Annotated in this window: 416 protein-coding genes, 2 tRNA genes, 1 other RNA gene, 6 pseudogenes and 1 riboswitch; of the genes and pseudogenes, 230 read left to right on the forward strand and 195 right to left on the reverse strand. The window is 46.0% G+C overall.

Annotated features, from left to right (window positions below; all coding sequences use genetic code 11):
• The first annotated feature begins 248 nt into the window (after positions 1 to 248).
• From ACOGW3_RS00005 to ACOGW3_RS00030, 6 genes and pseudogenes are all read left to right on the forward strand, one after another.
• The gene (locus ACOGW3_RS00005) at positions 249 to 824 is read left to right on the forward strand and encodes a recombinase family protein (protein WP_419901072.1); all 576 of its coding nucleotides are present in this window, start codon (positions 249 to 251) and stop codon (positions 822 to 824) included.
• 75 nt (positions 825 to 899) lie between these two features.
• Entirely contained in the window at positions 900 to 2,306 is a 1,407-nt protein-coding gene (locus tag ACOGW3_RS00010; protein ID WP_419901073.1) for an ISKra4 family transposase, read from the forward strand.
• A gap of 70 nt (positions 2,307 to 2,376) precedes the next feature.
• Positions 2,377 to 2,685, forward strand: coding sequence for a double-stranded RNA binding motif domain-containing protein (locus ACOGW3_RS00015; RefSeq protein ID WP_419901074.1), 309 nt, complete (start codon positions 2,377 to 2,379; stop codon positions 2,683 to 2,685).
• 117 nt (positions 2,686 to 2,802) lie between these two features.
• Positions 2,803 to 3,237 (forward strand): IS200/IS605 family transposase, encoded by a 435-nt coding sequence (gene tnpA / locus ACOGW3_RS00020; protein ID WP_419901075.1) that lies wholly within the window; start codon positions 2,803 to 2,805, stop codon positions 3,235 to 3,237.
• An 81-nt stretch (positions 3,238 to 3,318) separates the two neighbouring features.
• On the forward strand, positions 3,319 to 3,603 hold the full coding sequence (locus ACOGW3_RS00025) for a DUF4406 domain-containing protein (RefSeq protein WP_419901076.1): 285 nt from the start codon (positions 3,319 to 3,321) through the stop codon (positions 3,601 to 3,603).
• 41 nt (positions 3,604 to 3,644) lie between these two features.
• Positions 3,645 to 5,164 (forward strand): annotated as a pseudogene (locus tag ACOGW3_RS00030) (Tn3 family transposase); the annotation flags it as partial.
• A gap of 105 nt (positions 5,165 to 5,269) precedes the next feature.
• On the opposite strand, the gene ACOGW3_RS00035 reads toward ACOGW3_RS00030, so the two are convergent.
• Entirely contained in the window at positions 5,270 to 6,502 is a 1,233-nt protein-coding gene (locus ACOGW3_RS00035; protein ID WP_419901077.1) for an ISL3 family transposase, read from the reverse strand.
• Here ACOGW3_RS00035 and ACOGW3_RS00040 point away from each other — a divergent pair.
• Entirely contained in the window at positions 6,489 to 6,656 is a 168-nt protein-coding gene (locus ACOGW3_RS00040) for a hypothetical protein (protein WP_419901078.1), read from the forward strand. The two genes, ACOGW3_RS00035 and ACOGW3_RS00040, sit on opposite strands and share 14 nt — an antisense overlap.
• Here ACOGW3_RS00040 and ACOGW3_RS00045 read toward each other — a convergent pair.
• A complete protein-coding gene (locus ACOGW3_RS00045) occupies positions 6,604 to 6,975 on the reverse strand; it encodes a hypothetical protein (protein WP_419901079.1) in 372 nt (123 codons plus the stop codon). The two genes, ACOGW3_RS00040 and ACOGW3_RS00045, sit on opposite strands and share 53 nt — an antisense overlap.
• A 10-nt stretch (positions 6,976 to 6,985) precedes the next feature.
• A complete protein-coding gene (locus ACOGW3_RS00050) occupies positions 6,986 to 7,648 on the reverse strand; it encodes an AAA family ATPase (protein WP_419901080.1) in 663 nt (220 codons plus the stop codon).
• A gap of 233 nt (positions 7,649 to 7,881) precedes the next feature.
• Between ACOGW3_RS00050 and ACOGW3_RS00055 the strand changes: the two genes are divergently transcribed.
• The 10 genes and pseudogenes from ACOGW3_RS00055 to ACOGW3_RS00100 all read left to right on the forward strand — a co-directional run bounded on the left by ACOGW3_RS00055 (position 7,882) and on the right by ACOGW3_RS00100 (position 14,937).
• Complete coding sequence (locus tag ACOGW3_RS00055; protein ID WP_419901081.1) at positions 7,882 to 8,121, forward strand: type II toxin-antitoxin system prevent-host-death family antitoxin; 240 nt, start codon at positions 7,882 to 7,884, stop codon at positions 8,119 to 8,121.
• Positions 8,111 to 8,530 carry a hypothetical protein gene (locus tag ACOGW3_RS00060; RefSeq protein WP_419901082.1) on the forward strand — a complete coding sequence of 140 codons (420 nt, stop codon included), beginning with the start codon at positions 8,111 to 8,113 and terminating at the stop codon, positions 8,528 to 8,530. Before ACOGW3_RS00055 ends, ACOGW3_RS00060 begins: the two co-directional genes overlap by 11 nt.
• A 171-nt stretch (positions 8,531 to 8,701) precedes the next feature.
• Positions 8,702 to 9,286: a recombinase family protein gene (locus ACOGW3_RS00065; RefSeq protein WP_419901083.1), complete on the forward strand. Its 585-nt coding sequence runs from the start codon at positions 8,702 to 8,704 to the stop codon at positions 9,284 to 9,286.
• 48 nt (positions 9,287 to 9,334) lie between these two features.
• On the forward strand, positions 9,335 to 9,604 hold the full coding sequence (locus tag ACOGW3_RS00070) for a hypothetical protein (protein ID WP_419901084.1): 270 nt from the start codon (positions 9,335 to 9,337) through the stop codon (positions 9,602 to 9,604).
• A 99-nt stretch (positions 9,605 to 9,703) separates the two neighbouring features.
• Complete coding sequence (locus ACOGW3_RS00075) at positions 9,704 to 10,354, forward strand: hypothetical protein (RefSeq protein ID WP_419901085.1); 651 nt, start codon at positions 9,704 to 9,706, stop codon at positions 10,352 to 10,354.
• 84 nt (positions 10,355 to 10,438) lie between these two features.
• On the forward strand, positions 10,439 to 10,867 hold the full coding sequence (locus ACOGW3_RS00080) for an ArdC-like ssDNA-binding domain-containing protein (RefSeq protein WP_419901086.1): 429 nt from the start codon (positions 10,439 to 10,441) through the stop codon (positions 10,865 to 10,867).
• A 164-nt stretch (positions 10,868 to 11,031) separates the two neighbouring features.
• Positions 11,032 to 12,540, forward strand: a complete 1,509-nt coding sequence (istA, locus tag ACOGW3_RS00085; protein ID WP_419901087.1) for an IS21 family transposase — start codon at positions 11,032 to 11,034, stop codon at positions 12,538 to 12,540.
• The gene (gene istB, locus ACOGW3_RS00090; RefSeq protein ID WP_419901088.1) at positions 12,537 to 13,349 is read left to right on the forward strand and encodes an IS21-like element helper ATPase IstB; all 813 of its coding nucleotides are present in this window, start codon (positions 12,537 to 12,539) and stop codon (positions 13,347 to 13,349) included. Before istA (ACOGW3_RS00085) ends, istB (ACOGW3_RS00090) begins: the two co-directional genes overlap by 4 nt.
• Positions 13,350 to 13,409: 60 nt before the next feature.
• Positions 13,410 to 13,769, forward strand: coding sequence for a zincin-like metallopeptidase domain-containing protein (locus tag ACOGW3_RS00095; protein ID WP_419901089.1), 360 nt, complete (start codon positions 13,410 to 13,412; stop codon positions 13,767 to 13,769).
• A 141-nt stretch (positions 13,770 to 13,910) separates the two neighbouring features.
• Positions 13,911 to 14,937, forward strand: a pseudogene (locus ACOGW3_RS00100) (transposase).
• A gap of 23 nt (positions 14,938 to 14,960) precedes the next feature.
• On the opposite strand, the gene istB (ACOGW3_RS00105) reads toward ACOGW3_RS00100, so the two are convergent.
• Together istB (ACOGW3_RS00105) and istA (ACOGW3_RS00110) are read right to left on the reverse strand one after the other, a co-directional pair.
• Positions 14,961 to 15,773, reverse strand: coding sequence for an IS21-like element helper ATPase IstB (istB, locus tag ACOGW3_RS00105; protein ID WP_419901088.1), 813 nt, complete (start codon positions 15,771 to 15,773; stop codon positions 14,961 to 14,963).
• A complete protein-coding gene (gene istA, locus ACOGW3_RS00110) occupies positions 15,770 to 17,278 on the reverse strand; it encodes an IS21 family transposase (protein ID WP_419901087.1) in 1,509 nt (502 codons plus the stop codon). The genes istB (ACOGW3_RS00105) and istA (ACOGW3_RS00110) overlap by 4 nt, the downstream gene beginning before the upstream one ends.
• A gap of 370 nt (positions 17,279 to 17,648) precedes the next feature.
• Here istA (ACOGW3_RS00110) and ACOGW3_RS00115 point away from each other — a divergent pair, with 370 nt between their 5' ends.
• From ACOGW3_RS00115 to ACOGW3_RS00185, 15 genes are all read left to right on the forward strand, one after another.
• Complete coding sequence (locus ACOGW3_RS00115; RefSeq protein WP_419901090.1) at positions 17,649 to 18,071, forward strand: antirestriction protein; 423 nt, start codon at positions 17,649 to 17,651, stop codon at positions 18,069 to 18,071.
• 176 nt (positions 18,072 to 18,247) lie between these two features.
• Positions 18,248 to 20,236: a ParB/RepB/Spo0J family partition protein gene (locus ACOGW3_RS00120; RefSeq protein ID WP_419901091.1), complete on the forward strand. Its 1,989-nt coding sequence runs from the start codon at positions 18,248 to 18,250 to the stop codon at positions 20,234 to 20,236.
• A 118-nt stretch (positions 20,237 to 20,354) separates the two neighbouring features.
• Positions 20,355 to 20,699, forward strand: a complete 345-nt coding sequence (locus ACOGW3_RS00125; RefSeq protein WP_419901092.1) for a hypothetical protein — start codon at positions 20,355 to 20,357, stop codon at positions 20,697 to 20,699.
• 61 nt (positions 20,700 to 20,760) lie between these two features.
• Positions 20,761 to 21,528, forward strand: a complete 768-nt coding sequence (locus tag ACOGW3_RS00130; RefSeq protein ID WP_419901093.1) for a phosphoadenosine phosphosulfate reductase family protein — start codon at positions 20,761 to 20,763, stop codon at positions 21,526 to 21,528.
• A 268-nt stretch (positions 21,529 to 21,796) separates the two neighbouring features.
• On the forward strand, positions 21,797 to 26,155 hold the full coding sequence (locus tag ACOGW3_RS00135) for a strawberry notch-like NTP hydrolase domain-containing protein (RefSeq protein WP_419901094.1): 4,359 nt from the start codon (positions 21,797 to 21,799) through the stop codon (positions 26,153 to 26,155).
• A gap of 695 nt (positions 26,156 to 26,850) precedes the next feature.
• Positions 26,851 to 27,267 carry an IS200/IS605 family transposase gene (tnpA, locus tag ACOGW3_RS00140; protein ID WP_419901095.1) on the forward strand — a complete coding sequence of 139 codons (417 nt, stop codon included), beginning with the start codon at positions 26,851 to 26,853 and terminating at the stop codon, positions 27,265 to 27,267.
• A gap of 204 nt (positions 27,268 to 27,471) precedes the next feature.
• Entirely contained in the window at positions 27,472 to 28,410 is a 939-nt protein-coding gene (locus ACOGW3_RS00145) for a DUF2493 domain-containing protein (RefSeq protein WP_419901096.1), read from the forward strand.
• 69 nt (positions 28,411 to 28,479) lie between these two features.
• Complete coding sequence (ssb, locus tag ACOGW3_RS00150; RefSeq protein WP_419901097.1) at positions 28,480 to 28,896, forward strand: single-stranded DNA-binding protein; 417 nt, start codon at positions 28,480 to 28,482, stop codon at positions 28,894 to 28,896.
• 96 nt (positions 28,897 to 28,992) lie between these two features.
• On the forward strand, positions 28,993 to 29,280 hold the full coding sequence (locus ACOGW3_RS00155; RefSeq protein ID WP_419901098.1) for a hypothetical protein: 288 nt from the start codon (positions 28,993 to 28,995) through the stop codon (positions 29,278 to 29,280).
• Between the two features lie 1,078 nt (positions 29,281 to 30,358).
• Positions 30,359 to 30,754, forward strand: coding sequence for a hypothetical protein (locus ACOGW3_RS00160; protein ID WP_419901099.1), 396 nt, complete (start codon positions 30,359 to 30,361; stop codon positions 30,752 to 30,754).
• Between the two features lie 167 nt (positions 30,755 to 30,921).
• On the forward strand, positions 30,922 to 31,263 hold the full coding sequence (locus ACOGW3_RS00165; RefSeq protein ID WP_419901100.1) for a hypothetical protein: 342 nt from the start codon (positions 30,922 to 30,924) through the stop codon (positions 31,261 to 31,263).
• Between the two features lie 1,036 nt (positions 31,264 to 32,299).
• Positions 32,300 to 32,665, forward strand: coding sequence for a hypothetical protein (locus tag ACOGW3_RS00170; RefSeq protein ID WP_419901101.1), 366 nt, complete (start codon positions 32,300 to 32,302; stop codon positions 32,663 to 32,665).
• A gap of 135 nt (positions 32,666 to 32,800) precedes the next feature.
• A complete protein-coding gene (locus tag ACOGW3_RS00175; RefSeq protein ID WP_419901102.1) occupies positions 32,801 to 33,250 on the forward strand; it encodes a hypothetical protein in 450 nt (149 codons plus the stop codon).
• Positions 33,250 to 33,435 carry a hypothetical protein gene (locus ACOGW3_RS00180; RefSeq protein WP_419901103.1) on the forward strand — a complete coding sequence of 62 codons (186 nt, stop codon included), beginning with the start codon at positions 33,250 to 33,252 and terminating at the stop codon, positions 33,433 to 33,435. The genes ACOGW3_RS00175 and ACOGW3_RS00180 overlap by 1 nt, the downstream gene beginning before the upstream one ends.
• Positions 33,435 to 34,454, forward strand: a complete 1,020-nt coding sequence (locus ACOGW3_RS00185) for a DUF7146 domain-containing protein (protein WP_419901104.1) — start codon at positions 33,435 to 33,437, stop codon at positions 34,452 to 34,454. The genes ACOGW3_RS00180 and ACOGW3_RS00185 overlap by 1 nt, the downstream gene beginning before the upstream one ends.
• Positions 34,455 to 35,147: 693 nt before the next feature.
• Here the strand turns inward: ACOGW3_RS00185 and ACOGW3_RS00190 are convergent.
• Positions 35,148 to 36,251, reverse strand: a complete 1,104-nt coding sequence (locus tag ACOGW3_RS00190) for a hypothetical protein (RefSeq protein ID WP_419901105.1) — start codon at positions 36,249 to 36,251, stop codon at positions 35,148 to 35,150.
• A gap of 117 nt (positions 36,252 to 36,368) precedes the next feature.
• Here ACOGW3_RS00190 and tnpA (ACOGW3_RS00195) point away from each other — a divergent pair, with 117 nt between their 5' ends.
• Positions 36,369 to 36,785 carry an IS200/IS605 family transposase gene (tnpA, locus tag ACOGW3_RS00195; RefSeq protein ID WP_419901106.1) on the forward strand — a complete coding sequence of 139 codons (417 nt, stop codon included), beginning with the start codon at positions 36,369 to 36,371 and terminating at the stop codon, positions 36,783 to 36,785.
• 190 nt (positions 36,786 to 36,975) lie between these two features.
• Here the strand turns inward: tnpA (ACOGW3_RS00195) and ACOGW3_RS00200 are convergent, their stop codons facing one another.
• Positions 36,976 to 37,275 (reverse strand): hypothetical protein, encoded by a 300-nt coding sequence (locus ACOGW3_RS00200; RefSeq protein ID WP_419901107.1) that lies wholly within the window; start codon positions 37,273 to 37,275, stop codon positions 36,976 to 36,978.
• Between the two features lie 257 nt (positions 37,276 to 37,532).
• Between ACOGW3_RS00200 and ACOGW3_RS00205 the strand changes: the two genes are divergently transcribed.
• Together ACOGW3_RS00205 and mobF are read left to right on the forward strand one after the other, a co-directional pair.
• Positions 37,533 to 37,844, forward strand: a complete 312-nt coding sequence (locus ACOGW3_RS00205) for a hypothetical protein (protein WP_419901108.1) — start codon at positions 37,533 to 37,535, stop codon at positions 37,842 to 37,844.
• Positions 37,844 to 41,632 (forward strand): MobF family relaxase, encoded by a 3,789-nt coding sequence (gene mobF / locus ACOGW3_RS00210; RefSeq protein WP_419901109.1) that lies wholly within the window; start codon positions 37,844 to 37,846, stop codon positions 41,630 to 41,632. Before ACOGW3_RS00205 ends, mobF begins: the two co-directional genes overlap by 1 nt.
• Here mobF and tnpC (ACOGW3_RS00215) read toward each other — a convergent pair.
• From tnpC (ACOGW3_RS00215) to ACOGW3_RS00225, 3 genes are read right to left on the reverse strand one after another with little or no spacing between them, the layout of a single operon-like run.
• A complete protein-coding gene (gene tnpC, locus ACOGW3_RS00215) occupies positions 41,614 to 43,161 on the reverse strand; it encodes an IS66 family transposase (protein WP_419901110.1) in 1,548 nt (515 codons plus the stop codon). The two genes, mobF and tnpC (ACOGW3_RS00215), sit on opposite strands and share 19 nt — an antisense overlap.
• 55 nt (positions 43,162 to 43,216) lie before the next feature.
• Complete coding sequence (gene tnpB, locus ACOGW3_RS00220; protein ID WP_419901111.1) at positions 43,217 to 43,579, reverse strand: IS66 family insertion sequence element accessory protein TnpB; 363 nt, start codon at positions 43,577 to 43,579, stop codon at positions 43,217 to 43,219.
• Positions 43,579 to 43,917 (reverse strand): hypothetical protein, encoded by a 339-nt coding sequence (locus tag ACOGW3_RS00225; protein ID WP_419901112.1) that lies wholly within the window; start codon positions 43,915 to 43,917, stop codon positions 43,579 to 43,581. The genes tnpB (ACOGW3_RS00220) and ACOGW3_RS00225 overlap by 1 nt, the downstream gene beginning before the upstream one ends.
• Before the next feature lie 23 nt (positions 43,918 to 43,940).
• On the opposite strand from ACOGW3_RS00225, the gene ACOGW3_RS00230 reads away from it, so the two are divergent.
• Positions 43,941 to 45,050, forward strand: a complete 1,110-nt coding sequence (locus ACOGW3_RS00230) for a hypothetical protein (protein ID WP_419901113.1) — start codon at positions 43,941 to 43,943, stop codon at positions 45,048 to 45,050.
• Here the strand turns inward: ACOGW3_RS00230 and ACOGW3_RS00235 are convergent.
• Positions 45,047 to 47,374 carry a type IV secretory system conjugative DNA transfer family protein gene (locus ACOGW3_RS00235; RefSeq protein ID WP_419901114.1) on the reverse strand — a complete coding sequence of 776 codons (2,328 nt, stop codon included), beginning with the start codon at positions 47,372 to 47,374 and terminating at the stop codon, positions 45,047 to 45,049. The two genes, ACOGW3_RS00230 and ACOGW3_RS00235, sit on opposite strands and share 4 nt — an antisense overlap.
• Before the next feature lie 119 nt (positions 47,375 to 47,493).
• Between ACOGW3_RS00235 and istA (ACOGW3_RS00240) the strand changes: the two genes are divergently transcribed.
• The gene (gene istA / locus ACOGW3_RS00240; protein ID WP_419901087.1) at positions 47,494 to 49,002 is read left to right on the forward strand and encodes an IS21 family transposase; all 1,509 of its coding nucleotides are present in this window, start codon (positions 47,494 to 47,496) and stop codon (positions 49,000 to 49,002) included.
• Entirely contained in the window at positions 48,999 to 49,811 is an 813-nt protein-coding gene (gene istB, locus ACOGW3_RS00245; protein WP_419901115.1) for an IS21-like element helper ATPase IstB, read from the forward strand. Before istA (ACOGW3_RS00240) ends, istB (ACOGW3_RS00245) begins: the two co-directional genes overlap by 4 nt.
• A 381-nt stretch (positions 49,812 to 50,192) precedes the next feature.
• Here the strand turns inward: istB (ACOGW3_RS00245) and ACOGW3_RS00250 are convergent, their stop codons facing one another.
• The 10 genes from ACOGW3_RS00250 to ACOGW3_RS00295 all read right to left on the reverse strand — a co-directional run bounded on the left by ACOGW3_RS00250 (position 50,193) and on the right by ACOGW3_RS00295 (position 62,588).
• Entirely contained in the window at positions 50,193 to 51,581 is a 1,389-nt protein-coding gene (locus tag ACOGW3_RS00250; protein ID WP_419901116.1) for an antitoxin MazE-like protein, read from the reverse strand.
• Positions 51,582 to 51,806: 225 nt separating this feature from the next.
• Positions 51,807 to 53,402: a hypothetical protein gene (locus ACOGW3_RS00255; RefSeq protein WP_419901117.1), complete on the reverse strand. Its 1,596-nt coding sequence runs from the start codon at positions 53,400 to 53,402 to the stop codon at positions 51,807 to 51,809.
• Positions 53,403 to 53,748: 346 nt separating this feature from the next.
• Complete coding sequence (locus tag ACOGW3_RS00260; RefSeq protein ID WP_419901118.1) at positions 53,749 to 54,117, reverse strand: hypothetical protein; 369 nt, start codon at positions 54,115 to 54,117, stop codon at positions 53,749 to 53,751.
• A 226-nt stretch (positions 54,118 to 54,343) separates the two neighbouring features.
• Complete coding sequence (locus ACOGW3_RS00265) at positions 54,344 to 56,707, reverse strand: DotA/TraY family protein (protein ID WP_419901119.1); 2,364 nt, start codon at positions 56,705 to 56,707, stop codon at positions 54,344 to 54,346.
• Positions 56,708 to 56,718: 11 nt separating this feature from the next.
• The gene (locus ACOGW3_RS00270; RefSeq protein ID WP_419901120.1) at positions 56,719 to 57,984 is read right to left on the reverse strand and encodes a hypothetical protein; all 1,266 of its coding nucleotides are present in this window, start codon (positions 57,982 to 57,984) and stop codon (positions 56,719 to 56,721) included.
• A gap of 188 nt (positions 57,985 to 58,172) precedes the next feature.
• On the reverse strand, positions 58,173 to 58,697 hold the full coding sequence (locus ACOGW3_RS00275) for a hypothetical protein (RefSeq protein WP_419901121.1): 525 nt from the start codon (positions 58,695 to 58,697) through the stop codon (positions 58,173 to 58,175).
• 111 nt (positions 58,698 to 58,808) lie between these two features.
• Positions 58,809 to 59,075, reverse strand: a complete 267-nt coding sequence (locus tag ACOGW3_RS00280; protein ID WP_419901122.1) for a hypothetical protein — start codon at positions 59,073 to 59,075, stop codon at positions 58,809 to 58,811.
• Complete coding sequence (locus ACOGW3_RS00285; protein WP_419901123.1) at positions 59,072 to 59,467, reverse strand: hypothetical protein; 396 nt, start codon at positions 59,465 to 59,467, stop codon at positions 59,072 to 59,074. Before ACOGW3_RS00285 ends, ACOGW3_RS00280 begins: the two co-directional genes overlap by 4 nt.
• A gap of 47 nt (positions 59,468 to 59,514) precedes the next feature.
• Positions 59,515 to 60,048 carry a hypothetical protein gene (locus ACOGW3_RS00290; protein ID WP_419901124.1) on the reverse strand — a complete coding sequence of 178 codons (534 nt, stop codon included), beginning with the start codon at positions 60,046 to 60,048 and terminating at the stop codon, positions 59,515 to 59,517.
• Entirely contained in the window at positions 60,048 to 62,588 is a 2,541-nt protein-coding gene (locus tag ACOGW3_RS00295; RefSeq protein WP_419901125.1) for a hypothetical protein, read from the reverse strand. The genes ACOGW3_RS00290 and ACOGW3_RS00295 overlap by 1 nt, the downstream gene beginning before the upstream one ends.
• Positions 62,589 to 62,735: 147 nt before the next feature.
• On the opposite strand from ACOGW3_RS00295, the gene ACOGW3_RS00300 reads away from it, so the two are divergent.
• Genes ACOGW3_RS00300 through tnpC (ACOGW3_RS00310) form a run of 3 tightly spaced genes read left to right on the forward strand, consistent with a single transcriptional unit; the run spans position 62,736 to position 65,039 of the window.
• Positions 62,736 to 63,074, forward strand: a complete 339-nt coding sequence (locus tag ACOGW3_RS00300; protein ID WP_419901112.1) for a hypothetical protein — start codon at positions 62,736 to 62,738, stop codon at positions 63,072 to 63,074.
• Positions 63,074 to 63,436 (forward strand): IS66 family insertion sequence element accessory protein TnpB, encoded by a 363-nt coding sequence (gene tnpB / locus ACOGW3_RS00305; RefSeq protein ID WP_419901111.1) that lies wholly within the window; start codon positions 63,074 to 63,076, stop codon positions 63,434 to 63,436. The genes ACOGW3_RS00300 and tnpB (ACOGW3_RS00305) overlap by 1 nt, the downstream gene beginning before the upstream one ends.
• A gap of 55 nt (positions 63,437 to 63,491) precedes the next feature.
• The gene (gene tnpC, locus ACOGW3_RS00310) at positions 63,492 to 65,039 is read left to right on the forward strand and encodes an IS66 family transposase (protein WP_419901110.1); all 1,548 of its coding nucleotides are present in this window, start codon (positions 63,492 to 63,494) and stop codon (positions 65,037 to 65,039) included.
• Here the strand turns inward: tnpC (ACOGW3_RS00310) and ACOGW3_RS00315 are convergent.
• The 14 genes from ACOGW3_RS00315 to ACOGW3_RS00380 form a co-directional block, all read right to left on the reverse strand.
• Positions 65,026 to 65,439, reverse strand: a complete 414-nt coding sequence (locus ACOGW3_RS00315; RefSeq protein WP_419901126.1) for a hypothetical protein — start codon at positions 65,437 to 65,439, stop codon at positions 65,026 to 65,028. The genes tnpC (ACOGW3_RS00310) and ACOGW3_RS00315 overlap by 14 nt on opposite strands.
• A gap of 38 nt (positions 65,440 to 65,477) precedes the next feature.
• Entirely contained in the window at positions 65,478 to 65,837 is a 360-nt protein-coding gene (locus tag ACOGW3_RS00320) for a DUF6750 family protein (RefSeq protein WP_419901127.1), read from the reverse strand.
• A 13-nt stretch (positions 65,838 to 65,850) separates the two neighbouring features.
• Positions 65,851 to 66,507, reverse strand: a complete 657-nt coding sequence (locus tag ACOGW3_RS00325; protein ID WP_419901128.1) for a hypothetical protein — start codon at positions 66,505 to 66,507, stop codon at positions 65,851 to 65,853.
• The gene (locus tag ACOGW3_RS00330) at positions 66,504 to 67,721 is read right to left on the reverse strand and encodes a DotG/IcmE/VirB10 family protein (protein WP_419901129.1); all 1,218 of its coding nucleotides are present in this window, start codon (positions 67,719 to 67,721) and stop codon (positions 66,504 to 66,506) included. Before ACOGW3_RS00330 ends, ACOGW3_RS00325 begins: the two co-directional genes overlap by 4 nt.
• Entirely contained in the window at positions 67,718 to 69,136 is a 1,419-nt protein-coding gene (locus ACOGW3_RS00335; RefSeq protein ID WP_419901130.1) for a DotH/IcmK family type IV secretion protein, read from the reverse strand. Before ACOGW3_RS00335 ends, ACOGW3_RS00330 begins: the two co-directional genes overlap by 4 nt.
• Positions 69,129 to 69,770, reverse strand: coding sequence for a DotI/IcmL family type IV secretion protein (locus ACOGW3_RS00340; protein ID WP_419901131.1), 642 nt, complete (start codon positions 69,768 to 69,770; stop codon positions 69,129 to 69,131). Before ACOGW3_RS00340 ends, ACOGW3_RS00335 begins: the two co-directional genes overlap by 8 nt.
• The gene (locus ACOGW3_RS00345; RefSeq protein ID WP_419901132.1) at positions 69,767 to 70,639 is read right to left on the reverse strand and encodes a hypothetical protein; all 873 of its coding nucleotides are present in this window, start codon (positions 70,637 to 70,639) and stop codon (positions 69,767 to 69,769) included. The genes ACOGW3_RS00340 and ACOGW3_RS00345 overlap by 4 nt, the downstream gene beginning before the upstream one ends.
• Positions 70,636 to 71,484, reverse strand: coding sequence for a phage Gp37/Gp68 family protein (locus ACOGW3_RS00350; protein WP_419901133.1), 849 nt, complete (start codon positions 71,482 to 71,484; stop codon positions 70,636 to 70,638). The genes ACOGW3_RS00345 and ACOGW3_RS00350 overlap by 4 nt, the downstream gene beginning before the upstream one ends.
• Positions 71,485 to 71,508: 24 nt before the next feature.
• Positions 71,509 to 72,378 carry a TcpQ domain-containing protein gene (locus ACOGW3_RS00355; protein ID WP_419901134.1) on the reverse strand — a complete coding sequence of 290 codons (870 nt, stop codon included), beginning with the start codon at positions 72,376 to 72,378 and terminating at the stop codon, positions 71,509 to 71,511.
• Positions 72,375 to 72,980 (reverse strand): TcpQ domain-containing protein, encoded by a 606-nt coding sequence (locus tag ACOGW3_RS00360; protein WP_419901135.1) that lies wholly within the window; start codon positions 72,978 to 72,980, stop codon positions 72,375 to 72,377. Before ACOGW3_RS00360 ends, ACOGW3_RS00355 begins: the two co-directional genes overlap by 4 nt.
• Complete coding sequence (locus ACOGW3_RS00365; protein WP_419901136.1) at positions 72,977 to 73,312, reverse strand: hypothetical protein; 336 nt, start codon at positions 73,310 to 73,312, stop codon at positions 72,977 to 72,979. Before ACOGW3_RS00365 ends, ACOGW3_RS00360 begins: the two co-directional genes overlap by 4 nt.
• A gap of 159 nt (positions 73,313 to 73,471) precedes the next feature.
• A complete protein-coding gene (locus ACOGW3_RS00370) occupies positions 73,472 to 74,662 on the reverse strand; it encodes a type IV pilus twitching motility protein PilT (RefSeq protein ID WP_419901137.1) in 1,191 nt (396 codons plus the stop codon).
• Positions 74,659 to 75,609, reverse strand: coding sequence for a type IV secretory system conjugative DNA transfer family protein (locus tag ACOGW3_RS00375; protein ID WP_419901138.1), 951 nt, complete (start codon positions 75,607 to 75,609; stop codon positions 74,659 to 74,661). Before ACOGW3_RS00375 ends, ACOGW3_RS00370 begins: the two co-directional genes overlap by 4 nt.
• A complete protein-coding gene (locus tag ACOGW3_RS00380) occupies positions 75,599 to 76,156 on the reverse strand; it encodes a DotD/TraH family lipoprotein (RefSeq protein ID WP_419901139.1) in 558 nt (185 codons plus the stop codon). Before ACOGW3_RS00380 ends, ACOGW3_RS00375 begins: the two co-directional genes overlap by 11 nt.
• Before the next feature lie 39 nt (positions 76,157 to 76,195).
• Here ACOGW3_RS00380 and ACOGW3_RS00385 point away from each other — a divergent pair, with 39 nt between their 5' ends.
• Positions 76,196 to 76,717, forward strand: coding sequence for a coiled-coil domain-containing protein (locus tag ACOGW3_RS00385; protein WP_419901140.1), 522 nt, complete (start codon positions 76,196 to 76,198; stop codon positions 76,715 to 76,717).
• 11 nt (positions 76,718 to 76,728) lie between these two features.
• Here the strand turns inward: ACOGW3_RS00385 and ACOGW3_RS00390 are convergent, their stop codons facing one another.
• The 6 genes from ACOGW3_RS00390 to ACOGW3_RS00415 form a co-directional block, all read right to left on the reverse strand.
• Entirely contained in the window at positions 76,729 to 77,253 is a 525-nt protein-coding gene (locus ACOGW3_RS00390) for a hypothetical protein (RefSeq protein ID WP_419901141.1), read from the reverse strand.
• Positions 77,254 to 77,356: 103 nt separating this feature from the next.
• Complete coding sequence (gene tnpC, locus ACOGW3_RS00395; protein ID WP_419901110.1) at positions 77,357 to 78,904, reverse strand: IS66 family transposase; 1,548 nt, start codon at positions 78,902 to 78,904, stop codon at positions 77,357 to 77,359.
• A gap of 55 nt (positions 78,905 to 78,959) precedes the next feature.
• Positions 78,960 to 79,322, reverse strand: a complete 363-nt coding sequence (gene tnpB / locus ACOGW3_RS00400; protein WP_419901111.1) for an IS66 family insertion sequence element accessory protein TnpB — start codon at positions 79,320 to 79,322, stop codon at positions 78,960 to 78,962.
• Positions 79,322 to 79,660 carry a hypothetical protein gene (locus ACOGW3_RS00405; protein ID WP_419901112.1) on the reverse strand — a complete coding sequence of 113 codons (339 nt, stop codon included), beginning with the start codon at positions 79,658 to 79,660 and terminating at the stop codon, positions 79,322 to 79,324. The genes tnpB (ACOGW3_RS00400) and ACOGW3_RS00405 overlap by 1 nt, the downstream gene beginning before the upstream one ends.
• 212 nt (positions 79,661 to 79,872) lie before the next feature.
• Positions 79,873 to 80,205, reverse strand: a complete 333-nt coding sequence (locus ACOGW3_RS00410; protein ID WP_419901142.1) for a hypothetical protein — start codon at positions 80,203 to 80,205, stop codon at positions 79,873 to 79,875.
• Complete coding sequence (locus ACOGW3_RS00415; RefSeq protein WP_419901143.1) at positions 80,187 to 80,324, reverse strand: hypothetical protein; 138 nt, start codon at positions 80,322 to 80,324, stop codon at positions 80,187 to 80,189. Before ACOGW3_RS00415 ends, ACOGW3_RS00410 begins: the two co-directional genes overlap by 19 nt.
• Here ACOGW3_RS00415 and ACOGW3_RS00420 point away from each other — a divergent pair.
• The gene (locus ACOGW3_RS00420) at positions 80,311 to 81,543 is read left to right on the forward strand and encodes an ISL3 family transposase (protein ID WP_419901077.1); all 1,233 of its coding nucleotides are present in this window, start codon (positions 80,311 to 80,313) and stop codon (positions 81,541 to 81,543) included. The genes ACOGW3_RS00415 and ACOGW3_RS00420 overlap by 14 nt on opposite strands.
• 2 nt (positions 81,544 to 81,545) lie before the next feature.
• Here the strand turns inward: ACOGW3_RS00420 and ACOGW3_RS00425 are convergent, their stop codons facing one another.
• The 3 genes from ACOGW3_RS00425 to ACOGW3_RS00435 form a co-directional block, all read right to left on the reverse strand.
• Positions 81,546 to 82,658: an ISKra4 family transposase gene (locus tag ACOGW3_RS00425; protein ID WP_419901144.1), complete on the reverse strand. Its 1,113-nt coding sequence runs from the start codon at positions 82,656 to 82,658 to the stop codon at positions 81,546 to 81,548.
• A 75-nt stretch (positions 82,659 to 82,733) separates the two neighbouring features.
• A complete protein-coding gene (locus ACOGW3_RS00430; protein WP_419901072.1) occupies positions 82,734 to 83,309 on the reverse strand; it encodes a recombinase family protein in 576 nt (191 codons plus the stop codon).
• 153 nt (positions 83,310 to 83,462) lie between these two features.
• The gene (locus ACOGW3_RS00435) at positions 83,463 to 84,044 is read right to left on the reverse strand and encodes a plasmid pRiA4b ORF-3 family protein (RefSeq protein ID WP_419901145.1); all 582 of its coding nucleotides are present in this window, start codon (positions 84,042 to 84,044) and stop codon (positions 83,463 to 83,465) included.
• 48 nt (positions 84,045 to 84,092) lie between these two features.
• Here ACOGW3_RS00435 and ACOGW3_RS00440 point away from each other — a divergent pair, with 48 nt between their 5' ends.
• Positions 84,093 to 84,389 carry an endonuclease gene (locus ACOGW3_RS00440; RefSeq protein WP_419901146.1) on the forward strand — a complete coding sequence of 99 codons (297 nt, stop codon included), beginning with the start codon at positions 84,093 to 84,095 and terminating at the stop codon, positions 84,387 to 84,389.
• Positions 84,390 to 84,394: 5 nt separating this feature from the next.
• Positions 84,395 to 84,583, forward strand: a complete 189-nt coding sequence (locus ACOGW3_RS00445; RefSeq protein WP_419901147.1) for a hypothetical protein — start codon at positions 84,395 to 84,397, stop codon at positions 84,581 to 84,583.
• Positions 84,584 to 84,991: 408 nt separating this feature from the next.
• On the opposite strand, the gene ACOGW3_RS00450 is transcribed toward ACOGW3_RS00445, so the two are convergent.
• Genes ACOGW3_RS00450 through ACOGW3_RS00460 form a run of 3 tightly spaced genes read right to left on the reverse strand, consistent with a single transcriptional unit; the run spans position 84,992 to position 85,847 of the window.
• Entirely contained in the window at positions 84,992 to 85,171 is a 180-nt protein-coding gene (locus ACOGW3_RS00450; RefSeq protein WP_419901148.1) for a recombinase family protein, read from the reverse strand.
• Between the two features lie 20 nt (positions 85,172 to 85,191).
• On the reverse strand, positions 85,192 to 85,596 hold the full coding sequence (locus tag ACOGW3_RS00455; RefSeq protein ID WP_419901149.1) for a type II toxin-antitoxin system VapC family toxin: 405 nt from the start codon (positions 85,594 to 85,596) through the stop codon (positions 85,192 to 85,194).
• Complete coding sequence (locus ACOGW3_RS00460; RefSeq protein WP_419901150.1) at positions 85,593 to 85,847, reverse strand: type II toxin-antitoxin system VapB family antitoxin; 255 nt, start codon at positions 85,845 to 85,847, stop codon at positions 85,593 to 85,595. Before ACOGW3_RS00460 ends, ACOGW3_RS00455 begins: the two co-directional genes overlap by 4 nt.
• A gap of 144 nt (positions 85,848 to 85,991) precedes the next feature.
• Here ACOGW3_RS00460 and ACOGW3_RS00465 point away from each other — a divergent pair, with 144 nt between their 5' ends.
• Complete coding sequence (locus ACOGW3_RS00465; protein WP_419901151.1) at positions 85,992 to 86,360, forward strand: hypothetical protein; 369 nt, start codon at positions 85,992 to 85,994, stop codon at positions 86,358 to 86,360.
• A 41-nt stretch (positions 86,361 to 86,401) separates the two neighbouring features.
• Here the strand turns inward: ACOGW3_RS00465 and ACOGW3_RS00470 are convergent, their stop codons facing one another.
• Positions 86,402 to 86,665: a ribbon-helix-helix domain-containing protein gene (locus ACOGW3_RS00470; RefSeq protein WP_419901152.1), complete on the reverse strand. Its 264-nt coding sequence runs from the start codon at positions 86,663 to 86,665 to the stop codon at positions 86,402 to 86,404.
• A 69-nt stretch (positions 86,666 to 86,734) separates the two neighbouring features.
• Entirely contained in the window at positions 86,735 to 87,457 is a 723-nt protein-coding gene (locus ACOGW3_RS00475; protein WP_419901153.1) for a hypothetical protein, read from the reverse strand.
• A 394-nt stretch (positions 87,458 to 87,851) separates the two neighbouring features.
• Here ACOGW3_RS00475 and tnpA (ACOGW3_RS00480) point away from each other — a divergent pair, with 394 nt between their 5' ends.
• The 8 genes and pseudogenes from tnpA (ACOGW3_RS00480) (at position 87,852) to ACOGW3_RS00515 (ending at position 97,584) form a co-directional block, all read left to right on the forward strand.
• Positions 87,852 to 88,286, forward strand: coding sequence for an IS200/IS605 family transposase (tnpA, locus tag ACOGW3_RS00480; RefSeq protein WP_419901154.1), 435 nt, complete (start codon positions 87,852 to 87,854; stop codon positions 88,284 to 88,286).
• Positions 88,287 to 88,406: 120 nt separating this feature from the next.
• Positions 88,407 to 88,976, forward strand: coding sequence for a recombinase family protein (locus tag ACOGW3_RS00485; RefSeq protein WP_419901155.1), 570 nt, complete (start codon positions 88,407 to 88,409; stop codon positions 88,974 to 88,976).
• A gap of 88 nt (positions 88,977 to 89,064) precedes the next feature.
• On the forward strand, positions 89,065 to 89,484 hold the full coding sequence (locus ACOGW3_RS00490; RefSeq protein WP_419901156.1) for an antirestriction protein: 420 nt from the start codon (positions 89,065 to 89,067) through the stop codon (positions 89,482 to 89,484).
• Positions 89,485 to 89,495: 11 nt separating this feature from the next.
• Complete coding sequence (locus ACOGW3_RS00495; RefSeq protein ID WP_419901157.1) at positions 89,496 to 90,224, forward strand: DUF2786 domain-containing protein; 729 nt, start codon at positions 89,496 to 89,498, stop codon at positions 90,222 to 90,224.
• Positions 90,225 to 90,323: 99 nt separating this feature from the next.
• Positions 90,324 to 90,614: pseudogene (locus tag ACOGW3_RS00500) on the forward strand (ParB/Srx family N-terminal domain-containing protein); the annotation flags it as partial.
• Positions 90,615 to 90,730: 116 nt separating this feature from the next.
• On the forward strand, positions 90,731 to 92,389 hold the full coding sequence (locus tag ACOGW3_RS00505; RefSeq protein WP_419901451.1) for a hypothetical protein: 1,659 nt from the start codon (positions 90,731 to 90,733) through the stop codon (positions 92,387 to 92,389).
• A 165-nt stretch (positions 92,390 to 92,554) separates the two neighbouring features.
• Positions 92,555 to 96,835 (forward strand): strawberry notch-like NTP hydrolase domain-containing protein, encoded by a 4,281-nt coding sequence (locus tag ACOGW3_RS00510; protein ID WP_419901158.1) that lies wholly within the window; start codon positions 92,555 to 92,557, stop codon positions 96,833 to 96,835.
• Positions 96,836 to 97,335: 500 nt separating this feature from the next.
• On the forward strand, positions 97,336 to 97,584 hold the full coding sequence (locus ACOGW3_RS00515) for a hypothetical protein (RefSeq protein WP_419901159.1): 249 nt from the start codon (positions 97,336 to 97,338) through the stop codon (positions 97,582 to 97,584).
• On the opposite strand, the gene ACOGW3_RS00520 is transcribed toward ACOGW3_RS00515, so the two are convergent.
• Positions 97,537 to 97,668 (reverse strand): hypothetical protein, encoded by a 132-nt coding sequence (locus ACOGW3_RS00520; RefSeq protein WP_419901160.1) that lies wholly within the window; start codon positions 97,666 to 97,668, stop codon positions 97,537 to 97,539. The genes ACOGW3_RS00515 and ACOGW3_RS00520 overlap by 48 nt on opposite strands.
• Between ACOGW3_RS00520 and ACOGW3_RS00525 the strand changes: the two genes are divergently transcribed.
• The 6 genes from ACOGW3_RS00525 to ACOGW3_RS00550 all read left to right on the forward strand — a co-directional run bounded on the left by ACOGW3_RS00525 (position 97,655) and on the right by ACOGW3_RS00550 (position 102,631).
• On the forward strand, positions 97,655 to 98,887 hold the full coding sequence (locus ACOGW3_RS00525) for an ISL3 family transposase (protein WP_419901077.1): 1,233 nt from the start codon (positions 97,655 to 97,657) through the stop codon (positions 98,885 to 98,887). The genes ACOGW3_RS00520 and ACOGW3_RS00525 overlap by 14 nt on opposite strands.
• Positions 98,888 to 98,983: 96 nt before the next feature.
• The gene (locus tag ACOGW3_RS00530; protein WP_419901161.1) at positions 98,984 to 99,604 is read left to right on the forward strand and encodes a DUF2493 domain-containing protein; all 621 of its coding nucleotides are present in this window, start codon (positions 98,984 to 98,986) and stop codon (positions 99,602 to 99,604) included.
• Positions 99,605 to 99,701: 97 nt separating this feature from the next.
• The gene (locus ACOGW3_RS00535; RefSeq protein ID WP_419901162.1) at positions 99,702 to 100,295 is read left to right on the forward strand and encodes a coiled-coil domain-containing protein; all 594 of its coding nucleotides are present in this window, start codon (positions 99,702 to 99,704) and stop codon (positions 100,293 to 100,295) included.
• Between the two features lie 1,058 nt (positions 100,296 to 101,353).
• Complete coding sequence (locus ACOGW3_RS00540) at positions 101,354 to 101,920, forward strand: hypothetical protein (RefSeq protein WP_419901163.1); 567 nt, start codon at positions 101,354 to 101,356, stop codon at positions 101,918 to 101,920.
• 70 nt (positions 101,921 to 101,990) lie between these two features.
• On the forward strand, positions 101,991 to 102,128 hold the full coding sequence (locus ACOGW3_RS00545; protein WP_419901164.1) for a hypothetical protein: 138 nt from the start codon (positions 101,991 to 101,993) through the stop codon (positions 102,126 to 102,128).
• An 80-nt stretch (positions 102,129 to 102,208) separates the two neighbouring features.
• The gene (locus ACOGW3_RS00550; RefSeq protein WP_419901165.1) at positions 102,209 to 102,631 is read left to right on the forward strand and encodes a hypothetical protein; all 423 of its coding nucleotides are present in this window, start codon (positions 102,209 to 102,211) and stop codon (positions 102,629 to 102,631) included.
• Between the two features lie 276 nt (positions 102,632 to 102,907).
• On the opposite strand, the gene ACOGW3_RS00555 is transcribed toward ACOGW3_RS00550, so the two are convergent.
• The 6 genes from ACOGW3_RS00555 to ACOGW3_RS00580 all read right to left on the reverse strand — a co-directional run bounded on the left by ACOGW3_RS00555 (position 102,908) and on the right by ACOGW3_RS00580 (position 107,606).
• Positions 102,908 to 103,327, reverse strand: coding sequence for a GFA family protein (locus tag ACOGW3_RS00555; protein ID WP_419901166.1), 420 nt, complete (start codon positions 103,325 to 103,327; stop codon positions 102,908 to 102,910).
• Positions 103,328 to 104,121: 794 nt separating this feature from the next.
• Positions 104,122 to 104,355: a hypothetical protein gene (locus ACOGW3_RS00560; RefSeq protein WP_419901167.1), complete on the reverse strand. Its 234-nt coding sequence runs from the start codon at positions 104,353 to 104,355 to the stop codon at positions 104,122 to 104,124.
• 71 nt (positions 104,356 to 104,426) lie between these two features.
• Positions 104,427 to 104,702 (reverse strand): type II toxin-antitoxin system YafQ family toxin, encoded by a 276-nt coding sequence (locus ACOGW3_RS00565; RefSeq protein WP_419901168.1) that lies wholly within the window; start codon positions 104,700 to 104,702, stop codon positions 104,427 to 104,429.
• Positions 104,699 to 104,977 carry a type II toxin-antitoxin system RelB/DinJ family antitoxin gene (locus ACOGW3_RS00570; protein WP_419901169.1) on the reverse strand — a complete coding sequence of 93 codons (279 nt, stop codon included), beginning with the start codon at positions 104,975 to 104,977 and terminating at the stop codon, positions 104,699 to 104,701. The genes ACOGW3_RS00565 and ACOGW3_RS00570 overlap by 4 nt, the downstream gene beginning before the upstream one ends.
• 650 nt (positions 104,978 to 105,627) lie before the next feature.
• A complete protein-coding gene (locus ACOGW3_RS00575; protein ID WP_419901170.1) occupies positions 105,628 to 106,533 on the reverse strand; it encodes a replication initiation protein in 906 nt (301 codons plus the stop codon).
• A gap of 488 nt (positions 106,534 to 107,021) precedes the next feature.
• A complete protein-coding gene (locus ACOGW3_RS00580; protein WP_419901171.1) occupies positions 107,022 to 107,606 on the reverse strand; it encodes a recombinase family protein in 585 nt (194 codons plus the stop codon).
• Positions 107,607 to 107,773: 167 nt separating this feature from the next.
• Here ACOGW3_RS00580 and ACOGW3_RS00585 point away from each other — a divergent pair, with 167 nt between their 5' ends.
• A complete protein-coding gene (locus ACOGW3_RS00585; protein WP_419901172.1) occupies positions 107,774 to 108,067 on the forward strand; it encodes a DUF4158 domain-containing protein in 294 nt (97 codons plus the stop codon).
• On the opposite strand, the gene ACOGW3_RS00590 is transcribed toward ACOGW3_RS00585, so the two are convergent.
• From ACOGW3_RS00590 to ACOGW3_RS00600, 3 genes are all read right to left on the reverse strand, one after another.
• Positions 108,008 to 108,178, reverse strand: a complete 171-nt coding sequence (locus tag ACOGW3_RS00590) for a hypothetical protein (protein WP_419901441.1) — start codon at positions 108,176 to 108,178, stop codon at positions 108,008 to 108,010. The two genes, ACOGW3_RS00585 and ACOGW3_RS00590, sit on opposite strands and share 60 nt — an antisense overlap.
• Before the next feature lie 154 nt (positions 108,179 to 108,332).
• Positions 108,333 to 108,656 (reverse strand): hypothetical protein, encoded by a 324-nt coding sequence (locus ACOGW3_RS00595; protein WP_419901173.1) that lies wholly within the window; start codon positions 108,654 to 108,656, stop codon positions 108,333 to 108,335.
• Between the two features lie 4 nt (positions 108,657 to 108,660).
• Positions 108,661 to 109,392, reverse strand: a complete 732-nt coding sequence (locus ACOGW3_RS00600) for an AAA family ATPase (RefSeq protein WP_419901174.1) — start codon at positions 109,390 to 109,392, stop codon at positions 108,661 to 108,663.
• A gap of 158 nt (positions 109,393 to 109,550) precedes the next feature.
• On the opposite strand from ACOGW3_RS00600, the gene ACOGW3_RS00605 reads away from it, so the two are divergent.
• The 7 genes from ACOGW3_RS00605 (at position 109,551) to ACOGW3_RS00635 (ending at position 116,154) form a co-directional block, all read left to right on the forward strand.
• Positions 109,551 to 110,135, forward strand: a complete 585-nt coding sequence (locus ACOGW3_RS00605; RefSeq protein ID WP_419901175.1) for a recombinase family protein — start codon at positions 109,551 to 109,553, stop codon at positions 110,133 to 110,135.
• A 63-nt stretch (positions 110,136 to 110,198) separates the two neighbouring features.
• Positions 110,199 to 111,167 carry an ArdC family protein gene (locus tag ACOGW3_RS00610; protein WP_419901176.1) on the forward strand — a complete coding sequence of 323 codons (969 nt, stop codon included), beginning with the start codon at positions 110,199 to 110,201 and terminating at the stop codon, positions 111,165 to 111,167.
• 406 nt (positions 111,168 to 111,573) lie between these two features.
• Positions 111,574 to 113,559: a ParB/RepB/Spo0J family partition protein gene (locus tag ACOGW3_RS00615; protein ID WP_419901177.1), complete on the forward strand. Its 1,986-nt coding sequence runs from the start codon at positions 111,574 to 111,576 to the stop codon at positions 113,557 to 113,559.
• 121 nt (positions 113,560 to 113,680) lie between these two features.
• Positions 113,681 to 113,965: a hypothetical protein gene (locus tag ACOGW3_RS00620; protein WP_419901178.1), complete on the forward strand. Its 285-nt coding sequence runs from the start codon at positions 113,681 to 113,683 to the stop codon at positions 113,963 to 113,965.
• Between the two features lie 268 nt (positions 113,966 to 114,233).
• Positions 114,234 to 114,419 (forward strand): hypothetical protein, encoded by a 186-nt coding sequence (locus ACOGW3_RS00625; protein WP_419901179.1) that lies wholly within the window; start codon positions 114,234 to 114,236, stop codon positions 114,417 to 114,419.
• 371 nt (positions 114,420 to 114,790) lie between these two features.
• Complete coding sequence (locus ACOGW3_RS00630; RefSeq protein WP_419901180.1) at positions 114,791 to 115,753, forward strand: DUF2493 domain-containing protein; 963 nt, start codon at positions 114,791 to 114,793, stop codon at positions 115,751 to 115,753.
• A gap of 95 nt (positions 115,754 to 115,848) precedes the next feature.
• Positions 115,849 to 116,154 carry a hypothetical protein gene (locus ACOGW3_RS00635; RefSeq protein ID WP_419901181.1) on the forward strand — a complete coding sequence of 102 codons (306 nt, stop codon included), beginning with the start codon at positions 115,849 to 115,851 and terminating at the stop codon, positions 116,152 to 116,154.
• Between the two features lie 624 nt (positions 116,155 to 116,778).
• On the opposite strand, the gene ACOGW3_RS00640 is transcribed toward ACOGW3_RS00635, so the two are convergent.
• On the reverse strand, positions 116,779 to 118,011 hold the full coding sequence (locus ACOGW3_RS00640) for an ISL3 family transposase (RefSeq protein ID WP_419901077.1): 1,233 nt from the start codon (positions 118,009 to 118,011) through the stop codon (positions 116,779 to 116,781).
• On the opposite strand from ACOGW3_RS00640, the gene ACOGW3_RS00645 reads away from it, so the two are divergent.
• Positions 117,998 to 118,129 carry a hypothetical protein gene (locus ACOGW3_RS00645; protein WP_419901182.1) on the forward strand — a complete coding sequence of 44 codons (132 nt, stop codon included), beginning with the start codon at positions 117,998 to 118,000 and terminating at the stop codon, positions 118,127 to 118,129. The two genes, ACOGW3_RS00640 and ACOGW3_RS00645, sit on opposite strands and share 14 nt — an antisense overlap.
• 254 nt (positions 118,130 to 118,383) lie before the next feature.
• The gene (locus tag ACOGW3_RS00650; protein WP_419901183.1) at positions 118,384 to 118,560 is read left to right on the forward strand and encodes a hypothetical protein; all 177 of its coding nucleotides are present in this window, start codon (positions 118,384 to 118,386) and stop codon (positions 118,558 to 118,560) included.
• Here the strand turns inward: ACOGW3_RS00650 and tnpC (ACOGW3_RS00655) are convergent.
• Genes tnpC (ACOGW3_RS00655) through ACOGW3_RS00670 form a run of 4 tightly spaced genes read right to left on the reverse strand, consistent with a single transcriptional unit; the run spans position 118,542 to position 121,222 of the window.
• On the reverse strand, positions 118,542 to 120,089 hold the full coding sequence (tnpC, locus tag ACOGW3_RS00655) for an IS66 family transposase (protein ID WP_419901110.1): 1,548 nt from the start codon (positions 120,087 to 120,089) through the stop codon (positions 118,542 to 118,544). The genes ACOGW3_RS00650 and tnpC (ACOGW3_RS00655) overlap by 19 nt on opposite strands.
• 55 nt (positions 120,090 to 120,144) lie before the next feature.
• Positions 120,145 to 120,507 carry an IS66 family insertion sequence element accessory protein TnpB gene (tnpB, locus tag ACOGW3_RS00660; protein ID WP_419901111.1) on the reverse strand — a complete coding sequence of 121 codons (363 nt, stop codon included), beginning with the start codon at positions 120,505 to 120,507 and terminating at the stop codon, positions 120,145 to 120,147.
• On the reverse strand, positions 120,507 to 120,845 hold the full coding sequence (locus ACOGW3_RS00665) for a hypothetical protein (RefSeq protein WP_419901112.1): 339 nt from the start codon (positions 120,843 to 120,845) through the stop codon (positions 120,507 to 120,509). Before ACOGW3_RS00665 ends, tnpB (ACOGW3_RS00660) begins: the two co-directional genes overlap by 1 nt.
• Before the next feature lie 44 nt (positions 120,846 to 120,889).
• Positions 120,890 to 121,222 carry a prepilin peptidase gene (locus ACOGW3_RS00670; RefSeq protein WP_419901184.1) on the reverse strand — a complete coding sequence of 111 codons (333 nt, stop codon included), beginning with the start codon at positions 121,220 to 121,222 and terminating at the stop codon, positions 120,890 to 120,892.
• Between the two features lie 123 nt (positions 121,223 to 121,345).
• On the opposite strand from ACOGW3_RS00670, the gene ACOGW3_RS00675 reads away from it, so the two are divergent.
• The 3 genes from ACOGW3_RS00675 to tnpC (ACOGW3_RS00685) are packed head-to-tail and all read left to right on the forward strand — an operon-like array spanning position 121,346 to position 123,655.
• Entirely contained in the window at positions 121,346 to 121,684 is a 339-nt protein-coding gene (locus ACOGW3_RS00675) for a hypothetical protein (protein ID WP_419901185.1), read from the forward strand.
• A complete protein-coding gene (tnpB, locus tag ACOGW3_RS00680) occupies positions 121,684 to 122,046 on the forward strand; it encodes an IS66 family insertion sequence element accessory protein TnpB (protein ID WP_419901186.1) in 363 nt (120 codons plus the stop codon). The genes ACOGW3_RS00675 and tnpB (ACOGW3_RS00680) overlap by 1 nt, the downstream gene beginning before the upstream one ends.
• A 55-nt stretch (positions 122,047 to 122,101) precedes the next feature.
• A complete protein-coding gene (gene tnpC / locus ACOGW3_RS00685) occupies positions 122,102 to 123,655 on the forward strand; it encodes an IS66 family transposase (protein ID WP_419901187.1) in 1,554 nt (517 codons plus the stop codon).
• 12 nt (positions 123,656 to 123,667) lie between these two features.
• Here tnpC (ACOGW3_RS00685) and ACOGW3_RS00690 read toward each other — a convergent pair whose 3' ends face one another.
• The 9 genes from ACOGW3_RS00690 to ACOGW3_RS00730 all read right to left on the reverse strand — a co-directional run bounded on the left by ACOGW3_RS00690 (position 123,668) and on the right by ACOGW3_RS00730 (position 130,786).
• Entirely contained in the window at positions 123,668 to 124,354 is a 687-nt protein-coding gene (locus ACOGW3_RS00690) for a hypothetical protein (RefSeq protein WP_419901188.1), read from the reverse strand.
• A gap of 9 nt (positions 124,355 to 124,363) precedes the next feature.
• Positions 124,364 to 124,780, reverse strand: coding sequence for a hypothetical protein (locus ACOGW3_RS00695; RefSeq protein ID WP_419901189.1), 417 nt, complete (start codon positions 124,778 to 124,780; stop codon positions 124,364 to 124,366).
• 39 nt (positions 124,781 to 124,819) lie between these two features.
• Complete coding sequence (locus ACOGW3_RS00700; protein WP_419901190.1) at positions 124,820 to 125,140, reverse strand: HigA family addiction module antitoxin; 321 nt, start codon at positions 125,138 to 125,140, stop codon at positions 124,820 to 124,822.
• A gap of 32 nt (positions 125,141 to 125,172) precedes the next feature.
• Entirely contained in the window at positions 125,173 to 125,457 is a 285-nt protein-coding gene (locus ACOGW3_RS00705) for a type II toxin-antitoxin system RelE/ParE family toxin (RefSeq protein ID WP_419901191.1), read from the reverse strand.
• A 132-nt stretch (positions 125,458 to 125,589) separates the two neighbouring features.
• On the reverse strand, positions 125,590 to 126,072 hold the full coding sequence (locus ACOGW3_RS00710) for a hypothetical protein (protein WP_419901192.1): 483 nt from the start codon (positions 126,070 to 126,072) through the stop codon (positions 125,590 to 125,592).
• 212 nt (positions 126,073 to 126,284) lie between these two features.
• Entirely contained in the window at positions 126,285 to 127,256 is a 972-nt protein-coding gene (locus ACOGW3_RS00715; protein WP_419901193.1) for an AAA family ATPase, read from the reverse strand.
• 2 nt (positions 127,257 to 127,258) lie between these two features.
• Positions 127,259 to 128,878, reverse strand: a complete 1,620-nt coding sequence (locus ACOGW3_RS00720; RefSeq protein WP_419901442.1) for an IS481 family transposase — start codon at positions 128,876 to 128,878, stop codon at positions 127,259 to 127,261.
• 10 nt (positions 128,879 to 128,888) lie between these two features.
• The gene (locus ACOGW3_RS00725) at positions 128,889 to 129,452 is read right to left on the reverse strand and encodes a recombinase family protein (RefSeq protein ID WP_419901194.1); all 564 of its coding nucleotides are present in this window, start codon (positions 129,450 to 129,452) and stop codon (positions 128,889 to 128,891) included.
• A 101-nt stretch (positions 129,453 to 129,553) separates the two neighbouring features.
• Positions 129,554 to 130,786, reverse strand: a complete 1,233-nt coding sequence (locus ACOGW3_RS00730; protein WP_419901195.1) for an ISL3 family transposase — start codon at positions 130,784 to 130,786, stop codon at positions 129,554 to 129,556.
• On the opposite strand from ACOGW3_RS00730, the gene ACOGW3_RS00735 reads away from it, so the two are divergent.
• On the forward strand, positions 130,773 to 130,955 hold the full coding sequence (locus ACOGW3_RS00735) for a hypothetical protein (RefSeq protein WP_419901196.1): 183 nt from the start codon (positions 130,773 to 130,775) through the stop codon (positions 130,953 to 130,955). The genes ACOGW3_RS00730 and ACOGW3_RS00735 overlap by 14 nt on opposite strands.
• A 257-nt stretch (positions 130,956 to 131,212) precedes the next feature.
• Positions 131,213 to 132,397: an AsmA-like C-terminal region-containing protein gene (locus tag ACOGW3_RS00740; protein ID WP_419901197.1), complete on the forward strand. Its 1,185-nt coding sequence runs from the start codon at positions 131,213 to 131,215 to the stop codon at positions 132,395 to 132,397.
• 24 nt (positions 132,398 to 132,421) lie between these two features.
• Here ACOGW3_RS00740 and ACOGW3_RS00745 read toward each other — a convergent pair whose 3' ends face one another.
• The 4 genes from ACOGW3_RS00745 to ACOGW3_RS00760 all read right to left on the reverse strand — a co-directional run bounded on the left by ACOGW3_RS00745 (position 132,422) and on the right by ACOGW3_RS00760 (position 135,290).
• Positions 132,422 to 132,682: a ribbon-helix-helix domain-containing protein gene (locus ACOGW3_RS00745; RefSeq protein WP_419901198.1), complete on the reverse strand. Its 261-nt coding sequence runs from the start codon at positions 132,680 to 132,682 to the stop codon at positions 132,422 to 132,424.
• 81 nt (positions 132,683 to 132,763) lie between these two features.
• Positions 132,764 to 134,170 carry a class II fumarate hydratase gene (fumC, locus tag ACOGW3_RS00750; RefSeq protein ID WP_419901199.1) on the reverse strand — a complete coding sequence of 469 codons (1,407 nt, stop codon included), beginning with the start codon at positions 134,168 to 134,170 and terminating at the stop codon, positions 132,764 to 132,766.
• Between the two features lie 143 nt (positions 134,171 to 134,313).
• On the reverse strand, positions 134,314 to 134,667 hold the full coding sequence (locus tag ACOGW3_RS00755) for a TfoX/Sxy family protein (protein ID WP_419901200.1): 354 nt from the start codon (positions 134,665 to 134,667) through the stop codon (positions 134,314 to 134,316).
• Positions 134,664 to 135,290, reverse strand: coding sequence for an alpha/beta family hydrolase (locus ACOGW3_RS00760; RefSeq protein ID WP_419901201.1), 627 nt, complete (start codon positions 135,288 to 135,290; stop codon positions 134,664 to 134,666). The genes ACOGW3_RS00755 and ACOGW3_RS00760 overlap by 4 nt, the downstream gene beginning before the upstream one ends.
• 64 nt (positions 135,291 to 135,354) lie before the next feature.
• Between ACOGW3_RS00760 and ACOGW3_RS00765 the strand changes: the two genes are divergently transcribed.
• Positions 135,355 to 135,564 carry a hypothetical protein gene (locus ACOGW3_RS00765; RefSeq protein ID WP_419901202.1) on the forward strand — a complete coding sequence of 70 codons (210 nt, stop codon included), beginning with the start codon at positions 135,355 to 135,357 and terminating at the stop codon, positions 135,562 to 135,564.
• A gap of 124 nt (positions 135,565 to 135,688) precedes the next feature.
• On the opposite strand, the gene ACOGW3_RS00770 is transcribed toward ACOGW3_RS00765, so the two are convergent.
• The 3 genes from ACOGW3_RS00770 to ACOGW3_RS00780 all read right to left on the reverse strand — a co-directional run bounded on the left by ACOGW3_RS00770 (position 135,689) and on the right by ACOGW3_RS00780 (position 137,526).
• The gene (locus ACOGW3_RS00770) at positions 135,689 to 136,255 is read right to left on the reverse strand and encodes an SspB family protein (protein ID WP_419901203.1); all 567 of its coding nucleotides are present in this window, start codon (positions 136,253 to 136,255) and stop codon (positions 135,689 to 135,691) included.
• 89 nt (positions 136,256 to 136,344) lie between these two features.
• Positions 136,345 to 136,712, reverse strand: a transfer-messenger RNA (tmRNA) gene (ssrA, locus tag ACOGW3_RS00775).
• A 91-nt stretch (positions 136,713 to 136,803) separates the two neighbouring features.
• On the reverse strand, positions 136,804 to 137,526 hold the full coding sequence (locus ACOGW3_RS00780; protein WP_419901204.1) for a DUF3592 domain-containing protein: 723 nt from the start codon (positions 137,524 to 137,526) through the stop codon (positions 136,804 to 136,806).
• Positions 137,527 to 137,737: 211 nt separating this feature from the next.
• On the opposite strand from ACOGW3_RS00780, the gene ACOGW3_RS00785 reads away from it, so the two are divergent.
• From ACOGW3_RS00785 to ACOGW3_RS00795, 3 genes are read left to right on the forward strand one after another with little or no spacing between them, the layout of a single operon-like run.
• Positions 137,738 to 138,532, forward strand: coding sequence for a thymidylate synthase (locus ACOGW3_RS00785; protein WP_419901205.1), 795 nt, complete (start codon positions 137,738 to 137,740; stop codon positions 138,530 to 138,532).
• Positions 138,533 to 138,578: 46 nt separating this feature from the next.
• Positions 138,579 to 139,709, forward strand: a complete 1,131-nt coding sequence (locus ACOGW3_RS00790) for an alanine racemase (protein ID WP_419901206.1) — start codon at positions 138,579 to 138,581, stop codon at positions 139,707 to 139,709.
• 25 nt (positions 139,710 to 139,734) lie between these two features.
• Positions 139,735 to 140,295: a rhomboid family intramembrane serine protease gene (locus ACOGW3_RS00795; protein ID WP_419901207.1), complete on the forward strand. Its 561-nt coding sequence runs from the start codon at positions 139,735 to 139,737 to the stop codon at positions 140,293 to 140,295.
• Between the two features lie 38 nt (positions 140,296 to 140,333).
• On the opposite strand, the gene ACOGW3_RS00800 is transcribed toward ACOGW3_RS00795, so the two are convergent.
• The 6 genes from ACOGW3_RS00800 to ACOGW3_RS00825 all read right to left on the reverse strand — a co-directional run bounded on the left by ACOGW3_RS00800 (position 140,334) and on the right by ACOGW3_RS00825 (position 147,123).
• A complete protein-coding gene (locus tag ACOGW3_RS00800) occupies positions 140,334 to 141,335 on the reverse strand; it encodes a 4-hydroxyproline epimerase (protein ID WP_419901208.1) in 1,002 nt (333 codons plus the stop codon).
• A 29-nt stretch (positions 141,336 to 141,364) separates the two neighbouring features.
• Entirely contained in the window at positions 141,365 to 142,618 is a 1,254-nt protein-coding gene (locus ACOGW3_RS00805) for an NAD(P)/FAD-dependent oxidoreductase (protein ID WP_419901209.1), read from the reverse strand.
• Between the two features lie 61 nt (positions 142,619 to 142,679).
• Positions 142,680 to 144,110, reverse strand: a complete 1,431-nt coding sequence (locus ACOGW3_RS00810) for an aldehyde dehydrogenase family protein (protein WP_419901210.1) — start codon at positions 144,108 to 144,110, stop codon at positions 142,680 to 142,682.
• Between the two features lie 170 nt (positions 144,111 to 144,280).
• Positions 144,281 to 145,177, reverse strand: coding sequence for a dihydrodipicolinate synthase family protein (locus ACOGW3_RS00815; RefSeq protein WP_419901211.1), 897 nt, complete (start codon positions 145,175 to 145,177; stop codon positions 144,281 to 144,283).
• A gap of 148 nt (positions 145,178 to 145,325) precedes the next feature.
• Complete coding sequence (locus tag ACOGW3_RS00820) at positions 145,326 to 146,336, reverse strand: proline racemase family protein (RefSeq protein ID WP_419901212.1); 1,011 nt, start codon at positions 146,334 to 146,336, stop codon at positions 145,326 to 145,328.
• 103 nt (positions 146,337 to 146,439) lie between these two features.
• A complete protein-coding gene (locus ACOGW3_RS00825) occupies positions 146,440 to 147,123 on the reverse strand; it encodes a GntR family transcriptional regulator (protein ID WP_419901213.1) in 684 nt (227 codons plus the stop codon).
• Between the two features lie 209 nt (positions 147,124 to 147,332).
• On the opposite strand from ACOGW3_RS00825, the gene ACOGW3_RS00830 reads away from it, so the two are divergent.
• On the forward strand, positions 147,333 to 147,839 hold the full coding sequence (locus ACOGW3_RS00830) for a dihydrofolate reductase (protein ID WP_419901214.1): 507 nt from the start codon (positions 147,333 to 147,335) through the stop codon (positions 147,837 to 147,839).
• 34 nt (positions 147,840 to 147,873) lie between these two features.
• Here the strand turns inward: ACOGW3_RS00830 and ACOGW3_RS00835 are convergent, their stop codons facing one another.
• Both ACOGW3_RS00835 and apbC read right to left on the reverse strand, forming a co-directional pair.
• Positions 147,874 to 148,668 carry a DUF1194 domain-containing protein gene (locus ACOGW3_RS00835; protein WP_419901215.1) on the reverse strand — a complete coding sequence of 265 codons (795 nt, stop codon included), beginning with the start codon at positions 148,666 to 148,668 and terminating at the stop codon, positions 147,874 to 147,876.
• A 165-nt stretch (positions 148,669 to 148,833) separates the two neighbouring features.
• Positions 148,834 to 149,952, reverse strand: a complete 1,119-nt coding sequence (apbC, locus tag ACOGW3_RS00840; RefSeq protein WP_419901216.1) for an iron-sulfur cluster carrier protein ApbC — start codon at positions 149,950 to 149,952, stop codon at positions 148,834 to 148,836.
• A 241-nt stretch (positions 149,953 to 150,193) separates the two neighbouring features.
• Between apbC and hflK the strand changes: the two genes are divergently transcribed.
• The 4 genes from hflK (at position 150,194) to ACOGW3_RS00860 (ending at position 154,139) form a co-directional block, all read left to right on the forward strand.
• Positions 150,194 to 151,267 carry an FtsH protease activity modulator HflK gene (gene hflK, locus ACOGW3_RS00845; protein ID WP_419901217.1) on the forward strand — a complete coding sequence of 358 codons (1,074 nt, stop codon included), beginning with the start codon at positions 150,194 to 150,196 and terminating at the stop codon, positions 151,265 to 151,267.
• Positions 151,268 to 151,284: 17 nt separating this feature from the next.
• On the forward strand, positions 151,285 to 152,169 hold the full coding sequence (gene hflC, locus ACOGW3_RS00850) for a protease modulator HflC (protein ID WP_419901218.1): 885 nt from the start codon (positions 151,285 to 151,287) through the stop codon (positions 152,167 to 152,169).
• Positions 152,170 to 152,268: 99 nt separating this feature from the next.
• A complete protein-coding gene (locus tag ACOGW3_RS00855) occupies positions 152,269 to 152,457 on the forward strand; it encodes a DUF2065 domain-containing protein (RefSeq protein ID WP_419901219.1) in 189 nt (62 codons plus the stop codon).
• Between the two features lie 161 nt (positions 152,458 to 152,618).
• On the forward strand, positions 152,619 to 154,139 hold the full coding sequence (locus ACOGW3_RS00860; RefSeq protein WP_419901220.1) for a Do family serine endopeptidase: 1,521 nt from the start codon (positions 152,619 to 152,621) through the stop codon (positions 154,137 to 154,139).
• A 71-nt stretch (positions 154,140 to 154,210) separates the two neighbouring features.
• Here ACOGW3_RS00860 and serB read toward each other — a convergent pair whose 3' ends face one another.
• Positions 154,211 to 155,104, reverse strand: a complete 894-nt coding sequence (gene serB / locus ACOGW3_RS00865) for a phosphoserine phosphatase SerB (RefSeq protein WP_419901221.1) — start codon at positions 155,102 to 155,104, stop codon at positions 154,211 to 154,213.
• Positions 155,105 to 155,202: 98 nt separating this feature from the next.
• On the opposite strand from serB, the gene miaA reads away from it, so the two are divergent.
• From miaA to rodA, 9 genes are all read left to right on the forward strand, one after another.
• Entirely contained in the window at positions 155,203 to 156,153 is a 951-nt protein-coding gene (gene miaA / locus ACOGW3_RS00870) for a tRNA (adenosine(37)-N6)-dimethylallyltransferase MiaA (RefSeq protein ID WP_419901222.1), read from the forward strand.
• A gap of 134 nt (positions 156,154 to 156,287) precedes the next feature.
• On the forward strand, positions 156,288 to 158,051 hold the full coding sequence (locus ACOGW3_RS00875) for an acetolactate synthase 3 large subunit (RefSeq protein ID WP_419901223.1): 1,764 nt from the start codon (positions 156,288 to 156,290) through the stop codon (positions 158,049 to 158,051).
• A 96-nt stretch (positions 158,052 to 158,147) separates the two neighbouring features.
• Positions 158,148 to 158,654: an acetolactate synthase small subunit gene (gene ilvN / locus ACOGW3_RS00880; protein ID WP_419901443.1), complete on the forward strand. Its 507-nt coding sequence runs from the start codon at positions 158,148 to 158,150 to the stop codon at positions 158,652 to 158,654.
• A gap of 68 nt (positions 158,655 to 158,722) precedes the next feature.
• Complete coding sequence (gene ilvC / locus ACOGW3_RS00885) at positions 158,723 to 159,742, forward strand: ketol-acid reductoisomerase (RefSeq protein WP_419901224.1); 1,020 nt, start codon at positions 158,723 to 158,725, stop codon at positions 159,740 to 159,742.
• 461 nt (positions 159,743 to 160,203) lie between these two features.
• A complete protein-coding gene (locus ACOGW3_RS00890; protein ID WP_419901225.1) occupies positions 160,204 to 161,241 on the forward strand; it encodes a rod shape-determining protein in 1,038 nt (345 codons plus the stop codon).
• Positions 161,242 to 161,378: 137 nt separating this feature from the next.
• Positions 161,379 to 162,260, forward strand: coding sequence for a rod shape-determining protein MreC (gene mreC / locus ACOGW3_RS00895; RefSeq protein WP_419901226.1), 882 nt, complete (start codon positions 161,379 to 161,381; stop codon positions 162,258 to 162,260).
• Positions 162,257 to 162,769, forward strand: a complete 513-nt coding sequence (gene mreD / locus ACOGW3_RS00900) for a rod shape-determining protein MreD (RefSeq protein ID WP_419901227.1) — start codon at positions 162,257 to 162,259, stop codon at positions 162,767 to 162,769. The genes mreC and mreD overlap by 4 nt, the downstream gene beginning before the upstream one ends.
• A gap of 12 nt (positions 162,770 to 162,781) precedes the next feature.
• Positions 162,782 to 164,680, forward strand: coding sequence for a penicillin-binding protein 2 (gene mrdA, locus ACOGW3_RS00905; protein WP_419901228.1), 1,899 nt, complete (start codon positions 162,782 to 162,784; stop codon positions 164,678 to 164,680).
• Positions 164,681 to 165,838 (forward strand): rod shape-determining protein RodA, encoded by a 1,158-nt coding sequence (gene rodA / locus ACOGW3_RS00910; RefSeq protein ID WP_419901229.1) that lies wholly within the window; start codon positions 164,681 to 164,683, stop codon positions 165,836 to 165,838.
• 34 nt (positions 165,839 to 165,872) lie between these two features.
• Here rodA and ACOGW3_RS00915 read toward each other — a convergent pair whose 3' ends face one another.
• Entirely contained in the window at positions 165,873 to 167,159 is a 1,287-nt protein-coding gene (locus ACOGW3_RS00915) for a nucleotide sugar dehydrogenase (protein WP_419901230.1), read from the reverse strand.
• 201 nt (positions 167,160 to 167,360) lie between these two features.
• On the opposite strand from ACOGW3_RS00915, the gene ACOGW3_RS00920 reads away from it, so the two are divergent.
• The gene (locus ACOGW3_RS00920; protein ID WP_419901231.1) at positions 167,361 to 167,810 is read left to right on the forward strand and encodes a hypothetical protein; all 450 of its coding nucleotides are present in this window, start codon (positions 167,361 to 167,363) and stop codon (positions 167,808 to 167,810) included.
• Positions 167,811 to 167,833: 23 nt separating this feature from the next.
• Positions 167,834 to 168,247: a hypothetical protein gene (locus ACOGW3_RS00925; protein ID WP_419901232.1), complete on the forward strand. Its 414-nt coding sequence runs from the start codon at positions 167,834 to 167,836 to the stop codon at positions 168,245 to 168,247.
• A gap of 131 nt (positions 168,248 to 168,378) precedes the next feature.
• On the opposite strand, the gene ACOGW3_RS00930 is transcribed toward ACOGW3_RS00925, so the two are convergent.
• Positions 168,379 to 168,936, reverse strand: coding sequence for a nitroreductase family protein (locus ACOGW3_RS00930; protein ID WP_419901233.1), 558 nt, complete (start codon positions 168,934 to 168,936; stop codon positions 168,379 to 168,381).
• A 149-nt stretch (positions 168,937 to 169,085) separates the two neighbouring features.
• On the opposite strand from ACOGW3_RS00930, the gene ACOGW3_RS00935 reads away from it, so the two are divergent.
• Together ACOGW3_RS00935 and pepN are read left to right on the forward strand one after the other, a co-directional pair.
• Positions 169,086 to 169,322: a (2Fe-2S)-binding protein gene (locus ACOGW3_RS00935; RefSeq protein WP_419901234.1), complete on the forward strand. Its 237-nt coding sequence runs from the start codon at positions 169,086 to 169,088 to the stop codon at positions 169,320 to 169,322.
• A 323-nt stretch (positions 169,323 to 169,645) separates the two neighbouring features.
• Positions 169,646 to 172,291: an aminopeptidase N gene (gene pepN / locus ACOGW3_RS00940; protein ID WP_419901235.1), complete on the forward strand. Its 2,646-nt coding sequence runs from the start codon at positions 169,646 to 169,648 to the stop codon at positions 172,289 to 172,291.
• A 69-nt stretch (positions 172,292 to 172,360) separates the two neighbouring features.
• Here the strand turns inward: pepN and bluB are convergent, their stop codons facing one another.
• Positions 172,361 to 173,008 carry a 5,6-dimethylbenzimidazole synthase gene (gene bluB, locus ACOGW3_RS00945; protein ID WP_419901236.1) on the reverse strand — a complete coding sequence of 216 codons (648 nt, stop codon included), beginning with the start codon at positions 173,006 to 173,008 and terminating at the stop codon, positions 172,361 to 172,363.
• A 141-nt stretch (positions 173,009 to 173,149) separates the two neighbouring features.
• Here bluB and cobU point away from each other — a divergent pair, with 141 nt between their 5' ends.
• The 4 genes from cobU to cobO all read left to right on the forward strand — a co-directional run bounded on the left by cobU (position 173,150) and on the right by cobO (position 179,287).
• The gene (cobU, locus tag ACOGW3_RS00950; RefSeq protein ID WP_419901237.1) at positions 173,150 to 173,713 is read left to right on the forward strand and encodes a bifunctional adenosylcobinamide kinase/adenosylcobinamide-phosphate guanylyltransferase; all 564 of its coding nucleotides are present in this window, start codon (positions 173,150 to 173,152) and stop codon (positions 173,711 to 173,713) included.
• A gap of 27 nt (positions 173,714 to 173,740) precedes the next feature.
• Positions 173,741 to 174,775, forward strand: coding sequence for a cobalamin biosynthesis protein CobW (gene cobW / locus ACOGW3_RS00955; RefSeq protein WP_419901238.1), 1,035 nt, complete (start codon positions 173,741 to 173,743; stop codon positions 174,773 to 174,775).
• 81 nt (positions 174,776 to 174,856) lie between these two features.
• Complete coding sequence (gene cobN, locus ACOGW3_RS00960) at positions 174,857 to 178,594, forward strand: cobaltochelatase subunit CobN (RefSeq protein ID WP_419901239.1); 3,738 nt, start codon at positions 174,857 to 174,859, stop codon at positions 178,592 to 178,594.
• 48 nt (positions 178,595 to 178,642) lie between these two features.
• On the forward strand, positions 178,643 to 179,287 hold the full coding sequence (cobO, locus tag ACOGW3_RS00965) for a cob(I)yrinic acid a,c-diamide adenosyltransferase (protein WP_419901240.1): 645 nt from the start codon (positions 178,643 to 178,645) through the stop codon (positions 179,285 to 179,287).
• A gap of 75 nt (positions 179,288 to 179,362) precedes the next feature.
• Here cobO and ACOGW3_RS00970 read toward each other — a convergent pair whose 3' ends face one another.
• Positions 179,363 to 180,259, reverse strand: coding sequence for a decaprenyl-phosphate phosphoribosyltransferase (locus ACOGW3_RS00970; protein WP_419901241.1), 897 nt, complete (start codon positions 180,257 to 180,259; stop codon positions 179,363 to 179,365).
• Between the two features lie 30 nt (positions 180,260 to 180,289).
• On the opposite strand from ACOGW3_RS00970, the gene ACOGW3_RS00975 reads away from it, so the two are divergent.
• From ACOGW3_RS00975 to ACOGW3_RS00995, 5 genes are all read left to right on the forward strand, one after another.
• The gene (locus ACOGW3_RS00975) at positions 180,290 to 180,697 is read left to right on the forward strand and encodes a GtrA family protein (RefSeq protein WP_419901242.1); all 408 of its coding nucleotides are present in this window, start codon (positions 180,290 to 180,292) and stop codon (positions 180,695 to 180,697) included.
• Positions 180,691 to 181,998, forward strand: a complete 1,308-nt coding sequence (locus ACOGW3_RS00980; protein WP_419901243.1) for an FAD-binding protein — start codon at positions 180,691 to 180,693, stop codon at positions 181,996 to 181,998. Before ACOGW3_RS00975 ends, ACOGW3_RS00980 begins: the two co-directional genes overlap by 7 nt.
• Positions 181,999 to 182,736 carry an SDR family oxidoreductase gene (locus ACOGW3_RS00985; protein ID WP_419901244.1) on the forward strand — a complete coding sequence of 246 codons (738 nt, stop codon included), beginning with the start codon at positions 181,999 to 182,001 and terminating at the stop codon, positions 182,734 to 182,736.
• A gap of 81 nt (positions 182,737 to 182,817) precedes the next feature.
• Positions 182,818 to 183,438, forward strand: a complete 621-nt coding sequence (locus ACOGW3_RS00990; protein WP_419901245.1) for a flavin reductase family protein — start codon at positions 182,818 to 182,820, stop codon at positions 183,436 to 183,438.
• A 47-nt stretch (positions 183,439 to 183,485) separates the two neighbouring features.
• A complete protein-coding gene (locus ACOGW3_RS00995; RefSeq protein WP_419901246.1) occupies positions 183,486 to 184,244 on the forward strand; it encodes a sulfite exporter TauE/SafE family protein in 759 nt (252 codons plus the stop codon).
• A gap of 3 nt (positions 184,245 to 184,247) precedes the next feature.
• Here the strand turns inward: ACOGW3_RS00995 and cbiB are convergent, their stop codons facing one another.
• Positions 184,248 to 185,255: an adenosylcobinamide-phosphate synthase CbiB gene (gene cbiB / locus ACOGW3_RS01000; RefSeq protein WP_419901247.1), complete on the reverse strand. Its 1,008-nt coding sequence runs from the start codon at positions 185,253 to 185,255 to the stop codon at positions 184,248 to 184,250.
• A gap of 123 nt (positions 185,256 to 185,378) precedes the next feature.
• Between cbiB and ACOGW3_RS01005 the strand changes: the two genes are divergently transcribed.
• The 6 genes from ACOGW3_RS01005 to cobM are packed head-to-tail and all read left to right on the forward strand — an operon-like array spanning position 185,379 to position 191,696.
• The gene (locus ACOGW3_RS01005; protein WP_419901248.1) at positions 185,379 to 186,404 is read left to right on the forward strand and encodes a sirohydrochlorin chelatase; all 1,026 of its coding nucleotides are present in this window, start codon (positions 185,379 to 185,381) and stop codon (positions 186,402 to 186,404) included.
• Between the two features lie 23 nt (positions 186,405 to 186,427).
• Positions 186,428 to 187,063, forward strand: a complete 636-nt coding sequence (locus ACOGW3_RS01010; protein WP_419901249.1) for a precorrin-8X methylmutase — start codon at positions 186,428 to 186,430, stop codon at positions 187,061 to 187,063.
• On the forward strand, positions 187,060 to 188,316 hold the full coding sequence (cbiE, locus tag ACOGW3_RS01015) for a precorrin-6y C5,15-methyltransferase (decarboxylating) subunit CbiE (protein WP_419901250.1): 1,257 nt from the start codon (positions 187,060 to 187,062) through the stop codon (positions 188,314 to 188,316). Before ACOGW3_RS01010 ends, cbiE begins: the two co-directional genes overlap by 4 nt.
• On the forward strand, positions 188,306 to 189,013 hold the full coding sequence (locus ACOGW3_RS01020) for a precorrin-2 C(20)-methyltransferase (protein WP_419901251.1): 708 nt from the start codon (positions 188,306 to 188,308) through the stop codon (positions 189,011 to 189,013). The genes cbiE and ACOGW3_RS01020 overlap by 11 nt, the downstream gene beginning before the upstream one ends.
• Positions 189,013 to 190,881: a precorrin-3B C(17)-methyltransferase gene (gene cobJ, locus ACOGW3_RS01025; protein WP_419901252.1), complete on the forward strand. Its 1,869-nt coding sequence runs from the start codon at positions 189,013 to 189,015 to the stop codon at positions 190,879 to 190,881. The genes ACOGW3_RS01020 and cobJ overlap by 1 nt, the downstream gene beginning before the upstream one ends.
• On the forward strand, positions 190,878 to 191,696 hold the full coding sequence (cobM, locus tag ACOGW3_RS01030) for a precorrin-4 C(11)-methyltransferase (RefSeq protein WP_419901253.1): 819 nt from the start codon (positions 190,878 to 190,880) through the stop codon (positions 191,694 to 191,696). Before cobJ ends, cobM begins: the two co-directional genes overlap by 4 nt.
• Positions 191,697 to 191,776: 80 nt before the next feature.
• Here the strand turns inward: cobM and ACOGW3_RS01035 are convergent, their stop codons facing one another.
• Positions 191,777 to 192,565 (reverse strand): hypothetical protein, encoded by a 789-nt coding sequence (locus ACOGW3_RS01035; protein ID WP_419901254.1) that lies wholly within the window; start codon positions 192,563 to 192,565, stop codon positions 191,777 to 191,779.
• A gap of 72 nt (positions 192,566 to 192,637) precedes the next feature.
• A complete protein-coding gene (locus ACOGW3_RS01040) occupies positions 192,638 to 192,763 on the reverse strand; it encodes a hypothetical protein (RefSeq protein WP_419901255.1) in 126 nt (41 codons plus the stop codon).
• Between ACOGW3_RS01040 and ACOGW3_RS01045 the strand changes: the two genes are divergently transcribed.
• Positions 192,750 to 193,982 carry an ISL3 family transposase gene (locus tag ACOGW3_RS01045; protein ID WP_419901077.1) on the forward strand — a complete coding sequence of 411 codons (1,233 nt, stop codon included), beginning with the start codon at positions 192,750 to 192,752 and terminating at the stop codon, positions 193,980 to 193,982. The two genes, ACOGW3_RS01040 and ACOGW3_RS01045, sit on opposite strands and share 14 nt — an antisense overlap.
• Before the next feature lie 6 nt (positions 193,983 to 193,988).
• Here ACOGW3_RS01045 and ACOGW3_RS01050 read toward each other — a convergent pair whose 3' ends face one another.
• Positions 193,989 to 194,123, reverse strand: a complete 135-nt coding sequence (locus ACOGW3_RS01050) for a hypothetical protein (RefSeq protein WP_419901256.1) — start codon at positions 194,121 to 194,123, stop codon at positions 193,989 to 193,991.
• Here ACOGW3_RS01050 and ACOGW3_RS01055 point away from each other — a divergent pair.
• Together ACOGW3_RS01055 and ACOGW3_RS01060 are read left to right on the forward strand one after the other, a co-directional pair.
• A complete protein-coding gene (locus tag ACOGW3_RS01055; RefSeq protein WP_419901077.1) occupies positions 194,110 to 195,342 on the forward strand; it encodes an ISL3 family transposase in 1,233 nt (410 codons plus the stop codon). The two genes, ACOGW3_RS01050 and ACOGW3_RS01055, sit on opposite strands and share 14 nt — an antisense overlap.
• 46 nt (positions 195,343 to 195,388) lie before the next feature.
• On the forward strand, positions 195,389 to 195,973 hold the full coding sequence (locus ACOGW3_RS01060; protein WP_419901257.1) for an adenylate/guanylate cyclase domain-containing protein: 585 nt from the start codon (positions 195,389 to 195,391) through the stop codon (positions 195,971 to 195,973).
• 183 nt (positions 195,974 to 196,156) lie between these two features.
• On the opposite strand, the gene ACOGW3_RS01065 is transcribed toward ACOGW3_RS01060, so the two are convergent.
• Complete coding sequence (locus ACOGW3_RS01065; RefSeq protein WP_419901258.1) at positions 196,157 to 196,918, reverse strand: cobalt-precorrin-6A reductase; 762 nt, start codon at positions 196,916 to 196,918, stop codon at positions 196,157 to 196,159.
• A complete protein-coding gene (locus ACOGW3_RS01070; RefSeq protein WP_419901259.1) occupies positions 196,918 to 198,009 on the reverse strand; it encodes a cobalt-precorrin-5B (C(1))-methyltransferase in 1,092 nt (363 codons plus the stop codon). The genes ACOGW3_RS01065 and ACOGW3_RS01070 overlap by 1 nt, the downstream gene beginning before the upstream one ends.
• A 136-nt stretch (positions 198,010 to 198,145) precedes the next feature.
• On the opposite strand from ACOGW3_RS01070, the gene cobA reads away from it, so the two are divergent.
• Positions 198,146 to 198,994, forward strand: coding sequence for a uroporphyrinogen-III C-methyltransferase (gene cobA / locus ACOGW3_RS01075; RefSeq protein ID WP_419901260.1), 849 nt, complete (start codon positions 198,146 to 198,148; stop codon positions 198,992 to 198,994).
• Positions 198,991 to 200,397 (forward strand): cobyrinate a,c-diamide synthase, encoded by a 1,407-nt coding sequence (locus ACOGW3_RS01080; RefSeq protein WP_419901261.1) that lies wholly within the window; start codon positions 198,991 to 198,993, stop codon positions 200,395 to 200,397. Before cobA ends, ACOGW3_RS01080 begins: the two co-directional genes overlap by 4 nt.
• On the opposite strand, the gene ACOGW3_RS01085 is transcribed toward ACOGW3_RS01080, so the two are convergent.
• Positions 200,351 to 201,367: a GlxA family transcriptional regulator gene (locus tag ACOGW3_RS01085; protein ID WP_419901262.1), complete on the reverse strand. Its 1,017-nt coding sequence runs from the start codon at positions 201,365 to 201,367 to the stop codon at positions 200,351 to 200,353. The genes ACOGW3_RS01080 and ACOGW3_RS01085 overlap by 47 nt on opposite strands.
• Positions 201,368 to 201,701: 334 nt before the next feature.
• Between ACOGW3_RS01085 and ACOGW3_RS01090 the strand changes: the two genes are divergently transcribed.
• The 4 genes from ACOGW3_RS01090 to ACOGW3_RS01105 all read left to right on the forward strand — a co-directional run bounded on the left by ACOGW3_RS01090 (position 201,702) and on the right by ACOGW3_RS01105 (position 207,706).
• Positions 201,702 to 203,393: a BCCT family transporter gene (locus ACOGW3_RS01090; protein ID WP_419901263.1), complete on the forward strand. Its 1,692-nt coding sequence runs from the start codon at positions 201,702 to 201,704 to the stop codon at positions 203,391 to 203,393.
• Between the two features lie 187 nt (positions 203,394 to 203,580).
• Positions 203,581 to 204,969, forward strand: a complete 1,389-nt coding sequence (locus ACOGW3_RS01095; protein WP_419901264.1) for an alpha/beta hydrolase — start codon at positions 203,581 to 203,583, stop codon at positions 204,967 to 204,969.
• Positions 204,970 to 205,249: 280 nt separating this feature from the next.
• Positions 205,250 to 206,404: a tRNA 2-thiouridine(34) synthase MnmA gene (gene mnmA / locus ACOGW3_RS01100; RefSeq protein WP_419901265.1), complete on the forward strand. Its 1,155-nt coding sequence runs from the start codon at positions 205,250 to 205,252 to the stop codon at positions 206,402 to 206,404.
• Between the two features lie 87 nt (positions 206,405 to 206,491).
• Positions 206,492 to 207,706, forward strand: a complete 1,215-nt coding sequence (locus tag ACOGW3_RS01105) for a winged helix-turn-helix domain-containing protein (RefSeq protein WP_419901266.1) — start codon at positions 206,492 to 206,494, stop codon at positions 207,704 to 207,706.
• A gap of 4 nt (positions 207,707 to 207,710) precedes the next feature.
• On the opposite strand, the gene ACOGW3_RS01110 is transcribed toward ACOGW3_RS01105, so the two are convergent.
• On the reverse strand, positions 207,711 to 208,124 hold the full coding sequence (locus ACOGW3_RS01110) for a DUF6653 family protein (protein WP_419901444.1): 414 nt from the start codon (positions 208,122 to 208,124) through the stop codon (positions 207,711 to 207,713).
• 353 nt (positions 208,125 to 208,477) lie between these two features.
• Between ACOGW3_RS01110 and ACOGW3_RS01115 the strand changes: the two genes are divergently transcribed.
• The 7 genes from ACOGW3_RS01115 (at position 208,478) to ACOGW3_RS01145 (ending at position 214,757) form a co-directional block, all read left to right on the forward strand.
• Positions 208,478 to 208,554: transfer RNA gene (locus tag ACOGW3_RS01115), tRNA-Met, on the forward strand.
• Between the two features lie 196 nt (positions 208,555 to 208,750).
• Entirely contained in the window at positions 208,751 to 209,407 is a 657-nt protein-coding gene (locus ACOGW3_RS01120) for a hypothetical protein (protein ID WP_419901267.1), read from the forward strand.
• Positions 209,408 to 209,546: 139 nt separating this feature from the next.
• On the forward strand, positions 209,547 to 210,512 hold the full coding sequence (locus ACOGW3_RS01125) for a Gfo/Idh/MocA family protein (protein ID WP_419901268.1): 966 nt from the start codon (positions 209,547 to 209,549) through the stop codon (positions 210,510 to 210,512).
• Between the two features lie 45 nt (positions 210,513 to 210,557).
• Complete coding sequence (locus ACOGW3_RS01130) at positions 210,558 to 210,926, forward strand: hypothetical protein (protein WP_419901269.1); 369 nt, start codon at positions 210,558 to 210,560, stop codon at positions 210,924 to 210,926.
• A gap of 101 nt (positions 210,927 to 211,027) precedes the next feature.
• Positions 211,028 to 211,543: a PAS domain-containing protein gene (locus ACOGW3_RS01135; protein WP_419901270.1), complete on the forward strand. Its 516-nt coding sequence runs from the start codon at positions 211,028 to 211,030 to the stop codon at positions 211,541 to 211,543.
• A 237-nt stretch (positions 211,544 to 211,780) separates the two neighbouring features.
• Positions 211,781 to 212,533, forward strand: a complete 753-nt coding sequence (locus tag ACOGW3_RS01140; protein ID WP_419901271.1) for a DUF3142 domain-containing protein — start codon at positions 211,781 to 211,783, stop codon at positions 212,531 to 212,533.
• Positions 212,463 to 214,757, forward strand: a complete 2,295-nt coding sequence (locus ACOGW3_RS01145) for a hypothetical protein (RefSeq protein WP_419901272.1) — start codon at positions 212,463 to 212,465, stop codon at positions 214,755 to 214,757. Before ACOGW3_RS01140 ends, ACOGW3_RS01145 begins: the two co-directional genes overlap by 71 nt.
• A gap of 40 nt (positions 214,758 to 214,797) precedes the next feature.
• Here the strand turns inward: ACOGW3_RS01145 and ACOGW3_RS01150 are convergent, their stop codons facing one another.
• Positions 214,798 to 215,331, reverse strand: coding sequence for a GNAT family N-acetyltransferase (locus ACOGW3_RS01150; RefSeq protein ID WP_419901273.1), 534 nt, complete (start codon positions 215,329 to 215,331; stop codon positions 214,798 to 214,800).
• Between the two features lie 252 nt (positions 215,332 to 215,583).
• Positions 215,584 to 216,216 carry an alkaline phosphatase family protein gene (locus ACOGW3_RS01155; RefSeq protein ID WP_419901274.1) on the reverse strand — a complete coding sequence of 211 codons (633 nt, stop codon included), beginning with the start codon at positions 216,214 to 216,216 and terminating at the stop codon, positions 215,584 to 215,586.
• 49 nt (positions 216,217 to 216,265) lie between these two features.
• On the opposite strand from ACOGW3_RS01155, the gene tnpA (ACOGW3_RS01160) reads away from it, so the two are divergent.
• Positions 216,266 to 216,700, forward strand: coding sequence for an IS200/IS605 family transposase (gene tnpA / locus ACOGW3_RS01160; RefSeq protein WP_419901154.1), 435 nt, complete (start codon positions 216,266 to 216,268; stop codon positions 216,698 to 216,700).
• A gap of 73 nt (positions 216,701 to 216,773) precedes the next feature.
• Here the strand turns inward: tnpA (ACOGW3_RS01160) and ACOGW3_RS01165 are convergent, their stop codons facing one another.
• Genes ACOGW3_RS01165 through ACOGW3_RS01175 form a run of 3 tightly spaced genes read right to left on the reverse strand, consistent with a single transcriptional unit; the run spans position 216,774 to position 218,832 of the window.
• Entirely contained in the window at positions 216,774 to 217,037 is a 264-nt protein-coding gene (locus ACOGW3_RS01165) for an alkaline phosphatase family protein (protein WP_419901275.1), read from the reverse strand.
• Between the two features lie 41 nt (positions 217,038 to 217,078).
• The gene (locus ACOGW3_RS01170) at positions 217,079 to 217,672 is read right to left on the reverse strand and encodes an HD domain-containing protein (RefSeq protein ID WP_419901276.1); all 594 of its coding nucleotides are present in this window, start codon (positions 217,670 to 217,672) and stop codon (positions 217,079 to 217,081) included.
• A complete protein-coding gene (locus tag ACOGW3_RS01175) occupies positions 217,669 to 218,832 on the reverse strand; it encodes a gamma-butyrobetaine dioxygenase (RefSeq protein ID WP_419901277.1) in 1,164 nt (387 codons plus the stop codon). Before ACOGW3_RS01175 ends, ACOGW3_RS01170 begins: the two co-directional genes overlap by 4 nt.
• Positions 218,833 to 218,954: 122 nt before the next feature.
• On the opposite strand from ACOGW3_RS01175, the gene ACOGW3_RS01180 reads away from it, so the two are divergent.
• Positions 218,955 to 219,827, forward strand: coding sequence for a LysR family transcriptional regulator (locus ACOGW3_RS01180; protein WP_419901278.1), 873 nt, complete (start codon positions 218,955 to 218,957; stop codon positions 219,825 to 219,827).
• Positions 219,828 to 219,918: 91 nt separating this feature from the next.
• Positions 219,919 to 219,995: transfer RNA gene (locus ACOGW3_RS01185), tRNA-Met, on the forward strand.
• 38 nt (positions 219,996 to 220,033) lie between these two features.
• Here the strand turns inward: ACOGW3_RS01185 and ACOGW3_RS01190 are convergent.
• Positions 220,034 to 221,293 carry a multicopper oxidase family protein gene (locus ACOGW3_RS01190; RefSeq protein WP_419901279.1) on the reverse strand — a complete coding sequence of 420 codons (1,260 nt, stop codon included), beginning with the start codon at positions 221,291 to 221,293 and terminating at the stop codon, positions 220,034 to 220,036.
• A 406-nt stretch (positions 221,294 to 221,699) separates the two neighbouring features.
• On the opposite strand from ACOGW3_RS01190, the gene ACOGW3_RS01195 reads away from it, so the two are divergent.
• Together ACOGW3_RS01195 and ACOGW3_RS01200 are read left to right on the forward strand one after the other, a co-directional pair.
• Entirely contained in the window at positions 221,700 to 222,827 is a 1,128-nt protein-coding gene (locus tag ACOGW3_RS01195) for a M24 family metallopeptidase (protein ID WP_419901280.1), read from the forward strand.
• 8 nt (positions 222,828 to 222,835) lie between these two features.
• Positions 222,836 to 223,579, forward strand: coding sequence for an Asp/Glu racemase (locus tag ACOGW3_RS01200; protein ID WP_419901281.1), 744 nt, complete (start codon positions 222,836 to 222,838; stop codon positions 223,577 to 223,579).
• A 22-nt stretch (positions 223,580 to 223,601) separates the two neighbouring features.
• Here ACOGW3_RS01200 and dtd read toward each other — a convergent pair whose 3' ends face one another.
• The 3 genes from dtd to ACOGW3_RS01215 all read right to left on the reverse strand — a co-directional run bounded on the left by dtd (position 223,602) and on the right by ACOGW3_RS01215 (position 225,082).
• Positions 223,602 to 224,051 carry a D-aminoacyl-tRNA deacylase gene (gene dtd / locus ACOGW3_RS01205; protein ID WP_419901282.1) on the reverse strand — a complete coding sequence of 150 codons (450 nt, stop codon included), beginning with the start codon at positions 224,049 to 224,051 and terminating at the stop codon, positions 223,602 to 223,604.
• 5 nt (positions 224,052 to 224,056) lie between these two features.
• Complete coding sequence (locus ACOGW3_RS01210; protein ID WP_419901283.1) at positions 224,057 to 224,470, reverse strand: OsmC family protein; 414 nt, start codon at positions 224,468 to 224,470, stop codon at positions 224,057 to 224,059.
• 123 nt (positions 224,471 to 224,593) lie between these two features.
• The gene (locus ACOGW3_RS01215) at positions 224,594 to 225,082 is read right to left on the reverse strand and encodes a PAS domain-containing protein (RefSeq protein WP_419901284.1); all 489 of its coding nucleotides are present in this window, start codon (positions 225,080 to 225,082) and stop codon (positions 224,594 to 224,596) included.
• Between the two features lie 193 nt (positions 225,083 to 225,275).
• Between ACOGW3_RS01215 and ACOGW3_RS01220 the strand changes: the two genes are divergently transcribed.
• On the forward strand, positions 225,276 to 225,695 hold the full coding sequence (locus ACOGW3_RS01220; RefSeq protein ID WP_419901285.1) for a secondary thiamine-phosphate synthase enzyme YjbQ: 420 nt from the start codon (positions 225,276 to 225,278) through the stop codon (positions 225,693 to 225,695).
• Between the two features lie 23 nt (positions 225,696 to 225,718).
• Here the strand turns inward: ACOGW3_RS01220 and mog are convergent, their stop codons facing one another.
• The gene (gene mog / locus ACOGW3_RS01225; protein WP_419901286.1) at positions 225,719 to 226,273 is read right to left on the reverse strand and encodes a molybdopterin adenylyltransferase; all 555 of its coding nucleotides are present in this window, start codon (positions 226,271 to 226,273) and stop codon (positions 225,719 to 225,721) included.
• Between the two features lie 88 nt (positions 226,274 to 226,361).
• On the opposite strand from mog, the gene ubiT reads away from it, so the two are divergent.
• The 5 genes from ubiT to panB all read left to right on the forward strand — a co-directional run bounded on the left by ubiT (position 226,362) and on the right by panB (position 230,584).
• Positions 226,362 to 227,147: a ubiquinone anaerobic biosynthesis accessory factor UbiT gene (ubiT, locus tag ACOGW3_RS01230; RefSeq protein WP_419901287.1), complete on the forward strand. Its 786-nt coding sequence runs from the start codon at positions 226,362 to 226,364 to the stop codon at positions 227,145 to 227,147.
• Positions 227,148 to 227,150: 3 nt separating this feature from the next.
• A complete protein-coding gene (ubiU, locus tag ACOGW3_RS01235; RefSeq protein ID WP_419901288.1) occupies positions 227,151 to 228,131 on the forward strand; it encodes a ubiquinone anaerobic biosynthesis protein UbiU in 981 nt (326 codons plus the stop codon).
• A gap of 5 nt (positions 228,132 to 228,136) precedes the next feature.
• Positions 228,137 to 229,036, forward strand: a complete 900-nt coding sequence (gene ubiV, locus ACOGW3_RS01240) for a ubiquinone anaerobic biosynthesis protein UbiV (RefSeq protein WP_419901289.1) — start codon at positions 228,137 to 228,139, stop codon at positions 229,034 to 229,036.
• A gap of 200 nt (positions 229,037 to 229,236) precedes the next feature.
• Positions 229,237 to 229,692: a PAS domain-containing protein gene (locus ACOGW3_RS01245; protein ID WP_419901290.1), complete on the forward strand. Its 456-nt coding sequence runs from the start codon at positions 229,237 to 229,239 to the stop codon at positions 229,690 to 229,692.
• A 121-nt stretch (positions 229,693 to 229,813) separates the two neighbouring features.
• On the forward strand, positions 229,814 to 230,584 hold the full coding sequence (gene panB / locus ACOGW3_RS01250) for a 3-methyl-2-oxobutanoate hydroxymethyltransferase (protein WP_419901291.1): 771 nt from the start codon (positions 229,814 to 229,816) through the stop codon (positions 230,582 to 230,584).
• 2 nt (positions 230,585 to 230,586) lie between these two features.
• On the opposite strand, the gene ACOGW3_RS01255 is transcribed toward panB, so the two are convergent.
• Positions 230,587 to 231,117: a hypothetical protein gene (locus ACOGW3_RS01255; RefSeq protein ID WP_419901292.1), complete on the reverse strand. Its 531-nt coding sequence runs from the start codon at positions 231,115 to 231,117 to the stop codon at positions 230,587 to 230,589.
• Positions 231,118 to 231,205: 88 nt separating this feature from the next.
• Here ACOGW3_RS01255 and ACOGW3_RS01260 point away from each other — a divergent pair, with 88 nt between their 5' ends.
• From ACOGW3_RS01260 to ACOGW3_RS01270, 3 genes are all read left to right on the forward strand, one after another.
• Positions 231,206 to 231,427 (forward strand): hypothetical protein, encoded by a 222-nt coding sequence (locus tag ACOGW3_RS01260; RefSeq protein WP_419901293.1) that lies wholly within the window; start codon positions 231,206 to 231,208, stop codon positions 231,425 to 231,427.
• A 53-nt stretch (positions 231,428 to 231,480) separates the two neighbouring features.
• On the forward strand, positions 231,481 to 231,837 hold the full coding sequence (locus tag ACOGW3_RS01265; protein WP_419901294.1) for a hypothetical protein: 357 nt from the start codon (positions 231,481 to 231,483) through the stop codon (positions 231,835 to 231,837).
• A gap of 79 nt (positions 231,838 to 231,916) precedes the next feature.
• Complete coding sequence (locus ACOGW3_RS01270; protein ID WP_419901295.1) at positions 231,917 to 234,220, forward strand: molybdopterin guanine dinucleotide-containing S/N-oxide reductase; 2,304 nt, start codon at positions 231,917 to 231,919, stop codon at positions 234,218 to 234,220.
• Between the two features lie 12 nt (positions 234,221 to 234,232).
• Here the strand turns inward: ACOGW3_RS01270 and ACOGW3_RS01275 are convergent, their stop codons facing one another.
• The gene (locus ACOGW3_RS01275; protein ID WP_419901296.1) at positions 234,233 to 234,940 is read right to left on the reverse strand and encodes a trypsin-like serine peptidase; all 708 of its coding nucleotides are present in this window, start codon (positions 234,938 to 234,940) and stop codon (positions 234,233 to 234,235) included.
• A 486-nt stretch (positions 234,941 to 235,426) separates the two neighbouring features.
• Here ACOGW3_RS01275 and ACOGW3_RS01280 point away from each other — a divergent pair, with 486 nt between their 5' ends.
• The 8 genes and pseudogenes from ACOGW3_RS01280 to ACOGW3_RS01315 all read left to right on the forward strand — a co-directional run bounded on the left by ACOGW3_RS01280 (position 235,427) and on the right by ACOGW3_RS01315 (position 263,160).
• Complete coding sequence (locus ACOGW3_RS01280) at positions 235,427 to 236,350, forward strand: OmpA family protein (protein ID WP_419901297.1); 924 nt, start codon at positions 235,427 to 235,429, stop codon at positions 236,348 to 236,350.
• 417 nt (positions 236,351 to 236,767) lie between these two features.
• Entirely contained in the window at positions 236,768 to 241,840 is a 5,073-nt protein-coding gene (locus ACOGW3_RS01285; RefSeq protein ID WP_419901298.1) for a hypothetical protein, read from the forward strand.
• A gap of 103 nt (positions 241,841 to 241,943) precedes the next feature.
• Positions 241,944 to 242,378, forward strand: coding sequence for an IS200/IS605 family transposase (tnpA, locus tag ACOGW3_RS01290; RefSeq protein WP_419901154.1), 435 nt, complete (start codon positions 241,944 to 241,946; stop codon positions 242,376 to 242,378).
• 487 nt (positions 242,379 to 242,865) lie between these two features.
• A complete protein-coding gene (locus ACOGW3_RS01295) occupies positions 242,866 to 257,361 on the forward strand; it encodes a beta strand repeat-containing protein (RefSeq protein ID WP_419901299.1) in 14,496 nt (4,831 codons plus the stop codon).
• Positions 257,362 to 257,381: 20 nt separating this feature from the next.
• Positions 257,382 to 257,507: pseudogene (locus ACOGW3_RS01300) on the forward strand (hypothetical protein); the annotation flags it as partial.
• Between the two features lie 81 nt (positions 257,508 to 257,588).
• Positions 257,589 to 258,470: an Ig-like domain-containing protein gene (locus tag ACOGW3_RS01305; RefSeq protein ID WP_419901300.1), complete on the forward strand. Its 882-nt coding sequence runs from the start codon at positions 257,589 to 257,591 to the stop codon at positions 258,468 to 258,470.
• 70 nt (positions 258,471 to 258,540) lie between these two features.
• Complete coding sequence (locus ACOGW3_RS01310) at positions 258,541 to 259,773, forward strand: ISL3 family transposase (RefSeq protein ID WP_419901301.1); 1,233 nt, start codon at positions 258,541 to 258,543, stop codon at positions 259,771 to 259,773.
• 30 nt (positions 259,774 to 259,803) lie between these two features.
• Positions 259,804 to 263,160, forward strand: coding sequence for a VWA domain-containing protein (locus tag ACOGW3_RS01315; RefSeq protein ID WP_419901302.1), 3,357 nt, complete (start codon positions 259,804 to 259,806; stop codon positions 263,158 to 263,160).
• A gap of 199 nt (positions 263,161 to 263,359) precedes the next feature.
• Here ACOGW3_RS01315 and ACOGW3_RS01320 read toward each other — a convergent pair whose 3' ends face one another.
• From ACOGW3_RS01320 to ACOGW3_RS01350, 7 genes are all read right to left on the reverse strand, one after another.
• Positions 263,360 to 263,626, reverse strand: coding sequence for a hypothetical protein (locus tag ACOGW3_RS01320; RefSeq protein WP_419901303.1), 267 nt, complete (start codon positions 263,624 to 263,626; stop codon positions 263,360 to 263,362).
• A 225-nt stretch (positions 263,627 to 263,851) separates the two neighbouring features.
• Positions 263,852 to 264,868, reverse strand: coding sequence for a trypsin-like serine peptidase (locus ACOGW3_RS01325; protein ID WP_419901304.1), 1,017 nt, complete (start codon positions 264,866 to 264,868; stop codon positions 263,852 to 263,854).
• 61 nt (positions 264,869 to 264,929) lie between these two features.
• Entirely contained in the window at positions 264,930 to 267,023 is a 2,094-nt protein-coding gene (locus ACOGW3_RS01330) for an HD-GYP domain-containing protein (protein WP_419901305.1), read from the reverse strand.
• An 88-nt stretch (positions 267,024 to 267,111) separates the two neighbouring features.
• On the reverse strand, positions 267,112 to 267,819 hold the full coding sequence (locus ACOGW3_RS01335) for a transglutaminase-like cysteine peptidase (RefSeq protein WP_419901306.1): 708 nt from the start codon (positions 267,817 to 267,819) through the stop codon (positions 267,112 to 267,114).
• 214 nt (positions 267,820 to 268,033) lie between these two features.
• Complete coding sequence (locus ACOGW3_RS01340) at positions 268,034 to 269,362, reverse strand: HlyD family type I secretion periplasmic adaptor subunit (protein WP_419901307.1); 1,329 nt, start codon at positions 269,360 to 269,362, stop codon at positions 268,034 to 268,036.
• A gap of 78 nt (positions 269,363 to 269,440) precedes the next feature.
• The gene (locus ACOGW3_RS01345) at positions 269,441 to 269,926 is read right to left on the reverse strand and encodes an ATP-binding cassette domain-containing protein (protein ID WP_419901445.1); all 486 of its coding nucleotides are present in this window, start codon (positions 269,924 to 269,926) and stop codon (positions 269,441 to 269,443) included.
• Positions 269,927 to 271,159: an ISL3 family transposase gene (locus ACOGW3_RS01350; protein ID WP_419901077.1), complete on the reverse strand. Its 1,233-nt coding sequence runs from the start codon at positions 271,157 to 271,159 to the stop codon at positions 269,927 to 269,929.
• Between ACOGW3_RS01350 and ACOGW3_RS01355 the strand changes: the two genes are divergently transcribed.
• Positions 271,146 to 271,298 (forward strand): hypothetical protein, encoded by a 153-nt coding sequence (locus tag ACOGW3_RS01355; protein WP_419901308.1) that lies wholly within the window; start codon positions 271,146 to 271,148, stop codon positions 271,296 to 271,298. The genes ACOGW3_RS01350 and ACOGW3_RS01355 overlap by 14 nt on opposite strands.
• On the opposite strand, the gene ACOGW3_RS01360 is transcribed toward ACOGW3_RS01355, so the two are convergent.
• Entirely contained in the window at positions 271,230 to 273,071 is a 1,842-nt protein-coding gene (locus ACOGW3_RS01360) for a type I secretion system permease/ATPase (RefSeq protein ID WP_419901309.1), read from the reverse strand. The genes ACOGW3_RS01355 and ACOGW3_RS01360 overlap by 69 nt on opposite strands.
• Positions 273,072 to 273,479: 408 nt before the next feature.
• Positions 273,480 to 273,869 carry a c-type cytochrome gene (locus ACOGW3_RS01365; RefSeq protein ID WP_419901310.1) on the reverse strand — a complete coding sequence of 130 codons (390 nt, stop codon included), beginning with the start codon at positions 273,867 to 273,869 and terminating at the stop codon, positions 273,480 to 273,482.
• Between the two features lie 139 nt (positions 273,870 to 274,008).
• Between ACOGW3_RS01365 and tnpA (ACOGW3_RS01370) the strand changes: the two genes are divergently transcribed.
• The gene (tnpA, locus tag ACOGW3_RS01370) at positions 274,009 to 274,443 is read left to right on the forward strand and encodes an IS200/IS605 family transposase (RefSeq protein ID WP_419901154.1); all 435 of its coding nucleotides are present in this window, start codon (positions 274,009 to 274,011) and stop codon (positions 274,441 to 274,443) included.
• A gap of 388 nt (positions 274,444 to 274,831) precedes the next feature.
• Here tnpA (ACOGW3_RS01370) and ACOGW3_RS01375 read toward each other — a convergent pair whose 3' ends face one another.
• Complete coding sequence (locus ACOGW3_RS01375; RefSeq protein ID WP_419901077.1) at positions 274,832 to 276,064, reverse strand: ISL3 family transposase; 1,233 nt, start codon at positions 276,062 to 276,064, stop codon at positions 274,832 to 274,834.
• On the opposite strand from ACOGW3_RS01375, the gene ACOGW3_RS01380 reads away from it, so the two are divergent.
• The gene (locus ACOGW3_RS01380) at positions 276,051 to 276,185 is read left to right on the forward strand and encodes a hypothetical protein (RefSeq protein WP_419901311.1); all 135 of its coding nucleotides are present in this window, start codon (positions 276,051 to 276,053) and stop codon (positions 276,183 to 276,185) included. The genes ACOGW3_RS01375 and ACOGW3_RS01380 overlap by 14 nt on opposite strands.
• 6 nt (positions 276,186 to 276,191) lie before the next feature.
• Here ACOGW3_RS01380 and ACOGW3_RS01385 read toward each other — a convergent pair whose 3' ends face one another.
• Positions 276,192 to 277,424, reverse strand: coding sequence for an ISL3 family transposase (locus tag ACOGW3_RS01385; protein ID WP_419901077.1), 1,233 nt, complete (start codon positions 277,422 to 277,424; stop codon positions 276,192 to 276,194).
• On the opposite strand from ACOGW3_RS01385, the gene ACOGW3_RS01390 reads away from it, so the two are divergent.
• Positions 277,411 to 277,563 (forward strand): hypothetical protein, encoded by a 153-nt coding sequence (locus ACOGW3_RS01390; protein ID WP_419901312.1) that lies wholly within the window; start codon positions 277,411 to 277,413, stop codon positions 277,561 to 277,563. The genes ACOGW3_RS01385 and ACOGW3_RS01390 overlap by 14 nt on opposite strands.
• A gap of 14 nt (positions 277,564 to 277,577) precedes the next feature.
• Here ACOGW3_RS01390 and ACOGW3_RS01395 read toward each other — a convergent pair whose 3' ends face one another.
• Entirely contained in the window at positions 277,578 to 278,243 is a 666-nt protein-coding gene (locus ACOGW3_RS01395) for an HAD-IA family hydrolase (RefSeq protein ID WP_419901313.1), read from the reverse strand.
• A gap of 291 nt (positions 278,244 to 278,534) precedes the next feature.
• Here ACOGW3_RS01395 and glmU point away from each other — a divergent pair, with 291 nt between their 5' ends.
• The 4 genes from glmU (at position 278,535) to ACOGW3_RS01415 (ending at position 282,819) form a co-directional block, all read left to right on the forward strand.
• The gene (gene glmU, locus ACOGW3_RS01400) at positions 278,535 to 279,956 is read left to right on the forward strand and encodes a bifunctional UDP-N-acetylglucosamine diphosphorylase/glucosamine-1-phosphate N-acetyltransferase GlmU (RefSeq protein ID WP_419901314.1); all 1,422 of its coding nucleotides are present in this window, start codon (positions 278,535 to 278,537) and stop codon (positions 279,954 to 279,956) included.
• Positions 279,957 to 279,961: 5 nt separating this feature from the next.
• A complete protein-coding gene (gene glmS / locus ACOGW3_RS01405) occupies positions 279,962 to 281,785 on the forward strand; it encodes a glutamine--fructose-6-phosphate transaminase (isomerizing) (RefSeq protein ID WP_419901315.1) in 1,824 nt (607 codons plus the stop codon).
• A 3-nt stretch (positions 281,786 to 281,788) separates the two neighbouring features.
• Complete coding sequence (locus ACOGW3_RS01410; RefSeq protein ID WP_419901316.1) at positions 281,789 to 282,244, forward strand: GNAT family N-acetyltransferase; 456 nt, start codon at positions 281,789 to 281,791, stop codon at positions 282,242 to 282,244.
• A gap of 125 nt (positions 282,245 to 282,369) precedes the next feature.
• Positions 282,370 to 282,819 carry a GNAT family N-acetyltransferase gene (locus ACOGW3_RS01415; protein ID WP_419901317.1) on the forward strand — a complete coding sequence of 150 codons (450 nt, stop codon included), beginning with the start codon at positions 282,370 to 282,372 and terminating at the stop codon, positions 282,817 to 282,819.
• Between the two features lie 3 nt (positions 282,820 to 282,822).
• On the opposite strand, the gene ACOGW3_RS01420 is transcribed toward ACOGW3_RS01415, so the two are convergent.
• From ACOGW3_RS01420 to ACOGW3_RS01445, 6 genes are all read right to left on the reverse strand, one after another.
• The gene (locus tag ACOGW3_RS01420) at positions 282,823 to 283,686 is read right to left on the reverse strand and encodes an endonuclease/exonuclease/phosphatase family protein (protein WP_419901318.1); all 864 of its coding nucleotides are present in this window, start codon (positions 283,684 to 283,686) and stop codon (positions 282,823 to 282,825) included.
• Positions 283,683 to 284,510: a carbohydrate ABC transporter permease gene (locus ACOGW3_RS01425; protein WP_419901319.1), complete on the reverse strand. Its 828-nt coding sequence runs from the start codon at positions 284,508 to 284,510 to the stop codon at positions 283,683 to 283,685. Before ACOGW3_RS01425 ends, ACOGW3_RS01420 begins: the two co-directional genes overlap by 4 nt.
• Positions 284,507 to 285,388, reverse strand: a complete 882-nt coding sequence (locus ACOGW3_RS01430; protein ID WP_419901320.1) for a carbohydrate ABC transporter permease — start codon at positions 285,386 to 285,388, stop codon at positions 284,507 to 284,509. Before ACOGW3_RS01430 ends, ACOGW3_RS01425 begins: the two co-directional genes overlap by 4 nt.
• Positions 285,389 to 285,468: 80 nt before the next feature.
• Positions 285,469 to 286,743, reverse strand: coding sequence for an ABC transporter substrate-binding protein (locus tag ACOGW3_RS01435; protein ID WP_419901321.1), 1,275 nt, complete (start codon positions 286,741 to 286,743; stop codon positions 285,469 to 285,471).
• 92 nt (positions 286,744 to 286,835) lie between these two features.
• Positions 286,836 to 287,879: an ABC transporter ATP-binding protein gene (locus ACOGW3_RS01440; protein ID WP_419901322.1), complete on the reverse strand. Its 1,044-nt coding sequence runs from the start codon at positions 287,877 to 287,879 to the stop codon at positions 286,836 to 286,838.
• Positions 287,880 to 288,074: 195 nt separating this feature from the next.
• The gene (locus tag ACOGW3_RS01445) at positions 288,075 to 288,854 is read right to left on the reverse strand and encodes a DeoR/GlpR family DNA-binding transcription regulator (RefSeq protein WP_419901323.1); all 780 of its coding nucleotides are present in this window, start codon (positions 288,852 to 288,854) and stop codon (positions 288,075 to 288,077) included.
• Between the two features lie 354 nt (positions 288,855 to 289,208).
• Between ACOGW3_RS01445 and ACOGW3_RS01450 the strand changes: the two genes are divergently transcribed.
• Positions 289,209 to 290,111, forward strand: a complete 903-nt coding sequence (locus ACOGW3_RS01450; protein ID WP_419901324.1) for a LysR family transcriptional regulator — start codon at positions 289,209 to 289,211, stop codon at positions 290,109 to 290,111.
• Between the two features lie 42 nt (positions 290,112 to 290,153).
• Here the strand turns inward: ACOGW3_RS01450 and ACOGW3_RS01455 are convergent, their stop codons facing one another.
• The 3 genes from ACOGW3_RS01455 to ACOGW3_RS01465 form a co-directional block, all read right to left on the reverse strand.
• Positions 290,154 to 290,399 (reverse strand): helix-turn-helix transcriptional regulator, encoded by a 246-nt coding sequence (locus tag ACOGW3_RS01455; protein ID WP_419901325.1) that lies wholly within the window; start codon positions 290,397 to 290,399, stop codon positions 290,154 to 290,156.
• A gap of 138 nt (positions 290,400 to 290,537) precedes the next feature.
• Complete coding sequence (locus ACOGW3_RS01460; protein WP_419901077.1) at positions 290,538 to 291,770, reverse strand: ISL3 family transposase; 1,233 nt, start codon at positions 291,768 to 291,770, stop codon at positions 290,538 to 290,540.
• A gap of 74 nt (positions 291,771 to 291,844) precedes the next feature.
• The gene (locus ACOGW3_RS01465; protein ID WP_419901326.1) at positions 291,845 to 292,882 is read right to left on the reverse strand and encodes a porin; all 1,038 of its coding nucleotides are present in this window, start codon (positions 292,880 to 292,882) and stop codon (positions 291,845 to 291,847) included.
• A gap of 532 nt (positions 292,883 to 293,414) precedes the next feature.
• Here ACOGW3_RS01465 and ACOGW3_RS01470 point away from each other — a divergent pair.
• Entirely contained in the window at positions 293,415 to 294,875 is a 1,461-nt protein-coding gene (locus ACOGW3_RS01470; RefSeq protein WP_419901327.1) for an NAD-dependent succinate-semialdehyde dehydrogenase, read from the forward strand.
• A gap of 81 nt (positions 294,876 to 294,956) precedes the next feature.
• A complete protein-coding gene (locus tag ACOGW3_RS01475) occupies positions 294,957 to 295,952 on the forward strand; it encodes an NADP-dependent oxidoreductase (protein ID WP_419901328.1) in 996 nt (331 codons plus the stop codon).
• A gap of 38 nt (positions 295,953 to 295,990) precedes the next feature.
• Here ACOGW3_RS01475 and ACOGW3_RS01480 read toward each other — a convergent pair whose 3' ends face one another.
• On the reverse strand, positions 295,991 to 296,353 hold the full coding sequence (locus ACOGW3_RS01480; protein ID WP_419901329.1) for a hypothetical protein: 363 nt from the start codon (positions 296,351 to 296,353) through the stop codon (positions 295,991 to 295,993).
• Between the two features lie 251 nt (positions 296,354 to 296,604).
• On the opposite strand from ACOGW3_RS01480, the gene gor reads away from it, so the two are divergent.
• Positions 296,605 to 297,981, forward strand: a complete 1,377-nt coding sequence (gor, locus tag ACOGW3_RS01485; protein WP_419901330.1) for a glutathione-disulfide reductase — start codon at positions 296,605 to 296,607, stop codon at positions 297,979 to 297,981.
• A gap of 93 nt (positions 297,982 to 298,074) precedes the next feature.
• Here gor and ACOGW3_RS01490 read toward each other — a convergent pair whose 3' ends face one another.
• Complete coding sequence (locus ACOGW3_RS01490; protein WP_419901331.1) at positions 298,075 to 298,869, reverse strand: aspartyl/asparaginyl beta-hydroxylase domain-containing protein; 795 nt, start codon at positions 298,867 to 298,869, stop codon at positions 298,075 to 298,077.
• Between the two features lie 311 nt (positions 298,870 to 299,180).
• Between ACOGW3_RS01490 and ACOGW3_RS01495 the strand changes: the two genes are divergently transcribed.
• The 5 genes from ACOGW3_RS01495 to ACOGW3_RS01515 all read left to right on the forward strand — a co-directional run bounded on the left by ACOGW3_RS01495 (position 299,181) and on the right by ACOGW3_RS01515 (position 303,419).
• Positions 299,181 to 300,572 carry a class II 3-deoxy-7-phosphoheptulonate synthase gene (locus ACOGW3_RS01495; protein WP_419901332.1) on the forward strand — a complete coding sequence of 464 codons (1,392 nt, stop codon included), beginning with the start codon at positions 299,181 to 299,183 and terminating at the stop codon, positions 300,570 to 300,572.
• A gap of 19 nt (positions 300,573 to 300,591) precedes the next feature.
• Positions 300,592 to 301,776: a nicotinate phosphoribosyltransferase gene (locus ACOGW3_RS01500; protein ID WP_419901333.1), complete on the forward strand. Its 1,185-nt coding sequence runs from the start codon at positions 300,592 to 300,594 to the stop codon at positions 301,774 to 301,776.
• A gap of 47 nt (positions 301,777 to 301,823) precedes the next feature.
• Positions 301,824 to 302,255 carry a SufE family protein gene (locus ACOGW3_RS01505; protein WP_419901334.1) on the forward strand — a complete coding sequence of 144 codons (432 nt, stop codon included), beginning with the start codon at positions 301,824 to 301,826 and terminating at the stop codon, positions 302,253 to 302,255.
• 124 nt (positions 302,256 to 302,379) lie between these two features.
• The gene (locus ACOGW3_RS01510) at positions 302,380 to 303,165 is read left to right on the forward strand and encodes a substrate-binding periplasmic protein (RefSeq protein WP_419901335.1); all 786 of its coding nucleotides are present in this window, start codon (positions 302,380 to 302,382) and stop codon (positions 303,163 to 303,165) included.
• A gap of 41 nt (positions 303,166 to 303,206) precedes the next feature.
• Complete coding sequence (locus tag ACOGW3_RS01515; protein ID WP_419901336.1) at positions 303,207 to 303,419, forward strand: hypothetical protein; 213 nt, start codon at positions 303,207 to 303,209, stop codon at positions 303,417 to 303,419.
• 72 nt (positions 303,420 to 303,491) lie between these two features.
• On the opposite strand, the gene ACOGW3_RS01520 is transcribed toward ACOGW3_RS01515, so the two are convergent.
• The 4 genes from ACOGW3_RS01520 to istA (ACOGW3_RS01535) form a co-directional block, all read right to left on the reverse strand.
• Positions 303,492 to 304,010 carry an ATP-binding protein gene (locus ACOGW3_RS01520; RefSeq protein WP_419901446.1) on the reverse strand — a complete coding sequence of 173 codons (519 nt, stop codon included), beginning with the start codon at positions 304,008 to 304,010 and terminating at the stop codon, positions 303,492 to 303,494.
• A complete protein-coding gene (locus tag ACOGW3_RS01525) occupies positions 303,986 to 305,218 on the reverse strand; it encodes an ISL3 family transposase (protein WP_419901077.1) in 1,233 nt (410 codons plus the stop codon). Before ACOGW3_RS01525 ends, ACOGW3_RS01520 begins: the two co-directional genes overlap by 25 nt.
• Positions 305,219 to 305,292: 74 nt before the next feature.
• Positions 305,293 to 305,667 carry an ATP-binding protein gene (locus ACOGW3_RS01530; protein WP_419901337.1) on the reverse strand — a complete coding sequence of 125 codons (375 nt, stop codon included), beginning with the start codon at positions 305,665 to 305,667 and terminating at the stop codon, positions 305,293 to 305,295.
• Positions 305,664 to 307,172, reverse strand: a complete 1,509-nt coding sequence (istA, locus tag ACOGW3_RS01535) for an IS21 family transposase (protein ID WP_419901087.1) — start codon at positions 307,170 to 307,172, stop codon at positions 305,664 to 305,666. The genes ACOGW3_RS01530 and istA (ACOGW3_RS01535) overlap by 4 nt, the downstream gene beginning before the upstream one ends.
• 230 nt (positions 307,173 to 307,402) lie before the next feature.
• Between istA (ACOGW3_RS01535) and ACOGW3_RS01540 the strand changes: the two genes are divergently transcribed.
• The 3 genes from ACOGW3_RS01540 (at position 307,403) to ACOGW3_RS01550 (ending at position 309,057) form a co-directional block, all read left to right on the forward strand.
• Positions 307,403 to 308,077 (forward strand): adenylate/guanylate cyclase domain-containing protein, encoded by a 675-nt coding sequence (locus tag ACOGW3_RS01540; protein ID WP_419901338.1) that lies wholly within the window; start codon positions 307,403 to 307,405, stop codon positions 308,075 to 308,077.
• 95 nt (positions 308,078 to 308,172) lie between these two features.
• The gene (gene tnpA / locus ACOGW3_RS01545; protein ID WP_419901075.1) at positions 308,173 to 308,607 is read left to right on the forward strand and encodes an IS200/IS605 family transposase; all 435 of its coding nucleotides are present in this window, start codon (positions 308,173 to 308,175) and stop codon (positions 308,605 to 308,607) included.
• A 276-nt stretch (positions 308,608 to 308,883) separates the two neighbouring features.
• The gene (locus tag ACOGW3_RS01550) at positions 308,884 to 309,057 is read left to right on the forward strand and encodes a hypothetical protein (protein ID WP_419901339.1); all 174 of its coding nucleotides are present in this window, start codon (positions 308,884 to 308,886) and stop codon (positions 309,055 to 309,057) included.
• A 19-nt stretch (positions 309,058 to 309,076) separates the two neighbouring features.
• Here ACOGW3_RS01550 and ACOGW3_RS01555 read toward each other — a convergent pair whose 3' ends face one another.
• Genes ACOGW3_RS01555 through ACOGW3_RS01565 form a run of 3 tightly spaced genes read right to left on the reverse strand, consistent with a single transcriptional unit; the run spans position 309,077 to position 310,217 of the window.
• On the reverse strand, positions 309,077 to 309,706 hold the full coding sequence (locus ACOGW3_RS01555; RefSeq protein WP_419901447.1) for an SDR family oxidoreductase: 630 nt from the start codon (positions 309,704 to 309,706) through the stop codon (positions 309,077 to 309,079).
• On the reverse strand, positions 309,685 to 309,855 hold the full coding sequence (locus ACOGW3_RS01560; RefSeq protein WP_419901340.1) for a hypothetical protein: 171 nt from the start codon (positions 309,853 to 309,855) through the stop codon (positions 309,685 to 309,687). The genes ACOGW3_RS01555 and ACOGW3_RS01560 overlap by 22 nt, the downstream gene beginning before the upstream one ends.
• Positions 309,856 to 309,899: 44 nt before the next feature.
• Entirely contained in the window at positions 309,900 to 310,217 is a 318-nt protein-coding gene (locus ACOGW3_RS01565) for an aspartate/glutamate racemase family protein (protein ID WP_419901341.1), read from the reverse strand.
• Between ACOGW3_RS01565 and ACOGW3_RS01570 the strand changes: the two genes are divergently transcribed.
• On the forward strand, positions 310,204 to 311,436 hold the full coding sequence (locus ACOGW3_RS01570; RefSeq protein ID WP_419901077.1) for an ISL3 family transposase: 1,233 nt from the start codon (positions 310,204 to 310,206) through the stop codon (positions 311,434 to 311,436). The two genes, ACOGW3_RS01565 and ACOGW3_RS01570, sit on opposite strands and share 14 nt — an antisense overlap.
• A 6-nt stretch (positions 311,437 to 311,442) precedes the next feature.
• Here ACOGW3_RS01570 and ACOGW3_RS01575 read toward each other — a convergent pair whose 3' ends face one another.
• Complete coding sequence (locus ACOGW3_RS01575) at positions 311,443 to 311,937, reverse strand: aspartate/glutamate racemase family protein (protein WP_419901342.1); 495 nt, start codon at positions 311,935 to 311,937, stop codon at positions 311,443 to 311,445.
• Entirely contained in the window at positions 311,934 to 312,587 is a 654-nt protein-coding gene (locus ACOGW3_RS01580; RefSeq protein ID WP_419901343.1) for a GntR family transcriptional regulator, read from the reverse strand. The genes ACOGW3_RS01575 and ACOGW3_RS01580 overlap by 4 nt, the downstream gene beginning before the upstream one ends.
• Before the next feature lie 128 nt (positions 312,588 to 312,715).
• On the opposite strand from ACOGW3_RS01580, the gene hydA reads away from it, so the two are divergent.
• From hydA to cysS, 5 genes are all read left to right on the forward strand, one after another.
• Positions 312,716 to 314,179, forward strand: coding sequence for a dihydropyrimidinase (gene hydA, locus ACOGW3_RS01585; RefSeq protein WP_419901344.1), 1,464 nt, complete (start codon positions 312,716 to 312,718; stop codon positions 314,177 to 314,179).
• A gap of 13 nt (positions 314,180 to 314,192) precedes the next feature.
• Complete coding sequence (locus ACOGW3_RS01590; protein WP_419901345.1) at positions 314,193 to 315,146, forward strand: dihydrodipicolinate synthase family protein; 954 nt, start codon at positions 314,193 to 314,195, stop codon at positions 315,144 to 315,146.
• 140 nt (positions 315,147 to 315,286) lie between these two features.
• Positions 315,287 to 317,002 (forward strand): NAD+ synthase, encoded by a 1,716-nt coding sequence (locus ACOGW3_RS01595; protein WP_419901346.1) that lies wholly within the window; start codon positions 315,287 to 315,289, stop codon positions 317,000 to 317,002.
• A gap of 21 nt (positions 317,003 to 317,023) precedes the next feature.
• On the forward strand, positions 317,024 to 318,355 hold the full coding sequence (gene gltX, locus ACOGW3_RS01600) for a glutamate--tRNA ligase (protein WP_419901347.1): 1,332 nt from the start codon (positions 317,024 to 317,026) through the stop codon (positions 318,353 to 318,355).
• 111 nt (positions 318,356 to 318,466) lie between these two features.
• Positions 318,467 to 319,852 carry a cysteine--tRNA ligase gene (gene cysS / locus ACOGW3_RS01605; protein ID WP_419901348.1) on the forward strand — a complete coding sequence of 462 codons (1,386 nt, stop codon included), beginning with the start codon at positions 318,467 to 318,469 and terminating at the stop codon, positions 319,850 to 319,852.
• A gap of 85 nt (positions 319,853 to 319,937) precedes the next feature.
• Here cysS and ACOGW3_RS01610 read toward each other — a convergent pair whose 3' ends face one another.
• From ACOGW3_RS01610 to ACOGW3_RS01630, 5 genes and pseudogenes are all read right to left on the reverse strand, one after another.
• Positions 319,938 to 320,615 carry a hypothetical protein gene (locus tag ACOGW3_RS01610; RefSeq protein WP_419901349.1) on the reverse strand — a complete coding sequence of 226 codons (678 nt, stop codon included), beginning with the start codon at positions 320,613 to 320,615 and terminating at the stop codon, positions 319,938 to 319,940.
• A 199-nt stretch (positions 320,616 to 320,814) separates the two neighbouring features.
• A pseudogene (locus ACOGW3_RS01615) lies at positions 320,815 to 321,381 on the reverse strand (LysE family translocator); the annotation flags it as partial.
• Positions 321,382 to 321,467: 86 nt separating this feature from the next.
• Positions 321,468 to 322,280, reverse strand: coding sequence for an IS21-like element helper ATPase IstB (istB, locus tag ACOGW3_RS01620; RefSeq protein ID WP_419901088.1), 813 nt, complete (start codon positions 322,278 to 322,280; stop codon positions 321,468 to 321,470).
• Positions 322,277 to 323,785 carry an IS21 family transposase gene (istA, locus tag ACOGW3_RS01625; protein WP_419901087.1) on the reverse strand — a complete coding sequence of 503 codons (1,509 nt, stop codon included), beginning with the start codon at positions 323,783 to 323,785 and terminating at the stop codon, positions 322,277 to 322,279. Before istA (ACOGW3_RS01625) ends, istB (ACOGW3_RS01620) begins: the two co-directional genes overlap by 4 nt.
• Before the next feature lie 339 nt (positions 323,786 to 324,124).
• Positions 324,125 to 324,550, reverse strand: a complete 426-nt coding sequence (locus tag ACOGW3_RS01630) for a DUF805 domain-containing protein (protein WP_419901350.1) — start codon at positions 324,548 to 324,550, stop codon at positions 324,125 to 324,127.
• A gap of 220 nt (positions 324,551 to 324,770) precedes the next feature.
• Here ACOGW3_RS01630 and cimA point away from each other — a divergent pair, with 220 nt between their 5' ends.
• Positions 324,771 to 326,384 carry a citramalate synthase gene (gene cimA, locus ACOGW3_RS01635; protein ID WP_419901351.1) on the forward strand — a complete coding sequence of 538 codons (1,614 nt, stop codon included), beginning with the start codon at positions 324,771 to 324,773 and terminating at the stop codon, positions 326,382 to 326,384.
• Positions 326,385 to 326,437: 53 nt separating this feature from the next.
• Positions 326,438 to 327,229, forward strand: coding sequence for an RNA methyltransferase (locus ACOGW3_RS01640; protein WP_419901352.1), 792 nt, complete (start codon positions 326,438 to 326,440; stop codon positions 327,227 to 327,229).
• Between the two features lie 65 nt (positions 327,230 to 327,294).
• Here the strand turns inward: ACOGW3_RS01640 and ACOGW3_RS01645 are convergent, their stop codons facing one another.
• Positions 327,295 to 328,449 carry a M24 family metallopeptidase gene (locus ACOGW3_RS01645; RefSeq protein WP_419901353.1) on the reverse strand — a complete coding sequence of 385 codons (1,155 nt, stop codon included), beginning with the start codon at positions 328,447 to 328,449 and terminating at the stop codon, positions 327,295 to 327,297.
• A 228-nt stretch (positions 328,450 to 328,677) separates the two neighbouring features.
• Between ACOGW3_RS01645 and rpsD the strand changes: the two genes are divergently transcribed.
• Complete coding sequence (rpsD, locus tag ACOGW3_RS01650; protein WP_419901354.1) at positions 328,678 to 329,295, forward strand: 30S ribosomal protein S4; 618 nt, start codon at positions 328,678 to 328,680, stop codon at positions 329,293 to 329,295.
• A 196-nt stretch (positions 329,296 to 329,491) separates the two neighbouring features.
• Here the strand turns inward: rpsD and ACOGW3_RS01655 are convergent, their stop codons facing one another.
• Positions 329,492 to 329,647, reverse strand: a complete 156-nt coding sequence (locus tag ACOGW3_RS01655; RefSeq protein ID WP_419901355.1) for a hypothetical protein — start codon at positions 329,645 to 329,647, stop codon at positions 329,492 to 329,494.
• 408 nt (positions 329,648 to 330,055) lie between these two features.
• On the opposite strand from ACOGW3_RS01655, the gene ACOGW3_RS01660 reads away from it, so the two are divergent.
• Both ACOGW3_RS01660 and ACOGW3_RS01665 read left to right on the forward strand, forming a co-directional pair.
• Positions 330,056 to 331,288, forward strand: a complete 1,233-nt coding sequence (locus tag ACOGW3_RS01660) for an ISL3 family transposase (RefSeq protein WP_419901356.1) — start codon at positions 330,056 to 330,058, stop codon at positions 331,286 to 331,288.
• Positions 331,289 to 331,549: 261 nt separating this feature from the next.
• Entirely contained in the window at positions 331,550 to 331,870 is a 321-nt protein-coding gene (locus ACOGW3_RS01665) for a LytTR family DNA-binding domain-containing protein (RefSeq protein WP_419901357.1), read from the forward strand.
• On the opposite strand, the gene ACOGW3_RS01670 is transcribed toward ACOGW3_RS01665, so the two are convergent.
• From ACOGW3_RS01670 to ACOGW3_RS01700, 7 genes are all read right to left on the reverse strand, one after another.
• The gene (locus ACOGW3_RS01670; RefSeq protein ID WP_419901358.1) at positions 331,867 to 332,208 is read right to left on the reverse strand and encodes a hypothetical protein; all 342 of its coding nucleotides are present in this window, start codon (positions 332,206 to 332,208) and stop codon (positions 331,867 to 331,869) included. The two genes, ACOGW3_RS01665 and ACOGW3_RS01670, sit on opposite strands and share 4 nt — an antisense overlap.
• Positions 332,209 to 332,400: 192 nt before the next feature.
• Positions 332,401 to 332,742 (reverse strand): Grx4 family monothiol glutaredoxin, encoded by a 342-nt coding sequence (gene grxD, locus ACOGW3_RS01675; RefSeq protein ID WP_419901359.1) that lies wholly within the window; start codon positions 332,740 to 332,742, stop codon positions 332,401 to 332,403.
• A gap of 66 nt (positions 332,743 to 332,808) precedes the next feature.
• On the reverse strand, positions 332,809 to 333,045 hold the full coding sequence (locus tag ACOGW3_RS01680; protein WP_419901360.1) for a BolA family protein: 237 nt from the start codon (positions 333,043 to 333,045) through the stop codon (positions 332,809 to 332,811).
• A gap of 153 nt (positions 333,046 to 333,198) precedes the next feature.
• Positions 333,199 to 335,388 (reverse strand): phosphoribosylformylglycinamidine synthase subunit PurL, encoded by a 2,190-nt coding sequence (purL, locus tag ACOGW3_RS01685; protein WP_419901361.1) that lies wholly within the window; start codon positions 335,386 to 335,388, stop codon positions 333,199 to 333,201.
• A gap of 12 nt (positions 335,389 to 335,400) precedes the next feature.
• Positions 335,401 to 336,090 (reverse strand): phosphoribosylformylglycinamidine synthase subunit PurQ, encoded by a 690-nt coding sequence (purQ, locus tag ACOGW3_RS01690; RefSeq protein ID WP_419901362.1) that lies wholly within the window; start codon positions 336,088 to 336,090, stop codon positions 335,401 to 335,403.
• Between the two features lie 94 nt (positions 336,091 to 336,184).
• Positions 336,185 to 336,427 (reverse strand): phosphoribosylformylglycinamidine synthase subunit PurS, encoded by a 243-nt coding sequence (purS, locus tag ACOGW3_RS01695; protein WP_419901363.1) that lies wholly within the window; start codon positions 336,425 to 336,427, stop codon positions 336,185 to 336,187.
• Between the two features lie 590 nt (positions 336,428 to 337,017).
• Complete coding sequence (locus tag ACOGW3_RS01700) at positions 337,018 to 337,773, reverse strand: NRDE family protein (protein ID WP_419901364.1); 756 nt, start codon at positions 337,771 to 337,773, stop codon at positions 337,018 to 337,020.
• A 182-nt stretch (positions 337,774 to 337,955) separates the two neighbouring features.
• Here ACOGW3_RS01700 and ACOGW3_RS01705 point away from each other — a divergent pair, with 182 nt between their 5' ends.
• Entirely contained in the window at positions 337,956 to 338,276 is a 321-nt protein-coding gene (locus ACOGW3_RS01705) for a DUF1476 domain-containing protein (protein WP_419901365.1), read from the forward strand.
• A 176-nt stretch (positions 338,277 to 338,452) separates the two neighbouring features.
• Positions 338,453 to 338,767 carry a DUF1476 domain-containing protein gene (locus tag ACOGW3_RS01710; protein ID WP_419901366.1) on the forward strand — a complete coding sequence of 105 codons (315 nt, stop codon included), beginning with the start codon at positions 338,453 to 338,455 and terminating at the stop codon, positions 338,765 to 338,767.
• A gap of 75 nt (positions 338,768 to 338,842) precedes the next feature.
• On the opposite strand, the gene purB is transcribed toward ACOGW3_RS01710, so the two are convergent.
• Positions 338,843 to 340,234, reverse strand: coding sequence for an adenylosuccinate lyase (gene purB / locus ACOGW3_RS01715; protein ID WP_419901367.1), 1,392 nt, complete (start codon positions 340,232 to 340,234; stop codon positions 338,843 to 338,845).
• 271 nt (positions 340,235 to 340,505) lie between these two features.
• Here purB and ACOGW3_RS01720 point away from each other — a divergent pair, with 271 nt between their 5' ends.
• From ACOGW3_RS01720 to ACOGW3_RS01750, 7 genes are all read left to right on the forward strand, one after another.
• The gene (locus tag ACOGW3_RS01720) at positions 340,506 to 341,252 is read left to right on the forward strand and encodes a hypothetical protein (protein WP_419901368.1); all 747 of its coding nucleotides are present in this window, start codon (positions 340,506 to 340,508) and stop codon (positions 341,250 to 341,252) included.
• Between the two features lie 162 nt (positions 341,253 to 341,414).
• Positions 341,415 to 342,194: a glycosyltransferase family 2 protein gene (locus ACOGW3_RS01725; RefSeq protein ID WP_419901369.1), complete on the forward strand. Its 780-nt coding sequence runs from the start codon at positions 341,415 to 341,417 to the stop codon at positions 342,192 to 342,194.
• Between the two features lie 257 nt (positions 342,195 to 342,451).
• Positions 342,452 to 343,594, forward strand: coding sequence for an ABC transporter substrate-binding protein (locus ACOGW3_RS01730; RefSeq protein WP_419901370.1), 1,143 nt, complete (start codon positions 342,452 to 342,454; stop codon positions 343,592 to 343,594).
• A gap of 50 nt (positions 343,595 to 343,644) precedes the next feature.
• The gene (locus ACOGW3_RS01735) at positions 343,645 to 344,505 is read left to right on the forward strand and encodes a branched-chain amino acid ABC transporter permease (protein WP_419901371.1); all 861 of its coding nucleotides are present in this window, start codon (positions 343,645 to 343,647) and stop codon (positions 344,503 to 344,505) included.
• Positions 344,502 to 345,389 carry a branched-chain amino acid ABC transporter permease gene (locus tag ACOGW3_RS01740; protein WP_419901372.1) on the forward strand — a complete coding sequence of 296 codons (888 nt, stop codon included), beginning with the start codon at positions 344,502 to 344,504 and terminating at the stop codon, positions 345,387 to 345,389. The genes ACOGW3_RS01735 and ACOGW3_RS01740 overlap by 4 nt, the downstream gene beginning before the upstream one ends.
• The gene (locus tag ACOGW3_RS01745) at positions 345,386 to 346,150 is read left to right on the forward strand and encodes an ABC transporter ATP-binding protein (protein ID WP_419901373.1); all 765 of its coding nucleotides are present in this window, start codon (positions 345,386 to 345,388) and stop codon (positions 346,148 to 346,150) included. Before ACOGW3_RS01740 ends, ACOGW3_RS01745 begins: the two co-directional genes overlap by 4 nt.
• Positions 346,137 to 346,856, forward strand: a complete 720-nt coding sequence (locus ACOGW3_RS01750) for an ABC transporter ATP-binding protein (RefSeq protein WP_419901374.1) — start codon at positions 346,137 to 346,139, stop codon at positions 346,854 to 346,856. The genes ACOGW3_RS01745 and ACOGW3_RS01750 overlap by 14 nt, the downstream gene beginning before the upstream one ends.
• A gap of 14 nt (positions 346,857 to 346,870) precedes the next feature.
• Here ACOGW3_RS01750 and ACOGW3_RS01755 read toward each other — a convergent pair whose 3' ends face one another.
• The 4 genes from ACOGW3_RS01755 to sfsA all read right to left on the reverse strand — a co-directional run bounded on the left by ACOGW3_RS01755 (position 346,871) and on the right by sfsA (position 349,763).
• The gene (locus tag ACOGW3_RS01755) at positions 346,871 to 347,410 is read right to left on the reverse strand and encodes a cysteine hydrolase family protein (protein WP_419901375.1); all 540 of its coding nucleotides are present in this window, start codon (positions 347,408 to 347,410) and stop codon (positions 346,871 to 346,873) included.
• Between the two features lie 45 nt (positions 347,411 to 347,455).
• Positions 347,456 to 348,139, reverse strand: a complete 684-nt coding sequence (radC, locus tag ACOGW3_RS01760) for a RadC family protein (protein WP_419901376.1) — start codon at positions 348,137 to 348,139, stop codon at positions 347,456 to 347,458.
• 34 nt (positions 348,140 to 348,173) lie between these two features.
• Positions 348,174 to 348,983 (reverse strand): type I methionyl aminopeptidase, encoded by an 810-nt coding sequence (gene map, locus ACOGW3_RS01765; RefSeq protein ID WP_419901377.1) that lies wholly within the window; start codon positions 348,981 to 348,983, stop codon positions 348,174 to 348,176.
• A gap of 78 nt (positions 348,984 to 349,061) precedes the next feature.
• Positions 349,062 to 349,763, reverse strand: coding sequence for a DNA/RNA nuclease SfsA (sfsA, locus tag ACOGW3_RS01770; protein ID WP_419901378.1), 702 nt, complete (start codon positions 349,761 to 349,763; stop codon positions 349,062 to 349,064).
• Positions 349,764 to 350,003: 240 nt separating this feature from the next.
• On the opposite strand from sfsA, the gene ACOGW3_RS01775 reads away from it, so the two are divergent.
• Both ACOGW3_RS01775 and ACOGW3_RS01780 read left to right on the forward strand, forming a co-directional pair.
• Complete coding sequence (locus ACOGW3_RS01775; RefSeq protein WP_419901379.1) at positions 350,004 to 350,573, forward strand: hypothetical protein; 570 nt, start codon at positions 350,004 to 350,006, stop codon at positions 350,571 to 350,573.
• A gap of 224 nt (positions 350,574 to 350,797) precedes the next feature.
• Complete coding sequence (locus ACOGW3_RS01780) at positions 350,798 to 352,009, forward strand: MFS transporter (RefSeq protein WP_419901380.1); 1,212 nt, start codon at positions 350,798 to 350,800, stop codon at positions 352,007 to 352,009.
• A 91-nt stretch (positions 352,010 to 352,100) separates the two neighbouring features.
• Here the strand turns inward: ACOGW3_RS01780 and ACOGW3_RS01785 are convergent, their stop codons facing one another.
• Together ACOGW3_RS01785 and ACOGW3_RS01790 are read right to left on the reverse strand one after the other, a co-directional pair.
• Positions 352,101 to 353,531, reverse strand: coding sequence for a PepSY-associated TM helix domain-containing protein (locus ACOGW3_RS01785; protein ID WP_419901381.1), 1,431 nt, complete (start codon positions 353,529 to 353,531; stop codon positions 352,101 to 352,103).
• A gap of 139 nt (positions 353,532 to 353,670) precedes the next feature.
• Entirely contained in the window at positions 353,671 to 354,039 is a 369-nt protein-coding gene (locus ACOGW3_RS01790) for a hypothetical protein (protein WP_419901382.1), read from the reverse strand.
• Between the two features lie 189 nt (positions 354,040 to 354,228).
• Here ACOGW3_RS01790 and ACOGW3_RS01795 point away from each other — a divergent pair, with 189 nt between their 5' ends.
• Both ACOGW3_RS01795 and ACOGW3_RS01800 read left to right on the forward strand, forming a co-directional pair.
• Positions 354,229 to 354,678: a YtoQ family protein gene (locus ACOGW3_RS01795; protein WP_419901383.1), complete on the forward strand. Its 450-nt coding sequence runs from the start codon at positions 354,229 to 354,231 to the stop codon at positions 354,676 to 354,678.
• Positions 354,679 to 354,739: 61 nt separating this feature from the next.
• Positions 354,740 to 355,465, forward strand: coding sequence for a competence/damage-inducible protein A (locus tag ACOGW3_RS01800; RefSeq protein ID WP_419901384.1), 726 nt, complete (start codon positions 354,740 to 354,742; stop codon positions 355,463 to 355,465).
• Here ACOGW3_RS01800 and ACOGW3_RS01805 read toward each other — a convergent pair.
• Positions 355,448 to 355,591, reverse strand: a complete 144-nt coding sequence (locus ACOGW3_RS01805; protein ID WP_419901385.1) for a hypothetical protein — start codon at positions 355,589 to 355,591, stop codon at positions 355,448 to 355,450. The two genes, ACOGW3_RS01800 and ACOGW3_RS01805, sit on opposite strands and share 18 nt — an antisense overlap.
• On the opposite strand from ACOGW3_RS01805, the gene ACOGW3_RS01810 reads away from it, so the two are divergent.
• Complete coding sequence (locus ACOGW3_RS01810) at positions 355,578 to 356,810, forward strand: ISL3 family transposase (RefSeq protein WP_419901077.1); 1,233 nt, start codon at positions 355,578 to 355,580, stop codon at positions 356,808 to 356,810. The genes ACOGW3_RS01805 and ACOGW3_RS01810 overlap by 14 nt on opposite strands.
• Before the next feature lie 310 nt (positions 356,811 to 357,120).
• Positions 357,121 to 357,456 (forward strand): PilZ domain-containing protein, encoded by a 336-nt coding sequence (locus ACOGW3_RS01815; RefSeq protein WP_419901386.1) that lies wholly within the window; start codon positions 357,121 to 357,123, stop codon positions 357,454 to 357,456.
• Between the two features lie 69 nt (positions 357,457 to 357,525).
• Here the strand turns inward: ACOGW3_RS01815 and ACOGW3_RS01820 are convergent, their stop codons facing one another.
• The gene (locus ACOGW3_RS01820) at positions 357,526 to 358,089 is read right to left on the reverse strand and encodes a gamma-glutamylcyclotransferase family protein (RefSeq protein WP_419901387.1); all 564 of its coding nucleotides are present in this window, start codon (positions 358,087 to 358,089) and stop codon (positions 357,526 to 357,528) included.
• Between the two features lie 659 nt (positions 358,090 to 358,748).
• Entirely contained in the window at positions 358,749 to 358,982 is a 234-nt protein-coding gene (locus tag ACOGW3_RS01825; protein WP_419901388.1) for a hypothetical protein, read from the reverse strand.
• 49 nt (positions 358,983 to 359,031) lie between these two features.
• On the opposite strand from ACOGW3_RS01825, the gene tnpA (ACOGW3_RS01830) reads away from it, so the two are divergent.
• Positions 359,032 to 359,466, forward strand: coding sequence for an IS200/IS605 family transposase (gene tnpA, locus ACOGW3_RS01830; protein WP_419901154.1), 435 nt, complete (start codon positions 359,032 to 359,034; stop codon positions 359,464 to 359,466).
• A 73-nt stretch (positions 359,467 to 359,539) separates the two neighbouring features.
• On the opposite strand, the gene ACOGW3_RS01835 is transcribed toward tnpA (ACOGW3_RS01830), so the two are convergent.
• Positions 359,540 to 360,349: a transcriptional regulator GcvA gene (locus tag ACOGW3_RS01835; RefSeq protein ID WP_419901389.1), complete on the reverse strand. Its 810-nt coding sequence runs from the start codon at positions 360,347 to 360,349 to the stop codon at positions 359,540 to 359,542.
• A gap of 142 nt (positions 360,350 to 360,491) precedes the next feature.
• Here ACOGW3_RS01835 and ACOGW3_RS01840 point away from each other — a divergent pair, with 142 nt between their 5' ends.
• A complete protein-coding gene (locus tag ACOGW3_RS01840) occupies positions 360,492 to 360,728 on the forward strand; it encodes a DUF1127 domain-containing protein (RefSeq protein ID WP_419901390.1) in 237 nt (78 codons plus the stop codon).
• A 183-nt stretch (positions 360,729 to 360,911) separates the two neighbouring features.
• On the opposite strand, the gene ACOGW3_RS01845 is transcribed toward ACOGW3_RS01840, so the two are convergent.
• Positions 360,912 to 361,718: an NAD kinase gene (locus ACOGW3_RS01845; protein ID WP_419901448.1), complete on the reverse strand. Its 807-nt coding sequence runs from the start codon at positions 361,716 to 361,718 to the stop codon at positions 360,912 to 360,914.
• 131 nt (positions 361,719 to 361,849) lie between these two features.
• Between ACOGW3_RS01845 and ACOGW3_RS01850 the strand changes: the two genes are divergently transcribed.
• On the forward strand, positions 361,850 to 362,320 hold the full coding sequence (locus ACOGW3_RS01850) for a molybdopterin-guanine dinucleotide biosynthesis protein A (RefSeq protein ID WP_419901391.1): 471 nt from the start codon (positions 361,850 to 361,852) through the stop codon (positions 362,318 to 362,320).
• 38 nt (positions 362,321 to 362,358) lie between these two features.
• The gene (locus ACOGW3_RS01855) at positions 362,359 to 363,594 is read left to right on the forward strand and encodes an MFS transporter (protein WP_419901392.1); all 1,236 of its coding nucleotides are present in this window, start codon (positions 362,359 to 362,361) and stop codon (positions 363,592 to 363,594) included.
• A 10-nt stretch (positions 363,595 to 363,604) separates the two neighbouring features.
• Here the strand turns inward: ACOGW3_RS01855 and moaA are convergent, their stop codons facing one another.
• Together moaA and ACOGW3_RS01865 are read right to left on the reverse strand one after the other, a co-directional pair.
• On the reverse strand, positions 363,605 to 364,594 hold the full coding sequence (moaA, locus tag ACOGW3_RS01860; RefSeq protein WP_419901449.1) for a GTP 3',8-cyclase MoaA: 990 nt from the start codon (positions 364,592 to 364,594) through the stop codon (positions 363,605 to 363,607).
• A 178-nt stretch (positions 364,595 to 364,772) separates the two neighbouring features.
• Entirely contained in the window at positions 364,773 to 365,627 is an 855-nt protein-coding gene (locus ACOGW3_RS01865; RefSeq protein ID WP_419901393.1) for a C40 family peptidase, read from the reverse strand.
• 102 nt (positions 365,628 to 365,729) lie between these two features.
• Between ACOGW3_RS01865 and ACOGW3_RS01870 the strand changes: the two genes are divergently transcribed.
• Positions 365,730 to 366,368 (forward strand): HAD hydrolase-like protein, encoded by a 639-nt coding sequence (locus ACOGW3_RS01870; RefSeq protein WP_419901394.1) that lies wholly within the window; start codon positions 365,730 to 365,732, stop codon positions 366,366 to 366,368.
• On the opposite strand, the gene ACOGW3_RS01875 is transcribed toward ACOGW3_RS01870, so the two are convergent.
• Positions 366,365 to 367,699: a mechanosensitive ion channel family protein gene (locus ACOGW3_RS01875; RefSeq protein ID WP_419901395.1), complete on the reverse strand. Its 1,335-nt coding sequence runs from the start codon at positions 367,697 to 367,699 to the stop codon at positions 366,365 to 366,367. The two genes, ACOGW3_RS01870 and ACOGW3_RS01875, sit on opposite strands and share 4 nt — an antisense overlap.
• 242 nt (positions 367,700 to 367,941) lie before the next feature.
• Between ACOGW3_RS01875 and ACOGW3_RS01880 the strand changes: the two genes are divergently transcribed.
• Genes ACOGW3_RS01880 through ACOGW3_RS01895 form a run of 4 tightly spaced genes read left to right on the forward strand, consistent with a single transcriptional unit; the run spans position 367,942 to position 370,989 of the window.
• Complete coding sequence (locus ACOGW3_RS01880; protein ID WP_419901396.1) at positions 367,942 to 368,688, forward strand: TetR family transcriptional regulator; 747 nt, start codon at positions 367,942 to 367,944, stop codon at positions 368,686 to 368,688.
• Positions 368,678 to 370,027 carry an ABC1 kinase family protein gene (locus tag ACOGW3_RS01885; protein ID WP_419901397.1) on the forward strand — a complete coding sequence of 450 codons (1,350 nt, stop codon included), beginning with the start codon at positions 368,678 to 368,680 and terminating at the stop codon, positions 370,025 to 370,027. Before ACOGW3_RS01880 ends, ACOGW3_RS01885 begins: the two co-directional genes overlap by 11 nt.
• A gap of 1 nt (position 370,028) precedes the next feature.
• Positions 370,029 to 370,442, forward strand: a complete 414-nt coding sequence (locus ACOGW3_RS01890; protein WP_419901398.1) for a DUF6463 family protein — start codon at positions 370,029 to 370,031, stop codon at positions 370,440 to 370,442.
• 49 nt (positions 370,443 to 370,491) lie between these two features.
• Positions 370,492 to 370,989 carry a DUF2867 domain-containing protein gene (locus ACOGW3_RS01895; protein WP_419901399.1) on the forward strand — a complete coding sequence of 166 codons (498 nt, stop codon included), beginning with the start codon at positions 370,492 to 370,494 and terminating at the stop codon, positions 370,987 to 370,989.
• A gap of 72 nt (positions 370,990 to 371,061) precedes the next feature.
• Here ACOGW3_RS01895 and ACOGW3_RS01900 read toward each other — a convergent pair whose 3' ends face one another.
• Positions 371,062 to 371,319 (reverse strand): M23 family metallopeptidase, encoded by a 258-nt coding sequence (locus ACOGW3_RS01900; protein WP_419901400.1) that lies wholly within the window; start codon positions 371,317 to 371,319, stop codon positions 371,062 to 371,064.
• 119 nt (positions 371,320 to 371,438) lie between these two features.
• On the opposite strand from ACOGW3_RS01900, the gene istA (ACOGW3_RS01905) reads away from it, so the two are divergent.
• Both istA (ACOGW3_RS01905) and istB (ACOGW3_RS01910) read left to right on the forward strand, forming a co-directional pair.
• Positions 371,439 to 372,947 (forward strand): IS21 family transposase, encoded by a 1,509-nt coding sequence (istA, locus tag ACOGW3_RS01905; protein ID WP_419901087.1) that lies wholly within the window; start codon positions 371,439 to 371,441, stop codon positions 372,945 to 372,947.
• Positions 372,944 to 373,756, forward strand: coding sequence for an IS21-like element helper ATPase IstB (gene istB, locus ACOGW3_RS01910; protein ID WP_419901088.1), 813 nt, complete (start codon positions 372,944 to 372,946; stop codon positions 373,754 to 373,756). The genes istA (ACOGW3_RS01905) and istB (ACOGW3_RS01910) overlap by 4 nt, the downstream gene beginning before the upstream one ends.
• 72 nt (positions 373,757 to 373,828) lie before the next feature.
• Here the strand turns inward: istB (ACOGW3_RS01910) and ACOGW3_RS01915 are convergent, their stop codons facing one another.
• The 4 genes from ACOGW3_RS01915 to ACOGW3_RS01930 all read right to left on the reverse strand — a co-directional run bounded on the left by ACOGW3_RS01915 (position 373,829) and on the right by ACOGW3_RS01930 (position 377,302).
• On the reverse strand, positions 373,829 to 374,509 hold the full coding sequence (locus ACOGW3_RS01915; protein ID WP_419901401.1) for a M23 family metallopeptidase: 681 nt from the start codon (positions 374,507 to 374,509) through the stop codon (positions 373,829 to 373,831).
• The gene (locus tag ACOGW3_RS01920; protein ID WP_419901402.1) at positions 374,487 to 375,281 is read right to left on the reverse strand and encodes an ABC transporter ATP-binding protein; all 795 of its coding nucleotides are present in this window, start codon (positions 375,279 to 375,281) and stop codon (positions 374,487 to 374,489) included. The genes ACOGW3_RS01915 and ACOGW3_RS01920 overlap by 23 nt, the downstream gene beginning before the upstream one ends.
• A gap of 1 nt (position 375,282) precedes the next feature.
• Positions 375,283 to 376,179 carry an ABC transporter permease gene (locus tag ACOGW3_RS01925; RefSeq protein ID WP_419901403.1) on the reverse strand — a complete coding sequence of 299 codons (897 nt, stop codon included), beginning with the start codon at positions 376,177 to 376,179 and terminating at the stop codon, positions 375,283 to 375,285.
• A gap of 148 nt (positions 376,180 to 376,327) precedes the next feature.
• A complete protein-coding gene (locus ACOGW3_RS01930) occupies positions 376,328 to 377,302 on the reverse strand; it encodes an ABC transporter substrate-binding protein (RefSeq protein ID WP_419901404.1) in 975 nt (324 codons plus the stop codon).
• A 311-nt stretch (positions 377,303 to 377,613) separates the two neighbouring features.
• Here ACOGW3_RS01930 and fdhD point away from each other — a divergent pair, with 311 nt between their 5' ends.
• Both fdhD and mobA read left to right on the forward strand, forming a co-directional pair.
• The gene (gene fdhD, locus ACOGW3_RS01935) at positions 377,614 to 378,570 is read left to right on the forward strand and encodes a formate dehydrogenase accessory sulfurtransferase FdhD (protein ID WP_419901405.1); all 957 of its coding nucleotides are present in this window, start codon (positions 377,614 to 377,616) and stop codon (positions 378,568 to 378,570) included.
• Positions 378,563 to 379,216 carry a molybdenum cofactor guanylyltransferase MobA gene (mobA, locus tag ACOGW3_RS01940; protein ID WP_419901406.1) on the forward strand — a complete coding sequence of 218 codons (654 nt, stop codon included), beginning with the start codon at positions 378,563 to 378,565 and terminating at the stop codon, positions 379,214 to 379,216. The genes fdhD and mobA overlap by 8 nt, the downstream gene beginning before the upstream one ends.
• 20 nt (positions 379,217 to 379,236) lie before the next feature.
• Here the strand turns inward: mobA and ACOGW3_RS01945 are convergent, their stop codons facing one another.
• A complete protein-coding gene (locus ACOGW3_RS01945) occupies positions 379,237 to 379,665 on the reverse strand; it encodes an ester cyclase (RefSeq protein ID WP_419901407.1) in 429 nt (142 codons plus the stop codon).
• A gap of 322 nt (positions 379,666 to 379,987) precedes the next feature.
• Here ACOGW3_RS01945 and ACOGW3_RS01950 point away from each other — a divergent pair, with 322 nt between their 5' ends.
• Positions 379,988 to 381,304 (forward strand): MFS transporter, encoded by a 1,317-nt coding sequence (locus ACOGW3_RS01950; RefSeq protein ID WP_419901408.1) that lies wholly within the window; start codon positions 379,988 to 379,990, stop codon positions 381,302 to 381,304.
• Between the two features lie 115 nt (positions 381,305 to 381,419).
• Here ACOGW3_RS01950 and tnpA (ACOGW3_RS01955) read toward each other — a convergent pair whose 3' ends face one another.
• Entirely contained in the window at positions 381,420 to 381,842 is a 423-nt protein-coding gene (tnpA, locus tag ACOGW3_RS01955) for an IS200/IS605 family transposase (RefSeq protein WP_419901409.1), read from the reverse strand.
• A gap of 22 nt (positions 381,843 to 381,864) precedes the next feature.
• Between tnpA (ACOGW3_RS01955) and ACOGW3_RS01960 the strand changes: the two genes are divergently transcribed.
• Positions 381,865 to 383,034 carry an RNA-guided endonuclease TnpB family protein gene (locus ACOGW3_RS01960; protein ID WP_419901410.1) on the forward strand — a complete coding sequence of 390 codons (1,170 nt, stop codon included), beginning with the start codon at positions 381,865 to 381,867 and terminating at the stop codon, positions 383,032 to 383,034.
• A gap of 56 nt (positions 383,035 to 383,090) precedes the next feature.
• On the opposite strand, the gene ACOGW3_RS01965 is transcribed toward ACOGW3_RS01960, so the two are convergent.
• Genes ACOGW3_RS01965 through thiD form a run of 4 tightly spaced genes read right to left on the reverse strand, consistent with a single transcriptional unit; the run spans position 383,091 to position 386,431 of the window.
• Complete coding sequence (locus ACOGW3_RS01965; protein ID WP_419901411.1) at positions 383,091 to 384,038, reverse strand: ABC transporter substrate-binding protein; 948 nt, start codon at positions 384,036 to 384,038, stop codon at positions 383,091 to 383,093.
• 31 nt (positions 384,039 to 384,069) lie between these two features.
• Positions 384,070 to 384,822: an ABC transporter permease gene (locus ACOGW3_RS01970; RefSeq protein WP_419901412.1), complete on the reverse strand. Its 753-nt coding sequence runs from the start codon at positions 384,820 to 384,822 to the stop codon at positions 384,070 to 384,072.
• Positions 384,819 to 385,613, reverse strand: coding sequence for an ABC transporter ATP-binding protein (locus ACOGW3_RS01975; protein ID WP_419901413.1), 795 nt, complete (start codon positions 385,611 to 385,613; stop codon positions 384,819 to 384,821). The genes ACOGW3_RS01970 and ACOGW3_RS01975 overlap by 4 nt, the downstream gene beginning before the upstream one ends.
• A gap of 5 nt (positions 385,614 to 385,618) precedes the next feature.
• Positions 385,619 to 386,431 (reverse strand): bifunctional hydroxymethylpyrimidine kinase/phosphomethylpyrimidine kinase, encoded by an 813-nt coding sequence (gene thiD, locus ACOGW3_RS01980; protein WP_419901414.1) that lies wholly within the window; start codon positions 386,429 to 386,431, stop codon positions 385,619 to 385,621.
• An 80-nt stretch (positions 386,432 to 386,511) separates the two neighbouring features.
• A riboswitch (TPP riboswitch) is annotated at positions 386,512 to 386,629 on the reverse strand.
• Positions 386,630 to 386,785: 156 nt separating this feature from the next.
• On the opposite strand from thiD, the gene ACOGW3_RS01985 reads away from it, so the two are divergent.
• From ACOGW3_RS01985 to ACOGW3_RS02010, 6 genes are all read left to right on the forward strand, one after another.
• Positions 386,786 to 387,133, forward strand: coding sequence for a RidA family protein (locus ACOGW3_RS01985; RefSeq protein ID WP_419901415.1), 348 nt, complete (start codon positions 386,786 to 386,788; stop codon positions 387,131 to 387,133).
• 306 nt (positions 387,134 to 387,439) lie between these two features.
• Positions 387,440 to 389,086: a peptide ABC transporter substrate-binding protein gene (locus tag ACOGW3_RS01990; RefSeq protein WP_419901416.1), complete on the forward strand. Its 1,647-nt coding sequence runs from the start codon at positions 387,440 to 387,442 to the stop codon at positions 389,084 to 389,086.
• Between the two features lie 80 nt (positions 389,087 to 389,166).
• A complete protein-coding gene (gene oppB / locus ACOGW3_RS01995; protein WP_419901417.1) occupies positions 389,167 to 390,087 on the forward strand; it encodes an oligopeptide ABC transporter permease OppB in 921 nt (306 codons plus the stop codon).
• Complete coding sequence (locus tag ACOGW3_RS02000) at positions 390,087 to 390,986, forward strand: ABC transporter permease subunit (RefSeq protein ID WP_419901418.1); 900 nt, start codon at positions 390,087 to 390,089, stop codon at positions 390,984 to 390,986. Before oppB ends, ACOGW3_RS02000 begins: the two co-directional genes overlap by 1 nt.
• Before the next feature lie 14 nt (positions 390,987 to 391,000).
• On the forward strand, positions 391,001 to 391,978 hold the full coding sequence (locus tag ACOGW3_RS02005; protein WP_419901419.1) for an ABC transporter ATP-binding protein: 978 nt from the start codon (positions 391,001 to 391,003) through the stop codon (positions 391,976 to 391,978).
• The gene (locus tag ACOGW3_RS02010) at positions 391,975 to 392,964 is read left to right on the forward strand and encodes an ABC transporter ATP-binding protein (protein WP_419901420.1); all 990 of its coding nucleotides are present in this window, start codon (positions 391,975 to 391,977) and stop codon (positions 392,962 to 392,964) included. Before ACOGW3_RS02005 ends, ACOGW3_RS02010 begins: the two co-directional genes overlap by 4 nt.
• On the opposite strand, the gene ACOGW3_RS02015 is transcribed toward ACOGW3_RS02010, so the two are convergent.
• Positions 392,919 to 393,089, reverse strand: a complete 171-nt coding sequence (locus ACOGW3_RS02015) for a hypothetical protein (protein ID WP_419901421.1) — start codon at positions 393,087 to 393,089, stop codon at positions 392,919 to 392,921. The genes ACOGW3_RS02010 and ACOGW3_RS02015 overlap by 46 nt on opposite strands.
• Between ACOGW3_RS02015 and ACOGW3_RS02020 the strand changes: the two genes are divergently transcribed.
• Positions 393,076 to 394,308 carry an ISL3 family transposase gene (locus ACOGW3_RS02020; RefSeq protein WP_419901077.1) on the forward strand — a complete coding sequence of 411 codons (1,233 nt, stop codon included), beginning with the start codon at positions 393,076 to 393,078 and terminating at the stop codon, positions 394,306 to 394,308. The two genes, ACOGW3_RS02015 and ACOGW3_RS02020, sit on opposite strands and share 14 nt — an antisense overlap.
• 123 nt (positions 394,309 to 394,431) lie before the next feature.
• Here the strand turns inward: ACOGW3_RS02020 and ACOGW3_RS02025 are convergent, their stop codons facing one another.
• On the reverse strand, positions 394,432 to 395,853 hold the full coding sequence (locus tag ACOGW3_RS02025; RefSeq protein WP_419901422.1) for an amidase: 1,422 nt from the start codon (positions 395,851 to 395,853) through the stop codon (positions 394,432 to 394,434).
• Between the two features lie 71 nt (positions 395,854 to 395,924).
• Positions 395,925 to 396,887, reverse strand: coding sequence for a LysR substrate-binding domain-containing protein (locus ACOGW3_RS02030; RefSeq protein ID WP_419901423.1), 963 nt, complete (start codon positions 396,885 to 396,887; stop codon positions 395,925 to 395,927).
• Positions 396,888 to 397,072: 185 nt separating this feature from the next.
• Between ACOGW3_RS02030 and ACOGW3_RS02035 the strand changes: the two genes are divergently transcribed.
• The 3 genes from ACOGW3_RS02035 (at position 397,073) to ACOGW3_RS02045 (ending at position 400,969) form a co-directional block, all read left to right on the forward strand.
• Positions 397,073 to 398,530, forward strand: a complete 1,458-nt coding sequence (locus ACOGW3_RS02035) for a catalase (RefSeq protein WP_419901424.1) — start codon at positions 397,073 to 397,075, stop codon at positions 398,528 to 398,530.
• A gap of 307 nt (positions 398,531 to 398,837) precedes the next feature.
• Positions 398,838 to 400,415 carry a PAS domain-containing sensor histidine kinase gene (locus ACOGW3_RS02040; protein WP_419901425.1) on the forward strand — a complete coding sequence of 526 codons (1,578 nt, stop codon included), beginning with the start codon at positions 398,838 to 398,840 and terminating at the stop codon, positions 400,413 to 400,415.
• Between the two features lie 74 nt (positions 400,416 to 400,489).
• Positions 400,490 to 400,969, forward strand: coding sequence for a hypothetical protein (locus tag ACOGW3_RS02045; protein WP_419901426.1), 480 nt, complete (start codon positions 400,490 to 400,492; stop codon positions 400,967 to 400,969).
• Between the two features lie 98 nt (positions 400,970 to 401,067).
• Here ACOGW3_RS02045 and ACOGW3_RS02050 read toward each other — a convergent pair whose 3' ends face one another.
• The 3 genes from ACOGW3_RS02050 to ACOGW3_RS02060 all read right to left on the reverse strand — a co-directional run bounded on the left by ACOGW3_RS02050 (position 401,068) and on the right by ACOGW3_RS02060 (position 406,405).
• Positions 401,068 to 401,661, reverse strand: coding sequence for a cytochrome P460 family protein (locus tag ACOGW3_RS02050; RefSeq protein WP_419901427.1), 594 nt, complete (start codon positions 401,659 to 401,661; stop codon positions 401,068 to 401,070).
• Between the two features lie 233 nt (positions 401,662 to 401,894).
• Positions 401,895 to 404,666, reverse strand: coding sequence for a formate dehydrogenase subunit alpha (gene fdhF / locus ACOGW3_RS02055; protein WP_419901428.1), 2,772 nt, complete (start codon positions 404,664 to 404,666; stop codon positions 401,895 to 401,897).
• Between the two features lie 8 nt (positions 404,667 to 404,674).
• Positions 404,675 to 406,405 (reverse strand): NAD(P)H-dependent oxidoreductase subunit E, encoded by a 1,731-nt coding sequence (locus ACOGW3_RS02060; protein WP_419901429.1) that lies wholly within the window; start codon positions 406,403 to 406,405, stop codon positions 404,675 to 404,677.
• A gap of 389 nt (positions 406,406 to 406,794) precedes the next feature.
• Here ACOGW3_RS02060 and ACOGW3_RS02065 point away from each other — a divergent pair, with 389 nt between their 5' ends.
• Positions 406,795 to 407,430 carry a histidine phosphotransferase family protein gene (locus ACOGW3_RS02065; protein WP_419901430.1) on the forward strand — a complete coding sequence of 212 codons (636 nt, stop codon included), beginning with the start codon at positions 406,795 to 406,797 and terminating at the stop codon, positions 407,428 to 407,430.
• 267 nt (positions 407,431 to 407,697) lie between these two features.
• Positions 407,698 to 408,723 (forward strand): Fe(3+) ABC transporter substrate-binding protein, encoded by a 1,026-nt coding sequence (locus ACOGW3_RS02070; protein WP_419901431.1) that lies wholly within the window; start codon positions 407,698 to 407,700, stop codon positions 408,721 to 408,723.
• Between the two features lie 154 nt (positions 408,724 to 408,877).
• Here ACOGW3_RS02070 and ACOGW3_RS02075 read toward each other — a convergent pair whose 3' ends face one another.
• Positions 408,878 to 410,587 carry an ABC transporter permease gene (locus tag ACOGW3_RS02075; protein WP_419901432.1) on the reverse strand — a complete coding sequence of 570 codons (1,710 nt, stop codon included), beginning with the start codon at positions 410,585 to 410,587 and terminating at the stop codon, positions 408,878 to 408,880.
• Positions 410,588 to 410,883: 296 nt separating this feature from the next.
• Between ACOGW3_RS02075 and ACOGW3_RS02080 the strand changes: the two genes are divergently transcribed.
• The 5 genes from ACOGW3_RS02080 to ACOGW3_RS02100 all read left to right on the forward strand — a co-directional run bounded on the left by ACOGW3_RS02080 (position 410,884) and on the right by ACOGW3_RS02100 (position 416,573).
• Entirely contained in the window at positions 410,884 to 413,631 is a 2,748-nt protein-coding gene (locus ACOGW3_RS02080) for a chemotaxis protein CheW (RefSeq protein ID WP_419901433.1), read from the forward strand.
• 52 nt (positions 413,632 to 413,683) lie between these two features.
• Positions 413,684 to 414,139: a chemotaxis protein CheW gene (locus tag ACOGW3_RS02085; protein WP_419901434.1), complete on the forward strand. Its 456-nt coding sequence runs from the start codon at positions 413,684 to 413,686 to the stop codon at positions 414,137 to 414,139.
• Between the two features lie 63 nt (positions 414,140 to 414,202).
• Positions 414,203 to 414,568 carry a response regulator gene (locus tag ACOGW3_RS02090; RefSeq protein ID WP_419901435.1) on the forward strand — a complete coding sequence of 122 codons (366 nt, stop codon included), beginning with the start codon at positions 414,203 to 414,205 and terminating at the stop codon, positions 414,566 to 414,568.
• A gap of 11 nt (positions 414,569 to 414,579) precedes the next feature.
• Positions 414,580 to 415,734, forward strand: coding sequence for a protein-glutamate methylesterase/protein-glutamine glutaminase (locus ACOGW3_RS02095; protein ID WP_419901450.1), 1,155 nt, complete (start codon positions 414,580 to 414,582; stop codon positions 415,732 to 415,734).
• Positions 415,731 to 416,573 carry a CheR family methyltransferase gene (locus tag ACOGW3_RS02100; RefSeq protein ID WP_419901436.1) on the forward strand — a complete coding sequence of 281 codons (843 nt, stop codon included), beginning with the start codon at positions 415,731 to 415,733 and terminating at the stop codon, positions 416,571 to 416,573. The genes ACOGW3_RS02095 and ACOGW3_RS02100 overlap by 4 nt, the downstream gene beginning before the upstream one ends.
• Before the next feature lie 126 nt (positions 416,574 to 416,699).
• On the opposite strand, the gene ctrA is transcribed toward ACOGW3_RS02100, so the two are convergent.
• Positions 416,700 to 417,413, reverse strand: coding sequence for a response regulator transcription factor CtrA (gene ctrA / locus ACOGW3_RS02105; RefSeq protein WP_419901437.1), 714 nt, complete (start codon positions 417,411 to 417,413; stop codon positions 416,700 to 416,702).
• Between the two features lie 312 nt (positions 417,414 to 417,725).
• On the opposite strand from ctrA, the pseudogene fliI reads away from it, so the two are divergent.
• Positions 417,726 to 418,442, forward strand: a pseudogene (gene fliI / locus ACOGW3_RS02110) (flagellum-specific ATP synthase FliI); the annotation flags it as partial.
• Between the two features lie 26 nt (positions 418,443 to 418,468).
• Here fliI and ACOGW3_RS02115 read toward each other — a convergent pair.
• Both ACOGW3_RS02115 and ACOGW3_RS02120 read right to left on the reverse strand, forming a co-directional pair.
• On the reverse strand, positions 418,469 to 418,981 hold the full coding sequence (locus ACOGW3_RS02115) for a transposase (RefSeq protein ID WP_419901438.1): 513 nt from the start codon (positions 418,979 to 418,981) through the stop codon (positions 418,469 to 418,471).
• Positions 418,978 to 419,112, reverse strand: coding sequence for a hypothetical protein (locus ACOGW3_RS02120; RefSeq protein WP_419901439.1), 135 nt, complete (start codon positions 419,110 to 419,112; stop codon positions 418,978 to 418,980). The genes ACOGW3_RS02115 and ACOGW3_RS02120 overlap by 4 nt, the downstream gene beginning before the upstream one ends.
• On the opposite strand from ACOGW3_RS02120, the gene ACOGW3_RS02125 reads away from it, so the two are divergent.
• Positions 419,099 to 419,516: helix-turn-helix domain-containing protein (locus ACOGW3_RS02125; protein WP_419901440.1), on the forward strand; the 418-nt coding region annotated here is incomplete at its 3' end. The genes ACOGW3_RS02120 and ACOGW3_RS02125 overlap by 14 nt on opposite strands.

The raw sequence follows: 419,516 nt of genomic DNA on the forward strand, positions 1-419,516 counted from the left end.
ATGAAGTTCGTTTTAACCGCCATGAGGTAAACAAAGGTTTTGCGAAGCTGGATTTGGAAAAGCCATCCATAGATGAGTTTGTGATTATTGGGTAACTAAAAAGGAATGGTTGTAGGCATTTTCTCTAAAAGTATACCTTTTCGTAGATCTGGTTTCCTATCGTATTTTGTCTATAAAGTATGGCTTTATCTACGTTTCTGGAATATTCTACAAATCTCTATTATATTATTAGAGATCAGAGGCTCACATTGATCTACGCATACATCAGGGTAAGCAGCAGGGACCAAAATACGGGCCGACAAGAAGAGGCTATTTCAGGATCCGGATTTTGCATTGATAAAATCTACACTGACAAAGCAAGTGGCAAGGATGTCAACAGGCCCTTTTTCCAAGAGATGCTAAATGTAACCAAACCTGGTGATACGATCGTTGTTTCATCGATTGATAGAATGTGCCGAAATATGATGGACATGTGCTCTGTTACGACGGATCTCCGGGACAGAGGCGTGTCATTGGTTTTTCTACAGGAAAATCTGACATTTAGTTCAGGTAAGGTGAACGCTATGCAAGAGCTACAGCTTCATATGATGTCTGCATTCAGTCAGTTTGAAAGGGCTCTTGTTAAAGAGCGACAAGCTGATGGCATAGCGGCGAAAAAAGCAAGGGGTGAGAAGACAGGTCGGCCAGCCGCTGATTCGAACAAAATCCCCGCAATCGAAGCACTCTGTGCTAAGGGGATCAATTTGAAACTGGCTTGCGAAAATGTTGGTCTTGGGGTTTCTACCTATTACAAACTACGTAAACAATTGGCCAGGAGCCATTAATATTACAGGAAAATAGCGGGCCAAATTCCTTGCGTAGCATGACTTGGTGCTGACGCTGAGCACAAGGGGCATGAGATGCAATTTACAATTCAGGTGAGTGTTAAAGATGATTTTGGAGAAACTACCATTGAGGATATTATCAGCCTGGACAAGGTGCCTGACAATCCTGATGACATTGGTTTATCTCTCATGGAATCAAAGAGCTTGTTGAAATCCCTTCAAAATCTGATGGTCAGCCATCAAGCGGAACTTTACACCAAGACCCACCTTAACTGCCCTCATTGCCAGAAAAAGCGTCGTATAAAAGGTCATTATGGCATTCACTACCGGACGTTGTTCGGGATTGTGCCGTTATCAAGCCTTCGTGTCTATAACTGTGATTGTAAGGTTATCCCTGCCAAGACAACAAGCTTGCTAACAGATTGGATCCCCGATCATAATAGCCCGGAGCTACAATATATCGAGACAAAGTGGGCCTCTCTGATGGCTTACGGTCTGACGTCAAATTTACTGAAAGATATTCTGCCTGTTGGCACTGCTCTTAATGCTTCAACGGTTAGAAATCATCTACATAAAGTCGCCAAGCGCCAGGAAAATGACTTGGAAGGGAAACCTGAATACATTTCAGGGTGTGCTTACGAATGGGGGAATTTACCTAAACCCGGCAAACCAATAACAGTCGGTATAGATGGCGGTTACGTTCGAAACTGGTATGAGAAGAAGACTAATTTTGAAGTGGTTGCTGGCAAGTCTTTCTCGAAAGAAAAAGCACCTAAACGCTTTGGCTTTGTTCAGAAAATAGATGATCATCCAAGAAAAAAACTCATGAGTATGCTGTCTGATCAAGGGATGCAAAACAATCAGCAAATCACCTTTTTGTCTGATGGAGCTGATAATTTAAGAGATTTGCAATTTATGATGTATCCAGAATCTCTCCACATTCTTGACTGGTTCCATGTGACAATGCGGTTCACTGTTCTCAACCAGTTTGCTAAGGGGATGAAAAAATCAGACCCAAAAGATGGTGCTATGATATTTAAGGATCTGGAGAGTGCCAAATGGTACCTGTGGCACGGGAATGTCCAAGAATCTCTGGAAAAAATAGGTGAGTGTTGTGACGTCTGTTATGACGATGAATTACATTACGAAAATAGAAAAAAGTTCTACAAACACTTATCTGAAATGTATACATACATAGAGAATAACCAGCCTATGATCCCCAATTATGGAGAGCGGTATCGTTATGATGAAATCATCTCGACGGCATTTGTTGAGTCAACGATCAACGAGGTTGTCGCCAAGCGGATGGTCAAGAAACAACAAATGCAGTGGAGCCATAAAGGGGCCCATTATTTATTGCAAACCCGAACGGCCGTGCTTAATGGAGATCTGAAGAATATATTTTCTGGCTGGTACCCTGGTTTAAAAATCGAAGGGCAAGCTGAAAAACAGTATATACCCGATCTGAATCTGGCAGCGTAGCTACTCAAGCTCCCTTGCCAAAACTAAAAACCGAGATGATATCAATTTCGCCTAGATAAGATTACTGCCCATGGAAAAGAAGAACGCACAATATAATGAGAGCATACCGGTGCCGAGTATTCATCAGCTTGATAAAAAAGGAAATACAGTTAATCCAGGCAGCCTTTTGCAAGAGTGGTGTACTCATATGGAACTAGATTATCCTGTTTATAATTTTCTTAATCCCGAGACAAATCAGGCTGGAACACCTGTCTATATTTATGATTGCATATTGAAAAATATAGAACGAACAGAGGGGCAAGGACGCTCTAAAGTTCAGGCTCGCAAGAATGCCGCGACACTGATGCTACAGAAACTCGCAGAAATATCCAAATTTTGAAGAAGATAATTTAATCCGGTAAACCCCCGGCTATGCCGGGGGACTCTCAATGGTTTGACCGTTCCCACGGTCTTACATTTCTTTGTTTATTGACCAAAATAACAAAGGAATTAGCCGATGAGAGATTACAAAAGCCTTGCACATACGAGATGGGATTGTAAATACCACGTGGTTTTCATCCCTAAACGCAGGAAAAAAGTTATCTATGGCAACCTACGTCAGTATCTTGGTGAAATTTTCCATGAACTGGCCGGGCATCGCGAAAGTAAGATTGAGGAGGGCCATTTGATGCCGGATCACATTCACATGTGTATCAGCATACCGCCCAAACATGCTGTTTCAAAAGTCGTTGGATACCTAAAAGGAAAAAGCGCGATTGCCATAGCTCGAAAATTCAAAAATAAAGCACGGAATTTCAAGGGTGAAAATTTTTGGGCCCGTGGATATTTCGTCTCAACTGTAGGGCTCGATGAACAGATGGTGAGGGAGTATATCAGAACGCAAGAAGAGCGTGATAAGTACTTTGACCAAATGGATATATTCAATCCATAACCGCTTTAGCGGTTCCCAATTTGCCCCTTTAAGGGGCTCACCCGCTTAAGCCCCCGGCTTTGCCGGGGGTCATTTAACTAGATGCCCAAAATCTATATAGCAGGCCCAATGACAGAATTGAAAAACCTGAACAAGGAAGCCTTTGATGATTATGGACAACACCTTACAGGGCAAGGACACGCCGTCATGAACCCCGCATCTTTACCCCAGGGATTTTCTCAGGCTGAGTATATGGATATATGCCTTGCTATGTTACGAGCTTGTGATGAAATTCACCTCCTTCCAGGATGGAAAGCCTCTCCTGGGGCGTGTGCAGAATACGCCATGGCCACAAAATTAGGGATGGTTGCTGTATTCTTAACTTAACCGTAAATGCCCCACACTTTTTCATGCTCTGCAAAGATCCAGATGGTCATCGATTATGGGAAGTGGCTGTAATGTCTCACTTGCGTGATGCCTTCCGATCCGGTGATATCTGGCTGGCTCATTCCCGGCGCTACGGCGATATGAAGCAGGCTTTGGTGCCGATTGAAGCGGCAAAAGCTACGCCTCGGTTGATCGTGCCGTTTGATCCTGTGGAATGGCTAAATGAGCGCAAAGCACGCATGGCCGATGGGCTGAAACGCTTGGCCATTGCCGCTAAATCTGGTGCTATTCCTGGCGGATCCATTGAGAATGGTATCCTGAAAATTGATCGTTTGACCGCTGACGTTCCTGCTGAAGCAGGTGAACTTGTCCTTGATCTTTACCGACGTCTGCCAGATGTGCGAATTACCGATATACTCCTGGATGTGGAGAAGGCTACAGGCTTTACCGATGCGTTTACCCATCTGCGAACAGGTGCGCCCTGCAACGATAAAATAGGGCTTTTGAACGTGTTACTCGCAGAAGGGCTCAATCTGGGTCTCAGCAAAATGGCCGAAGCCACGAATACGCATGATTATTTCCAGCTCTCGCGTCTATCCCGCTGGCATATTGAAAGCGAGGCCATCAATCGTGCACTAGCCATAGTGATAAAAGCGCAATCAGCCTTGCCCATGGCACAGTTTTGGGGAGCAGGTGTCACCGCCTCCAGTGATGGACAATTCTTTTCGGCTGCGCGTCAGGGCGAGGCAATGAACCCGGGTTGAAAGCCTATACCCATGTGTCAGATCAGTATGGCCCTTTCGCCACACAAAACATACCCGCAACCGTGAGCGAGGCCCCATACATTCTTGATGCGTTGCTGATGAATGAAACGGGTAAAAACATCCGCGAACAATACGCTGATACCGGCGGCTTTACGGATCATGTTTTTGCTGTAACAGCACTTTTGAATTACAGGTTCATCCCTCGTATCCGAGATTTACCCTCAAAACGTCTGTATGTTTTTGATCCGAGTAGCGTCCCGAAGGAACTGAAGGGGTTGATTGGCGGCAAAGTCAGGGAAGGCACGATCGTAGAAAACTGGCCAGATGTTTTGCGCAGTGCTGCCACCATGGTGGCGGGTATCATGCCGCCCAGCCAACTCCTGAAAAAGTTTTCTTCTCATCCACGACAGCATGACCTTGCTATCGCCCTGCGTGAAATCGGACGGGTCGAACGGACACTCTTTATCATCGATTGGTTGCTTGATGCCGACATGCAGCGCCGCGCCCAGATCGGGCTCAACAAAGGAGAATCCCACCACGCCTTAAAGAATGCGCTGAGGATCGGACGCCAAGGTGAAATTCGTGACCGGACAGCTGAGGGCCAGCATTACCGCATGGCAGGTCTCAATCTCCTCGCCGCGATCATTATTTACTGGAACACAGATCAGCTTGGCAAGACTGTTGCGCAGCGAAAACGCGCAGGGCTGGAATGCCCAATCGAACTTCTGCCTCACATCTCACCCCTCGGATGGGCACATATCCTCATCACCGGCGAATACAGGTGGCATAAAAAATAGAATTAGAGCTTAAGGTGTCATTCTGCCCCCTACCGGAACAGACCCCTTTATAGGCGGTGATTATAGATTAAGTATTTTGGCACTTCTCCGCTTTGTTGAGTAGATTTAGGATTTCAAATAGAGCATAGATTGATTATCTGGAATGGATGATTGTCTAATTTTGAGTTTGAAGTATTCGGTATCCTTGATGCCTCTGGCTCGCTTACGGATCATTCCTATACTGACATTACCAGCCTCTATCCTGGCGCTTGTGAGCTTGTGTTTGGCGTAGTTGCAGATGCCCACACAATGTTTCCGTAGGGATTTCGCGAACTTTTTTAGATAGAGCATCTGTGACTGATCTGCTATCAGGCACCAACGTTCCAGTTGCTCCGCCATCGCCTCAAATGAAGCGGCACTCCACAGCAGCTGAAGCTGTTCTTTCAAGACGTAAAGTGCATTCAGGTTGCTATTGCTCTCCAGCAACCTTTGCAGCTTGTCACTTTGTTTTTCACTCAACTTATCCGCATTTTTGAGCAACAGATAATGTGTCCCTTTCATCAACTCTTTACCACTTGGATCGGCCTTTCTGAACTCAAGTCGACGCTGATTATGGATAGCTTTGCTGTAGTTTTTCATGACGTGGAAACGGTCAAATACTATGTCGGCCAACGGCAAGGACTCTCTGACAGCCTTTTGGTAGGCAGGCCCCATATCCATCGCTACGGCCTTTATTTTGCAGGCTGTATCTGGTTGCAGTTGTTTCAAAAACCTTGAAAAAACCTCGGCAGTTCGGCCTGCTTCAACCCAGATCAGATGACCGCCAACCATATCGTAGACCACCGTCATGTAGTCATGACCTTTCGCCCGGGCAACTTCATCTACACCAATATATTCCAAGCCAGTTAGCTCTGCAGGATCAAGCGTAGGGAGAGTTTCAATAAGGTATGCCCTGTCGATATTCTTGACCGTTTCCCATCGTATATCCAAATGTCTGGAAACCGCTTGAATAGACATATGCCGACATAATCCACTGATCAGTCGGCAAAATCGGTGAGTGAAACGGCACCCTTTATCAACAAAATCACACCCCTCAATGCGGCGTTCGCCCTTGTTAATATAAACCTGCGCCAGCTCAATCTCGACCACACAAGGATACCCAAAAAGGGGGATGTCGTTTACTTGTCGGCGGACATGCTGGTTGATGCTTCCCTTCTGGCCTGTAGCAGGGTCTATAGCCCTCCTACGCGCGTCTCGGCTGCAGTGAATGACAATCTTAACACCGCCGTCATCCAGTTTAATTTCATTTACACGTTGCCCTTTGAGGCCTAAAATATGCTGCGAGATGTTGATTGTCATATACCTGCTCTATGTAAAGTTATCAGAAACCATACATATCAACAGGTTACTTGGCGGTCGGCATCTTTTTCTACTCAACAAAGCGGAGAAGAGCCAGTATTTTAAATATCTTTTGATTCATATGCATCAACGACATCTAATAAATATTCCATGAAATCATCGGCATATTCTAAACCTTTATTTTCAGCGCCTACCCAGAACCGCTCTGCAGTTTGTGGTTTTAATCTTACATTAAACTGAGTAGTGCGGGCTGATTTTTTGAGTTTTCGACCATCGCGTTTAGCGACAGTTTTTTTTGCATGACTTGTTGTAAATCCTGCTTCTTCACTAAGAGTTTCTAATATATTAGTGTCTATGGGTGGGGCTTTCTTGGGAGCAAAACGGTCAAGATTGATTTTCTTTTTTGAGGTTTTATCGTCTGGCTCATTCTCATCGCTAAATAAAGAAGCTCGTTTTCGCTCAGTATCAGTCATATTGTATCAATTATCCTAACATTTCTACAACGCTGTTTGTAAAGGCTTCAGCATTTTCAATAGCTTTATGTGGATTGCTTGTTTCTTTATTTGTAAGATCGTAAATGCTTCCTCCAAGTTGAAATATTGTACGAAATGCAGAACGTTCCATTAACTCGGTGGGCAGTACATTTATTTCATTTTCTTTGAGTTGATTACGTACATGTGTTACATCTCGCGCCTGTATTACTGTCGAACGTGTAAAAAGGATAGAATAATTAATATTCCTTGCAAAAGCTTGTTTTTCTCGTTCAATTAATTTAATAACGTTAACACCTTGATCAGCATCGAGTTGACTTCCTTGTATAGGAATTATTACTAAGTTAGAGCGACCTATCGCGTAACTTACAGTTATGTTTTTTGAGCCTTCTAAATCAATGATTACAAACGCATCTTTTGATGAAGCTTCGTCTATGGCATTAAGGATAGTATCCTCATTAACATCCGGTATAATATGTAAATTCTCTGGTACTCTATCTGGATCTCGTTTTACCCATCGCTTTAATGGTTGATTTGGATCAGCGTCGATTAATGTGACGCTAGAATTATGTTTAGCTAATACTAATGACAATACTAAAGCTGACGTAGATTTTCCTACGCCACCTTTAGAATTTGCAAATGATATAACGGGCATATAGCAACCTTATCTTTGATATATATATGTGATATAACAAGTATATACTGATTATATGTTATAAAGTCAATATGTATTGGATATATTAATAGTATATACATGATATATACCGGGTACATTGTTGCTAGCAGTAATATATCAAATAATGCGATATGCTTTTATTTGGCTATATGTATGTTGATATATTCATATATTTTGTATATATTGATAAATACAAATTTAAGGATGTGATTATGAAAGAGTTCAGCGCAGCTGACGTAACTAGAAGTTCCGGTGATTTGTTTGCAGCAGCTGCTGCTGAACCTGTTGCTATAACAAAACACAGCAAGCCACGTTTTGTTGTTATGACCATTGAAAAATTTAAAAAAATGAGTGCTCAAGGTGATCAGCGTAAAGCGTATTCACTCAATGAGTTACCAGATGATTTAGCGTTTGAGTTAATGGATCGTCTAGAGGTAGATCTTGATGATTAGTGAGGGAGATATATGGAATTATCCTTATCTATGGCGTTGGCAAGATAATAGGGGGGAGACGGAAGGGCGTAAGAGTAGGCCCTGTGCACTTGCTATAAAGGCGGTTCTCTCACCTACGCAGACAAGATTGTTTTTCTTGGCAATTACATCAAAAGCACCAGATCAGAACAAATCAGCACTCCTTATCCCCGATACGGAAAGGCATCGTGCGCATCTGTCGAGGGAGATGAAGCTCTGGATTATACTTGATGAGATAAATGTAGATATCTTAGAAGAATCATTTTATTTAGAACCAGATGCAAAAATAGGTAGTTTTAGCCCAGCATTTTTAAAAACGATAAAAAGCAACTTACTCGTTCTGCTAAAGAAAGCGAAAATTAAGTCTGTAAGGCGTACAGATGTAGATTGAGAATATCATCGAGAGAAATAAGCATGTCTGCCTGTTCCTAGATGGGCCGAATATAGGTATGTTCCATAGCAAAAATAAAAGTGAATTAAATCAATGTAATTGTTGTTCTGTTATTTGTTCTATAATAGATTGTTCCGTAATGAAGTTAATATTTTTTAATACGGAACAATAATGAAAATCGGCTACGCGAGAGTATCTACCAAGGACCAGAACCTTGAATACCAGATTAAGGGTTTAAAAGAGGCTGGTTGCGAAGAGGTCTACAGCGAGAAAGTATCAGGTAATGCGGTTGTCCGTGAGGAACTTGATAAGGCTATGGGGATCCTTCGAAAGGATGATACCTTTGTTGTCTGGAAACTGGACCGCTTGGGGCGGCGCACAACAGAGGTATTGAGTTTCATTGAGGGACTTGAGGCTAAGGGGGTTAAGTTCCAGTCGATTTCCGATGGTATGGATACTTCTAGCTCAATGGGTAAGGCTATCTTGATGATGGCTGCTGTGTTTGCTGAATTGGAACGTAACCTGATTATTGAGCGTACTATGAGGGGCTTGGAGATTGCCAGAGAGAACGGTAAGCGCCCTGGGCCGAAAGAGAAGGTTACGGATGAGGATATAGAAATGGCGATCACTTTGCTTGATACGCCTGATAAAAATGGTAAGAGGCGAGGCTACGCTAAGGTTGCTAAGACTCTGGGTGTTTCAAAATCTACTCTGTCACGGCGTATATCTGGCCTGCGGGATAGGATGGATGCCTAACTATTAAGCAGACCTTGATATATTCACCTTAAACTTAAAGGAATTTTCATGGCTAAATTATTACGAGATGGCACATTCTTTCGGATCAAAGATAAATATATTGAAGCTCTTATCGAGGATGCGATTGATGCGGATTTTTTGAATGAAGCAGAAGATCATGCTCTCTATTTTGGTAATTGGTATTATTTGTATCATTGGAACGGTGCTGTTGTTTGGGCAAACTACAAAACGCACCAACAGCTTTATCAAGAACAGCTTCTGGGTTCTTTTTTAACCGAAGCATTGGCTTCAGACGATCAACCTGGGCTAGTGCTTTGATTATTTCTGCGTTTCGTATGATCCGAAGTGAAGACAGTTCTCCCTGGGCGAAAAGCCCGGGGTGAAGAGGTCACTCCGGTAACCCGGAGATGATCGAAGATGAACGCCACAGAAACCCGCGAAGAAGTCGCCCTCCAGATCTCACAACAAAATTCCTTCAAAAGCACCTTGTCAGCGCTCAGTCGTGCCATCCGTGAATGTGGCGATGAGGGGGTCGCCCCTGTAAGCGATCCGGCCGTAGGGTTAATTCTGACAAAACTAAACAGCTTTGTTCAAGGCTCAGGCTTTGATAGACAACAGGCAATATCTGTGTGCCAGGACGCCCAGGCGATCAGATTGCAAAAACCGCTGCTGATCCAGTTGGCAGAGAAAACCTTGTCTTACGATCCAGATCGGAAAGCGGCGTTTCACAAAGAGGCAAAGAAGCAGCTCAAACGCCTCGCTGACGCTCTTGGTTATGTAAAGGGTGAGTTTGATATCAGCTCTAGTATGGGCGGCGTTGCCGTTGGTGGAGAAGCGATCCTGCACACAGATCATCTGTATTTACAGATTTTTCAGGGCTTTTCCCGGTTTGGTGACATTTTGTACCGAAGCTGTGATCACCGGAAGGATTACTCCGGAGGGAACAATAACTACGCCTTCCTTAAGGATTTAAACGATATCAAGGCATTCGCCCGTCGTCTTAACCATGAGCTTGATGGTGGCCGTATGCCTGTACTTCCATATGATACGATCGGGATGCTTTTCTGATCTGTGCTGAAGGGGTGAGGGTTCTCCCAGGTTGAACTAAGAATTGGAGAAGTGGTCTCCAGTTCTCAACCTGGAGAGATAATCATGAGTAAGTTTGATGGTGCAGAGGAAATCACCAACCAGATTATTGTGGCAATTGAGAGCGGTCTAGCTGACGGGAGCAAGTGGGTCATGCCCTGGCACTCAAACGGGACATTGGCCATGCCGATTAATGCGTTGACGAAAAAGTCCTATCGTGGCGGTAACATCGTTGCTTTGTGGGCAAGAGGTAAGACTTGCGATTACAGCTCAGGTTATTGGGCGACTTTCAAACAGTGGAAAGAACTCGGAGCGACAATCAAGAAAGGTAGTAAAGGCTCTATGGTTGTTTTCTGGAAGAAATTCAGGGTTGGAGATCCTGCTGGATCAGAGGAGGCCGCAGATGGTGCCAGAGATGATACGACTGGTAAAACCTTTATGAAGTCGTGGACATCGAGGGTTTTCAATGCAGACCAGGTTGTTCAGCGACAATAACCTTGGCCGGTTGCGACAACCACCTTGGCCGGTGGATCTGATCATTAAAAAGGGCGTGCCCGTTTGATAATCAGATCCACCGGCCAAGGCTTAATTTGGTGTTAGTTACAAGCTGCTGTGAGTTGATAAATTAGGAACCTCTAGATGTAATTGGAGGAACCTGTTTGCCGTATAAATTTATCACAGATGAACAACTGAGACTTTACATGACAGATAGAAAAACTCATGGTCAACGAACCGCCGCTGCCCGCGCAGGGTTTAGCGAACGCACGGCCCGCCGATTTGACGTTGATGCGACTTTACCGTCACAACGCAATATAAAGCGAGGGCGAACAGTTTCTGATCCGCTTGAAGATATCTGGGATAAGGACATCCTTCCCATTTTGGATAAAGACAACTCGGTCAAACCCATTACTTTGTTGCGCCACATACAGAGCCTCTATCCGCTCCGTTTTCCCGATGACCGTGTCAAGCGCACGTTAGAGCGCCGAGTTCGGGGATGGCGGGCTCTGAATGGCCCTGAAAAGGATATCATTTTCAGGCAAACACCTGAGCCGGGTTACATGGGCCAATCAGATTTCACGGATGCAGCCGACTTAAGTATTACCATTGCAGGAGATCCTTTGGTGCATCGGCTCTATCATTTTGTTCTGGTATATAGCCGATGGGAACATGTTGGGGTCGTACTTGGCGGTGAGAGTTTTACAGCCCTTGCGGAGAACTTACAAAATGCGCTTTGGTCCTTGGGGGGCGCTCCTGAAAACCACCGGACCGACAGCCTGTCTGCGGCCTTTCGGAATTTGAGCGTTGAGGAAAAGGAGGACATTACCAAACGTTATTCTGCTTTTGTTGAGCACTACGGTATGGAGGCCAGTCGAAATAACAGAGGGGAATCACACGAGAACGGTGCCATTGAATCTCACCACGGTCACCTTAAGACTGCGATAAAGCAGGCCCTGATTTTGCGTGGCAGTAATGACTTTGACACTTTGGATGAGTATCGGCGATTTTTGGACGAGCTGATTGCTAGACGGAACAAACATCGTGACCAAGATATCCAAACAGAGTTGAAATCTCTCAAGGCGTTACCTCCTCGGCGAACAACAGATTACACTGAAGTCGTGTCGAGAGTTACCAAAACAAGTGGTTTTTTAGTTAAGCAGGTTTTTTATAGCGCCCCTTCTCGCCTAATTGGTCAACGCTTGCGTGTCCATATTTACGATAACCGGATAGAAGCCTATCTAGGCAGCACTCATGTCGTCAGCCATTCTCGTGAGCGGGGGCACGGCAAAGGCCCCCGCATTCATGTTATCAATTATCATCACGTCATTCATGCTCTCAAACGTAAACCTCAGGCACTCGCCAATTCTATTTATCGTGACAGTATTTTTCCAAGAACCGAGTACTCCCTGGCCTGGACATTGTTTCAGAAAAAGTTGTCCCGCAGAGATGCGTGTCGTCAGATGGTTGGGATACTTTTCCTTGCGCACGAAGAGGCTTGTGAGGCCGAAGTCGCGCACCTGATTTCGAGAGAAATCAATGCAGGAAGGCTACCTTGCGCAAAAAAACTTAAGCTGAATATCACAAAAAAGAACACGGATTTACCTCCTGATATTCCCGTGGTTCAACCTTCATTATCAGTCTTTGATACTCTGTTGGAGGATCGGGCATGACAAACATTGAAGTGGATCAGCACAAGCTGCCTCTTATGCTAACTGACTTACGATTACCCAGCTTTCACAAACACTGGCAAGATATCGCAATCCAATCCGACAAGGAGGGCTGGTCAGCAGCCAGGTTCCTTGCCGTTTTGGCCGAATATGAATTGGCCGAAAGGGACACGCGACGCATTCAACGCCATCTCAACGCATCAAACCTGCTGGGCGGAAAAACTCTGGCCACTTTTAACTTCAAGCGGCTGCCTAACGTGAAAAAGGCGCAGGTCGAAGCCTTGTCTGCCGGTGACTGGATTGACGCAAGAGCAAATCTGATTGCCATTGGAAATTCAGGGGGAGGAAAAACTCATCTCCTATGCGCCGTAGGTTATGCTCTTATAGAGGCTGGATACCGTGTGCTCTATACGCAAACCAGTGATCTGGTGCAAAAACTCCAGGCTGCCAGACGTGAACTTATGCTCGAAAACGCCCTCGCAAAACTCGATAAATTTGATCTCATCATTCTCGATGATATTACCTATGCACAAAGGGATATATCTGAAACATCCGTGCTCTTTGAATTGATCGCCAGACGATATGAGTACCGAAGTATTGCAATTGCTGCCAATCAACCTTTTAGCGGATGGGACAATATTTTTCAAGATAAGGCCATGACCGTTGCAGCAATCGATCGTCTTGTTCACCACTCAACCATTCTTGAGATGAATATCGACAGCTACAGACAATGGGAAGCCGCCCAAAATCTCAAAAAAATGTTGCGGAAAACCACAAACAAAAAGGTGAAAAATATGCCTGAAGCATCGTAAATAAACGTCAGATCACAGCCGCATCAAAAGCGGCCAAGGTGGTTGACGCAACCGGACAAAGTGGTTGACGCTCTACACCAGGTAGAGGGTTGGAAAATTCCAGAAGCACGGGAGGCAGGAGAGGCCGAAATCATCGATAGCGCAGAAGCTTTTTTCGAAAATACTGGCATTGATATCCGCTATGGACAGGGTAAGGCTTTTTATAGTCCTTCAGGTGATTACGTTGGGATGCCTGATCGCAGTTGTTTTATTGCAACTGAGCATGGTACGGCCACAGATCACCTATATTCGACGCTTGCCCATGAGGCCGCTCATGCAAGCGGGAGTTCTCATCGTTTGGCCCGAGATCTTTCTGGTCGGTTTGGTAGCCAGAAGTACGCAGCCGAAGAACTCATTGCAGGCTCTTCTCCGCTTTGTTGAGTAGAAAAAGATGCCGACCGCCAAGTAACCTGTTGATATGTATGGTTTCTGATAACTTTACATAGAGCAGGTATATGACAATCAACATCTCGCAGCATATTTTAGGCCTCAAAGGGCAACGTGTAAATGAAATTAAACTGGATGAGCATCAACCAGCATGTCCGCCGACAAGTAAACGACATCCCCCTTTTTGGGTATCCTTGTGTGGTCGAGATTGAGCTGGCGCAGGTTTATATTAACAAGGGCGAACGCCGCATTGAGGGGTGTGATTTTGTTGATAAAGGGTGCCGTTTCACTCACCGATTTTGCCGACTGATCAGTGGATTATGTCGGCATATGTCTATTCAAGCGGTTTCCAGACATTTGGATATACGATGGGAAACGGTCAAGAATATCGACAGGGCATACCTTATTGAAACTCTCCCTACGCTTGATCCTGCAGAGCTAACTGGCTTGGAATATATTGGTGTAGATGAAGTTGCCCGGGCGAAAGGTCATGACTACATGACGGTGGTCTACGATATGGTTGGCGGTCATCTGATCTGGGTTGAAGCAGGCCGAACTGCCGAGGTTTTTTCAAGGTTTTTGAAACAACTGCAACCAGATACAGCCTGCAAAATAAAGGCCGTAGCGATGGATATGGGTGAAAGGGACACATTATCTGTTGCTCAAAAATGCGGATAAGTTGAGTGAAAAACAAAGTGACAAGCTGCAAAGGTTGCTGGAGAGCAATAGCAACCTGAATGCACTTTACGTCTTGAAAGAACAGCTTCAGCTGCTGTGGAGTGCCGCTTCATTTGAGGCGATGGCGGAGCAACTGGAACGTTGGTGCCTGATAGCAGATCAGTCACAGATGCTCTATCTAAAAAAGTTCGCGAAATCCCTACGGAAACATTGTGTGGGCATCTGCAACTACGCCAAACACAAGCTCACAAGCGCCAGGATAGAGGCTGGTAATGTCAGTATAGGAATGATCCGTAAGCGAGCCAGAGGCAAAGCGGAGAAGTGCCTCATTGCAGAGATTACGTCGGCTATGGTGTCTTCTCTTTTAGGGTTTGGCTCTTTGCCTCGCGCCGATCATTTCCACTACGTAAAAAATTGGCTCGATGTGCTCTGTAGAGCGTCAACCACTTTGTCCGGTTGCGTCAACCACCTTGGCCGCTTTTGATGCGGCTGTGATCTGACGTTTATTTACGATGCTTCAGGCATATTTTTCACCTTTTTGTTTGTGGTTTTCCGCAACATTTTTTTGAGATTTTGGGCGGCTTCCCATTGTCTGTAGCTGTCGATATTCATCTCAAGAATGGTTGAGTGGTGAACAAGACGATCGATTGCTGCAACGGTCATGGCCTTATCTTGAAAAATATTGTCCCATCCGCTAAAAGGTTGATTGGCAGCAATTGCAATACTTCGGTACTCATATCGTCTGGCGATCAATTCAAAGAGCACGGATGTTTCAGATATATCCCTTTGTGCATAGGTAATATCATCGAGAATGATGAGATCAAATTTATCGAGTTTTGCGAGGGCGTTTTCGAGCATAAGTTCACGTCTGGCAGCCTGGAGTTTTTGCACCAGATCACTGGTTTGCGTATAGAGCACACGGTATCCAGCCTCTATAAGAGCATAACCTACGGCGCATAGGAGATGAGTTTTTCCTCCCCCTGAATTTCCAATGGCAATCAGATTTGCTCTTGCGTCAATCCAGTCACCGGCAGACAAGGCTTCGACCTGCGCCTTTTTCACGTTAGGCAGCCGCTTGAAGTTAAAAGTGGCCAGAGTTTTTCCGCCCAGCAGGTTTGATGCGTTGAGATGGCGTTGAATGCGTCGCGTGTCCCTTTCGGCCAATTCATATTCGGCCAAAACGGCAAGGAACCTGGCTGCTGACCAGCCCTCCTTGTCGGATTGGATTGCGATATCTTGCCAGTGTTTGTGAAAGCTGGGTAATCGTAAGTCAGTTAGCATAAGAGGCAGCTTGTGCTGATCCACTTCAATGTTTGTCATGCCCGATCCTCCAACAGAGTATCAAAGACTGATAATGAAGGTTGAACCACGGGAATATCAGGAGGTAAATCCGTGTTCTTTTTTGTGATATTCAGCTTAAGTTTTTTTGCGCAAGGTAGCCTTCCTGCATTGATTTCTCTCGAAATCAGGTGCGCGACTTCGGCCTCACAAGCCTCTTCGTGCGCAAGGAAAAGTATCCCAACCATCTGACGACACGCATCTCTGCGGGACAACTTTTTCTGAAACAATGTCCAGGCCAGGGAGTACTCGGTTCTTGGAAAAATACTGTCACGATAAATAGAATTGGCGAGTGCCTGAGGTTTACGTTTGAGAGCATGAATGACGTGATGATAATTGATAACATGAATGCGGGGGCCTTTGCCGTGCCCCCGCTCACGAGAATGGCTGACGACATGAGTGCTGCCTAGATAGGCTTCTATCCGGTTATCGTAAATATGGACACGCAAGCGTTGACCAATTAGGCGAGAAGGGGCGCTATAAAAAACCTGCTTAACTAAAAAACCACTTGTTTTGGTAACTCTCGACACGACTTCAGTGTAATCTGTTGTTCGCCGAGGAGGTAACGCCTTGAGAGATTTCAACTCTGTTTGGATATCTTGGTCACGATGTTTGTTCCGTCTAGCAATCAGCTCGTCCAAAAATCGCCGATACTCATCCAAAGTGTCAAAGTCATTACTGCCACGCAAAATCAGGGCCTGCTTTATCGCAGTCTTAAGGTGACCGTGGTGAGATTCAATGGCACCGTTCTCGTGTGATTCCCCTCTGTTATTTCGACTGGCCTCCATACCGTAGTGCTCAACAAAAGCAGAATAACGTTTGGTAATGTCCTCCTTTTCCTCAACGCTCAAATTCCGAAAGGCCGCAGACAGGCTGTCGGTCCGGTGGTTTTCAGGAGCGCCCCCCAAGGACCAAAGCGCATTTTGTAAGTTCTCCGCAAGGGCTGTAAAACTCTCACCGCCAAGTACGACCCCAACATGTTCCCATCGGCTATATACCAGAACAAAATGATAGAGCCGATGCACCAAAGGATCTCCTGCAATGGTAATACTTAAGTCGGCTGCATCCGTGAAATCTGATTGGCCCATGTAACCCGGCTCAGGTGTTTGCCTGAAAATGATATCCTTTTCAGGGCCATTCAGAGCCCGCCATCCCCGAACTCGGCGCTCTAACGTGCGCTTGACACGGTCATCGGGAAAACGGAGCGGATAGAGGCTCTGTATGTGGCGCAACAAAGTAATGGGTTTGACCGAGTTGTCTTTATCCAAAATGGGAAGGATGTCCTTATCCCAGATATCTTCAAGCGGATCAGAAACTGTTCGCCCTCGCTTTATATTGCGTTGTGACGGTAAAGTCGCATCAACGTCAAATCGGCGGGCCGTGCGTTCGCTAAACCCTGCGCGGGCAGCGGCGGTTCGTTGACCATGAGTTTTTCTATCTGTCATGTAAAGTCTCAGTTGTTCATCTGTGATAAATTTATACGGCAAACAGGTTCCTCCAATTACATCTAGAGGTTCCTAATTTATCAACTCACAGCAGCTTGTAACTAACACCAAATTAAGCCTTGGCCGGTGGATCTGATTATCAAACGGGCACGCCCTTTTTAATGATCAGATCCACCGGCCAAGGTGGTTGTCGCAACCGGCCAAGGTTATTGTCGCTGAACAGTGCTCAAAGGTGACAAATACGCCATTTTCACTGCGGCAGCTAAAGCTCAGGAGGCAACAGAATATTTACAGTCCCTCCAACCTTTAGACTGTGCTGTAGCTGCCGAGTAGCTATGGAGCGAAGGTTGTTTTTTCAGGGTAAGAAGTGATCGGGAGATTGGCTTCCGGTCCTACCCTGGAGAAAATAATAATGTCCCAACAATTAGCATTGCAGCCGCAACACATCTCTGTGTGTGAAGTTCCTGAAAACGAGCGCTGCGACATCCTGCCAAAATATTTCGGTCCCAAGATGATGCAGGTCGAAGCAACTATTTTTGGGACACTTGATAACTTAAGCCCGGACTACACAGGAGCTATGTGGGCCTTTTACGAAATCCCTGAAGGCTTCTATATGGCGCCAAAGATTGATGACGATTTACAAATAGTGATAACTGGGAATTACTTCGACGATACCATGAGCGCTGACGCTGCAGGGATTGTGACCTGTCTTTTTGTCTACAGCCACATGTCAGAGAAGTACCCTGAAGATGACTTCGCGGATTTGTTCCATGCCCTGCGAGATTTTGCCGGGGTACATGCTGAAGCGTCCAAGATCTTTTCTGCAATAGATTAGCGAGCTGCATTGATAGTGCCGGGGAGGGGAGAAGGTTTTCTTTTTTTTGAAATATTCAAAATTGGAGAAAGGAAGGACCTCACTCAAATCTCGTACCAATCACAAACTTTTTGATGAATTTAATATTTAAGGGGCCTGCGAAACATCGTGGGCCTCAATCTTTTGGGAGAAAGAAAATGGCTAAGAAAACAAATGACATTATTGAGATTGCTCTAAGCGATCTGACGATTTCAGAACAGAACGTGCGTAAGCAGGCAACCTCGGTTGATGACCTGAAAGTGCTGATGGCATCCATTGAGGCTATTGGGTTGTTACACCCACTTATGGTGGTGCCGGGTAAGGGTAAATCCTATGGGGTTGTCGCAGGCGGCAGACGGTTGGCTGCTTTAGCTGCTCTTGTGGAGGAGGGGAAGCTCAAGCCAGACCATAAAGTCTATTGCCGTGAAGTGGCTGAGGGCATTTCGATCGACGAACTTTCGCTCATGGAAAACATGGCCCGTGTCTCGATGTCACCTGTTGATGAGCTAAAAGCGTTTGAACTATTGAAAACGAAGGACCTTTCCGAAGACGATATCGCTCGTCATTTTGGGATTACAGTCGTGGCCGTAAAACGTCGGTTGAAGTTGGCACGTGTAGCTGAACCTATTCTTGATGCTTATCAAGCTGGCGAGGTTACGCTTGATGATCTACAGGCTTATGCGGTTACTGATGACCAGGAACGTCAGGTCGAGCATTTTCAGAATGCTCCAGGCTGGAACAGACAGCCGCATAATATTAAAAGCGCCATGGCTCGGGAAACTTATCCGGTAAACCATAAGTTTGTGAAATGTATCGGGCTTGAGGCTTATGAGAAAGCTGGTGGGTCGGTGCTTTCTGATCTCTTTAGCGAGGACGTTTTTCTGGAAGACACTAGCCTGGTTGAAGGGCTGGTTAAAGAAAAACTGGAAGTAGTTTGTACGGAACAATTGGCTGATGGTTGGAAATGGGCCGAGGTCGCCATCGAGATGGACTATAGCTTAACTGCGGGTATGGGCAGGGTTTATCCCGAGGCTGTCGATCTAACAGAAGATGAACAGGCTGAATTGGCTCAAATTGAGATATCTATAGATGCTTTTGATGTCCATGAAGATGATTTTAGCGAAGAACAGCAGGTTGAGTGGGATGAGTTGCATCAACGCCAGGACGAATTGAATGAGGGTCTTGAGGCATTTACACCGGAAGACAAAGCAATGTCGGGTGTTCTTGTATCTTTGAATTACAGCGGTGAAATTAATCTACACGAGGGCTTAGTGAGGCCAGAAGATATAGAGGAGGATCCTGAGACTGAAGGCGAGGATACAGGCGAAAGCATCTCTGAAGACGATGCGTCACCAACTTATAGTCAGGCTTTACTTGATAGTCTGCGGGACCTGCGTTGTAAGGCAATGCAGGCAGACATTGCGAGGAATCCCGGCCTTGCTTTTGATCTCTTGCTTTACAGCATGGTAAAGCCCCTCTTTTCTAGCGGGTATGTGTTATCACCCTTGGCCATTTCACCTACTGAGATTGGTAAAACCCTTGATGACGCAGAAAAAGAAGCCTCGTCGGCTTGGTTAGAACTGGAGGAGATCAAGGCTAGTTTTCGTCTAACATGGAGTTCTGATGCAGTGGCTAATTTTGATAATTTGTCTGCTTTAGGGGAACAGGAAAAGCTGAGACTTCTGGCTTACTCTGTTGCGCGGACGCTTCACTCGCAACTCGCACCGGCTAATAGCGAAAACGATGTCATCGAGCACGCAGCCCGGTTATCGGGCTTACGTATCCGCGACTACTGGTGGCCGACCGTTGATGCTTTTTGTTCCAGGATCAAAATCAAAGATTTATTGAAAATTGGATCAGAGATCGTTGATCTGCAATGGGGCTTGTCCCGCTCATCCGAGAAAAAGGCCGTTCTGGCCAAGGCTGTTACCAAACTGTTCGATCCGGAGAATGCGTCTCTTACGGAGGAACAGCGTGCACGTGCTGCGGAATGGGTGCCTGAAATCATGGCTGTATCAAGGATTACAGAACAAGATTTAATTGATGAGGCCGAGCCTGTTTCAAATGAGGTTCCGGCTTTTTTAGAGGAAGTAGCTTCTGAGGATCCCGATAATTTGGAAAGTGAAATGTCACTGGCAGCAGAATAGTCGTTTCTCCCTGCGACTTAACTTGAGGTCGGGTGAACTTCCTTGATTTCTGTGAGGTTGTTCCCTCGACCCTTTTTTGGGTATCCCTTAATTCTCTTTCAGTTATGGTCTATATATTATGGAAATACATTTTATCAGTGACCCCCTGCTTGTTGATGATCATGAGTGGCGTTTGTCCATTATTGAGTTCTGGATTATGCGGGGTAAGAAACGTCAGCATGAGATGAAGATTTCATATCAGTGGCGTGCTGAAGATGCTGCATTGTGGAATTTTGAGCGAACTTGGCCGGGGTATCATGAAGCGGAACCCTTTAATGGCCTGCCTTCAGGTTTGGACGTACTCTATGAGGCGAACTACTCCATCATTTCTAAATTACTTGGAGAGGATTTGATCCAGGAGCGGTCTGATCCAGATAATACTGGTTTGATCGATCCCAACTCTGACCAATTTAGTTTTTTATAACTCCGAGCGGGAAGGGGGGCGGGTTTTCTTTTTTTGTGAATTTTACAAAAGGGGAAGACCTATGAAAATCAATGCCCTTCCACGGGAAATAAAAGAGTTGCGCGATCGAGGGGCTCTGTTTGTTATTAACCATTCTGGTGGTAAAGATAGCCAGGCAATGACGATTTATCTGCGTAAGCATATTGCTGATAACCAGCTCCTGGTTGTTCATGCTCATTTACAGGACGTGGAGTGGGCTGGGACATGGGATCATGTAATTGCTAATTGTGAGGGTATTGATTGCCGGCAGGTTGTGGCCAAGAAGACATTCTTTGAAATGGTTCGCCATCGAGGGCGATTTCCATCAATTCAATTCAGGCAGTGTACGTCGGATCTAAAAAGAAGCCCTATAGAAAAGCTGATCCGACATTACCTGAAGGGAAATCCCCGGTTTGGCGGTGTTGTTGTTAATTGCATGGGAATGAGGGCTGAGGAATCCACTAGGCGATCAAAACAGATGCATTTTCGACTGGTTGAGGGTAATTGCACCCGGTTACGTACCTGGTACAACTGGCTTCCAATTCACCAAATGCTCTTGGATGAGGTTTTTGACACTATTAATTCAGTTGGACAGAAAGCACATTGGGCATACGGCGAAGGTATGTCCCGGTTGAGTTGTTGTTTTTGCATTATGAGTAGCAAGCAAGACCTCTCTACAGCGGCCATATTGAACCCGGACTTATACAAGCGGTATGTAGATCTTGAGAAGGATCTCGGGCATACATTAGCTATGCCAGTAAAAGGGAAGAGTCCGCGTGGACTTGAGGAAATTACGGGTATTTCTGTCTGAATAATATAACTACCCTCCCTTTGAAGGAGAGTGGCATTATACAATTGCTCTTCTTATTCATCTACTCCTAATGGATGACTGTTCGTCGAAAATTTTTCGCTACTATAGGGTGTAGGAGAGAGGTTATCCTTACTCAACCAGATAATCCCCTCGGATTGAAAAAACCACCAATATCCCCCCCGGATTAGGTGGTTTTTTTTATGGAAAATTTTGGAGTGAAGAAGGGTCTTTTTTAAGGTGAATTTTCACCTTTTAGGAGATTAAGCCTGTGTTGCAAAATCAAACTTCCTCCCTTATCGCCTCTGCACCCCCACCCCCACCTGTTTCCAACTTTTCTAATGAGGTGGGTTTTGTAAATACACCTTCTCCTGTAGAAGGGATCTTAGCAGCCGGCAGAACTTTATCGACTGCACTTTCCTCGGGATCAATTACCAGCAAGCAATTAAAGTCTGCGATGAGCGATGCTTTTGGTGGCAGTGATGCCACTGGAGTCTGGGCGTGGAAGGATGCTTACGAGGCACTTGAGGTCGCGCAAATTCTGTTTGTCCGTAAATATGGACAGGCCATTCTCTCAAAAGGCTCGGACACGGCGATATCCATGCTTGGCCGTATTTTATGCGGCCTGCCAACGCAAACCCGTCGCAGCGAAGAAATGCTAGAATATCAGCAGTTCTCCACACCCTTACCTCTGGCTTATGCCGCATCGATTGCAGCTGGTATTGGTAAAGGGGATGTGCTGTTAGAACCGTCTGCCGGAACAGGGCTGCTTGCTGTATTTGGTGAACTTGCTGGTGCAAACCTTATTCTAAACGATTTAGCCGATAAGCGAGGTGGGATACTAAAAGAACTGTTCCCTCAAGCTGAAACATCTAATGTGAATGCAGAGCAAATCAATGATCGACTGAGTGATGATTTCATCCCTTCGGTCATTATCATGAACCCGCCATTTTCTGTGGCAGCTAATACGTCGAAAAAATCAACATCGGTAACTTTGCGGCATTTGAATTCTGCGCTTGCGCGTCTGGCACCAGGTGGGCGACTGGTTCTGATCACCGGCGAGGGTTTCAAACCTGCAGGCCGATGGCTCGAAGACTTCGCGCATATCCAAAAACGAGCATCGCTCGTTTTTAGTTGCGGGTTGCCAGCTAATGTCTTTGCCAAGCACGGAACGACCTTTGACACTCGATTGAGCGTTTTTGACAAAATCCCTTCGGATACACCTTCCCTCTTTTCGGGTCTATTTGAGGCTGAGATCCCGGACCTCCCTAGTCTGATTAAAATATTGGAGACAGATCTTCCTTCTCGGTGCTCACCCGAAGGGGCGAGGTTTCACAGACAATTGCCTGTTTTAGCTTCGGGGTCTTTGAAGACAGAATCAACCAGGCCAAGCCATAAAGCAGAGACCCCTGCACTCAAAATAGGTGCTGAGGAAATCGAGTTTGTTATCGGGAATTTAGCCTCTGAGGGACTAAGTAATCCTGAGACAATGCCTTTTGATACATCAAACGCAGTTTGTTTTGTGCCATGGGTGCCTCAAGCGTTTGAGGTTAAGGGGGCGAAATCTCATGTGACGACATTATGCCAGTCTGCTGCGATGGCCTCGGTTGCGCCGCCTCACGCGACATACAAGCCTTGCTTGTTTCCCAAAATTGTTGACCAGGGGATCTTGTCCGATGCTCAACTTGAGACGGTTGTTTACGCAGGACAAGCCCACAACACCGTCCTTGACGGGTGGTTTAAGGTGAACGATGACCAATGCACTGTATCGGTGGCGAAGGATGAGGACCCTGAAGCTGTGCAGTATCGTCGGGGCTTCTTTTTGGGGGATGGAACGGGTGCTGGTAAAGGCCGTCAGATTGCCGGTATTTTCCTTGATAATTGGAACCGTGGACGTAAGCGCGGGCTATGGATATCTGCATCGAGCAGCCTTCTTGAGGAATCTCGCCGAGATTGGGCGGCGCTTGGGATGGATGAGACTCAGATTATACCTCTTAACAGGTTTAAGTCGGGATCGGATATCAAACTCCCTGAAGGAATTTTGTTTGCGACGTTTGCTACGCTGAGATCAGAAGGCCGAGGTGGATCTCGGATTGACCAGGTGATGAAATGGCTTGGGGATGACTTCGACGGTGTTATCGCCTTTGATGAGGCGCATTCCATGGCCAATGCGGTTGTATCTGGAACAGAATTTGGCAAGGGTAAAGCTTCGTTACAAGGCTTGGCAGGGCTGCGGTTACAGTTTGGCTTGCCGGATGCGCGGGTATTGTATTCCTCTGCAACTGCCGGGTCGGATGTCTCAGATCTCGCCTATGGCGAACGGCTTGGGCTTTGGGGCTCTAAAGAGATGCCCTTTGATACACGAGATCAGTTTATTTCCGATATGACCCAGGGCGGCATTGCGGCTATGGAAATGATTGCGCGGGATCTTAAGTCCCTTGGAATTTATACATCAAGAGTTCTCTCTTACGAGGGCGTTGAGGTTGATCCTCTGATCGTTGATATGAAACCTGAACAAGTGGAGGTCTACAACCTTTTTGCGGATATTTTCCAAGTTATCCATCAAAATCTTCAAAAAGTCTTGGTCGAGATCGGTGTTGTGTCTTTTGCTGCAACGAATGGTCGAGCTAAAGGTGCAGCTCTTTCTGTTTTTGAGAGCACAAAGCAGCGTTTTTTTAACGCTATTTTGACTGGCATGACTGGCCCGAGCCTTATTAAAGAAATCGAGTGTGATCTCGAAGCGGGGCGTGCACCGGTTTTGCAACTGGTCTCGACTGCGGAAGCGACACTTGAGAAACGTTTGGCAGATATACCACCTTCTGAGTGGCATGATATCAGGATCAACATCACGCCAATCGACACTGTAGTGTCTTATTTGGAAACAAGTTTCCCGATCGAGCTGCATGAGGAATACGAGATGGATGGTGAAGTCTATGTCCGCAAGGCTTTGGATGAAGACGGAAACCCGATCTTTTCCAAAGCGGCAATGTCTGTTCGGGATGACCTGATTGAGCGTCTTGCGAGCTTGCCGGCTATTCCTTCTATACTTGATCAGATATTACACCATTTTGGCGATGAACAAGTTGCGGAAGTTACGGGACGTTCCAGGCGGGTTCTCCTAAAAGACGGGCGTTATTTTGTCTCCAAGAGATCCCCGAGTTCCAATATCTCGGAGACACAAGCTTTCCTCGATGACAAAAAGAAGATGCTGATTTTCTCGGATGCGGGTGGGACTGGCCGGAGTTACCATGCGGGGCTGGAATTTATAAATCAGCGGCAACGGGTTCATTACCTGGTGGAGCCGGGTTGGAAGGCCGATCGTGCGGTGCAGGGTCTTGGGAGAACGAAAAGAACCAACCAGGCATCTGATCCTATATTCCGGCCTGTCTCTACGGATGTTAAGGGGCAACGGCGCTTTATCTCGACCATTGCCCGCAGGCTGGATGCCTTGGGCGCTATTACTCGGGGGCAGAGAGAGGGTGGAACGGGAGAGCTTTTCCGCGAGAGTGATAATCTCGAATCAGATTACGCGAGGCAGGCGCTTTATTCTTTTTACCGGCTTTTGTACCAGGGCAAGCTCGATTGTATGGGGATGGATGAGTTTGAGCGGTGCACGGGTCTGCGCCTCACATGTCAGGAAGGAGGACTGCGTGACGATCTCCCTCCTATACAACGTTTTCTCAATCGTATTTTGGCTCTTAGGATCGATATGCAAAACAGGTTGTTTGATGAGTTTGACGCTTTGCATAACGGGGCGATTGAGCGGGCAAAGGAAAACGGAACCTATCAGTTAGGGGTTGAGCAACTGACAGCACACAGTCTTGTGGCTGTTGATAGGAAGGTTATTCGTACCCAGGAGGGGACGGGATCGGAAAGTGTTTTGGTTGAGATCGAACGCAGGGACAAGCTTAAACTGAATGATTTTGAGGAGTTGATGTCTAGCGGTCCTTCTGGAGGTACGGGGCGGATGATGATTAATACGCGCTCAAAGCGTGCCGCAGTGTTAAAGCCGGCACCAGGATATGCGGATGAGGAGGGTATTATTATCAAGAGATATTATCTGTACCGCCCGGATACACGAGAGACAATTATGGCGGAGGGATTTAAGGAAACCTGTTGGATTGAGGATGATCTGATATTGTTTAAAGAGTATTGGGAGACAGAAGTGAACGCATTACCAGAATACAAAACAATGCGTTTTTATATGGTGACTGGCTTGCTTTTACCTTTGTGGAAACATATGCCCAAAGATAATCCCAGGGTACGAAGGTTGGTTTTGGATGGTGGTGAGCGATTGCTTGGCCGTATTGTTAATTCCGCCGAGGTGCAAATGCTTTATCGCAATCTTGGTGTTGATCAGGAGGTTGATATTCAGGCATCGGATGCATGGGAGCATGTCTTGGGTAAGGGGGGGCATGGTGAGTTGGCAGGGAAGCTTAAACTCCGGCGTTCTCTTGTTGCTGGCGATTACCGCCTTGAGGTTACGGATTGGGACCAAGCCGATAAAGAGCGCTTAAAGACGCTTGGGTGTGTCTCTGAGATTATCCAGAGCTGGTTGCGGATCTTTATTCCAAGGGCTGATGTTTTGGATAAAATTACGGCGAGGAACCGTGTTGTTTCCTTGAGTTGATGGGGGGTCTGGGTTATATTTTTAGCTCAGAACTCATTGTTTGAGGACTTCTTGATTGTAAAGCAGTCCTAAACTTTCAGGACTGATAACAAAGCCCGGAGCTAATTGCTTTGGGCTTTGTGTGTCCAAGGTACAGTAAGGGATGGTTTCTCTTTTAAGGGTTTGTTGAGAAATAGTTATTATGCTTTATCTTACATAAGTTGTGTCCATCATAATTCCCTGCCAATACCCCCTCGGGTTGGCGGGGTTTTGTGTTCTGGAGGGGAGATTTGTCTTATTCGAGGTGAATTTAATTCACTGGAGAAAAGCATATGAATATCCATTTTGTCAGTAGCCCCTTGGCTATTGGAAAACACGAGTGGAGAGTATTGGTAAAAGATTGCAGAATCTATGGTCCAAATCCAGGCGACGCCCCTTGTCTAGTTTATCAATGGCGTTGCCTGCATTTGCAGCGATTGGGTGTCTGTGCTGGTTGTTGACTGATTTACTGGCGCAGCCCCAAGCGGGTCTACATGACGGTAGCGGCCTTTTGGCCGCGCTCAAGTTTCGGGCGATGCCCTTTTTTTATTATCCAACACTTAGGTTTAAAACCACCGACTTTCAGTCGGTAGAGTCGGACTTTAGTCCTTTTTTCTCAGTCATTGTATACTCCCAAGAGGTCGTCCCGGAGGGGTGAAACCTCTTGGGAGTATACAATGACTTACACAGCCTCTGGCCATGCCGTTTTTCACAATCGCTATCACCTCGTCTGGATTACGAAGTACAGATACCGGGTATTGACCAGGGAAATGCGCCTTCGTATCCGTGAGATTACCCGCCAGATATGCGCTCAGTTGGGTGTAACTATCGTCAAAGGCGTATTGTCTGATAATCATGTCCATATGTTTGTCGAAATACCTCCCAGGTTGTCTGTCAGTGATTTCCGGCAAAAAGTTAAGGGCTGTACATCCCGGAAGATCCAGCAAGAATTTCCAGAGCTACGCAAACGCTATTGGGGGCAGAGGTTTTGGGCGCGGGGCTATTTCTGTACAACAGCTGGAAACGTCACTGAGCAAACCATTCTGGATTATATCGAAAACCACACCCCCGAACCTACCGGCTTAAGACGGTAGTCGTTCAGTTAGATATATAGAGCGCCCTGGGGGCGCACCTTCTTTTTGAAATTTCTATACCAGAAATTTTTAAGGGTTAAAAAGGTGGGGCGTTCCGCCCTCGCTAAAGCGACTTTTGATCCCTTAAAATCTTCCTGCCATGTACGAAAATGTGAACGGCAACATCGTCGTCCTTTTTGAAAACATCAGTCATCGGATAAAATAATGGAACATCAAAATATTGCTTCAAAAGGTCTTACATCCACTGCCCGAGTTATTGAGGAAATGGAAACTTTTGGTAGGCGCCCTTTTTGTGATGAAGAAGACCATCGGCCACTGCCAGATAGTGAACTTGTAACAAATGCCCTTGATGAAGTTTTCGGAATACTTACCGAGATTTTCACAGATACCCGTTTGGAAGATCAACTTTCTTCTGTTCTTTCGGACGTTGTAAACAGCTTTAACCGGAGGGTATCAGATGTTGAGCGCAAACTTGACGGGACAGAATACCAGCTAAAGGATTTACAACGCCATTTTGACGGTAGCGAAATTACAACGCTTAAACTGGAACGCCTCACAGCCGAAGGCCGAACCATGACAGAAGCGCGGGATGCTTTTGAGGTTATCCGCGATATTGCCGCAGATCAGTTTGAAATGATTGTGGGTAAGGCTTGGATGCCAAGGACCCGTAAATCAGTTGTAAACCATAGCGCGAGATCACAGGCTTTTATAGGTAGTAATGATTTTATCAAAGCCCGAAAGCTGGAAAAAACCCTTGTTCACATTCCCAAGGGTACACCTGTTCTCTTTTCGGGTGATTATAAAGTTGATGATATCAACGGCGTTTGTTTAATGCTCGATCGCTTGGCCGATAAAACACCGGATATGTTTTTAGTGACAACAGCAGGAAATAAAGGCGCGGATATCATCGCAGCATCTTGGGCCAAATCTAAAAAGGTTCCAGTTGTGGCCTTTGGTATTCACTCCAAAGCCAAGAAAGCCCCTTTTGATAGGAACCGTGAAATTTTCAAACAAGTAAAACCCTCCCTAGCCATTATTTTTGGCAGTGGAGGTATTCAAGAAAACCTACGCGAACTTTCAAAGAAAAACCGCATTAAAGCGTTTGACGGCTTTAAACTCGTAGAAGCTGCAAAATCCAAATAATTTTCAATAACGGAATGGAGGAGGGGCATAGCGCCCCTTCTAAACAACAGAAAATCGAAGGAAAAGAAAATGTCATATGCATTAAATAAAGTTGAGTTGATTGGTAACATTGGTAAAGAGCCTGAAATTAGAACCATGCAGAGCGGCGAGCGGGTAGCGACGTTTTCAGTTGCAACAAAAGAAAAATGGAAAGACCGCCAGACGGGTGAACCCCGCGAAGTCACGGAATGGCATAGCGTTGTTGTTTACAACAAGGGTTTGATTTCCGTTGTTGAGAAATTCCTCAATAAAGGTTCAAAAATCTTTGTTGAGGGGAAAATCCAGACCCGAAAATATCCCCATAAAAAATACAGTGACGTGGAAATGAAAGTGACGGAAATTGTGCTTCAGGCGTTCAATGGAAATATTATCTTACTGGATGGAGCAAAAGGGCAGGGCGCAAGCCAGCACGACGATGAAGCCTTTGATAATTACCATAACGAATAATAGGTGAGGGCCGCCAGTTTGTAACTGTCGGCTCTTGTTCCACGGATTGACGAAAAATCAATAACTCCCTATATATAATAACATGGATACAAAGATATGAGTGATACGAGTATGAACGAGCGTGTAGCAAAGCTTGAAGGCAAGATGGAAGGAATTGAAATATTCCTGCCTAAGTTGCTTGCCCGTTTTGAACACATGGAAGAGGCGATCAAGGCCGATTTCAAAGGTCTAGAGCAGAAGACTGAAACACAGTTTAAAGGCTTAGAAACAGAATTTCGCTCTTCTCGTGCTGACAGGTGGACCCAGACGTTAACGCTTGTGGGTATTATGGGCGGAATGCTTGCAGTCTCGATAGGAGTGATTGCCCTTATTATTCCTAAGTAAGCCGCTAAACTCTCTTTTTACATTTTCTAAAAGCCGCCTTTATTCGTGAAGGCGGCTTTTGTGTTTTATAAGTGGGGCAGTTCGGGAAATTATGAAACGCGGTTATGTACTACGGGGATTTTTACCTTGTTTGGATGGGGCTGGCGCTAACTAACATGGATACCAAAAAGGCCCTTTGAGATGGATAGGTCTCCAGGGCCTTTTGGATATCCACTGCGGACATCCCAGGCACAAAGCCCTATGGACAATTTCGCTTTGCGAAAACGGGTCAGTTATCAACACTCTCCACAATCATTCGCGCTGCTCAATCATATGGATAGTATTGATAACTCACCCTTTGACCACAGACCTTTGCACCACCGGGGATGCCCTTGCCCGTCTAATCGACGGGTGTAAGTCAGCGCACTACCCGAAAAGCCGGAGATGGATAGTGGTGGTTGTGGGGATGCTTCTTTCTGGATTTTGATCCGACTGCGTTCGTGGAGAGAAGCTTTTGCGTCGGCTGCGCCGACAAGAATGCCCGTTGTATCAACAAGGGCAGGAGAACAATTTTTACTAATTCTTAAACTTATAGGCTTTATTATGAATTTTGCATTAGTTCACTTCCTTATTAGTATGCCCTGTCAGTGTTTCCCCTGACAGGGCATACTTTTTTGGTAAAGGAGAATGAACACTTTTTTTGTGAACGCAAAAAGCGCAAATTCCTGCGGAACCAAGCTCTCCGTCGCTAACCTCGTAACTCAGTAAGCTTTACCAAGCCCCCAAAAGGTCTTGGTCATTCGGGAACGATCCTTTTTGCAAGTGAAGTGGTTTTATCGGTCTTACGACCTTTAGCGCCTATGGCGCATTGGCCTTTCTAAGAAAGGCCCATTGTCAGGGCCACGCTTCGCTGCTGCCGCGCTAAAGCGCGTCACTCCGGGGGCTGTATCCCCATTTTTCCCTCGCTGCGCTCACTGCAAAACGGGTGATACCCCTCATCCCCCTCCGGCCCATAAGACAATTCCTCCAAAGCTCATCGCCGCTTGGCTAGTTCTTTTTTCATGTTGAAAAAAGATAGTCCAATTAAGGGAAGTGAAAAATGGAAAATATAAAGCAAAAACAACATGTTACACGTGAAACAATCAAAACACACGAAGCTGGATACTGGGACGCACAAAAGGAAGCACATGCCATTATTAAACCAATTCGCGCGGTCCTGGATGATTACGAAGGAGATGGTCCAAGCGAAAATGGGAAGCCTTTCGAAGAAGCTGCCGAGAAAATAATTTATAATAAATTAGCTCGAAATATTCTGATTGCTTTGGGGTATGAATCACATCTTACTTTTATATTTTGTCTTTATTTTGGTGCTTCGCATTCGGGTAGTAAATTTTATCTATCGGATTGGGAGCCTGCGCGACAACGCTTATTGAAATGGCGCGTAGAGGGGGTGCCTCCCCATTATAACGAACTTCCTGATGCTCCAGACTACTAAAGGGCTTTCGTGTACCGATCTGGAAACTGTTCTGGATCGGTTCTTCAAGGCGTAACTGGCCCGAAGCTGCGATTTAGGCCAAGCTCTGAAACCGAGGGTTTCTCTCAGTTTTACGGATTGACGAAAAATCAATAACTGCCTATATATAATAACATGGATACAAAGATATGAGTGATACGAGTATGAACGAACGTGTGGCAAAGCTTGAAGGCAAGATGGAAGGAATTGAAATATTCCTGCCTAAACTACTTGCCCGTTTTGAACACATGGAAGAAGCTATCAAGGCCGATTTCAAAGAACTTAAAGATGATTTCAAGGGTCTAGAACAGAAAACTGAAACACAGTTCAAGGGTCTAGAACAGAAAACTGAAACACAGTTTAAAGGCTTGGAAACAGAATTTCGCTCTTCTCGTGCTGACAGATGGACCCAGACGCTAACACTTATCGGAATTATGGGTGGTATGCTTGCTGTATCAATAGGTATAATTGCCCTTATTATTCCAAAGTAAGCCGCTAAACTCTCTTTTTACATTTTCTAGAAGCCGCCTTTATTCGTGAAGGCGGCTTTTTTGTTTTATAAGTGGGGCAGTTCGGGAAATTATGAAACGCGGTTATGTACTACGGGGATTTTTACCTTGTTTGGATGGGGCTGGCGCTAACTAACATCATCTGCCTTAAAGGCCCTCTGAGACTCTTACGGTCTCCGGGCCTCAAAGTCAGATAACTGCACCAATCCTAGGCACAAAGCCCTATGGACAATTTCGCAATGCGAAAACGGGTCAGTTATCAACACTCTCCACAATCATTCGCGCTGCTCAATCATATGGATAGTATTGATAACTTACCCTTTGACCACAGACCTTTGCACCACCGGGGATGGCCTTGCCCGTCTAATCGACGGGTGTAAGTCAGCGCACTACCCGAAAAGCCGGAGATAGATAGTGGTGGTTGTGGGGATGCTTCTTTCTGGATTTTGATCCGACTGCGTTCGTGGAGAGAAGCTTTTGCGTCGGCTGCGCCGACAAGAATGCCCGTTGTATCAACAAGGGCATAGAGATGCGGCTAAATTAGTGTTTCTCTGGTCCTATATGTATGCGTTGTGGGAGTTGGTTTTGTTGACATAGGCTTATCAATAGTTTGGGTGAAGCTCTAAAGAGAACAAATTCCTGCGGAACCAGGCTCTCCGTCGCTAACCTCGTCCCTCGATAAGCTATACCAAGCCCCAAAAAGGGCTTGGCCATTCGGGAACGATCCTTTTTGCAAGGGAAGTGGTTTTATCGGTCTTACGACCTTTAGCGCCTATGGCGCATTGGCCTTTCTAAGAAAGGCCCATTGTCAGGGCCACGCTTCGCTGCTGCCGCGCTAAAGCGCGTCACTCCGGGGGCTGTATCCCCATTTTTCCCTCGCTGCGCTCACTGCAAAACGGGTGATACCCCTCATCCCCCTCCGGCCCATAAGACAATTCCTCCAAAGCTCATCGCCGCTTGGCTAGTTCTTTTTTCATGTTGAAAAAAGATAGTCCAATTAAGTGAAGAGGAAAATAAAATGGAAAATATAAAGCAAAAACAACATGTTACACGTGAAACAATCAAAACACATGAAGCTGGATACTGGGACCAGAAAAAAGAAGCTTGGCGCTTGATTGAAAAATTAGGGACGAGGATCTGGCGCGCTGAAACTGAAGATTTTGGCTTCTATGGAGAGGGGATCGACTTTAACGATCCTGATCGTGACGCTCTCATCGAGGAGCAAGCTCAATATTACCGGGATCGTGAAGCTGAATGTGAAGGCTGGAAAGCACAGTTAAGAGCAAACCCAATGGTGGTTAAAATCTATCAAGCTCTTGGTTGTGGCGAAGACATGTTTATCGATTGTGATAAGCACCCTTCTTTGTTTCCCTATAGGTACTGAGATCATGAAAGCGGATCAAAAATATTTCACATCACCAGGGTTATGGAACCTTTACATGGGGCCGCTTTTATTAGCGGTTTCACCTTTCCTGCTTTGGTTTGTTCTTGATATCTTAAGAAATCTGTAGAGGTTCACATGCTAAGAAATCCAATGCCAAATCGTAGGATGTCTGAAAACCATCGCTTGCCAGTAGGGGAGGCTGGTCGAGAGCAGACATTTTTTGTCACTCTTGGGATGATCCACATTGGTGATCGTCTGGTGATTAATGAGGTTTTCATGAAACATGGCAAAGAGGGCCAAGCCCTCGATGCAATCTGTGATGATGCCGGGATCTTAATCTCACAGCTTTTGCAGATGGGGTTTCCTGTCGCTGATCTTTGCAGTGACATGTCCAGATTGCCAACCTTTGAGCAATCAGGTTGTGCTCCAGTCGCACTGGCTGCACCAGTCGCATTGGCCGGGCCAATCGCATTGGTACCGGAGCCGGCTTCTATTATTGGGGCTGTTTTACATCTTATTGCCCGAGAACAGACTAGTCTGGATCAGATTAGCCTTGATAATAACCTCAAAGGGGAGCTGGTTTGATGGCTTTAGTAAATCTCACACGTAAAGAGATCGATGCACTTCTTGGTTTGATTGATCTAGGAAACACATTAGTTTTCAGCGGGTCTGAAAACGAAAAATTCAATTTGGAGGTTGAAACCGCATCGGGTGCAATAGAGAAGCTTACAAGAGCTTTAGGACAGAGCAGCCGCAGGAGTGGTTTCTAATGAGCGGATTTGTAAGAGATGTGGCCGGCAGGCTTAACGAGCGAGCAGAAGCTCTTTGTCGTAAATATCTAAGCAACGGCACCAAGGTTGGTAATTACTGGATGGTCGGATCGATCGATAACGAAAAGGGCGACAGTTTTGTTGTTCATATCTCTGGACCTAAACAAGGCAAGTGGTTCGAGAATGCGAATGGTGCAAGTGGAGATATGTTCGACCTGGTGAAGCATGCTGAGAATATTCCAAATAGCCTGGGGGCTGCGAAGTTTTCAGCTCACTCCCTTTTACAATTACCAATCGACGTAAAACCAGTACAGAAAAAAGGTTCTCAAAAGAAAATTGGTAGTTTGGTTGTTGATGCAATGAAGGTTGAAAAAAGCTGTTCTCTTTTTGAGAGGGGCATCTCAATCAAAGGCACAATAGCAGAAACTTATCTGGCCAATCGAATGCTGGCCAACATCGATGACAGGGATTTGCGGTTTCTTGGCGATTGCATGTATTACGAAGATGCGGATACCCCGTTAGAAAGACACCCGGCATTGCTCCAGGCAATCCGGGGAGATGACGGTAAGATTTTTTCAGTCAACAGAACTTACCTCAAAGCAGATGGTTCAGGTAAAGCGGATGTTGCCAGGTGCAAGAAGGTAACCGTCAATTACGAGGGTTACGGCGTTGCCCTGGGAGATCAGACTGGTGATGTTCAGATTGTGGGTGAGGGTTTTGAGACCGTGGCTTCTTTCCAAAAAACAATGCCCAAGGTTCCAGCTTTAGCCGGTCTTAGTAAACATCACACCTCGGTGCTTAGGATCCGCAAGCAAGTAAAGCGTCTGATCCTGGCACAAGATAGAGATGAAGCCGGTGATCTTTTGAGAGAGGAATTACAGAGGCGTTGTGATGCTAATGGGATCAAGTTGATCTCGGTCCTGCCGATCACCAATGATTTTAACCAGGATCATATGGATCTCGGATTTCATAAAATGAAGGCCAATATTCTGGAGCAAATCCTGAAAGTCTTTTGGTGATATTCAAGATTATACTTACCTTTTTTCGGGTTTCAGTTTTTTGCTCCACCGGATTTATATATCCAAAAGGAAATAATTGTACTGAGTAATATGCAGCCACCTAATGTACCCGCGGCATATAAAAAATTGGCTGAATTGTCCTCAATATAATTCTTCAGGGGAAGTGCAAGGTACCTTGCAGCAAGCCCCGAAATGGGAAGGGCCATTATCAAGAATAGTCCGATTTTTGCACTTACTTTCTCTCGTGGAGAACTTGCGGAAATTATTAATGCGGAGAGTAAAACCGCAGAAATGATCAGGCAAGAGAGGACGATTGTAATAGCAATCATATTCAAATATATATCACTCAGCCCACTCAGCATAATTTTTATCCATTCCAACGAAGTGTAAAAAAAATATCCCACACGGGAAAAATTCTTTTTCTAAATTAACTAATATATTTTGTTATATTCGATCATCTTTTTGGTGATAAATGTTCTGGCTTGACCTCTTTGTAATGCTGCCATCAATTCGGAGTGCTTTTCTATTTCAGCAGTAGATAATGGATAATTATTAATCTCATTTTCGATATTTTGGATCATATGTTTGTAAACGCGATTATATATATCGAGTTCTTGTTATTCTTTTTTGTATGCGCCGTGGATTTCAGTTTGTCTTTTCATGAAACATCTCCTTTGTGGTTAGTTTTAGGGTTTATTGTGTCTCGTAATAGATATCGGTTTTTTGTCCGGCGATGTGATATTTTAAACCATAAATAGTAGGTAGTTTATCAGCATGTTTTTTCTTGATCCCAACCAAATCAATATAGTTTGAGGCATATTTAACATCGAGTTTCCATTCTTGTTGGGATCTGCTTTTGTGGGTATCGAAAACACGTTCCAAGTTTGCGATTGTCTCTTCTTTGCTCCAGCCATTGTAGTGCGACAATAACATCGCATATTGTCGTCCAATACCATTTACGTTTGCAAAACCCAGGTGAAACATCAAATGGCAGTCAGGGCATAAGCAATAAAAACCTTTTAGAGTTTGGGTGCTATTGTCTTCGTCGTATTCCCACAATTCGTGTGCCTCGACACAAGCTCGTCGGCTAACTCTTTGAGCGTGTTTTGACGCCCGACGTGCTCCACATAGCTCGCACCTCAGTCCGTGATCCCTATAGACTTGTTCACGGATTTTCCGCCATGAACTTTCTGTGAGTATGTTTGCTAAAGAAGCGCCCCAAGAGGTGCTTGGTATTAAATCAATATCAAGTCGGAAATGACCTTGAGGCTGGAATGCTAAAGGTAAGAATTGTGAACATTTGTCCATGGCTGATGAACCGTTTTCAACCCAAAGATATTCTCGTTCTTTTTTAGCACCACAATCTCTGGCCATTGAGTATTCATCGGCAGAGACGGGTAAATATATTCTTTTTTGGGAAGAAGAAAGGGGGGGAACTAATCGCTGTTCGAACTCTCCACTGCCTGAGTATATACCCTCAATTTGTTTTTCCTGATATTCCAGTGCGTCAAAATCGTGTAAACAAATATCAACTACTGTTATATCACTTTGCGGTTCTGAGATATCAAAAACATCTTCATCGTGTTCTTGGAAAGAAGATTCATCCAAGAAAAAATTTGTACCTTCTTGGCTGAGATATTCTAGTTCTGTTATTGTCTCTTTTAGTTTTTTTGTTGTCTCTTTTAGTTTTGAAATTTCCTCGGATAATTCCAAATTTTGTGCTTCTAATTTTTTGATAAAGATGTCTTTTTTTTCGTAATAATAAGCAAGTAGATAGGCGCATTTATTATCCAACACTTAGGTTTAAAACCACCGACTTTCAGTCGGTAGAGTCGGACTTTAGTCCTTTTTTCTCAGTCATTGTATACTCCCAAGAGGTCGTCCCGGAGGGGTGAAACCTCTTGGGAGTATACAATGACTTACACAGCCTCTGGCCATGCCGTTTTTCACAATCGCTATCACCTCGTCTGGATTACGAAGTACAGATACCGGGTATTGACCAGGGAAATGCGCCTTCGTATCCGTGAGATTACCCGCCAGATATGCGCTCAGTTGGGTGTAACTATCGTCAAAGGCGTATTGTCTGATAATCATGTCCATATGTTTGTCGAAATACCTCCCAGGTTGTATGTCAGTGATTTCCTGCAAAAAGTTAAGGGCTGTACATCCCGGAAGATCCAGCAAGAATTTCCAGAGCTACGCAAACGCTATTGGGGGCAGAGGTTTTGGGCGCGGGGCTATTTCTGTACAACAGCTGGAAACGTCACTGAGCAAACCATTCTGGATTATATCGAAAACCACACCCCCGAACCTACCGGCTTAAGACGGTAGTCGTTCAGTTCGAGCGGGCAGAGATTTTACGTCATAATTATATTTAATCATGAATTGAACGAATTTTGATCGTTCCACTCGGTACTGATAAAAATCCTTTAGGAGGGTTGGGTTCTTTCGTTGAGCAAATTTCAAATAAGCCCAAAATATTTTTTCTCTCAAGGTTTCGCCAGCGATAGCGGGGAAGGTTTCACTTTGTAAGGTCATTGGCGGCCTCTTCAGCTTTTTCTCTATTTATCTTCCCTGACATTTTTCCAACAGCAATTGCTTTGCGTAATGAAGAAACTGCAACAGAGATATTGTAGTCTTTGTGCAAAATCTCAACAATATGCTCGTAGGATAAGCCGTTGTCTAATGCCTTGGATAAGCCTTTGTGAAGCCTTGCCATAACTTCTGCCTTTGACAAGAGCCTGGGCTTTTCATTCATGAGCCTTTTATTGATTGCGTCAAAATCGATATTTGATTCTGATAGCCTGCTGTCTTTTTTCATAACGCATCTCCAAATGATATATAAGCGCCCTACAAAGGCACCTCAGTACAGATACTGATAAGCTCAGATTTATTAGCCATAAGCGCCAGCTTCCCTCTAGTGCGACCCTATACCCAAATCTCTATATCTTTTTTTTTAGCCATGTTTCAATAATTATCTGTTTTTCCTTTTTCCTCATACCTTATGCATCATAATGCTTTGCAAAAATGAAATACTGTCTATAATTCAATGGAAAATGTAGCAAAGTGTTGAAATTTATGAAAAATCCAAAAATTCAAAAAAAGAATCCCTTAAAAGCGATATCAGGAACGATTGACGAATTTTCATATAATTTATGTAAAATCCGTGGAAACGATAATCCTGGTGTCGGAATGAGACTTTTTGTTGAAGAAGGAATTGCCTCGTTTGGCGAAAATCAACAGCGCTTTCAGGAAATGTCAGATAAGCTTCTTGATACTTTAGTTCTCATGTCTGATACCATTTTGACCATGAGGTCAGAGCAAACGTTATTAATGAATACTTTGGAAGACGTTTTAAAAGAACGCTCAAATAAGGACTCTGAGAGCTAATGCTTGCGACACTTTCCAGAATGGCAAGCGCTGAATACTACTTGGAACATACGATGAGTATGCGCCATCCAACGGAGTATTATGTTGGCGGTATAGAGCCTGATGGGGTGTGGTTTAATCTCAATAATAACCTTGATATTGAAAATGGTAGCAATGTGTTGCCTGATGATTTCAAGAATTTATTCAATGGATTTTCTCCTGAAGGTGACAAATTAACCCAAAATTCTGGAATGGAAAAACGTGCTTCTGGTTTGGATATGACCTTTAGTGCGGATAAATCTGTAAGTGCTTATTGGGCTATTGCAGGCGATAAAGAGAGAGAAATTATAGAGAGTTCAATGCAAGAAGCTGTTGCTGAAACTCTTGAATATTTGTCCGAAAAGGGAAGTTATTGCAGGCGAGGATTGGATGGGAAAATCCTTGAAAAATGTGATTTTATGGCAGCTACTTTTTTACATTCGACCAGTAGGGAAATGGATCCTCAGCTCCATATCCATACCGCTATTATGAATATTGCATTTCGCCAGGATGGTACAACAGGGGCTATACATCAGCCATCATTTTACCAAATATATAAGTCACTTGGTGCTATTTCATCTTTCAAATTATCACAAAAGTTAAATCAGAAGCTTGGACTTAATTTTGAGAGTTATGGAAAAGATAATGAATTACGGAGGATAAAAGACTTTCCAAAAGATCTGGTTGATCTTTGGTCTAAGAGACGGAAAGCAATTATCGCGCGAGCCTCTGAGCTTGGGCCTTTGGTATCGAGCGATAGTAAAGCAATGGCGACCATTGCAGTCTCAAGTCGCCCGGATAAGGCGCAAGATTTTACCCGAGAACAGTTACTTCAAAGGTTTGAAAAAGAGGGAATGGATCTTGGATATAGTAGGGATAATATCTCTGAATTTCTCTCTCAGCAGGTAGAGTATAATGTCGAAAAAGTATGGGAAAATATGCAGAAAATACCTGCTGTATTATCTCAAAACGATGCTTTTTTTGCTGAGAACAAGTTGATAGATAAAGTGTATCGTAATGCTGATATCCTTATGTCTGAGGATGAAGTAAAGAGCCAAATCCCTCTTCTTTTAAACGCAAATAAGCTTGTCCGTCTTGGGATGAATAAAACGGACCAGGAAATATTTACAACTCCAGAAATGATCTTTTTGGAAAAGGATGTGTCCCGTCTTTCGTCTGAGCTTATCAAAAACGCAGGTCATAAGGTCGATGAGAAGGGTATTAAAAAGGTTCTTAACGATCTTGAAATTAAAGGTGTTAATTTATCAAGCGAGCAAAAACTTGCACTCAGTAATTCGACACTAAACAGCGGATCAATTTCAATTATTGAAGGAGCTGCGGGGTCGGGAAAATCTGTTGTTTTATCCAGTATATCAGACGTATTTAAGGAAGAAGGATATAAAGTTATTGGGGCTTCTACCACCTGGCGTGTTGCATCTGAGTTGGGTTCCGATTGTGAAATAGAGAGCGTTGCCATTGAAAGATTACTGATAAATGAAGCTGGAGAAAATAAAGCGCTTGATCAGAAAACGGTTCTTATTGTTGATGAAGCAGGAACCTTATCGACTGAAAAAATGAGAGACATTCTTCAAAATGTTCAAGATGCAGGCGCAAAGGTTATTCTGGTTGGGGATAGGGAACAGCAGCAACCGATAGGTGCTGGTTCTGGACTAAGGTTATGTGAGGAAGTTGTTGGCAGTAGCCGTATTGATCAAATTAGGCGGCAAAATGTTACCGTTGAGGATGTGCTTATTTACAAAGATGTTATCAATATTATTGATCCTGAAGTTGCTCAATTACCGATATCTTTGATGGCTAAATCGGATAAAGAAATACTCGCGAAAGCCTTTAATCTGGAATTGAATATTAACGGAGAGCTTCAACAAAAGATAATAACTCCGCTGTCTAATGGTGAGGATACTTACAAAGTTGTCGAAAATTATGCTGATATTAGAGGGACACTAACAAGAGAAACCGCACGACTACAAACAGCAATGATGCCAGGTGAAGAAAAGCAGAAATTACTTGATCAATACAGTAATGAGGTAAGTAAAAAAGGAGAAGTGTGGCAAAGGTCAGCCTCTGCTTGTTTTAAAAATGGAGAGGCTTATAAAGGCATCGAAATGTATTATGACAGGGGGAACGTCAAGTTTGGGAAGACTTATTCAAGCACAATTTGGAAAATGTGTAATGAGTATGTTGAATGGAAAGCGCAAAACTCTGACAAAACATCAATTATTCAGGCACGTACAAATGCGGAAGCTGAAGACATAAATTCCGCATTACGCAAGATTTATAGAACGAGTGGCGTAATCAGTGGGGATGATGTTGAAATACAGGTTGCTGGTAAAAGTAAGGGTACTACAGATACTTTAACACTTGCAAAAGGAGACGTGTTTCGTTTTGGGCATCGCAATCAAACTTTGAACGTTGTGAATGGTACCGTGGGACGCGTTGATCTCATAAGCCAGACTGAAAAGAGTACAAGAATAATTTGTGATGTTGATGGGCGGAAGATTGATTTCCTGGTTAGTGAGATGGAAAACATTAATAAGGAAATAGGTTTAAAACAGGGGTATGTAACGACATTTTATTCCGGCCAGGGCATTAATGTTGATGCTTCATTTCAACTTATCGATCAGTCCTTATTGCGTGAAAATATGTATTCGGCAGCGACCCGTCATAAGAATGCTGCACATTTTTATATTAATCGTGAGTTAGCTCTCGAATTTGTCATTGAGAAGTTAACAGAAGAAGAATTACAAAAACCAATTCCAGAGAAAAGAATTTTAGAAATACTGGCGAGCAAGTGGTCGGTATCAGGACAAAAAGAACTCGCACACGATTATATGAGTGATGAGGTAAAAGAGCTTTACCAAGAATTTTATAATCAGCTTTCAGAAGGTAAGCTTATAGACAATCTGTTACATGCTGATATTTCACAAAGAGAAGCTATAAGAGAACAAAAAGTCTCGGCTCAAGACTATACGGGAGAAGATTTAGTTGCTCGAACACGGGTTGGTGAGTTCGGTGATTTACGCAAAGATGCTGCTGAAATTGGAGAAAAAATTCGTCAGGAAATAGGCGAGACCGGGGTTTTCTATGATCATAAAGATTATGGTCGGTATCTTGATTTGAGAGCGCAAGCGGATGCCATTGCATCGGAGATATACAGCGATATTGAAATTCATCGGGGTGGTTTGCTTAATTATCCGAATGTCGGGGACGAACAATTGTCTGTGGCACATTCACGTCATACAGCGCGAAGCCTGGTTAATAGATGGCATACGGCATTTAGTGAAAACCGTGAAGCTACAGCGGATAAGCTGGCCTCTGAGATTATTGATCTGGTTAAAGCCGAAAAAGAGAACGGACAAAAACCTGCTGTGAAATATATGGCAGCGGCCATTCGTCAAAGCGGTATTTCTAATGCCTGGGATAATCTTTATCGAGGACACGAAGATCATCGAGAGCGCCATATCCGGGAGACTTTATCCGGGAGCGAATGTCTGGATAGAGATAAGGCTTTGGACTATCGCCGCAGTTCAATCAATGTTGGCCGTATTTATGGTGAATTAAGTGACAGGGCTGGAGTGGATCTTAAAATTACGGAAGTGGAGGGGTACAGTAAAATGCTTTCTGCTATGAAAGAGAGAGACAGGCTTGCCGTTGTCGCCTCTGATATATCTATAGGTGTTTTGAAAGACTTTAACATCTCTCCTGAAAAACGTGAGCGTGACGTTAACCGCACCTATTTTTGCATGATGTAAGGTGTTACGTTGTTTCTGTTGACGTTCCAGGGCAGCAGAGCTTCAAAGTCTTCGACGGTTTTTGCTTTAGGTAATTGGGTAAAAATGTGTCGAAGATATGAATATGGCTCGATCCCGTTAGCCTTGGCGGTCTCGACGATAGAGTAAAGATTTGCACTGGCCTTGGCACCATTTTGGGATTTTGAGAACAGCCAATTTTTCCTTCCTATTACAAACGGCTTAATTACGCGCTCCATTTCATTGTTATCAATTGGCAAGCGGCCATCATCAAGGTAGCGAATGAGCCGAGGCCACTGCTTATCAATGTAGTGCAAAGCCTTGCCAAGTAACGATGTCGGCGGCACCGACGATTTGACCTTGGTAATCCACTCTCTCAAGTCTTTAAGGATTGGTTTGGCCTTTTCCTTGCGTAATAGCCGACGTTCGTTATCGCTCATGTTTTTTGCGAGCTTTTCAATGCGGTACAAAGCTCTGATGGCCTCCATGGCATGATCGGCAAGGCCGGGTTTTCGCCTTTTGGACTTCTTCCGTGCCTTGATGACATCATTGAACTTACGCCGGGCGTGAGCCATGCATCCGACGCCGATGATTGTGCTGTCGGATGTCACATTCAGATAGACCTGATATCCATCACTAACAAGATACCCAGTGTAACCTTCCAACAATCGCCTTGCCACATCCTCCGCCCTGGAGGGATCGTAGTGGAACAGGATCACTGGCTGGTCCGGAGGGCCTCCTTTTTGCCCCCACATGTAGGATTTGCTTTGAGGTTTTTTCCCAGGTTCTTTCAAGACCTGAACGCCAGTCTCATCCATGGCAATGATATCGTAGTTTAGGAGATGGTCGGTAAACAGATTAATCAGGGGCTGAACAAGATCACCACATTTGATCACCCACCGCGAGAGTAATGTACGGTTAAACTCCACACCGGAGCGGTTCAGAACAGGTACCATACGATAGAGAGGCAGGCCATCCACATACTTTCCCGTTACCACATAAGCAAGAAGTCCAGCAGAAGCGATGCTTTTGGGGATGGGCTGTGGTGGCAAGGGCGCGATTGTTACGCCTTCTTCGCATGATTTACAGGCGTATTTGAAACGCACATGCTGAAGAACCTGCATTTTAGCCGGAATTATATCCAATTGTTCGGTGACTTCTTCCCCAATTCTGGCCATAAGACCACATCCGCAAGCGCAAATCTTTTCTTCTTCGGGGATATCGTGTTCAATCCGCACACGGGGCAAGTCTTTTGACAAAGAGCGGCGTCCACCCCTTTTACGGGTATGAGCTGGAACTTTGATCTCTTTATCATCGTCTTCTGCCCCTGTGTCGTCCTCAGCCGCTTCCTCTGCTTCATCAAACAAGAGACCTTGCTCTTGCGGGGATGTCTTCTCACTGGAAGCGGCAAACTGCTGATGACGCAATAATCTGTTTTGCTCTTCAAGAATATCAATACGCGCATGAAGACCACCTATTAAAATACGTGATTCTTCAAGGCTTTCAGGGAAAGAAATGGGCGCTTTTGACATAGCCGAAGTATACCAAATTTATACTCTTCAAAACAGTATAAAGTGCTGTAAATATTTAATATATCTCCGAATAATTTACAGGCTTATGCTCTTTCACATGACGGAGGTCAACACCATCCAGCAACCAGTTCAATTGGCGACCACTGAGCTCTATACGGGCTCCTTTGCTCAAGTGTCGTGGCCAATGAAACCGATCTTTTTCAAGGCTCTTTTGCCACAAACAAAATCCGTTTTTCTCCCAGTAAAGTAACTTGACCTTGTTGCTTAGACGATTAGAAAAAACAAAGAGGTAGCCAGAGAATGGATCAAGGCTGAGGATGTCGTCAACAAGCATCGACAAACCATTTATGCCGCGACGAAAATCAACGGGATTTGCGCAAAGATAAATGACGGGCAAAGCATCTGAAGGCCGCCGCATCACAGACCTTCAAGTGCATCTACAATAGATGTTAAATCCGATGTTCTCCCCGAAACAGGCCATTTGACTTCTAGCCCGTTACGAAGGCAAACCTGACAATACAATAAGCCTGGGCCATCAGCTGAACCATTTACAATCTTGTGTAAATTTTCATCTCGACTAGAAACAACAAAAAGACCCCGCTTAACAAGCTCCCCCTTTTGATGATAAAAATCCTTCAGGTCAAGATCGTGTGCCTCGGCATAAGCTTTCATGCCCACCCCGTTTAACTCACACGAACGCGCATGCTCAAGCCAATGGAATTCTGTTCGCGATAAATCGTTCTCAATTGCTGACATTAAACGCTCCATTCAAAAGAAAAATGAAGCATAACCATTATTCATTAGCTCAAACAGATGCGGTTAACGTCACGCTCACTGAAAAACTGGCTAAACAAGCTGATGTTGGCGGTGCGCGTAATCTGATTAATCAGTACGCTCTCAAAGATGATACACGCAACATAGAACAGCGAGATCAACTGGCTTGGAAAATAGTGGAGCGTGTGAAGGTTGAGAAAGCCAATGCGCTAGAAGACAGTGCGTTTAAAAAAATCATGTCAAAATCGGTCATGGAAAAAGGTGTGGATTGGAAGCAACTGTTCGATCATGCCAATGCAGGTAAGGAGCGTGAGTATCTGGACACACTCACGCGAGAAGAGAAGTCTGTGCACAGGGATGTTTTGAGATATCGTGAGTTGGATCGAGCTGTTGGCCAGCATTATAAGGAGGCCCTTAAAGAGGGAAGGGATCTGTCTGTGTCTCGTGAGGATACTTCTTCCTGGAAGGAGATGCTGAGTGTTGGGGCGACGCGGGATCGTGTGGCGCATACTTTGGGTAAAAGTGAGCAGGATTTTGGGGATGCTTTAAAGCATTACCGTGTGGACCAGGGCAAGTTTGCAGCCAGGGTCGATCGGTTGGAGATGGTGAGCCTGGTTGATCGGTATGAAGGAGCGAAGCAAGAAGGCCGGTTGCTTAATGCTGGTGAGATAGCAAAGGACATTCTGGCGCGGGTCTCAATTGAGAAGCTCGATAACAAGCCTAGGGTTACAGCTCGCGAGCTATTTGCCCGAGGGCTTGACTTTGGGCAATTGCGCAAAGAGCGCGGGGTGTTTAATCAAGAGGCTAATAAAGCGGATGCCATTGTAACAAAGGTAGAGTCACCTGAAATCACAATGTCCCTGGAAGATTGGTATAATGGATTAAGTAAATCAGACAAATCCAAGGCTGCAGCAGGGGCATTAAAAGCACATGACCACGTTGGAGAACTTTCTAACCTTAATAAACCCAAATATACGATGTCCCTGGAAGATTGGTATAATGGATTAAGTAAATCAGACAAATCCAAGGCCGCAACAGGAGCATTAAAAGCTCCTGACCATGTTGGCAATAACGATGAAAAATCATTGAAAAAAGGATCACGGATTAAAATTTAGTGTAATGGGCTTTGTCCTATATTATTTTTATATCTTGGGTGCGTTGGTGAAAAGATGGTTTTCAGTAGGAGGGGTCTGTTCGAGCGTATAAAACAAATTATCTGGTTGAATGGTAATTCTGTAATTTCGGCGGCTGTAAGTAGTTTTGTCCGAGTTTCATTAGCGCTATCGTTTGTATCCGAGTTTCGCTCAGTTTGAGATAAAACCGTCATATCCGTTAAACATTTTTCCATATATTCAGAAGTAATGGTGTCCATTCTTCCCAAGGCATATATGCGGACAGTTGCGCAGTTACTCAATATAGTTGTTGCGCCACTTTCTTTATAGATGCCAACTATTTGACCAAAATCTTGTGCTACGAAGAGTACAGTCAATTTATATCCTACCAACAATGTAGAGATATCAATGATTTTGTTCATTTTCCCTAAGCGACAGAATTCATCAAAAATTCCAAGAATTTCTTGTTTGGGTAATTTATGCCGTGTAACTGTAGAAATAAAAATATTAGTCAGGAGCCTTGGTATTCGAGCATGAGTTTCAAGTAAACCAGATGGGATAGCTATAAAGATGTCCGTATTGCCATCTAATAAATCGTCAAAGCTGAAGTTACTTTTACTAAAGGCTTTGCTGACCTTATCGCTTAAAAGCCATTTTGTATTATTGCCAAGAGATGTTCCAAAAGAACCTCTTTCATCGTCTCCCATTCTTATAATCTCGGAACCTATGGCCTGAGCACGCCCATTGCAAAGATCAGCGTCATTAGCCCAGTATGTTAATACTTTATCAAAGTCTGGGGATGAGGGTGCTTTAGCAATGCTGATCAGGTTTTTTTGATCTTCGTTACCAGATAGATAAGCAACCTCAATCGCGACGGAAAGGTACTTAACAGCTAAGCTTTGAAAGTGAGGGGATGTTGGTTCATCGCTTTCGCCATTCATAATCATACCATCAACAATAATGGCAATGTCTTCTTCAACAAAATCTGGGCGTATAAAGTCGAATGGATTATAAGTATCGGTTGGTTCGCCGTGCATCTTAAAAGGATTCAAAACAACAACTTTTTTACCCATTCTTTCCCGATGCGCCCTCGTCATCATGAATAATTCGCCTTTTAAATCGATAGTAAACAGGGGGCCAGAATGGTCCAGCATGGCAGGAATAATAGCAGCTACTCCTTTACCACCCTGAGAGGCGGCAATGACAGTATGGTGCCCTTTTAGCCATCCATCGTCCCTGTTTGGCAGGTAGCGTGCTATATTGTTCCTATCATCCAGACCAAGTGGTAAGCCCTCGCGATTTTTTACGAGTTGATTAACCTTTTCGGTTTCCATGAACCGGCCCTGCCAATGGCCCGCTTTAGATGTCGTCGATTTGTTTGTAATGATTTTCCAGGGATCGGTTAGCCAGTGCTTTCTATAATAAGCCATTGGAACAAACCAGGCGATCATGCTCAATATTGCACCAGCGATAATGTGCCCACCCATAAAGAGCCATACCCGGACAAAAAATTTCTCGGTCTCAACACCAGCTTTTATAAAGGCAAAATCGGGTGTGAGAATGGACCACCATGTCTTTGCTGCAAGCCATGCGAGATACCCGAAGAGATAAACAAAGAGGCCAACAGATGTCAGAGCAAATCCTGTTGCTATGTAGCGCATCCATGCAGTTTGCTTTTTAGTGCCCCCGTTCCAGCTCAGCGCAAACATTATAATTGCGGATATAAAACAAGTTACGGCATAGGGATAAGTAACAAAGGTAAAAGCTGTTATTGGACTGGTGGTTGATTCAATCAAAAAGGTAATAAAAAACAGTCCTGCAATTAAGGCCGCGATCAAGGACAAGGTGTCTTTTTTCCTTAGGCTTGTGACAATTGCAACAACAGATATTGGGATACCAAAAACACCAGCAGGGACAAGAACCTGGTAGTAAAGCCCACCTCTTTCAAAGGCGTAGATCAGATTGTCAGGTACAGGGACACCAAAGTGCTTTTTAAAAGCAGAGATAATCATAATAATTGCGGCAGTTCCACAGGGGATCCCGATGTAGTCACTAATCTGCCTGTAGCCCTTGTAACGGGTGACGAAGGAGAGGATGCACATCAAAAGATAGATTGTGATCATCATTGGCGGGTTGAACTTTAAGCCAGCAAGAAAACTAAACCCGATCGGAAACATTGAAAGGACATATATGAGAAGGAGAAGCGTTGGTATTTTAATCTTCAACAAGGTCATTTTTTCGAGTAGTGCCAACATTTCAGGTGATTTGTTCAGCGACAATAACCTTGGCCGGTTGCGACAACCACCTTGGCCGGTGGATCTGATCATTAAAAAGGGCGTGCCCGTTTGATAATCAGATCCACCGGCCAAGGCTTAATTTGGTGTTAGTTACAAGCTGCTGTGAGTTGATAAATTAGGAACCTCTAGATGTAATTGGAGGAACCTGTTTGCCGTATAAATTTATCACAGATGAACAACTGAGACTTTACATGACAGATAGAAAAACTCATGGTCAACGAACCGCCGCTGCCCGCGCAGGGTTTAGCGAACGCACGGCCCGCCGATTTGACGTTGATGCGACTTTACCGTCACAACGCAATATAAAGCGAGGGCGAACAGTTTCTGATCCGCTTGAAGATATCTGGGATAAGGACATCCTTCCCATTTTGGATAAAGACAACTCGGTCAAACCCATTACTTTGTTGCGCCACATACAGAGCCTCTATCCGCTCCGTTTTCCCGATGACCGTGTCAAGCGCACGTTAGAGCGCCGAGTTCGGGGATGGCGGGCTCTGAATGGCCCTGAAAAGGATATCATTTTCAGGCAAACACCTGAGCCGGGTTACATGGGCCAATCAGATTTCACGGATGCAGCCGACTTAAGTATTACCATTGCAGGAGATCCTTTGGTGCATCGGCTCTATCATTTTGTTCTGGTATATAGCCGATGGGAACATGTTGGGGTCGTACTTGGCGGTGAGAGTTTTACAGCCCTTGCGGAGAACTTACAAAATGCGCTTTGGTCCTTGGGGGGCGCTCCTGAAAACCACCGGACCGACAGCCTGTCTGCGGCCTTTCGGAATTTGAGCGTTGAGGAAAAGGAGGACATTACCAAACGTTATTCTGCTTTTGTTGAGCACTACGGTATGGAGGCCAGTCGAAATAACAGAGGGGAATCACACGAGAACGGTGCCATTGAATCTCACCACGGTCACCTTAAGACTGCGATAAAGCAGGCCCTGATTTTGCGTGGCAGTAATGACTTTGACACTTTGGATGAGTATCGGCGATTTTTGGACGAGCTGATTGCTAGACGGAACAAACATCGTGACCAAGATATCCAAACAGAGTTGAAATCTCTCAAGGCGTTACCTCCTCGGCGAACAACAGATTACACTGAAGTCGTGTCGAGAGTTACCAAAACAAGTGGTTTTTTAGTTAAGCAGGTTTTTTATAGCGCCCCTTCTCGCCTAATTGGTCAACGCTTGCGTGTCCATATTTACGATAACCGGATAGAAGCCTATCTAGGCAGCACTCATGTCGTCAGCCATTCTCGTGAGCGGGGGCACGGCAAAGGCCCCCGCATTCATGTTATCAATTATCATCACGTCATTCATGCTCTCAAACGTAAACCTCAGGCACTCGCCAATTCTATTTATCGTGACAGTATTTTTCCAAGAACCGAGTACTCCCTGGCCTGGACATTGTTTCAGAAAAAGTTGTCCCGCAGAGATGCGTGTCGTCAGATGGTTGGGATACTTTTCCTTGCGCACGAAGAGGCTTGTGAGGCCGAAGTCGCGCACCTGATTTCGAGAGAAATCAATGCAGGAAGGCTACCTTGCGCAAAAAAACTTAAGCTGAATATCACAAAAAAGAACACGGATTTACCTCCTGATATTCCCGTGGTTCAACCTTCATTATCAGTCTTTGATACTCTGTTGGAGGATCGGGCATGACAAACATTGAAGTGGATCAGCACAAGCTGCCTCTTATGCTAACTGACTTACGATTACCCAGCTTTCACAAACACTGGCAAGATATCGCAATCCAATCCGACAAGGAGGGCTGGTCAGCAGCCAGGTTCCTTGCCGTTTTGGCCGAATATGAATTGGCCGAAAGGGACACGCGACGCATTCAACGCCATCTCAACGCATCAAACCTGCTGGGCGGAAAAACTCTGGCCAATTTTAACTTCAAGCGGCTGCCTAACGTGAAAAAGGCGCAGGTCGAAGCCTTGTCTGCCGGTGACTGGATTGACGCAAGAGCAAATCTGATTGCCATTGGAAATTCAGGGGGAGGAAAAACTCATCTCCTATGCGCCGTAGGTTATGCTCTTATAGAGGCTGGATACCGTGTGCTCTATACGCAAACCAGTGATCTGGTGCAAAAACTCCAGGCTGCCAGACGTGAACTTATGCTCGAAAACGCCCTCGCAAAACTCGATAAATTTGATCTCATCATTCTCGATGATATTACCTATGCACAAAGGGATATATCTGAAACATCCGTGCTCTTTGAATTGATCGCCAGACGATATGAGTACCGAAGTATTGCAATTGCTGCCAATCAACCTTTTAGCGGATGGGACAATATTTTTCAAGATAAGGCCATGACCGTTGCAGCAATCGATCGTCTTGTTCACCACTCAACCATTCTTGAGATGAATATCGACAGCTACAGACAATGGGAAGCCGCCCAAAATCTCAAAAAAATGTTGCGGAAAACCACAAACAAAAAGGTGAAAAATATGCCTGAAGCATCGTAAATAAACGTCAGATCACAGCCGCATCAAAAGCGGCCAAGGTGGTTGACGCAACCGGACAAAGTGGTTGACGCTCTACATGATTGTAATTCAGATTTAAGAGTTGTCATTATTCAACCTCTTTCGAAGATTTAATTGGGAGTATTTTTTGTTTGTTTTGCAGAACCGCCTTCTACATTGATGGCCTGATAGAGTTAGTTCTGGGACGATCGCTGTTTGCTAAGCCGTACTCCCGTCAATATCGTCTGGATTGTCAGGTATAGGGCTAGAAGGAGGCGTTATGGGAAAGGCGTGGTACCAATTGTTTTTCTGGCCAAGTGAGTGCCCTCCAGAATGGAGATTGTACCTTGCTTTACTGATTCCATAAGCGGGTCGTTCATTCTGTTATCCAGCATAACTTTTTTTTGCTTTTCTCCAGTTGATTCCGACAGCTTCACAGCATTCTTTGAAATCTGGATCGTCCCAACCATAATCATTTTTTTGAAGCAACTTATCAAAACAAGGAAATTTCTTTTTTAGGTTGCTAAGTTCAGGTTCACTACGAAAGTCAAGAGTTCCTGGTTTCGAAAAAGCCAATAAGGGCTCTTTTTCGCCTTTGATTCCGGATGGAGCTGCTTGGATGAGTGCGACGATGAGCTTAGTGTCAGAGGTATCATCAATCTTAATATCAACGTGAAACTTGCCATACATTTCTCGTATTTCTTTTGGCATTAAAAATATGGGAACGGGTTGATTGGCTTCGGTGCGTTTTTTATGAAGAAAGTTAAAATAAGTCTGACTTTCCTGCTCTATTCGCCCGTATATAGCTTTTTTTATTTTATTTTTTGTTGAAGTTGGTAAATCAGTCCATGAAGTTATTGAAGGATCAAAATCTTCGGAATTATCTAGACTCATTTGTCGAACGAAGGGCGCAAACATTTCCCAAGTTTCGGTAATAAATTCGTTCTTACCAGTATAGCCGTTAAGCATATTGATTTCTTCAGGATAACCATAAATCCAGATGATGTCATTACTAGATTTATCCGGATAACGTGTATTTTTAATCTCCTCGCACAACTTTTCCCTTATAAGATAGGGTGCCGTGCCTCCATTAGGAACAGCGATTAGAGCAATAATAATTTTCCCCTCATCTAATTCGTCTTCGATAACTTGACACCTTGAGGGAACATTAAAGTATCCAAGATATTTGTAGATTGATTTGTCTTTAATAATTTCCTCACCATGAAAATAACATTTTTCCACAAAATTGTGTGTTGAGAGAATTTCTCTCTGTTTGAAAGTGTAGTCATCTACGACTACCAAGGGTTCTTTTCTTAAAAAATGTTCGTCAGTGATAACACTTGCGTTATTATCAATTTTTCCTTCCAGAGCGTTCTTTTTGATAAAATGGTTTATGACTTTACCAATTTCGTTTTGAATATCGTTTTCTAAATCACGGGATTCTTCAGGACTTAACTCTTTAAGGGTATCAGAGTGGTTGAAAATCCTTCCGCCGATTGGCGCTATCTCATTTCCAACGCCAACATTCAATCCATCTATTTCCATTTGAAGATAGGTCGATTTGTATTGTCGCCCTGGAGGCCGTCTGCGCCAAATAAAAGGGTTCACAAATTGCCTAAAGGAAATACCCTCCAGTGTATTTTCGCCAATACGTGAAAATAGTGTCCTGAGCCATTCAGCATCAGAGATAGGCACCCATACCGAAATTGAACGCATACCTTCGTGTTTCATTTTGGTTCGATGTTTTGCTGTTCGGCTTTTAAAAAAGGGCATGGAAGTTGAAGTTCTTTCTTTGGTTGAGCGTTTATATTTTACATGACAGGTTAATCGTAACGGTTTGGAAAATGAATTGCAACCGTTGCGCTACGCCTTGTCCCAGAAATATAAAAAGAACGTGTCTAATAGATATGTTGAGATCATGGAGAAAACCTTCATAAACCAAGAGGCACAGGCCAGCAGGGGAATGCCATATATTAAACGGTTTGCTGTAAAAGGCATTTATTCAACCTCATTTTCAAATTTAATTTGGAACATTTTTTGTTTCAAAGACTGCTTATCCCCACAGACAAAGAAGTGCCCTTCACTAGGGTTATCAAGGCTAATGTCTGGGAGAGAGAACTTGAGATGTTGTTGCTTCATATCAACAGCAGCACTTAAAGACATTGAATTAAATCCCATGTCTTTAAGTGCTACAGGCAAGGGTAGGGTACTTAGTAAATCAACAATAGCCTTGGCTATTTCAGTTTTGTTGTTTCTGTCGTTGATTTTGTTGGGCAATGCGCCTTGGAGATTATTCAACAAATAATGACTGCCGGCATTAATAATAAAACCGCCAAGGACAAGGCTCGATTTGTAATAAACCGTTAAATAGCCGGCATCACAGCCAAAGTGATCACGATGGTCATATCCAGCAAAATCAACACATATACCAGGTACAGCCATGGCCAACCATCCATCAGGTGTTGCCATATTAGTGATGTAAATTTTAACATCGATTGATGACAGAAAGTGTTCAGTATGTACGGGTAAAGATTGCCGCGGGATTGTTTTTCGTTGCCGCAGTAGGCCCCAAAAATCTCTTATAACGCCTAGCTGGAGAGAGTTTTCGATAGCGCGTTCCGTATCGAGAATGCCAACAGATGATCCTTCTTGGCGGAAGGCATCTATAAAGGGTTGGTTTCCCTTTTTGTCTACTTCAACAGTGCAAGTCTTGAGGCTTGTAAGCTTTTCAAAATCAAGCTCCTTCAGGATCTCTTTCGGGGTTCTGGCAAGCTTGCGTAAGTTCACCTCTACATTGGGTAGCGTGCGAGCGGTGATGGCATTAAGCAGATCGTTGAGCAAGATTTTTGAGGGGACATGGTTGAATATCTGAAGTACATGCTTGATCGATATATTGAGATCATGGAGAAAACAGTCATAACTCTCCATATTATCGCCAGGAAACGGCTGCATCGCTTTTAGTAATTGCGCCATCTTGTTATGGGAAATGTCTAATTTTACAAATGTGGACATTTCCTCTCGTAAGGATGTGTTGCTCAAAAGGCGTAACTGGAAATCCAGTGCTTGTGCGTGTAAGTGAGCCTTACTGCCCTTACTCGTCTTATCTTTTAGGGTTTTAGTCTCTTTTCTGGCCAGAGCACGGGCAATTGAGTTTTTTGGAAAGGCTTTAGCCAGATATGAATTAAATACGCTTCTGGTTTTGTACGTATAACGCTGACAAGCTTTCCAACTTTTGTGATCATGGTCGATATTGATATTATCGTAGACAATGCCTGGTTTTGTCCGGGCTAACTTCAATATTGGGCGTTCTTCTTCTGCAATGCGCCTTTCTTTATAGGCGTGTCGCCTTAATTCGACGTTTTTATATTCACTGAGAACGCCATCGGCTGTAATTACCGAGATGTCGCGGGTCTTTTGCAGGCCAAACCATGCGGAAAAAAGCCAGTCCAGCCTTAAGGTGTCATCAATTGTGATGTTGGCAAGTGTATTAAGAGGGATTTCTGATTTCTTGTAATTCAGGAACTCAGGGTCAACAAAACACTCTTGATTGATCCATGTTATTTTTAGGTTAGGATCTTTTTGTATAGTTTGCAAAGACAGGATCTGTCTTCGGATATCAAACCAAATTCTTCCTTGCGGGGTGTGTTCTTTGATTTGTGCTAAGTGTAGGTGTGGGCATAAGAGCTTAGTGAAACAGGTTGCCTGAATATTTACCCAATTAGTATGGTCTTGGTCAGAATTTTTGGTTGAGAGAAACCAACGATAGTTGGTTTTTTCCCTTATGTAGGTTAAAAAAATTGAACGGCTTTATCCTCGATCCAACCCTGACATTTGGCGTATGGATCGTTAAAGTCCTTTTTTTTGAAGAGTAGGGGTATATTCAATATATAATCACCAAAAAACGTTCTTTAGAGGTTTGTTCTTGTCGTACGGGCTAATGTTAGCTCCAATAGAAGCGCCCGAAATCGTGTTCTAATGGTGGTTTTTCGACGATATCTATAAGCTTATGGCAAAATTCAAAGTACTGTTCCTTGGTGAATTTCAAACACATAGCTTCAATCATTATTATGTATTCGTTTTTGGTGAATTCTAATGTCGTGCCAGTGGCTTCTACTATGTGCTTTTCGTTGTTTTGATTTGGTTCACTAAATATGCAAGATCTCGTAGAAAGAACACGGTTTCCTTTGACATGACTGACAGTGCAAGGAGCAGGCGCATAGCCATCGGTATCCGTTGATTTCCCCGAAATTGTACATCCTGCTGTTTCGAGAAGTTCTAAGAAAATCTGAGTTGTCTCATGAAAAACCAAGTCTTCATTCCGCACTCTAAATATGATCATTGGTTCAATTCTGGAATATATTCGTGCACATTCAGACTTGAGATTTATGGAAACATCGGATCTGAAATCCAGTATTGAGATCGTGAACTCATAGGAACCAACGTAAAAAAAGTGTGGTTCAAGTATTGGCGTTTGAGTTGAAAGTGACATATTTTTGACATCCTAATTGATGGTTATATTTTTGGTTTGATGGCATTTACGGCCCAGGCTTTTTGAAATCCATGCCCTTGGCACCTCCCGCAACGCTTTCAAGTTTTCCTGATCCACCATGAGCCTTACGCTCAGTTGCAGATGTTCCTCCAACTCCGACAGCACCGCGTCCACCCATCCAGTCGAGAACTTTCTCTGGCAGAACATCGATGGTTTTAAAGGCTGAATTAGCGAGACCATAGGCTGTGACGCAGTAAAAAATGACGTAGAAAATGGTGACAACCAGCCCGGAACTCGACCCGTTGTTAGCAGCAATGATTGTGGGATAGAAAAAGTCGTTAAAAAAACGGATCACGGTATTAAAGATCAACATTCCTGAAATTAGACCGATGACCATTAAGACGGGACGGAGGATGAGTTGTAGGAGCAGGTTATATCCGGCAGCGGTAGTCTGGGTGTATACGCCACTGCCACTCGTTCCAAGATGAGCTAAAAGCAGGAGCGGACAAAAGACCACGGCCGCCAAGAGATTGACGAGCCAGGAGAGAACCCCAAATACAAACCGGACAAAGGGGAGTAGAGGTAGCCAAATGGCAAGGGTTGCTCCAGGAACCAGGAGCGCAAGCAGGGCAATTCCAACAAAATTGAAAATTGTTCCATTTACCAGGGGTATTAAACTCGCACCGGCTAATGCCCCAAATCCGGTAAGGGCAATCCACATAATGGCATGTCCTGTTGCGGCCAAATCAGCGAGCGGGTTTGATCCTTCAGCTTCAACGAGACTTAGGACGACTTCGTTTATTTTGAAATACTCCACCAGGATATCCCATAAATCGGGGGATCCTGCATCTGCGAGAGTGGATGTTGTGCGCCTTAGACTTGATGATGTGGAACTTTCGCTTGAGTAATCATCCCACCATATAGAGAGGGCTCCCAGAACATTGCCCGTAACGGGCACCTTCCGCTCAACCGCTCCTAGCGGGAGAGAGACGCTTGGCAGAGCTGCAACGGTTGAGATGAACTCTCCATTGACGGTGGCGATCTTGTGGAACCAGGCACCAGCACTGACCCAACCTTCCTCTGAAATTTGATCGACTGTTTGCTGATTAATGTTGGCTTGGGTTTGTGACTTTGCACTCTCGATTGCCGAGAGAATATTACTATGCCAGGTGGAGACTATTCCTCGATCCTTCAGAAGCTTCCCAGGATTGGGCAGGGGTGTGCCAAATTCTGGTGTTCCCGGTATGAAGTGGGCAGTAAGCTCTCTTGCCAGTCTTATTATGGCGGGCCGTGTTGTTAGGAACGCTTGCTTATGGGCTGTGATAATTGGTGCATTAATCTCATTACCTTCTTTGTTAAGGACCGGGAAACGAACCTGACCACAAGCGCGTTGATCGAGGGCACCTGTACGGCCGTCGTAATTAATCAGAGTTTGTCTGTTTGTTGTGTGTGTAATGTTGTTGTTTGTAACTTGGTGATCTACGTAAGTTTGGACAACCTCGATGTAGGGATCATCGCCGGCGCGTGCGGCCATAATGTTGGCAGATATGGTGCAGGCTTCAACAATGAGGAGCTTACCAACGAGCTGGTCGATTTCAGCGGGTGGTCGGGGGGTTGAGATGGGGTTACCAGTAACAAGAGTAGCTTCTGCAAATTCCGACCATACTTTAGTCGCGAGTGAGCTGCCAGCATTGGCGAGGCTAATGACCAACATCTGCCCACCCGAAAACCCTAAAACGGGGAGGGGGAAAATCAGAGCAACGGCTATGACACTTCTGATCAGAAACCAGGTGAGGTTGCTCTTTTTCCCACCGGCTTCACCGTCTTTATCTTCAGCGGTTGCAACAACAAGGTATGCGGCTTGGTAGATCATGATGATCATGGCAAAGACAAACATGCCGGTGTTGTAGATAAAGAGCATCTTTCCCAAGGCACCTTGAAAGATTGCGCCTGCTGGTCCTGTTGTGCTCGCCCCGAATACATCTGCAATCATGGTCTCTGACCTGCCAGGAGTATCAAAGAGCGATCCCACATCCTGAGCGTGAGCTGGACTGAGAATAAGGCCACTGACAAAGGTAATAATGGATGCGACCGCAAAGAGGATTAGCCCGAGTACAGCCAGTAAGGCTGGTGCCTTACGGTAAACACTGTTCCAGTTTCGTTTGTTGATATCTCCAAAAAGAACAGTCGTTGCCATCCTTAAATGAGAGAACAGGCTGTTCTCATCGATGAGAGATTTTTGTGGCAAAAGACCGCTGACAACCAGAGGGATCAAAAGCAGGGGGCGGAGGAGTTTACCCGTTTGAGTTATAACAGGAAGCCTCCACTTGAATTGCGGCATAAAAACAAACGCCAAGCTTGAACGAACGGGTCTCTTCGAGGTTGGGTTTATGTCTGAGGTGTTTGCCATAGAGAAAATCCTTACTCGCTATCAAAGCTTGATGTTGGTGATGTTTGTCCATCCCCACTATCGGATCCGCCTGTGGCGGCAGGGCTGTCCCTGATAGTCCCTGGGTATGAGAAGGTGGAGCCATTCCCAATGGCGGGGCCATCCCCGATGGTGGGGGTGAGAGCCTTTTCTGCTTCCATGGCAAGGCGGGTTGCCTGGAGGGAGGTTTGGAGTTCGATACTTTCAGATACTTTGTATAGGAGGGAGAGCATGAGGGCTTGTTGGCTGGCTAATTCCCTTTGCAGGTTTGCCGGCTCCATTGCTTGCAGTGAAATGTGATAGTTGGGGTTTTCATACTTTTCTCTCATGAGGATGGCCTCAAGTTCCTTCCAGGAGATATTATCTGGAATATTTTCTGCTTCAGGGAGGGCTGCCCTTGCCCATTCTCCAAGGTTCACGGAGGGCAGGCGTTCAGCGTAAACATTGTTCAGAGCAGAGTTGGCCAGCCCTATTCTTGATTGGGCAGAGAGCCTTTTAATGTGACGTCTTCTGTCTTCATCGCTGTTGAGATCGCGTAAGGGCAAGGGATCTGGCGCCAGAGGTGTGGTTAGATTTGTAATAAAATCTCTGGCGGCTTGTTGTTCCAGAGATGTTTCGAGGGTTCTCTTACCAAAGAGAGAGGATGGATTGATATCGGCGTTATGATTTTCAGAAAGTCCGGAGCAAATGCCTTTCCCATCGGCAATATCTTTTGGAGAACACCATGTTTCAACGCGCCGGTTCCATCTAATTGCCACATCGGGAGCCTGACCATTTTGTGCAGGTGTCCCTTGCGTGTTGGCTAACCGGTTAATTTGAGCGGTTGTTGTGTCTGTTGCGGTTCTTTGCGCATGTTGCCTGGCTGCTGAAATACCGATAAGCCCGCTTACGGTTTCACAGGCATTTGAGGAGGGCAGAAAATCACGAGTTGCTTCTATCTGGGCTTCTTCTCGGGCGATTTGTGCATTGGATTGGTTCTGAGCATCAAACATGCGGCCTATGGCCGTTGTTTGTTGTGTGATATAGGCGGATATCTGGCCAGCATGGAGTTTGAGGGTTTGGACCAGGTTCAACTCCAGAGTATTAATTCTGGAGTTGATCTTAGTTACGGCCATTTGTGCGGCCTGAATATCGTTATCTGTGGGATCACAGGATTTTGCGAAAGCCTGTTCACTGCCAAGCGCGGAAAGAGCAAAAACAAGAGACCCTGAAAGGAAAAGGGCGGGGGCTTTTTTTAAGAATTTATACTTCACTGACATGGTGTGCCTCTTGTTTGTTTCTAACAGTTTTTTAGGGAAATATGCCCAAAACTACGTGTTTTTCCGTACTTGTTATTAGGTGTGAAATATTATTATAATGAACGGTCGATTTCGTTGCGGGTAATTTCTATTTTAGCTTGCAATCCGTCTAATAGTTACACGTAGCGAGATCGGCACCACTTTCCATCTCAAAAGAAATTCTTGAAATAATCGAAGGTGTTGTCGGTTTCCTGATTAGGGATACCAGGTCCTTTTGGTGGAACAATTGTCACGTCAGGGAGTTCTGGTGTTTGCGTTGTTGGCAGGGTTACCTGCAATCCGGGAACAGTTGGGATTTGCGCGTTAAAGACGGCTTCATCAAAGGGTTTTGAGACGCTTTGTGTGTAATAGTCCTTGGCGACGGAACAGACCCTTTGTTTTACCTGATTGATCAATCCATCGATGACGGAATTTGGATCAAAGAGGATGTTCAAGTTTCGTATGTTGTAGATGTCATCGAGACAGCCGAGATCGAACACGGACTTTGGCAGTCCAATTCCTGATTCTGGATTATTAATAATCCCTGCTGCCCGCTCGGCACCTGTTCTGGATGCTTCAAGCAAAGCAGATTTTACTTCTGGATTACACGCCAGTTCGGCGGCACGTGCCGTTTGTGAAAGCCCTATAGAAAGAGCTATTACGGCAGGGATAATTTTTGAATATTTCAAACGCATTTTAACTTTCCCTTTAAGGGTGTTTTAAAATCCTCTACGGCAAAACGGATTTCAGGATCTCTCTCGAGATTCCCGACGAGAATTACTTTATTTATGGAACCGGCCATTAATTTAACTTTCTCTTTGAGGTTGGATTTTTGATATCTGGTTTTCAGATAGCGGTGCGATGATTACATCGCGGATGCAATCGACAATTTCATCTGGGGGCCAGTCGCTATGGAGGAGGTTTTCGATAAGTTCAAGCCGGTGAATTTCGTTATCGACACTTGCCGCAATAACCTGGCTGCATTCATAGGGCAGTAGAGAGGAGAGTTGTGAAATGGTCTCTTCTCCTTCGGGCATTTCTCGGTCGATCACAAAGGTTGCAAAGCGTTTCATTGCTGAGCACCTATTTCTGCTTCGGAGAGTTCTTCTCGAATGTCCTCTTCGTTTACATAGTAAGTCGCATCCATGACGTACCGGATACTTACTCCTCTGAACTCTGAATTTTCATTGGCGGCTTTTACATAATTTTCCATCCATAAATAATGAGGATAGCCGTCTAGAAATGAGGGATGAAATAAACTCGTTGTCTCAAATTCAAGTCTATCATTATTGCTATCATCCCAACCTGAGCGATAACCTTCTTCAATACAGAACTGTTGAATTTTAAACGCGAGTGAGTGATCTATTTGATCAGAGGATAACCCAGACCAGATGGGTTTATCTGTTCCATTTGATGACCATTTTGGAGCTCGGTCGTTTGAACCAGAATTAGCGATGATGCCCATAAAATTCTCCTTTCAAATTTGAAACATTAAGACTGAGTAACGTGGAGCTATCGTGCGAGCCATTCCTGAGCAGAAACTGTTTGGTTTTCTGTCTTTGGAAAAGTTGGCGATATGGGTTGGACGGGTTCATAGGAACTTGCTTGGAGGCGATAAGATGGACCAGTGGTGTTTTGTGATAGAAAGTATTGGCTGATGCCTCCAACTGCGAGCAGGGCAAGTACAGCAAACCCGTAAAGGGGAAGTTGGGGGATTTTCCCAAGACCCGTTGTTTTTTCCCCTTGAGGGATGCTGGACGGTTTTTTCGAACCAAGTCTCTTGTAGAGGGATAAAATATCGAAGCCTTCAGGGACAGGACCTAGATTTGTCTCCATGCCATCTACGACCAGGTATAAATGAGTACCTTCGTGTACAAAGTCGTCTTTTTTCAGGGTGAAGTTAAATTGCACATAGCGATCGAGATTTACATTGCACGTAACAGGCTCACCTGATCCCGTACTCTGAATAATCAGTGTGTTCCCGGATACTGAAACCTCTATTTGTGCATATCTGGGCTCAGTCGATGTAACTTGATTTCGGTGCATTATCTCTGTGTCTCCAATTTATCAGCAAGGTCTGCGCTTACAGCTTCGTTTGTCGCGTGGGCAATTTCCCCAAGCCGTGTGCGCTCATCAACTAATCGAGTGATCTCTGCTTTTGCAGAAGCATCTGGGTAGTTTTTGGCTAGTATCTCTCGGGCACGCACAGCCCCCACTCTGCTTGAGAGAGCATCACGCAGAGCCACATCTTCAGGTGTGGTGGTTAATGCCCAAAGCTCGGTTGCTCCCAGGGAGTTAAAGAGGAGCTGTTCAAATCGGGATTTTCCATCTCCCCCACCACTAAGACTTAGGACAGTGGCGCCTTCTTTTGTTGGGGGGCCGAGGTCATGTCGTAGAATTGATTTCGCTGTCTCGCTTAGATTGAATTTTTCGAGAGCTTCATTAATAGGATCGGCATTTCCACCCAGACCGAGTATCCAGGTACCAGATGCGAGATCGATCATTTCTTTTGGAAAGTCATCGAGCATCTGGGTTGCAACTGATATCTGTACATTGAGTTTTCTGGTTTCTCGCACGTCACGGATTGTTTGCTCGATGAAAGCTTTCGCATTACCGGTTCTGTGAAACTCGTCGTACATAAGTCTTTTGGACATGCCGAGCAGTGACTTGATCCGGGCTTGATGCCAAGGTTTGTACAGAGGAGGAACAGAGGAAATCATATCCAGATCAAACCACCAGTGATGTACCAGAACATGCCGGGCAAACATGTACATGATGGATGTTTGATGCTTGTCAGCATCAGAAGTACCTTGGGTTACTTCAGCAAGATCGAGAGAACAAATACGGGTACTTCCCAAATCAAAGAAGGTCTCTCGTGACAGAATGGGATATCTTTTAGCAGCGTTGTTAATCCGCCGGTTAAAAACATCGATGATGCTTTCGCCGCTCACCTTCGTATTTTTCATAAGATTTGAAACGCGATCACTGTTTGCTGCGCGAACAGCGTCACTTAATACAGGTACCGCAAATCGTTGTGCTCTTGAGGCGAGCTCAATCTTGCCCCTTTCAAACAGGTAATCGACAACTTCCCACCAAAGAGTTTCACTGTCTATTTCAAACCCAAGTTCATTAAGGCCGGCATTAACTGCCATATCAGCACTGGTGGTATATTTTTTGGGGCTGTTGTTCTCCTGGTCATCAGAAAATATCCGATACATCTCATCGATAACATTGTAGATGAGATCCGTCATATCCTGTGAGGGTTCTTCGTTTGGACCTGATACCAACAGGCTATAAAGCCCCTGAAGGTATTTGGCTTCCGAGGTCATGGGGAGGCGACAACCAAGTTGGGTATCGTGGGGATTGACGGCCATGGAAGGATCCATGGTCAGCTTGATATATTCTGCTTCATGCTGACGTCCCGGGGGTAAGGCAGCCTTGATCATTGATATCAACCCAGAAGATGATTTCCCGATATCCAGAATTGCCATGTAGGGTAGCTTTTTACTCTTTGCCCCAAGGATGGAGGAGAAGGCCATTGAGTTTTGCAGCACAGATTTTCCCATACCAGGCTTGCCGTAGATAATGTCAAAGACAAAGGGAGATAGCCCGGTATCCGGTCTATAAGGCCAGGGCTTACCGTCTTTGGATCTAAATATGTGTGTTCCGGCCTTTGAAGGACAGGCGGGGCGTTGCAGAGGCAACATTTTGAGGGCATCTCCCAAAGATGTAATTGCGGGAGTTCCCGTCCCACTACAGGATACCCCCGGTGTTGTGGCAAAAAGTGCTTCGAGGGGATCCCCCGTTTTTGAAGTGACTTCTGCACGTCCCCAGCCCTGAACCGCCCGTTCAAGATGAGCAACATTGTGGCGTAAGGTTTTTAGAACGCCGTCCTCTGTCCAGGTTGCCAGAGAACATCTGAACCTGACGATAGCTTCTCCTTTTTGTGCACGGGAGAGTTGGACATCAATGGCCTCACTTACCAAACGGTTACTCGAATTTGTGATCCGTAATGCCGCAGCCATCCGGCGTTTGTAATTCATCTCTCCCGCGCCCTCGATGAGCACGGACATTCTAAAGGGCACACGTAACCCAGCCAGGCGCCCAATAAGTTCACCAAAGGGGCGTTGGGAGGCGGGGACACGGGTCATATCAATTGGTGACCACAACCAACCATCCGCTTCTACGCACTGACTATTCACAATTGTAAAATCCGTATCACAAACCTGGTGGGCCAGTTTTGGCCAAAGGCAGGTTGAAAAATCGTTGGGTGTGGCAATGCCAGGTTCTACAAAATGTATTGGATCCCCATCAAGTATGGGCTCCCATTCGGGGGAGGTGAATTGAGGTCGTATGCCTTTACGCACCTCGTTTAGGGTCTGGCGTTTATCCAGAAGGTCAGCTTCAAGGTTTCCTCCCTCACCGGTCAGGGCATATTTGACACTCCCGACAAAGCTATCGTGCCTGGGGCGCAGTACCTCTGATGTTGCTGTGGGATCCATGGCGATCTTTGATCTGCGATCAGGCCAATCCAGTCCCTTTTTGATATCTTCTTGTTTGTTGCGGTTGGCTTCTTCCGAGTTCATTGCAGCGGGATGGGTCCAGCAACAAAGCAAAAGGGTTTCTTCCGAGAGGAAATTGGTGAGGGTATTTCGTGAGCGTGACGTTAACCGCATCTGTTTGAGCTAATGAATAATGGTTATGCTTCATTTTTCTTTTGAATGGAGCGTTTAATGTCAGCAATTGAGAACGATTTATCGCGAACAGAATTCCATTGGCTTGAGCATGCGCGTTCGTGTGAGTTAAACGGGGTGGGCATGAAAGCTTATGCCGAGGCACACGATCTTGACCTGAAGGATTTTTATCATCAAAAGGGGGAGCTTGTTAAGCGGGGTCTTTTTGTTGTTTCTAGTCGAGATGAAAATTTACACAAGATTGTAAATGGTTCAGCTGATGGCCCAGGCTTATTGTATTGTCAGGTTTGCCTTCGTAACGGGCTAGAAGTCAAATGGCCTGTTTCGGGGAGAACATCGGATTTAACATCTATTGTAGATGCACTTGAAGGTCTGTGATGCGGCGGCCTTCAGATGCTTTGCCCGTCATTTATCTTTGCGCAAATCCCGTTGATTTTCGTCGCGGCATAAATGGTTTGTCGATGCTTGTTGACGACATCCTCAGCCTTGATCCATTCTCTGGCTACCTCTTTGTTTTTTCTAATCGTCTAAGCAACAAGGTCAAGTTACTTTACTGGGAGAAAAACGGATTTTGTTTGTGGCAAAAGAGCCTTGAAAAAGATCGGTTTCATTGGCCACGACACTTGAGCAAAGGAGCCCGTATAGAGCTCAGTGGTCGCCAATTGAACTGGTTGCTGGATGGTGTTGACCTCCGTCATGTGAAAGAGCATAAGCCTGTAAATTATTCGGAGATATATTAAATATTTACAGCACTTTATACTGTTTTGAAGAGTATAAATTTGGTATACTTCGGCTATGTCAAAAGCGCCCATTTCTTTCCCTGAAAGCCTTGAAGAATCACGTATTTTAATAGGTGGTCTTCATGCGCGTATTGATATTCTTGAAGAGCAAAACAGATTATTGCGTCATCAGCAGTTTGCCGCTTCCAGTGAGAAGACATCCCCGCAAGAGCAAGGTCTCTTGTTTGATGAAGCAGAGGAAGCGGCTGAGGACGACACAGGGGCAGAAGACGATGATAAAGAGATCAAAGTTCCAGCTCATACCCGTAAAAGGGGTGGACGCCGCTCTTTGTCAAAAGACTTGCCCCGTGTGCGGATTGAACACGATATCCCCGAAGAAGAAAAGATTTGCGCTTGCGGATGTGGTCTTATGGCCAGAATTGGGGAAGAAGTCACCGAACAATTGGATATAATTCCGGCTAAAATGCAGGTTCTTCAGCATGTGCGTTTCAAATACGCCTGTAAATCATGCGAAGAAGGCGTAACAATCGCGCCCTTGCCACCACAGCCCATCCCCAAAAGCATCGCTTCTGCTGGACTTCTTGCTTATGTGGTAACGGGAAAGTATGTGGATGGCCTGCCTCTCTATCGTATGGTACCTGTTCTGAACCGCTCCGGTGTGGAGTTTAACCGTACATTACTCTCGCGGTGGGTGATCAAATGTGGTGATCTTGTTCAGCCCCTGATTAATCTGTTTACCGACCATCTCCTAAACTACGATATCATTGCCATGGATGAGACTGGCGTTCAGGTCTTGAAAGAACCTGGGAAAAAACCTCAAAGCAAATCCTACATGTGGGGGCAAAAAGGAGGCCCTCCGGACCAGCCAGTGATCCTGTTCCACTACGATCCCTCCAGGGCGGAGGATGTGGCAAGGCGATTGTTGGAAGGTTACACTGGGTATCTTGTTAGTGATGGATATCAGGTCTATCTGAATGTGACATCCGACAGCACAATCATCGGCGTCGGATGCATGGCTCACGCCCGGCGTAAGTTCAATGATGTCATCAAGGCACGGAAGAAGTCCAAAAGGCGAAAACCCGGCCTTGCCGATCATGCCATGGAGGCCATCAGAGCTTTGTACCGCATTGAAAAGCTCGCAAAAAACATGAGCGATAACGAACGTCGGCTATTACGCAAGGAAAAGGCCAAACCAATCCTTAAAGACTTGAGAGAGTGGATTACCAAGGTCAAATCGTCGGTGCCGCCGACATCGTTACTTGGCAAGGCTTTGCACTACATTGATAAGCAGTGGCCTCGGCTCATTCGCTACCTTGATGATGGCCGCTTGCCAATTGATAACAATGAAATGGAGCGCGTAATTAAGCCGTTTGTAATAGGAAGGAAAAATTGGCTGTTCTCAAAATCCCAAAATGGTGCCAAGGCCAGTGCAAATCTTTACTCTATCGTCGAGACCGCCAAGGCTAACGGGATCGAGCCATATTCATATCTTCGACACATTTTTACCCAATTACCTAAAGCAAAAACCGTCGAAGACTTTGAAGCTCTGCTGCCCTGGAACGTCAACAGAAACAACGTAACACCTTACATCATGCAAAAATAGGTGCGGTTAACGTCACGCTCACGGTATTTCCTCTGGTATCGAGAATGTCGTGTAAATCAAGCCCGGCGATATCAGCCCCGGATCTTGCAGGAGCCATGAGATTTTCAAGGGCGCTTGAGGAGATATCAGGAGATCGTCCAAAGAAGATTTGAACAGCTTGGCCATACTCGGACATAGGGCCGTTCAGAGCAGTTGATATGTTGGAGATCATAAGATCAAATTCTTTGGATCCAGGTAGACTACGGGAGCCGTTAATCCTGAACATGGACATCAGAGCACCCTTGTGTGTGGCAAGGGTTGTGGCATCCGCAGCACATTCCAGATCAATGAAGCTTTCAGCAGTGCTCTTGGTTAGAGCAATCCAGCTTTCTTGTATGGAGCTTTGTAAAGATCTGAACATGTGAGCGGCTTTCGTTTGTTTGGCGTATGTTTCTGGGGTTAAAAGGTTGGGATACCAGGAGCGGATGCGGCGGTCCCAAAAGAGCCGGCAACGGCAGAGATAATCGTGGGTAAAATGATCAGACATACACCGACAACTATTCTCCATATACCTGTACTCACCTCGGCTTGTTGGGGGAAATTCTTGGCCTTGTTTGCATAGGCAAAACCTGAAATGACAAGAATGATCCCGACCACATAACAGATGATGGAAAGCAGGGTTGGCAGCGAGGAGAGTGATTCTGCGAGAGCTGTAAATACTTCATTCAGGGTTGCTGCGTGAGCAAGGCTTGATGTCGAGAGATAAAATCCTGTACTTGCGAGAAAGGTCGTAAATACTCTTTTGAGGGTGCTAAACATAAATGGCTCCACTTTATGTGATTTCTAAAATATCGATTTTGAGGGTGTTTTGGACGACTGAGATAACGCTGAAAATATTCCAGCAGGCTGTTGCGGCAAAAAGCCGGAAAATACCGCCTGAGAAAGTCTTGCCTCTTTTGCCATCACTGGCATCGAGCAGATTAAACCAGGCTGAAATAAACCAGATCAGTCCGCCGATCTGGATAAAGCGCAGGACAACCTTGATAATTTGTTGGGCTGCCTTGCGTCCTTCACTCTCTGCGGTATTCGATCCAAAGGATGCATAGGAATAACTGTCACTGCCAAAGAGGGATTGGCTAAAGAGATCAAGGTGAGAGGGGAGTGTGATGAGAACGCCGCCCACAACCAGTGACATGATTGTACCTGGTATGGATATCTGTGATCCGTGTCGCTCTGCGTGTTTGGGAATACGTAAGAGCCCGCGCATGACCAAAGCAATGGCCAGGACATAACAAACAATACCAAGCAAACCACGTAACGGCGCATCAATAGAAGTCAGCAGCGATGTTAACATGCTATCTATGGTGGGCGCGGCAAAGGCCGCTGTTGGCATAAACGTTGTGAAAACAAACGCTATAGACACGATAGCTAAAGCCGTAGATACTTTTTGCAGGGAGAAAACCCTTAAAGAGAGGGGTGATTGTTTCATTTAGGGACACCCGAGGCAATCACCCCGCTTGGAGCAGGCACTATGCCAGGTACAGACACTCCACTGATAAAGGCAATGCCAACAGGGGATCCGCTATTTACCCAAATGGTTGGCCCGGTTATCTGATTGTCCTGTTGTAATATTTCTCCATATTTTTTACCCACCGCTCCTGCGGCATTAATCGCCTGATCACTAAGATCAGGTCTTTCTTGCTCAGAGACTACAAGGTCTCCGTTAATACTGACATTGGTGAGAGGTTGCGAAAATCCTTGTGCAACACCTTGCAGTGCTGCGGCTGCGATGGGGAGAACCAGGCGCTCGAAATAATGGTGATCCACATCATCCGCGACCCCAAATTCACTGGTGTCAGGATTAACAACATAAGCATTTACAGCAAGTGACTGTCCTTTGTAGGAAAGCTGATCAAACTTGATCACCACAAGGTTTCTGGATTTTTGAAAGGTCCCTGTTAGCCTTTCCCCTTTTAAGGGCCCTTGAAGAATTTGAGCAATAACCGGCGAACTCAAATCCGAGTTTACCGTTGTAACAATCTGGCCATAAAATACTTTCCCCGGTGCAATCAGCCATGTCTGTGGAATAGTTTTGTTTGCTTGTGTGTCTCTTGCAGCCTGATTTTCCAACACCTGGTTTCGATTGTCGTTTTGCAAGGAGGCATAGGTGGCTGTCTTTGCTTTTAAGGGGCCGGCAAGCAAGCCTTTCATGGCTAAAACCATACGGGCCTGTTTTTGGCTGTAGTCTTCAGGGGGGGCTGTTTCTTGCGAATAGTCTGATATGGTATTTTCGGGCGTAGAAGGGGTGTTAATTAGAGAGGTTTCTTGCTGATCAAATGATCCGGCCACGTTAGGCAGATGGCTTTCCTGATCCTGTTCAGCTTTCTCATAAGCCTGTTCGTCAGCAATTCGGATAGATTGCTCATAAACAGCGGAGCCATTTTGATCGACATCACTCTTAACAACAGCAGGTTTGGATAAATAACTGGGCGTAGCATCATCATCTTTAAGGTATGTACTAAAGATGCTTATTCCGATGGCTATAATCCCAACGATGGCAATGGGAGCAATAACCATGGTTATCAGCGAGGGGCGTCTTTTCCAGAACGGAGGCTCTATCTGGGCAGTACTTTGCGTGTCTTTAGGGTGAGATGTAAGGGCGGGAGTGTCTTCTGAGGTATCCCGGTTGTTTTCATCGCTCATTGAATTATCTCCAGGCTTTGTTTATTTACCAGACGTAATTTCCTAATCCGGCCATCATCGGAGACGGTAATGCTCGGTGTTGACCTCATGGCATAGACAAAAGTGCCGTCAATTGCCCCTGCACGTTTGGTATATCCCGGAGAAAGCACCGTATATTTTGTTTTAAGCCAATACTGCCCCGCGTGTTCCCAGGCTTTTGTATTTGCTTCAGCTCCGGTAACGGAGAGCTTTTGAGCAGATACTGGTGGTACTCCCGTTAAGAAGGCTAATATGGTCTGATCGATACTTTGGATCTCATCGGGTACATCGATAATGGGCTTTTGGGCATTTGGCCCATAAGACCCAAGCCTGACATCCACTCGGTAATCGGCCTCGGATCTGCCTGATACAAGTTTGAGCACAACGGGTGTTGGGAGATCTCTAAGTGATATGCTAATGTTGCCAAAGGGGAGTGCTTTTTTAGGGATGAGGCGTATTTCATGCGCTCCTTCCAAATCGTAAGTTTGTGACTCTGCCTGTGACGTAAACCCGACGATTGTAAAAGCCTCTCCAACCGCCACAGAATTAATCGGCCACGCCTGCCCTGTCGCATCCAGAAAAACCAATGTTGTAATGTGGTTTTTTGCCAGATGAATGGTCTGAACCAAAGCATCGGATTGGAGAGATAGTGGTAAAGCTCTAACCACGGCTTTAGGCGCAGGGCCTTGAACTTGGTTAACGGCGTCCTCAACATCTTTAACAGACTGGCCAAATGTAATTATTTGCTCCGGTGCGAGAGGAAGTAATTCATCAAGGGCGCCCTCAAAAGCCAAGTCGGGGGGCGGAGGCGGAGCTAAAATGGCTTTATCCTCTGTGGTAGAAGTTGTTCTTTCGGATGTTATTGTCGTTGGCGTTACTCTGCTTGCGCTTTGGCGTTGTTCTCTTTGCTTGTTATAAATCAGACTGGTCGGCCCCTTTGATGAGAGAGCCGCAGCGGATGTAATATCAATCTGGCTTGCGCCATTAGACCAGCCAACTTTGAGGGCTGATCCTTTTGTTAGTTTTAGGGTCATCTCCAATGCACCCGTAACCACCTGTTGCTGGATATCCAACACATTTGGTAAAGCCGCGATATTGATATTATTGAGATCAACCAGGCTTTCTTTATAAAAGACAATTTTGTGTACCGGGCCTTGTGGTGCTTTGATTTCCCACCCAATAGGCGCCCCCCATTTTAGGGTAATCCTGCTATGTCCGTCTGACGTGGAGCTTTCACTGTAGATAGGAGTGGCCCCAGTATTAGGAACACCCCCAGTATTAGGAACACCCCCAGTGGTGGGACCACTGGGAGTGGTTGTTGCCGCCGTTGCAGAAGCACCCGCGAGAAGCAGACAAAAGCTCCCTACAACTAAAAGATCACGAAGTGATTTAGTCATTTTTGGCTCTCCATTGTGAAATTCCGATGCCAGACAAACGTTCTGATGTATCAACCCTGGTAATGATGAGTTCGATTTTTTGCCGGATGGTTTTGGTTTTGTTGCCCTTTTCAAAGGTGAGCGTGACCGGGATTTCTACTCTCCACCAGTGGACAGGAGCATCTGGTTTACTTTTGTTGATAATCTGAGGCGTACCAGAAGCGACAGCAGACATGACTTGTCTTTTATCGATAATGCGTTCTTCGATTTGGTTTGCAGGATTATTCAGGGCATTTCGATAGCCTTGATATCCATCATTTGTGAAATATTCGCGGCATTGCTCCAGGCGTAGAGCAAAGTCGTGAAATCCGAATGTTGAGCATTCCATGACGGCTTCTATTGTCCATGCCCGTAGCTGAGCGTCTGAGCGGTTCGGAGACGTCAAAGGCTGGATCGGGATAACTTCTCCATTTGGCCCAACAGGAAAAAACTTGTCTTCTGGGCTCCAGAGAAAGATCAGCCCGAATAAAGTCATGGCCAGAATACCCGCTGTTCCAACCCCGGTAAAAGCAACCATGCGCCAAAGGTGATAACCTTTGTAATAATGTTCTAGACGGGCGGTTGCCTGCATGTGCCAATCTTCGCGTCGGCTCAATTGACTGCTCCTCCCGAGCTTTGTAGAACGAGTATTTTCAGGCTGTCAGGTTTGCCGGAGTGGATGTAGATTTTTCCTGAATTCTCAAATATCAGCAGGGGAACGCCTTCACCTTTCCAGTCGAAATACAAACGGTTGTTTGCATCGACCAGCCCCAGGCCGTTATTCACATTTGTTTTGTTTTTGATGAGTGAGGGGGTCTGCATGGCCGCGTTCCAGTTATCTTTGACCGGTCCTCCAAGAATGGAAGCGGATAATTCTGCGGATGCTTTGCCGAGCAGCCCAACGGGGATAACGTGTAGGCGCATAGCACCTTGCTCAATTAATGGAATGGCTTCTTTCCAAAGGGCGTGGCAATAAGGACAACGAGGATCCATAAAGATATGAAAGAGGGGACCAGAAGTGCCGTATGTTGCTCCGGGTGCTGCCTCCAGGCGGGCTTCCAATTGGGCCAGTGATTGTTCTTGAGATTTCTTTTGTGTGGACCTGGCTATTGGGGATTGCTGGGCGGGGAAAGTGTCTGGTTTGATTGAGGCAAGTTGAACACCCGTGATGGGTGTGCCATCGGGTTGGTAAAGGAGGCCGATGAGAACCGCACTTCCGTCCAGGGTGGAGTAAACCGTTTGTGCCTGGTTGTCTTTTTGCAAGAACCAACCGTTTAGCCCAAGATCTGATCCCAGATATTTAACCGTGGCACCATTTTCTTGCATGGAGGCAACGAGTTCGGGTTTGGGCGGAATGGTTATTGAACCAGGTTCTTGTGCTCCCTGTTCTTGCGCTAAAGCCGCCCCAAGAATAAAAGCACCAACGATAAAGGCGAGAGACGACCACAAAACATAAGTGATAAAATTAACAATCCTTTTGATCATGACGCGGTCTCCAGACAAGCAGGTATTGGAAATTGGCTGTATTCTTGACCATCCAAAAGCTGGCCGGCTTTCTTCTTGCCAACGCGCTCCATGACACAGGTTATGTCCTCGGGGTGTATGGCGGTTGGGTGAGATAGAGTTGCATTACCCCCTTTAAGGATTTTACCAGAACGTGGCCTCCACTCTCCCCATTGTTTAAAGAAAAAGGGAATGCTTGCTGCTTCACACTGCTTTTGTAGGGATCTGGCCCAATCCGGGGACATGGCCCGCGCCTTTGGGCCACTTTCGCCACCTGCAATAACCCAATCCAGATGATGAATTTCAGGCAGATCAATCGGCCCTAAAAGAGGCTCACAACTTAAGAAGTGTTTAGCTGCTGGCGTATCGATCAGAAGCGGAATGCGTAAATTCGCCATCTTCTGATTTTCAACGGTGGTTCCAAGCCACAGGTTGGTAATCAAATCATGTTTGGCTAGATAATCCCGAGCAATTTTGGGTCGTTTGGTTAGGACCAGCCAATCGAGATGTGGTGTGGATTTTATCAAAACAAAAAGACGATCGCGCCACTCGTTTGGAACTTCTGGGTCAAATACATCGGCAAGACTTGCGCAGAAAACTTTAAAGCGCTGATTAAGCCTTTCTGCTCTCGTATTCCAGAACAAAGGCTGCTTCCAGTTAACTGGGCTGGTGAGTTTCCGCTTTTTGCCATGCCCCCATTCAACCTGCTTAAAGCGGTTGGTTAGGGCTTGTGCGTAGCAGTTATCACAAGCCGGAGAGACTTTTGTGCATCCAATCCAGGGATTGAAGGTGTGATCACACCATTCGATTTTGCTGTTTCGAGCCATGCGATGGTCTCCTTTTGTTGGTGGTTAGGAGCTTTCAGCCTTTGCTGGACGAATAACGAGTTGTTTGTTTTCGTGGTAGAACCAGGGCACCATGGGAGCGATGGTCTTGTTTGTTTCAGCAAGGGCGGTTACAGCTTCTTCAAAAGAGCCTTTGAAACTGGCTTTTGAGTTGATGGTGTAATCGGGTAAGTCATTACTCCAAGAAAGCGTCCAGCCGCTTTGTTTGCTCCAACTTTCCAAAACTTGACGTACAGACGCGTGTCGAGAAGGGTTTACAGCCCACTTTCCTTGAGGCTTTGGCTGGTTATCCACGAACTCCTGGTCGTGATACCGGTAGAAGGTCACGGTGTTTTTTTCTGCCGAGTAATGCCACCGGTAACCGGTTTTCCCTGATATGCCATCAAGCAGGCCACTAAGTGGCCCTTTCCAGTTAATTGTAAGTGTTGGCGGTTTGGCCAGATCGATGTTTTTGGCATTGCTCCGGGAGGGGCGTTCTTCTATTTGAAACTTCATTTCTTGATCGAGTGATTGACCAAATGCGCTCTGTAGCAGGGATAAATCAGCCTCAATCCTTCCCAGAACAACCCGCAAGGTCTGTGGTTCAGAGATGGTTGTGTTTACCGAATGGGGTGTCTGTAAATAGGTAGGTAAAGGATCGGTTGGTGCGCGTACCAGAGTTTTATCTCCAAGCCAAACTTCGTTTGAAATTTTAAGGGGGGTGGGAGATTGAGATGGAGTTATAATAGGCTGTACGGGGGATTTTGTTGCTGCGATAGCTTTTGGGGTGGTTTTGGGGGCCGGTTCTGTAGCCCCGGATATGGTTTCACAGCCGCTTAACAGAGGTAGCCCAAAAAGAGAGAGAGCAAGTGCTGTGTTTAAGAGTTTTGTTTTCATTTTTTTGAGCCTTGATTGAGAATAAGCAGGAGTTTTCTGTTGTTTGTAAGCTCACCTATGGGCGCGGGGTCACTCGATGAGAGGGCTTTAAGCAGAGACGTTGTTGCGTTCTCAAAAGTACCGGAGAAGGCAAAACTGGATGCGATCGGCCAGTCACGATCAGTTAAAAACTGGATGCGGGTTTTTGATACTTTCCCCCAGTCATTCAAAACCTGACTTAAAAGTTGCCCACGCTGTACGTTCCAGGAATGCTTGGGCTTGGGAGCCGGAGGTATCCTGGTGATCACAATATTTGTATCTTTGCGATCGTATTGTAGTCCGGCAGATCCAAGCCCTTTCTTTAAGGCTTCTGGCCAAGGCTTATTCGCAGGCCATTGGATTTTTTCAGCTCCTGTGACCTTTGGCCCATAGGAAAGACTAAATCCCGAAGGAATAATTTTGTTGGTTGCCTGTGACAGAGGCTCGCCAGCAACAGTCATCACGGGAGCCTGTGCCTTTAAATCTGGAGAGATGTATGAGAACTCAGCTCTTGTTGGAGAGGCCATTAGGGTGGCCACAACAAGTAACCCTGAAAGAGGCAGGTATTTTAATGTTTTATTCAAGAGAAGTTTCCCTCTTTTTGGGTGTTGATTAAAAAGGGCAGGGGGGTGTGATCTATTGAGCGTCGATCATGTGCGCGGTCCCATGCAGGACGGTTTTTGCCAGCAGCCAGAGCCCTGATTGCTTTTGCAGCCCGCAGAGGGGTTAAGCCGTGCCCTTCCATAAACTTTAAAATGCCTATGGCAATAAACGCCAGGATCAGACTGATGATTTTCAGGCTGATTGTGGGAACAATAATTGCGCCTAGAATCAGATAAACCAGATGGCCATCAAAAATCCAGAACATCCATGGGATCTGCGTATCGCGCCAATGAGCTTGAGAGTGGGTTGTCATGTTAAGGACACTCTTTCTCAAGGGTCTTGATGGATCGTTCAAGGCCGTTATTTATATTTGAGTGAGGATGTCTCTCAGAGGCCTCAAAAGCATCCAAAACAGATTTCAGGAATGGGGAAATTTTCCCTTTTTTCAGGTGAGGTATAATGTTGCTTGTATTCACGCGCTCATTCCTTCTTGTGTAACACTGACCTGAAGCGGCCTTGGAGGTAAAATAGACAGCAGGGTTGATTGCTCAATCAGCCCCTTGTCATAGGCAACCTGGGCTGAGGTCTGCATGGTTTGGTTTTGATCTGAGGAGGAAAAGGCTTCTCTTAGGAGAAAGTGCCATTTGCTTCTGTGTGTACGGATAAGTTCATCAACGAGATCGTGCTCGAAACATAACCATTCTTTAAGGGCTGTCCGTCCCCCATTTGGGTTAGTCTCAAGCCGTTGCGAGATGATGATATTCAACTGCTTTACAATATCGATGGAACGACTATCGCGCTCGGGTCCTGGAAAAATATTGACGAGCCGATCGATGGTATCCAGGACGGTTTTTGTATGTGAGGTGGTGTAGACCGGTGATCCTTGCTGTGCGGCATTTATGGCGGCTTCAATAGTTTCCTTGTCCCGACACTCGCCAACAACAAGGATCTTTGGATACCGCCTCATAGAGACTTTCAAGGCTTCCAGAAAGGTTGGTATTTGAGTTGGAATTTCGATTTGGGTGATCCAGCTATGGGAGAGATCGATGTCATGAAAGACAAACTCGATAGGATTTTCGAAAGTCTGGATTTGACCACAAACACTGTAGAGCAGCGCACGGATTGTCGCAGCAAGCAAGGTAGACTTCCCACTTCCGGTCTCCCCCGTAATCAGGCTTAAGCCTCTTTTGTTGAGGAGAGCTTTCCTTATAGGGATCTCTGTCGAGATTTCATCAAAGTCCGGGGCTTTTTCGGGGAGTAATCTCAGGGTTATTTCGTGTGTGCGCTCACGTCCAGTTGTTCCAACCACGCACACCCGAAAACGCAAGCTTTTAAAGCGATCAACTTTTACCTGGTGAGAGAAATCAATTGCGGACCGATTGGCAATTAATCCTTTCCCGGTCTCGTTATATATTTCAGTGAGTATCTGATCGGCCTGATGGACATCTATTTTGTATGGTGTCACGGCATAAGCCAGACCATCTACGTAAATGCGAACAGGCTGGCCACCTTCGATCTTGATATCGGACACACCTTGTTCTGCGCTCCATTTAAGGAGGTCAGAGATCAGGCTCAAATCGAATTGGTGTGCAGCTTTGGGCCACACAAAATTTGGTGTTTGAGCGGCTTTTTGCTTGGGGGCGTGTTGGATTAAAGAGTTCATTGGCTTTGAGGCTCCCCTGGCAATAAGGACCCAGAAGAGTGTCCAGAAGTGGGGGGCGCTGTTTTTTGTTGATCTTCCGGGAGAGCGATCCAGCTGCTTGTATCCGGATTAAGACTGGATCCTCCGGTAATCCGCAGGGATCTTTCCCCAATTAGCAGGTGGTCTCCGCCACCAATAACGCCCTTATTGTTTTGGTCCGTGTAAGGTGCGGAAATCATATTTTTGGCAAGTAAAGTTCGATAGAGAACTATTCCGTGAAAGTCGCGTTTGAGTAGATCGAGATCGGCTTGAAAAATCTCCTCGGCTTGTTCAATCCCCGAGAGCCAACCTGCGGCAAGATGTTTGTCCCACCAGCTTTTTTCTTTTGCGTCTTTAGGATGGAGCGCGGTGGGGGGCGGAGCCACTCGATTTCCCCACTCGCGCTCCAGATAGTCACGCCACGTAGGCGCAACTGAAAGAATTTGTTCGTGCTTGATAATATCGAGGCTACGTTCTGATGTGACCGCGAGTTTACCGGTTTGATTAATGGCGATAGCGTTTCTGGTTTCCACTACGACAGGCGGGATCAAAAAAAGATTTCTGGGCTGAGGAATAACCAGTGCTTCGAAGCGCCAGATTTGATCGAGGTGTTTTATTCTGGGTTTTAGTTCCTGCTGGATTTCCCAAGTGCGCCTGGCAAGAGCGCTTCTGGCGCCATAGGAAAAGGCCGCATCTCTTTGTGCTTTTTTGCGCAGATCAAGTGCTTCGTTCTCTTCTGCACTATGGGCGTCGAAGTCGATTTCTCTTAAGGTGTTGAAGTTATCAGGCACAACAGCCGCGTCCTGTGCGACAGGTGCTACCTGTTGCGTTGGGGCAACGATGGTTGTTTGGGGGAGAGGCCTCGTACATGCTGAAGTTGTCAGGGCTGTGAATACCCCTAAAGAGAGAAGGATTGATTTAGTTTTCATAGATGATCTCCACTTTTGAGCGGCGTGTATCTATACGGAGTAAAGCTCTTGTGCCGGCTTGTTGACCTGTGTTTTTAAAGGCTTCTATGAGGGGGATGTCTTTACTTGCCAGATGGATAATAACGGGGACGGCAGGTGTTTTTCCGATAACCTGAAACTCGTACCTGGCAAGGGTTGCAAGCCTTTGAGCGACCCCGTCGAGAGGTCCTGTCCAATCGATTGTTACAGGTTGTTTTAATATATCTGGAATTAATCCTGGCGCTTTTGCTGCTAAGAGAGGTGTTTTAGCTGATTCAATTCGGCTAAGTGTTGCAAGGGCATGAGCTGCGGTGGTCGAGGCTTGATCGAGCTTGGTTAGGTTAGGTGTTTGAGAGATAACTTCTACAGGATCATTTTTTGTTTGAGTTGAAAATACCTTAAAGAAAGAGTCGTCTTGCAGTGTTTCACAGCCTTGCAGGGCTAGGCCGAGGACGCATAAGGGAATAAACTTTGATTTGAATAGTTTAGAAAGTGTGGTTATAAAATATAGAACTGCTCTTTTATGCATTGTGTTGGCGCTTACGCCTTTATTTAGAACGAGATCCTGATGGCCGGAATAGTTACTTTTGATACCCACGCATTTGTTAAGAAGATGGTTGCGACGGGTATGCCTGAAGAACAGGCTGAAGCTCTTGCTGAGTTGCAGGCTGAGATTGTAACGGATCGTTTGGCCACCAAGGATGACCTTGCGCTGTATTATAAGCAGACAGAAAAAGAGTTCTCCAAGGTTCGCGGAGAAATTAAAGACCTGGGCGCAGAGCTGCGTACTGAAATCGCAGAAGTGAAATCTGAAATCACAGAAGTGAGATCTGAAATTGCAGCACAATCTGCTGAGCTTCGGGCTGAAATGACAGATCAGACAGCAGAGTTCCGAAGCGAACTTGTCCATGTTCGTGCGGAAATTACGGATGTTCGAGCTGAAGTAGCTACAATTGGTGCCGACAACAAATTGATCCGCTCTGAAATGCAGACCATGAGCAAAGATATTATTATCAAGCTTGGTGGTACGATCGTGATCTGTGCCGGTCTTCTTTTTGCTGCTTTGCGCTATCTTCCTGCTGCCGTCTGAGTTAAAGTATTTCATTGAGCGCCCACCAGCTTATGGGAAGAGTTGAGCTTAATGCCTGTTTTTTTCTCAAAAGCGTCTCTTGAAATTATCTCATCCAGCTCTGGATCATAAATTTCTGCTGGGCCACCCGTACAAATAATTGGGCCACTCCCGAAACCCTCTAAATGAGAAACCTCATCGGCAGAATATATTATGACAAATGTAAAGAGGCCTGAAACTGTGCAGGGATCAATATCCCAATGGCTTAGGATACTTGAATAGGTTTCGCCATAAATAGGCAAAGGCGCAGCAGGATGGATAAAGTTTGGATCATTCCATCGATCAATTTGGTCCAAAGCTTCGTCAATATCCCCATTATCTGACATAAGATGGACAACACCATAATAATCATCGGCCCACATTGGTCCTATCTCTTCTGGATCGTCTGGCGGGCCAAACTCTTCTGGGTCGGGTGGATATAATGTGATTCCGCGAACTTCTACGTCTCGACCTGCCTTCAGCTCTGTCTTTGCATACTCTCGCTCGGCTTTTGTCAACGATGTCTGATCTGAGATTGAGGAGTTGGTTTCGACAAATTGAGAACGTTTTTCTAGAATTACACGAGTTACATCTGTTACGTGAGCGTGACGTTAACCGCACCTATTTTTGCATGATGTAAGGTGTTACGTTGTTTCTGTTGACGTTCCAGGGCAGCAGAGCTTCAAAGTCTTCGACGGTTTTTGCTTTAGGTAATTGGGTAAAAATGTGTCGAAGATATGAATATGGCTCGATCCCGTTAGCCTTGGCGGTCTCGACGATAGAGTAAAGATTTGCACTGGCCTTGGCACCATTTTGGGATTTTGAGAACAGCCAATTTTTCCTTCCTATTACAAACGGCTTAATTACGCGCTCCATTTCATTGTTATCAATTGGCAAGCGGCCATCATCAAGGTAGCGAATGAGCCGAGGCCACTGCTTATCAATGTAGTGCAAAGCCTTGCCAAGTAACGATGTCGGCGGCACCGACGATTTGACCTTGGTAATCCACTCTCTCAAGTCTTTAAGGATTGGTTTGGCCTTTTCCTTGCGTAATAGCCGACGTTCGTTATCGCTCATGTTTTTTGCGAGCTTTTCAATGCGGTACAAAGCTCTGATGGCCTCCATGGCATGATCGGCAAGGCCGGGTTTTCGCCTTTTGGACTTCTTCCGTGCCTTGATGACATCATTGAACTTACGCCGGGCGTGAGCCATGCATCCGACGCCGATGATTGTGCTGTCGGATGTCACATTCAGATAGACCTGATATCCATCACTAACAAGATACCCAGTGTAACCTTCCAACAATCGCCTTGCCACATCCTCCGCCCTGGAGGGATCGTAGTGGAACAGGATCACTGGCTGGTCCGGAGGGCCTCCTTTTTGCCCCCACATGTAGGATTTGCTTTGAGGTTTTTTCCCAGGTTCTTTCAAGACCTGAACGCCAGTCTCATCCATGGCAATGATATCGTAGTTTAGGAGATGGTCGGTAAACAGATTAATCAGGGGCTGAACAAGATCACCACATTTGATCACCCACCGCGAGAGTAATGTACGGTTAAACTCCACACCGGAGCGGTTCAGAACAGGTACCATACGATAGAGAGGCAGGCCATCCACATACTTTCCCGTTACCACATAAGCAAGAAGTCCAGCAGAAGCGATGCTTTTGGGGATGGGCTGTGGTGGCAAGGGCGCGATTGTTACGCCTTCTTCGCATGATTTACAGGCGTATTTGAAACGCACATGCTGAAGAACCTGCATTTTAGCCGGAATTATATCCAATTGTTCGGTGACTTCTTCCCCAATTCTGGCCATAAGACCACATCCGCAAGCGCAAATCTTTTCTTCTTCGGGGATATCGTGTTCAATCCGCACACGGGGCAAGTCTTTTGACAAAGAGCGGCGTCCACCCCTTTTACGGGTATGAGCTGGAACTTTGATCTCTTTATCATCGTCTTCTGCCCCTGTGTCGTCCTCAGCCGCTTCCTCTGCTTCATCAAACAAGAGACCTTGCTCTTGCGGGGATGTCTTCTCACTGGAAGCGGCAAACTGCTGATGACGCAATAATCTGTTTTGCTCTTCAAGAATATCAATACGCGCATGAAGACCACCTATTAAAATACGTGATTCTTCAAGGCTTTCAGGGAAAGAAATGGGCGCTTTTGACATAGCCGAAGTATACCAAATTTATACTCTTCAAAACAGTATAAAGTGCTGTAAATATTTAATATATCTCCGAATAATTTACAGGCTTATGCTCTTTCACATGACGGAGGTCAACACCATCCAGCAACCAGTTCAATTGGCGACCACTGAGCTCTATACGGGCTCCTTTGCTCAAGTGTCGTGGCCAATGAAACCGATCTTTTTCAAGGCTCTTTTGCCACAAACAAAATCCGTTTTTCTCCCAGTAAAGTAACTTGACCTTGTTGCTTAGACGATTAGAAAAAACAAAGAGGTAGCCAGAGAATGGATCAAGGCTGAGGATGTCGTCAACAAGCATCGACAAACCATTTATGCCGCGACGAAAATCAACGGGATTTGCGCAAAGATAAATGACGGGCAAAGCATCTGAAGGCCGCCGCATCACAGACCTTCAAGTGCATCTACAATAGATGTTAAATCCGATGTTCTCCCCGAAACAGGCCATTTGACTTCTAGCCCGTTACGAAGGCAAACCTGACAATACAATAAGCCTGGGCCATCAGCTGAACCATTTACAATCTTGTGTAAATTTTCATCTCGACTAGAAACAACAAAAAGACCCCGCTTAACAAGCTCCCCCTTTTGATGATAAAAATCCTTCAGGTCAAGATCGTGTGCCTCGGCATAAGCTTTCATGCCCACCCCGTTTAACTCACACGAACGCGCATGCTCAAGCCAATGGAATTCTGTTCGCGATAAATCGTTCTCAATTGCTGACATTAAACGCTCCATTCAAAAGAAAAATGAAGCATAACCATTATTCATTAGCTCAAACAGATGCGGTTAACGTCACGCTCACTCTGTTACACCAACAGAACAGAATTGCTTTAAACGTGTCTTAAAAGGGATTTCGTTTTCGGGCTCTCTATTCTGAGTTCCTACCAACGGCTCTTTCATTTGCTTTTCTTTCTGTTGGTTGTTTTGGGTTATACTCACAGCATTTCTCCCATGTGAACCTGCATTCCAAAGACAATGCCGACGGCCAGACAATATGCTGGCGCGACAGGCGCGTAAGATCGCCACATGGAGCGGTTACGTTTTTTGGCCAGGTAGTAACGATGTGCTATAGCCAGGGGAATGTTTACAAACAGGGCGAAGGTTAATCCTGTAGGCCCAAGTAAAAATCCGGTAGGAGCAAAGAGCCAGGCATCCCCAGCAAAAATGGGGGGTCTTTTTTTTATATATGCAGCTATGAAAATGGCAGCGTATACAAGGCCGGCTCCCAAGGCGGCAGTCACTGTGGATTTTAAAAAGTCTTCTTCCAAAGTGCCTGTAGGCTCTTCTCCGCTTTGTTGAGTAGAAAAAGATGCCGACCGCCAAGTAACCTGTTGATATGTATGGTTTCTGATAACTTTACATAGAGCAGGTATATGACAATCAACATCTCGCAGCATATTTTAGGCCTCAAAGGGCAACGTGTAAATGAAATTAAACTGGATGACGGCGGTGTTAAGATTGTCATTCACTGCAGCCGAGACGCGCGTAGGAGGGCTATAGACCCTGCTACAGGCCAGAAGGGAAGCATCAACCAGCATGTCCGCCGACAAGTAAACGACATCCCCCTTTTTGGGTATCCTTGTGTGGTCGAGATTGAGCTGGCGCAGGTTTATATTAACAAGGGCGAACGCCGCATTGAGGGGTGTGATTTTGTTGATAAAGGGTGCCGTTTCACTCACCGATTTTGCCGACTGATCAGTGGATTATGTCGGCATATGTCTATTCAAGCGGTTTCCAGACATTTGGATATACGATGGGAAACGGTCAAGAATATCGACAGGGCATACCTTATTGAAACTCTCCCTACGCTTGATCCTGCAGAGCTAACTGGCTTGGAATATATTGGTGTAGATGAAGTTGCCCGGGCGAAAGGTCATGACTACATGACGGTGGTCTACGATATGGTTGGCGGTCATCTGATCTGGGTTGAAGCAGGCCGAACTGCCGAGGTTTTTTCAAGGTTTTTGAAACAACTGCAACCAGATACAGCCTGCAAAATAAAGGCCGTAGCGATGGATATGGGGCCTGCCTACCAAAAGGCTGTCAGAGAGTCCTTGCCGTTGGCCGACATAGTATTTGACCGTTTCCACGTCATGAAAAACTACAGCAAAGCTATCCATAATCAGCGTCGACTTGAGTTCAGAAAGGCCGATCCAAGTGGTAAAGAGTTGATGAAAGGGACACATTATCTGTTGCTCAAAAATGCGGATAAGTTGAGTGAAAAACAAAGTGACAAGCTGCAAAGGTTGCTGGAGAGCAATAGCAACCTGAATGCACTTTACGTCTTGAAAGAACAGCTTCAGCTGCTGTGGAGTGCCGCTTCATTTGAGGCGATGGCGGAGCAACTGGAACGTTGGTGCCTGATAGCAGATCAGTCACAGATGCTCTATCTAAAAAAGTTCGCGAAATCCCTACGGAAACATTGTGTGGGCATCTGCAACTACGCCAAACACAAGCTCACAAGCGCCAGGATAGAGGCTGGTAATGTCAGTATAGGAATGATCCGTAAGCGAGCCAGAGGCATCAAGGATACCGAATACTTCAAACTCAAAATTAGACAATCATCCATTCCAGATAATCAATCTATGCTCTATTTGAAATCCTAAATCTACTCAACAAAGCGGAGAAGTGCCAACTTTTTTCTATTTTCGTAATGTAATTCATCGTCATAACAGACGTCACAACACTCACCTATTTTTTCCAGAGATTCTTGGACATTCCCGTGCCACAGGTACCATTTGGCACTCTCCAGATCCTTAAATATCATAGCACCATCTTTTGGGTCTGATTTTTTCATCCCCTTAGCAAACTGGTTGAGAACAGTGAACCGCATTGTCACATGGAACCAGTCAAGAATGTGGAGAGATTCTGGATACATCATAAATTGCAAATCTCTTAAATTATCAGCTCCATCAGACAAAAAGGTGATTTGCTGATTGTTTTGCATCCCTTGATCAGACAGCATACTCATGAGTTTTTTTCTTGGATGATCATCTATTTTCTGAACAAAGCCAAAGCGTTTAGGTGCTTTTTCTTTCGAGAAAGACTTGCCAGCAACCACTTCAAAATTAGTCTTCTTCTCATACCAGTTTCGAACGTAACCGCCATCTATACCGACTGTTATTGGTTTGCCGGGTTTAGGTAAATTCCCCCATTCGTAAGCACACCCTGAAATGTATTCAGGTTTCCCTTCCAAGTCATTTTCCTGGCGCTTGGCGACTTTATGTAGATGATTTCTAACCGTTGAAGCATTAAGAGCAGTGCCAACAGGCAGAATATCTTTCAGTAAATTTGACGTCAGACCGTAAGCCATCAGAGAGGCCCACTTTGTCTCGATATATTGTAGCTCCGGGCTATTATGATCGGGGATCCAATCTGTTAGCAAGCTTGTTGTCTTGGCAGGGATAACCTTACAATCACAGTTATAGACACGAAGGCTTGATAACGGCACAATCCCGAACAACGTCCGGTAGTGAATGCCATAATGACCTTTTATACGACGCTTTTTCTGGCAATGAGGGCAGTTAAGGTGGGTCTTGGTGTAAAGTTCCGCTTGATGGCTGACCATCAGATTTTGAAGGGATTTCAACAAGCTCTTTGATTCCATGAGAGATAAACCAATGTCATCAGGATTGTCAGGCACCTTGTCCAGGCTGATAATATCCTCAATGGTAGTTTCTCCAAAATCATCTTTAACACTCACCTGAATTGTAAATTGCATCTCATGCCCCTTGTGCTCAGCGTCAGCACCAAGTCATGCTACGCAAGGAATTTGGCCCGCTATTTTCCTGTAATATTAATGGCTCCTGGCCAATTGTTTACGTAGTTTGTAATAGGTAGAAACCCCAAGACCAACATTTTCGCAAGCCAGTTTCAAATTGATCCCCTTAGCACAGAGTGCTTCGATTGCGGGGATTTTGTTCGAATCAGCGGCTGGCCGACCTGTCTTCTCACCCCTTGCTTTTTTCGCCGCTATGCCATCAGCTTGTCGCTCTTTAACAAGAGCCCTTTCAAACTGACTGAATGCAGACATCATATGAAGCTGTAGCTCTTGCATAGCGTTCACCTTACCTGAACTAAATGTCAGATTTTCCTGTAGAAAAACCAATGACACGCCTCTGTCCCGGAGATCCGTCGTAACAGAGCACATGTCCATCATATTTCGGCACATTCTATCAATCGATGAAACAACGATCGTATCACCAGGTTTGGTTACATTTAGCATCTCTTGGAAAAAGGGCCTGTTGACATCCTTGCCACTTGCTTTGTCAGTGTAGATTTTATCAATGCAAAATCCGGATCCTGAAATAGCCTCTTCTTGTCGGCCCGTATTTTGGTCCCTGCTGCTTACCCTGATGTATGCGTAGATCAATGTGAGCCTCTGATCTCTAATAATATAATAGAGATTTGTAGAATATTCCAGAAACGTAGATAAAGCCATACTTTATAGACAAAATACGATAGGAAACCAGATCTACGAAAAGGTATACTTTTAGAGAAAATGCCTACAACCATTCCTTTTTAGTTACCCAATAATCACAAACTCATCTATGGATGGCTTTTCCAAATCCAGCTTCGCAAAACCTTTGTTTACCTCATGGCGGTTAAAACGAACTTCATTGAGAGCTTCAACATAGGGAAGGGCCTCACCGATTGTCGTCGTCTCATCTGATTCGGCAAGAAATTGATAGAGTTCCATTGTTTTGTCGTAAACATCGCACACCGTAGCGCCTTGCATTCCATTACCACTCAGACAAAACGGTGTCTTTTTACGAGGAGATTGTTCCTCAATCGCTTCAATGCGAATATCGTGTTCCCAGTGAGCGAAGAAGTTATATTCGTAAGTGAATTTGTCACCAACATCGAATTCAAAGTCATCAATTTTAACCTGAAAGGCACTGTCCTGGAATGATATTCCACCATCATGGTAAATGCCATAATTTCGACCATAAATATGAAACGTATGAAGGTAATCATCGTTCCAGTCCTGGGCGATTTGGATGAGATAATGAAGGCTGGCTAGAGAAGTATCGCCGGTTATTCTAAAACGACGCCAAACCATGGGGCTGACACCTTGCAAAGCCACTTTGATAGAATAGGTTTTCATGACAGGTAACACTCGTGATGAAAGACATCAAAAAAGTATTCCTGTTGAGTGAGTAAAAGAAAGCTTCAATCAAAGTGCCCCACACTTTTCCATGCACTCCTTTATGGCCGGCCTGATTTTGAAGTTAATTTTAAGGCACGCAAAGTGGAGCCAAGAGCCGAGGTTCGCGGAGATATAGCGCGGATCTATTTCTACATGGCTGATCGTTATGGCTTGCGGTTAAGCAAGCAGGATAGACAACTTTTTAACGCCTGGTCAAAAAGTGATCCCGTCTCAGTCTGGGAGCGTGAAAAGGCGCGTCAGATTATGATTTTACAGGGAAATATCAATCGCTTTGTGGAGTAGAAAAAATGGCTTTGGAATCTGCGTTAAATAATCCTGATTTACCCTTCTCTGGTCATCCTAATGTTTCTATGCAAGAGGATTCTGGCAGAAAGAGCGCTAAAGAAGGGTTAGAGATGAGCAATGTTAATATTCGTCGTGCTGTTGATAATATTCGTTCAGGCACAACAATTTATACGGCTCTTATAGGGGTGTGAAGCGCAGTGGAACAGAAAACCGGGTTAAGGGTTCACAAAATATGTTCAGCAGGATTCCGTAATGGCCGTAGTTTTCCGTTTGTAGGAAGCCCTTCCACAATGAACTAATAGCGTCCGAGAAAGTTAAAGTGACTATGGCCCAAAGGAGATAGGAAAAATTCAGAACGTCCTCAGAATCTCAGATTACAACTTTTTACAGGTATTACGAACTGATGCCAGATTGAGAAGTCCAACTTTATGTTTGATGATTTTTTCATTACTCTGAAGCATAAGGGTTACCTTTCTTAGGTTTTAATGGTCAAGGTTTGCACCTCCATCAAAACGGGTAACCCTCCCTTTTTCAAGGAAGACTGTCAGATTAGGTCTGAGTTAATACACTTTAATAAAAGAATGGGCTGTCCTAGATAACTAATCCAAATAAGACAATGGGTTAAAACATACTTGGGGTCTAGGGAGCAATGGAACAGAAAACCGGGTTAAGGAGTATTCTGCTCTTGTTCTCTCTTGTATAAGCCTGCGTTCAAACTGGGCAAGGGCCGAGAAAATGTTAAAAACAAATTCGCCGGACGCGGTACTCTCCCTTGACAAATGCCATTTTTTTACGCGCCTTAATGTCGTTTAACAACAGATAAAATGTCCGTTTGTGAAAAATCGTTTCCTTTAAATAGGAGCGGAATATTTTTATTCATCGCTAACGCATAAGAAAAACAATCACCATAATTCAAACTAGCTGGATGTCCTGTCCCTTTACCAAATCGACGATAAGCAGAGAAAGCAAGATCACCCATTATTGCAGTAGTTTCAACAGGCTTGATATTACTTTTCAATAAATAGGAATCAAGTGCCAGTGTAGCGTTCTCACCTGCACGCGAGTATAATACAATTCGTGTTTCAAGAAGATTAGCGACAGAAATATAGCAAGCCTGAGTAGCCCCTATGATTTCGTTAAATTGTCGCCTCTCTGGTTCATCCGTTAAAATTGCAATAATTGCAGATGTATCAATAGCAATCATGTTGGTAATCCATGATCATCATAACCTAAAATTTCATCAGTAGATATATTATTGAGAATTGGTAAATTGGAACAATAAAGGGCAATATGATCAAGTTCTTCGGCTAGCTGTCCTTTATTTTGAACTTGCTCCACCAATTCAATTTTCTCTTGAATAGCGTTTTTGACAGCCCTAGAAATACTCATTCCTGTTAAACCAGCAAGCTTCTTCGCCATTTCGTGCGTATTATCGTCTTTAATATTTAACGGCATCTTTATTCCTCCATACTTCTATACTAGGAGGATATTTAAAAAATGCTACTAAAAAAATAGGGGCTTGTCGCTAACATGCTTTATGTCCGGTTTAGGGGTAACTATACCGCCCTAGGGTTTTCTGAGACATCTCAATCGGCTTAAATGAGCCAACCAGGAGATGTAATCATGAAAGAAGATCCACCCCCTTTATCGGCTTCCTCTGAGGATGAAGCAGCTCTGTCTATCAGCAGGTCACATCGTATGACACTCGCTCGTAAGCAAACAGCAATCATTCAGCTTCTCAAGGGAGAAGCGCTTGATATTGTTGCACGAGAACATACCGCTCATCGCTTCGACCTCCGACGGGGAAAAGGAACCGGCGTTTCCATTCGCAAAATCCGCTCATGGAGAAGTTCGTTGTCCATTGTTAACTCCCCGACTTTACATTTCAGGCGAGAGATCTCTTTGTCGCGCCCATCCCGGGGACGGGACTTGGGGTGTGAAGCGCAGTGGAACAGAAAACCGGGTTAAGGAGAAATTTGTAATATTGGGTCTAACACTCGCGCCGAAGTTTAATTTTCTGGATCAGAAATTTCTGGTATCTGGTATTTTGCAAATAGCAAATTATATGCTTCAACACCTAAATCTTGCATTGTTTTTTCTTCGTCTAGGGATAGCCTTTTTAACTGCTTATGCCCCTCACTACTTATCTGAGTTAAAACGCCTTTAGAATTTTGTCGTGTTTGTGGTTTTTTCCAATTCCTGTCAGGTGTTTCGGTAGTTTTTGGTTCAATTATTTTCTTTTTTCCTGATCCAGCTTGCTCTAAGGATTTCATAAAGTCCGACATATTAATTACCTATATAAGTAGCAAAATAAAAATTTAGCAATTTAGCAATAATATATATTATGTTGCTAAATTTCCTGTTCTTAAACCTAGAGAGCTCGAAATCCAATCCCAAAACGCGGTCATTTCTTTTACTGCATTTAAATGGCTTTTTTGTAGTTTTCCATTATTTCTAAGGAGGTCAATAAATTCTTCTAGGCATAGTCCTTCAGCTTGGCTCTGTCCTACAGGCTTACGTTGGTATAATGTCACTGGAGCAATCAGGCCATTTAAGCTTTTTACTACTTCAATTGCACTTTGTTGCTCATTCCCAACTAGTGGTACTTTATTTAAAATAATTTGGTGTGGCGCTTTGCTAAATTGAGCAATACTTAAAGCTGAATCAATCGCGGCAAGATCATATATATCTGGTACGACAGGAATTATTACTAGATCAGCGATTTTACATGCAGCAAGAGCAGCATCGGATGATTTTGGAGGAACATCTATAATTACGAATTCTATATTTTCACTTTTTGCAGCTTCTATGATTTTTCCTAAACGAGGAAAGGCCGCTGACATTATACCAAGTGTTTTATCTTTCCTGATATCTCCCCATACTTGGGAAGATCCTTGTGGGTCTAAATCGATTAAAACTGTTTCAACCCACGTCGGTGTGCCATACCAGCAGCATTTGTAGATAAAGAGGTTTTTCCACTCCCACCCTTCTGTGAGAAAACGGTAAGTATTTTCATCATTATAAAATCCTAATGTATTAGCAATATAGCAAATATAATATAACATAATATAAAATGCTATAAATAACAATTGCTATATATAATTAAAATTATAGTGCTAAGATGCTAAGATGCTAAGATGCTAAGATGCTAAGATGCTAAGATGCTAAGATGCTAAGATGCTAAGATGCTAAGATGCTAAGATGCTAAGATGCTAAGATGCTAAGATGCTAAGATGCTAAGATGCTAATATGCTATAGGTATGTTTTTTGTTCCAAGATGGACCGTATTTGAGCCTGTTTCAAAAAAGTTTAGTACAGGCTTTATTATTGTTTCAAAAGCTCGTTTCATAATTTAATCCGGTAAACCCCCGGCTATGCCGGGGGACTCTCAATGGTTTGACCGTTCCCACGGTCTTACATTTCTTTGTTTATTGACCAAAATAACAAAGGAATTAGCCGATGAGAGATTACAAAAGCCTTGCACATACGAGATGGGATTGTAAATACCACGTGGTTTTCATCCCTAAACGCAGGCAAAAAGTTATCTATGGCAACCTACGTCAGTATCTTGGTGAAATTTTCCATGAACTGGCCGGGCATCGCGAAAGTAAGATTGAGGAGGGCCATTTGATGCCGGATCACATTCACATGTGTATCAGCATACCGCCCAAACATGCTGTTTCAAAAGTCGTTGGATACCTAAAAGGAAAAAGCGCGATTGCCATAGCTCGAAAATTCAAAAATAAAGCACGGAATTTCAAGGGTGAAAATTTTTGGGCCCGTGGATATTTCGTCTCAACTGTAGGGCTCGATGAACAGATGGTGAGGGAGTATATCAGAACGCAAGAAGAGCGTGATAAGTACTTTGACCAAATGGATATATTCAATCCATAACCGCTTTAGCGGTTCCCAATTTGCCCCTTTAAGGGGCTCACCCGCTTAAGCCCCCGGCTTTGCCGGGGGTCATTTAACTTATGTTTCATAAGTACAAATTTTTTTTGGGTTATGAAACATATGAAGATAGGATATGCACGAGTTTCTACCGTGGAACAGAATTTGGACCTCCAAATTAAAGCTTTGAAAGAAGCTGGCTGTGAAAAAATATACAGTGAAAAACTATCGGCGTTACGAGTGCTACGGCCAGAATTGGAAGAAGCATTAAGAATATCCAGGGCAGGAGATACGCTTGTTGTTTGGAAGCTGGATAGATTAGGACGGCGGACAACGGACTTACTGGAATTTATTGAAAAATTAGGGGAGAGAGGCGTAGGATTTCACTCAATTTCAGACGGGATAGATCCATCGAGTGCTATAGGTAAAGCTGTTTTCACTATAGCGGCCGCTTTTTCCGAACTTGAGAGGGATATTTTGCTTGAGCGTACAAACAGAGGTATTGCCGCAGCAAAAGAGAAGGGTGTTAAATTTGGTAGGCCAAGGAAGATTGATACTGATGACATCAAAAACGCTATCACCCTTCTTGATACTCCCGATGTTGATGGAAATATTCCTACTTTGACAGCGGTTGCAAAAACCTTAAAGACAAGCAAGTCCACTTTGTCGCGAAGACTAAAAGAATACCGGTAATTGCGACGCTAGTACTGAAGTGAAGTTAGTTCTTTTTGTTTGAAGAAAGGGTGAAGGAGTTTTGCCCTGAGAACAAAAGGACAATCAAATGTTAGATTCTTTAGAGCGCCCGGTATTAAATGCGGCAAGTCTCGTTCCAGATGAGCTACGCCCTCAAATACTTCCAAAATATTTTGGTCGCCATATGATGCTTGTGGAGACGAGTATATACGGATTTTTGTCAAAAATTGCGCCTGAGTACAAAGGAGGCTACTGGGATTTATATGAAATTCCGAGCGGATTTTTTATGGCTCCTTCCCGTGAGGAGAGGCTGCGCTTGCAAATAACATCTAACTATTTCGACGCAGAGGTAAGCGGGGAGGCGGCAGGTGTCATCGCCTGTCTTTTTGTGTACTGCGAGATGGCCTGGAGAGAACCGACAAGCGGATTTTCAGACCTGTATCATAGTCTTCGCGACTTTGCTTCGCTTCACCCTGAAGCAAGCCAGATCTACAGCGCGATTGATTGAGGGAGAAGACTATGAGTGATATTAAAAAAATCAAAACCCGTATCCGTGCGCTTCTTTCCAAAACAACGGAAAATGGCTGCACAGAAGAAGAAGCACTATTGGCTTCATCGAAGGCGCAGGAGTTGTTGTCGCGCTTTGATCTTGCGCGAGATGATCTTTCGAAAGATGCATTCGTCGAAGTTAGCCGGGAGGGGATGAGAAAAAGAACTCGCGCAGATATGCTTCTTGGTATCGTTGCGGGTTTTTGTGGGTGTAAATTGTGGATACGCAAACCGGACTGGACCCGTCATTTGTTCGGGCGTGAACAGGATGTCGAGATTGCCTGGTATCTGAATAGTTTGATCTGGAGCGCAGTTCAGAGCGCAGTTGCGCGTTTTAAGGCGTCTGAAGAATATCTTGAATGGCAGGGGAGAAGTAATCGCTTGCAGAGCATCAAGGCTTTTGAGATCGGGATGTTGGCGCGTATCAGCGAACGGCTTGATGAGATGAAGGCGGAGCGTATTCGTTCCCAAGCCGGGGAGAATAGATCGCCGGACAGCCTGGTTGTTCAGCATACGGCCAGTTTGGAGAAAGCTTTTAGCAAGCTTGGTCTGATGGTTAGGAGCGCAAAGCCAATAAAGGGCATATATAGCTCACACAGAGGTGATCTTGCTGCTGGCAAGGAAGCTGGAGACAAGGTTTCGCTCAATGAGGGTGTCCGGTCTGAGAATAGCCCTGCACAGGCTTTGCTGCCTCGCTGATTTGCAGAGAAGTAGGTTCTTTTATTTTGAAGTAAGGGGTTGGAAGAAATTTCAGCCCCTTTTTCGAGACTTGAGAAACTTAAAACAAAGGTAGAGACGATGAAATACGGAAAAAAGCAAATCAGCCTTGATAGCCTCGTAATCTCTGAACACAACGTTCGCACAGAACAGGGGGAAGAAGGGTCACTGGAAAAGCTAAAGCTTTCGATTAAAACGGCGGGGTTGATTAATCCGCTAACGGTTTTCATGGGGAATGGGACGGCAGAAGTGATTTGCGGTGGGCGCAGACTTTCTGCGTTACAAGAATTGGTGTGTGATGGTGATCTGGAGAAGACCTACAAGGTTGATTGCCGGATTGTTCCTGATTGTGCTGATGTGACGAAGATATCCCTCATGGAAAACGTTGTTCGGGAACCTATGAAGCCGGCTGAAGAATTTGAGGCTTTCATTGTTCCTGAAAACTGCTTTCAACAGCTTTCAACAAGCTTCGGTTGGCGGGTCTTGAGGTGGAGGAGATTGCGCGGGATTTTGGAACGACAGTTCGCAATGTCGAGCAGCGCTTGCGTTTGGCGAATATCGCGCCCGATATTTTCGAGGCGTATAAACGTGGTGATATCACGCTTGATGTTTTGCAAGCTTTTGGTGCCACGGATAATCAGGATCGCCAGCTTACCTATTTCAAAGAGAATAACCACTACCATCCCTATTCGATTAAGAGTGCGATGCAACGCGAGAGTTATGGTGCAGATCATTGCCTGGTAAAATATGTTGGTCTTTCAGCTTATGAAGCTGCGGGTGGTGTGGTTGAGCGAGATTTGTTTTCCGAGGACGATGATATCGTTCTCAGTTCGGCGGATATTCTTGAGCGGCTTGTTGATGAAAAGATCACAGCGGCTTGTGATGAATACCTTGCTGCGGGGTGGTCTTTTGCGGAGCGGGTATCATCGTATTCGGAGACTTTCAGGACCTATGACAGAAGAGAATATTCAGAGACGGTTGATCTGTCAGATGCAGATCGCGCACGCATGGATGAGGTGTCTGCCGAGTTGGAAGAGTTCGAATTTTCAGACGTAAAGGACAGGGATCAAATCCGCGCGCTTTTGAGTGAGTACAAGGTATTAGAAGCAAAGCAGGACTTTTATAGTGAAGAGCAAAAGGCATCGAGCGGTGTTGTCGTTTTTGTTGATAGCGAAGGTTTTGTGGATTTTGAGTGCGGGCTTGTACACCGCAGTGCTGATGTATCCAAAGAGGACGGTGTTTCGAAAGAACCTGATGGTACGGGTAAGAGTTCCCCTTTAGGGCAAGAGGAGGGAGAAAACCCGGAGGATCCGAAATCCGCCGAGGTTGCTGCCCCGAGCTATTCGGGTGTTGTTCTTGATAGTTTGACGGCCATGCGGGTGAAGTGCTTTCAGGCTGATTTAGCCCAAAATCACACGCTTGCGCGTGATCTTTTGTTGTACAATCTGGTTAATGATGTTTTTGACAAATTTGGAAGTTGTGCTCTTGGTATTAGTTTGTCCAATAGGGGGGAGCGATTAACAGCCATTGAGGCAGAGGCAACACCTGCACAGCAAGTTCTCACAGACATTCATGACAGGCTCGAAAAGCTCTTTGATGTTCCAGATGATGAGCTGCAGACTGTTGTTTTCGGGTTGAGTGAAGCAGAAAAGAGCGAGCTGTTAAGCTATTGCGTGGCGACCAGTTTTAAGGATCAGCTTGGGGTGCGTCGTTCTAATACAGGGTCCCGGTATTTTGACCACAGCAAGGCTGTTAGTTCTGCAGAAATTTTGATTGGAACGGACATCAGATCGGGATGGGTGCCGACGAGTGAAAGCTTTTGTTCACGGTTATCGACAAAGAAGTTACTGGAAATTGGCGCGGAAATCGTTGATGATAACTGGGCGTTGTCGAGGGTCACGGAGAAGAAGACTAACCTTGCACACACAGTCGCTAAGCTCTTTGATCCTGACAACGCAAGCTTGAGTGCAGAACAACGCGCCCGCGCAGCCAAATGGTTGCCGTTTGAAATGATTAACCCTGATATGATTAACTCAAATGAGATTATTTCGGGGGAAATCACTTCCGTGGCTGTTCTGAATGAAGGCGTTGAGAGCGATCCGATAAAAGATAGCCCAGTCCCGGATTATCTGAGAATTGCTGGTTAATTCTACTATGATTTCCTCAGAATCTACTCAGGGCCAGACTTAATTGTCTGGCCCTTTTTTTGTTTCAGCAGTTCCCCTTTTTTTTAGGGCTTTTGTTGCGTATTTCATCTGCGCCAGAAGAGCAGAAAGTTTTTCTTTTTTGAATTTCATTCAAGGAGAAAAGTGATGTCTTTAGTCGAAACGCAGTACGCCCAAGCAGAAGTTAGCCGCAGTACGGGCATTCTCAAAGCCGCCCAGCTTTTGTTCGAAATGATGAGCAGGGAAGCTATTTGTAGTAGCGGACTGAAATCCGCTATGGATGCCGCTTTCATGTGTGAAGAAGGCTGGGATGGTTCGTGGAGCTTTAAAGATGCGTATGATGCGCTAGAAGTAGCGCAAGGGTATTTTGTGCGCAAGTTCGGGCCAGCTATTTTAGCGCAGTCGTCGTCAGATGCACTTGCTATGTTTTCCCGGTTGGCCGCGAGCTTACCAACACAAACAAAGCGTTCTGAAGAAATGGTTGAGCGCCAGCAATTCTCTACGCCCTTGCCGCTTGCCTATGTTGTCTCAAAGGCGGCGATGATTGGTTCAGGTGATGTTGTGCTGGAACCTTCTGCAGGAACGGGATTGCTTGCGATTTTTGGGGAAGTGCAGGGTGCGCGCCTTGTCCTGAACGAGCTTGCAGAAACCAGCCGCGCGTTGCTCACGGCGCATTTTCCTGCTGCGGATGTTTTTGGTCACAATGCGGAGCAAATAGATGATCGCCTGGATGAAGATATCAAGCCATCGGTTGTTTTGATGAATCCGCCGTTTTCTGCACAGGCTAATTCTTCACGCAAGAGCAGTGATGTGACGCTTAGCCACCTTCGATCCAGCCTTGATCGTCTTTGTGATGGTGGGCGTCTGGTTTTGGTTTCGGGAGAAACCTTCAAGCCTGCGGGGAAATGGCGGGGTGCTTTTGTCAAGTTGCAGGAAACCTGCACGTTGGCTGGCTCTCTTGTGCTGCCCTCGAATACCTTTGCCAAACATGGCACAGGTTTTGGTGTTCGGTTGAGTATTTTCGACAAAGTTCCCGCTCCGGACGCTTCTGCCTTTACGGGCTTTTTCGAGAGTGTTTCTTCTCTAAGTGAGGGGTTGGATGTTCTGGTTGCCAATCTTCCTGCTCGTGCGGCAATAGAGAGATTACAGCTGCACTCTGTTTCTGGTTCGGGAGGTGGTTTTTCACCTTCGGAAAGGGCTGATAAATCAAAGCCAGTGCTTCCGACGGCTTCTATAGATGCAAAGGAGATCGAGCTTGTTTTTGATCTTTTGGGCGATGATAGCCAGAGCGTTAATACGGGGGATGGAAACTTTCTGCCTTGGTCGTGTGAGCAGTTTGCTGTTGCCGGTGCACAAGATCACGTTAGCCAGCTTTGCCAGTCCTCGGCTATGGCGTCGGTAAAGGGGCCAGTACCGGGTTATCGTCCGATGTTGTCGGAGAGAATAGTTCGCGGAGGTTTGCTATCTGCGGCTCAACTTGAGACGGTTGTTTATGCGGGCCAAGCCCACAGTGAGATGTTGGAGGGGACATTTAGCTTGATGGATGGTGGGCAGGGGATTGTTGCCACAACAGCAGATGATCCGGATGGTATTTGTTATAGACAAGGTTATTTTCTGGGCGATGGTACGGGTGCTGGTAAGGGGCGTCAGATTGCAGGTGTTTTTCTGGACAATTGGAACCGAGGTCGCAAGCGGGGTATTTGGATATCTGGTAGCTCTGCTCTTTTTGAGGATGCGAGACGGGATTGGTCAGCGCTTGGCATGGATGAGACGCAAATTGTCCCGCTGAACCGTTTTGGGGCGAATAGCAAACTATCCTTGAGTGAGGGCATTTTGTTTACGACCTTTGCGACATTGCGTTCGGAGGGTTCTAAACAATCGCGAATAGATCAGGTGATTAACTGGCTTTCGAGAGAATCTGGGGACCAAGGTTTTTCCGGTGTTATCGCCTTTGATGAGGCACATTCGATGTCGAATGCGGTGGCAACTGACAGTGGTTTTGGCAAGGGGCAGAGTTCGGCACAAGGGTTAGCTGGATTGCGGTTGCAATTCGAGCTGCCTGATGCACGTGTGATTTATGCTTCAGCCACGGCGGGAACGGACATTTCTGATCTTGGCTACGCCGAACGATTAGGGCTTTGGGGCAATGATGCCAGGGCTTTTGCGACACGTAGCAATTTTATCTCCTCAATGAGCGAGGGTGGTATTGCTGCGATGGAAGTTATTGCGCGTGATCTCAAATCCATGGGGCTATATACATCGCGGGTATTGTCCTATGATGGTGTTGAGGTTGATCCCTTTGTTGTGGATTTAAGCGACGCGCAAACCAGGATGTACAATGTGTTTGCGGATGCTTTTGAGAGCATACACGCTAATCTGGAAGATGTTATTGATATGCTGAGTTCCGGGTTTTCTGCGTGTTCTGGTCGCGAACGCGGTTCGGCGCTTTCTGTTTTTGAGAGCACCAAGCAACGCTTTTTTAATGCTATTCTGACCGGCATGACAGGTCCTAAGTTAATTCTGGAGATAGAGAAAGATCTTGCGGCAGGAAATGCGCCAGTATTGCAGCTCGTCTCGACTGCCGAGGCCCATCTTGAGCGGTGCCTTAGTGATATTCCGGTGGGGGAATGGCACGATCTGAGCATTAACATCACGCCTGTTAATGCGGTGATTAACTATTTGGAAAGCAGCTTTCCTGTCCAGGTTTTAGAAGAGTATGAGATTGATGGCAGAGCGCATATGCGCAAGGCGGTTGACGAGGAAGGCAATCCCTTGATCTCACGCAAGGCAGTCGCGCAAAGAGACAAGTTGATAGAAAAAATTGCGAGCTTGCCATCTATACCGGGTATTCTGGATCAGATATTGCACCACTTTGGAGAAGACATGGTTGCGGAAGTGACTGGGCGTTCACGACGTATCTTGTACAATGGTGGCAAGTACTTTGTGTCGAACCGCACAGCGAGCAGCAATGTATCGGAAACGCAAAGCTTTCTTGACGATCAAAAGCGTATTCTGGTTTTCTCGGATGCGGGGGGAACGGGACGGAGTTATCACTCTGGATTGGAGTTTAAAAATCAACGCCGTCGTGTTCACTATCTGGTAGAACCCGGCTGGAAGGCTGATCGTGCGGTACAGGGTCTTGGGCGTACCAAGCGCACCAATCAGGCGAATGAGCCTGTATTCCGTCCGGTATCGACGAACGTTAAGGGGCAGCGCCGCTTTATTTCGACGATTGCGCGTCGTTTGGATGCTTTGGGGGCTATTAGCCGGGGACAAAAGCAGGGGGGCACCAGTAACTTTTTTAAAGAGAGCGATAATCTTGAGAGTGTGTACGCTAAACAGGCGTTACGGAATTTCTACAAATTGTTGTATGTGGGTAAGATAGATTTTGTCTCGATTGAGCGATTTGAGAAGCTCACGGGCCTAAAGCTAACTTGTGATGAGGGGTTGAGAGACAATTTGCCGCCGATACAGCGGTTCCTCAATAGAATACTGGCGTTGCGGATTGAGATGCAAAACCAGATATTTGATGTCTTTGATGCTTTGCATTCCGGTGTGATTGAGCAGGCAAAAGAGCGGGGTGTGTATCAGGTTGGTGTTGAGGCATTAACGGCGGATAGTTTGCGAATTGTGTCGCAAGAAATTTTGCGTGAAGACGAGATCACAGGGGCGGAAACCATGCTTGTCCAGATCGAGCGCCGGGACAAGCGCGAGGAGATTGATGTTTCCGATCTGGTTGAGAAGCGTGGCGGCAAGAGGGTCAAAAACGAAAAATCCGGTCGTGTTGGTATTCTCGTTCCCTATTCGAGTGTGATGGATGAGGATGGTGTTTTGCAAAAGCGCTATAAGCTGCATCGTCCCAAAGAGACCACCACACTCTATGAGGTAGAGCTTCTGAAGAGTTCGTGGGTTGATATAGATCAATTTATGTTCGATGAGGCGTGGAGAAGAGAAGTTGCTGATTTGGGTGACTACGAAACGCTTCGGTTTTGGATGGTCACGGGCTTGTTGTTGCCGCTCTGGAAGCATCTGGACAAAGAAAATCCCAGGGTGCGTCGTCTGAGCATGGATGATGGGGCGCAAGTGTTGGGGAGAATTGTCAGTTCCACAGAAATCAGGGCGATGAAATCTGCCTTGGGTGTAAGCGAAAAAGTTGATGTTTCAGCATCTGAACTATGGAGTGATGTCGTGTGTGAAGGATCTTTAGCTGCCCTTGGAAATGGTTTTGGTGTGCGACATTCAAGAGTTGGTGCAGCAAACCGTGTCGAGATCACATCGGGTTCTGGTTGGGAACAGTCCGTGAAAGAGCAGTTTTACGGGCTTGGGTGTGTATCAGAAATCATCCAGTACAAACTGCGGATGTTTGTGCCGCACAAAAGTGTGTTGGACAAAATACTTGAAAAATATGGCGTCCAGAGCGTTTCTTAGGTGTTAAAAAGGGCTAGAGAGGGTTTCTCTGGCTCTTTTTTTTGAGTTTTTTTCCTTTTAGGCATATTTGCAATCTTTCTTCTATAGAGAACCTACCTAGTATTAGCTCATATCGGCCCCGACGGGCCTTAGCGAGCATAGCTCGCATAAAGACGTGGTTCGAGTTTAGCAGCGATCTGACGCCTGAGCTGTATCTGATATTTGTACTGGCGCGGCCCCTTAGGGGGCCACAATTAGGAACGACCTCTCGGTCGTACTTTTTGGTTGTTGTTTCTCTGAAACAAATAATGAACTGCGTCAAAGGGTGGGTCCTCGCCATGCTCGCCGCGAGCGGCTGCGCGTGGCTCCGGTCCCCGCGCTAAAGCGCGGCCTTTGACCCAGCCCATTCTCTGCTTTCAATAAGAAAATGTTTGGTACTCACACCGAGATCAAATTCGTGAAACGTAATTAAATCAATATGTTACACGTGAAGCATATTTTAAAGTCAGGAAATTAAGCAGATGGAAAATACCCAGAACTTAACCAGCACAGCCGCAATGATTGAGGCTATGGAACTATATGGAACTCACCCTATAAGTCAGGAAAAAACTTTTAAAACTGATCTTTCAGAGCAAGAGCTAACCGATTATTTAGGGGAGTTGATGGGCGGATTGTCGGACTACTTGGAAAGCTCAGTTTTAGAAGATCAGTCAAGCGCAATCTTATCTGATTTTGTTAATATTTTGGCTCTTCTCCGCTTTGTTGAGTAGAAAAAGATGCCGACCGCCAAGTAACCTGTTGATATGTATGGTTTCTGATAACTTTACATAGAGCAGGTATATGACAATCAACATCTCGCAGCATATTTTAGGCCTCAAAGGGCAACGTGTAAATGAAATTAAACTGGATGACGGCGGTGTTAAGATTGTCATTCACTGCAGCCGAGACGCGCGTAGGAGGGCTATAGACCCTGCTACAGGCCAGAAGGGAAGCATCAACCAGCATGTCCGCCGACAAGTAAACGACATCCCCCTTTTTGGGTATCCTTGTGTGGTCGAGATTGAGCTGGCGCAGGTTTATATTAACAAGGGCGAACGCCGCATTGAGGGGTGTGATTTTGTTGATAAAGGGTGCCGTTTCACTCACCGATTTTGCCGACTGATCAGTGGATTATGTCGGCATATGTCTATTCAAGCGGTTTCCAGACATTTGGATATACGATGGGAAACGGTCAAGAATATCGACAGGGCATACCTTATTGAAACTCTCCCTACGCTTGATCCTGCAGAGCTAACTGGCTTGGAATATATTGGTGTAGATGAAGTTGCCCGGGCGAAAGGTCATGACTACATGACGGTGGTCTACGATATGGTTGGCGGTCATCTGATCTGGGTTGAAGCAGGCCGAACTGCCGAGGTTTTTTCAAGGTTTTTGAAACAACTGCAACCAGATACAGCCTGCAAAATAAAGGCCGTAGCGATGGATATGGGGCCTGCCTACCAAAAGGCTGTCAGAGAGTCCTTGCCGTTGGCCGACATAGTATTTGACCGTTTCCACGTCATGAAAAACTACAGCAAAGCTATCCATAATCAGCGTCGACTTGAGTTCAGAAAGGCCGATCCAAGTGGTAAAGAGTTGATGAAAGGGACGCATTATCTGTTGCTCAAAAATGCGGATAAGTTGAGTGAAAAACAAAGTGACAAGCTGCAAAGGTTGCTGGAGAGCAATAGCAACCTGAATGCACTTTACGTCTTGAAAGAACAGCTTCAGCTGCTGTGGAGTGCCGCTTCATTTGAGGCGATGGCGGAGCAACTGGAACGTTGGTGCCTGATAGCAGATCAGTCACAGATGCTCTATCTAAAAAAGTTCGCGAAATCCCTACGGAAACATTGTGTGGGCATCTGCAACTACGCCAAACACAAGCTCACAAGCGCCAGGATAGAGGCTGGTAATGTCAGTATAGGAATGATCCGTAAGCGAGCCAGAGGCATCAAGGATACCGAATACTTCAAACTCAAAATTAGACAATCATCCATTCCAGATAATCAATCTATGCTCTATTTGAAATCCTAAATCTACTCAACAAAGCGGAGAAGAGCCAATATTTTCAGCAGAAGAACAAACAGAATAGGCGTTGAGATTGACAAAAGCGGTTATCAAGTTAAAGACTTGATCGCAGCGCAAGACGGGAGCGAAATACAAGACACCCAACTACAAGACGCTCAACGGAAAATAGAAGCGTTAGAAACGCAGCAGTTAGCCCTTGAGCAGCTTACACTTTGCGCGGGTGATGTTTTTGAGAGTATTACGGGCAAGGCATGGATGCCTCAAAGCCGCCAAAGCCTTGTTAACAGGAAAGCTCAAACAGCAAGTATCATAGATGCAAGGGACTTTCTCAAGGCTCGTAAAGTCAATGAAACGCTTGTGCACTTACCCAAGGGAACGCCTGTTCTTTTTTCTGGTCATCAAAATACAACGGATATAGACAAGATCACGGAAATTCTGGACCGCATAGCTAAAAAAACGCCTGATATGTATCTGGTTACGACAGGCAACAGAAAAGGCGGCGATTTAATAGCGGGACAATGGGCCAAGACTAAAAAAATAGCTGTTTTGTCGTTTGGTATTACAGGCAATGGCAAGCGTGCGCCGTTTGATCGTAACCGCCAGATCTTCAAAGAGATAAGCCCCGTTTTAACTGTTGTTTTTGGCACTGGTGGCATACAGAAACACATCAAAGAGCTTGCCAGTGAAAACGGCTTGAAATCCTATCAGGGCGAAAATTGCTAAACCGCTTACATGGCAAGGGGCAGCAATGCCCCTTGTGCATGGTTGAGATTGACGAAAACCACAACTAAACATATATTAAGGATAGAGGAATTATATCATGGCCGCTTTAATGTACTTAGATACGCAAAAGATCACAAAAAAGCTAGTTGCGAGTGGTTTGACGGAAGATCAAGCCGAAAGCATAACAGACGTTGCGCGGGATATTACTGCTCATAATCTGGAACACCTAGCGACAAAAGACGATGTGCAAAAAAGTCATATAGCGCTTAAAGGCGAGATTGATAACGTGCGCACTGAGCTTAAAGGCGAGATTGATAACGTGCGCACTGAGCTTAAAGGCGAGATTGATAACGTGCGCACTGAGCTTAAAGGCGAGATTGATAACGTGCGCACTGAGCTTAAAGGCGAGATTGATAACGTGCGCACTGAGCTTAAAGGCGAGATTGATAACGTGCGCACTGAGCTTAAAGGCGAGATTGATAACGTGCGCACTGAGCTTAAAGGCGGTTTTGAAGCTGTTAATCAGAAGTTTGAAGCTGTTAATAAGAAGATTGAAACGGTTAAATCAGACCTAAAAACCGAGATATCGGAAAGCTCTAACAAAACAATTAAAACGCTTGTTTTGTTTATGGGGCTAATTGCGGTTGTCTTCAAGGTATTGAGCTATCTTGAATCTACGCCAACGCCTTAACAGGCAGCTTCACAATCCAATAAATTTGTGCGATATTAGAGTTATGGCTTATGACGAGCCATACAACCAGAGCCACCTTAACAGTCCGGCACCCCCGGCAACCCCCGTTAAGGTGGTTCACCTATTTTTTGTTGCTTTTCTTCGGAGTTGGGAGCGTCTAGGAACAGGTGTTATTTGGGCGCCTTGAGATGTGGATGGTCTCCGTCGCCCAAATAACACCTGCTGCGGCCAGCCAAACGACCCTGAATGGGGATAATTCCGTCCCCAAGAGGACGGAAGTGTGATGGTTTTCCACATTCTCCACAATCACTTCGCTCACGCTCGATCATATGGATAATGTGGAAAACCACCCCTTTATCCACAGTCAGGGCCGTTACAAGGGCTGGCCTTGCCCGCGCATTATGCGCGGGTTCCAAGACGCTCCAGTGTGCCAAAAATGGTTGGTCCGTGTTGGCGTGGTTGCAAAGATATTTTCTTATTTTTGAATCTTCGGAGAGCGCGTCGAGATAAGCGGCGTCTGCCCTACGGTCAGACAAGAGCGCCCATTGTGTTACACGAGGGCGTGGCGGCTTCAGTTGATGTGTTTTTTTTCTCCAGATATTGTTTATGGGTGAGGTGGTAGATCATATCGGCCCCCAAAAGGTTCGGCCCCCGAAAGGTTCGGCCCCGGCGGGCCTTTGTGAGCCATGCTCACACAAGTGCCAAGTAGTCCCATCGTTCCGCTGCGCTCTACTCAGGTAGAGACTTTTGTCGGTCTATCGACCTTTAGCGCCGATGGCGCATTGGCCTTTCCATGAAAGGCCAATGTCAGGACCACGCTACGCTGTTGTCGCGCCCAAGAGCGCGCCACTCAGAAGTCGTATCCCCATAATTTCTTTAGACGAAATCACAGAACGTTTTACGTTCTGCCCCTCGATCCAAGAGGATCTTCGGGATGGGTGATACCCCTCGACTTCATCGGTCCATTAGACAATTCCCCCAAAGCTCATCGCCGCTTGGCTAGTTCTTTTTTCATGTTTGAAAAAAGACATATCAATTAAGTGAAGAGGGACTAGAAAATGAAAAATATACAACAAAAACAAAATGTAACACGTGAAACATTGAAAACACACGAAGCAGGATATTGGGATGAACGCAAAGTAGCTTTTGCACAAATAGAGCAGCTAAAAGATCTTCATCGCAAGCTTGAGAACACGCCTGTTTTTGATGGAAATCACATCTCAAGTGCAAAGGGCTATAAAGAATATTTGGTGTTGAGAGATGAGGTGAATAGCGGTGTGGCTTGTGAAATAATTAACGCTCTTAATTTGTGTGAACTGCTCAATCTTAGAGTTGGCATTAACATAGACCGCCCATGCAAAAAACTTGATGTCCTTGCAGGCGAAATAACAGAACACGAACCCTGTTCATCAATGATTTACGAATGTTATGTCGAGAATTACCACAACCACCTTCTCTATAGGGCAAGCCAAGAGAGACTTAATCGGAACGAAACTGAAATATTAATAGGTAAGGTTGTTATTAGATCAGGATTATCTGAGCTACTAGAAAACTCTGCCCAAATATGGCGCTATGCCTATGATGCAAGATGTGAGGCAAGAGAAGCCATGGAGGGCGAGTACTAAGAAGTGAAGTCTGTTTTTAAAGGGGCTGAAATGCCCCTTTTAGAAGAAAATCAACACAAGGAATTTTGATATGGCTCTCAATCAAAAAACAGAAACCTTCATAGAAAAAGCCCTTTTTTTGGTTGGAGAAATAGCTGGCGCAATAACAGTATTTTTTGTTTTACCTGGCCTAATTTGGTTCTTTGGTATGGCGTTTGGGTTTAGATAAAAAAATAAAATAAATGAGCTTAAACAGTAGGTTGAAGCTTGTATTTGTGATAGAATATAAGCACAAAAAGGAAAAGAAAGATGCTTTTAAATCCCATGCCAAACAGACGACAATCAGAGACTTTTCGCCTGCCCGTTGGTGAAGCTGGTAAAGAGCAAACATTCTTTGTGACACTCGGAATAGTATCTGTTGGAAACAGGTTGGTTATTAATGAAGTGTTTCTCAAACACGGGAAGGAAGGACAAGCCCTTGATGCCATCTGCGATGATGCTGGCATCATCATATCAAAGCTCTTGCAGACGGGTTTTCCCGTCGCTGATCTTTGTCCCGGTATATCCATTCTTCCGGTATTTGACGCAAAAACTGAAAAGTGTCAGCCCGCCTCTATTTTGGGCGCAACTCTCCAGTTGATCGCCACCGAACAACAAGTTCTCGATAAGTGTTGTGGCTTGAGATCATCCGGGCTAGGGCTTGAGACTATCGCCAATTTGGGCTCAGATTAAATGAGACTATAAATTCCTTCCGGCTCACATTATTTGAGAATGGGCTCAAATTAACTGAGACAGGCTCACCCGAATGAGATTGAAGATTTTCAGAGCAAATAAAATTACTTAAATCAATGATACAAAAAGGATTAATTTTTTTTGTAGAGCTTAATGTTTGACAATCTACTAACCATTCTTCTAAAGGCTGCTTGTCCCAAACCTGCACTTTAATAAACGCATTTTGTACCTCGGTTGTGTTAGACCCATCAATGGCCACCTTCAAAGCGCTGACCGTTATGTCAATGAACTGCTCTTTTGAAAGGATGGCAGTTCCGGCTCAATCTTTGACCAACTCACCTTGGATTGGCACCAACTTTCGTGGGTCGGTCGAACCAGGTCAGAGGCATTAAGGATGCCTGCTTTAACATAGATCCGTCCGGGGTGCTGGGGGGATGTTCCATAAATTGGAGAACCGCAGTTTGAGCAAAAATAACGTGTAAGCTCATTTCCACTATCTGCAAACTTTGTGAACGAACCGAGTTCTCCAGAGAGGACGTCAAAAGTCTCCACATCAAAAGGGATAGAAACACCAAAAGCGCTCCCCGAGGATTTTTGGCAGTCAGTGCAGTGACAATAGACACCTAAACCAAGGGCTTTGCCGCAGGATACTGTTACCAATCCACACATACATGAACCTAAGTTTGGCTGGGACATACGGGATAATCCTTCACTCGTCGGTATTTGTTTTCATCAAACGCAACTGATTTGCCCCTAGTTTACCTGAGAGTAAAACTAATAGCGGTTAGACCCATGGAAATCCAGTGATCAGTAATGCTTACAAGAAAAGATAAGTGAAGAGGTCAATCTTGTTTAGTTATTTTTAATGGGTTTTCTTGTGCTTTTTGAGCGTATATTTCCCAGAATTTTGATCACCAGAAAAACCCTCGTTTTTCTTGTTCCATCAATAAAATCTAACAGGAAAATTTACAGTCTCATTCCAGTGAGCCTGTCTCAGTTAATTTGAGCCCATTCTCAAATAATCTGAGCCGGAAGGAATTTATAGTCTCATTTAATCTGAGCCCAAAATGGCGATAGTCTCAAGTCCTAGCCCCGATGATCTCAAGCCGCTACAGTTAGTCGCTTCAAGCCTTGCGCCTTTTTCTCAGCAATGAATCTACGCTGGTTTTCAAGGCTCGATTTCGGAGTCATATTGCGGTTCCTTGGTGGTGTTCTCTGCCCTTCATCCTAATAAAAATTTTGTAAATTTTGAAAGAGGCGCGTTTATACATGAAATTTGAATTTCATGTGAACGGCGATTTTGCGGGCTTCGATCTTCCAATTTCAGCCGCTCGGCTCTGATGGGCTGCGAGAGGCAGGGGCGCGGTCGTAGAGATCAACACAGGATTCCGCGCCGGCCCTAAAAGCAAGTTCGCGCTATGCGTGTGGAATGGGTTTGGGTCGAAACGCCAAGCGCACCGGAAATGGGGGTCCGGTGCGGGCCGTTTTCGTCAGGCGGAATTGTCCACCAGATCAAGCCGCTTTTCGATGCGGGCAAGGCGGGTTTGTATCTCTGCAATTGTGCTGTCTTGGGCCAGCTCGGTTTGCATGAAGGACACCATATGCCCCTTGATGGCTCGCACATCTGTTTCGAGATTTCCTAGCCGATTATCCACGCTGGTAAGCTTTGTTTGGATAGATTTCAGGTGCTCTAGGATTAGTTCGTTTGTCACGTTGTCGGTCATATGATTTTCCTTGTTTAGCTTTTGTTTTACAGCTTCACGCCTTTGCAGAATGTTTCAAACTGGCGGGCGACTTAGTATTTCTTGAACAGGTCCTGATGTGTCCCCGTTGCGATGAGCGACAGGGTTGTTTCGTCAAAATCATAGACAAGCAGCCAATCGCCTTCGATATGGCACTCCCACACCCCGGACCATTCACCTGACAACTTGTGAGGGCGCGCATTATGGGGCAAGTCCTGATCGAGACGTAGTAAATCGATCAAGCCTTGCAGCTTCGTTAGGTCTTTGTTGCGCTTTTGAAGTTTTTTGACCTGTCGTTTAAAGGCATTGGAAATGTGCAGGGCTTTCATGAAGCATCGGGTTCAGACAGAATTTCATCAAACAATGCTGCGGTTGAGCCTGCATGTTGATGCCCTTTACCCTGAGACAGTTCTGCAATGGCCGCGCGGGTTTCTACATTAGGGCTATGTAGGGAAACGGGTATGCCATCTTCGTTAATGACCGCATGATAGCTCATGTTGATAAAGGCACTTTCCGAGACACCGATGCGGGCTAAAATTGCTTGAGCCTGCTCTTTAACATCAGGCTTGACCCGCGCCCGAACGAATGCAGTTTTGTTGGTCATTACAAAGCACCTCCAAGGATGTTAGAAATAAAACGTGACACATTGTATCACTAAAAATCAAAAGAAACAATGCCCATGAAAACCAAAATAACCAATATATAACATGGACTTAAGAAAATGGCCGTAAGAAGCAAGCCAGCATTTGGATTGGACCATCCAACCAATCCCATCGGCATCTTAGGATGTGATATTCAAGGGGACTAAGATAATGCGTGTCATGATAGTCTTTCCCAAGCTTTGAGCGATGCCAGTACGAACCGTACCTAAATCCAAAAGTAGCCGAACCATCCGGAAAATTGCACGTCCAGTCATCAATTGAGTAAATTTCACAATCATCATATTCGTCGACAAACCACAGGACTTTATGCACAATTTGATCCCCTCGTAATTTATAGGTACTTGGGTTATGGGCCAAAAGACTGGGTTTCCCATTCAAAGGTAATGGAGTTTTTCTCGCGGAATATACGGTACGTTCTTCACCGAAATCGAACGTTGCTGCGATAAACCAAATTATCACTACCGATAATATCAATAAAACTATTGCCCTCATAAGGCTATCCTTTTGCAAAACGTCTCGAACTGGCGTTCCACCTTCGGACCATCGAGCGGAATGTTCTTGCCTGCGCACCAGTTGCGGAAATCACCCGCAATCAGGTTGATATCCTTGCCGCTGCCGTGGGTCTTGGCGATGGTCTGCCACGGCTCGGCATAGCGGATGCCGCCAGAGCAGGGAAGGCCACTACTGGCGTCTCTGCCCTGCCGTTCCGTCGCGCCTTGCGGCCTACCTTGGGGCTGTCCAGTTCGCGCTTGGTTGCCGTTGGGTCTGGCTTTGGTTCCCAAGAGATTTCAACGCTGGCAACAGTGCGCCCGATCTTGCGTGGCGTGGCCGTCAACGTGAACCTAGAGAGTTGATTTATTTCAGAAATAGCGGGTTTGAGAATATTGCGATTTAGGTCAGCAAAGCGTTTGGATTTACCCTGCTCAATTCCCAACATCGCGCGCAGCTGCGGCACCGTAAACACCTCGCCCGTCTTGTGTTTCAGACCTTGCAGACTGGCAAAATACTGGAACAGCAGAACGGAATATTTTGAGGTCATGGCAAAGGCCGTTTGACGGTCGAGAATTGCCCAGTGATTGGATTCTTCGGCCATGTCGCGGAACATCCGCCCAAAATACCACGACACCAGCACGTCACCCGTCAATTCGTGGCGATAGTCCACCATGCCTTGATCGAGCAGCCCGCCAATAGACCAGCGTTTCTTTTCCGGCTCGTCGTAAATAATTGTGGCCCCGCGCAATTCAGCAAACAGAGGCTTGAGGCTTTCTTGGTCGTGATGTGCCATGCCCTCGATTTTGCGGATGTCTGACAGGCGCATTTCGTGGCGCGTATCGTCGGCCATTCTGCCCCCTGCTTTACCAATCATCAGGTGCATCAATTTGAGGGCGCGAAGGCTCGGCGCGTTCTGCATGTAGACCCCCCTTGCAACCTCGGTTGGAAGGACGGTTTTTGTCTGGTCATAGGCGCGGTCAGCGGCCACTTGCGTTGTCTTTTTCATGGTGTGGCTTATTCGTGTTTATTTAACACTTGTCAATTCGTGATTTCGGCCCAATACCACACTTTTGCGGCCCAATACCACACTTGTAACTTTTTTAAGCCTTAAAAATAAGGGGTTTGCGCTCCCTGAACTTAAGAGAACTCTTGAACAAGAAATAGCCGGGGGTGTTTTTGGCTGTGGATAACTTCCGTTTTTGGTCCTTTTGGGATCCGTTTTGCCAAAATCCAAGTTTCGACCAGGTGGCAAAACCTGAAAAATTGCTAAGAGAAAAATCAGGGTCAAAACTGGCGACGTTCGGACTCCAATTTTGAGCAGCTCGCGGGATGGCTCGGAAGGCGCAAAAATCGGGTGCCGAAAATCGGGGTGCTGACGCTCCGAAATCGAGGGGCCAAAAACCCCCGAAAAACCAACCTGAAATTTTGCGGCAAATGCGCCCTTCTCAAAATCTCGGTTTTCGGGTGTGAAGCGCAGTGGAACAGAAAACCGGGTTAAGGAGAATTTTGCTCCTGAATTGTAAGATATCGATAGAATGTAGCTCGTGAAATCTTGAGAGTTGAGCATATCTTTTGGATACTTATAGCATGATTTTTATGCATTTCTTTGGCCATGATCACCCTTGGATCCTGAGCTGTAATGACCTTCCTTCCTCCTTTCTTCCCTCGGGCCCTCGCGGCCGTCAATCCAGCTTTTGTTCTTTCTTGTATAAGCCTGCGTTCAAACTGGGCAAGGGCGGAAAAAATATTAAAAACAAACTCGCCAGATGCGGTTGTTGTATCAATGACACCGTCACATATAGATTTAAAACCTATTTTGTTTTCAATAAGTTGTTCTATTAAATTTACTAAATGAGACATAGAACGCCCAAGACGATCAAGCCTCCAGACAAGTAAAATATCACCAGGTTTTAGCGCGACAATACAAGCATCTAAACCGGGGCGTGATGCTTTTTTACCAGACACTTTGTCGATATATATATTCCTCTTCGTGCACCCTTCTTTTTTCAGTGCATCAATCTGAAGATCCAAGTTTTGCTCGCTAGTGCTGACGCGAGCGTATCCTATAATTTTTCCCATTTTGGCCTACAAAAATTTTAATTGTCTTGTTTTGTAGCATAATAATGAGTTTATAGGATATTGATTTTTGAGACGGAAAGATGAGATTAAATATGTGAGGGTTTCTCAAAGTTTGAATTTGGTTGAAAAATTGCCTTAACAAAGGACCGTTTGATGAGAGTGGAAAAATGCCGGTAGAGTTTTTGTCTGATGAGCAACTAAAGCGTTATGGAAACTTTTCCTATCCTCCTTCCGAAGAACAACTCGCACGGTATTTTCATTTGGATGATACTGACTGCGCCCAGATAAAGAAACGGCGTGCGGACCATAATTTTTCAAGCCTTAAACCGGTTTACTGTTCCACCGCGCTTCACACCCCTATTACCTTTATGCCAAATATCAAGAATCATCTGAACATGTGTCTAAAAAGATTGCCCTTTTATGGGAGGTTCTATTCCGTGTTCTCTTTGAAGATTATTTGATAGCCCAAAATAATCGAACTCGTTTAAGCGGGCGTCTGTATGGTGCGGAATACCTTTAAGTTCGAGTGAATTTGCTGTCTGTACCTGACGGTTCATTGTGCCAGATAATATTCTGTCAAATTGTTTTGTTTACGATTATTTTGAAATTCCCTCAGGACTATATTTTCGTATTTCTCATATAAAATATTGTTAATTTCATTGCACTGATTATCGTTTGCCATCGTACGTCTCTTCATTTTGATAGTATGGTATATACCATACCATACTATACCATACTGTTATATAGTTCTTCGGCTTCATCTCTCAAAGCTATTTCAAAGTAACCTCGTAAGATGGCTTGAGCAGATCTTCCTGTTTTTTCAGCAATAAAATCGAGTCTTGCTTTATCTCTAGGGTCAATCAAAAGCATAGATCTTACTTTGGGTGTTGATGGTAAATTTTCCCATGGCCTTTCATTTAAGTTTGGCTCGCCGTTTCCGCCCTCAAGCATAGGATCTGCTCCATCTACAAAATTGTCAAATTTTTCATTGTCAATACTCTGTTGGGTAGCCAGAAGTTTTGGGCTTCTCATTTTCTTTTTCTCTGCCATAGTTTTATCCGTAAATAATATTGTATAATTTAGCTATTTCCGCTGTCGCTTTCTTAGCGGGCTCTTTGGACTGATTTAGGTCTCTTGCACCCTGCCCGTCTTGATAAGCACTTGCTAGTGTAGGACGAGACAGAATTTTTACATCTCCTAATTGGATGCAATCTAGCTCCTCAATAGCCTCTTTAGATTGTCCAAGGGCATTATGAACATTTAGCCCATCGGCAAGATTAAATATTGCTGTTGCAGTTAGGTTTGGATTAATAGCCTCGACTTGCTTAACTAGGTCATCAAGATCACCTAGCCCCCAAATATCTGCTTGACTAGGACGGCAAGGAGCAATCAAACATTCAGCGATAGCAAGGCTTGTGCGTAGTTCTCTGCTATCTTGTCCGCCACAATCAATAATTACATCGTCATATTCTTCTGAGAGAGCTTTGATTTTTTTGGCAAAAGCTTTTGCATCTGTTCGCTTGTCTATGGCAAGAGTGGCAGACTGAATTACGGGCTTGACTTGTTCGACAGTTCGCACGCTAGCCCACTTACTGGTTGTTTGCTGCTTGTCTGCATCAATTAGAAGAACGTTTTTACCTTCATGTACGGCGTAAACTGCTAGGTTAGCCGAAAGCATTGACTTGCCCACGCCACCCTTTGTTTGTCCCATTAAAATTATCATTTTCTTACCTTTAAATGGTATGGTATATACTAGGATATACCATACCATACTAGTATATACCATACTAAAAATAAAATAAACTTTAATTGTCTTATAAATGATGGATTGTAGGACAGTCTTGTTTGCTGTGAAAAAAGTGTAAAATGGTGTCTTTTAATTGTGTCCTATATTTAATTGTCTTATAATTGAAAATATAATTAATATAATACAGGACAATTATTGTGAAAATTGGTTATGCGCGAGTTTCAACAACAGAGCAAAATCTTGATACTCAAATAAAAGATTTATATGCGGCTGGTTGCGACAAGGTTTTTCATGAAAAGATATTTGGTGTGGCGACAATCAAACCAGAATTAGAAAATGCAATGATTGTAATGAATCCTGGTGACACTCTAGTGGTCTGGAAACTCGACAGGCTTGGTCGAAAAACTACTGATCTTTTGATATTTCTTAAAGATCTTCAGTCGCGTAAGATTAACTTTCAGTCAATTACCGATAGTTTGGACTCATCCAATGGTCCTATTGGGAAGCTTATACTTTTGATTTTATCAGCATTTGCAGAGCTTGAGAGGGACTTAAATATAGAGCGTACCATGCGGGGGCTAGAGGCTGCCTGGGCAAGTGGTAAGAGATCAGGGCCTAAAGAAAAGGTTTCTGATGAGAGTATCCGAATGGCTATGGATCTTCTGGAAAAACCCGATGGAAACGGAAAACATCGCACAGGAGCTGCGGTGGCAAAAATGATAGGTTTATCTCGATCCAGTCTTTACCGAAGAATCAATAAACTTAAAGCTGAAGGTGTTTAGTTACTTTTCCCCAAGCCCCATGTGAGGAACGCTTGAATGTTCTTCTTATATCTGAAGAGAAGAATGTTTTTCCTGGTTGAACCAGGAACTGGAGAAGAGGTCTCCGGTTCCGCAAGCCAGGAGAAAGCAATGCAAAAGTTTAACGCAGCGCAAGAAGTTACAAACAAGATCATAGAGGCGATTGAGAGCGGTTTAGCCGATGGCCGGAAATGGGTAATGCCGTGGCAAAGCCATGGGGAGTTGTCAATGCCATTGAATGCCTTGACGGGCAAGACCTATCGAGGCGGTAATATTGTTTCTCTCTGGGCCTCAGGAAAGACCTCGGGCTTTACTTCCGGGTATTGGGCGAGTTTCAAGCAATGGAAAGCGCTTGGTGCCCAGGTAAAGAAGGCGAGCAAGGGAACCAGTATTGTTTTTTGGAAGAAGTTCCACATCGAGGACGATGAAGCCCCGGCTGACGAAGAAAGCGATGATCGTAAAAGCCATTTAAAATGTTGGAGCTCGAAGGTCTTTAATGCGGATCAGGTTGAGGGCTGGGAGCCACCTGAAAGTACTGTACCTGACCATGAGGAAAGGCTTGAGAGTGCTGAAACGTTTTTTGCGAATACGGGCCTTGATATCCGCTATGGACAAGGCCAAGCCTTCTATTGTCCGGCTGAGGATTACATCGGTATGCCGTCGCGATCCTGTTTTGTTGCAACAGAATATGGAACGGCATCGGAGCACTTCTATTCTGTTTTAGCCCACGAAGCGGCCCATGCCTCGGGTGCAAAACATCGTCTGGACCGCGACCTTTCGGGACGGTTCGGCAGTGAGAAGTACGCCGCTGAAGAACTTGTGGCAGAGATATCGTCTGCGATGACCTGTGCGCTGTTGAATATCTCGCCTGCTCCGCGCGAAGACCATTTTCACTACGTAAAAAACTGGCTGGATGTTCTTCGAGGTGACAAATACGCGATTTTCACAGCCGCTTCAAAGGCACAGGCGGCAACGGAGTATTTACAAGGTCTTCAAGGGGAGGGGGAACAATGAAAATATATTTTAAAACCCCTGCGATGAAGATAGGCAAGCACGAGTGGCGCGCGATTGTCTCAGATCATTGTTTTCTGAAAAGCGAAGAGGGGGTTCCAGTGCGGATTGTTCAATACGAATGGCGAAAAAATAAGTGTGATTTATGGAAAGAGAGTTCCCGTTGGCCAACTTACAATCACCACGACGCATACAATGGTTTGCCCAAATCGCTCACGAAGCTCCATGAGGCAAATATTGAGGGGTTGAATATGGCCCTTGGAATGCTTGTACCCGTGAGATCGCAGGGGACTTTGTTTTAGGCCTGCTTTGAAGTGGAGGAGGTTCTTTTTGTTTGAAGAAAGGGCTTGGAAGAAATTCTGAGCCTTTTCTGGAAATTTTATGTCCACATCAAACGAAGGAATAGACAATGAAATACGGAAAAAAGCAGTACAGCCTGGATAAACTTGTAATTTCCGAGCACAACGTGCGGACAGAAGCTACGCAAGAAGGTTCGTTGGAAAAGTTGAAACTTTCTATTAAGACCGCGGGGCTCATTAATCCACTAACAGTTTTTGTAAATGACGGATCCGCAGAAGTGATATGCGGCGGGCGTCGGTTCTCTGCGTTGCAAGAGTTACAAGAGGCCGGTGATATAGACAAGAGCTACAAAGTCGAGTGCCGGATTGTGCCAGAAGGGGTTGATATCACGAAGGTATCGCTCATGGAAAATGTTGTACGCGAGCCGATGAAGCCTTCTGAAGAGTTTGAGGCGTTTCACAAACTTTCATTGGCTGGGATGAGTGTTGAAGAAATCGCGCATGATTTCGGGACGACAGTACGTCATGTTGAGCAGCGGTTGCGTCTGGCGACGATCGCGCCAGAGATTTTTGAAAGCTACAAGAAGGGAGATATTACGCTTGATATCCTCAAAGCCTTTGGCGCAACGGACAACCAGGAGCGTCAGCTTGCTTATTTTCGGGAGAACACTCATTTCTCCGAGTATCAGATCAAAAAAGCGATGCAGGTTGAAACTTACAAAACCAATCATCGTTTTGCGCGTTTTGTAGGGCTGAAAGCGTATGAGGGGGCTGGGGGTCTTGTTGAGCGAGATCTTTTTTCTTCGGATGATGATGTGTTGCTGATATCTCCGGAAATCCTGGAACGGCTTGTTGATGAAAGGATGGAGCAGGTTTGTTCTAAATACCGTGAAGCAGGCTGGTCCTTTGCGGAACGGGTGAAAGATTCTGATGAAATTTTACCAAGTTTTGACCGGAAGTTTTATCCCGAAAGGGCGGAGCTATCAAAAGAAGAGCTTGTGCGGATGGACGAGATTGCGGCTGAGCTTGAAGTGCTCGATGAGCAAGGTAATTTTGCTGATGAAACTATGGTTCGGGACTTACTGGAAGAGTATCGAGAGCTTGAAGAAAAGTGTGATTTTTTCTCCCCTGAAGAAAAGGCTGCAAGTGGAGTTGTGGTCGTTCTTGATTGGACTGGAGAGATAAGTGTTGAGCGGGGCCTTGTTCGTCGTTGTGAGGAAGAAGCTGATATAGATACATCTGATTGTGATGAGGGGGATAGATCCTCTGAAGAAGCGTCTGATGCTTCTTCAGTTGTAGGATATTCGGGCGTTGTTCTTGATCGTCTGACGGCAATGCGGGCTAAGTGTTTTCAGGCGGACCTTGCGCGCAATCCTGATCTTGCACGTGATTTTTTGTTGTACAGTCTTGTAATTGATACCTTTAGGACTTTTGTTGACAAGCCTCTGGCAATCAGCCTTGCGGCTCAGGGGGAACGGTTAGACGATGTGGAGATTGACGCCACTCCTGCACAGGGTGTTCTCTCGGCTATTCACGAAAAATTTGAAAAGCTATTTTCTGTTGAGGATGGTGAGCTGCGTTCAGTTGTTTTTGGTTTAAGCGAGACGGATAAGGTGGAGCTTTTAAGCTACTGTGTTGGGTGTAGTTTCAAGGCGCAGCTTGGGGTTCGTCGTCCATATACGGGATCGAAATCCTTCGAGCACAATAAGGGGGTGAGTGAGGCGGAGGTTCTGCTCGGGACGGATATCCGTGAAGGCTGGTCTCCGACGAGTGAGAGTTTTCTCTCACGGCTATCCACAAAGAAGTTGCTGGAAATTGGTGCGGAAATCGTAGATGATAATTGGGCGTTATCGAGATCGACGGAGAAAAAGATTAACCTTGCACATGCAATCGCACGTCTCTTTGATCCTGATAATGCAAGTCTAAGTGCCGAACAACGTGCCCGAGCAGCCAAATGGTTGCCGCAGGAAATGATTAACCAGGATATGGTTTGCCATAATTTGGTTATTCCCGCGTTTGTTTCGGAGACGGACGAAGAAGTAGCGGAAGATATATCAGATAGCTCCGATATTCCTGATTATCTGCAAGCTGTTTGATGTAACCAATAACCCTACACTTTAGGGCTGGACTTAATTGTCTGGCCCTTTTTTTGTGGCGGATTTTTGGAAGGGAAGTCAGTTTTTTCTTTTTTGAAGTTGATTCAAAGAGGAGAAAAAAATGTCAAATTTTCGGATAGAGCAATATTACAACTGTTGTATGGGCCGCAAAGAGCCAAATTGGAGCGAGTATAGCCATCTGGTATTAGAGGGCTGTATTTGTGAGGGGGAAAATATTTGCGGCGGAATTGATCGAGCGGGAGCGGAATTTTTCTCGGTCTATGGACGTCTGAAAAATGGGGCGAGTAAGGCGATTACAGATATTATTTCGTCGGTTGATGTGGCGATTGACGTTGCTGAAAAACACGCAGAGCGCTCACAGCTAAGGCTCGATGTTTTGTGTTAAAGGGCAATCTTTTGGGGTGTGTGCTGCTGAATCTGCTGCAGAGATTGTGTGCAGAACAGACGATATTCGAGTGAGCGCAGATTGATTTAGGGGTCAGTGGTTTTTCCTTAATCTCTCGTTGATTTAGGCAAAATAGAAATTTCAAGAACCTTTACAAGCCTTAATTTCCCCGCCTAAAGGCTCCTCGCGCAACAAATTAAGGCTTGCAAAGCCCCTTTGACAAAATTCCTTACATTTAGCCATCAACTCAAAGAAAAGGAAAAAGACAATGACAACAAAACCAACATTCACAGCTTACGAAATCTCTGATGGTGAAGACACAAAATACTGGCACAAGGTTGGTGCCGCCTGGCCTCACAAAGACGGCCTTGGATTTAATATCAAGCTCTTTGCCCTACCGGTGAACGGGAAGATTGTGATCAGAGAAAACAAGTCGTCTGAGCATGAGAGCTAGGCTTGAGCTATTACCCCTTCGGAGTGATCTCCGGAGGGGTATTTCTTTAATTGTGAGGAATTTTGTGTATTTGAAGTGAAGTGTTTATATCGGCGCATCCGCCTCTTTTTTTAGCGGTCCATAAGACAGGACTTGCAGCGATCTGATGGCGGAGTTGCTTTTGGCATTTTTACTGGCGCGGCCTCCTTCGTCGTCCACAATCAGGAACGACCTCTCGGTCGTACTTTTCTTGTTGTTTCTTTGAAACAAATATTGGAGAGGATCAAGGGGTGGGTCCTCGCCATGCTCGCCGCAAGCGGCTGCGCGTGGCTCTGGTCCCCGCGCTAAAGCGCGGCCCTTGATCCTCTCCAATCTTGGCTTTCACGGCGAAAATGTTTGGTGCTCAAAACGAGCTTAATTTAATAAACATTTTAGAAGGTGAAAAGCAGATGGAACAATCCCAGAACTTAACCGCAACAAGCGCAGCTATTGAGACAATGGAACTCTATGGAACTCACCCCTTTGCAGAAGAAAAAACATTCAAAGCAGATTTGAGTGAAGAAGAAGCCACGGATTATTTGTCCGAGATCATGACAAGCCTTGCAGATCAGCTAGAACATTCTGTTTTAGATGATCTCACAAGCGTGATTTTGTCGGACCTTGTGAACATCTTTAACCGTAGAGCTAATTCTATCGGGGTAAAAATAGATAAAGAAAGCTATGGAATTAAGGACTTGTTAGCCTCACAAGATGGTAGTGAAATTAACGATACGCTTTTACAGGATGCACAGCGAAAAATGGAAATTCTGGAAGGCCAACAATTAGCACTGGAGCAGTTTTGTCTTTGTGCGGGAGAAGTGTTTGAGACGATTACAGGCAAGGCATGGATGCCCCATACCCGCCAGAGCCTTGCTAATCGTAAACAACAAACTGCAAGCGTGATTGATGCCAAGGACTTTCTCAAGGCGCGTAAAGTCAATGAAACCTTGGTCCACTTGCCTAAAGGAACACCTATTTTATTTTCAGGTGATCAAAAAATAACAGACATGGACAAGGTAACAGGTGTTCTTGATCGACTTTTGAAAAAGTACGCAGATATGTATCTGGTAACAACGGGCAATGCTAAAGGCGGGGATTTGATTGCAGGACAATGGGCGCGAACAAACAAAGTACAGGTTGTGCAATTTGGTATCCGTCAAAAGGGTAAAAAAGCCCCCTTTGATCGTAATCGCGAAATTTTTACCGAATTGACCCCAGCCCTAACTATTGTTTTTGGGCAAGGCGGGATTCAACAACACTTGCGGAAACTGGCAAAGGAAAACGGGTTAAAATCCTATCAGGGTGAAGATTGCTAGAGCCTTTAGGGAAGGGGGCGTAGTCTGCCCCTTTCACTTTGTTTTGATTGACTAAAATTAAATGAGAACTTATATATAGCTAATGGGAAAAAGATATGACTGATACATCTATGAATGAGCGTATGGCAAAATCAGAGGGCAAAATGGAAGGAATTGAAATATTTCTACCTAAGTTACTTGCCCGTTTTGAGCATATGGAAGAGTCTATCAAAGGTGACTTTAAAGACTTAAAAGCTGAATTTAAAGACTTAGAGCAGAAGACTGATGCACAGTTTAAAGGCTTAGAGCAGAAAATAGATACTAATCGTGCTGATAGATGGATGCAGACAATAACCACATTAGGAGTAACAGCGGCGATGCTTGGTGTAGCTATTGCTGTTTTAGGCGGCTTTTCCACATAGTCAGGCCGCTAATTTTAATAAAAACAAAAGCCGTTCTAATATTTAGAGCGGCTTTTCTTTTTTAGGTTTTGTGCTAAGGTAACTTAATGTCCTTTTCCCTTAAAGGTCATATCTGCGAAGCCGCTTTGCTATTCCCTGGAACCCCCTTTGATGATAGCAAAGCGGTTTTTTTCGTAGGATTTTACTTTCCTGCTAACTCTGGACTTCCTAAATCTTTTGATTTTCGCGGCTTTGAGATATGGAGGTCTCCAGCTCGCGAAAATCAAAAGACTGCGACCAGCCAAACGCGATAGCCTGTGGATAATACGGCCCTAAAGGTCCGTAGCGGGGTTATTTCCCACATTCTACCCAATCACTCGCTATCACTCGATCATGTGCATAATGTGGAAAAAACCCCTTTATCCATAGGCGATCCCGTTACAAAGGCTGGTCTTGCTCGCGCACTATGCGCGAGTTAAGGAAGTCATGCTTCACCTGAAAGTATGAATGTTCTGAATTGGCTGGAGTATTTTTTGTTTAATTGAGTTGGCCTTATGGCCAACAGATACGCCCATTGGCTTTGCCCAGGGCGCGAGGACACCGAGGGTTAAAGTTTCTGGCACTTCTCCGCTTTGTTGAGTAGATTTAGGATTTCAAATAGAGCATAGATTGATTATCTGGAATGGATGATTGTCTAATTTTGAGTTTGAAGTATTCGGTATCCTTGATGCCTCTGGCTCGCTTACGGATCATTCCTATACTGACATTACCAGCCTCTATCCTGGCGCTTGTGAGCTTGTGTTTGGCGTAGTTGCAGATGCCCACACAATGTTTCCGTAGGGATTTCGCGAACTTTTTTAGATAGAGCATCTGTGACTGATCTGCTATCAGGCACCAACGTTCCAGTTGCTCCGCCATCGCCTCAAATGAAGCGGCACTCCACAGCAGCTGAAGCTGTTCTTTCAAGACGTAAAGTGCATTCAGGTTGCTATTGCTCTCCAGCAACCTTTGCAGCTTGTCACTTTGTTTTTCACTCAACTTATCCGCATTTTTGAGCAACAGATAATGTGTCCCTTTCATCAACTCTTTACCACTTGGATCGGCCTTTCTGAACTCAAGTCGACGCTGATTATGGATAGCTTTGCTGTAGTTTTTCATGACGTGGAAACGGTCAAATACTATGTCGGCCAACGGCAAGGACTCTCTGACAGCCTTTTGGTAGGCAGGCCCCATATCCATCGCTACGGCCTTTATTTTGCAGGCTGTATCTGGTTGCAGTTGTTTCAAAAACCTTGAAAAAACCTCGGCAGTTCGGCCTGCTTCAACCCAGATCAGATGACCGCCAACCATATCGTAGACCACCGTCATGTAGTCATGACCTTTCGCCCGGGCAACTTCATCTACACCAATATATTCCAAGCCAGTTAGCTCTGCAGGATCAAGCGTAGGGAGAGTTTCAATAAGGTATGCCCTGTCGATATTCTTGACCGTTTCCCATCGTATATCCAAATGTCTGGAAACCGCTTGAATAGACATATGCCGACATAATCCACTGATCAGTCGGCAAAATCGGTGAGTGAAACGGCACCCTTTATCAACAAAATCACACCCCTCAATGCGGCGTTCGCCCTTGTTAATATAAACCTGCGCCAGCTCAATCTCGACCACACAAGGATACCCAAAAAGGGGGATGTCGTTTACTTGTCGGCGGACATGCTGGTTGATGCTTCCCTTCTGGCCTGTAGCAGGGTCTATAGCCCTCCTACGCGCGTCTCGGCTGCAGTGAATGACAATCTTAACACCGCCGTCATCCAGTTTAATTTCATTTACACGTTGCCCTTTGAGGCCTAAAATATGCTGCGAGATGTTGATTGTCATATACCTGCTCTATGTAAAGTTATCAGAAACCATACATATCAACAGGTTACTTGGCGGTCGGCATCTTTTTCTACTCAACAAAGCGGAGAAGAGCCAAGTTTCTCCGTCTAAATATTAGCTTGTTGCTACATCAAGCCAAGTTTTCCCTTACGTCCGCTACGCTCTACTCCGGTAGAAGGGGAACCAAGGGCTGTTGCCCTTTTCTCCCCAAAGAAAAAAAGACACAACCGTGTCCTCGCCCCAAAGAAGGGGCTGCGGGCCGCACCACTTGTGTATTTTTTTCTTTTCCCCTTCCAATCCCATTCCTCGCCGGAAGGTCAGGGTTGATGCTCAACATCAACCCATATCAATTAAGAGAAGTGGATTAAGAAAATGGAAAATACAGTGCAAAAACAAGATGTTACACGTGAAACAATCAGATCACATGAAACAGGATATTGGGATGCACGCAAAGAAGCTTTTGCCCAAATAAAGCAGCTAAAAGTTCTTTGCCGTCAGCTAGAGAATTGTGAGCGTGACGTTAACCGCACCTATTTTTGCATGATGTAAGGTGTTACGTTGTTTCTGTTGACGTTCCAGGGCAGCAGAGCTTCAAAGTCTTCGACGGTTTTTGCTTTAGGTAATTGGGTAAAAATGTGTCGAAGATATGAATATGGCTCGATCCCGTTAGCCTTGGCGGTCTCGACGATAGAGTAAAGATTTGCACTGGCCTTGGCACCATTTTGGGATTTTGAGAACAGCCAATTTTTCCTTCCTATTACAAACGGCTTAATTACGCGCTCCATTTCATTGTTATCAATTGGCAAGCGGCCATCATCAAGGTAGCGAATGAGCCGAGGCCACTGCTTATCAATGTAGTGCAAAGCCTTGCCAAGTAACGATGTCGGCGGCACCGACGATTTGACCTTGGTAATCCACTCTCTCAAGTCTTTAAGGATTGGTTTGGCCTTTTCCTTGCGTAATAGCCGACGTTCGTTATCGCTCATGTTTTTTGCGAGCTTTTCAATGCGGTACAAAGCTCTGATGGCCTCCATGGCATGATCGGCAAGGCCGGGTTTTCGCCTTTTGGACTTCTTCCGTGCCTTGATGACATCATTGAACTTACGCCGGGCGTGAGCCATGCATCCGACGCCGATGATTGTGCTGTCGGATGTCACATTCAGATAGACCTGATATCCATCACTAACAAGATACCCAGTGTAACCTTCCAACAATCGCCTTGCCACATCCTCCGCCCTGGAGGGATCGTAGTGGAACAGGATCACTGGCTGGTCCGGAGGGCCTCCTTTTTGCCCCCACATGTAGGATTTGCTTTGAGGTTTTTTCCCAGGTTCTTTCAAGACCTGAACGCCAGTCTCATCCATGGCAATGATATCGTAGTTTAGGAGATGGTCGGTAAACAGATTAATCAGGGGCTGAACAAGATCACCACATTTGATCACCCACCGCGAGAGTAATGTACGGTTAAACTCCACACCGGAGCGGTTCAGAACAGGTACCATACGATAGAGAGGCAGGCCATCCACATACTTTCCCGTTACCACATAAGCAAGAAGTCCAGCAGAAGCGATGCTTTTGGGGATGGGCTGTGGTGGCAAGGGCGCGATTGTTACGCCTTCTTCGCATGATTTACAGGCGTATTTGAAACGCACATGCTGAAGAACCTGCATTTTAGCCGGAATTATATCCAATTGTTCGGTGACTTCTTCCCCAATTCTGGCCATAAGACCACATCCGCAAGCGCAAATCTTTTCTTCTTCGGGGATATCGTGTTCAATCCGCACACGGGGCAAGTCTTTTGACAAAGAGCGGCGTCCACCCCTTTTACGGGTATGAGCTGGAACTTTGATCTCTTTATCATCGTCTTCTGCCCCTGTGTCGTCCTCAGCCGCTTCCTCTGCTTCATCAAACAAGAGACCTTGCTCTTGCGGGGATGTCTTCTCACTGGAAGCGGCAAACTGCTGATGACGCAATAATCTGTTTTGCTCTTCAAGAATATCAATACGCGCATGAAGACCACCTATTAAAATACGTGATTCTTCAAGGCTTTCAGGGAAAGAAATGGGCGCTTTTGACATAGCCGAAGTATACCAAATTTATACTCTTCAAAACAGTATAAAGTGCTGTAAATATTTAATATATCTCCGAATAATTTACAGGCTTATGCTCTTTCACATGACGGAGGTCAACACCATCCAGCAACCAGTTCAATTGGCGACCACTGAGCTCTATACGGGCTCCTTTGCTCAAGTGTCGTGGCCAATGAAACCGATCTTTTTCAAGGCTCTTTTGCCACAAACAAAATCCGTTTTTCTCCCAGTAAAGTAACTTGACCTTGTTGCTTAGACGATTAGAAAAAACAAAGAGGTAGCCAGAGAATGGATCAAGGCTGAGGATGTCGTCAACAAGCATCGACAAACCATTTATGCCGCGACGAAAATCAACGGGATTTGCGCAAAGATAAATGACGGGCAAAGCATCTGAAGGCCGCCGCATCACAGACCTTCAAGTGCATCTACAATAGATGTTAAATCCGATGTTCTCCCCGAAACAGGCCATTTGACTTCTAGCCCGTTACGAAGGCAAACCTGACAATACAATAAGCCTGGGCCATCAGCTGAACCATTTACAATCTTGTGTAAATTTTCATCTCGACTAGAAACAACAAAAAGACCCCGCTTAACAAGCTCCCCCTTTTGATGATAAAAATCCTTCAGGTCAAGATCGTGTGCCTCGGCATAAGCTTTCATGCCCACCCCGTTTAACTCACACGAACGCGCATGCTCAAGCCAATGGAATTCTGTTCGCGATAAATCGTTCTCAATTGCTGACATTAAACGCTCCATTCAAAAGAAAAATGAAGCATAACCATTATTCATTAGCTCAAACAGATGCGGTTAACGTCACGCTCACGTAACAACGTACTACTCGCCAAAAATTTTACATCCCCCAAACCAAAGCTATCCTGAACATAATTTTTGTTACCAACGTATCTTACGGCCAACAAAACAAGTCCCACAACAGCACTTGAAAAAACAAGCTCCACAGCCGTAAACATTACCCAATTCAAGCTCCAGTGATAGAGTAAGGCAACCAAACCTAACGGCAAAGTCAACACATCCGGTAAATATCCTGTTCGCGCATCGATGTACGCCAAAGCAAAAACCAATAACACAATTACCACCGTTAATGCAGCCGTTAGGGTTTCCAAATTAGTTACTCCAAGACAAATTCTATGAGTTCTAAATCTTCGTGAGCGTGACGTTAACCCCATCTTTTTGAGTTAAGTCGCAGCAAGTATGCTTCATTTTTTCCTTATGAATGGAGTAGCTTAATGTCCTCAGTTGATCAAAAATTATCGCCTACAGAAATTCAGTGGCTGTCTCATACGCGTATCTGTGATCAGAGTGGACTTGGGATGAAAGCTTATGCCGAGGCCCACGATCTTGATCTGAAGGATTTTTACCACCATAAAGGTGAACTGGTTAAGAAAGGTCTTTTTGCTGTTACAGGTGTGGATGAAAATTTGCATCGGGTTTTATCTGGTTCAGAAGATATCCCAGTACGACTGCATTGCCTGGTTATCTTGCGCAACGGGCTTGAAGTTAACTGGCCTGTGTCGGGCCGGACATCAGATATGACATCCATTGTTAATGCCCTTGAAGGTGTCTGATGCGCCGACCTTCGGATGCTTTGCCTGTTATTTATCTTTGCGCGAAGCCTGTGGATTTTCGCAAAGGGATAAATGGCTTGTCCATTCTTGTAGATGATATCCTGAGCCTTGACCCATTTTCAGGTCATCTCTTTGTTTTCAGCAATCGCCTAAGCAACAAGATAAAAATGTTGTATTGGGAAAAGAACGGATTTTGTATGTGGCAGAAGAGCCTTGAAAAGGATCTATTTTCATGGCCTGTTCATTTGAGCAAAGGAGCCCTGATTGAGCTCAATGGCAGGCAACTGAACTGGCTTCTGGATGGTGTTGATCTTCGCCATGTGAACGAGCATAAATCTGTGAATTACTCGGCAATATATTAAATATTTATAGTACTTTATACTATTTTGGTGAGTATAAATTTGCTATACTCCGGCTATGTCAAAAGCGCACTCCAACCTCCTGGAAAGTAATGAAGAATTGCGGGTATTAAACCGTGGGCTTCATGCGCGTATTGATATTCTTGAAGAGCAAAACAGGTTGTTGCGGCATCAACAGTTTGCCCCCTCCAGTGAGAAGTCAGTCCCTGAACAACAGGGCCATTTGTTTGATGAAGCTGAGGAAACGGCTGAGGATGGCACCGAGACAGAAGACGACATTGGGGAAATTGCAGTTCCAGCTCACACTCGTAAAAAAGGTGGGCGCCGTTCTTTGTCTGAAGACTTGCCTCGTGTCCGGATTGAGCACGATATCCCAGAAGAACAAAAGCTTTGCGCCTGCGGGTGCGGCCTCATGTCCAGGATCGGGGAAGAAGTCACCGAACAATTGGATATAATTCCCGCTAAAATACAGGTGTTACAGCATGTGCGCTTCAAGTACTCCTGTAAATCATGCGAAGAAGGCGTAACAATTGCACCTCTGCCGCCACAACCCATACCAAAAAGCATCGCATCCCCAGGGTTGCTGGCTTACATCGTAACGGGAAAGTATGTGGATGGCCTGCCCCTCTACCGTATGGTACCTGTTCTGAACCGCTCCGGGATTGAGTTTAACCGGACATTACTCTCCCGGTGGGTGATCAAATGTGGCGATCTGGTTCAGCCCCTGATCAATCTGTTTACTGATCACCTTTTAAACTACGATATCATTGCTATGGATGAGACCGGGGTTCAGGTGCTGAAAGAACCAGGGAAAAAGCCTCAAAGCAAATCCTACATGTGGGGACAAAAAGGTGGGCCTCCGGATCAGCCGGTCATTCTATTCCACTACGATCCATCCAGGGGAGAGCACGTGGCAAAGGGATTGCTGGAAGATTACACCGGTTATCTTGTCAGTGACGGGTATCAGGTCTATCTGAATGTGACATCCGACAGCACAATCGTTGGGGTTGGCTGCATGGCTCACGTTAGACGCAAGTTCAATGATGTCATCAAGGCACTAGAGAAATCCAAAAAGCGAAAACCTGGTCTCGCCGACCATGCTATGAAAGCGATCAGGAGCTTATACCGTATAGAGAAACTGGCCAAAGACATGAGCAATCACGAACGTCAGAGATTGCGTGAGGAAAAGGCCAAACCAATCCTTGAAGACTTGAGAGAGTGGATCACCAAAGTTATATCGACGACCCCGCCGACATCGTTACTTGGTAAGGCTTTGCACTATATCGACAAGCAGTGGCCGAGGCTCATTCGCTACCTTGATGATGGCCGTCTACCAATTGATAACAATGAAATGGAGCGCGTAATCAAACCATTTGTTATAGGAAGAAAAAATTGGTTGTTTTCAAACTCCCAGAACGGGGCAAAGGCCAGTGCAAATCTCTACGGCATAGTGGAGACGGCTAAGGCTAACGGCATCGAGCCATATTCTTACCTACGACATATTTTTACTGAGTTACCAAAGGCTCAAACCGTCGAAGACTTCGAAGCTTTGCTACCCTGGAACGTCGACAGAAACAACGTAACACCTTTCATCAGGCAAAAGAACCTGTAGTTAACGTCACGCTCACAAATCTTCCAGTATATCATCGACGACATCATTAGAGCTTACTTCAGTGCCGTCAGCTTTAAGCGGAGTTGTCAGCCCTTGAGGCTTATTCTGGGACAACTCCGGGAAAGGCTTTCCCATAACAGCCTTGTAGTTTTCGTCGTAGTTCGTGGTGTTTTGGTCGTGGTTGATCTTTAGGCCCTTAGGCAAAACAAGATCAGGGCATTTCTCCAAGGCCCACGCAGGCCAGGTGTCTTGTAAATGACCGACAACCAAACGACGCCATCCTTTTTTACGCTTATACCATCGTTCCAAAATGTTATTTTTCTCATCGTAAACAGGAATGGAACGCGTATCGTTACCATTGGTGGTTAGCAGAATACCTGAGCCAAAAAACTGTTTGGTCAGACGCCACTTATTCCATTTAGGGTGGCCCTGAAAGGTTTTGTATTTGAGTGTTGTCGAATTTTTTGAAACTGGTCTGGCCGAACATTGGAACTCTGTTCCATCTGATGCGAGATAAGATACGAAAGGCAGCTTTTTTGCTTCATTTGAAATTTCCCAGAGCGGTGTTTTACCAACAAAAACCTTACCAGAGAGAATTTTTTCAAATTCTTCGATGCTGTGGCTGTTTTGTGGTTTGGCATAGGCTGTACCTGAAATAACCAGGCCAACTATTGCAACTAAGTTAAATATTTTTTTCATTTTAAGCTCCTAAAACTTATTACTTCTATCGCGGCCGGCGTCTGCATCGCCATTACTGGGGCCTTCGTGGTCGTTTGTATCGCCGTCCTGAGCGGTTCTTCCATCGCCGTCATGATCGCGTCCATTGTCGTTATCACCACCGCTTGAACTGCCGCCCCCTGAGCTACCGCAGGCGCCTGATGTACTTGAAACAAAACGGCCACCTTGACTACATCCACACCATTTCCGGCCTTCTTCTCCGCCGCCTTCACGTGTTCTGCAAATGATTGGTATTTGCCGACAGGAGTATGCTGTCGTCTCCCACGCAGGTGCTTCATAGGTCCCTGTTTTGTAGTCAGTGAGAGTGCGCAATTGAGTTTGGCTGATACTGCCAGTATGCCCCGCAGGACAACCCACCGTTCGGTTAACCTGCTTTGTACATTCCATAAGAGATCCGCTCTAAAAATATCAGGAAGCTATTTTCAGTCATTCAGCAGCTATTGGTGTAATCTTTTTTATCGCTCTTCCTTTTTTTGCTTCGGCGATTTTTAGATCATATTTATTTTGTAAATTTAACCACATTCCTCTTGTTACAGAGAAGTACGCTGAAAGACGCAAATCCATTTCGGCAGTAATAGATCTTTCTCCTTTGAGAATTTTTCCAAGCCCAGATTGACCCACACCAATTTCTTTGGCTAGCCTATAAGCCGTGAGAGCATACTCATCCATATAAAGACCGGAAAGAATTTCACCTGGATGAGTAGGTGTCTCAGGTTCCGTGACAGGGTATGTTGCTTGACTGGTCATGTTAAGTCCTCATATATCTCTGGAAACAGTTATCAAGAATGATAGTCCACAATCTGCACTCTGTGGGCGTTGTTGTCTTTCCATTCAAACACAATACGCCATTGGTCATTAATTCTGATCGAATACTGATGCCGACGATTGCCTTTCAACTTTTCTAATCGGTTTGATGGTGGTTGGCGTAAATCCAAAACATCAAGTACCGCATCAAGAACAAGGAGTTTCATATGAGCTTTCTTGGCAATATCAGCAGGAATGCGTTTATGGCTTTTCTTCTGAAAAAATACCGTCGTTATTTTGTCACCAAAGCTTTCAATCATTCGTTTTCCCCCTTGTTTTTGCAAAATACTATCCTGTTAGGATAGTGCCGTCAATAAGATACAAGGTAAAAAAGAACCGGTAATACTAAAAGCTACTTACTCAACCTGCTAATGCAGCCGTTAGGGTTTCCATTATTTCTGCCATCTCAAAACAATGTTGCAGGTCTTCTCTGTGTCCTGAGGATTTTCCACCAGACACTTTTTAATTCTATCAACATTCTTGTCATAGAGTGAAATCGCGTACTGCTCTTGCAAGGTCAATACCCGACCACCAAAACCATTGGTAAAATAAAGCACAACCAATAACGTAACAGCAACAATCACACATGCCCCTGCAAACAAGCCAACCATACGCCAAACATGATTTTTTAGTGTTTTATCTATTACGTATTGAAATCGGCTTGTTTCCTTGGCAACACCAGATAAACCATCATGAACGCACTCTATGATATCCGCCTGAGCAGCACGACTGGCATGTTCTACATCACGCATGGTAAGTAGCCTGTCCTTAATTTTATTTAGTTCTTTCAAAATATCGTCAAAGGGATTTCCATCGTCCTCATTCACTGTATTTTGTTGAATCATTGCTTCTGAAGATTTTATGTCATTTGTCATTTAGAGTGCTCCTTTTAGTCTAATTGTAAGGGCCTGAAATCATCCGGGCTTGGGCTTGAAATCATCGGAAATTTGGACCCGAATTAAATGAAACTATAAATTAGTCTCGGCTCGAATTAAGTGATAATGAACCCGAATTAAATGAAACTGAGCTTGAAATCATAAAGTTCGGCCCACTTTAAGTGAAACTATAATTATTGCCTCAAATGTAGTTATACAGGCAAGCCAGCATTGCGCATCTCAGAAGCAAGCTCGTCTGTTCTTTCAGGGCCCAACTTACTTTTGAGAAATGCCCTCATAATAGGAAGACTCGTTTCAAATTGTACTGCCAAATCCTTTGGCGTGTAGCCCATTCTTGCAAGCCTGGCATCAAGGTCCTGAAATCCTGGTGAAATTATTTCTTCAACAATTTCTTTTGTCACCGTTGGCTCACCAACTCTGAAAGCATTTATAAAAGACCTGTTCAGGTGTTCGCTGAACTGGAGAGGTGTTGCCAGATGTTCAGCCATAAATTCCCGTGCGTCTTCAGAGATAACCTGATCGAGCTTTGTCTCTTTAGTGAGGCATTGTTCGAGTAACCAGTCCAAAAACTGAGGCCTCTCATCTCCAATACCACTAAAGTCAAATTTGATAGTCCGATTGCCGATCTCTTCCATAGTCGGACGCTTTAGATTGTTTTGTAGTCTGGGATGGCCAACCAGCACGATCGAGAAAACGGCTGGTTCTTCATTCAAAATTTCCATGAGCCGTTTCAAACCGTTAAGTGTGTTCCCATGAAGGTCGTGAGCTTCATCAATAAAGAGAACAACCGGCTTTTTTCTTTTGCAGATCAGTTCCAGCAGTACTCGTTCCCTATTTTCAGGTCCTGGAATTTTAAAATCCAGTTTACCTGAAACATCAAGGAAAAGTGCTGTTAAAAGAGAGGGGAGAGTAACACGATTTCTTTCAACGGACAGGCTTCGGGCAACGATAATTTTCTTATCTGTTTTGATCTCTTTTCGTAACCTGTTGATCATCGTCGTCTTACCCGTTCCAATTGGCCCGGTGACGGATATTAATTTCCCGGAAAGTAAAGCTACCCGAATATCATCCTGTAGCTGTTTTAACCGAGATGTCTCGTAATATCCGGCCAGAGACCAGTCCTGGATAATACTAAAGCGTTCCATAACCTGAGCCGTTAACAATTTTAGTCTCCCTTTGCTATGCGGATAAACCTCTTATAAACAAGGTCTTTAATCGTTTTCTTGTCTAAAGTATTCTCTAAAAGATCTGTAATGAATGTGAGGTCTTCTGGCGACAATTCAGCAAGTGGCTTTCCGAGTTGATCCGCAATCCCTCTACGAGCACTAAGTGTATTGGAGAACGTAATCTCCCCCCACGGATCCGGATCCTGAAATGTGATTTTAGGAAACTGGATAATCTCAGCAGGCAGGGTTTCCAGCTGTAATCCACTAAGGGCAGCTCTCGGGATCGTTATATTTTCAGCGAGAGAGGCGACAGTGTTTGCTCGTTTGTCCCGGGCAGAGCGGGCGTGCTTTCTGTAACGATGGAGAGGTATTGGACCTCCTGACGGTCGGTAGGGACCATAATGCTTCTCTTCCCATTCAACATAGAGCTCATGATCAAAAAGCCCCCACCAGAGAGTAACCTCTTCTCCTGAAAGGCCAGGGTCCACTTCATAGGAAGTACCTCTTATTGTTATGTGAGCATCAATCCCAACCTTCCGGTGTTCCGGCTCCCTGGCAAACACACAATAACGTTGCCAGGAACACATTTCCCGGATCCCGGTTTTTGGTAAATTTGAAAGCCAGTCTTCAATCCTGCTGTGAGGTTCCCGGCGATGATCCTTTTCATTATATCTCTTGATATAATTCACAAGCCAGAGGTTGGCCTCTGCCTCGGTTTCCGGCTTGTGAAAATGATATAAAGTTTCGTGGGCTTCCTTGACTGTCCTGAACGGACGCTCAACCTTGCCTTTTGAGCGGGCCGTTGTTCGTCGTCCGTCAGATCCAGCCGGTAGATGCGTTTTCCAGTCAACGCCCAACCGCTCCATCATGTTCTGGAAAACAAGGCTCTTTGCAACGGGACCATTATCCATGTAGATCATTTTTGGAATGCCTTGAAACGGCGTGTCTTCCTTTGGGGCCATGGCATTGTACAAAAACAGTAATGCTGTCTCAGCATCTTCGCCATATACACAGTGATATTCCTGATAGGCGACACCACTCCGGTCATCAACGACGCTGAATAGTAGAAGGGTTGGTTGTCCTTTGTCGGGATTAATCCACTCAGGTTGCTTGATATGTTTGAGATCAGAATAACTAATATCGAACTGCCAGAGTTCATTGGATTGTTTGGCTTCAAACCTGACAGCTGCAGGAGCACGGACCATTCTGGCATGGTCATAACCAAGTTCACTCATCCAACGATTTACAGTTGATTTCGTTAAGAGCCCTTTCTCAGTCTTAATATGTCCAGTTGGTGTTTCTACCCCAAATTTTTCCAGTATTTCAATAGCCCTGCCTGTCGAGATATGACGTCCCTGTTTATTACTTGTCCTAATCTTTAAGGCAGCGATAATCTCGCAGTACCGTAGTTTGTCAGCCTCATCTATTTTTCTCGTATGCCCTCTATCAGATCGACTTAGTCCTTTTGGTTGATTCAATGCCTTGAGCGCTCGATAAACTGTTACAGAACTAACATCAAATAACTTTGCAATTCGAGTAACCTCTTCTTGACGCTGCGGAGATCTTAATGGCAAAGACGCCAGCTTGGCTCGTAGAGACAATAAAGTTTCCGCTGGCAGAAGGGTTCCTTTACGGCCCATCGGAAAATTCCTCGACATAGGTGTAAAGCGTTTGTTTGGATATCCCCATTAGCTCACATATCTCTTTGACAGTGTGGTCTCGGGATTTGTAGAGACTGACGGCATGTTGGCGTTGCTTGGTCGCCAGCAATTTTGGACGACCACCCATTCGACCTCTTGCCCGGGCTGCCTGTAAACCTGCGTGCGTGCGTTCTCTGATCAGCGCTCGCTCAAATTGGGCAAGAGCGCCAAACATATGAAATACCAGTTCACCGCCGCTTGAATTGGTATCAATTGATTCTTGCAAGCTTTTGAGACCAATCCCGCGTTCACGGAGCTCTTCTGCACGAATGATAAGGTCTTTGAGAGTTCGCCCAAGACGATCAAGCCGCCAGACAACGAGAGTATCTCCATCACGGAGTTGTTTGAGTGCTTCCTTTAAACCTGGGCGATCAGCTTTGGCACCGCTTAAGGTGTCTTCAAAGAATTTTTCACAGCCACAGGCATGAAGAGCATCCCGTTGTAAATCAAGATTTTGATCATCGGTTGAAACGCGCGAATAGCCAACTAACATCAATATTGTCCGAGAAACCGTAAAAGAGGCTATTACTTATACATTGATTGCTAGTCTTAGTACATTGACTAAATGGCTCTTCTCCGCTTTGTTGAGTAGATTTAGGATTTCAAATAGAGCATAGATTGATTATCTGGAATGGATGATTGTCTAATTTTGAGTTTGAAGTATTCGGTATCCTTGATGCCTCTGGCTCGCTTACGGATCATTCCTATACTGACATTACCAGCCTCTATCCTGGCGCTTGTGAGCTTGTGTTTGGCGTAGTTGCAGATGCCCACACAATGTTTCCGTAGGGATTTCGCGAACTTTTTTAGATAGAGCATCTGTGACTGATCTGCTATCAGGCACCAACGTTCCAGTTGATCCGCCATCGCCTCAAATGAAGCGGCACTCCACAGCAGCTGAAGCTGTTCTTTCAAGACGTAAAGTGCATTCAGGTTGCTATTGCTCTCCAGCAACCTTTGCAGCTTGTCACTTTGTTTTTCACTCAACTTATCCGCATTTTTGAGCAACAGATAATGCGTCCCTTTCATCAACTCTTTACCACTTGGATCGGCCTTTCTGAACTCAAGTCGACGCTGATTATGGATAGCTTTGCTGTAGTTTTTCATGACGTGGAAACGGTCAAATACTATGTCGGCCAACGGCAAGGACTCTCTGACAGCCTTTTGGTAGGCAGGCCCCATATCCATCGCTACGGCCTTTATTTTGCAGGCTGTATCTGGTTGCAGTTGTTTCAAAAACCTTGAAAAAACCTCGGCAGTTCGGCCTGCTTCAACCCAGATCAGATGACCGCCAACCATATCGTAGACCACCGTCATGTAGTCATGACCTTTCGCCCGGGCAACTTCATCTACACCAATATATTCCAAGCCAGTTAGCTCTGCAGGATCAAGCGTAGGGAGAGTTTCAATAAGGTATGCCCTGTCGATATTCTTGACCGTTTCCCATCGTATATCCAAATGTCTGGAAACCGCTTGAATAGACATATGCCGACATAATCCACTGATCAGTCGGCAAAATCGGTGAGTGAAACGGCACCCTTTATCAACAAAATCACACCCCTCAATGCGGCGTTCGCCCTTGTTAATATAAACCTGCGCCAGCTCAATCTCGACCACACAAGGATACCCAAAAAGGGGGATGTCGTTTACTTGTCGGCGGACATGCTGGTTGATGCTTCCCTTCTGGCCTGTAGCAGGGTCTATAGCCCTCCTACGCGCGTCTCGGCTGCAGTGAATGACAATCTTAACACCGCCGTCATCCAGTTTAATTTCATTTACACGTTGCCCTTTGAGGCCTAAAATATGCTGCGAGATGTTGATTGTCATATACCTGCTCTATGTAAAGTTATCAGAAACCATACATATCAACAGGTTACTTGGCGGTCGGCATCTTTTTCTACTCAACAAAGCGGAGAAGAGCCGACTAAATTTTTGTGGATTATCAATAAAGGGGCCTGACCACCACTCAAGGGCTAGAAAACCTTCCTTTTCTTGACCATACAATATGTAGAACCAGGCACAAATGAAGTCATTAACAAGTCTAATAACGTGGTAGAAAAAATATGAAATTTGGGAAAAATTATAGTATCACTTAAAGTGGGCCGAACTTTATGATTTCAAGCTCAGTTTCATTTAATTCGGGTTCATTATCACTTAATTCGAGCCGAGACTAATTTATAGTTTCATTTAATTCGGGTCCAAATTTCCGATGATTTCAAGCCCAAGCCCGGATGATTTCAGGCCCTTACAGCTATGGTCAAGACTGACCTTCGACAGGTAGATCTGGCGGAGTTGAACGGTAAAATTGCTGGCACGACCGTTCAGGGTAATGTTCTCGCTAACCTTTATGGGGACAAGCCTCAAATTACAGCGAACTTAATTACAGGAACGCTTAACCTTAATAAATTACTCCCTACCGCCCCAAGAGGCGGAGCATCAGGCGGGGCGAGTGGAGGGGGGAGTTTCACATCTGCTGGGCTTAATCGACGCTGGGATCATAAGCCTATCGATGTATCAGGGTTATCTGTATTTGATGCTAATATAGCCCTTATTTCTGATGCTATTATCCAAGACAATACCAAGGTTGAGAATGTACAGGCTAAAGCGGTATTAAAAGACAGAGTATTGACTGTTTCTCAGTTCCAAGGGACGGCTTACGGTGGGCCAATATCGGCAACTGGAGTGTTAAAGGCAGAAGAGAAACTTGATCTGGATATTGATTTCACCGCTGAGAACATAGAAAGCAACAGGCTGTTGAGGACTGCTGCAGACTTTAAGAGGGTTTCTGGTCCACTCTCTTTATCTGGTAAACTCAAAACGTCAGGAAACTCGGAAGCAGAGCTTGTACAGTCTCTTGCAGGCAACGGTACAATAAAAGGTGTTCTCAAAGCCAAGGTTAAAAAGGAAGAAGTCGTCGGCGGCGCTTTGTTAAGTATTCTCGGCACAAAACTACAAGGAATACAGGGAGTGGGAGACGCGACGACAACCTTGTTACAGTCCTTTGCTGGCCAACCTGCAAATTTGAATGGTACTTATGTGATCGGGAACGGTGTTTTACGGAGTAATGACCTCAGACTAGATGGTCACAATGCCAGTGTGTTTACTTCTGCAAAAGTCGATCTTCCTGCATGGTTAATTAATAGCCAGAGTGATTTGTTTCGATCAGGAGAAGATCCTACAAAACCTTATATCACAGTACTTCTTAAAGGACCTTTGGATAAGCCAAATCCAAGGATAAAAGGCCTGTTTCTTCAGTCGAAATCGACCAGTAATCCTTTGCAACAAATACTTGGTATTGAAGAAAGTCAGCCCGCAGCTGTTCCTGAAGGAAGCTCGGGCTCTACTGAAACAACAGAACCTGTTGTTGAAGAGAAAAAGTCAAAAAAGAAAAAGACTAAAGATATAATAAAGGGAATTTTAAAAGGTCTGGGCGGATAGCACTAAGTCTCTACTGATACAGACTCATTTGTTTTTTGGCAGATTTGTTTTTGATTGAAGTTGGTCTTGTAAATTCCTCAAAACCAGCACCCTGAGCGTACTCGATAGATTGCCTGTCCTGGCTTCATCGATTTTCTCGATAAACTGGTTGATTGATAGCCCTTCACTTTTGGCCATTTTTTTTACTTCCAGCCAAAATATCTCCTCAAGGCTGAAGCTTGTCCGATGCCCTGCAATCGTAACCGATCGCTTTTTTACTTCTTCTGAACGAATAGTTTCAGGCATTCTGATCGTCCGCTGTCGTTTAAAGAATGGGAGCAGCTCATTAGAGCCACTCCCACTTAAAATATCTATACTTATATAACGTTAGGCTTTACGAGGCCCAACCATATTTTCTGGGCGAACTTTTTGATCAAACTCTTCCGCGGTTAAAAGGCCGAGTTCAACAGCAGCTTCTTTTAGGGTGCTGTTTTCTACATAAGCTTTTTTCGCAACCTTCGCAGCATTGTCGTACCCAATATGGGGGTTCAACGCTGTTACCAGCATAAGTGATTGTTGCATCAAGCTCGTAATACGCTCTTCGTTGGCCTCGATGCCATCAATGCAGTTCTCACGGAAGGAATCACAAGCGTCGCCGATTAATTTGGCAGACTGGAGAAGGTTGTAGATCATCACGGGTTTGAACACGTTAAGCTCAAAGTGCCCATTGGATCCTGATACTGTAATCGTGGTGTGATTTCCCATTACCTGTGCACAAACCATTGTCATGGCTTCTGCTTGGGTAGGGTTAACCTTGCCGGGCATAATTGAAGAGCCTGGCTCATTTGCGGGGAGTAAAAGCTCGCCAAATCCACAGCGAGGACCAGAACCGAGAAGTCGGATGTCATTGGCGATTTTCATTAGGGATGCCGAGAGAACATTCAGGGCACCTGATGATTCAATAATCGCATCATGAGCGGCTAAAGCTTCAAATTTATTGGGAGCCGTCGTGAAAGGCAGTCCGGTAATAGAGGATACTTGTGCGGCGAATTTCTCAGCGAAACCTTCTACAGAATTCAAACCAGTACCAACGGCTGTTCCGCCCTGAGCCAGTTCAGCAAGACGTGGCAGAGTATTTTCGATACGGGCAATTCCGTATTCGATTTGCTTGGCGTATCCTGAAAATTCCTGGCCGAGGGTAAGGGGTGTTGCGTCCATAAGATGGGTACGGCCGATTTTGATGATTTTGTCGTATGCCTTTGCTTTGGCGTCCAATGATGCATGAAGACGCTGGAGTGCGGGTATGGTTTCTTCACTTAGTTGTCTGACACCTGCAATCGACATTGCGGATGGGAAAGTATCGTTGGAAGATTGACCCATGTTGCAATGGTCATTTGGGTGTACGGGGGATTTGCCACCGCGTTCTCCAGTAAGGAGTTCGTTTGCCCGACCCGCGATAACTTCATTGGTGTTCATATTGCTCTGTGTACCAGAACCTGTCTGCCATACAACAAGTGGAAAGTGATCCGTCAACTCTCCGTTGATCACTTCCTGAGCTGCCTGACAAATCGTTTCACCTAGTTTTGCATCAAGCACGCCGAGCTCTATATTCGTTTTTGCCGCAGCTAGTTTTTGAGTACCAAGAGCCTTGATAAGGGCCGGGGGCATCTTTTCCCCGCCGATTTTAAAGTTCTGGAGAGATCGCTGGGTTTGTGCGCCCCAATAACGATCTGCAGCGACTTCAATTTCGCCCATGGAATCAGTTTCTACGCGGGTTTTTCCTAGGTCGGACATGCTGGTTTTCCTTGTTATTGTCTGGCAGCAGATTTGTACGTCTGGGTCGATCAGGGAAGATGCCTTCAATCAAGATCAAACTTTGTATGTTGCGGCGCAGTATACACAGAATGCGCCATGGGATAACAGTACATCTCGGTAAATTATTTTTTTACGGGCTTTTTCTTTCTTTTTGCACGTTTGGATACCGTGATCGCTAGTTCAGCCCAGTATAAAAAGGTTTCATGGTCTTCCCAGCCTATACTGGGAACGAGCCAGTATGACATTTTGATCGGCTTACTTTTACCTTCGTAAGTAAAGGGTTCGCTTCCTGCGTTGGAAAACAGGCTTTCTGTCTCTTTGTCTGTCTTGAGATAAATTTCGCCATAGGCCTCAAGAGCAAACATAATATCCTCAAAATATAGTCCATGCCCGCCAAACATGGGTTTGACACTGACGTGGCCTAGGGGAAGACAAAGGTTGATGGTTTCTTCCACGCAACTAGGGAGCTTTTTCATAAACTTACCTTTTGTATGAAATGGTCGATTTCTTGAACTGCAATCGCCCAGTTCCCGGCTTGGGTAAAGCCTGATCTCTTTCTTGGTACAAGGCTGTGATCGCCATCTTGTGACCAGAAGATATCTATATTGGAGGCAAGATCATAGTCTTGGACTTCTTCTGGCTTGCCAAAAGGATCTCTGTCTCCTTGAACGATTAAGGTTGGGGTCGTTAAGTCTCTTAAGTGCTCTGTTCTTGTTTTTTCAGGTTTTCCGGGAGGGTGGAAGGGGTAGCCAAGACAGACAACACCGGTGACCTTTGTTTCATCGGCGACCATTGAAGCCATGCGACCCCCTAAAGATTTGCCCATGATAATGAGAGGGCGATCGGAGTGTTGTTTGATTACGCTCTGCCAAAAGTCCAGTAATAGAGGGGCTCTGTCAGGAGGTCTTTTTTTTCCGGTCATCCTGCGCTCTGCCATAAAGGGAAACTCAAACCGACGAACGGAATAATCTAAATTGCCGAGTTCTTCTGCAATTACATTCATAAAATCCGTGTCCATTGCCGCACCTGATCCGTGTGCAAAGAGTATGGTTGCTTTCCCTTTGTCAGGGCCGTTGTGAAGAAAATTGATGCTTGTCATGAGCCTTTAGTGTATATTTTTAATAAGTTACGACTGATTTATGCACAAAGCCACGGTACAGAGCATGAGCGATATCCGCCAGAAAGATTTGTCGAGTAAGTCTGTTCAAGACATGGATTCGGAAGAGCGCAAAGAAATGCGCCGCCGATTTGAAGAGTTTGCCAATCAAGTCGGCAAAAATAATGAGTCTATTCTTGCAACACCAGAAAAGCCAAAAAAAGTAGTGAAATGGGACCCCAAAACAATGGGCCGTAGCTCCACTAAGAAGGATTAATTCTTCTTTTTAAGTCTCGCTAATTCGGATCAGTGTTGGTTAGTAGACAAAATTAAAGGCCCTTGATGGGGCCTTTAATTCAATAGTTGATTGTTCTCTTGTTACGAAAACCAATGACGCGATGCTACTTTTTTCGGAAAGTATCCAGGGTAACAATGTTGTCGCCACTTTCCGCCTGTTTTTTCTTGGCGGCTCTTTCCGCGGGACTGGCATCCGCATTTGCTATGGTGTCGCTGCCTTCAAAACCTTCTTCATCAAAGTCTTCAAGAAGGTCTTCGAGATCTTCAAGCTCTTCTTCGAACTCTTCGCTGTCCCCGTTGGTAATGTCAAATTGAAGACCAAACCGGACGGATGGGTCTGCAAAGGCAACAATTGCTGAGTAGGGGATGCTCATGCGTTCAGGTACATCTGAGAAGCTTAGAGTAATGCTGAAGCCATCTTTACCGACTTCCAAATCCCAAAACTGATATTGAAGAATGATGGTCATTTCACCAGGATAGCGTGCTTTAAGGTGATCTGGGATGATCACATCTTCCTGCGCCGTCTTAAAGGTGATGTAAAAGTGGTGATCACCGGGCAAGCCATTTTCTGCCGCATATTCGAGGGATTCCCGAACAACGTTCAAGAGGGCTTTTTCGACCATGTGGTCGTAGCGAAGTTCGCTTTCTGAAATCTCGTTATTTCCCGACATACCGCTGTCATTCCGGACGTTTGATCGTCCTGAGTATTGTTTATTCTTTATCTACTTAACCAGCATACCCCTAGTCAGCAGACATTAAAAGTGGGAGCTTCTGTTGCCAGGTGCTCCCGAACCCCGCCTAAGCTTGTGAAAACCTAGGACTTAAAAGCGGTGCTCAGACTGCAATTAAGCAGCGAGAGCAACCCCACGAGAATTGTCATTTGCAATTACTCAAAACGGCCCGATAACGGCGGAACCATGCCGGGCACCGAACAAATCTTTACTACGCGTGTCGATCCTATTTCGCCCCCATAAATCTCACACGTAAAAAGCTTGTGTGAGGAAATGGTGGAGGCGCCGGGTACCGCCCCCGGGTCCACAACGCTTATTTCATAAGCCCGTTTAGCACCATAGACGGCCGAAGCCGACACCTTGAATATAGTAACTATCTATAGGACTTCACAAGGGTAGATCTACAAAATGGGCTATTTTCTTTGGCACTCATCACCTGTTAGGAAGGTAATTGCCCTTGCAGACCGATCTTGTGGAGAATATCTGGATCAATCCGCAAGCTCTGGTAGGAACGAGAGGTCGACGAGGTGTTTATCGGGATTGTCCCTGTTGATAAACACGGTGATGTCTTTGCCCTCTATGTATTGGGTAGGGTCGTACCAGATATTATTGCTTTTAAAGATGTGAACTTTACCCGTGATTGGGTTTTGCCACTGAGTGATGATTTGAAAGGGATGCCGATTGTTGTAGGTAATTCTTCTATTTTCGATGATGGAATCAAACTTAGTTATAATGGGAGAACCATGGATTCTTAAATAATGATTCTGTTTTGTTTTTAGGTGGGTAAACAGGATTATCCCGCGCCCGATCAAGCTGAAGGCCACACCAAGAAATCCAGTGAGTAGAGGGCCGAACCACAAAGAGAAAAAGCTATTTATCTGTGCATTGTGAGGGACTTCCGTATCGTAGAGAACTTCTATGATTTCCCCTTCAGCAAAAGATGCAGGGTTCGAGCCTACAGAGGAAATAAACTCAATGATTTCGCCGCTATCGGATGTGAATTGTACCCTGGGTCTATAGACGTAACTCGTATTTGATGTCGTGGACGAACCGCTGGATGATCTTTCAAGAACAAGCTCGGTTACTTTTCCGGTAGCATGTTGCGCACTGTCGATGAATTCAGATGTGAAATATGCCCAAATGAGTGCAAAGACAAGCAGTACCAAGCCGATACCGGCAAAGGTGAACTTGATAACGGTGAGGGCCTTCATAATACTCCCATCTACGGCTACACAGCTGTTTGTAAAGCAAGATAACACAAATAACGTAACTGATATTAATTGTCAGGACTTGTGAATAAAGGACAGTTATCAAAAACTTCCCTAATTACAATCTCTCCGGTTGATTAATACATCTACTCCCGTGATATGATCACGGCCAAGTCATCCCGGATTCTGCCCCTTAAAAAGTGAAGGAAAATTAATGCATCAGTATCTCGACCTTATGAAGGACGTTCTTGAAAACGGCACTGAAAAAGGGGATCGGACGGGTACTGGCACCATTAGTGTCTTTGGTCGACAAATGAGATTTCATCTCGATGATGGCTTTCCCTTGATGACGACGAAAAAACTTCACTTGAAATCAATGGTTCACGAGCTTCTTTGGTTTCTGTCCGGTGACACAAATATCCAGTACTTGAAAGAAAACGGGGTGCGGATTTGGGATGAATGGGCGGATGAAAATGGTGATCTTGGCCCGGTTTATGGCCATCAATGGAGATCCTGGCCAACACCTGATGGGGGGACAATCGATCAGATCTCGAATTTGATGGATCAACTTAAAAATAACCCGGATTCACGTCGCCATATTGTTTCGGCCTGGAATGTTGCTGAAGTTGATAATATGGCTTTGCCGCCTTGTCATAGCCTGTTTCAGTTTTACGTGGCCGATGGAAAACTATCCTGCCAGCTCTACCAAAGAAGCGCGGATATCTTCCTGGGCGTCCCTTTCAATATCGCTTCTTATGCACTCCTGACCTGCATGATTGCTCAACAGTGTGATCTCCAGCCGGGGGATTTCGTCCACACCTTCGGTGATACTCATCTCTATACCAATCATTTGGAACAGGCCGAAATCCAACTTAAGCGCGAGCCCTTGCCGCTTCCGACCTTACGCATAAATCGTAAGCCGGACAGTATTTTTGATTACCGATACGAAGATTTTGAGATACTTGGTTACGATGCACATCCTCATATCGCGGGAAAAGTTTCAGTATAGAAAATCAAAGTTAAATGTTTAAAATATAATAATTAGGGAACAATCGATGCTATTTGAAAATTTGGGTACGCCATCCCTGTTATTAGATAAGGATATACTTGAGGCTAACCGCAAAATTATGCAGGAGAGGGTGGAAGAAGCGGGTATTAAGCTTCGCCCTCACATGAAAACAGCCAAATCGATTGAAGCCTATCATCTGGCAACGGAAGGTGGATTTGACGGAATTACAGTGTCGACCCTTACTGAAGCTGATTTTTTCGCAAATGGTGGCGTGACAGACATTCTTTATGCCGTTGGGATTGTGCCTTCCAAACTTGCAGAGGCTCAACGCATTCAAGATAAAGGCGTCAAGCTAAGCCTGATCACAGATAATCTGTCTGTTATTACAGCTCTTGATGATGAAGCCTTGCGGTTGGAAACCACTTTCCCAATTCTGATTGAGATCGATAGTGGTGGGCAACGTGGTGGTGTATTAACAGAATCAGATGATTTGATTGCAATCGGGAAGGCGCTTAAAGCTTCCAGACGCCTTAGTCTCGAGGGCGTTATGACCCACGCTGGTCATTCATATCACTGTACGACACCTGAAGAGATCTCAGAGATTGCTGAGCAAGAACGTTTAGCCGTGGTAAATGCCTCAAAGAGACTGTTGGCAGAAGGGTTGCCGTGTCCGGTTGTAAGTGCGGGCTCAACTCCGACAGCTGTATTTGCAAAGAGCTTCGAAGGTCTGACCGATATTCGTCCCGGCGTCTATATGTTCGGCGATGTCGATCAGATGTTTATTGGAGTTTGTCGTTCTAATGAAATTGCCGCATCTGTGCTTGCTTCCGTTATCGGTCACAATAAAGCGGCCAAACGCATCTTAATTGATGCCGTAGGTCTGGCCCTTTCCAAAGATACAAGTGCGAGTGAGTTCTCCTCTCATACTGGTTATGGTCTGGTTTGTGATCTCTCTGGGAAAGTTCTTGAGGAACTCTACGTTGAATCCGTTCATCAAGAGCACGGTTTGATTGCTTCTGTGAGTGGAGATCTGCCTTACGAAGACCTTCCGGTGGGAAGCCGGGTCCGCATTCTCCCTATTCACGCCTGTATGACAGTGGCCGCCTATGAACAATACGAGGTTCACAGTTCTGATGGAGAATTGCTTGCCAAGTGGGATCGCGTAAACCGCTGGTAGTGGTCATGTCTGGAAGGATTTGTTGATGGCTGCTCTGTCGCGCGTGCGTGATGTCCTTATTTTTGTTGGCTTGATGTGGGCTGTCTTTTTCCTCAATTGGGCGGTATCTGGAAGCTTGAATAATTACGGGCTGTTACCGCGTAGTATTCATGGCCTGCCAGGGATAATCGCTTCTCCATTTTTACATGCGGACTATGCCCACATAATTTCCAATACGATTCCTTTACTGATCATGGGAAGTTTTGTTGCCCTTGAAGGAAGATGGCGGTTTTGGATTATTACTGGTGCAATTGCTCTAATCGGTGGTGGCCTGGTCTGGCTGGCGGGACGGTATTACGTGCATATTGGGGCCAGCGGTGTGGTTTATGGTTTATTCGCCTATGTGCTCGGTCGAGCCTGGTGGCAAAGGAACTTCGCTTCAATACTGTTAGCGATCGTCGTTTTAGTTTTGTACAGCGGCTATATCTCTTCGCTGTTTATTCCAAGGGCTGGGATTTCATTTGAAGGCCACATCTTTGGATTCTTATCCGGTGGTTTGGTTGCTTATGTCTCCTGGAAACGTGAAAAGCCACGGCGGGTTGCATAGGTTATTTAGCCGTGGCTCTTATATATTTGCGCCCTTACTTAAGTTAGTAAGAAGCCCTTGGCATAGGGATCTCTGTCGTTGATGAAGATGTTGTTGAGACCATGAATTCTGGCCCAACCTTCAATTGAGGGAATAATTGCATCGTATGGACCGGCCTTTGTTTTATCTTCGACCCGGCCTCTGAAGAGGCTGCCAATGATGCTCTCGTGGACAAAATCTGATCCAACTTCGAGCTCTCCACGTGCCGCAAGTTGTGCCATCCTTGCCGATGTTCCCGTTCCACAGGGAGAGCGATCAATCCCTTTGTCTCCATAGAAAACAGCGTTTCTTGCATGGGCTTCTGGGTGAATAGCTTTACCTGTCCATTGCAGATGTGAGCAACCGCGAATGCGGTCATCTCCCGGGTGTACGAAATCATACTTGTCGTTGATCAGGTTTCGGATAAGCGGGCTAAGGCGCTGAATATCTCCGGGGCTAATATCGCTTAAATCACCATAATTTTCCTGTGGTTCAATGATGGCATAAAAATTCCCGCCATAGGCAACGTCAAATCGCAGCTTTCCAAACTCAGGAACCTCAACCTCAAGGTTGGTCGAGTGCAAAAAGGAGGCAACGTTTCTAATACGAACGGATTCAACATACTCGCCATCCATTTTATATTCTGCGATGACAAGACCTGCAGGGGTATCCAGACGTAGGACACCTTCTTCTCTTGGCTTTACAAGACCCCGTTCAATCATAATTGTTACGGTACCGATGGTGCCGTGGCCGCACATGGGCAGACAGCCACTGGTTTCGATAAAGAGGATGCCAATATCGCAATCGTCCCGGGTGGGGGGGTAGAGAATACTCCCCGACATGATGTCGTGGCCACGTGGTTCAAACATTAAGCCGGTTCTGATCCAGTCGAATTCTTCGAGAAAGTGAGCGCGGCGCTCTAACATTGAAGAACCGTTCAGCAAGGGGCCGCCACCAGCGACTACCCGAACAGGGTTTCCGCAAGTATGTGCATCAACACAGAAAAATGTATGGTTTGCCACGGTGTTATTCCTCAGGACAAAAAGTGTAACTAGTCAAAACGATTAATATTAAAGGCTGTCAGATCGAACGCTGTAGGGCGTTTTGCGATCAAATCGGATACGGCACGTCCTGTTACGGCACCGCCTGTAATACCGAGATGGCCGTGTCCAAAAGCATAGTGAACGTTGTCATGGTGGCGAGAAGGGCTAATGACAGGAACACTGTCAGGTGTGGATGGCCTGCGCCCCATCCATTTCGTGCCACCATCGCTGTTGAGGCCCGGTAAGTATCCGTTGGCGAGGGTAAGCAGGGTTTCACATCGACTATAATTGGGCTCTGCGTCTATTCCCGCAAATTCCACAGCGCCACCGATGCGCAATCCTATATTCATAGGCGTTGCAACAAACTTGTCTTCGGCGAACTGAACCATATTGCTGAGTTCAACGCCGGGTGTGGGAAGTGTCGTGTTATAGCCACGTTCAGTATCCAGAACGAAGTTGTCTCCGAGTTTTTTGGATAAACGCGTGGACCAGGCGCCGGCAGCAACGACGAGGTGGTCAAACTCGAGAGCCTGTCCTCCTTTGGTGCGTGCGGCTTTTGGTTTGTTATCTTTATATTCGATAGCTTCAACTTCATCGGTTAGATGAGTGCCGCCGTTATTTCGAAACTCTTTAGCAAGCCCTTTGACGAGATCAGCAGGGTTGGCAAAATGTCCCCAATTTGGCAGGTGCATGCCACAATGAGCTCGTTCACCGAGGGCTGGTTCACGATCAAGGATCTCTTCTCTGTTTAGGAGATTGAACTCGACACCATATCGTTTACTCAAATCCCAGAAGTAATTATCTTTAGAACGCCCTTTTTCACTTTTGTAAATCACCAACGAACCTTCTTTTTTCAAAAGGCCCTGGATCCCGGCATTGCCTAATAAAGGTTTGTAATCCTCGAAAGCATTTTGAACAAAAGCAGCCATTGCTTTGGTGGATTTTTCAACTTTCTTCTGGTTACTTGATTTCAAGAACAGATAAAGCCATGGGAAAAATTGAGGCAGATAAGACATTCGAAGGCTTAGAGGCCCAAGAGGATCTAGCAACCACCTCGGTACGTCTTTCCAAAGCCCCGGAAGTGCGAAGGGAACAATTTCTGTTGCGGCAATAGCACCGGCATTGCCACAGGATGCTCCATCACCGAGCGGGTCGCGCTCAATAATGGTGACATCATGACCATCTTTGAGCAGGTAATTTCCGCTGCAAAGGCCAATAATGCCTGATCCAATGATCAGAATTCTTTTTTTTCCATCACCCATCCGGGGTCTCCAGATAAACTACACTATTTAAGTGATAAGCTATTGGTTACAGACCAATAGCTTATGGCAAAATGTATGCTGTTTTCACGGTTGTGAAGAACTCTGCAGCATAGCGACCCTGTTCACGGCTACCGTAACTTGAGCCTTTTGAACCGCCAAATGGGACATGGTAATCCACACCTGCAGTAGGCAGGTTCACCATGGCCATGCCAGCTTTGGCATTGCGCTTGAAGTCTGATGCATATTTTAATGACGTCGTGCAAATGCCTGATGACAAACCGAACTCTGTATCGTTTGCAACAGCAAGAGCTTCGTCATAACCGCTCACCCGAATGACACTGGCGACAGGCCCAAATATCTCTTCGCGGTTGATCCGCATAGAATTGTTTGATTCCGTAAAGAGAGCGGGGGAGAGATAAAAGCCTTTGGTTGAACGTTCGAGTTGTTCACCACCAAACGCAAGTTTGGCGCCTTCTTCCTGACCAATGCGGATGTAATCCATATCCTGAGCAAGCTGGTTTTCATCGACTACAGGGCCGATATGAACCCCGTCCGTAAGCGCATTGTCAATATTGAGGCCTTCAAGGCGTTTAATAACCGCGGCAACGAATTGGTCGTGCACGCCCTCTGCGACAATCAACCGTGAAGAAGCGGTACAACGTTGTCCGGTTGAGAAAAATGCGCCTTGAACGGCGGTTTCTACGGCGATATCCAAGTTGGCATCATCCAAGACGATGAGAGGGTTTTTCCCGCCCATCTCAAGCTGGAATTTCGCCATCCGCCCTGCACAGGTTGCGGCGACGTGTTGACCAGTTGCAACGGAGCCTGTGAAAGTAACACCCTTGACTTTGTGGTTTGTCAGGATTTCTTCGCCAACGACTGATCCGCGTCCCATAACCAGATTGAAGACACCCTCTGGAAGGCCCGAACGAGAGATGATATCGGCGAGAGCCCAGCCGCAACCAGGAACCAGGTCTGCTGGTTTGAAAACAATTGCGTTGCCGTAACAGATGGCAGGAGCAATTTTCCAAGCAGGGATGGCGATTGGGAAATTCCAAGGTGTGATAATACCGATGACACCCAATGCTTCTCGGACGACTTCAATTTCAACACCTGGACGAACAGAAGCAAGTTTGTCGCCGCTTAAACGTAGCGCCTCGCCGGCAAAGAACTTGAATATTTGACCTGCACGAGCAGTCTCGCCGATACCTTCTGCGAGCGTTTTACCTTCTTCACGCGCGAGGAGTTCACCTAGTTCCGCTTTACGAGCGAGGAGTTCCGTACCGATACAATCAAGAACATCAAATCGCTGTTGGGGAGTGGATTGTGCCCAGCCCCCAGATGCTTTGTCTGCGACATTAATGGCTTCACGTGTCTGTTGCGCATTGGCTTGTGTATATACGCCAACAATTTCAGCCGTATCAGATGGGTTGATGTTATCGCGGGCTGTGACACCTTCGACAAACTGCCCGTTAATATAATTCTGTTTCAAAGCTTTTCTCCCTTGGGGTGGGGATGATTAGAACGATGGTGATCTAATCATAGTTTTTGTCAATTTTTGTTATCAATCGTGGATGTCTGAACCTTAAACGGAAAAGAGGTTACCGTGTGCCGAAGCACACGGTAACCCGATCATCCTACAGCAGGGATGGGTAGGTATAGTTATGCTGTAGGGCGTGTATCGATTGTGTCCTGAATGATCTTGGCAACACGTTCACGTTCTTCACCAACGAGTTTTAAGCGAGGGGCGCGGACATTTTCAGAGCCGACACCTGTCATGGCCTGTGCCAGTTTGATGTACTGAACAAGCTTGCTGTGTGTATCGAGGTGAAGGACCGGAGTGAACCAGCGATAAAGAGGTAACGCTTCGGCAAACTTACCTTCGGTCAAGAGTTTCCAAAGACGAACGGATTCTTGAGGGAATGCATCTGTTAGGCCCGATACCCAACCAACTACTCCAAGAGCGGCTGATTCCATGACAAGATCATCAACGCCACAGAATACGAGGAAACGATCCCCACAGGTGTTGAAAACATCAGTGACCCGACGAGGATCGTCTGAAGATTCTTTAACGGCGACGATTGTTTCACAATCCGCCATTTCCATGAACATTTCCGGAGAAATATCTACGCCGTATACCACTGGATTGTTGTAACACATGATCGGCAGGTTTGAGGCCTTGGCGACTGTTTTGAAGTGATTGACAGTTTCACGGGCGTCTGAGTTATAAACCATTGCGGGTAGAACCATCAGACCGTCAATACCGATTTCTTCACAGAGCTTGGCGTATGAACAGGCGTTTGCAGTTGTGAATTCTGACACGCCAGAGATTACCGGAATACGACCATTAGAGATTTCTTGTGCAAGTTTAAGCACTTCAATCTTCTCGTCTCTTGATAGCGAGTTATTTTCCCCAACGGTACCAAGCATGATCAAGCCATTTACGCCGGCTGAGATCAAATTTTCGATTTGCTCTGCCGTGGTTTTGAGATCGAGACTGTCGTCGTCGTGAAACTGGGTAGTAACTGCTGGGTATACGCCATTCCAGGTAACATTCATTGTCTTTTCCTTATGCAAACACGACGTCCGTATGGCGCCGTTTTCAGTATTTGCAGTCATTATATTCACATATTGGATATTGTATACAATATTCTTAATCCAATTGTGAGTTTTTCACGGCTTAGGGATTAAGGGGCTGAAATATAGGTTATTTTAGAAGGAATCCCTTTCCAATTTCATCCCCTTCTTCGTATGTGAAGGTCGATTCTCCCAGGTAATGAGCTTTTCCACTCACCTTTACCCGGATGGCTTTATGAGGACCACAGGCGAGATTTTGAACGGCCTGAGCGGTAAACAAACTTCCGGTCACACTCTCAAACGTTCTAGTCTGATCTTGTTTGATTATCTCTTTGTGGTGCTGAACAGCGATGCGGGCAGTTACACCTGAGCCTGTAGGGCTCCTGTCAACTTGCCGTTCAGCAAAGACGCAGATATTTGCAGTGGGATCAGAAGAATAGTCATCCCTGCCATCAGTAAGAATAGTGCCATAGAGAAAAGCGAGATCATCAGAATCTGGGTGAGAGAGCTTTAAAGATGTTCTTACTGCTTTGGATAAGGTGTCTGCTGCATCAACGAGATCGCGTGTTGGGGAGTTCCTGACATCAAGGTTCAGTTGATCTGCGGAAGCCAATGCGTAGAAAGCACCACCATAGCCGATGTCAAATTGAACCTGACCATAACCTTTGACATCAACGATTTGATCAATGGCAAAAGCAAAAGCCGGAACGGATATAAAAGAAACGTTTCCGCTTTTTCCTTCTGTGACCTCGACGCTGGCGACAACGAGGCCGCAGGGGCATTCGATCTTGACTGTCGTAACAGGTTCACAGATTTCAACCAGTTTTTGATCAACGGCAAAACGGCCGAGAGCAATAATGGCGTGACCACACATGGTGCTGTAGCCCTCGTTGTGCAGGAACAAAACCGCGAGATCTGCTTCTGGATCACTTGGAGGGACAAGAAGGGCGCCGTACATATCAAAATGTCCGCGGGGTTCAAACATCAAAAGATGCCTGATGTGATCAAGGTTATCGCGTACATAACGGCGTTTTTCCAGGATGCTTTCACCGGGAATTTTTGGATAACCCTCTGTGATAATGCGTAAGGGTTCACCGCCAGTGTGCATTTCAACGGTTTTTATGGGCGCTGTTATCTTCATCTTGAATTCCAAAATTGGCTACAACATATTATATACAATGTGATTTGGCAGATAAAAAAGCGAACAAGTCGCTTTTTTATGATGTCTTTATAAGAGGCAATACTTAGCTTCCGGCTTGTGCATCCAAAAACTCAATTAGGTTATCGCAACCTGCCTGAATGTGACTGTCGAGAAGTTTTGTTGCTGCTTCGACGTTACCTTCTTTGCAGTGTTTTAGTAGGCCCCAATGATCATCACGGGCATTTTTGCGTGCGCCCGCGCTATGGAGTTGAATCCGAAGATAGCGATCAATGTTGTTGTGGAGGTTTTGAACAATCGCCAAGGTTTTAGGGCGATCCGCTGCAATATAGAGAATATGGTGAAACTCAGCATTGAGTTCTCCCCATAAGGACACCTCACCATTTTCTAGCGCAGCATCATAACGGTCCAGAATGTTTTCTGCGTCCTGAATAAGCTCTTTTTGCATCTTTGGAATAGCACGGGCAAAAAGGTCACCTTCAAGCAAGCGTCTTATATCAAACAATTCCCGAATCTCTTCGCGAGAAAGCGAAGATACTACTGCGCCTTTATGTGCATAAAAAGTGACTAGGCCTTCTGCCTCAAGCTGCCGTAAGGCTTCGCGGACGGGGATTCTGCTGACATTGAATCTGGAAGCGATGGCATCTTGGCGAAGTTGCGCACCTTCTTTTTGCTGTCCGGAAAGAATCTCTTCTCTAAGTGCTTCAGCTACGGCTTCTGTGATGGTTTGTCGTTTGAAACCACCTGTTTTATTACTGATTTCGGCCATTCGGTTTTGGGCTTCCGTTTTTATGTTTGTCTTATTATGATGCCGTCATTGCCAGTGAGGCCTGTGGCATAATAGGATATTTTATCCACCTTTGGCTAGCAGGTTTGATGTATTAATCTCATCATCTATATATTATAGAGTTATTTTCCGGGATCGTTCCCGTTACATCTTTGGGTTATTCCAGTGAAAAGAGTTGGGTAAGGGAATTCATGACCACGATTTCATTAATTGTTGCGCACGGGAAAAATCACGCTATTGGCAAAGATAACGTCATGCCCTGGCATATTCCCGGGGACCTGAAATTCTTTAAAGCCCAGACTCTTGGCAAGCCCGTGATTATGGGCCGAAAAACGTTTCAGTCTATTGGGCGCCCACTTCCCGGTCGGTTAAATATAGTGATTACCCGGGATGAGAATTTTGCCGCTGATGGTATAAGTATTTGTAACAGCCTGGAAACGGCATTGGATCTTGCACGTGATGAAGTGAGCCGCAAAGATGGTGGTGAATTGATGGTCATTGGCGGTGCGCAAATTTATGAGCAGTCGATAGAGTTTGCCAACCGTCTCTATATAACCGAAGTCGATTTAGAACCTGAAGCGGATGCTTTTTTTCCGAAAACTAATTCGGATGAATGGAGCGAAAGTTTTAGGGAAACGCATGAGGCCGTTGGAGACACACCGGGTTACGCTTTTGTAATTTTGAACAAAAAAGCCTGAATTCAATTTTAAATTTACTACAGGACTTTGATAGTTATTGGATCATTCGCTCGTAGGGTGGAGTTTGGTGGGTATTCAATGAAATTTCGGTTGTTCCTTTTATCTCGCGTTTGAGCTTCTCTTTGAGAGTTGAGCTAAAAGTTTCGAATTCGAACACTTCGATTAAAAAGGCGTTTTCGCCTCCGATTACATTCTTGGAATAGTATGCCCCCAGCCAGGCAGACGGCGCCCCTAATCCATTGGGGTTTGGGCGCGAGGACAGAATCGGCAAGCCATTAATGGTGATCCCAAGGGCGATTGCATCGTTTCTTGACTGGGTTACATGTCTGCCATCACTATTTGGGCCATCACCAGAAATATCTATCACAGCCCTTTTGCTGAGAAAGTCATTGTGGAAGATTTCATTGATAGAATAATCGATCGCTCTGCTGATTGATGTTGAAGGTGCTGTGCCTATTGAAAGCGTGGATAATCGATCCGCAAAAGCATTTGCACTTTGTGTGCCCTCTAGCAGCGTCCAATCGATCACTGTTCGTTGATAATGCTCTCCTGCCCATTCTATGTACGTCACAGCAATTCGCCCAAAGGGGCCGGAACTTATTGCCCTGATCACGGCGGGATCCCGTAAGGCATCAATATAACCTTGTCTTTGCAGGCTGGCCTCATAGTCATCGACACTATGGGAGACATCCACGGCAAGTACGAGTTCGAGATCGACAAGAGTTGGTTCTGCGGTTGATTGCAAAGGGAATAGTATAAAGCTGGGTATAAACGAAAGTATCAGTGCTTTGTAAAATAGTGTCAGGTGTAAGAGGCTACCGAAATTCATGCGTAGAATCCTAACGTGGCAATTGATCTCTTATTTCTACACTGTATTCCTGAATTTTTAATAACCATATGACAACAGCACCGGTACGAGTTTGGGAACTCGTACCGGGGCTGTTGTCTGCCATAAAGTAATATTAATAGGTTTATACTTCTTTTGGGGCCTGGATTACTCCATTGAAATGGAAGGCGCTTGTCTTGTTGAAGTTGTCAGGCTCGACCAAACACCATCGGCGATATCAGCATAACGTTTTGCGTGTTCACCCTCAGGTGAGGAGACGACAATAGGTTCACCTTCATCGGAGGTCATTCTAATGTCTATGTGTAGAGGCATTTCGCCAAGGAATGGGCAGTCCAATTTTTTGGCTTCGTTCCGCGCCCCGTGTTCGCCAAATATGTGGGCTTCATGACCGCATTCTGGGCAGATATAGACACTCATATTTTCGATAATGCCAAGTACCGGTACGTCAACTTTGCGGAACATGTTAAGTCCCTTACGCGCATCCAATAGGGCGATGTCCTGTGGGGTGGAAACGATAACTGCGCCATCTAGGGGAACCTGTTGAGCCATGGTCAGTTGGGCATCACCTGTTCCAGGTGGCATGTCGACGATCAGAAGGTCGAGTTCTCCCCAAACGACATCACGTAGCATCTGTGTTAAAGCACTTTGCACCATGGGGCCACGCCAGATCATCGGCGTGTCCTCGGCAACCAGGAAGCCGACCGACATACATTTGATGCCATGGCGTTCCATGGGTAAAAGCGTTTTCCCGTCCGGGGAAGAGGGGCGGCCGGTAATGCCCATCATTCTTGGTTGAGAAGGTCCATAGATATCAGCGTCCATCAACCCGATTTTTAATCCCTTTTTAGCGAGAGAGAGGGCAAGGTTGATGGCTGTTGTCGATTTTCCGACCCCGCCTTTCCCGCTGGCGATAGCAATAATGTGTTTGATGCCATCGAGCTCGATTTTACCGCCCGGTCCTGGCTGGGGCGCTGCCTGAGGTTTGGCAGCAGGTGGCGCTTTCGTTTCTCCAGGTTGGTTTTCTGCTGTGAGAATGGCACTCACAGATAAAACACCTGGTAAAGCGTGTACGGTTTTTTCGGCAGATTTGCGGACGGCTTCAAACGCTTCTGCTTTTTGGGGATCGATTTCAAGAGAAAACCCAACATTTCCATCTTTGATGATGAGGCCGGAAATCATGCCTAGGCTGACGATGTCTTTTTTACTCTCTGGTTCGATTACGGTAGCTAAAGCATCGAGAATTTGTTGTTCTGTTACTCGACTCATCCTTGAAATCCCCATGTTTTATACAATATGTGCAGGTATTCTTTGTTGTATTCCTGCCTGGTTAGTATGTGGTTATGCCTATTTTATATGGTAGGGTCTACGGCAAAGATAAGGATTTTATGACGCACCCGAGCCCATAATATGCAAAATTTGCGAAACGGGGCTTGTAAAATGGGTGTTTTTAGTGACAGATTCATACAAATTTGTTTGTACTATTAATCGTTTAACACAGGGAAAATAGATGCCTTGGGATAATAAAGGTTCTGGCGGCGGTGGCCCATGGGGCGGCGGCAATGGTGGCGGTGGTGGACAACGTCCACCAGACATCGAAGAAATGATTCGCAAAAGTCAGGATCGTGTAAAAGAAATGATCCCTGGCGGTAGCGGATTCAGCGGTAAGGGTTTTGTCTTTATCCTTGGTGTTGTTTTACTTCTTTGGCTCGCGTCTGGTTTTTATCGGGTACAGCCAAACCAACAGGGTGTTGTTCTGCAATTTGGTAAGTGGGTAACAACGACTGAACCTGGTTTGAATTGGCACTATCCATATCCTATTCAAACAGTTCTGACCCCAGAAGTGACAACTATTCATCAGATCAATATTGGCTTCCGCGGAACCAATGCAGGTGGACGTGTTCAAAAACGGTCTGTAACCGAAGAAAGCCTGATGCTGACAGGTGATCAGAATATCATTGATATTAATCTGACACTGCAGTGGAAGATTGCTGAACCTGGACAGTACCTGTTTAACATTAGAGATCAAGAAGCAACGGTTAAAATTGCTGCTGAATCAGCCCTTCGTGAAATCATTGGCCGAACAGATATTCAGCCAGCATTGACCGAAGCGCGTGACGATATCCAAAGTCAGACACGTATTCTTCTTCAGTCAATACTTGATGGTTATGAAGCGGGTATCCTTATTACCGAGGTGCAGCTCCAGAACGTTCAACCGCCTGCGGCAGTGATTGATGCCTTTGATGATGTTCAAAGATCATTGCAGGATAAAGACAGGGCACGTAACGAAGCTGAGAAATATCGTAACGATATTATTCCGCGTGCTCGTGGTGAAGCTCAGCGACAAATTCAGGAAGCCGAAGCTTACAAAGAGCGTCTTGTGAATGAAGCGACTGGTGAAGCGGATCGTTTCTTGTCGGTCTACCGGGAATATAAACAAAATCCAGAAGTGACGAAGCGCCGGATGTATCTTGAAACGATGCAAAAGGTTCTCAAGAGTACTGATAAGGTTATTCTTGGGTCAGAGCAGGGCGGCGTCGTGCCTTATCTGCCGCTTGATCAACTTCGTAAAAATAGCCAATAAGAGGGGGATATAGTCTTATGAATAATAAATTTACTCTCATCATTGGCGTGCTTGTCGTTGCTGGGGCTTTCCTTGCGAGCAGTATGCTCTTTACCGTTGATCAAACTCAACAGGCGATGGTGCTTCAGTTTGGTAACCCCCAAACGACCATTAAAGAGCCTGGCTTGAAGTTTAAGCTTCCTTGGCAGGATGTTCAGAAGTACGAAAAACGTGTGCTTAACCTTGATCCTCCGGTAGAGCGTATCATTCTCTCCGATCAAAAGCCTCTACTGGTCGACAGTTTTGCGCGCTACACAATTGATGATCCGCTTCAGTTCTTCAAAACAGTGCGTTCAGAAGACGGTGCACGTGCCCGCTTGGGTACAATCGTGAATTCCGGCCTTCGTGTTGAGCTTGGTAAAGCGACTTTGAGTACTGTTCTCTCTCCTGAACGTGATGTCTTCATGGCACGGGTTTTGAAGCATGTAAATGAGCAGGCAAAGCGTTTTGGGATTGATGTCCTGGATATCCGAATTCGTCGTGCAGATCTTCCAAACGAAACCAGCCAAGCTGTGTTTGCGCGTATGAAGACTGAACGTGAAAGAGAAGCTGCTGAATTCCGTGCGCAGGGTTTTGAGCTCGCACAGCGTATTCAGTCAACTGCGGATAGGGAAGTGACTGTCCTAACAGCTGAAGCCAAGAAAGAATCAGAAATTCTTCGTGGTCAAGGCGATGCGGCTCTAACCAAGATTCTAAATGAAGCTTATGGTCAGGATCCGGATTTCTTCAAGTTCTACCGCTCCATGCAAGCCTATGAAGAAGCTTTGGCGAATAAGGGAACTTACATGGTGATTTCTCCTGATAGTGAATTCTTTGAGTTCTTTTCAGGGACTACAGCCACTGAAGCCAAACCTGCTAACTAAGTAGGTCGGTTTTATTGATAAGACGGTGATACCTGTACTGGTGTCACCGTCTTTTTTTGTGCTATTTTCTAATTATAAAATAATTAGTGTGGTTGGACGATGGTCGAATTATTTACTGCTTTAGCAATGGTGCTCGTAATCGAGGGCATTATACTTTCACTTTTTCCTCATCGTTTGAAGCAGTTACTTGAAATGATGACAGAGATGCCGCACGCGACATTGCGTGGGGGAGGGCTCGTCTGTGCAAGTTTAGGCGTGTTCCTTATTTGGGTGTTGAGGGTCGCTTGATACTCTCGTGCTAGTTAATAAGGGTGAAATGTCACGCATAGGTCACAATTACGCCCATTTCATCACCCATCTTCATATGCAGGCTCACTTGAACAGAGTAGACTAGAGCATAAGTTATAGATGACCGCTTTCGAGCGAAAAGATTACCGGAGAAGACGCGAATGAATATTAGAGCGGATCAAAGACATAACCGTACCAAAGCTTTGGCTCAGACTTTGTCATCTAGACAAGTAGCTCAACAATGGCTGGTTGGTATAGCAGTTGTCATTGGCATTATGTCTATGGCGCTTACGGCAAAGGCCCGCTCGGCACCTGATAGCTTTGCAGATTTGGCCGAAGAATTACTCCCAACTGTGGTGAATGTTATCACCTCACAAACAATTGAACCAACGACTGAAACTGAAGGACAGCCACAAGTTCCTCAAGGGGAGAATTTTGAAGAGTTCTTCCGAGATTTCTTTGAACGCCGTGGTGGTGGTCGTCAACCCGAACAACCGCGCCGGGGGGGAGCTCAGGGTTCTGGGTTCATTATTGATTCGGCTGGCCTGATCGTGACAAATCATCACGTTATTGAAGGTGCAGATGAAGTAGCTGTTCGCCTGCAGGATGGAACAATCCTTGAAGCCAAAATTATGGGTACAGATGAGAAAACAGATCTAGCATTGCTCAAAGTCGAGACTGATATAAAGCTTCCTGAGACCAGTTGGGGGAGTTCTGATGAATCTCGCATTGGGGATTGGGTTCTTGCAATTGGTAACCCCTTTGGTCTGGGGGGGTCTGTTTCAGCAGGTATTATCTCCGCGCACTCTCGCGATATTGGGTCCGGTCCCTACGACAGCTTTATTCAAACCGATGCTGCGATCAACCGTGGTAACTCTGGTGGTCCCTTGTTTAACATGGATGGCGAGGTCATTGGTGTAAACTCTGCAATTTACTCTCCTTCAGGTGGTTCCGTTGGTATTGGTTTCTCAATTCCATCCGTTATGGCCCGGCACATTATTGAACAACTTGAGAAAAACGGTGAAGTTAAACGTGGTTGGTTGGGTGTTCAAATCCAAACTGTAACCGAAGAATTGGCCGAAGGTTTGCGTCTAGCTGAACCTAGTGGTGCCCTGGTTTCATCTGTTTCCAAAGGTGGCCCTGCGGAAAAAGCAGGCGTCAAAGTTGGCGATGTCATCCTAGAGTTTAATGGTCGTAAAGTTCCAGAGATGCGCAAGCTACCAAGAATGGTTGCTGAAACATCCATTGGCCGTGAAGTCGATGTCGTGGTTTGGCGTAAGGGTAAGAAAAAAACAGTCTCTGTAGATTTGGGGCAGCTACCTGATGACGTTGTTGCATCTGTTGCGCCTGAAAAACCTAAGAAAGATGAGCGTAAACCAAGCAAGGTTGCTGACCTTGGTTTGTATCTTGGGAAACTAGATAGCGAGACCCGCCAACGGTTTTCTGTTAATGACAGTGTAAATGGTGTTGTTATTACAGATGTTGTGCCAAATAGCAGTGCGGCACAAAAAAGCCTTCGTCCTGGTGATGTTATTGTCGAAGTTGACCAGGAAGAGGTGACTGATCCGGGGCAAGTTGCTTCCCTTGTAGGGAAGGCAAAAGAAGCTGGCTTCCGGGTTGTAACTTTGCTGGTCTTTAAACAGGGTGAATACTCCTGGGTGGCGATTAAATTAGATTCCTAAGTTAGCTGCTATGAGAAATGAAAAAGGGGCGCTCATTTGAGGGCCCCTTTTTCGTTCGATATTGATGAGACTTATATAAAGTCTTTGCGTCGATATCCTTGATAAAATAACAAAGCCAAATGATCCGTGTGTTCAACTTGAAATGCGGCAGTTTCCTTGACGATTGGTTTCGCGTGGTATCCGACGCCCATACCAACAGCTGAAAGCATGGCGAGATCGTTCGCACCATCACCTACAGCACAGACATCGGAAAGGGTAATGCCTAATTGTTTTATCAGTTCTTCTGTCGCTTCGAGTTTAGCTTCGCGTCCCAAAATTGGTTCTCCAACGGATCCGGATAGTTTGTTGGATTGAATTTCCAAGTCGTTGGCACGATCCTCGTTAAAGCCGCAGATATCTTTGATCTGGGAGGTGAAGTAAGTAAAACCACCTGAGACCAGTGCGGTATAGGCCCCATGCTCTCTCATGGTTTTTACAAGCGTATCTGCGCCAGGGTTGAGCACCATGAGGCTTGAGATCGCTTCAAGTTCTTTTTCTTCGATACCTTTGAGTAGGGCGACACGTTGGCGTAGTGATTCTTCGAAGTTGAGTTCTCCGCGCATGGATTTTTCTGTAATCCGAGCAATCTCATCACCAATCCCGTGACGTACAGCAAGTTCATCGACCATTTCTTGGCCAATGATGGTGGATTCCATGTCAGCCACAAGTAACTTTTTTCGGCGACCGGATGTTTCTTGAACGGCAAAATCGATATTCGTACCCGCAACTTCGTTTCGGATGAGATCCTTAGCTTCAGCTAAATCCAACTCAGAAAAGAAGATGTCACAGGCTTCGTTTTCAGAAAGCCAGTCTTCTGCTCCCAGAGTGGCGCCGTGGGTTTTTAGACAGGTGGAAATGGATTGTACCGTTGCGTAATCAAGATGGGAACTAGCTGTGGGGGCAACCAGGGTGGCGACGAAGCGCATGGGATGTTGTCCTCTAGTATACTGATTTGTTTTTGTGGCTCTTAAGGTTGGGGTATAGTAGGAACCTCAGAAGCATTGTTAAAGCAGAGATATCTCAAGTGATCAACGATAAGCCAAAAGTCATTGTTATTACTGGCCCTACTGCCAGCGGAAAATCTGCGCTTGGAGTAGATGCAGCCCTCGCCTTGGGAGGCGAGATCATCAATGCAGATTCCATGCAGATATATCGTGAGCTAGATGTTTTAACGGCGCGGCCGGATAAAGAGGATCTAGCCAAGGTTCCGCATCGACTTTACGGAACGATGGCTGGAGCTGAACGCTGCTCGGCTGAACAGTGGCGGATTCTTGCTTTAGAAGAAATCGAAAACGTACACCGGTTGGGTAAAATTCCGATTCTTGTCGGTGGCACGGGCCTCTATATACGCGCATTGGAAAAAGGAATTGCGAATATTCCTGATATTCCTGCTGAAATCCGTGCTCAGGCTCAGCAATTATTAGAAAAGGTGGGTGGGGATAGTTTTAAGAAAGAACTCGCAACTATTGATCCAGAGATGGCTGATCGGTTGCACGCAGGCGATCGTCAACGGTTGATCAGGGCTTGGGAAGTAATTACCCACACGGGGAAGTCATTACTTGTTTGGCAACGGCAAGCTCAGGGAATGGTACCGGATTTTGATTTTATCCGCTTTGCAATGATTCCTCCACGTGAAGAGCTATATGATAATTGTAATAAGCGCTTCAAGAACATGCTCGATTTGGGCGCATTAAAAGAGGTCGAAGATCTATTGGATTTAGGCCTTGATCCTTCTCTTCCTATCATGAAGGCGCTGGGTGTTCCCGAACTCGCAGAATATTTGGCTAAAAAGGTAACTCTTGATGATGCTATTTCGCGGGCGCAGCAAAATACACGTCGCTATGCAAAGAGGCAGATGACATGGATCAGAACACAATATAATGACGCAAAAATCGTAAATGAGAAATATTCGGAAAGATTAAGGGGTGATTTTTTTAATTTTATTCGCCAAATCGACTTGACCCTCTTACCCTAAGAGGCTAGTTTTCGCGCTCGCAACCTAAATGCTAGGCCGATTGTTATTGGCTTTTTACCCCTTTTCTTGTTACAGGCATCGGGGATAGGATTGCTCACCATTATACAAGCCAGTAGTTGAGAGGAATAAATACGATGGCGACCGAACAGTTTACCGGCGCGGAAATAGTGATCAAAGCCCTGAAAGATCAGGGTGTGGACACCGTGTTTGGCTATCCTGGCGGCGCAGTGCTACCGATTTATGATGCTATCTTCAAACAGAACGACATTAAACATATACTCGTTCGTCAAGAAGGTGGTGCGGTGCATGCGGCTGAGGGATATGCAAGATCTACCGGTAAGGTCGGCGTCGTACTCGTGACATCTGGGCCAGGCGCAACTAATGCAGTTACTGGATTAACTGATGCTTTGATGGATTCAATTCCCCTTATTTGTCTGACGGGTCAAGTTCCAACACATCTGATTGGTAACGATGCTTTTCAAGAAGCTGATACCACGGGTATTACGCGCCCTTGTACAAAACACAACTATCTAGTCCGTGATATAGAAAATTTATCCCGGACCATGCACGAAGCTTTCTACGTTGCGCAAAATGGTCGACCGGGGCCTGTTGTTATCGATCTTCCTAAAGATGTTCAGCAGGGGAAAAGCGATACTTATTTAGCGCCAGAAGAGGTGAAGCATCGTAGTTATCGCCCAAAAATTAATGGCGAACTCGAGCATATTAAGGAAGCTGTAGAATTAATTGCGAATGCCAAGCGCCCAGTTTTCTACGTTGGCGGGGGTGTTATTAATTCTGGTGAAGCTGCATCCAAACTTTTAACCGAGCTTGTGCATTTAACCGGCGCACCTTGCACAACAACCCTTATGGGTTTGGGTGCTTTCCCTGGAACGGACAAACAGTTCCTCGGTATGCTCGGCATGCACGGTACTTACGAAGCTAATCTGGCGATGTATAACTGTGATGTCATGATTAATGTTGGAGCTCGGTTTGATGATCGCATTACCGGAGTGATCGATCAGTTTTCACCCGATTCCACAAAAATTCACATCGATATTGATGCCAGCTCTATAAACAAGAATGTCATTGTTGACCTGCCAATTATTGGTGATGCTGAACGGGTCGTTGAAGAGATGCTTCGCCTTTGGAAAGAAGAAAAGCGCTCCCTTGATAGCAAAGCCCTGAAGTCCTGGTGGAGCCGGATTGAAGAGTGGCGCTCAAAAGATTGCCTAGGTTATACGCAAGATGGTCCAATCATCAAGCCACAGCACGCGATTAAGCGCCTTTACGAACTCACAAAGGACCGTAAACCTTATGTTACGACTGAGGTTGGTCAGCATCAGATGTGGGCTGCCCAGTACTTCCATTTTGATGAGCCCAAAAAATGGATGACTTCTGGTGGTCTGGGAACAATGGGTTATGGTTTACCTGCAGCCGTTGGGGCTCAGATTGCTCACCCTGATGACTTGGTCATCGATGTTTCTGGTGAAGCTTCTTTCATGATGAATATGCAGGAACTGGGAACAATTGCTCAGTACAACTTGCCTGTGAAAATTTTCATCGTGAATAATCAATGGATGGGTATGGTTCGCCAGTGGCAGCAACTCTTGCACGGTAATAGGAACTCTGAAAGTTATTCCGACGCCTTGCCAGACTTTGTGAAACTTGCAGAATCTTTTGGCCTTGTTGGTATGCGCTGTGAAAAGGCAGAGGATCTGGATCGCATGGTTCAGGAGATGATTGACTGCCCGCACCCAGTTCTTTTTGATTGTCAGGTGGCAAAGGAAGAGAACTGTTATCCGATGATCCCGTCTGGGGCGGCGCATTATGAAATGCTGCTTAGCCCAGAAGATAGCGCAGCGAAACCTATTTCCGAAGAAGGAATGGTTCTCGTTTGATCTTGTAGGAACCAAAAAATCGATACATAGTTTGCACAAACGTGGTCGATTAGAATTTGATTGAAACAAAGTCAGGAATTGCGTCCCATGGCGCCAATGGAAACCCACATCGAAAGCCGCACGATTGCGGTACTCGTAGATAATGAGCCCGGCGTACTTGCACGGGTTATCGGCCTCTTTTCTGGACGAGGATATAATATTGAAAGTTTGACAGTGACGGAGGTCGATGTTGCACACGGTCTCTCTCGTATAACTGTCGTCACTTCTGGTACGGCACAGATTTTGGAACAAATTAAAGCTCAATTGGGCCGTCTTGTTCCTGTTCACCGTGTTCGAGACTTGAGTAAAGAGGGTTCTTCTGTTGAAAGAGAACTTGCTCTTATTAAGGTTGCGGGCGCGGGTGATAAGCGTGTTGAAGCTCTACGGATTGCGGATATCTTCCGTGCCCGTGTTGTTGATTCCAGCCATGATCACTTTGTCTTCGAAATGACAGGCAAGAGTGACAAACTGGATGTTTTTGTTGATTTAATGCAACCCCTCGGATTGATTGATGTCAGTCGTACTGGTGTTGTAGCCATCTCCCGCGGCCCAAAGGCGCTCTAGGCGATAGCAATCTACGTGTTTTCTATTTGATATGGCTGGAAACAGCCGCCCTAAGGAAGGAATAAGCTATGCGTGTCTATTATGACCGTGATGCAGATGTAAATCTGATTAAAGGTAAGAAGGTTGTAATCGTAGGTTACGGTAGCCAGGGCCACGCCCATGCTAACAACCTGAAGGACAGTGGTGTTAGCGACGTTCGCGTTGCTCTTCGTCCAACTTCTAGCTCCGTTGCTAAAGCTGAAGCGGCTGGTTTCCAGGTGATGGCACCTGCTGAAGCTGCTGCTTGGGCCGACGTTGTTATGATCCTGACCCCTGATGAAAATCAGGCTGCTCTTTATAGCGCAGATCTCGTTGACAATCTTAAAGAAGGTGCAGCAATCGTTTTTGCTCACGGTCTGAACGTTCACTTCAAGCTGATCGAGCCTCGTGCAGATCTTGATGTGTTCATGATTGCGCCAAAAGGTCCTGGTCACACAGTACGTAGCGAATACCTCAAAGGCGGTGGTGTTCCTTGTCTGATCGCTGTTCACCAGAATGCTTCTGGTAACGCACAGGAAATCGCTCTTTCTTATGCTTCTGCTATTGGTGGCGGTCGTTCTGGTGTTATCGAAACTACTTTCCGTGAAGAGTGTGAAACTGACCTCTTTGGTGAGCAGGTTGTTCTTTGTGGTGGTCTTTGCGATCTCATCAAAGCTGGCTTCGAAACTTTGACCGAAGCTGGTTATGCTCCTGAAATGGCCTACTTCGAGTGCTTGCACGAAGTGAAGTTGATCGTTGATCTTATGTACGAAGGTGGCATGGCGAACATGCGTTACTCAATCTCCAACACAGCTGAGTTTGGTGATTATGTAACTGGTCCACGCATCATTACATCTGAAACAAAAGCTGAAATGAAGCGCGTTCTAGCCGACATTCAGTCTGGTCGTTTCGTACAGAAATTTGTACTCGATTACCAAGCTGGTCAACCTGAGTTGAAAGCCACACGCGGTCTTAATGCTGAGCACCCAATCGAAGAAGTCGGATCTCGTCTTCGTGCGATGATGCCTTGGATTGGCGCGAACAAGCTTGTTGATAAAGAAAAGAACTAGGTTCTTTTCAACTTTCTAAGCATTTTTTTAATGCTTTTAGGTTTGAACAAAGCCCGCCTTCTTGGCGGGCTTTGTTGCGTTTGGTGGAAATCGTTTTTGCTGGGCCGATAAATTTTGAAGATGTACTCTTCTCACCCATGAAAAGAGAATAATTTTTACTTTATGATATTTTGTTAACCTTCCTTAAATCAATTTTTCTGCACCATGTTTTGCACTGGGGGATGCGGTAAATCGGGGCAAATATCAAATAAATCGCAAAAGAGAAGCCAAACGGCTATTTTCGAGCTTTCACAAAGTGTGAAAAGTGATATTGTACCCGACCATCGGGACTGTCTGTTCCGGGGGGATATTTTTGTGACTTTCTCCAGACATAACAGGGCTCTGCCTTGCAAGAATGATTTTGTGGGGGTATCCCTTGCATAATGTGTATATGACGTTTGAAAATTAGGGATAGCTAATTCATGGTCTCTTTGTTTGGCATGTTTTCTACCGATATGGCCATTGATCTCGGTACAGCCAACACTTTGGTATATGTGAAGGGGAGAGGCATTGTCCTCAATGAGCCTTCAGTGGTTGCAATTGGAGAAAAAAAGGGCAAGAGACAAGTTCTTGCCGTTGGTGACGAAGCAAAATTGATGCTTGGTCGTACTCCGGGTAACATCCAGGCAATTCGACCATTACGTGATGGGGTGATCGCTGACTTTGATGTCGCGGAAGAAATGATCAAACACTTCATTCACAAGGTACACGGACGTCGTTCTTTTGCCCGTCCACGCATTGTTGTCTGTGTTCCTTTTGGATCGACCGCTGTTGAGCGACGTGCCATTCAGGAATCTGCTGAATCAGCAGGCGCTCGCGAAGTTCACCTCGTAGAAGAGCCTATGGCAGCCGCGATCGGCGCCGGCCTTCCTGTCACAGAGCCTACCGGATCAATGGTTGTTGATATTGGTGGTGGTACGACAGAAGTTGCCGTTCTGTCTCTCGGGGGCATTGTTTATTCTCGCTCTGTCCGTATTGGTGGCGATAAAATGGATGAAGCCATCATTGCTTATATCCGTCGCAATCATAATCTATTGGTCGGGGAAGCATCCGCTGAACGGATCAAGAAAGAGATCGGTTCGGCTTGCCCACCAGAAGATGGTGAAGGCATGACGATGGAAATCAAAGGCCGTGACCTAATGAACGGCATTCCTAAAGAACTGATTATTTCTGAGCGTCAGATTGCTGAATCTCTTGCTGAACCTGTGGGCGGTATTGTTGAAGCCGTAAAGGTTGCTCTTGAGCATACGGCTCCTGAATTGGCTGCGGATATCGTTGATAAAGGTATTGTCCTTACTGGTGGCGGCGGCTTGTTGCGTAATCTTGATTATGTGCTTAGAGCCTCTACAGGCTTGCCGGTTTCCATTGCCGATGACCCCTTGAGTTGTGTTGCAATGGGCACAGGACGTTGTCTGGAAGACTGGAAAACACTCCAGCATGTTCTGATCCAGATGTATTAATTGCGAGAATTTTGGAGTTTTTTCTCCAAGATTCTAGGGTTGAAAGATTTTGTTTAACCTTTTGAGTCATAGTATATATAGTAGATTCAAAGGTTTGAGCATGAATATCTCTAAGTTGCCGATTATTGGAGTTGGTCGTGAATAAGAGGATCGGAGCTATCAGTCATATGACCACGCCTGTGCAGGCGTGGCTTCAAGGCTCTGCTTATGCGGTCTTACTTGTTGTCGCAGTCACTTTAATAATCTTAGCAAAAACAGATAATGTCGTTGTTGAACGTGTCCGTACGGCTGTTGTGGATAGTGTTGCTCCTTTGATGGAAGTTGCGAACCGACCAGTCGTCGTTATCAGTGATACGATTGAAACAGCACAAAATTATGTTGCTCTGAAGTCTGAAAATGAAGAGCTTAGACGACAAAACGAAGCCCTGCGTGGTTGGCAAATTACGGCTGCTAAACTCCAGGGAGAAAATGCATCTCTTCGTGGCATGTTAAGCCTGTCTCCGGAGGTTAATCCAAGTATTACGACGGCGAGAGTTATCGCAGACCAGGGTGGAGCATTTGTTCGCTCCGTTATTGTTAATGCCGGTAGTCTTGATGGCATTACGAAAGGTCAATCTGCTTCGACGGGATTTGGCTTGGCTGGGCGTGTTACTGAAGTGGGGAGACATTCTTCGAGAGTCGTATTCTTGACCGATATTAGCAGTCGGATCCCCGTTTTTGTTGGAAGTGATCGTTCTCGTGCCATTATGGTCGGAGATAACTCTCCATCACCGTCTCTCTTGTATTTAGATCAGGATACCACCGTAAAGCTCGGAGATACGGTTTATACATCTGGACAGGGTGGTGGGTTTGCTCCGGGACTTCCTGTTGGAATCGTGCATTCACTGAGTGAAACATCTATTAAAATTCGTCCCTATACTGACTGGGGTGACATAGAGTTTTTAAGATTAGAAGATTATGCTGTGAAACAGAAATTGGATGTATTATACTCGGATAGTGAGGCCGAGGGCTTGCAGTGAATCCAACTTTTTGGCAACGCATTGACGGGCTCGCGAGATCGGCCTGTCCTTTTACGATTACCCTTCTTTTAACAATATTTTTCTTAATCCCCCTACAAATCCCAAATTTGTCAGAGGTCGTTCCCTCTGTGCTTCTCATCTCGGTATTTTATTGGACGTTATATCGGCCGGATCTGATGCCAATTTGGGCCGTGTTTACCCTTGCATTTATACATGATTTGCTTACAGGGATTATACTTGGGGTGGGGCCTTTTATACTGCTTCTATTTTGTCTGGCGTTAAACGGCCAGCGTAAATTTTTGGCGAGAACATCTTTCCCTGTTTTGTGGCTAAGCTTTTTTACCCTCTCAAGCCTAGCTTTTGCCTTAAACTGGGTACTGATATACCTGTTAGAGCCTGGGGTTCCAGACTTTAGGCCGGTATTTTTTCAAAATTTAACCACAATAGCTGTCTACCCTGCATTTTCATGGATGTTTGCCTTGATACAGCGGTCACTTCTGAAGAGTTAGGAAATCTTGCATATGCCGATGGTTCACGAAGATCAGGACCGTCATAAAGGGTTTACCCGTAGAGTATTGATGCTGACTTGTGGCAAGGCAGCGCTACTTTCTGCGTTGGTTGGTCGTATGTATTATCTTCAAGTCGTTGAAGCTGAGAAATATACGACACTTGCAGAGGACAATAGAATAAACCTAAGGCTGCTCCCGCCTCGGCGTGGAAAAATCCTAGATCGCTTTGGTCTAGAGCTTGCAAATAATCAGCAAAATTTTCGCGTAGTTGTCGTTCGCGAACAAACGCCTGATCTTACGGTTACTTTAGATGCCCTATCAAAATTAATTCACCTATCCGAACATGACTACAAGCGTATTTTGCGCGATGTTAAGCGAAAAAGGGCTTTTGTCCCTGTTACTGTCAAAGACAATCTACGTTGGGACCAAGTCAGTAGTATCGAAGTGAATTCAGCAGACTTGCCGGGGGCAAGTATTGAGGTTGGAGAGACCCGTTTTTACCCCTATGGTGCTGATATGTCTCATGTCCTTGGATATGTCTCATCTGTTTCGGAACGTGAATTAACTGGTGATCCTCTTCTTGAACTACCTGGTTTTAGGATCGGTAAAAGTGGTGTTGAAAAATACCATGATAGCGATATGAGAGGGAAGGCCGGGACCAGTGAATTTGAGGTGAATGCTTATGGCCGCGTGATCCGGGAGCTATCCCGCAATGAAGGCGGAAGCGGCCGCGAAATGATCCTCACTGTTGATGCGGGACTTCAAACCTTTGTTCAGCAGCGCCTAATGAGTGAGCAATCAGCTGCAAGTGTCGTGATCGATATTGAGAATGGCGATGTCCTTGCGATGGGGTCTGTTCCTTCCTACGATCCAAGCGCTTTTAATCTGGGGTTGAGCAACAAGCAGTGGAATGGGTTGATCAACAACCCGCTTACACCCCTGACCAATAAAGCAATTGCCGGGACTTACGCCCCAGGATCAACTTTCAAAATGATCGTTGCGTTGGCGGCAATGAAAGAAGGCATCGGAGCGCATAGTCATCCTGTTTATTGCCCAGGGTTTATGAAACTCGGTAACGCGCGTTTTCACTGTTGGAAGCGCGGGGGGCATGGGACTGTTAATATGATCGAGGGTCTGCAGCACTCCTGTGATGTGTTTTTTTATGACGTTGCTCGAAGGGTCGGTGTCGATAAAATTGCAGAAATGGCAAATAAATTTGGTCTCGGGCATAAAGTCGGGATTGATTTGCCTGGTGAACGTTCGGGCGTTATTCCGACCAAAGCCTGGAAACTTGCGAATATTGGAGAGCCCTGGCAGGGAGGCGAAACGCTTGTTACTTCTATTGGGCAAGGTTTCGTGCTTACAACACCGTTACAGCTGGCAGTTATGGTGGCCCGTATTGCTTCCGGGGGGAAAAAAGTGATGCCGAGGTTAACCCGAGGCTATAGGGAAGATGGAAAATCAGTTGCTTATGGGGTTGATGCTTTTGAAGATCTGGGTATCCCCCAAGAGCATATGCGCATGATCCATCAAGGTATGGATGCTGTTTCGAATAACCCTCGGGGAACGGCCTATAAGTATCGTCTAAAAGAAGAAGGATGGGAGCTTGCCGGGAAAACGGGGACGGCACAGGTGAGAAGAATTACCTTAGCTGAACGTCAGGCCGGTGTGTTTAAGAATGAAGACCTGCCGTGGAGAAGAAGAGACCACGGATTGTTCGTCGCCTATGCTCCTGTGCACAATCCCCGATATGCTTGTGCCGTTATTGTTGAGCATGGAGGGGGCTCAAAAAGTGCAGCCCCTATAGCACGAGATATCTTACGGGAGACCCAACGGCGAGATCCCGCTCGAGCTGCGGCGATTTCCTTTGGAACCGAAATTAAAGTGAATGACGTCGCGGGGGATTCTTAAATGAACCAGCGGGTACAATATTTAGGCCGGCACAATCCTGAAATCACCCTGGGGCAAAAAATTTGGCAGTTGAACTGGGGCATGATCCTTCTCATTTGCATGATCGCTGCCATAGGGTTGGGTATGTTGTACTCGGCTGCAAATGAGAACTTTGATCCCTGGGCCTCAAGACAAGCAATCAGATTTGGTGTTGGTTTTGTTGTTATGCTTGTGGTTGCCCTGATTGATATCAGGATATGGTTTCGCTTCAGTTATATTTTCTATCTAGGAGCCCTTATCCTACTTGTTGGGGTTGAGGTCATGGGCAGCATTGGGATGGGAGCCCAGCGCTGGATTGATTTGAAATTCATTCAACTCCAACCCTCCGAGTTAATGAAGATTGCAATTGTCTTTGCTTTAGCCAGGTATTTTCACGGTGTTTCCCAGGAAGATATTGGGCGCGTCGCCTTTTTGTTGGTTCCTCTTGTAATGGTATTGGCTCCTTCCGTTTTGGTCTTGCGCCAACCGGATCTAGGCACCACGGGGATGCTCGTTATGGCATCTGGAGCAGTGTTTTTCTGTGCTGGGGTAAGACTTTGGAAGTTTGCTGTCGTCATGGCTGCGGGACTCGCAGCGATCCCGATTGGTTGGCAATTTCTACATACTTATCAAAAAAACCGGGTTTTGATTTTTCTTAATCCGGAGCAAGACCCCTTGGGGACTGGCTACCATATCCTTCAGTCCAAAATTGCTTTTGGATCCGGAGGCGTTTTCGGGAAGGGTTTTGGTCAAGGTTCTCAAAGCCATTTGAACTTTTTACCAGAAAAGCAAACCGACTTCATTTTTACAATGTTAGCTGAAGAATTCGGTATGGTCGGTGGATTGGTCTTACTGGGGCTTTATATCCTGCTGATGGTGTATGGCCTTGCAATATCGCTGAGATCACGTAATCAATTTGGACGGCTATTGGCGATTGGGCTTACCTTTAATCTTTTTCTCTATGTGTTTATCAACATTGCCATGATCATGGGGTTGGTACCTGTCGTTGGTGTTCCCTTGCCACTGATTTCATATGGAGGCACCGTTATGTTGACTGTGATGATCGGATTGGGGCTGGTAATGTCAGTTTGGCTTCATAGGGATATTAAGATATCACGCCATGGAGTTCATGATGAGTAGGTCTAATATCCCCTAGAGGGACTATGTATCTCGGTTAGAGGCACCAATAGCTGTAATGTTGTGCGAATTGCCTCTTTCTCCACATGCCTTTCATATCAGCGATAAGACCACTTGGTTTAACAAGTTGCTCAATGCTGGCGCTGGTCAGGTTGAGATAGCCTTGGTGAGGAACTGCGCCGATGATACAGTCGTATGGATCTTCGGTTTCTAAAGATGGCTTAAGGCTGATATTGAAGAATTGATCTGCTTCTTTGGGGTCGGCCATGGGGTCGTGAACGTCGACAATATGTCCTAAAGCTTCAAAATCGGTAATAATATCGGTAATTTTGGTGTTGCGTAGATCAGGTACATCCTCCTTAAAGGTCAGGCCTAAAATGAGTGTCCGAGGTCTAGAGATCTCTGGATTTTTCGCTTTTAAGGACTGGTGAATAGCTGTGCTGACGGCGCTACTCATAGACTCATTTGTTGACCTGCCAGATAAAATAACCTTTGGATCATGCCCAAAAGATTTAGCGCAGTGAGCTAGATAGTATGGATCTACACCAATACAATGACCTCCGACGAGACCTGGTTGGAAGTTAAGGAAATTCCATTTGGTCCCTGCTGCTTCGAGCACGTCATAAACTGAGATGCCAAGTTTTTGGAATATGATGGAAATTTCATTTACAAAGGCAATGTTTATATCCCTTTGTGCATTCTCAATAACTTTGGCCGCTTCGGCTGTTTTGATGTCTTTGGCGACGAAAATTTTGTCGCCATTCATAGAGCCATAAACATTTGATAGCATTTCTGAAACTGCCACGGTTTGACCAGCGACAACCTTCGTAATCGCGTCGACAGTGTGTTCGCGATCTCCTGGATTGATTCGTTCCGGTGAGTAGCCAAGGAAGAAATCTTTTCCACATTTTAACCCAGAGCATTTTTCCAGTATTGGGCCGCAAATATCTTCTGTAACGCCGGGGTAAACGGTGCTTTCATAAACAACAATATTCCCTGTCTCAATGATCTTACCAATCATGTCTGAGGCTTTGCGGATCGGTGTTAAATCCGGGGTGTTGTTTTCATCAACGGGAGTTGGGACCGTTATAATATGAATATTATGCCCGATGAGTTCATTTACGTCAGAGGTAAGATGAAGAGTCGAATTTCTTAATTCTGGCGATGTAACTTCACCAGTCTTATCGTAACCTTCTTGGAGTTCCTTAATCCGATTTATGTGGATATCAAAACCAGTTACTTTGAAATATTTAGCCAAATGTACTGCAAGAGGGAGACCTACATAGCCTAGGCCTATAATCGTAATACTTGGTTTCTCTGCCATAAAATCATCTGCTTTTCAAAGTTGATTTATTTCTTTTAGGTGATGATTGAATCCTATGCAAATTGATTTCGAATACTGGAATTTTACGAAAGTACGTTATCACTATAAATCTTTATGTTTGAGGGAAACTTGACACTTTATTTACCATTTTGGTGCACCTTAAAATTTAACGTATTCTGTATTTAATCAAAAGGTTGCCTCATGGCTGAGTACACAGGTATAGAGCGCCGTCTTGTTTTTCGTCTGCTCGATTATTGGGAGGGATTAAAAGATGGACGGAAAATGCCAAGCCTGCATGACATTCAGGCGTCTGACCTTGGTGATGACTGGGACTGGTGTTTTTTGATTTCTCTGGGGGAAGAGGGGGAGAGCGCTGTATTCACTCATGTCGGGTCTCTAATATACCCACCGGTAAGGGGGCTTCTTATTGGAACAGAAGTTTCTGCCTGTCCTGATCAAACGCTTATAAAGCAGGCAACAACATTTATGTCTCGTGTTTTCGATCTTGGTGTTCCCGTCAGTATTGGTGGTGAGTGCGAAGATGGAGGAGATGACCTACTTTATCGCAGTACCTTGATGCCTCTATCCTCCGACGATGTATATATTGATGCCCTATTTGGAGGGGCAAATTGTCGTAAGGTTACCAACTGATAACAACAAGGCTAAGAAGCTAGATGTCGCAGGCAGTTTCATTCGAAGTAGATACTTATCAAAATAAAAGATGGGTACTAGAGTGCGTTCTTGATGATAAGGATATGGCACTATCTACTGCAAAGCGGCTGTATGATAGTCAGCGGTTTTCTGCGGTTCGTGTCGTACAAGAAACCTATGACGAAGCGAGTAACTCAAGCCGCGAGCGCGTTATATTTGAGACGACTGTGGCTGATCGGGATAACAGGGCTTTACATCAGAAAAAAGCCGCGCAGTTAAAAAAAGAGATACTGGATCGCTCTGAAAGGCGGCCTCTACGTAAAAGGCCAAAAAAAGAGGAGCCGAAAAAGGGGCCTAGCATTTGGGTGATGGCATTGTGGTTTTTAGCGATTCTTGCGGTTGGAACCAGTGCCCTGGTGTATCTTCGAAGCCTGTAGAAAATTAGACGTCGAGCCTGATCAGAAGTGTTGTTCAACTTGGTTGAATTGACTAATGGGTAAAGAGCAAACTAACTCTAGCGTTAGTTTGCTCTTTACCATTTCATTTAGTTGTCTTTACCTAACCAAGATTACTCCCACTTGATTGTGTATTCCTCAGGATTTGGGCGCTTACGTTCTTTTACATCGCGCTCAACACTTCCTATATAAAGGAAGCCTACAATATCCATATTGTCTTTGAGCCCAAGGCCTTCTTTAACTGTAGGATCATAGGCAGCGTTCCCCGTTAGCCAAATGGCGCCATAATCACGCTCATGAGCCGCCAGAAGTATGTTCTGTGCTGCAGCACCCGCTGAGAGAACTCTCTCGTTTTGGGGGACGCCTGGCTTTTCATCCGTCATAACGGAGCAAACGACAATAACAAGGGGGGCCAGCTTGGGACGGCTTCCCTCTTTTTCTAATTGCTCTTGTGTGGCCTCAGGACTTCGCTTTTTTAATGCGTCGACAAAAAGGTCTGAGAGTTTATTGCGGGCTTCACCTTCAATAACAATGAACCGCCAAGGGCGTAACCACCCATGGTCCGGAGCGGTAACCGCGGCTTGCAGCATAAAGTTGATGTCTTCTTTAGACGGGGCAGGCTCGACCATCCATTGAGTGACAATAGATTTGCGGGACAAAAGAAACGACAAGTTATTCTCCTAAAAGGGTTTCATATCCTCATAATTCAAATTGGACTTAACTTCACCTGTTTTCTATTCGGCTTAATCCAAAGATGTAAAATTTTAGTACATTAATCTATTTGCAATCAATTATCATTTACACTATGTAATAGGGGCGGATGAAAATCATTCTCAGCGGCGAGAGAGAAATGTACGTTTGTATTTGTAATGGCTTTACTGAAAAAGATGTTAAGAACGCTGTCGGGCTCGGTGCCTCTTCAGTAGCTGGCGTCTATAAGTCTATGGACTGTTCTCCACAGTGCGGAAAATGTGGCTGCGACATCAAGGATATGCTTGATGAAGAAAAAAGCTTGTCCGCTCATTTTGGTAGCATGAAACACCTTGCTGCAGAGTAAATGCTCTCCCCTCCCTTAGGCGAGATATTTCTTGATATTTGATATTTAGCTTCGCCTTTTTTGTGCGATTACGTCTTTGGTTTGAGATAGAATATCTTTCAATTTCTCTGGCTTCTTTCCAAAATTATTCTAAAAATTACTGTAAGCTCAAGTCTTGAAGGCTTAAATTGCTATTCAAGAAAAAGCCGCAGATACTTAATTGTTATCTTGCGGGGGCATAATAGTTGCTGTCATCGAGACATCCTAATAAGGTTAGGTGAATTAAGCCTGAGCCCTGTTTGTGGGTAGGGGATGGCTGTGAATAAACGTATCAGTGAGGGGTTATGAAAAACGTACAGTTGAACGCGACATATTTGAAAGATTATGTGGCGCCATCTTTTTGGGTAAATCATGTTGATCTGGACTTTGTCCTTGAACCTAAAAAGACAATCGTAACCTCTTGGTTGAAACTGGACAGCAACCCTGTTGTTGATGGGCCGTTAAAATTAGACGGTGATGAATTAAGACTTATCTCTTTAAAAGTTGATGACCGGATTCTCTCAAAATCAGACTATGAGTTAGATGACAGTTCCCTCACGATTGATGGATTACCAGATAGCTGTGTTCTCGAGGTTAAAACGGAAATTGATCCTGAATTAAATACTAAACTTGAAGGACTTTACCTGTCTGGCGGAAACTTTTGCACACAGTGTGAGGCAGAAGGCTTTCGAAGAATAACGTACTATCCTGACCGTCCTGATGTAATGGCAACTTATACAGTTACTATGCATGCAGATAGAAAAAGCTATCCAGTACTACTTTCGAATGGTAACCGCATTGATGAAGGCATTGGAGACGACGGAAAGCATTGGGCTCGTTGGCATGATCCTTTTCCGAAACCTTGTTATCTCTTTGCCTTGGTAGCTGGGGATCTCGCCTGTTATGACGATAATTATGTCACATGTTCCGGGCAGGATGTGGCTCTAAAGATCTTTGTAGAACACGGTAACGAAGATAAATGTGCCTATGCAATGGATGCATTGAAAAGGTCGATGCGTTGGGATGAAGAACGCTTTGGCCTCGAATACGATCTGAATATTTTTAATATCGTTGCCGTTAGTGATTTCAATATGGGCGCGATGGAAAACAAAAGCCTTAATATCTTTAACTCAAAGTGCGTCCTCGCCAGTTCTGATACTGCGACGGATCTGGAGTTCGAACGTATTGAAGCCATAGTTGCTCACGAATACTTCCATAACTGGACGGGAAACCGTATTACCTGCAGAGACTGGTTCCAGTTGAGCCTTAAAGAAGGCCTTACTGTATATCGGGATCAGGAGTTTTCGTCTGACATGCGTTCGGCTCCAGTAAAACGTATTCAGGATGTTCGAACTCTGCGCGCGCGGCAATTCCCAGAAGATGCGGGCCCCTTATCTCATCCTATTCGCCCGGAAACCTATATCGAGATCAATAATTTTTATACGGCTACGATCTATGAAAAAGGCGCAGAAGTCATCCGTATGATGCAGGAAATTCTTGGTCGTGATGGGTTTAGAAAGGGCGTGGACCTTTATTTTGAACGGCACGATAATCAGGCTGTGACATGTGAAGACTTTGTCTTGGCCATGGAAGATGCCAACGGTGTTGATCTCAAGCATTTCCGGCTTTGGTACAGCCAGGCGGGAACTCCTGAGGTTGATGTTACCTGGTTGTATGATGAAGTGGGTAAAAGTTTTACGTTAAATCTGTCGCAGTATACACCTGTCGCTCATGGGCAGGAAGAAAAGCATCCATTGCACATTCCAATTACAATTGGCCTGATTGGTGAGGATGGTAAAGACCTTCCTTTGTTCCTGGAAGGTGAAGTTGGGGATCAAGGGGAAACAAGTAAAACCTTACGTTTTGATCAAGAACATCAGTCGTTCACTTTTACTTCCATTGATAAGTGCCCTGTGCCCTCTATTAATCGCAACTTTTCAGCACCGATAAAATTACGTGCTCCTTACAGTGACGACGATCTCCGGTTTCTTATGGGGAATGACAATGATGCTTTTAGTCGTTGGGATGCCTCTCAGAATAATGCCACACGCATGATTCTGAGTATGGTGAAAACCATTCAAGAAGGTGGGGAGCTTGAATACGATTCTCGTTATGCACAGGCTCTGGCCCTAAATATAGCTGACAAAACATTAGATCCTGCATTTCTCGCTCAAATCCTTACTTTGCCGTCGATAGATTATGTTGCAGAGCAAATGCAGGTCGCTGATTTTGCCGCGGTTGATCAAGCCAGAGATTTTTTAAAGGCTGGAATTGCACGTCACCTCTATGAGCAATTCTTGGAGCTTTATCTCAGTGGTAAGGAAAACGTAGCCTACAGTCCTGATGCTGTATCCGCCGGGAAACGGGCAATTAAAAATGTGGCACTTGGATACCTTAGTGCCATTGAGAATGATACCAAGTGTCTGGAACTTGTTGTTGGTCAGTATGAAGTATCAGACAATATGACTGATCGCATGGCTGCCTTAGCCCTTCTTACCGATATTGAGGGGGCGGTCAGTGAGACGGCGCTCAATTCCTTCGAACAGCGTTACTCACAAGATGTACTGGTTATGGATAAATGGTTCTCAGTGCAAGCAACTTCGAAAGTTCCAAATGCATTGGATCAGGTAAAAAAGCTTCTGGATCATCCTGCATTTTCGTATAGGAATCCAAATAAGGTTCGAGCATTAATCGGTGCTTTCTGTGGCGGGAACCCAGCAAAATTCCATGCCGACAATGGTGAGGGTTACCGGTTCCTTGCTGATAGTATCATCCTTTTGAACGGTATAAATCCTCAGGTGGCTTCAAGGTTGCTCTCTCCTCTCGGTGGGTGGAGACGTATGGATGACAATCACCAGAAAATGATGAAGGCAGAGCTACAGAGAATTCTGGACACGGAAAATCTGTCTAAGGATGTCTTTGAGGTCGCTTCAAAGTCGCTTGCTAAGTAATTTTTATTGAGCAGTGAAGCTCGTTATCTGTTCAATTTCATGACGAGGCCCGCCGTTAGGCGGGTTTTGTCACTTTATGAGAACCTTGCGACAGTCACCAAGCCGGTCTTGCCAGCCAAGGGTGACGAGTTCTGGCGTGTCTTTTTCTTCTTCCGGATACCCAATGCAGCAATAGGCCACCAGAGCCCATTCTTCGGGGACTTCCAATGTTTCCTTAACGGCTTCGGCATCGATAATTGATACCCAACCAAGACCAACCCCTTTAGCGCGGGCAGCAAGCCAGAGGGTGTGCACAGATAAAACAGCGGAATAGCGGAGCATCTCAGGCATGGATTGGTGACCGAGGCCGTGGCCTTGCTCTGTTTCTTCATGAGCAAAAACAGCAAGCTGTACAGGTGCTTTGTCCATTCCTGAAAGCTTTAAGTTGGCGTAGAGTTGTGCTCGTTCGCCATTGTAGCCTTGTAAGGCTTCTTCGTTTGTCTTTTCGAAATTGTCTCGTATGGCTTTTCGGTTTTCTACGCTTTCAACCAAAACATATCGCCAGGGTTGGCTATTTCCAACCGATGGGGCTAGGCAAGCGAGGTCGAGTAGCTCGTCCAGGGTGCCTTCGGGTAAAGGGTCGGTTTTGAAGCTGCGGACATCACGTCGCCATTCCAGAAGTTCCGTCAGTTTATTGCAGAAATTATCATTGAAATCGGGAGACTCTGATTTTGTCATTACTCTTGATGCCACTTGCCATTACTTGTTTTCTTTTGAATTTGCATGGAAAGCACAGTGCTGTCGATTGTTTTTTGATAATTGGCTTGCATGAAGCTGTGAACGAAGGGAAAACTTCTGTAGCAAATTGGCACTCTGTCTTTGGAAGATCTCATCATGCCAGAATTACCGGGTTCACTATCTCATCGCTTTGTCCTAGGTGGCGCACGTTCTGGCAAAAGTAGCTATGCGGAGCAACTTGTCGAAAACCAGTCGGGTGACTGTCTTTATGTTGCTACAGCAACTGTGTGGGATGCCGAGATGGAAGACAGAATTGACGAACATCGCAGTCGTCGTGGCGGTAGGTGGACGACCTATGAAGAGCCCCTTGAACTGGTTCGATGCTTAAAAAATATCGCCCGGCCAGATGCGACTATTTTGGTGGATTGTCTCACACTTTGGGTGACAAACTTAATGATGGAGGGGCGGGATCCTGACGTGGAGGGTGCACAATTAGTCGCGTCTTTAACGGAACTGGATAGCCCGGTCGTGCTAGTTTCCAATGAAGTTGGACTGGGAATCGTCCCCATGGATAAAATGTCCAGAGATTTTCGGGATTATGCAGGGCGCTTACATCAGCGACTTGCGGCGGTTGTCCCGTCCGTCACATTTATGGTTTCCGGATTGCCGATGCAGGTTAAGCCCTCGCTTGTACAATCTAAGTAATTTCGATAACGCAGGATTTAAATCACAATGTCTCAAGTCAAAAAAATTCCAGCAACAGTGATCACAGGGTTTCTCGGTGCTGGTAAAACAAGCACAATTCAACACCTTTTGAAAAATGCAGAAGGTAAGAAGCTTGCCTTAATCATTAATGAGTTCGGTGATCTTGGCGTTGATAGTGATATTGTTAAAGGCTGTGGTATTGAAGGCTGTAATGACGACGATGTCCTTGAACTCGCAAACGGGTGTATCTGTTGTACGGTTGCAGATGATTTCGTTCCAACCATGGAAAAGCTGTTAAACCGCGAAACACCCCCAGATCATATTATAATCGAGACATCAGGTCTGGCATTGCCGAAACCTTTGGTAAAGGCCTTCAATTGGCCTGAAATCCGTACCCGCGTTACGGTCGATGGTGTGATCACTCTGGTTGATGGCCGTGCGGTTGCCGACGGCTTGTTTGCATCCAACCCCGAAATCATTGAACAGCATCGCCAGGCCGATGAAAATCTGGATCACGAAAGTCCTCTTGAAGAACTTTTTGAAGAACAGCTTGCTTGTGCAGATATGGTGGTGATCAATAAGACTGATCTTCTCGAAGAAGGCGACATGGATACGGTCTTGGCCGCTATTCGCAAGGAAATCCGACCTCAGGTGAAAATCGTCAAGATTGCTCACGGCGAAATCAGTGCTTCAATTTTGTTGGGCCTGGAATCTGCTGCTGAGGATGATCTGGATTCTCGTCATTCTCACCACGATGATGGTCATGAACATGACCACGATGATTTTGAGAGTTTCGCAGTAGAGCTGGGTGAGATAGCTGATCCTGACGCTTTGGTCGCTAAATTGCTCCCAATCGTTGCGGAACACGACATTTTACGAGTTAAAGGTTTTGCGGCTGTGGCTGACAAAGACATGCGCTTGGTTATCCAAGGGGTCGGAAGTCGTTTCCAGCATTACTTTGATCAGGAATGGTCCGAAGATGCAGTGCGTAAAACACGTCTCGTGGTGATTGGTGATCACGATATGGATGAAGCGGCAATCCGGGCTGCGATCACTGCTTAATAAAACGAATGGTTTAGGCCGGTAGTCTCTGGCTATCGGCCTAAATAATATTTTAGAGTCAGAGTTTAAAAAGGCCACCTTATGCATCTGTTACAAGCACAACCGGGTGCAATCGCTGATGGCTCAGAAGCCATTGATCTTGGGCAAACGCCTGGTGATGTCGTTATTGTTTCTGCAGCGGATACTGAACTTGCCAGCTTAGTGCAGGCCAGGCAGGTCATCGGTGACAAATATCCAAGTTTGCGTTTGGCAAATTTGATGCAGTTGTCGCACAACATGTCTGTTGATCTCTACATCGATGATATTATCTCTGAGGCTAAGATTGTGGTCGCCAGAATTCTCGGGGGCGCTGGATATTGGCCCTACGGTGTTGAGCAACTCAGGGCGGTATGTAAGCAAAAGAATATCCCTTTGGTTTTGTTGCCCGGGGATGATCAACCTGATGCCGAGCTCGCAGCTCACTCTTCTGTGTCGCAAGACGTTTATCACCGAGTTTGGCAGTACTTCATTCATGGTGGCCCTGATAACTCTCGGAATTTACTTTGCTATGTTTCTTCGCTGATTGAACAGAAATTCGAATGGGTTGAGCCAAAGCCACTCCTGCGTTCAGGAATTTATTGGCCAGGCCTGGATAACCCAAATTTGGAAGAGCTTAAAGAGGAGTGGATAGAAGGGGCGCCAGTAGCCGCTATTGTCTTTTACCGTGCGCTTCTTCAGGCAGCTAACCTGGCGCCTGTAGATGCTCTTGTAAAATCTTTACAGGCTAAGGGCATAAATCCGCTTCCTCTCTATTGTGCTTCCTTAAAAGAACCTGTTTCTGCAGGAATAGTCAGCACGCTTCTCTCTGATGCAGATACAGGTGTCATTCTTAATGCCACAGGCTTTGCGATTTCCACACCGGGAGCTGCGCGAAAAGAAACGCCCTTTGACGTTGTTGATGCTCCTATCCTTCAGGTGATTTTCTCAGGCGGTAACGAGGCCGGGTGGCGCGAGGGCTTAAACGGTCTTTCCGCAAGAGATATTGCTATGAACGTTGCACTTCCTGAGGTGGACGGCCGTATCCTCTCCCGAGCAGTTTCGTTTAAATCTGAGGCCCTTTATGATGAGGTTACCCAGAGCTCTGTTGTAAGTTATCAGGAAGTATCGGACCGGATCGATTTTGTTGCTGATCTTGCCACAAGTTGGTTGAAGTTACGCAATACTAAAGCTTCAGACCGTAAGGTTGCCTTGATCATGGCGAACTATCCCAACCGGGATGGTCGCATGGGCAATGGCGTTGGCTTGGACACGCCAGCGGGAACCATCCAGGTGCTCAAGGCTATGGACCGGGAAGGGTATGATGTTCACGATATCCCTGAAGATGGGAATGCATTAGTCGAGCGCATGGCTGAAGGGCCAACCAATGCAGCTGTTGATGGGCGTGTTATTCGTTCAACGATCTCTCTCTCGGCCTACAAGGTGTTTTGGGATGGATTGCCATTAGCGGTTAAGCAATCTATCGAAGATCGTTGGGGCGCACCGGAAATTGATCCGTTTTTCATGCCGGAACAAGCAGCCTTTGCTGTCTCTGCATTTCACTGCGGAAAGATCATCATCGGCTTGCAGCCTGCTCGTGGGTATAACATTAATCCTGTGGAAACCTACCACGACCCAGATCTGGTTCCCCCGCATGGATACCTGGCTTTTTATGCCTGGTTGCGGCAGGAAGAAAAAGTCGATGCCATAGTGCATATGGGCAAACACGGAAATATGGAGTGGCTGCCGGGTAAATCTCTGGCTTTGTCAGAAGAATGCATCCCCGAAGCCGTTTTTGGTCCCATGCCGCATCTCTACCCCTTTATTGTAAATGATCCGGGGGAAGGTACGCAGGCAAAAAGGCGATCTCAAGCCGTTATCATTGACCACTTGACCCCACCGCTTACTCGCGCCGAATCTTATGGGCCTCTGGCAGATTTGGAACAGCTTTGTGATGAATATTATGAAGCGGCTGGTGTTGATCCCCGGCGATTAAAAGTATTGCGTGATGAAATCCTCAAGCTAACTGAGCGTATTGGTCTGGATAAGGATTGTGGAATTATTGAAGGGGATGACGAGGACGCAGCACTTTCCAAACTTGATAATTATCTCTGTGAATTAAAAGAGATGCAGATCAGGGATGGTCTACATATCTTTGGCCTCGCGCCCGAAGGACGATTGCTGGATGACTTGCTGGTTGCGCTCACTCGCTTGCCTCGGGGAGAAGGCAAAGGGGGAGACGCTTCTCTCATCCGTTCCCTAGCTAAAGACCTCGGGTTCCCACTCGAGTTTGATCCCTTGGATTGTCGCTTCGGGGATAAGTGGGAAGGTTCTAAGCCTGAGGCTTTGATTGCTGAGGGCAGTTGGAGAACCATGGGAGATACCGTTGAGCGTCTCGAGATCCTGGCTCAAAAACTGGTGTCTGGCGAACGGGAAGTCGATAAGGCGTGGACGGAGACTGCAGCCGTTATTACGGAAATTGATCAGAAAGTTGGTCCTGTTGTTAAGTCTTGCGGCGATGAAGAAATCAAAGGAACGCTGCGCGGTCTCAATGGACAGTTTGTAGAGCCTGGACCTTCGGGGGCACCGACCCGTGGTCGACCGGATGTGCTGCCGACAGGGCGTAATTTTTACTCGGTCGATTCCAGGGTCGTGCCTACACCAGCGGCTTGGACGTTGGGGTGGAAATCCGCAAACCTGATGATCGAACGATATCGTCAGGAAAACGGGGCTTGGCCCAAACGCATGGCGCTTTCCGCTTGGGGAACTTCGAACATGCGGACCGGCGGTGATGATATTGCTCAAGGGCTAGCGCTTATGGGCGTTCAGCCGAAATGGGAGCCAACATCCCGGCGTGTGGTTGGTTTTGAGGTTCTTCCCCTTTCTGTATTGGATCGTCCCCGTGTGGATGTGACCCTCCGGGTTTCTGGTTTTTTCAGGGATGCCTTTCCTGCACAAATTGATCTGTTTGATTCAGCTTCACGTGCCGTCGCCGCGCTTGAAGATGAAACGGAGAAGATGAATCCCCTAGCAGCTCGAGTGAAGTCAGAAAAACAGGAGCTTATTGCAAAAGGTTTGGATGAGAAGGCTGCTTCTCAACGTGCAGGCTATCGTGTTTTTGGATCTAAACCTGGTGCTTATGGTGCTGGTCTGCAGGCCTTGATAGATGAACGGGGCTGGGAAAATGAGGCGGATCTCGCCAAGGCGTATATTGCCTGGGGTGGATACGCTTATGGCAGTGGCAGTGGTGGTGAGGCCGAGCACGGTTTGTTTGAAAGCCGGTTGCGGGATGTCGAAGCTGTGGTTCATAATCAGGATAACCGCGAGCACGATCTGCTTGATTCCGATGATTATTATCAATTTGAAGGCGGTATTACAGCAGCTGTTCGGCATCTATCTGGTGATCAGCCTGTGGTTTATCATAATGATCATTCCCGCCCTGAAAGCCCGCAGATCCGCACATTGAAAGAAGAAATTGCCCGCGTCGTCCGAGCACGAGTTGTAAATCCGAAATGGATCGATGGGGTGCGTCGGCACGGTTACAAAGGGGCATTTGAGATGGCGGCTACAGTCGATTATCTATTTGCCTTTGCAGCGACGGCAAAAGTGGTTGAAGATCATCACTTTGATGCAGTCTATGAAGCCTACCTTGAAGACGAAGATGTCCGAGAATTTTTAGAGCAGAATAACCCTGCGGCATTACGTGAAATGGCCGAACGCCTTATTGAGGCGCAGGATAGAAATATGTGGAAAGCGAGATCCAATTCAGCTCGTGCCAGACTTGAGGAGCTTGCTGCAAGCTAACGCAATATTGAATAATACCTATTGAACATACTACTGGGGAGAAACACGATGAGCGAAGCAGAAAACGAACAAGCCGCCGCAGATTTTGATCGGGCGAATGAAAAATCAAAAAAGCGTAAAGCTGCACGCGAAAAGATGCTGTCGAGCAAGGTTAACGAAAAAGGCCTGATTATTGTTCACACCGGTAAAGGTAAAGGCAAATCAACAGCAGCTTTCGGTCTCGCTACCCGTGCCGTTGGTAACGGCATGAAAATTGGCGTTGTTCAGTTCGTTAAAGGCAAGTGGGAAACCGGGGAAAAGTATGTTCTCGAGAAATTCCCTGATCAAGTGGACATGTATGCTTTGGGCGAAGGTTTTACCTGGGATACTCAGGATCGTGGACGGGACATTGCTGCTGCAGAAAAGGCATGGGAAAAATCAAAAGAGATGATTGATGCCTGCCGCGGAGAAAATCCGAAATACGATATGATTGTACTTGATGAGCTTAACATCACGCTACGTTACGATCACTTGAACCTCGAAGAAGTCATTGATTTCCTAGAAGACAAACCAGAAGATCTGCATATCGTAATCACTGGCCGCAATGCCAAGGAAGAAATGATTGAGATTGCCGATCTCGTCACTGAAATGACATTGGTTAAACATCCATTCCGCGACCAGAATATTAAAGCTCAACGCGGTATTGAGTTTTAAGGTTTTAACGCAGAAAAGTATGATTAAAGGGCGGTTTTTACCGCCCTTTTTGTTATTTGCCCCATAAGGGATAGTTTATATTAAAGTTTGCCCGGAAACGATGACCCAGCCCGAAACACCAACCCATACAGCAATTGTGATCATTAACTGTGGGTCTGAAAAGAGGGCATCCGTTGGTGATTCTCCTCCATCAAGCATTTCAACAATATACCAATAGCGATAAATGCCAAAAAGGACGATAGGAATTGTTATCGCAAGCTCGGGCCGGGTTGTGACGACAAACAGGCTATAGAAAACCAATGCTCCTGTCGCGGCCATCTCTGCGAAACGGTTAACCAGGGGAACAGAGTAGGATTTGAGAACTTCCCGACCAGCTTTGCCGCTGTCTTGCAACTCTTGACGGCGTTTGATCGCGGCAAGAAAAAGAGCGAGGCAAAGGGTTGTGACAAACATCCAGGCCGATACTGGGACGTCAAGGGCAGTAGCACCGGCGAAAACGCGTAGGACAAATCCAGCTGCTATGGTGAAAATATCGAGTACAGGTTGGAACTTTAGATAAAACGTGTAAGCAAAATTCAGAAGAATATAAGTTAGAAGTACCAAAGTGGCATTTGGGAGTGCAAAGTATCCGGCAACAAGCACGCCATAAAGAATGAGAAGTAAAATAATAGCCTGTGAAATCGAAAGCGCACCAGAGGCAAGGGGGCGCGTTTGCGATTTCTTAGGATGTTTACGATCATTATCGATATCTCGGATATCATTGACGACATAAACAGCAGACGAGGCGATGCAAAATAAGAAAGCGATAAGAAGAGTTCGTGATATTGCTTCAGGATCGCTAAAGAGGCCGGTAAATATTAAAGGAGCTAATACAAAGCCATTTTTAATCCACTGTTTGGGCCGCATCAGTTTCGCAAGGCTGAGCCCTAAATTTGAAGTATCACTTTTAATGTCTTTATTCTCACTATTCACTCTAATTTCTTTCCAAAGTCGTAAAACTCCATGAGCCTTGTAATCAGCTATACTCTTTTTGCCATTATCGCGACTATTGCAAACATCGCAGCACAGGATTTGTTTATCAATTTCTACCCTGGCCCTTATGCTCTTTTACTATCGGTGGGCGTAGGTACACTTATCGGGCTTATCGTTAAGTATTTGCTAGATAAAAGGTATATATTTCGTTACCGGACCACGGGTATTGGGCATGAAACTAAAATATTTATACTTTATGTTGCGATGGGCGGTGTAACCACTTTGATTTTTTGGGGTTTTGAGTTTGGCTTTCATTTCATATTTGAAGATAAGCTGATGAGATATTTAGGCGGTGTAATCGGGCTCGCTATTGGGTATTGGATCAAATATCAGTTGGATAAAAAATATGTATTTGTTTCAAAGGAAATCGAATGCTGATCAGTGGTTGGGGACGTTATCCATTTGTCGATGCTGAACTGTCTCAACCCTTGTCGTCCGGTGAGATAAAATCTAATCTCTCTGACGGAACTTCTTTTTGTGGCGTAGCCCGCGGAATGGGGCGAAGCTATGGGGATAGTTCTCTTGCAAGCAACATAATTACCACCAGCCACCTTAGCCGATTTCATGAATTTGACCCTGAGAGTGGATGTCTAACCTGTGACGCTGGGGTCAATATTTCGGACATACTGGATGTCTTTGTCCCGAAAGGCTGGTTTCCTAAGGTTACGCCGGGGACTAAATACGTATCGGTTGGGGGCGCCATTGCCAGTGATGTCCACGGTAAAAATCATCATCTGACCGGGACGTTTTGTGATCATCTCCATTCTTTTCGAATTTTGGTGGCCAATGGCGAAGTATTGCATTGCTCGAAATCAGAAAATAGAGATTTATTCATTGCGACCTGTGGAGGAATGGGGCTCACAGGGATCATTCTTGATGCGACGTTTTATTTACAAAAAATCAAAAGCAGTTTTGTGGATGAGACGACTTATAAAGCGCGGAATTTAAAGGAGTGCTTTGAACTTTTTGAAGATAACGTAAGCGCTGACTATTCCGTTGCTTGGGTGGATTGTCTACAGCAGGGCGATAACTTGGGGCGATCTTTGTTCATGCTGGGAAGGCATAATGAACAAGCCGGATTAAAGGAGATCTCTAAATCTGGACCTTCAATTCCTTTTGTCTTCCCCAATATCGTTCTTAATAAATATTCGGTAAATCTGTTCAATCAGTTGTATTACGCTCGTGTGCGTTCAAAGATCCAGGAACGAACCGTTCATTACAATCCCTTCTTTTATCCTTTGGACGGGATTAAAAACTGGAATCGTTTATATGGTTCAAATGGTTTTGTTCAATACCAGTTTGTTATCCCGAGAGATGCTGGCCTGGCGGGAATGACTTTGATCCTTGAAAAGATTGCGGCTTCGGGGGCAGGTTCCTTCCTTTCTGTGCTTAAAGCCTTTGGTAAAGGAAATGCCAATCTGCTTTCTTTTCCCCTTCAGGGATACACCTTGGCATTGGACTTTAAGCTCACAGATAAGGTTTTAAGTCTGTTGAATGAATTGGATGCCATTGTGAGTGATTATGGTGGGCGGGTTTATCTTACCAAGGATGCGCGTATGAGCGAACAGGTATTCAAGAAGGGGTATCCAAAATGGGAAGAGTTTCAAATGATCCGTGAAAAATATGGGGCTCAAGGTGTTTTCTCCTCCGTGCAATCAAAACGTTTAGGGCTTGGGTAAATGAAAAAAGTACTGATTATTGGGGCCACATCTGCCATTGCAGAGGCGACAGCGAGACTCTTTGCCAAGCGTGGAGATCGGTTGTTTCTACTGGCTAGAGACGAAGAGAAATTATCTGTGGTTGCCCGGGATCTAAAAGTCAGAGGCGCTGAAGACGTTCTAACTGGTGCCTTTGATGCAGTGGATATGGAAGCCCATGGTCCTATGCTAGATGCTGCAGTTAAAGGGCTTGATGGCATTGATATTGTTTTAGTTGCACATGGGACACTTCCTGACCAAAGCGCTTGTGAAGCCAGTGCTGAGGAAACGCTCTTAGCAATGAACATCAATACAATGAGCGTTATTTCTCTTCTCACACACCTTGGGAATATATTTGAGAATCAGGGCTCAGGATCTATTGCAGTTATCTCCTCTGTCGCCGGGGATCGAGGTCGGCTATCAAATTATGTTTACGGCGCTGCCAAAGGGGCGGTGTCTATTTTTCTGCAAGGGTTGCGTCATCGATTACACAAGGCGGGAGTGCATGTTTTAACGATTAAGCCTGGCTTTGTGGATACCCCGATGACTGCTGAATTTCCTAAAGGGCCGCTGTGGGCGCAACCTGATCAAATAGGACGGTCGATTTTTACGGCTCTTGAGAAGAAAAAATTGGTCATTTATGCTCCAGGGTTCTGGGCACTGATCATGTTGATTATACGCCTCGTGCCAAATTGGATTTTCCACAAAACAAAGCTTTAGATTTTGCACTGAAGTCCCTAAGCTCCGGTTGTCATAATTGTTCGCGGAGGTCACTTTGCGAGCGGAGTCCGGAGATTTAGTATGTTTTTTGTCCCAGGTAAGCATAAAGAACAGGGCTTACCTTATAATCCTTTCAAGGCCTGTGTTCTGCCGAGGCCAATTGCCTGGCTTTCTACGCAATCAGCAAAGGGCGTTTGTAATCTCGCACCCTATAGCTTCTTTAATGCTTTTTCCGATGAGCCGCCGATTATTGGTGTCGGCATTGCCCCCGATAGCCGGGGCGAAGGGGTAAAGGATACGTTGACCAATATTCTAGAAACAGAAGAGTTCGTCTTCAATTTGGTATCCTGGGAACAACGCACAGAGATGAATGAAAGCTCTAAACCTGCCCCAGGCCACATCGATGAGTTCGAGGCGGCAGGTTTGGAAAAGCTTGCCTCTAACTTTATCAAGCCTCCACGGGTAAAGGGTGCCCCGGTCCATTTTGAATGTAAGCTGTTTAAAACGGTTGCGCTTCCAAACAACGCTGATGGAAAGCACTATACCTTGGTATTGGGCGAGGTAATTGGTATGCACATTGATGAAGCCTATCTAACGGATGGCATGGTCGATGCGACCAAAATGAAACCTCTTGCCCGTCTTGGGTATCAGGATTATTCGGTTGTAGAAGACGTTATTCAGTTGGTCAGGCCACAGGCCTAGCAGAGTTTTGATCTGGTTTGTAAGTAAATAGAGAGTTCGGGGGCGTTTTGGATTTTTTGATAGAGCATTTACAGCTGGAATCTAGCGATCTCTTTTATGTTCTGGCTTGTGGGTTGATCGCAGGACTGTGCCGTGGTTTCGCTGGCTTTGGACTGTCAGCCTTGATCGTCACTTCTATGACCCTGGTACTATTGCCAAAAGAGGTGGTTCCTATCGCACTTCTGCTGGAGATGCTTTCGAGCCTGGTGATGGCGCGTATGACCTGGAGTGCCATTCAGTGGTCCCTTTTGAAATGGCTTTTTGCAGGGGCTGCGATCGGTGTACCTGTAGGTGTGCTGATGTTGAAAGCCATTCCAGCTGATCCGCTTCGCATTGTGATATCGGTTGCGGTTTTAGTGGCGAGTGGACTTTTGTTCTTTGGTCGCCATTTCATGCTCAAAGAAAGCGGACCAAAGAATTTATCTGTTGGATTGGTATCGGGGGTCGCTAATGGCGCAGCTTCTTTGGGCGGGCTGCCTGTTGCCATTTATATGATGGCCGTCGCCTTTCCAGCCGAAGCTGTCAGAGCGACAATGAACCTATATTTTCTTGTTCTGGATGCTTATGGCACCGGAGCACTGGTTTTTGCGGGCCTACTTGATGAAGTCACACTCGCACGTACAGCCTTCTTGGTAGTCCCAGTTGTCTTTGGAATTTATGTTGGAAACAAAATTTTCCAACGATCTTCAGCGACGCACTACCGTTATGTCGTTTTGACGCTTCTGATGATTTTATCAATAACTGGCCTGGTGAAATCGTTTATCTAGAAGCTAGAGAATACCCGGTATGAGCCCCGTTATGAGTAGGGGCGCAGAAACCGCAATTAACATCCAGATACCTGCACCAATATAGAGCTTAAGCGCGCGTTTGATGTCGGGGGCAGAGAGCTCAGTTCGGCCGCCATCGCCCATCCAGGGATCATCAACGACATATCCGGGATAGGTTCTTGGTCCTGCAAGAGCAAAGCCGAGGGTGCCTGCTACGGCTGCTTCTTGCCATCCAGCGTTGGGAGAACGATGTTGTCCCGCATCGCGGAGCATAACTTTCAATCCCTGAGTACTTGAAGCGCCGGGAACAAAGAGAGCAGCCAGCACATAAAACAGTCCAGCCAGTCTGGCAGGGATGAGATTTACGAGATCATCCAGACGGGCTGCGAATTTACCAAAGGCCTCGTAGCGATCGTTTTTGTGCCCGATCATGCTGTCCAACGTGTTAATCGCTTTGTAGGCACAAAGTCCAGGAAGGCCGAAAAGAGCAAACCAGAAAACGGGGGCAACAACTCCATCCGAAAAGTTTTCAGCCATGCTTTCAATGGCTGCACGGCAGATTCCAGCTTCGTTCAAACTCTCGGGGTCGCGACCAACAAGGTGGCTGATAGATACCCGTCCTTCTTTCAACCCAACAGCTAAGTCTTTGGCAACATTACGTACTGCTGTTCCCAAGCCGCGGTAGGCAATAAGGCTGGAAGCAAGGATGGATTCGACGATCCAGCCATGAGATACTTGCCCCAGAGTACGGGAGAGTATAAGACCGAGAGCAGAGGCCAGAGTGATGATGCCCAGGGATAATATCGCACCAAGAACTATCCCCGTTATGCGGGAGTTCTTTGAGCGGTTTAACCAGGTTTCGCCATACTCTATGGCTTTGCCGATCACAACAACCGGGTGGGGTATATAACGATATAACCAAGCCGGGTCACCGATCACAATATCGATTAAGATTGCTGTGATCAGAGTGAGGATTGGTAAAAAAAGTGGTTCTTGGACCAAATACGACATCAACATGGCGCGAGAATGTTAGCACTCTTGTTACAGGTCAAGTAGTCGTAAGCGAGAATATGTAAAAAGACTATCGTAGCAACGCCACCCTGTTGCTAAAAATATATGGATGAGGTGAGTATAATGGCCGAAAACGGTCCTAAAATTGGTGTAATGGTTTGTGGACATGGCAGCCGCGATGAAGGCGCCGTCCGTGAATTTGATTCCGTTGCCCGTGGTATTCGTGAGCGCTTGCCTCAGTATGAAGTTGATAGCGGCTTCCTCGAATTTGCGACCCCGATTATTCGTACCGGTTTGGATAACCTTCGTGAATCCGGTCACGATCTGGTTTTGGCGATCCCTGGCATGTTGTTCGCTGCCGGCCATGCCAAAAACGATATCCCTTCTGTGCTTCGCACCTATGAAGCACAAAATCCTGGGATGAAGATTGAATATGGTCGCGAGTTGGGTATCGACACCAAGCTCATTAAAGCCGCTGCCGCGCGTATTCAAGAAGCCGTTGATGCTGCGAATGCCGAGAATGGAGAGCTGCCACTTAGCGAAACCATGTTGATGGTCGTTGGTCGTGGGGCGTCTGATCCCGATGCCAATTCCAATGTAAACAAAGTCATGCGTCTTCTTTGGGAAGGCTTCGGCTTTGGCTGGGGTGAAGTTTGTTATTCCGGTGTGACTTTCCCGTTGGTTGAACCTGGCCTCGAACATGCATCTAAGCTTGGTTATAAACGCATTATCGTCTTCCCTTATTTCCTGTTCACTGGAATTTTGGTGAAGCGCATTTACGACTACACAGACGTTGTCGCTGAACGCCATCCTGAAATCGATTTCGTGAAAGCCCCTTATCTTTCTGATCACCCACAAGTTCTGGATGCTTTTGCAGATCGGGTTCAGGAAATTCTCGACGGTGCTAACGTGATGAACTGTAAACTCTGTAAGTACAGAGAACAGGTTCTCGGCTTTGAGGCTGAAATTGGCCTTCCACAGGAAAGCCATCACCATCACGTGGAAGGTATCGGTACGGGCGATGCTGATGTGCATGATCACTCTCATGGGCATGACCATGACCATGGGGATCATCACCATCATCCTTATCCGCATGCCGACCATCCACTTGGCCCTGTAACGATGACCAAGGACGAAGCCAGCTCTTAAAAGCTGGTTGTAGGGGATGCTCCATGACGATTGAGTACGATTACATTCGAGATCCACAAGAGATTTATCGCGAGTCTTTTGCACAGATTGAAGCCGCAACTGATTTTGGATCAATGCCTGCAGATGTCGCGGATATTGCTGTGCGTGTTATTCATGCCTGCGGTATGCCAGAAGTCGTTGGTGAGTTGGCCTGGAGTGATGATGTCGCAATCAAAGGCCGCGAAGCTTTAAAAGCGGGCGCAAAGATTATTGTCGATTGCCGGATGGCCCGGGATGGTATTATTCGCAATCGCCTTCCTGCCGATAATGAAATTCTATGTCCGCTGATTGATGAACGTGTTCCCGAGATTGCAAAAGAGATCGGCAATACCAGATCGGCTGCGGCAGTTGAGCTTTGGAAAGAAAACCTAGAGGGTTCCGTCGTTGTTATTGGCAATGCACCCACGGCTTTGTTTAGGCTTCTCGAGGTCTTGCATGCTGGCGCGCCAAAACCTGCGGCGATACTTGGATTTCCTGTAGGTTTTGTCGGAGCGGCAGAATCAAAGGAAGCCTTGATTGCAGCTGACATTGGTGTTCCCTTTATGACGTTGCGTGGACGCCGGGGTGGTTCTGCGATTGCTTCAGCGGCTCTAAATGCGGTGGCAAAGGATAATCAATGAGCGATACCGCTTGGCTGACAGTACTTGGTATTGGAGAAGAGGGGCTTGATAGCCTGACGCCGGTTGCGCGTACTCTTCTTGATCAAGCGACTGTGTTGGTCGGCGGTGAACGTCATCTTTCTATGCTGACTTCTTCTGGGCTAGATTCTTCTGGGGTGGATAATCGCGAAAAAATAGTGTGGGGCACGCCTTTTTCTTCCATGGTTGAGAAGATCTTGGCGCGTCGCGGGGAGAAAATCTGCATCCTCGCCTCGGGTGATCCCATGTGTTTTGGTGTTGGTGCAACCTTCGCCAAACGGCTTCCGCAAGATGAAATGCATATTGTGCCGGGGATCTCTTCATATTCGTTGGCCTGTGCCCGTCTCGGCTGGGCGATGATGGATGTGGATCTCTTTACCCTGCACGGACGTCCTTTAAGCCTAATGCATAGCCACATTCAGCCGGGCGCACGGTTGTTGATGCTCAGTGAGAATGCAAAAACCCCGGGCGAGGTCGCTGACCTTCTAACGGACCGTGGTTTTGGCGATAGCAAGATTACAGTGCTCGAGCACATGGGCGGGACAAAAGAACGAATTGTTGAAGGCGTTGCTTATTGTTGGAGCCATCCTTCCGGTGCCGATCTCAATACCATTGCCGTGGAATGTATTCCAACCCACCGAGCCGACGTCCTCTCCACGGTTCCTGGTTTGCCGGATGATGCCTTTGTGCACGACGGGCAGTTGACCAAGCGCGTTATTCGAAGCTCGACCTTGGCTGCTCTTATGCCCTTACCGGGGCAGATGCTCTGGGATCTCGGTGCGGGAAGCGGATCGATTTCTATCGAATGGATGCGCGCAGCCCGCGGTGCAAAAGCAATTGCGGTTGAGCGTCAACAAGATCGTGTGTCGATGATAGCGGCCAACGCGCAAGCCTTGGGGACGCCTTATCTTTCGATCAAAGAACAAACTATTCCTGAAGCTTTAGATGAGCTGACCAAAGAAGGGGAGCGTCCCGACGCAATCTTTGTTGGCGGCGGCGCGACGACGGATAATTTGTTTGATCGTTGTTGGGCTGCTTTGAAACCAGGTGGTCGCTTTGTGGCAAATGTTGTTACGCTCGAAGGCGAGATTAAACTTTCTGAGTGGCATAAAAAAGTTGGGGGAGAGCTTAGCCGAATTTCGGTAAGTCATGCTTCTCCTATTGGACCCTATCATGGCTGGCGACCGGCCATGCCTGTAACACAGTATGTAGTGACGAAAAGATATGACGGGTAAATTATACGGTGTCGGGATTGGTCCCGGCGATCCTGAACTTCTGACTTTAAAGGCCTTGCGTCTGATCCAGGGGGCTCCGGTACTAGCGTACCCTGCACCTGACGTCGGCGATAGTCTGGCACGTTCAATCGTGGCCGAGCACCTTCCCGGTGGGCAAACCGAATATCCGATCCGTATACCTATGGTGACCGAGCGGTTCCCGGCGCAGGATGTTTACGACAAAGCCTCCAGGGATATTGCCGAGTTTCTCGACGCTGGACAGGACGTGGTTGTTCTTTGCGAAGGTGATCCCTTCTTCTATGGCTCTTTCATGTATCTGTTTGGTCGCATGATGGAAGACTATGATGTCGAAGTTGTCCCCGGCGTGTCTTCTCTTATGGCGTGTTCTGCCATGGTCGGCGCACCACTGGCGGCACGTAATGATGTCATGACCATCATCCCTGGACCTGTTGACGAAGAGATTATGAAGCAACGTCTGCGCAATGTGCAGGCGGCGGCAATCATCAAAGTTGGACGCCACTTTGAAAAAATCCGCAACATTCTCGAAGAGTTGGATTTGGTTGACTGCGCCCGGTATGTGGAACGCGCAACCATGGAAAACCAAAAAGTTATGCCGCTAAGCGAAGTTGGCGATGCCAAAGCTCCTTATTTCTCAATGATATTGGTCCACAAACGTGGTGAGGCCTGGACACTGTAATGACCCAAAAATTTGATCACTCTCCCGCCTTTGTTGCTCTAACTGCTGAAGGTGCCAAGCTTGCCACTAGACTTCGTGACGCCTTTGGCGCTGGTGAAGTTCATGGCCGTACGGGCCGTGTTGAAAGTGCGGACGTTTCCTTTGATGAAACCATTGCCCATCTTCAATCGTTGTTCCGCGAAGGTCGCGCGATCGTTGGTGTGTGTGCTGCCGGTGTTCTTATCCGGGGACTATCACCGCTTTTGGCTGATAAACGTGCCGAGCCACCCGTTATTGCTGTTGCTGAAAACGGTTCTGCTGTGGTGCCTCTTTTGGGTGGACACCACGGCGCCAATGATCTGGCAAAGACCCTGAGCGAAAAGCTTGAAGTCTCGGCCTCGATCACAACTGCTTCAGATAACCGCTTTGGTATTGCGCTCGATAATCCTCCGGCTGGTTGGAAGCTTGGTAATCCCGGCGATTACAAAGCCTTTATCGCGACTGTATTGGCTGGGGCATCCGTGAAGCTCAACGGCGAAGCCAATTGGGTGAAAGCAGGCACTCTGCCGATCTCTAACGATGGCGATCTTACAATCACCGTGACCAAAAAGGCAGTTGCTGGTTCCGAGACCGAACTTGTTCTCCACCCTGCGACCCTCTCTCTCGGTGTTGGCTGTGAACGCAATGCGGACGAAGAAGAACTATCTGCGTTAGTACATGAAACTCTGAAAGCTGAAGGCCTGTCACCTAAAGCCGTCGCGGGTGTTTTCTCTATCGATGTAAAGGCGGACGAAACTGCTGTACAGGCGCTTGCTGCTGAATTGGATGTACCCGCGCGCTTCTTTGCTGCGGCAGAGCTTGAAGAACAAACACCGCGTTTGAAAACCCCTTCAAATATCGTCTTTGCTGAAGTCGGGTGTCACGGTGTCTCCGAAGGATCAGCGCTAGCCGCTGTTGGCTCAGAAGGTAATCTTCTTGTTGCAAAGAACAAATCCAAGCGCGCAACCTGTGCCATTGGTCAGGCTACAACGGTAATCGAAACATCGACACTTGGTCAGGCACGCGGAAAACTCTTCGTTGTTGGTCTTGGCCCGGGTGATCAATCCTGGCGGGCGCCGGAAGTTGACCGCGTGGTCCGTGGTGTGACCGATCTCGTTGGTTATCACCTTTATCTTGATCTGCTCGGTCCCCTAGCTGAAGGCAAAGACCGTCACGGGTATGAGCTCGGTGAGGAAGAAATGCGCGTTCGTATCGCGTTGAACCTTGCTGCTGAAGGTCGTTCCGTGGCACTGGTTTGTTCTGGTGATCCCGGCATCTACGCCATGGCCGCTCTTACTTTTGAGCTGCTTGATCGTGGTGAGCGCGCGGACTGGAACCGTGTTGATATTAAAGTCACGCCGGGAATTTCTGCCCTACAGGGTGCATCTGCCCGCATCGGTGCGCCTCTCGGACACGACTTCTGTACCATTTCTCTGTCGGATCTTTTGACCCCGTGGGAAGCGATAGAAAAGCGCTTGAATGCTGCCGCTCAAGGCGACTTCGTGATTGCGTTCTACAATCCGGTTTCCCGTCGTCGGACCAAACAGTTGGCAACAGCGGTTGAAATCCTGCTCCAGCATCGCCCTGCGGATACGCCGGTTATGCTTGGTCGGAACCTCGGTCGTGAAGGTGAGAGCATGACCGTTCTTCGCCTTGACGAACTAACACCGGATAAAGTCGACATGCTGACCGTGGTTCTGGTTGGGTCGTCCACTTCCCGCAAGATTGAAAAATCAGACGGCACCTGCTGGGTCTACACCCCACGTGGCTATGAGAAAAAAGCGCACCTCTACGAAAATTTCGATGAGACCGGTGAAGTAAAACAAATTAACGAAGGAACCGCAGCATGACCGTTTATTTCATTGGTGCCGGACCAGGCGCACCAGATCTGATCACCATCCGCGGTCGCGATCTCATCGCCAAGTGTCCCGTTTGTCTCTATGCCGGATCTCTGGTTCCTGAAGGCGTGATCGCCTTTGCGCCTGAAGGGGCACTGATCAAAGACACCGCGCCGATGAACCTTGATGAAATCATCGATGATATCAACGAAGCACATAAAGAAGGCAAGGATGTTGCCCGGGTTCACTCTGGCGATCCCTGCCTCTATGGTTCCGTCGCCGAACAGATGCGTCGTCTCGACCAGCATGGCATCGACTACGAAGTCGTGCCGGGTGTGTCGGCTTATGCAGCCGCTTCTGCTGTGATCCAGAAGGAATTGACCCTTCCAGAAGTCAGCCAGTCCATCATTCTCACGCGTACAGCGATGAAGTCTTCGGCGATGCCGAACAACGAAGATCTTGATACCTTCGGCAAGTCGGGCGCGACCCTCGCGATCCACCTGTCGGTACGTAACCTCAAACATCTTCAGGACACTCTGATCCCGCATTACGGCGAAGACTGCCCTGTGGTCATCGCCTACCGGGTGACCTGGCCGGACGAACTCATCATCCGCTGTACCCTGAAAGACGTCCGTGAAAAAGCACGTGAAGCGAAAATCACCCGTACCGCGCTGATCCTGGTCGGACATGTACTTGCCGATGATAAAGACTTCATCGACAGCAAACTCTACGACCCGGACTTTGTCCACGTCCTACGCCTCGGCAAAAACAAGAAAAAAGCCGCCGAAGTCGAACGGGTCGCCAACATCCCCGGCGGATTGGACTGACGATTGTCAGGTTTCGTTTTGATTTGAGTATAAGAGAGGCTTTAGGGCCTCTCTTTTTTTGACTAAAGCGTTTTTAAGTTCTAACTGTTGGGAGGCAGTTGATAACTGGACATGATCGATAACCATTCAGGGTCAACAGACATCTGTGTTATTAGTTTGTCCAAGAATGTATGAACTCTGGGGAGGTAACCGCTCAGCATTATGCGCCTAACATAAACACTATGGTTGTCGGCGCTAAAATAGATTTGCCCTTCTAGTTTTTCTTCCCATACCAAATATCTAGCAGCGCTTTCAGCTATTATTCCTACATCGACTCTTCCTCCAGCAACGATGCGGACCAAACTTCGCTCATTTCTTGCATTCATTCTTGAAATTCTGCCCAGTGCGACTTCGTCATCAAGGTTGGAATAATGGTGGCCAAGTATCCCACCTAATACGAGATCTTGAAGATCGTTTGTGCCTTTAACATCAATAGGGCTTTGTTTTTGAGAAATATAAACATTGCCATCCGACATAAGTGGGGCGGTCCAGGCGTACTTTGTCCTTGCATCTTTCCCGAACCAGTCGGGAGAGGCCCAGGGGACAATAATATCACTGTTGGTTTTTAATAAAGCGTCAAGGCGTTTGCGTGGAACGATGTTCAGCTTAAAAGTATAACGTCCTTCACCGTGTTGATTTAAATATCTTAGTAAATCATAGCTAAGCCCTGTGTTTACCGCCGTAACAAAAGGGGGAACATTGTGATAGGTGTAAACTTGATATTCAGCAGCACGGCTTTGATTTGTGGTGCAGCTAAATATCATCCCGATAAGCAAAGCGACAGCTATTAAGTGTCGAAGATTAAGCTCCCAAGAAACAAGAATAATCATGGCCCGACCAGTCGCATAAGAATATTCGCGAAAATGAATTATACTCAATTATTCCCTAAAAATTCCTTTCATTCAGAGTTTATATATTTGGCTCTTCTCCGCTTTGTTGAGTAGAAAAAGATGCCGACCGCCAAGTAACCTGTTGATATGTATGGTTTCTGATAACTTTACATAGAGCAGGTATATGACAATCAACATCTCGCAGCATATTTTAGGCCTCAAAGGGCAACGTGTAAATGAAATTAAACTGGATGACGGCGGTGTTAAGATTGTCATTCACTGCAGCCGAGACGCGCGTAGGAGGGCTATAGACCCTGCTACAGGCCAGAAGGGAAGCATCAACCAGCATGTCCGCCGACAAGTAAACGACATCCCCCTTTTTGGGTATCCTTGTGTGGTCGAGATTGAGCTGGCGCAGGTTTATATTAACAAGGGCGAACGCCGCATTGAGGGGTGTGATTTTGTTGATAAAGGGTGCCGTTTCACTCACCGATTTTGCCGACTGATCAGTGGATTATGTCGGCATATGTCTATTCAAGCGGTTTCCAGACATTTGGATATACGATGGGAAACGGTCAAGAATATCGACAGGGCATACCTTATTGAAACTCTCCCTACGCTTGATCCTGCAGAGCTAACTGGCTTGGAATATATTGGTGTAGATGAAGTTGCCCGGGCGAAAGGTCATGACTACATGACGGTGGTCTACGATATGGTTGGCGGTCATCTGATCTGGGTTGAAGCAGGCCGAACTGCCGAGGTTTTTTCAAGGTTTTTGAAACAACTGCAACCAGATACAGCCTGCAAAATAAAGGCCGTAGCGATGGATATGGGGCCTGCCTACCAAAAGGCTGTCAGAGAGTCCTTGCCGTTGGCCGACATAGTATTTGACCGTTTCCACGTCATGAAAAACTACAGCAAAGCTATCCATAATCAGCGTCGACTTGAGTTCAGAAAGGCCGATCCAAGTGGTAAAGAGTTGATGAAAGGGACACATTATCTGTTGCTCAAAAATGCGGATAAGTTGAGTGAAAAACAAAGTGACAAGCTGCAAAGGTTGCTGGAGAGCAATAGCAACCTGAATGCACTTTACGTCTTGAAAGAACAGCTTCAGCTGCTGTGGAGTGCCGCTTCATTTGAGGCGATGGCGGAGCAACTGGAACGTTGGTGCCTGATAGCAGATCAGTCACAGATGCTCTATCTAAAAAAGTTCGCGAAATCCCTACGGAAACATTGTGTGGGCATCTGCAACTACGCCAAACACAAGCTCACAAGCGCCAGGATAGAGGCTGGTAATGTCAGTATAGGAATGATCCGTAAGCGAGCCAGAGGCATCAAGGATACCGAATACTTCAAACTCAAAATTAGACAATCATCCATTCCAGATAATCAATCTATGCTCTATTTGAAATCCTAAATCTACTCAACAAAGCGGAGAAGTGCCATATAGGCTCTTCTCCGCTTTGTTGAGTAGAAAAAGATGCCGACCGCCAAGTAACCTGTTGATATGTATGGTTTCTGATAACTTTACATAGAGCAGGTATATGACAATCAACATCTCGCAGCATATTTTAGGCCTCAAAGGGCAACGTGTAAATGAAATTAAACTGGATGACGGCGGTGTTAAGATTGTCATTCACTGCAGCCGAGACGCGCGTAGGAGGGCTATAGACCCTGCTACAGGCCAGAAGGGAAGCATCAACCAGCATGTCCGCCGACAAGTAAACGACATCCCCCTTTTTGGGTATCCTTGTGTGGTCGAGATTGAGCTGGCGCAGGTTTATATTAACAAGGGCGAACGCCGCATTGAGGGGTGTGATTTTGTTGATAAAGGGTGCCGTTTCACTCACCGATTTTGCCGACTGATCAGTGGATTATGTCGGCATATGTCTATTCAAGCGGTTTCCAGACATTTGGATATACGATGGGAAACGGTCAAGAATATCGACAGGGCATACCTTATTGAAACTCTCCCTACGCTTGATCCTGCAGAGCTAACTGGCTTGGAATATATTGGTGTAGATGAAGTTGCCCGGGCGAAAGGTCATGACTACATGACGGTGGTCTACGATATGGTTGGCGGTCATCTGATCTGGGTTGAAGCAGGCCGAACTGCCGAGGTTTTTTCAAGGTTTTTGAAACAACTGCAACCAGATACAGCCTGCAAAATAAAGGCCGTAGCGATGGATATGGGGCCTGCCTACCAAAAGGCTGTCAGAGAGTCTTTGCCGTTGGCCGACATAGTATTTGACCGTTTCCACGTCATGAAAAACTACAGCAAAGCTATCCATAATCAGCGTCGACTTGAGTTCAGAAAGGCCGATCCAAGTGGTAAAGAGTTGATGAAAGGGACGCATTATCTGTTGCTCAAAAATGCGGATAAGTTGAGTGAAAAACAAAGTGACAAGCTGCAAAGGTTGCTGGAGAGCAATAGCAACCTGAATGCACTTTACGTCTTGAAAGAACAGCTTCAGCTGCTGTGGAGTGCCGCTTCATTTGAGGCGATGGCGGAGCAACTGGAACGTTGGTGCCTGATAGCAGATCAGTCACAGATGCTCTATCTAAAAAAGTTCGCGAAATCCCTACGGAAACATTGTGTGGGCATCTGCAACTACGCCAAACACAAGCTCACAAGCGCCAGGATAGAGGCTGGTAATGTCAGTATAGGAATGATCCGTAAGCGAGCCAGAGGCATCAAGGATACCGAATACTTCAAACTCAAAATTAGACAATCATCCATTCCAGATAATCAATCTATGCTCTATTTGAAATCCTAAATCTACTCAACAAAGCGGAGAAGAGCCAGAGTACAAAACTTTTGGGGTGGTCACGCCTAAGCTGTATGACCCGGTGTCTGTCCTCATGCTCGATTTTGTTGGATTTACCGATATGGCTGCATCTAGGGATCCTGTTGTCACGGTGAGCGAATTAAATGATATCTATAGTGCGTTTGATCGTATTGGTGAGCAATATGGTTGCGAGCGAATCAAAACAATCGGAGATGCCTATATTGCAGTATCTGGTCTTCCTGAGCCGATGCCTGATCATGCCCAAGCTGTTGCAAACACAGCAATTCGCTTTGTTCGGTATCTAGAGCGCCGAAACGAGGGGCATTCGAACCAATGGTTATGCCGCATTGGCATTGCGACAGGAAGTGTGGTGGGGTCGGTTGTTGGTATCCAAAAATATGTTTATGACGTTTTTGGGCCTGCAGTAAATCTCGCATCACGTTTACAGGGATGTTCTGAACCCATGGAGATTACCACTCACAAACTTTTACGAGATTCGTTGAAAGAAGAGTTTTTAGTTGAGGCTGCTGGTACTGAAGACCTCAAGGGGTTTGGTGAACAACAACTGTTTAAGATTCGAGATGGCCGTGTTGATATTATGATGGCGGGTTATCAGTAGTTTATCTCTGACAGCTGTTCTGAATTTTAGTCAGTTCACGATCTTTCTAGATTAAAATTAATCTCCTTTTTTGGCGCCACCTGTAAGCGAAACATCTTTCAGTGAGGGCTTCAGGCTGAGGTCTGGAGAAAAGTTTTCAGTGTTTTCGTTCACTTTGATATCCAGCAAATCCGGGCTGTTTTCTTATTGGTTTGAGAGCCACTTTCGAGCCAGTTCTGGGCTTTCCGCTACATTGGCTGGAGGTAGTTCTGGCCGGGAAATCATCAGGACCGGGATATGACATTTTCTTGCGGCCTGAAGTTTCGCCGCGGTTGCTTCGCCACCTGAATTTTTACTAATGATGATATCGATTGAATGCTCTTGTAACAGTTTGATTTCGTTCGCGAGAGAAAAGGGGCCGCGTTCAAATAAAATCTTTATGTTGGTCGGTAGAGGGCTCAACTCAGGCTGTTCAATCATTCTCGCAAGATATTTGTGATGTGGGATATTCGTAAAAGCTTCGAGCTCTTTTTGTCCTGTGGTGATAAAAGCGTGCCAAGGCTTTTTACAGGATCTTAAGTGGTTGAGAGCGCCCTCTATATCTTCCACATTAATCCAGCGATCGGCATCCGTTTCAATCCACGTGGGACGAGACAAAATGACATGGGGGATATTTAAATCTGTACAAGCTTGAAAAGCATGAGCGGTCATTGCTTGGGCAAAGGGATGAGTTGCATCTACAACGGCTGATATCTGCTTGTCTCTCAAATAGTGTTTGAGCCCATCTATACCACCAAATCCTCCTACGCGTTCTTGTCCGGCAACAGTTTTGCGCTTTTTGGTAACGCCAGCTCGGGAGGTAATAACTTCTAGCTGATTATCCTCTGCAAGCAGGTTCGCAAGATCGTTTGCTTCGGTTGTTCCCCCAAGGATCAATACGCGTTTGAGTGTGGTATGTTGTTTCATTATTTATCGATGTCACTGCGGGCGATTATGTTACCGGGGCGATCAATGATAATAACATCCACGGCCGTTTTACCATTCAGGATTTTAAGCGCTTCATCTCTTGCAAGATAGGCAATTTTTTCAGCCAAGGGGATGCCTTTTTCAAGGCAACGAACCAAAATTTGATTGGCCGTATTAGCTGTCTTGGCTTCTTCAATTACATCAGTTGGGGCGTTGAGTTCTTCCAGACGTTCCGCGAGCCAGGACATGTCGACCTGGCTGCGTCCTGAATGTAAGTCCCGGTGACCCATGGCTAACTTTGTCAGTTTGCCGAAACCGCCCCCAATTGTGAGGCGCGGAAGAGGGTGCTCTCGTAAGTATTTAAGCATGCCGCCGGCGAAGTCTCCCATATCCAGCATGTCGCCTTCTTCTAAGCCATAGAGATCCATGACAGCTTTTTCCGAAGTGGACCCCGTACAGCCAGAAACGTGGGAACGTTTGGTGGCGATAGCAACGTCAATGCCGCGGTGGATAGAATGAATCCATGACGAGCAGGAAAAAGGAACCACGACACCCGTTGTGCCGAGGATGGAAAGGCCGCCGAGTATACCAAGTCGTGGATTCCAAGTCTTGGTTGCGAGCTCTTCTCCGCCGGGGATGGATATCTCTATAATCACATCACCAGTTCCACCATGCTCTTGGGCAACATCGGCAATGACTCCACTCATCATTTGCCTTGGCATGGGATTAATCGCGGGTTCTCCCGCGGGGATGGGAAGGCCGGGCTTGGTAACCATACCAACACCTTCGCCTGCGTGAAAGACAATGCCGCTTCCAGGCTGTCCGAGACTGACCCGAGAGATTATAGTTGCCTGGTGTGTGACATCAGGATCGTCACCTGCATCCTTGACGATTGCCGCCATGGCTGTGGTATCGTTTAATTCTTCTCTACAAAGGGCAAAAGCAGGTTGCTCTCCTTTTGGCAGAGTTATAGTAACAGGATCGGGAAATTGGTTGGTTAAAAGAGCTGTATAGGCCGCTTTGGTTGCCGCTGTCGCGCAGGCACCCGTGGTCCAGCCTCTTTTCAATATTCCTTCAGGTTTTCGAGCCATGATCGTTATATACTAAGTTGTTAATTTACAGTTCGTTTGGCTTAATCGTTGGGGTCTTTTTAAAATTCGGCCCGCAAGTAACACAAGTTTGGTAACACCGTAAGAGCGAAGCTACACGAGAAGGACAGTGTGATAAATGGATAAACTGCCGCTAGATCTACCTGATTTTCAACCCGGCTGGGTTTGGCTTGTTGGTGGAGGCCCCGGAGATGCTGGGTTATTGACGCTTTATGCCTTGCACGCGCTGAGATCAGCTGATGTGTTAGTTTATGATGCCTTGGTTGGTGATGATGTCCTGAAGCTGGCGCGTGAAGGCTGTGAGCTTGAATACGCAGGCAAACGCGGAGGTAAGCCATCGTCAAAACAGGCTGATATCTCTCAACGTTTGGTGCAGCTTGCCCGTGAAGGCAAGAAAGTGTTGCGCCTCAAAGGCGGTGATCCCTTTGTTTTTGGCCGGGGCGGCGAAGAAGCCTTGGCGTTGGTTGAAGCAAATATTCCCTTCCGTGTCGTCCCTGGTATCTCCAGTGGAATAGGTGGACTTGCGTATGCAGGTATTCCGGTAACGCACCGCGAATGTAACTCGGCTGTGACTTTTCTTACGGGTCATAATGCCAGTGGTATCGTGCCCGATAACATTAATTGGGCAGGGCTCGCGCAAGGCTCTCCTGTGATTGTTATCTACATGGCTATCAAGCACCTTGGCGATATTGCTCAAAAATTAATAGCAAATGGACGTTCGGTTGATGAGCCCGTTGGTATTGTCAGTCGCGCCTCTACCCCTGCACAGGAGGTTTTAGAGACGACGCTGGGGACCTGTGTTGAGGATGTTGCTAAAAGCGGCATTGAACCTCCTGCACTTGTTGTTGTCGGGGAAGTTGTCCGGTTGCGTTCTGGCCTCGATTGGATGGGCGCGATTGACGGTAGGGTGTTAACTTCCGATCCCTTGGGAGTGAAAACACAATCTGAAAAGGTTGCGAGCGCTTGAATTCAGGAGCCAGTGGAGAAATCGAAAAAATTTCCAGAGATATTCCCAGAGATATTCCCAGAGATATTCCCAGAGATATTCCCAGAGATATTCCTGGAGGTTTGATCATTGCGGCACCGTCTTCTGGTAGCGGCAAGACGACACTCACACTGGCTCTGCTGAGGCATTTCAAAAATAGTAATGTTCGGGTCGCCCCGGCGAAAATTGGACCTGATTATATTGACCCGGCGTACCATGCTGCAGCTGCTGATCGACCATGTTATAATCTAGATCCTTGGGCCATGAGTGATGACAGTCTTGCTTCAGTCATTTCTCTTGCCGGGCAAGAGGCAGATTTCATTTTGGCCGAAGGTGTCATGGGACTTTTTGACGGAGCTGCCGGTGGTGCAGGGTCAACTGCGGCCCTTGCCAAGAAAACCGGATGGCCTGTTGTTCTTGTTATTGATGTCAAAGGAATGTCTGCCTCTGCGGCTGCGATACTTCACGGTTTTGCATCTTTTGATCCCGAAGTCACCATTGCAGGGGTGATCTTTAATCGGGTGGGATCTCTACGTCATGTCTCTCTGCTCAACGAAGCCTGTGAGCCCTTGGGTATTCCTGTGTTAGGATACCTTGAAAGGCAAGATCAGATGGTGTTGCCAAATCGCCATCTTGGTCTGGTTCAGGCCGTAGAACATAAAGAAATAGATCTCTATCTGGATCAGGCTGCCGAGCAAGTCGGGATAGATATCGATTGTGGCAAACTCCTGGCACTGACAAGTCCTTCATCTCTTCCTTCCCGAGATGTAACAGCCTTTATCCCTCCGATCGGGCAACGGATTTCCGTGGCCCAGGATGTCGCTTTTTCTTTCGTGTATCCAGCTCTTCTTGATGGGTGGCGGTCTGCGGGCGCTGAGTTGAGCTTCTTTTCTCCGCTAGCGGATCAAAAACCTGCACTTAATGCGGATGCGATCTACTTGCCAGGGGGGTATCCTGAATTACACGTGGGTCAGCTCGGGGCCAATGTGAGATTTTTTCACGGCCTACGTAATGCGGCGGCAGAAAATGTGACCATTTATGGGGAGTGCGGTGGTTATATGGTCTTGGGGCAAGGTTTAATTGATGCGCGGGGCGATCATCATGAAGTGGCTGGTCTGCTCCCGATTGAAACATCATTTTCTGTTCGCAAGAGATCGCTCGGATACCGAAAGGTCAAAACACTGGTGGATAGTCCTCTGGGGCTAAAAGGCAGTTGTTATCGAGCTCATGAATTTCACTATTCTACCGTGGTTGGTAATGAGGGAAGCCAGCCTCTTTTCGACGTTACGGATGCCAATGAACAAGATCTAGGCCAGGTTGGGTGCCAAAATGGATCTGTTATTGGGTCTTACATTCATTTGATCGATCGTTTTGCTGCTCTTTAACTAATTCCTTGATTGTTTTTCTGAGGGGCTTGCCCTTTCGTATGGAACTTATCGACGTATTATGCGTGCCGGAAAAAGATCGACTGAGCGATTGCGCCGAGGTGAAGCCACATCTCAAGGCTATCTGCTCGATTGATAAGTCTGTTTCTAAAGCAAGGTCACGTGCGCGGCCTAAACGGAGCATTTGGTAATATTTACCTGGAGATGTCCCCAGCTCATCTAGAAATAATCGGTTGAGTGTACGCAAGGACGTCGATGCAGCTTGGCTGATCCTGCCGAGCAATAAGGGGTGTTCAATATTTTCAGCCATGACATTTATTGCTGTTAGCAGCGCCGGGGAACCTTGATGTTTTAAAGTGCCAGGGCCGCGTCTCAACTTGTTTTGTCTTTCCGGATCATAGATAAACATTGTCGTCGCATCGAACGCTGCAGCGGCCCCAAATTTCTCTCTTATTAAATCCAGGATCAAATCGAGTGCAGTTGACGCTCCTCCACATGTCCTCATACGACCTGATTTGACAAAGCGTTGTGTCGTGACGTTTACAGCCGGAAAATGTTCCTGAAAAGCATCAAGCTCTTGCCAGTGTATCGTTGCGTCATGATCATCGAGAAGCCCAGTCGCGGCCATCAACCAGGGCGCTGTATCCAGGCCCAAAATCGTGCCAGCACTCCTTGTTGCTAAACGAATTTGCAAAAGGGCCTCAGGATTTACGAGACGGCGTACGCCATAACCTGCAACAAGAATTACAGTATGGTTTCTTTCCAAAACCGGTAGAGGTGTATCTGGCTCAATACTCAGCCCGCTTGAACTTTTTACCGGCGCGTTATTAAGAGTAGAGATTTGCCACTCGAGAGTTGCCCCAACAGATCTTATCTTGACGTCTCGCAGGGGTTCCATAGCACTTGCCAACACCATATTGGAAAAGCCTTCAAACAGTATGAAGTGAAATTTATGTATTGAATTTGGCATGATTGGTTAAAAATATGGCATTAAATGACATTATGCAACTCTGAAACGTGGATAAACTCCCTTTAATTCGCTGCTATTACTTGTCTAGAACGCTACCTCCATGTCGCGTAGTTGTGCATTGGAAGATTGTTTTTTTGAGCTTGTCGTCAGGTCACGTAGACCAACTTACATCCTACAAAATAGAGAGCTCAACCGCCTGAGATAATATGTTTAGGTGGAAGGTCGGACAGGTAAATTCGACAGGGGAAATAATAACAGATCCGAGGAACGGATCGGCCTCTCACCGCAGGAAGTGATTGTGGTGTTTTATATCTGTCAGCTCAGGGAGGAAACTATGTCTGACAATACCTCAAACAACCATCTGGTGGCAAAATCCGGGTTTTTTACCGGGTTGCATCCGGGGATGGGAATGGCTGCAAAAGCAATGATTGCGGCATTTGTTATTTTTACAGTGCTCAATGTTGAGTTTGCCGGAAGTATCTATAAATCAGTACGGAGCTGGATCGAGAGCGGCTTGAGCTGGTACTATATAACGGTACTTGCTGGCGTTATGTTCTTTTGCTTTTTTCTGATGTTCTCCAAGTGGGGAGCTCTCCGTTTGGGGGATGATGATTCCCGGCCGGAATTCAGCAAATTTTCATGGTTTGCGATGTTGTTTTCTGCTGGAATCGGGATTGGGATCCTGTTTTTTGGCGTAGCAGAACCCGTGTTCTACTTCGATAATTCAGGCGCATTTGGCTATCCGAATAACCCTCATGCGGAACTGGCCGGCCATACCGCAATGGATATGCAACGTGCTATTGACGCGATGCGTGTTACGTACTTTCACTGGGGGTTCCACGGCTGGGCACTCTATGTGATTGTGGGACTTTGCTTGGCTTATTTCGGGTTTCGCAAAAAGCTTCCGCTGACCATGCGATCCGCGTTGTATCCGATTTTTGGCGAGCGTATCTATGGTCCCATAGGGCACATGGTTGATCTATTGGCAGTGTTTGGTTCTGTGTTTGGAATTGCAACCTCCCTCGGACTGGGTAGTAGTCAGATCGCGACTGGACTGAATGTTCTTTTTGGGATTGATCCCGGCATGATGACCAAGGTTGTATTGATTGTTGTCGTAACGATCATAGCAACAGTTTCCACTGTTTCTGGCGTGGGCAAAGGTATTCGGATGATTTCCGAGTGGAACATCTGGTTGTCCATGGTGCTTCTTGCCGCTTTTGTTGTCATTGGTCCTATGAAATGGCTTCTTGGGTTTTATGTCACGACACTGGGTGATTATCTTTGGAACTTTATTCCAATGGGTTTCTGGACAGCCAGTTCCGAAGAAAATGTCGCCTGGCAAGGTGGTTGGACCATCTTCTATTGGGGATGGTGGATTGCCTGGGCGCCAATGGTAGGTATGTTCATCGCCCGGATTTCACGTGGTCGTACTATTCGTGAATTCATGGTCGGAGTGTTGTTTGTGCCAACAGCAATCGCCTTTTTCTGGCTCTGTATGTTTGGCGGTAATGCGATATGGCAGGAAATGAATGCGGTCGGTGGACCTGCCGTTGACGGTGGTGCCGGCATTATTCAGACTGTACGTGCCTGGGACCTTCCTTCTGCGTTATTTGGAACGATTGGCAATCTTGGAACAACTTCCTGGTTGGGTGATCTTTCCTGGACAGCATGGCCACTATCAGCTCTTGCGACCTTGCTTTTGGTATCCTGGTTTGTGACTTCTGCAGATTCCGGAACTCTTGTGATCACAACAATGCTGTCTATGGGGGATGATAATCCACCAAAGAAATTCCGCATTATCTGGGGGTTTGGTATTGGAGCTACGGCGATTGTATTACTACTTTCCGGTGGCCTGGGTGCTTTGCAAACGGCATCTATTGCAGCAGCATTCCCGATCTCATTCATCATTCTGGCAATGTGTTGGGGACTGTACAAATCTTTAAAAACAGATAGTTCCGCCGCACCGATTGGTGAACTGTCAAGTGCGCCAGATGGCACACGAATGACGCAGGATTTGCACGCGTAAAATCGTTATGTTCCGGGCCAGTTAGACTGGTCCGGAATACGATATAAAATCAAAACATAATGTAAAATAATACCGAAATGCTACAATCTGGCTCCTAAACTGCCTAATAGCATGGAAGTATGCTATAATATCATTGAGTCAGCGAACTCATTGAAGTTTCTGTTAACAGAGGTTCCTGGATGACCAGGTGAATAGAGAACGTTTCCACAGTTCCGCACAGTGTTTGCCTCCTCCCCAGCCTTTTCCCATGATAAGGGGTACGGTTGGACGTTATCTTGCACGTCCTTGGTTCGATGCTTTGGCATTGCGACTGGTCGTGAATTACCTTTTCCCGCTTACAAGAGCCCTTCAAACTGCAATCATTAGTGAAGGGGATGCCCATGCCCTTGAAAGTGAATTAAAACTACGAACATCTCTCCCAAAAAGCTGTGATGATGCACTGACGGAAGTTTGCATCCGGCATTACGTTGCCAAGTCAGCTTTTGAACGCTGGAAAGTGGTGATGTTTGGCGATGGGTTAAGCATCTCTGGACGCATTTTTGCCGAATTACGGCGTCAGGAAACCTCACAAAGGCTCATGGAATCCGCGTTCATGTTTAAAGAAATACGTCGGCAGATAGAGCCTATAAAATGGGACTTACCAACTGCAAAGGAATTCCACGAGCACTATGACAACTACGATGATGATATCAATGCCGTCTATAAAGCGCCTAAAAAGACGCCCCTTGTAGAGATTTCCCATTCAATTCATGGGGTTTACGGACGAGAATATTGGTTGCGTTATGCATCGTCCTTTGGTGGAGAAAACTGGGTGCGTTGTTTTGAGCCACTGACAGGATTGGATCCCGCTGCCCCGACATTAATCTTTCTTCAGGGGCTCGGTGTTGAGCAGGATTGCTTTCAAGATAGAGAAGATCCGGTTTGTGCATTAGCCGAAGCAGGGTTTCGAGTTTTACGGATACAACAACCCTGCCATGGTTTTCGCAAGAACCCCGGGCGGTTTGCCGGTGAAGAAACTCTTGCTCGTGGTCCCATCGGTCTTGTGGATACATTTCAACAATGGATTTCAGACATCGCCACACTTATTGATTGGGTGAGGTCTCAAAGAGGAGGGCCGGTGGTGTTGGGCGGGGTTAGTCTCGGAGCATTAGCCTGTCAGCTGTATTCTACTGTGGTGTGGGATTGGCCGGAAAAATTAAAACCTGATGCCCTTTTGCTAATCGGAACAAGCGGTAATGTCTTGGACGTATTACGTAATGGCTGTCTTACCGAGGCCCTTGAAGTTCCCAAAAAATTGCATGAGCTAGGCTGGAAAAAGAAGGATTATTTCCGTTGTTTGCCTCTGGTTCAACCCTCAGGTCATTCCGTTGTGTCTCCTGATAAAATCATCATTATGTTAGGCCAGGCAGATACCTTGATGCCCTATAAAGGAGGGCTTGAACTGGCTGATCGTTGGCGTGTTCCGCCTGAAAACCGATTTTTACGAAATGGCAAGGGGCACTTCTCTCTTTTGATAGACCTGATCCGGGATCCCATCGTTCTCAGGCGTCTGGTCGAGATAACTCGCTCAAATTAACTTTCTAATGAACTATGCAGATGGCACAGGGGTGGTGTGTATTCTTGGGTATTAACATCCAGAAGTTTCTCTGTTAATGTGCGCAAAAAAATGGGCTGGATTGTATCTGTGAATGCCTGATAAGTGATGTGATAAGTGACCCGTAAGTGATGTGGGCTTGATTGTATTAGCCAATAGACTTACATAGGCCCTAAGATTTTGGCCCCAATATCAAGATATAAATGATGAGCGTTCCTTCGTAAATTTACCAAGGACGATAGATATACGAGATAACAGAGCAATGAATTCTCTTGGCATAGATAAAGAGCCCAAAGATACCCGCGTTGTCGTCGCCATGTCCGGTGGTGTTGATAGTTCTGTTGTCGCTTGTATGCTCAAAGAAGAAGGTTACGACGTTATTGGTGTAACCCTTCAACTTTATGATCACGGGATTGCGCTGGAGAAAAAGGGCGCTTGTTGCGCGGGACAAGACATTTACGACGCACGTACTGTTGCAGATCGTTATGGCTTCCCACACTATATTCTCGATTATGAATCACGCTTTAAACAAGACGTGATGGAAGATTTCGCCGACAGTTATATGCGTGGTGAAACTCCGATCCCCTGCGTGAAGTGTAATCAAAAGGTCAAGTTCAAAGACATGTTGGCAATGGCCAAGGATCTCGGTGCTGATGTCATGGCGACGGGGCATTATGTCCAGCGCGTAGAGGGACCCAATGGCCCCGAATTGCACCGTGCTTTTGATGATAGTAAAGATCAGACGTACTTCCTGTTTACAACCACTGAAGCGCAGCTCGATTTCCTACGTTTTCCTTTGGGTGGCCTGCCCAAAACTGAAACACGGAAAATAGCAGAGCGTATGGGGCTTTCTGTTGCGGACAAACCTGATAGCCAGGATATCTGCTTTGTACCCGATGGATCCTACGCAAGAGTAGTTGAACGCTTGCGCCCAGGGGCCTTGGATAAAGGTGATATCGTCCACATGGATGGTACCGTATTGGGACAGCACGACGGTATCATCAATTATACGGTAGGTCAGCGTCGCGGAATTGGCGTTGGTGGAACCGCAGATCCGATCTATGTCATCCGGTTGGATGCCGCGAAAAAGCAGGTGATCGTTGGCCCCAAAGAAGCACTTTCACGTGATGTCGTACTTGTGAACGAGCTCAATTGGTTGGCAGAGCCGATGACGGATAGCGGCAGAGACGTAACTGTGAAGCTGCGTTCTGCTTCAAAGCCAACCAAAGCAACAGTTTACCCTGAAGGCCAGGGGCTTGGCATGGGCGGGGCTCGTGTTGTTTTGCACGAACCTCTCTTTGGAATTTCGCCAGGGCAGGCTGCGGTCTTCTATGACGGAGAACGGGTCCTCGGCGGCGGCTGGATCGTTTCCACAGAAAAGCAAGCTTTGGATGATGAAGCCAAAGGTGCTGCCTAGATACCGTTAAATCCTTCTGGATCTATATTTATGTTCCTGTTATGTTCTGAGTGATTTCCTCATCTTAATCACTCAGAAGCCCTTGTCATGTTGCCACAGATTACCAATTCACAAGCACGAAACCTGTTTATGCACAGGCAGGGGCTTTGTGATAATCCTGGATTAAAGCAAGATAAGGCTAAGTTGCTTGAGCTGATTGAGAGAATGGGTTTCGTTCAGATCGATAGTATCAACACCGTCGAACGTGCTCACCATATGATCCTGTTCTCCCGGAACCAGACCTATCGAAAAGAGCACTTTTCCTTGTTACTGGAAAAAGATCGCTCCCTTTTTGAAAACTGGACACATGACGCTTCGGTAATTCCGACAATTTTTTATCCTTATTGGCAGCACCGCTTTATTCAAACTGAGAAACGACTTCTCGAGCGTTGGCGTAAATGGCGGCGCGAAGGGTTTGAAGAGAGTTTTGAGGCCGTTTTAAAGCATGTCCAGGCCAATGGACCGACGATGTCACGGGATATGAAAGCCCCCTCAAAGAGCGGGGGAGTGGAGAAAAAGAATCAGGGCTGGTGGGATTGGCATCCCTCTAAAACGGCGCTGGAGTTTTTATGGCGCACCGGGGCTCTGAGTGTTGATCGCCGCGAGGGCTTTCAGAAAGTTTACGACATTACTGAGCGCGTCATGCCTCAAAATAGTCAGTCGCATGGAATAGACCAAGATATGTACCTCGATTGGTCTTGTCGTTCGGCTATGGATCGGCTTGGATTTGCCACAGCGGGAGAACTCGCCGCATTCTGGGATGGGATTAAACCCGCTGAAGCAAAGAAGTGGTGTGATCGCCAGCTCGGGAAGGGGATTGTTGAGGTTGAGGTCCTCGCTGCAGATGGGAGTCAGCCCCGTAAAGTTTATGCTTATGAGAGTGTGCTGGACCAACGGGATCATTTTCAAACAGTGCCAAAGCGTGTTCGTGTCCTCAGTCCTTTTGATCCCTTAATTAGAGATCGGAAAAGAACGGAAAGGCTCTTTGATTTTCACTATCGGATTGAAGTGTTCGTACCAGAGGCCAAAAGGCAATACGGTTATTATGTCTTTCCCCTGTTGGAAGGTGACAAGCTCATTGGCCGTATAGACATGAAACGACAAGGCCAATCCCTTGTCGTTAAAGGGCTTTGGTTGGAACCCAAAGTTAAGGCCTCTGCCGGTCGGATGACGGCAATTGAAGCCGAGTTGGAGCGGGTAAGGCGATTTGTAAATGTCGAAGACGTTCGATATGAAAAAAGCTATCTAAAGCAGGCAGTATAGAGTTTTAATAAATCCACTCTCGGAGTTCCGGGTGGTACTCTATGGCATCATTGAAGAGCCAAACCATTCGATCGCAAAACCACAACTTACCGACAACCATGGCAAAGCCAAAAAACATGGTTGGCCAAAACAAGTTGAAAGATGCTGTGATCAATCCACAAATAAACCCTAACCCTGCCAGAATACTTAAGATCCTTGTTTGAGTGCGATGCATCTCAAGCAGTTCATCAAGCCCCTCAAACGATATTTCTCTTAACCAAATACGCTCACCAAAAGTGGCTTGGGATGCCCAGGAATCTGTATGCCGTGGCTTTGGGAAAATGCGTGGGTTGAGATACATCCAAAACGCAAAAAGTATCAACAGAAAGCCTGCGACAGTCCATCCCCAAGTCGCATGGCTCCAAATAGCTGGGAATATGAGCCATCATGAACCTACCCGGGTCCATACCGAGAGAGGATGGGAGTGGTGTTCCCAGGTTTCACGTTTCATGGAGAACTTAATGCCCATAATGTTTCTCAATTGTTATTTGGCTATATTTGGGTCGGGATGAGGGTAATTAGCTCTAAGACTTTATTCAAGTTAATGTTTCCATGGCTGTTAAAGATATAATTTCGGAGTAATACGGAGGAAATATAAGAAAAATAGTGAGAGCTTGTCACTCGGCTATTGACAGTATTGGATCATGGCATTATCACCCCTCTCACGAAACAAAACCTGTGCGAATCAGGTTCCTGAGAATCTTTCTGGTTTATTTAGTTTTCTAGCCTTATGGCGGAGTAGCTCAGCTGGTTAGAGCAGCGGAATCATAATCCGCGTGTCGGGGGTTCAAGTCCCTCCTCCGCTACCAATTCAAAAAAGCCTCGGCAATTTGCTGAGGCTTTTTTATTTTTGCGCAGTCATATTTTTACGGCCTTATATATGGATTAAGTCAGCTGTATAAAAATGGCCTCTAAAAATGCCTAGCCGTAGTTAACGTATTTCTCAAAATTTAGTCATAATAAACTGTTAGACCATGCCGTTCTGAGCATTCTTTCGGAATTTTTATGAAGAAATTATTTATATTGGGCTTTGCCTTTATTGTCATTGGAACGGTGTGTTTGATAGCACAGAATGAAATGTTGCCATATAGTCCCGCACTTGAATACGAACGGGAGTTAAATGCAGTACCTTATAGAAATTCAGAGAGATTTTATGAAGTACAAGATAAATATAGCACTGAAAAATATAGGTTACTGGATACAGGGATCTTAGACATAATATTAGGAGCAATGATTTGCTTGATTGCTATATTGAAATGTCGACGAATTTTGGCAGCACCTCGATTTTTGATTGTAATTTTGGCCGTGTTAGCGCCTGCAATGTCAGGGTATGGGCAAGTTTTTGCTCTTGAAACGAGCTATAGTCGATCAGAATTCCCTAGCTGGGCTGATACCTTGGCTATACCATTTGTCGGGATTTCGATCTTCTTTGTTCTTAGCCTGTTATTTTCTTTATATCATTTAAGTTTGTTAATTGAGTGTAATGCTGACGCAGTCGTTCTTTCTTCTATTTCGGAAGAATGGGTGATGGTTATGGTAGTTCTTAATCTTATATTTATAGCGGAATCATCTTACTACGGGGCGTGGTGGGAGGTAATGCCTTCTGTAGTATGGTTTTATTTTTTCGCATCAATTGGTTCAAGGCTACCCAGAAAAGAGTAATTTGCTTCCTTTAAGATATTACTCAAAGTAATAACTGAGTTTTTCAAACGTTAAAACTGGTCAAACCAATTTTTCTGACGCATTATCTGCGAACTCTCGGGATAAAAAATTACTTTCTAGGCGTGTTGAGGATTTATTGATGACATTAGGTATTGGCTTTATTGGTTTGGGCATCATGGGGAACAGGATGCTGACCAACATGTCAGCTCATGGTGGATTTGATCTCGCTTGCGGATGGGATCCGGACCAGAAAACTGGTGTACAGGCTAAACAGCAATATCCCTCACTTGAAATTGCTCAAACTGTTGATGAGTTGATTGCAAACCCGAAAGTAGAGGTGGTTTACATAGCAAGCCCACCTGCCTCTCATAAGGAATATGCCCTAGCTGCCGCCGCCGCAGGCAAAGCCGTTTTTTGTGAAAAACCTTTAGGGGTTGATATCGAACAGAGCAGGGACCTTGTCGCAGCTTTTGATGAATCAGGATTACTTAACGCGGTTAATTTTCCCCTCGCAAATTCGCCAGCAGCGGACATGATGAAATCTGAGGTCGATGCCGGGAATTTAGGGACTGTAACTTCTGTTGAAATCCGGCTGCACTTTGCCCCATGGCCGCGAGGATGGCAGCATAGTGCAAGTTGGTTAGCTGAGCGTGCAGAGGGTGGATTTGTACGTGAAGTTGGCTCCCACTTTATTTATCTGACAGAGCGCTTGTTTGGTCCTTCTGAACTTATTAATGCCTGTACACTTTATCCTGATGATGAGGTCTCTTGTGAGAGCAACGTCCAGGCACATCTGTCTTGTGGGAACGTTCCAGTATCCTTCACCGCCAGTGCGGGGGGTGTTGGTCCCGATATTGTAGAGTTCATTATTTGGGCGGATAAAAAATCCTATCGGCTAAGTTTATGGGATCAATTGTTCTCGACCACAGGTGAAACGTGGCAACAAGAGTTGGTAGATATTGCAGATGCCCGTCAGGAAGGGTATATGCGTACTCTCGATAACATGCTTGCCTGGAAAGAGGGCAAAGGTTGTTCTATGGCAAGTTTTGCCAATGCGTTGTCAGTTCAAGAAAGCGTAGAGGCTATTCTTTCTGGCGATGCTTAACCGTTGTACACTCTGGCATTTCGTAATTTATAAGGATCTGATCTGATGTCTAATTATTCGTTCTACATTGGACATTTACGTTTTATTGCCAACCGTACTGAACGCATCAGTGATGAGGTCGGTCTGATGATGGATATCCTCAACTCCATCGCCGACCAGATCGAGAACCAGGATAAGTTTACCCTTAAGGCTACTGAGCTTCGCGCTGGAGGGCGAGCCCTAGCTGGATTAGCTGGGTTTCTTCAAAAACAAATCTTGCCCGAGGTGGTGTCTGCCCAAAATGAAGTTGGCGAAAAACAGGTTCGTTGGGTTATCGATACCTCTATGGCCCTTACATCGAAAATATTGATGCATGCCGAGATAACCAAAGATGAAGAAGAGCTGACGCTGGAACTGCCCGACGCCCCCAATTGAGAAGGCGGCCGAACTGCGCACTTAGATGACAGGTGAATTGTCGAAGTTTTAACAATCCCTTGATACCTTGAAAGGCTAGATGTTCTGATTGGTATCGCTTTATGGACGTTCTGAGTTCTGCAACCAACAAAAGCTTGTTAGCTTATTGGTTAAAGCTGTCTGAAGGAGCTGGCGTTCCTCAGCGAGCACGCTTTGATCCTATCAATATCGATCCTGAGGTTTTGCCACATATCTTTCTCTGCTCGCTTGGCTATGCGCCTTTTTCTGTACATTTTCGTCTTCAGGGGACTTTTATTACCGAGTACTTGGGACAAGCATATACGGGCAAAGAGCTAAATAAAGAAACATTTGGAGAGTCAGCCGATGAAGTGAAGGCACTTTACAAACGGGTTGCAGATACGAGACATCCCGTGGTTTCTCAGGAACTAATATCTGCAGCAAATGGCGATGAGATATTAATAGAAGTTCTTCATATGCCTTTGATGAACAAACAGGGAAAAGTGGCTTTTGTCCTTGGATCGATTGATGCCATGGGCGATGATTATCTAAATAAACAACACTTTGTATCCCATCATTGGGTGGTTAAAAGCTCGACTGGAGTAAGTGTCGATCCATAGGCCATAAACACTGTTCTAAACACTTATTCTTTAAAGTTGAATTTTCTGCAGCCGTGATCTTGTTCAAATCTTTGTGGAAAATTTGTGAGTTTATCCCTTAACAGTGGTCCCAAAAAAGCCAAAAAGTTATCTTTATATGCTAACTTAGTTCATATGCGGGCTCCGCATAGGCTGCTTAGGTGAGGTTCTAGATAAGACATGAGGGAGAAGATGTGGCGGGGATGTCGAACAATCTTGTTGTGGGGCGTCATTGTTATCGGTTATTCGACTATCAATACTCTCCGCGCTCAAGATATTGAGATCGGTCATTGGTTATGGGCGGGACAAAGCCCTACGGATGTTGGGGCTAGTCAGAGCCGATTGATGGATCGATGTTCTGAGTTAGAACTAACCTGCCGGCACTCTAATCTAAAAATATTGGTACGTTCATGGACAGGGGGAGAGGCAAGTGTATCGATCAAACACCATACTCCACGTGTCCTGTCAAAAGGGGCTTCGGTTATATTGTCATACCGGCTTGAATATCTGGTCAATGATAAAGAGGTCGGGGCAATAATTCGCCGAGATATTAATATATGGCGTCGTGCAGGTCGGCCAGTCACAGGGATTGAGATCGATTTTGATAGCCCTTCTACCAGGCTTGAGGGCTATCGAAAATGGTTGGTACGTATACAGGGGCAATTGCCAGACGATATCTCTCTCAACATTACGGGCCTTCCATCATGGTTTGAAGATGATCGAAAAGGGGCAAAGAAACTTGCTCGGTCAGTAAGAGAAGTATCCTTGATGTTCTATCGTCAGGAACAAACACCCATAACGCAGCATTTATTAGCGGCAATTAACAATATTCAAAATCTAAGATATGCTTTCCTTTGTGATGATATGAGATGGAAAGCCCTGATCAGGGAGACAGAAAAGAATGAGACATTTCGGATGGCAATTTTCCTTATCTCTCGTTGTAATGATGTTGGTAAATCTGCTCCCTCATAATGTTGATGCTGGAGGAGGACCTTCTTGCCAGCAGCCCATCGTTTCACGTTATTGCTCTTCTACTCAGATTGATTTGCTAACCCCACAAAAGGGGAGGGCAAAGGTACTGTTATCTCAGGTGCTGAAAATTTACAGGCCGGAACTTTCTCTTGGGCAAATGCAGTGGACAGATACCGAAGAGAATATTGATGAGGTTCCTGTTTTTCACGAGCAATATAAAATTCCAGAGCTGGCAGGCGTTGAACTTGGGTTTTTGGAAGGAGAAAAGTCAGAGGAAAAGTTCCTGGAGGACGCTTTCTTTGTAGGACCTCAGTGTTATGCAGGGGGAAGTTTTACAAATCTTGCACAATATTATCGTGGTTTGTCGATATCAGGGCTGGATAGAGAAACTGTCCGTTATCTTGCCCTTTTACGGCTCTTGCTGATCCAAGACTGCGTTTTGGATACTGACGCTTATATGGAGAGCGATAAGACAAAAGCGCATTTAAAAAAAATCAAAGAGGGAGAAGGTAAGGGATGGTTTGATTATATAAAAGCGGCCGCTTTCTACCATGATGGCTTTTTTCCCGAAGCCGCAGATCTTTTTGCGAACATTGCGAGAGAAGAAAACGAAGCTGGTCGTAAATCTGGTTGGCTTGTCGAAACGACACGATATATGGAGGTCTTGTCGCTCTTTCACAAAGGACGAGAAGGGCAAGATGAAGTCTTTTTGCCTACAGTGTTCAATAGTTTTACAGAAGCCTTTGTTACCGATTTTCCTCGTTCGGAATATCGTAAACATGTCGAGGATATGGCCGTGGGGATATGGCTGCACTACGACGATAGAGAACGGTATTATAAGGAGTTGATCCAAAGGCTGACGAGAAGCCGTATCCTAAGTGATAGGACTGCGGAAATAGATTATTTGGATGAATTGTCTATCAACGCCTTAATGGCAAATATTCAAGAACTTGCTGACTACCCGATTGAACACGGAAACGGTTTTACCCTGCTTCCTGCAATACTGTCCAAGGCAGGAGATGTTTCTCGTCTCTGCGAACAAGCAAAAAACTTGCCTCAGGAAACGCCCGCCGATCTTATTTCCTACATTGAAATGAGTTGTGCTTATCTACTTGAGGGAACGACACCAGATAGTTCTGCTTTTGTTGATACTCCCTTATTTGTACACGCGAAAGCTTTTGAAGTTCAGGCTCTTATTTTAAGTGGGAAGTTGAAACAAGAAGGTGACGTAATCGCTGAAATCGCTCTGGGATTAGAACCCCCGCTTAAGGATTTACTCGGATTGCGAAGCCTTCAGCTAGAAGCACGTTTAAAGCTGAATGTACCCGAAGAATTTATAGCATCCGATAAAATTCGCGGATCAAATAAACCTATGGAATTGTCGATTATGGATGCGGTTCTTTACGAACAGGTATCACGATATTTTTTATCAGCTAAGCAATTAGAAGAAAGTCTCACAGGAGAGGATGATGCACTATTGAAATTTGCATTGATTCGTCCGCACCTTGATGAAGCGATGATCCAGGAAAATTGGAAAGCAGCTGAGGCACTTTTCTCCCTAGTTCAATGGAGTGATCTCTTGGCAATAAAAGCACTCGATGTTTCGGGGAAGCTATCTATTGAAATAAGTAATTATGCAGAGGTAATCAGCAATGTTACAATTTTGGCGCGCGGCGAAAAGGATGCCAAAGCGCTGGCCGATGTAGCTTATTTTTTATACGAAAATCATATCGCGCCACGCTGTGGGTATGAGAGGCCTAGTTTGATTCAAGAGCACCTTTCCAGCTGTGATGCGGGTTATATTGTCCCCACTGACAAAGGCATGGTTCGCGCAAAATCCCGAAATGTAAAAGAAATCAGAGCTCCGATTGAAATGTTTGCAGGAGCACTCGATGTGTATAAAGGTCAGGAAGGATTTCAAGCTGAAGAGGCCCGGTTATTACGTGTCATGATTTATTGTGCGAAAGGCGCAAAAAACGTTGCTTATTGCCTTCGGTGGAAAAAGATTCCGAAGGCGAGTTTTAAAAGCTGGTTTGAAGATTTAAACCTGCATTATGACAAAAAAGAACATGTTCAGTATTGGTTCTACGATTTGCCTGACAATTCTACTTTAAGCGAAGCTAGTGATGAGTTTATGGAGACAGAACAGCAATATTGGTATGACGACGATGCTTATGTTGGCTACCTAGATGGTGGTCCCTATAGCCTTGACATCAACGAATGAGGTTACCAAAACCAATACTCTTTATTTTTTCGTCTTAATTTCACAAATTCTTTTTAAAATAATATCGTCTAAGTTGGCCGCCAACTGTCTTGTTACTCATGCTATCAGCAACTTCCTCTCCTGTGATTGTGTATCCCGATTTTTTATAAAGAGATAAAGCTGCGATTTGAATTTCAGATGTACTAAGAATTAATTGAACAGCTCCATTAGAGCGACAATAATTTTCAGCATAATTCAGGAATATATGCCCCAATCCTTGTCCACGATATGATTGATTTACATACATTCTCCTGAGTTCCATTACTTTGCTTTCAACAGTTTCAATACCAAACATACCGGCAATTTCATTAAATTTTTTTGCAACAAAAAACATCCCATTTCGTTGGTTGTAGTATTCTTCAAGCTGATCAATTTCTTCAACAAGGGATCTTTGTATATACGTTTCAAAGGCATCAATCATATCAGGAGGTGATAATTCTCGATTAGTTCGTATGAATAAATCCTGGACCATTGCTTGATCAGATTGGACGAATTGTCTGATGGTAATTGGAGTGTCCGTTGAAATTTTCGACATTGTTAACTCTCAATGAATTAAAAATATTATGGACTTAAAGATTGGGATCATCAAAAAAAATGCAATGGTATCAACCGTTGTGATCCGGTTGGTTCCGGTCAATGCCGTTATCTTGCCTGTACCGTGGGCCCGTACCATGGGCCCGTATCATGGTCCCGTGCCATGGGGAGGAATATACGTAAATCGTCCCAATCTTTCAGGTAAGAAACTTAGCAAGAAAGTTCGGGACGATTACAGGACTTAAGGCTTATATCAGGATGAGATAAGCGATGGAGCTTTCATGGTCTCTGGTATTTGAACGCCAATACGATTGAGAATACTTGGGGCAATGGCGAGTTGGTCGAGAACGATATCCTTTTCAGGCATTGGTGCGTCGCCAAAATAATAGAAGGGAACATGTCGCATAATCTCTTCTGTTCCGCCATGATGTCCATCAGCATTCATACCGTGATCCGCGGTGACGAAGATGTCGTATCCGGCTTCCAACCAAAGGGGAATTGTTCGAGCCAGAGCGTTATCAATGTGCCAGGTTTGAATACGGTATTGAGATGAATCTGCGCTATATTTGTGACCTGTGCTATCCACTGAAGATGTATGCAGTAGAAGATAATCTGGATCAGTTCGACGCATTAGATGTGTCGCTTGCGCGCAGAGATCAATTTCCGCAGGGGCACAGATATTCGCGCCGGAATAGCCCTCCATAGAATAGAAACGGGCGTGTTGAATAGCCTTGGTTTCGTCATCTATTTCAACATGATCTATCGGATCATAAGGGCCATTGTAGAGGGTGTGAAAATAAGAGTGAGCTACAGCTGCAGTCTTATAATTTAATCCGGTAAACCCCCGGCTATGCCGGGGGACTCTCAATGGTTTGACCGTTCCCACGGTCTTACATTTCTTTGTTTATTGACCAAAATAACAAAGGAATTAGCCGATGAGAGATTACAAAAGCCTTGCACATACGAGATGGGATTGTAAATACCACGTGGTTTTCATCCCTAAACGCAGGCAAAAAGTTATCTATGGCAACCTACGTCAGTATCTTGGTGAAATTTTCCATGAACTGGCCGGGCATCGCGAAAGTAAGATTGAGGAGGGCCATTTGATGCCGGATCACATTCACATGTGTATCAGCATACCGCCCAAACATGCTGTTTCAAAAGTCGTTGGATACCTAAAAGGAAAAAGCGCGATTGCCATAGCTCGAAAATTCAAAAATAAAGCACGGAATTTCAAGGGTGAAAATTTTTGGGCCCGTGGATATTTCGTCTCAACTGTAGGGCTCGATGAACAGATGGTGAGGGAGTATATCAGAACGCAAGAAGAGCGTGATAAGTACTTTGACCAAATGGATATATTCAATCCATAACCGCTTTAGCGGTTCCCAATTTGCCCCTTTAAGGGGCTCACCCGCTTAAGCCCCCGGCTTTGCCGGGGGTCATTTAACTTGCCTCGTGGAGTTGATCAAATACGTTGGGAACATTTGATCTGCGGATTGCTTCGTTGCCGCTTACTCCATGGTCTAATGGGGAGAGCCCGGTATGGATGGTTTCATACATAGCTGCAGATATGGTCGGCAAGGCGGTACGCATCTTCCATCTCTGGGCGCGGCCGAGCTCGACCATGCCTTCCAGATATCCACATTGAGAAAGAGCCGTGTCATAGCCTACGCCATCCATGATGACGAGAATTACTTTGTTGGACATGATGATATCTCCACCTGATCCATAATTACATTATAGCAGTACTATTCGCTGCCAAGATATCCGTCAACAACCCGTTGTAGTATGGGCGCATAGTACTCGTATGGTGGTGTGGTTACAGAGGCATCCTTGCCCTCATCATCCCAGTAGCGGACTTGTATGATTTCCTTGAGATGAGGGTTCTTTTCCAGCTCTTTGATTTCAGCTTCATCCATTGGGCCACCTTGAAGGTTTAAGGTGTGTACCGAAGCATCGGACAGGCGGGCAAAGTAGGTATCATCAGTGGCACAAAGATATCGTTTTGCAGCAACGTGTTGTCTGACACATTCCGTAATTACTGGTGGGAAAAATTTCTCCAGTACGGCGGCACCTGCTTCATCGTGGTGATTGTTGATGCCTTTGGCGAGGGCATCATCGGGGAATTCGTTGGTATAGTGCCCGATATCGTGCAGAAGAGCCGCAGCAATTAGGATATCACCGGCGCTCGCTTTTTCAGCAAGTTGGGCGCCCTGCAACATGTGCTCAGACATTGTGACGTCTTCACCAAGGTAGGAATCAGCGCCGCGACGGTGGAAAATATCACCGATAAAATCGACAATATTATCTTTGTTCAATGTATCGAATTTACCTTCGGTCATTGGGCTGCCTCCCGGGTTAGATCTTTTAGTGATTCTATGGACGAGAGAGTTGAGAGCAGGCCGTCCTTATCAGCGTAGCAACCTTGGAGCCAACGGGTTCCAGCACCAGAGAAGCCTTTACGAGCATGCATCACGCGTGTGTTGTCCACGATAAAGAGATCACCAGGCTGCATCATAAAGCTAACCATCATTTCAGGGCGTTCGATGATTTCTGCATATTTACGGTAGGCGGTGTAAAAGCGATCCATCTCTTCAAAAGGAATGTCGGTAAAAGGAGCAGATGATCGATTGTTAAATCGAATGGAGAGGATCTCACCATCAGGGCCAAGCTCAATAGTCGGGCGTTTGGCGCGGAGTTTTACACCGTCTGTTCCGGCATATTCGAACCGAACCGGGTAGTCAGCGAGCAGATTAAAACTCTCAGGCGATTCTTTGCGTAAAATTTCAGCAGCTTTAAATCCATCGACGACGATTGAATCGCCACCATCCGCTGAATTTTCAAGACAAGACAATAGCTGAAGAGTAGGTACGGGATCGCGATAGGGATTATCAGTATGAGCCTGAAGCCCAAGACCTGTATAAGCTAGGTTTACTGGATTAATCTCGGAACGAACCTCGAAGAATTTACCGTAATTGGTTTCTCTGACATAACCAAAGAGTTCTGCAACATCAATAAGGGTACCACTCGTGGTCGGCAAGCCTGTCATAACAGCAAAACCATAACGCTCGACATCGCGGAGCCAAGAACCGAACTCTTGATCTTTTCTTTGAGCTTGAGCGTAATCTATTGTTGGGATTGAACTATTTAGGGCAGAATCCCAGGTATTTATACGATCCCCAATCCAGCCTTTGGTATCTAGTTTTGCATTGTCATAACTGTGATCCCTAAGCCAGTTACTGGGAAAGACGACTTCTTTATTTTCAGGAATGAAGGAGAGAACGAGGTCGCCTCCCTCGCTAACTTCAGCTGATTTAAGAGTTGTTTCTGCCGGGATATCGAGAATGGTAATCAAGCGTTGACCGTTCCCCGCAGCGCGGGTCTCAGAATCAAGGGCGTTGTCTCGTAACCACATGGCATGAAAGCGGGCGGTCGGTCCGTTTTTACACTGCACGCTAAGTGCTTTTCCACCCTCGAGGATGTTTGCAGTTTCCAAAGTCATTTTGTCTCTCCGTATGGACGTCTTTTAATAATTGAGTGGATTAGTCCTGTAAAAAGGAATAAAAACAATCAATATATATAACCCCTAAGGCATCATTATTGTTATGACTTGGAGATAAGCTATTGGCATTATTGCCTCCTTTGGATTGGTTGCGGACTTTCGAATCCTCCGCTCGTCACGAAAACTTCACAGAAGCAGGGCTTGAACTTGGGTTGACTCAAGCTGCCGTCAGTCAGCAAATGCGTAAATTGGAGGCGCATCTCAGAGTGACCTTGTTTCACCGTCTGGCGCGCGGGGTGGAGCTTACGGCTGAGGGGGATGCTTATTTACCATCGGTTCGGTCTTCTTTGAATGCATTGGCGCGCAGTACGGAGGACCTTTTTGGCAAAAAAGGAAGTAAGGTCATTACAATTGCCTGCCCTTCGTCGATTGCCGCCCTTTGGTTAGTGCCCAGACTACAATGGATAAGAGAAGCCCGCCCAAATATCTCGCTTTCCATTTCTGCAATCCATCGACCTGCTGACTATGAAGCGATTAATGCGGATATCGAGATCCGTTTTGGTACTGGTACTTGGGAAGGGAAAATTGCCACCCACCTTTTCTCAGAAGTGCTCTCCCCAGTCTGTTCTCCTGAACTTGCCATGGAGATAGTCGAGGGTAATTGGCAGAAGCTTCCCTGTATCCGGTTGGCGGGCCGTCGCAGTGGCTGGTCCGAATGGGCAATCGAGGCACAGACATCTCCACCAAGAAAAACGGCAGTTCGTTTTGATAGTTTTAATACCGCGCTGGATGCTGCCAAAGCTGGAGTAGGTGTACTGTTGGCATCGCTCCCGCTTAGTAAAATTGCCCTAACCAAAGAAGAAGTGGTGCGGCTGTCCCCAGTAGAACTGGCAATGCCAAGTGGTAATTGGCTGGTCCGAAGCCCTGAAGTCAAAATGAGGGCCGATATCGAAGAGGTTTGTCGGCTGATTTCCCATTCGGTCAGCAGTTTTTAGGGATTATTCGGGTATATTTTTCAAAGAACTGAATCTTCCACACCTTTTCTTGACGACCAAATTGAAAAGGAGTAATCACACTATGTCTTGTGGCGGAGTAGCTCAGCTGGTTAGAGCAGCGGAATCATAATCCGCGTGTCGGGGGTTCAAGTCCCTCCTCCGCTACCAAATTTCTCATGTATTTCAAGCCGACCTCAATCTGTAAATCAACTGATCCGTATAAAACTGCTCATCCCGGTTTTTTGGTGTTCGATGATATGACAGTGCAATAGCCAATCCCTGGGATTGTCAGCAACAAAGGCTACGTCCATACGTTCATCTGGCAAGACGAGGGCCGTGTCGGTGATAAAGGGATCTATCTTCCGTTTATTCGAGTTTAACAGTGTGAACGACAGCCCATGCAAGTGGATCGGATGGGTATGTGGGGTTCTGTTTCTGAAACTGAATATATAGCTTTTACCAAGTTTGAGATCGGCCAGTGGTTCCATGGGATCTGGTGAAACCCCAAGCCAGGATTTTCGGTTTATCGCCCAGAAGGAAAAGCCGATGGTCCCGCAAAATCCGTTTTTTGGAGCCGATTCAGCTGTCGCGGTGAATTCAAAGGGAATGTATTCCGCATTTTCCAGATCAGGTATCGGAACGGGGTTATTCGGCAGAGGCTTTAAATCTCTGATATCTCGTTTAAGTGACGTGCCTTTGGTTTTAAAAGTCGCCACAGTCCATGATTTTGACGATGACGCGTTAATCAGCTGGACTTCTTTCCCTTCTTCATCTGGCATGCGAATGGCAAGATCAATACGCTGTCCCGGCCCGACCGCCTGATGGTCGAGATCGAAGTGTTTTGGAACGGGGTATCCATCAAGTGCGATGATCGTCGCTTTGGCTCCCTTGGTCAGGAGCTTGAAGATACGGGTGACATCGGTCACCGCTGCGCGAAGCCTGATAAGGCCGCCACTGGGAACCTCATAGGTCGGATTTTCGGACCAGTTAGCTGTTTTAACGGTGCCAAATGTACCTGCACGGGCGCTTTTTCTGGCTTTGTAAAGGTTGATGAACTGGCCGTCTGACCCCAAGCGCCAGTCTCTGAGGTTCAGCGAAATATCTGCGTCAAAATCAGGGCCGTCTTTCTCATCGACAATCAAGAGGCCCGTCAGGCCGTAACTCATTTGTTCAAGGGTGTTACAGTGCGGATGGTACCAGAATGTTCCGGCATCCGGCGGCGTAAAGATGTAGTCGAAAGTCTCGTTTTCATAAACATAGGGCTGGGTCAGGAAGGGAACCCCGTCCATGGCATTTGGCAGCCGGAGGCCATGCCAGTGAATTGTCGTTGCCTCTGGAAGTTTATTCTCCAGCCTGACATGAAAGGGTTCACCTTGTTTTGCTCTTAAGACAGGCGCTGGTCCGATTGCATTGTTGGAAAATATATTCTGGGTCGGTTGATCCCCTCGTAGTGAGAACTCGGTCATCCTCGGCCGTAGGATCATATTGGGAGTGGCACTGGCTTGAGATGCCAAAAGACCTAACGAGCCCCCGCCGATTAGAGTTGAGCCTGTAATTATAGAATTTTTGAGAAAATTTCGACGAGTTTGCATCACACCGACAACAGTAAGCTAATGATTATTAGAAGGCTAAACCTAGAAGAGGTAAGTCATGGATAAAGCAGTATAATTACCTGATAAACAAGTCAAAGCGAATGAATACGTAATTTTGCGTGTTCTTAAGTCGAGGGCTGTTATGCGAGGGGCAGGAAGGATTTCGGACTTTTGCTCTTATTTTTTTATTTTTTTAGGCTCGTATAAGAGGAATGTTGCGTACAATCGGATCTGCCGTGGCATTATTCTCGTGGCTTGATATTTATTTGGGAAGTGGTGGATGAGTGATTTTGGAATAGCTGAATTTCAGTCTCGTCTTGAGCGGGCGCAAATCGCCATGCATGCAGAGAATGTCGATGCCCTGTTTCTTTGTACTGAAGCAGAAATAAGGTATTTCACTGGGTTTCGGACACTGTTTTGGCAAAGCCCGACACGGCCTTGGTATTTAATTGTTCCCCAAAAAGGCGAGCTTGTCGCAATCATCCCCGGCATTGGTGCTGAACTTATGAGCAACACATGGGTGAAAGACATTCGAACATGGTCTTCGCCGCATCCGACAGACGATGGTGTTTCACTATTGGGTAAGGCGTTAAAAGGATATTCTCGGATCGGGATGCCAATGGGGAGTGAGGCAAGTTTGCGAATGCCCCTTACGGATTTCGAAAAAGTTCGATCTCTTTGTTCTGCAGAATTTGTCGATAGTACGTCTATTGTTAAGTCCCTTCGCATGATCAAGTCCGATGTAGAAATAGAAATCATTCGAAAAATTTGTGAAATTGGCAGTTCAGCATTCTCCCGTGCAGGATCTTTGTTTCATTGCGGTCAGCCTTTGGAGGAGGTTTTTCGGACTTTCAAAATTGCCTTGTTACAAGCAGGGGCTGAAGATGTGCCTTATCTTGTTGGAGCCGCAGGTGTGGGGGGGTACGGGGATGTGATCTCACCTCCGACAAGCACACCACTCGTAGAGGGGGATATCTTAATGCTGGATACTGGTTCTACCCTCAAAGGTTATTTCTGTGATTTTGATCGGAACTTTGCCATTGGACACGCCAATGACGCAGCAAAAGACGGCTATCGAAGGCTATGGGACGCGACGGAAGTTGGGCTTGCCAATGCCCGACCTGGAGTAACATGTAGCGCCTTGTTTCAAGCGATGCATCAGTCACTTGGTGGTGGGATTTCTGATGTTGGCCGTTACGGACATGGTTTGGGAATGCAGTTAACGGAATGGCCATCGATTTGTGACCATGATGAGACCGTTTTGAAACCAGGTATGGTGATGACCTTAGAGCCAAACATGGCGATATCTGAGGGGAAGATGATGGTTCATGAGGAGAATATTCTGATTACCGAAAATGAGCCCGTTCTTCTGACCAAACGTGCAGAGCCTGAATTGCCGATCCTCTAGGAATTAATATGAAACTAAACTTCGATATAGATCAGGCGAGTGAAGCTCAGGCCAAACTGGGTTTAATCATTTTACAAGCTGATGAAACCCTTGAGAATGAACTGCGTTTGGTTTTGCAGGATCCTGATATCGCGCTTTATCATTCTCGTATTCCGAGCCACCCCAACGTGACGAAAGAAACTTTGGCTCAAATGGCTTTGGATTTACCTACAGCTGCTGGTTTACTTCCCAACAGTATTTCCTTTGATGCAATTGGTTATGCTTGTACGTCCGGGGCAACGGTGATCGGGCAGAAGGCTGTTGCCGAAAAAATTCATCAGTATCATCCTGGGGTGGCGGTTACAGATCCTATATCTGCGGTAATTGCGGGTTGCAGGGCTTTAGGGGTAGATAAGTTGGGTTTCTTGACACCTTATGTACCGGAAGTCTCCGAAGCCATGCGCCAACTACTCGAAGATAACGGTCTCACAGTGACGGGGTTTGGTTCTTTTGAACAGGAACAGGAAAAAGTTGTCTCGCGGATTGCAGAGGCTTCAACTCTGGATGCCATTGTGGAGATTGGGAAATCTTCAGAATGTGATGCGATTTTTGTTTCTTGTACCAACTTACGCACTTTTGGAATTCTTGCGAAAGCAGAGAGAATTCTTGGTAAACCTGTGATTTCCAGTAATTTAGCCCTACTTTGGCATCTCATGCGTTTAGCAGGGGTCAAGGGACGCGCCTCAGCTCCGGGCCTGTTATTTAACGTGTGAGGTTCTGGGTGAGCTTATTAGATCAGGCGCTGTCTTTGGAATCCATGATGATCGTGACAGGGCCATCATTTAGTAGGCGGACATCCATATGAGCCCCAAAAATACCTTTTTCCACGGCTAAGCCTTCTTCTTGTAAAGACTTACAAAGTAGTTCGTATAAGCGCTCTCCTTCATCAGGGGAGGCCGCTGCAGAAAAGCCGGGTCGGTTCCCTTTTTTCCAGTTCGCAGCAAGGGTAAACTGGCTCACCACTAAAGCTGCGCCACCGACATCTTGAACGGACAGGTTCATCTTTCCGGAATCGTCGGTGAAGATCCGCATCTTATTGATCTTTCGTGCGAAATACCTGGTTTCTTCGTCGGTGTCGCCGTGCTCAGCACAAATGAGAACCAGAAGTCCTCTTTCTATCGCTCCCGTAACGGTGCCATCAACCGTTACAGAAGCTTCACTTACCCGTTGTAGAACAGCTCTCATGAAACTTACGCAATCAATTCGAAGCTATGGGTTATTTCGGCGGCTTTACCGAGCATTATAGAGGCGGAGCAGTATTTATCCGCTGAAAGCTCTACCGCGCGTCCGACCTTCTTTTCATTAAGACCTTCCCCTTTTACGCGGAAATGTAGATGTATCTTAGTAAATACCTTTGGGTCAGTGTCAGCGCGCTCTGCTTCAACATCAACATCGACATCCTCGACGTTTTCTCTTCCTTTTTTGAGAATATGAACAACATCGTAAGCTGAACATCCACCCAATCCCATCAACAACATCTCCATAGGGCGGGGGCCAAGGTTTCTTCCGCCGCCTTCTATGGCACCATCCATGACAACAGCATGTCCGGATCCACTTTCAGCCATAAAGGCGACGTTTTCGATCCATTTAATACGTGTCTTCACTATTTTATCTCCAAGAATCTAACTGTTCGAGCACAAGGTAGCTTTCTCGTCCGGGTTACGGCAAGAGAAGAGGAGGGTAAAGCGGATCAGAAGAAAGGAGATTTATGCCTGAAACAGACTAAATTAATGAAAATATAGGGAATTTAGTATTTTTAGCTGAACTTTATCATGTTCGATATTGAAGGGCAGGAATAGGACGGTGTAGGATTGCTGCTGTTCTTCGCGGCTGGTTTCAGTCATCCATGTCATGCGTTTCGTAACCAGATGTGGCTTGCGGGTGTTCAGGACATGCGACAAGCGACTTCTTAAATCCGGTAGGGCGTTTGCGGGTACAATATCTTCGACGGGTGAACGTTTGGACGGAATGCCAAAGGTCTCGCGACAGTTTTCACCGATGATAGAGACAAAGAACTCATTCGCATTGAATACGTCATAGAGCATAATTCCAGGAAGACTCTCCCGGATGACACTTGGGTTAAAATCCTGCCAGTCAGGCAGATCTCTGTCTGCTTTGAGCTCAAGCCAGTAGCGATAGAGGTTAATCTGAGCAACAGACTTAATATTTTGCTCGGATACTTCTAAAACTTTAACTATATCGAATGTTTTCGCCATTGTTATTGTTCTGTTCGATCTAACTGTTTGGGACACTGGGACTGTTTGTCACTGGGGTGGCAAGGGCACCGTGTTTAACACGTTTCATTCGAACATGGGTTAATAGTAGGCAAAAATGTGGTAATTCTCTGAAAAAGAGGTTTTACCAACCATTCTTGTAGTCTTGTAGGTGGCTTAATAGCCGGAGGTATGAATGAAACTGGTGCAGAACATATTTGAAATACACACCCGGGGGCAAGGGCTTTATGAGTTTTCCCGTGAAGTCAGTGATTGGGCAGGCCTTCAGAATATCACCTGTGGGTTGTTAACCCTTTTTATCCGCCATACTTCAGCGTCTCTAACCATTCAGGAAAACGCTGACCCAGATGTCCAATATGATTTGAATAATTTCTTTCGTCGATTCGTCGAAGAGAATCCCGATCTATATCGTCATACCTGTGAGGGGCCTGATGATATGCCTGCGCACATTCGATCTGCCCTGACGGATGTTCAGCTGAGCATTCCTATTGTTCATGGGTCGCTCGCACTTGGCACTTGGCAGGGGATCTATCTATTTGAGCATCGAACAGCAGCTCACAGCCGGCAGGTTGTCGCCCATCTGATGGGGGAGTGAGTTCGGGACTAACTGTTCCTCGGTTATTTGCTTTTGGGGCGGAATGCTTTGCAGATGCTTTCATCTGTTTCGAGGTAAGGGCCTTCGATCAAATCGATGCAATAGGGTACGGCAGGGAAAACAGCATCAAGACAGTCTTTAATGGCAGAGGGCTTTCCGGGAAGATTTATAATCAGGCTTTTTCCCCTAATGCATGCGGTCTGACGAGAGAGGATAGCTGTTGGAACGAACTTTAGACTGACTTGACGCATCAGTTCACCAAATCCGGGCATTAATTTCTCGCTCACAGCTTCCGTTGCTTCTGGAGTAACGTCGCGTGGCGCTGGGCCAGTACCGCCAGTGGTAACAATCAAGCAACAGTCTTCTTCATCTGCCAGTTGCTTCAAAGTGCTTTCAATTAGGGCCTGGTCGTCAGAAATGACACGCGGAACTGCTTCCCAGACAGAAGTCAGAATTTCTGAAAGTTCCTTTTTAATCGCGGGGCCACCCAAATCTTCATATTCACCGCGGCTTGCCCTATCTGAAACAGTAACAATGCCGATACGTGCGATCCCATTATCAGTGGCCTGGGTCGTCATGATCTTCTCCTGAGCGGTAATCTTTGAGGGTAAGGGTAAGTATAGGCACCATAATGACTTAAAGATGTGTCGTACTTGATGAAGATCAATGCCTGTTGGTTTCGTTGAGCGCTATATCCCCATTTTGAATTGTCAGTTTGCACATCGTTACGGGGTAAAAGTTTTAATCATGCAGGATCAGAATACTCCATCACAGGTGCCAACGTTTTCGCCGATGCTATTTGCAGGCTTTGCCTTGCGTCCTTTACCAATAGTGTTATTCAGGCCCCTGGTTCAGCACATCCTTAAACGAATTGAATTCCTTTACCCTGCTGTTTTTCAACGATTAGCCCCGCTAGGTCATAGTCGTTTTCTTATCATGCCTGTCGATTTTCATTTCTGCTTTCTATTGTCCTTGGATGAGGGCAAAGCGACGATAGAAGTCTTATCAAAAGATCATGATTTACCTGATGCTGATACGACGATATCCGGCCCAATGTTATCTTTGATCCAACTGTTAGAGGGTACTGTCGATGGAGATGCTTTGTTTTTCTCCAGAGAGATCAATGTTCAAGGTGATACCGAAGCGGTTCTTACCTTGAGAAATGCAGTCGATAGTGTGGATATTTCTTTTGAAGAAATTATGGCGGGCCGGTTGGCCGTTTTAAAGCCGTTATTGGATAAGGCTCTTTCAAGGGCAGTGACGTTGTACGGGGCAGTTCAAAGAGATTTTCAACAGGTGCACAATTCTCTCGTTGCCCCCCTCACGCTGAAAGTCTCTCAAATCGATGATGATCTGGATCGTCAGGAGGATCGAATGATGAAAATTGAAAAAGAGCTGAAAAAAATTAAAACCTCTCGTCGAAACAGCACAGCTAAAATGGTAAGGACATAAAGCATGGAACTCGTGTGTCCAGCAGGAACACCTTCGGCACTAAGAGCTGCTCTCGAGGCTGGTGCCGATGTTGTTTACGTCGGTTTTAGAGATGAGACAAATGCCCGAAACTTTCCCGGTTTGAACTTTAGCCCGGAAGAGTTGCAAGAGGCGGTGTCATTGGCCCATGGTATGGGGCGTCAGATATATGTCGCGATCAACACCTATCCTCAGGCCGGAAATTTGGCACCTTGGCACAAAGCCGTGGATACCGCGGCGAGGGTCGGTGTCGATGCTGTTATCCTTGCCGACATCGGTTTGTTGGATTATGCCCAAAAAAATCATCCAACGTTACGTCGCCATCTCTCGGTTCAGGCTTCTGCCTCTAACCCCGAAGCCATCCGGTTTTATAAGCAGGCCTTTGACGTACAACGGGTGGTGTTGCCTCGTGTCCTAACGGTTCGGGAAATAGCTGACTTAATTAACGAGATTGATGTCGAGACAGAGGTTTTTGCATTCGGGGGGATGTGTGTGATGGCGGAGGGGCGATGCTCGCTATCATCCTATGCAACTGGAAAATCTCCTAATATGAACGGTGTTTGCTCACCTGCCAGTCACGTGGAGTATGAACAACGTCGCGGCAAGTTAGTGTCTAAGCTGGGGGAGTTTACGATTAATTCTTTTCCAGATGGGGAGCCAGCAGGGTATCCGACGCTTTGCAAAGGGCGGTTTGTTGGACACACCGGCGATCCCTCTTACCTTTTCGAAGAGCCGACTTCTTTGAATGTAATGATGATGCTGCCCGAGCTTATCCAGTCAGGTGTTAAAGCGCTCAAGATTGAGGGTCGCCAAAGAGGGAAGGCCTATGTTGCCCAAGTGGTATCGGGTTATCGAAAAGCCATAGATGCTGCTATGCAAGGCGAACCTGTGCCCTTTATGGACATGGCAAACATAACCGAAGGAACCCGCTCTACCGCTGGTGCCTATCAGAAGAACTGGAGATAGTTGCCATGTCTGAACAGCAAAAACTGACAATGGGGCCATTGCTTTACAACTGGCCTGCTGAGAAAAAACGAGACTTTTACTATCAGGTAGCGGATGAAGCCCCGGTTGATGTGGTCTATATTGGCGAAGTTACCTGCTCAAAGAGAACGCCATTTTTCACGCCCTACATTCCGGATATTTGTGAGCGCTTAGAAGCTTCAGGAAAGAAAGTTGTTTTATCCTCTCTGGCGCTGGTTATGTCCGGGCGTGAGAGGGGCGAGTTGAGTGATTTAACTTCAGGGTGTCCCTGGGAAATCGAGGCGAATGATCTATCGGCGATAAGCCTCTTATCTGGAAAGCCTCATGTGGTTGGGCCCTTTGTAAATTTATATAATGAAGGCACCTTAGATTATTTTTATCAAAATGGGGCCACACGAATAGTATTACCGTGTGAATTACCAGTTGATTCTATCGCGAAACTATCAGCGAGAGCTAGTGGGCGAGAGATTGAAATACAGGCCTTTGGTCGACTTCCCTTGGCGCTTTCTGCACGTTGTTACCATGCAAGGTCTCATAACTTGTCGAAAGACGGGTGTCTTTATGTTTGCGAGAATGATCCCGACGGTATGGATGTCGCAACTATGGATGGCGATCCGTTTCTAGCTGTGAACGGAACGCATACAATGTCCCACACCGTCAACAATTTACTGGGTGAGCTCAGAGACTTATCCGGATTAGGTGTGACCCATTTCAGGTTATGGCCCCATGACGCTGATATGGTGAAGGTAGCGGAAGTTTATCGCCGCACTCTAGATGGAGACGATGATCTAGAGAGATCCAGTGCTGATTTAGAGCGTTTGGTCACATTTGCGCCTTTCTCGAACGGGTTTTATCACGCTGTGGAAGGGACACGAATGGTCGAATAAACGGCCGCTCAACCTACCCAACCCACATACCCGATCCGCATATTCGACTGGATGGACGTTTTTCAGTTCTGACTGGCTAATTGTCACAAAATTTGTACGCTGAGCCTAGCTGTTATATGTTAGGTATTACTGGTACGGAAAATTAGTCGCTGTTCTTGCGGCTAAAACTAGTCATGAAAATCTAGTAGGGTGGGGCGGACTTGAGTTTGTATTCTCAAAGCGAACTTGAGAGCTGGGGTGAAAAAAATCGAGCTCTTTATGAGTATTGGGCGTCCATACATCCGGCTGAAAATGTTTTGCCAGGTCGCCAACATGTGGATCCTATCGATATACCCCAGCTTTTACCCAATATTTGGCTGGTTGATATCTTTCACAACCCGACCCGTTTTAAGTTTCGGCTTTTTGGCACCGCTCATGTTGAGGCGATGAAACATGACTATACGGGGAGATGGATAGACGAAGTTTACCCTGATTTTTCCTCCTCAAAGACATATTCGAATTATGTCGATCTTGCTGTTAAAGGGCAGGTTAGTCATCGCTCAGGTCCAGCATCATTTCATATTCCCGATTATAAAACCATCGAACGGATAATGTTGCCTTTGGCCCAAAACGGAAAAGACGTTGATATGATGTTAGCCTTAACAGTTTATCTGTAAGCCGGTAGCTTTATTGTCTTGGGACAATAAAGCTATGTGAGATGATGTTCTTTCGTCTTGTTGCGGTGCACAATAAATGAGTTTATAGTGGCATTAAATCGTCACAGAGAGCTTAGGTGTTATGGCTAAAAGAACCACTATCCCACAGATTATGAGACTTAAAGGCCAAAGGCCGATCGTAAGCCTGACTGCCTATACGGCTCCATTGGCAGGATTACTCGATGAGCATGTCGATTTTCTTTTGGTTGGCGATAGCATGGGGATGGTTCTGTACGGTTTGCCCAGTACTCTAGGGGTAACCTTGGAGATGATGATTGCCCATGGCGCAGCTGTGGTTAGAGGGAGTGAAAAAGCCTGTGTGATTGTTGATATGCCTTTTGGTAGTTATCAGGCTTCACCAGCTCAAGCTTTTGAAAACGCTGCCCGGGTGATGTCTGAAACTGGATGCGCTGGTGTTAAGCTGGAGGGGGGACAGGAAATGGCTGAAACTATTACCTTCCTTGTCGAACGAGGCGTGCCGGTTTTGGCTCATGTTGGTTTGTTGCCGCAACACTCTAATAGAGTTGGTGGTTTCCTAACTCAACGTGACGAAGAAAAAATCCTTGCTGACGCCCGTGCAGTTGCTGACGCAGGGGCATTTGCAACTGTAATTGAATGTACGGAGCCTGCAATTTCTCGTTTGATTACTGATGAAATTGCCATTCCAACGATTGGAATTGGCGCTGGCGTGGACTGTGACGGTCAGATCCTTGTAACGGAAGATATGATTGGGCAAGGCACGGGGTATGTTCCGTCTTTTGTCAAAAGGTATGCCGAAGTGCATGAAGATATCACCAAGGCCGCGCATAACTATGCCGAGGATGTCCGAAATCGACGCTTTCCAAAGGGTTAACCTCAGGAATTTTCTTTTAATTTTTCTGGATTATCAAGAATCCCAGAGGCGATGATTTTGTCCATTTTATCGGAGTGAAAGTAACACTCTTCGATAATTTTACCGTTTTCCCATTGTTGCCAATGAAGCCCATTGATCTGGATTTCCTTGTCTTTTTGGTCGATAAAACTCGATTGATTTCGAAATATGCATATCTGCGCAAGTGGGATAATTTTAACGTCAGTAATTTGTCCCAAGATCTCTTTCGCTGAATTGATATAGGGCTCCTGTCTTTTACGACATTCAATCTTACCATGTCCAAAAAGATTATCATTTTCATACATCTCACCGTGATCGCTGAAAAATAGATCAAAAGCTTCGAGCACTCGACCTGTATTCAAGAGCTCTACCTGATGCTTGATCGCTGCTTCAATATTTGGGTGTAGGTGGTTCATAATCGGAGTTTCCGGCAATAAGTGAAGGTGGAAAATGATAATTAATGCTTGATGTGTTAAGAGATCAACTTGAGATAAGGAATTTTCTTTTCTGATCATCTCTGCTCTGACATAAGTCGACGGAGAATAAGTGATGGCTGGCTAATGGGCGAGCATTATCAATAACCGATTTTGGGATAAGTTGACCATGAGTGAAAATAATACAGAAACAGACGAACTTCTCGAAGGCCTTCGTGAAGAGCTGGTTGAATATGGTGCAGAAGATTTAATCGTTTTCGGACTACGCTATACCGATGATGATGAAATCGATCTATCAATCTGGGATTCCCTTGGTGATCCTGATTTGGTCGCTGATCTTCTTGAGGATTATGTAAAAGCCTATCGGCGCGAAAATAAACCAAAAAAATAACTCGAATTGAAGCGAAGCCAGAACGAAACGGGTTGAGCTAGAAAAGAAAAATTATGAGTGACGTTGATACAAACGAAGATGAATTTTCATGGGATGCGACAGTAACTATTCAGGGGACTGAAGTTGTTGTGCCTTTAAAAAAATCTGTAATCCAGCAAGAAATTGATGATCAGATTTCTATTAAAGGGTCGCATCGCAAAGCTATTTTGCGTTCAACCATCAAGAAATTCTCTATGGGTCTGAAAAAAGGCGTTGAGAATCTTAAAGGTGATAGCTTGAAAGAGTTTCAGTGGAATGCTTTCATCTTGTTGATTGACGAAGTTATTGCCAATCAACATTTGGCGATGAGAAATGACCCGTCTTTGATTGAAAAAGCGCTTTCTGATCCAAGGTTGGTATCACCAGAATAGCAAATCATAGCGACGAGTGTGTTTCTTGCGGCCAATGATGACGTTGGTCAATTGGATCTGAGAACTAGAGTACGATGTGATGGAAAAGGCTTTAACAGCTTCGCACTGGGGGACATATTTACTTTCTGTTGAAGATGACAGAATTAAAGCTGTGGAACCTCACGGAGCTGACCCAGACCCATCGCCCATTGGACAATCGTTTGTCGATGGTATCCAACATCCCTGCCGTGTAAAGAAGCCTGCCGTCCGCAAGAGTTATCTGGAACACGGTCCCGGAGTTGCCACAGAAAAACGCGGTTCTGAGCCTTTTGTCGAAATTGAGTGGGATCAGGCGTTTGAACTCGTCGCCAAGGAATTAGACAGGGTTCGACAAGACTTTGGCAATCAATCCATTTTTGCCGGATCTTATGGCTGGGCGAGTGCGGGGCGTTTCCATCATGCTCCCAGCCAGATACATCGTTTTATGAACTGTATTGGCGGTTACACAAAATCCGTCAATACCTATAGTTACGCAGCTTCTGAAGTTATCCTGCCGCACGTTGTTGGTTCAATGAGTTGGTTGCTGACCCAGCATACGTCCTGGCCAGTGCTTGAAAAACACTGTGAGTTAATGGTTATGTTTGGCGGGGCGGCACTTAAAACCGGGCAAATTAATGCAGGTGGAGTGGGGCGTCACTCTGCACGAGAGGGTCTTCTTCGGTGCAAAGAAGCGGGCACGAAGTTTGTAAATTTTAGCCCCATTCGTGATGATGTCGACGATGGCCTTGAGGCGATCCATCATAACCCCCGACCTAATACAGATGTCTCCATTATGTTGGCGTTGGCCTACACTCTTTATAGCCGAGGGTTGCATGATGAAGAATTCCTCGGGCGGTATTGTGTTGGGTTTGAGGAGTTTGTCCCTTATTTGACCGGCGAGATTGATGGTCAGCCTAAGGATACTGATTGGGCGGCAAAAATATCCGGCGTGGATGCTAAGATTATCCAAGGTCTTGCCCTGGAGATGGCAGGCAAGCGTACAATGGTAACCGCGAGTTGGTCTCTGCAAAGGGCTGACCATGGAGAGCAAGCGCATTGGATGTTGATTGTTCTTGCGGCAATGTTGGGGCAGATCGGTCTTCCGGGTGGTGGATTTGGGCTCGGTTATGCGGGCGTGAATGGTGTCGGTCATCAATTTAGAGAGTTCACCTGGGCGTCACTGGATCAAGGGGTAAATAACGTTACTGATTTCATTCCTGTCGCCCGAATCAGTGACTTGCTTTTCAAACCCGGCGAAACTTTTCAGTACAACGGCAAGTCCTATGTTTATCCAGACACCAAGGTTGTTTATTGGGCTGGGGGCAACCCTTTCCACCATCACCAAGACCTCAATCGTTTACTAAAGGCCTGGCAAAAGCCAGATAGCATTATCGTTCACGAGCAAACCTGGAATGCTTTGTCACGCCATGCCGATATCGTTTTGCCTGCAACAATGACTGCAGAACGAAATGATATTGTTAGCGCTAAACGTGATGAACACGTCTATGCCCTGAAGAAGGTGGTTGCCCCTATAGGGGAGGCCAAAAATGATTATGATATCTTTGGTGGTATCGCAGAGGTCATGGGAGAGCGGGCCCGGTTTACTGAAGGGCGGAGCGAGATGGAGTGGCTACGGTATTTACACACTCGAAACCGCCAACGCACGGCTTCTCTAAATATTGAAATGCCAGAGTTTGATGACTTTTGGGAACAGGGAGAATATGTTCTTCCAGATGGGAAAGACCTAGTCTTATTAGAAGATTTTCGGCTGTCCCCAGAAAGAAACCCTCTGCGGACAAAATCTGGAAAGATTGAAATCTTCTCTCGGCGTGTTGCTTCTTTCAAGCTTGAAAGCTGTCCTGGGCATCCGGTATGGCTCGAGCCAAAAGAATGGTTGGGGGCGGAGTTAGCTGAAAAATATCCACTTCATTTGATGTCTAATCAGCCGACAACCAGATTGCATAGTCAGTTTGATCATGGTCAAACCAGCCAAAAATCTAAAGTGTCAGGGCGCGAGGCGATTACCATGCACCCTGAAGATGCGCGAGAAAGAGGACTTTGTGCCGGGGATGTCGTCAGAGTTTATAACGATCGCGGGGCGACACTTGCCGGTTTGATAGTTGGTGAGAATGTCCAGCTTGGTGTCGTTCAATTGCCGACAGGTGCTTGGTATGATCCCTTGGAGCCCGGTGTCATCGGAAGCTTGGATAAGGCAGGGAATCCAAATGTGCTGACCCGAGATGAAGGATCTTCCGAGCTCGGGCAGGGACCGGTAGCTCACTCAACCTTGGTTGAAATTGAAAAGTACACTGGCGAAATTCCAGAGGTTACGATTTACACGCCCCCTGAAATTCACTCTGCCTGATATTTTATATGCTTAGGGACGATGACTAGAGCCCCAAGTTCTTTTCGCATTTTTTAAACTGGCGAAAACCCAGCTATCATTCCGTCTCGGGCTGTCGCTTTGAGTAAATACGGCAGAAGAAACCAGTTGATAAGAGCCGTTTTGGTAATAAATTGTCGGCAGAGAACGCTGTCGAACGTCCTGTCCACGGCAAGGAATGGCTCCCACACCTGGAATTATTTGCTTGGAAACTTTGCTTGAGCATCCGTTTGATAGCCGCACCGCATGTTCCCATCCGCTATGGTATCCAGCATTAAACATTTTTGCTGATCCTGACTTTAACTTTTGCCGCATACCTTTGTTAAGACCCTTAATTCCAAGCCAGCCAGTATGCTTCCCTAAGGGTTTGTTCAAAGTGATCAAAGCCCAATTGTTGGCAATGGATGCAAGGCTATCAGGTGCTTTGGGATTGTAGGCATCTGCAATCTCAACCCGGGAAATGTTAGAAGAGGCAATGTGCTTGTCATGCTGGTAACCTGCGCGGTAATGAAGTTCGCTTTCTTTCCACCAGCGTTTTTCAGCCTTATTGTATAGGCAATTAGCCTGTGTATAGAGGTGCTTTGTGCCGATCATCACCGCCGTACAGTAAGTCCTTCCGCCGACATTGAGCCTACCAATAGTGCTCCAGGGAAAAGTGTTCGCATTAACGGTCCCGTTATGTGTTGCTGCAAGATTATCCACGTTGGGGGCGCTTGGGATAATATTGTTTTTATAAAGCGAGGATGCTTGTGCCGAGGCCCCAGGGGTAAATAAGGCCAGAGAGGTGGTTACATATAAAAGCTTCCATAGGGAGGAAGGAGATGTATTTTTCCGTGGAGCAACAGGTAAACACTGGGTCATATAATTTGAAACTTCTGTACAATAATTAACTGAGTACGGAAGGTAGCAGGGCAATTGCTATAGAGGGTGTGACCTTTTTGGGTTCCTTAAGTTAACGGATTCTTAATACTTTCAGCGTCGAAGAATCCTTTTCTTTATGAGTGTTTACCTCCTGAAATCACTCTTAAAAGTTGTTGCAAAATCAGGTTTATTAACTATTCTGGTGTATATCTAGTAATGTTATCCTATAAATTGCTTTCAACGACTTGCTCTTAAGAGTTTGAAACGTTATAGGTATTACTGAAATTATTTCTGCTGTGGGTTGCAGCACTCATTAAGGGGTGGACAATGAAAACCAAAAGTTTTCTGTTCGGGGCTGTTGCGGCTGTGATCGCAGTTGCACCGGCAAATGCTGGACCGCTGGATGCAATATTCGGTGGTTTGTTTGATACTGACAGTGCTCAGGATCGTGAAGTTGAAGGTATCCAGTTCAGCAACGCGCTGTATGACGGGTATCTTGCTCTCTCAGAAGAGCGCGATGATAATTGGGATCTCGTAGACGCTGAACACTTTAACCACAAAGCACGCACTGCTGCGCGCCGTTCAAGTGTTCTTCCGGATGAGCCTGACGATCGCTGGTTGCGCGATGACCAAAAGCCACAGTTTGCCGATGCTCTTTTGCGTATGCGCAAAGCTTTTGACCGCGGTGGCCGTGTAGTTGCGCCACAGTTGGCTGCAAAAGCTCAAGTGAGCTATGACTGCTGGATCGAAGCGACTGAAGCAGGACGTTCTGTACAGTATCAGCCATCTACCCATGGTGAAGAATGTAAAGAAGCTTTCGAAGCCGCTATTAATGGTCTTGATGCGCTTGCAACATTCCAGTTGACTGATTTTCAGCCTTACCTAGCGCCTGTACCTGCTGCAGCTGAAGCGCCACAGGCGAGCTCTTTCCTTGTATACTTCAACTTTGATAGCACGGTTGCTACTGACGTTGGTCGTGCTTCCTTAGAAGAAGCTCTTGCTGCTGCGCAGTCAGATGACGGGACTACTGTTCGTCTGGTTGCTCATGCTGACCGTTCCGGCGGTGTTGATTACAACCAAGCTCTTTCTCAGCGTCGTCTGTCCGTTGTCATGGAAGCAATGGGTCGTTCCGGTGTTGATGTTGGACGTATCGTTCCTGATGCTGTTGGTGAGACCCAGTCTCTAATTCCAACCGAAGATGGTGTACGTGAGCCTGGTAACCGCGTCGTTGAAATCGACTTGGTTCCTTAAATCAAGACGCAATTTCAAAAATTTGGCAGCAATGCCATCTAAAAGCCCTGCCATTTTGGTGGGGCTTTTTTTTGTGAATTTTACCTCAGATTTCCTTCATATATGACCTTTGTAAAGGATTAGGAAAGGTTTCCTTAGTTCTTTGTTAGGGGCTTTGCCTTAATGATGGTGGGTAATTAGGGGATCTACTTATTGTAGTTTGATCGTAGACGGGGGTATTAACGATGAAATTATCTAAATTTTTAAAGACTCATACATATCAATGTAGTTATTTGAGCTTAAACGCTTGAGTTGAAACTATATCTCTTTAATATAACTTCCAAAGTTTATGCGCATTTTGCGCTGCCGAATAAACTGTGCCGAAACAAAAAGCGTCTGCAATGGGCGTACTAGATAGGAACCTTAAGGGGGATTCTAATGACTGATGATCTAACTCGTAATGATGGCGAAGCTCTGGCTGAAACTGTTGATATTAGTGTGAGCGGCGAAGCCGGGCGTGAAGCCTTGGTTGGTCAGGCTGCAGGGGCAATTGAAGTCTCGGCGCCGGGAGCTGGTGAAGAAGTTAATGTCTCCCTGGTAAAGGGTCAGACGGCCACTTTAATCTTTGATGCCGCAGCCGCGACTCCGTCGATAGTAGACGGAGATTTCGTTCTGACTTTCGGCGAAGACGGCGGTCGAATTATCTTTCTAAATCTGGTTGAAGAATCTCAAGGCGCTGATGCGCCTGTTCTCGTTATTGGCGGTGTGGAACTTTCAGCTGGATTGCTGATCGGTCAGGCACAGGCGCTTGCTGATGGCGAAACTCTCGAGACCGCAGCGGGCGCAGGTGCAGGCCCAGCTGGTGGTGGTGGTAGTACATACAGTGATGATCTCGGTAGTGCGATTGATCTCCTGAATGCACAGGGTGTTCTTGATCCGACAGAGCTTGAGTTCGGTTTGCTCGAAAACGGAGAAGATTTACCAGGAGTCCTTACCCTTAATATTGGCTTCGAGACAGAAATCGCAGGTACAGAAATCGACGGTGTTATCTATCAAGGCGGTTTTGAAGACTGGGATCATCGCCAGGATGATTGCGAAACAACACACTCTCCCATGGAGATCCTTGTCACTGTCGGCGGGGGCAATTTAGCCTCCCTAACCGTTGCCGGTCTGCCTGATGGATCAGTTTTCTTTGTTGGTAATCCTGTAAATGACGATGGCACCATCAACTTTGGTAATGCGATCGAGGCTCCGGGTGGAGTTGTTATTCTGACTGCTGCCCAGGTTGCAGAAGGCATCTTTGTACTGCCGCCATCAAATAGTGACGCAGACATGCCGCTTATCTTTACCGCGACAGGTACAGCAGGTGAAGCCCCTGTAGGTGGTACTTTTGTCGCGACAATTGACGCAGTTGTCGATCAGGCTGAGCTGAATATCGTCGATACTGATGGGCCTTCTGAAGAAAACAATCTCAGTGAAGTCGGTGATTTTGTTACAGTTTTTGATTCATGGTATCGTGGGGCAGACGTTGCGGCCGTATTCGATCCCGACAATCCTGAAAATTTATCCGAACTCAGTGATGACGCGCATGCAACGCCTGATGTTTCTATTCGGGCTTTGGCAAATGGCGGCTTTGTAGCTGTTTGGCAGGACCATATTGGTGAGGACGGAAGTGGTGGCGAAATAGTTCGTGCCCAAGTGTTTGGTGTCGATGGTGATCCACGCGGCGAGAGCTTTGTTGTTGATGGCGACGGCGGTAAGGGTACTCAATACCCGGACGTGGCTGCCCTTTCTGATGGCGGATTCGCAGTAACTTGGTTAGATGGTGGGGAAAAAGGCAGCAGTGACAACAGCCTTAACGTCAAGATTTATAACTACAATAGTGCTGATGAAGAATTAATTAGCATAGAGACGCCTAAAGAAGATGGTATTGATGATGTATATCTTGGTGAGCCTTCAATAACAGGCCTTCTCGATGGTGGCTTTGTCGTTGCTTGGCCTGCGGAACAGAATGCCGATGATTCTACTGTCGATGAAGACATTTATCTGCAACGCTTTAATAGTGATGGGACTCCCTTTAATGATGCTGGCCCTATCCGAATTGAAGCAGAGGGCGCTGATGATAGAGATCCGGATGTTGCAAGTTTAGCGGATGGTGGTTTCGTTGTTGTTTGGGAAAATTACGCTGAGGGCACAATCGAAGTCCGTCGTTTCGGCGCGGATTCTGATGGCTCAGATCCACTTACAGTAACTCTTGATGGTTTGGATCCCGAACTTGATAATGAAAATCCTGAAGTCACTGGATTGAGTAATGGTGGCTTTGCCATTGTATTTGAAACAGAAATTCTGGGCGAGGGTGAAGATCCTGATCAGGATGCGATTGAAATTCAGGTCTTTGATCAGAACAACACTAGAGTAGAAACTCTCACAATTGAAAATGGTGATGATGCGCACATAACATCTCTCGCAAACGGTGGTTTTGTTGTCGTTTGGCAAGATGATGAAAATGAAGTAATTCTCACACAACGTTTCAATGCCGACGGCCAGCCAATTGATGCCGATGGAAGTATTCTCGCTGCTATAGATCCTCAACCTGCAGGTGTTGCGGGTGAAGGTGACGGTGGTGGTGAAGGCGCCGAAGGTGATGATCCGCATGTAACGGGTGTGCCTTGCGACGATAACGGCGCGACGGTTACTTTTAATGAAGACAATGCCGAAGAAGGCTACAGTGACCAATCATTTGCATCTGTAAGTATTGATGCGTCAGGTGTCTCTCACGCAGACGTAAATCAAGATTATAACCTTGATTTCAGCGCGAAGATCGGTGAAGACCGCGATGGTTCAGAAGAGATCACAACAATTAAAATTGGTCTTGTTGATCAGCTTCTTGGTGAAGTAGAGCCTGAAGGTTCTAATCTTAGTGAAACCGACCCTAGGACTTTTGAACTGGTATCTGCGCCAGATGGGTCTCCTGATGGCAGTGTGCCCGATCAGGGGCAGGCTTATTTTGTAATCGGTGGCGAGCCCGTAACTGGAAATGTTGATACTGGTGAAGGCGAATTTGTCGAAAGTACTGTTCAGGTTTGGGCTGTTTGGGCTGAAATTGGTGGCGAACTTGATGCTGATGGCAACCCTGTTCTGTTTGCTGGTCTTGTTGATGCCACGGCAACAATTGAAAATGGCGAGCTAACTCTCGATTTTGATACCGAGACCAATGCTGGTATCCGCGTTTGGGAAGTATATCTCGACGGCAATATTCCAGAATCAGTTCTCATAACTCAGACGGATTATTCCGACCGCGATTCCTCTGGAAATCCTACGGTAACTGAATTTAATGTTAGACCGAATTTTGAATCTGATACCGATGCGTCTGGCTCTGTGCCGGATGGAACTGTACTCGAAGTCCGTCTGCCGCAACACGCAGATGATGATTTTGATGTAAATTACAGCGTCACAACACGTGATAATGCTCAAGATAACGAACTGCTCGACGAAACCGACGGCGACCTAAATAACAACGAAACAACTTCTACCGGTGTTCTTCATGTGAACATTGAGGCAATTGCTGATGGTGTCGTTCTCGAACGCGTTGGTTTTGACAGTCCTGACGTTGATTCTGAAGAATCAGAAGCCCCCGTCGATCCTCAAAATAGGGGTCTTATTGAAGGAGAGCTTTCTTCTGAAGATGGCACTGTAACTTTTGCTGAAGATGGGCAGAGCCAAGCTGTTAGCCATGGCGCGGATTCTGAAGGCGAGCCGCAGACTGAGCAACCGCTTGTTATAAATGTACACGCTGCGGCAGACATCATCGATAAGGATGGCTCCGAAGCTATTACCGAAATCGAAGTGAGACTTACTGGCGCTGATGACGGCGCGGTCTTTGTTGATAACAGAGGCGCTACTCCAGTAGAATTGGTTGATGGCGGTACAATTTCCTTTACCTTCGTTGATGCGAATGGGAACGACGTCACTGTTGATGGTGACATCGAAATTGATAATCACGTTCTAACAATCACATTTAACAATCCGGTGCTTGCTGGATCAGTAGATCTGACAAATCAGATTGCTGTACAGCATCCGCTCGATGATAGTGATGACTACAACGTAAACGTTAAATACACGACCACAGAGGTGAACCCCGAGGGCGAAGTGCACGAGCACTTTGAATCTCGCGAAACTGAAATTGACTACAATGTTGATATTACTGGCGTAGTTGGTCGTGCCGAAACTGATTTCGGTTATGACGATGCTGATGGTGAAGACGATGACTTTGTCGTCACGACCGATGCATCTGGTAACCAGACAGTCACTTACTCCGAAGATAATCAGAGTGATAAAGAGCTTCACGGTAGAGATGCCAGTGGTAACCTCCAGACTGAATCTACTTTGGTTGTGGATGTTAAGTACACTGCAGGTACCGAAGATGGTTCCGGTCAGCATGGTGAAGGCAACGGAACAAGCACAGCAATTGCTGATGCAGACAAATCTGAAGGTATTACTCAGATTGTTATCGATAAAAGCACGAGCGATGGCGCTTGGCTTTACGAACTTGAAAATGATGGAACTTTACCGCTTGGCGGAGGTTTTGCGACTGTAGCCGAAGTAGGCACAACTTTGGTTATTACCTTCGATGCGCCAGGGGTTCAGAATATTGATCTTTCTGGTGTCGTCGGTATTGTAATGCCACGTGATGACAGCACCGATTTTGATCTAACTGTAACGACCACGACTTCTGAATACGATGATGATGCGTTCTCTGATGCGGGCGTTTACGATGGAACCACAGCCGCTAATGGTACAATTGATACCAGCAGCACGGTTTCCATCGAAATCGTAGGCGTTGTTGGTCGTGCCGAAACCGATTTTGGATATGACGACGCTGTTGATGAAGCTGGCGAAGGCGCAGGCAGCCTAGGCTTTACCGTTAACGGTAACACGGTTACTTACTCGGAAGATCGTCAGTCAAGTGAAGAACTTCACGGTACCGATGCCAGCGGCAATTTCCAGGCTGAAACACTATTGCTTGTTGATGTTAAATACGCAGCAGGCACCGAAGATGGTTTTGGTCAGCATGGCGAAGGCAACGGAACAAGTACGGATGCTGCCGATGCGGACAAATCTGAAGGCATTACCCAAATTGTTCTCGACAAGGGCACAAGCCAGGGTGATTGGGTTTACACAACCTTCAATAATCCAAATGTAAATCTTGCCGAGGCAGCTGCCGAGGCTGCTCCATCTGATATTCTAATTACCATAGATGGTGCATATGCAGTTGTTAGTATGGATGGTGACAACCTTGTTCTAACTTTTGCGGCTCCTGGGATCCAGAATATCGATCTCTCCGGATTTATTGGAATTGAACACCCGGTTGACGACAGCACAGACTATGTTCTTGAGATTACAACCACTACATCTGAATACGATGACGATGCATTCCCAGGTGGTAGTTATGATGGTAGTGCTGCTACCGGAACAATTGATGCGGTTAGCAGTGTAAACATCGTAATTTAATCCGGTAAACCCCCGGCTATGCCGGGGGACTCTCAATGGTTTGACCGTTCCCACGGTCTTACATTTCTTTGTTTATTGACCAAAATAACAAAGGAATTAGCCGATGAGAGATTACAAAAGCCTTGCACATACGAGATGGGATTGTAAATACCACGTGGTTTTCATCCCTAAACGCAGGCAAAAAGTTATCTATGGCAACCTACGTCAGTATCTTGGTGAAATTTTCCATGAACTGGCCGGGCATCGCGAAAGTAAGATTGAGGAGGGCCATTTGATGCCGGATCACATTCACATGTGTATCAGCATACCGCCCAAACATGCTGTTTCAAAAGTCGTTGGATACCTAAAAGGAAAAAGCGCGATTGCCATAGCTCGAAAATTCAAAAATAAAGCACGGAATTTCAAGGGTGAAAATTTTTGGGCCCGTGGATATTTCGTCTCAACTGTAGGGCTCGATGAACAGATGGTGAGGGAGTATATCAGAACGCAAGAAGAGCGTGATAAGTACTTTGACCAAATGGATATATTCAATCCATAACCGCTTTAGCGGTTCCCAATTTGCCCCTTTAAGGGGCTCACCCGCTTAAGCCCCCGGCTTTGCCGGGGGTCATTTAACTGAAGGTGTCGCTGGTGCGGCTGAGAGCGGCTTTGATTATACCGACACGACTAGTTCCAGCGAAGGCAACGATTACGTCGTATATTCGGAAGATGATCAGTCGAGTTCCGATGATCATGGTGATGGTGCTGATGAAGACGGCCTAAGCATTTCTGTTGAGTATAAAGCATCTACTGAAGATGGTACCGGCCAGCATGGCGATGGTACTCCAGTTGTTGATGCGGATAAATCCGAAGGCATTGCGAAGATTGTTCTGAACAAAGGTGTCTCACACGGCGAGTGGGCTGTTGGTGATATCGCTATTCCACAAGAAGTCGTTGGTGTTGATGTAACACCTGTTGCAGCCACTGTTGGTGGTTACGATGCAACAGTATACCAAGATCTGAGCGGCAACCTTGTTATTGAATTTGTGAATCCTGTTCTTGTTCAATCTGTTGACCTCGACGGTTCGGTTTCAGTTGAACTGCCAATTGATGACAGTACAGACTTTACACTGACAGCGACGACAACAACTTACGAATACGATGATGACCAGCTCGATTCATCGAATACAGTTACAGGCTTGAACGCAGGTCTTGATCGTGATGATTTCGTCAGTGAGACTTCTACGTCCGACAGCATCGATATTGTTGTTGAAGGCGTTGTAGGTGAGGCCCGCGCTGATTTTGATCCGACAACACAGGTGAGCCCTGTTGCGGATGCACCAGGTGAAGGTCAGGATCCAGTAGCCGCGAACACTTTCTCAGAAGATGGTCGCAGTGATGTTGATGCTCATGGTGCAGGCGCGAGTGAAGCTCCGTTGGTTCTTTCCGTTAATTACGCGGCAGAAACAGAAGATGGCGTTGATCAAGATACGTCAGCTGAACCAGGCGAAGCCGTTGATAGCGATAACTCAGAGGGTATTACGAAGATCGTTCTGGATATGGGCGATAGTGATGGCCAGTGGGTTGCGCTTGGTCTAACTGGTCAGGATGGTTACTTCCTTGAAAATGCTCCAGAAGGTCGGGATGCAGAAGGAACAGTGTCATTCCCAGGTGGTGTGACAGCTGATTACTCCTTTAATGCGGCAGGTGATCTGGTTCTAACTTTTGATGACCCTGGTGTTCAGTCTATCGATCTTGATGGTGTTATCGGTGTTGAACTTCCAATCGATGATAGCTCTGACTTCACGATTACAGCGACAACCACTACATCTGAATACGATGATGATGCCGCTCCAGGTGCAACTCCGGTTGATACAACCGATACCGTTGATACTGTTGATATCGTTATCGAAGGTGTTGCCGGTGCCGCCGATGCAGGCTTTGACTTTGAGGGTACTGAGTATCCTCAAGGCGAAGGTCAGGGCGATGGCGACGGTGATGCCCCAGTTGGCAATGCATATGTAACCTTCTCTGAAGATGGAGAAAGTGATTCTGATGACCACGGTGATGGCGCAGATGAAGATGGTTTGAGTATTGCGGTTGCTTACGGTGCGAAGACAAAAGACGGTGCCGGTCAGGATGTTGCTTCTGACGACGCAGAGAATTCAGAAGGTATTGCTCGTATTACCCTTGATATGGGCGCTTCCGACGGTGCCTGGGCCATTGCCGGTCTGGGTAGCATTCCTGTTGTAACAGACAGTGACACAGATACAGGTGATGGCGGCCGTCCTGCGGTTGCACCAGCCAGCCCGGCTGCGGTGACTATCGATGGTCATGCGGCTCATGTATCCATTGATGCTCAGGGCGATTTGGTAATTGAATTTGATAATCCTGCTCTGGTTCAGTCCGTTGATTTGAACAGCTTTGTAACTGTTGAACTGCCAATTGATGACAGCTCTGACTTTACACTGACAGCGACGACAACAACATACGAATACGATGATGATCAGCTCGATTCATCGAATACAGTTACAGGCTTGAACGCAGGTCTTGGTCGTGATGATTTCGTCAGTGAAACTTCTACGTCCGACAGCATCGATATTGTTGTTGAAGGCGTTGTAGGTGAAGCCCGCGCTGATTTTGATCCGACAACACAAGTGAGCCCTGTTGCGGATGCTCCAGGTGAAGGTCAGGATCCAGTAGCCGCGAACACTTTCTCAGAAGATGGTCGCAGTGATGTTGATGCCCATGGTGCAGGCGCGAGTGAAGCTCCGTTGGTTCTTTCCGTTAACTACGCAGCAGAAACCGAAGATGGCGTTGATCAAGATACGTCAGCTGAACCAGGCGAAGCCGTTGATAGCGATAACTCAGAGGGTATTACGAAGATCGTTCTGGATATGGGCGATAGTGATGGCCAGTGGGTTGCGCTTGGTCTAACTGGCCAGGATGGTTATTTCCTTGAAGATGCTGCAGAAGGTCAGGACGCAGAAGGAACCGTCTCATTCCCAGGTGGTGTGACAGCTGATTATTCCTTTAATGCGGCAGGTGATCTGGTTCTAACTTTTGATGATCCTGGTGTTCAGTCCATCGATCTTGATGGTGTTATCGGTGTTGAACTTCCAATCGATGATAGCTATGACTTCACGATTACAGCGACAACCACCACATCAGAATACGATGATGATGCCGCTGCAGATGCAACTCCGGTTAATACAACCGATACCGTTGATACTGTTGATATTGTTATCGAAGGTGTTGCCGGTGCCGCCGATGCAGGCTTTGACTTTGCGGGTACTGAGTATCCTCAAGGCGAAGGTCAGGGCGATGGCGACGGTGATGCCCCCGTTGGCAATGCATATGTGACTTTCTCTGAAGATGGAGAAAGTGATTCTGATGACCACGGTGATGGCGCAGATGAAGATGGTTTGAGTATTGCTGTTGCTTACGGTGCGAAGACAAAAGACGGTGCCGGTCAGGATGTTGCTTCTGACGACGCAGAGAATTCAGAAGGTATTGCTCGTATTACTCTTGATATGGGCGCTTCCGACGGTGCCTGGGCCATTGCCGGTCTGGGTAGCATTCCAGTTGTAACAGACAGTGATACAGGTACAGGTGAAGGCGGCCGTCCTGCAGTTGCACCAGCCAGCCCGGCTGCGGTGACTATAGATGGTCATGCGGCTCATGTATCTATTGATGCTCAGGGCGATTTGGTTATTGAATTTGATAATCCTGCTCTGGTTCAGTCCGTCGATTTGAATAGTTTTGTAACTGTTGAACTTCCAATTGATGACAGCTCTGACTTTACACTGACAGCGACGACAACAACATACGAATACGATGATGACCAGCTCGATTCATCGAATACAGTTACAGGCTTGAACGCAGGTCTTGATCGTGATGATTTCGTTAGTGAGACTTCTACGTCCGACAGCATCGATATTATTGTTGAAGGGGTTGTTGGTGAAGCCAACATTGATCGCAGCGGTTTTGCTGGAGAAGATGGCTACCTCTCACATGAAGATGGAACCAACGTATATGTCTTCGAAGAAGATGATCAAAGTACTGTTGATAATGTAGATGCGGGTCCGCTAACAATTGCAACAGCCTTCAAAATTTCCACAGAAGATGGTGCGGGCCAAGACAGAAATGCTGATGGGTCTCCTAAAACTACCGGTGTAGATACTGATAAATCTGAAGCCATTACCAAAGTTGTTCTGACCATTGATGATAATGGTGAGCGTGACGGTGATGACGTTGGCACGACTGATGCGACTTTCGGGAATGCTGATGGAAGTGCTATTACTGCACCGGGAGTGACAATTTACGCCAACGCAGACGGTAGTATTGCCGATGGTCCAGGTACTGGTGTTACGTCGTTCTTTGCTAATGTTACTCTGGCTGCTGATGGTCAGACATTGACCATCGAGTTCGCTGATCTGGGTGATCCAGCTTCACCACAAATGCTTCAAAACCTAGACCTAGGTGGCCTGTTCACAGTTGTGAACCCACAGCATAGTGATCTGGATGTTAAGCTATCTGTTGAGGTGACAACATCTGAGTATGATGATGATGGCGACCAGCCAGTTACAACAACAACGAATAGTGACGAAATCGTTCTTCAGATTGACGCGATTGCAGATAAACCGCAAAACGTTTCAATTGAAGTTCTGGACAGCGCGGGTGATTCCGTTGGCACGCAAGAGCCGGGAGGAGCTTTCTGGAGCGACGAACCTGGTCAGGTTGATGTTGCCGCAACATTCCCGGATAACGATGGTAGTGAAAGCTTTACGATCACTGTTGATATTCCGGTTGGCTTTGACGTTACCAACGTAGACGCGACTTTGAATAACGGTAGCGAAACGATAACAGGTGTTCTATCTGGTGATGGGCGCTCTATCACATTTGATCTTGATACTGGCGATCTCGTAGGTAATGACGTTGATTTGACTTTTGAGATCAAGGCAAATGATGATCTCCCGAACGATCCTGGTGAAAGTGACGATCTTTCCGTATTCACGATCACTGCTGAAACTTCTGAAGGCGGTGTAACTGTTGCGACACTTGGAGACGCAAGTGACGACAGTGATGTCGTGATCGAAGACGCGCCAAACGTCGTTGGCAATAGCCCTGTCGAAATTCAGGTTAACTTCGCTGATGAAACTACCGATGCTCCGTTCCCAACTGAGACATATGCCTTCCCTGCAACCAAAGTATTGTCCAATCATGACATTACGGATGCTGATAGCAGCCATATGCAGAAAGCTGTTGTCACACTAGAGGACGCCAGTGAATATGAAATCACAATGTCAGCTGATTACGCTGGTAGCCTGACGGTAACTTTGATTGATGATAATACAGTTGAAATCAAGGGTATTGGCACCAAAGCTGACTATGAGGATGCTCTCCATAACATACAACTTGGTTGGGGTGGTTCAGATGAGCCAACTGATGAAGGCCCACTGAATATTAGCGTTCAAGTCCTGGATGCTGTTGTTGACAGTAGCGGTAATCAAGTTACTGACGGTAATGGTGATAACTGGAGTGAAGTAACTACAACAACAGTGGATATCCACTTCAAACCAAAAGCGCTAGACGATGATCTTGGTTCTGCTGCGCACAACAAAGCGCAAGATATCAACAGCGGCCTTGATTTTGCGATTGCTGCATTGCTTGGCAATGACAGTGACGGTGATGCCGAGCCAACAGATCTAAGTGGCCACACCGTTGAAATTCTTACTGGTACAGGTCCAACAGACAGTAATGCTTCCGGTACTCTCTATCGTACCGATAATTCAGGTCTAAGCCCTGTTGAAGTTGCCGTGGGAACTGTTGTTGTTAATGGCGATGGAACCTTCACAGTTACCTTGAATCCTGATTTGGATTATGTGGGTGAAGTACATTTCGCTTACAAATTGATCGATGATGCCGAAGGTACATTTGATCTGGCGAAAGTTACTCTGGATCTGACGAACGCTAACCCAGAGTTGGTTGTTGACGCAGATGGTGGTGACATTGTCGAGAACTCCAGCGTACCTGTTGCTTTGACTGGTGCGATTACTTGGGGTGATGCAGACGATCACGATGATTTGGCTGAAGACAAAGCGAACGATCATATCGATCCTGCTTCATCTGAGGCGGCTGAAGGTGGTCTGACAATTACGGTCAATTCACTTACGAGTACAAACCCTGATGAGAGCGGCAGCGTCGATGGCGCGATTGCAACGGGTGCAGGCAATGATGGTGAAACTCTGGTCACAATCGAAGGTGCATACGGTACCCTCGTGATCAATGAAGCTGGAACTTATAGCTACACACCATTCACATCTGTTGATCACACGGCAGTTGATGATACAGGCGATAGCCTGACAGATAGCTTTGAAATTACAGTCCAAGACGATCATGGTGGTTTCAAAACTCTGCCATTGGCCTTTGATGTATTGGACGGTCAAGCCACAGTTGCTGTGAGCACAATTGACGGCTCAGTCCAAGAATCTGATCTGGATGCAAACTTTAATTCTGGTACTGAAACCGGATCGAATGCAGCTGGTACTGACACTACTGCGAACGGTACTTTCGATGTAACGCTTGCTGGTGATGCTCTTGGAGTTGTTCAGGTTCAAGGTGATGCGGGTTTTGTTACAATCAACACTGGTGCGGCTGGAGTACCTGCGACGACTATCGTCGAAGGTGAGCTTGGTACTCTTACTGTTACAGAGCTAGACGGTGCTTACTCCTGGTCTTATGAGCTGAAAGAAAACTCAACCGATCATAGTGATCCTGACAATGTTGGTTCTGCTGATACTGTAACCGATGACTTCAACGTTCGCGTTGCAGATTTCGATGATGATGTAACTAATTCTCCATCAGTTCCATTCTCTATAACTATTGGTGATGATGGCCCAACTGCTGATACCGCTTCTATCTCATTGGAAGTTGACGAAGCTGGAATCCCTGATGACGATAGCAGTACTATCTTCTTCACCGAAGGTGCTGATGGTATTACGAGTTTTGCCTTTGAGCTATCAGATGGCTTAACGCAACCAAGTGATGCCAATCTTGATGAATCCCTAACTTGGGATATGACGAGTGACACCGTTTGGACGGCAACAGATGGTCAAGGCAACCTTGTTCTGACCCTGACACTTGTTCCTGGTGCCGGTAATTCTTCAGTTTCAGTTGAGGTTGACCTCAACGATGAGCTTGAGCACGTAGTTGGTACTGACCTCGTTACCTTCACTGGTGTTAACGTCGTTGCCACAGATGCCGATGGTGATGAAACCTCTCCGGTACCTGTTACAATCACTGTTGATGATGATGGCCCAACCGTCGGTATCGGCGCTACTTCTGCTGTTGATACGGATTATGTAGAAGCTGGCGGCACAGTAGATGGAACCTGGACATACGATTTTGGTGCTGATGATGGCGCTGATGCAACGGTTCAAGTTACTGTTGAGGGATCAACACTAACACTTCCGCTTGTGGCTGGTGAAAATAATGAAGTTGAATTCACTACGGATGAAGGCGTCCTGACTGTAAGACAAGATGGTACATGGACGTTCGTTGCAACCAATCCAGCTGATGAAAATTCAGGTAACCCAGATGTTGCGTTTGAGGTTACGGTTACGGACGCTGATGGCGATAGTGTTTCTCATGAGCACAACATCAATGTTCTGACCAAACCGACGATTACCTTTACCGATGATGATCTGAACGTTGAAGGCAATCAGGCTGTTATCCTAGAAGACACACCTAGAACTGTAACCGCAACGGTTGCTGCTTCCGGGGATGACTTGCTGGCAACGGTAACCATCACGGGTCTCGATGATAGTCAGATCACAACTGTTACAGTTGGTGGTGTTGATTACACAGCAGATATTATCGCGGGTACTCTTACACTTGATGTTAGCGATCTTGGTAATGTCGCCTCCGTTGATGTTGTGATCTCGGTTGATCCATCTTCACAAAGCGATGTTGATATCGGTGACGTTACGATCTCTGCAACTGCAGGCGAACCTGATCCCGCTGCTGCTGGCACCTTCCTGAACACAATTTCTTCTGATACCGGCAGCATTACTCTGGTCGTTGATGCAGTCGTTGATGGTTCTGAAGTAACGCAGGCATCTGGTGTTGAAGGTAGTGATAACGGTCCTATTGGCCTCGGCCTTTCCATTGCCCTTGGTGGTGATTCGACAACGAGTGCTGCTGCACTTGACGATGGTAGTGCCGGTTTTGAATCACAGGGTGATGCCGATCTCGATGGATCTGAGAAGATTACCGAAGTTAAAATCGTTCTAAGCCACGGTTCTCTGGTTGATGGTGCGGATGCTGCTATCGGTGTAGAAGGCCCAGATGGCACTTGGACAATCGATACTTCCGGTATGGATTACTCTGCTGTTCAGACAATGGTTTCAGGTCTACAGGTTGTTCCTGTTCCGGGCTTCGATGGTACTGTTGATGTTGATGTCTATACGACAACGACAGATGCAAACCTCACCCCAGGTGATGCTGAGCCTATTACAGCGAACAACACAGATAACGATGCCTATGTCGGTACTTTCTCTGTTGAAGTGAACGACACGACGCCGACAACAAAAAATACTGCCATTGGGGTCGATGAGTCTGAAGGTAACCAATACTCTGCTGAAAAAAGAATTGATCAGGCAGCCCATAGTGTCGGAGTTACTGCGGGTCAAGATACTGTTGCTGCAGCATTTGCTGCTGATGAGCCTGTACCTGGTGTTAATCTCGCTGATCTTACTTTCGTTAGTGAGGGGTATCGTCCTCATGGGAATAGGGTTGATCTCAAAGACGATGGGGGTGCACTTTCTACCGTCAAATTTGCGGATTATAATAATACTCCGGCTGATAATAGATCGACTGGCACACCAGACGATTTAAGCACTAGCGATGGCCAGGCGATTACGCTTGTAACTTCCGATAGCGATCCAAGTGTTGTTTACGGTATGGCCGGTGGTGATATTGCATTTGTAGCAACAATTGCATTGAACTCTGCAGGAACTGGATATGAGATTTATGTCAAACAGTTCTTGGCAATTGAAAACCATGACACGAATAATGCTAATGAGGATTCTCTCGTAGATCTTGGTATCATTGTCGTGGATAACGATGGAACAGAAAGTGCACCTGCAAATCTGACTATTCAATTCCGTGACGATGGACCATCTGTCGAAATCGATAATGCTGGAACCGAAACTGAAAGTGTAGTTTCTGGCGGTACAGCCGATGGAACATGGACTTACGACTTCGGTGTTGATGATGGTACTGGTGCCACGGTTGAAATCATTGTTGATGGAGCTTCACAAACACTGGCGGCGGGTAACTTTGTTACTTTCGACATTTCAGGAAAAGGTATTCTAACCGTTGATTCTGATGGCACCTGGAGCTTCGCAGCTTCTGCAACACCATCGACTGCAACGGCTAATCCTGACTTCTCATTCGATGTGAAGGTCACAGATGCCGATGGTGATAGCGAAACTGCTACACACAACATCGATATCACTTCCCCACCGGTAATCGTCTTCACTGGCGGTGTTAACGCCGCGGGTAATCAGGCTGTTATCAAGGAAGATAGCGTCGATAATGAAATCACAGCCACGGTTACTGCTGTCGGTGATGACCTTCTTTCAGGCCTTCTTGTTACAGGCCTGGATGATAGTCAGATTACTTCAATCAAGGTTGATGGGGTTGAGTTCAACCACTTAGTTGCTGGTGGAGAACTTTCTCTCGATGCTATGTATCTTGGTTTCGGTCCATCTTGGGAAGTTGTGATTACTATCAATCCGGACGCCCAGAGCGATGTTGATCTTTCCAATCTGTCTATCACAGCGACAGCGCAAGAGCCAACAGCACTGACAACTTCCACTTCTGCACCGGCAACGGTTGCGATTGTTGTTGATGCTGTGGCTGATGCTGCAACAGATCTCGATGCTGTTGCTGATCCGGGAACACCGGTAGAGAAAACATCCGTTGATGTCGATCTCACCGCGACCTTTGCTGATGCAACAGATGGTTCTGAGGCTCATGAGTACTTGGTTGAGGTTCAAGCGCCGTTTACTTCTGCTGGCTTCACCACGGTAGATGTGACAGCAGCAAATGCAGCTGACTATCCGGGTGTTACACACGGTACTTACATTGTTGTGGACGCTGATAGCATTAATTCTGTCACTCTGAACGTTGGTAACGTGACAGAGGACGAGACTTATGTTCTGGATGTCTATGCGATCAGTCGTGAGGAAGTTCCTGCGGGTAGCGGTAACGAAGATGATCTAAGCGATAACATCGCAGTCGTTTCAACAACGGTATCTGTCACTGTAAACGACGGTGTTCCATCTGTTATTAGTGCTACAGGTACGAACCTTGGTCTTACCGAGGTTGGTCTGGACGCTGCTAATGATGTTGAAACTGCAACGGTGACCTTTGATCAGGGAACTGACGGTATTGATAGCGTTACACTTGGTCTGGCTACGGGTCTGACAGCACCATCAGTATCCAACCTTGATGAGACCCTTACATGGTCTCAGCTGGTACCATCTGGTGACTGGCAGGCACGTGATGCAGAGGGCAATCTGCTATTGACTGTTCAGGTGTCTGATACAGTAGTAGCTGGCGATGTTGTTGCCACTGTTACGGCGACCCTGTCTGACGAATTCAAACATCTTGTATCTACAGACAGCCTTGAAATCACAGGTTTCGAAGTTGTTGCTGACGAAGGTACTGTTGATGGGGATACAGTGGCTCAGGCCATTACCATCACTGTGGCTGATGACACACCGGATGCTGATGATGATGTCAATAGCGTCACTGAAGACACTGTCCTTACTACAACAGGCAATGTTCTGAACAACGATGACGTTGGCGAAGACGTTGTTGAGGGTGGTCAGGCTGAAGTAACCTGGACTGATGGTGGTACAACTACCGAGACTGGCTATGCGCAGGAAATTGCTGGTGATCACGGTACACTCTTTGTAAATGCTGATGGCACTTACAAATACGTGCTGGATAACACAGATCCTGAGGTTCAGGCTCTGTCTGCACCTCCGGCTTCTGGTACAGTATCTTACGATACGACACTGACCGAGACCTTCAGCTACAATCAGAACGATAATGACGGTGACCAGTCTCCTGCAGATCTGGTAATCACGATTAACGGTAATGATGATATCGTAACCATCACAGGAACTGCTGATCTCGGAGATTCAGACGCGGTTGTTGATGAAGCACAAATCAGTGACAGTGATAGTGACACCTTTGTTGTTACCGCCGTTGACGGTCTGGCTTCCATCACTATCGATGGTGTGACGGTTGATCTATCCAATGTTGCTGGTGATAACTCTGATGATCAGACAATTACCACAGGCCAGTACGGTACCCTCGTTATTACATCTGTAATTCTCACCGATGCCGATGCGGGTCAGTGGACTGTTTCCTATCGTTACGAATTGGACGAAAACACAACCGATCACTCTGTACAGGGTACAGACTCAGTCTTCGACAGCTTTGCGCTGACGGCAACGGATGTTGATGGCTCACCAGCTACGGGTACATTGAATGTAGAAGTTATTGATGATGTTCCAACGACAACTATTACAGGTGCGGGACCGTTCGTAGAGGGCGCTGCAAGTCAACCATCTGGTTCTTGGACGCACGACTTCGGTGCTGACGATGCTTCCCCTGCCAAAGTGGAAATCATCGTTGATGGTGAAGTACAAGTGATTGATGTTACTGGCACAACGGATGAAGTCGAATTCGTTCTCGACGGCCGCGGTACATTGACTGTAAAAGCAGACCATACGTGGACATTTGATCCGGATACTTCTGGTGATCATGGCTTTGATGCGGTTTCGGCAAAAACAATTGCTGAAGTAGAGCAAAACCTTGTTGGGCAACCACAGACAATTGACCGTGCTGACTTCTTTGAAAATGCAGCGGGCAATGGTGTTGTAACCATCACAGGGCTCGTCGGTAGTGTTTATACCGATGCTCCAGAATACAATGATGCGTTTGAGTTCTCTCTCCTAGAGGGTGAAGTGCTGCGTGTTGATGGGGCGGCTCATAGCTCTCTCGAGTTGATGGTCTTCGATGCTGATAATAATCCAATTCCTGGTGCCTCAATTGTTGGTGGCGTTCTTGAGTTCACCGTACCAGAATCTGGTGATTATCAGGTTCGTTACACCGGGGATGAAGATCCCTCTACAGGCAATGTTACCTTCTCAACAGAAGTGACCATTGTTCCTGCAGCTGATTTAACCTTCACTGTTCAGGTTACCGACGAAGACGGCGATGTTGCCACGGCAACTGAGACCTTCGATATCGTTGGCAAGCCAACAATCGTTATCACTAACGGCGGTGACGTTGATGTAACCGGCGGTCAGGCGGTCTTCAAAGAAGACAGTGTTGATCAGACGGTAACGGCGACCGTAAATACAGACGGTGATGATGTTCTCACCGAGATAACTCTCGGCGGATTTGGTCCTACTCAGGCATACACAGTTACTATTGGTGGGGTTGAAAGTGCCCCATTGACTGGTCCTGTTATCCTAACAGCACCTGATTTCCCTGCTGGTAGCTCCAGTGTTGAGATCACTATCACAACAACCCCGGATCCTCAGTCTGATGTTGATCTCGGCGATCTCACAGTAACGGCAAAAGCAACCGACCCGAATGCGGGTGGTAGCAGCCAGTCTTCTGCTGAAGTAACAGTTATTGTCGATGCGGTTGCGGATGCAGCTACTGGCTTGAATGCAGTTGCTGATCCGGGTACGCCAGTAGAGAAAACTTCGGTTGATGTTGATCTCACGGCGACCTTTGCGGATGCAACGGATGGCTCTGAAGCTCATGAATATCTCGTAGAAGTTTCTGCTCCATTCTCTGCAGATGCAGGTTTCAGCACTGTAACTGTTGATGGAACGAATGCTGCTGATTATCCCGGCGTAACACCGGGAACATACATTCTTGTCGATGCAGATACGATCTCAAGCGTGACCTTGGATGTTGGGAATGTTACCGAAGACGAGACTTACGTTCTGGATGTTTATGCAATCAGTCGTGAGGTGGGTACGGATACAGCAGGTAGTGGCGTAGAAGACGATCTAACCGATAATATCGAGGTTGTTCCGACAACCGTATCCATTACCGTTAACGACGGTGTCCCATCTATTATTAGTGCTACAGGTACTAATATTGGCCTTACTGAGGTTGGCCTGGACGTTGCTGATGACGTTGAAACTGCAACTGTGACGTTTGATCCGGGAACTGATGGTATCGATAGTGTTACTCTTGGTCTGGCAACGGGTTTTGCAGTACCAGTAGTCGTCGGTGTTGATGAACCACTGAGTTGGGATCAAACTGTTGGTGGTGAGTGGGAAGCTCGTGATGCTGATGACAACCTCTTATTGACTGTTTCTGTATCTGATACAGAAGTTGGCGGTAACGTTGTTGCCACTGTTACGGCAACACTATCTGACGAGTTTAAGCATCTCGCATCTACGGACAGCCTTGAAATCACTGGCTTTGAAGTCGTTGCTGATGAAGGTGTTGTCGATGGAGATACGGTGGCTCAGGCCATCACCATCACCGTTACGGATGATAGCCCTGTTGCTAAGTCCGATGTTGACAGTGTTGCAGAACTGAGCAGTACAACAGGTAATGTGATTGCTGGTGTTGGTTCTGATGGTGCTGATATTGCTGGTGCTGATAGCGGCATCACAGTTATCGGTGCTGAGAAGGGTGTTGTAGGCTCTCAGGCTAGTTTGCCGGCCTCTATTGCCGGTGATTACGGAACACTAGCTCTCGGATCAGATGGTACTTACACCTATACGCAGACTGTTGTTGTCAGTGAAGACAAGTCAGATGTGTTTACCTACACAATTGAAGATGCTGATGGTGACACATCCACCACAACATTGACGATCAACGTTGTTAACAACACGGATATTCCAACGCTTGATGTCAGCAATGGTTCTGTTGATGAAGCCGGGCTTTCCACAGGTAGCACGCCAAGTGCTACGAGTGAGTTCACTGGTCCACAAGACCTTGGTATTGATGCCAATGGTGAGACGTTCACAATCAGTGTTGGTGGAGTTGCTGTTATTGGAAATGGCCAGGTCGTTATAGGTACCCACGGTAACCTGACGATCAACCTTGATGGTACTTACTCTTACGAGCTTACTTCTGCGCTTAATCACGATACGACGACACCGAGCGATATCTTTGCGATCAGTGTTGTTGATGCGACAGGTGATGAAGTTACAGGTAACATCACAATCAGCATTACAGACGATGGCCCGATTGCTAAGTCTGACATTGACAGTGTTGCCGAGCTTGGCAGTACAACAGGTAATGTGATTTCTGGTGTTGGCGATGCTGATAGCGCTCTGTTGGCAGATACAGAAGGAGCTGATGGCGGTATTACCGTTATTGGGGCGGCTAAAGGAGATGTTGGAGATCAATCCATCCTTCCAGCTTCTATCACAGGTGATTTTGGAACGTTGGTTCTTGGCTCCGGTGGTACTTACACCTATACGCAGACTGTTGTTGTCAGTGAAGACAAGTCCGATGTGTTTACCTACACAATTGAAGACGCTGATGGTGAAATCTCTACTACGACATTGACGATCAACATTGTTAACAACACGGATATTCCAACGCTTGATGTCAGCAATGGTTCTGTTGATGAAGCCGGACTTTCTACAGGCAGCACACCAAGTGCTACGAGTGAGTTCACTGGTCCACAAGACCTTGGTATTGACGCCAATGGTGAGACTTTCACAATCAGTGTTGGTGGAGTTGTTGTTATTGGAAATGGCCAGGTCGTTATAGGTACCCACGGTAACCTGACGATCAACCTTGATGGTACTTACTCTTACGAGCTTACTTCTGCGCTTAATCACGATACGACGACACCGAGCGATATCTTTACGATCAGTGTTGTTGATGCGACAGGTGATGAAGTTACAGGTAACATCACAATCAGCATTACAGACGATGGCCCGATTGCTAAGTCTGACATTGACAGTGTTGCCGAGCTTGGCAGTACAACAGGTAATGTGATTTCTGGTGTTGGCGATGCTGATAGCGCTCTGTTGGCAGATACAGAAGGAGCTGATGGCGGTATTACCGTTGTTGGGGCGGCTAAAGGAGATGTTGGAGATCAATCCATCCTTCCAGCTTCTATCACAGGTGATTTTGGAACACTGGCTCTCGGATCAGATGGTACTTACACCTATACACAGACAGTTGCAGTCAGTGAAGACAAGTCCGATGTGTTTACCTACACAATTGAAGATGTTGATGGTGAAATCTCTACTACGACATTGACGATCAACGTTGTTAACAACACGGATATTCCACGCTTGATGTCAGCAATGGTTCTGTTGATGAAGCCGGGCTTTCCACAGGTAGCACGCCAAGTGCTACGAGTGAGTTCACTGGTCCACAAGACCTTGGTATTGATGCCAATGGTGAGACGTTCACAATCAGTGTTGGTGGAGTTGCTGTTATTGGAAATGGCCAGGTCGTTATAGGTACCCACGGTAACCTGACGATCAACCTTGATGGTACTTACTCTTACGAGCTTACTTCTGCGCTTAATCACGATACGACGACACCGAGCGATATCTTTACGATCAGTGTTGTTGATGCGACAGGTGATGAAGTTACAGGTAACATCACAATCAGCATTACAGACGATGGCCCGATTGCTAAGTCTGACATTGACAGTGTTGCCGAGCTTGGCAGTACAACAGGTAATGTGATTTCTGGTGTTGGCGATGCTGATAGCGCTCTGTTGGCAGATACAGAAGGAGCTGATGGCGGTATTACCGTTATTGGGGCGGCTAAAGGAGATGTTGGAGATCAATCCATCCTTCCAGCTTCTATCACAGGTGATTATGGAACGTTGGTTCTTGGCTCCGGTGGTACTTACACCTATACGCAGACTGTTGTTGTCAGTGAAGACAAGTCCGATGTGTTTACCTACACAATTGAAGACGCTGATGGCGAAATTTCCACAACAACGTTGACGATCAACATTGTTAACAACACGGATATTCCAACGCTTGATGTCAGCAATGGTTCTGTTGATGAAGCCGGACTTTCTACAGGCAGCACACCAAGTGCTACGAGTGAGTTCACTGGTCCACAAGACCTTGGTATTGACGCCAATGGTGAGACTTTCACAATCAGTGTTGGTGGAGTTGTTGTTATTGGAAATGGCCAGGTCGTTATAGGTACCCACGGTAACCTGACGATCAACCTTGATGGTACTTACTCTTACGAGCTTACTTCTGCGCTTAATCACGATACGACGACACCGAGCGATATCTTTGCGATCAGTGTTGTTGATGGGACAGGTGATGAAGTTACAGGTAACATCACAATCAGCATTACAGACGATGGCCCGATTGCTAAGTCTGACATTGACAGTGTTGCCGAGCTTGGCAGTACAACAGGTAATGTGATTTCTGGTGTTGGCGATGCTGATAGCGCTCTGTTGGCAGATACAGAAGGAGCTGATGGCGGTATTACCGTTATTGGGGCGGCTAAAGGAGATGTTGGAGATCAATCCATCCTTCCAGCTTCTATCACAGGTGATTATGGAACGTTGGTGGCTCTTCTCCGCTTTGTTGAGTAGAAAAAGATGCCGACCGCCAAGTAACCTGTTGATATGTATGGTTTCTGATAACTTTACATAGAGCAGGTATATGACAATCAACATCTCGCAGCATATTTTAGGCCTCAAAGGGCAACGTGTAAATGAAATTAAACTGGATGACGGCGGTGTTAAGATTGTCATTCACTGCAGCCGAGACGCGCGTAGGAGGGCTATAGACCCTGCTACAGGCCAGAAGGGAAGCATCAACCAGCATGTCCGCCGACAAGTAAACGACATCCCCCTTTTTGGGTATCCTTGTGTGGTCGAGATTGAGCTGGCGCAGGTTTATATTAACAAGGGCGAACGCCGCATTGAGGGGTGTGATTTTGTTGATAAAGGGTGCCGTTTCACTCACCGATTTTGCCGACTGATCAGTGGATTATGTCGGCATATGTCTATTCAAGCGGTTTCCAGACATTTGGATATACGATGGGAAACGGTCAAGAATATCGACAGGGCATACCTTATTGAAACTCTCCCTACGCTTGATCCTGCAGAGCTAACTGTCTTGGAATATATTGGTGTAGATGAAGTTGCCCGGGCGAAAGGTCATGACTACATGACGGTGGTCTACGATATGGTTGGCGGTCATCTGATCTGGGTTGAAGCAGGCCGAACTGCCGAGGTTTTTTCAAGGTTTTTGAAACAACTGCAACCAGATACAGCCTGCAAAATAAAGGCCGTAGCGATGGATATGGGGCCTGCCTACCAAAAGGCTGTCAGAGAGTCCTTGCCGTTGGCCGACATAGTATTTGACCGTTTCCACGTCATGAAAAACTACAGCAAAGCTATCCATAATCAGCGTCGACTTGAGTTCAGAAAGGCCGATCCAAGTGGTAAAGAGTTGATGAAAGGGACACATTATCTGTTGCTCAAAAATGCGGATAAGTTGAGTGAAAAACAAAGTGACAAGCTGCAAAGGTTGCTGGAGAGCAATAGCAACCTGAATGCACTTTACGTCTTGAAAGAACAGCTTCAGCTGCTGTGGAGTGCCGCTTCATTTGAGGCGATGGCGGAGCAACTGGAACGTTGGTGCCTGATAGCAGATCAGTCACAGATGCTCTATCTAAAAAAGTTCGCGAAATCCCTACGGAAACATTGTGTGGGCATCTGCAACTACGCCAAACACAAGCTCACAAGCGCCAGGATAGAGGCTGGTAATGTCAGTATAGGAATGATCCGTAAGCGAGCCAGAGGCATCAAGGATACCGAATACTTCAAACTCAAAATTAGACAATCATCCATTCCAGATAATCAATCTATGCTCTATTTGAAATCCTAAATCTACTCAACAAAGCGGAGAAGTGCCACGTTGGTTCTTGGCTCCGGTGGTACTTACACCTATACGCAGACTGTTGTTGTCAGTGAAGACAAGTCCGATGTGTTTACCTACACAATTGAAGATGCTGATGGCGAAATTTCCACAACAACGTTGACGATCAACATTGTTAACAACACGGATATTCCAACGCTTGATGTCAGCAATGGTTCTGTTGATGAAGCCGGGCTTTCCACAGGTAGCACGCCAAGTGCTACGAGTGAGTTCACTGGTCCACAAGACCTTGGTATTGATGCCAATGGTGAGACGTTCACAATCAGTGTTGGTGGAGTTGCTGTTATTGGAAATGGCCAGGTCGTTATAGGTACCCACGGTAACCTGACGATCAACCTTGATGGTACTTACTCTTACGAGCTTACTTCTGCGCTTAATCACGATACGACGACACCGAGCGATATCTTTGCGATCAGTGTTGTTGATGGGACAGGTGATGAAGTTACAGGTAACATCACAATCAGCATTACAGACGATGGCCCGATTGCTAAGTCTGACATTGACAGTGTTGCCGAGCTTGGCAGTACAACAGGTAATGTGATTTCTGGTGTTGGCGATGCTGATAGTGCTCTGTTGGCAGATACAGAAGGGGCTGATGGCGGTATTACCGTTGTTGGGGCTGCTAAGGGAGCTGTTGGCGATCAATCCAGCCTTCCAGCTTCTATCTCAGGTGATTTTGGAACACTGGTTCTCGGATCAGATGGTACTTACACCTATACACAGACAGCTGTTGTCAGTGAAGACAAGTCCGATGTGTTTACCTACACAATTGAAGATGCTGATGGCGAAATCTCCACTACGACATTGACGATCAATGTTGTTAATACGTTTGAGCCAGTAGTTGCGGATGATGTTGCAACCTATATGGCTGATGGCGATTTACCTCCGGATGTCGCTGCTCTCATTGGTACAACGGGATCAACTGGTGTGAGGTTCTTCCGTGAAATCAACATTGAACGCGGGGCCAATGATGGTCAGGCGATTACTGATGATGACACAACCAATGCTGATTTTGGTGCTTATGACCAAGGTTCCACCGATGTTGATGGGTTTGGTTATGTACTGAAATCACTACCTTCCTATGGAACACTTTGGATCTCAATTGACGGGGAACCAGCTGTTCAGTTGGCTGTTGATGATACTATTCCAAACGATCCTGATACTCGGGTGTTCTGGACGGCAACAGAAGATCAGGCAGGAACTTCAATCCAGGTTGGAGCAAGTGCTAATGATAAGCCAACAGATACAGATGGAGACCTTTATTACGATTGGAATGGTATTAAGACGTCCGGATGGGATGAAGATGGTAATCTAACAACTATTTCACATACGCTTGGAAATGGGGTGTCTGTCGGCAATTCGCAAATTGAGGAAAATGAAGCAATTCTTTTTGATTTTGGCGAAGAGGCGGTTACAGAAATTCAATTAACTCTGAAACCTCAAAACGGCGGTGAAATTGCAATTTGGACCATCTATGATGAAGCTGGAAATGTAATTGATTCTGGGGACTTTCCTGCTCCGGAAACACCTCAACCAGGAGACCCAACTTCACAGTCAACTTACTCATTTGATATCGGCGGGGCAGATTTCCATAGACTAGAAGTCGGTGTTAAAGATGGGGCAGATAATAAAAGCGATAAATTCTCTGTTAGTGATCTATCTTATAAGGCATCTGTTCCTCCTGTTGGTGTAACCTTCGATTATGAGGCTTCTAATTCCGGTGATGAAGATCTCGGGACTGTTACAATCGATGTTCGTGATCAGGATGCCCTGGTTGTTGGTAAAAATGTTGCTGACATTGATGGTGAAAGCGAAGCTCATGAAGTCGACACGACATCACCTACTGATGTTAGTGGCGTAATCACTGGTACGAGTGGCCATGATATCTTGGTCGGCGATGTCGGAGGGGGTACTCTTACAGGCCAAGTCATCAATGTTGCATTGATACTTGATATGTCAGGAAGTATGAGTACAGAAATTACTTTCGGGGATACAACGCAATCAAGATTTGCGGCAATGAAATCTGCTGTTGCTGATCTCTTAAATGAGCTGGGTTCTGATCAGAACAATATCATTAAGGTGCATTTAACAGGCTTTAATTCTTATGCATCTGCCGAAGGTACATATACTGTTACAACAACAGAGGGCCTTAATAATGCCTTAGGGTTTGTAACTGGCTTAAATAATAGCGGCGGGACTAACTATGAGGCTGCACTTGGAGCAACGAACAATTGGTTCAACCAAACAACAGGTGATGCACCACTTCAAAATGCGAGTGTGAACAAGACCATATTCATTTCCGATGGTGTACCGTCAAGATATACAGATGCCACGGATAATTACACTTCTAGTTCCAACTACGAAGGGGGAAGTGGTTTCCATACACGAGACATTGAAGATGCTCTAGGCCTCGGCAGTGATAACGTGAATGAAATTAGCTTGTTGCAAAACGTTGAAGTTAATGGTGTGAAAAATGATGTTCAAGCCATTGGTATCGCTTTGAGCAGTGATCAAGTTGATGCAACGTATGGGACTGCACTTGATATTTTAAGTCTGGTGGATAGCGATAGTACAGCGACTAACATTACGACTTCTGCTCAGCTAACATCAGTCGTGGGTGATTTAAATCCATTAAATCAGTTAGATGTCGCAGGAGATGATACAATTATCGGGAATGATGGCGATGACATTATCTTCGGCGATAGTATCTACACTGATCATCTTGGTGGTATCACGGAAGATGGGACAGGGTTTGCTGTTCTAAACGATCTCCTATCTGATACCAATGGTAGTGGTTCCAACAGCGATGAAATCGTCACCTATGTTCAGGCTAACCATGCTGCACTGGCAGTGGAGACTGTCGTGGATGGTATTGGCCGTGAAGGTGGGGATGATATCCTCAACGGCGGTGCTGGTAATGATATCATCTACGGTCAAGAAGGGGATGATATCCTGATTGGCGGTACTGGCCTTAACACATTGGTCGGTGGTACTGGTGAGGATACTTTCACACTCAGTGATTTGAGTTCTGTTGATGTTATTACTGATTTCAACGGTAATGGTGCTGGTAACGATGGTACGGGTGATATCCTTAACCTTCACGATCTCCTTGTGGAAGCAGGGCTTGATCAAGCTGCGATTGACGGATTGAATGCTGGCAACATCGATACTTATGTCAAGCTGGATTCAAATGGGACGGAAACCACGGTATCTGTTTCTGATGGTCAGGCGGGGAGCAGCTTCACAGATGTTGCCACACTTAATGGTGTTGGAATTTCTGATCAAGTCAAAGTACAGGTTGATGATGATCAAACAATTTTGATGACCACTATCTAATAGGTAGTTTGCTTGAAAATAGAAAAGGGCGTCCCTCGGGGCGCCCTTTTGTTTGTCTACAAAAATGTTGTGAGAGTTCAAAACGCTCGTATATTTGTTCTCGGCACACAAAAAGCCCCGACCAAAGAGGTCCGGGGCTTTATAGATCTTGGTATCAGAGTATGCCGATAGAACTATGTAAAAGTTTTATCGTAACCCCTTATAACTGGGTCAAAGCGTCTTCATCGTCTTCCTGCTCTTCCATCTGGGCTTTGGCTTTTTCGTCTGACTGGATTTTTTCCATGGTGTTGGCCAGTTTGATGGTGGCGTCTTTGAGCGAAGACAGGGGCATGATCAGGGTGGTTGTCGGCTCTGAGGTTAGTTTGCCGGCATTGGCCGGGTCGCGCACGATCTGACGCAGTTCAATGCGCACGTTGCCGTTCACCACGGTAATAGAGCCTACGCCATCGGTAAATATATGGTCCATGCCAATAAATTCCTTAAAAAAATAATGGTTACAATTAACCGCTACCTGTCGTTACTGCATCGCTCGTGTAGGTGACCTACACTTCGCTCTTTGTTCCTAAGTTAGCAATCAATTGTACCCATTATATGAAAATGGGCAAACTGTCTTAGGCTTAAACGAGGGGCACATATAAATACTGCGAATAAAAGTTGATCCGATCCGATAAGAGGGCAGGCACTGTCTGCCTTATTTTAAGGAGAGGATGAGATCACCGAGGAGCTGTAGTTTTGTGCGCTCTTTAGCTTTGCCTTTGGATTTGAGAAAGCGGTTTTGTGCGGCGTCTATTGCTTCGGGCTTAGCGTTACGCGGCTTGCCAAGAAGATAACCTTCGCGGGAGAGCAGGGCGGCGATGGTTTGGTTCGGAATGGCCGAGGCTTTACTGCCTGGGGCGGGCAGGGTGCCGCTGTCCCAGAGAAAGCCGAGCTTCCCGATGCTGGACTTGATATCCCGCTTGGGGGTCTTGGGATTGAACCGCAGCGCGTTGAGAGCGCCGACATAGTCGTTGACCCGACCGTTGTCCGCACTCAATCCGATGACGTTGATGCCAACAATGGAGAAGGCTTCGCGATCATAGAGCAGTAGCGGAGAGCCGCTGTCGCCATTTTGCAGGAAACACTGGTGGGCAATGCCGTCACTGTTCTTGAAGCCCTCGGGCGGTTTGCAATTGAAATCCACAGTCTGGGCATTGGGCGCACCGGCACGATAGCCTGAACTGATTAGGACCGACTGTCTGTTGCTGATCCGCTTGCGTACTTCTTTGGTCAGGCCAGATAGCTTGAGCCAACCGGTTTGGGTGCCGATGGGCTTGGTGAGTTCCAGCAGAGCCCAGTCGGTTTCTGTGTTTCGGGCAGAGGCCTCGTTCTTGGGCTTATAGCCCGCGGACTTTTTGTAGGATTTTATCTTGGAGTGGATCTTGTATTCATCGAACTGGTAACCGGCGATAAAGTGCAATTCCTGCGGGGCGAGCCACCGTCCGGTCTTGGCATCATAGATACAGTGCGCGGCGGTGAGCACATGACGATCGCTGACCATGGCCCCTGTACAGTGTGCCCGCCCGGCGGCGTTGAGCCTGCCGATGGTGCTCCAGGGGTATTCCATCGCATTGACCACCATACGCTTTTGTGCGGCGAGCTTTTGAGATGCCTGAGCCGAGGTGGTGGAGTGGGCCGCAAGGAGGAAGCCAGAGAGAAGTGTAATCGTCAAAAGGGCCACCTTTTTAAGTGGCCCTCTGGTTATCCTGTTACTGAAATACACCTGCAGGATCCTAATGCTGAATAGAGGCGATGAGCTTCTCACCCTCAACAGAATTGACCACATCACGAAGCGCATCGATAACCTTGGTATCGTAGCGATCATTGTTATCGTCGAGGATCTCTAGTGCCCGCTGAGGATCGAGGCCATTACGATAGGATCGCGGCTCAATTCTGGCGCAGAAGACATCACAGGCACCAAGAATACGCGCCGTAATCAGGATTTCATCACCTGAAAGTCCTTTGGGATAGCCTTGGCCATCCAGACGTTCGTGCATCTGCATAATGGTTTCCAGCACCGGAAGGTCAAAATCAATACCGCGCAACAGTTGCTGCGTGTTTTCCGGGTGCTTTTGGATCAGTGCCACTTCTTCCGGTGTCAAACGTTCTGGTTTGTTGAGGATGCGACGGGGAATAGCGAGCTTACCGATCTGTGACAGGTTGGATGAGACTTCCAGAGTTGCCACCTCAATCTCTGACAGGTTCATACGTTTACCGACCATGAGGGCAAAGAAAGATACCCGGCGAGAGTGACCGCCAAGGTATGGGTCGCGCAGTTCGACCGCACGAACCAGGGCAACAACCATCTGCTTGACGGCTTTTTCCTTCTTGCGTTGTTCTTCGACAATCTGGGTGACGTCCCGGTACACAGAGACGATGCCGGAAACCTGATTGTCTTCGCCGACAAAGGGCACCTTGCTGATTTGCAAATGGTGTTCCTTGTTGTTGAGGAACACGCGCTCGTTCGTGGTTACCACACCGCCATCGCTGACGGCGCGTTGATCTGACCTGGCCATTCTTGCTGCGGTTCCGGTACCGAAGATTGCCGCGTCATCCATGCCAACGATCTCTTCTTCGTCGCGGCCAACCCCCTTGGCAAAGGCGGGGTTCACATAGCGATAACTGCCGTCCACGGCCTTGAGACCAATAAAGTCAGCGATAGAGCCGTTGATTTTATCCAACAGCTGTTTTTGCGCATGGATACGGGTGGCCAGCTCTTTAAACTGTTTGGCAAGGGCGCCATTGTGTTCACTGTTAAGGCGCCACCAAAACGCAAGGAAGACCGCAGCGACGATCAGAACAACCAGCCCTGCGAATAAATAGGCGATGTTTCTAAACTCGGCGAGGCTTATTTCTGCCTGAGACCGATCGATCTCCTGGAGTACCCACAGTTGATCACCGAGAAGTTTGGCGCCGACCGAATAGACTTCCGCGCCGTTTCCACTGATGCTGGGACGCATGGCAAAGGCAAAGTGATCACCGCTTTCAGATTCCATCGTCATCTTTTTGATAAGTTCAGGTTCCTTGGGCACAATTTCCTGATATCCCGTATTGGTTATCTGTACCATGCGCGTGACCTCTCCAGTTTCAGAGAGGTCGCGCTGGGATAAAAATTCAGCAAACTTTGTCGTGACCGGAAAGGTGAGCAACATGAGACCTACGGGCTCTTCCTCGTCGGCTTCTGATTGCGCGGGCAGGACAGGCAGTAACAGATCGATGACCAGACCTGTGGAATCTTTTCGAACCGGGCCAAAGGTGACGTCCTTGCGGCCAAAGTTAGAAAGCGCCAAGGCTTTTTGTTGCAAATTAATCGGGGCCGCTCCACCACTGGTCAAATAGGCGATACCGGTCTTACCAAACAGATAGCTGGTGGTGAAATCGCTGTTGATGGTGAAGTCGGTTAATACCCGCTCCATGAACGGTAACTGTTCAAACAGGGAAACACCAAGGCTTGAATCAGGATCTTCGTCGGGAGTGGGGGGGACGATTTGGGTGAAATCCCCGCCCGCAAGGTTAACTTCATAAGCGAAGAGACGGAAGAGTTCGTTGGTTACCAGGCGGTCAGACTGGGCACGGACGGATTCCAACCAAGTCTGGATTAGCTCACTTCTGCCCGATGCCAGGATTTCCTGTCGGTCCTGTACTTTGGCGATGACTTCGTCTTTTCTGTTTTCGATAATCAATCCAGGGACGATGATCGACAAAAGAACCAAGGCACCGATGACGAGTGCACCCGTAACCATGGTCCGTTTGTTTGCCGGACGTACAGAACTCGCCATATTATTGATGGCATGGAATTCAAATTTTTCTTTACCGTTTTTCTTCATGTTCTCCGCTCTTCCCCCGCAAAGCTTTCTTGATCCCCAAGTCTTCTTCCAAGTCCGCCCCGGGAGAGAATCCATTTATCCAGCCATCTTACTTGATATGTGCCCAACGTGTCGTCGCATTCATTGAATACTGCGGCACGTAATGCCGATATTTTTTGTGGGTCAGTATCAAATTGGAAAGACTGTCCAGAATTAGGATATCGTTCTTCTCATAAATTGCCAGTACCGCATGACCAATACCACGGATCCTATCCTTTAAGATCACAATTCTCATCTCACTATCTCTGAAACCTAGTTCTTGGAGGGCGTAATATTTTGCGATGGAATAATCTTCGCAATCGCCTGATGTTCTCATGAACTGGTTAGGTGAGGCCCAGTACTCACTTACGCCATAGACTTCACTATCGAGTTTATAGGGCCATCTGTTGAAGAATTTATTTACCGTGTCGAGTTTTTGTCGACGTGACATATTCTTGGCTGAGTGAATAATCTTTCGCCAGGATTTCTGCTGAGCCGTTTTACAGTTTGCCGAGTTATTCGCGCATGAATTAAAATATTTTATTTCAGATTTGGCTTTTTTCAGTACACGTGCCCACTGTGGTAGGGCTCTAAAAGACTTGGATCTAAACTCTACCGTATTAAATAACGCTGTGCCTTTGCCTTTGGCTGCATTTGCCAGATCGCCTAGCGATTGGGCGTGAACCGAGGTCATCGGTATCGTGCTCATCAGAACAGATGCCAAAGAAGTCGCCAGGGTTACTCTTTTTAATGCTTTTACCGGGCTGAAATGGATCAACGGGTTAAATCTATCAACGGTGGCTCTCGCTCGCCAAATTTGAACAATAAATAGGGTCTTTAAAATGACGAGTAACTGCTTAATAGAGTATTAATTTTTATGGTGTGAGGCGTTAAATTTTGTCGCGTTCACGTTGTATTGATTAGGGAGTTGTTCCGAGATATGTGGCGTGCCCTTTGTCCTGAACACGCCACATAGAATTAGAGATAAATGTTTACTTTTCTCTCATCGCGGAATCGCGTGCTTTGAGGATCGGTTTTAGCAGATAATCCATAACGGTTTTCTTACCCGTCAGGATCTCTACATTTGCTGTCATCCCAGGAATAATTTCCAACTCTTTACCTTTGCTAACGATCTTGTTGTCAGCGGTACGAAGGTAAACCCGGTAAAAGCTCTCACCTTCTTCATCCTTAATGGTACTCGCGGAAATTCTTTCCAACTTACCTTCCAGGCCGCCATAGATAGAGAAGTCATAAGCTGTAACCTTAATGGTTGCTTTTTGACCCGCGCGTAAAAAAGCACGGTCTGATGGACGGATTTTGGCTTCGACGATCAAGGTGTCATCAAGAGGCACGATTTCAACAATGTCTTCACCGCCGCGAATAACACCGCCAACGGTGTTACGTTTCAGTTCTTTAATCGTACCGCGAACCGGGGAGACGATACTTGTTCTCTGAACTGTATCAACACCTGCAGAAATACGCTCTTTTATTGATTTCATTTCGGTACGAGAGCGATTTAGTTCATCTGAAACTTCAGCCTTCGTTGTCAGGACCATTTCATCGATGCGTTGTTTGGCTTCTAAAACCGCACCATCAAGACGGGGCAGACTGACACGGAGGGTTTTGATCTCTCCCTGTAAATCAGCAATCTGGCGATCGATCCGGATGAGTTCCAAACGAGGGGAGATACCTTTGTCAACCAGCGGCTTGGTAATGTTTCGTTCTTGTGTCGCAAGGTTGAGTGAGTTCTTAAGCTGGCCAATACGACTGTGAACTTCAGAAATTTCCTGCTTACGTTGGCGGGCTTGGTTTTCTAAAACCTTGATTTGTGCCGATTGCTGGCGTTTCCGTGCACCATAAAGGGCGGTCTGATCCGACACCTCGTCAGGAGCATCAGCCATTTCTGCTTCAGTATATTCTAATGGCGTATCATTAAGCTCGGCAGTTAAGCGTTTTACTGTCGCTGATAAAATACGGAGCTGGCTCGTAAGGTCATCAACACTAGAGGATGCTTGAGAGTTATCGATCCGAAGAAGGATATCGCCTTTATCGATGACATCTCCTTCTTGAACCAGGATTTCAGTGATAATCCCGCCTTCAAGGTTTTGGATGATTTGGGTTTTCTGGGCCGGGATGAATGTTCCATCCCCCCGGGTGACTTCATCAAGTTCAGCCATGGTTGCCCAGGTGCCAAATACGAGGAAAAAGAGGAAGGCAATGAAGGTTAATACATAGGCAATACGGCGCCCCTTACGAAGGGTCGCAGAGTGTAGATCTGGCATAAAAAGCAGATCTTCGTCTTTTTTAGACATGGAAGACATGATGGGCCTTTTCCTTGTGTCTTAAATAATATCTGGATTGTTCATATGAGAACAGGAAGAAAACGGGGAAGCGGGGGACTACCCCGCATTTGCACGAATCTGTCCCTGTTTCAATGCTTCCAGAACCTCGGCTTTAGGTCCGTCGGCGACGATACGGCCGCTATCAACAATAACCAAACGATCAACCAGTGTGAGAAGAGAGCTCCGGTGTGTAACAAGAATAAGCGTCTTGCCGACAACTGCCTTGGTGAGACGTGCTTTAAACGCAGCCTCAGAGGAGTTATCCATACCGCTGGTTGGCTCATCCAATAATAATATCGGTGGATCGAGTAACATCGCCCGGGCAATAACCACAGCCTGTCTTTGGCCGCCGGATAGTGACATCCCGCGTTCGCCAACCTGTAAATCAAATCCGTGAGGATGGGTTTTTAGGAAGTCTGTTACACCCGCGATAGAAGCCGCGCGAAGAATTGTTTGGTCATCAATATGGGGCGCACCAAAGGCAATGTTCTCTTTGACGGAGCCAAAGAAAAGATAGGCACTTCTCCGCTTTGTTGAGTAGATTTAGGATTTCAAATAGAGCATAGATTGATTATCTGGAATGGATGATTGTCTAATTTTGAGTTTGAAGTATTCGGTATCCTTGATGCCTCTGGCTCGCTTACGGATCATTCCTATACTGACATTACCAGCCTCTATCCTGGCGCTTGTGAGCTTGTGTTTGGCGTAGTTGCAGATGCCCACACAATGTTTCCGTAGGGATTTCGCGAACTTTTTTAGATAGAGCATCTGTGACTGATCTGCTATCAGGCACCAACGTTCCAGTTGCTCCGCCATCGCCTCAAATGAAGCGGCACTCCACAGCAGCTGAAGCTGTTCTTTCAAGACGTAAAGTGCATTCAGGTTGCTATTGCTCTCCAGCAACCTTTGCAGCTTGTCACTTTGTTTTTCACTCAACTTATCCGCATTTTTGAGCAACAGATAATGTGTCCCTTTCATCAACTCTTTACCACTTGGATCGGCCTTTCTGAACTCAAGTCGACGCTGATTATGGATAGCTTTGCTGTAGTTTTTCATGACGTGGAAACGGTCAAATACTATGTCGGCCAACGGCAAGGACTCTCTGACAGCCTTTTGGTAGGCAGGCCCCATATCCATCGCTACGGCCTTTATTTTGCAGGCTGTATCTGGTTGCAGTTGTTTCAAAAACCTTGAAAAAACCTCGGCAGTTCGGCCTGCTTCAACCCAGATCAGATGACCGCCAACCATATCGTAGACCACCGTCATGTAGTCATGACCTTTCGCCCGGGCAACTTCATCTACACCAATATATTCCAAGCCAGTTAGCTCTGCAGGATCAAGCGTAGGGAGAGTTTCAATAAGGTATGCCCTGTCGATATTCTTGACCGTTTCCCATCGTATATCCAAATGTCTGGAAACCGCTTGAATAGACATATGCCGACATAATCCACTGATCAGTCGGCAAAATCGGTGAGTGAAACGGCACCCTTTATCAACAAAATCACACCCCTCAATGCGGCGTTCGCCCTTGTTAATATAAACCTGCGCCAGCTCAATCTCGACCACACAAGGATACCCAAAAAGGGGGATGTCGTTTACTTGTCGGCGGACATGCTGGTTGATGCTTCCCTTCTGGCCTGTAGCAGGGTCTATAGCCCTCCTACGCGCGTCTCGGCTGCAGTGAATGACAATCTTAACACCGCCGTCATCCAGTTTAATTTCATTTACACGTTGCCCTTTGAGGCCTAAAATATGCTGCGAGATGTTGATTGTCATATACCTGCTCTATGTAAAGTTATCAGAAACCATACATATCAACAGGTTACTTGGCGGTCGGCATCTTTTTCTACTCAACAAAGCGGAGAAGAGCCAAAAGATAGTTATCTTGGGAAACGTAACCGATGTTCCGACGTAAATCAGCTGGGTCGATTTGGCGTATATCCGTGCCATCGGCAAGAACGGAACCTTCATCCGGATCATATAGACCCAGGCACAAACGAGCGATTGTTGATTTTCCCGAACCAATACGGCCAAGAACACCCACGCGCTCACCGGGTTTGATTTTAAGGCTGACCGCATCAAGGGCCTTAATTTCCTGGCCGGGATAGTTAAAGGTTACCTTCTTAAGTTCCATCTCACCACTTAGTCTTGGACGGTGCAGATAGGATTTATCCTCTGATCTCTCAACTTCGGAATTCATGATGTTATCGAGTGATTTCAACGCCACGCGAGATTGTTGTAGCCGTGTCAGCATCCCAGCAATCGTGCCAAGTGGTGCCAAAGCGCGGCCGCTGAGCATGGTCGATGCAACCAATGCACCCATGGTCATTTCTTTTTCGATAATCAGGAACACGCCCACAATAACAACGACGACGGTTGTCATTTGAATAGCAAGTTGGGCAAACGTTGTTGAAATACCTGAAAGTAATTTTGCTTTACCAGCTGATTCTGCTGTTAGACCTACAAAACGTTCCCATGACCGCTGGATACGTCCTTCGGCTGCTGTTGTTTTGATGGTTTCTAGGCCATCGATGGTTTCAACCAACAAAGCATGTTTCTGACTTGATTCCTTATGGGTTTTCTCGATCACTTTTCTAAGTGGTATTTGAAGGAAGACACCCACCAAAATCACGACAGGGACCACAACCAATGGCACAGCTGCGATTTGCGGTGCGGCAACGATTGAGATGATCCAAATGAAGAGGAAGATAAACGGTAAGTCGATCAAGGCGACCAAAGTACCTGAAGTGAAAAAGTCACGCAGTGATTCAAATTCACGGAGGTTGTTGGCCATAGCCCCAGTAGATGGGGGTTTGTTGGAAAGTTTCATTGCCATCAATTGTTCTAGCAATCGGCTGGCAATGAGAACGTCAGCATTTTTACCCGCGACATCTACTAGATAGGTCCGCAGGTTTTTCATAATAAATTCGAATAAGAATACAGTCGCAACGCCTATCGCCAATACGGCCAGGGTCGCACTCGCGCCATTTGGAACAACGCGGTCATATACGTTCATAATGAACAGCGGACTTGCGATCGCAAACATATTGATCAGGATCGAAGCCAACATAACGTGACTGTAGATAGGCCAGAATTTGAGCAGGGTTCCCCAGAACCAAGCTTTTGGTTTCTTCAGCTGAATATCTGATGCGCGGGAATCAAATTTATACTCTGTGCGGGCAAATATGGCATAGCCGGTGAACTGTTCTTGTAGTTCATCTAGAGGCAGTTCTTTTTGTCCTCGGCCTTCAGGAATGGCAATCGTTGCCTTGCCGAGTTTTGTGTAATTAAGAAGGATACAAGAACCACCATGTTTTAGAAGTAGGATACATGGCAGTGTAACCGGCTGAATCTCTTTGATCGTGGCACGGCGAACAGTACGTGCTGTTAGGCCTGCGCGTTCGGCGGCGCGGACAGCCAGATCAGGCGTAAATTGTGCTCCGCTGTGTGGTAGTCCAGCTTTTAGCGCTTCAACTGATATAGGACGCGACATCATGGATGCGAGCATGTAGACGCATTCTAGAAGAGGATCCTCAAAGTTTACAGATCCTGGATCTATTTGCCATTCAGCTTTTGGCGGTACTCCGCCTTCTATTAATTCTGATGCCTTGAGAGCAGTCACTTTTTGCTCTTCACTGGAACCTTTGTCGCCATCCATTGTTTGGCTCGCCGTGTTCTTTGAATTCATTATACCCCCGTGTCCCCCGAGTTATTTCAGGTTACCCTACGGGAGTGCAGGGGCCTGACTGTAGCAACGATATATCACATTAACCTTAATATTTATCTTACATTGACGGTTTAAGGTTAACGAATAGTTGAATGCATCCCCAAAAGATCTACGGCTTAGGCAAACAATCCTAATTTTGTCAGGATTTAAGCCAGAGATTCGATAGGGATTCTTTCAACTTTTGGTTAATATCATATTTATGGGGCTAGGCCAAAAAACATACGCAGTATTCTTAATCAGCAAAAGCTTGAATAATGAAATTCAAGCTTTTGCCCAGGGTATATCTAGCGGGATGTTTAGCGCCAACACCAAATAAAGATCCCTCTAGAGGATTTAATGTTGGGATTCGCGGTTGTAAAATGAAGTAATTTACTTGGCAGTGACCTCGCCAAGATAAGCTAAGAGATCTTCGATTTGCTTTTCTTTCTTCAGGCCGCCAAATGACATTTTTGTCTTTGGGACAAATTTCTTTGGTTTGGTCAGGAATTGGGTAAGGTTTTCTTCTGTCCAGGTAATTCCAGACGCTTTCATTGCCTTGGAATACTTGTAACCTTCAATACTTGCTGCTGGTCGGCCAATAAGTCCCGTGAGATCGGGCCCGATTTTGTTTTTGCCAATGGCATGGCATGCTTTACATTTATTGAAGACTTTTTTTCCTGCGACAGGATCTCCGGCGAGGGCTGATCCTGAGCCTAGACTAATTACAACAGCCATGCCCAAGATAGCATGTGAAATTCCTGATTTGATTCCCATCGACATAATATTCTTTATCTCCTGTTCGCTGAGTTAATTTAATCCGGTAAACCCCCGGCTATGCCGGGGGACTCTCAATGGTTTGACCGTTCCCACGGTCTTACATTTCTTTGTTTATTGACCAAAATAACAAAGGAATTAGCCGATGAGAGATTACAAAAGCCTTGCACATACGAGATGGGATTGTAAATACCACGTGGTTTTCATCCCTAAACGCAGGCAAAAAGTTATCTATGGCAACCTACGTCAGTATCTTGGTGAAATTTTCCATGAACTGGCCGGGCATCGCGAAAGTAAGATTGAGGAGGGCCATTTGATGCCGGATCACATTCACATGTGTATCAGCATACCGCCCAAACATGCTGTTTCAAAAGTCGTTGGATACCTAAAAGGAAAAAGCGCGATTGCCATAGCTCGAAAATTCAAAAATAAAGCACGGAATTTCAAGGGTGAAAATTTTTGGGCCCGTGGATATTTCGTCTCAACTGTAGGGCTCGATGAACAGATGGTGAGGGAGTATATCAGAACGCAAGAAGAGCGTGATAAGTACTTTGACCAAATGGATATATTCAATCCATAACCGCTTTAGCGGTTCCCAATTTGCCCCTTTAAGGGGCTCACCCGCTTAAGCCCCCGGCTTTGCCGGGGGTCATTTAACTTCTCGGATTTTGTATCCCAGTGTTTTTTTATCAATGACGACTTAGTCGAAAGCGATTTAAGGTCTCGCTTTTGAAAGCCCGACATGTGATTTGAGATGGCATGATGGAGAGAAAATAATTAACTGTCTGTAGCTTCTCTCGAACAAGTGATGGGCTGAGAGAAAACGTTATTGATGCTTGGACAATAAAAAAAACCGAGCTAGAGAGCTCGGTTTTTTTATTTTAATAGAAAGATAGATCAGCTGTTCTCTTTGAGGTAAGCGAGTAGATCTTCAATTTGTTGGCACTTCTCCGCTTTGTTGAGTAGATTTAGGATTTCAAATAGAGCATAGATTGATTATCTGGAATGGATGATTGTCTAATTTTGAGTTTGAAGTATTCGGTATCCTTGATGCCTCTGGCTCGCTTACGGATCATTCCTATACTGACATTACCAGCCTCTATCCTGGCGCTTGTGAGCTTGTGTTTGGCGTAGTTGCAGATGCCCACACAATGTTTCCGTAGGGATTTCGCGAACTTTTTTAGATAGAGCATCTGTGACTGATCTGCTATCAGGCACCAACGTTCCAGTTGCTCCGCCATCGCCTCAAATGAAGCGGCACTCCACAGCAGCTGAAGCTGTTCTTTCAAGACGTAAAGTGCATTCAGGTTGCTATTGCTCTCCAGCAACCTTTGCAGCTTGTCACTTTGTTTTTCACTCAACTTATCCGCATTTTTGAGCAACAGATAATGTGTCCCTTTCATCAACTCTTTACCACTTGGATCGGCCTTTCTGAACTCAAGTCGACGCTGATTATGGATAGCTTTGCTGTAGTTTTTCATGACGTGGAAACGGTCAAATACTATGTCGGCCAACGGCAAGGACTCTCTGACAGCCTTTTGGTAGGCAGGCCCCATATCCATCGCTACGGCCTTTATTTTGCAGGCTGTATCTGGTTGCAGTTGTTTCAAAAACCTTGAAAAAACCTCGGCAGTTCGGCCTGCTTCAACCCAGATCAGATGACCGCCAACCATATCGTAGACCACCGTCATGTAGTCATGACCTTTCGCCCGGGCAACTTCATCTACACCAATATATTCCAAGCCAGTTAGCTCTGCAGGATCAAGCGTAGGGAGAGTTTCAATAAGGTATGCCCTGTCGATATTCTTGACCGTTTCCCATCGTATATCCAAATGTCTGGAAACCGCTTGAATAGACATATGCCGACATAATCCACTGATCAGTCGGCAAAATCGGTGAGTGAAACGGCACCCTTTATCAACAAAATCACACCCCTCAATGCGGCGTTCGCCCTTGTTAATATAAACCTGCGCCAGCTCAATCTCGACCACACAAGGATACCCAAAAAGGGGGATGTCGTTTACTTGTCGGCGGACATGCTGGTTGATGCTTCCCTTCTGGCCTGTAGCAGGGTCTATAGCCCTCCTACGCGCGTCTCGGCTGCAGTGAATGACAATCTTAACACCGCCGTCATCCAGTTTAATTTCATTTACACGTTGCCCTTTGAGGCCTAAAATATGCTGCGAGATGTTGATTGTCATATACCTGCTCTATGTAAAGTTATCAGAAACCATACATATCAACAGGTTACTTGGCGGTCGGCATCTTTTTCTACTCAACAAAGCGGAGAAGAGCCAATTTGGCACTTCTCCGCTTTGTTGAGTAGATTTAGGATTTCAAATAGAGCATAGATTGATTATCTGGAATGGATGATTGTCTAATTTTGAGTTTGAAGTATTCGGTATCCTTGATGCCTCTGGCTCGCTTACGGATCATTCCTATACTGACATTACCAGCCTCTATCCTGGCGCTTGTGAGCTTGTGTTTGGCGTAGTTGCAGATGCCCACACAATGTTTCCGTAGGGATTTCGCGAACTTTTTTAGATAGAGCATCTGTGACTGATCTGCTATCAGGCACCAACGTTCCAGTTGCTCCGCCATCGCCTCAAATGAAGCGGCACTCCACAGCAGCTGAAGCTGTTCTTTCAAGACGTAAAGTGCATTCAGGTTGCTATTGCTCTCCAGCAACCTTTGCAGCTTGTCACTTTGTTTTTCACTCAACTTATCCGCATTTTTGAGCAACAGATAATGTGTCCCTTTCATCAACTCTTTACCACTTGGATCGGCCTTTCTGAACTCAAGTCGACGCTGATTATGGATAGCTTTGCTGTAGTTTTTCATGACGTGGAAACGGTCAAATACTATGTCGGCCAACGGCAAGGACTCTCTGACAGCCTTTTGGTAGGCAGGCCCCATATCCATCGCTACGGCCTTTATTTTGCAGGCTGTATCTGGTTGCAGTTGTTTCAAAAACCTTGAAAAAACCTCGGCAGTTCGGCCTGCTTCAACCCAGATCAGATGACCGCCAACCATATCGTAGACCACCGTCATGTAGTCATGACCTTTCGCCCGGGCAACTTCATCTACACCAATATATTCCAAGCCAGTTAGCTCTGCAGGATCAAGCGTAGGGAGAGTTTCAATAAGGTATGCCCTGTCGATATTCTTGACCGTTTCCCATCGTATATCCAAATGTCTGGAAACCGCTTGAATAGACATATGCCGACATAATCCACTGATCAGTCGGCAAAATCGGTGAGTGAAACGGCACCCTTTATCAACAAAATCACACCCCTCAATGCGGCGTTCGCCCTTGTTAATATAAACCTGCGCCAGCTCAATCTCGACCACACAAGGATACCCAAAAAGGGGGATGTCGTTTACTTGTCGGCGGACATGCTGGTTGATGCTTCCCTTCTGGCCTGTAGCAGGGTCTATAGCCCTCCTACGCGCGTCTCGGCTGCAGTGAATGACAATCTTAACACCGCCGTCATCCAGTTTAATTTCATTTACACGTTGCCCTTTGAGGCCTAAAATATGCTGCGAGATGTTGATTGTCATATACCTGCTCTATGTAAAGTTATCAGAAACCATACATATCAACAGGTTACTTGGCGGTCGGCATCTTTTTCTACTCAACAAAGCGGAGAAGAGCCTTTTTCTTTTACTATTCACCCTAAATTTTAGCTGTAGGCGGTAATGTCGCACTTTAGTTTAGAGGGAGCTGAGTGTGTTCTCTAAGTCGAGAAAGCTATCGATAACGGCGTCAGGATTTAGGGCGCGTGCTGCATCCGTACCATAGCCATGGGTGAAAAGTACGGATGGAATACCAGCATTTTGTGCCGCTAGAACATCGTTTACCCCGTCTCCGAGCATGATCGCATGATCAGCTTCAACGTTTATTTCTTGGAGTAAATTTAGAATATGAGCTGCATGAGGTTTTTTAACTGAATAACTATCACCACCAACAGCCTTTTCAAAAAGCTCATCTAATTTGAATATATCAATTAACTCTACTGTTGGGGCATAGGGCTTGTTGGTGCAGATCACCAAGCGCCAGCCCTGAGCCTTGAGCTTGATAAGTGTTTCTAATACGTGGGGATAAAGGCAAGTTTCAACTGCAAGATTTTCATCGTAAATGGCTAGAAATTTTTCAACCTTTTCTTTTAGACTTGCTTGAGTAAGGGGCTCACCCGTTGCTGCATATCCTCGTTCAACAAGCTTTGTCGCGCCATCTCCGATCATGTTTGTCACTTCGGCGAGGTCAGGCTCTCTTCTCCCTTCGCTTTTTAGTAACTTTTGCAGGGAGAGGGCAAGATCTGGTGCACTATTAATGAGGGTGCCATCTAGATCAAATACCAATACATTGCGTTTCGCCATTATATAAAACCAGACATTCATAACTAAATTTGGGATTAGAGGCTAAACAGCATGGTTTTATGACGCAAGACAAGAGTAACGTCTTTCCTATAATACCATTGAAACAATTAGTAATAATTTGTAACACGCAGAAATAATTGGTGATTTGAGAGAGGTGAGGCTTTATGGCATTTATTGGCAGCTACAATTTTGCCTGATTCTTTCCTTACTATTTGTTGTAATAGTTGATCCTGTGGAGTGCAGAAGGTAAGCACAGGGTCTATCTTCGCGATTAGTGACTTTTGAGGACCAATGAGTAAACGTAAACTAGCCGTAATCGTTCTGGCCGCAGGCCAGGGAACCCGCATGAAATCGAAAATGCCAAAGGTCTTACATGCCTTGGCAGGAAAGCCGATGCTTTCCCACGTCTTGGGAGGTGTTGAAAAGCTCTCTCCTGAGAGGGTTGTTGTGGTCGTGGGGCCCGACGCGAAATCGGTGGAACAAGTTGCGGTTCCACATAAGACAGTCGTTCAAAATGATCGTTTGGGCACTGGGCATGCTGTAAAGCAGGCTTTTGAAGCTCTTGAGGGTTTTTGCTCTGAAGGTGACCAAGCCGATATTATGGTGATTTTTGGGGATACGCCTCTTATCAGGTCTGAAACTTATGAACAAATGGTCGCTCTGCGACGTTCTGATACTGGCCCTACGCTTCTTGGACTTGCTTTTAAGCCAGCAGAAGCTGGTCGCTATGGTCGGGTAAAACAAGATGAGCAAGGTCGCGTTATTGGAATCATTGAACACGCCGACGCAAGTGATGAAGAAAAAGAAATCGATCTTTGCAATGCCGGCATACTTTTAGGTGATGGGCCAACGGTATGTCGCCTGATCAACCAACTGGATAACAATAATGCTCAGGGCGAATATTATCTTCCCGTAATTTTCGATTTTGCTTATGCAGAAGGATTGGAAACTCGGGCGGTAGAAGCTAGCGAAGAGGAGGTTATGGGTATCAATTCACGCCTAGAACTCGCCGCGGCGGAACTTGTTTTACAAAAACGACTACGTGAAGAGGCTATGGCGCAAGGGGTTACATTAATAGATCCTTCTACGACATGGCTTTCGATAGATACCAAGTTCGGCCGGGATATCATTATCGAACCGTCAGTTTTCATTGGTCCTAATGTCGTGATAGCTGATGATACAACGATTAAAGCCTTTAGCCATATTGAAGGCGCCACAATCGGAGAGGCTGCTATAATCGGCCCCTACGCACGATTGCGCCCAGGAACTGTCATAGGACGTGGCAGTAAAGTTGGTAATTTTGTTGAGACTAAAAACGCTGTCCTTGATGATGGTGCCAAGGTCAATCATTTGAGTTACATCGGCGATGCAGAAGTTGGTGCAAAGGCCAATATTGGTGCTGGTACAATTACATGTAATTATGATGGTTTCAACAAATGGAAAACCACGATCGGTGAGGGAGCCTTTATTGGCTCGAACACGGCTTTGGTTGCGCCGGTTGATATTGGCGCAGGAGCCATCGTGGGCGCAGGTAGTACTGTGACCAAATCCGTAGCCGATGATGCTCTAGCTGTCGTCCGTGGGCGACTACTTGATAAGGCTGGCGCTGGAGCAAGTTTCCGTGCCGGTCGGAAAAAAATCAAAGAGAAAAAATTGGCTGATCAGAATTCAGGTCACAATTCAAACAAGAACAACGAAGATAATAAAGGCTAAGGACTATGTGTGGAATTATCGGTATTATCGGCACCAAGCCTGTTGTTCCTTTGTTACTGGATGGCTTAAAACGTTTGGAATATCGTGGATATGATTCCGCCGGGATCGCGACACTTGTAGAGGGTGGCTTAGAGCGTCGTCGTGCACAGGGCAAACTGATTAACCTCCAAAATCGTGTTGAAGAAGAACCTTTGAGCGGGATGACGGGTATTGGTCACACTCGCTGGGCAACACACGGTCGTCCAAATGAAGTTAATGCTCATCCGCATGCCAGCGATCTTGTATCTCTTGTTCACAACGGCATTATTGAAAATTTTCAAGAGTTACGTGCCGAGTTGGATGCTAAAGGGCAAACCTTCACGACGGAGACGGATACCGAAGTCGTTGTTCATTTGATATCAAGTTATCTTCGCGATGGTTTGTCGCCTGAAGAGGCGGTGCATACCACCTTAAAGCGTCTAGAAGGTGCGTTTGCGCTCGCAATTGTTTTTGCTGGGCGTGAAGACCTGATGATCGGCGCACGCCGAGGAAGTCCTCTTGCTGTCGGTTATGGTGATGGTGAGATGTACTTGGGCTCTGATGCTCTTTCTCTATCTCACCTTACGGATCGTATATGTTACCTTGAAGAGGGTGATTGGGTTGTTCTGGATAACGATGGTGCCACTATTCGAGATCTCGAGGGTAAGCTTCTTAATCGAGAGGTGATCCAAACAGCTGTATCTGGTGCCATGGTGGGTAAGGGACAGTACCGTCACTTCATGCAGAAAGAGATTTACGAACAGCCTGCTGTAATTGGGGATACGCTTCATACTTTCTTTAACCCACTGGCGCGATCAATTCAGCTGCCTGAGTTTCCGTTTGATCTCGCGGATATTTCCAGGCTGACGATTGTGGGTTGTGGGACAGCGTCACTTGCTGGGATGGTCGCGAAATATTGGCTAGAGCAAGAAGCTCGTCAGTTGGTTGAAGTCGACATTGCTTCAGAGTTTCGCTATCGTGAAGCGCCTCTTCCTGAAAAAGGTGTGAGCCTGTTTATCTCGCAATCTGGCGAGACCATTGATACGCTTGCTGCACTTCGCTATGCAAAATCGCAAGGTCAAAAAATTATATCTGTGGTCAATGTTCCTGAATCTACTATCGCCCGTGAATCAGACATGGTGTTGCCAACACTCGCCGGTCCTGAGATCGGGGTTGCATCAACCAAAGCCTTTACCACACAGCTCACGGTTCTTGCTTGCCTTGCAATAGGTATAGGACGGGCCAAAGGGACCATAAGCGCAGAACGTGAGGCTGAGCTCTCCACTGCGTTAACAGAAATTCCAGCGCGTGTTGCAGAGATACTCAATACCGACGATACCATACGCAAAATTTCAGCAGACGTCAGTGAAGCACGAGATGTGCTCTATCTTGGTCGTGGGAACTTGTACCCCATGGCGATGGAAGGAGCGCTGAAGCTTAAAGAAATTAGTTATATCCATGCGGAAGGATATGCTGCAGGTGAGATGAAACACGGACCGATTGCTCTGATCGATGAGAACGTTCCTGTTATTGCCTGTGCCCCAAGTGGCCCTCTGATGGAGAAAACGATCTCTAACCTTCAGGAAGTACATGCCCGAGGTGGTCAGATTATTCTTTTCTCAGATAAAGAAGGCGTGGAACGTGCAGGTGATATCGCCAAACATGTGGTTGTTTTACCAAAGGTAGATCCATTTGTTGCACCAATACTCTACGCCCTTCCGATACAGTTGTTGGCTTATCATACTGCCGTTATCAAAGGAACCGACGTGGATCAGCCGAGGAATCTCGCTAAATCTGTAACCGTTGAATAGGGTATGAGCGAGACCGTATCTATCATACGCGCTGATGAGCATAACGTTCATGAAGCTGCTGGAGTATTTGATCTATTTCGTCAGCACTATGGCGAAACGTCCGATTATAAGACCTGTGTCGAGTTCTTGGTTGATCGGCAAAAAGCTACAGAATCTATCGTGTTTTTCGCTAAAGATCATGATGGTGACGTTGTTGGCTTTACCCAACTCTATCCGATATTTTCTTCAGTGCCTTTTCGACGAGACCTGTTTTTAGGCGATTTATTTGTCGTAGAAACCGCACGAGGTAATGGTGTTGGGCGGAGGCTACTTGAGGCCGCAAAGAAATACGGAAATGAGGTTGCGTCTAAAGGTATTCTCTTAACTACGGATATAGAGAATGCCAACGCTCAGGAGCTCTATAAATCTTTTGGGTTTGAGCCTGATACAGGAAATCGCTATTATTATCTGACCCTTTGATAGGGCCTTGTTCTATATGGATTATTACAAGCAGGCCCACAGTTTATTCGATCGAAGTGTACCGTTGAGAGAAATAGTTTCTAATGCCTGAAATTAATTTTAGCATTTAACCCTTGGTAGAGAACATGACGATAGAAATTATCAAAGCAAATACGAAGACGATCCCAAAAGTCACCGGTGTTTTTGACCTCTACCGTCAATTTTATGGCCAAGATAGTAATCTAGGTGGTTGTGAGGCCTATTTAACTCAACGTCAAGAGGCCGGTGAAGCTACAGTATTTTTCGCACAAAATGCCAATGGCGAAGTCCTCGGTTTTACGCAGATATATCCAACCTTTTCTTCCGTGTCCTTGCGCCGTGATTTGGTTTTGAATGATTTGTTTGTTCTCGAAACTGCAAGAGGGCAAGGCGTTGCACGTAAGCTCCTTCAAGCTGCTAGGGATCATGCCCTAGAGGTGGGCTCAAAAGGGATTTTGTTGGAGACGGATATCATCAATACCAAAGCTCAGGCACTCTATGAATCATTTGGTTTTGAGCGTGTAACAGATCACTTCTTTTATTATTTAACGGTATAAGATTTAAACGGTTTTAAGCTCTAGAAGTATCGGCTGGTGATCAGAGGCATCGGTCTCTTTTTGGACGGAAATCTTCTTGACCATTGCAGAGAGATCCCTGCTTAAGAAAAAGAAATCTCGACAGTGAGGGCCTTCAGGCCATTGGTCAGCGTCATGGATGCCGCAGGTTGGGTCATGATCATTTCCGCTATAGATTACGCGCCAGCCATCAAGGTAGTGATTGTCCCCTCCAAGAGTTCTAGCTGTTAGCAACCGATAGACGTCATCATCGACGAGTGCATTAAAATCCCCGCAAATGATATTGCGTTCTGGTCTTGCAAAGTCCGAATAGGGACCGCTTTCTGGCGCAGTTAGACCATAGGATTTATTGCTGATTATATCTGCCTGTAACCCTCGCAGGTGTTCTATCTGTGCCAGCCTTTGTTCTTCGCAATGGTATTCCAGGTGTGTCGTCGTTATGCGTAAGGGGCCGTCGGGCAGTTCCACAACGATTTCCACGGCTTGTCGTGGCATATGTTTGCAGGGCGTTGGGGGAGAGGGCTGTGGCAATAGATGATTAAAGGTTTGGATGATGGGCAAACGCGAGAGCACCATATTACCAAACTGCCGACGTTTATTCTCTTCATTGTGCCAACGATTTATCGCGGCACCGAATATAGGATGATGTTCAGGAAACAATTGCGATAATTCCGCGACCTGATCCGCGCCTAACCCCATATCTAGTTCAGGATCAAAGCGAGCAACTTCTTGCAGGCAGATGATATCAGGATCCCCAAAAGATTTTATCACTTCTGCTGTGCGATTGAGATCAACCCGGTTATCGATCCCTAAGCCACACTGGATATTCCAACTCAAAATTTTTGTCACTTGATACCTGCGTGCATGAAGGATTGAACGAATTGACGCTGGAACAATAAGAAGGCAACCAGCAAGGGAGCCACAGCTAACAGGGTTCCGGCAGTAATGATTGACCAGTCCACGCCAGATTCCGGTGCGCCAAAAATGGCGAGGCCTACCGTGAGGGGGCGCGTGGTCACCGAGTTGGTGATCACCAAAGGCCAGAGGAAGTTATTCCAGTGATAACTTATTGATACCAAGCCAAAGGCAACATAAGTAGGCCGTGCTAGGGGGACGTATACTTTCCACAGGATCTGCAACATTGAACAGCCTTCAATCCGAGCAGCATCTTCAAGTTCATGTGGGATGGTTTTGAAGGTTTGTCGTAGGAGGAAAATACCAAAGGCACTCGCCATATAAGGAAGTCCAACACCGATAATCGTGTCCACGAGATCAAGGTTACTCATGGTTACGTAGTTCTCAACGATGAGCACTTCGGGCATGATCATGAGTTGAACCAAAACCAGGGCAAATGCGATGGACTTGCCGGGAAAATCAAACCGGGCGAAGGCATAAGCTGCCAAAGTACAGAGAAAGAACTGGGCGATCAAAATACTGGTCACGAGCATAAACGTGTTTAGGAAATAGCGTGCGAAAGGCGCTTGTTCCCAGGCGACGGCAAAGTTCTCTAATGTCAGAGGTGCGAAAAGATCAAACTTTGTTGCATATTCCGGTGGATGAAAGGCAGACCAAAAAGCGTATATCAACGGTAGCATCCAGAGGAATGCCAGGAAGTACGCGGCGCCAGTTTCCAGCCGTAGGCCTAAGCTCATTTTCAGGTTTGATGTGCTCACTGGTAATGAACCTTCTTATCAAGGAATACAAACTGGCTGATGGCAATTACGGCCAATGCACCAAGTAAAACAACCGTCAGGGTTGAGGCGTAAGCTTGGTCTAGGAAGCTGAAAGCCACTTCGTATATGTAATAGAGTAATAGAGAGCTGGCGTTGTCCGGACCGCCCTTGGTGAGGATGAAGAGCTGATCAACAAGCTTGAAAGAATTAATCACCGCATTGATGAGAACGAACAAAGTTGTTGGCATGAGCAGAGGAAACATGATGCGGCGGAAATAGTACCAGCGACTTGCGCCCTCTAATCTGGCGGCTTCTTCCAGTTCAGGCGAGAGTGTTTGCAGAGCGGCCAGGTAAAAAATCATAAAGAAACCAGCCTCTTTCCACACCGTAATCGCAATGATGCACCCCAAAACGGTATCTGGATCGCCGAGCCAGTTGTGGCTGGCAAAACCAAAAGAACTTGAGATCTGATCAATCAGACCAATTTCTGGTGTGTAGAAAAACAACCAGATATTAGCGACGGCGATCATCGGCAACATGGTCGGGATAAAGAAGCTCATCCGGGTAAGGGATTTGAATTTGAGATGACCATTTACCCAAATCGCCATGAGAAGGGCGAGGGCAATAGATGTGGGAATGGTAAAGATTGCATAGATGACGTTGTTCCAGGCGACTTTCCAAAACACCTCATCCTCAAGCATGTATTCATAATTTTCCAAACCGACGAATTCAGAAGACCTCAAAGCTGTACCCTGAGAAAAGAAGCTTTTTGCGAGGGTGGCTATGGTTGGGTAATAGGTAAAAGCAACCAGAAATACGATTGCAGGCAGTAAAAGTAGCCAGCCATAGAGTTGATTTTGTGAAGTCTTCATTGTCATCGGAGAAACCGCACTTGTGTTTGAGCGAGAAAGTCCCGGAGATGTGCAATGACATCTCCGGGCAGTGTGGGGCTTAAGGCTTAACGGTAGCGCTTAAGCAGACGATCGGCTTGTTTTTGAGCACTTCCAAGAGCTTCTTCGGGGGTTTTTGACCCGATCAGAGCAGCTTGGATCGCGTCGTCTAGAAGCTTTCGTACACGACCATTTTGATAAGTGGAGAGTTCAGCTGTGGCGAATTCTAATTGATCACGGGCAACCGCTGCAGGTGGGAAGTCTGAAACATATTTTTTCATATCAGCAGTCGCATAGGCATCCGGTCTTGTTCCAAGGTAACCGGTCTTCATGCTCCATTCAGCGGTACGTGTTGGCTCGGTAAGGAAGCGGATCAATTTAATGGTCGCTTTACGTTCTTCTGGTGATGTTTTCTCAAAAATGTAGAAGTTACCACCACCTGTTGGTGTGCCTCGACGTTTTTGAGCGGGAAGCATCGCCACACCGAAATCAAATTTGGCATTCTTCTTTACGGCACTGAGATTACCCGTTGAGTGCCACATCATTGCAGTTTTGCCTTCGAGGAAGTTCTGACGAAGTGTACCCCACTCAATGGTGCCTGCAGGCATGATGCCGTGTTTAGTGCCGAGATCTTTCCAAAACTCTAAAGCTTCTACAGTTGCAGGCGCATCAAAATAAGTTTCATTGCCATCACTGTTCATAAGGACTTGGTTGTTTTGCATGCTAAGCGCGCCGAACATCCAATAAGGGTAACCGGTTGAAGGGATCATGGCGCCCCATTGTCCGTCCTTGGTTAGTTTTTTTCCTGTTGAGATAAGATCATCCCATGTGGCAGGAGGTGTTTCGGGATCAAGGCCTGCGGCACGGAAGGCGTCTTTGTTGTAATACATAACGATGGTTGAGCGCTGGAACGGAATGCCCCAAGTCTTGCCCTGTGTCTCACCATTTTCCATCAGGGCGGGGTAAAAACTCTTCAGCCAAGCTTTTTCTTCCTTCGTTTCAACCACATCATCAAAGGCAACAATCGCACCCTGTTCTATGAGTTCGTAAGTATCGATTGAGAACATAACGGAAGTTTGTGCAGGTTTACCACTTTTCAAAGCAGCAAGGGCTTTGATCCGGGCATCGTTATAATTGCCGGCATAAATGGCATTTACTTTGATGTCGGGATTGGCTTTCTCAAAGTCGTCGATCATTCCATCAACGATGTTCGTTAATGGTCCGCCAACAGCAACCGGATAGTACATTGTCAATTCAACAGCACTCGCCGCCGTCGTCAGGCCTAAGCCCAGGGTTGTTGCGATTGCCAGTTTCCCAGCTGTTCGCTTTAGTGTCTTCAGCATGGTGTAGTCCTCTTATGATTGAGGAAGACCGTACTTCCGGCTTCCTTTCCAGTCCCCGTCCACCGAAGTGTGAAAAGGGTATTTACAAGGCACTAGATGTCGAGTGCCTGAATTCCATCAATTCGTTTGCCTGTTGAACGTTCAAAAATGTGAACGTCCTCTTTTGACCAGCTCAATTTCGTGAGGGTTGGCTTTGTTATCGTCACTCTTCCAGGGGTTCTTACGAGTATTTCCTGCTGATTTACTTTAGCTGTAACCACGGTGTCAGCCCCGAGGTAATCGGCCGAAATAAGTTCTGCATCCAGACCTGTACTATCTGAGAGTTTGATGTCCTCTGGACGAACCCCAACGAGGAAATCATCGGAAGAACAGGTGAGAAGGGGGGAGCTTATCTCGCCCTTGACGCTATCAATCAGGTTCATAGGAGGGGTGCCTATAAAGGCAGCAGAAAAAGTGGTCGCTGGTTTGTTGTAGAGTTCGTCTGGAGTACCTTCTTGCTCAATCCGGCCCTCTCGCATGAGGATGACTTTATCCGCCATACTCATGGCCTCTGCTTGGTCATGGGTGACGTAAATCACTGTCATTTTCAAACGTTGTTGTAGGGCGCGGATTTCAACGCGCATAACGTGACGTAATTTTGCATCCAGATTGGAAAGTGGCTCATCCATCAAACAGATCGGATTTTCAGCGATGATGGCACGTGCCAAAGCAACCCGTTGGCGCTGGCCACCAGAGAGTTGAGCCGGTTTTCTATCGAGCAAGTTATGGAGGCCGACTTGCTCAGCTACTCTGCCCAAGCGTTGTTGTTGAACTGCTTTTGGTGTTTTTCGAACCTTGAGGCCAAAAAGAATGTTCTCTTCAACACTGAGATGTGGAAAAAGAGCGTAATTTTGGAAAACCATTGAGAGGTTTCGATCAGCTGGAGGTGCAGAAGTCATATCCACCCCGCCAATGGTCAATTCACCTGCGCTGATATCTTCCAAGCCAGATATCATCCGTAAGGATGTGGATTTTCCGCATCCCGAAGGTCCAAGCAATACGGCGAAAGTACCTTCTTCAACCTTGAAGGATACGCCGCTGACGGCTGTGGTGTCGCCCCACTTTTTACTAATATCTTGTAGTTCTATGGCCGACATAATTACTTTAGCCTTTCGGTTTTTTTGTCTTTGCAGCGGCTCTGTTGCGAAAACATGCTGCCTGTATAGGGGCGAAATATGTAACTATTGTGTACATAAAATTACACTAATGTAAACAAACTTACATTTATAAATTTAGTTATTCAGCCTCAAAATTCTGAGACAGTACCAAAAAAATGTGCGGAATTTCAGGAGTTAAGTTGCGATATGGAGTTCAGTATTGGACTTTTTTATGGCGTCGATAATCGTTTGTGGGGGCTTTTTATCAGTGAAAATTCCGTCAACCTCTGACGCTTGTGCAAAAGGCATCATTGCATCAGCATTGAATTTGGAATGGTCAGCTGCAGCAAACTTGTAGCGCGATATTTCAAGGGCTGCTCTTGAGGCTTGAGCATCTCGGTAATCGTAATCCAATAACTGACCATCGTCAGTTATTGTGCCGATTCCAAAGATGCCATAACCAACGCGAAAGCTTTTTAAAAACTCGGTCGTGGTCTCGCCTGCAATGGCTCTGTCTTTGTTGCGGACAAGCCCTCCAGGGAGAATTATTTCAAAATCTGTTTTTTCGCAAAGTATTGAAACAACACCAATATGGTTGGTTAGAATTCGTAATCCCTCGTGATTTACCAAAGCTTCGGCAACAGCTTCCATCGTTGTGCCAATATCGATAAATAAGGACGAGCCGTTGGGAATGTTTTTTGCAATTTCTTTCCCGATTCTAGCCTTTTCCTGTGCATTCCTCACTTTGCGATTGGGATATGCTAGCCCATCAATCCCTGCGGGAAGACCCGCGCCACCAAAGTGGCGTTGTAGTAAATTTTTCTCACTTAAATAGATAATATCCCGTCGAACAGTTTGTTGCGACACACCAAACTTGTCAGCGAGCATCTCAATCGAGGCAAACCCTCTTTCGCGGACCAGATCAATTATCTGATCTTGACGATTGTTAACGCCTAAACGGTTTTGATCAGCCACGAAATTTACTCATATTGTTAAGGTATTTTCTTTGGATAATATATTTCTATTTGTCTGGAATGTAAACTTTCTTACATTTTTGATGAATTTTTATGTTTTGTCTCTGTCATCACTGAATGGTTTTAAGCGTTACATAGGGGAGCTCTCAAACCGACCCGAATTAGCCAAAATTTCTGTCTTGAATAAGGCAGAAGAACATCTGCTCTCTATTGAATTTTAAGCACGAGCACCCACTTTATTCTAGGAGAATGTATCTGCCCTAATTCGTAGATACGGATAGTTGATGTGCTCCATCTAAAATTTTGTTTGATTTTATTTACAATAAACAAAAGTCACTTGGAATAAGACAGTAGAATGGTTGATTTGAATAAGTTAAGAACCTTCACAGTCGTGGCTGATGAGGGCTCTATCACTAAGGCTGCGGAGCGACTTTATCGGACGCAACCTGCAATAAGCGCGCAATTAAAAGACATCGAAGAAGATACGGAACTCGTATTGTTTGAACGAAAAAATTCAAAAATATATTTAACAAAAGAGGGTAAGTGCTTATTTGAATATGCCCAAGAGCGAATTAAGGAAATTGATGCTGTGGTCGATTGCTTACGCAATCATCGACAGAACTTAGAAGGCACAATTCGTTTGGGTGTTCAGTTCGAGTTAACAACATATTTAATACCTGACATTGTTCATGAATTTAAAAAGCTACACCCAAAAGTACGTCTTGAGATCTTAGAGCTTGGTCATGACGAACTTGAAGGTAGCCTCTTGAACAACGATGTTGATGTTGGTCTGACGATTATCCTCAAACAACCAAGTTTTTTTGAAACCCATTCTTTTTATACTTTTGAAAGATCACTCGTCGCGTCTGCAAGTTACCTAAATACATTGCCGCCCATAAAAACTTATGAAGATATAATTGATCTTGAAATTATTGGGGCTTCAAAACGTCTTTCTGACTTTAGAGTTTGGCTTAAAATCAACAAGCAGAACCATGTAGCTAAGCAACTTGATAGCGTATCAAAGCTAGTGACAGTTAAAGAAACCGAAACAATGCATAGCTTGATCAGAAAAGGAGCTGGCATAGGGTTTTACGATAGCTTTAAACTCGAAGAAAAATTGAGTGAAAATGAGGTTGTGAAAATTTTTCCTGAATCGAAACCAATTAAGATAACTGTCGATATAACGCGACGGAAAACAAGAACTCAAAATGTGCTCTTAGATGAGTTTCACGAGTTTTTAATTGAAAGAGCCAGTTAAGCTACTGAGCTCTAAAAATAGCGATATAGCGAGGCAACAGTTTTAAAGACTCATAGCTTCTGTCCTGCTATGTATATTTAGCTTTTTGTATATCGATTTTAACTGAACCTTGACTGTTCCCTCAGATTTTCTCGTGGTATTCGCAATCTCTTTATTACTCATCCCCTTTTTCAATAACGCAAAGATTTGATTTTCTTTGTAGGTGAGCTGGAATTGAGAAAAAGAATATTCCAGGTGATGCGGTTCTTTGTTTTCCAATAAAGATTCTGCAGAAAATAACGAGTTCATTAGGTTGACCAGCCCGTCAATTGGCTTGTTTATAGAATAAATCGCATTCATGTTTAAGTTATCGATAATATGCGGAGGGCAGGTCTTTTCATCTGTAATTAAAATTATTTTGGCACTTCTCCGCTTTGTTGAGTAGATTTAGGATTTCAAATAGAGCATAGATTGATTATCTGGAATGGATGATTGTCTAATTTTGAGTTTGAAGTATTCGGTATCCTTGATGCCTCTGGCTCGCTTACGGATCATTCCTATACTGACATTACCAGCCTCTATCCTGGCGCTTGTGAGCTTGTGTTTGGCGTAGTTGCAGATGCCCACACAATGTTTCCGTAGGGATTTCGCGAACTTTTTTAGATAGAGCATCTGTGACTGATCTGCTATCAGGCACCAACGTTCCAGTTGCTCCGCCATCGCCTCAAATGAAGCGGCACTCCACAGCAGCTGAAGCTGTTCTTTCAAGACGTAAAGTGCATTCAGGTTGCTATTGCTCTCCAGCAACCTTTGCAGCTTGTCACTTTGTTTTTCACTCAACTTATCCGCATTTTTGAGCAACAGATAATGTGTCCCTTTCATCAACTCTTTACCACTTGGATCGGCCTTTCTGAACTCAAGTCGACGCTGATTATGGATAGCTTTGCTGTAGTTTTTCATGACGTGGAAACGGTCAAATACTATGTCGGCCAACGGCAAGGACTCTCTGACAGCCTTTTGGTAGGCAGGCCCCATATCCATCGCTACGGCCTTTATTTTGCAGGCTGTATCTGGTTGCAGTTGTTTCAAAAACCTTGAAAAAACCTCGGCAGTTCGGCCTGCTTCAACCCAGATCAGATGACCGCCAACCATATCGTAGACCACCGTCATGTAGTCATGACCTTTCGCCCGGGCAACTTCATCTACACCAATATATTCCAAGCCAGTTAGCTCTGCAGGATCAAGCGTAGGGAGAGTTTCAATAAGGTATGCCCTGTCGATATTCTTGACCGTTTCCCATCGTATATCCAAATGTCTGGAAACCGCTTGAATAGACATATGCCGACATAATCCACTGATCAGTCGGCAAAATCGGTGAGTGAAACGGCACCCTTTATCAACAAAATCACACCCCTCAATGCGGCGTTCGCCCTTGTTAATATAAACCTGCGCCAGCTCAATCTCGACCACACAAGGATACCCAAAAAGGGGGATGTCGTTTACTTGTCGGCGGACATGCTGGTTGATGCTTCCCTTCTGGCCTGTAGCAGGGTCTATAGCCCTCCTACGCGCGTCTCGGCTGCAGTGAATGACAATCTTAACACCGCCGTCATCCAGTTTAATTTCATTTACACGTTGCCCTTTGAGGCCTAAAATATGCTGCGAGATGTTGATTGTCATATACCTGCTCTATGTAAAGTTATCAGAAACCATACATATCAACAGGTTACTTGGCGGTCGGCATCTTTTTCTACTCAACAAAGCGGAGAAGAGCCCGTAAATTCTTCGACACCACCTTCGTAGTCACCGGCAGTTGCGCCAACCCAGGTATTCAACCCGGGGGCAATTTCATAACCAACGCCAGCTGAATAGGCGATGCTTTCATTGTTGATTCCATTGTCTCCATCAAATTCAGACCAAGCTGCACCAACGGAGAATCCCCAAGGACCAGTGCTGTATGATAGACCAACGTCAACAGTATCCATTTCGCTGGTATCTTCTGTGTCTTCATGAATAGCACCTACTGCAGCTTTAAACCCTGCATAGCCAACCATCAGGCCGCCACCAACAGCGTAATAAGTATTATCAGAGGACCCGGAAGACGGAACTTCGTGAGTAGCACCGATTAATGCGGCATCAATAGAGAAGTCGTTGAATGATCCTGAGTAATTAAGTCCGCCATCGAAATGGTTTTCGATGCTCGTGCTATCTGCACTAATGGTTTGTCCTGAATCACTATCGGGGACAAAAGATACACCGGCTTTGAAACCATTATATGTTGGGGTGAAATAAGTTATCTTGGTCGCGTCAGAAGTATCACTGAAGTCTGCGGCAGTACGACCCAGCGAGCCATCATTTTCCAATGCAGATAGGCCACCAGTATAGTTACCGAACATACCGTATTCAAAACCGACTGAAGTTCCAGAAACCATCATGCGGTCACCTGCTGAATCTTGATCACCAAGTTCGACTTTACCAAAATCGCCTTCTACAAAAATGTGATTTTCGTCAGTGTTATTATCTGAGCTCTGATCAGTTTCAAGCTGTACATGAAGACCATAAGTAAGGCCGTTATCAGCAGTTTGAGAAGCGTTTAAATGGATTTCTGAGTTTGTATTAAAATCCAACCCACCGTTTGTGTCTCCACCAGCAACATCACCTTCAACGCCTGTAGAAGACACATTAAACTCTGTATAAGCTGACCACTTAATTTGAGTTTCTTCCGCTGATGCCGTCGTTATAAAAGAAACTCCAGCAACAAGTGCCGAGCTCGCAAGCAACATTTTTTTCATTTACTTAGATCTCCGTTGGATAAGCGATTAATTGAGTTATATCGCGCCATTTTTGAAATTAGCTTCGGAGAGTTAGCAATTATCTTTAAGTATAATCTATACCTCTTCGGGGGTATTGAAATTGAAAAATAGATAACTACAGGATTAAAGCGTTAATGAAGCGTGTTTTTATTACTAAGTAATTTCAATGTGTTGGTATGGGGTTCTGTGGGCGTATTGCGTAAAATACATCTTGGGAGTGTGGTTATTTTTTTGCCTAAAAATTACCATTATTGTTTTGTGTGCGTAATTATTTGGTCTTTAAGAGCAGTGTATAGGGGGGGCTCATTGAGATGGGTTAGAAACCTGATGAGGTTTTATGCCCTTTATTGCTGATGAAAAATTGTTCCCTTACAAAGGTAAAAATACTTAAAAGCGCCTTGTAGGATCCCTGTAGCTTGGATAGCGTTCACTAATACTTTTATGTCGTGTCTTTCTGAAGGTTTCTTTTAGCTTCAGTTTTGATATGTAATTGCACTCAGGAATCTGTTTTATGTCTCTCACCCTCAGAGATAGCTCCCTATTTCGGCAACAGGCTATTATCGATGGTAACTGGGTAGATGCTGATTCGGGGCGCCATGTTCCCGTTCATAATCCGGCAACTAATGATGTTCTCGGGCAAATGCCGTGGATGGGGGCGGTTGAGACCCGTCGGGCGATAGAGTGTGCTGAACGTGCCCTTGTCGGATGGAAAAAGTTGCTTGCCAAAGAGCGCGCTACAATATTAAGGCACTGGTGCAATTTGATCATTGAGCACAAAGAAGATCTTGCTCAAATAATGACGGCGGAACAAGGCAAACCCCTGGCCGAATCAAGAGGTGAAATTACGTCATCGGCAGGTTATATCGAGTGGTTTGCTGAAGAAGCCAAGCGGACATATGGGGAAACAATTCCTGCAGGAAACAAAAACCAGCAACTGCTGACCATAAGACAGCCAATTGGGGTGGTCGCCGCGATTACGCCCTGGAATTTTCCCGCTCAGATGATCGCTCGTAAATGCTCTCCTGCTCTTGCAGCTGGCTGTACTGTGGTTATCAAACCAGCTCCTCAAACACCCTATTCGGCTTTGGCCTTGGCGGCTTTGGCACAAAGGGCGGGCCTACCTGATGGTGTGTTGAATATCGTTACGGGCAAAGCGGGTGAAATTGGGGATGAAATGACGGCGAATCCTGCGGTTCGGAAGTTGTCTTTCACGGGCTCTACAGTTGTCGGTAAAGTTTTGATGGAAAAGTGCGCACTTACCGTTAAACAGGTCTCCATGGAGCTTGGAGGTAATGCACCTTTTATTGTGTTTGATGATGCAAATCTGGATCTCGCGGTACGCCACGTCATGGCAAGTAAATTCCGGAATTCAGGACAGACCTGTGTCTGCGCTAATCGTATTATGGTTCAAAGTGGTGTTTACGAAGAGTTCGCCGGAAAACTCGCTCAGGCAGCGAAACAAATGAAGGTTGGCCCTGGGGATAATGAGAATGTCACTCTTGGTCCTCTCATTGATGACCGTGCCATTGATAAAGTCGATGGTCTGGTTAAAGATGCGCTTAACAAGGGGGCAAAAGCTCTCGTCGGAGGGGCTCCTCTGGACATTGGAGAGCTTTTTTATACGCCAACTGTCCTAACTGGTGTTACCCAAAATATGCAGGTGTTCCATAAGGAGATATTTGGCCCTGTAGCGCCGCTTTATCGTTTTGAGAGTGAAGATGAAGCCGTTGAACTGGCGAATTCCACTCGATATGGCCTTGCGGCTTACTTTTTCTCCCGGGATGTCGGGCGGGTATGGCGTGTTTCAGATGCTTTGGAATACGGTATGGTTGGGGCAAACAGCGGTACGCTTTCTTCTGAGGCAACGCCTTTTGGCGGAATAAAAGAATCTGGCATAGGGCGCGAGGGAGGAAAGTATGGCATTCAAGAATTTCTCGAAATTAAATACATCAATATGGGCTTGGAAGATTGAAGCGAGTCTGTAAGTGCATAAAAATACAAAAGTAGCCGAGATTTACGATTCTGGGTGTTTTGTGAATAAAAAGGGAAAGCCATGAAAAATCATAAGCTTATATTGGCAAAACGTCCGGACCCTACTGTTTCGGCCGATATCTTCCAACTTATTGAAGAGCAAGTTCCATCGCTGCGTGATGGACAATTTTTGGTTCGCAATCAGTATCTCTCTGTGGACCCTGCCATGCGTGGCTGGGTTATGGATATGCCCAATTATATTCCGCCAGTCGCTCTTGGGGACGTCATGCGGAGTTTTGCCGTAGGCGAAGTTATTGACAGTAAAAATCCTGATTTTAAGGTTGGAGAGACCGTGTACGGTCGCTTTGGCTGGCAAGAGATCGCCATAAGCGATGGGGCAGATGTGGAGCGAAAAGTCGACCCAAATGACGCCCCCCTTTCAGCCAACCTTCATGTTCTTGGTATGACGGGTGCTACGGCTTGGTTCGGCTTGACCGAGATAGGGAATCCCCAAGCAGGGGAAACGGTTGTAGTTTCAACGGCTGCTGGTGCTGTTGGGTCGATGGTCGGTCAGATAGCAAAAGCTCGTGGGTGTCGCATCATCGGGATTACTGGAAGTGATGAAAAAGCAACCCGTTGTCTTGAAGAGTTCGGGTATGATGCGGTTATTAATTACAAAACATGTGAAGATCTCTCTACTGAATTGGCTGCAGTATGTCCGAATGGGGTAGATGTTTATTTTGATAATGTTAGCGGGCCGATATCCGATAGCGTAATGAGTTTCTTCAATGTTGGTGCGCGGATGACGGTGTGCGGTGTAATCGGGATTTCCCCTGCGCACCTCAGTGGGCCACGCGTTGCGCGAACTCTGCTGGTTAAGCGGGCGAGAATGCAGGGGTTCCTTATTTTCGACCACATGCATAGATTGTCAGAAGCTGTAGAGGGATTATTGCCTCTCTATAAAGCCGGAAAATTAAATTTCAGCGAAGAGATTTATGAGGGGTTGGGGCAGGCGCCTGCCGGTCTTGAGAGCCTTCTTGCCGGAACCAATCAAGGTAAGGTTTTGGTAAAGTTGTAGGGTTAAAAAGTACAAGCACCATATGTCATGAAGGAATGCTATTTTTGGATGATTTTTCCAGGAAAACGCGTTCCTTCCTTGGCGATCCAGGTTATGAGATCTCCTTCAGCAGTCATGTCGTAACAAGTCCAGCCAAAAGGGCCCCATTGAGAGCAGTATTGGTTTCCTTGTACTGACCATTTTCCTTGCTCAGCATTGCGTCCTTTTGCTTGGTAGAGGGTTGTTCCATCAATTTTAAAGCTTTGACGAAACTCTGTTTTTCCGTTTTGGCGATGAACAACAACCTTGTCATTGAGGTAACTGCGTATTTCGTCACCGTTTAGTTTTTGCTCGGCACTTTGAGCAATGTCAGGCAAACTCATTAATACAAGCAGAGTGAAGAAGGTCGGTTTGAGGTTCATATGTCGCTCTTTTTTTATAAGTTTTACTGACTTCTTTATATAAAGCCTTTTGGAGTTTGGCTGCTCACGATTTTGTGTAATTTGTCATAACTCAATGAGATTAAGTGTTTAGCGTGATTTGTTGCAGGTGTCTTTTGCCAAAATCTTACCAGGAAAAATTAGGCCCTTTAAATTCCGTTCTTTAATTTCCATTTGGTCTGGCTTAGATATTGTTGCACAACTATTTTTATTTTCTTTAGGAGCTCAGTTCGATGCCGACCTATCATGATGACGATGTTCAATACGATTACGATTTATTTGTAATCGGTGGAGGGTCCGGTGGTGTTCGCGGTGCCCGTATGGCAGCTGCGACTGGTGCACGTGTGGCGTTGGCCGAAGAATATCGTTATGGCGGTACCTGTGTTATTCGTGGTTGCGTCCCGAAAAAACTGTTCTCTTATGCCAGTCATTTTCATGAAGAATTTGAAGACGGTGTAGGCTTTGGTTGGTCTGTTGGGGAAACTTCATTTAACTGGAAGACCTTGATTTCAAACAAAGACAAAGAGATTGATCGCCTCGAAGATATTTACAAATCTATCTTAAAGAGCGCGAATGTTACCCGTTATGACGGGCGGGCTGTTTTGGAAGATCGTCATACTGTACGTGTAGGTGATCAAACATATACGGCGAATAAAGTTCTACTCGCACCAGGTGGGCACGTTGTCTTTCCTGACGGCGCAGGATGGGAGCATGCAATCAGCTCTAACGAAGCCTTTCATCTTGATGAACTTCCTAAGCGTGTTGTGGTTTATGGCGGCGGGTACATTGCTGTTGAATTTGCCGGCATCTTCAATGGTCTTGGATCCGAGGTCACTCAAGTTTATCGTGGTGATGCACTGCTCCGTGGGTTCGATCGGGATGTCCGTGAATTCCTAGGCGCTGAAATGGAGAAAAAGGGCATTACTCTTGAGCTCAACCTGACTATTGAAGGAATTGAAAAGGTCGAAACCGGTCTTCTCGTGACTTACTCCGATGGTCGAACAGTTGAGGTTGATGCTGTTTTTGCGGCAACGGGACGTAAGCCGAACGTCGAGGGGCTCGGACTTGAAAAAGCAGGCGTAGAGCTGAATGCCAAAGGCGCAATTAAAGTCGATGAGTTTTCTTTAACCACGGCGAAAAATATATATGCGGTTGGTGATGTAACGGATCGGGTTAATTTGACCCCTGTTGCTATTCAAGAAGCCATGGCTTTTGTTGATACCGCCTTTAAACATACGCCGCGTGCCATGGACCACCACAACATTGCAACAGCGGTATTCAGTCATCCCCCGGTCTGTACTGTTGGCTTAACCGAAGAGCAGGCGATTGATCGTTATGGCGACATTGATGTCTATCAATCAAGTTTCCGGCCAATGAAGCACACCTTGTCAGGTCGTGATGAAAAAGCCCTGATGAAGCTGATCGTCGAAAAGCACGGCAAGAAGGTTGTTGGGCTGCATATGGTCGGCGCTGATTCGCCTGAAATTGTTCAGGGTTTCGCTGTGGCCATTAAAGCGGGTGCAACCAAGGATATGTTCGATGCGACCGTTGGCATTCATCCAACAGCGGCCGAAGAATTCGTTACGATGCGTGAGCCAGTTGTAAAGTAAGTAAAATTTAGGTCTCATAACCAGAATTAGGTCTCATAACCAGAAAAGGCTGCGAAATTTCGCAGCCTTTTTTTATTGTTTTTGCCTGGTGACTTATTTCAAAACAGCCCAGTTTTTATAAAAAATGCCGTTTATCTTAAGGAAGACAACTTGCATCACTTTCATGAAGATGTTTTGGAAACCGGTAAAGTACGAAGGTCTGAGGACATCGACAAAAACGCAATAACGTTCATGATCTTCTTCATTGATGGATTGGTGTTGCAGGGTGTCATCAAAAATGAAGAGGGGATCATCGTGCCAGAAGTGTTTCTTGCCATCGACTTCGATGAAGATGTTGTCGCTTTTAATCGGGGTGAGGTTGTATAAAACCCGGAGCGTAAGTCTCAAAGGGCCAAAGTGAAGAGAAGTCGATTTCTTCTTGTTAAAAACAGAGACACCTATTGTTTTAATATATTTGAATTCTTTGTTGAAGGCTGGGATCGCCGTATTGGTGTTCTTACCGTACCATTTGTAGAAAAGCATGCCGCGACTTTTGCCCTCTAATTGAGCGCGAATGTTGCTTATGATCTCTTCTTTTCCTTCATCAAAGATCGTCAGGACGTTCTGTATTTCTGCGCGGTGCTGGTCTGGGAAATCATCTAATTTATAGACATATTTATTTCTGCGAGAAATCAGATCAAGGAATAAATTGACCGGCGAGAGCGCCCAAGTGAGCAAGCCATTACCTGTAAAATATTTCTTGGCAAGCTTTGGCGTGATCTTACTATGTCTTGATAGATCTAGAAGTCCCATTGCAATAAAAGCAACGGTTAGTATTGGGATGAAATAAAGAAGCAGGGCGAGGGGAATGATAATTCTCAGGAACCTGCTGATTTGTTTCTTGCTCATGCAATTTTCTCATTATCGTCGGGAAATCAAAATTAATATTTGTTTGCTTATAAAGCTAAACAATCCGTCGATCAAACCTCACATTAAACATTGTTGCGAATCGATATCAATTAGGGAGCTATCTTTATCTTATGACCTGTTTGTTGTGTGAAATGGGATGATTATTATGTAAATGTGAACATTCTTGAGCTGCTTGGGGTATGTCATTCAGATGAATATATAAGTTTAACAAAGCTTTCTGCTGGTAATGGACAGAAAAGGTGATTAAAACTGTCTGACGTATAATTATGTTTTGTAATTGAGGTATTAAAATGAGCGCGAAATGGACACCTGATTCCTGGCGCGCCAAGGATATTCGGCAAGTGCCCGAATACCCAGATTCTGCTGTTGTAGATTCTGTGGAAAAAACCTTGGCGGGCCAACCGCCACTGGTTTTTGCAGGCGAGGCACGAAGACTACGTAAACAACTTGGCGAAGTGGCAGAAGGCCGTGCGTTCCTCCTTCAGGGGGGCGATTGTGCCGAGGCTTTTGCAGAGTTTCATCCCGATAATATCCGCGATACTTTCAAAGTAATGCTGCAAATGGCTGTGGCTTTGACTTTTGGTGCTGCTTGCCCAATCGTTAAAGTTGGCCGTATGGCTGGTCAATTTGCCAAGCCTCGTTCTGCAGGTACGGAGACCATCGATGGTGTTGAACTACCAAGTTACCGCGGTGATATCATCAATGGTATTGGTTTCACACCTGAAGAACGTATTCCTGATCCAGAGCGCCTGATTAAGGCCTACCATCAGTCTGCTTCTACACTGAACCTATTACGTGCTTTTGCTCAGGGTGGTTTTGCGAACCTGCGCAAGGTTCACGAATGGAACCATGATTTTGTTCGTAATTCTGCTCAGTCAGAGCGCTACGAAAAAATGGCAAGTCGCATCGAAGAAGCCATTGGCTTCATGGAAGCTTGTGGCTTGACAGAAGCACGTGTTCCACAGTTGAGCGAGACTGACTTTTACACAAGTCACGAAGCACTCTTGCTGAATTACGAGCAATCGTTGACTCGTGTCGATAGCTTGACCGGTGACTGGTATGACTGTTCTGCTCATATGTTGTGGATTGGTGATCGTACCCGTCATATTGATGAGGCTCACGTTGAGTTCATGCGTGGTATTCACAATCCAATCGGTATGAAGTGTGGACCGACTTCTGACCCTGATGATCTGTTGAAACTGATTGATCGCCTCAACCCAAATAACGATGCTGGTCGCCTGACCCTTATCGTTCGTATGGGCGAAGACAAGGTTCAAGACCATTTACCAGCTCTTATTCGTGCGGTTGAGCGCGAAGGTAAAAAAGTTGTTTGGTCTTGTGATCCAATGCATGGCAATACCATCAAATCTTCTTCTGGTTATAAAACCCGTCCATTTGATCGGGTACTCGGTGAAGTTCGTAACTTCTTTGCTGTACATAAAGCTGAGGGTACTTACGCTGGTGGTGTACACTTCGAGATGACTGGTAAAGACGTGACAGAATGTATCGGTGGGGCTCAGGCCATTACCGATGAAGATCTTTCTGCTCGTTACCACACTTATTGTGATCCACGCCTCAATGCCAGTCAGGCACTTGAGTTGGCCTTCTTGATTGCAGAGCAGCTTAAAGAAGAACGGGAAAGCCGGGCATCGTCTCCTGTCGCTCAGGCATCTAATTTCTGACGAATACAGGAAAAGCACTATGTCTGACTCTACCCGAGATAATAGTCAGCAGGTAAAACACCAGAGGGAGGAGAGATCCTCCCTCTGGCCTGTTGAAGACCAGGATATTACAGCCTGGACAGATCATTACTTTAATCGCAGCAAGAAAGTCGTTGAGAAATTTGGCGACCAAACAGTTACTTATGCGGTTTTTATGAGACGTCCGGTGGTTTCGGCTCCTGGTCTTGTTATCAAGTGGTTAGAGGAAATGGCGCGTAAGCGAGATTTCGACCTTAAAATTTATCTTCGCTACGCGGAAGGTCGTTGGGTCGGGGCAGGTGAGCCAATTATGTATCTAACCGGCTCTCTACGTCATCTTGTTGATCTCGAGACCCTATTGCTTCAACGTTTAGGCCCGGCCTGTGTCGCAGCCTATAACGCTTTTACCATGTGTTCTGATCTGCATTCTGTCGCCTTCCTTGCTATGGATGCACGCCATTGTGCGGGAACGGATATGGCCGAAATCATGGCCTATGCAGCGTCAGTTGGTGCGGATCGTGCCAAGCGGAAAAATAACGCCGTTGGGTTTATTGGTAATGCCACGGACGCAACAGCACATTATTTTGGGCAAGAAGGCGGCCTCGGTACGATGCCTCATGCTCTAATTGGCTATGCGGGATCAACCTTGCGTGCGGCTGAAATGTTTGACGAAACATTTCCAGGCGACCCGATGACGGTACTCATCGATTATTTTGCTCGTGAAATTACCGATGCGCTCACAGTTTGTCGTCGGTTTCCTAAACGGGCTGCGCAAGGCCTTCTATCTGTTAGAATGGATACGCCGGGTAGCCGTTTTATCGAAACTTTGGATCCTCCGAGTTCCTATGCTGTTCTTGAGCGTAATGTGCCAAGAGCAATCCGGGGATACCGCAATGAAGAAGAGCTGCGGTATCTGGTGGGGCCCGGGGTTTCAGCCGCAGCAATTTGGACCATGCGTGAAGCCTTGGATAACGAAGGCTTTGATAAAGTGAAGATCGTGGCTTCGTCCGGTTTTAGCCCAGCTAAATGCCGATTGATGGCAGAAGCAGAGGCACCCCTTGATGTTGTCGGCACGGGTAGTTATCTACCTAGTAGCTGGTCTGAGACATACGCTACTGCTGATATCGTCGAATATGACGGTGTTGCGCGTGTCAAAGTAGGGCGCGAGTTTTTGATCCGAAAATAAAGATCAGCAGCGAAGATTAAGATCCGATACGAAGGTGAACCATAGAAATGACTGAGACTGTAACTTCCGGTGCGATCGAAGAGCTGATCGAGAACTTTGAATTTCTGGAAGATTGGGAAGATCGTTATCGTTATATCATTGACCTTGGTCGTAAACTTCCTGTTATGGATGATTCACTGAAAACGGAAGCCTCTCGGGTTCAAGGGTGTACCAGCCAGGTGTGGTTGGTTTGCCATGTTGATGATAGTGCCTCGAGCCGCATGACCTTCATCGCCGATAGTGACGCCCATATCGTGCGGGGGCTAGTTGCAGTCTTGTTGATGATATTCTCAGGTAAAACAGCTCAAGAAATTAAGAATACTGATATTGAGGGTATTTTAAACCAGCTTGAATTTTCACAACACCTCAGCCCTAATAGAGCCAATGGTTTGCATGCCATGGTCAAGCGTATCCAGGCAACTGCTGATAGTTATCTCTAGGGACAATGGTTTATCATTCTGCAGTAATGTGAATTAAAAATGATTGCTAACTATTTATAAAGTGCTTCTGCCTTAGCCTCTTCCTAGGAAAACTTGGCCCGAATTTATGGGATTGGCCGCGGCTATGCAGCAAAGTGTAAATACGGGAATTTGTCGACCACTGACTTCTATTGTCAGCGTTATGTCCCTTACACTTTTATTTCTAATCTCTATTTTCTTTTCCACGGTTTCCTATGCAGAGCAATGGGTTCTCGGGATACCCAAAGATGACCGACCTCCCCTAACTTATACGCAAGATGGCAAGCATGTTGGATTGATCATTGATATCGTTCGTGAGGTCGGCAGGCGCATTGATGTCGATATTAAAATAGAAGTCGTTGGTGCTTCTGAGCGCCGCAAAGGGTTTGTCAAAGGTCAATACGTTATTGAGTGCTGTATCATTGAGGGGTGGCGTACCCGCCCTGAAGAGATTGCTATACAGCTATTCTCTGATCCTGTGCTCCAGATACAGGACATTTTTATTTTCCCGCCTCACCAAGCCTTTCCAATTTCCTCTATGGAATCTCTAAAGGATAAAGAGGTCGGCACTATTCGTGGGTATAGTTACAAGGGGGAAGAGAACTTTGGATCTCGTGTTGATCACGAGAGTGTTCTTCCTCTTTTACAAGGTATCTCTTCAGGTCGTGTGGATGTTGGAATATTTCAAAGAAGGGCGGCTGCTTTTCACTCGCGGCAAAGTAAGTTAAATTTAACTTTTGGTCCTCTGCATCACGAAGTCCAAGCAAGTATCCGATTACATAAGAATAAGGCTGAATACCTGCCTGAGATAAATGCTGCGATCAGGGATATGTATAGCGATGGGACTTTCAAAAGTCTGTCGGATCAACACTCTTCTTGGATGCGTAAGTAACAAATTTATTTGATTTTGAAGCTGACAATAGGAATTCGTTTATGAATATAGAAGAGCTCTTTAATCGCCAGAATATTCTCGACATTAGCTTCTTCAATTTCAGAAATGCGATTACCGCTGCGTTTTATGCAGATAGAGGTCTCCATATATTAAAGGTAAATAATAATTTTAAAGATTTTTTTCCAATTCTGGGCAATGTTTCGAATGCCTATTTTCCAGACGTTTTGAAGCAGTTGGGAGTTGATGAGGTGTAGAGCGTCAACCACTTTGTCCGGTTGCGTCAACCACCTTGGCCGCTTTTGATGCGGCTGTGATCTGACGTTTATTTACGATGCTTCAGGCATATTTTTCACCTTTTTGTTTGTGGTTTTCCGCAACATTTTTTTGAGATTTTGGGCGGCTTCCCATTGTCTGTAGCTGTCGATATTCATCTCAAGAATGGTTGAGTGGTGAACAAGACGATCGATTGCTGCAACGGTCATGGCCTTATCTTGAAAAATATTGTCCCATCCGCTAAAAGGTTGATTGGCAGCAATTGCAATACTTCGGTACTCATATCGTCTGGCGATCAATTCAAAGAGCACGGATGTTTCAGATATATCCCTTTGTGCATAGGTAATATCATCGAGAATGATGAGATCAAATTTATCGAGTTTTGCGAGGGCGTTTTCGAGCATAAGTTCACGTCTGGCAGCCTGGAGTTTTTGCACCAGATCACTGGTTTGCGTATAGAGCACACGGTATCCAGCCTCTATAAGAGCATAACCTACGGCGCATAGGAGATGAGTTTTTCGGCACTTCTCCGCTTTGTTGAGTAGATTTAGGATTTCAAATAGAGCATAGATTGATTATCTGGAATGGATGATTGTCTAATTTTGAGTTTGAAGTATTCGGTATCCTTGATGCCTCTGGCTCGCTTACGGATCATTCCTATACTGACATTACCAGCCTCTATCCTGGCGCTTGTGAGCTTGTGTTTGGCGTAGTTGCAGATGCCCACACAATGTTTCCGTAGGGATTTCGCGAACTTTTTTAGATAGAGCATCTGTGACTGATCTGCTATCAGGCACCAACGTTCCAGTTGCTCCGCCATCGCCTCAAATGAAGCGGCACTCCACAGCAGCTGAAGCTGTTCTTTCAAGACGTAAAGTGCATTCAGGTTGCTATTGCTCTCCAGCAACCTTTGCAGCTTGTCACTTTGTTTTTCACTCAACTTATCCGCATTTTTGAGCAACAGATAATGTGTCCCTTTCATCAACTCTTTACCACTTGGATCGGCCTTTCTGAACTCAAGTCGACGCTGATTATGGATAGCTTTGCTGTAGTTTTTCATGACGTGGAAACGGTCAAATACTATGTCGGCCAACGGCAAGGACTCTCTGACAGCCTTTTGGTAGGCAGGCCCCATATCCATCGCTACGGCCTTTATTTTGCAGGCTGTATCTGGTTGCAGTTGTTTCAAAAACCTTGAAAAAACCTCGGCAGTTCGGCCTGCTTCAACCCAGATCAGATGACCGCCAACCATATCGTAGACCACCGTCATGTAGTCATGACCTTTCGCCCGGGCAACTTCATCTACACCAATATATTCCAAGCCAGTTAGCTCTGCAGGATCAAGCGTAGGGAGAGTTTCAATAAGGTATGCCCTGTCGATATTCTTGACCGTTTCCCATCGTATATCCAAATGTCTGGAAACCGCTTGAATAGACATATGCCGACATAATCCACTGATCAGTCGGCAAAATCGGTGAGTGAAACGGCACCCTTTATCAACAAAATCACACCCCTCAATGCGGCGTTCGCCCTTGTTAATATAAACCTGCGCCAGCTCAATCTCGACCACACAAGGATACCCAAAAAGGGGGATGTCGTTTACTTGTCGGCGGACATGCTGGTTGATGCTTCCCTTCTGGCCTGTAGCAGGGTCTATAGCCCTCCTACGCGCGTCTCGGCTGCAGTGAATGACAATCTTAACACCGCCGTCATCCAGTTTAATTTCATTTACACGTTGCCCTTTGAGGCCTAAAATATGCTGCGAGATGTTGATTGTCATATACCTGCTCTATGTAAAGTTATCAGAAACCATACATATCAACAGGTTACTTGGCGGTCGGCATCTTTTTCTACTCAACAAAGCGGAGAAGAGCCAGTTTTTCCTCCCCCTGAATTTCCAATGGCAATCAGATTTGCTCTTGCGTCAATCCAGTCACCGGCAGACAAGGCTTCGACCTGCGCCTTTTTCACGTTAGGCAGCCGCTTGAAGTTAAAAGTGGCCAGAGTTTTTCCGCCCAGCAGGTTTGATGCGTTGAGATGGCGTTGAATGCGTCGCGTGTCCCTTTCGGCCAATTCATATTCGGCCAAAACGGCAAGGAACCTGGCTGCTGACCAGCCCTCCTTGTCGGATTGGATTGCGATATCTTGCCAGTGTTTGTGAAAGCTGGGTAATCGTAAGTCAGTTAGCATAAGAGGCAGCTTGTGCTGATCCACTTCAATGTTTGTCATGCCCGATCCTCCAACAGAGTATCAAAGACTGATAATGAAGGTTGAACCACGGGAATATCAGGAGGTAAATCCGTGTTCTTTTTTGTGATATTCAGCTTAAGTTTTTTTGCGCAAGGTAGCCTTCCTGCATTGATTTCTCTCGAAATCAGGTGCGCGACTTCGGCCTCACAAGCCTCTTCGTGCGCAAGGAAAAGTATCCCAACCATCTGACGACACGCATCTCTGCGGGACAACTTTTTCTGAAACAATGTCCAGGCCAGGGAGTACTCGGTTCTTGGAAAAATACTGTCACGATAAATAGAATTGGCGAGTGCCTGAGGTTTACGTTTGAGAGCATGAATGACGTGATGATAATTGATAACATGAATGCGGGGGCCTTTGCCGTGCCCCCGCTCACGAGAATGGCTGACGACATGAGTGCTGCCTAGATAGGCTTCTATCCGGTTATCGTAAATATGGACACGCAAGCGTTGACCAATTAGGCGAGAAGGGGCGCTATAAAAAACCTGCTTAACTAAAAAACCACTTGTTTTGGTAACTCTCGACACGACTTCAGTGTAATCTGTTGTTCGCCGAGGAGGTAACGCCTTGAGAGATTTCAACTCTGTTTGGATATCTTGGTCACGATGTTTGTTCCGTCTAGCAATCAGCTCGTCCAAAAATCGCCGATACTCATCCAAAGTGTCAAAGTCATTACTGCCACGCAAAATCAGGGCCTGCTTTATCGCAGTCTTAAGGTGACCGTGGTGAGATTCAATGGCACCGTTCTCGTGTGATTCCCCTCTGTTATTTCGACTGGCCTCCATACCGTAGTGCTCAACAAAAGCAGAATAACGTTTGGTAATGTCCTCCTTTTCCTCAACGCTCAAATTCCGAAAGGCCGCAGACAGGCTGTCGGTCCGGTGGTTTTCAGGAGCGCCCCCCAAGGACCAAAGCGCATTTTGTAAGTTCTCCGCAAGGGCTGTAAAACTCTCACCGCCAAGTACGACCCCAACATGTTCCCATCGGCTATATACCAGAACAAAATGATAGAGCCGATGCACCAAAGGATCTCCTGCAATGGTAATACTTAAGTCGGCTGCATCCGTGAAATCTGATTGGCCCATGTAACCCGGCTCAGGTGTTTGCCTGAAAATGATATCCTTTTCAGGGCCATTCAGAGCCCGCCATCCCCGAACTCGGCGCTCTAACGTGCGCTTGACACGGTCATCGGGAAAACGGAGCGGATAGAGGCTCTGTATGTGGCGCAACAAAGTAATGGGTTTGACCGAGTTGTCTTTATCCAAAATGGGAAGGATGTCCTTATCCCAGATATCTTCAAGCGGATCAGAAACTGTTCGCCCTCGCTTTATATTGCGTTGTGACGGTAAAGTCGCATCAACGTCAAATCGGCGGGCCGTGCGTTCGCTAAACCCTGCGCGGGCAGCGGCGGTTCGTTGACCATGAGTTTTTCTATCTGTCATGTAAAGTCTCAGTTGTTCATCTGTGATAAATTTATACGGCAAACAGGTTCCTCCAATTACATCTAGAGGTTCCTAATTTATCAACTCACAGCAGCTTGTAACTAACACCAAATTAAGCCTTGGCCGGTGGATCTGATTATCAAACGGGCACGCCCTTTTTAATGATCAGATCCACCGGCCAAGGTGGTTGTCGCAACCGGCCAAGGTTATTGTCGCTGAACAATGAGGAGATAATCAGCACCTTCTCTGATAAGCTTGAGGAAAACACTCGGGTGTTAATTCCGCATATTGAAATCCATATTGAGGGTAAGGAGCGGGTCTTCTCGCTTTTAGCAACCCATACAAATGACGATAGCTTTTCTTATCTCAATGGAGTTCAGGGGCAATTCGTTGATCGGACCCAGGAATACGAATTACGCAAAGAACGTGAAGTTCTGCTGGAAGAGAAAATTAGAGATCACGAAATTATCGAAGAAAAAACTTATCAGCTAGAGCGCTTGGCAACCAGATTAGCCAAATACTTATCGCCCCAGATTTACGATAGTATTTTTTCGGATCGTAACGAAACAAAGCCCAGCTTTGCCCGTAAAAATTTAACGGTATTCTTTTCTGACATCGTGGGCTTTACTGAAATTAGCGATGGTATGGAGCCTGAGAAATTGGCCTTCATTATAAATCGCTACCTGAGTGAGATGTCAGATATCGCCATTGAATATGGTGGGACCATCGATAAGTTTATTGGTGATGCCATATTGGTCTTTTTTGGTGATCCTGAAACCCAGGGGGAGCAGCAAGATGCGCTTAACTGTGCGAATATGGCTTTGCGGATGCAAAAAAAGGTAGAAGAACTGCACGACGTCTGGCACGAGAACGGGATTGCCAAACCATTGAAGGTCAGAATGGGGATCAACACAGGCTATTGTACTGTTGGTAATTTAATCCGGTAAACCCCCGGCTATGCCGGGGGACTCTCAATGGTTTGACCGTTCCCACGGTCTTACATTTCTTTGTTTATTGACCAAAATAACAAAGGAATTAGCCGATGAGAGATTACAAAAGCCTTGCACATACGAGATGGGATTGTAAATACCACGTGGTTTTCATCCCTAAACGCAGGAAAAAAGTTATCTATGGCAACCTACGTCAGTATCTTGGTGAAATTTTCCATGAACTGGCCGGGCATCGCGAAAGTAAGATTGAGGAGGGCCATTTGATGCCGGATCACATTCACATGTGTATCAGCATACCGCCCAAACATGCTGTTTCAAAAGTCGTTGGATACCTAAAAGGAAAAAGCGCGATTGCCATAGCTCGAAAATTCAAAAATAAAGCACGGAATTTCAAGGGTGAAAATTTTTGGGCCCGTGGATATTTCGTCTCAACTGTAGGGCTCGATGAACAGATGGTGAGGGAGTATATCAGAACGCAAGAAGAGCGTGATAAGTACTTTGACCAAATGGATATATTCAATCCATAACCGCTTTAGCGGTTCCCAATTTGCCCCTTTAAGGGGCTCACCCGCTTAAGCCCCCGGCTTTGCCGGGGGTCATTTAACTTTGGTTCGGACCATCGGTTGGAATATACGGTTCTGGGAAGTCCTGTAAATCTAGCTGCAAGGCTTCAGACCACGACTGAGCCTGATACGATAATGATCAGCTAATCAACCTATACACTAATTCGTGAGAAAGCAGATTGCACTCATGTAGGAGATATCACGCCTAAAGGCTTTTTAAGACCAATTGGGACCTATAATTTGAATTCTACCCGGGAAAATGGTTTTAGCGATGATATCCATGAGCCTCTTAGGCATGATGGGGCTCACGTCAGTGTTTCAATCCCGGATACCGCGCATATAAAAGAGGCCCTTGAGGAGTTGAAGGGTATTCAGGAAGAGCTTGAAAAAAGGCTTAGCTCAAAAGAAGACTAAGCCTTTTCATATGCTGATTTTAGAACGTTCCTGGGTAAGCACCACCATCTAGCAGCCAATTCTGACCCGTGATGAAGCCCGCACGATTACTGCAAAGGAATGCACAAGCCGCACCGAACTCATCGGGCTTTCCAAAGCGTTTGCTTGGGTTGGTCGCCTGACGGTTCGCCCATTCTTGCTCCAAGGTCGTACCGTTTTTCTTAGCGGCAGCCTGTAGGGTAGAGGTCAAGCGATCGGTTTCAAACGGCCCGGGTAAGAGGTTGTTACAAGTAACGTTGTTTGCCGCGATCTCACGGGCGAGGCCTGCAACAAATCCTGTTAATCCAGAACGCGCGCCATTGGAGAGGCCGAGGATGGGGATCGGGGCTTTTACCGCGCCGGACGTAATATTAACAATTCGGCCAAACTTGCGATCGATCATGCCGTCAACCACTGCTTTGATGAGAAGGATCGGGGTGACCATGTTGGCTTCGACCGCATTGTGCCATGTTTCCCCATCCCAATCTCGGAAATTACCTGGAGGAGGGCCGCCCGCGTTGTTGATGAGAATGTCAGGTGCAGAACAAGCCGCCAGTAATTTCTCGCGACCTTCTTCCGTGGTTACATCACAGGCGATAGCTTTAACATCTACACCAGTTGCGTTGCGAATTTCTTGAGCGGTGGTTCTACCGTTTCTGCGGTACGGCCATTGATGGTGACTTCAACGCCTTCTTTCGCCAATTCCATGGCGCAGGCTTTTCCTAAACCTTTTGACGACGCGCAGATGATCGCTTTACGACCAGCAATCCCAAAATCCATTTTTTTTGCTCCTTAATTTCTTTATTGTCTTATCTAGATGTTCTTTAAATACGGAGTGTTCCCATTGTACCTATGGCCATTGATACGGCAGCACGGCAGGGGTCAATGACCGGAATGTCGAGTGTGTCTTGTAACCAGTTTCGATAGGCAGCCATTCCTGCACAACCCAAAATGACACTCTTTGCTCCCATTTCATCACGTAGTTGTTTCCCCACTTTTTCGAGACGGGGTTTGGCAATCTCTTGGTTTTCTAGGCTCTTCTCCGCTTTGTTGAGTAGAAAAAGATGCCGACCGCCAAGTAACCTGTTGATATGTATGGTTTCTGATAACTTTACATAGAGCAGGTATATGACAATCAACATCTCGCAGCATATTTTAGGCCTCAAAGGGCAACGTGTAAATGAAATTAAACTGGATGACGGCGGTGTTAAGATTGTCATTCACTGCAGCCGAGACGCGCGTAGGAGGGCTATAGACCCTGCTACAGGCCAGAAGGGAAGCATCAACCAGCATGTCCGCCGACAAGTAAACGACATCCCCCTTTTTGGGTATCCTTGTGTGGTCGAGATTGAGCTGGCGCAGGTTTATATTAACAAGGGCGAACGCCGCATTGAGGGGTGTGATTTTGTTGATAAAGGGTGCCGTTTCACTCACCGATTTTGCCGACTGATCAGTGGATTATGTCGGCATATGTCTATTCAAGCGGTTTCCAGACATTTGGATATACGATGGGAAACGGTCAAGAATATCGACAGGGCATACCTTATTGAAACTCTCCCTACGCTTGATCCTGCAGAGCTAACTGGCTTGGAATATATTGGTGTAGATGAAGTTGCCCGGGCGAAAGGTCATGACTACATGACGGTGGTCTACGATATGGTTGGCGGTCATCTGATCTGGGTTGAAGCAGGCCGAACTGCCGAGGTTTTTTCAAGGTTTTTGAAACAACTGCAACCAGATACAGCCTGCAAAATAAAGGCCGTAGCGATGGATATGGGGCCTGCCTACCAAAAGGCTGTCAGAGAGTCCTTGCCGTTGGCCGACATAGTATTTGACCGTTTCCACGTCATGAAAAACTACAGCAAAGCTATCCATAATCAGCGTCGACTTGAGTTCAGAAAGGCCGATCCAAGTGGTAAAGAGTTGATGAAAGGGACACATTATCTGTTGCTCAAAAATGCGGATAAGTTGAGTGAAAAACAAAGTGACAAGCTGCAAAGGTTGCTGGAGAGCAATAGCAACCTGAATGCACTTTACGTCTTGAAAGAACAGCTTCAGCTGCTGTGGAGTGCCGCTTCATTTGAGGCGATGGCGGAGCAACTGGAACGTTGGTGCCTGATAGCAGATCAGTCACAGATGCTCTATCTAAAAAAGTTCGCGAAATCCCTACGGAAACATTGTGTGGGCATCTGCAACTACGCCAAACACAAGCTCACAAGCGCCAGGATAGAGGCTGGTAATGTCAGTATAGGAATGATCCGTAAGCGAGCCAGAGGCATCAAGGATACCGAATACTTCAAACTCAAAATTAGACAATCATCCATTCCAGATAATCAATCTATGCTCTATTTGAAATCCTAAATCTACTCAACAAAGCGGAGAAGTGCCGTTTTCTAACTCTAGAACACCAAGGTTTAAGGCGAGGTCACCCGCCAATCTTGATTCTAATCCAATAGCAGAGACTTGCAGGGCATGACGTGGAATTGAAGCGGGTAGAATTGAGATAATACCAATTGGCCCGGGTTGGCCTGCTGCTGTAAGTATGCCGCACTCGGCGATGCCAAAAATATTAGACAGTCCTGATTGACGAAGGATGGATACGCCAGGGTCGCTAAAACAAGCGATCACATAGGCATCTGCATTTGATTCTTTAATAACCTGGCTAATCAGGGGTTCTATTTCAGTTATATGTTCTTTGGTCTCAATTGCTTCAGGCGCGTTATCAATCTGAATGCAATTGATGTTGGCATTAAACAGACTTTTAAGGCTCTCAATTCCTCGTTCAATTCCTTTTGTCACTGTCTGGGAGGAGTTGGGATTGATTACCAAGATCGAAAGGGGGGATGTGTCCTGGGCCATCATCCAATGCCCCAATGATCAAGGATGCTTTTTTTCACGTTATCTATATGGCGTGCCATTGCCTGTGCAGCGCTTTCACCGTCATCATTCTCTAATGCGATGATAACATCAAGGTGCTCCTCACAACCGGGTTTTAATCTTGCTGGCAATCTGTCGTGGTCAAACATAGCTGTTCTTCGGCGCAAGTCGGTTATCGTCTTGGCGAGGAGTTTGTTTCCGCAGGAATGGGCAATGCTGGTGTGGAAAAAATCATCCGTTGTTCGGTGGTCATCAGAACTTACTGTGGTTTTATCCAGTAGGCTTTGGGTCCTGTTCTTGAGCGCGTCCAATAATTCTTGAGAAATTCGACCGACAGCATTTTTTGCGGCATCACACTCCAGTAATTTTCTAATGTGAAGAACTTCAAGAAACTCTTTCAGATCAACTTTCCGTACAAGCATACGCCCGCCCTTACGTTCCAGCAGGCCTTCAGTTTCCAGTCTGTTAATCGCTTCTCTTACAGGAGTGCGTGATACCTCCAGCTGTTCAGCGAGGCGACGTTCCATGATTGGGCTACCATCCGGGAGTTCACCGGAAAGAAGCATGTTTGTGAGCCGTGAATAGGTCTGGTCGGCTAAGCTTTCGACTGAAATATGTGTCTGTCTGCTTGTCAAAGTAGATGCCTTCCAGCTGCAAAAATAATCATGTGTTGTAGAATCGGTGCACCATTGGTATACCAATGGAATTCCAATGGCAATTTAATTCGATAAAAACACAGTGAAATTATAGGGAGAAGCAGGGAATGCCGGCTTTTGATTTGGTCATCCGAAATGGGGAAACAGTAACCGCAACAGATCGAGTGTGTCAGGATATTGGTATTCTGGACGATCGGATTGCGGCTCTTGGTACCAACTTGGAAGCCGGTAAGCGTGAAATAGATGCGCAGGGAAAACTGATACTTCCTGGTGGTATCGATGCGCATTGCCATGTGGAGCAGATGTCTTCATCGGGTATCATGACCTCGGATGATTTTTACAGTGCGTCTGTTTCTGCGGCTTTTGGCGGAACCACAACGATTATCCCTTTTGCAGCTCAACATCGTGGGCAAAGCTTACGTGCCGTCGTCGATGATTATATGGCTTGTGCCGAACCCAAAGCGGTTATTGATTATGCCTTCCACTTAATCATTTCTGATCCAACCGACGCTGTGATGGGGCAGGAACTCCCTGCCATGATCGAAGATGGAATTTCCTCTTTCAAGATTTACATGACCTACGATGCCTTGAAGCTTGATGACTATGAGATCCTCGAAGTTCTTGCAACGGCGCGCCGTGAAGAAGCATTGGTGATGGTTCATGCAGAAAATCATGATGTCATCCGCTGGCTAAGTGAGCGTTTGTTAGATCAAGGATGTGGCAACCCCAAATATCATGCTGTCAGCCATTCACGCATTGCTGAAAGTGAAGCAACTCACCGGGCGATTGCTTTGGCTGAGCTCGTCGACACGCCGTTGTTTATTGTCCATGTATCTTCTGAAGAAGCTCTGAATGAAATCCGTCGCTCTCAAGCGCGAGGGCTTAAGGTCATGGCTGAAACCTGCCCACAGTACCTTTTCCTGACCGCCAAAGACTTGGACAAAGAAGGCATGATCGGTGCCAAGTTCTGTTGTAGTCCTCCGCCGCGAGATGAGAGTGCTCAAGAAGCGATTTGGGAGGGGCTTATCGATGGCTCTTTCCAGGTGTTTTCTTCAGATCATGCGCCTTATCGTTTTGATGCTACCGGGAAATTATCAGCCGGGCCAAATCCAAATTTTAAACAAATTGCCAACGGTGTTCCTGGTTTAGAGGTTCGCATGCCATTGCTGTTCTCAGCAGGCGTTGTTGGTGAGCGAATGGATATTCATCGCTTTGTGGAAGTCACGGCGACCAACCCCGCAAAAATTTACGGGATGTATCCACGAAAAGGCACGATCGAAGTGGGATCAGATGCTGATCTTGCTATTTGGGATCCTGAAAAGCAGGTCACTATTTCAATCGACATGCTGCACGACAATATGGATTACACCCCGTATGAGGGGAAAGAGGTAACCGGTTGGCCGGAAATTGTTCTTAGTCGAGGGCGGATTGTCGTCGAAGACAATAGTCTGATGGTCGAGCGAGGCTCTGGAGAATATCTAAGGCGTGCACGGGCTTCATCAGCCCAGCCGACAGGAAATCTTGTCCCTGAAGTTGATGAGAACTCGAATTTCAACGCCAAAATACTTTGAGGGTTTAATTATTATGTCTGATACTAAATTCACAAGTTACCGACTTACAGAAGAAACCCGAGGCGTATTTATTATTTCAGCCACGCCCTTCAAGGAAGATGGGGCTCTGGATCTGGAAAGCATTGATCGCTTGATTGATTTTTATCTGGAGAAGGGTGTTAGCGGTATTACTATTTTGGGGATGATGGGCGAAGCGCCTAAATTAAACCCAGAAGAATCTAAAGCGGTGATGAAACGGGTTTTTGCCCGGGTGAACGGTCAGGTGCCGGTCATCGTTGGGGTGAGTAATGCGGGAATGGACAATCTCGTTAACTTAGCACATAGCGGAATGGAGTTGGGAGCTGCAGGGGTAATGGTGGCGCCCTTTGCTGCTCAAAAAACAGAGACAGCGCTATTTAACTATTATGAGTCGGTTTGTGAAGCTCTGGGCTTGGACGTGCCGCTTTGTTATCAGGATTTCCCACTGGTCACAGGGGTAAATATCTCTGTTGAGTGTTTCCACAGTATGGTTGATGCCTTTGATCAGCTGGTGATGCTCAAACATGAAGATTGGCCAGGCCTGAGTAAACTCACGCAAATACGAAATAGTGCCGAGAAAAACAATCATCGTAAGGTCAGTATTCTCTGTGGAAATGGTGGATTATATCTGCCCCAGGAATTGGGAAGAGGCGCTGATGGGGCAATGACTGGTTTTGCTTATCCTGAGATGCTGGTGCAAGTCTGTGATCTCTACCATTCTGGGGAGATTGATAAGGCAGAAGATCTGTTTGATCTCTATCTGCCTCTCGTTCGACATGAGCAACAGCCAGGCTATGGACTGGCAGTTCGAAAAGAAATCTTGCGTCGGCGGGGAGCAATTTCTTGTGCGGCGACTCGTGCTCCCGGTCCAAAATTATCAAAACAGGACCATGTTGATCTCGACCGACTTATGTCTCGGTTAGAAAGTAGATTAGCTGTCGGCAGTTAATATAAGGTGCTGGGACTTTGTATCTTGAAAGGAAGTCCTTTTCAGCTTACTTATACTCAATGAGAGTACAAGCGTGAGGTTGTTGGTCAAACAATAGCTTCATGCTTGCCGCCATAGTGGTATAAAGGTAAGAAGCTGATATGACCGAAAAACTGACCATTGCCTTTGCGCAGATGAACCCAACAGTCGGCGATATCCGTGGGAACGCTGATCTTATTCGTAAAGCGCGCCAGCAAGCTGCCGATGCAGGTGCTGACTTGCTCGTGACGCCAGAGTTAAGCCTTGTTGGTTATCCTCCGGAAGATCTTGTGCTTAAGCCAGAACTTTTGTTGGAAGCTCAGGCTGAGCTTCGTGCGCTCATGGCTGAAACAGGCGATGGCGGTCCTGGTGTTTTGGTCGGGGCGCCTATGCCAGATGTAAAGCTTCAGGAAAATCCTTTTAAAAAAGCCTTCACCACGGCGGGGTCTGAAATCTATAACGCAGCTGTACTGCTTGATGGAGGAAGTCTCGTTGGTTGGAAGGGGAAGCACTTTCTTTGTGACTACAGCGTTTTTGATGAAAAGAGGGTGTTCAAGCAAGGGGCGCTAACAGGCCCGTTCTCTTTCCGCGGTGTCCGGATTGGTGTCTTTATCTGTGAAGATATGTGGGATTCTGATGTTTGTGAAACCCTGGCCGAGGCCGGGGCTGAAATGTTGATCGGGATAAACGGATCCCAGTTCAACGCTGGCAAGACAGATACGCGCCAGCACTTGGCGATCGAACGGATCAAAGAATGTGATCTACCACTGGCCTATTTAAATATGGTTGGGGGGCAGGATGATATCGTCTTTGATGGCGCTTCTTTTGTCCTCAATGCAGATTGTAGCCTGCAAGCTCAAGCTCCAATGTTCGATGAGCATTTCATGGTGACGGAATGGTCCAAGGGAGATGGTGGGACCTGGTCCTGTCAGCCTACTGAGAAGGTTGCACCGGAAGATGAATTGGCAGCAATCTACAGAGCTCTCGTCCTCGGTGTACGGGACTATATTCGCAAGAACCGTTTCCCAGGAATTGTCATCGGGATGTCCGGGGGCATTGATTCTGGTCTATCAGCTGCGATTGCCGTTGACGCGATCGGGGCCGATCGGGTTCGTTGCGTGATGATGCCATCACCCTATACATCTAAAGAGAGCCTTGAGGACGCCGAGCTGGCGACAGAACTGCTTGGCGTGAAGTACGATTCCATTTCCATTGGCCCTGCGATGAAAGCCTTTGAAGAAATGCTGGCGCCTGTTATGGCCGGGACCGAGGCTGATACCACTGAAGAAAACATTCAAGCGCGTTCCCGTGGCCTGACCCTGATGGCGATCTCGAACAAGCTAGGCTTTATGGTGCTCTCTACCGGTAATAAATCGGAAATGTCCGTTGGCTATGCGACCCTGTATGGAGATATGTGTGGGGGCTATAATGCCCTTAAGGATGTCTATAAGACCAAAGTCTTTGCCCTGTCGCGCTGGCGTAATGAAAATAAACCCCATGATGCTTTGGGGCCTGATGGCGCAGTGATGCCGGAACGGATCATTACCAAACCACCATCAGCAGAACTAAAACCAGATCAAACCGATCAGGACAGCTTGCCAGAATACGATGTTCTCGATGGTATTCTTGAGTGTTTGATCGAAGAGGAATTACCGCTTGTGGATATTCTTGCGCGTGGATATGACGAGAGTACTGTTCGTCGGGTCTGGCGTATGTTAGACCTTGCTGAATATAAACGACGACAGTCAGCACCGGGTGTGCGTGTCACCATACGTGACCTTGCCCGTGATAGACGATATCCGATTACGAATGCATTTCGTGGTCTAACCAATAGATAATAGAAGAAAAAGACGAGTTCCATGAAAGTTCGCTTTGCACCAAGTCCAACCGGCCGTTTGCACGCCGGTAATGCCCGTATTGCCGTATTGAACTGGCTGATGGCCAAAAAGGCTGGCGGTTGTTTCCTATTGCGTATGGATGATACGGATACGGAGCGTTCTACGGACGAATTTGCTCAATCCATTCAAACCGATTTGAAATGGCTGGGCTTGGAATGGGACGAGTTTGCAGTTCAATCCCACCGCATGGATCGTTATGATCTGGCCACTGAAAAGCTCAAGGCCGATGGTCGTCTGTACCCTTGTTACGAAACATCAGATGAGCTGAGCCTTAAGCGTAAAATTGCTCTCCAAGCTGGACGTCCACCGATTTATGATCGTGAAGCTCTCAGACTTACACCTGAAGATATTGCAAAGTATGAGGCCGAAGGCCGCAAAGCTCATTGGCGTTTCAAGCTTAACCACGCTGATATCGATTGGGTAGATCTTGTCAGAGGTGAGGCGCATTTTGAAGGTCAGCATCTCACAGACCCTGTTCTGATCCGTGAAGATGGTCGTCCGCTTTATACCCTGACTTCTTGCGTTGATGATATTGAGTTGGAAGTAACGCACGTTCTTCGTGGAGAAGATCATGTTTCCAACACGGCTGTACAAGTTCAGCTTTTCGAAGCCTTGGGTGGAAAAGTTCCAGAATTTGCCCACATTTCCCTCATGGTTGGAGCAGACGGTTCCGGCCTCTCCAAACGCTTGGGTAGTCTGAGTTTGGGATCTCTTCGTGAAGAAGAAGGTCTCGAGCCTATGGCCCTTAACAGCTACTTGGCCCGTTTGGGTACACCTGATCCGATCGAAGTGCGTCAGACACCAGCTGCTTTGACAGAGCTTTTTGATATCGCCCGTTTTGGCCGTGCGACACCGCGTTTTGATCCAGTTGAACTTGGCCACTTGAATGCAAAAGTTCTTCACGAAGCAGACTTTTCTTCTATTAAATCACGCCTTCAAGATGGCTTTGATGAAGAGTTATGGGACGTTGTTCGCCCGAACCTTGAGAAGCTTTCTGACACACAATCCTGGTACGATATCTGCCGGGGTGAGGTCACGCCTGATATTGCAGACGAAGATGCTGAGTTCCTGACGCTGGCTGCTGAGCATTTGCCAGAAGGAACCTGGGATCAGGGAACTTGGAAAGAACTTACTTCTGTTCTCAAATCTGAAACAGGTCGCAAAGGCAAGCAACTCTTTATGCCGCTTCGCAAGGCCTTAACTGGTCAGCAGCATGGCCCAGAATTGGCACAGTTACTGCCAGTTATCGGTCGAGCTCGAGCTGAAGCGCGCCTTAAAGGGCAAGCTGCCTAAATTAATACTCGATTAATTTTGAAAGAGGCTTACAGTGAGCCTCTTTCAAAATGAGTAAAACTAAAATTAAACCGATAGATAATTTGTACCGATAGATTCTGGGATAAGACAATGACGATTAAAGTCCACAACACACTTGCGCGTGAAAAGCAGGAGTTCGTACCCATCGACCCTAAGAATGTGCGCATGTATGTCTGTGGACCGACGGTTTATGATCTGGCCCATATTGGTAATGCCCGCCCTGTGGTGGTGTTCGATACGTTTGCCCGTCTCCTGCGCTATGTCTATGGTGACGAACACGTAACCTATGTGCGCAATATCACAGATGTTGAAGACAAAATTATAGAAGCATCTTTGAAATCCGGTGAGCCAATCGAGAGCATCACCAAGCGAACCACCCAAGCCTATCACGATGACATGGCAGCCTTGGGTGCACTGGAGCCGAATATCGAGCCACGCGCGACGGATCATATTCAAGAGATGATCGACATGAGTGCTGATCTGATCAAGAAGGGGCACGCTTACGAAGCTGAAGGTCACGTCCTGTTCTCAGTATCATCAATGGCCGATTATGGTGAACTATCCCGACGTAACCGCGAAGACATGATTGCCGGTGCACGGGTTGAAGTGGCGCCGTATAAAAAAGACCCGGCTGATTTTGTTCTTTGGAAGCCGAGCAATGATGATCAGCCTGGTTGGGAAAGCCCGTGGGGCAAAGGGCGTCCAGGCTGGCACATCGAATGTTCCGCGATGTCACGTGTACATCTTGGTGAGACTTTTGATCTTCATGGCGGAGGGCTGGATTTAACATTCCCGCACCACGAAAATGAGATTGCGCAATCCAAATGCTGCAATGAAAAGCCATATGTGAACTACTGGATGCACAACGGCTACGTTGTGGTCAATGGCGAGAAGATGTCCAAATCTTTGGGTAACTTCTTTACCGTACGTCAGTTGCTTGACGAGGGGCTGAACGGCGAAGCACTGCGTCTCACCCTTTTGTCTGGTCACTATCGCCAGCCGCTGGACGTGACCCGTGAAAAGGTTGCTGAGTTTAAAGGCCAACTCGACCGTTTTTATGGAGCCTTGCAATCCGTAGAGAAAATTGAAGCCAATACCAACGAAGCTTCCGAGACTTTCCTTGAGGCGCTCAAAGATGATTTGAACACGCCCTTGGCTCTTTCTGTTTTGCATGAGATCACAACCGAGTTGAACAAAACCGGTGATGATCGCAAAAGTCACAGAAAAGCCCTTGGGCGTTTAAAAGGCCAACTTCTTGCTGGTGGATATCTACTTGGTATTCTGCAAGCCGACCCCGAAGTTTGGTTTAAAGGCGAGGGCGATGATGGTCAGGATATCGAAGCCCTAATCGCAGAACGGATTGAAGTCAAGAAGGCAAAAGACTTTGCCCGTGCTGACGCGATAAGGGACGAGTTGGCTTCTCAAGGGATTGAACTTCTTGATAGCCCGACGGGCACGACTTGGCGCCGTAAATAATCCGGTCTGCACCACTTATTTTATGAAGGGCTGAGTTTTAACTTAGCCCTTTTTCATTGCTAGATTACCTATACTTCAGTTTTGATCACACGGTCTCCTCAATAACGGCTTCCTGATTTTCCTCTAGAATATCGAGGATTGTTTCTGGATCGGCGAGAGCTACTGTCGTGTCAGGAGCCTCAGTAGGGGTAGTTTCTTCAGCAGGAACAACTGTTGCGGTTGTTGGGGGCTCGCTCTCCTCTGTTGGTGCAGCGAGAGCAGAACTATCTCCTATCGGATCAGACACAACGGCAGCATTCTCATCTATAGCTGCCGGGATACTTGCCGGGCTAAGCAAACTGTTGATCTTGTCATTTATCAGATTCAATTTTTCTTGCTGCGCATCCGTCAGATTTATGGCCTTGCCATTCTCGTCGATATTTGATGTCAGAGCTTTATCTATTCGGGTTGAAATGTAATTCAGTTTCCACTCCATCCCGAAAGGGATGTTCCCATCATTAGCTTCTGTTTTGGATGCTGCCTTATCGACCCACTTTTCCAATGAATTTATTTTGTTGTCGTGAACCCGGGCACGGACGGCCTGATGGTGTGACTTATGATCGACATGTATGGCTTTCATGCCCTCGGGGGAGAGGGTGACAGTATCTTTTGGTTCAGAGGTCGTAGCCCCTGCCGTACTCGGCGCGGTCTGGTGTGGCCGTTGGTAGATTGCGTGTTGGGGTTTGTTGGTGGCCCCAATGTGTTTGAATAGGTTTATATGCATAGGCTTTTCCCTTTGTGAAGAGCTAGCCTAATAACAGCATTTTTCGTGCCAATTTTTTTAAGTTATTGATCTTTAAGTTCAGGTTAAGGAGCTAGGATTTTATGCCTTCATAGAGGAGTCATATCTCGGGAAATATGTGCCCGGTAAATTAGGGCTTAATTACGGTTTTACACGCCAGATGTCAGGAACAAATACCTGCCTAATTATTGGTAAAAACGATGCGTATTGCCATTCCGCCAAGGATGGTCGCGGTTATCCAACGCAAGAACTTCTTGATACGGGCGCTTGCTTTAATTTTCGTAGCGGCCAGCGCTGTTAGACAGATCAAGGCAACAAAAACGATGTATCCATTTATATTGAATAAGAGGCCTAGAGCAAGCGTTTGCCAGACAACGTCTTGCGGTGCGGCATCAACGAACTGAGGAAGGAAGGCAAGCATGAACAGACCAATTTTGGGATTGAGCAGATTTGTTGTTGCCCCTTCCATAATAATTTTAAAAGCCTGAGTTTTCCTGGGCTGATTACCTTCATGAATTTCTGTTGTGCTGGCTTTGCTCGTTAAAATTTTAAAGGCGATATAAAGTAGATAAAGAGCCCCGGCGATCTTAAGGACAAGGAAGGCGGATTGAGACGTGGCGAGCAATGCTGAGATACCTAGGGCAGATAACATCACGTGCACCAAAGAGCCCAAGCTGATGCCTAAAGCGGCAAGTAAACCTGCTCTTCTTCCCTGATCGGTCGTCTTGGCCAGAACGTATGCCATATCAACCCCGGGTGTAGAGCGTCAACCACTTTGTCCGGTTGCGTCAACCACCTTGGCCGCTTTTGATGCGGCTGTGATCTGACGTTTATTTACGATGCTTCAGGCATATTTTTCACCTTTTTGTTTGTGGTTTTCCGCAACATTTTTTTGAGATTTTGGGCGGCTTCCCATTGTCTGTAGCTGTCGATATTCATCTCAAGAATGGTTGAGTGGTGAACAAGACGATCGATTGCTGCAACGGTCATGGCCTTATCTTGAAAAATATTGTCCCATCCGCTAAAAGGTTGATTGGCAGCAATTGCAATACTTCGGTACTCATATCGTCTGGCGATCAATTCAAAGAGCACGGATGTTTCAGATATATCCCTTTGTGCATAGGTAATATCATCGAGAATGATGAGATCAAATTTATCGAGTTTTGCGAGGGCGTTTTCGAGCATAAGTTCACGTCTGGCAGCCTGGAGTTTTTGCACCAGATCACTGGTTTGCGTATAGAGCACACGGTATCCAGCCTCTATAAGAGCATAACCTACGGCGCATAGGAGATGAGTTTTTCCTCCCCCTGAATTTCCAATGGCAATCAGATTTGCTCTTGCGTCAATCCAGTCACCGGCAGACAAGGCTTCGACCTGCGCCTTTTTCACGTTAGGCAGCCGCTTGAAGTTAAAAGTGGCCAGAGTTTTTCCGCCCAGCAGGTTTGATGCGTTGAGATGGCGTTGAATGCGTCGCGTGTCCCTTTCGGCCAATTCATATTCGGCCAAAACGGCAAGGAACCTGGCTGCTGACCAGCCCTCCTTGTCGGATTGGATTGCGATATCTTGCCAGTGTTTGTGAAAGCTGGGTAATCGTAAGTCAGTTAGCATAAGAGGCAGCTTGTGCTGATCCACTTCAATGTTTGTCATGCCCGATCCTCCAACAGAGTATCAAAGACTGATAATGAAGGTTGAACCACGGGAATATCAGGAGGTAAATCCGTGTTCTTTTTTGTGATATTCAGCTTAAGTTTTTTTGCGCAAGGTAGCCTTCCTGCATTGATTTCTCTCGAAATCAGGTGCGCGACTTCGGCCTCACAAGCCTCTTCGTGCGCAAGGAAAAGTATCCCAACCATCTGACGACACGCATCTCTGCGGGACAACTTTTTCTGAAACAATGTCCAGGCCAGGGAGTACTCGGTTCTTGGAAAAATACTGTCACGATAAATAGAATTGGCGAGTGCCTGAGGTTTACGTTTGAGAGCATGAATGACGTGATGATAATTGATAACATGAATGCGGGGGCCTTTGCCGTGCCCCCGCTCACGAGAATGGCTGACGACATGAGTGCTGCCTAGATAGGCTTCTATCCGGTTATCGTAAATATGGACACGCAAGCGTTGACCAATTAGGCGAGAAGGGGCGCTATAAAAAACCTGCTTAACTAAAAAACCACTTGTTTTGGTAACTCTCGACACGACTTCAGTGTAATCTGTTGTTCGCCGAGGAGGTAACGCCTTGAGAGATTTCAACTCTGTTTGGATATCTTGGTCACGATGTTTGTTCCGTCTAGCAATCAGCTCGTCCAAAAATCGCCGATACTCATCCAAAGTGTCAAAGTCATTACTGCCACGCAAAATCAGGGCCTGCTTTATCGCAGTCTTAAGGTGACCGTGGTGAGATTCAATGGCACCGTTCTCGTGTGATTCCCCTCTGTTATTTCGACTGGCCTCCATACCGTAGTGCTCAACAAAAGCAGAATAACGTTTGGTAATGTCCTCCTTTTCCTCAACGCTCAAATTCCGAAAGGCCGCAGACAGGCTGTCGGTCCGGTGGTTTTCAGGAGCGCCCCCCAAGGACCAAAGCGCATTTTGTAAGTTCTCCGCAAGGGCTGTAAAACTCTCACCGCCAAGTACGACCCCAACATGTTCCCATCGGCTATATACCAGAACAAAATGATAGAGCCGATGCACCAAAGGATCTCCTGCAATGGTAATACTTAAGTCGGCTGCATCCGTGAAATCTGATTGGCCCATGTAACCCGGCTCAGGTGTTTGCCTGAAAATGATATCCTTTTCAGGGCCATTCAGAGCCCGCCATCCCCGAACTCGGCGCTCTAACGTGCGCTTGACACGGTCATCGGGAAAACGGAGCGGATAGAGGCTCTGTATGTGGCGCAACAAAGTAATGGGTTTGACCGAGTTGTCTTTATCCAAAATGGGAAGGATGTCCTTATCCCAGATATCTTCAAGCGGATCAGAAACTGTTCGCCCTCGCTTTATATTGCGTTGTGACGGTAAAGTCGCATCAACGTCAAATCGGCGGGCCGTGCGTTCGCTAAACCCTGCGCGGGCAGCGGCGGTTCGTTGACCATGAGTTTTTCTATCTGTCATGTAAAGTCTCAGTTGTTCATCTGTGATAAATTTATACGGCAAACAGGTTCCTCCAATTACATCTAGAGGTTCCTAATTTATCAACTCACAGCAGCTTGTAACTAACACCAAATTAAGCCTTGGCCGGTGGATCTGATTATCAAACGGGCACGCCCTTTTTAATGATCAGATCCACCGGCCAAGGTGGTTGTCGCAACCGGCCAAGGTTATTGTCGCTGAACACCCGGGTGTTAAGTTGAGCGCAACGCCTGCCAATATAAAGGGAATGAGAAGGGGGAGAGCAGGTAAGATATCTGGCATCAAATTATGTTCCATCAAAAAGCCCGTAGGAGCATGTCTATCCTACGGGCTTTTATCACGAAACATCATATAAAGCTATTATTAGAATATTAGATTTAAGTCCTGTTTCGAGGGAAAGCGGGAGGGGCCAAAACGATTAGGGCCATTATTGCCGACCAAAAAACCATTTTCAATTAATGCCCAAAGACCGCCGATAACAGGAACAAAAATGATGAGGATCCACCAACCACTTTTATCTATGTCGTGCCAACGTTTGATCGATACAGCAATGGCTATATAGAGAGCAAAAATTATGAAAATAATGGTAATAACTCCTACCACGTGTCCTTGGCCGATTTTTGGAACGATAAGTAAGAATACAAAGTAAACACCAATACTAGGCAGGAAATAGCGGAGCCAATAATCGGAACGAGAAATTCTTCCTGTGGCTGAGAACAAAAACCAGCTCCAGGAAAATTCTTGTTTCTCTGAAGCAACTTGTGTCGGAAACATAAAGGAATCTGTCATAATAACTCCCCCCAGATTCAATGCTTATTTGCAGAATGATAAAAAAAGAGGGAACTTGTATAACATTGGTATAGTTGTGGATCTATGTTTTTATTCGCGTTTTGTTATATGTGGCGATAGCTGTTGAAGCCCTTTGGTTTAGCTCAGCGACGTTGACCTTTCTTTGCCCATATGCTCAAAAGCATGGATAAGATAATTTAACAAAGAAACTTGAAATAAAATGTCGTCAGGCCCCATAAACGAAAACCGTGTCTTTCTTTTTGACTCCACTCTACGCGATGGTCAGCAAACTCAGGGTGTTGATTTCTCTGTAGCGGATAAAACCGCAATCGCTATGGGTTTAGACACGATTGGGGTTGATTATATTGAGGGAGGGTGGCCTGGGGCCAACCCGACGGATAACGCGTTTTTTGATGAGCGGCCTAATTTAAACTCTGCTTCTTTTGTTGCTTTTGGTATGACCCGGCGTCCAGGTAGATCTGCTGAAAATGATCCTGGTTTGGCTCCGTTGGTTAACTCTGCGGCTGATGCTATCTGTATCGTAGGGAAGACTTGGGATTTTCATGTGGATGTTGCTTTGGATATTCCGCAATCCGAAAATATCGACATGATCGGTGATTCGATCGCTTTTTTGAAAGCCCGTAAAAACGAAGCCATGTTCGATGCGGAACATTTTTTTGATGGGTACAAAGCTAACCCCAAATTTGCGATGGACTGCTTATTGTCTGCTTATCAGGCAGGGGCGCGCTGGATTGTTCTTTGTGATACCAATGGCGGAACGCTTCCTCATGAAATCCGCCAGATTGTTGGTGAAGTAACCCAGAAAATTCCAGGAACTCATATTGGCATTCACTGTCATAACGATACTGAAAATGCCGTTGCAAATTCTCTCGCTGCTGTTAAAGCTGGTGCACGTCAAATTCAAGGCACTCTTAACGGCCTGGGAGAGCGTTGCGGGAACGCAAACCTTGTCTCGCTTATCCCTTCACTGAAGTTGAAGACCTCGTATGACATTGGTATCAGTGATGAGCAATTAAAGCGCTTAACATCGGTTTCTCATATGCTGGATGAACGGATCAACCGTGCTTCGGTTAGTAATGCGGCTTACGTCGGTCAGTCTGCCTTTACTCACAAGGGGGGATTACATGTCTCCGCTGTTGAGAAGGATCCCAAGACCTATGAACATATTGATCCTGAGCTTATAGGTAATCGGCGTCATATCGTGGTCTCAGATCAGGCTGGGCGCTCCAATGTTGTTGCGATGTTTAGAGAAATGGACATCAGCATCGAAGATGGCGACGGCAGTAAGATGAATAGGCTGTTGCAACGGGTAAAAGACAGAGAGTACGAAGGCTATTCTTACGATGGTGCTGAAGCGAGCTTTGAGCTTCTTGCCCGTCGGGCTTTTGGCGAGGTACCTAAATATTTCTCTCTCTCGCGTTTTCGGGTGATGGATGACCGCCGTTGGGATGCGCGTCAACAACTGGTTACGGAGTCAGAAGCGACGGTAACTCTTGAGGTTGGCGCTAAATCCATAATGGAAGTCTCGACAGGGAATGGTCCGGTTAATGCACTGGATTGCGCTCTCAGAAAGGCGCTGTTGCCATTCTATCCTGAATTGGAAGATATGGTGCTGTTAGATTATAAGGTTAGAATTCTAACGCCACAGGAAGGAACCCGGGCTGTCACCCGTGTTATGATTGAATCTGGAGATTCAACTGGTCGGCGCTGGACCACTGTAGGGGTATCACCAAACATTATTGATGCTTCTTATAATGCGATTAACGACGGCATCACATGGAAACTGTTCCATGAAAAAGCTAAAAGTAAATAGGGTCAGAACCCCTAATTTAATCCTGCATTGGGGTTTTATAAACGGAGAAAATTGTGGCCGGAACTGATTCTACCCAAACTTCCACGACTGAAAGCTCAATAACCGGTGGTCCTGCGATCATTCTGGTAAAGCCCCAACTGGGTGAAAATATTGGCATGGTGACACGCGCCATGCTCAATAACGGCCTGACAGAATTGCGTTTGGTTAAGCCCAGGGATGGTTGGCCAAATCCAGCTGCGGAAGCTTCTGCTGCTGGTGCAATCGAAGTTCTTGAAAACGCCAAGGTATTCGAGACCACTGAAGAAGCCGTTGCTGACTTAAGTAAGGTTTATGCAACAACCGCCCGAACCCGGGATATGACCAAGCCTGTGGCTGTGCCTCACCATGCTGCTAAAGAGATGCGTGCCTTTGATCAATCAGGTCAAAAGGTCGGGGTCTTGTTCGGCCCTGAAAAAGCCGGTTTGCACAACGATGATGTTGTTTTGGCGGACACGGTTATCTCCGTCCCGCTTAACCCCAAATTTTCATCATTAAATCTGGCTCAGGCAGTGTTGCTGATATCCTATGAATGGTATCAGCTCGGCGTCGATGTTCCCGATCAGGAGCTTTTGCTTGGGAGCTCGCCTCTCGCCACTAAAGGGGAGTTGGTGAACTTTTACGAACGCCTTGAGGCTGCTTTGGATGAGTCGGGGTTCCTTTGGCCGCCGGAAAAGCGCCCGAACATGGTTCGAAACCTCCGAAACATTTTTCAGCGGGCTCACCTGACTGATCAGGAAGTCAATACGTTGCATGGTGTTGTGAAGACACTCAGGCTGGGACCGCGCGTTCAAACGCCGAAGAAGTAACGATCTTGGAAATTTTGATTTCTGTGATAAGGGACTGAAATCACAGCCCCTTATCTAATTGTGCCTTAGCCGTTTGAAACCAAATCCAGTGGAATTTTGGAAAGGTTCTCGCAACCGTCTTTGGTGACCACGACGGTTTGTCCGGGGCACATGGCGGTGTTGTTGTCGCTATCCATAAGGATCATGTGGAGGAAGAAAACCATGTTCTCTTCCACGATTACAGGGTTATCGTGGTAGAACATCGGCCAGTCCATCCAATTGGGGGCGAAGGTGGTTCCCAGACTGTATCCCGTGGCATTGAGACGGTGTTCTTGCATACCAGCATCATCAGCAACACGGGCATATGCATCAAAGACATCCCCAACTGCAGCTCCAGGCTTTAAAGTCTCCATACAAGCAGCCATGGCATCTGTGGCAACCTTGTGCATTTCTATTTGGCGCAGGCTTGGTGTGCCAATAACAATGGTGCGCATCATTGCCGCGTGGTAGTGCCTATAGGCCCCCGCCCATTCCAAGGTGATTTGATCTTCGTTGTCCAGATGACGCCTTCCAGTGAAATATCGGCAGAGCAAAGCATCATTGCCAGATCCGATGATGAATTCATTTCCGGAATAATCTCCGCCGCCTTTAAATATGGCGCCTTGCATGGCCGCAAGAATATCACCTTCAAAAGCACCGGGCACACAAAGCTCGTTTGCTTCCCTTAGGGCATTATCAGCAAGCTCGGCTGCTTTGCGGACATATCCAAGTTCGGCAGGGCTTTTGATCACCCGAAGTTTGCTTATGAGATCAGAGCAATCTTCCAAGCGGCAAAAACCGTCGAGGGAAGCGTAAAGACGACGTCCATTGCGAGCGGTCAGGCCATAGGCGTCAAGTTCGACTCCAAGCGTCTTTTCTTTACCACCGTGCTCATCAATTATTTTACGGAGTTCCAGTTCAGGTGTTGCGTCCGGACCATCAACCCATACCCGTACATCATCGATAATAGAAGTATGTTTGGCTTGTCTGAGATCCGCTGAACGGGTCAGCAATGTCATCTTACCATCAGCCCCTAGATAGAGACACTGAAAGAATACATAACCAAAGGTGTCATATCCCGTCAGGTAAAACATTGATTCCTGACGGAAAATTAGCATGCCATCGAGGTTGCGTTCGACCATTGCATCGATGGTGCGCTGGCGGCGTTGGGCCAGTTCCTCTTCGGAAAAGTGGATTGCCATTGGCTTAACCTTTTAAAGGGGGTAGTTCTGCAGATCAGCAGTAAAGAGTAACGAGATGCATCTTACGCCGGGTTTGCACTCTGTACAGCAGGAAATAGGTTTGACTTTTGTATCTGCATCCGTATAGTCGCGCCTGCATTCCTGGGAAAGTGGAACGGCTTAAAGCCTGCTTCCCGTCCTTCATTGGAACTACCGGGACAATAAACTTTAAATATTAGGATATCAGAAATGTCCAAGCGTGTAGCTGCTAAATACAAAATTAATCGCCGTCTTGGCGTAAATCTTTGGGGTCGCCCAAAGAGCCCACTAAACCGTCGTGATTACGGCCCAGGCCAGCACGGTCAGCGCCGTAAAGGTAAGACTTCTGACTTTGGTACACAGTTGATGGCCAAACAGAAGCTCAAAGGTTACTACGGTAATATCGGTGAGAAACAGTTCCGTCGTTACTTCGCAGAAGCTAACCGCCGTAAAGGTGATACAGGTGAGAACCTTGTTGGTATTCTCGAATGTCGTCTGGCAGCTGTTGTTTACCGCGCGAAATTCGTTCCAACTGTTTTCGCAGCACGTCAGTTCGTCAACCACGGCCACGTGACTGTTAACGGTAAAAAAGTAAACATTCCTTCTTACATGGTTAAAGAAGGCGATGTGATCGAAGTTAAAGACAGCAGCCGTCAGATCCCAATGGTTCTGGAAGCTGTAGATTCTGTTGAGCGTGAAGTTCCAGAATACCTCTCTGTTGATTCAAAAGCGATGAAGGCCACTTTCGTACGTGTTCCTGCACTTGCTGACGTTCCATACCCAGTTCAAATGGAACCAAACCTGATCATCGAATTCTACTCCCGCTAATAGGGACGAAAATTCTGCTGAAGATTTTCTTCGGCACACTAGGTTATCAAAAAAGGTTGCTAGCATTGCTGGCAACCTTTTTTGTTATCGGGGCTTTAAAGTAGGGCACAAAAAAACGCCTGTAAAAGTTTACACGCGCTTTTCTGCGATTAGATTAAGTAGGGGGTCTTTGATCTAATCTGTGGGTAAGGTTGGTTTAATTGTTTTGGGAACTATTTTCTTCTTCTTCTTCTTCTTCTTCTTCTTCGGGCTCTAACAGGTTGTCGGCCAACTGTAACCACCAAGGGCGTAGGTCTCGTTTCCCTTCTTCGGTCTCCGCGACTGTCTCATTGTAAACTGCCTTTCCGCCCATGATTACGGGAGTGGTTACAATGGTTCAAAGGCACCGGGTTAAGGGAATTATGATGACGCTAATAATGCAGCCCCTTATCAACATGTTTTTATTCAGGCCAGAGGAACCTGGCTTTAGTCGTTGATGCGGTTTGTGGTACGGCGTGTACTCTGCGGGCAGTCGACCTTGTACCAGTTACGACTTCTTCAACAATGCCTTTGGAGTTGTTCTCAATGATGACAACAGAGCTTGTGGTGCCACAGCTACGATAGGCCGCAATCGGCGCCCCTTTATCGGTGTAAAAGACTGTAGGCGTCCCTGCATTGCAATTAAGGGCTCTTCTCCGCTTTGTTGAGTAGAAAAAGATGCCGACCGCCAAGTAACCTGTTGATATGTATGGTTTCTGATAACTTTACATAGAGCAGGTATATGACAATCAACATCTCGCAGCATATTTTAGGCCTCAAAGGGCAACGTGTAAATGAAATTAAACTGGATGACGGCGGTGTTAAGATTGTCATTCACTGCAGCCGAGACGCGCGTAGGAGGGCTATAGACCCTGCTACAGGCCAGAAGGGAAGCATCAACCAGCATGTCCGCCGACAAGTAAACGACATCCCCCTTTTTGGGTATCCTTGTGTGGTCAAGATTGAGCTGGCGCAGGTTTATATTAACAAGGGCGAACGCCGCATTGAGGGGTGTGATTTTGTTGATAAAGGGTGCCGTTTCACTCACCGATTTTGCCGACTGATCAGTGGATTATGTCGGCATATGTCTATTCAAGCGGTTTCCAGACATTTGGATATACGATGGGAAACGGTCAAGAATATCGACAGGGCATACCTTATTGAAACTCTCCCTACGCTTGATCCTGCAGAGCTAACTGGCTTGGAATATATTGGTGTAGATGAAGTTGCCCGGGCGAAAGGTCATGACTACATGACGGTGGTCTACGATATGGTTGGCGGTCATCTGATCTGGGTTGAAGCAGGCCGAACTGCCGAGGTTTTTTCAAGGTTTTTGAAACAACTGCAACCAGATACAGCCTGCAAAATAAAGGCCGTAGCGATGGATATGGGGCCTGCCTACCAAAAGGCTGTCAGAGAGTCCTTGCCGTTGGCCGACATAGTATTTGACCGTTTCCACGTCATGAAAAACTACAGCAAAGCTATCCATAATCAGCGTCGACTTGAGTTCAGAAAGGCCGATCCAAGTGGTAAAGAGTTGATGAAAGGGACACATTATCTGTTGCTCAAAAATGCGGATAAGTTGAGTGAAAAACAAAGTGACAAGCTGCAAAGGTTGCTGGAGAGCAATAGCAACCTGAATGCACTTTACGTCTTGAAAGAACAGCTTCAGCTGCTGTGGAGTGCCGCTTCATTTGAGGCGATGGCGGAGCAACTGGAACGTTGGTGCCTGATAGCAGATCAGTCACAGATGCTCTATCTAAAAAAGTTCGCGAAATCCCTACGGAAACATTGTGTGGGCATCTGCAACTACGCCAAACACAAGCTCACAAGCGCCAGGATAGAGGCTGGTAATGTCAGTATAGGAATGATCCGTAAGCGAGCCAGAGGCATCAAGGATACCGAATACTTCAAACTCAAAATTAGACAATCATCCATTCCAGATAATCAATCTATGCTCTATTTGAAATCCTAAATCTACTCAACAAAGCGGAGAAGTGCCCAATTAAGGTAAGTTACATGTGCGTTGCCTGCAGCATCATAAAGAACGAGAACGGTTGCCTCTGTGTGGCCACGCCACTTGCGAGAAGAGTTATAAAGGCTGCTGAGGAAATAATAATTTTATTGTTCATCGTGTATATCCTATTCGGTGATAAAGAGATGAACTGGTAAGGCATGTGTCAATGTTCATCCGGTGCTGGATGAAAGTTATGCCCCTATTGAGCCGCCCGCTTTTATGTCCCGTGTTCAGAAGTTATACGGCGCAGAGATTTGGGCTGTTTCAGCTGAGCAACATTATATTCTGGTGCAAACTGATAAGGGGGAGGAGCTTGTTCTCTATCGTTTCAGTGATGCTGTCAGAGATCTTGCTCGTACAACGGGTATGCAAGTGCACCGATCCCACTGGGTCTCTTTGAAAGGCATTCAAGACCTTAAACGAGAGGGATCGGCGTATGAACTCATGTTGAAAAGTGGAAAAAAGATCCCGGTCTCTCGGTCTTATAAAAAAGATGTCGAGGCTTGGGATCTACAGCAGGAAATTTCCAGTCCAAGTTAGAAAGATTTTATGCCTGGGATTTTGCACTCTCCTTTGGTGTATACTTTTTCTACACGGCCAAAACGGTGTTGGTATATACGTAAATATCCTTTGCAATCATTAAACCTGATGTATGTGTCGTATCCCATGACGCGTTGATTTTCGTCATCATCAGTTTGTTTTTCCAGAGTTCTTTGAGAACGAATATTTGCTTTATCAATTTCAAATTTTGTCAGGACTTCCTCAAGTTGCTTTGGGTAGGGGTTGGTAACTGCTGCCTGAGTTGGACTCCCGAGTAATGTAACTGCGAGAAAAGCAGCTGAGAAGAGGGGCAGGAGGAGTTTGAATAGCGATGGCATAAGAATTTTCTCACGAAGTCGACGAGTTACAGATTAAATAAAGCGCTTACCTGACCGGTAAACCTCTCATCTATAGATAGGGAAGCTCTATACAATTTTAAATAGTGTTTGTTGATAGGGCATTGAGCATTAATTTCGAGCATAAAAAAAAGGCCACAAAATGCGGCCTTTTTTCTTGAACTTGTCTTGAAATCAAGAAGCTTGTTCTTCCGTTGAAATTCCTTTTTCCTGCAAGAACTGCAATAGTTCTCCAGTTTGGAACATTTCACGGAGAATGTCACAGCCGCCTACGAATTCACCTTTAACGTAGAGCTGTGGAATGGTTGGCCAGTTACTGAAGTCTTTAATGCCCTGGCGAATGCTAGGATCTTGAAGAACATCAATTCCAGTAAACTTCACACCTAGGTGTGTGAGGATCTGGGCTGAAGTAGCGGAAAATCCGCATTGTGGGAATACTGGTGTGCCTTTCATGAAAAGCACAACTTCGTTTTCAGTTACTTCCTGACGAATGCGTTCAGCAACAACGTTATCCATAAGGCTCATTCCTTGATCGTATTAATTCAAATGACTTTGTAAGTCTCTGGCATTTACTTGCAGAAGTCAGCTTTGTGGCGCTGAGGTCTGGAGAGCTAATGCATGTAACTCGTTGCCCATACGCCCTTGCAAGGCTTCATAGACCATTTGGTGCTGCTGCACTCTGGTCTTGCCCTGAAAAGCTGGGGACACAACGTAAGCTGCATAGTGATCACCGTCGCCACGAAGGTCTTCAATGGTCACATCAGCGTCGGGCAGTGCATCCCGAATCAGTGCCTCGATTTCAGCAGGGTTCATCGGCATATATACTGTCCTTGTTTTTTATTTTTCCAGTCAGACTGGATTCTCGTTACAACCTAGATACCACACTACAAAGCCTTTATGAAAAGATCTACAGGAGAGGTATCTTTATCCTCTCCTGTAGCGCATTTTCTTTTCAAATGGCAGAAATAGGAGCTATCCAGCCATGTAATTTGGCAACCATGCTTCGTTCACATTACGAAGCTCTGATACGGATATGGTACTGCCGCCCGGTAGGGTCAAGTCATTACCACCTGTGCGACCAATAACCACAGCGGAAACGCCGGCTTCTTCAGCAGCTTCTATGAGACTTTCTGCATCGCCTATTGATACAAGATAGCGGCCCTGATCTTCACCAAACAACCATGGTGTTGTCGGGGTGTCGACATCGGCAGGTTTGATGACTTCCGCACCCATTTTAGAGGCAATCGCCATGTCTGCAATCGCTGCAGCAAGGCCACCGTCTGAAAGATCGTGACAGCTTTCAATAAAGCCGGCTTCAATCTGAGAGCGGACGAAGTCGCCATTTTTCCGTTCCGCAGAGAGATCTACGATCGGTGCATTACCTTCACGACGACCCTCGATAACATCAAGGTAAATTGACATTCCCATGTGGCCGATTGAATCGCCGATGAGTACAAGGCTTTCGCTTTCGGATCCGAAAGCGACAGTTGCGGTTTTCTCGGCATCGACCAAGAGACCTACGCCACCAATTACAGGCGTAGGCAATATGCCTTTACCGTTGGTTTCGTTGTAAAGCGATACGTTACCGGACACGACTGGGTAGTCGAGAGCGATACAAGCGTCACGCATGCCTTCGATACAGCCCACAAACTGTCCCATAATTTCTGGGCGCTCTGGGTTGCCGAAGTTCATGTTATCGGTAATTGCCAATGGTGTTGCGCCTACCGCAGTAAGGTTACGATAGGTTTCGGCGACAGCCTGTGCTCCTCCACGAACCGGGTTCGCTTTACAATAGCGCGGCGTACAGTCAGAAGTAACTGCCAGAGCGCGATCAGTACCATGAACGCGAACAACACCCGCATCGCCACCAGGACGTTGGATGGTGTCCCCCATAACCATGTGATCGTATTGTTCCCATACCCAGCGACGGCTGGACATATTGGGGGAGCCGATCAAGGTTTTTAGGGCAGCAGTGGTATCTGCCGCTTCTTTTATATCTTCGGCTAAAATATCTTCAGAATCCGGTGTTGGAACCCAAGGACGATCATACTCTGGAGAATGGTGAGCAAGCGGTTTGATTGGAAGGTCACCGACAACATCACCATTAAATTTCAGAACCATACGTTTGCTATCGGTCAGAGTACCAATAACAGCAAAGTCCAGGTCCCATTTTTCCATTATAGCCCGGGCAACGTCTTCTTTGCCTGGCTTGAGGATGATCAGCATGCGTTCCTGACTTTCGGAAAGCATCATCTCGTAGGGGGTCATGCCTTCTTCGCGCTGAGGAACCTGATCGAGTTCAAGTTCAACACCCATGTCCCCGGATGAGGCCATTTCGAAAGAAGAGGATGTCAGACCGGCTGCACCCATATCCTGGATCGCAACGATTACATCTGTTTGCATCAACTCGAGGCAAGCTTCGATCAGAAGTTTTTCGGTGAAGGGATCGCCAACCTGTACGGTAGGACGCTTTTCATCGGAATCATCATCGAATTCTGCGGATGCCATCGTGGCACCGTGGATGCCGTCACGACCAGTTTTTGACCCAACGTATACAACAGGATTGCCAACACCAGAGGCTTGAGCGGTAAAGATGTTATCTGCTCTAGCCAAACCTACGGTCATGGCATTGACGAGGATGTTGCCGTTATAGGAAGGATCAAACTCAACTTCACCAGCAATCGTTGGCACGCCAACACAGTTACCATATCCACCAACACCTGCAACAACACCGGAAACGAGGTGTTTTGTTTTGGGGTGGTCAGGTTCGCCAAAACGCAATGCGTTTACGTTGGCAATTGGACGTGCACCCATTGTGAAGACATCGCGTAGAATACCGCCAACACCTGTTGCAGCGCCCTGATAAGGCTCGATAAAGCTTGGGTGGTTGTGGCTTTCCATTTTGAAAATAGCCGCGTTGCCTTCGCCGATGTCGATAACACCAGCGTTTTCACCCGGGCCCATGATAACTTGAGGGCCTTCAGTCGGTAGGGTTTTAAGCCATTTTTTTGAAGATTTATAAGAACAATGCTCAGACCACATAACTGAGAAAATACCCAGTTCAAGTAGATTAGGCTCGCGTCCCATAATTTCGAGTACAAGGGCGTACTCTTCTTCATTGATGCCGTGTTCAGCGACGATTTCAGGGGTAATTTCACTCATCTTTTCATCACCTTATGAAAGTGCCGCAACAAGGCTGTCAAACATTGGTCGACCATCAGTGCCGCCGAGAACATCTTCACAAAGCCGTTCAGGGTGTGGCATCATACCCAAGACATTGCCTTTGGTATTGTAGATACCCGCAATGTTGTTCAAAGAACCGTTCGGGTTGACTGTTTCGTTAACGCTGCCGTCTTCGGCGCTGTATCTGAAAGCAACCTGACCATTATCTTCTATGGTTTTTAGACCTTCACTATCAATGAAGTAGTTTCCATCGTGATGAGCCACTGGGATGCGAATGTTTTGTCCTGCAGCGTATTGCTTGGTAAAAACTGTGTCGTTGCGTTCTACTTTTAAGTGAACATCACGGCATACAAAACGAAGGTCGCTGTTACGCATAAGAGCGCCAGGTACAAGACCGCATTCTGTCAGGATCTGAAAACCATTGCAGATGCCAAGAACCGGTACGCCCTTGTTTGCTCTTGCGACAACTTCTTTCATGACAGGAGATTTTGCTGACATCGCGCCACAACGCAGATAGTCACCATAGGAAAATCCACCGGGAAGGCAGATTAAATCAACATCGTCAAAGTCAGCATCTTTATGCCAGACCATCTGGGGTTCAGATCCCATGGATTGACGCAACGCAACCTGAATATCACGGTCACAATTGGATCCTGGGAAAACGATAACCGCCGCTTTCATTGGCAAGTTCCTCGAAGTTTGAAATTGCAGTAAGTCTTTACAGATCTTTTGTTCTGGCCACAGAAGTTTTTTTCACTGCTGTGGATTTATGAACTTACTGTTCCAGGTCGATGGAATAGTTTTCGATCACAGTATTAGCCAATAGTTTTTCACACATGGCAGTAACGGTTGCGCGTGCTTTGGCTTCATCGGTTTCTTCAATATCAAGTTCGATGAACTTGCCTTGGCGAGCTTCGTTTACACCTGCAAAGCCCAAAGAGCCTAGTGTGTGTTCGATAGCTTTGCCTTGGGGATCTAGAACTCCGTTTTTCAGAGTGACATGGACGCGCGCTTTCACCCGTAATCTCCATTTTTAAGTTGCAAAGGATAAGTCCATTTGGACCTTACCGCTAAGCTACTATAGTTTAAACAACTTGGGGACCCATTTTAGGTCCCCGCTACTAAGGGCTGAGCCCCAAATTCTTGTGATACAGCCCTCGACACAATGCTTGGGCACATACTTGTACAGACCAAGGAGCCAGCATAGTTCGGGGTTTTGTTCTCAAGAGTGTACGGTTTTTGGGTGTTCAAGACGGCTCTATTCTCAATGGAACAGTGGCTCAGTTCACCATTTTGTAACCCTTTAACAAGGGCCATAGGTTTGCCTAGATAAAACGGCTTGCCGGACATGGTTTCTGTTCCTTGGGTCTTTACCCAGAAAGAGGTGACAAGAGTTGGTTAAAGCAAGGGCCTTAGATCCAAATCCTATATATTTGCGCCCCATATAGCAGTCTCTTGTTTAGATGACAATCCCACTTGGAATTGTGAGGTCGTGATATTTTGTTCAATGGTTGGCTTTAATGTAAATGAGGCCAGCTAAGTTCTTAATAACCCACAAAATTGGGGAGGATATTTACGGTGTTCTATTTTAAAATACAAGTTGCTGATTTAGATCTGAACTTCTTTATAAGGTGCGTCTCCGGGTTTTCCTGAAGCAAAGAGCCACTGAGTTTTTGCAGGAGTCCCCTCGGGGGAAACTGTTTCTGGCGCTGGTAAAGCAATTAGCGAAGAAGAAGACGTTTCAAAGCCGGATGAAGTTATTACTGTCATCGCTTTGTGAGGATCTTCGTTTTGGCGCGATAAGATCTCTTGCCAACCAGACCAATCTCCACTTTCTGGATCTGGAGTAGTTTTCTCAAAGTCGGCCTTATGTGCTTCAATGCGAGGGCTATTGTCATTGCCATCACCCGCGGTAATCATGAAGATCCCCTTGGGTATAGGGAACAGTTCAATGCTTGTGGAGTTTATTTCCTGATCATTCCTGAGCCAGAAAGCCTTCTTATAATCTGCGATGATTAAATTAAAACTTCTATAGGCTTTGGTATTCAGATCTGCGAGCGCCATAGCGGCGTCATAAGAATCGGCATGATCCAGGGCTTCAAGAACAAGCTCGCCGCGGCTTCTTTTGTCGTCTTGTGGACCAAGGCTACCTCTACGGTTTAAGACACAGGCCAAAAGGCCAAAGTCATTTGTCCCAAGCCATGTTCCACCGGCTGTCTGATCTAACCCGGCTATGACGTCTGGTCTGTCAGGCCAATGTCGGGCCGGCTCTTGCCAAGGACGGTCAGACATTTCGTCACGGTTACCTGCGAAAAGTAGGGGCCATTTATGACCGGGGCGACTAAGTATGGTAACAGTACACATATTTTCCTGCTAAAGATGTGATTATCGAGTTTCCCTTGCGGAACTGAAAAGCTATAACGAAATGTATAATAGATGGTTTCTGTTTCTAAGCCCTTTAGTCAAGATTTTAAGATTAATGGGGTTATAATAAACTGAGACCTCAATGAACAAGTGTATGGCACATTACGAGGAGTCTTTGTTAGATGACCAACATTAGCGACCGCGAAAAGGCTTTTGAAAACAAATTTCATCATGATGAAGAGTTGCGATTCAAAACAGAAGCGCGCCGGAATAAACTTCTTGGGCTTTGGGCTGCAGATTTAATGGGGCTGACAGGCGATGCAGCTGATGAGTATGCAAAAACTGTTGTGAAAGCTGACCTGATTGAACCTGGTGACGAAGATGTAAAACAAAAGGTTCTAAAAGATTTCCAAAGCCGAAATATTGATAAATCAGTACATCAGTTAGAGCGCACCATGGAAGAATTGATGGTTGAGGCTAAAAATCAAATGATGGAAGAATAAATTTCCTCCATTCATCTAAGCTAAAAAGAGGCTTTGAATAATTTCAAAGCCTCTTTTTTTGTCGGTAGTAAACAATATTAAGGAATTTTGTTGTAATATAAATAGAAATTATTTGGCGCTCGCACCAAATCGTCGCTCGCATTAGCGCATTGTTTTGTGGGGAATTTGAAATGTACGTGTTGCAAGAAATAACGAAAGCCCAGGAAAACAAGTTTAAGCATGAACAAGATCTCTTGTTTAAAGCGAAGGTCCGTCGAAATCGAATGCTCGGTCTATGGGCCGCAGATTTACTGGAGCTCAAACAAGATGAGGCCCAAAAATATGCAAATGACTTTGTTGAGCTCCACCTAAAAGATACAGGTCGAGAGCAATTGCATAATAAGCTTCTGAGTGACTTTAATCATGCAGGCGTCCACAAGTCTGATCATAGGATTGAGCGTAAAATTCACGACTGCATGGTAAGGGCAATTTATGAGTTGAAGACTGAATGATCCTCAACTCCATCATGAAAAGTAAATGTAAAAAAAAGCCTCATAAATGAGGCTTTTTTATCTGATCGTCTTTAATTATTCACCGAAAATACGTTGGAATATCTTGTCCACGTTTTTCGTGTGATAACTAATTGAATCTTCGTCGAGTAACTTGGTTAGTTTCTCAACGTCAAGGATCTTGGTCAGGCCTTCATCTTTTGACATGAAGAAGAAGAAACGATTGTCATGGTCCTGCGCTTGTTTCTCGACGTCGTCCAGTTCGGCAGGAGTATCGGGATTATCAGGATCAATACCATAGCTTTTCCATACCCGCATCGCGTTGCGTTGAACGATCCGGTAGGCTTCTTCCCGACTTACGTCGTTTTGAGTGAGATACAAAAGAACACGCTGGGCGTCATGGATGCCGCCAAAGTTGTTCATGTGATCTAGCATATTTTGAGGGTAAACCACTAGTTTTTCGATCGTGCCAGCCAAGCGGTTGAGGGCGAAATCAAGAGTGATAGTCGCGTCTGGGCCGATCATGCGCTCTACAGAAGAGTGGGAGATATCCCGCTCATGCCAAAGTGCGACGTTTTCAAGTGCCGGAACCACTGCCATCCGCACAATTCGTGCTAGGCCTGTTAGGTTCTCGGTCAGGATCGGATTACGTTTATGTGGCATCGCCGAAGAACCTTTTTGCCCTGGAGCAAAGTATTCTTGTGCTTCTCGAACTTCAGTACGCTGCAGATGACGAATTTCAGTGGCTACATTTTCGATAGACGAGGCGATAATGCCGAGCACAGCAAAGTAATGTGCATGGCGATCACGGGGGATAACCTGAGTTGAGATTGGTTCAGGCGTTAGGCCCATCTTTTCAGCAACGTGTTCTTCGACGCTTGGGTCGACATTGGCAAACGTTCCAACGGCACCTGAAATAGCACAGGTTGCAATTTCTTCGCGTGCCAGCGTCAGGCGTTTTTTATTGCGTTCCATCTCAGCATAGAAACGTGCAAATTTTAGGCCCATAGTCACGGGTTCAGCGTGAATGCCGTGAGAACGGCCGATACAGGCCATATGTTTGGTTTCTTGGGCGCGTTTCTTTAACGCGGCAAGAAGGCGATCCAGGTCAGCTAGTAAGATATCAGCGGCTTGAGACATCTGTACCGAAAGGCAAGTGTCCAAAACATCGGAAGAGGTCATGCCTTGGTGGACAAAACGAGATTCTTCACCGACGTTTTCTGCTAATTCTGTCAAGAAGGCGATAACGTCGTGCTTAACTTCTAGCTCTACTTCATCAATACGCGCAATACGTTCAGGAGTGTAAGGTTTTTGACCTTTTTCCCAAATAATAGCTGCGGCCTCTTTCGGTATTACACCGAGAGCTGCTTGTGCGTCACAAGCATGAGCTTCGATTTCAAACCAGATACGGAACTTATTTTCGGCTTCCCAGATGGAGGTCATTTCCGAACGACTATAACGGGGGATCATGGTGCTTATGTTCCTTTTGGAAAGTGCACAAGGTCTCAGCAATTTCTTTGCTGTAAATATCTACGAGAAACAAGCGAACTTGACGCTGTATGTCAACCGCTATGGTGATTTTTCTTAAAATAGAACTCGTCAATAATCAAAATATCACCATATAGGGGTGAGTTTAATATTAGGCTGCAACTTTATATCTAGTTTGATGTGGTTTTAACAACCCAAAACTTATGATATAGCCCTCTCCAAATAAATTAGATTATAAAATCTCGAGGCGGATGTGACACATAATTCAGAGATCCAAGGTGATAACCTGAAAGAAATTTCCAAACTCTATTGGCAATGGCTTCCATTGTTAATGTTGGTTGTGATGCTTATTGGGCGGACAATGTTTCCTGATTGGAAAGATTACGAATATTATATTGAAAGTGAAGCAAGAGGTATTGTTGAAAATGCCGCCTTTGTCATTCTTGTCCCAGGTGTCGTGTTTGGCTTTCTTGCCTGGCGTATGAGAGAAGCATTACCATCGAAGTATCTTGGTTACTGGCTTATGCTGTGCACGATTGCCGTTTTTGTTGCTGCGGGTGAAGAAGCCAGCTGGGGGCAACATTGGTTCAATTGGGCAACACCAGAAGGCCTGGCCGCGATCAATGATCATAATGAAACAAATTTTCATAATACTTTGAACGGTCACGATACCACGATTAAGTCTATTATCATGGTTGGTATGGCGATCGGGACTATTGTTATTCCTCTGGTTATTAAATTTGGCGGAATGGCAAAGCCTGTTTTGGGAAGCTCTTTGTATTGGTTGTTCCCAACAGTAATTGGTTTGCCTGTAACAATTTACTGCCTTACTAGCCGTATTGTTAGACAACTTTTCCAAAAGTGGACCAGGCTTGATGAATACATGTATTTTGATATGGATTTCAACGAGCTAAGCGAATTTTTTGTCGCATGTTTCTTGTTCTTCTATCTGTTTTCTTTCTGGTATAGATTAAGGCAAGCTAAGGCTACCACGGTATAAATTAGATATTAAAGGCCTCCTACGGGGGCCTTTTTTTATGGCTCCATCATTTCCTCTTTATTCGGTTAGGTACTTGGGTTCGTTACACAGTTGATGAAATGGCATCGAATTTGATAACGTATCCATCGTCGTTAGTAAGGATTAGGTAGTTATGGGGGTAAGGTGAAAAGGAAGCAGCTAAAAATTAAACTGAATAAACCCTTGAGTGAGTTACGTGTGGTTGTTGTGACGCCAACTTACGGGCGTTTGAATTTCCTTCAGCAGGCTTATCGTTATTTTCGAGGACAAGATTATCCTTACCCCGAAAACCTGTCATGGTGTGTGTTGGATGATTCTGATCAAAAGCCGAATAGTCTCTGGCACATCTCACTCATGGCTTCTCCAAATGTTTATTATAAGCATCACCACGAGAAATTACTTATCGGTCGCAAACGCAATATGTTGAACGAAATGGCCTTAGAGTTAGGGGCCGACATTATCTGTGCCATGGATGATGATGATTGGTATAGTCCAAGTTATGTACGGGAGATGGTTGAGCTTTTAATGACTTCTGATTTCCCTTTAGCAGGGGGATCTGCAGTACATTTTTATGTGGCGGGGGAAGATAGAATTATACATTTCAACCGCCCCTTTGGGCCTTATCACAGTTGTAATGGTTTACTCGCCTATAAAGCCGATCTGCTGAGACACACGGCTTATGATAATGAGAAGGCGAGTGGGGAAGAAATGGCGTTTACCAAACGTTTCAAAATTCCTTTGAAGCAACACCCGATGACGAAGCGGGTATTTCTTGGTTTAATTCATCCAAGAAATACTGTTTCAAAAGGTTTTATATCCGAGAATGGCAAGTTCAATACTGATTTGAGGCTTGAAGATTTTCCCATGGATGTGAAGAGCAAGGAGTTTTTAAGATCGATAGCTCCTGCTATGGGCCATAGTTAGCGCATCTTTTAAAAAAAATCGTGGTTTCGGCGTACTTTTTTAAATTAGAGATACTCGCAATACGGTTGTTAGTTTGTTGGCAATTATGCATTAGCTGTGTTTTGTGAAAAGGCGCAGTTGAGTATGAAATTATTTCTTATAAATAAAACAACTTGTTAATTAATTGTTTCATTCGATACTTCTTTCCCCTTGACTGAAAAAACGCTTCCCCTCTAGACTTGTATATACATTTACAACAGGGAAACGAAGCGATGTCTATGACAAAGAAGATGATGGCTGCGATTGCCATTACGGGATCATTGATTTCTGTGCCAGCTCTCGCTGAAACAGTTAAAATTGGGATGAATGTACCACTCACAGGCTTTGCCGCAGCTGATGGTAAATCAGCACTGATCGGGGCGGAGCTTGCTGTAGAACAGGCCAATGCTGAGGGTGGTATCAATGGTAGCCAAATCGAGCTCGTACGTTACGACGATCAGGCATCGCCCAAACATTCCGTTCCCATTGCAAACAAACTAATTGGCCAAGATGAAGTCAGTGTTGCAATTTCTGGAAGCTACTCTGGGGCGACACGCGCTGCAGCTGGAATTTTCCAATCAGAAGGGGTTCCATACATCTCTGCTTTTGCCGTACACCCTGATATTACTAAATCCGGCGATTTTGTTTTCCGTACATCCTTCGTTGGTGAAGTACAAGGACGTGCCGGAGCAAAGCTTATTGGTGAAATGCTCGGCAAAAAGAAAGTCGTTGTCATTACTCTTAAAAATGATTTTGGGAAATCGCTGGCCGCAGGTTTCAAGTCCAAAGCAGCTGACTTTGGTATCGATATCATCAACGAGTATGAATATTCGATCAAAGATCGTCAGTTCGGCCCAATCGTTACCAAGGTGAAATCTGACAAGCCTGACGCGATTTATGCTTCTGGTTACTTTTTTACTGCTGGCCCGCTTGTGGCTCAGTTGCGTTCTGCTGGGATTGATGTGCCGGTAATCGGTCAGGAAGGATATGATTCTGAGAAGTTCATTGAAATTGCCGGGCCTTCTTCCGATGGCGTTTTAATTACCACATCACTGGATAGAGACTCGTCAGTCGCTGAAGCTAAAGACTTTATCGCAGCCTTTGAAGCTAAAGCCGGTTACAAGGCAGACATGGTCGCGGCTTCCGGACATACCGCGGCTAAAGTTGCCATTGCCGCACTGCGTAAAGCGGGGACGACAGACCGTAAGGCAATCCGGGATGCGATTGCGGAGACAAATATGGTGGCATCAACGGGAACGATTTCTTTTAACGGTCTTGGTGAAGTGAAAAAAGATGTTCAGGTACAGGTCGTTAAAGACGGCGCTTGGCACCATTACGCAGTCATAAATGACCAAGATTTACTCGCACCGCCTGTTGAGTAACCCCTAAGGCATAATTCACAACACATGCCACCAGTATATGGAAACTATTGATGTTATATATCGAACTACTGGCACAAGGCTTGGTGCAAGGTAGCATCTACGCTTTGGTTGCTGTGGGGTTAACCCTTGTTTACGGGTTGCTTCGAATATTACACGTTGCTCATGCAGGGCTCTTTACCCTCGGGGGGTATATCGGAGTTCTGGTGACCAATGCGACGGGTAGTTTGCTTTTGGCATTGATTGTTTCCATGCTGGTGGTTGGTTTGTTGGGAATGGCTATTTATCGTATTTGTTATCAGCCCATACTTGATAAACCACCCTATGTGGCTTTGATTGCATCCATTGGATTGTTCATCGCCATGGAGGAGATCTATCGCATAGCTTTTGGGCCCTATGGGATTTCATATCAAAACCCGCCGTTACAGGATGTGGTACAGCTCTTTGGTATTACGTTACGTTTTGGTGAAATAGCAGTTGGCGTTGGTACTTTGGTTCTGATCGGTGCTTTGGCTCTGTTTGCCAGTAAAACCCGATTTGGGACGGTTTGGCGCGCAACTGTCACTGATCCAGATATGGCTGAATCCTTTGGCGTAGATATTATTAAAGTACGCTACCTCAATTTCTTTATTGGTTCGGCTCTGGCTGCGGTTGCGGGTGTCATGGTGGCGCTTCTCAACAACTTGGTTGAGCCGACAATGGGCAGTGTACCGAGTTATAAAGCCTTAGCGATTATTGTTCTTGGAGGATTAGGCGATGTGCGGGGGACATTGATCGCCGCATTGGCATTGGGAGTCATTGAAGCCTATGGCACTATTTATCTTGGAAACTATCTGGATCGCGATGCCATTGCTTTTGCCTTCCTCATTCTTGTGTTGATGGTTCGGCCTCAAGGCCTGTTTGGGAGGGCATGATCATGCTGGGTTTAAGCGGTTATGAAATCAGTTTGATTACGTCCATGGGGATTGCGGTTATCTTTGCCCTTAGTCTCAATCTTATAACAGGATTTTGTGGGCAAATTTCTTTGGGACACGCAGCCTTTTACGGAATAGGGGCCTATAGTTCTGCAATGCTAACCAAGGCAGGATTACCTCTTGGTGTTGGTATCCTTGGTGCCGTCATCTTTGCCGGTCTGATCGGGATTGTTGTTGGTTTTGCTTCCCTTCGAGTGCGTCATGACTTCCTTGCAATTACCACGATGGGTGTTGGTTTCCTTTTTATAGGGATCATGCGTCAGTGGGATTTTGTCGGTGGTGAAATGGGAGTATCTGGAATTCCAGGTTCTGGTCTTGGTAAGTCCGGGTTTATGTTCTTGGTATTAGTCTTCGTTGCTCTTACTGCACTCTTTAGTGTGCATCTCAAGCGTTCATGGATGGGCTATTCCTTTGATGCGATTGCAGATGATGAAGATACTGCCCGTGTCATCGGGCTTGATGTCTCTCGCTACAAATTGGCCGCTTTTGCCATGGGCACAGCATTGGCAGGGCTAGCAGGTGCACTCTATGCGCATAATGTTCGATTTATTGACCCGGAAAGCTTTGGATTTGTTGAATCAATCACTGTTTTAGCGATGGTCGTGATTGGGGGCATTGGTTCAGTGTTTGGTGTCATTTTCGCCGCGGCGGTACTGAGTGTATTGCCTTTATGGATTCAGTTTATTGATGAATATAAGCTGTTGCTCTATGGGGGCTTGCTCTTTGCAATGATGCGCTTTAGCCCCGGGGGGCTTGCCGGACTTGCGAAACAGATTTCACCAAGAAAAACGTCGGTGCAATCATCTGGGGGGACGAAGGTATGAGCAAGCTTCTGGAAGTCTCCAATGTAAAAGTTCAATTTGGTGGTGTCATTGCTGTAAACGATGTGTCTTTCTCGTTGGATGAGGGGGAGTTACTCGGATTTATTGGTCCCAATGGTGCTGGCAAAACAACCATGATGCGGGCGATCACGGGTGTGGTTACGCCGACAACTGGCTCCATTGTGCTGGCTGGTGAAGAGTTGGTCGGTCTCCCAATACACCGTCGGGTACGCATGGGACTTGGTTTTTCTCAGCAACTTGTGAAGCCCTTTCGCAATATGACTGTATTGGAAAATGTCGCTTTGGCAGTAGGTTCTCACCACACGGGCTCACCTCTTTCTGCTTTGTTTAAAGTGGGACGTGACGCAGAAAAATTACAAGCAAGAGAACTGCTCTCTCAGGTGGGGATTGCGGATGCAGCTGATGCTGATCCTTCCAATTTGCCGTTGGGATATTTAAAGCGGTTGGAGGTTGCGAGAGCTTTAGCGCTGGATCCGACGCTCCTCTTGCTGGATGAACCACTCGCGGGTCTTAACCACGCCGAGGCTCACAAGTTGGCCGATATGATTGTGGAGCTCAATAAGGCGGGTCGTAGTATTATTCTTATCGAACACAATCTTGGTGAAGTCATGCGCATTTGTTCGCGTCTTGTCGTGCAGGATAACGGTAACAAAATTGCGGAGGGTGATCCGGAAAACGTTATGAGTGCTCCGGTTGTTCGAGCGGCTTATCTTGGGGAGAGTGCTGATCATGCTGCAGCTTAAAAATGTGGATTGTGGATATGGCGTTTTTCAGGCGGTTCACGACTTGTCGTTTACCCTGGAGCAGGGCAAAGTTTTTGCGTTACTCGGTCCAAATGGCGCGGGTAAGTCCAGCACCATTATGTCCATAGCCGGTCATGTGAAGCTCTTTACTGGAAGTATTCATTTTGACGGTGAGGACATAACCGGTTTGCCCGCACGCGAACGAGTGAAAAAAGGGATCGCTGTCGCCCCCGAGGGACGCCGCCTTTTTCCTGACTTAACGATAGAAGAAAACCTTACCGTAGGAGGTTATTGCCAACCCAAACAGCGAGAAGCTCAAAACAAGGATATGGTATTCGCTCTTTTCCCGCGTTTGACTGAACGTTTAAAGCAACCTGCAGGCACCTTGTCAGGTGGTGAGCAACAGATGTTGGCAATTGGGCGGGCGATGATGACCGAGCCTCGCTTGTTGATGATTGATGAGGTTTCCCTTGGGCTGATGCCGAAAATGGTCGATGTTTGTTACGATGCAATCCATCATTTGAAGAGCCAAGGGGTAACGATATTATTGGTCGAGCAAAATACCAAACGGGCATTGGAAGTTGCTGACCAGGTTTGTGTGCTGGAATCCGGCAATGTAGTCTGGCAAGGGACGGCGTCAGATGCCCAAAAAGACCCCGATTTAATCGAGGCCTTCCTTGGAATGTCTAAAGAGTCTGCGGCTTAATCGATAAGCCTAAGCTAGACTTTAAACCGGATATCCTCGGTTGGAATAGCGGATATTTTTGAGCCGAAACTGGTGATGTTAGGGAGTGTCGCGTTTTCATGCGCCCTTATATTGTTAGCTGTGGTATGCGCCTTGTCATGTGTTGTGTGCGCATCGGAAACCAGTTGAACATTATAGCCCAGAGCTGCGGCTCTGCGGACTGTGGTGTCGACACAAAATTCTGAAGCATAACCACATATGATAAGATTTTTTACTTCACGTGATTTCAGAAGTTCATCCAGATTTGTCTTGAGAAATGAATCTGGAGTGGTTTTTCTTACAATGTGATCACTGCGTTCCGTCGTTAATTCTGGGGGTAATTGCCAGTTATCACTGCCGTGTTCGAGTATAGAGTTGGGGCATTCGTGCTGGACCATTATAACGGGAGCTTTATTTTCTCTGGCAAGCTCTGTGACTTTATTGATTCTCTCTATAACCAAATCGATTTCAAAAGGCGTGGGGCTGGGAGTGACAAGCCCGGTTTGAATATCAATAACTAAAACAGCATATGTCATACCTAAATTGCTTCTTTTTATTAAAACGTTACAGATTTGGAATAATCACAAGTGACCAAGGTTCCGAAAACTCCTATGGCCCGTTTTACTGATAATTAAATGGTCGTGGAGCTCGATGCCCAGTTTGCCACAGACCCCCTGTATTTCGAGGGTCATCGCGATGTCAGCTTGAGATGGTGTCGGGTCGCCGCTGGGGTGGTTGTGGACCATGATAATCGCAGAGGCATTAAGTTCAAGCGCACGTTTGACCACTTCACGAGGATAAACTGGAGCGTGATCGGCCGTTCCTGTTTGTTGAACTTCATCTGCAATTAGGCGGTTTTTTCGATCCAGAAACAACAAGCGAAATTGCTCGATTTTCTCCTGAGCCATTGCAATTTTACAATAGTCTAAAAGCTTATCCCATGAATTGATTATTGGGTGCTCAAGAATTGCTTCTTTGCTCATACGACGGGCGGCTTCTGGAATGAGTTTTATGAGGGCTGTTGTTGAATCTCCAACTCCAGATACCTGCTGTAGCTCTTGAACGGATGCACCGAAAACGGCAGCCAGAGAGCCAAATTCGTCGATAAGCTTCTTGGCGAGTGGTTTCGTATCACCACGTGCCTTGGCACCAAAAAGAAGAAACTCCAATACTTCATAGTCTGCGAGACTTCCAGCGCCTCTTTCTAGGAGGCGCTGGCGTAGTCTTTCGCGATGACCATGGTAGTGGGGTTTTTCTGTGCTCAAGCCAGATCCGGTTTATTGTCAGTCCAAAATTAGTTTATTCGTAAGGGGCCTTATGCCAACCCTTTGGAGAGAGGGTGAAGATTTCACAGCCATCAGCCGTAACACCGAGGGTGTGCTCATATTGCATGGAGAGAGATTTATCTTTGGTGACAGCTGTCCAACCATCGTTGAGGATTTTAACGGGGTATTTCCCACCATTGATCATTGGCTCAATCGTGAAAATCATCCCTTCGAGCAAGCGGGCACCTTTGCTTGGCTCACCGTAGTGCAGAACACTTGGGGGAGTATGGAAAGTTCTGCCAATACCGTGTCCACAAAAGTCTTCAACCACGGAATAACGGTTTGCTTCGGCGTAAGTTTGGATCGCGTGACCAATATCACCGAGAGTAGCACCTGGTTTAACGACTTCTATACCGCGAAGAAGGCATTCATAGGTCACATCACTCAAGCGCTTTGTTTTGACGTTTGGTTTGCCCGCAAAAAACATGCGGCTTGTATCACCGTGCCATTCATCAAGAATGACAGTGACGTCAATGTTAAGGCTGTCGCCGTCGCGAAGAATTTTATCTTCACCAGGAATGCCGTGGCAAACTACGTGATTAACCGAGGTGCAAATGGATTTTGGAAAGCCTTTGTAGTTCAACGGTGCTGGGACAGCATTGTGAGAAACGATGAATTCGTGGCAGAGATCGTTCAGTTTACCTGTAGAAACACCTGGTTTTACAAAGGGAGTGATATAGTCGAGTGTTTCAGCTGCCAATTTTCCAGCCTTACGCATCCCCGCAAAGTCTTCTTCGGTATAGGTTACAAACTGTCGTTCTTCACGTGTCAGATTGTCGATCACGTTATCTCTTCCATTTCTGTTAATGAACTGCTGCAAAAAATAAATGCGCAGTTTGTCGTAAGATACAATAATTTATGCCTATATAGCCAGCGTAAGCGGCTTATCCAAGTGAATTCCCTCTGGTGTGACTTCACAAGTATAAGCAACGACCTCTACGCCACGTTTTATAGCCTCAGTTAAAGCCTTTGCATATACGGGATCAATGTCTTGTGCCGGGGCAAAAGTGCTGCAGTCATTTCTTTGCGCTAAATAAAACATAACTGCGCGGTGCCCCTGTTCAACCATATCACTTAATTCTTGTAAGTGTTTTGTTCCCCGGCTGGATACCGCGTCGGGAAATTCAGCGACACCGGGTTCCCGGCTCAGGGTTACGGATTTGACTTCCACGTAACAGTCTGGGCGGCCGGGCTCTTGTAAAAAGACATCAATGCGGGAGTTTTTACCGTACTTTACTTCACGTTTGGCTGTACTATAACCCGTTATCTCGGGGACATTCCCTGTCGAAATTTCTTCGAATACAAGTTTATTGGGAACAGAAGTATTTACGCCAACAGGTGTTGATCCCGCCGCCCCGATTTCCCATGTATATTTTAGCTTACGTTTGGGATTGTCAGATTCTGAAAGCCATACTTCTGATCCAGGCTCGACAAGACCCAACATAGAGCCTGTGTTCGTTGTATGAGATGTTACAATGGTACCATCCATTAGCTCTACGTCAGCCAGAAAGCGTTTATATCGTTTAACAAGTTTACCGGGGATTAGGGGGGTAGGAAAAATCATAAGGGTCCTCTTTTACTCAGACCTTAGTGTTTTCTTTCTTTTCATGGCAAGGAGAAATTAACAAAGAAATTACAACTATCGTGTAGTGTAAATTTGTTGGGGTGATAAAATATTGTTGTACCATTTATAACACTTGCCAAAGGCATTGAAGGAAGTACAACTGATTAAATAAGTTCGAATAACCCTTTTTCTTAGGGCCAAGTCTGTGAAAACACAGGTGTATCTATTTGGAGAGTTTCTATGACATGCCGTACCTATGTAGCTATTTCCATTACTGCTCTATTCCTAAGTGGGTGTGCTTTTGGTGGAAAAAGTGAGCAGACGGCACCTGTAGAACATTCTGCCCCTACTTCTGCCCCATTGAGCTCCTCGACTTTGGCGACACCTCCAATTAATAATTCAAATGAAGTCATAAACAATAATGTTTCTGGAACCGTAAAGTCTTCTAGTGAAGGCTTATCTATAAGTGATCAGCCTGCAGTGAACGACTATCCCTACGGTACGGCGGCACCTGCGCAAAACAGGACTATTATCGAAGGTACAGACGGAAATCTTTATTCTACCGGCAGTCAGAAAACAGATCAGGATTATCAGAGCGACGTTGCTTCGTGCCATTATTATGCACAGGGATTAGTTGCTCACGATGCCCGTGTTGAAGAAGATCGTGGCGGGAGTTTTGGTGATAGCCTGGGTGGGGGAACTTCAAGCTTCTTAGTTCTTCGCCAAAATATTGACGCAAGTGAAGTAAAGAAAAATCAAGCTAAACACTTCAATCGTTGCATGAGCAGTAAAGGCTATTATCAGCGTTAAGGTTTTACCTTTATTTATTCCGTACCTATTGTCTTCCCTAACGACTCGCTTATGGTGAGAGAGCTCTCTTTATCTCAAAGTGAGCTCTCTAACTCGCTCAATAATGAACGAGTGTGAGAAACAGCTAGAGACTAACTTGTCTTCTTCAAAGCCTAAATGCCATCGGTTTTAAAATGTTTAGCTTTCTCTTCCAAAACTTTAGGTTTCTTTCTTTCGGATTTTTGTTGGCTCTGGCTTCTAGTTTTGGGCAGACATTCTATATTTCGTTATTCAATGCAGAAATACGCGCCGAACTTGGGTTGTCACATGGTGATTTTGGCTCTCTTTACTCTGCGTCCACTCTGGTAAGCGGTTTTGCGGTTATCTGGTTTGGCAAGCAAATAGATCATCTGGATCTTAGGCTTTATTCCTGTCTCGTGGCCTTGGGGCTGGCATCTGCGGCTTTTGCTTTGGCCATGATTCCCGTCAGTTGGCCCTACCTTATCTTGCCGATCTTCTTTTTTATCCGTCTATGTGGGCAGGGCTTGATGATGCATACATCCATCACAGCCATGGCACGGTATTTCCATCATAACCGCGGACGGGCAATAGCCATAGCCTCTCTTGGTTTATCGCTGGGCGAAGCTTGTCTGCCTTTGTTAACGATTGTTCTCATTGCATTTATGGGGTGGCGGGATGCCTGGTTATTGAACGCTGCTTTATTGGGGCTCGTCCTGATCCCGGCTATATTGTTTTTGTTGCGTGGGCATAGTGAACGCGATGCAAGAATGAATGAACAGGTAAAGATCCAGGAAGCTGCAGACTCTAATGAAGAAGGGCCGCGACACTGGACCAGAGCAGAGGTCGTTAAAGATCCCGCGTTTTTTCTACTTTTGCCAGGACTTGCGACTCTATCCTTTGTCGTGACCGGAATTTTCTTTCATCAAATTCATATCGTGACGACCAAAGGCTGGACTATGGATTGGTTCGCAGGAACCTTTACTGCCTACGCAGCCATGATCACCATAAGTGCTATTGTCGCAGGATCTTTGGTTGATCGATACGGTGCAATAAGGCTGTTAACAGTTCATATACCCATATTTGCGTTAGGTTTGATGTTCTTGATACTTTCGGATCATTCTTATGCCGCACTTGTTTTTATGATGTTCATTGGCATATCCGTTGGCTTTGGCTCAACTGCCATGAGTGCTTTTTGGGCTGAAGCCTATGGAACCAAGCATATTGGTGCAATTCGTGCTTTAGCGATGTCGATATCAGTCCTTGCAAGCGCGGTATCTCCAGCTCTTTTTGGCTGGTTGTTCGACATGGGTGTCGCTTCGGAAAAGGTTGTCATGGGGTGTGTCATGTGGTGTTTGTTTGCAACGATCTGTTTGTGGATTTCTCAACGTCAAATAATTGCGCGCCAAAAAAACACCCGCTTTCTTTCTGTTGCGTGAATAACGCAGATCAAAATTGGTAGTCAGTGTTTCTATGCAAAAGAAAAGGGAGGCAAGATGCCCCCCTTTGTAACGCGCCTTTCGGAAAAGCTTATTGGAAAGCTTTTTTCATGAAAGGAATATGAGATAGGACCAACAAGTCGAGTGCCATCACAGTAAGTAAAGTGATCCCAACCAGTGGGAAGGCAAGAGAGAGAAGTAACATGATAAATACGGCACCCTTCCAAAGCGGGAGGTCCGTTGGCGGCGGTGGGGCTACCAATCTTCCTGCTCCTTTCGGACGACGCATCCACCACATAATGATGCCGCTCACACAAAGGAAGATCATAGCAAGGCAGAACAAGGCATTTAGAACGGTATTCCACCAACCCATATCACCCTGGTGAAGCGCAATACCTACAGCCATTGATTTTGCCATCAATGAATAATCTTCAAAGCCAACTTCACCAATGACTTTACCGGTATACTGGTCGACATGGACTGTTTGATCTCCGGTCGGTGTAACTGTATCTCCGTCCATAGAATCAGCAGAGATGGTATAGACGCTGGTTGAACCTTTGGGCAGATTGATACGGAATTGTTGATCAAACCCGATTGCCCGTGCCAGAACGACCATTGAATTTAAGTTGACGGCATAACCTTCAGGCACACCAATTTTACCAACGTCGGATCCTGAGAGAGGAAGCTTCGTAAGCTCCAGTCCCCAGGGAACTTCTTTTACTGCACCATCGTTCATGATGCCATGGGTCTCATCTGAAAGTGGGACGTTGTCCCATTTTTCTGCAGGAAAAGAGCTCCAGGGTTGAACAAATTTTCCGCCCCAGACACCTGCCCAGGCAAGGCCAGAGATGAGGAAGAAGAAGAGAACGACAGATATATAAAATCCGATTGAGACATGGAGTTCTTTCAGAAAACTACGCCCTTTTGCGGATAGGTTAGGCATAAGCACACGTCTTAGGCCTTTCCCATCGCGCGGCCACCACAAGTAAAGCCCTGTTACTATCAATATTAGTGTTAAGCCTGCTGCGATTTCCAATAGGCGATCGCCAAGATCGCCGATTAAAAGTGAACCGTGGATGTCATTGGCAAAATAAAACCAAGTTGTGTCTTTTTCCACAGTGCCAATGATTTCAGCCGTGTAGGGGGCGACAGAAACAATCATATTCCCGGCCTCTGTTTTGACTGTAAAAAGACTGGCTCTGTCATCTGCGGGTGCGGGCATGTACTGCTTGATAAAGCCGTCAGGATAGGCAGCTTTTACAGTTTCTAATTGTTGTGTCGGGGCAGTCATCTCAGCTTGGGGAGTGACATATAACTTCTCACCAAATCGAGTTTCTATGGAATTGAAATAAACCATGATCAGCCCGGTAATGGCGAGAGTGAGCATGAAGGGCACGACAAAAAGGCCAGCATAGAAATGCCAACGCCAAGCGGCATTGTAGAATTTTTTAGCAAAAGAAGTTGGGTTGTTCTGATCGGCACCCACATTCGTGGGGGCGTTGTTCGCTGTCATGTCTGACATGGCAAACTCCTGAGTATTTATCTCTTAGGAGATATCTATTGTTATTTTTGTTGATTGAAACATTGAATTTCAAAAGGAATTCAGACGTGTACAGCTCTTACGCTGGCACGGATTTCAAACAGCTATGTAAACGAAGTTTTCAGGAGTAGGTTGGTGGAGCGCGGGAGCCGTAGGCAAGGTGGATCAGTAAGCTGGTCAGATGGCTATCTGAAACGGATCCCGTTGTTGAAATCGGTAAATCTTGCTGGATGAAATCATATTGTATGCCAGCGATTGTTTGGTCCGAGTGGATCGAAAAAACACAATCGTTAAGTTCAGTGTTTTCTTGACGATCAGAGTTTGGAACTGAAATCTCTTTGATACCATCTGCTGTGCAAATGATTAGGCTAAGGGAGCCTTCGGACACATCTGTCATCATGCCTTGAGGTATCAAGGACACGGCAAAAAACTGTAGTAAAAGCAGAAGCTTTACCACTGTTTTTAGAGGTGTCGTCCGATTTCTCAGCATAGATAAGTTTCCAGAATTTTCTGTTTATAGTCGAGAATAGTCGAAATATACAAATGAAATTATTTCTGAACTTCTCTGAGAGGAAACACTCCTGATTATGTGGAGTTGTTTCTCCGAAGCTTACGCGATAGCCTTCCATCAGATGATCATATCGATCAGAGTAATTGTATTCATTTAGAGGTAATAAAAATGACTTGGAAAGTATATCTTTCTGGTGAAATTCATACTGACTGGCGTGATGAAATAGCCGAGAAAAGCAAATCTCTGGAATTGCCAATCGAATTTTTTGCTCCCGTGACTAACCATGCTGCGTCAGATGATTGTGGTGTGGCCATACTTGGAGAGGAACCAAATAAATTTTGGCATGATAATAAAGGCGCAAAAGTAAACGCTATCCGTACTCGGAACCTGATTGAAAAATCGGATGTTGTTGTTGTGTGCTTCGGTGAAAAATACAAACAATGGAATGCGGCATTCGATGCTGGATATGCGGCAGCATTGGGCAAGAGTATTATCGTAATGCACGGCCCAGATCATCAGCATGCATTGAAAGAAGTCGACGCTGCGGCATTAGCCGTTACATCCTCCCCTGAACAAGTTGTGAATATTCTTAAATATGTAATCAGGGGCGAACTTTAGGAGGTTAGTTCCTAAAAGCTGTGAAAATTTTTGAAGTTCAAGTTTAGTCGTGGGGTGTATTATGGAGCGTGTGTACCGGGCCTGTTTGGTCATCATTGGCAATGAAATTCTTTCAGGAAGTACCCAGGATGCGAACTTGGCGTTTCTTGGTGAGCAGCTGAATGAAATCGGTATTTGCCTGGATGAGGCCCGGGTTGTGCCCGACATTCCTGAACGGATTATCCAGACGGTAAATGAAGTAAGGGCTAACTTTGATTATGTCTTTACCACTGGAGGGATCGGCCCAACCCATGATGACATAACGTCTCAATGTGTCGCCGATGCCTTTGGTGTTCCTCTCCTCCTTCACCCTGATGCCTATAAGGCAATGGTCGACTTTTATGGCGAGGAAAAGCTGAACGAAGCCCGACTTCGTATGGCGCACGTTCCTGAGGGAGCCATTCTCGTCGAAAACGATATCTCAATTGCTCCGGGGTACCAGATTGAGAATGTTTTTGTAATGGCCGGTGTGCCCAAAATTATGCAATCAATGTTTTCCAAACTCGCGCCGACCTTAGTGGGTGGGAAGCCCGTGTTATCCAAAACGGTTTCGTCAGAAGCTAAAGAAGGCGATATTGCTGATGGCCTTGGTAATATTCAACGCGAATTTTCTGATGTTGATATCGGAAGCTATCCTTTTATGGGGCGAGGGGGCACAGGGGTGCGGATCGTTATGAGATCGACTAATGAAATGAATTTAGAACAGTGCAGCCTTAAGGTCTTACAGCTTTTAGAAGAATTTTCTTGAATTGAGTATCAAACTTAGGCTCTTCTCCGCTTTGTTGAGTAGAAAAAGATGCCGACCGCCAAGTAACCTGTTGATATGTATGGTTTCTGATAACTTTACATAGAGCAGGTATATGACAATCAACATCTCGCAGCATATTTTAGGCCTCAAAGGGCAACGTGTAAATGAAATTAAACTGGATGACGGCGGTGTTAAGATTGTCATTCACTGCAGCCGAGACGCGCGTAGGAGGGCTATAGACCCTGCTACAGGCCAGAAGGGAAGCATCAACCAGCATGTCCGCCGACAAGTAAACGACATCCCCCTTTTTGGGTATCCTTGTGTGGTCGAGATTGAGCTGGCGCAGGTTTATATTAACAAGGGCGAACGCCGCATTGAGGGGTGTGATTTTGTTGATAAAGGGTGCCGTTTCACTCACCGATTTTGCCGACTGATCAGTGGATTATGTCGGCATATGTCTATTCAAGCGGTTTCCAGACATTTGGATATACGATGGGAAACGGTCAAGAATATCGACAGGGCATACCTTATTGAAACTCTCCCTACGCTTGATCCTGCAGAGCTAACTGGCTTGGAATATATTGGTGTAGATGAAGTTGCCCGGGCGAAAGGTCATGACTACATGACGGTGGTCTACGATATGGTTGGCGGTCATCTGATCTGGGTTGAAGCAGGCCGAACTGCCGAGGTTTTTTCAAGGTTTTTGAAACAACTGCAACCAGATACAGCCTGCAAAATAAAGGCCGTAGCGATGGATATGGGGCCTGCCTACCAAAAGGCTGTCAGAGAGTCCTTGCCGTTGGCCGACATAGTATTTGACCGTTTCCACGTCATGAAAAACTACAGCAAAGCTATCCATAATCAGCGTCGACTTGAGTTCAGAAAGGCCGATCCAAGTGGTAAAGAGTTGATGAAAGGGACACATTATCTGTTGCTCAAAAATGCGGATAAGTTGAGTGAAAAACAAAGTGACAAGCTGCAAAGGTTGCTGGAGAGCAATAGCAACCTGAATGCACTTTACGTCTTGAAAGAACAGCTTCAGCTGCTGTGGAGTGCCGCTTCATTTGAGGCGATGGCGGAGCAACTGGAACGTTGGTGCCTGATAGCAGATCAGTCACAGATGCTCTATCTAAAAAAGTTCGCGAAATCCCTACGGAAACATTGTGTGGGCATCTGCAACTACGCCAAACACAAGCTCACAAGCGCCAGGATAGAGGCTGGTAATGTCAGTATAGGAATGATCCGTAAGCGAGCCAGAGGCATCAAGGATACCGAATACTTCAAACTCAAAATTAGACAATCATCCATTCCAGATAATCAATCTATGCTCTATTTGAAATCCTAAATCTACTCAACAAAGCGGAGAAGTGCCCAAACTTACTCGTTAGGGAAAATTGATGCATCACTGTATTGTTAAATTTTGATTTTTGGTCAGAAGGCGATCCATAGCAATGGCGTGAATTAACTATAATATAAGTTTAGTTTTATTACCGACGCTATTCAGTATTAAGTCGAAAAAAGCCGTTTCGTTATTGAGAAAGTTACTATTTTATAAGCGTTTGGGTTTATTTACTTGTTTTTTTTTATGAAATAGCCCATTTTAAAAATATGGGATTTTATGAAAATGCACTGAAATCGGCGGGGGATCGATAGAAATGCAAGACGCATTGAATACAGCAGTAGAAGAGCGCCGGGGTAAAACACGGATAGGGGCTGCACTGAACGGTAGTTTAAGGTTCGGTCCTGAACTCATGGCTGATTGTGAAGTGTTAGATGTATCTGTTACTGGCGTGAAGGTTCAACTTACAGATACAGTTCCTTTAAACAGTGATGTGACGCTTATTTTGCCGGGCTCTGTCCACTTCGGTGGCGAAGTGATGTGGCGACACGGCCTTATGGTTGGGTTGAAATTTAGAAACTCACCAGAAAAGATTGCGGAGCGGCTTTCTGGAGTTCTCAATAACGATGATATGCGCCAGTTACACAGTTAAATACTAATGAATCGATCTTGATTTGAAATGGAAAAGCCCCTTTGGTTGCAAAGGGGCTTTGTTTTTTTGCTATATCGCGTTGTTTGGTTGGGTTTCGCTGTTGTGCAAGATTTCGAATTCTTCAACAAGCTCGTCCCAATAGATCAGGGCTTGAGGGATTGACATCTTTCCGTAACCCGCCATGAAACGTTGGGCTAACGGTAGAAAATCGATTTTACCTGTTTTTTGCCATACGTTTAGGTGCCATGTATCCCCTGATGTATCGATCCCTTCACCTGTTGCAAATCCAAGAGCGTTAATTTGTGTGTTCCCATCATTTACAGCAAAAGGAACCAGATCGTATTCTCCGGTTTCATAAAACAGAATGCGGTCGACATCCGTTTTTGAAAGATTCTGTGCAATGAGGATTTCTGCCCTACCGTTGGGATAAGGGACCAGTACTGGGTAACTTTCTTTGGCTTCACGCTCACAGCGATAGCCATCAAGAGTGCCTGGTTTTAACAGTGTTTGGTCAATAGGGTGGCCTAGAACAATTTCCAGAACATCGGGGTCCATCAACGAGCCAAAGAAGAACAGAGTTTGACTTTCTGACTCTTTAATACAGCCCAGATTATTATTAGGGGGACATTCCATGTGGACCTCTCCAGAAACCATAACGCTGGTTGATATGCACCAATCAAACTCCGTTTAGAGACTGTAACTGCTTCGGAGAATGAAAAGTAATGGTCAGGATATATACTTTGTACCCTCTTTCATAGGAAAGAGAGTGGTGCGGACGGCGGGACTTGAACCCGCACGGCCGAAGCCAACGGATTTTCATACCAACTACAGCTTTCGCTGCCACGCCCTTGGTGCAAAGCACCGCGCGTTTGTGGTCTGGACTATCCCTTCACCATAACAAGGTCAAACTCACTAAATCCTTGTCGTAGGTGCTGCCCGTCTAGTCTCTACACCTTCCCGATCCTCTTTCAAGGTCCGGGCTTGGCTCGGGATTGGCATAATCTTTCGATTGAAGCTTTCCCCGAATTTGAGCAGTTCTACACTTCAGGTTTCCCCAAAGGCACTCAATTTTTTAAGTCCGTCGTGTCTACCAATTCCACCACGTCCGCACGTGTTGTCTAGGACACTCTGTGGGGAAATCTCTCGCCCGAATGGACCTCTAAGTCAAGTGATTCGTTTCCCTTAAAAAGAAAATAATTAACAGAGTGCGGGTATATACCCTATTTAACCGATCTGCTGCAGCCTATTGATTACTATAAGAATATAAGTTCCCTTTATAGGGGGGAGGTAGATTACTCGTTATTCTCTTCGCGAGCGAATTCTCCGCGTTCAATGGCTCTGTCGAGATCAACCTGAACGTCTGGGACATAGTCATCTGCTTTGGCTTCTTCGAGCAACCATTCCCGGAAGGCTTTGATCTTGGTTATCTCTGAAGTACTTTGGGGAGAGACGACATAATATTGATAATTTAATCCGGTAAACCCCCGGCTATGCCGGGGGACTCTCAATGGTTTGACCGTTCCCACGGTCTTACATTTCTTTGTTTATTGACCAAAATAACAAAGGAATTAGCCGATGAGAGATTACAAAAGCCTTGCACATACGAGATGGGATTGTAAATACCACGTGGTTTTCATCCCTAAACGCAGGCAAAAAGTTATCTATGGCAACCTACGTCAGTATCTTGGTGAAATTTTCCATGAACTGGCCGGGCATCGCGAAAGTAAGATTGAGGAGGGCCATTTGATGCCGGATCACATTCACATGTGTATCAGCATACCGCCCAAACATGCTGTTTCAAAAGTCGTTGGATACCTAAAAGGAAAAAGCGCGATTGCCATAGCTCGAAAATTCAAAAATAAAGCACGGAATTTCAAGGGTGAAAATTTTTGGGCCCGTGGATATTTCGTCTCAACTGTAGGGCTCGATGAACAGATGGTGAGGGAGTATATCAGAACGCAAGAAGAGCGTGATAAGTACTTTGACCAAATGGATATATTCAATCCATAACCGCTTTAGCGGTTCCCAATTTGCCCCTTTAAGGGGCTCACCCGCTTAAGCCCCCGGCTTTGCCGGGGGTCATTTAACTGGAAGGTGTTCTCGGGCCAAACGGGCAAACCAGTCTACCGGACTTTAGGTCGTCATATGTCAAAGAAGTTCTACCCAGAGCAACGCCTTGCCCTTCAATCGCAGCCTGTAGGATTAGGCTTGAATCGTTATATCCTGGCCCTTTGTCCGGATCGACATCTGTTACACCAGCAATATGCAGCCACCTTCGCCAGTTAACGGCAAAAGGCTCTTCGCCGACATCGTCGTGAAGCAGGGTGTGGTATTTGAGATCGTGGGGTGACTTCAGGGGGAGAGTTCCCTTGAGGAGATGTGGGCTACAGACAACCAAACTTTCATCTTCCATCATCTTATCAATGCGGAGGCCGGGATATTGTCCGTTTCCAAACCTGATAGCCATATCAACATCGTCGCGTGCAAAGTTAGTTTTAGTAATACTTGCGGAGACGAGTATATCGATCTCTGGGTGAACGCGACGGAATTTTGGCAGGCGTGGCAGTAGCCACTTTGCCGCGAAAGAAGGCATGACGGATACTTTTAAGGTGCCTCGGTCGCCGCCATCGTAAAGCTTTTGGGTGGTTGTCTTGATGATATCAAAAGCTTCACTTACAGCGGGCAGAAGGAGTTGAGCTTCATCCGTGAGTATCAGGCGCCTATTCATGCGTCTGAATAACTGTATTCCTAAATGATCTTCAAGAGATTTGATCTGATGGCTAACTGCTGCTTGGGTGACAAAAAGCTCTTGCGCGGCCTTTGTGAAAGACAAATGGCGGGCGGCGGCTTCAAAGGCGCGTAAAGCGTTGAGTGGAGGTAGAGGTCTAAGCATGAGTTCGCATTATAAAATCTAATCTGATATATGAATTAACATCGTTTGAGAATTAAATCAAACAGTCTTACCTTAGCTGTATCAAAGATTACAGACGAAGACAGCCAATAGTGACTGTTACGCTCAGATAAGGAGAACTGTTATGGCAAACGTATCAATGCACAAAACCTATACTTTCGGCGAGTTACACAACGACAAGCTGAACGTACCCTTTCTGATGGCTCCGTTCGTCGCCGTAATCGAAACCTTGGTTGCATGGCAAGAGCGATTGAGCGTTCGTGATACTCTTCGCGATCAAGATGCCCACCTCTTGTCAGATATGGGAATTTCAATTGAAGAAGCCAGAAGCGAAGCTGCAAAGCCCTTTTGGATCAATTGATCTACGTCGACCCTGCCCCGACGCGTTATCGGGTACTCCCTTGGGAGATAACGCATTTATTTACTCCCTTTTCAAAGGGATGTCTCAGAACCCGTTTGAAAGCGCCGACAGCTTTCGACGGGTTTTCGGGTTAATATGGATGGGTACTCGAAAATTTATGTTGGGGATAGTTACTGCTATATTTTAAGGCAAAAATTGTTCGCGAATAATACGTTCTTCAAGGTTATGTTCTTCATCAAACAACAGTTTCATGTTTACGGAGCTATCCTGACGTACGGTTACTTTTTTCACGTGCTTGATTTCGGTAAAGTCAGCCGCAGCAGAAATTGGCCGCTTATCCGAATCCAGTGTGCGGAAAGAAACTTCTGCGCTTGCAGGTAGCAAGGCACCTCTCCATCTTCGAGGGCGGAAGGCACTGATTGGGGTCATTGCGAGAAGCGACGCGCCAATGGGGATGATTGGTCCGTGAGCTGATAGATTATATGCTGTACTTCCTGCAGGGGTTGAGACAATGACACCATCACAGACGAGCTCTTCCATGCGCTCGATGCCATCGATATCAATGCCAATATTGGCAGCTTGTCGACTTTCTCGGTGAAGAGAGACTTCATTGATCGCAAGGGCTTCAAATTTTTGATCACTTACGGTCGTTACTGACATTCGCAAGGGGTGAAGCGTGACTTCCACCGCATTTTCTATTCGCTTGTCCAGATCCTGCTCGTTGTACTGGTTAAGGAGAAAGCCAACACTCCCTCTATTCATGCCGTAAATTGGAATTTCAAGCCCAATGTATTGGTGCAATGTTTCCAGCATGAAGCCGTCACCACCCAAGGCAACAATAACGTCAGCCTCATCTGGCTCTACGGCTTGGAACTTGTTCGTCAGGCAATCCAGAGCATTCGTCGCTTTTTCTGTCTCGGAAGCAACAAAAGCCAGACGTTTTCTACTCATGCCATTAACCTTTTCCTGTAAAACATGATGTTCTGCTATAACATGCTTTTCACAAACGATAACAATAGACTGACAGCCACTTGCAGTACTGTCAAAAAGTCTGATAGAGGAAAACTGAGATTTATCAATTCATTGTAAAATTGAATCTCATTTCTAGGGGAGAACGTAACTTGATCCGTTTATTGATTGCCATCTTTACTGTTTCGCTTATGTCGTCTGTTGTTCAGGCCGCTGACCGGCATGCGGGGTATTATTATCCTGAACCCGTGTATAAGGAATATTATAAAGCGAGGGCAAAAGGCCTGAAAACGGCAAGCCGTAAAACACGCATTGCATTTGTTACCTCGATAACGCAACAAAATATGAAACGTGAGTTTTCTCCTGAGGCGGCTATTTTTGCCAAGGGTGAGGATGCGGAGAAGCTTATAATCGTCGGACTCGTAGATGGTCGGCTTGATACGATCTATAGATCACGTGCCATTTTCGCGAATATGACCGCGGCGGCCCGTACCCTGCCTATATTCCAGGAGTTGGGTGTTGAAGATGTTTTTACCTTCTTTGATCTCGCTGCTTTGATGGGGTTTAAGCAAATTACCATTACGAATGGTCGCAATTTTACGCATCAGGTGTTATTGCAGTAACTGCTTAATTGATTATTCTGTAATAGAGTTCTGTATCTATGATTTTGCGTGTGTTTTTGCCCTTTGCAATTGGCTACTTCCTGTCATTCCTCTTGCGGGTGGTAAATGGGATAATCGCACCTGATCTGGTTTCTGAGCTCAATCTTGATGCGTCTGATCTTGGTCTGCTGACCAGCACTTTTTTCATAGCTTTCGCTGTTACTCAACTTCCCCTTGGTTTGTTGCTTGATCGATACGGCCCACGAAAGGTGGAAAGCACACTTATGCTTTTTACGGCAGCGGGTGCATTACTGTTCTCCTGGGCCGATAATTTTTATGTACTGTTACTGGCTCGTGGCCTGATTGGTTTCGGGGTTTCGGCCTGTATGATGGCAGCCTTTAAAGCCTATGTAAGTTGGGTACCTAAAGACCGCTTGCCGTTGATTAATGGGTGTCACCTCGCCGCTGGTGGCTTAGGAGCTATAGCTGGCACTGCTCCTGTCGAGTTTTTAGCAGCTGAAATTGGCTGGCGGGGTGTGTTTGTTGTCCTTGCAGCATTGGCGGTTTTTGTTGCTGTACTAATTTTCTTTGCCATTCCCCGGAGAGATGAAATTCCTCCGAATGAAACAATTACACAGCAGGCCAAGGAATATGGGCAGATTTTTCGCAGTTCTTTCTTTTGGCGAGTTGCGCCCTTCACGGTGATGTCCCAGGCTGCATTTTTTTCATTACAGGCCCTTTGGTCAGGACCTTGGCTTCGTGATGTTGCTGGTTTTGAAAGAGAAGCTGTCGCGACGATACTCGCTGCGATTGCCTTTGCAGTGTTTGTCGGTTTTTTGTTGGGTGGATTAGTTACTGACTGGGTCCGTCGACACAATATAAGCCCCATTACAATTGGGGTTTATGCGATGATATTATGTCTCGTTCCTCAAGCTGTTTTGTTATGGGGTGGAAGTAGCTTTTATACTATGGGGGCGATCTGGATGCTGTTTGGCGTATTGGGTACGGGCGGCTACCTCATTTACCCTGGTTTTTCTCAACATTTCCCATCCTACTTGGCCGGGCGAGTGAACACCGCATTGAATTCATTGGTGTTTGTTGTCGCCTTTGCTGGGCAGTGGGCTGTTGGTGCCGTAATTGAACTTTGGCCAGGTCAGGCGGGTGGAGGATATGCAGTTGAAGGCTATCAAGCTGGTATTGTTATGCTATTGGTCGTTCAGATAATGACTGCAGGATGGTATTTCCTGCAGCCACTCGTTGTTGGTAAAAAAATCGATTTTAAAGAGGCGGATTAGCCTCTTATCCTTACCCGCCGGTAACGCTCATATGGCGGGCAACGGATGGATCGGCATCTCTGTCTATAATGAAGTCGTGCCCCTTGGGCTTGCGGGAAATGGCTTCGAAGATAGCCTGTTCCAAGAGCTCATTTTCATCACTGCTTCTTAAGGGGGCGCGCAAATCAGCTGCGTCGTCTTTACCAAGGCAAAGATATAGTGTGCCGGTACAGGTCATCCTTACCCGGTTACAACTCTCACAGAAGTTATGGGTCATTGGCGTGATGAAACCGATCTTGCCGCCAGTCTCTTTCACTTCAACATAGCGGGCGGGACCACCCGTTTTGTAGTCGATCTCGTTTAGTGTCCAGTGTTCGCCGAGGATGGATCGGACCTCAGTAAGTGGAAGGTATTGATCAACCCGATCTTCATTTCCGATATCACCCATAGGCATAACTTCGATAAAAGTGATGTCGAAACCTTCATCTCCACACCAGGATACGAGGGTATGGAGTTCGTCGTCATTTACGCCGCGGAGGGCGACGGTATTTATTTTGACGTGCAAGCCAGCTTTTTTCGCGGCCTGTAGGCCTTCGAATACTTGCTCAAGTATGCCCCAGCGTGTGATCGCTGCGAATTTGTCTTTGTTTAATGTATCCAAGGAAACATTAATTCGGCGCATTCCTGCATCTGCAAGTTGTTGGGCATATTTGCCGAGCTGACTGCCGTTGGTAGTCAAAGTCATTTCATCGAGTTGACCCGATTCAAGATACGGAGTGAGGCTATTAAACAGCTTCATAATATTCTTACGCACGAGCGGTTCGCCGCCGGTAAACCGTAACTTTTTAACACCTAGGTTAATAAAAGTAGCAGAAACCCGCTCTAGTTCTTCGATGGTCAAAAGTTCTTTTTTCGGTAAAAAAGTCATGTCTTCAGACATGCAATAGACGCATCTATAATCACAGCGATCCGTGACGGATATCCGCAAATAATCAACCATGCGACCAAAGGGATCGACCATGCCTGGATGACCAGTAAGCTTGGCAACAGATGCAGGCTCTAAAGGCCCTTTCTGCAAGTCTGACGAATTTATCATCAATTATTTCTCCTGAACTGCCGAGCAGTCTAACGTCTTTTTACCAAAAAGCACTATTACACTTTGACGCGGGTCCTTGTTTTTTCAAGTGAGCGAGGTTGTTTTATTTTATAGCCACTCTTTTAATTGCGGTAATGCCTGTACCACCGGTTTCCATTTCAACGCGTTCTGTGATGTGTGCGATCGGTTCTATGGTGACGTCCATGGAATTTGCAGTGGCATGTATCGCCATATTTTTGTCGAGAGCAATTGCCACATGTCCTGGCCAATAAATTAGGTCGCCTTCAGTGGTTTGCTCTGAGTTAACGGGGATGCCAAGGGACTTTTCCTGCATACTGGCATCGCGTTGAGTTGTTATTCCGCAAGCGCTAAGTGACACTTGAACAAGCCCCGAGCAGTCAATGCCGATAGAAGTTTTGCCGCCCCAAAGATAGGGTGCTCCTAAAAACCGTTGTGCAACACTAACGTGGCTTAAAGCAGCCATGTCCTGTGGGGTTATATGAGCCGAGAAAACCCATCCTCCACCTTGTACTTGAGAGTAATTCCCCTCAACTTGGATAACGCAAAGAGTGCTCTCTATGGATAATATGTCGAGAGGTGGGCTCTTCATATCTGGTTGTGGGTATAGATAGGTCCTTAATGCATGAACTCTGTGTGTTGTTGGTCGAATTTCTTTACTAACATCTGTACTGCGTATGTAACCGACGTAACTATCTTTTGCGTTTTGTACCCAGGCCCAACCTTTTTTCTCATCGTAGATCGTCAGCTTCTCACCAAATAAGAGCTCGCTGTCCAAAGGAGCTTCCGCTTCTGGGTAGCGGCGCAAGGAACTTTTCCCCACAATTACCTGTGCAGCTTGACCGCGACTGTACTTGTTACAGGTAATTTTCTCACGTAAATATTCTGCCGTGAGATCATCTCGGAAAGGGTGGAGGCGAGGATTAAGAGTATCGTGCATGTGGGCTTGGTATTCTCAATTGTTTGTAAAGCTGTTACATCAGAGTGCCATTGTCTGAGACGTAAATAAAGTTTTCTACTAATGATAACTCATGGGGATGAAATGACGACAATATTTTTTGACCTTGATGGAACCCTTACAGATCCAAAAGAGGGCATTATAAAATCAATTCAGTTTGCCCTCGGAGAAATGCAAGTAGAAGCGCCCGAAGCCGAAGACCTTCTCTGGTGTATTGGGCCACCATTAAGGGACTCATTCGAACAACTCCTTGGCGGGCGGAATGGGGTAGAGAATGCCATGTCTCTTTATAGGAAGAGGTTTGGAGATGTCGGTTTGTATGAAAATGCACTTTATGAAGAGATCCCTTTTCTTCTATCTAAGCTGGCAAAGAAAAACTTCGAGCTTCATGTGGCAACAAGCAAACCTCACTTTTATGCGACTAAGATAATCCAACATTTCGGGCTCGATCAATATTTTGGAAAGATCTTTGGCGCTGAAATGGATGGCACGCGTTCTGACAAAGGTACTTTATTGAAATACGCTTTGTCCGAAACGGGTTGTGATCCCAAACGGGCCTTTATGGTTGGCGATCGAAAGCATGATGCGATCGGTGCGATTAAAAACGATATGACTTCAATTGGTGTGCTTTACGGATATGGTTCGAAAGACGAGCTTAAAAATGCAGGTGTTCACCACTTTGCGGAAACTCCAATAAAGGTTTTTGAAGCCGTCGTTGATTAAGGGGCCATAGTCTCTGGCGCGGGTATGACTTCTATCGGGCCTTTTATATGCAGGTCCCTTTGAGGGAAAGGGAACTCAACGCCTTCTTCCTTGAATTTATCCCATATCGCAAGCATGAGGGCGCTTTTTATATTACCTATTCCGTTTTGCGGATCTGCAATCCAGATCCTGACTTCAAGATTTACGGAATTATCCCCAAATCCCGTGACGAGGCAATTTGCTTGAGGTTCATCCATGATACGTTTGTTCTCTGAGGCTGCTTCAATGCAAAGTTCAATGGCCTTATGGGGATCTGAGTTATATGACACGCCTATTGGTACTCTGACTCGAACCCAGCTATTGGTGTAGGACCAGTTTTCAACCCGTTGGGTGATAAATTCCTCGTTGGGGATTAGGTGCTCAATGCCATCTCGGGTGATTACAGAGGCATAACGGGCCCCGAAGGATTTAACCCACCCATAGGTTTGGTTCACAGCGATGACATCGCCGGGCTTTATCGATTTATCCATCAATAGGATGATGCCCGAAACCAGGTTTGAAATGACTTTTTGCAGGCCAAAACCAATACCGACACCCAAGGCGCCACCAAAGAGGGCAAAGGCAGAGAGATCGATACCAACGGTTTTTAATCCAATAATGACGGCGAGACCAATTAGGGTAACCTTCAAAAGTTTACCCAGGAGTACCTGTACTGAAGGAGTGAGTTCCGGAACAGCTTTGACACGCCTTTCCAATAGAGAGCTGAACGCGACAGCCGCCCATAACAATACGGCAAGCGAGATAACGCCCTTGAGTACCATAAGAATTGAAATTCTTAAGCCGCCAACATCGAGAGCAGCTGCATCCAAAATTTCCTGAGCGAGGTTCAATAGTCCTAAAATATTGAGAGCAGCTATCGACCAGATGAAAAGAGTGACCAGTTTGGCAACAACACGGGAAGTTATCAGACTGGTTGTCAAATTGATGACAACCCAGGCCAAGGTCAGACTTGCGACTGTATTTATGAGGAAGCGGCCCCTGACCGGGACTTCGAGCTGAAACAGTCCTCCAAGTGTTACCCACAGCATTAATAGGAAGATTACCCAAGGGATCATGGGTAATAGATTGGTCAGGATGGCTTTGAGGAATTCGGGTGTCCGAGACCTTTTTTTCCACTCGGATGCAACTGGTCGAGTTTTTTTACCAAGATAGCGACTAAGAGGGAATAAGAAGAGCAAGAAGGCCAGTTGAAGAATAACAGGCCAGCTCAAGAGGTTTTGGCTCAGCCATTCGATAACTTGTGTTACCCAATGCTCTACTTCCTGGATGTCCGGAATTAAGTGTGATTCCAAGTGTGTCTCCCCGCTATAGCTTCCAGTTTCCCTTTACGGGAGATGATGCCCGGAATGCTTGGGTGCAGTTTAGCAATTTTATCCTATGACGAGTAGTTTTTGTTTTGGGGATTCAAAACTCATTCCGGAAACTGATCATTTAGTGATGAGAATTCTGGGAGTCGGCCATGAAATTGACTCTAATGAGAATAACTATACAATAAATGAATAAATATATGATTTTATAAAGAGTAATTATCGTTATGAAAATATCAAACAAGCAAAAACAAGAGAACCGCAGCAAGCTGATAGCTGTTGCCGTTGATCTTTTTTCTGAGCATGGTTTCCATAATGTGTCTATGAAACAGATATCAAAAGCTGCAGGCATGGGGGATTCCACTGTCTACAAATATTTCCCCAACAAAGATAAATTCCTTCTGGCGTATCACGAAACCGTCCTGTTCCATGTTATGGAGCTCGTTGATGAGGCCGAAGATTTCGGTGATTACTCATTGGAAGAAAAACTACAGTTTTTCGTATATAACTATCTTGATGAGCTTCTTGAGAACCGTGAATTTGTTGCTGAAAGTCTGGAGATATTACGGGATTCCCCGGCATTTTTAATGCAGCGAGAATTTCCGGCGAGTAAAGAGTTGAAAAAGAAACTCACCCAAATACTGAATGAAGCTGTTGAAAAAGAGGAGATTACTGAACTCCCATTTCAAGGTGCTGTTTCTCATTTAATGGTTGATGGCTTGTTGGGGATGGTCCTTTACTGGTTACAAGACGACAGTGAAGAGTTTACGCAAACCACACAGTTTGTTGAAATTTCTATTGGCTTTTTCGTAACGATCTTAAAAAGCGGCGTAATTGGAAAGGGAGCTGATCTCGTAAGTTTCATGTTCAAAAGCCAAATGATGCGCTTTATGGAGAACGGCCAAGGTCTATCTTCTCTTATGAAGGGAATGGGCACTCTTGTTTCGACAGGAGGATGGAAATATGGGAAATAATGGTAATATTGCCACCAAAAAACTTCATCGCTCTGCGGCAATTGGGCTAACGGCAACAAAAGTTGGTCTTCGACATCTCAGCCATGTTGGGCGGAAAAAGTTAGTGGGCCGAAAGCTCAATTCTCTAAAACAAGAGCAGGCTCAAGTCGCCCACGAAGAAGAAATTGGCAAAACGCTGTTCAAAGCACTGAACCAGCTCAAAGGAACGGCCTTAAAAGCGTCTCAAATACTTAGCATGGAAGCTGATATCCTTCCTGAAGGCATTCGAAATGAACTGGCCAAAGCCTGTTATAAGGCGACCCCGTTAAACCGTGCGCTGATCGATAAGGTATTTCGAAACGAGTTTGGCAAAGGTCCCCGGGCGATTTTTAGTGAGTTTGAGAAAGAGGCCTTTGCCGCGGCAAGTCTTGGTCAGGTACATAAAGCTCAGTTACCGACGGGGGAAAATGTTGCAGTGAAAGTGCAGTACCCTGGAATTGCCGCATCGATCAAAAGTGACGTCAAAATGCTCGGTGGCTTGTTGTCTGTGGTTTCCGCTTCAACCGATTTTATGCCGGACAAAAATATTATTAATACTGTTCTTGATGAAATAACGATCCAGCTTCATCGCGAGGGAGATTATTACCAAGAAGCGGAAAGTCTTAAGTGGTTTAAAGACAACGTCAAAGTGTCAAAAATCACGATTCCATCTGTTTGTGAAGAATACAGTTCAGAGCGAGTTTTGACGATGGAGGAGTTATCAGGACTTCACCTGGATGAATGGCTGAAAACCAATCCTGGTCAGGATGAGAAGAATTACTATGGACAGATTCTGTTTGATTTTTTCTTCCACAGCTTTTTTGAGCTACGACATGTTCATGCTGACCCACACCCCGGAAATTATCTGTTCATGGATGAGGGGAAAATGGGGGTACTTGATTTCGGATGTGTAAGGGATATCGATAAGGGTTTTACGGATAAGATATCAGGCTATTACAAACTGTTAATCCAGCATCATACTGGCAAGCAGGACTTTGAACGATTGAGGGAATACTACGAGGCGTTCGAACTTACAAAGGCTGACATGTCGGATGATGATTATAGAAACGTTCTTCAGCCAGAGCTTGATCGAATTCAAAAGTGGATGATCGAACCTTATTTGACCAATGAATTTGATTCTTCGGGAAGATCCTTGCCCGAAATGACGACCGCCGATACCCGAAAAATTACCCCCTATATGAAAGAAATTAATAGAGATCTTTTATATTTTGACCGTTCTTACCGGGGATTGGTTTTATTTTTGAGCAAGCTCGGGGCGACGATCCAAACAAAGAATAAATGGATATTTGGGGAACCGTGATATGTCCCTCAACCAAGTAAGAGCTCCACTGTACGCCGTAATCAATCACAGATGGATTGGTCGCTGGATTATCGGAGTTGCGACAATCCATATGGGATTTACATTTGTACTCTTTCCTGAACAGGTCAAACGGATTTTTTCTGAAGGATTTTTCAATACCGGGCTGATGGATTTCGAGGTGGGGAAGACAGTATGGTTCTTTCTGTTTGGCATGCCTCTTTTGCTGGTAGGGTACATGATTGACAGTGACGAGAAGCGGAAAACAATGCCGCCATTTCGGGAAATACCAATAATTTTGTTGTTTCTGATGACTCTTCTTGGGATCGCGCTTATCCCTGTTTCCGGGCTTTGGCTAATGCTGCCTGCTCTAATGGGGCTCATTGTGAAAAATAAAATTGCAAATGAGGGCTATTAAGTAGCAGGGGAGGCCAACTTTGGTGTCAGCAAAGCTAAGCGATTACCGTATGACGAAACCTGAATACTTTACCTATGGTGATACAAATATTCAGTTGCTAGCGCCTGTCGACGAACTCGATTTTTTTGATACCCAGTCCGTGTGTTTATCCAAAGAGATCTCCTCGATCGAGGCATGGCGGGTTCTTGTTTCTAACCCCTCTCCTGTTTTAAAGTTGGCTTTTCGCATTCGTGATATGGTGTCGTCGTGGTTTGGCGTTAAGCGAATAGGTGGGTTTGGAAGCGCTTGGCCCAAGGATGTGCAGGTTAATGATCGGCTTGATTTCTTCCTTGTCGAGTATCTTACCTCTAGAGTTCTGACGCTTAGTGTGAGGGACAAACACCTTGACGTGATGCTATGCATTACGACAGATCAGAATGTGCTCACGATTACTTCGTCGGTCAAAGTTCACAATGCTTTTGGGAGGATTTATATGATACCTGTTGCGCCAACGCACAGACTAATTGTTCGTAATGATTTGAAGCGATTAAAACAGGAAATACTCTAAACAAACCTAAATGACTATAACCAAGACACATTAATGTGGTGTTGAAAATTGGATTAATCCAGCTTGTTGCACCTACGGAAGCCTCTTGCTTTTAAACCTGATGGGAAAGGTGCGAAAGGCATCACCTTCCACTTGAGATCCTGATACATGAAAGTGGAGGTGCGGGGCCGTGGAGTATCCTGTGTTACCTGATAGGCCAATGACTTGGCCACGTTCTACCCGTTCCCCGATTTCAACAAGAACGCCATTTTTCTTTAAGTGAAGATATTTGTTCAGCGACAATAACCTTGGCCGGTTGCGACAACCACCTTGGCCGGTGGATCTGATCATTAAAAAGGGCGTGCCCGTTTGATAATCAGATCCACCGGCCAAGGCTTAATTTGGTGTTAGTTACAAGCTGCTGTGAGTTGATAAATTAGGAACCTCTAGATGTAATTGGAGGAACCTGTTTGCCGTATAAATTTATCACAGATGAACAACTGAGACTTTACATGACAGATAGAAAAACTCATGGTCAACGAACCGCCGCTGCCCGCGCAGGGTTTAGCGAACGCACGGCCCGCCGATTTGACGTTGATGCGACTTTACCGTCACAACGCAATATAAAGCGAGGGCGAACAGTTTCTGATCCGCTTGAAGATATCTGGGATAAGGACATCCTTCCCATTTTGGATAAAGACAACTCGGTCAAACCCATTACTTTGTTGCGCCACATACAGAGCCTCTATCCGCTCCGTTTTCCCGATGACCGTGTCAAGCGCACGTTAGAGCGCCGAGTTCGGGGATGGCGGGCTCTGAATGGCCCTGAAAAGGATATCATTTTCAGGCAAACACCTGAGCCGGGTTACATGGGCCAATCAGATTTCACGGATGCAGCCGACTTAAGTATTACCATTGCAGGAGATCCTTTGGTGCATCGGCTCTATCATTTTGTTCTGGTATATAGCCGATGGGAACATGTTGGGGTCGTACTTGGCGGTGAGAGTTTTACAGCCCTTGCGGAGAACTTACAAAATGCGCTTTGGTCCTTGGGGGGCGCTCCTGAAAACCACCGGACCGACAGCCTGTCTGCGGCCTTTCGGAATTTGAGCGTTGAGGAAAAGGAGGACATTACCAAACGTTATTCTGCTTTTGTTGAGCACTACGGTATGGAGGCCAGTCGAAATAACAGAGGGGAATCACACGAGAACGGTGCCATTGAATCTCACCACGGTCACCTTAAGACTGCGATAAAGCAGGCCCTGATTTTGCGTGGCAGTAATGACTTTGACACTTTGGATGAGTATCGGCGATTTTTGGACGAGCTGATTGCTAGACGGAACAAACATCGTGACCAAGATATCCAAACAGAGTTGAAATCTCTCAAGGCGTTACCTCCTCGGCGAACAACAGATTACACTGAAGTCGTGTCGAGAGTTACCAAAACAAGTGGTTTTTTAGTTAAGCAGGTTTTTTATAGCGCCCCTTCTCGCCTAATTGGTCAACGCTTGCGTGTCCATATTTACGATAACCGGATAGAAGCCTATCTAGGCAGCACTCATGTCGTCAGCCATTCTCGTGAGCGGGGGCACGGCAAAGGCCCCCGCATTCATGTTATCAATTATCATCACGTCATTCATGCTCTCAAACGTAAACCTCAGGCACTCGCCAATTCTATTTATCGTGACAGTATTTTTCCAAGAACCGAGTACTCCCTGGCCTGGACATTGTTTCAGAAAAAGTTGTCCCGCAGAGATGCGTGTCGTCAGATGGTTGGGATACTTTTCCTTGCGCACGAAGAGGCTTGTGAGGCCGAAGTCGCGCACCTGATTTCGAGAGAAATCAATGCAGGAAGGCTACCTTGCGCAAAAAAACTTAAGCTGAATATCACAAAAAAGAACACGGATTTACCTCCTGATATTCCCGTGGTTCAACCTTCATTATCAGTCTTTGATACTCTGTTGGAGGATCGGGCATGACAAACATTGAAGTGGATCAGCACAAGCTGCCTCTTATGCTAACTGACTTACGATTACCCAGCTTTCACAAACACTGGCAAGATATCGCAATCCAATCCGACAAGGAGGGCTGGTCAGCAGCCAGGTTCCTTGCCGTTTTGGCCGAATATGAATTGGCCGAAAGGGACACGCGACGCATTCAACGCCATCTCAACGCATCAAACCTGCTGGGCGGAAAAACTCTGGCCACTTTTAACTTCAAGCGGCTGCCTAACGTGAAAAAGGCGCAGGTCGAAGCCTTGTCTGCCGGTGACTGGATTGACGCAAGAGCAAATCTGATTGCCATTGGAAATTCAGGGGGAGGAAAAACTCATCTCCTATGCGCCGTAGGTTATGCTCTTATAGAGGCTGGATACCGTGTGCTCTATACGCAAACCAGTGATCTGGTGCAAAAACTCCAGGCTGCCAGACGTGAACTTATGCTCGAAAACGCCCTCGCAAAACTCGATAAATTTGATCTCATCATTCTCGATGATATTACCTATGCACAAAGGGATATATCTGAAACATCCGTGCTCTTTGAATTGATCGCCAGACGATATGAGTACCGAAGTATTGCAATTGCTGCCAATCAACCTTTTAGCGGATGGGACAATATTTTTCAAGATAAGGCCATGACCGTTGCAGCAATCGATCGTCTTGTTCACCACTCAACCATTCTTGAGATGAATATCGACAGCTACAGACAATGGGAAGCCGCCCAAAATCTCAAAAAAATGTTGCGGAAAACCACAAACAAAAAGGTGAAAAATATGCCTGAAGCATCGTAAATAAACGTCAGATCACAGCCGCATCAAAAGCGGCCAAGGTGGTTGACGCAACCGGACAAAGTGGTTGACGCTCTACAGATATTGGCCAATTGTTCCGTCACTGTGTTCAATCCAAATGTAATTGTGTTCTGACTTATATTTGGCAGAAGGTCCTCCGCGGCTGGAACTCTCTCGATAGCCAACGACAATCCCCTCACGAGCAGCATGGATCTCTGTGCCCACTGGCATGGCCCAGTCTATGGCGTTATTGTTGGTACCAAAATGGGAAAAGGATCCATTGGGGCCTTGGCTAATAGAGTAGGTCGCCTTTGGTGAGTAGGGGAGGGTATATAAAGTATCACTGTCGTGAATAACTTCGTTGAGGCCTGGGTGGAGCTCGGATGTCCAGGTATAACGCCATGTTTTTCCCAGTTTTGCTTTGATAAAAAAAGCTTCCTTGGTTTGATCTGGCAGCAGAGGGATATTGTTAACGTCTTTTACCGGCTTTGTATTATGGGCTTTTACTTTGACCGAGACCCTGATTGCGATGTCAAAATCGTTCCTGACCAATAATTTTGCAGATTTATTGGTTTCTATTGTTATGAAACACAAATGTTGGCTAAAGCAGCTTTGACGTTGAGCCGCGTCTGCGGTGCGATATGGCGTTATGTTTATGAACAGAGAGAGACACATTAAAAAGGCGACCTTCAATAAAGCCGCCTTTTTAAATAATGTGATACGCAACACTACTTTAGCCCAAGAGTAAGCTGTCACTGTCGAGCTGTTCTCCGCGTACTTTGGCAAACATATCGACAAGATCATGGATATCCATTGAACTGCGTTCTTCTCCGGATACGTCAAGAACGACTTGACCTTCGTGTAGCATGACTGTCCGGGTGCCATATTGAAGTGCCTGGCTCATAGAGTGGGTGATCATCAAAGTTGTGACCCCCGTTTCTTCAACAATGTCATTTGTGAGTTTGAGTACAAAGGCCTGCATACGCGGGTCAAGGGCGGCAGTGTGTTCATCCAGAAGCAGGCACTTTGTGGGTTGAAGTGTCGCCATGATCAAGCTAACCGCCTGACGCTGTCCGCCACTTAGAAGTCCCATTTTGTCTTCCAGGCGATCTTCAAGCCCGAGATGCAATCGTGAGAGTCGTTCGCGAAAAACACTACGTTTGGAGTTGTTGATCGCCAGGCCAAAACCGCGTGAATTTCCCCGAGAATGTGCCAGAGAAAGGTTCTCTTCGATGGTAAGGTTTTCACATGTTCCCGCCAGCGGGTCCTGGAACACACGTGATACCAAGCTGCTTCTACGTGCAGCTTTCCAACGGCTGACATCTTTACCATCGATGGTAATTTTACCGCTGTCGGCGATGAGCTCACCGGTCAGGCAATTCATAAAGGTTGATTTACCCGCGCCGTTTGACCCAATGACAGTGACAAATTCTCCATCCGAGACTGTCAGGTTAACCCCTTGCAGGGCTTTGTTCTCGTTCGGGGTATCTTTGCCAAAAGTAATACGGAGATCTTTAACGTCAATCATATCAATTACTCCGCTTCATTAGTTTTTTCAGCGGGTTCTTTGCACCGGGTAATACCAGGGCAATGGTAACAAGGAGTGCCGTAACAAGGTTCAAGTCTGAAGGCTCAAGCCCTATGCTGTCGGCATTTAAAGCAAGCCCGATAGCAATTCGGTAAACAATGGATCCGAAGATACAGGCCAATACAGCCATTAACATGCCACGTGTTGAGAAAATGGCTTCTCCTGCGATTAGGGCCGCCAGACCAATGACAATTGTTCCTGTACCGATGGTGATATCAGCAAAACCGTTCATCTGCGCAAAGAGTGCGCCTGCCAGACCAACAAGTGCATTGGAAAGGGCCATGCCAATGTAGGTGGTTTTATTGGTGTCGATACCTTGTGCGCGGGCCATTTTTTGATTGGCACCAGTGGATCGCATAGCCAGGCCATAGTCTGAATTCAGAAACCGTGCGACGATCAAAGCGACAATGAAAACGATTACAGCTGCGATTATAGGTTTGAGATAATATCCGCGAAGGCCAAGATCTTCAAAGGGTGTCAGGATGGTTTGCTCTGTAATAATAGCGATGTTTGGCCGCCCCATGATGCGCAGGTTAATGGAATAGAGAGCAATCATCGTCAGGATCGAAGCCAGTAGATTGAGAATTTTAAATCTCAAGTTCAGAAAAGCTGTTACCAACCCCGAAGCTCCACCAGCAATGAAGGCTATTCCTGTAGCAAGGAAAGGGTTGTAGCCCGCAACGATCATAGTTGCGCAAACTGCCGCACCAAGCGGGAAGCTACCGTCAATCGTCAGGTCTGGAAAATCGAGAATTCTAAAAGAAAGAAAGACGGCTAGAGCAATAAGGCCGTAAACAAGGCCCAGTTCAATTGCTCCCATAAAGGCGATGAGGTTCATATATCTACGGCCTTCCGGCTCTCTCGTTCTTGTGTATGCTGCTCTTTGGATGTTTACCTAAAGCAAAATGACGAAATCCGCAAAACGAATTTCGTCATTTATGATCACTTCTGAGTGCAAGAATTGAGCACAAAACAGAGGAGTATAGTTATTTTACCACTTCTGCAGCGCGAGCGATTACATCAGCTGAAAGCGTTACGCCCATTTTCTCTGCCATTGCTGGGTTAACAAAAAGGTTGGTTTTGTCCACGCCTTGGAACGCAATGTCACCAGCATTTTTGCCGTTAAGGATTTCGACAACAACTTTACCTGTTTGACGACCGACATCGTAGTAATCAAAGCCAAGAGCTGCCATGGCACCACGTTTTACGGAATCAGTATCACCTGCGTAAACCGGGATCTGGTTGTCGATACCTACTTTAACCACGGCTTCGAAAGCAGAAATGATGGTGTTGTCTGTTGCAACATAAATAACGTCAGCTTTACCGATGAGGTTCTGAGTTGCTGTTAGGACTTCACCTGTTTTTGTCGCAGGAGAGGCAATGACTTCAAATCCTTGTTCTGCACCGTGTTTTTTTACAAGGTCGAGGAGAACAACAGAGTTCGCTTCGCCGGGATTGTAAGGAACACCGATTGTTTTCGCATTCGGGGTCAATTCCTTGATCAAGGCGATGTGCTGATCAATAGGAGAGAGATCACTTACACCAGTTACATTCGTTCCAGAAGCGCCGGGGCCTGATACCAGTTTCGCAGCCACAGGATCTGTTACAGCAGTGAAAACAACTGGAATGTCTTTAGTTGCTGCAACAACGGCCTGAGCTGATGGAGTGGCGATTGGGACGATTACATTCGGGCCTTTACCTATGTATTCGCGTGCAATCTGTGCTGCTGTGGCTGGATTGCCCTGGGCACTTTTATAGAGGAACGTGAGATTTTTACCTTCTTCAAAGCCTTGAGCCTTGAGTTCGTCACGAACGCCGTCGCGCACGGCATCGAGCGCAGGATGTTCCACAATTGCAGTTGTGGCGACGACAAAGTCTTCAGCCTGAGCCGCAAATGGTAGGGCTACGCCAAGAGCAAGAGTGGCCGCAATAAGCTTGGCCCCCAAACGTTTGGAAATCATTATATGCCTCCGAGTTAGCAATTTTTTATTTTTAGGGTGGGAACCCTAGGAATTCATTACTGGATTCTATCCAGACCTGTTGGATGTTATTAATCCCGTTCGGGCCCATCAAAGCAAGTGGTTAATTGATCTGATTTGAAGAGGGGATGAAGGCGCGTGTTGCATCTTAACCCTGTCAAAATATGCATTATTGCGAACGAAACCTTCAATAAGGTAATAGCCTTTTTCAATGAGGGCAGAGCTTGTTCGTTCTCAGGATAAAGGACATAGTGAGTGCTAATTATTTTGTACCAGAAAGCCATGAGAACCTGATGAGTAAAGACACTGAGCCAAAACTTGTAAAACGTGGCATTTCAAAAGCAGATCCAGAATTGTTGAAAGATTTTTTGCTTAGGCCCAATCCTTCTAATAGCGGACTGACTGAGAGAGTACTCGGCACGGACCAAGAGGGTAACAGCGTTGAGCTGCCTGTTGTGGTGGAGAAGCCATTGACGCTCTTTCTCAATGGTCAAGAAATTGTCACGATGATGACAATTGGGGATTATCCTGATTATTTAGCAGTGGGATATCTTCTTAACCAAAATATGTTGCGCCAAGATGATGTCATAACGGCAATTGATGTTGATGAAGAACTCGACCTTGTTGTCGTTCGAACCGAACGTGAAACCAACTACGAAGAGAAATTAAAGAAAAAAACCAGAACATCGGGTTGTGCTCAAGGGACGGTCTTTGGTGATCTTATGGAGAAGTTCGAAGATATTAAGCTTTCCAAAGAAGCGCGGATCCATACCTCGTGGATTTACACCCTAAGCAAAAAAATAAATACCGCCCCAAGTCTTTATCTCGAAGCGGGGGCCATTCATGGGTGTGTGCTTTGCCAAGAAGATAAGCCACTGATTTATATTGAGGATGTTGGCCGTCATAACGCTGTTGATAAGATTGCGGGCTATATGTTTCTCAATGACATCAAGGCTGAAGATAAGATCTTTTATACAACAGGGCGACTGACCTCCGAGATGGTGATCAAAACCGTGCAGATGGGAATACCTGTTCTTGTATCGCGGTCTGGCTTTACGGCTTGGGGCGTTGATCTGGCTAAGGAAGCAGGCCTTACCCTTATAGGGCGTGCCAAGGGGAAACGCTTTACAGCTCTCGCCGGGCAAGAGCGGATGATCTTTGATCACAATGAAAGCCATCTTGAGGACGAAGATAGCCGGCATCAAAGAGCATCGTCTCGTGGATCTGAAAAGGGGCCGGCCAATGATTAATCCTGTTGATCAAAATGATATCGCAGCCGTTATCCTGGCAGGGGGATTAGCCCGGAGAATGGGCGGCGGTGATAAGAGTATGAAAATGCTCGCCGGGAGTAGCCTACTTGATCGCATTCTTGTGCGTATAACACCCCAAGTAGGGTCGATGGTTATCAATGCAAACGGTAACCCTGACAGATTTGGTTACACAGGCTTGCCTGTTGTTGAGGATGTGGTTGAAGGGCATCCAGGCCCTTTGGCCGGGGTTTTATCTGGTCTCGACTGGGTTGCGGAAAATCATCCAGAAATAAGATGGGTTTTATCGGTGCCTTGTGATGCGCCGTTTATTCCACTCGATTTAGTTGCTCGTATGAAAAGTGCGATGGAAGAGAATGACCACAGGTTGGCTTGTGCCCAATCTCACGGGCGCACTCATCCCGTTGTTGGTCTGTGGCCTGTTGCCCTGAGAGAAGATCTACGCACTGCACTTGTTAAAGAAGAGTTACGTAAAGTCGACAAATGGACGGCACGACACGGAATATCTCATGTCGAGTTTGAGGACGTTCTTATTAGTGATCAGGCAATTGATCCCTTTTTCAATGCCAATAAACCAGATGATCTCAATGAGATTGAAACGTTATTGGCTCTTCACGAAAGAGATTGATTCAAATAGGGCAAGTATGGCTACTTAACCTTGCAGCCTTTTAGTCCCTGTTCAAAAGTATCGTTAGGCAAAAGGCCGAGCTGTGCCAATAATCCTATGAAATCAAAATGATTGTAGCCTTCGATCAGCTTTCCATCTCTTGTCTTAACCCACATATTACCGGTAATGGAAACGGCTTCTCCTGTCTTTCTTGACTTCGCATTCAGGGTGCAAAGAGCTGAAATCCAACCATCTTCTTCGAGACATTTGTCTATGGTAAAATTGAAATCTGACAAGAGCGAACACATGGCGCAATGGAATTGCTTTAAGGCCTCCGGACCGACTATTGACTGTTCGCCAAGCCCGTCGGCTTTTATATCGGGTACTAACATCTCATCAATGGCTGTTGCATCCTCTTCTTTCCAGACGCGTCTAAGCCACGTTTTCAAGGTTTCTTCAGCATTTGACATTTTTGCCCCCTCCAAAAGGTCATTACATCATATGGTTTAATTTGTGTTTAGGCAATTTCTCCTTATTGGTGTGAGTGTTGGCGTTTGTGCGCACCAGATTGTGTAACAATAGGCTTTGCCTAAAATCTGATTATGTTGATCATTAAAACTTGCCAGTCTTTATACCAAGGGGTGATAGTGTTTGCCATATAGGCTACTCGTTCATTCCTTGGTATGAACCCAGCTCTTGATATCATTAAAACTAGCCCACAAATACAGAGGTCTTATAGGATCTCTTTGACGGGGTGGTTCTTTCTAAAAGTTACATTTAAGGAATTCTGATTTGTCCCAGTCAGTTGTTGTGCCTGATAATTCGGTCTCTGTTACTTTACAAAAGCCTCCTGCAAGTTTGTCCTGGTTGATGTGGTCCTTGGGGGCCCTTCTTTTTCTCATTGGCTTTTTTCACCGGATTGCTTTTGGTGTCATGGCTGAGCCTTTGACACTGGAATTTGGTTTAACTGCGACGACATTGGGAACGCTTGCGAGCTTTTATTATTATTCCTATACCGCTATGCAGGTTCCTGTCGGTGTTATGGCGGATCGGTTCGGGCCGCGAAAATTATTGACATCAGGTGCTCTGCTTGCCGCAGTTGGTACCGCGATATTTGCACTCGCGACTAATTATTGGGTGATTAGTTTTGGCCGGTTATTGATTGGCGGGGCAGTGGCGGTTGCCTTTGTCACCATGATGAAAATCTCTCTACATTGGTTTACCCTCAAGCGTTTTGCTCTTCTAACCGGATTGGGGCTTTTGGCAGGTAATCTCGGCGCTGTGGTTGCGGGTGCTCCCCTGCAAGAAATGCTTGAGTTGTTTGGCTGGCGCAATGTGATGCTGGCCTTTGCCTGCATTACGGGGTTATTGGCACTTGCTACCGGTATCTGGTTACGGGATGATCCCACCGACTTGGGATATAAGAGCTATGGCCATACCCACGATGCTTCTGCTCCCCGTCAGTCTATTTTTTCTGCTTTAAAAGAAGCGATAACCTACCGAACGGTATTTTTGTTAACCCTTGCCTGTGGCGCTTCCGCTGGATCCATGCTCACATTTGGCGGGCTTTGGGGGGTTCCTTATCTGAAGGTAGCCTACGGTTTCTCGACTTCAGAAGCCGCCTCAATTATTAGTGTGACCTTGTTGGTTTGGGCCGGGTGTGGAGTTCTCCTCGGGCATTGGTCAGATGCGACTGGAAAACGAAAGCTTCCTTTTGTTGTCCTTGCCTTACTTGCAGCTTTGGGATGGTTCGTGGTTACCCAAATTCCTGACCTCCCGTTTGTCGTTCTTGTCCTGGCTTTGTTGGCTGCTGCATTGGGCAGTTGTATTATGATCGTTGGCTTGTCCTGGGCGAAAGAAGCTGTGCCGGCCAAACTTCAAGGGACAGCCCTGGGGTGGTGTAATACCGGGGTAATGATTGGTCCGATGGTGTTGCAGCCTTTAACGGGAATTCTTATCGATTTGAACTGGAGCGGTGCGACAGATGGCGGGCAACGGGTATATGATATTCCTGCTTTTCAGGCTGGTTTCATCCCGATGATTGTTTGGCTTGTATTGGCTGCGGGGTTGGTTCTTTTTGCTCAAGAAGAAAAATCTCCGTTCAAGTAATCTTTAGACTACGCAAAAGGGGTGTTGAGCATAACTCAACACCCCTTTGTCATATCTTATCGGAACGCGCCGTAAAACCTCGTCCTTCAGGGCGGGGATATAAGGCGCAACCGCGCTAGCGCGGTTTTTTGTTGGCTCGCTGCGTTTCGACATATTTGCGGATAATATCGAGCGGCGCACCACCACATGAAGCGGCAAAATAAGACGGCGACCAAAGGACACCTTTGCGATACCTACCCGTAATTTCAGGGCGAAAGCTTCGCAAACGGCGACTGGATACACCCTTGAGACTGTTGACCAGCTTAGAGAGGGATATTTTGGGCGGATAATTGATAAGCAGATGCACATGGTCGTCTTCCCCGTCACACTCGACGAGTTGCGCCTCAAAGTCGTTGCAGACCTTGGCAAAGATGTGCCGCAAGTCCTGTATAGCCAGTTCTGACAGCACATCTCTGCGGTATTTGGTAATAAATACCAAGTGTACGTGTAGCGCAAAAACACAATGTCTTCCTGTGCGATATTCATTTGAGTTGTCCATAGACCAATGGTAGAGTCGAGATATGCTAAAGGCAACCAAAGTCCGATTGTATCCCACTGTTGACCAGAGGAAGGCGTTTGCCTTTCAATTTGGCGCGATGCGGTGGGCGTATAATTTTACTTTGGGCTGGCGTAGCTCCGCTTGGAAAGAGCGCGGCGAAAGCATCAGCAAGCGCCAGACCTTGGACAAGCTCGTTGAACTGAAAGCCACGGAAGAAACAGGCTGGCTAAAGGAAGCCGATAGCCAAGCCTTGCAACAATCGGTGATGCATTTGGATGATGCCTTTAAGCGATTTTTTAGAAAACAGGGCCGCTATCCCCGCTTTAAGAGCAAACACGGCAAACAAGCCATGTCCTACCCGCAACGGGTCAAAATTGTAAATGGTGTCAGTCTGTACTTGCCCAAAGTCGGCACGGTCAAAGCAGTTCTGCACCGTGAGATTGTAGGTAAGATTAAGACCGTCACCATCTCGCGCACTCAAACAGGTAAGTACTATGCGTCAATCTTGTGTGATGATGGGCTGGAGGTTCCAGCCCTCTTAAAAACGATTGAAGCGGACGCGGTGACGGGTATTGATTTGGGCATAACGCATTTAGCGATTGCCAGCACGGGTGAAAAACAAAAGAACCCCCGTATTTTGAAACGTGCGGCGGCCAATTTGCGCCGCAAGCAAAAAACACTGTCACGAAAGAAGAAAGGGTCGGCAAACCGCAACAAGGCGCGTGTACTTGTTGCCAAGGCTCACGAAAGAACTGCCAACACGCGCAATGACTTTCAACATAAATTGTCAAAACGACTGGTTGACGAAAATCAAGCAATCTGCGTGGAGACGTTGAAAGTCAAAAACATGCTCAAGAATAGGAAGCTTGCCAAACATATTGCTGACGCGGCATGGGGCGAATTGCTCCGAAAGCTGACCTACAAAACAGCTTGGTCAGGTAAGCACCTCGTGCAAATTGACCAGTGGTTTGCATCCAGTAAGACCTGTTCTGATTGCGGCACTAAGGTTGATGCTATGCCGCTGTCGGTGCGGCAATGGACGTGCCAGACCTGCGACCAAGAGCATGACCGCGATATTAACGCTGCCATCAATATTCGGCAGCAAGGTATCCTGAAACTAAAGGCGGAAGGGCTATCCGTCTCTGCTTGTGGAGGCTCGCGTAATTCTGGCACACTGCCAGTTGCAGCCTGAGAAACAAGAAGCCTCGTCCTTTAGGGCGAGGAGTAGTCACGATAGATTGAGTGATATTATTTTATGCTGACAGCATAATCAGGAACGTTGCCCGTTTCTTTTATCATATCTTTGGCTTTCAGGAATTCCGCAAATTCACTGTAGCGTCCAGCATCCAAAGCAGCAGGGCGAAGCGCAAAGCGGGGAAGAGTGTCTCTCCAGGCGCGTTTGTTCAGTTCATCGTCCAAATCCGGATAGGCTTTGATGAAGAGCTGCCAGCTTTCATCTGGGTGGTTGATCAGAAAAGTTGTTGCCTGCTCTAGGCCTTTTAGGAAGCGTGGAAGCTTTTCATCATCGGTTTTCTCTTTGTTGGCAACGAGAATAAGCTCGTCATAAGTCGGCACGCCTTCTTCTTCGACATAAAAAGCGCGACCTGGTTTACCGACAATGTCCATCTGGTTAAGTTCGAAATTTCGGAAGGCACCGATAACGGCGTCAACCTGGCCTGAGATTAAAGAAGGAGAGAGCGAGAAGTTAACATTGATAAGCTCAACGTCTTTCACATCAAGGTTATGGCTTTCCAGCATGGCATCGAGGATAACATCCTCAAAACCACCAACGGAATAACCGACTTTTTTTCCCTTCAAGTCAGCAATGGATTTGATTGGGCTGTCCTTGAGGACGACAAGGGAGTTCAAGGGTGTGGCAACCAAAGTACCAACACGTACGAGAGGAAGGCCTTCGGCAACTTGAAGGTGGAGTTGAGGTTGGTAGGAAACCGCGAGCTCAGCTTGCCCTGCAGCAACCAGTTTCGGAGGATCATTTGGATCGGCTGGTGCGATTAATTCTACCTCCAACCCCTGAGCTTTAAAAAAGCCTTTTTCTTTGGCGATAACCAAAGTTGCATGGTCTGGATTTACAAACCAATCCAGCAGCACGGTCATTTTATCTGCGGCAGTTGCTCCGGTCATGAGACCGAACAGCCCTGCGAGCAGAGAGAGGGTAAAGGTGAGTTTTCTTAACATCGTTTATTCCTCAAGTATTGTGAGTTTTTTTTTAAGTTTTATAGTCATCCAGAGACATTCTCTTCATGAGCTTGTTCAGGAGGTAATCTGTCGTGAGATATAGAGTGACTGCCATTAGGGCGAGTAAACAAAGGGCGGCGAACATAAGGTCGATTTTCATTCGGCCATTGGCATGTAACATCAGGTAACCAAGCCCCTGTGATGACCCAACCCATTCACCAACGATTGCACCAATTGGTGCCGTGGCCATGGCCACCTTTAATCCGGATGCCAGGGAGGGAAAGGCCAGAGGGATCCGGACGTGAATGAGGAAAGCCAGAGGGCTGGCATTCATTACGGTGGCAAGGGCGTGCCAATCTTTCGGTGTCCGCCTCAAGCCGTCATAAAAGGCGGCTGTAACGGGGAAGTAAATGATAAGCACAGCCATGGCGACCTTGGAGGGGAGGCCATATCCAAGCCAAAGAACCAAAATGGGAGCGAGGGCAAATACAGGTAACGATTGGGTGATGACGAGAACAGGCGTAAGCCACACCCGGATTGGTTTGGCTGTTGCGAGAATTAGGGCTGATCCGCAACCAAGCAGCGTGCCGATGACAAAGCCAAGTATGATTTCAGTTAGAGTATACCCGGCGTGTTGGGTAAGGGTTGGGAAGCGATTTACCAGGACCTCGATGACAGCAATTGGGCCCGGTAAAATATAAGGTGGTACAGAAGTTACAACGACAAGGACCTGCCAAAGCATAAGGAGGCCACAGAGCACGACCATCACTCTTATAGCCTTCATTCGTTTAGCCCTTTTGAATTTGAAAGCTCGGTAATGAGTTCTTCGTAATGGCAGATAATTTCGGAGTTATTTAAATCCCGTATGGGGGAGCTGACTGGGGTAAGGGAGCTCGCCTTGTGAACTGTGGGACCGTTAAGAACAAAGATGTGGTGTGCGAGGCGAAGGGCCTCTAGCGGATCATGCGTGATCATAATCACTGTCTTGTTGTTAAGATATTTGTAGGTGAGTTCCTGCATTTCTCCACGGGTTATGGCATCCAAAGCTGAGAAGGGCTCATCCAGTAATACGATTGGTCGGTTTTCGAGAAGGGTCCTGGCAAGCGCTGTGCGTTGTCTCATTCCTCCGGATAATGCTGAAGGTTTTAGATGAAGAGATTCTCCAAGTCCCAGTTGATCCAGGAGGGATATTGCTTTCTCTTTAGGTATCAAAACTTTGGATTTTCGCACCGAGCGAAGTCGATTGCTGATAAGGACATTGTCCAGAATAGAAAGCCAGGGTAACAGGAGGTCATCCTGTGTCATCCAGCTGATTTTTCCGTTCAAGTCATTTCCGTTTGCTTGCTTTATGTCCCCTTTAAAAGATTCCACAGACAAGAGCCCGGCAATGGCTTTCAGAAGTGAAGATTTTCCTACCCCGCTTCGTCCGAGCAAAATATTCCATTTATCGGCAAAGAGGGTGAGATTGAAATCGTTGAAGACTTGCCGGTTATCAAACGTCAAAGAGAAGCTTTTAACTTCGATGTCTTCGTGGTTTGGCGAGGTTTCGCCCAGACCATGCCGCTGATTATGCACTGGCCTTATGCCTTATCTGACCAGAAAGCATGGAAATGATGAACGGGGCCATGGCCTTTTCCAACCTCGAGAGAGTCCGCGTGTTGTAAAGCACTGCCGAGGTAAGTCTTGGCCTCGGTTACTGCTTCAATGAGTGGGAGGTCTTTAGCTAACCCTGCGGCGATGGAAGCGGAGAGGGTGCAGCCAGTGCCATGGCTGTTTGTTGTATTAATTCGCGGAGAGCTCAAACACGTTTCTGTCAGTCCATCAAAAAAAAGATCATCGCTGGTGGTTCCACCCAAGTGTCCACCTTTCAGGAGGATGGCCTTTGTTCGCATTTCTTTGAAGATTTGGAGGAGCTCTCTCATTTCTTCGAGGGATGTTGGCTCGTTCATACTCGTGAGTTCGGCAGCTTCAGGTAAGTTGGGTGTGATGATTTCTGCCATAGGAAGCAGGCTATCTTTCAGGCTCTCGATTGCATCATCTTGAAGTAGTTTATCGCCACTTTTGGCAACCATTACCGGATCGAGAACGATCGGAACGCCGGGGTAATCTTTTAAGGCATCGGCCACAGCGTGAATGATTTCTGGTGTACCCAGCATGCCAATTTTGACAGCTTTGATATCCAAATCTTCAAAAACAGTATGGATTTGATCTTGAATGAAATCAGTAGATACCGGGAAGATGCTGTGGACTTTACAAGTGTTTTGCGCGGTCAGTGCGGTAATGACTGAGGCTGCGTATACGCCTAGTGCGGACATGGCTTTGATGTCGGCTTGAATACCGGCGCCGCCACCACTATCTGATCCTGCTATTGTCAGGGCAATAGGAACTGACATTATATCCTCCGTCTTTAGTTTTCAGAGGGTTTTTAATGCCTTTTCCCGAAAAATCGGCTGGGATATCGAAGTTTACTCTTCCCACAAAGCATCTCAATTTCCTCCGCCGGTATTAACCGGATCAGGTTCTGCGGGTTAGCAATAGCTTCTCAGCTCAATTCCTTTGATTAGGCAAAATGAGCACCCCGACGAGATTTTCTGAATTATGGGGGGCTTTTGAAAATAGGCAAGGAGGAAGTTTAACTTTGATTTTCTGGGTTATATCTTACTCAGATCTGGACCCATAGGATGCTTTGATAGCATATAGGTGCTTCATCCATCTGGATGTGAGTTTTTAAATAGGGAGTTTATTGGATGAGCGATATTATCCGCCATGGTACAACGGCACGTTCAAGCAAGATCGTTGAACATGGAAATACAATTTATTTGTCAGGACAAGTGGGAACAGCAGGTGCCTCTGTTTCGGAGCAAACCTCCGAAATTTTAGCCAAGATTGATGCATGTCTTGAGTCTGTTGGCAGTGATAAAAGTAAAATTCTTCAAGCTGTGATTTGGTTGAGTGATATGAAATATTTCGCTGAATTGAACGAAGTTTGGAATGCCTGGGTTCCAGAAGGATACGCTCCCGCTCGTGCTTGTGGAGAAGCTAAACTTGCACGTGCAGAGTTGAGTGTGGAAATTATTATTACGGCTGCCAAATAGTCGCATCTAGCCGTTATATAGTTGTTTTTAGGCTGCTCGGCCGTATGTGTCGAGCAGCTTTTTTCGTGTCCTAAGTTAGTTAGGCTGGATTCCCGTGTTTGTATAAAGTATAATACCGTAATGCTCGCTAGTTTTGATCGATTAGTAAAAATAAATGGCTGTTCGCCTACGTTTATTACGAGTTTGATCTAAAGCAAAGACCTCCTCTTGTCATAGAGCGTAAAGAAGGTCACCCTGCGTGAATGCACGTAGGGATATTAATTGTCTCTAGTGAGTACAACGAACGATAACAACAGGGAAAGAGTTATGGAGTTCACAACAGGTATTAAAAAGTTCCTCTCCGATGGAACATTTGTAAAAACAACACGTGCAGTAGCACTTGGGGTTTCTCTTCTCGCTGGAACATCAGCCTTGGTAGCGCCGACATTGGCTGCTGCAGAGATGGTTTTTCACCGTGGTAATGGTTCCGAGCCAGGAACCCTTGATCCTCAGATTTCTGAAGGCGTTCCATCTGCACATATTCTCCGCGACCTTTTTGAAGGGCTAACTGCAGAGCACACAGATGGTTCCATCATTCCAGGTCAAGCCGAAAGCTGGACTATTAGTGAAGATGGTAAAACCTTTGTGTTCAAGATCCGTGAAAATGCTAAATGGAGTAATGGTGATCCTGTAACGGCCCATGACTTTGTTTATGCTTGGCAGCGCGCTGTCGCTCCTGCAACAGGGACTGCTTATTCTTTCTTGCTATATCCTCTTGAAAATGCGCAAGCTATTTCAAGTGGTGAAGAAAAAGATCTATCTAAATTGGGGGTTAAGGCCACTGATGATAGAACATTGGAAGTACATCTTTCAGGTCCTGCGCCATACTTCCTTGGTATGATCACTCACTCGGTAGCTTATCCTGTTCATAAGGCAACTGTTGAAGCAAAGGGTGCAAGTTGGACTCGCCCAGAAAATATGGTTTCCAATGGTGCCTTTAAACTTACCGAGTGGACTCCGCAATCTCGTATTGTTTCTGAAAAATCTGATACTTACTGGAATAAAGACACAGTAAGTTTAGACAAGGTTGTTTATTACCCTACAGAGAGTCAGACAACTGCTCTTAAGCGTTATCGTGCCGGTGAGCTGGATTGGACTTATGAAGTTCCCAATGACCAGATCAAGTGGATTAAAGAAAATCTGGCAGACGAGTTTCATGTTTCTAACTATCTAGGAACCTACTACTACGGCTTTAATATGACAAAGCCACCTTTCGATAATCCTAAGCTACGTAAAGCTTTCTCTATGGCTATCGATCGTGACATTCTGACATCAAAAATTGTGGGTGCCGGAGAAGTTCCTGCCTATGCTTTCGTTGTCCCAGGTGTAACTGCGTATGATGCTGTTTACGCTGATTTTAGATCCAAGGATCAGGCCGCGCGTAATGCTGAAGCTTTGAAGCTTTACGAAGAAGCTGGCTATTCCAAAGACAACCCACTTGAGATTGAGCTGCGTTATAACACCAGTGATAACCACAAAAAAATTGCTATTGCCGTCCAAAATATGTGGAAAAAAACATTAGGGGCAAAGGTAAACCTCGTAAACGAGGAATGGAAAGTTTACTTGGAAACCCGTAAACTTAAAAAGGCAACGCAGGCCTTCCGTGCAGGTTGGATCGGTGATTATAATGATCCAAATACCTTCCTTGAGCTTTGGTTATCTGACTCCGGCCTTAACGACACCGGCTTTAATAGCCCTGAGTTTGATAGTCTTATGAAACAGGCTGCACTGGAGCAGGATTCTGACAAGCGCAAAAGTTTGTTGATGCAAGCCGAAGCAATCTTCCTCGAAGCCAACGCCGTTGCCCCTATTTACCACTACGTTACCAAGCGTATGGTGAAGCCTTATGTTAAAGGCTGGGAGAACAACGTGATGGATCACATCCGCTCTCAGTATATTACAATTGCGAAATAGGAAACTCCCGGTTTCCCAATGATGTTGCGGCGCGTCGTCATATCGGTGGCGCGCCGAACTTTTATGTCAGGACATAATATATGTTGTCGTTTATCTTAAAGCGTCTGGCCGGGGCTATTCCGACGCTACTCATTATCGTTACTCTTGCGTTTTTCTTGATCCGCGCAGCCCCAGGCGGTCCATTTGATAAAGAACGTTCTGTGCCTGCAGAGGTCGAGGCAAATTTAAATGCCGTATACCATTTGGATGAGCCTATGTGGCAGCAGTATCTGTACTATCTTGGTAACATTATCCAAGGTGATTTCGGCCCCTCATTCCAGTATCGAGATTTTTCTGTTACCGAATTGATTGGGGCGGGTTTTCCTGTATCTCTCACAATCGGAATGTCAGCGATTTTTCTTGCCATAACAATTGGCATGTCAATGGGGGCACTTGCCGCTTTGAAGCAAAATTCGGCAATTGATTATGCAATTATGGCGACAGCGATGACCGGGATCACAATTCCCAATTTCGTTATGGCGCCTTTATTAACATTAATTCTGGGGGTTTATCTCAGTCTCTTACCTGTTGGTGGTTGGGGGGATGGGCCCGCGCAAGCTGTATTGCCAATTGTTGCTCTTGCTCTGCCCCAGATCGCATACATAGCTCGTTTGACCCGCGGATCAATGATCGAAGTGTTGCGATCTAATTTTGTTCGGACCGCAAGGGCAAAAGGTCTTCCTGAAAAAACAATGTTAACCCGTCACGCCATGAAAGCTGCAATGCTTCCCGTGGTTTCATACCTAGGACCTGCTTCTGCTGCAGTGATTACAGGCTCGGTTGTTATTGAACAAATCTTTGGAATTCCAGGCATTGGTCGTTACTTTGTTCAGGGCGCCTTAAATCGTGACTATACACTCGTCATGGGTGTTGTGATTTTCTATGGCTCTTTGATTATTTCATTCAACCTGATCGTTGACATTATCTATGGCTTCCTGGATCCAAAAGTGAGGATGGGCTAATGGCTGTAGATATGGAAATTAAAGACGCCCTGTCTGCTGAGAAAGAAATCCAGGGGAGAAGTCTCTGGCAAGATGCGCTCCGTCGATTACTGACAAATAAAGCTTCCGTCGTCAGTTGCGTTTTACTGCTCTCAATTGTTCTGATCGCAGTGGTAGGCCCTTGGCTTCATCCTCATCCATTTGATGAAGTTTATTGGGATTACATACAAACTGCCCCTGATGCTGAAGCAGGATTCTACTTCGGGACGGATACCAATGGACGCGATCTTTTTGTCCGTACTCTCTACGGAATTCGCGTATCAATGTTGGTTGGTCTCGTGGCAACGGGTGTATCGTTGATTATCGGTGTCACTTACGGCGCTATATCTGGCTATGTAGGCGGTCGAACAGATCACATTATGATGCGCTTTGTAGATATCATGTACTCCATGCCATTTATGTTCTTTGTGATTCTTTTGATGGTGATATTTGGCCGTAACATTTTTCTGATTTTTGCAGCACTTGGTGCCGTAGAATGGTTGACCATGGCGCGTATTGTGCGTGGTCAGGCTCTATCAATCAAAAACCGAGAGTTTGTTGAGGCTGCACGTGCTTCTGGAGTCAGTGGCTTTAACATCATCCGACGCCACATCATTCCCAACGCACTTGGCCCGGTGATTGTCTATGTGACCCTGACCATTCCTCAGGTGATACTGATTGAGAGTTTCCTCTCTTTCCTCGGATTGGGTGTGCAAGAGCCAATGACAAGTTTGGGCGTATTGATCTCAGAAGGCGCTCAACAGATGGAGTCTGCGCCTTGGACATTGCTGTTCCCGGCGACGTCTCTGGCAATCCTTCTGTTTTGTTTTAACTTTATTGGCGATGGTCTGCGTGATGCGCTTGATCCTCGTGACCGTTAAGGGAGGGCTAGAACATGAGTGATATTATTCTTGAGGTAAAAGACCTCTCGGTTACTTTCTCAACACCCGAAGGCCCTGTTAACGCTGTTAACAACCTGAACTTTACGATTAAGGCCGGTGAAGCTTTGGGGATTGTTGGAGAATCAGGTTCTGGAAAAAGCCAGACCTTCCTAGCCATTATGGGACTGTTGGCCTCAAATGGAACAACGACAGGCAGTGCTAAGCTGTTGGGGAAAGAGCTGATCGGTTTGAGCCCTGATGAGTTAAACAAGATCCGCGGTCAGTCTATGTCCATGATCTTCCAAGACCCAATGACGTCTTTGAACCCCTATCTCAAAGTTTCAAAGCAGCTCACCGAAGTGCTCGTTTTGCACAAAAGCATGAGCGAAAAAGATGCTAGGGCTACAGCTCTTCAGATGTTGGATAAGGTTGGTATCCCGGAAGCAAAAAGTCGCTTTGATATGTACCCGCATGAGTTTTCAGGGGGGATGCGTCAAAGAGTGATGATTGCTATGGCTCTGCTTTGTGAACCAGCCTTGCTTATTGCTGATGAACCAACAACTGCTTTGGACGTTACAATTCAGGCTCAAATTCTTGATCTGATGAGAGATCTTAAGAGCGAGTTCAATACGGCTATTGTCATGATCACCCATGACCTCGGTGTCGTTGCTGGTTTGTGTAATACCCTTAATGTGATGTACGCAGGCCGGATAGTAGAACGTGCTCCAGTAGATGATATCTACGCGGGCCCGCGTCACCCCTATACACAAGGGCTTTTGGCTTCAACTCCGCGGTTGGATGAAAAAACGCATGACAATGAGTTGGTTACGATTGCGGGACAACCACCTAACTTGCAGCGGCTTCCGCAAGGATGTGCATTTGCGCCGCGGTGCTCGCACGTAAAAGATCGATGCCTGTGTGAAAAACCGCCTTTATTTTTAACGCCGAGCGGTAGCCAAAACGCGTGTTATCGGGAGGAGGGGGTATCATGAATAATTCTCAGGAAGTCCTTCTCGATGTGAAGGATCTAAAAGTACATTTCTCAATTCCAAGCGGTAAGTTATTCCAAAAACCAGGAACACTGAAGGCTGTCGATGGTGTGTCGTTCCAGGTTCGAGCGGGAGAGACTCTCGGTGTGGTGGGTGAGTCCGGTTGTGGCAAGTCGACGCTTGGCCGTGCAGTTTTGCGGTTGCTGGAGCCGACAGCTGGTAACGTTGCGTGGTTTGGCCAGGAAATGGGAGATATGAAATCTGGGGAGCTTCGAAATGTGCGCTCAGATCTTCAGGTCATTTTTCAAGATCCCTTGGCTTCTCTTGATCCGCGCATGACGATTGGACAGATCATTTCTGAACCCTTGATTACACATTACCCTAAATTGTCTAAGGATGAGGTCAAAGCTAAAGTCAAAGCTATGATGTCCAAAGTCGGGCTGTTACCTGAACAGATAAATCGTTACCCGCATGAATTTTCCGGTGGACAGTGCCAACGTATTGGTATCGCCCGTGCGATGATTCTTGAGCCAAAGATGATTGTTTGTGACGAAGCTGTCAGTGCTCTGGATGTGTCTATTCAGGCTCAAATTGTGAACCTTCTCATGGGGTTGCAAAAAGAGTTTGGGCTCAGCTTAATCTTTATCTCCCACAACCTGAGTGTGGTCCGGCATATTAGTCACAGGATTATGGTGCTCTATCTTGGACGAATGATGGAAGTGGCAGATAGAGAGCAGATCTATACCAAACCTCTTCATCCCTACACCAAGGCACTCATTTCCGCGGTACCAATTCCAGACCCGGCTATTGAACGGAACAAAGAACACGTTCCGTTGAAGGGGGATCTCCCAAGTCCATTGAACCCACCATCGGGATGCGTGTTTAGAACACGCTGTCCCTTTGCCAAGGATCTCTGTGCTTCTAAAGTTCCTGAATTAAAAGTCTATGATGGGAAAAGAGAAGCGGCGTGCCATTTTATTGAAGAGTGAAGTTGTTTATTTTTTTGGCTCTTCTCCGCTTTGTTGAGTAGAAAAAGATGCCGACCGCCAAGTAACCTGTTGATATGTATGGTTTCTGATAACTTTACATAGAGCAGGTATATGACAATCAACATCTCGCAGCATATTTTAGGCCTCAAAGGGCAACGTGTAAATGAAATTAAACTGGATGACGGCGGTGTTAAGATTGTCATTCACTGCAGCCGAGACGCGCGTAGGAGGGCTATAGACCCTGCTACAGGCCAGAAGGGAAGCATCAACCAGCATGTCCGCCGACAAGTAAACGACATCCCCCTTTTTGGGTATCCTTGTGTGGTCGAGATTGAGCTGGCGCAGGTTTATATTAACAAGGGCGAACGCCGCATTGAGGGGTGTGATTTTGTTGATAAAGGGTGCCGTTTCACTCACCGATTTTGCCGACTGATCAGTGGATTATGTCGGCATATGTCTATTCAAGCGGTTTCCAGACATTTGGATATACGATGGGAAACGGTCAAGAATATCGACAGGGCATACCTTATTGAAACTCTCCCTACGCTTGATCCTGCAGAGCTAACTGGCTTGGAATATATTGGTGTAGATGAAGTTGCCCGGGCGAAAGGTCATGACTACATGACGGTGGTCTACGATATGGTTGGCGGTCATCTGATCTGGGTTGAAGCAGGCCGAACTGCCGAGGTTTTTTCAAGGTTTTTGAAACAACTGCAACCAGATACAGCCTGCAAAATAAAGGCCGTAGCGATGGATATGGGGCCTGCCTACCAAAAGGCTGTCAGAGAGTCCTTGCCGTTGGCCGACATAGTATTTGACCGTTTCCACGTCATGAAAAACTACAGCAAAGCTATCCATAATCAGCGTCGACTTGAGTTCAGAAAGGCCGATCCAAGTGGTAAAGAGTTGATGAAAGGGACACATTATCTGTTGCTCAAAAATGCGGATAAGTTGAGTGAAAAACAAAGTGACAAGCTGCAAAGGTTGCTGGAGAGCAATAGCAACCTGAATGCACTTTACGTCTTGAAAGAACAGCTTCAGCTGCTGTGGAGTGCCGCTTCATTTGAGGCGATGGCGGAGCAACTGGAACGTTGGTGCCTGATAGCAGATCAGTCACAGATGCTCTATCTAAAAAAGTTCGCGAAATCCCTACGGAAACATTGTGTGGGCATCTGCAACTACGCCAAACACAAGCTCACAAGCGCCAGGATAGAGGCTGGTAATGTCAGTATAGGAATGATCCGTAAGCGAGCCAGAGGCATCAAGGATACCGAATACTTCAAACTCAAAATTAGACAATCATCCATTCCAGATAATCAATCTATGCTCTATTTGAAATCCTAAATCTACTCAACAAAGCGGAGAAGTGCCATTTTTTTTGGCTGAATTTTTAATCCCTTAAACAGCTAGGTGGTATAAAAAAAGCTGTACTTTCCCTAGGAAGTACAGCTTTTTTGTAAGTAGAACTTAAGGCGCTGGCGTAACTGGTGTGGGTGTTTTAGGTAAAATTTCTTCCAAGGCATTGGCTGCAGATAGAAGCCGACCTTCCCCTTGAGGTTTACCCACAATTTGTAGTCCGACAGGAAGGCCAGACTTGGTAAAACCACAGGGAATGGAAATTGCGGGGGAGGCCGTTAGGGTAATAGTGGAAACAATAGCCAGCCAGTCGATATAGGTTTCCAGTTTTTGTCCTGCACACTCATCGACATATCGTTGCTCAATAGGGAAGGGCGGGACGATTGTGGTTGGACAAAGCAAAAGGTCATAATCCGTAAAAAAGCTTTGCATGCGATAATAGATTTCACCGCGCTTGCGTTCTGCCCAGGCGATATCTTCCGCGCTAAGTGAACGTCCGTATTCAATGTTCCAGATAATATCTTCTTTAAGCTTGTCCCTATGTTGGTCGAGCAGGGGCCCAAGGCCGATGACAAAATCCAATCCTCGCAAACGTTTGAATACCTCTGGTGCTTCACTTAGCTCTGGTGTTGCTTCTTCGACAATGACACCCGCTTCTTCAAAACTCAGTGCAGCCTGAGCACAAATTTCAGCAATCTCTGGATCGACGGGTGTAACACCTAGATCAGGACTAAATGCAACTTTCATTGGCTTTAGTTTTTGTTTTGTAATGCTTAAAAAGCTGGCCTCTGTGGCGGGCTGAGCAAGGGGGTTCGCATTGTGAAAGCCCACCATGGCATCCAGTAACAAAGCCGTATCCGCGACGTTACGTGCCATCGGCCCTTGCATGGAAAGGGTTTGGAAGGGTGAGGTGCCGGGACCGTCTGCGAGCCGATGCATAGAGGGGCGGAGGCCAACAACACCACAGAAGCTAGCCGGATTGCGGAGTGAGCCACCCATGTCAGATCCATGTGCAAGCCAGGCACATCCTGTCGCCAGTGCGGCAGCAGCACCACCCGAAGAGCCCGCTGCTGATTTACTCAAATCCCACGGGTTTCTTGTTGTGCCAAGAACTGGGTTAAAGGTGTGTGCTCCTGCGCCAAATTCAGGCGTATTGGATTTTGCGTAAACAACGGCTCCGTTGGTTTCCATCGTTTCCACCAGAGCATCAGACCAGTCAGGAATTCTGTTGGCAAAAATGGGACTACCAGAGGTCGTTCTTACGCCTTTGATCGCTGTGAGATCTTTAATGGGAACCGGTATACCAGCAAGAAGACCTCGGTCCTCAAGAGGCTTTTTTTCTAGTTCCTTGGCAAAGACGCGTGCGCGATCAAAGCATAGGGTCGGCAGGGCATTCACGGGACCATCGACGGCTTCTATCCTGTCTTCTAATGCATCCAGTAGTTCCGAGGGGCTGACTTCATTTTTAACCAGTAGCTCTTTGATTTCACAAGCTGTCGCTTGAATGAGTTGTTCTGAAGAAATCTTTGTCATGGTGAAGGTCGCTCTGCTGGAAGGACGTCGAAAGATAGCGGGATAGTATCATGCAAAAATCTGTATTGCATCTAATGGTCTGTAATTGTTGATCCCATCCGGCTCTGGAAATTATCTATTTGTTCTTTAGCTCTGTCAGACAGGATTTCTGCCAATAGCTTAAGTTCCTCTTTCCGAACAGAACTGTTTCGCCAAGCGAGGCCGAGTTTTCTATGGCTATCTTGGCCCTTTAGGGGGGATAGACGAATGTTGGTTCCCTCAAGCAAGGATGTCTGGCAGGCAAGTGAAGGAAGCAGCGTTATGCCGAGACCATTGGCCACCATGTGAACGAGAGTAAGAAGGCTGGAGGCTTGGAGTGTTTGACCGGGTTTTAGATTGTAGGCATGACAGGCTTCAAGTGCATGATCTCTCAGACAATGACCTTCTTCGAGCAGGATTAATTCCTTTTGAAAGGGTTCTGTTTCGAGCAGGTGATTAATGTCTGATGATGTCATCTTGGTTATTGGATGATCAGAGGGGTGAGCGAGAAGAAAGGGGTCTTCTGCCAATTCAGTCCATTCTAAACCGGGTTCGTCATAGGGAAAGGCCATCAGGGCGGCGTCTAATGTGCCCTCACGGATACGCTTTACCAAACGTGCGGTTTCGTCCTCAACAAGGTAGAGCCGTAATTCTGGGTAATCCTCGCGCAGTATGGGAAGGGTCTGCGGAAGAAGATAAGGGGCAATGGTCGGAATTGCGCCCAGTTTAAGATCACCAGACAATAATTTATCACCATGTCGGGCAAGAGTTGCGATCTCTTCGGCTTCTCGCAAAAGGCTAGTGGCACGTTTGGCGATTTCATTTCCAAGCTCTGTAAAAAGAACTCGTCGTTTGGTGCGTTCGACCAATTTGCAATTTAGCAGGCTTTCAAGTTCCTGCAGGCCAGCACTTAACGTTGATTGGGTTACGTTACAGGCCTCAGCCGCGTGACCAAAATGTCCGTGGCGCTCTAGCTCAACGAGGTACTTAAGTTGTTTCAGAGTAGGTAAATACATATTAATCGATTTAATTGATTACTGTGAGAAGAATAACTCGTTGGATCGATTTAATGCAAGTGCGTATTGTTCATTCCTCAGGCCGGCGCAACCAATAATCAAATCACCTCTGCCGGAAAAGCAATCAAAAATTATAACTGGCTTCGACGTTTTAAAAAGCTGGTTAAGGAGAGAAGGTATCGACGATGAAGAATAAGCTTACAACTGCATTTGGTGCTCCCGTAGTCGACAATCAGAACATACAAACCGCAGGTCCTCGCGGCCCTGCTTTGCTGCAAGATGTTTGGTTTTTGGAAAAAATGGCCCACTTTGACCGTGAGGTCATTCCAGAACGTCGGATGCATGCAAAAGGTTCTGCAGCCTATGGAACATTTACGGTGACCCACGATATTACCAAATACACCAAAGCGAAGATCTTCTCTGAGGTTGGTAAGAAAACCGACATGTTCCTCCGATTTTCTACCGTAGCAGGGGAGCGTGGTGCAGCAGATGCAGAGCGTGATATTCGTGGATTTGCGATGAAGTTTTATACCGAGGAAGGCAACTGGGATCTGGTTGGTAATAATACCCCGGTCTTTTTCCTTCGCGACCCGATGAAGTTCCCTGACCTCAATCATGCAGTAAAACGTGATCCTAAAACCAATATGCGTAGTGCTGACAACAATTGGGATTTCTGGACGAGCTTACCAGAAGCACTACACCAGATAACCATAGTGATGAGTGATCGTGGTATTCCTGCATCATACCGACACATGGATGGCTTTGGTAGTCATACCTTCAGCTTTATCAGCGCTGAAAATGAACGCTATTGGGTGAAATTTCATTTCAAAACTCAACAGGGTATCAAAAATCTTACCGATGAAGAAGCTAGTGAGCTGGTTGGGATTGATCGTGAAAGCCATCAACGCGACCTTTTCGATGCTATTGAAGAGGGTGAATTCCCTAAGTGGACTTTGTCTGTTCAGATAATGCCTGAAATAGACGCGGGTTCTTATAGATACAATCCGTTTGATTTGACCAAGGTGTGGCCGAAAGCGGATTATCCGCTCATTGAAGTTGGTGAGTTTGAACTTAATCGTAATCCTGAAAATTACTTTGCCGAGGTTGAGCAGTCAGCTTTTAACCCAGGCAATGTCGTTCCTGGAATTAGCTTCTCACCTGATAAGATGCTTCAGGGCCGATTGTTCTCTTATGGCGATACACAACGCTATCGTCTCGGGGTAAATCACAGCCAAATTCCGGTCAACGCCCCCAAATGTCCCTTCCATTCCTATCATCGGGACGGCGGCATGCGCGTAGACAGTAATGCTGGCGCACGGATTGGTTATGAACCTAATACTGTTGGTGAATGGAATGAACAGCCTGATTTTGCTGAGCCTCCGTTGTCGATCGAAGGGGCTGCTGATCACTGGAACCATCGGGAAGATGAAGATTATTATTCTCAGCCACGGGCTCTATTCCAGATAATGTCAGCAGAACAACAGCAGACTTTGTTTGAGAACACGGCACGTGCGGTAGGTGGGGCCCGTCTAGATATCCAGCATCGGCACATTCGCAATTGTTATAAGGCTGACCCAGCTTATGGGGCAGGTGTCGCAAAAGCGCTCGGGTTAAATGCTGAAGAAATTGCTGCCGCGGAATAGCGTGTCTATTTCCAGGTAGTACTGGAGGGAGGAACCGCGCCGGGTTCCTCTCTCTGTTTTTATATAATTCTCAGGTTGGATTAGTTTCAATTAAAAATTTTACGTGTATTTATAAATCTACTTATGGCTGCTGATTTTTAGGTAAAAATTCTCTCTACGTAAATATTACAAAGATATTATAGTTAACGGAGTTCTTTTTATTTGATCTTTTGATTTCTTTTTGTTTTGTCATGCATAGAACGGAACTTTCTTATATTTGTATTGGTTAAATAAGGGTCCGTAGTATCTAGTTTTATACGGGCTTTGTATGACTATCGAGCATTCGAAAGAGTGTGCTCTTACTTCTGGTATTCGAAGTAATGTGAGCAACTTATTTCTAGAACATAGTATTGAAGCTGTCATTGTAACGGATGTGGCGGGTACTGTCGTTTACTCAAATCCTGCAGTATTCCGAAATTTTGGTTACGCTTCTGCTGACCTAATCGGTCGGAACATTTTTGATTTTATCGATGTGTCCGCAAATGATCAGACGACTTTGCTGACAATAGATACCCAGTACGATACAGAAGAGCCAATTCTTGGTGTTTTTGACACTACAGAGGCTGCAGATATTGACGTTCAATTACGTTCCTACCAATTAGAAAATAACCTCCCAACTCAACGAATGTTTTTAGTTCGCGATATCAGTACAAGGATGTCGATACGAAGAGAGCTAAAATCATCGCAGCAATTAATGAGCCGTATCGTTGAAGGTGTTGGTGATGCAATTGTTGCTACAGATAAAGAAGGCCAACTGACCCTGTTCAACAAGGGGGCGGAGACCATATTCGGGTATAGTGCTGATGAGGCTATCGGTAAAAATTTATCAATACTGATCCCGGACGATCTCAATCACACCCACCAAGAGCATCTCTTGAACTTTCAAGGGACTGAATTCCCGACACGCAACATGGGGATGAGAGGTAGTATTTCCGGGCTTCGAAAAAATGGAACAGCATTCCCCGCAGAAGCAACAATTATGAGAATCAATGACGACGAGGATTTGATTTTTGCAGCTGTGGTGCGTGATGTTTCCGAAAGTATCTTGGTGCAAAATGAATTGGAAGAAGCCAAGGAAATGGCTGAAATAGCCAATCAGATGAAATCCTCATTTCTTGCAAATATGAGCCACGAGCTTAGAACGCCTCTGAATGCTATTATCGGATTTTCAGAGTTTATTACCGAAGAACATCTCGGCAGGTTAGAGCACGTAAAATATCGTGAATATATTGGTGATATTCTCAACAGTGGGCGACATCTACTCACCATTGTAAATGATATTCTCGACCTTTCCCGGGTTGAGGCGGGTGAAATACGGCTTAATGAGACGGTTGTCTGTATTCGTCAGTCTATTGTGTCCGCCTATCGTTTTGTGACTCGCCAAGCCAAAGCTAAAAACATTTCCCTTAACGTGGATATTGACGAAAATCTACCTTACCTCTTTGCAGATGAACGGATTTTGAAGCAGGTCGTTATTAACCTGGCAACCAATGCTGTGAAGTTTACCCCTGAAGGCGGCTCCATAAAGGCGAGTGTAAAATACCTAGGCGATAACGGGCGAATTGCCATTGTTATATCTGATACAGGTATAGGTATTGCCCCAGAAGATTTGGATCGGGTAATCAAGCCTTTTGAACAGTCAGAATCTAGCTATACCAAAACCATTGAAGGCACCGGATTGGGACTTTCATTGGCTCAGTCACTGATGGAATTACACGGGGGAGAGCTTTCCATAGAAAGCGAACTGGGCACAGGCACTTCGGTTCACCTTACTTTCCCTGCTGAACGTGTGCTTTCTCCATCAGAGATAAAGCTAGATCAAACAATGAAGAAACGGTCAGCGTAGTTTTTTTATAAGAAGCGACAGGTTCTCCGTTTTCAAGCGTTCTAACTCCATAATCCAAAATGGAGGGGCGTCACATGAAGTTCATTAAATTATTTCTGCCATCAACAGCATTACTTTTATCCATATTTGCGAGCAACGTGGCAATGGCTCGACCTGTCAAAACAGTTTTTATCTATAACTCCCAATCTGCTGCTCATAATAAATATGTACTACCTGCGCAAGGCGTTGGCCACGCTCATCGGGTGAAACGGAAACAGCCAGTTTATGTCATCTATGCGCCAGTTAAATTAAAGCAGAGACATTTCAAAAAACTGTCTTCTTTTCAGCGAGTGCGGTTTGAAAACGCATTTCTCTCTGCTGTGACGGTTTCAAATGGAAGCCCTGTTTACTGGAATGTAAATGGGTCATCAGGATCTGTAATCGTCTATAAGGAAGCTTCGCTGGGAGAGGGCTGTCGATCCTATATCCAAACAGTAACCATTAATGGTAAGCAGGAAAAACTTCGTGGAATTGCCTGCCGTCAATCGAATAATAGCTGGAAGATAATTTCTTGATAATCGAAACACAAAAATCGTTTTAGAAATCAAGTGCACATAAAAAAGGCAGAGCTAATTTCAGCTCTGCCTTTGAAAAGAAAATCGTATTTAGAAGTTTAATTTTGAACCCGGTAATCTTCTTCTGGGAAGAAGAGATAGTCTTGGTCTTCGCCTACAGCATTGTGACAATCGGCACAAAATTTAACTTTTTTGGAGTTCACACCGTTTGTTTCTCCAAAGATTTTTCCGCTTGGCGTGATGAGTGTGTATTTCCAATCGCCATCTTCCGGGCTAAAGCCTGCTGCCATTTTTTCCATGAGGAAAAGAGGTCCCGGCTTCACACCCTTCTTAGTTACTTTAAAGCTGTCTTTCGCGACAATCGCGCCAACGGGGAGGGTACCAATGTCTTCATATTTCCCGTAAGCTTTTGCCAGATCATTGGCATAGTTATGCACTAAACGCCCACCATGAGTACTGGATTTGTGAGGCCCGACAGTATAGCGATCCCAATTAAAATACACTGTAGAGACAGGGTGTTCTGATTTAGCGTAACCAGCCCGGAGTTTTGGTGAAAGTGCTTCGTAGTGTTCGACGGCTTTCTCATCAGAAACTTCTTCGGCAGTAACAGTAGCTGGAGCCAAAAATAAAGCTGGAATAAAGGCCGCGCTGAGGGTCAGCATTTTTAGAGTTGCGTTGATCGCTTTTGTCATGTGGGTGTTCTCCGGTTTCCTGACTGTCACCGATTTTCGTAGTACCCGTTATATCGGTGTTTAAAATATCAGTGTTTTGTTCTTATTTTAGATAACACTGATATAAAAAAAATGGAGTAAAGCCTCTTCACGTTCGAGTGAGATCTCTGCTTATGCTGTTCAGAAAATAAGGTTAAACGCAGAAGGGGCCGCAACTTGGTTGCGGCCCCTTCTGTTAGTAATTGAGCTTTAGTTTACTCAGCAGCTACTGCCAAGGGTTCTAGCCTTGCTGCGCTGTACTTAAACTCAGGGATCTTGCCGAAAGGATCAAGTTGCGGATTAGTCAGCATGTTTGCCGCTGCTTCAGAGAAACAGAACGGCATAAAGATCATGCCTTCAGGTACTTCACGGTCCTGCCTAACTTTCAGGCTCACAGTTCCGCGACGCGTGCTTACTGAAACCCAATCACCAGCAGTGACGCCCAGGTTGTTCATATCCAGACGGTTAACAAAGACCACAGCTTCGGGCTCAAGATTATCGAGAACCTCAGAGCGACGGGTCATCGCGCCTGTATGCCAGTGCTCCAGAAGTCGACCAGTTGTGAGTACCAGTGGGAACTCTTTATCTGGAAGTTCTGCCGGATCGATCAGAGCAGTTGATACGAGTTTTCCGCGGCCTGATGCTGTTGGGAAACCTTGGGCGAAGAGAATTTCAGTTCCTGGACCATCTTCGCTGGAGCAAGGATAGGTTACAACTTCTTCCCGCTCGAGGCGATCCCAGGTGATGTTGTTCAGTGATGGCATGATCTGAGCCATTTCATTGAACACATCTTTGGGGTGAGTGTAAGACCAGTCAAGACCCATGCGCTGAGCGAGTTCCTGGATCAATTCCCAATCCTGGCGCGCTTCCCCTGGAGGAGAGACCGCAGCACGACCGATTTGAACCTGACGGTTGGTATTGGTGAAAGTGCCGTCTTTTTCTGCATGCGCAGAAGACGGTAAAATCACATCAGCATGCCAGGCCGTTTCCGTCATAAAGATATCCTGAACCACAAGATGCTCTAGTTTAGAAAGTGCTTCACGCGCATGGTGTTGGTCAGGATCAGACATTGCAGGGTTTTCTCCCTGAATGAACATGCCCGTGACGTTACCATCGTGGATCGCATCCATGGTTTCAACGACTGTCAGACCTTTTTGACGGTCAAGTTCCATGCCCCAGAAATCTTCCATACGAGTACGAATTTCTTCGTTCTCTACGGATTGGTAATCAGGGTAGAGCATCGGGATCAGGCCGGCATCAGAAGAGCCCTGAACGTTGTTTTGTCCACGAAGCGGGTGCAGACCTGTGCCTGGGCGACCGATCTGTCCTGTGATCAGGGACATTGCGATCAGGCTGCGAACGTTGTCTGTTCCATGGGTATGTTGCGATACACCCATGCCCCATAGAATAAGGGAAGCTTCTGATGTGGCGTATACACGTGCGGTTTCACGCAGCGTTTGGGCATCGATACCACAGATTTCAGCCATATCTTCTGGAGAGAATTCTTTGATGTTTTCTTTCAGTTCTTCGAAGCCTTCTGTATTGGCTTGAACGTACTGAACATCATAGAGGTTCTCTTCGATAATCGTGTAAATCATCGCGTTAAGCATGGCCACGTCACGGCCAGGCTTAAACTGCAGATGTTTGTCTGCGTATTTAACCAAATTTTGTCCGCGAGGATCCAATACGAACAAGTGCTTGTTTGGATCTTTGGCAGCTTGTTTGATGTAGCTTGCAGCCACTGGGTGGTTTTGTCCCGGACGACAGCCAATGATGATAATGCATTCAGCTTCAGCGACCGATGTGAACGGAGCGGATACGGCACCCGAGCCAACCCCTTCCATAAGCGCGGCCACAGATGAAGCGTGACAAAGACGGGTACAGTGATCGACGTTGTTGCTTCCAAATCCAGTACGTACCAGTTTCTGGAACAGGTAAGCTTCTTCGTTAGAGCCTTTCGCTGAGCCAAAACCAGCTAGAGATTTAGGGCCTTTTTCGTTGCGGATCTTGCTCAAGCCAGAAGTGGCACGCTCAAGAGCTTCTTCCCAGGTTGCTTCACGGAAATATTCTGAGAAGTCATTATCAGGAACGCCGATGTCCCAACCACTTGGAGCATCATCGCGACGGATTAGCGGTTTGGTCAAACGGTTTGCATTGTGGATATAATCAAAACCAAAACGACCTTTAACACAAAGGCGCTTTTCATTTGCAGGACCGTCGCGGCCGTCCACTTTAAGAATTTTGTCGTCTTTGACGTGAACTTCGGTCTGGCAACCAACACCACAGAATGGGCAGACAGAGTTAACGATCTCATCAGCATATTCTTCACGTTGGCCAGCATCGTTGAGCAGGGCGCTTTCCATAAGCGCGCCTGTTGGACAAGCTTGAACACATTCGCCACAAGCGACACAGGTACTTTCACCCATGTCAGCGCCAAAATCGAACACAACACTCGATTTAGATCCACGGAAGGCCATGCCGATAACATCGTTTACCTGAACGTCACGGCAAGCGCGGACACACAGGTTACAGTTGATGCAAGCGTCAAGGTTTACCGCGATTGCGGTATGACTTAAATCGGGTGCTGGACGCTCGTGAGCCGGGAAGCGACTGGAGGTAACGCCGATATCAGAAGCCCAGTTCCAGAATTTAGAGTTAGGTTCATGGGTTTCTTCACGCGCAGGTTGGTCGGCTACAAGGAGCTCAAAAACCATTTCCCGTGCTTTTTTAGCACGTTCGGTCGCTGTGTTAACCACCATGCCCTCAGCAGGCTCTCGTATGCATGAGGCCGCCAGAGTGCGTTCGCCTTCGATTTCCACCATGCAGGTACGGCAGTTACCATCTGCTTCGTAGCCTGGCTCTGGTTGAAAACACAGGTGTGGGATTTCTGTGCCGAGACGATCAGCAACCTGCCAGATTGATTCACCTGGCATGGATGTTACCTGGTCGCCGTTCAGAGTGAAGCTTACCGGTTTATCATTTGTCATAACGGACATTATAGTTCCTCCGGAAAGTGTTTCATCACTGAGAGCAGTGGATTAGGGGCAGCTTGACCGAGACCGCAGATGGATGCATCCATCATCACGGTTGAAAGTTCTTTTAAGAGGTCCTGGTCCCAGGTGTCTTTTTCCATGAGGCTGACAGCCTTTTCCGTGCCTGTACGACAAGGGGTGCACTGGCCACAACTTTCATCTTCGAAAAAGCGCATCAGGTTCATAGCAACTTCACGCATATTGTCCTGATCGGATAGAACGATTACAGCGGCAGATCCGATGAAGCAGTCATGTTCTTGCAGGGTATCAAAATCGAGAGGGATATCCCCAAGAGATGCAGGTAGAATTCCGCCTGAAGCTCCACCAGGGAGATAAGCTTTGAATTCTTGACCATCAGCCATACCGTCGCAATATTCTTCGATAAGTTCTTTGATGGTTATACCTGCAGGCGCAAATTTAACCCCGGGATTTTTAACCCGGCCGGATACCGAAAATGATCTCAAACCCTTACGGCCGTTTCGACCGTGGCCTGTAAACCATTCTGGACCTTTTTCAATCAGATCCCGAACCCAATATACTGTCTCGATGTTGTTGGTGAGGGTTGGCAAACCAAAAAGACCAACCTGAGATGGGAAAGGAGGTTTGTGTCGAGGGTAGCCTTTTTTACCTTCGATGGATTCAATCATTGCTGATTCTTCACCACAGATGTAAGCACCTGCACCGCGGCGAAGATCAAGTTTAATGCCGTTGTTTAGGCCCTCAGCATAAATGCGTTCGATTTCTTTTGTGAGGAGCTTGATAACTGCAGGGTATTCGTCACGGATATAGATGTAACTGGCTTCAACTTCACCAACCCAGGCGCCGATCAACATACCTTCTAAAAAACGGTGCGGATCAGTTTCCAGGTAGTGACGGTCTTTAAACGTTCCGGGTTCACCTTCATCGCCGTTGATTGCCATCAAACGAGGCTTTGGTTGCTGACGGATAATGCTCCACTTCAGCCCCGTCGGGAAACCAGCGCCACCAAGACCGCGTAGACCAGTGTTCTTTAACAGATCAACGATTTCGTCGCGATCATATTTGCCTTCATAACATTCCCGAAGAACTTTATAACCACCATCCGCGACGTAGGCATCGTAATCCCGGTAATCGACTTTGGCAGGGTGGAGATCTTTGTTTTCTGTAACAGCAACAATTTTTTCAACAGTCGCATGTTCAACATGGTTGTGACCGACTTCCGCCACGGGTGCGCAATCACAACGCCCCATACAAGGAGCAGTTATAACGCGCACATTTTTTGCCACAGCATCAGGAAGGTTTTTTAGAACGTCCTGAGCACCAGCCATTTCACAACTTAGGCTTTCGCAAACGCGGACTGTTATTTCAGCCGGTGCGGTCTCGCCGTCGAGAACGATGTCGAAGTGTGCGTAAAAAGAGGCGACCTCATAAACTTCAGCCATGGGAAGTTTCATCTCGTCGGCCAGAGCCTGTAGATGCCCGGCAGATAAACTGCCAAAGGTATCTTGAATCAGATGCAAGTGCTCGATCAAGAGGTCCCGCTGACGAGATCTATTGCCCAATAGGGATTTGATTTCTTCCTGCGCTTCATTCTCTAATTGTCGCCCTTTGGCGAAAACGGGAGGTTTACGACGTCCCGATCCTGGGTGGATCTGGCGCTTTACAGGAGGATTGTCCTTCTTAGAGGAAGAATCCAAGACAATACTATCCGACATTACTCATGCTACTCCACGACATTCGGCCTTTATTTAAAGGCGCGCTGCACCGGTTAGTCCGGCCTTACTATTTCTGGTTTTCGGTATCAATTCACCCGGGTACTCGCTTGATTATAGCTTAGTCGCATCATGCGGTTCTATCGTATTCCCGAAGCTTTCTGTGCCATTTTATAGTGCTTTTGCCTTAATGGATAGCTAGGACACAATCGCAAAGTCCTATGCTTTAATAGGGTTTTACTATTAATATGTATTTGTCTGAATATGCGGTGTCGTAAAGGGGTGATTTTTAGGTGGGTTTTTATGTCGGCATAACTGTGTTTTAATTTACTTATACCGTAGAGTTTGTATCTAGATTGTTTCCCATTGTTTGTGTGAGATTTTTATAAGTAATGAATAGTAAAATTGATTTTCGGGTACTCGAGCTTCTTTCATCCCGCTTGTGTCATGACCTTGTCGGACCAGTTGGCGCCGTCAACAACGGCCTTGAGCTTATGGAAGATGATTCTTTTGGTATGGCAGATGATGCGCTTAAGCTTGCTTCGTCATCGGCCACACAAGCAGCGGCGACGTTACAGTTTTACAGACTAGCTTATGGGCTAGCCGGTAGCCGAATGGGAAGTGATTACGCGACTTTGAACCAATTAGCTGTAAATTACCTTGCACATACAAAGGTTGATTTTAGCTGGCCCAATTTGTTAGCACCTGAAGGATTACCTGATAATGGGGGTAAAGTGTTACTCAACCTTATCGCTTTTGGTGTTGAGATGCTTCCCCGTGGTGGAACGATTACTGCCCTTAGCGGAAATTCGGATACCGGAACCTTCGTAGCTGTCACTGTCGCAGGAGAATCTGTTTCGATTCGAGAGGAAGTTCTCGAGGCCATTAAGGATAATGTTGATCCTGAAAATCTAACTCCACGCAATGTCCATGCTTATTTTACACGTTTTCTTGCAAAGAGAAGCGGTTCGGATCTTCTAATTAATAATTCTGTCGATGGGCATGTACAATTAATCGTATCGTTCTAATAAGTAGTCTAAGACAGTAAGCCTATTTACTAATTTATACTCAGAGTGACCCTGGGTAACCAAGGCTTGAAAATAAATAAGCAGCATTTCATTTGAAATGCTGCTTATTTATTGGAATCATTCTAGAAAATTTTGCGAATAAGTCTCATTTTCCCTATTGTGTGATTGCGAATGATTTGCAATATTCTTTTCCGTTTTACGAAAAGGTAAACATTCCAGGATAATTTTCATGTCACACCAAAGTGACACAAATAGGAGACGCTCGATATGAAGGCTGCTTGGTTAGCTACAACAGCTATGCTCACAGCTGCTGCTTTCGGTAGTACAGTTGCTCATGCAGAAGACGTTGTGAATGTATATTCATCTCGCCATTATCAAACTGATGATGCACTTTATGACAACTTCACCAAAGAAACCGGGATTAAGGTTAACTTGATCGAAGGTAAGGGTGCAGCTCTTATTGAACGTATTAAAAGTGAAGGCGCCAATAGCCCTGCTGATGTTCTAATTACTGTGGATGCCGGTAATTTGTGGCGCGCAGAACAAAAAGAAATCTTTCAAGAGGTTTCTTCATCTGAGTTAGATGCCCGCATTCCTGAAAACCTCCGCCACCCTAACCGTAAATGGTACGGTCTATCCACACGTGCACGAATGATCTTCTTTGATAACTCAAAAATCAAATCTGGTGAAATTTCCAGCTATGAAGATCTCGCCGATCCAAAGTGGAAAGGGAAAGTTTGTATCCGTAAAAGCTCAAATATCTACAACCAGTCTCTCTTGGCCTCTATGGTGGAAGAAAAGGGTGAAGAAGCTGCAGAAAAATGGGCAGCTGGTGTTGTTGCCAACTTCGCACGCGAGCCTGTAAAAGGTGATACAAACCAATTGCGTGGAATTGGTTCTGGCGAGTGTGAAATTGCTGTTGCAAATTCTTATTACTTTGTACGTCTACAGACTAAGCCAAAGGATCAGGATAAAGGTCTCGCCGATAAACTTGGCTACGTTTTCCCGAACCAAACCGATCGTGGTACTCACGTAAACATTTCCGGTGCCGGTGTGGTAAAGTCTTCTCCTAACAAAGAGGCAGCTGTTAAGTTCCTGGAATATCTTACGAGCAACCAGGCGCAGAGTTACTTTGCTGACGGGAATAACGAATTCCCAGTTGTTGACGGGGTTGCCCCTAACTCTGCTGTGAAGTCTCTTGGTGATTTCAAGGTAGATACAGTGAATGTTTCTGTATATGGCGCAAACCAAATTATAGCACAGAAAATTTTTGACCGTGTTGGTTGGCACTAATAATCCGATATCGGATGTATAAATAATAGAGAGTAATGCTTGATTGCTCTTTTGGCTAAAAACACCCCCGAGACTACAATCTGGTCTCGGGGGTGTTTTTTTATAACTACAGAAACCTGTTTGCCATACAAATCCTAATGGAAATAACCCATTGCTAAAGCTTTAGGTTTGTTTTTCCTGATAGGCTACCAGCTCGGCTCTTAGAGATTGCTTTTGTCAGAAGTATAAGGGGAAGAATTCCGACAAGAACGATAGTTAGAGATGCTGTGGAGGATTGGGAAAGGCGTTCATCTGAGGCCAGATTGTAAGCGTGTACGGCGAGGGTATCAAAGTTGAAGGGGCGCATGACAAGAGTTGCTGGAAGTTCTTTCATGACATCGACAAAGACAACAAGCCCTGCAGTCATAAGGCTCCCGCTCATAATGGGAATATGTACGTGCCAGAGTGTTTTGAGGGGGCCCCGGCCTAAAGTTCGCGAGGCATCTTCCATGCTTGGGCGTATCTTACCAAGGCCACTTTCAACGGTATTGAGAGAGACAGCCAGGAAGCGGACAAGATAGGCAAATATGAGTGCCGCAATCGATCCGGTAAGAAGTAAGCCAGTGGAGATGTCAAATGTGGCCCTCATCCAGGCATCAAAAGCATTATCTAATGTTGCGAGGGGGAATAGTGTGCCAATGGCAACAACCGTACCAGGTACAGCATAGCCCATGGATGCGATACGCGTAGCCCATTTTGATATAATGTTTGGCTGCATTCTATTGGTATAGGCAAGGAAAACACCAATTATTACAGCAGTGAAAGCAGTTACTGCGGCTAAGGTGAAGCTGTTAAACGCAAGTTTGAAAAATTTGGGTCCAAACTGTTCATCACCCAGACTTATCGTCATGTCGATCAGAATTACAGCCGGAAGAACAAAGCCAAGAAATAAAGGTAATGCACAAGCTGTTACAGCTACTATTTTTTTTATGCCTTTTAGTTGATAACCAGGCAGTTCTTGGTAGCGATTTGTCGCGTGGTGATACTTAGATTTTCCTCGACTGACCTTTTCCAGAACAAAAACGGTTAGAATGAAGAGGAGCAGATAAGTGGATAATTGTCGGGCAGCGGCAAGGTCCCCCATATTCGTCCAGGCATTCATGATCCCTGTTGTGAATGTTTGAACGCCAAAGAAGGACACCGTACCAAAATCAGCGAGTGTTTCCATTAAGGCAAGCGAGGTGCCGGCTATGATCGCAGGCCGCGCCAATGGAAGTGCAATTCGAAAGAAGCTTCCCCAGGGACTGCAGCCGAGTGTTCTTGATACTTCAAGCGCGCAAACGGATTGTTCCAAGAATGCAGCTCGAGCCAACATATATACATAAGGATATAGTACGAGTGACAACATCAATATCGCACCGCCTATAGAACGCACCTCTGGAAACCAATATTCTCTATATTCAACAGAGAACATATCTCGGATTAAAGCTTGGACAGGGCCACTAACTTGAAAGAAATCCGTGTATGTATAAGCCATTACGTAAGCCGGGACAGCGAGGGGGAGTATTAACGCCCACTCGAAAACACGGTGCCCAGGAAAACGGCACATGGTAACAAGCCATGCCGTTGTTGTGCCTATAATCGCGACAAGGATACCAACTCCTATAGCTAATACCGAGGTATTAAGGAGATAGCTTCCAAGAACGGTGCTGACCAAGTGATCCCAGACATCGCTCTTAGTGGTAAAAGCAGCACTGACCACATTAAGAATGGGAAATGCAAAAACCGAAGCTACAGCCAAGGCGATCCAGGTCCAGGAGCCGGCTTTTCTCTTGGATCGAATTTCAGGGTTATCGTTGTTAACCACATTTGGGTTTTGTGGCATTTTAATCGAATCCGTCAAACTTTATTCACACTGATCTTTTAATTGGTAACGAGTCTCAACTGGGAGCATGAGCTAATCTCTCAAGCTAGGGCTTGTAAAGGATAAAGCGTGTTAAAATTATATCTCTAGGGCTTTAAAATCATTAAATTATGTAACTTTCCATTTAAAGTTAACAAAGGATGGCGATTGGGTAAGAGGTTATTAATCTTCCTTTGCCAAGCTTGTGCATGAATGAATAGCGGTTCGCAGTAAAATTGCGTCCCTAGTGTTGATCAAGATGGAATGGAAGCACAGTTATGGATGATCTTTTGAGCGAGTTTCTAACTGAGACCGGAGAAGGCCTCACGACACTCGATGTGGAACTTGTTAAGCTCGAACAGAACCCAAACGACAGTGAATTGCTGGGTAATATATTCCGGTTAATGCATACCATTAAAGGAACCTGTGGGTTCCTAGGGCTACCAAGACTCGAATCTGTAGCTCATGCCGGCGAAAACATCATGAATAAATTTCGTGATAAAGAACTGGCCGTTACACCCATTGGTGTTTCGCTTATTTTGGAATGCTTAGACCAAATTCGAGATATTCTACAAACGTTAGAAGCGACTGAAAAAGAGCCGGAAGGTGATGACTCCGATCTTATAAGTCGTTTGAATGCCCACGCTGATGGTGCGGACCAATCTACAGCTCCCGAGGTTGATGCTCCAGCCCCAGCTCCTGTAGAAATTTCCGTTGATGATGCAGATGACGATGAAGAAGACGAGCTTGAAAAAGCATTCCGTGAAGCTCTTGGCCCTGATGAGCTAGCTGCTCAAATGGCTGAAGAAGCTGCGGTCGAAGCACCTGAACCCGTTGCTGAGGTTGTTGAGCTTAAACCAGCTCCCGCGCCAGCACCAAAGGCAGAAGCGAAAAAAGCCGCGCCTCCTGCTCCGGCAGCAGAGTCTGGTTCGTCGCTTGCCAATCAGTCTATCCGGGTGAGTGTGGAAGTTCTTGAAAATCTAATGACAATGGTTTCTGAATTGGTCTTGACCCGGAACCAGACACTACAGATTTTGCGGGCCCACAAGGAAAGTGATTTTGCCACTCCATTACAACGATTAAATCATGTGGTTTCGGATTTGCAAGAAGGGGTGATGAAAACCCGTATGCAACCGATCGGAAACGCATGGGCCAAATTACCGCGTATCATTCGTGATCTATCGCATGAATTAGACAAAAAAATTGACCTCGTGATGAAGGGGGCTGAAACAGAGCTTGATCGACAAGTGCTCGAGCTGATCAAGGATCCTCTAACCCATATGGTTAGAAATTCAGCAGATCATGGCCTTGAAATGCCCGATGAGCGTATCGCGGCTGGCAAACCTGAAACTGGGCAGGTCATTCTTAATGCTTATCATGAAGGCGGCCACATCATTATTCAAATTTCAGATGATGGTAAAGGGCTGAATACGGACCGTATCAAAGCCAAGTGTGTTGAAAATGGCTTGGCATCCGAAGTCGACATGGAAAGTATGAATGATCAGCAAATTCAACAATTTATCTTTAAACCTGGGTTCTCAACCGCAGCTGAAGTAACGGCTGTATCAGGGCGTGGTGTTGGTATGGATGTGGTCCGTACTAATATTGAGAAAATTGGCGGTACTGTTGAACTTAATTCTACAGAGGGTAAAGGGACTATTTTCACCATCAAAATCCCTCTGACTCTGGCAATTGTATCTGCTCTTATTGTTGAGTGCTGCAAAGAAAGATTTGCAATTCCGCAGCTTTCTGTTGTTGAACTGGTCCGCACATCTGCACATTCCGAGCACAAAATCGAACATATTAACGAAACACCTGTGCTTCGTTTACGTAACCGTTTGCTCCCCCTTGTAACCCTGCGAGACCTTTTGAAACTGACGGATCCAGAAGCCGAGGCTGAAGCTGAAGTTGAAGTGGATGAAGATGGCGTCGTTAAAATGCGAGAAGACAACTTCATAGTTGTTTCTCAAGTGGGCACTTATACATTTGGTATCATTGTCGATCGGGTATTTGATACTGAAGAGATCGTTGTTAAGCCGGTTGCTCCAATCCTGCGGGATATTCAGTTGTTTTCTGGTAATACAATCCTGGGTGATGGTGCCGTGGTCATGATTCTTGATCCAAACGGTATCGCCGCTGCAACAGGTGAAATTGCCGTAGCAGATGCAGACATGGGTGGATACGAAGATCGCCATGCCGCTGCGGGTGAAGAGAAAGTGGCAATGCTTGTGTTCCGTTCTGGAGAGGGGGCGCCAAAAGCAGTTCCACTGGCATTGATTGCCCGACTTGAAGAAATTGATCTTGCAAAAGTTGAAAGTTCTGGTGGACAGCATGTTGTTCAATATCGTGGTCAACTCATGCCGCTGATACCAATGCAACCTGAAATGCAATTGGAGAGCGAAGGACGGCAACCTGTTCTTGTCTTCTCTGATCGTGAACGTTCTATGGGACTGGTGGTCGATGAAATCATTGATATTGTCGAAGATCGTATGAATGTTGAGCTCAGCGCAGAAAAACAGGGTTATATCGGCAGTGCTATTATTGCTGAAAAGGCGACAGATGTTGTTGATGCAGGGTTTTTCCTTACTCAGGCTTATCCTGACTGGTTTGGATCTGAGTCGGGTAAAGAAAACTTTGAAAGTGACCGTTCAAAAATCTTGCTCGTTGATGACAGTCCTTTCTTCCGTAACTTGTTAATGCCAATGCTTTCTGTCGCTGGTTATGATGTTAAAGCCGTCGAATCAGCGAGTGAAGCCCTATCTCTTTGTGAGGAAGGGGAAAAATTTGATGTCATTGTTTCCGACATTGAAATGCCTGGTATGAACGGGTTTGAATTTGCTGAAGCTGTGCAGGAAGATCACCGTTGGTCCAAAACGCCGATGGTTGCGCTTTCTGCTTTTGCGTCGCCTGCGGATTTGGTCCGAGGCCGTGCAGCAGGGTTTAGGGATTATGTTTCTAAGACAGATCGTGACGCATTGTTAACGACACTTCAGGATACCATCGCAGAACTCAAGGGTGCTGCCTGAGATAAAACCTGAGATGATTAGCCTGAGATGATTAGATAGAAAGAATGATGTTGTGAGTGATAGCTACCAAGAAAACGAAGATTTTGTCACTTTCTTTATTGCAGGCCAACTCTTTGGCGTACCTGTATTGAGAGTTCAAGATATCATCAATCCGCAACGAATTACGCCAGTTCCTTTGGCTCCGCCTGAAATTGCCGGATCGTTGAATTTACGAGGACGTATCGTAACGGCGATTGATGTTCGTAAAAGATTGGGCTTACCTGCACGAGAAGATAAGGATTGTATGAGTATCGTTGTTGAAAATGGCAATGATCTATATAGTTTAATGGTCGATAGTGTCGGGGAAGTTCTTGATGTAGACGAGACATCCTTCGAACGTAATCCTCCAACCCTTGATCAGCGTTTTAGGGATTATTCCCAGGGAATTTATCGACTGGATGGAAAGTTATTGGTGATCCTGGATGTGAACCGCTTCTTGGATTATGGCCGTAGTGCTGACGCAGCATAATTGCCTCTCCCGGCATACTGAGATTAGAAATTTGATTATTGGAAAACAAGTTGGAGCAATAGTATGAAGACCTGTTTGGTTGTTGATGACTCCAAAGTAGTGCGAATGGTCGCCCGAAAAATTCTCGAAGGATTGAATTTTCAGGTTGAAGAAGCAGAAGATGGCCAAAAGGCCCTGGATGCGTGTAATGCATCTATGCCCGACGCGGTGTTACTGGATTGGAACATGCCTGTCAAAGATGGGTTGGAGTTTCTAAAAGATCTTCGGGTGTTACCGGACGTGGAGCAGCCAATCGTCGTGTTTTGCACCACAGAAAATGATATGCAACACATTCAACAGGCCATTGCCGCTGGCGCTAATGAATACATTATGAAGCCATTTGATAGTGATATCATTGAATCAAAATTTATACAGGTGGGCCTTATTTAATGCCCTTGTCCATGAATTCATCCACTACTGGTAATGTTACTAAGTCCGATAATGCCTATCGGGTCATGGTTGTCGATGATTCTGCTGTTATACGTGGGCTCCTTACCCGTATCCTTGAAAGCGATCCAAACGTTTCTGTTGTTGAGTCCGTGCCTAATGGTGAGGTCGCTGTTAAGCGTTTAGGTAGCCGGGAAATTGACGTCATCGTTCTGGATATCGAAATGCCAGTAATGGATGGTTTGACTGCTCTTCCGAAATTGCTTGAGGTCAAGCCCAGTGTCCAGATTATCATGGCATCAACCTTAACACGGAAAAACGCTGAAATTAGTTTGCGAGCCATGCGATTGGGGGCAGCCGATTATATCCCAAAACCAACGAGCTCTGGTGCCTTAACCAAAGCGAGTGACTTTAAGTTCGAGTTGGTTGAAAAGGTGAAGGCTCTAGGACAAGTAGCGCGAGTTGGTAAAAAGGAACCTCTTCCAAGCGACAGTGCTGCACCAAGGAAACCTAAAGCAAATCTCGTAGCTGAAACACCGACGAGCTTGTACCCAAATAAACAGATTTCTTTACGAAAAGAAGCGATTCAAAAGCCTGACCTCTTGGCAATTGGTAGTTCTACCGGGGGGCCACAAGCTTTATTTGATGTGCTTGGCAATTTAGGAGTTATTTCGCAGCCTGTTGTTATTACTCAACATATGCCTGCGACTTTTACTGCATTACTTGCAGAGCATATTTCCCGTGTTGCAGATATGCCAAGTAAAGAAGGTGAAGATGGTGAAGTTCTTAAAGGTGGGCATATCTACCTTGCGCCAGGCGGCTACCATATGGTTTTTGAAATAAAAGGGACTGATACAATTATTCGGTTAAACCAAGATCCCCCGGAGAATTTTTGCCGGCCAGCGGTTGATCCGATGTTGAGAAGTCTGTCCAAAATTTACGGCTCTCGTCTTCTCGTCCTTATATTAACAGGTATGGGAAGCGATGGTTTACGAGGTTCCGAAGTTGTGACTGCCGCTGGTGGTTCAGTCATCGCTCAGGACGAACAAACAAGTGTCGTCTGGGGTATGCCTGGTGCTGTTGCAACTGCTGGTCTTTGTTCTTCAGTAATTCCAGTTAAGGAAATAGCTTCTAATGTACGACAACTTGTTTTGAGGTCGGCGGCATGAACGTGAGTGATTTCGATTATATTTCCCAGTTTCTTAAGAAACGTTCCGGGCTAGTTTTAAGCCAAGACAAAGCATATTTGCTGGAAAGTCGTTTGAACCCAGTGGCTAGAAAATATGGCCTGAGTGGTTTTGACGAGCTGGTCCAAAAAGTCAGAGCGACGAACGACGAACGTATTCTTAGTGATATTACAGAAGCAATGACGACAAATGAATCGTTCTTCTTCCGTGATCAAAAACCATTCGACCAATTTCGTGATCTTGTATTGCCGCATATGCTCGAAAAGAGAGCAACCAATAAGACGATAAGAATCTGGTCTGCAGCCTGTTCAAGTGGGCAAGAGCCTTATACGTTGGCGATGCTTTTAAAAGAAGCAGGAGCTGCGCTTGCTGGATGGAAGATAGAAATCATTGCGACAGATTTGTCCAATGACATCCTGGATAAAGCCAAAGAAGGGGTTTATACGCAGTTTGAAGTACAAAGAGGGTTGCCAATTAATCTTCTTGTGAAGTACTTCCAGCAAGCCGGTGATCGTTGGCAGATTGATAGCTCTATTCGAAACATGGTGACCTTCAAGCCATTTAACCTGCTCGAAAGTCCTTCGTTGTTAGGTAAGTTTGACATCGTTTTTTGCCGGAATGTTCTTATTTATTTTGAGCAGGCAACAAAATCGGCAGTGCTTAAAAATATTGCTAAGCAGATGCCTGATGATGGGTTCTTATATCTTGGGGGGGCCGAAACCGTACTTGGCATTTCTGACGATTTCCAATTAATCCCAGGTAAACGCGGAATTTATGGCTTGGTTCGCAATGGCGAGGCCGTTAACCGGGCTACAGCTTAAAAGACCAATCCTTCGATAAAAGAAAAGCCCGGAACTGAAATATCGTTCCGGGCTTTTTTTATAAATTTTACAAATCCGATATTGGTAAAATTTGAGAGATGTATTCGCTCTGGGGTACTTCCTATCCTAGGCCGAAACCAAATGTGGTGTATCTACGCTTTGTTCTACGGGATCTCTGAGAACATAACCTCTGCCCCAAACGGTTTCGATGTAGTTTTCACCGCCTGTTGCATTGGAAAGTTTCTTACGTAACTTGCATACAAATACGTCAATAATCTTCAATTCAGGCTCATCCATGCCACCATAGAGATGGTTTAAGAACATTTCTTTTGTCAAAGTTGTTCCTTTTCTCAAGGAAAGAAGCTCCAGGATTCCGTATTCTTTACCCGTTAGGTGAAGTAATTTGTTTTCAACTTCTACAGTACGGGTATCCAGATTAACTTTGAGCTTGCCGGTATTAATGACAGAGGCTGCGTGCCCTTTTGAACGACGTACTATAGCTTGAATTCGCGCGATGAGTTCACGTTTGTCAAAAGGTTTGGTCAAATAATCATCTGCGCCAAAGCCCAGACCTTTGATTTTGTCGTCCAGGCCATTGAGACCGGATAGGATCAAGATGGGAGTTTCTACTCTCGATGCTCTTAAACGGCGAATAACTTCGTATCCATCCATGTCTGGGAGCATTAGGTCCAAAATAATAATGTCGTAATCGTAGATTTTGCCAATCTCAAGACCATCTTCACCCATATCTGTTGAGTCGCAGACATATCCTTCCGACTTCAGCATCATTTCGATACCTTGGGCTGTAGGGGCATCATCTTCTACTAACAGGACTCGCATAATAATTTCCGGTCATTAATGTTGGTTAAACGAATATGAATGTTGTTAACCATTTTCGGTAAGGAATATTAACAAAACCTTACCAGAATCCTTTCTGCTTTGGAAAATTGGGCGAAATTTGTGTTTTATTTTATTAAAACGCGAATTATTTTTTGAATTTTGATTTTTTAGAAAGAATCACTGATTAAGCTGGTATTAAGTTGATTGCAGGATAATCGTGTCGCAATGAGTCAAAACGATCCTCTTAGGCTCTAAGTTTTTAGTCTTCGTGATCACAATTTTTTAATTTTTAATTATAGGTAGAATTCGGGAATGCCTCTTAAAAGTTTGGCGAGAGAAATTTCAGAACTTTCTGATTATCAAATTTACGGGAGAGTGTCCGGTGTTTTGGGCATGCTTGTTGAACTCTCTGGTCTTGACCGTCTTTTGGTTATTGGATCTCGTTGTATCCTGATTGCAAGAGATAACCGGCGGGTACCTTGTGAGGTTATTGGATTTAGACAAGGCCATGCACTCTTGCTTCCATTTGGTTCTCTTGATGGCATTGGATTGGGGTGTAAAGCTTTACTCGCTTCAAGTGAACCCACTATTCATCCATCAGAGGCTTGGTTAGGAAGGGTTGTGAACGCCTTGGGAGAGCCCATTGATGGCAAAGGTCCCCTGCCGATGGGTCCTGATCCCTACAAGGTAAGGCGATCGCCTCCTCCAGCCCATGGGAGACAAAGGGTTGGCAGTAAAATTGATTTGGGTGTACGAGCAATTAATACATTTTTGTCCTGTTGTCAGGGACAAAGGATGGGGATTTTTGCAGGCTCAGGTGTCGGTAAATCGGTTCTTCTATCTATGCTGGCGAGATATACTTCTCTTGATGTTAATGTCATCGGGCTTATTGGAGAGCGTGGCCGGGAAGTACAGGAGTGGCTGGAAGATGACCTAGGGCCTGAAGGACTTGCACGTTCAGTTGTTGTCGTGGCGACATCTGATGAACCTCCTTTGATGCGTCGTCAGGCTGCTTATATGACGATGGCGGCACTTCTCCGCTTTGTTGAGTAGATTTAGGATTTCAAATAGAGCATAGATTGATTATCTGGAATGGATGATTGTCTAATTTTGAGTTTGAAGTATTCGGTATCCTTGATGCCTCTGGCTCGCTTACGGATCATTCCTATACTGACATTACCAGCCTCTATCCTGGCGCTTGTGAGCTTGTGTTTGGCGTAGTTGCAGATGCCCACACAATGTTTCCGTAGGGATTTCGCGAACTTTTTTAGATAGAGCATCTGTGACTGATCTGCTATCAGGCACCAACGTTCCAGTTGCTCCGCCATCGCCTCAAATGAAGCGGCACTCCACAGCAGCTGAAGCTGTTCTTTCAAGACGTAAAGTGCATTCAGGTTGCTATTGCTCTCCAGCAACCTTTGCAGCTTGTCACTTTGTTTTTCACTCAACTTATCCGCATTTTTGAGCAACAGATAATGTGTCCCTTTCATCAACTCTTTACCACTTGGATCGGCCTTTCTGAACTCAAGTCGACGCTGATTATGGATAGCTTTGCTGTAGTTTTTCATGACGTGGAAACGGTCAAATACTGGCTCTTCTCCGCTTTGTTGAGTAGAAAAAGATGCCGACCTCCAAGTAACCTGTTGATATGTATGGTTTCTGATAACTTTACATAGAGCAGGTATATGACAATCAACATCTCGCAGCATATTTTAGGCCTCAAAGGGCAACGTGTAAATGAAATTAAACTGGATGAGGGAAGCATCAACCAGCATGTCCGCCGACAAGTAAACGACATCCCCCTTTTTGGGTATCCTTGTGTGGTCGAGATTGAGCTGGCGCAGGTTTATATTAACAAGGGCGAACGCCGCATTGAGGGGTGTGATTTTGTTGATAAAGGGTGCCGTTTCACTCACCGATTTTGCCGACTGATCAGTGGATTATGTCGGCATATGTCTATTCAAGCGGTTTCCAGACATTTGGATATACGATGGGAAACGGTCAAGAATATCGACAGGGCATACCTTATTGAAACTCTCCCTACGCTTGATCCTGCAGAGCTAACTGGCTTGGAATATATTGGTGTAGATGAAGTTGCCCGGG

This window comes from Kiloniella sp. (genome assembly GCF_965205715.1).
Lineage (GTDB): Bacteria > Pseudomonadota > Alphaproteobacteria > Kiloniellales > Kiloniellaceae > Kiloniella.

Coding starts and splice junctions, on each gene's coding strand:
- ACOGW3_RS01175 (WP_419901277.1), bottom strand. CDS start 218,832: ATGACTTTGGAAACTGCAAACATCCTCGAGGGTGGAAAAGCACTTAGC.
- ACOGW3_RS01190 (WP_419901279.1), bottom strand. CDS start 221,293: ATGACCGAGTTCTCACTACGAGGGGATCAACCGACCCAGAATATATTT.
- ACOGW3_RS01885 (WP_419901397.1), top strand. CDS start 368,678: ATGGGAAATAATGGTAATATTGCCACCAAAAAACTTCATCGCTCTGCG.
- ACOGW3_RS01660 (WP_419901356.1), top strand. CDS start 330,056: ATGACAATCAACATCTCGCAGCATATTTTAGGCCTCAAAGGGCAACGT.
- ACOGW3_RS02020 (WP_419901077.1), top strand. CDS start 393,076: ATGACAATCAACATCTCGCAGCATATTTTAGGCCTCAAAGGGCAACGT.
- panB (WP_419901291.1), top strand. CDS start 229,814: ATGGCTAAAAGAACCACTATCCCACAGATTATGAGACTTAAAGGCCAA.
- ACOGW3_RS00200 (WP_419901107.1), bottom strand. CDS start 37,275: ATGAAAAAAGACAGCAGGCTATCAGAATCAAATATCGATTTTGACGCA.
- ACOGW3_RS00375 (WP_419901138.1), bottom strand. CDS start 75,609: ATGAAAACTAAATCAATCCTTCTCTCTTTAGGGGTATTCACAGCCCTG.
- ACOGW3_RS00805 (WP_419901209.1), bottom strand. CDS start 142,618: ATGGGTGATGGAAAAAAAAGAATTCTGATCATTGGATCAGGCATTATT.
- ilvN (WP_419901443.1), top strand. CDS start 158,148: ATGGAAACCCACATCGAAAGCCGCACGATTGCGGTACTCGTAGATAAT.
- ACOGW3_RS02010 (WP_419901420.1), top strand. CDS start 391,975: ATGAATAATTCTCAGGAAGTCCTTCTCGATGTGAAGGATCTAAAAGTA.
- ACOGW3_RS02045 (WP_419901426.1), top strand. CDS start 400,490: ATGAAGTTCATTAAATTATTTCTGCCATCAACAGCATTACTTTTATCC.
- ACOGW3_RS00490 (WP_419901156.1), top strand. CDS start 89,065: ATGTTAGATTCTTTAGAGCGCCCGGTATTAAATGCGGCAAGTCTCGTT.
- cbiB (WP_419901247.1), bottom strand. CDS start 185,255: ATGTCGTATTTGGTCCAAGAACCACTTTTTTTACCAATCCTCACTCTG.
- tnpA (WP_419901075.1), top strand. CDS start 308,173: ATGAGAGATTACAAAAGCCTTGCACATACGAGATGGGATTGTAAATAC.
- ACOGW3_RS00580 (WP_419901171.1), bottom strand. CDS start 107,606: ATGGGAAAAATTATAGGATACGCTCGCGTCAGCACTAGCGAGCAAAAC.
- cbiE (WP_419901250.1), top strand. CDS start 187,060: ATGAGCGATACCGCTTGGCTGACAGTACTTGGTATTGGAGAAGAGGGG.
- ACOGW3_RS01040 (WP_419901255.1), bottom strand. CDS start 192,763: ATGTTGATTGTCATATACCTGCTCTATGTAAAGTTATCAGAAACCATA.
- tnpA (WP_419901154.1), top strand. CDS start 216,266: ATGAGAGATTACAAAAGCCTTGCACATACGAGATGGGATTGTAAATAC.
- ACOGW3_RS00265 (WP_419901119.1), bottom strand. CDS start 56,707: ATGGCAAACACCTCAGACATAAACCCAACCTCGAAGAGACCCGTTCGT.
- istB (WP_419901088.1), bottom strand. CDS start 322,280: ATGACAAACATTGAAGTGGATCAGCACAAGCTGCCTCTTATGCTAACT.
- ACOGW3_RS02050 (WP_419901427.1), bottom strand. CDS start 401,661: ATGACAAAAGCGATCAACGCAACTCTAAAAATGCTGACCCTCAGCGCG.
- ACOGW3_RS00345 (WP_419901132.1), bottom strand. CDS start 70,639: ATGATCAAAAGGATTGTTAATTTTATCACTTATGTTTTGTGGTCGTCT.
- ACOGW3_RS00050 (WP_419901080.1), bottom strand. CDS start 7,648: ATGCCCGTTATATCATTTGCAAATTCTAAAGGTGGCGTAGGAAAATCT.
- ACOGW3_RS01840 (WP_419901390.1), top strand. CDS start 360,492: ATGGCAAACGTATCAATGCACAAAACCTATACTTTCGGCGAGTTACAC.
- ACOGW3_RS00705 (WP_419901191.1), bottom strand. CDS start 125,457: ATGATTGAAAGCTTTGGTGACAAAATAACGACGGTATTTTTTCAGAAG.
- ACOGW3_RS02100 (WP_419901436.1), top strand. CDS start 415,731: ATGAACGTGAGTGATTTCGATTATATTTCCCAGTTTCTTAAGAAACGT.
- ACOGW3_RS01985 (WP_419901415.1), top strand. CDS start 386,786: ATGAGCGATATTATCCGCCATGGTACAACGGCACGTTCAAGCAAGATC.
- ubiV (WP_419901289.1), top strand. CDS start 228,137: ATGTCTGAACAGCAAAAACTGACAATGGGGCCATTGCTTTACAACTGG.
- ACOGW3_RS00370 (WP_419901137.1), bottom strand. CDS start 74,662: ATGAACTCTTTAATCCAACACGCCCCCAAGCAAAAAGCCGCTCAAACA.
- ilvC (WP_419901224.1), top strand. CDS start 158,723: ATGCGTGTCTATTATGACCGTGATGCAGATGTAAATCTGATTAAAGGT.
- ACOGW3_RS01475 (WP_419901328.1), top strand. CDS start 294,957: ATGAAAAATCATAAGCTTATATTGGCAAAACGTCCGGACCCTACTGTT.
- ACOGW3_RS00475 (WP_419901153.1), bottom strand. CDS start 87,457: ATGTTATATTATATTTGCTATATTGCTAATACATTAGGATTTTATAAT.
- ACOGW3_RS01930 (WP_419901404.1), bottom strand. CDS start 377,302: ATGATTTCCAAACGTTTGGGGGCCAAGCTTATTGCGGCCACTCTTGCT.
- ACOGW3_RS00380 (WP_419901139.1), bottom strand. CDS start 76,156: ATGCATAAAAGAGCAGTTCTATATTTTATAACCACACTTTCTAAACTA.
- ACOGW3_RS00280 (WP_419901122.1), bottom strand. CDS start 59,075: ATGAAACGCTTTGCAACCTTTGTGATCGACCGAGAAATGCCCGAAGGA.
- ACOGW3_RS01870 (WP_419901394.1), top strand. CDS start 365,730: ATGACGACAATATTTTTTGACCTTGATGGAACCCTTACAGATCCAAAA.
- ACOGW3_RS00615 (WP_419901177.1), top strand. CDS start 111,574: ATGAAATACGGAAAAAAGCAGTACAGCCTGGATAAACTTGTAATTTCC.
- ACOGW3_RS01360 (WP_419901309.1), bottom strand. CDS start 273,071: ATGAATTCAAAGAACACGGCGAGCCAAACAATGGATGGCGACAAAGGT.
- ACOGW3_RS02000 (WP_419901418.1), top strand. CDS start 390,087: ATGGCTGTAGATATGGAAATTAAAGACGCCCTGTCTGCTGAGAAAGAA.
- tnpB (WP_419901111.1), bottom strand. CDS start 79,322: ATGCGGCGGCCTTCAGATGCTTTGCCCGTCATTTATCTTTGCGCAAAT.
- ACOGW3_RS00460 (WP_419901150.1), bottom strand. CDS start 85,847: ATGCCGTTAAATATTAAAGACGATAATACGCACGAAATGGCGAAGAAG.
- ACOGW3_RS02080 (WP_419901433.1), top strand. CDS start 410,884: ATGGATGATCTTTTGAGCGAGTTTCTAACTGAGACCGGAGAAGGCCTC.
- ACOGW3_RS02040 (WP_419901425.1), top strand. CDS start 398,838: ATGACTATCGAGCATTCGAAAGAGTGTGCTCTTACTTCTGGTATTCGA.
- ACOGW3_RS00355 (WP_419901134.1), bottom strand. CDS start 72,378: ATGAAAACAAAACTCTTAAACACAGCACTTGCTCTCTCTCTTTTTGGG.
- ACOGW3_RS00295 (WP_419901125.1), bottom strand. CDS start 62,588: ATGAACTCGGAAGAAGCCAACCGCAACAAACAAGAAGATATCAAAAAG.
- tnpA (WP_419901409.1), bottom strand. CDS start 381,842: ATGGACAACTCAAATGAATATCGCACAGGAAGACATTGTGTTTTTGCG.
- rpsD (WP_419901354.1), top strand. CDS start 328,678: ATGTCCAAGCGTGTAGCTGCTAAATACAAAATTAATCGCCGTCTTGGC.
- ACOGW3_RS00825 (WP_419901213.1), bottom strand. CDS start 147,123: ATGGCCGAAATCAGTAATAAAACAGGTGGTTTCAAACGACAAACCATC.
- ACOGW3_RS02025 (WP_419901422.1), bottom strand. CDS start 395,853: ATGACAAAGATTTCTTCAGAACAACTCATTCAAGCGACAGCTTGTGAA.
- ACOGW3_RS02120 (WP_419901439.1), bottom strand. CDS start 419,112: ATGTTGATTGTCATATACCTGCTCTATGTAAAGTTATCAGAAACCATA.
- ACOGW3_RS00455 (WP_419901149.1), bottom strand. CDS start 85,596: ATGATTGCTATTGATACATCTGCAATTATTGCAATTTTAACGGATGAA.
- ACOGW3_RS00875 (WP_419901223.1), top strand. CDS start 156,288: ATGGCGACCGAACAGTTTACCGGCGCGGAAATAGTGATCAAAGCCCTG.
- ACOGW3_RS00290 (WP_419901124.1), bottom strand. CDS start 60,048: ATGCACCGAAATCAAGTTACATCGACTGAGCCCAGATATGCACAAATA.
- ACOGW3_RS00695 (WP_419901189.1), bottom strand. CDS start 124,780: ATGGAATGTACAAAGCAGGTTAACCGAACGGTGGGTTGTCCTGCGGGG.
- ACOGW3_RS00745 (WP_419901198.1), bottom strand. CDS start 132,682: ATGCCTGAAACTATTCGTTCAGAAGAAGTAAAAAAGCGATCGGTTACG.
- ACOGW3_RS01455 (WP_419901325.1), bottom strand. CDS start 290,399: ATGAACTCGTTATTTTCTGCAGAATCTTTATTGGAAAACAAAGAACCG.
- ACOGW3_RS01820 (WP_419901387.1), bottom strand. CDS start 358,089: ATGGAATGTCCCCCTAATAATAATCTGGGCTGTATTAAAGAGTCAGAA.
- ACOGW3_RS00350 (WP_419901133.1), bottom strand. CDS start 71,484: ATGGCTCGAAACAGCAAAATCGAATGGTGTGATCACACCTTCAATCCC.
- ACOGW3_RS01655 (WP_419901355.1), bottom strand. CDS start 329,647: ATGGGCGGAAAGGCAGTTTACAATGAGACAGTCGCGGAGACCGAAGAA.
- ACOGW3_RS00820 (WP_419901212.1), bottom strand. CDS start 146,336: ATGAAGATAACAGCGCCCATAAAAACCGTTGAAATGCACACTGGCGGT.
- ACOGW3_RS00080 (WP_419901086.1), top strand. CDS start 10,439: ATGAGTAAGTTTGATGGTGCAGAGGAAATCACCAACCAGATTATTGTG.
- tnpA (WP_419901154.1), top strand. CDS start 359,032: ATGAGAGATTACAAAAGCCTTGCACATACGAGATGGGATTGTAAATAC.
- ACOGW3_RS01320 (WP_419901303.1), bottom strand. CDS start 263,626: ATGGACCATATATTTACCGATGGCGTAGGCTCTATTACCGTGGTGAAC.
- fdhF (WP_419901428.1), bottom strand. CDS start 404,666: ATGACAAATGATAAACCGGTAAGCTTCACTCTGAACGGCGACCAGGTA.
- ACOGW3_RS01670 (WP_419901358.1), bottom strand. CDS start 332,208: ATGCCATCGCTATTCAAACTCCTCCTGCCCCTCTTCTCAGCTGCTTTT.
- ACOGW3_RS00860 (WP_419901220.1), top strand. CDS start 152,619: ATGAATATTAGAGCGGATCAAAGACATAACCGTACCAAAGCTTTGGCT.
- ACOGW3_RS00555 (WP_419901166.1), bottom strand. CDS start 103,327: ATGTCCCAGCCAAACTTAGGTTCATGTATGTGTGGATTGGTAACAGTA.
- ACOGW3_RS00055 (WP_419901081.1), top strand. CDS start 7,882: ATGAAAGAGTTCAGCGCAGCTGACGTAACTAGAAGTTCCGGTGATTTG.
- ACOGW3_RS01790 (WP_419901382.1), bottom strand. CDS start 354,039: ATGCTGAGAAATCGGACGACACCTCTAAAAACAGTGGTAAAGCTTCTG.
- hydA (WP_419901344.1), top strand. CDS start 312,716: ATGCCGGCTTTTGATTTGGTCATCCGAAATGGGGAAACAGTAACCGCA.
- ACOGW3_RS02090 (WP_419901435.1), top strand. CDS start 414,203: ATGAAGACCTGTTTGGTTGTTGATGACTCCAAAGTAGTGCGAATGGTC.
- ACOGW3_RS01170 (WP_419901276.1), bottom strand. CDS start 217,672: ATGACCGAAGGTAAATTCGATACATTGAACAAAGATAATATTGTCGAT.
- dtd (WP_419901282.1), bottom strand. CDS start 224,051: ATGAGAGCTGTTCTACAACGGGTAAGTGAAGCTTCTGTAACGGTTGAT.
- ACOGW3_RS00990 (WP_419901245.1), top strand. CDS start 182,818: ATGTTTTTTGTCCCAGGTAAGCATAAAGAACAGGGCTTACCTTATAAT.
- ACOGW3_RS01510 (WP_419901335.1), top strand. CDS start 302,380: ATGCAGCAAAGTGTAAATACGGGAATTTGTCGACCACTGACTTCTATT.
- ACOGW3_RS00795 (WP_419901207.1), top strand. CDS start 139,735: ATGGCTGCTCTGTCGCGCGTGCGTGATGTCCTTATTTTTGTTGGCTTG.
- ACOGW3_RS01105 (WP_419901266.1), top strand. CDS start 206,492: ATGTTGCCACAGATTACCAATTCACAAGCACGAAACCTGTTTATGCAC.
- mobF (WP_419901109.1), top strand. CDS start 37,844: ATGCTTGCGACACTTTCCAGAATGGCAAGCGCTGAATACTACTTGGAA.
- ACOGW3_RS00385 (WP_419901140.1), top strand. CDS start 76,196: ATGGCCGGAATAGTTACTTTTGATACCCACGCATTTGTTAAGAAGATG.
- ACOGW3_RS01255 (WP_419901292.1), bottom strand. CDS start 231,117: ATGATCAGAAAAGAAAATTCCTTATCTCAAGTTGATCTCTTAACACAT.
- ACOGW3_RS01090 (WP_419901263.1), top strand. CDS start 201,702: ATGTCTGACAATACCTCAAACAACCATCTGGTGGCAAAATCCGGGTTT.
- ACOGW3_RS00890 (WP_419901225.1), top strand. CDS start 160,204: ATGGTCTCTTTGTTTGGCATGTTTTCTACCGATATGGCCATTGATCTC.
- ACOGW3_RS01855 (WP_419901392.1), top strand. CDS start 362,359: ATGATTTTGCGTGTGTTTTTGCCCTTTGCAATTGGCTACTTCCTGTCA.
- ACOGW3_RS00545 (WP_419901164.1), top strand. CDS start 101,991: ATGGCTCTCAATCAAAAAACAGAAACCTTCATAGAAAAAGCCCTTTTT.
- ACOGW3_RS01810 (WP_419901077.1), top strand. CDS start 355,578: ATGACAATCAACATCTCGCAGCATATTTTAGGCCTCAAAGGGCAACGT.
- ACOGW3_RS01705 (WP_419901365.1), top strand. CDS start 337,956: ATGACCAACATTAGCGACCGCGAAAAGGCTTTTGAAAACAAATTTCAT.
- ACOGW3_RS00250 (WP_419901116.1), bottom strand. CDS start 51,581: ATGCCCTTTTTTAAAAGCCGAACAGCAAAACATCGAACCAAAATGAAA.
- serB (WP_419901221.1), bottom strand. CDS start 155,104: ATGCGCTTCGTCGCCACCCTGGTTGCCCCCACAGCTAGTTCCCATCTT.
- ACOGW3_RS01500 (WP_419901333.1), top strand. CDS start 300,592: ATGTCTGACTCTACCCGAGATAATAGTCAGCAGGTAAAACACCAGAGG.
- ACOGW3_RS00300 (WP_419901112.1), top strand. CDS start 62,736: ATGTCAGCAATTGAGAACGATTTATCGCGAACAGAATTCCATTGGCTT.
- ACOGW3_RS00980 (WP_419901243.1), top strand. CDS start 180,691: ATGCTGATCAGTGGTTGGGGACGTTATCCATTTGTCGATGCTGAACTG.
- ACOGW3_RS01380 (WP_419901311.1), top strand. CDS start 276,051: ATGTTGATTGTCATATACCTGCTCTATGTAAAGTTATCAGAAACCATA.
- ACOGW3_RS00325 (WP_419901128.1), bottom strand. CDS start 66,507: ATGAAACAATCACCCCTCTCTTTAAGGGTTTTCTCCCTGCAAAAAGTA.
- ACOGW3_RS00785 (WP_419901205.1), top strand. CDS start 137,738: ATGCATCAGTATCTCGACCTTATGAAGGACGTTCTTGAAAACGGCACT.
- ACOGW3_RS01665 (WP_419901357.1), top strand. CDS start 331,550: ATGTCCCGTGTTCAGAAGTTATACGGCGCAGAGATTTGGGCTGTTTCA.
- ACOGW3_RS00540 (WP_419901163.1), top strand. CDS start 101,354: ATGAAAAATATACAACAAAAACAAAATGTAACACGTGAAACATTGAAA.
- tnpA (WP_419901106.1), top strand. CDS start 36,369: ATGACTTACACAGCCTCTGGCCATGCCGTTTTTCACAATCGCTATCAC.
- ACOGW3_RS01815 (WP_419901386.1), top strand. CDS start 357,121: ATGCAAGACGCATTGAATACAGCAGTAGAAGAGCGCCGGGGTAAAACA.
- ACOGW3_RS01680 (WP_419901360.1), bottom strand. CDS start 333,045: ATGCCGATGAACCCTGCTGAAATCGAGGCACTGATTCGGGATGCACTG.
- ACOGW3_RS00755 (WP_419901200.1), bottom strand. CDS start 134,667: ATGAAAAAGCTCCCTAGTTGCGTGGAAGAAACCATCAACCTTTGTCTT.
- ubiU (WP_419901288.1), top strand. CDS start 227,151: ATGGAACTCGTGTGTCCAGCAGGAACACCTTCGGCACTAAGAGCTGCT.
- ACOGW3_RS01735 (WP_419901371.1), top strand. CDS start 343,645: ATGTTATATATCGAACTACTGGCACAAGGCTTGGTGCAAGGTAGCATC.
- sfsA (WP_419901378.1), bottom strand. CDS start 349,763: ATGATTTTTCCTACCCCCCTAATCCCCGGTAAACTTGTTAAACGATAT.
- tnpB (WP_419901111.1), top strand. CDS start 63,074: ATGCGGCGGCCTTCAGATGCTTTGCCCGTCATTTATCTTTGCGCAAAT.
- ACOGW3_RS01925 (WP_419901403.1), bottom strand. CDS start 376,179: ATGAACCTCATCGCCTTTATGGGAGCAATTGAACTGGGCCTTGTTTAC.
- ACOGW3_RS01800 (WP_419901384.1), top strand. CDS start 354,740: ATGGAGCGTGTGTACCGGGCCTGTTTGGTCATCATTGGCAATGAAATT.
- ACOGW3_RS00935 (WP_419901234.1), top strand. CDS start 169,086: ATGAAAATCATTCTCAGCGGCGAGAGAGAAATGTACGTTTGTATTTGT.
- hflC (WP_419901218.1), top strand. CDS start 151,285: ATGAATAATAAATTTACTCTCATCATTGGCGTGCTTGTCGTTGCTGGG.
- cobN (WP_419901239.1), top strand. CDS start 174,857: ATGCATCTGTTACAAGCACAACCGGGTGCAATCGCTGATGGCTCAGAA.
- ACOGW3_RS01945 (WP_419901407.1), bottom strand. CDS start 379,665: ATGTCAAATGCTGAAGAAACCTTGAAAACGTGGCTTAGACGCGTCTGG.
- ACOGW3_RS01145 (WP_419901272.1), top strand. CDS start 212,463: ATGAGACATTTCGGATGGCAATTTTCCTTATCTCTCGTTGTAATGATG.
- ACOGW3_RS01900 (WP_419901400.1), bottom strand. CDS start 371,319: ATGATCAGATCCACCGGCCAAGGTGGTTGTCGCAACCGGCCAAGGTTA.
- ACOGW3_RS02095 (WP_419901450.1), top strand. CDS start 414,580: ATGAATTCATCCACTACTGGTAATGTTACTAAGTCCGATAATGCCTAT.
- ACOGW3_RS01795 (WP_419901383.1), top strand. CDS start 354,229: ATGACTTGGAAAGTATATCTTTCTGGTGAAATTCATACTGACTGGCGT.
- ACOGW3_RS00275 (WP_419901121.1), bottom strand. CDS start 58,697: ATGCGTTTGAAATATTCAAAAATTATCCCTGCCGTAATAGCTCTTTCT.
- ACOGW3_RS01125 (WP_419901268.1), top strand. CDS start 209,547: ATGACATTAGGTATTGGCTTTATTGGTTTGGGCATCATGGGGAACAGG.
- ACOGW3_RS01440 (WP_419901322.1), bottom strand. CDS start 287,879: ATGTCGGCCATAGAACTACAAGATATTAGTAAAAAGTGGGGCGACACC.
- ACOGW3_RS00690 (WP_419901188.1), bottom strand. CDS start 124,354: ATGAAAAAAATATTTAACTTAGTTGCAATAGTTGGCCTGGTTATTTCA.
- ACOGW3_RS01390 (WP_419901312.1), top strand. CDS start 277,411: ATGTTGATTGTCATATACCTGCTCTATGTAAAGTTATCAGAAACCATA.
- ACOGW3_RS00790 (WP_419901206.1), top strand. CDS start 138,579: ATGCTATTTGAAAATTTGGGTACGCCATCCCTGTTATTAGATAAGGAT.
- tnpC (WP_419901187.1), top strand. CDS start 122,102: ATGTCAAAAGCGCACTCCAACCTCCTGGAAAGTAATGAAGAATTGCGG.
- ACOGW3_RS01285 (WP_419901298.1), top strand. CDS start 236,768: ATGACTGATGATCTAACTCGTAATGATGGCGAAGCTCTGGCTGAAACT.
- ACOGW3_RS01730 (WP_419901370.1), top strand. CDS start 342,452: ATGACAAAGAAGATGATGGCTGCGATTGCCATTACGGGATCATTGATT.
- tnpC (WP_419901110.1), bottom strand. CDS start 120,089: ATGTCAAAAGCGCCCATTTCTTTCCCTGAAAGCCTTGAAGAATCACGT.
- ACOGW3_RS00625 (WP_419901179.1), top strand. CDS start 114,234: ATGACAACAAAACCAACATTCACAGCTTACGAAATCTCTGATGGTGAA.
- ACOGW3_RS01495 (WP_419901332.1), top strand. CDS start 299,181: ATGAGCGCGAAATGGACACCTGATTCCTGGCGCGCCAAGGATATTCGG.
- ACOGW3_RS00585 (WP_419901172.1), top strand. CDS start 107,774: ATGCCGGTAGAGTTTTTGTCTGATGAGCAACTAAAGCGTTATGGAAAC.
- ACOGW3_RS01590 (WP_419901345.1), top strand. CDS start 314,193: ATGTCTGATACTAAATTCACAAGTTACCGACTTACAGAAGAAACCCGA.
- istB (WP_419901088.1), top strand. CDS start 12,537: ATGACAAACATTGAAGTGGATCAGCACAAGCTGCCTCTTATGCTAACT.
- tnpA (WP_419901154.1), top strand. CDS start 87,852: ATGAGAGATTACAAAAGCCTTGCACATACGAGATGGGATTGTAAATAC.
- ACOGW3_RS01960 (WP_419901410.1), top strand. CDS start 381,865: ATGCTAAAGGCAACCAAAGTCCGATTGTATCCCACTGTTGACCAGAGG.
- ACOGW3_RS00560 (WP_419901167.1), bottom strand. CDS start 104,355: ATGACCGACAACGTGACAAACGAACTAATCCTAGAGCACCTGAAATCT.
- tnpC (WP_419901110.1), bottom strand. CDS start 43,161: ATGTCAAAAGCGCCCATTTCTTTCCCTGAAAGCCTTGAAGAATCACGT.
- ACOGW3_RS00710 (WP_419901192.1), bottom strand. CDS start 126,072: ATGACAAATGACATAAAATCTTCAGAAGCAATGATTCAACAAAATACA.
- bluB (WP_419901236.1), bottom strand. CDS start 173,008: ATGACAAAATCAGAGTCTCCCGATTTCAATGATAATTTCTGCAATAAA.
- ACOGW3_RS01965 (WP_419901411.1), bottom strand. CDS start 384,038: ATGTTAAGAAAACTCACCTTTACCCTCTCTCTGCTCGCAGGGCTGTTC.
- ACOGW3_RS00185 (WP_419901104.1), top strand. CDS start 33,435: ATGAGCGGATTTGTAAGAGATGTGGCCGGCAGGCTTAACGAGCGAGCA.
- ACOGW3_RS00600 (WP_419901174.1), bottom strand. CDS start 109,392: ATGGTATATACTAGTATGGTATGGTATATCCTAGTATATACCATACCA.
- ACOGW3_RS00700 (WP_419901190.1), bottom strand. CDS start 125,140: ATGACCAGTCAAGCAACATACCCTGTCACGGAACCTGAGACACCTACT.
- ACOGW3_RS01480 (WP_419901329.1), bottom strand. CDS start 296,353: ATGAACCTCAAACCGACCTTCTTCACTCTGCTTGTATTAATGAGTTTG.
- ACOGW3_RS01490 (WP_419901331.1), bottom strand. CDS start 298,869: ATGAGCAAGAAACAAATCAGCAGGTTCCTGAGAATTATCATTCCCCTC.
- ACOGW3_RS00225 (WP_419901112.1), bottom strand. CDS start 43,917: ATGTCAGCAATTGAGAACGATTTATCGCGAACAGAATTCCATTGGCTT.
- ACOGW3_RS00205 (WP_419901108.1), top strand. CDS start 37,533: ATGAAAAATCCAAAAATTCAAAAAAAGAATCCCTTAAAAGCGATATCA.
- ACOGW3_RS00315 (WP_419901126.1), bottom strand. CDS start 65,439: ATGTTCAGATCTTTACAAAGCTCCATACAAGAAAGCTGGATTGCTCTA.
- tnpA (WP_419901154.1), top strand. CDS start 274,009: ATGAGAGATTACAAAAGCCTTGCACATACGAGATGGGATTGTAAATAC.
- ACOGW3_RS00640 (WP_419901077.1), bottom strand. CDS start 118,011: ATGACAATCAACATCTCGCAGCATATTTTAGGCCTCAAAGGGCAACGT.
- ACOGW3_RS01895 (WP_419901399.1), top strand. CDS start 370,492: ATGACGAAACCTGAATACTTTACCTATGGTGATACAAATATTCAGTTG.
- ACOGW3_RS00415 (WP_419901143.1), bottom strand. CDS start 80,324: ATGTTGATTGTCATATACCTGCTCTATGTAAAGTTATCAGAAACCATA.
- ACOGW3_RS01775 (WP_419901379.1), top strand. CDS start 350,004: ATGACATGCCGTACCTATGTAGCTATTTCCATTACTGCTCTATTCCTA.
- ACOGW3_RS00320 (WP_419901127.1), bottom strand. CDS start 65,837: ATGTTTAGCACCCTCAAAAGAGTATTTACGACCTTTCTCGCAAGTACA.
- ACOGW3_RS00630 (WP_419901180.1), top strand. CDS start 114,791: ATGTTTGGTGCTCAAAACGAGCTTAATTTAATAAACATTTTAGAAGGT.
- ACOGW3_RS01435 (WP_419901321.1), bottom strand. CDS start 286,743: ATGCTGAAGACACTAAAGCGAACAGCTGGGAAACTGGCAATCGCAACA.
- ACOGW3_RS00470 (WP_419901152.1), bottom strand. CDS start 86,665: ATGAAATCCTTAGAGCAAGCTGGATCAGGAAAAAAGAAAATAATTGAA.
- moaA (WP_419901449.1), bottom strand. CDS start 364,594: ATGGTCGATCCCTTTGGTCGCATGGTTGATTATTTGCGGATATCCGTC.
- ACOGW3_RS00520 (WP_419901160.1), bottom strand. CDS start 97,668: ATGTTGATTGTCATATACCTGCTCTATGTAAAGTTATCAGAAACCATA.
- ACOGW3_RS00645 (WP_419901182.1), top strand. CDS start 117,998: ATGTTGATTGTCATATACCTGCTCTATGTAAAGTTATCAGAAACCATA.
- ACOGW3_RS00920 (WP_419901231.1), top strand. CDS start 167,361: ATGGCTGAGTACACAGGTATAGAGCGCCGTCTTGTTTTTCGTCTGCTC.
- purL (WP_419901361.1), bottom strand. CDS start 335,388: ATGAGTGAAATTACCCCTGAAATCGTCGCTGAACACGGCATCAATGAA.
- ACOGW3_RS00855 (WP_419901219.1), top strand. CDS start 152,269: ATGGTCGAATTATTTACTGCTTTAGCAATGGTGCTCGTAATCGAGGGC.
- thiD (WP_419901414.1), bottom strand. CDS start 386,431: ATGTCAGTTCCTATTGCCCTGACAATAGCAGGATCAGATAGTGGTGGC.
- ACOGW3_RS01265 (WP_419901294.1), top strand. CDS start 231,481: ATGAGTGACGTTGATACAAACGAAGATGAATTTTCATGGGATGCGACA.
- ACOGW3_RS01130 (WP_419901269.1), top strand. CDS start 210,558: ATGTCTAATTATTCGTTCTACATTGGACATTTACGTTTTATTGCCAAC.
- ACOGW3_RS00765 (WP_419901202.1), top strand. CDS start 135,355: ATGAGCGATATCCGCCAGAAAGATTTGTCGAGTAAGTCTGTTCAAGAC.
- ACOGW3_RS01085 (WP_419901262.1), bottom strand. CDS start 201,367: ATGCCAAATTCAATACATAAATTTCACTTCATACTGTTTGAAGGCTTT.
- ACOGW3_RS00270 (WP_419901120.1), bottom strand. CDS start 57,984: ATGTCAGTGAAGTATAAATTCTTAAAAAAAGCCCCCGCCCTTTTCCTT.
- ACOGW3_RS00510 (WP_419901158.1), top strand. CDS start 92,555: ATGTCTTTAGTCGAAACGCAGTACGCCCAAGCAGAAGTTAGCCGCAGT.
- cysS (WP_419901348.1), top strand. CDS start 318,467: ATGACGATTAAAGTCCACAACACACTTGCGCGTGAAAAGCAGGAGTTC.
- ACOGW3_RS01035 (WP_419901254.1), bottom strand. CDS start 192,565: ATGATTATTCTTGTTTCTTGGGAGCTTAATCTTCGACACTTAATAGCT.
- ACOGW3_RS00040 (WP_419901078.1), top strand. CDS start 6,489: ATGTTGATTGTCATATACCTGCTCTATGTAAAGTTATCAGAAACCATA.
- ACOGW3_RS00075 (WP_419901085.1), top strand. CDS start 9,704: ATGAACGCCACAGAAACCCGCGAAGAAGTCGCCCTCCAGATCTCACAA.
- ACOGW3_RS00160 (WP_419901099.1), top strand. CDS start 30,359: ATGGAAAATATAAAGCAAAAACAACATGTTACACGTGAAACAATCAAA.
- ACOGW3_RS01750 (WP_419901374.1), top strand. CDS start 346,137: ATGCTGCAGCTTAAAAATGTGGATTGTGGATATGGCGTTTTTCAGGCG.
- ACOGW3_RS00735 (WP_419901196.1), top strand. CDS start 130,773: ATGTTGATTGTCATATACCTGCTCTATGTAAAGTTATCAGAAACCATA.
- ACOGW3_RS00485 (WP_419901155.1), top strand. CDS start 88,407: ATGAAGATAGGATATGCACGAGTTTCTACCGTGGAACAGAATTTGGAC.
- ACOGW3_RS01835 (WP_419901389.1), bottom strand. CDS start 360,349: ATGCTTAGACCTCTACCTCCACTCAACGCTTTACGCGCCTTTGAAGCC.
- oppB (WP_419901417.1), top strand. CDS start 389,167: ATGTTGTCGTTTATCTTAAAGCGTCTGGCCGGGGCTATTCCGACGCTA.
- ACOGW3_RS01150 (WP_419901273.1), bottom strand. CDS start 215,331: ATGTCGAAAATTTCAACGGACACTCCAATTACCATCAGACAATTCGTC.
- ACOGW3_RS00180 (WP_419901103.1), top strand. CDS start 33,250: ATGGCTTTAGTAAATCTCACACGTAAAGAGATCGATGCACTTCTTGGT.
- ACOGW3_RS00045 (WP_419901079.1), bottom strand. CDS start 6,975: ATGACTGATACTGAGCGAAAACGAGCTTCTTTATTTAGCGATGAGAAT.
- ACOGW3_RS01575 (WP_419901342.1), bottom strand. CDS start 311,937: ATGATGGCCCAGGACACATCCCCCCTTTCGATCTTGGTAATCAATCCC.
- mog (WP_419901286.1), bottom strand. CDS start 226,273: ATGACGACCCAGGCCACTGATAATGGGATCGCACGTATCGGCATTGTT.
- ACOGW3_RS01165 (WP_419901275.1), bottom strand. CDS start 217,037: ATGTCCAACAAAGTAATTCTCGTCATCATGGATGGCGTAGGCTATGAC.
- ACOGW3_RS00635 (WP_419901181.1), top strand. CDS start 115,849: ATGACTGATACATCTATGAATGAGCGTATGGCAAAATCAGAGGGCAAA.
- ACOGW3_RS01645 (WP_419901353.1), bottom strand. CDS start 328,449: ATGGCAATCCACTTTTCCGAAGAGGAACTGGCCCAACGCCGCCAGCGC.
- ACOGW3_RS01135 (WP_419901270.1), top strand. CDS start 211,028: ATGGACGTTCTGAGTTCTGCAACCAACAAAAGCTTGTTAGCTTATTGG.
- cobM (WP_419901253.1), top strand. CDS start 190,878: ATGACCGTTTATTTCATTGGTGCCGGACCAGGCGCACCAGATCTGATC.
- ACOGW3_RS00740 (WP_419901197.1), top strand. CDS start 131,213: ATGGTCAAGACTGACCTTCGACAGGTAGATCTGGCGGAGTTGAACGGT.
- ACOGW3_RS01330 (WP_419901305.1), bottom strand. CDS start 267,023: ATGAAGAAAAACGGTAAAGAAAAATTTGAATTCCATGCCATCAATAAT.
- ACOGW3_RS01450 (WP_419901324.1), top strand. CDS start 289,209: ATGGTTGATTTGAATAAGTTAAGAACCTTCACAGTCGTGGCTGATGAG.
- mnmA (WP_419901265.1), top strand. CDS start 205,250: ATGAATTCTCTTGGCATAGATAAAGAGCCCAAAGATACCCGCGTTGTC.
- ACOGW3_RS00165 (WP_419901100.1), top strand. CDS start 30,922: ATGAGTGATACGAGTATGAACGAACGTGTGGCAAAGCTTGAAGGCAAG.
- ACOGW3_RS02035 (WP_419901424.1), top strand. CDS start 397,073: ATGAAGAATAAGCTTACAACTGCATTTGGTGCTCCCGTAGTCGACAAT.
- ACOGW3_RS01530 (WP_419901337.1), bottom strand. CDS start 305,667: ATGACAAACATTGAAGTGGATCAGCACAAGCTGCCTCTTATGCTAACT.
- ACOGW3_RS00015 (WP_419901074.1), top strand. CDS start 2,377: ATGGAAAAGAAGAACGCACAATATAATGAGAGCATACCGGTGCCGAGT.
- ACOGW3_RS01310 (WP_419901301.1), top strand. CDS start 258,541: ATGACAATCAACATCTCGCAGCATATTTTAGGCCTCAAAGGGCAACGT.
- rodA (WP_419901229.1), top strand. CDS start 164,681: ATGAACCAGCGGGTACAATATTTAGGCCGGCACAATCCTGAAATCACC.
- tnpA (WP_419901095.1), top strand. CDS start 26,851: ATGACTTACACAGCCTCTGGCCATGCCGTTTTTCACAATCGCTATCAC.
- tnpA (WP_419901154.1), top strand. CDS start 241,944: ATGAGAGATTACAAAAGCCTTGCACATACGAGATGGGATTGTAAATAC.
- tnpB (WP_419901186.1), top strand. CDS start 121,684: ATGCGCCGACCTTCGGATGCTTTGCCTGTTATTTATCTTTGCGCGAAG.
- ACOGW3_RS01560 (WP_419901340.1), bottom strand. CDS start 309,855: ATGGATTTTGGGATTGCTGGTCGTAAAGCGATCATCTGCGCGTCGTCA.
- ACOGW3_RS00780 (WP_419901204.1), bottom strand. CDS start 137,526: ATGAAGGCCCTCACCGTTATCAAGTTCACCTTTGCCGGTATCGGCTTG.
- ubiT (WP_419901287.1), top strand. CDS start 226,362: ATGCCTGTTGGTTTCGTTGAGCGCTATATCCCCATTTTGAATTGTCAG.
- ACOGW3_RS01755 (WP_419901375.1), bottom strand. CDS start 347,410: ATGACATATGCTGTTTTAGTTATTGATATTCAAACCGGGCTTGTCACT.
- ACOGW3_RS01880 (WP_419901396.1), top strand. CDS start 367,942: ATGAAAATATCAAACAAGCAAAAACAAGAGAACCGCAGCAAGCTGATA.
- ACOGW3_RS01865 (WP_419901393.1), bottom strand. CDS start 365,627: ATGCACGATACTCTTAATCCTCGCCTCCACCCTTTCCGAGATGATCTC.
- ACOGW3_RS01970 (WP_419901412.1), bottom strand. CDS start 384,822: ATGAAGGCTATAAGAGTGATGGTCGTGCTCTGTGGCCTCCTTATGCTT.
- ACOGW3_RS01415 (WP_419901317.1), top strand. CDS start 282,370: ATGACGATAGAAATTATCAAAGCAAATACGAAGACGATCCCAAAAGTC.
- pepN (WP_419901235.1), top strand. CDS start 169,646: ATGAAAAACGTACAGTTGAACGCGACATATTTGAAAGATTATGTGGCG.
- gor (WP_419901330.1), top strand. CDS start 296,605: ATGCCGACCTATCATGATGACGATGTTCAATACGATTACGATTTATTT.
- cobJ (WP_419901252.1), top strand. CDS start 189,013: ATGACCCAAAAATTTGATCACTCTCCCGCCTTTGTTGCTCTAACTGCT.
- ACOGW3_RS00650 (WP_419901183.1), top strand. CDS start 118,384: ATGGAAAATACAGTGCAAAAACAAGATGTTACACGTGAAACAATCAGA.
- ACOGW3_RS00550 (WP_419901165.1), top strand. CDS start 102,209: ATGCTTTTAAATCCCATGCCAAACAGACGACAATCAGAGACTTTTCGC.
- ACOGW3_RS00730 (WP_419901195.1), bottom strand. CDS start 130,786: ATGACAATCAACATCTCGCAGCATATTTTAGGCCTCAAAGGGCAACGT.
- ACOGW3_RS00235 (WP_419901114.1), bottom strand. CDS start 47,374: ATGATCAGATCCACCGGCCAAGGTGGTTGTCGCAACCGGCCAAGGTTA.
- ACOGW3_RS00175 (WP_419901102.1), top strand. CDS start 32,801: ATGCTAAGAAATCCAATGCCAAATCGTAGGATGTCTGAAAACCATCGC.
- ACOGW3_RS01220 (WP_419901285.1), top strand. CDS start 225,276: ATGAAACTGGTGCAGAACATATTTGAAATACACACCCGGGGGCAAGGG.
- ACOGW3_RS01005 (WP_419901248.1), top strand. CDS start 185,379: ATGGCCGAAAACGGTCCTAAAATTGGTGTAATGGTTTGTGGACATGGC.
- ACOGW3_RS00570 (WP_419901169.1), bottom strand. CDS start 104,977: ATGACCAACAAAACTGCATTCGTTCGGGCGCGGGTCAAGCCTGATGTT.
- ACOGW3_RS02070 (WP_419901431.1), top strand. CDS start 407,698: ATGAAGGCTGCTTGGTTAGCTACAACAGCTATGCTCACAGCTGCTGCT.
- ACOGW3_RS00405 (WP_419901112.1), bottom strand. CDS start 79,660: ATGTCAGCAATTGAGAACGATTTATCGCGAACAGAATTCCATTGGCTT.
- ACOGW3_RS01120 (WP_419901267.1), top strand. CDS start 208,751: ATGAAGAAATTATTTATATTGGGCTTTGCCTTTATTGTCATTGGAACG.
- istB (WP_419901088.1), bottom strand. CDS start 15,773: ATGACAAACATTGAAGTGGATCAGCACAAGCTGCCTCTTATGCTAACT.
- ACOGW3_RS02075 (WP_419901432.1), bottom strand. CDS start 410,587: ATGCCACAAAACCCAAATGTGGTTAACAACGATAACCCTGAAATTCGA.
- ACOGW3_RS00595 (WP_419901173.1), bottom strand. CDS start 108,656: ATGGCAGAGAAAAAGAAAATGAGAAGCCCAAAACTTCTGGCTACCCAA.
- ACOGW3_RS01630 (WP_419901350.1), bottom strand. CDS start 324,550: ATGACAGATTCCTTTATGTTTCCGACACAAGTTGCTTCAGAGAAACAA.
- glmU (WP_419901314.1), top strand. CDS start 278,535: ATGAGTAAACGTAAACTAGCCGTAATCGTTCTGGCCGCAGGCCAGGGA.
- ACOGW3_RS00230 (WP_419901113.1), top strand. CDS start 43,941: ATGAAGCATAACCATTATTCATTAGCTCAAACAGATGCGGTTAACGTC.
- ACOGW3_RS01505 (WP_419901334.1), top strand. CDS start 301,824: ATGACTGAGACTGTAACTTCCGGTGCGATCGAAGAGCTGATCGAGAAC.
- ACOGW3_RS01785 (WP_419901381.1), bottom strand. CDS start 353,531: ATGTCAGACATGACAGCGAACAACGCCCCCACGAATGTGGGTGCCGAT.
- cobW (WP_419901238.1), top strand. CDS start 173,741: ATGTCTCAAGTCAAAAAAATTCCAGCAACAGTGATCACAGGGTTTCTC.
- tnpB (WP_419901111.1), bottom strand. CDS start 120,507: ATGCGGCGGCCTTCAGATGCTTTGCCCGTCATTTATCTTTGCGCAAAT.
- ACOGW3_RS01805 (WP_419901385.1), bottom strand. CDS start 355,591: ATGTTGATTGTCATATACCTGCTCTATGTAAAGTTATCAGAAACCATA.
- ACOGW3_RS00170 (WP_419901101.1), top strand. CDS start 32,300: ATGGAAAATATAAAGCAAAAACAACATGTTACACGTGAAACAATCAAA.
- fumC (WP_419901199.1), bottom strand. CDS start 134,170: ATGTCCGACCTAGGAAAAACCCGCGTAGAAACTGATTCCATGGGCGAA.
- ACOGW3_RS01525 (WP_419901077.1), bottom strand. CDS start 305,218: ATGACAATCAACATCTCGCAGCATATTTTAGGCCTCAAAGGGCAACGT.
- ACOGW3_RS01365 (WP_419901310.1), bottom strand. CDS start 273,869: ATGTCGATGGGAATCAAATCAGGAATTTCACATGCTATCTTGGGCATG.
- ACOGW3_RS00120 (WP_419901091.1), top strand. CDS start 18,248: ATGGCTAAGAAAACAAATGACATTATTGAGATTGCTCTAAGCGATCTG.
- ACOGW3_RS01920 (WP_419901402.1), bottom strand. CDS start 375,281: ATGATTGACGTTAAAGATCTCCGTATTACTTTTGGCAAAGATACCCCG.
- ACOGW3_RS00115 (WP_419901090.1), top strand. CDS start 17,649: ATGTCCCAACAATTAGCATTGCAGCCGCAACACATCTCTGTGTGTGAA.
- ACOGW3_RS00495 (WP_419901157.1), top strand. CDS start 89,496: ATGAGTGATATTAAAAAAATCAAAACCCGTATCCGTGCGCTTCTTTCC.
- ACOGW3_RS00565 (WP_419901168.1), bottom strand. CDS start 104,702: ATGAAAGCCCTGCACATTTCCAATGCCTTTAAACGACAGGTCAAAAAA.
- ACOGW3_RS01055 (WP_419901077.1), top strand. CDS start 194,110: ATGACAATCAACATCTCGCAGCATATTTTAGGCCTCAAAGGGCAACGT.
- ACOGW3_RS00420 (WP_419901077.1), top strand. CDS start 80,311: ATGACAATCAACATCTCGCAGCATATTTTAGGCCTCAAAGGGCAACGT.
- ACOGW3_RS01465 (WP_419901326.1), bottom strand. CDS start 292,882: ATGAAAAAAATGTTGCTTGCGAGCTCGGCACTTGTTGCTGGAGTTTCT.
- ACOGW3_RS00130 (WP_419901093.1), top strand. CDS start 20,761: ATGAAAATCAATGCCCTTCCACGGGAAATAAAAGAGTTGCGCGATCGA.
- ACOGW3_RS01890 (WP_419901398.1), top strand. CDS start 370,029: ATGTCCCTCAACCAAGTAAGAGCTCCACTGTACGCCGTAATCAATCAC.
- ssb (WP_419901097.1), top strand. CDS start 28,480: ATGTCATATGCATTAAATAAAGTTGAGTTGATTGGTAACATTGGTAAA.
- ACOGW3_RS01215 (WP_419901284.1), bottom strand. CDS start 225,082: ATGGCGAAAACATTCGATATAGTTAAAGTTTTAGAAGTATCCGAGCAA.
- ACOGW3_RS00065 (WP_419901083.1), top strand. CDS start 8,702: ATGAAAATCGGCTACGCGAGAGTATCTACCAAGGACCAGAACCTTGAA.
- ACOGW3_RS00155 (WP_419901098.1), top strand. CDS start 28,993: ATGAGTGATACGAGTATGAACGAGCGTGTAGCAAAGCTTGAAGGCAAG.
- ACOGW3_RS01280 (WP_419901297.1), top strand. CDS start 235,427: ATGAAAACCAAAAGTTTTCTGTTCGGGGCTGTTGCGGCTGTGATCGCA.
- purQ (WP_419901362.1), bottom strand. CDS start 336,090: ATGAAAGCGGCGGTTATCGTTTTCCCAGGATCCAATTGTGACCGTGAT.
- ACOGW3_RS01570 (WP_419901077.1), top strand. CDS start 310,204: ATGACAATCAACATCTCGCAGCATATTTTAGGCCTCAAAGGGCAACGT.
- ACOGW3_RS01270 (WP_419901295.1), top strand. CDS start 231,917: ATGGAAAAGGCTTTAACAGCTTCGCACTGGGGGACATATTTACTTTCT.
- ACOGW3_RS01610 (WP_419901349.1), bottom strand. CDS start 320,615: ATGCATATAAACCTATTCAAACACATTGGGGCCACCAACAAACCCCAA.
- ACOGW3_RS01470 (WP_419901327.1), top strand. CDS start 293,415: ATGTCTCTCACCCTCAGAGATAGCTCCCTATTTCGGCAACAGGCTATT.
- ACOGW3_RS00425 (WP_419901144.1), bottom strand. CDS start 82,658: ATGCAATTTACAATTCAGGTGAGTGTTAAAGATGATTTTGGAGAAACT.
- ACOGW3_RS02065 (WP_419901430.1), top strand. CDS start 406,795: ATGAATAGTAAAATTGATTTTCGGGTACTCGAGCTTCTTTCATCCCGC.
- ACOGW3_RS01375 (WP_419901077.1), bottom strand. CDS start 276,064: ATGACAATCAACATCTCGCAGCATATTTTAGGCCTCAAAGGGCAACGT.
- ACOGW3_RS01045 (WP_419901077.1), top strand. CDS start 192,750: ATGACAATCAACATCTCGCAGCATATTTTAGGCCTCAAAGGGCAACGT.
- ACOGW3_RS01515 (WP_419901336.1), top strand. CDS start 303,207: ATGAATATAGAAGAGCTCTTTAATCGCCAGAATATTCTCGACATTAGC.
- tnpC (WP_419901110.1), bottom strand. CDS start 78,904: ATGTCAAAAGCGCCCATTTCTTTCCCTGAAAGCCTTGAAGAATCACGT.
- ACOGW3_RS02015 (WP_419901421.1), bottom strand. CDS start 393,089: ATGTTGATTGTCATATACCTGCTCTATGTAAAGTTATCAGAAACCATA.
- ACOGW3_RS02115 (WP_419901438.1), bottom strand. CDS start 418,981: ATGAAAAACTACAGCAAAGCTATCCATAATCAGCGTCGACTTGAGTTC.
- ACOGW3_RS00035 (WP_419901077.1), bottom strand. CDS start 6,502: ATGACAATCAACATCTCGCAGCATATTTTAGGCCTCAAAGGGCAACGT.
- ACOGW3_RS00725 (WP_419901194.1), bottom strand. CDS start 129,452: ATGTTAGTTGGCTATTCGCGCGTTTCAACCGATGATCAAAATCTTGAT.
- ACOGW3_RS00010 (WP_419901073.1), top strand. CDS start 900: ATGCAATTTACAATTCAGGTGAGTGTTAAAGATGATTTTGGAGAAACT.
- ACOGW3_RS01195 (WP_419901280.1), top strand. CDS start 221,700: ATGAGTGATTTTGGAATAGCTGAATTTCAGTCTCGTCTTGAGCGGGCG.
- ACOGW3_RS00365 (WP_419901136.1), bottom strand. CDS start 73,312: ATGACAACCCACTCTCAAGCTCATTGGCGCGATACGCAGATCCCATGG.
- ACOGW3_RS00665 (WP_419901112.1), bottom strand. CDS start 120,845: ATGTCAGCAATTGAGAACGATTTATCGCGAACAGAATTCCATTGGCTT.
- ACOGW3_RS00515 (WP_419901159.1), top strand. CDS start 97,336: ATGGAAAATACCCAGAACTTAACCAGCACAGCCGCAATGATTGAGGCT.
- ACOGW3_RS00465 (WP_419901151.1), top strand. CDS start 85,992: ATGAGCCAACCAGGAGATGTAATCATGAAAGAAGATCCACCCCCTTTA.
- cimA (WP_419901351.1), top strand. CDS start 324,771: ATGTCGTCAGGCCCCATAAACGAAAACCGTGTCTTTCTTTTTGACTCC.
- ACOGW3_RS02005 (WP_419901419.1), top strand. CDS start 391,001: ATGAGTGATATTATTCTTGAGGTAAAAGACCTCTCGGTTACTTTCTCA.
- grxD (WP_419901359.1), bottom strand. CDS start 332,742: ATGGATAACGTTGTTGCTGAACGCATTCGTCAGGAAGTAACTGAAAAC.
- ACOGW3_RS00330 (WP_419901129.1), bottom strand. CDS start 67,721: ATGAGCGATGAAAACAACCGGGATACCTCAGAAGACACTCCCGCCCTT.
- ACOGW3_RS00575 (WP_419901170.1), bottom strand. CDS start 106,533: ATGAAAAAGACAACGCAAGTGGCCGCTGACCGCGCCTATGACCAGACA.
- ACOGW3_RS00445 (WP_419901147.1), top strand. CDS start 84,395: ATGGCTTTGGAATCTGCGTTAAATAATCCTGATTTACCCTTCTCTGGT.
- ACOGW3_RS01410 (WP_419901316.1), top strand. CDS start 281,789: ATGAGCGAGACCGTATCTATCATACGCGCTGATGAGCATAACGTTCAT.
- cobO (WP_419901240.1), top strand. CDS start 178,643: ATGAGCGAAGCAGAAAACGAACAAGCCGCCGCAGATTTTGATCGGGCG.
- gltX (WP_419901347.1), top strand. CDS start 317,024: ATGAAAGTTCGCTTTGCACCAAGTCCAACCGGCCGTTTGCACGCCGGT.
- ACOGW3_RS01340 (WP_419901307.1), bottom strand. CDS start 269,362: ATGTCTTCCATGTCTAAAAAAGACGAAGATCTGCTTTTTATGCCAGAT.
- ACOGW3_RS00525 (WP_419901077.1), top strand. CDS start 97,655: ATGACAATCAACATCTCGCAGCATATTTTAGGCCTCAAAGGGCAACGT.
- ACOGW3_RS00620 (WP_419901178.1), top strand. CDS start 113,681: ATGTCAAATTTTCGGATAGAGCAATATTACAACTGTTGTATGGGCCGC.
- ACOGW3_RS01595 (WP_419901346.1), top strand. CDS start 315,287: ATGACCGAAAAACTGACCATTGCCTTTGCGCAGATGAACCCAACAGTC.
- ACOGW3_RS01020 (WP_419901251.1), top strand. CDS start 188,306: ATGACGGGTAAATTATACGGTGTCGGGATTGGTCCCGGCGATCCTGAA.
- purB (WP_419901367.1), bottom strand. CDS start 340,234: ATGATCCCCCGTTATAGTCGTTCGGAAATGACCTCCATCTGGGAAGCC.
- ACOGW3_RS01385 (WP_419901077.1), bottom strand. CDS start 277,424: ATGACAATCAACATCTCGCAGCATATTTTAGGCCTCAAAGGGCAACGT.
- ACOGW3_RS00675 (WP_419901185.1), top strand. CDS start 121,346: ATGTCCTCAGTTGATCAAAAATTATCGCCTACAGAAATTCAGTGGCTG.
- ACOGW3_RS01430 (WP_419901320.1), bottom strand. CDS start 285,388: ATGACAATGAAGACTTCACAAAATCAACTCTATGGCTGGCTACTTTTA.
- cobA (WP_419901260.1), top strand. CDS start 198,146: ATGGATAAACTGCCGCTAGATCTACCTGATTTTCAACCCGGCTGGGTT.
- ACOGW3_RS01200 (WP_419901281.1), top strand. CDS start 222,836: ATGAAACTAAACTTCGATATAGATCAGGCGAGTGAAGCTCAGGCCAAA.
- tnpA (WP_419901075.1), top strand. CDS start 2,803: ATGAGAGATTACAAAAGCCTTGCACATACGAGATGGGATTGTAAATAC.
- hflK (WP_419901217.1), top strand. CDS start 150,194: ATGCCTTGGGATAATAAAGGTTCTGGCGGCGGTGGCCCATGGGGCGGC.
- ACOGW3_RS00145 (WP_419901096.1), top strand. CDS start 27,472: ATGGAACATCAAAATATTGCTTCAAAAGGTCTTACATCCACTGCCCGA.
- ACOGW3_RS00435 (WP_419901145.1), bottom strand. CDS start 84,044: ATGAAAACCTATTCTATCAAAGTGGCTTTGCAAGGTGTCAGCCCCATG.
- ACOGW3_RS01070 (WP_419901259.1), bottom strand. CDS start 198,009: ATGGCTCGAAAACCTGAAGGAATATTGAAAAGAGGCTGGACCACGGGT.
- ACOGW3_RS01395 (WP_419901313.1), bottom strand. CDS start 278,243: ATGGCGAAACGCAATGTATTGGTATTTGATCTAGATGGCACCCTCATT.
- ACOGW3_RS01745 (WP_419901373.1), top strand. CDS start 345,386: ATGAGCAAGCTTCTGGAAGTCTCCAATGTAAAAGTTCAATTTGGTGGT.
- ACOGW3_RS00985 (WP_419901244.1), top strand. CDS start 181,999: ATGAAAAAAGTACTGATTATTGGGGCCACATCTGCCATTGCAGAGGCG.
- ACOGW3_RS01350 (WP_419901077.1), bottom strand. CDS start 271,159: ATGACAATCAACATCTCGCAGCATATTTTAGGCCTCAAAGGGCAACGT.
- ACOGW3_RS01065 (WP_419901258.1), bottom strand. CDS start 196,918: ATGAAACAACATACCACACTCAAACGCGTATTGATCCTTGGGGGAACA.
- ACOGW3_RS01010 (WP_419901249.1), top strand. CDS start 186,428: ATGACGATTGAGTACGATTACATTCGAGATCCACAAGAGATTTATCGC.
- tnpB (WP_419901111.1), bottom strand. CDS start 43,579: ATGCGGCGGCCTTCAGATGCTTTGCCCGTCATTTATCTTTGCGCAAAT.
- ACOGW3_RS00760 (WP_419901201.1), bottom strand. CDS start 135,290: ATGACAAGCATCAATTTTCTTCACAACGGCCCTGACAAAGGGAAAGCA.
- mrdA (WP_419901228.1), top strand. CDS start 162,782: ATGCCGATGGTTCACGAAGATCAGGACCGTCATAAAGGGTTTACCCGT.
- ACOGW3_RS00835 (WP_419901215.1), bottom strand. CDS start 148,668: ATGAATTTCGGTAGCCTCTTACACCTGACACTATTTTACAAAGCACTG.
- tnpC (WP_419901110.1), top strand. CDS start 63,492: ATGTCAAAAGCGCCCATTTCTTTCCCTGAAAGCCTTGAAGAATCACGT.
- istB (WP_419901115.1), top strand. CDS start 48,999: ATGACAAACATTGAAGTGGATCAGCACAAGCTGCCTCTTATGCTAACT.
- fdhD (WP_419901405.1), top strand. CDS start 377,614: ATGAGTAAAGACACTGAGCCAAAACTTGTAAAACGTGGCATTTCAAAA.
- ctrA (WP_419901437.1), bottom strand. CDS start 417,413: ATGCGAGTCCTGTTAGTAGAAGATGATGCCCCTACAGCCCAAGGTATC.
- apbC (WP_419901216.1), bottom strand. CDS start 149,952: ATGAGTCGAGTAACAGAACAACAAATTCTCGATGCTTTAGCTACCGTA.
- ACOGW3_RS01260 (WP_419901293.1), top strand. CDS start 231,206: ATGAGTGAAAATAATACAGAAACAGACGAACTTCTCGAAGGCCTTCGT.
- ACOGW3_RS00815 (WP_419901211.1), bottom strand. CDS start 145,177: ATGAATGTTACCTGGAATGGCGTATACCCAGCAGTTACTACCCAGTTT.
- ACOGW3_RS00125 (WP_419901092.1), top strand. CDS start 20,355: ATGGAAATACATTTTATCAGTGACCCCCTGCTTGTTGATGATCATGAG.
- ACOGW3_RS00770 (WP_419901203.1), bottom strand. CDS start 136,255: ATGTCGGGAAATAACGAGATTTCAGAAAGCGAACTTCGCTACGACCAC.
- ACOGW3_RS01565 (WP_419901341.1), bottom strand. CDS start 310,217: ATGTTGATTGTCATATACCTGCTCTATGTAAAGTTATCAGAAACCATA.
- ACOGW3_RS00335 (WP_419901130.1), bottom strand. CDS start 69,136: ATGACTAAATCACTTCGTGATCTTTTAGTTGTAGGGAGCTTTTGTCTG.
- ACOGW3_RS00285 (WP_419901123.1), bottom strand. CDS start 59,467: ATGGGCATCATCGCTAATTCTGGTTCAAACGACCGAGCTCCAAAATGG.
- ACOGW3_RS00915 (WP_419901230.1), bottom strand. CDS start 167,159: ATGGCAGAGAAACCAAGTATTACGATTATAGGCCTAGGCTATGTAGGT.
- ACOGW3_RS02060 (WP_419901429.1), bottom strand. CDS start 406,405: ATGTCGGATAGTATTGTCTTGGATTCTTCCTCTAAGAAGGACAATCCT.
- ACOGW3_RS00025 (WP_419901076.1), top strand. CDS start 3,319: ATGCCCAAAATCTATATAGCAGGCCCAATGACAGAATTGAAAAACCTG.
- ACOGW3_RS01990 (WP_419901416.1), top strand. CDS start 387,440: ATGGAGTTCACAACAGGTATTAAAAAGTTCCTCTCCGATGGAACATTT.
- ACOGW3_RS01740 (WP_419901372.1), top strand. CDS start 344,502: ATGATCATGCTGGGTTTAAGCGGTTATGAAATCAGTTTGATTACGTCC.
- ACOGW3_RS01460 (WP_419901077.1), bottom strand. CDS start 291,770: ATGACAATCAACATCTCGCAGCATATTTTAGGCCTCAAAGGGCAACGT.
- ACOGW3_RS00830 (WP_419901214.1), top strand. CDS start 147,333: ATGACCACGATTTCATTAATTGTTGCGCACGGGAAAAATCACGCTATT.
- mobA (WP_419901406.1), top strand. CDS start 378,563: ATGATTAATCCTGTTGATCAAAATGATATCGCAGCCGTTATCCTGGCA.
- ACOGW3_RS00610 (WP_419901176.1), top strand. CDS start 110,199: ATGTTTTTCCTGGTTGAACCAGGAACTGGAGAAGAGGTCTCCGGTTCC.
- ACOGW3_RS02030 (WP_419901423.1), bottom strand. CDS start 396,887: ATGTATTTACCTACTCTGAAACAACTTAAGTACCTCGTTGAGCTAGAG.
- ACOGW3_RS00070 (WP_419901084.1), top strand. CDS start 9,335: ATGGCTAAATTATTACGAGATGGCACATTCTTTCGGATCAAAGATAAA.
- ACOGW3_RS00535 (WP_419901162.1), top strand. CDS start 99,702: ATGGCCGCTTTAATGTACTTAGATACGCAAAAGATCACAAAAAAGCTA.
- ACOGW3_RS00975 (WP_419901242.1), top strand. CDS start 180,290: ATGAGCCTTGTAATCAGCTATACTCTTTTTGCCATTATCGCGACTATT.
- istB (WP_419901088.1), top strand. CDS start 372,944: ATGACAAACATTGAAGTGGATCAGCACAAGCTGCCTCTTATGCTAACT.
- ACOGW3_RS01050 (WP_419901256.1), bottom strand. CDS start 194,123: ATGTTGATTGTCATATACCTGCTCTATGTAAAGTTATCAGAAACCATA.
- ACOGW3_RS01700 (WP_419901364.1), bottom strand. CDS start 337,773: ATGTGTACTGTTACCATACTTAGTCGCCCCGGTCATAAATGGCCCCTA.
- glmS (WP_419901315.1), top strand. CDS start 279,962: ATGTGTGGAATTATCGGTATTATCGGCACCAAGCCTGTTGTTCCTTTG.
- ACOGW3_RS00925 (WP_419901232.1), top strand. CDS start 167,834: ATGTCGCAGGCAGTTTCATTCGAAGTAGATACTTATCAAAATAAAAGA.
- ACOGW3_RS01355 (WP_419901308.1), top strand. CDS start 271,146: ATGTTGATTGTCATATACCTGCTCTATGTAAAGTTATCAGAAACCATA.